The organism is Sphingobacterium sp. WM (assembly GCF_029542465.1).
In the GTDB taxonomy this organism is placed as follows: Bacteria; Bacteroidota; Bacteroidia; order Sphingobacteriales; family Sphingobacteriaceae; genus Sphingobacterium; species Sphingobacterium cellulitidis.
Genome location: NZ_CP120709.1, coordinates 230,685 through 692,057, shown reverse-complemented (window position 1 = coordinate 692,057; position 461,373 = coordinate 230,685). Strand labels below are relative to the sequence as shown.

General features: G+C 37.9%; 385 protein-coding genes, 12 tRNA genes, 1 other RNA gene and 3 pseudogenes (2 of these 401 running past the window's edge). 196 read left to right on the top strand and 205 right to left on the bottom strand.

Translation table 11 applies throughout. The annotated features are described in order from the left end of the window. From PZ892_RS03010 to PZ892_RS02970, 9 genes are all read right to left on the bottom strand, one after another. Nucleotides 1-1,149, bottom strand: partial view of a DUF5009 domain-containing protein gene (locus tag PZ892_RS03010; RefSeq protein ID WP_229678225.1) — the 5' portion only. The gene continues 75 nt to the left of window position 1, outside the view; 1,149 of the gene's 1,224 nt are visible here — the first part of the coding sequence; its start codon is at nt 1,147-1,149; its stop codon lies off the left edge, out of view. Between the two features lie 191 nt (nt 1,150-1,340). Then, nucleotides 1,341-1,886 (bottom strand): transcription termination/antitermination protein NusG, encoded by a 546-nt coding sequence (gene nusG / locus PZ892_RS03005; RefSeq protein WP_277712066.1) that lies wholly within the window; start codon nt 1,884-1,886, stop codon nt 1,341-1,343. Nucleotides 1,887-1,907: 21 nt separating this feature from the next. Beyond that, complete coding sequence (gene secE / locus PZ892_RS03000; RefSeq protein ID WP_094255409.1) at nt 1,908-2,102, bottom strand: preprotein translocase subunit SecE; 195 nt, start codon at nt 2,100-2,102, stop codon at nt 1,908-1,910. Nucleotides 2,103-2,126: 24 nt separating this feature from the next. Continuing rightward, nucleotides 2,127-2,197: transfer RNA gene (locus PZ892_RS02995), tRNA-Trp, on the bottom strand. 311 nt (nt 2,198-2,508) lie between these two features. Further along, the gene (tuf, locus tag PZ892_RS02990; RefSeq protein WP_094255410.1) at nt 2,509-3,696 is read right to left on the bottom strand and encodes an elongation factor Tu; all 1,188 of its coding nucleotides are present in this window, start codon (nt 3,694-3,696) and stop codon (nt 2,509-2,511) included. Nucleotides 3,697-3,768: 72 nt separating this feature from the next. Continuing rightward, nucleotides 3,769-3,840: transfer RNA gene (locus tag PZ892_RS02985), tRNA-Thr, on the bottom strand. 91 nt (nt 3,841-3,931) lie between these two features. Then, a tRNA-Gly gene (locus tag PZ892_RS02980) sits at nt 3,932-4,004 on the bottom strand. Between the two features lie 49 nt (nt 4,005-4,053). Further along, nucleotides 4,054-4,137: transfer RNA gene (locus PZ892_RS02975), tRNA-Tyr, on the bottom strand. Nucleotides 4,138-4,161: 24 nt separating this feature from the next. After that, nucleotides 4,162-4,234: transfer RNA gene (locus PZ892_RS02970), tRNA-Thr, on the bottom strand. A gap of 305 nt (nt 4,235-4,539) precedes the next feature. On the opposite strand from PZ892_RS02970, the gene PZ892_RS02965 reads away from it, so the two are divergent. Then, nucleotides 4,540-5,691: a BamA/TamA family outer membrane protein gene (locus PZ892_RS02965; protein ID WP_182498093.1), complete on the top strand. Its 1,152-nt coding sequence runs from the start codon at nt 4,540-4,542 to the stop codon at nt 5,689-5,691. Between the two features lie 6 nt (nt 5,692-5,697). Here the strand turns inward: PZ892_RS02965 and PZ892_RS02960 are convergent, their stop codons facing one another. The 4 genes from PZ892_RS02960 to PZ892_RS02945 are packed head-to-tail and all read right to left on the bottom strand — an operon-like array spanning nt 5,698 to nt 10,185. Continuing rightward, nucleotides 5,698-6,159: a hypothetical protein gene (locus PZ892_RS02960; protein ID WP_182498092.1), complete on the bottom strand. Its 462-nt coding sequence runs from the start codon at nt 6,157-6,159 to the stop codon at nt 5,698-5,700. Nucleotides 6,160-6,183: 24 nt separating this feature from the next. Then, entirely contained in the window at nt 6,184-7,503 is a 1,320-nt protein-coding gene (locus tag PZ892_RS02955; protein ID WP_182498091.1) for a HAMP domain-containing sensor histidine kinase, read from the bottom strand. 3 nt (nt 7,504-7,506) lie between these two features. Continuing rightward, entirely contained in the window at nt 7,507-8,862 is a 1,356-nt protein-coding gene (locus PZ892_RS02950) for a sigma-54 dependent transcriptional regulator (protein WP_094255414.1), read from the bottom strand. 15 nt (nt 8,863-8,877) lie between these two features. Next, on the bottom strand, nt 8,878-10,185 hold the full coding sequence (locus PZ892_RS02945; protein WP_182498090.1) for a TolC family protein: 1,308 nt from the start codon (nt 10,183-10,185) through the stop codon (nt 8,878-8,880). A 589-nt stretch (nt 10,186-10,774) separates the two neighbouring features. Here PZ892_RS02945 and PZ892_RS02940 point away from each other — a divergent pair. From PZ892_RS02940 to PZ892_RS02855, 18 genes are all read left to right on the top strand, one after another. Further along, a complete protein-coding gene (locus tag PZ892_RS02940) occupies nt 10,775-12,028 on the top strand; it encodes an HlyD family efflux transporter periplasmic adaptor subunit (RefSeq protein ID WP_094255416.1) in 1,254 nt (417 codons plus the stop codon). A gap of 118 nt (nt 12,029-12,146) precedes the next feature. After that, a complete protein-coding gene (locus PZ892_RS02935) occupies nt 12,147-14,531 on the top strand; it encodes an ABC transporter permease (protein ID WP_182498089.1) in 2,385 nt (794 codons plus the stop codon). A gap of 50 nt (nt 14,532-14,581) precedes the next feature. Next, nucleotides 14,582-15,262, top strand: a complete 681-nt coding sequence (locus tag PZ892_RS02930; RefSeq protein ID WP_094255418.1) for an ABC transporter ATP-binding protein — start codon at nt 14,582-14,584, stop codon at nt 15,260-15,262. A gap of 36 nt (nt 15,263-15,298) precedes the next feature. After that, nucleotides 15,299-17,659 (top strand): ABC transporter permease, encoded by a 2,361-nt coding sequence (locus PZ892_RS02925; RefSeq protein WP_277712061.1) that lies wholly within the window; start codon nt 15,299-15,301, stop codon nt 17,657-17,659. Between the two features lie 223 nt (nt 17,660-17,882). Next, nucleotides 17,883-18,266: a hypothetical protein gene (locus tag PZ892_RS02920; RefSeq protein ID WP_277712060.1), complete on the top strand. Its 384-nt coding sequence runs from the start codon at nt 17,883-17,885 to the stop codon at nt 18,264-18,266. Then, a complete protein-coding gene (locus PZ892_RS02915) occupies nt 18,259-20,649 on the top strand; it encodes an ABC transporter permease (RefSeq protein ID WP_182498086.1) in 2,391 nt (796 codons plus the stop codon). The genes PZ892_RS02920 and PZ892_RS02915 overlap by 8 nt, the downstream gene beginning before the upstream one ends. Nucleotides 20,650-21,068: 419 nt before the next feature. Continuing rightward, a complete protein-coding gene (locus tag PZ892_RS02910; RefSeq protein WP_182498085.1) occupies nt 21,069-23,480 on the top strand; it encodes an FtsX-like permease family protein in 2,412 nt (803 codons plus the stop codon). Nucleotides 23,481-24,170: 690 nt separating this feature from the next. Next, entirely contained in the window at nt 24,171-26,633 is a 2,463-nt protein-coding gene (locus PZ892_RS02905) for an ABC transporter permease (protein ID WP_277712059.1), read from the top strand. Nucleotides 26,634-27,643: 1,010 nt separating this feature from the next. Continuing rightward, complete coding sequence (locus PZ892_RS02900) at nt 27,644-30,037, top strand: ABC transporter permease (protein WP_182498082.1); 2,394 nt, start codon at nt 27,644-27,646, stop codon at nt 30,035-30,037. A 180-nt stretch (nt 30,038-30,217) separates the two neighbouring features. Continuing rightward, a complete protein-coding gene (locus PZ892_RS02895) occupies nt 30,218-30,898 on the top strand; it encodes an ABC transporter permease (RefSeq protein ID WP_277712058.1) in 681 nt (226 codons plus the stop codon). 105 nt (nt 30,899-31,003) lie between these two features. Then, a complete protein-coding gene (locus tag PZ892_RS02890) occupies nt 31,004-32,665 on the top strand; it encodes an FtsX-like permease family protein (RefSeq protein WP_277712057.1) in 1,662 nt (553 codons plus the stop codon). A 331-nt stretch (nt 32,666-32,996) separates the two neighbouring features. Next, entirely contained in the window at nt 32,997-34,709 is a 1,713-nt protein-coding gene (locus PZ892_RS02885; RefSeq protein WP_277712056.1) for an ABC transporter permease, read from the top strand. A 306-nt stretch (nt 34,710-35,015) separates the two neighbouring features. Continuing rightward, nucleotides 35,016-35,387: an FtsX-like permease family protein gene (locus PZ892_RS02880; protein ID WP_277712055.1), complete on the top strand. Its 372-nt coding sequence runs from the start codon at nt 35,016-35,018 to the stop codon at nt 35,385-35,387. Nucleotides 35,388-35,503: 116 nt separating this feature from the next. Beyond that, the gene (locus PZ892_RS02875) at nt 35,504-37,909 is read left to right on the top strand and encodes an ABC transporter permease (RefSeq protein WP_182498079.1); all 2,406 of its coding nucleotides are present in this window, start codon (nt 35,504-35,506) and stop codon (nt 37,907-37,909) included. Nucleotides 37,910-38,010: 101 nt separating this feature from the next. Then, nucleotides 38,011-40,404, top strand: coding sequence for an FtsX-like permease family protein (locus PZ892_RS02870; protein ID WP_182498078.1), 2,394 nt, complete (start codon nt 38,011-38,013; stop codon nt 40,402-40,404). 170 nt (nt 40,405-40,574) lie between these two features. Then, nucleotides 40,575-42,971 carry an FtsX-like permease family protein gene (locus tag PZ892_RS02865; RefSeq protein ID WP_182498077.1) on the top strand — a complete coding sequence of 799 codons (2,397 nt, stop codon included), beginning with the start codon at nt 40,575-40,577 and terminating at the stop codon, nt 42,969-42,971. Between the two features lie 166 nt (nt 42,972-43,137). Further along, nucleotides 43,138-43,797 (top strand): ABC transporter ATP-binding protein, encoded by a 660-nt coding sequence (locus PZ892_RS02860; RefSeq protein ID WP_094255432.1) that lies wholly within the window; start codon nt 43,138-43,140, stop codon nt 43,795-43,797. A 50-nt stretch (nt 43,798-43,847) separates the two neighbouring features. Then, nucleotides 43,848-44,705: a transglutaminase-like domain-containing protein gene (locus PZ892_RS02855; protein WP_094280203.1), complete on the top strand. Its 858-nt coding sequence runs from the start codon at nt 43,848-43,850 to the stop codon at nt 44,703-44,705. A 32-nt stretch (nt 44,706-44,737) separates the two neighbouring features. Here PZ892_RS02855 and PZ892_RS02850 read toward each other — a convergent pair whose 3' ends face one another. Continuing rightward, nucleotides 44,738-45,838, bottom strand: a complete 1,101-nt coding sequence (locus PZ892_RS02850) for a hypothetical protein (RefSeq protein ID WP_182498076.1) — start codon at nt 45,836-45,838, stop codon at nt 44,738-44,740. A gap of 125 nt (nt 45,839-45,963) precedes the next feature. Here PZ892_RS02850 and PZ892_RS02845 point away from each other — a divergent pair, with 125 nt between their 5' ends. The 15 genes from PZ892_RS02845 (at nt 45,964) to PZ892_RS02775 (ending at nt 57,535) form a co-directional block, all read left to right on the top strand. Continuing rightward, nucleotides 45,964-46,614: an epoxyqueuosine reductase QueH gene (locus tag PZ892_RS02845; RefSeq protein WP_094255435.1), complete on the top strand. Its 651-nt coding sequence runs from the start codon at nt 45,964-45,966 to the stop codon at nt 46,612-46,614. Nucleotides 46,615-46,688: 74 nt separating this feature from the next. After that, on the top strand, nt 46,689-47,225 hold the full coding sequence (locus PZ892_RS02840; RefSeq protein WP_094255436.1) for a DUF177 domain-containing protein: 537 nt from the start codon (nt 46,689-46,691) through the stop codon (nt 47,223-47,225). Between the two features lie 15 nt (nt 47,226-47,240). After that, the gene (gene rpmF, locus PZ892_RS02835) at nt 47,241-47,432 is read left to right on the top strand and encodes a 50S ribosomal protein L32 (protein WP_093100719.1); all 192 of its coding nucleotides are present in this window, start codon (nt 47,241-47,243) and stop codon (nt 47,430-47,432) included. A gap of 104 nt (nt 47,433-47,536) precedes the next feature. After that, nucleotides 47,537-48,475 carry a phosphate acyltransferase PlsX gene (plsX, locus tag PZ892_RS02830; protein ID WP_182498075.1) on the top strand — a complete coding sequence of 313 codons (939 nt, stop codon included), beginning with the start codon at nt 47,537-47,539 and terminating at the stop codon, nt 48,473-48,475. A gap of 5 nt (nt 48,476-48,480) precedes the next feature. Next, entirely contained in the window at nt 48,481-49,470 is a 990-nt protein-coding gene (locus PZ892_RS02825) for a beta-ketoacyl-ACP synthase III (protein ID WP_094255438.1), read from the top strand. 66 nt (nt 49,471-49,536) lie between these two features. Beyond that, a complete protein-coding gene (gene accB, locus PZ892_RS02820) occupies nt 49,537-50,019 on the top strand; it encodes an acetyl-CoA carboxylase biotin carboxyl carrier protein (protein ID WP_220476609.1) in 483 nt (160 codons plus the stop codon). A gap of 66 nt (nt 50,020-50,085) precedes the next feature. Then, complete coding sequence (gene accC, locus PZ892_RS02815; RefSeq protein ID WP_094255440.1) at nt 50,086-51,447, top strand: acetyl-CoA carboxylase biotin carboxylase subunit; 1,362 nt, start codon at nt 50,086-50,088, stop codon at nt 51,445-51,447. A gap of 90 nt (nt 51,448-51,537) precedes the next feature. Then, entirely contained in the window at nt 51,538-52,410 is an 873-nt protein-coding gene (gene tatC, locus PZ892_RS02810; RefSeq protein WP_094255441.1) for a twin-arginine translocase subunit TatC, read from the top strand. Nucleotides 52,411-52,416: 6 nt separating this feature from the next. Beyond that, nucleotides 52,417-52,854, top strand: a complete 438-nt coding sequence (rpiB, locus tag PZ892_RS02805) for a ribose 5-phosphate isomerase B (RefSeq protein ID WP_094255442.1) — start codon at nt 52,417-52,419, stop codon at nt 52,852-52,854. Nucleotides 52,855-52,870: 16 nt separating this feature from the next. Continuing rightward, nucleotides 52,871-54,463: a M28 family peptidase gene (locus PZ892_RS02800; protein WP_182498074.1), complete on the top strand. Its 1,593-nt coding sequence runs from the start codon at nt 52,871-52,873 to the stop codon at nt 54,461-54,463. Between the two features lie 177 nt (nt 54,464-54,640). After that, entirely contained in the window at nt 54,641-55,459 is an 819-nt protein-coding gene (locus PZ892_RS02795; protein WP_182498073.1) for an ABC transporter ATP-binding protein, read from the top strand. A 47-nt stretch (nt 55,460-55,506) separates the two neighbouring features. Further along, nucleotides 55,507-56,229 carry a hypothetical protein gene (locus PZ892_RS02790; protein ID WP_182498072.1) on the top strand — a complete coding sequence of 241 codons (723 nt, stop codon included), beginning with the start codon at nt 55,507-55,509 and terminating at the stop codon, nt 56,227-56,229. Beyond that, on the top strand, nt 56,230-56,583 hold the full coding sequence (locus tag PZ892_RS02785) for a GntR family transcriptional regulator (protein ID WP_094280207.1): 354 nt from the start codon (nt 56,230-56,232) through the stop codon (nt 56,581-56,583). 73 nt (nt 56,584-56,656) lie between these two features. Then, on the top strand, nt 56,657-57,361 hold the full coding sequence (locus PZ892_RS02780; protein WP_188713392.1) for a hypothetical protein: 705 nt from the start codon (nt 56,657-56,659) through the stop codon (nt 57,359-57,361). A gap of 12 nt (nt 57,362-57,373) precedes the next feature. Next, the gene (locus PZ892_RS02775) at nt 57,374-57,535 is read left to right on the top strand and encodes a hypothetical protein (protein ID WP_182498070.1); all 162 of its coding nucleotides are present in this window, start codon (nt 57,374-57,376) and stop codon (nt 57,533-57,535) included. Between the two features lie 98 nt (nt 57,536-57,633). On the opposite strand, the gene PZ892_RS02770 is transcribed toward PZ892_RS02775, so the two are convergent. Further along, nucleotides 57,634-58,188, bottom strand: a complete 555-nt coding sequence (locus PZ892_RS02770; RefSeq protein WP_094280209.1) for a ferritin — start codon at nt 58,186-58,188, stop codon at nt 57,634-57,636. A gap of 149 nt (nt 58,189-58,337) precedes the next feature. Between PZ892_RS02770 and PZ892_RS02765 the strand changes: the two genes are divergently transcribed. The 3 genes from PZ892_RS02765 (at nt 58,338) to PZ892_RS02755 (ending at nt 60,321) form a co-directional block, all read left to right on the top strand. Continuing rightward, entirely contained in the window at nt 58,338-59,285 is a 948-nt protein-coding gene (locus PZ892_RS02765) for a J domain-containing protein (RefSeq protein ID WP_182498069.1), read from the top strand. A gap of 3 nt (nt 59,286-59,288) precedes the next feature. Continuing rightward, on the top strand, nt 59,289-59,564 hold the full coding sequence (locus PZ892_RS02760) for a chaperone modulator CbpM (protein WP_182498068.1): 276 nt from the start codon (nt 59,289-59,291) through the stop codon (nt 59,562-59,564). A gap of 73 nt (nt 59,565-59,637) precedes the next feature. Next, nucleotides 59,638-60,321, top strand: a complete 684-nt coding sequence (locus tag PZ892_RS02755; RefSeq protein WP_094255446.1) for a phosphoribosylaminoimidazolesuccinocarboxamide synthase — start codon at nt 59,638-59,640, stop codon at nt 60,319-60,321. A 71-nt stretch (nt 60,322-60,392) separates the two neighbouring features. On the opposite strand, the gene PZ892_RS02750 is transcribed toward PZ892_RS02755, so the two are convergent. The 4 genes and pseudogenes from PZ892_RS02750 to arfB all read right to left on the bottom strand — a co-directional run. Next, nucleotides 60,393-61,247, bottom strand: coding sequence for a hypothetical protein (locus PZ892_RS02750; protein ID WP_182498067.1), 855 nt, complete (start codon nt 61,245-61,247; stop codon nt 60,393-60,395). A gap of 21 nt (nt 61,248-61,268) precedes the next feature. Next, nucleotides 61,269-62,546, bottom strand: coding sequence for an energy transducer TonB (locus tag PZ892_RS02745; protein WP_182498066.1), 1,278 nt, complete (start codon nt 62,544-62,546; stop codon nt 61,269-61,271). A gap of 8 nt (nt 62,547-62,554) precedes the next feature. Beyond that, on the bottom strand, nt 62,555-62,926 hold the full coding sequence (locus PZ892_RS02740; RefSeq protein WP_094255449.1) for a BlaI/MecI/CopY family transcriptional regulator: 372 nt from the start codon (nt 62,924-62,926) through the stop codon (nt 62,555-62,557). 316 nt (nt 62,927-63,242) lie between these two features. After that, nucleotides 63,243-63,629: pseudogene (gene arfB, locus PZ892_RS02735) on the bottom strand (alternative ribosome rescue aminoacyl-tRNA hydrolase ArfB); the annotation flags it as partial. A gap of 115 nt (nt 63,630-63,744) precedes the next feature. Here arfB and bshA point away from each other — a divergent pair. The 4 genes from bshA to PZ892_RS02715 all read left to right on the top strand — a co-directional run bounded on the left by bshA (nt 63,745) and on the right by PZ892_RS02715 (nt 67,336). Beyond that, a complete protein-coding gene (bshA, locus tag PZ892_RS02730; RefSeq protein ID WP_094255450.1) occupies nt 63,745-64,893 on the top strand; it encodes an N-acetyl-alpha-D-glucosaminyl L-malate synthase BshA in 1,149 nt (382 codons plus the stop codon). A gap of 54 nt (nt 64,894-64,947) precedes the next feature. Next, the gene (gene pyrH / locus PZ892_RS02725) at nt 64,948-65,655 is read left to right on the top strand and encodes a UMP kinase (RefSeq protein ID WP_094255451.1); all 708 of its coding nucleotides are present in this window, start codon (nt 64,948-64,950) and stop codon (nt 65,653-65,655) included. A gap of 25 nt (nt 65,656-65,680) precedes the next feature. Next, entirely contained in the window at nt 65,681-66,244 is a 564-nt protein-coding gene (frr, locus tag PZ892_RS02720) for a ribosome recycling factor (RefSeq protein WP_094255452.1), read from the top strand. Between the two features lie 96 nt (nt 66,245-66,340). Continuing rightward, nucleotides 66,341-67,336 (top strand): sugar phosphate isomerase/epimerase, encoded by a 996-nt coding sequence (locus tag PZ892_RS02715; RefSeq protein WP_182498065.1) that lies wholly within the window; start codon nt 66,341-66,343, stop codon nt 67,334-67,336. A 54-nt stretch (nt 67,337-67,390) separates the two neighbouring features. Here PZ892_RS02715 and purE read toward each other — a convergent pair whose 3' ends face one another. The 8 genes from purE to glyA form a co-directional block, all read right to left on the bottom strand. Then, complete coding sequence (purE, locus tag PZ892_RS02710; RefSeq protein WP_094255454.1) at nt 67,391-67,891, bottom strand: 5-(carboxyamino)imidazole ribonucleotide mutase; 501 nt, start codon at nt 67,889-67,891, stop codon at nt 67,391-67,393. A 16-nt stretch (nt 67,892-67,907) separates the two neighbouring features. Continuing rightward, nucleotides 67,908-69,050 carry a 5-(carboxyamino)imidazole ribonucleotide synthase gene (locus PZ892_RS02705; RefSeq protein WP_182498064.1) on the bottom strand — a complete coding sequence of 381 codons (1,143 nt, stop codon included), beginning with the start codon at nt 69,048-69,050 and terminating at the stop codon, nt 67,908-67,910. 7 nt (nt 69,051-69,057) lie between these two features. After that, nucleotides 69,058-69,570: an NADH-quinone oxidoreductase subunit B gene (locus tag PZ892_RS02700; RefSeq protein ID WP_094255456.1), complete on the bottom strand. Its 513-nt coding sequence runs from the start codon at nt 69,568-69,570 to the stop codon at nt 69,058-69,060. Further along, nucleotides 69,567-70,154 carry an NADH-quinone oxidoreductase subunit A gene (locus tag PZ892_RS02695; RefSeq protein ID WP_182498063.1) on the bottom strand — a complete coding sequence of 196 codons (588 nt, stop codon included), beginning with the start codon at nt 70,152-70,154 and terminating at the stop codon, nt 69,567-69,569. The genes PZ892_RS02700 and PZ892_RS02695 overlap by 4 nt, the downstream gene beginning before the upstream one ends. 119 nt (nt 70,155-70,273) lie before the next feature. Further along, nucleotides 70,274-71,617 (bottom strand): signal recognition particle protein, encoded by a 1,344-nt coding sequence (ffh, locus tag PZ892_RS02690; protein WP_094255458.1) that lies wholly within the window; start codon nt 71,615-71,617, stop codon nt 70,274-70,276. A gap of 244 nt (nt 71,618-71,861) precedes the next feature. Beyond that, nucleotides 71,862-72,545, bottom strand: a complete 684-nt coding sequence (locus PZ892_RS02685) for a zinc metallopeptidase (RefSeq protein ID WP_094255459.1) — start codon at nt 72,543-72,545, stop codon at nt 71,862-71,864. A gap of 505 nt (nt 72,546-73,050) precedes the next feature. Beyond that, nucleotides 73,051-73,641, bottom strand: coding sequence for a sigma-70 family RNA polymerase sigma factor (locus PZ892_RS02680; RefSeq protein ID WP_094255460.1), 591 nt, complete (start codon nt 73,639-73,641; stop codon nt 73,051-73,053). 237 nt (nt 73,642-73,878) lie between these two features. After that, nucleotides 73,879-75,150: a serine hydroxymethyltransferase gene (gene glyA / locus PZ892_RS02675; RefSeq protein ID WP_094255461.1), complete on the bottom strand. Its 1,272-nt coding sequence runs from the start codon at nt 75,148-75,150 to the stop codon at nt 73,879-73,881. 300 nt (nt 75,151-75,450) lie between these two features. Here glyA and PZ892_RS02670 point away from each other — a divergent pair, with 300 nt between their 5' ends. From PZ892_RS02670 to PZ892_RS02640, 7 genes are all read left to right on the top strand, one after another. Then, nucleotides 75,451-75,804 carry an iron-sulfur cluster assembly accessory protein gene (locus tag PZ892_RS02670; protein WP_094255462.1) on the top strand — a complete coding sequence of 118 codons (354 nt, stop codon included), beginning with the start codon at nt 75,451-75,453 and terminating at the stop codon, nt 75,802-75,804. 514 nt (nt 75,805-76,318) lie between these two features. Beyond that, complete coding sequence (gene ileS, locus PZ892_RS02665; RefSeq protein WP_182498062.1) at nt 76,319-79,732, top strand: isoleucine--tRNA ligase; 3,414 nt, start codon at nt 76,319-76,321, stop codon at nt 79,730-79,732. 3 nt (nt 79,733-79,735) lie between these two features. Beyond that, nucleotides 79,736-80,119 (top strand): TraR/DksA C4-type zinc finger protein, encoded by a 384-nt coding sequence (locus PZ892_RS02660; RefSeq protein WP_094255464.1) that lies wholly within the window; start codon nt 79,736-79,738, stop codon nt 80,117-80,119. A 57-nt stretch (nt 80,120-80,176) separates the two neighbouring features. After that, the gene (locus PZ892_RS02655) at nt 80,177-80,827 is read left to right on the top strand and encodes a lipoprotein signal peptidase (protein ID WP_094255465.1); all 651 of its coding nucleotides are present in this window, start codon (nt 80,177-80,179) and stop codon (nt 80,825-80,827) included. Nucleotides 80,828-80,894: 67 nt separating this feature from the next. Continuing rightward, the gene (locus PZ892_RS02650) at nt 80,895-81,845 is read left to right on the top strand and encodes a M20/M25/M40 family metallo-hydrolase (RefSeq protein ID WP_220476607.1); all 951 of its coding nucleotides are present in this window, start codon (nt 80,895-80,897) and stop codon (nt 81,843-81,845) included. Beyond that, entirely contained in the window at nt 81,833-82,765 is a 933-nt protein-coding gene (locus tag PZ892_RS02645) for an SDR family oxidoreductase (RefSeq protein ID WP_182498061.1), read from the top strand. Before PZ892_RS02650 ends, PZ892_RS02645 begins: the two co-directional genes overlap by 13 nt. Nucleotides 82,766-82,767: 2 nt before the next feature. Continuing rightward, complete coding sequence (locus tag PZ892_RS02640) at nt 82,768-83,295, top strand: acyl-CoA thioesterase (protein WP_182498060.1); 528 nt, start codon at nt 82,768-82,770, stop codon at nt 83,293-83,295. An 18-nt stretch (nt 83,296-83,313) separates the two neighbouring features. Here PZ892_RS02640 and PZ892_RS02635 read toward each other — a convergent pair whose 3' ends face one another. The 6 genes from PZ892_RS02635 to PZ892_RS02610 form a co-directional block, all read right to left on the bottom strand. Then, nucleotides 83,314-86,523 (bottom strand): sensor histidine kinase, encoded by a 3,210-nt coding sequence (locus tag PZ892_RS02635; RefSeq protein WP_182498059.1) that lies wholly within the window; start codon nt 86,521-86,523, stop codon nt 83,314-83,316. A gap of 7 nt (nt 86,524-86,530) precedes the next feature. Then, nucleotides 86,531-87,268, bottom strand: a complete 738-nt coding sequence (locus PZ892_RS02630) for a LytTR family DNA-binding domain-containing protein (RefSeq protein WP_182498058.1) — start codon at nt 87,266-87,268, stop codon at nt 86,531-86,533. A 153-nt stretch (nt 87,269-87,421) separates the two neighbouring features. Continuing rightward, entirely contained in the window at nt 87,422-87,832 is a 411-nt protein-coding gene (locus PZ892_RS02625) for an EVE domain-containing protein (protein ID WP_094255471.1), read from the bottom strand. Between the two features lie 42 nt (nt 87,833-87,874). Next, a complete protein-coding gene (gene gldC / locus PZ892_RS02620; RefSeq protein WP_182498057.1) occupies nt 87,875-88,225 on the bottom strand; it encodes a gliding motility protein GldC in 351 nt (116 codons plus the stop codon). A 2-nt stretch (nt 88,226-88,227) separates the two neighbouring features. Further along, nucleotides 88,228-88,470, bottom strand: coding sequence for a hypothetical protein (locus tag PZ892_RS02615; RefSeq protein WP_182498056.1), 243 nt, complete (start codon nt 88,468-88,470; stop codon nt 88,228-88,230). Further along, the gene (locus PZ892_RS02610; protein WP_094280328.1) at nt 88,467-89,798 is read right to left on the bottom strand and encodes a DEAD/DEAH box helicase; all 1,332 of its coding nucleotides are present in this window, start codon (nt 89,796-89,798) and stop codon (nt 88,467-88,469) included. The genes PZ892_RS02615 and PZ892_RS02610 overlap by 4 nt, the downstream gene beginning before the upstream one ends. 110 nt (nt 89,799-89,908) lie before the next feature. On the opposite strand from PZ892_RS02610, the gene PZ892_RS02605 reads away from it, so the two are divergent. Both PZ892_RS02605 and PZ892_RS02600 read left to right on the top strand, forming a co-directional pair. Then, nucleotides 89,909-92,047: a S46 family peptidase gene (locus PZ892_RS02605; protein ID WP_094255743.1), complete on the top strand. Its 2,139-nt coding sequence runs from the start codon at nt 89,909-89,911 to the stop codon at nt 92,045-92,047. A gap of 127 nt (nt 92,048-92,174) precedes the next feature. After that, on the top strand, nt 92,175-92,357 hold the full coding sequence (locus PZ892_RS02600) for a histone H1 (protein WP_094255474.1): 183 nt from the start codon (nt 92,175-92,177) through the stop codon (nt 92,355-92,357). Nucleotides 92,358-92,683: 326 nt separating this feature from the next. Here the strand turns inward: PZ892_RS02600 and PZ892_RS02595 are convergent, their stop codons facing one another. Together PZ892_RS02595 and PZ892_RS02590 are read right to left on the bottom strand one after the other, a co-directional pair. Then, complete coding sequence (locus PZ892_RS02595; RefSeq protein WP_169715131.1) at nt 92,684-93,469, bottom strand: GLPGLI family protein; 786 nt, start codon at nt 93,467-93,469, stop codon at nt 92,684-92,686. 8 nt (nt 93,470-93,477) lie between these two features. Then, nucleotides 93,478-96,264, bottom strand: coding sequence for an outer membrane beta-barrel protein (locus PZ892_RS02590; protein ID WP_094280223.1), 2,787 nt, complete (start codon nt 96,262-96,264; stop codon nt 93,478-93,480). A 222-nt stretch (nt 96,265-96,486) separates the two neighbouring features. On the opposite strand from PZ892_RS02590, the gene PZ892_RS02585 reads away from it, so the two are divergent. The 10 genes from PZ892_RS02585 to PZ892_RS02540 all read left to right on the top strand — a co-directional run bounded on the left by PZ892_RS02585 (nt 96,487) and on the right by PZ892_RS02540 (nt 106,889). Then, nucleotides 96,487-97,857, top strand: coding sequence for a dipeptidase (locus tag PZ892_RS02585; RefSeq protein WP_182498055.1), 1,371 nt, complete (start codon nt 96,487-96,489; stop codon nt 97,855-97,857). A 70-nt stretch (nt 97,858-97,927) separates the two neighbouring features. Further along, nucleotides 97,928-98,665, top strand: coding sequence for a lysophospholipid acyltransferase family protein (locus PZ892_RS02580; protein ID WP_182498054.1), 738 nt, complete (start codon nt 97,928-97,930; stop codon nt 98,663-98,665). A gap of 135 nt (nt 98,666-98,800) precedes the next feature. Beyond that, nucleotides 98,801-99,022, top strand: a complete 222-nt coding sequence (locus PZ892_RS02575; RefSeq protein ID WP_002996718.1) for a DUF2795 domain-containing protein — start codon at nt 98,801-98,803, stop codon at nt 99,020-99,022. A 121-nt stretch (nt 99,023-99,143) separates the two neighbouring features. Further along, nucleotides 99,144-99,620 carry a hypothetical protein gene (locus PZ892_RS02570; RefSeq protein ID WP_182498053.1) on the top strand — a complete coding sequence of 159 codons (477 nt, stop codon included), beginning with the start codon at nt 99,144-99,146 and terminating at the stop codon, nt 99,618-99,620. A 203-nt stretch (nt 99,621-99,823) separates the two neighbouring features. Continuing rightward, nucleotides 99,824-100,813 carry an anthranilate phosphoribosyltransferase gene (trpD, locus tag PZ892_RS02565; protein ID WP_182498052.1) on the top strand — a complete coding sequence of 330 codons (990 nt, stop codon included), beginning with the start codon at nt 99,824-99,826 and terminating at the stop codon, nt 100,811-100,813. After that, nucleotides 100,806-101,447 (top strand): phosphoribosylanthranilate isomerase, encoded by a 642-nt coding sequence (locus tag PZ892_RS02560; RefSeq protein ID WP_182498051.1) that lies wholly within the window; start codon nt 100,806-100,808, stop codon nt 101,445-101,447. Before trpD ends, PZ892_RS02560 begins: the two co-directional genes overlap by 8 nt. Beyond that, the gene (trpB, locus tag PZ892_RS02555; protein ID WP_182498050.1) at nt 101,425-102,609 is read left to right on the top strand and encodes a tryptophan synthase subunit beta; all 1,185 of its coding nucleotides are present in this window, start codon (nt 101,425-101,427) and stop codon (nt 102,607-102,609) included. The genes PZ892_RS02560 and trpB overlap by 23 nt, the downstream gene beginning before the upstream one ends. Before the next feature lies 1 nt (nt 102,610). Beyond that, a complete protein-coding gene (gene trpA, locus PZ892_RS02550; protein ID WP_094255482.1) occupies nt 102,611-103,369 on the top strand; it encodes a tryptophan synthase subunit alpha in 759 nt (252 codons plus the stop codon). Nucleotides 103,370-103,714: 345 nt separating this feature from the next. Next, nucleotides 103,715-104,164: a hypothetical protein gene (locus tag PZ892_RS02545; RefSeq protein ID WP_182498049.1), complete on the top strand. Its 450-nt coding sequence runs from the start codon at nt 103,715-103,717 to the stop codon at nt 104,162-104,164. A gap of 58 nt (nt 104,165-104,222) precedes the next feature. Then, nucleotides 104,223-106,889 carry a TonB-dependent receptor gene (locus tag PZ892_RS02540; protein WP_182498048.1) on the top strand — a complete coding sequence of 889 codons (2,667 nt, stop codon included), beginning with the start codon at nt 104,223-104,225 and terminating at the stop codon, nt 106,887-106,889. A 46-nt stretch (nt 106,890-106,935) separates the two neighbouring features. Here PZ892_RS02540 and PZ892_RS02535 read toward each other — a convergent pair whose 3' ends face one another. From PZ892_RS02535 to floA, 3 genes are all read right to left on the bottom strand, one after another. Then, nucleotides 106,936-107,532, bottom strand: a complete 597-nt coding sequence (locus PZ892_RS02535; protein ID WP_182498047.1) for a Maf family protein — start codon at nt 107,530-107,532, stop codon at nt 106,936-106,938. Beyond that, nucleotides 107,532-108,050, bottom strand: coding sequence for an HAD hydrolase family protein (locus PZ892_RS02530; RefSeq protein WP_094255486.1), 519 nt, complete (start codon nt 108,048-108,050; stop codon nt 107,532-107,534). The genes PZ892_RS02535 and PZ892_RS02530 overlap by 1 nt, the downstream gene beginning before the upstream one ends. 363 nt (nt 108,051-108,413) lie before the next feature. Further along, the gene (floA, locus tag PZ892_RS02525; RefSeq protein WP_093100815.1) at nt 108,414-109,391 is read right to left on the bottom strand and encodes a flotillin-like protein FloA; all 978 of its coding nucleotides are present in this window, start codon (nt 109,389-109,391) and stop codon (nt 108,414-108,416) included. Between the two features lie 547 nt (nt 109,392-109,938). Between floA and PZ892_RS02520 the strand changes: the two genes are divergently transcribed. The 7 genes from PZ892_RS02520 (at nt 109,939) to PZ892_RS02490 (ending at nt 119,221) form a co-directional block, all read left to right on the top strand. Next, nucleotides 109,939-113,370, top strand: a complete 3,432-nt coding sequence (locus tag PZ892_RS02520) for a response regulator (RefSeq protein WP_182498046.1) — start codon at nt 109,939-109,941, stop codon at nt 113,368-113,370. Further along, complete coding sequence (locus PZ892_RS02515; protein ID WP_182498045.1) at nt 113,358-114,191, top strand: protein-glutamate O-methyltransferase CheR; 834 nt, start codon at nt 113,358-113,360, stop codon at nt 114,189-114,191. Before PZ892_RS02520 ends, PZ892_RS02515 begins: the two co-directional genes overlap by 13 nt. 2 nt (nt 114,192-114,193) lie before the next feature. Further along, on the top strand, nt 114,194-114,763 hold the full coding sequence (locus PZ892_RS02510; RefSeq protein WP_182498044.1) for a chemotaxis protein CheB: 570 nt from the start codon (nt 114,194-114,196) through the stop codon (nt 114,761-114,763). 8 nt (nt 114,764-114,771) lie between these two features. Then, nucleotides 114,772-116,394 (top strand): response regulator, encoded by a 1,623-nt coding sequence (locus PZ892_RS02505; protein WP_277712047.1) that lies wholly within the window; start codon nt 114,772-114,774, stop codon nt 116,392-116,394. 65 nt (nt 116,395-116,459) lie between these two features. Continuing rightward, complete coding sequence (locus PZ892_RS02500; protein WP_094255490.1) at nt 116,460-117,002, top strand: azurin; 543 nt, start codon at nt 116,460-116,462, stop codon at nt 117,000-117,002. A gap of 245 nt (nt 117,003-117,247) precedes the next feature. Further along, nucleotides 117,248-118,654, top strand: coding sequence for a dihydrolipoyl dehydrogenase (gene lpdA / locus PZ892_RS02495; RefSeq protein WP_094280232.1), 1,407 nt, complete (start codon nt 117,248-117,250; stop codon nt 118,652-118,654). A 159-nt stretch (nt 118,655-118,813) separates the two neighbouring features. Next, entirely contained in the window at nt 118,814-119,221 is a 408-nt protein-coding gene (locus PZ892_RS02490; RefSeq protein ID WP_094255492.1) for a hotdog domain-containing protein, read from the top strand. On the opposite strand, the gene PZ892_RS02485 is transcribed toward PZ892_RS02490, so the two are convergent. Continuing rightward, entirely contained in the window at nt 119,218-119,514 is a 297-nt protein-coding gene (locus PZ892_RS02485; RefSeq protein ID WP_094255493.1) for a DUF3817 domain-containing protein, read from the bottom strand. The two genes, PZ892_RS02490 and PZ892_RS02485, sit on opposite strands and share 4 nt — an antisense overlap. Before the next feature lie 191 nt (nt 119,515-119,705). On the opposite strand from PZ892_RS02485, the gene lpdA (PZ892_RS02480) reads away from it, so the two are divergent. Both lpdA (PZ892_RS02480) and PZ892_RS02475 read left to right on the top strand, forming a co-directional pair. Next, nucleotides 119,706-121,094 carry a dihydrolipoyl dehydrogenase gene (lpdA, locus tag PZ892_RS02480; RefSeq protein WP_094255494.1) on the top strand — a complete coding sequence of 463 codons (1,389 nt, stop codon included), beginning with the start codon at nt 119,706-119,708 and terminating at the stop codon, nt 121,092-121,094. A gap of 202 nt (nt 121,095-121,296) precedes the next feature. Next, the gene (locus PZ892_RS02475) at nt 121,297-121,791 is read left to right on the top strand and encodes a YdcF family protein (RefSeq protein WP_094255495.1); all 495 of its coding nucleotides are present in this window, start codon (nt 121,297-121,299) and stop codon (nt 121,789-121,791) included. 8 nt (nt 121,792-121,799) lie between these two features. On the opposite strand, the gene PZ892_RS02470 is transcribed toward PZ892_RS02475, so the two are convergent. Continuing rightward, nucleotides 121,800-122,840: a DUF2157 domain-containing protein gene (locus tag PZ892_RS02470; RefSeq protein ID WP_182498043.1), complete on the bottom strand. Its 1,041-nt coding sequence runs from the start codon at nt 122,838-122,840 to the stop codon at nt 121,800-121,802. A 128-nt stretch (nt 122,841-122,968) separates the two neighbouring features. On the opposite strand from PZ892_RS02470, the gene uvrA reads away from it, so the two are divergent. Next, nucleotides 122,969-125,818: an excinuclease ABC subunit UvrA gene (gene uvrA / locus PZ892_RS02465; protein ID WP_182498042.1), complete on the top strand. Its 2,850-nt coding sequence runs from the start codon at nt 122,969-122,971 to the stop codon at nt 125,816-125,818. Nucleotides 125,819-125,849: 31 nt separating this feature from the next. On the opposite strand, the gene PZ892_RS02460 is transcribed toward uvrA, so the two are convergent. The 8 genes from PZ892_RS02460 to PZ892_RS02425 form a co-directional block, all read right to left on the bottom strand. Further along, nucleotides 125,850-128,552 carry a M14 metallopeptidase family protein gene (locus PZ892_RS02460; RefSeq protein WP_182498041.1) on the bottom strand — a complete coding sequence of 901 codons (2,703 nt, stop codon included), beginning with the start codon at nt 128,550-128,552 and terminating at the stop codon, nt 125,850-125,852. Further along, complete coding sequence (locus PZ892_RS02455) at nt 128,545-130,974, bottom strand: prolyl oligopeptidase family serine peptidase (RefSeq protein WP_229678228.1); 2,430 nt, start codon at nt 130,972-130,974, stop codon at nt 128,545-128,547. Before PZ892_RS02455 ends, PZ892_RS02460 begins: the two co-directional genes overlap by 8 nt. A 471-nt stretch (nt 130,975-131,445) precedes the next feature. After that, nucleotides 131,446-131,874 carry a TonB family protein gene (locus PZ892_RS02450; RefSeq protein ID WP_182498040.1) on the bottom strand — a complete coding sequence of 143 codons (429 nt, stop codon included), beginning with the start codon at nt 131,872-131,874 and terminating at the stop codon, nt 131,446-131,448. Between the two features lie 58 nt (nt 131,875-131,932). After that, nucleotides 131,933-132,940, bottom strand: coding sequence for a hypothetical protein (locus PZ892_RS02445; protein WP_308419445.1), 1,008 nt, complete (start codon nt 132,938-132,940; stop codon nt 131,933-131,935). 58 nt (nt 132,941-132,998) lie between these two features. Continuing rightward, entirely contained in the window at nt 132,999-133,649 is a 651-nt protein-coding gene (locus PZ892_RS02440; protein ID WP_182498039.1) for an alpha/beta hydrolase, read from the bottom strand. 18 nt (nt 133,650-133,667) lie between these two features. Next, nucleotides 133,668-135,779 (bottom strand): type IA DNA topoisomerase, encoded by a 2,112-nt coding sequence (locus tag PZ892_RS02435; RefSeq protein ID WP_182498038.1) that lies wholly within the window; start codon nt 135,777-135,779, stop codon nt 133,668-133,670. A gap of 69 nt (nt 135,780-135,848) precedes the next feature. Continuing rightward, nucleotides 135,849-137,195, bottom strand: a complete 1,347-nt coding sequence (locus tag PZ892_RS02430; RefSeq protein ID WP_182498037.1) for a deoxyguanosinetriphosphate triphosphohydrolase — start codon at nt 137,193-137,195, stop codon at nt 135,849-135,851. A gap of 122 nt (nt 137,196-137,317) precedes the next feature. Next, nucleotides 137,318-137,791, bottom strand: coding sequence for a hypothetical protein (locus tag PZ892_RS02425; protein WP_094280240.1), 474 nt, complete (start codon nt 137,789-137,791; stop codon nt 137,318-137,320). 107 nt (nt 137,792-137,898) lie between these two features. On the opposite strand from PZ892_RS02425, the gene PZ892_RS02420 reads away from it, so the two are divergent. Further along, complete coding sequence (locus PZ892_RS02420) at nt 137,899-138,957, top strand: aldose epimerase family protein (protein WP_182498036.1); 1,059 nt, start codon at nt 137,899-137,901, stop codon at nt 138,955-138,957. A gap of 133 nt (nt 138,958-139,090) precedes the next feature. On the opposite strand, the gene argH is transcribed toward PZ892_RS02420, so the two are convergent. Continuing rightward, a complete protein-coding gene (gene argH / locus PZ892_RS02415; protein ID WP_182498035.1) occupies nt 139,091-140,422 on the bottom strand; it encodes an argininosuccinate lyase in 1,332 nt (443 codons plus the stop codon). Nucleotides 140,423-141,358: 936 nt separating this feature from the next. On the opposite strand from argH, the gene rbfA reads away from it, so the two are divergent. The 4 genes from rbfA to PZ892_RS02395 are packed head-to-tail and all read left to right on the top strand — an operon-like array spanning nt 141,359 to nt 144,110. Further along, entirely contained in the window at nt 141,359-141,730 is a 372-nt protein-coding gene (gene rbfA, locus PZ892_RS02410; RefSeq protein WP_094255507.1) for a 30S ribosome-binding factor RbfA, read from the top strand. Nucleotides 141,731-141,746: 16 nt separating this feature from the next. After that, a complete protein-coding gene (aat, locus tag PZ892_RS02405) occupies nt 141,747-142,415 on the top strand; it encodes a leucyl/phenylalanyl-tRNA--protein transferase (RefSeq protein ID WP_182498034.1) in 669 nt (222 codons plus the stop codon). Then, nucleotides 142,393-143,472: an aminotransferase class V-fold PLP-dependent enzyme gene (locus PZ892_RS02400; RefSeq protein WP_182498033.1), complete on the top strand. Its 1,080-nt coding sequence runs from the start codon at nt 142,393-142,395 to the stop codon at nt 143,470-143,472. Before aat ends, PZ892_RS02400 begins: the two co-directional genes overlap by 23 nt. Beyond that, on the top strand, nt 143,469-144,110 hold the full coding sequence (locus PZ892_RS02395) for a hypothetical protein (RefSeq protein WP_182498032.1): 642 nt from the start codon (nt 143,469-143,471) through the stop codon (nt 144,108-144,110). The genes PZ892_RS02400 and PZ892_RS02395 overlap by 4 nt, the downstream gene beginning before the upstream one ends. A gap of 885 nt (nt 144,111-144,995) precedes the next feature. Here the strand turns inward: PZ892_RS02395 and PZ892_RS02390 are convergent. Then, the gene (locus tag PZ892_RS02390) at nt 144,996-145,400 is read right to left on the bottom strand and encodes a hypothetical protein (RefSeq protein WP_094280247.1); all 405 of its coding nucleotides are present in this window, start codon (nt 145,398-145,400) and stop codon (nt 144,996-144,998) included. A 333-nt stretch (nt 145,401-145,733) separates the two neighbouring features. Here PZ892_RS02390 and hemA point away from each other — a divergent pair, with 333 nt between their 5' ends. From hemA to PZ892_RS02365, 5 genes are all read left to right on the top strand, one after another. Next, entirely contained in the window at nt 145,734-146,975 is a 1,242-nt protein-coding gene (hemA, locus tag PZ892_RS02385; protein ID WP_094255512.1) for a glutamyl-tRNA reductase, read from the top strand. Nucleotides 146,976-147,081: 106 nt separating this feature from the next. Then, nucleotides 147,082-148,668, top strand: a complete 1,587-nt coding sequence (gene hemC, locus PZ892_RS02380; protein ID WP_182498031.1) for a hydroxymethylbilane synthase — start codon at nt 147,082-147,084, stop codon at nt 148,666-148,668. Between the two features lie 57 nt (nt 148,669-148,725). Continuing rightward, on the top strand, nt 148,726-149,697 hold the full coding sequence (hemB, locus tag PZ892_RS02375) for a porphobilinogen synthase (protein WP_182498030.1): 972 nt from the start codon (nt 148,726-148,728) through the stop codon (nt 149,695-149,697). A 69-nt stretch (nt 149,698-149,766) separates the two neighbouring features. Continuing rightward, nucleotides 149,767-151,212, top strand: a complete 1,446-nt coding sequence (gene asnS, locus PZ892_RS02370; protein ID WP_094255515.1) for an asparagine--tRNA ligase — start codon at nt 149,767-149,769, stop codon at nt 151,210-151,212. 95 nt (nt 151,213-151,307) lie between these two features. Next, complete coding sequence (locus tag PZ892_RS02365) at nt 151,308-151,928, top strand: L-threonylcarbamoyladenylate synthase (protein WP_094255516.1); 621 nt, start codon at nt 151,308-151,310, stop codon at nt 151,926-151,928. Here PZ892_RS02365 and PZ892_RS02360 read toward each other — a convergent pair. From PZ892_RS02360 to tilS, 8 genes are all read right to left on the bottom strand, one after another. Beyond that, nucleotides 151,923-152,363, bottom strand: coding sequence for an SRPBCC domain-containing protein (locus tag PZ892_RS02360; RefSeq protein WP_182498028.1), 441 nt, complete (start codon nt 152,361-152,363; stop codon nt 151,923-151,925). The two genes, PZ892_RS02365 and PZ892_RS02360, sit on opposite strands and share 6 nt — an antisense overlap. Before the next feature lie 44 nt (nt 152,364-152,407). Next, entirely contained in the window at nt 152,408-152,974 is a 567-nt protein-coding gene (locus tag PZ892_RS02355; RefSeq protein WP_182498027.1) for a Crp/Fnr family transcriptional regulator, read from the bottom strand. Then, nucleotides 152,974-153,876, bottom strand: coding sequence for an EamA family transporter (locus tag PZ892_RS02350; RefSeq protein ID WP_182498026.1), 903 nt, complete (start codon nt 153,874-153,876; stop codon nt 152,974-152,976). Before PZ892_RS02350 ends, PZ892_RS02355 begins: the two co-directional genes overlap by 1 nt. Before the next feature lie 23 nt (nt 153,877-153,899). Further along, nucleotides 153,900-154,214 carry a DUF721 domain-containing protein gene (locus PZ892_RS02345; protein WP_094255520.1) on the bottom strand — a complete coding sequence of 105 codons (315 nt, stop codon included), beginning with the start codon at nt 154,212-154,214 and terminating at the stop codon, nt 153,900-153,902. Beyond that, nucleotides 154,201-155,310 (bottom strand): DNA replication and repair protein RecF, encoded by a 1,110-nt coding sequence (gene recF / locus PZ892_RS02340; RefSeq protein WP_094280253.1) that lies wholly within the window; start codon nt 155,308-155,310, stop codon nt 154,201-154,203. Before recF ends, PZ892_RS02345 begins: the two co-directional genes overlap by 14 nt. 37 nt (nt 155,311-155,347) lie before the next feature. Further along, nucleotides 155,348-155,656 (bottom strand): DUF4834 family protein, encoded by a 309-nt coding sequence (locus PZ892_RS02335; protein ID WP_094255522.1) that lies wholly within the window; start codon nt 155,654-155,656, stop codon nt 155,348-155,350. A gap of 83 nt (nt 155,657-155,739) precedes the next feature. Continuing rightward, nucleotides 155,740-156,228 (bottom strand): hypothetical protein, encoded by a 489-nt coding sequence (locus PZ892_RS02330; protein WP_182498025.1) that lies wholly within the window; start codon nt 156,226-156,228, stop codon nt 155,740-155,742. Between the two features lie 5 nt (nt 156,229-156,233). Next, entirely contained in the window at nt 156,234-157,559 is a 1,326-nt protein-coding gene (gene tilS, locus PZ892_RS02325; RefSeq protein WP_182498024.1) for a tRNA lysidine(34) synthetase TilS, read from the bottom strand. 135 nt (nt 157,560-157,694) lie between these two features. On the opposite strand from tilS, the gene PZ892_RS02320 reads away from it, so the two are divergent. Further along, complete coding sequence (locus tag PZ892_RS02320; RefSeq protein ID WP_277712044.1) at nt 157,695-160,154, top strand: OstA-like protein; 2,460 nt, start codon at nt 157,695-157,697, stop codon at nt 160,152-160,154. Between the two features lie 82 nt (nt 160,155-160,236). Here the strand turns inward: PZ892_RS02320 and PZ892_RS02315 are convergent, their stop codons facing one another. The 7 genes from PZ892_RS02315 to PZ892_RS02285 all read right to left on the bottom strand — a co-directional run bounded on the left by PZ892_RS02315 (nt 160,237) and on the right by PZ892_RS02285 (nt 169,273). Beyond that, nucleotides 160,237-162,036 (bottom strand): RagB/SusD family nutrient uptake outer membrane protein, encoded by a 1,800-nt coding sequence (locus PZ892_RS02315; RefSeq protein WP_182498023.1) that lies wholly within the window; start codon nt 162,034-162,036, stop codon nt 160,237-160,239. A gap of 5 nt (nt 162,037-162,041) precedes the next feature. Further along, entirely contained in the window at nt 162,042-165,323 is a 3,282-nt protein-coding gene (locus PZ892_RS02310) for a TonB-dependent receptor (protein WP_229678230.1), read from the bottom strand. Between the two features lie 258 nt (nt 165,324-165,581). Continuing rightward, the gene (locus PZ892_RS02305) at nt 165,582-166,157 is read right to left on the bottom strand and encodes a non-canonical purine NTP diphosphatase (protein ID WP_182498022.1); all 576 of its coding nucleotides are present in this window, start codon (nt 166,155-166,157) and stop codon (nt 165,582-165,584) included. Between the two features lie 72 nt (nt 166,158-166,229). Next, nucleotides 166,230-166,784 (bottom strand): hypothetical protein, encoded by a 555-nt coding sequence (locus PZ892_RS02300; RefSeq protein ID WP_182498021.1) that lies wholly within the window; start codon nt 166,782-166,784, stop codon nt 166,230-166,232. Between the two features lie 24 nt (nt 166,785-166,808). Continuing rightward, nucleotides 166,809-167,789 (bottom strand): deoxyhypusine synthase family protein, encoded by a 981-nt coding sequence (locus PZ892_RS02295; RefSeq protein ID WP_094255527.1) that lies wholly within the window; start codon nt 167,787-167,789, stop codon nt 166,809-166,811. Between the two features lie 238 nt (nt 167,790-168,027). After that, nucleotides 168,028-168,159: a hypothetical protein gene (locus PZ892_RS02290; RefSeq protein WP_262890288.1), complete on the bottom strand. Its 132-nt coding sequence runs from the start codon at nt 168,157-168,159 to the stop codon at nt 168,028-168,030. A 13-nt stretch (nt 168,160-168,172) separates the two neighbouring features. Further along, entirely contained in the window at nt 168,173-169,273 is a 1,101-nt protein-coding gene (locus PZ892_RS02285; protein WP_182498020.1) for a dipeptide epimerase, read from the bottom strand. Between the two features lie 209 nt (nt 169,274-169,482). Here PZ892_RS02285 and gltB point away from each other — a divergent pair, with 209 nt between their 5' ends. Then, nucleotides 169,483-173,982 carry a glutamate synthase large subunit gene (gltB, locus tag PZ892_RS02280; protein ID WP_277712043.1) on the top strand — a complete coding sequence of 1,500 codons (4,500 nt, stop codon included), beginning with the start codon at nt 169,483-169,485 and terminating at the stop codon, nt 173,980-173,982. Between the two features lie 17 nt (nt 173,983-173,999). Then, nucleotides 174,000-175,472, top strand: a complete 1,473-nt coding sequence (locus PZ892_RS02275; protein ID WP_182498018.1) for a glutamate synthase subunit beta — start codon at nt 174,000-174,002, stop codon at nt 175,470-175,472. A gap of 146 nt (nt 175,473-175,618) precedes the next feature. Here PZ892_RS02275 and PZ892_RS02270 read toward each other — a convergent pair. Both PZ892_RS02270 and PZ892_RS02265 read right to left on the bottom strand, forming a co-directional pair. Beyond that, nucleotides 175,619-175,691, bottom strand: a tRNA-Met gene (locus PZ892_RS02270). 59 nt (nt 175,692-175,750) lie between these two features. Further along, nucleotides 175,751-175,823: transfer RNA gene (locus PZ892_RS02265), tRNA-Met, on the bottom strand. 113 nt (nt 175,824-175,936) lie between these two features. Between PZ892_RS02265 and era the strand changes: the two genes are divergently transcribed. Next, the gene (gene era / locus PZ892_RS02260; RefSeq protein WP_277712042.1) at nt 175,937-176,815 is read left to right on the top strand and encodes a GTPase Era; all 879 of its coding nucleotides are present in this window, start codon (nt 175,937-175,939) and stop codon (nt 176,813-176,815) included. A gap of 35 nt (nt 176,816-176,850) precedes the next feature. On the opposite strand, the gene PZ892_RS02255 is transcribed toward era, so the two are convergent. The 3 genes from PZ892_RS02255 to PZ892_RS02245 all read right to left on the bottom strand — a co-directional run bounded on the left by PZ892_RS02255 (nt 176,851) and on the right by PZ892_RS02245 (nt 179,494). Then, entirely contained in the window at nt 176,851-178,155 is a 1,305-nt protein-coding gene (locus PZ892_RS02255; RefSeq protein ID WP_182498016.1) for a cation:proton antiporter, read from the bottom strand. A 6-nt stretch (nt 178,156-178,161) separates the two neighbouring features. Then, nucleotides 178,162-178,641, bottom strand: coding sequence for a cation:proton antiporter regulatory subunit (locus PZ892_RS02250; RefSeq protein WP_094255533.1), 480 nt, complete (start codon nt 178,639-178,641; stop codon nt 178,162-178,164). A gap of 73 nt (nt 178,642-178,714) precedes the next feature. Next, nucleotides 178,715-179,494 (bottom strand): MBL fold metallo-hydrolase, encoded by a 780-nt coding sequence (locus PZ892_RS02245; protein ID WP_182498015.1) that lies wholly within the window; start codon nt 179,492-179,494, stop codon nt 178,715-178,717. Nucleotides 179,495-179,609: 115 nt separating this feature from the next. On the opposite strand from PZ892_RS02245, the gene recJ reads away from it, so the two are divergent. The 6 genes from recJ to PZ892_RS02215 all read left to right on the top strand — a co-directional run bounded on the left by recJ (nt 179,610) and on the right by PZ892_RS02215 (nt 190,557). Then, the gene (gene recJ, locus PZ892_RS02240) at nt 179,610-181,310 is read left to right on the top strand and encodes a single-stranded-DNA-specific exonuclease RecJ (protein WP_182498014.1); all 1,701 of its coding nucleotides are present in this window, start codon (nt 179,610-179,612) and stop codon (nt 181,308-181,310) included. A 31-nt stretch (nt 181,311-181,341) separates the two neighbouring features. After that, nucleotides 181,342-182,076, top strand: a complete 735-nt coding sequence (lptB, locus tag PZ892_RS02235) for an LPS export ABC transporter ATP-binding protein (RefSeq protein ID WP_094255536.1) — start codon at nt 181,342-181,344, stop codon at nt 182,074-182,076. Nucleotides 182,077-182,100: 24 nt separating this feature from the next. Further along, a complete protein-coding gene (locus PZ892_RS02230; protein WP_277712040.1) occupies nt 182,101-183,618 on the top strand; it encodes a GH3 auxin-responsive promoter family protein in 1,518 nt (505 codons plus the stop codon). Between the two features lie 597 nt (nt 183,619-184,215). After that, the gene (locus PZ892_RS02225; RefSeq protein ID WP_182498013.1) at nt 184,216-185,286 is read left to right on the top strand and encodes a branched-chain amino acid aminotransferase; all 1,071 of its coding nucleotides are present in this window, start codon (nt 184,216-184,218) and stop codon (nt 185,284-185,286) included. Between the two features lie 299 nt (nt 185,287-185,585). Next, nucleotides 185,586-188,810, top strand: a complete 3,225-nt coding sequence (locus tag PZ892_RS02220; protein ID WP_182498012.1) for a SusC/RagA family TonB-linked outer membrane protein — start codon at nt 185,586-185,588, stop codon at nt 188,808-188,810. Between the two features lie 10 nt (nt 188,811-188,820). Next, complete coding sequence (locus tag PZ892_RS02215) at nt 188,821-190,557, top strand: RagB/SusD family nutrient uptake outer membrane protein (protein WP_182498011.1); 1,737 nt, start codon at nt 188,821-188,823, stop codon at nt 190,555-190,557. Between the two features lie 79 nt (nt 190,558-190,636). Here the strand turns inward: PZ892_RS02215 and PZ892_RS02210 are convergent, their stop codons facing one another. The 6 genes from PZ892_RS02210 to pdxA form a co-directional block, all read right to left on the bottom strand. Then, on the bottom strand, nt 190,637-192,136 hold the full coding sequence (locus PZ892_RS02210) for an alpha-L-fucosidase (RefSeq protein ID WP_182498010.1): 1,500 nt from the start codon (nt 192,134-192,136) through the stop codon (nt 190,637-190,639). An 11-nt stretch (nt 192,137-192,147) separates the two neighbouring features. Continuing rightward, entirely contained in the window at nt 192,148-194,250 is a 2,103-nt protein-coding gene (locus PZ892_RS02205) for a glycoside hydrolase family 2 TIM barrel-domain containing protein (RefSeq protein ID WP_182498009.1), read from the bottom strand. Nucleotides 194,251-194,662: 412 nt separating this feature from the next. Continuing rightward, on the bottom strand, nt 194,663-195,574 hold the full coding sequence (gene miaA / locus PZ892_RS02200; RefSeq protein WP_182498008.1) for a tRNA (adenosine(37)-N6)-dimethylallyltransferase MiaA: 912 nt from the start codon (nt 195,572-195,574) through the stop codon (nt 194,663-194,665). Nucleotides 195,575-195,668: 94 nt separating this feature from the next. Continuing rightward, nucleotides 195,669-196,247, bottom strand: coding sequence for a hypothetical protein (locus PZ892_RS02195; protein ID WP_094280264.1), 579 nt, complete (start codon nt 196,245-196,247; stop codon nt 195,669-195,671). Nucleotides 196,248-196,323: 76 nt separating this feature from the next. Beyond that, nucleotides 196,324-197,727: an HD domain-containing protein gene (locus PZ892_RS02190; RefSeq protein ID WP_094255545.1), complete on the bottom strand. Its 1,404-nt coding sequence runs from the start codon at nt 197,725-197,727 to the stop codon at nt 196,324-196,326. 70 nt (nt 197,728-197,797) lie between these two features. Continuing rightward, a complete protein-coding gene (gene pdxA, locus PZ892_RS02185) occupies nt 197,798-198,853 on the bottom strand; it encodes a 4-hydroxythreonine-4-phosphate dehydrogenase PdxA (protein ID WP_182498007.1) in 1,056 nt (351 codons plus the stop codon). A 138-nt stretch (nt 198,854-198,991) separates the two neighbouring features. On the opposite strand from pdxA, the gene rsmA reads away from it, so the two are divergent. From rsmA to PZ892_RS02170, 3 genes are read left to right on the top strand one after another with little or no spacing between them, the layout of a single operon-like run. Continuing rightward, nucleotides 198,992-199,771 (top strand): 16S rRNA (adenine(1518)-N(6)/adenine(1519)-N(6))-dimethyltransferase RsmA, encoded by a 780-nt coding sequence (gene rsmA, locus PZ892_RS02180; protein WP_094255547.1) that lies wholly within the window; start codon nt 198,992-198,994, stop codon nt 199,769-199,771. 1 nt (nt 199,772) lies between these two features. Further along, the gene (locus PZ892_RS02175; protein WP_220476605.1) at nt 199,773-200,927 is read left to right on the top strand and encodes an FAD-dependent monooxygenase; all 1,155 of its coding nucleotides are present in this window, start codon (nt 199,773-199,775) and stop codon (nt 200,925-200,927) included. Between the two features lie 11 nt (nt 200,928-200,938). Beyond that, nucleotides 200,939-201,865, top strand: coding sequence for an NAD(P)-dependent oxidoreductase (locus PZ892_RS02170; protein WP_182498006.1), 927 nt, complete (start codon nt 200,939-200,941; stop codon nt 201,863-201,865). Here PZ892_RS02170 and PZ892_RS02165 read toward each other — a convergent pair. Next, a complete protein-coding gene (locus PZ892_RS02165) occupies nt 201,854-202,705 on the bottom strand; it encodes a hypothetical protein (protein WP_182498005.1) in 852 nt (283 codons plus the stop codon). The genes PZ892_RS02170 and PZ892_RS02165 overlap by 12 nt on opposite strands. 191 nt (nt 202,706-202,896) lie before the next feature. Here PZ892_RS02165 and acs point away from each other — a divergent pair, with 191 nt between their 5' ends. Beyond that, on the top strand, nt 202,897-204,813 hold the full coding sequence (gene acs / locus PZ892_RS02160; protein WP_182498004.1) for an acetate--CoA ligase: 1,917 nt from the start codon (nt 202,897-202,899) through the stop codon (nt 204,811-204,813). A 105-nt stretch (nt 204,814-204,918) separates the two neighbouring features. Here the strand turns inward: acs and PZ892_RS02155 are convergent, their stop codons facing one another. Next, nucleotides 204,919-206,001, bottom strand: a complete 1,083-nt coding sequence (locus tag PZ892_RS02155; protein ID WP_182498003.1) for a metallophosphoesterase — start codon at nt 205,999-206,001, stop codon at nt 204,919-204,921. A gap of 144 nt (nt 206,002-206,145) precedes the next feature. On the opposite strand from PZ892_RS02155, the gene PZ892_RS02150 reads away from it, so the two are divergent. The 7 genes from PZ892_RS02150 to mnhG are packed head-to-tail and all read left to right on the top strand — an operon-like array spanning nt 206,146 to nt 211,898. Continuing rightward, nucleotides 206,146-208,455 carry a putative monovalent cation/H+ antiporter subunit A gene (locus PZ892_RS02150; RefSeq protein WP_182498002.1) on the top strand — a complete coding sequence of 770 codons (2,310 nt, stop codon included), beginning with the start codon at nt 206,146-206,148 and terminating at the stop codon, nt 208,453-208,455. A gap of 4 nt (nt 208,456-208,459) precedes the next feature. Then, a complete protein-coding gene (locus tag PZ892_RS02145; protein WP_182498001.1) occupies nt 208,460-208,873 on the top strand; it encodes a Na+/H+ antiporter subunit B in 414 nt (137 codons plus the stop codon). A gap of 3 nt (nt 208,874-208,876) precedes the next feature. Further along, nucleotides 208,877-209,233: a Na+/H+ antiporter subunit C gene (locus PZ892_RS02140; protein ID WP_094255554.1), complete on the top strand. Its 357-nt coding sequence runs from the start codon at nt 208,877-208,879 to the stop codon at nt 209,231-209,233. Then, nucleotides 209,230-210,747 carry a proton-conducting transporter membrane subunit gene (locus PZ892_RS02135; protein WP_182498000.1) on the top strand — a complete coding sequence of 506 codons (1,518 nt, stop codon included), beginning with the start codon at nt 209,230-209,232 and terminating at the stop codon, nt 210,745-210,747. The genes PZ892_RS02140 and PZ892_RS02135 overlap by 4 nt, the downstream gene beginning before the upstream one ends. Next, nucleotides 210,744-211,220: a Na+/H+ antiporter subunit E gene (locus tag PZ892_RS02130; RefSeq protein WP_094255556.1), complete on the top strand. Its 477-nt coding sequence runs from the start codon at nt 210,744-210,746 to the stop codon at nt 211,218-211,220. The genes PZ892_RS02135 and PZ892_RS02130 overlap by 4 nt, the downstream gene beginning before the upstream one ends. Then, entirely contained in the window at nt 211,217-211,489 is a 273-nt protein-coding gene (locus PZ892_RS02125) for a monovalent cation/H+ antiporter complex subunit F (RefSeq protein WP_094255557.1), read from the top strand. Before PZ892_RS02130 ends, PZ892_RS02125 begins: the two co-directional genes overlap by 4 nt. Further along, nucleotides 211,482-211,898 (top strand): monovalent cation/H(+) antiporter subunit G, encoded by a 417-nt coding sequence (mnhG, locus tag PZ892_RS02120; RefSeq protein ID WP_094255558.1) that lies wholly within the window; start codon nt 211,482-211,484, stop codon nt 211,896-211,898. Before PZ892_RS02125 ends, mnhG begins: the two co-directional genes overlap by 8 nt. On the opposite strand, the gene PZ892_RS02115 is transcribed toward mnhG, so the two are convergent. Continuing rightward, complete coding sequence (locus PZ892_RS02115) at nt 211,899-212,999, bottom strand: lactonase family protein (RefSeq protein WP_182497999.1); 1,101 nt, start codon at nt 212,997-212,999, stop codon at nt 211,899-211,901. It abuts the gene before it with no gap. A 172-nt stretch (nt 213,000-213,171) separates the two neighbouring features. Between PZ892_RS02115 and PZ892_RS02110 the strand changes: the two genes are divergently transcribed. Further along, nucleotides 213,172-214,557 (top strand): peptidylprolyl isomerase, encoded by a 1,386-nt coding sequence (locus tag PZ892_RS02110; protein WP_094255560.1) that lies wholly within the window; start codon nt 213,172-213,174, stop codon nt 214,555-214,557. A gap of 65 nt (nt 214,558-214,622) precedes the next feature. Here PZ892_RS02110 and PZ892_RS02105 read toward each other — a convergent pair whose 3' ends face one another. From PZ892_RS02105 to tgt, 8 genes are all read right to left on the bottom strand, one after another. Beyond that, nucleotides 214,623-215,483 (bottom strand): nuclear transport factor 2 family protein, encoded by an 861-nt coding sequence (locus tag PZ892_RS02105; protein ID WP_182497998.1) that lies wholly within the window; start codon nt 215,481-215,483, stop codon nt 214,623-214,625. 23 nt (nt 215,484-215,506) lie between these two features. Beyond that, nucleotides 215,507-216,973, bottom strand: coding sequence for a cysteine--tRNA ligase (gene cysS / locus PZ892_RS02100; RefSeq protein ID WP_182497997.1), 1,467 nt, complete (start codon nt 216,971-216,973; stop codon nt 215,507-215,509). Nucleotides 216,974-216,990: 17 nt separating this feature from the next. Next, nucleotides 216,991-218,292 (bottom strand): ribosome biogenesis GTPase Der, encoded by a 1,302-nt coding sequence (der, locus tag PZ892_RS02095; RefSeq protein WP_094255563.1) that lies wholly within the window; start codon nt 218,290-218,292, stop codon nt 216,991-216,993. A 606-nt stretch (nt 218,293-218,898) separates the two neighbouring features. Next, on the bottom strand, nt 218,899-220,530 hold the full coding sequence (locus tag PZ892_RS02090) for a RagB/SusD family nutrient uptake outer membrane protein (protein WP_182497996.1): 1,632 nt from the start codon (nt 220,528-220,530) through the stop codon (nt 218,899-218,901). Nucleotides 220,531-220,541: 11 nt separating this feature from the next. Then, nucleotides 220,542-223,577, bottom strand: a complete 3,036-nt coding sequence (locus PZ892_RS02085) for a SusC/RagA family TonB-linked outer membrane protein (protein ID WP_182497995.1) — start codon at nt 223,575-223,577, stop codon at nt 220,542-220,544. A 185-nt stretch (nt 223,578-223,762) separates the two neighbouring features. Further along, the gene (locus PZ892_RS02080) at nt 223,763-224,641 is read right to left on the bottom strand and encodes an EamA family transporter (RefSeq protein WP_182497994.1); all 879 of its coding nucleotides are present in this window, start codon (nt 224,639-224,641) and stop codon (nt 223,763-223,765) included. A 12-nt stretch (nt 224,642-224,653) separates the two neighbouring features. Then, nucleotides 224,654-225,739 (bottom strand): LptF/LptG family permease, encoded by a 1,086-nt coding sequence (locus tag PZ892_RS02075; RefSeq protein WP_094255567.1) that lies wholly within the window; start codon nt 225,737-225,739, stop codon nt 224,654-224,656. Nucleotides 225,740-225,753: 14 nt separating this feature from the next. Then, on the bottom strand, nt 225,754-226,884 hold the full coding sequence (tgt, locus tag PZ892_RS02070) for a tRNA guanosine(34) transglycosylase Tgt (RefSeq protein WP_094255568.1): 1,131 nt from the start codon (nt 226,882-226,884) through the stop codon (nt 225,754-225,756). Nucleotides 226,885-227,012: 128 nt separating this feature from the next. Between tgt and PZ892_RS02065 the strand changes: the two genes are divergently transcribed. Continuing rightward, nucleotides 227,013-228,155 (top strand): glycosyltransferase, encoded by a 1,143-nt coding sequence (locus PZ892_RS02065; protein WP_182497993.1) that lies wholly within the window; start codon nt 227,013-227,015, stop codon nt 228,153-228,155. A 21-nt stretch (nt 228,156-228,176) separates the two neighbouring features. Then, a complete protein-coding gene (gene rsmG / locus PZ892_RS02060) occupies nt 228,177-228,812 on the top strand; it encodes a 16S rRNA (guanine(527)-N(7))-methyltransferase RsmG (protein ID WP_094280278.1) in 636 nt (211 codons plus the stop codon). A gap of 41 nt (nt 228,813-228,853) precedes the next feature. Here rsmG and PZ892_RS02055 read toward each other — a convergent pair whose 3' ends face one another. Then, nucleotides 228,854-229,081 carry a hypothetical protein gene (locus PZ892_RS02055; protein WP_182497992.1) on the bottom strand — a complete coding sequence of 76 codons (228 nt, stop codon included), beginning with the start codon at nt 229,079-229,081 and terminating at the stop codon, nt 228,854-228,856. 92 nt (nt 229,082-229,173) lie between these two features. Between PZ892_RS02055 and dprA the strand changes: the two are divergent. The 7 genes and pseudogenes from dprA to PZ892_RS02020 form a co-directional block, all read left to right on the top strand. Then, a pseudogene (gene dprA, locus PZ892_RS02050) lies at nt 229,174-229,940 on the top strand (DNA-processing protein DprA); the annotation flags it as partial. Between the two features lie 90 nt (nt 229,941-230,030). After that, nucleotides 230,031-230,270, top strand: coding sequence for a hypothetical protein (locus PZ892_RS18295; RefSeq protein WP_317167580.1), 240 nt, complete (start codon nt 230,031-230,033; stop codon nt 230,268-230,270). 14 nt (nt 230,271-230,284) lie between these two features. After that, on the top strand, nt 230,285-231,817 hold the full coding sequence (locus tag PZ892_RS02040) for an MFS transporter (RefSeq protein ID WP_182497991.1): 1,533 nt from the start codon (nt 230,285-230,287) through the stop codon (nt 231,815-231,817). Nucleotide 231,818: 1 nt separating this feature from the next. Beyond that, nucleotides 231,819-232,046 carry a DUF6814 family protein gene (locus tag PZ892_RS02035; RefSeq protein ID WP_094255577.1) on the top strand — a complete coding sequence of 76 codons (228 nt, stop codon included), beginning with the start codon at nt 231,819-231,821 and terminating at the stop codon, nt 232,044-232,046. 81 nt (nt 232,047-232,127) lie between these two features. Then, nucleotides 232,128-232,225: signal recognition particle sRNA small type (ffs, locus tag PZ892_RS02030), an RNA gene on the top strand. 100 nt (nt 232,226-232,325) lie between these two features. After that, nucleotides 232,326-233,168 (top strand): acetyl-CoA carboxylase, carboxyltransferase subunit beta, encoded by an 843-nt coding sequence (gene accD / locus PZ892_RS02025; protein WP_094255578.1) that lies wholly within the window; start codon nt 232,326-232,328, stop codon nt 233,166-233,168. Between the two features lie 349 nt (nt 233,169-233,517). Next, entirely contained in the window at nt 233,518-234,918 is a 1,401-nt protein-coding gene (locus tag PZ892_RS02020) for a sialate O-acetylesterase (RefSeq protein WP_229678231.1), read from the top strand. Nucleotides 234,919-234,928: 10 nt separating this feature from the next. Here the strand turns inward: PZ892_RS02020 and PZ892_RS02015 are convergent, their stop codons facing one another. Continuing rightward, nucleotides 234,929-235,288 carry a hypothetical protein gene (locus PZ892_RS02015; protein ID WP_182497990.1) on the bottom strand — a complete coding sequence of 120 codons (360 nt, stop codon included), beginning with the start codon at nt 235,286-235,288 and terminating at the stop codon, nt 234,929-234,931. 106 nt (nt 235,289-235,394) lie between these two features. Between PZ892_RS02015 and PZ892_RS02010 the strand changes: the two genes are divergently transcribed. Further along, nucleotides 235,395-235,730, top strand: coding sequence for a MerR family transcriptional regulator (locus tag PZ892_RS02010; protein WP_094255579.1), 336 nt, complete (start codon nt 235,395-235,397; stop codon nt 235,728-235,730). On the opposite strand, the gene PZ892_RS02005 is transcribed toward PZ892_RS02010, so the two are convergent. Continuing rightward, the gene (locus PZ892_RS02005) at nt 235,725-236,222 is read right to left on the bottom strand and encodes a metallophosphoesterase family protein (RefSeq protein WP_182497989.1); all 498 of its coding nucleotides are present in this window, start codon (nt 236,220-236,222) and stop codon (nt 235,725-235,727) included. The two genes, PZ892_RS02010 and PZ892_RS02005, sit on opposite strands and share 6 nt — an antisense overlap. Nucleotide 236,223: 1 nt before the next feature. After that, nucleotides 236,224-236,928 (bottom strand): methyltransferase, encoded by a 705-nt coding sequence (locus PZ892_RS02000; protein ID WP_182497988.1) that lies wholly within the window; start codon nt 236,926-236,928, stop codon nt 236,224-236,226. 122 nt (nt 236,929-237,050) lie between these two features. On the opposite strand from PZ892_RS02000, the gene PZ892_RS01995 reads away from it, so the two are divergent. After that, a complete protein-coding gene (locus tag PZ892_RS01995) occupies nt 237,051-237,440 on the top strand; it encodes a hypothetical protein (RefSeq protein ID WP_094255582.1) in 390 nt (129 codons plus the stop codon). A gap of 21 nt (nt 237,441-237,461) precedes the next feature. Here PZ892_RS01995 and mutS read toward each other — a convergent pair whose 3' ends face one another. Next, a complete protein-coding gene (gene mutS, locus PZ892_RS01990) occupies nt 237,462-240,068 on the bottom strand; it encodes a DNA mismatch repair protein MutS (protein ID WP_220476604.1) in 2,607 nt (868 codons plus the stop codon). A 194-nt stretch (nt 240,069-240,262) separates the two neighbouring features. On the opposite strand from mutS, the gene mtgA reads away from it, so the two are divergent. Further along, a complete protein-coding gene (gene mtgA / locus PZ892_RS01985; RefSeq protein WP_229678232.1) occupies nt 240,263-240,949 on the top strand; it encodes a monofunctional biosynthetic peptidoglycan transglycosylase in 687 nt (228 codons plus the stop codon). A gap of 4 nt (nt 240,950-240,953) precedes the next feature. Here mtgA and PZ892_RS01980 read toward each other — a convergent pair whose 3' ends face one another. The 7 genes from PZ892_RS01980 to PZ892_RS01950 form a co-directional block, all read right to left on the bottom strand. Beyond that, the gene (locus PZ892_RS01980) at nt 240,954-241,946 is read right to left on the bottom strand and encodes an isoaspartyl peptidase/L-asparaginase (RefSeq protein ID WP_229678233.1); all 993 of its coding nucleotides are present in this window, start codon (nt 241,944-241,946) and stop codon (nt 240,954-240,956) included. 146 nt (nt 241,947-242,092) lie between these two features. Beyond that, nucleotides 242,093-243,421 carry a DUF5125 domain-containing protein gene (locus tag PZ892_RS01975; protein WP_182497984.1) on the bottom strand — a complete coding sequence of 443 codons (1,329 nt, stop codon included), beginning with the start codon at nt 243,419-243,421 and terminating at the stop codon, nt 242,093-242,095. Further along, nucleotides 243,418-244,914 (bottom strand): glycoside hydrolase family 30 beta sandwich domain-containing protein, encoded by a 1,497-nt coding sequence (locus tag PZ892_RS01970; protein WP_094255587.1) that lies wholly within the window; start codon nt 244,912-244,914, stop codon nt 243,418-243,420. Before PZ892_RS01970 ends, PZ892_RS01975 begins: the two co-directional genes overlap by 4 nt. 9 nt (nt 244,915-244,923) lie before the next feature. Then, entirely contained in the window at nt 244,924-246,420 is a 1,497-nt protein-coding gene (locus PZ892_RS01965) for a RagB/SusD family nutrient uptake outer membrane protein (RefSeq protein ID WP_229678234.1), read from the bottom strand. A 43-nt stretch (nt 246,421-246,463) separates the two neighbouring features. Continuing rightward, on the bottom strand, nt 246,464-249,433 hold the full coding sequence (locus PZ892_RS01960) for a TonB-dependent receptor (RefSeq protein WP_182497982.1): 2,970 nt from the start codon (nt 249,431-249,433) through the stop codon (nt 246,464-246,466). 197 nt (nt 249,434-249,630) lie between these two features. Continuing rightward, the gene (locus tag PZ892_RS01955) at nt 249,631-251,286 is read right to left on the bottom strand and encodes a DUF6377 domain-containing protein (RefSeq protein WP_182497981.1); all 1,656 of its coding nucleotides are present in this window, start codon (nt 251,284-251,286) and stop codon (nt 249,631-249,633) included. Next, the gene (locus PZ892_RS01950; protein ID WP_094255592.1) at nt 251,276-251,689 is read right to left on the bottom strand and encodes an RNA-binding S4 domain-containing protein; all 414 of its coding nucleotides are present in this window, start codon (nt 251,687-251,689) and stop codon (nt 251,276-251,278) included. The genes PZ892_RS01955 and PZ892_RS01950 overlap by 11 nt, the downstream gene beginning before the upstream one ends. A gap of 105 nt (nt 251,690-251,794) precedes the next feature. Between PZ892_RS01950 and PZ892_RS01945 the strand changes: the two genes are divergently transcribed. The 6 genes from PZ892_RS01945 to PZ892_RS01920 all read left to right on the top strand — a co-directional run bounded on the left by PZ892_RS01945 (nt 251,795) and on the right by PZ892_RS01920 (nt 256,559). Continuing rightward, nucleotides 251,795-252,619, top strand: a complete 825-nt coding sequence (locus tag PZ892_RS01945; protein ID WP_094255593.1) for a 2,3,4,5-tetrahydropyridine-2,6-dicarboxylate N-succinyltransferase — start codon at nt 251,795-251,797, stop codon at nt 252,617-252,619. Nucleotides 252,620-252,628: 9 nt separating this feature from the next. Continuing rightward, complete coding sequence (locus PZ892_RS01940) at nt 252,629-253,207, top strand: L-threonylcarbamoyladenylate synthase (RefSeq protein ID WP_182497980.1); 579 nt, start codon at nt 252,629-252,631, stop codon at nt 253,205-253,207. Nucleotides 253,208-253,209: 2 nt separating this feature from the next. Then, a complete protein-coding gene (locus PZ892_RS01935; protein WP_094255595.1) occupies nt 253,210-253,689 on the top strand; it encodes a DUF4920 domain-containing protein in 480 nt (159 codons plus the stop codon). 70 nt (nt 253,690-253,759) lie between these two features. Beyond that, nucleotides 253,760-254,602 (top strand): dihydropteroate synthase, encoded by an 843-nt coding sequence (folP, locus tag PZ892_RS01930; protein ID WP_277712022.1) that lies wholly within the window; start codon nt 253,760-253,762, stop codon nt 254,600-254,602. 5 nt (nt 254,603-254,607) lie between these two features. Next, nucleotides 254,608-255,900 carry a branched-chain amino acid transport system II carrier protein gene (gene brnQ, locus PZ892_RS01925; protein WP_220476603.1) on the top strand — a complete coding sequence of 431 codons (1,293 nt, stop codon included), beginning with the start codon at nt 254,608-254,610 and terminating at the stop codon, nt 255,898-255,900. A 107-nt stretch (nt 255,901-256,007) separates the two neighbouring features. Then, nucleotides 256,008-256,559, top strand: coding sequence for a hypothetical protein (locus tag PZ892_RS01920; protein ID WP_182497978.1), 552 nt, complete (start codon nt 256,008-256,010; stop codon nt 256,557-256,559). Between the two features lie 38 nt (nt 256,560-256,597). Here the strand turns inward: PZ892_RS01920 and metG are convergent, their stop codons facing one another. Further along, nucleotides 256,598-258,664: a methionine--tRNA ligase gene (gene metG, locus PZ892_RS01915; protein WP_182497977.1), complete on the bottom strand. Its 2,067-nt coding sequence runs from the start codon at nt 258,662-258,664 to the stop codon at nt 256,598-256,600. A 213-nt stretch (nt 258,665-258,877) separates the two neighbouring features. Here metG and PZ892_RS01910 point away from each other — a divergent pair, with 213 nt between their 5' ends. Then, the gene (locus PZ892_RS01910; protein ID WP_094255602.1) at nt 258,878-259,273 is read left to right on the top strand and encodes a DoxX family protein; all 396 of its coding nucleotides are present in this window, start codon (nt 258,878-258,880) and stop codon (nt 259,271-259,273) included. A 67-nt stretch (nt 259,274-259,340) separates the two neighbouring features. Here PZ892_RS01910 and PZ892_RS01905 read toward each other — a convergent pair whose 3' ends face one another. The 16 genes from PZ892_RS01905 to PZ892_RS01830 all read right to left on the bottom strand — a co-directional run bounded on the left by PZ892_RS01905 (nt 259,341) and on the right by PZ892_RS01830 (nt 276,443). Then, nucleotides 259,341-259,799, bottom strand: a complete 459-nt coding sequence (locus tag PZ892_RS01905; RefSeq protein ID WP_094255604.1) for a hypothetical protein — start codon at nt 259,797-259,799, stop codon at nt 259,341-259,343. An 11-nt stretch (nt 259,800-259,810) separates the two neighbouring features. Further along, complete coding sequence (locus PZ892_RS01900; RefSeq protein ID WP_229678235.1) at nt 259,811-260,347, bottom strand: DUF420 domain-containing protein; 537 nt, start codon at nt 260,345-260,347, stop codon at nt 259,811-259,813. Nucleotides 260,348-260,355: 8 nt separating this feature from the next. Continuing rightward, nucleotides 260,356-261,078, bottom strand: coding sequence for an SCO family protein (locus PZ892_RS01895; protein WP_182497976.1), 723 nt, complete (start codon nt 261,076-261,078; stop codon nt 260,356-260,358). An 11-nt stretch (nt 261,079-261,089) separates the two neighbouring features. Continuing rightward, on the bottom strand, nt 261,090-261,467 hold the full coding sequence (locus PZ892_RS01890) for a cytochrome C oxidase subunit IV family protein (RefSeq protein WP_094255610.1): 378 nt from the start codon (nt 261,465-261,467) through the stop codon (nt 261,090-261,092). A gap of 31 nt (nt 261,468-261,498) precedes the next feature. Beyond that, on the bottom strand, nt 261,499-262,236 hold the full coding sequence (locus PZ892_RS01885; RefSeq protein WP_277712019.1) for a cytochrome c oxidase subunit 3: 738 nt from the start codon (nt 262,234-262,236) through the stop codon (nt 261,499-261,501). 9 nt (nt 262,237-262,245) lie between these two features. Further along, a complete protein-coding gene (locus PZ892_RS01880; RefSeq protein ID WP_229678237.1) occupies nt 262,246-262,848 on the bottom strand; it encodes a cytochrome c oxidase subunit 3 in 603 nt (200 codons plus the stop codon). Between the two features lie 3 nt (nt 262,849-262,851). Beyond that, nucleotides 262,852-263,760 (bottom strand): heme o synthase, encoded by a 909-nt coding sequence (cyoE, locus tag PZ892_RS01875; RefSeq protein ID WP_182497974.1) that lies wholly within the window; start codon nt 263,758-263,760, stop codon nt 262,852-262,854. Nucleotides 263,761-263,775: 15 nt separating this feature from the next. Next, complete coding sequence (locus PZ892_RS01870) at nt 263,776-264,834, bottom strand: COX15/CtaA family protein (protein WP_182497973.1); 1,059 nt, start codon at nt 264,832-264,834, stop codon at nt 263,776-263,778. A 48-nt stretch (nt 264,835-264,882) separates the two neighbouring features. Beyond that, nucleotides 264,883-266,655 (bottom strand): cbb3-type cytochrome c oxidase subunit I, encoded by a 1,773-nt coding sequence (locus tag PZ892_RS01865; RefSeq protein WP_094255617.1) that lies wholly within the window; start codon nt 266,653-266,655, stop codon nt 264,883-264,885. Between the two features lie 127 nt (nt 266,656-266,782). After that, on the bottom strand, nt 266,783-268,138 hold the full coding sequence (locus PZ892_RS01860; protein WP_229678238.1) for a cytochrome c oxidase subunit II: 1,356 nt from the start codon (nt 268,136-268,138) through the stop codon (nt 266,783-266,785). 41 nt (nt 268,139-268,179) lie between these two features. Then, entirely contained in the window at nt 268,180-269,415 is a 1,236-nt protein-coding gene (locus PZ892_RS01855) for a quinol:cytochrome C oxidoreductase (RefSeq protein ID WP_182497972.1), read from the bottom strand. Nucleotides 269,416-269,434: 19 nt separating this feature from the next. Next, on the bottom strand, nt 269,435-270,064 hold the full coding sequence (locus PZ892_RS01850; RefSeq protein WP_308419447.1) for a cytochrome c: 630 nt from the start codon (nt 270,062-270,064) through the stop codon (nt 269,435-269,437). Then, the gene (locus PZ892_RS01845; RefSeq protein ID WP_094255622.1) at nt 270,057-270,593 is read right to left on the bottom strand and encodes a DUF3341 domain-containing protein; all 537 of its coding nucleotides are present in this window, start codon (nt 270,591-270,593) and stop codon (nt 270,057-270,059) included. Before PZ892_RS01845 ends, PZ892_RS01850 begins: the two co-directional genes overlap by 8 nt. A 5-nt stretch (nt 270,594-270,598) precedes the next feature. After that, on the bottom strand, nt 270,599-272,080 hold the full coding sequence (gene nrfD / locus PZ892_RS01840; protein ID WP_094255624.1) for an NrfD/PsrC family molybdoenzyme membrane anchor subunit: 1,482 nt from the start codon (nt 272,078-272,080) through the stop codon (nt 270,599-270,601). A gap of 27 nt (nt 272,081-272,107) precedes the next feature. Continuing rightward, a complete protein-coding gene (locus tag PZ892_RS01835) occupies nt 272,108-275,119 on the bottom strand; it encodes a TAT-variant-translocated molybdopterin oxidoreductase (RefSeq protein WP_182497971.1) in 3,012 nt (1,003 codons plus the stop codon). 40 nt (nt 275,120-275,159) lie between these two features. Further along, nucleotides 275,160-276,443 carry a cytochrome c3 family protein gene (locus tag PZ892_RS01830; RefSeq protein ID WP_182497970.1) on the bottom strand — a complete coding sequence of 428 codons (1,284 nt, stop codon included), beginning with the start codon at nt 276,441-276,443 and terminating at the stop codon, nt 275,160-275,162. A gap of 241 nt (nt 276,444-276,684) precedes the next feature. Here PZ892_RS01830 and PZ892_RS01825 point away from each other — a divergent pair, with 241 nt between their 5' ends. After that, nucleotides 276,685-277,149: a methionine-R-sulfoxide reductase gene (locus PZ892_RS01825; protein ID WP_182497969.1), complete on the top strand. Its 465-nt coding sequence runs from the start codon at nt 276,685-276,687 to the stop codon at nt 277,147-277,149. Here PZ892_RS01825 and PZ892_RS01820 read toward each other — a convergent pair. Further along, nucleotides 277,109-278,143, bottom strand: coding sequence for a substrate-binding domain-containing protein (locus tag PZ892_RS01820; protein WP_094255631.1), 1,035 nt, complete (start codon nt 278,141-278,143; stop codon nt 277,109-277,111). The two genes, PZ892_RS01825 and PZ892_RS01820, sit on opposite strands and share 41 nt — an antisense overlap. 159 nt (nt 278,144-278,302) lie before the next feature. On the opposite strand from PZ892_RS01820, the gene PZ892_RS01815 reads away from it, so the two are divergent. Together PZ892_RS01815 and PZ892_RS01810 are read left to right on the top strand one after the other, a co-directional pair. Next, nucleotides 278,303-280,567 (top strand): GH92 family glycosyl hydrolase, encoded by a 2,265-nt coding sequence (locus PZ892_RS01815; protein ID WP_220476602.1) that lies wholly within the window; start codon nt 278,303-278,305, stop codon nt 280,565-280,567. 60 nt (nt 280,568-280,627) lie between these two features. Further along, on the top strand, nt 280,628-280,975 hold the full coding sequence (locus tag PZ892_RS01810) for a DUF493 domain-containing protein (protein WP_229678239.1): 348 nt from the start codon (nt 280,628-280,630) through the stop codon (nt 280,973-280,975). Nucleotides 280,976-281,029: 54 nt separating this feature from the next. On the opposite strand, the gene PZ892_RS01805 is transcribed toward PZ892_RS01810, so the two are convergent. From PZ892_RS01805 to PZ892_RS01785, 5 genes are all read right to left on the bottom strand, one after another. Then, a complete protein-coding gene (locus PZ892_RS01805; protein ID WP_182497968.1) occupies nt 281,030-281,902 on the bottom strand; it encodes a hypothetical protein in 873 nt (290 codons plus the stop codon). A gap of 162 nt (nt 281,903-282,064) precedes the next feature. Next, complete coding sequence (locus PZ892_RS01800; RefSeq protein ID WP_182497967.1) at nt 282,065-284,401, bottom strand: glycoside hydrolase family 95 protein; 2,337 nt, start codon at nt 284,399-284,401, stop codon at nt 282,065-282,067. Between the two features lie 166 nt (nt 284,402-284,567). After that, the gene (pnp, locus tag PZ892_RS01795) at nt 284,568-286,730 is read right to left on the bottom strand and encodes a polyribonucleotide nucleotidyltransferase (protein WP_182498170.1); all 2,163 of its coding nucleotides are present in this window, start codon (nt 286,728-286,730) and stop codon (nt 284,568-284,570) included. Nucleotides 286,731-287,021: 291 nt separating this feature from the next. Beyond that, nucleotides 287,022-287,300, bottom strand: coding sequence for a 30S ribosomal protein S15 (gene rpsO, locus PZ892_RS01790; RefSeq protein WP_093100604.1), 279 nt, complete (start codon nt 287,298-287,300; stop codon nt 287,022-287,024). 121 nt (nt 287,301-287,421) lie between these two features. Then, nucleotides 287,422-288,633: a DUF5009 domain-containing protein gene (locus PZ892_RS01785; RefSeq protein ID WP_182497966.1), complete on the bottom strand. Its 1,212-nt coding sequence runs from the start codon at nt 288,631-288,633 to the stop codon at nt 287,422-287,424. A gap of 214 nt (nt 288,634-288,847) precedes the next feature. On the opposite strand from PZ892_RS01785, the gene PZ892_RS01780 reads away from it, so the two are divergent. The 4 genes from PZ892_RS01780 (at nt 288,848) to PZ892_RS01765 (ending at nt 296,956) form a co-directional block, all read left to right on the top strand. Next, a complete protein-coding gene (locus PZ892_RS01780; RefSeq protein WP_182497965.1) occupies nt 288,848-290,029 on the top strand; it encodes an ROK family transcriptional regulator in 1,182 nt (393 codons plus the stop codon). Between the two features lie 61 nt (nt 290,030-290,090). Then, complete coding sequence (locus tag PZ892_RS01775; RefSeq protein ID WP_277712011.1) at nt 290,091-293,147, top strand: SusC/RagA family TonB-linked outer membrane protein; 3,057 nt, start codon at nt 290,091-290,093, stop codon at nt 293,145-293,147. 19 nt (nt 293,148-293,166) lie between these two features. Then, nucleotides 293,167-295,077, top strand: coding sequence for a SusD/RagB family nutrient-binding outer membrane lipoprotein (locus tag PZ892_RS01770; RefSeq protein WP_182497963.1), 1,911 nt, complete (start codon nt 293,167-293,169; stop codon nt 295,075-295,077). Between the two features lie 124 nt (nt 295,078-295,201). Beyond that, nucleotides 295,202-296,956 carry an alpha-L-fucosidase gene (locus tag PZ892_RS01765; RefSeq protein ID WP_182497962.1) on the top strand — a complete coding sequence of 585 codons (1,755 nt, stop codon included), beginning with the start codon at nt 295,202-295,204 and terminating at the stop codon, nt 296,954-296,956. A 56-nt stretch (nt 296,957-297,012) separates the two neighbouring features. Here PZ892_RS01765 and PZ892_RS01760 read toward each other — a convergent pair whose 3' ends face one another. After that, on the bottom strand, nt 297,013-298,788 hold the full coding sequence (locus PZ892_RS01760; protein ID WP_182497961.1) for an aminopeptidase P family protein: 1,776 nt from the start codon (nt 298,786-298,788) through the stop codon (nt 297,013-297,015). A gap of 128 nt (nt 298,789-298,916) precedes the next feature. On the opposite strand from PZ892_RS01760, the gene dacB reads away from it, so the two are divergent. The 5 genes from dacB (at nt 298,917) to PZ892_RS01735 (ending at nt 304,783) form a co-directional block, all read left to right on the top strand. Next, entirely contained in the window at nt 298,917-300,347 is a 1,431-nt protein-coding gene (gene dacB / locus PZ892_RS01755; protein ID WP_182497960.1) for a D-alanyl-D-alanine carboxypeptidase/D-alanyl-D-alanine-endopeptidase, read from the top strand. 48 nt (nt 300,348-300,395) lie between these two features. Then, nucleotides 300,396-302,681 carry an NADP-dependent malic enzyme gene (locus PZ892_RS01750; protein WP_182497959.1) on the top strand — a complete coding sequence of 762 codons (2,286 nt, stop codon included), beginning with the start codon at nt 300,396-300,398 and terminating at the stop codon, nt 302,679-302,681. 9 nt (nt 302,682-302,690) lie between these two features. Further along, entirely contained in the window at nt 302,691-303,275 is a 585-nt protein-coding gene (gene ruvA, locus PZ892_RS01745; protein ID WP_094255652.1) for a Holliday junction branch migration protein RuvA, read from the top strand. A 153-nt stretch (nt 303,276-303,428) separates the two neighbouring features. Next, nucleotides 303,429-303,905, top strand: a complete 477-nt coding sequence (locus PZ892_RS01740) for a GAF domain-containing protein (protein ID WP_094255654.1) — start codon at nt 303,429-303,431, stop codon at nt 303,903-303,905. 44 nt (nt 303,906-303,949) lie between these two features. Beyond that, nucleotides 303,950-304,783, top strand: coding sequence for a hypothetical protein (locus tag PZ892_RS01735; protein WP_182497958.1), 834 nt, complete (start codon nt 303,950-303,952; stop codon nt 304,781-304,783). Here PZ892_RS01735 and PZ892_RS01730 read toward each other — a convergent pair. The 11 genes and pseudogenes from PZ892_RS01730 to PZ892_RS01680 all read right to left on the bottom strand — a co-directional run bounded on the left by PZ892_RS01730 (nt 304,755) and on the right by PZ892_RS01680 (nt 314,041). Next, a complete protein-coding gene (locus PZ892_RS01730; RefSeq protein WP_182497957.1) occupies nt 304,755-305,672 on the bottom strand; it encodes a WD40 repeat domain-containing protein in 918 nt (305 codons plus the stop codon). The two genes, PZ892_RS01735 and PZ892_RS01730, sit on opposite strands and share 29 nt — an antisense overlap. A gap of 91 nt (nt 305,673-305,763) precedes the next feature. After that, nucleotides 305,764-306,369: pseudogene (gene hisIE, locus PZ892_RS01725) on the bottom strand (bifunctional phosphoribosyl-AMP cyclohydrolase/phosphoribosyl-ATP diphosphatase HisIE); the annotation flags it as partial. Beyond that, the gene (gene hisF / locus PZ892_RS01720) at nt 306,365-307,120 is read right to left on the bottom strand and encodes an imidazole glycerol phosphate synthase subunit HisF (protein WP_182497956.1); all 756 of its coding nucleotides are present in this window, start codon (nt 307,118-307,120) and stop codon (nt 306,365-306,367) included. The gene hisF and the pseudogene hisIE, both read right to left, overlap by 5 nt. Before the next feature lies 1 nt (nt 307,121). Continuing rightward, the gene (locus tag PZ892_RS01715; RefSeq protein ID WP_094280308.1) at nt 307,122-307,874 is read right to left on the bottom strand and encodes a HisA/HisF-related TIM barrel protein; all 753 of its coding nucleotides are present in this window, start codon (nt 307,872-307,874) and stop codon (nt 307,122-307,124) included. A gap of 16 nt (nt 307,875-307,890) precedes the next feature. After that, nucleotides 307,891-308,481: an imidazole glycerol phosphate synthase subunit HisH gene (hisH, locus tag PZ892_RS01710; protein WP_094255665.1), complete on the bottom strand. Its 591-nt coding sequence runs from the start codon at nt 308,479-308,481 to the stop codon at nt 307,891-307,893. Nucleotides 308,482-308,520: 39 nt separating this feature from the next. Continuing rightward, entirely contained in the window at nt 308,521-309,660 is a 1,140-nt protein-coding gene (hisB, locus tag PZ892_RS01705) for a bifunctional histidinol-phosphatase/imidazoleglycerol-phosphate dehydratase HisB (RefSeq protein WP_182497955.1), read from the bottom strand. A 6-nt stretch (nt 309,661-309,666) separates the two neighbouring features. Beyond that, on the bottom strand, nt 309,667-310,719 hold the full coding sequence (gene hisC, locus PZ892_RS01700; protein ID WP_182497954.1) for a histidinol-phosphate transaminase: 1,053 nt from the start codon (nt 310,717-310,719) through the stop codon (nt 309,667-309,669). Nucleotides 310,720-310,774: 55 nt separating this feature from the next. Then, complete coding sequence (locus PZ892_RS01695; protein ID WP_182497953.1) at nt 310,775-311,689, bottom strand: ribonuclease Z; 915 nt, start codon at nt 311,687-311,689, stop codon at nt 310,775-310,777. Between the two features lies 1 nt (nt 311,690). Then, nucleotides 311,691-312,068, bottom strand: coding sequence for an STAS domain-containing protein (locus PZ892_RS01690; RefSeq protein WP_094255669.1), 378 nt, complete (start codon nt 312,066-312,068; stop codon nt 311,691-311,693). Nucleotides 312,069-312,088: 20 nt separating this feature from the next. Further along, a complete protein-coding gene (locus PZ892_RS01685; protein ID WP_182497952.1) occupies nt 312,089-313,036 on the bottom strand; it encodes a phosphoribosylaminoimidazolesuccinocarboxamide synthase in 948 nt (315 codons plus the stop codon). A 33-nt stretch (nt 313,037-313,069) separates the two neighbouring features. Further along, complete coding sequence (locus tag PZ892_RS01680) at nt 313,070-314,041, bottom strand: PhoH family protein (RefSeq protein WP_094255671.1); 972 nt, start codon at nt 314,039-314,041, stop codon at nt 313,070-313,072. A gap of 254 nt (nt 314,042-314,295) precedes the next feature. Between PZ892_RS01680 and PZ892_RS01675 the strand changes: the two genes are divergently transcribed. Beyond that, nucleotides 314,296-315,084: an SAM-dependent chlorinase/fluorinase gene (locus PZ892_RS01675; protein WP_094255672.1), complete on the top strand. Its 789-nt coding sequence runs from the start codon at nt 314,296-314,298 to the stop codon at nt 315,082-315,084. 387 nt (nt 315,085-315,471) lie between these two features. Here PZ892_RS01675 and PZ892_RS01670 read toward each other — a convergent pair whose 3' ends face one another. Next, nucleotides 315,472-316,086 (bottom strand): hypothetical protein, encoded by a 615-nt coding sequence (locus tag PZ892_RS01670; protein WP_182497951.1) that lies wholly within the window; start codon nt 316,084-316,086, stop codon nt 315,472-315,474. 9 nt (nt 316,087-316,095) lie between these two features. Next, the gene (locus PZ892_RS01665) at nt 316,096-317,388 is read right to left on the bottom strand and encodes a hypothetical protein (protein WP_182497950.1); all 1,293 of its coding nucleotides are present in this window, start codon (nt 317,386-317,388) and stop codon (nt 316,096-316,098) included. A 178-nt stretch (nt 317,389-317,566) separates the two neighbouring features. On the opposite strand from PZ892_RS01665, the gene PZ892_RS01660 reads away from it, so the two are divergent. From PZ892_RS01660 to PZ892_RS01580, 17 genes are all read left to right on the top strand, one after another. Continuing rightward, complete coding sequence (locus tag PZ892_RS01660) at nt 317,567-318,148, top strand: hypothetical protein (protein WP_188713394.1); 582 nt, start codon at nt 317,567-317,569, stop codon at nt 318,146-318,148. A 58-nt stretch (nt 318,149-318,206) separates the two neighbouring features. Next, nucleotides 318,207-320,042 (top strand): ABC transporter transmembrane domain-containing protein, encoded by a 1,836-nt coding sequence (locus PZ892_RS01655; protein ID WP_182497948.1) that lies wholly within the window; start codon nt 318,207-318,209, stop codon nt 320,040-320,042. Nucleotides 320,043-320,139: 97 nt separating this feature from the next. Further along, on the top strand, nt 320,140-320,517 hold the full coding sequence (locus tag PZ892_RS01650) for a YtxH domain-containing protein (RefSeq protein WP_094255680.1): 378 nt from the start codon (nt 320,140-320,142) through the stop codon (nt 320,515-320,517). 53 nt (nt 320,518-320,570) lie between these two features. Continuing rightward, nucleotides 320,571-321,230, top strand: a complete 660-nt coding sequence (locus tag PZ892_RS01645; protein WP_094255682.1) for a heme exporter protein CcmB — start codon at nt 320,571-320,573, stop codon at nt 321,228-321,230. Between the two features lie 12 nt (nt 321,231-321,242). Next, the gene (locus tag PZ892_RS01640) at nt 321,243-321,905 is read left to right on the top strand and encodes a cytochrome c biogenesis protein (RefSeq protein ID WP_094255683.1); all 663 of its coding nucleotides are present in this window, start codon (nt 321,243-321,245) and stop codon (nt 321,903-321,905) included. Between the two features lies 1 nt (nt 321,906). Next, nucleotides 321,907-322,110 (top strand): CcmD family protein, encoded by a 204-nt coding sequence (locus PZ892_RS01635; RefSeq protein ID WP_094255685.1) that lies wholly within the window; start codon nt 321,907-321,909, stop codon nt 322,108-322,110. 13 nt (nt 322,111-322,123) lie between these two features. Continuing rightward, nucleotides 322,124-323,107, top strand: coding sequence for a DUF6427 family protein (locus PZ892_RS01630; RefSeq protein WP_094255686.1), 984 nt, complete (start codon nt 322,124-322,126; stop codon nt 323,105-323,107). Between the two features lie 185 nt (nt 323,108-323,292). Further along, nucleotides 323,293-324,624 carry a hypothetical protein gene (locus tag PZ892_RS01625; RefSeq protein WP_182497946.1) on the top strand — a complete coding sequence of 444 codons (1,332 nt, stop codon included), beginning with the start codon at nt 323,293-323,295 and terminating at the stop codon, nt 324,622-324,624. A gap of 3 nt (nt 324,625-324,627) precedes the next feature. Continuing rightward, complete coding sequence (gene lptC, locus PZ892_RS01620; protein ID WP_094255690.1) at nt 324,628-325,227, top strand: LPS export ABC transporter periplasmic protein LptC; 600 nt, start codon at nt 324,628-324,630, stop codon at nt 325,225-325,227. Nucleotides 325,228-325,376: 149 nt separating this feature from the next. After that, nucleotides 325,377-327,476 (top strand): SurA N-terminal domain-containing protein, encoded by a 2,100-nt coding sequence (locus PZ892_RS01615; RefSeq protein ID WP_094255691.1) that lies wholly within the window; start codon nt 325,377-325,379, stop codon nt 327,474-327,476. 65 nt (nt 327,477-327,541) lie between these two features. Further along, complete coding sequence (locus PZ892_RS01610) at nt 327,542-328,057, top strand: DUF2480 family protein (protein WP_182497945.1); 516 nt, start codon at nt 327,542-327,544, stop codon at nt 328,055-328,057. A gap of 30 nt (nt 328,058-328,087) precedes the next feature. Beyond that, nucleotides 328,088-328,879 carry a DUF3108 domain-containing protein gene (locus tag PZ892_RS01605; RefSeq protein ID WP_094255693.1) on the top strand — a complete coding sequence of 264 codons (792 nt, stop codon included), beginning with the start codon at nt 328,088-328,090 and terminating at the stop codon, nt 328,877-328,879. 3 nt (nt 328,880-328,882) lie between these two features. Then, a complete protein-coding gene (locus tag PZ892_RS01600) occupies nt 328,883-329,449 on the top strand; it encodes a DUF3109 family protein (protein ID WP_182497944.1) in 567 nt (188 codons plus the stop codon). Between the two features lie 53 nt (nt 329,450-329,502). After that, nucleotides 329,503-330,477: a polyprenyl synthetase family protein gene (locus tag PZ892_RS01595; protein WP_094255697.1), complete on the top strand. Its 975-nt coding sequence runs from the start codon at nt 329,503-329,505 to the stop codon at nt 330,475-330,477. A gap of 3 nt (nt 330,478-330,480) precedes the next feature. After that, nucleotides 330,481-331,536: a TerC family protein gene (locus PZ892_RS01590; RefSeq protein WP_094255699.1), complete on the top strand. Its 1,056-nt coding sequence runs from the start codon at nt 330,481-330,483 to the stop codon at nt 331,534-331,536. Nucleotides 331,537-331,682: 146 nt separating this feature from the next. Then, a complete protein-coding gene (locus PZ892_RS01585; protein WP_094255701.1) occupies nt 331,683-332,864 on the top strand; it encodes a C1 family peptidase in 1,182 nt (393 codons plus the stop codon). Between the two features lie 104 nt (nt 332,865-332,968). After that, nucleotides 332,969-334,204 (top strand): thioredoxin family protein, encoded by a 1,236-nt coding sequence (locus tag PZ892_RS01580; protein WP_229678240.1) that lies wholly within the window; start codon nt 332,969-332,971, stop codon nt 334,202-334,204. A 127-nt stretch (nt 334,205-334,331) separates the two neighbouring features. Here PZ892_RS01580 and PZ892_RS01575 read toward each other — a convergent pair whose 3' ends face one another. Further along, the gene (locus PZ892_RS01575) at nt 334,332-336,479 is read right to left on the bottom strand and encodes a prolyl oligopeptidase family serine peptidase (RefSeq protein WP_229678241.1); all 2,148 of its coding nucleotides are present in this window, start codon (nt 336,477-336,479) and stop codon (nt 334,332-334,334) included. A 97-nt stretch (nt 336,480-336,576) separates the two neighbouring features. Between PZ892_RS01575 and PZ892_RS01570 the strand changes: the two genes are divergently transcribed. The 7 genes from PZ892_RS01570 (at nt 336,577) to PZ892_RS01540 (ending at nt 339,843) form a co-directional block, all read left to right on the top strand. Next, nucleotides 336,577-337,332 (top strand): UDP-2,3-diacylglucosamine diphosphatase, encoded by a 756-nt coding sequence (locus PZ892_RS01570; RefSeq protein WP_182497943.1) that lies wholly within the window; start codon nt 336,577-336,579, stop codon nt 337,330-337,332. Then, nucleotides 337,314-337,877 carry a Crp/Fnr family transcriptional regulator gene (locus PZ892_RS01565; protein WP_182497942.1) on the top strand — a complete coding sequence of 188 codons (564 nt, stop codon included), beginning with the start codon at nt 337,314-337,316 and terminating at the stop codon, nt 337,875-337,877. The genes PZ892_RS01570 and PZ892_RS01565 overlap by 19 nt, the downstream gene beginning before the upstream one ends. A gap of 70 nt (nt 337,878-337,947) precedes the next feature. Further along, complete coding sequence (locus tag PZ892_RS01560; protein WP_094257723.1) at nt 337,948-338,277, top strand: multidrug efflux SMR transporter; 330 nt, start codon at nt 337,948-337,950, stop codon at nt 338,275-338,277. Nucleotides 338,278-338,367: 90 nt separating this feature from the next. Then, nucleotides 338,368-339,441 (top strand): peptide chain release factor 1, encoded by a 1,074-nt coding sequence (gene prfA / locus PZ892_RS01555; protein ID WP_094257722.1) that lies wholly within the window; start codon nt 338,368-338,370, stop codon nt 339,439-339,441. Nucleotides 339,442-339,514: 73 nt separating this feature from the next. Next, nucleotides 339,515-339,588 (top strand) — tRNA-Asp (locus tag PZ892_RS01550). Between the two features lie 53 nt (nt 339,589-339,641). Then, a tRNA-Asp gene (locus tag PZ892_RS01545) sits at nt 339,642-339,715 on the top strand. Between the two features lie 51 nt (nt 339,716-339,766). Then, nucleotides 339,767-339,843: transfer RNA gene (locus PZ892_RS01540), tRNA-Asp, on the top strand. A 51-nt stretch (nt 339,844-339,894) separates the two neighbouring features. Here PZ892_RS01540 and PZ892_RS01535 read toward each other — a convergent pair. Then, a complete protein-coding gene (locus tag PZ892_RS01535; protein ID WP_094257721.1) occupies nt 339,895-340,122 on the bottom strand; it encodes a (4Fe-4S)-binding protein in 228 nt (75 codons plus the stop codon). A gap of 181 nt (nt 340,123-340,303) precedes the next feature. Between PZ892_RS01535 and PZ892_RS01530 the strand changes: the two genes are divergently transcribed. The 4 genes from PZ892_RS01530 to PZ892_RS01515 all read left to right on the top strand — a co-directional run bounded on the left by PZ892_RS01530 (nt 340,304) and on the right by PZ892_RS01515 (nt 342,897). Further along, a complete protein-coding gene (locus PZ892_RS01530) occupies nt 340,304-340,663 on the top strand; it encodes a hypothetical protein (RefSeq protein ID WP_182497941.1) in 360 nt (119 codons plus the stop codon). Between the two features lie 215 nt (nt 340,664-340,878). Further along, the gene (locus tag PZ892_RS01525) at nt 340,879-341,463 is read left to right on the top strand and encodes a sigma-70 family RNA polymerase sigma factor (RefSeq protein WP_094257719.1); all 585 of its coding nucleotides are present in this window, start codon (nt 340,879-340,881) and stop codon (nt 341,461-341,463) included. Nucleotides 341,464-341,474: 11 nt separating this feature from the next. Further along, nucleotides 341,475-342,548: a serine protease gene (locus PZ892_RS01520; protein WP_182497940.1), complete on the top strand. Its 1,074-nt coding sequence runs from the start codon at nt 341,475-341,477 to the stop codon at nt 342,546-342,548. 142 nt (nt 342,549-342,690) lie between these two features. After that, nucleotides 342,691-342,897, top strand: coding sequence for a hypothetical protein (locus PZ892_RS01515; protein WP_094257717.1), 207 nt, complete (start codon nt 342,691-342,693; stop codon nt 342,895-342,897). A 39-nt stretch (nt 342,898-342,936) separates the two neighbouring features. Here the strand turns inward: PZ892_RS01515 and PZ892_RS01510 are convergent, their stop codons facing one another. Beyond that, nucleotides 342,937-343,572: a peroxiredoxin gene (locus PZ892_RS01510; RefSeq protein WP_182497939.1), complete on the bottom strand. Its 636-nt coding sequence runs from the start codon at nt 343,570-343,572 to the stop codon at nt 342,937-342,939. A 262-nt stretch (nt 343,573-343,834) separates the two neighbouring features. Between PZ892_RS01510 and PZ892_RS01505 the strand changes: the two genes are divergently transcribed. Continuing rightward, nucleotides 343,835-344,971 carry an acyl-CoA dehydrogenase gene (locus tag PZ892_RS01505; RefSeq protein WP_182497938.1) on the top strand — a complete coding sequence of 379 codons (1,137 nt, stop codon included), beginning with the start codon at nt 343,835-343,837 and terminating at the stop codon, nt 344,969-344,971. 90 nt (nt 344,972-345,061) lie between these two features. Here PZ892_RS01505 and PZ892_RS01500 read toward each other — a convergent pair whose 3' ends face one another. From PZ892_RS01500 to PZ892_RS01445, 12 genes are all read right to left on the bottom strand, one after another. After that, entirely contained in the window at nt 345,062-346,546 is a 1,485-nt protein-coding gene (locus PZ892_RS01500) for a RagB/SusD family nutrient uptake outer membrane protein (RefSeq protein ID WP_182497937.1), read from the bottom strand. A gap of 3 nt (nt 346,547-346,549) precedes the next feature. Then, on the bottom strand, nt 346,550-349,726 hold the full coding sequence (locus PZ892_RS01495) for a TonB-dependent receptor (RefSeq protein ID WP_182497936.1): 3,177 nt from the start codon (nt 349,724-349,726) through the stop codon (nt 346,550-346,552). A 497-nt stretch (nt 349,727-350,223) separates the two neighbouring features. Beyond that, nucleotides 350,224-351,684 carry a RagB/SusD family nutrient uptake outer membrane protein gene (locus PZ892_RS01490; RefSeq protein WP_182497935.1) on the bottom strand — a complete coding sequence of 487 codons (1,461 nt, stop codon included), beginning with the start codon at nt 351,682-351,684 and terminating at the stop codon, nt 350,224-350,226. Between the two features lie 12 nt (nt 351,685-351,696). After that, nucleotides 351,697-354,834 (bottom strand): SusC/RagA family TonB-linked outer membrane protein, encoded by a 3,138-nt coding sequence (locus PZ892_RS01485; protein ID WP_182497934.1) that lies wholly within the window; start codon nt 354,832-354,834, stop codon nt 351,697-351,699. Nucleotides 354,835-355,186: 352 nt separating this feature from the next. Further along, entirely contained in the window at nt 355,187-355,570 is a 384-nt protein-coding gene (locus PZ892_RS01480; protein ID WP_182497933.1) for a hypothetical protein, read from the bottom strand. A 1-nt stretch (nt 355,571) separates the two neighbouring features. Further along, nucleotides 355,572-356,822, bottom strand: coding sequence for a glutamate-5-semialdehyde dehydrogenase (locus PZ892_RS01475; protein ID WP_182497932.1), 1,251 nt, complete (start codon nt 356,820-356,822; stop codon nt 355,572-355,574). A gap of 10 nt (nt 356,823-356,832) precedes the next feature. Beyond that, a complete protein-coding gene (gene proB / locus PZ892_RS01470; protein WP_182497931.1) occupies nt 356,833-357,864 on the bottom strand; it encodes a glutamate 5-kinase in 1,032 nt (343 codons plus the stop codon). A gap of 384 nt (nt 357,865-358,248) precedes the next feature. Beyond that, on the bottom strand, nt 358,249-359,013 hold the full coding sequence (locus tag PZ892_RS01465; protein WP_182497930.1) for an exodeoxyribonuclease III: 765 nt from the start codon (nt 359,011-359,013) through the stop codon (nt 358,249-358,251). A gap of 1 nt (nt 359,014) precedes the next feature. Continuing rightward, nucleotides 359,015-359,776: a peptidylprolyl isomerase gene (locus PZ892_RS01460; protein WP_277711998.1), complete on the bottom strand. Its 762-nt coding sequence runs from the start codon at nt 359,774-359,776 to the stop codon at nt 359,015-359,017. Nucleotides 359,777-359,779: 3 nt separating this feature from the next. Next, a complete protein-coding gene (locus PZ892_RS01455) occupies nt 359,780-360,127 on the bottom strand; it encodes a hypothetical protein (RefSeq protein WP_094257704.1) in 348 nt (115 codons plus the stop codon). A 10-nt stretch (nt 360,128-360,137) separates the two neighbouring features. Next, nucleotides 360,138-360,572, bottom strand: a complete 435-nt coding sequence (locus tag PZ892_RS01450; protein WP_094257703.1) for a low molecular weight protein-tyrosine-phosphatase — start codon at nt 360,570-360,572, stop codon at nt 360,138-360,140. Nucleotides 360,573-360,744: 172 nt separating this feature from the next. After that, nucleotides 360,745-362,283 (bottom strand): Do family serine endopeptidase, encoded by a 1,539-nt coding sequence (locus PZ892_RS01445; RefSeq protein WP_094257702.1) that lies wholly within the window; start codon nt 362,281-362,283, stop codon nt 360,745-360,747. A 189-nt stretch (nt 362,284-362,472) separates the two neighbouring features. Between PZ892_RS01445 and dapF the strand changes: the two genes are divergently transcribed. The 3 genes from dapF (at nt 362,473) to PZ892_RS01430 (ending at nt 366,894) form a co-directional block, all read left to right on the top strand. Further along, on the top strand, nt 362,473-363,261 hold the full coding sequence (gene dapF, locus PZ892_RS01440) for a diaminopimelate epimerase (protein ID WP_182497929.1): 789 nt from the start codon (nt 362,473-362,475) through the stop codon (nt 363,259-363,261). 77 nt (nt 363,262-363,338) lie between these two features. Beyond that, on the top strand, nt 363,339-366,221 hold the full coding sequence (locus tag PZ892_RS01435) for a DEAD/DEAH box helicase (RefSeq protein WP_182497928.1): 2,883 nt from the start codon (nt 363,339-363,341) through the stop codon (nt 366,219-366,221). A 196-nt stretch (nt 366,222-366,417) separates the two neighbouring features. After that, nucleotides 366,418-366,894, top strand: coding sequence for a hypothetical protein (locus tag PZ892_RS01430; RefSeq protein WP_182497927.1), 477 nt, complete (start codon nt 366,418-366,420; stop codon nt 366,892-366,894). 32 nt (nt 366,895-366,926) lie between these two features. Here the strand turns inward: PZ892_RS01430 and PZ892_RS01425 are convergent, their stop codons facing one another. The 3 genes from PZ892_RS01425 to gltX all read right to left on the bottom strand — a co-directional run bounded on the left by PZ892_RS01425 (nt 366,927) and on the right by gltX (nt 370,358). Continuing rightward, the gene (locus tag PZ892_RS01425) at nt 366,927-367,730 is read right to left on the bottom strand and encodes a hypothetical protein (protein WP_182497926.1); all 804 of its coding nucleotides are present in this window, start codon (nt 367,728-367,730) and stop codon (nt 366,927-366,929) included. A 199-nt stretch (nt 367,731-367,929) separates the two neighbouring features. Continuing rightward, nucleotides 367,930-368,805, bottom strand: a complete 876-nt coding sequence (locus tag PZ892_RS01420) for a sugar phosphate isomerase/epimerase (protein ID WP_182497925.1) — start codon at nt 368,803-368,805, stop codon at nt 367,930-367,932. Between the two features lie 23 nt (nt 368,806-368,828). After that, the gene (gene gltX, locus PZ892_RS01415) at nt 368,829-370,358 is read right to left on the bottom strand and encodes a glutamate--tRNA ligase (RefSeq protein ID WP_182497924.1); all 1,530 of its coding nucleotides are present in this window, start codon (nt 370,356-370,358) and stop codon (nt 368,829-368,831) included. Nucleotides 370,359-370,436: 78 nt separating this feature from the next. Between gltX and PZ892_RS01410 the strand changes: the two genes are divergently transcribed. The 5 genes from PZ892_RS01410 to PZ892_RS01390 all read left to right on the top strand — a co-directional run bounded on the left by PZ892_RS01410 (nt 370,437) and on the right by PZ892_RS01390 (nt 375,076). Further along, complete coding sequence (locus PZ892_RS01410) at nt 370,437-371,669, top strand: HAMP domain-containing sensor histidine kinase (protein WP_094257695.1); 1,233 nt, start codon at nt 370,437-370,439, stop codon at nt 371,667-371,669. Continuing rightward, a complete protein-coding gene (locus PZ892_RS01405; protein WP_094257694.1) occupies nt 371,650-372,186 on the top strand; it encodes a DinB family protein in 537 nt (178 codons plus the stop codon). Before PZ892_RS01410 ends, PZ892_RS01405 begins: the two co-directional genes overlap by 20 nt. Next, nucleotides 372,176-372,601, top strand: a complete 426-nt coding sequence (locus tag PZ892_RS01400; RefSeq protein ID WP_220476601.1) for a hotdog fold thioesterase — start codon at nt 372,176-372,178, stop codon at nt 372,599-372,601. The genes PZ892_RS01405 and PZ892_RS01400 overlap by 11 nt, the downstream gene beginning before the upstream one ends. 268 nt (nt 372,602-372,869) lie before the next feature. Next, nucleotides 372,870-374,144, top strand: coding sequence for a sugar MFS transporter (locus tag PZ892_RS01395; RefSeq protein ID WP_182497922.1), 1,275 nt, complete (start codon nt 372,870-372,872; stop codon nt 374,142-374,144). Nucleotides 374,145-374,230: 86 nt separating this feature from the next. Next, nucleotides 374,231-375,076, top strand: a complete 846-nt coding sequence (locus PZ892_RS01390) for a DUF2911 domain-containing protein (protein ID WP_182497921.1) — start codon at nt 374,231-374,233, stop codon at nt 375,074-375,076. Nucleotides 375,077-375,132: 56 nt separating this feature from the next. Here PZ892_RS01390 and PZ892_RS01385 read toward each other — a convergent pair whose 3' ends face one another. The 3 genes from PZ892_RS01385 to cdaA form a co-directional block, all read right to left on the bottom strand. Next, nucleotides 375,133-378,054: an FAD-binding and (Fe-S)-binding domain-containing protein gene (locus PZ892_RS01385; protein ID WP_182497920.1), complete on the bottom strand. Its 2,922-nt coding sequence runs from the start codon at nt 378,052-378,054 to the stop codon at nt 375,133-375,135. Between the two features lie 3 nt (nt 378,055-378,057). Further along, on the bottom strand, nt 378,058-378,966 hold the full coding sequence (locus PZ892_RS01380; RefSeq protein WP_182497919.1) for a DUF1338 domain-containing protein: 909 nt from the start codon (nt 378,964-378,966) through the stop codon (nt 378,058-378,060). Nucleotides 378,967-379,071: 105 nt separating this feature from the next. Then, complete coding sequence (gene cdaA / locus PZ892_RS01375; protein ID WP_169715207.1) at nt 379,072-379,866, bottom strand: diadenylate cyclase CdaA; 795 nt, start codon at nt 379,864-379,866, stop codon at nt 379,072-379,074. Between the two features lie 108 nt (nt 379,867-379,974). Here cdaA and PZ892_RS01370 point away from each other — a divergent pair, with 108 nt between their 5' ends. Continuing rightward, nucleotides 379,975-380,691, top strand: a complete 717-nt coding sequence (locus tag PZ892_RS01370; RefSeq protein WP_277711997.1) for a pyridoxine 5'-phosphate synthase — start codon at nt 379,975-379,977, stop codon at nt 380,689-380,691. A 66-nt stretch (nt 380,692-380,757) separates the two neighbouring features. Here PZ892_RS01370 and lepB read toward each other — a convergent pair whose 3' ends face one another. From lepB to PZ892_RS01345, 5 genes are read right to left on the bottom strand one after another with little or no spacing between them, the layout of a single operon-like run. Beyond that, nucleotides 380,758-382,200, bottom strand: a complete 1,443-nt coding sequence (gene lepB / locus PZ892_RS01365) for a signal peptidase I (RefSeq protein WP_182497917.1) — start codon at nt 382,198-382,200, stop codon at nt 380,758-380,760. Nucleotides 382,201-382,203: 3 nt separating this feature from the next. Next, nucleotides 382,204-382,947 carry a 4-hydroxy-tetrahydrodipicolinate reductase gene (gene dapB / locus PZ892_RS01360; RefSeq protein WP_182497916.1) on the bottom strand — a complete coding sequence of 248 codons (744 nt, stop codon included), beginning with the start codon at nt 382,945-382,947 and terminating at the stop codon, nt 382,204-382,206. Nucleotides 382,948-382,964: 17 nt separating this feature from the next. Next, entirely contained in the window at nt 382,965-383,714 is a 750-nt protein-coding gene (locus PZ892_RS01355) for a DUF5683 domain-containing protein (RefSeq protein WP_188713395.1), read from the bottom strand. After that, the gene (locus PZ892_RS01350; protein ID WP_094257685.1) at nt 383,714-384,634 is read right to left on the bottom strand and encodes a ParB/RepB/Spo0J family partition protein; all 921 of its coding nucleotides are present in this window, start codon (nt 384,632-384,634) and stop codon (nt 383,714-383,716) included. Before PZ892_RS01350 ends, PZ892_RS01355 begins: the two co-directional genes overlap by 1 nt. A 1-nt stretch (nt 384,635) precedes the next feature. Then, nucleotides 384,636-385,433, bottom strand: coding sequence for an AAA family ATPase (locus tag PZ892_RS01345; RefSeq protein WP_094257684.1), 798 nt, complete (start codon nt 385,431-385,433; stop codon nt 384,636-384,638). A gap of 214 nt (nt 385,434-385,647) precedes the next feature. On the opposite strand from PZ892_RS01345, the gene PZ892_RS01340 reads away from it, so the two are divergent. From PZ892_RS01340 to PZ892_RS01320, 5 genes are all read left to right on the top strand, one after another. Next, complete coding sequence (locus PZ892_RS01340; RefSeq protein WP_094257683.1) at nt 385,648-386,169, top strand: NAD(P)H-dependent oxidoreductase; 522 nt, start codon at nt 385,648-385,650, stop codon at nt 386,167-386,169. 128 nt (nt 386,170-386,297) lie between these two features. Next, nucleotides 386,298-387,014: a DUF1080 domain-containing protein gene (locus PZ892_RS01335; RefSeq protein ID WP_182497914.1), complete on the top strand. Its 717-nt coding sequence runs from the start codon at nt 386,298-386,300 to the stop codon at nt 387,012-387,014. A 178-nt stretch (nt 387,015-387,192) separates the two neighbouring features. Then, a complete protein-coding gene (locus PZ892_RS01330) occupies nt 387,193-387,516 on the top strand; it encodes a DUF6686 family protein (protein ID WP_182497913.1) in 324 nt (107 codons plus the stop codon). Nucleotides 387,517-387,695: 179 nt separating this feature from the next. Next, nucleotides 387,696-387,773 (top strand) — tRNA-Val (locus PZ892_RS01325). Nucleotides 387,774-387,779: 6 nt separating this feature from the next. After that, nucleotides 387,780-387,857 (top strand) — tRNA-Val (locus tag PZ892_RS01320). 137 nt (nt 387,858-387,994) lie between these two features. On the opposite strand, the gene PZ892_RS01315 is transcribed toward PZ892_RS01320, so the two are convergent. From PZ892_RS01315 to PZ892_RS01265, 11 genes are all read right to left on the bottom strand, one after another. Continuing rightward, nucleotides 387,995-388,288, bottom strand: a complete 294-nt coding sequence (locus PZ892_RS01315; RefSeq protein ID WP_094257680.1) for a GIY-YIG nuclease family protein — start codon at nt 388,286-388,288, stop codon at nt 387,995-387,997. A gap of 214 nt (nt 388,289-388,502) precedes the next feature. Beyond that, nucleotides 388,503-388,919: a thioesterase family protein gene (locus tag PZ892_RS01310; protein WP_182497912.1), complete on the bottom strand. Its 417-nt coding sequence runs from the start codon at nt 388,917-388,919 to the stop codon at nt 388,503-388,505. Between the two features lie 15 nt (nt 388,920-388,934). Continuing rightward, nucleotides 388,935-390,506, bottom strand: coding sequence for an NAD(P)/FAD-dependent oxidoreductase (locus tag PZ892_RS01305; RefSeq protein ID WP_182497911.1), 1,572 nt, complete (start codon nt 390,504-390,506; stop codon nt 388,935-388,937). 15 nt (nt 390,507-390,521) lie between these two features. Further along, a complete protein-coding gene (locus PZ892_RS01300) occupies nt 390,522-392,114 on the bottom strand; it encodes an indolepyruvate oxidoreductase subunit beta family protein (protein WP_182497910.1) in 1,593 nt (530 codons plus the stop codon). Beyond that, complete coding sequence (locus PZ892_RS01295) at nt 392,111-394,270, bottom strand: indolepyruvate ferredoxin oxidoreductase subunit alpha (protein ID WP_182497909.1); 2,160 nt, start codon at nt 394,268-394,270, stop codon at nt 392,111-392,113. The genes PZ892_RS01300 and PZ892_RS01295 overlap by 4 nt, the downstream gene beginning before the upstream one ends. Nucleotides 394,271-394,305: 35 nt before the next feature. Continuing rightward, entirely contained in the window at nt 394,306-395,073 is a 768-nt protein-coding gene (locus PZ892_RS01290) for a cyclase family protein (RefSeq protein ID WP_182497908.1), read from the bottom strand. Nucleotides 395,074-395,088: 15 nt separating this feature from the next. Continuing rightward, nucleotides 395,089-396,177, bottom strand: coding sequence for an LLM class flavin-dependent oxidoreductase (locus tag PZ892_RS01285; protein ID WP_182497907.1), 1,089 nt, complete (start codon nt 396,175-396,177; stop codon nt 395,089-395,091). 39 nt (nt 396,178-396,216) lie between these two features. Then, the gene (locus tag PZ892_RS01280) at nt 396,217-398,520 is read right to left on the bottom strand and encodes an FAD-dependent monooxygenase (protein WP_182497906.1); all 2,304 of its coding nucleotides are present in this window, start codon (nt 398,518-398,520) and stop codon (nt 396,217-396,219) included. A gap of 11 nt (nt 398,521-398,531) precedes the next feature. Next, nucleotides 398,532-398,984 (bottom strand): flavin reductase family protein, encoded by a 453-nt coding sequence (locus PZ892_RS01275; RefSeq protein WP_094257673.1) that lies wholly within the window; start codon nt 398,982-398,984, stop codon nt 398,532-398,534. Nucleotides 398,985-399,002: 18 nt separating this feature from the next. Continuing rightward, nucleotides 399,003-400,247: a styrene monooxygenase/indole monooxygenase family protein gene (locus PZ892_RS01270; RefSeq protein ID WP_182497905.1), complete on the bottom strand. Its 1,245-nt coding sequence runs from the start codon at nt 400,245-400,247 to the stop codon at nt 399,003-399,005. A 30-nt stretch (nt 400,248-400,277) separates the two neighbouring features. After that, nucleotides 400,278-401,060, bottom strand: coding sequence for an SDR family oxidoreductase (locus PZ892_RS01265; protein ID WP_277711996.1), 783 nt, complete (start codon nt 401,058-401,060; stop codon nt 400,278-400,280). Between the two features lie 229 nt (nt 401,061-401,289). Between PZ892_RS01265 and PZ892_RS01260 the strand changes: the two genes are divergently transcribed. The 5 genes from PZ892_RS01260 (at nt 401,290) to PZ892_RS01240 (ending at nt 406,056) form a co-directional block, all read left to right on the top strand. Further along, the gene (locus PZ892_RS01260; protein ID WP_277711994.1) at nt 401,290-402,333 is read left to right on the top strand and encodes a carbon-nitrogen hydrolase family protein; all 1,044 of its coding nucleotides are present in this window, start codon (nt 401,290-401,292) and stop codon (nt 402,331-402,333) included. A 26-nt stretch (nt 402,334-402,359) separates the two neighbouring features. Further along, nucleotides 402,360-403,487, top strand: a complete 1,128-nt coding sequence (locus PZ892_RS01255) for a cupin domain-containing protein (RefSeq protein ID WP_094257669.1) — start codon at nt 402,360-402,362, stop codon at nt 403,485-403,487. 18 nt (nt 403,488-403,505) lie between these two features. Next, a complete protein-coding gene (locus PZ892_RS01250) occupies nt 403,506-404,423 on the top strand; it encodes a fumarylacetoacetate hydrolase family protein (protein ID WP_277711993.1) in 918 nt (305 codons plus the stop codon). A gap of 11 nt (nt 404,424-404,434) precedes the next feature. After that, nucleotides 404,435-405,190 (top strand): hypothetical protein, encoded by a 756-nt coding sequence (locus PZ892_RS01245; protein WP_277711992.1) that lies wholly within the window; start codon nt 404,435-404,437, stop codon nt 405,188-405,190. A gap of 80 nt (nt 405,191-405,270) precedes the next feature. Then, entirely contained in the window at nt 405,271-406,056 is a 786-nt protein-coding gene (locus tag PZ892_RS01240) for an IclR family transcriptional regulator (protein WP_094257666.1), read from the top strand. Nucleotides 406,057-406,064: 8 nt separating this feature from the next. Here PZ892_RS01240 and PZ892_RS01235 read toward each other — a convergent pair whose 3' ends face one another. The 12 genes from PZ892_RS01235 to nagA all read right to left on the bottom strand — a co-directional run bounded on the left by PZ892_RS01235 (nt 406,065) and on the right by nagA (nt 425,429). Further along, nucleotides 406,065-408,047 carry a putative porin gene (locus PZ892_RS01235; protein WP_229678242.1) on the bottom strand — a complete coding sequence of 661 codons (1,983 nt, stop codon included), beginning with the start codon at nt 408,045-408,047 and terminating at the stop codon, nt 406,065-406,067. A gap of 57 nt (nt 408,048-408,104) precedes the next feature. Continuing rightward, on the bottom strand, nt 408,105-408,920 hold the full coding sequence (locus tag PZ892_RS01230; protein WP_182497903.1) for a purine-nucleoside phosphorylase: 816 nt from the start codon (nt 408,918-408,920) through the stop codon (nt 408,105-408,107). 67 nt (nt 408,921-408,987) lie between these two features. Then, nucleotides 408,988-410,499 (bottom strand): sodium:solute symporter, encoded by a 1,512-nt coding sequence (locus PZ892_RS01225; RefSeq protein WP_094257663.1) that lies wholly within the window; start codon nt 410,497-410,499, stop codon nt 408,988-408,990. Between the two features lie 18 nt (nt 410,500-410,517). Beyond that, on the bottom strand, nt 410,518-411,330 hold the full coding sequence (murQ, locus tag PZ892_RS01220) for an N-acetylmuramic acid 6-phosphate etherase (RefSeq protein ID WP_094257736.1): 813 nt from the start codon (nt 411,328-411,330) through the stop codon (nt 410,518-410,520). Between the two features lie 86 nt (nt 411,331-411,416). Further along, nucleotides 411,417-412,043, bottom strand: coding sequence for a polysaccharide deacetylase family protein (locus PZ892_RS01215; RefSeq protein WP_229678243.1), 627 nt, complete (start codon nt 412,041-412,043; stop codon nt 411,417-411,419). Between the two features lie 53 nt (nt 412,044-412,096). Beyond that, a complete protein-coding gene (locus PZ892_RS01210) occupies nt 412,097-413,884 on the bottom strand; it encodes a glycoside hydrolase family 9 protein (RefSeq protein ID WP_277711990.1) in 1,788 nt (595 codons plus the stop codon). 9 nt (nt 413,885-413,893) lie between these two features. Next, nucleotides 413,894-415,729: a PQQ-binding-like beta-propeller repeat protein gene (locus PZ892_RS01205; protein ID WP_182497902.1), complete on the bottom strand. Its 1,836-nt coding sequence runs from the start codon at nt 415,727-415,729 to the stop codon at nt 413,894-413,896. 61 nt (nt 415,730-415,790) lie between these two features. After that, on the bottom strand, nt 415,791-417,530 hold the full coding sequence (locus PZ892_RS01200) for a RagB/SusD family nutrient uptake outer membrane protein (RefSeq protein ID WP_182497901.1): 1,740 nt from the start codon (nt 417,528-417,530) through the stop codon (nt 415,791-415,793). 19 nt (nt 417,531-417,549) lie between these two features. Continuing rightward, a complete protein-coding gene (locus tag PZ892_RS01195) occupies nt 417,550-420,855 on the bottom strand; it encodes a TonB-dependent receptor (RefSeq protein ID WP_220476599.1) in 3,306 nt (1,101 codons plus the stop codon). Nucleotides 420,856-421,014: 159 nt separating this feature from the next. Continuing rightward, nucleotides 421,015-422,247 (bottom strand): DUF1343 domain-containing protein, encoded by a 1,233-nt coding sequence (locus PZ892_RS01190; protein ID WP_182497900.1) that lies wholly within the window; start codon nt 422,245-422,247, stop codon nt 421,015-421,017. Between the two features lie 350 nt (nt 422,248-422,597). Continuing rightward, on the bottom strand, nt 422,598-424,244 hold the full coding sequence (locus PZ892_RS01185; RefSeq protein ID WP_229678245.1) for a family 10 glycosylhydrolase: 1,647 nt from the start codon (nt 424,242-424,244) through the stop codon (nt 422,598-422,600). A 72-nt stretch (nt 424,245-424,316) separates the two neighbouring features. After that, complete coding sequence (gene nagA, locus PZ892_RS01180; protein ID WP_182497899.1) at nt 424,317-425,429, bottom strand: N-acetylglucosamine-6-phosphate deacetylase; 1,113 nt, start codon at nt 425,427-425,429, stop codon at nt 424,317-424,319. 128 nt (nt 425,430-425,557) lie between these two features. Here nagA and PZ892_RS01175 point away from each other — a divergent pair, with 128 nt between their 5' ends. The 5 genes from PZ892_RS01175 to lipB all read left to right on the top strand — a co-directional run bounded on the left by PZ892_RS01175 (nt 425,558) and on the right by lipB (nt 431,166). Beyond that, the gene (locus PZ892_RS01175; RefSeq protein WP_182497898.1) at nt 425,558-425,944 is read left to right on the top strand and encodes a RidA family protein; all 387 of its coding nucleotides are present in this window, start codon (nt 425,558-425,560) and stop codon (nt 425,942-425,944) included. A gap of 209 nt (nt 425,945-426,153) precedes the next feature. Then, complete coding sequence (locus PZ892_RS01170; protein WP_094281025.1) at nt 426,154-426,903, top strand: SDR family oxidoreductase; 750 nt, start codon at nt 426,154-426,156, stop codon at nt 426,901-426,903. Between the two features lie 166 nt (nt 426,904-427,069). Next, complete coding sequence (recG, locus tag PZ892_RS01165) at nt 427,070-429,175, top strand: ATP-dependent DNA helicase RecG (RefSeq protein WP_182497897.1); 2,106 nt, start codon at nt 427,070-427,072, stop codon at nt 429,173-429,175. A 96-nt stretch (nt 429,176-429,271) separates the two neighbouring features. After that, complete coding sequence (gene hflX / locus PZ892_RS01160) at nt 429,272-430,462, top strand: GTPase HflX (RefSeq protein WP_182497896.1); 1,191 nt, start codon at nt 429,272-429,274, stop codon at nt 430,460-430,462. A 5-nt stretch (nt 430,463-430,467) separates the two neighbouring features. Further along, a complete protein-coding gene (gene lipB, locus PZ892_RS01155; RefSeq protein WP_182497895.1) occupies nt 430,468-431,166 on the top strand; it encodes a lipoyl(octanoyl) transferase LipB in 699 nt (232 codons plus the stop codon). A gap of 69 nt (nt 431,167-431,235) precedes the next feature. Here the strand turns inward: lipB and PZ892_RS01150 are convergent, their stop codons facing one another. From PZ892_RS01150 to PZ892_RS01135, 4 genes are all read right to left on the bottom strand, one after another. Then, nucleotides 431,236-432,063, bottom strand: a complete 828-nt coding sequence (locus PZ892_RS01150) for an MBL fold metallo-hydrolase (protein WP_220476598.1) — start codon at nt 432,061-432,063, stop codon at nt 431,236-431,238. Between the two features lie 86 nt (nt 432,064-432,149). Continuing rightward, entirely contained in the window at nt 432,150-433,577 is a 1,428-nt protein-coding gene (locus PZ892_RS01145; RefSeq protein ID WP_182497894.1) for an L-serine ammonia-lyase, read from the bottom strand. A 96-nt stretch (nt 433,578-433,673) separates the two neighbouring features. Beyond that, on the bottom strand, nt 433,674-435,380 hold the full coding sequence (locus PZ892_RS01140) for a glycoside hydrolase family 3 N-terminal domain-containing protein (RefSeq protein ID WP_182497893.1): 1,707 nt from the start codon (nt 435,378-435,380) through the stop codon (nt 433,674-433,676). A 90-nt stretch (nt 435,381-435,470) separates the two neighbouring features. Then, nucleotides 435,471-436,010 carry a TetR/AcrR family transcriptional regulator gene (locus tag PZ892_RS01135; protein ID WP_182497892.1) on the bottom strand — a complete coding sequence of 180 codons (540 nt, stop codon included), beginning with the start codon at nt 436,008-436,010 and terminating at the stop codon, nt 435,471-435,473. A gap of 249 nt (nt 436,011-436,259) precedes the next feature. On the opposite strand from PZ892_RS01135, the gene PZ892_RS01130 reads away from it, so the two are divergent. After that, the gene (locus tag PZ892_RS01130) at nt 436,260-438,995 is read left to right on the top strand and encodes a TonB-dependent receptor (RefSeq protein ID WP_182497891.1); all 2,736 of its coding nucleotides are present in this window, start codon (nt 436,260-436,262) and stop codon (nt 438,993-438,995) included. On the opposite strand, the gene PZ892_RS01125 is transcribed toward PZ892_RS01130, so the two are convergent. The 7 genes from PZ892_RS01125 to PZ892_RS01095 form a co-directional block, all read right to left on the bottom strand. Then, nucleotides 438,992-439,786: a M48 family metallopeptidase gene (locus tag PZ892_RS01125; RefSeq protein ID WP_277711987.1), complete on the bottom strand. Its 795-nt coding sequence runs from the start codon at nt 439,784-439,786 to the stop codon at nt 438,992-438,994. The genes PZ892_RS01130 and PZ892_RS01125 overlap by 4 nt on opposite strands. Further along, the gene (locus PZ892_RS01120) at nt 439,783-440,226 is read right to left on the bottom strand and encodes a DUF4870 domain-containing protein (RefSeq protein ID WP_182497889.1); all 444 of its coding nucleotides are present in this window, start codon (nt 440,224-440,226) and stop codon (nt 439,783-439,785) included. Before PZ892_RS01120 ends, PZ892_RS01125 begins: the two co-directional genes overlap by 4 nt. Continuing rightward, nucleotides 440,202-440,609 (bottom strand): DUF2752 domain-containing protein, encoded by a 408-nt coding sequence (locus PZ892_RS01115; RefSeq protein ID WP_182497888.1) that lies wholly within the window; start codon nt 440,607-440,609, stop codon nt 440,202-440,204. The genes PZ892_RS01120 and PZ892_RS01115 overlap by 25 nt, the downstream gene beginning before the upstream one ends. A gap of 4 nt (nt 440,610-440,613) precedes the next feature. After that, complete coding sequence (locus PZ892_RS01110) at nt 440,614-440,955, bottom strand: TM2 domain-containing protein (protein WP_094257644.1); 342 nt, start codon at nt 440,953-440,955, stop codon at nt 440,614-440,616. An 84-nt stretch (nt 440,956-441,039) separates the two neighbouring features. Beyond that, nucleotides 441,040-442,011, bottom strand: a complete 972-nt coding sequence (locus tag PZ892_RS01105; protein WP_182497887.1) for a rhodanese-related sulfurtransferase — start codon at nt 442,009-442,011, stop codon at nt 441,040-441,042. Between the two features lie 89 nt (nt 442,012-442,100). After that, nucleotides 442,101-442,337 carry a DUF3820 family protein gene (locus PZ892_RS01100; RefSeq protein ID WP_094257642.1) on the bottom strand — a complete coding sequence of 79 codons (237 nt, stop codon included), beginning with the start codon at nt 442,335-442,337 and terminating at the stop codon, nt 442,101-442,103. After that, the gene (locus PZ892_RS01095; RefSeq protein WP_182497886.1) at nt 442,318-443,070 is read right to left on the bottom strand and encodes a glycosyltransferase family 2 protein; all 753 of its coding nucleotides are present in this window, start codon (nt 443,068-443,070) and stop codon (nt 442,318-442,320) included. Before PZ892_RS01095 ends, PZ892_RS01100 begins: the two co-directional genes overlap by 20 nt. A 213-nt stretch (nt 443,071-443,283) precedes the next feature. On the opposite strand from PZ892_RS01095, the gene PZ892_RS01090 reads away from it, so the two are divergent. Then, nucleotides 443,284-443,976 carry an FkbM family methyltransferase gene (locus PZ892_RS01090; RefSeq protein WP_182497885.1) on the top strand — a complete coding sequence of 231 codons (693 nt, stop codon included), beginning with the start codon at nt 443,284-443,286 and terminating at the stop codon, nt 443,974-443,976. Here PZ892_RS01090 and PZ892_RS01085 read toward each other — a convergent pair. Then, nucleotides 443,973-444,890, bottom strand: a complete 918-nt coding sequence (locus PZ892_RS01085; RefSeq protein WP_277711985.1) for a glycosyltransferase — start codon at nt 444,888-444,890, stop codon at nt 443,973-443,975. The two genes, PZ892_RS01090 and PZ892_RS01085, sit on opposite strands and share 4 nt — an antisense overlap. Nucleotides 444,891-445,014: 124 nt before the next feature. Between PZ892_RS01085 and PZ892_RS01080 the strand changes: the two genes are divergently transcribed. The 3 genes from PZ892_RS01080 to PZ892_RS01070 are packed head-to-tail and all read left to right on the top strand — an operon-like array spanning nt 445,015 to nt 448,938. Further along, entirely contained in the window at nt 445,015-446,463 is a 1,449-nt protein-coding gene (locus PZ892_RS01080; protein ID WP_182497883.1) for a lipopolysaccharide biosynthesis protein, read from the top strand. A gap of 5 nt (nt 446,464-446,468) precedes the next feature. After that, nucleotides 446,469-447,842: a hypothetical protein gene (locus PZ892_RS01075; protein WP_182497882.1), complete on the top strand. Its 1,374-nt coding sequence runs from the start codon at nt 446,469-446,471 to the stop codon at nt 447,840-447,842. Then, nucleotides 447,820-448,938 (top strand): CapA family protein, encoded by a 1,119-nt coding sequence (locus PZ892_RS01070; protein ID WP_182497881.1) that lies wholly within the window; start codon nt 447,820-447,822, stop codon nt 448,936-448,938. Before PZ892_RS01075 ends, PZ892_RS01070 begins: the two co-directional genes overlap by 23 nt. On the opposite strand, the gene PZ892_RS01065 is transcribed toward PZ892_RS01070, so the two are convergent. From PZ892_RS01065 to PZ892_RS01050, 4 genes are all read right to left on the bottom strand, one after another. Next, nucleotides 448,939-449,682 carry a DeoR/GlpR family DNA-binding transcription regulator gene (locus PZ892_RS01065; protein ID WP_094257635.1) on the bottom strand — a complete coding sequence of 248 codons (744 nt, stop codon included), beginning with the start codon at nt 449,680-449,682 and terminating at the stop codon, nt 448,939-448,941. It abuts the gene before it with no gap. A 61-nt stretch (nt 449,683-449,743) separates the two neighbouring features. Further along, nucleotides 449,744-450,727 carry a hypothetical protein gene (locus PZ892_RS01060; RefSeq protein WP_277711984.1) on the bottom strand — a complete coding sequence of 328 codons (984 nt, stop codon included), beginning with the start codon at nt 450,725-450,727 and terminating at the stop codon, nt 449,744-449,746. 121 nt (nt 450,728-450,848) lie between these two features. Continuing rightward, on the bottom strand, nt 450,849-451,574 hold the full coding sequence (locus PZ892_RS01055) for a YebC/PmpR family DNA-binding transcriptional regulator (RefSeq protein ID WP_094257633.1): 726 nt from the start codon (nt 451,572-451,574) through the stop codon (nt 450,849-450,851). Nucleotide 451,575: 1 nt separating this feature from the next. Further along, a complete protein-coding gene (locus PZ892_RS01050) occupies nt 451,576-452,526 on the bottom strand; it encodes an NAD-dependent epimerase/dehydratase family protein (RefSeq protein WP_094257632.1) in 951 nt (316 codons plus the stop codon). A 370-nt stretch (nt 452,527-452,896) separates the two neighbouring features. Here PZ892_RS01050 and PZ892_RS01045 point away from each other — a divergent pair, with 370 nt between their 5' ends. Further along, the gene (locus PZ892_RS01045; protein ID WP_182497879.1) at nt 452,897-453,886 is read left to right on the top strand and encodes an aspartate-semialdehyde dehydrogenase; all 990 of its coding nucleotides are present in this window, start codon (nt 452,897-452,899) and stop codon (nt 453,884-453,886) included. Between the two features lie 160 nt (nt 453,887-454,046). Here the strand turns inward: PZ892_RS01045 and PZ892_RS01040 are convergent, their stop codons facing one another. Together PZ892_RS01040 and PZ892_RS01035 are read right to left on the bottom strand one after the other, a co-directional pair. Next, on the bottom strand, nt 454,047-455,030 hold the full coding sequence (locus tag PZ892_RS01040; RefSeq protein ID WP_182497878.1) for a kelch repeat-containing protein: 984 nt from the start codon (nt 455,028-455,030) through the stop codon (nt 454,047-454,049). Between the two features lie 3 nt (nt 455,031-455,033). Next, nucleotides 455,034-456,392: a DUF4270 family protein gene (locus PZ892_RS01035; RefSeq protein WP_182497877.1), complete on the bottom strand. Its 1,359-nt coding sequence runs from the start codon at nt 456,390-456,392 to the stop codon at nt 455,034-455,036. A 270-nt stretch (nt 456,393-456,662) separates the two neighbouring features. On the opposite strand from PZ892_RS01035, the gene PZ892_RS01030 reads away from it, so the two are divergent. The 3 genes from PZ892_RS01030 to pncA are packed head-to-tail and all read left to right on the top strand — an operon-like array spanning nt 456,663 to nt 459,372. Beyond that, nucleotides 456,663-458,090, top strand: coding sequence for a HAMP domain-containing sensor histidine kinase (locus tag PZ892_RS01030; protein ID WP_182497876.1), 1,428 nt, complete (start codon nt 456,663-456,665; stop codon nt 458,088-458,090). Next, complete coding sequence (locus PZ892_RS01025; protein ID WP_277711981.1) at nt 458,087-458,761, top strand: response regulator transcription factor; 675 nt, start codon at nt 458,087-458,089, stop codon at nt 458,759-458,761. The genes PZ892_RS01030 and PZ892_RS01025 overlap by 4 nt, the downstream gene beginning before the upstream one ends. A gap of 20 nt (nt 458,762-458,781) precedes the next feature. Beyond that, a complete protein-coding gene (pncA, locus tag PZ892_RS01020) occupies nt 458,782-459,372 on the top strand; it encodes a bifunctional nicotinamidase/pyrazinamidase (protein WP_182497875.1) in 591 nt (196 codons plus the stop codon). Here the strand turns inward: pncA and PZ892_RS01015 are convergent, their stop codons facing one another. Then, nucleotides 459,373-460,809, bottom strand: a complete 1,437-nt coding sequence (locus tag PZ892_RS01015; protein WP_182497874.1) for a M28 family peptidase — start codon at nt 460,807-460,809, stop codon at nt 459,373-459,375. A gap of 36 nt (nt 460,810-460,845) precedes the next feature. Beyond that, on the bottom strand, nt 460,846-461,373 hold the 3' portion of the coding sequence (gene trmB / locus PZ892_RS01010; protein ID WP_094257624.1) for a tRNA (guanosine(46)-N7)-methyltransferase TrmB. It continues 126 nt past the right edge of the window; 528 of the gene's 654 nt are visible here — the last part of the coding sequence; its start codon lies beyond the right edge, outside the window — the gene reads right to left on this strand; the stop codon is at nt 460,846-460,848.

Here is a 461,373-nt window from a genome sequence, read left to right as displayed (position 1 = left end):
ACCTAGTACCGCCAACCACATATGGTCCATCTGTTTATAGAAAAACAATGGAATTCCCAAGCCCCAAACCACAAAATAGATGAGATCAGGTGCCAAGTAGGTGGTCAATGAATTCTGTCCTGCAGATTCAAAAAGCTTGCTGAATTTTGTATTCCCTCGTACATCAATCAGATAATATATCAGGACAAATAGTATAATACTGATTCCATTGCACAAGAGCCCCCAAGAAGGGGTAGCTAGAATTTTGGAAACTATAAACCACTGATGGAAGATCAATCCCAATATCAAACTGACCAATCCATATAAGGTTAAGTAAATAGCCAATTTCCTCCAATCCGCTGAATACTTTTTAACAATGAGGGTTGCTGCCAATCCTGAAAGCACAATCATCGGTACATTACCATGCAGCACCACATCAAAGAATTCTTGGAAAGAAATAATATTTGGGATCCATCCATTCAGGGAGGAAACATTCAGCAATAAAAAGAATATAATGGCCAAAAAGGCTGCCCATAATTTGTCCTTTAGGAGGAGGTAAACTGATCCGGCAACCAAATACCCCCAACCAATTTGTCCTAAGATTCCCCACCAGCTTTTTTCAAACCAACCCACTGATTCTGCTGTGCCGGATCGAAACAAATAGGCCAAAATGACCAAACCAATGATTCCAATCCACTTGAAGCTGATAAATAAATTGCGATGTTTATCCTTAGGATAATTATTCCAGATGAGAAATATACAGACATAGACCAAGCCCAACCAAAGTAATTTATTCATACCTGTCAACTCAGGATTTAAACTGGAAGAATTCACTACCAGAAGCCCGATAATGATCAAACTTATGGACCTACTGATGATATGAAACCAGATTTGCCAGGTTGGCTCGCCTATTTTGCGTCTCGCAGCTACCGCATATGGAATTGCCATTCCAACCATAAACAGGAATCCCGGAAACACCCAATCCGCCAACCCCATTCCATCCACTTGTGCTTCGGTATGCAACATCCACTTTGGAACACCAGGCATATAGAGGTCATTGACGAACAACATCAGAAACAAGGTCAAGCCTCGCATGATATCAATTGCGCGAACACGAATTTTCTTTGGAGCCGTTAAATTAGGCAAGTTGGTTTCAGGATGTAACATCATTAATTCAGGTGATTCAATTGCTAAATATACAAATTATCAGCATAGAATGAGAGCCTTTGGGAGGCCCTGAATGTTCCCCAGGACAATAGGGTTAAAAATTTATGAAAAGCAAAAAGCCTTATCCAGATGGATAAGGCTTTTGTTTACTTTATTTATATTGTCAGTCTTAAATACTAACTCCTAAATATCTATTACTCTTTTTCAACTTGCATGTAGTTCAATTCAAGAGGAGTTTTACGACCGAATACTTTCACCATTACGGTTAATTTTTTCTTGTCTACATGAACCTCTTCAATTTCACCTGTAAATCCGTTGAAAGGACCGTCATTTACTTTAACGGTTTCACCTACGTAATAAGGTACGCTGATGGATTCACCTTGTTCTGCCATTTCATCAACCTTACCTAAGATACGGTTAACTTCAGCTGGACGTAAAGGGATTGCATTACCTGCTTTATCACCTAAAAATCCGATAACGCTATTTACGTTTTTGATTGCGTGTTCGATCTCACCGTCTAATGCCGCTTCGATCAAAACATATCCAGGGTAGTAGTTACGTTCTTTGGCAACTTTCTTGCCATCGCGCATTTGGTAGTATTTCTCCATCGGGATTAACACTTGTGTTACCAAATGTTGAATGCCTAAGCGGTTAATTTCAGCTTCCAGGTATTGTTTTACCTTTTTCTCTTTTCCGCTCACAGCACGCACAACGTACCACTTTAAACTTTGATCTGCCATAATACTGTTTGGATTAGAAAATTAAGACGCTGTATTGTACAGCAGTTCCATTACATTGCTTGATGCTTTATCCATTATGAAAATTACCAATGCAATAATAACAGATGCAACAAGTACAATAACCGCATGACTTTGCAGTTGAGCCCAAGTAGGCCAAGTCACTTTCTCGGTAACCTCTGTATAAGAGTCCTTAATAAAATCAAGTACTTTTGCCATTTTTTAAGTTTCTATTTTTATTAGCACGGGCACCAGGATTCGAACCCAGATCAAAGGTTTTGGAGACCTCTATTCTACCATTGAACTATGCCCGTGTAGATTTTTTTGATGTTGCAAATATAGGCTTTAGACCCCATTGCAGCAAATATTATTTCAATTTATTTCCGATTTTCGAAAGATTTTTTTATGGTAAAATCCTTGCTGTGATTCTACCAATTCGATTCCCTGAGCATCAGGAAACAGAAAGATTTAAACCTCAGAAAATCAGAAAATTATTCATGCTACCAATTCCGCATGAATAGATTTGCAGGCTATATAACCGAACAAAAAACTGATAATCTTTGAAAAAATAAGCTAATTAGCATGAGCTAATTAGCTTATTTCTTATGTAGATAATCTCTAAAGATTATTTTACGATTTCAGTTACCTGACCAGCACCTACTGTACGACCACCCTCACGGATAGCGAAACGTAGACCTTTTTCCATTGCGATAGCGTTGATCAATTTAACACTGATAGTTACGTTATCACCTGGCATAACCATTTCAGTACCTTCTTCTAGAGTGATTTCTCCAGTTACGTCAGTTGTACGGAAATAGAACTGAGGACGGTATTTGTTAAAGAACGGAGTGTGACGACCACCTTCTGCTTTTGACAATACGTAAACCTCTGCTTTGAAGTCTGTGTGAGGAGTTACTGAACCTGGTTTACAGATAACCATACCACGACGGATATCAGTTTTCTCAATACCACGTAACAATAAACCTACGTTATCACCTGCTTCACCGTAATCTAAGATCTTACGGAACATCTCAACACCTGTTACTGTAGATTTCAAGTTCTCAGCACCCATACCTAAGATCTCAACTGGATCACCAGAGTTGATTACACCTCTTTCGATACGACCTGTAGCAACTGTACCACGACCAGTGATTGAGAATACGTCCTCGATAGGCATCAAGAAAGGAAGATCTGTCAAACGTGGAGGAATTGGAATGTAGTTATCTACCGCGTCCATTAATTCCATGATTGAATCAACCCACTGAGTCTCACCGTTCAAAGCTCCTAATGCAGAACCTTTGATTACAGGAACGTCATCACCTGGGAATTCGTAGAATGATAATAATTCACGAACTTCCATTTCAACTAAGTCTAATAACTCAGAGTCATCAACTAAGTCTACTTTGTTCAAGAAAACTACTAACGCAGGAACACCTACCTGACGAGCTAATAGGATGTGCTCGCGAGTTTGAGGCATAGGACCATCTGTAGCAGCAACTACGATGATAGCTCCATCCATCTGTGCAGCACCAGTTACCATGTTCTTAACGTAATCGGCGTGACCTGGACAGTCAACGTGTGCATAGTGACGGTTAGCTGTTTGGTATTCTACGTGTGAAGTGTTAATTGTGATACCACGCTCTTTCTCTTCAGGAGCAGAGTCAATTGAATCAAATGAACGAGCCTCTGAAAAACCTTTATCAGCTAAAACTTTAGTGATAGCAGCTGTTGTAGTTGTTTTACCGTGGTCAACGTGACCGATAGTACCAATGTTTAAGTGCGGTTTACTACGGTCAAATTTCTCTTTTGCCATGTTTATGCGAATTAGTAATTATAAAATATTTCTTTTAATTAATCTTACAAAGTTACAAAACTTATGTATTCGAGCCAAAGATGGGATTTGAACCCACGACCTCTTCCTTACCAAGGAAGTGCTCTACCCCTGAGCTACTTCGGCTTACAAAAAGCTTATTTACAGATATAAGCCTCTACCCTTTTTAAAAATAAATGTTTAAGAAGACAGAGACTTAGATTTGTTTTATAAATTGAGCGGAAGACGAGGTTCGAACTCGCGACCTATAGCTTGGAAGGCTATCGCTCTACCAACTGAGCTACTTCCGCTTAAGAGTTTGTCACTCAGGAACCCCGTAAGGATAAGGACAAACTTTTTTGGTGGAGGGAGAAGGATTCGAACCTTCGAAGCCGAAGCAACGGATTTACAGTCCGTCCCATTTGACCGCTCTGGAACCCCTCCAGACCTACAACTTGCGTTGTTTTGAGCCTCCTATCGGAATCGAACCAATGACCTACTGATTACAAGTCAGTTGCTCTACCAGCTGAGCTAAGGAGGCATATTTAATTTAATAAAACTTTCTGTTTTAAAGAACGTCTATCCTTGGATAGCGAGTGCAAAAATCTAATATTAATCTGATATTCGCAAGTTTTATTTTTATTTTTTTTTCTACTTAAAGAACAACATCATTTCAGTACCTATTCTCCCGATTTGATGTTGCAAAGATAGCTAACCGCTGAACATATCAAAAATATTTGGTCATTTTTTTTGCTCCTGAAAACCATATCATTGATATGCAAGTAAATAATTTTCATATCCCATTCAATTCAATACCCTATATTTGTCCCTTTAACTGCATTTGATTTGAAAAAATATACTATACTCTGCGCCATTTTAACTTCCATTACCTGCTTTCCTTCCCAAAGTAATGCCCAAGAAAAGAATGGCATCGTCCAAAAATTCATCCAAAAGTTCGTCTCCTCCAAGAAAGATTCTTCCCGTTCCGGAAGTTTCGTCGTACTCCCAGCAATCGGATATGCCCAGGAAACAGGTTTCGAATATGGTATCGCAGGGACCTATAACTTCTATATTGATAAAGAAAATCTTGATAGCAGAACCTCCAATGTAACACTCATTGGAACACTTACCACCAAAAAACAAAAAAATATCAAGTTAACTTCCGACATCTGGACCAAAAACAATGATTACCATATCCTCAGTGAAATGCGATTCAGAGATTGGCCATTTAACTTCTACGGAATTGGAAATGACACCTGGAAATCCGATGAAGATTACCTCGATCAAAAACTTTACCGCATCAAATTAGATGGTGAAAAAAGATTCGCCCCTAACTTTTATGCCGGATTGAACTTGAATTACGAGAATTTTCAATTTAATGACATGGAAGCCGGTGGCGTCTTTGAATCCCCGGAAGTCTATGGTAAAGAAGGTGGACAATATTTAGCTATCGGGGTTTCTGCCTTATATGACACCCGAAATAATACCACTTACACTACCAAAGGGTTTTACTCCCGCGCAAAATATAGCGTAGCTCCTAATTTATTTGGAAAAGACAACTTTATAGGGAATCAGGTAGAATTAGATCTTCGCGGCTTTTACCCGATTACAAAACAATTGACAGTTGCAGCTCAGGGTTTATACCGGGGTACCTATGGAAAGAATGTTCCGTTTTATGTTATGCGCGATTTGGGCGGTGATATGACCATGCGTGGCTACTACCTTGGTCGATATAAGGATAAAAATTACCTGACTGCTCAAGCAGAATTAAGATATAGATTCCACCCAAGAATTGGGATCAATGGATTTCTGGGAACAGGGAGTACCTTCTCCAAACAACATGATATGCGTTTGGTTCCATCATTTGGTGCTGGGCTCAGATATTTCTTCAGCTTGGAACATAATAGTAGTATCCGCTTTGATTACGCCTATGGCGAGCAAAGACCCGGCGAAAAAAGACAATCTGGTTTCTACCTCAGTATAAGTGAAGCTTTTTAATTTTTCCTAATTCAGGTACCTCAATAAAAAGTCTTCTTTACGTTGGGCTTCTCTTTTCAATAAGATTCCAAAATGAAATAAATTGATGGAAACTGTAACCTCCTCATTGGAGATTAGGGTTTTCCATTTCTTGATTTGCTTATATGGCTCATGGATAATCAGAATCTTTCCAGAATCAATAAGGGATATTAACTCCTCCTGATCTTGGATATTTTTCACCCAATAGGCTTCGGAATCGTTTTCCTTTAAATCATCAGTCAACTTTTCAATTTCCCAGAAACTCAGGATATTCTTTAGTTTGGAATAATACTTAACCTTAAATCCCTCTGGGAATTCTACGAAATTTTTGCTTTTAAAGGTAGGATTATAGATCACTTTTTCAGCCAACGCATACACAAATGGAGAATGTGTGCCATGACGACTATTGGAAATCAAAAAATGATAGATATAATTGAAAAGATACCGCATTGCGGCACAAAAATACAAATTGCTTTAGAATTGTAGGGTAAAAGTACTTCCTTCACCCTCCTTACTGTCCACGGAAATGTTTCCACCATGCATCAACATGATTTGTTTACTCAAGGTCAGACCCACTCCTGTACCGGTTTTCTTGGTGGTAAAGAATGGCGTAAAGATCTGCTCCTGAATCTCTGGAGACATACCCCCACCATTGTCCTGAATCTTCAATTGGATGATATCCCGCGTCTCAATAGCAGACAAACTAATATAGGGCTCTTCAACTTCCTTGACCGCTTCAATTGCATTCAACAACAGGTTTATGATAACCTGCTCCAATAAGTTCAAATCCGCTCTCAGAATCATCCGCGTATTCTTAATGATAATATCAACATCAATATTCTTCTGGATCAAGGTTGGCTCCAATAATTGATAGATATTCTCGAAAAGCTGAATCACTAAAATCTCTGAAAATTGTGGTTGATCGACTTTATTGATCAAACGATAACTCTTGGCAAACTGCAATAAGCCTTCACTCCTACGTTTGATGGTGAAAATACCTAGTTTGAGATCATCAATTTCTTGTTCACCTTCCCAATGTTCCAAACGATCATGTAAGGTTTCAGCCAATGAGCTAATGGGCCCAATAGAGTTCATGATTTCATGGGTCAGAACCCGAAGTAGTTTATGCCATGCCCTGGTTTCAGTTTCGTCAATGGCCTCATTGATATTTTGATAAACAATAATTCTGAAGGATCCATCCTGGGTTTCAAAGCCAGAACTTTGCATGAGCAACTTAATCTTTCCCTTGCTGGAATGGGCAGTTTCCATTTGATGTTTCCCAACTTTCAACTGCATGGTTTTTTGATAGAGCTCAGGATGACGCTTTTCCATGCCGGAGATATTTCCCAAGTGCGGTACCTGAAAAAGATCCTTAAAGGCATCATTTAACCAAATTACCTTGCCTGAATCCGCATCATAAAAGATGATGGCAGTATCCAACATATTGATCACTTTATTCAGATACTGGTGCTGTAGCGCTTGATCTATACTGATATTCTTATAAACATCGTTGATCTGATTAAAAGCCGAATACAGCTTTCCTTCAGCAGTTTTTTCACTTTTGACAACAAATCTTCTAGTAAAATCACGGTATTTGACGGCTTCTGAAAACTCGACCATCTGCTTCAAGAGGAAGCGATGTCTTGAAAACATGCGGAAAGAAATGATGAGGAGAAAGAAAAAGCCAAGACCTGCATAAAGATAGAATCCTTTAAAAATTAAAAATGCGATCCCTATAGCCAAGACTATAAGCAACAGCATCTTAAAAAAATCTGTTATGGCAAGCCTGTTCATTGATTACAGGTTATATTTTTCCAACCTACGGTAAAGTGCTGCACGAGTAAGCCCCAATTCCTTGGCTGCTTTACTGATATTCCCATTAAACCGATCTATTGCAGACTTGATGGCCTTACGTTCCATCTCTTCCAGGTTATGCGAGGAGAAGTCATTTAGGATGGGCTTTTCTTCAATCTGTTGCTCAATCGGAGAAAATAAGATATCCTCTGCACGAATACTCGCCTGATCAGACATAATTACAGCTCTCTCAATGCTATATTGTAGTTCCCTGACATTGCCCGGAAAATGGTAAGCTTTTAATTTGGTTAAGGCATCGGATTCAAATCCACTTACATTTTTATGGTATTTCCCATTATAGAATTTTAGGAAATGCTCTGCCAATAGCGGGATATCGCCTACCCTTTCTCGCAATGGCGGTACCTGAATCTCTAAGGTATTGATTCTGTAGATTAAATCTTTTCTAAATCGATTTTCATCAGCAAGCACCTTCAAAGGCACATTCGTTGCGGAAATCAATCGGATATCAACTGGTATAGGCTGACTTGATCCCAATGGAACTACTGCTCTATTTTGTAGAACACTCAACAATTTCGCTTGCTGTTGCAAACTGATATTTCCAATTTCATCCAAAAACAAAGTTCCGGCATCAGCATGCTCAAAACGCCCTTTTCGATCCTCACGTGCATCGGTAAATGCACCTTTCTTATATCCAAAAAGCTCACTTTCAAACAAGGTTTCAGTCAATGATCCCACATCCACCTTAACAAAAGCCTCTTTCGCCCGTAATGAACGTTGATGAATAGCATTGGCAATCAAATCTTTCCCGGTACCATTTTCACCTAAGATCAGAATATTCGCCTCTGTCGGTGAAACCTTATCCAGCTTGTATTGTAAATCCTCCATGATAGCAGAATTTCCAATAATACCATGCTGGTCTCGAGGATTAATGACAACCTTATCCTTTTGGCTAGGTCTACTCTCTTCGTAAATGGTATTTAGGGTATTTAATAATTGTTCGTTTTGCCATGGCTTAACGATAAAATCAGAAGCGCCTTGTTTTAGGGATTTAACAGCCAAATCCACTGCCCCATAAGCTGTAATCATGACAACATTAACCTTCGGAAAATGGGTCTTGATTTTCGACAACCAAAACAAACCCTCGTTCCCAGTATTAATCGCACTCTTATAGTTCATGTCGAGCATAACGATATCCACTGGATTCTTTTCCAGGATATTCATTAACCGCTCTGGATTATGTTCTACTAATACTTCTTTAACGTTTGGTCTTAATAGGATTCGTGTGGCAGTTAATAAATCTTGGTCGTCATCGACAACTAAAATGGTCGCTTTCTTCATCGCAAGCTAAGTTAACTATAAATTTAATGAACCTGCATAATAATCATTCACATATTTTTGCATCAACCATTCGTACTGTTTGATAATTAATTGACTGCGGGTGGCATCTAATTTATTCTTAGCAGTTAAATAAATTACGGAGTTGCTATTGCCGGCTTCAAAATGAACCGTTGCGATTCTAAAGGATTCAGCGTAACTAAGTTCCTGATCGCGCAAATTCAACACATTCTTTTGGGTTGTGTTCAAATTAAATACCGCTTGTGCCGTCTGCATCCTTAGCTCATTTCTCAAAATATCTCGGTTCAGGTTAGCATCACTTAAAGATACTTGTGCTAATCTAACCTGGGTTCTATTCTTGAATTGATTGAATATTGGAATGGATAAAGACAATCCAACGCCTTTGCTTAAGTTATTCTTAATCTGATTGAAAACGGCCCCACCTTCACGACTATAATTGGAACTCATTCCACCACTTAAGGATAAGCTAGGCCAGTAATTAGACTTGGCAACCTTAATTCCTTCTTCCATTTCCTTGATTCGCCAATCCATAGCTTTGTATTGAGGCAAGGCATTTAAGGATTGTTGAAATAACTCTTCCGAACTTTTCACCTGTATTTCGGCAGGGATATCTATGGATTCTAATTCCGTAAGGCTATTGACATCAATATTCATTAAGCCAGCAAGCGTTACCCGAGCATCATTTAAGGTTTGCTTTGTTAATTCTACTGTATTCAAGTCGCTACTGTATTGTCCTTTGATATCGTAAAGATCCCCAGGATTGGTAGCACCTTCCTTATTCAGGATTTCATTTCGGTGGAGTTGCTCTTTGGTAACTGCTAATTGACCTTCGGTTTGCACCAGCATATCCTGAGCCGTCAATACTTTTACATAAGCTTCAATTACATCCAGCTTCAAATCATTTACAAATCCTTCATACTCCAATTTTCCAGCATCCAAGGCATTGGAACGCATCCGAATATTATGAATAATCGCAAATCCGTTAAAAATCGGGACGTTTAAGCTCAGGGACTGTCTCCCTGAGCTATTGTTTTTATCTATGTATTGATTGGTAGTCGGGTCAATAGTCCTTCCTTGGGATATATCATGGCCAACATTGGCATTCAAGGAAGGCAAGCGATCATATTTCGCTTGTTTATGTTGTAAATCAGCACGATCCACAACAAGTTCATTTCTTTTCAGGCTTGGGTTATTTTGAATTGCTTGCTGAATGCAATCGGCCAAGGACAGGGAGCCACCCTGTCCTTTTGCCGTGCTAACTAAACAACAAACAAATATGATTACGTAATAGTAATTTCTTTTCATCTAAATTTCATTTCCCACTCCATTCCATAGGCTGTGCCAAATAATTAACACGCTGATTTTCAAAATATTAATATTTATAGTTCAGTTAACCTGTTCGGCTTCGAACAGGAAAGTGTTCGCTTATGAACACTCAAAATACGATTGGATTGAATTTTTACGCTGTAGTCGTATTCAGGCTAAATACAATTCTTATTCAAAGCAAAATTTACCTATCTCCACAGGTTTATCGGACCTTCCTCGGACCTTCTTCGCAAAAATTCGAACAAGATCCGAAGAAGGTCCGGAGAAAGTCCCTAGAAAATCCGGGAAAACATTTAATAACTCCCAAATTTTTCCCCTATTTTTTTCGAATTCAGCCATAAAGCTTAATTCCTAAAAATTTATTTGGAAATTCTTGTTTTCGGGCTTGTCCATTTATTATTATATGTCCTTTTAATAATCTCTAAATAGATTGTTCAGCATCGCACAATTACTGTTCGCTTTCGAACAGTAATTAAAGGGTAAAATTATTTAATCGATTGATTTTCATTGTTTTAAAACTTTGGCACAACCTTGTCTATGCATTTATCAAATTTGAATATAGAATTACATGGACAGACCGATTAAACAGAATAAGTGGAATACCAAAAGAATATTGACTATTGCCGGAATTGCGGGTATTGTCGCTCTGATTGGAGCTAGTTACTATTACACCAGTGGAAATAGTAAACTGAATGTAGACGCTGAGCGTATTTCCATTTTCGAGGTAAAAGAAGATACATTTCAAGAATTTATTCCGATCAACGGTTCGGTATTACCGATCAGCAGCATTTATCTGGATGCTTCTGTAGGAGGCCGTGTTGAAGAAAAATATGTGGAAGATGGTGCTCATCTTCATAAAGGGGATCCGATTATGCGTCTTTCCAATACAGATATGGAGTTAAGTCTGGTACAGAATGAAACCCAGGTATTGAACCTATTGACACAGGCACAAATTGCACAGACCAATGCCCAACAAGCTTCCATCTCCAATAAAAACCAGATGGCGGATGTTGAACAAGCATATAAAGAATCGAAACGTGTTTACGAATTGAATAAAAAACTATTGGCAGAGAAAGCTATTGGATCGCAGGAATATCAGAAATCGCTGAACGAGTATAATTACCAAAAAGAGCGTGTGGAATTGACCAAGCAGATCTTGAAACAGGATGAAATTTCAAATAACCAGAAGTTGAACCAAGACCGTAAAACCTATCAAAGTACGCAGCAAGCATTGGATCTGATGCGTAAAAAGGTGGGCGATCTAATCCTTCGTGCTCCGGTTGATGGGCAATTGACCTCCTTTGATGCGGAAGTCGGACAAAATAAAAACCCTGGGGAACGTTTGGGACAGATTGATGTACTGACCGGATTCAAGGTAAGAGCAGAAATTGATGAACACTATATCAACCGCATCTTTCCCGATCTAAAAGGACAATTTTCAATTGGAAATAAAACCTATGAATTGAGAATCAAAAAGGTTTACACCCAAGTGAAAGACGGAAGGTTCCAAGTAGACATGGAGTTTGTGGGAGAAAGACCAGAAGGCATCCGTCGTGGACAAACCCTGACCATTCGTTTAGCATTGAGTGATGAAACCAAAGCCATCTTATTGGCAAAAGGAGGATTCTACCAACAAACTGCTGGAAACTGGATCTTCAAATTGGATAAAGATGGTAAAACAGCTTACCGCACCGATCTCCAATTAGGAAGACAAAATCCAGAATACTATGAGGTATTGAATGGATTAAAACCTGGCGATAAAGTGGTGGTATCGAGTTATGAAACCTATGATAAGATACAGGAATTGAATATAAAGCAATAAGATTTTACCTTAATACTGTCGTCACTGATCTGCTAATTCGATGACGGCAGTTATACAAGGTAAAAGTCCAAATGAATAAATGAAAAATTAAAGGCAATCAACAACCAACAATTAAATTATGATTAAAAACTTCATTAAATCCGCCTTTAGAAACCTCTGGAAAACCAAGGGATATAGTTTCTTGAATATATTTGGTTTAGCCTTAGGAATTACAGTAACTGCCCTAATTTTCCTTTGGGTTCAAGATGAGCTTTCCTACAACGATTATTTCAGCAATAAAAGGGACATCTATGTAGCCAAGTCAAAGCAGACTTATGATGGAAACATCAATGTATTTGGCGCTACGCCAGGTCCATTTGCTAAAGCGATAAAAAAGGATATTCCAGGAATTCTTAATGCAGGTAGGATTGACTGGGGCAATACAAAACTATTTACGGTTGGGGATAAACAGATCTACCAATCTGGAAATTATGTGGATCCAGAAATTCTCAGTATCCTCAATCCGGAATTCTTGGCAGGAAATGCAAAAACAGCATTGGATAACCCAAGCAGTATAGTTTTGAGCGAATCCACGGCCAAACGCTTCTTCAATGATGATAACCCTATTGGAAAGACGATCAAGTTTGACAACAATCAAGTTTATACCGTATCAGCTGTTACCAAGGATTTTCCAAAAAACACGAATTATCGATATGATTGGCTCCTGAATTTCACAATACTGGAAGCTAATAAAAATTTTGGATATGACTCTTGGGGAAATAACAGCATCCAAACCATTGTTCAATTAGAGCCAAATGCAGATTTAAATGCAGTGAATGCAAAGGTTAAGAATTATATAGCCGAGATTAACAATGATAAAGAAGCTAATTCGGAGAATTTCCTTTACCCGATGGAAAGATGGCGCATGTACGATCGATTTGAACAAGGCATTGAAAAAGATGGAAAAATAAAAAACGTTAGATTATTTACTTCTATCGCTTGGTTGGTCTTATTAATTGCCTGTATCAATTTCATGAACCTGTCGACTGCAAGATCTGAAAAAAGAGCAAAAGAAGTCAGCATGCGTAAGATTGTTGGTGCCAAGAAGGGCTCCTTGATTATGCAATTCTTGGGTGAATCCATTGTTTTCGCATTTCTTGCCGGCATTTTGGCTATCGGAATGGTTAAACTAGGATTACCAACATTTAATACCATGGTCAACAAAGAGCTTGCTATTGATTTTGGCAATTGGCAGCAAATTGGATTTATTACGGCCATTATTTTGGTAGTTGGGATCATATCTGGAAGTTATCCAGCATTTTTCCTTTCTTCTTTTGATCCATTGACTACTTTGAAAGGAGGCAAGAGAAAAGCTGGAAGAAGCAATCTTATCCGCAAAGGTTTAGTCATTGCACAATTTACAGCAGCCATTATCTTAATGATATGTACCTCTGTCATTTACCTTCAGATTCAGTATGCCAAGGACCGTGATTTAGGTTTTGACAGGAGTCAGGTTATTATGACGAATATTTTAGGGGATATGTCGAAACATATTCCTGTAATCAAACAAGAATTGAAGGCAACCGGGAATGTAGAAGTTGTAGGATTGAGTCGTGGCAGCGTCTTGCAAGTTGGTTCTAATACCTCTGCATTCGAATGGGATGGGAAAGATCCGAAGTCTTCGATCTTGATAGGATTTTCCTTTGTAGATGAAGATTTTGTAGATGCCTTGAGCATGAAAATCATGGATGGTAGATCGTTCAGACCTAATCTTTTAGGCGATAGCAGTTCGGTTTTGATCAATGAAAGCATGGCGAAACTGATTCAACCAGATGGCTTAGTAGCCGGGAAGTTGATCAGGTTTCAAGGAGAAGCATTAACCGTTGCAGGCGTTGTGAAAAATTATGTCTACAACAGTATTTATGATGAAGCAGAACCTTTGGTTTTGGCTCCTCTGTCTATAGGACAAGCCTTTGGCGTAGAAGATGGCATATTAAACATCAAAACGAAAACGGGAGCCGACTTTCCAAAGGTATTGAAAGAGATTGAGGGAATCGTGAAGAAGTATAACCCTGATTTTCCATTCAATTACTCCTTTTTGGATGATGATTTTAACAACTATTTTTCTTCAGAAATGATGCTGCAAAAGTTAGCTAGTTTGTTCTCTATTTTGGCCATCATTATTTCCTGTTTGGGATTATTAGGATTGGCTTCATTTTCAGCTGAACAAAGAGCGCGGGAAGTCAGCATCCGTAAAGTTCTGGGTGCATCAGTCGGTAGACTTGTGAAGATGTTGAACACTGAATTTATTATTTTAGTTGGGATATCATGTTTGATTGCCTTTCCTGTAGCCTGGTGGTTTATGCAGGACTGGTTAAAGGGGTATAATTATCACATGGATATGCCTTGGATGATTTTCCTTATCGTTGCAGGATTGGCATTACTTATCGCCCTCTTTACCATTAGTTCCCAAGCCTTGAGGGCAGCAACAAGCAACCCAACAAAAACATTGCGAAGCGAATAACAAATACCTATTATAAAACTCTATTTTAATTTATTTAAACAAAGAAACACATGATAAAAATAACCAATCTTCAAAAATTCTACCGTACCGAGGAGGTAGAGACCGTTGCCTTAAACGATGTGAACATCCACGTTAAGGAAGGTGAATTTGTTGCTGTAATGGGCCCTTCGGGTTGTGGAAAATCTACCCTATTAAACATTATCGGTTTATTGGATGATTTGGATGAAGGTAGTTATCTTTTCAACAATATTGAGGTTGCACACTTCAAGGAAAATAAGCGTTCGGATTTGCGTAAGCATAACATTGGTTTTGTCTTCCAAAGCTTTAACCTAATTGATGAATTAACAGTATTTGAAAACGTGGAACTTCCATTGGTTTACACCAATGTACCTGCGGCAGAGCGTAAAAAGCGTGTTGAGGAAGTTTTGGAAAAGGTTCAGATCATGCATCGCCGAAACCACTTCCCACAGCAGCTATCTGGAGGTCAGCAACAGCGTGTTGCTGTTGCGCGGGCAGTAGTAAACAATCCGAAGTTGATCCTTGCCGATGAGCCTACAGGTAACTTGGACTCCAGCAATGGTAATGAGGTGATGCAACTATTAACCGAATTAAATGAAGCTGGAACCACCATCGTTATGGTTACACACTCTGAACATGACGCAAAATTCTCAGACCGTGTCATCCGTATGCTGGATGGACAAGTAATCTTGGAAACGACGACAGCAGTTTAGTATAATACTTTACCAAATCGCTAAATAAATAAAATTATGTTAAGAAATTATTTTAAGATCGCCTTTCGGAACTTAAAGAAGAACAAGGGCTTTACATCCATAAATATTGTTGGTTTAGCGATTGGTATGGCATCAGCCATGTTAATTTTGCTGTGGGTTAATTTTCAATTTGGATTCAACAAGAATTTCCCGAAAACAGATCATCTCTATATCGTTGGTAGTCAGGAAGCAACAGATAAGGATACGGCAACTTGGTTTTCAACACCGAAGCCATTGGCGGCCACTGTAAAAGAAGAAATTTCAGGGATAAAAAACGTATCCCGACTAAGTAGGACCAGAGGGTTCTTATTTACAGTTGGGGATAAAAAAGTACCAGCGAGGATAGGTGTTTTTGTAGATTCTTCCTTTTTGAACATGTTTGAATTACCATTATACAATGGGAATAGAAATACCATGTTAATAAACCCCAACAGCATAGTATTAACAGAAAAACTTGCAGATAATCTCTTTGGAACTACCGAGGCATTGGGGAAAACCATTAAACTCGATAGTGCCAACATCCTTACGGTCACAGGAGTGATCAAGGAAACAGAACCTAATTTTATTTTTCAAGGCTATGAATACTATGTTCCTTGGACCTTGATGGAAAAACTAGGTTTTTCAGATGAACATTGGGGAAATAGTTCTGTTGACTTATACGTGGAGATTAATGATAAAAAGCAGCTCCCTCAAATCCAAGAACAAATAAAGGATATTACTCCAAGGCATTCGGATGTAAAAACAAAGAATTTTCTAACTTCTTTTGGAGATTCTTATTTATACAACAAATATGAAAACGGAAAAGTAACCGGTGGAAGGATAGAAATGGTAAAAACATTTATCCTGATTGCCAGCTTGATTTTATTGATTGCTTGTATAAACTTTATGAATCTCAGTACAGCTCAAAGTGAAAAGAGAGCAAAGGAGGTTGGCATTAGAAAGGTGGTAGGTGCACAAAAAAGAAGTTTGGTTTTTCAATTCCTTTCAGAATCATTATTACTGGCTTGTATTTCAGGTTTAATAGCTTTTATTCTTGTTATCCTGGTCCTTCCATCCTTTAATGATTTAGTGGGAATGAAATTCAGGATTCCGTTTCATGATTTTAGGTTTTGGATGCTACTCGGCGGATTTGTTTTATTCACTGGCATTTTAGCTGGTATATATCCTGCCTTCTTTTTATCATCCTTTAATCCGGTCAAGGTATTAAAAGGTCGATTATATAGTATTCAGCAAAAAATAAACCCGAGGAAGATCCTGGTAGTTACGCAATTTAGCATTGCCTTGATATTGATCGTGAGTACTGTTGTTATCCAAAAACAAATTAAACATGCCCAAGATCGAGATTTTGGCTTTGAAAAAGAGAACCTCATCTATGTTCCAGAGGTTGGAGAAATCACCAAAAATGTTGAATTGATCAAGCATGAACTATTGGATCAAAATGTAGCGCAATCCATAACCCGATTAATGTCACCATTAACTGAGCGTTGGAGTGGTTGGAATGGCTTCACTTGGGAGGGAAAGGATCCAAATAGCATTATTGATTTTAACCGCCAAACCGGCGACGATAAGGTAGTTGAAACCTTAGGTTTCACCTTGATTGCAGGTCGCGATTTTGATTTGACCAAATTCCCTACGGATTCTATGTCCGCCTTGATTAATGAATCAGGAGCAAAGGTCATGGGATTCCAAGATCCTATTGGCAAAATCTTCGATGATGGTGGAAGAAAATTCCAAATCATTGGGGTTATTAAAGATTTTATTCAAGAATCTCCTTTTGAACCTGTTAAACCTTTGGTTATTGAAGGAGCTAGCGGCTGGATGAATAATATTCATATCCGCTTCAATCCGAACTTGACGACAACAGAGGCCCTGCAAAAAGCAGAGGCCATCTTCAAAAAATATAATCCTGATTTTCCTTTTGATTACAAATTTGTAGACGAAGCTTATGCTTTGAAATTTAAGGAAACCCAAAAAACCGGAAAACTTGCAGCACTATTTGCAGGGCTGACAATTATTATCTCATGTCTTGGTTTATTTGGATTGGCAGCCTATATGGCAGAAAGCAGAACCAAAGAAATCGGAGTGCGTAAAGTACTAGGTGCATCCGTATTCTCCGTTACCAGGTTATTGTCGAAAGAGTTTATTTTACTAATTGGAATTGCCTGTATGATTGCTTTTCCTATCGCCTATTGGGTCATGAATAAATATCTCAGCACCTATAGTTATAGAATCAATGTCAGCTGGGAAATCTTTGTTTTTACCGCCGTATTGGCTTTATTGATTACAATCCTAACTGTGAGTTATCAAGCTATCAAAGCCGCAATGGCAAATCCGGTGAATAGTTTACGAGATGAATAATATATAACCTAATTAATAAGTAAGGGATGACCAGCGTGTTGTCCCTTTATTCAAAATCGAACAACTAATCGTCCGAAAACGAACATATACCATCTTGCCAAAACACACAAAGCATTGATTTTCAATTATTTATGATTTTGGCAAATGAATTGGAAGTACCAAACAGATATTAATAGAAATAATAATCACAGGTATTTAGGTATCTGAAAACTAATCAAAGACCATGGGAAATCAATCAATAAATGGAGCCCTAAATTTTCTAAAGAATAGTAAGAAAATTATAAATAAAAATCTGGTTTGGGGTCTAGGAATCACAATGCTCTTGACGGGATTGGCATGGTTAAATTTTCAACATGCATTTAATAAATACATTCCATTTGATGGAGCTTGGTATGCAGAGAATAGCAAGGAATTTTCAATTAAAAGAGAAGTAGCATCAACTATTATAAAGTCGGAAGTATTGTTCGACCGTGTTTGCCAGAAGAAAACAATCATCAGTTTTCCTGAGGTTAATTGTAAAAGTAAAATCCTAATAGTTGTGGAGCGATCAGCGAAAATCTCCTCTATTTCAAAACAACTATCAATAATATTAAAACATTATGCTTAAGAACTACATAAAAATAGCTTGGCGAAATCTCCTGAAAAACAAGGGATTTACGACCATTAATATTGTTGGATTGGCTATAGGTATGGCTGGAGCATTGATGATTTTGCTATGGCTACAGAATATGCTGACCATGGATCGTTATCATGAGAAAAGTGATCGCTTGTATATTATGAGCAATAGGGACGAGCACCAAGGTTCAAAATTTGCTTGGGTTTACACTCCAAAGATACTTGGTCCTTCTATGAAAGAAGAATTTCCAGATATTGAAACGTATTCAAGATATAGCGGCGAGAATTATTTTTTGACAACCTACCAAGATAAAAAATTAAAAACCAAGTTATCATTTGTAGACCCTGGGTTCTTTAATATGTTCAGTTTTCCCATTGAGAAGGGAGAAAAGACCAACTTACTTAATGATCCAAAATCAATAGTTATAACTGCAAAGAAGGCTAAAGACCTTTTTGGTGATGACGATCCTATAGGTAAAATCATAAAAATCGACTCAGTTGATCAGGTCAAAGTGCAAGCCGTTATCGAGGATATCCCATCAAATTCAAGTTTTGATTTTGAAGGGTTAATTTCTTGGGAATATGCTAAAAGCATCAATTATTATGATGAAAATTGGAACAACAATTCCATTTTTACTTATATCCTTTTAAAAAATGAAGTATCACTTTCTGATTTCAACAATAAGATAAAGAGTTTTACAAGAGACCATATCAATGGTGACAACAATTCATCATCTTCAGCAATTAGAAGTACGGTTGATATTTTTGCTTATCCATATAAGGATCAATTCTTATATAATAATGGTAAAGGTGGAGAATTCAAATCAGGCAGAATTGACTTGGTCAATTTATTTGCATGGATAGGAGGATTTATCCTATTGGTTGCCTGTATCAATTTCATGAATTTAAGTACGGCCAAATCTGAGCGTCGAGCAAAGGAAGTTGGCGTAAGAAAAGTTATTGGGGCTGATAAAAAGAGTCTTATATTCCAGTTTCTGACAGAAAGTATTCTCATTAGCCTTCTCGCAGCTGTACTTTCGATTATCATCATTATTATTGCTCTCCCACACTTTAATGAATTAGTTTCTAAGAATATCTCTATTTCATTTTTAACAGCCTCAACCTGGTTGTTTTTATTGGGTTTTGCTTTATTCACAGGGTTAATAGCGGGAGCATATCCTGCATTTTTTCTTTCAGCATTTAAACCCATAAGTACGTTGAAAGGCAAATTCAAGGCAACTACCAAAGGACTTAGCATGCGCTCGGTATTGGTTATCGTTCAATTTACGTTAGCTATCATCTTGATTATTGCAACGGTTGTGGTATATAAACAGATTGATCATAGCAAAGAAAGAGATCGTGGATATCAAGAAAATGGATTAATCTATACAGAAATAGAAGGGAATGTTGAGAAAAACTTTAAAAGCATCAAAAATGAACTTCTTTCAAGCAATGCTGTGATTTCTGTCTCCAAAAATATGTCTCCAGTTACTGATCGCTATAGTTCAGGCTGGGGGTTTACATCTGATGCCTCCTTGGAAGATGATAAAAAAATTAGTTTTAATCGCTTCAGTTCTGATGCTGATGGGGTAAAAACCTTAGGTTTTACCCTAATCAATGGGCGAGATATTGATGTATACAAATTTCCTACAGATAGTAATGCTGTATTAATCAATGAAACAGCGGTTCAGACATTGAAGTTAAAAAACCCTGTGGGAAGCATTATTAATGGAGATGGCAGGAGGCTGACTGTTGTAGGAGTCATCAAAGATTTTGTGATGGCATCACCATTTGGTAAAACCGAACCAACGGTTATTTTAGGTCCATCTTCCTATTTTAGTGTTGTTCATTACCGTCTAAACCCAGCACGTTCTACCAGTGACAACTTAAAAACAATTGAAGGCATATTCAAGAAATACAATCCTGATTATCCCTTCTCCTATCACTTTATCGATAAGGTATTTGAAAATAAATTCAAAGAAGCTCAAGCAATAGGTACTATTGCGATGCTCTTTGCTGGCCTGACCATCTTTATTTCCTGTTTGGGACTTCTTGCCTTGATCGCTTATATGGCGGAAACCAGAATGAAGGAAATCGCTGTAAGAAAAGTATTAGGAGCTTCGGTTCCTCAGATCACTACTCTCCTTTCCATGGACTTTATCAAACTGGTAATAATATCCATTTTAATTGCTTCGCCTATTGCTTGGTGGGCAATGAATAATTGGCTGCAAGATTTTGAATACCGCATCAATATTGAATGGTACTATTTTGTAATCGCAGGGGCAGCAGCTATTCTTATATCGCTAGCGACCATTAGTTTCCAGTCCATTAAAGCAGCCTTGGCAAATCCGGTGGATAGCTTGAGGGATGAGTAATTCAAGGGCTTTGCCCTTGAATAGATGTGAGTATTGAGATGGTGGAAGGTAGATGTGAGTATTGAGATATGAGTATTGAGATAGTGGAAAGCCGATGTGAGCGGAATAATATTTACTAGGGAAAGAACCCCAGAGGGGTGACATATTTGTAGCATTGGGCCATAAAATCATATTGCCTTGGCGAAGAGCAATCGCTTAAGCGATTGCTCTTCGCCAAGGCCTATTGCATAAACATATTTATATACTAACATTAAACTCCTCTGGAGTTTTTTCGGGGCAACCCATTTAGGTGTGAAAATATTAGAAGGCAATGCCTTATAAATATTTAGGTTGAATATGTACCCTTACCGGTTAACGAATTAAAAGCCAGTGTGAGGTTTGAGAAATAAAGTTTATTAACTGTAATAATAAAAAATGATATGCTAAAGAACCAATTTAATACAGCTTGGAGATTCTTAAAGAAAAACCTTCTGATTTCATCAATTAGTATTATAAGTTTGGCTATTGGAATTTGTGCGACCTTGATCATTTTTCTGATGGTTCGCTATGATTTTAGTTTTGACAAGCATCTTCCGCATGGAGACCGGGTATACCGGGTTGTTAGTGATGGGGGGTATAAGGGCGATGCTGTATTGGTTCCATTGATCCGAGCGATGCAAACGGAATTAACAGGTGTAGAGGCAGTTGTTCCGAATTTGGAATTAGGCACTACGAAGTTAAAAATCCAAAAGCAAGCTGATCAGGAAGAAAAGGTGTTTCCAAATGAAGAAGGCTTGACCTTTAGCAATGAAAAATACTTTAGCATATTTCCACATGCTCTTTTAGCGGGAAATATCAATTCCCTAAAAGAGCCTAATACGATTGTTCTTACCCAAAGTAAAGCTGAGGTTCTGTTTCCAAAGGCTAATGCAAGTGAGGTGATCGGGAAAAATATCTTATTTTCTGATAGTATACAATTGACTGTTGGAGCTGTCGTAGCTGATATGAAAGAGAATTCTGACTTCAAATATGACGGAATTATTTCTGTTTCAACGGTAGAAAACAATGCTTCCTTGAAAGTGATAAAATCTTGGGATCAATGGAGTAATTATAATGGCGGCAATCAGTGTATTCTCTTATTAAAACAGGGAACTTCCCCTAAAAATATTGAAAAAGTAATTGCTGGGATCTTAAGTAAAAACAAAGAACAAAATAATTATGAATGGAAGGATAATTTTATCCTTCAACCCTTAAAGGATGTCCATTTTGACATTAAATTCAATTACAATGCTGTAAAAGAATCCACCTTAAGAAATTTAATCTTATTAGCGGTATTCCTACTTACTTTAGGAGCTATTAATTTTATCAATCTCTCTACGGCTCAATCTACAGAGCGTGCTAAAGAGATTGGAATCAGGAAAACATTGGGTGGAAAGAAGTCAAATTTGGTAAGACAATTTCTATTGGAGACATTTTTAGTTGCAGGATTTGCTACGATATTATCGGTTTTAATGTTGCCAATATTAACTCATGCCTTTGAAGGTTTTCTTCCTAAAGGATTTACCGTTTCGTCCATTCCAGTTTTGGAAATCATAGGATTTTTAGTTCTTCAACTGCTGGTCATTACCTGTATCGCAGGTTTTTATCCGGCTTGGGTCCTAACGGGATATTCTCCTATTATGGCCTTGAAAAATCAAGCCACAAAAAACCGTAATCTGAGTAGAAGCGCCTGGGTAAGAAAAGGATTGACCATTTTCCAATTTGTTTTGGCACAAGTCTTTTTGATTGCCGTATTGGTGGTATCCAAGCAGATCCATTATGCAATTAATATGGATATGGGTTTCAATAAGGATGCTGTGGTTACTTTTTATATTCCAAATTTTGACCGTGAGCAAAAGGGAAAAGTCTTAAGGACCGAATTGGAAAATTTAGCTGAAGTAAATGCGGTTAGTTTTGGCAATCAATCGCCGGCATTCAATGGTTATATGAGCTCAGGAATGGAGTATGACCAAAATACTTCGGACAAGAAAATGGTTACCTTCGATGCCAGGAACGGAGATGAGAACTTTATTAAGGTTTATAATATTCCGCTAATAGCGGGTAGAAACGTTCGAGTTCTTGACTCCGTTTCGGAAAGTATTATCAATTTCAAGATGTTAGAACTTCTTGGTTTAAAAAAACCTGAGGATGCCATTGGCAAAACCTTCAACAATGGCCAAACGACCATTGTCGGGGTGATGAAGGACTTTAATATCTCTTCTGCCCGTGAAGCCGTAAGACCTACCATGTATTGGAGCAGTAATTCGGGCTATATGATGCATGTTGCATTAGATAAAAATCACCCTGAATCCTGGAAAAATGCTATAAGTAAAATCGAAACTAAGTTTAAGACGATCTATCCAGAAGACACATTCGACTATAAATTCGTTGATGATATGATTGCCAGTTTTTATAAAACGGAGCAGAACCTATCGAAGCTGTTGAGTTGGGCAGTTTGGTTGTCCATTACAATCGCATCCTTAGGGTTATTTGGTCTAGCGGTTTTTATCACCAACCAAAGGGTCAAAGAAATAGGAATCCGGAAAGTCCTGGGCGCTTCAATCAGCCAGATAATATTTTTATTATTAAAAAACCTGTTGTTGCTGGTGATCATTGCCTCCTTGATAGCCTTCCCTATCGCTTGGTATTTTATGCATGAATGGCTGAATGACTTTGTCTATAAAACAGAACTTTCATGGTGGATATTCGTAGTTGCAGGCTTTGGACTAACCGCTGTTGCAACCCTTGTACTATCTTCAAAAACTTACTTTGCCGCTAAAGCCAATCCTGTGGATAGCTTAAGGGATGAGTAATTCAAGGGCTTTGCCCTTGAATAGATATGAGTATTGAGATGGGAGATGTGAGATAGTGGAAAGGTAGATATGAGTGGGATAATATTTACTAGGGAAAGAACCCCAGAGGGGTGAAATATTTGTAGCAAGAATCATTCACCAAGGTACAGTCCCAGCGGGGCGACATGTTGGTCAAACATAACGCCTAAAATAGATTCCGCATCTTCGATGCGGAATGACAATCACAATATTAAATAGGTTGAGGTAAAAAAAGATTCTTCGGCTTTGCCGAAGAATCTTTTTTTACCTCAACCCAAATACAATTTTTCTGTCATTCTGAGCGCAGCGAAGAATCCATTTCTGTTCAGCCAATAAGTTAGGGTGTATCGCATACGGCCTCCTTTCAATATATCCGCCCCTAAAATCCGTTTCAAAAATCCGATAGGTATTTCGCTTTGCATTATCGAACCCCATATCCCCGCTTAGGTTAGTTTATAGGAAGTTGTGCATTCCGCATGATCTTGGTCCTTCTTCTAATCCTTGACATCCTGTCCATTGCTGGACATTACACTGTCCGATAATGAACATATCATCAGCCGCCCAAACACTCAACATTCTTTATTACAACAACTTACAACTATGGCAAATGAATTGATTTTGAATTAATTCATAAATAAAACTGGAATTTATCTTTTACTCAATTCTACCATTATGTTTCAATTATTATTCAAAAACAGCATTAGGCATTTAAAGAGAAATAAGTTATTTACATTTCTAAATATCTTAGGATTGACGATAGGAATCAGTTCTTGTTGGGTGATATTTAAGTATGTCAGTTTTGAGTTGAGCTATGAAAAGGCCAATCCTAACCATGAAAATATCTATAGGGTTATTAGTCATTTTAAATTTGATGATAAAGAAGACGCATGGAATGGCGGGATGTCAAGACCTGTATTTTTTGCATTGAAAGAAGATGTTTCGTCGTTGGAGAGGGTCGTTCCATATTTTCAATTTTATACGGAGAGTGTGATTATTCCGGAAGGTAATGGTCAACCCAAGCGAGTTGAAGAACTCGACTTTGAGAGCAAGGTGATGGAAACTGAGGAATCCTATTTTGAAATGGTTCCTTATACATGGTTGGCAGGGAATAAGGTTGGTGCATTATCCAATCCGAATCAGGTTGTTTTAACCGAGGAAAGAGCTAAACTATATTTCCCGAATTTAAAAAGTAGCGAGATCATCGGAAAGACTTTGATATATTCAGATACATTACAAAAAACAGTAAGTGGAATTGTAGCAAACTTAGATTACCCCTCAGAGTTTTCCGGTAAGGAATTTTTCCAACTTCAGAAGACTGAAAATGACAATCAGTTGGGTAGTTGGACCAATACGAATGGATCTGATAGGATATATATTCAAGCAGAAAGTCAAGGTAAATTAAAAAGCGCTTTAACCCAAATTATTAATATTACCAACAGAAAATATGATGAGTTTAAAAAAGAGCGTAACCCTCAATTTTCATATAATAGAATCATAGATTTTTTACCACTAAGAGATTCCCATTTTTCAACATTTATGAAAGAGTATGGAATGGATAAAACTAGTAAATCTGTTATTTATGGAATTATAGGTGTATCCATATTCTTACTTCTTTTGGCATGTATAAATTATATAAACTTAACAACAGCACAAATCCCACAAAGATCTAAGGAAATTGGAATTCGTAAGACTTTGGGTAGCTCTCAAAAAAGCTTAGTTGCTCAAATGATGATAGAGACTTTGATTATTATTTCGGCCTCAATTTTTGTGAGTTACTTTGTTTCAAAACTTGGTTACTTTTTAATTGGAGATTTAATCAGTCAAAATGCCATTGCGTATAACAATCCTATTGTTTTTGGTTCCTTTATCTTCGTGGTTTTACTGTTTACAGTTTTCATCGCTGGATTATATCCTTCTTGGCTAATTACTAAGGTGAATGCTATTGATATCTTTCGAAGCAAGGGAAATGTTGGAACTAGCAATGGTAACTTTAACCTTAGAAAGGCATTAATAGTATTCCAATTTATTATTGCACAGGTGTTTATTGTTGCGGCAATTATTATTGGTCAGCAGTTACAATTTACTGTCAAAAAGGATTTAGGATTTAAAAAAGATGCTGTGCTATTAGCAGATATTCCATATAAGTATTTTGGCTCGGAGAACTTTGCTTCCAAGAAAAAAACCTTAGCTGTCGAATTAGAAAAATTAAAAGGAGTTGAAGAGGTAAGTATTGGCAATCGTCCATTGGCTGATGGATACAGTTCAAGTCCTTTTAGATATATAAGTAATGAAGCCGATGAACCTATTTCACAGATTCTTTTTAAGAAAGAAGTAGACTCGAAATATCTAAACTTTTATGGAATAAAGTTATTGGCAGGACAAAATTTATCCAATTCAGATACGACTAATGGATACATCATCAATGAATCAGCCCTGCAAGGTTTTGGGTTTAAAACACCACAAGAAGCCGTTGGTAAGTTAATTGAACAAAATAATTCGAAATTTCCAATTGTTGGAGTTGTTCAAGACTTCCATACAAGAGATTTCTACAATGTGATGGAACCGTTGGCCATGATGACAGGTCCTTATTCTGGTACCTTCAATATTCGTTTAAATGAGGCAAACTATAAAGAATGGCCTAGCATAATCGCTAATCTTAAAGTTAAATGGCTAGAATTCTTTCCTGCCGATAATATAGAATTTAAATTCTATGATGAATCCATTTTAGCGCTATATAAAAAGGAAGAGCAACTTCAAAAGATTACCAATATCAGTACAGGAATTGCCATTCTATTAAGCTGTTTAGGTCTTTTTGGATTAGCAACAATAACAGCATTTCAAAGAACGAAGGAAATTGGAATACGTAAAGTTTTAGGTGCAAGCATTACAGGAATTGTAGGGCTTCTTTCAAAGGATTTTGTAAAGATGGTACTGATTGCTATCCTTATTGCCTCCCCTATTGTGTGGTGGGCATGTAATAAATGGTTAGAAGATTTTATCTACCGCATTGAGATCTCTTGGTTTCCATTCGTTTTTGGTGGGTTGATAGCAATTGTTGCCGCTATGCTTACAGTAAGCTATCAAGCCATAAAAGCTGCAAAAGTAAACCCAGTAGAAAGTTTGAGGGATGAGTGAGGTAGATATGAGTATTGAGACCTGAGATTTGAGATAGTGGAAGGTAGATATGAGTATTGAGATGTGAGATCTGAGATAGTAGAAAGGCGATCCATGTGCGGGATTATATTTACGAGGAATAGGACCCTAGAGGGGTTCAATATTAATAACACAATACCATAAAGTTAAATTGCCCCGAGCAAAAGCAATCGCTAAAGCGATTCCTTTTGCTCGGGGCTTATTACTTAGATATTTCCAATTACTAATATTAAACTCCTCTGGAGTTTTTTTCTCCGCAACCCATAAAGGGTTGAATAGGAATCCGAGCTCTGCCGAAGAATCAATCCCTCCGTTAATAGACCATCTAGGATAATAAAATAACATTTGCCATATTATTACAAAAAGGACGTATGCAATAGGCCGTACAAATCCGTTTCATTTTTCCGATAGGTATTTCACACTCCATTATCAAACCCCAAAGGGGTGATATATTTGTAGCAAGAATCATTCAGCAAGACACAGCCCCAGAGGGGCGACATGTTGGTCAAACATAGCGCCTAAAATAGATTCCGCATCCTTGATGCGGAATGACACCGAAATTGGGTTTTAAGAAACAGATTCTTCGGCGCAGCTCAGAACCCCTCCGATTTCAGACCATCAAGGATAATAAAATAACGTATGCCATATTATTACAAAAAGGGGGTATCCAATACGCCCGTACAAAACGTTTCATTTTTCCGAAAGGTATTTCGCCCTGTATTATCAAACCCCATATCCCCGCTTTGGTTAAGTTAGGGAAGTTTCTCATTCCGCTTGATCTTGGTCCTTCTTCAAATCCTTGACATCCTGTCCATTGCTGGACATTACACTGTCCGATAATGAACATATCCTCAACCGCCAAAACATTTAAAACACTACCTAACAGACATTTACAACTATGGCAAATGAATTGAATCACAATTTAAAGCAAAAAAGAATTGATATGGAATTTGCATCTCATATCACAATATTCACATCTTAATACATCTAAAATGTTTAAAACAGCTTGGAGATCTATAATAAAGTCCAAATCCTTAAGTGCGATTCACATCATTGGATTGGCGGTTGCAATTGCTGCGTCTACTGTTTTGTTTTTGACAGGCATGTTTGAATTGTCTTATGATAATTTTCATAAGGATGGGGAAAGGATTGCGATGTTGTATAAAACGACAGAGCCGACAACGGGAAAAAGAAGTGATAGCTCGATGCCGACACCATTGGCACCACAGTTAAAAAAGGATATTCCGAGTATAGAAAATATTACGCGCTATGCCAATAGCACTATTATATTGAAGAATGGGGATAAAGAGTTTTCTTCCATGAATCGATTTGTGGATGCTGATTTCTTTAAGATCTTCGATTTTGAGTTTTTGAGTGGAAGTACGAATGTTCTGAATGATCTTAGCAATTTAGTACTGACTGAAACGATGGCCAAGAATCTATTTGGAACGGCAGATGTTTTAGGAAAGCAAGTAGAGGTCAATTTGGATGGCACCTGGAAGGCAGCAACTGTTGGTGCTGTTTTAGAAGATAATCCTAAAAATTCCAGTTTAAAATTCTCATCCTTATATAGATTCGAAAATAGGCCTAGGTATCAAGAATCGGCTCAAGCGTGGGACAATATGGACCATGAGGTCTATGTGAAGATGAAAGCTAAAGTAAATGATGACGTATTTGCAAGGGAAACAAAAGCATTTACGGAGCAGTTTTTCAAAGAAGACATTGATCGTTTAAAACGTGATGGTGCAAAGACAGATATTAATGGCAGTTATTACAGTTTTCATTTATTACCCCTTTCAAAAGTCCATTTAAATGATTTTGGGCCTGAAAATTCATTATCATCAAATTATCCTTGGATTTTATTATTAATCTCCGGGTTGATATTATTTATTGCCGCTTCCAATTTCATTAACTTATCATTAGCAAATTCCATCAGCAGGAATCGTGAAATTGGAACTCGAAAAACATTAGGTGGTACCACATGGGATATTGTGAAACAACTTACCTTAGAATCTTTAATCTTATGTATCCTATCCCTTTTAGTTGGGTTGCTTATAGCCTACCTCATACTTCCGCAATTCAATGCCAACATGAATTACCAATTGAAGATTACTAACCTATTTACAGGTAAGAATTTGATCATCTATCTATTGGTATTTTTTGTGTTATCCTTGATTGCTGGAGGTCTACCAGCGATGAAAGCTGCCCGTAGCAATATCATTCAATCCTTAAAAGGGTCCAACAAAATCAAGGCTTCGAGTTTAAGGAGCTCATTGACGGTTTTGCAATTTGTAATAGCTATTCTATTAATTATAGCGACGATCGTAATAAGTACTCAATTGAATTATATTTCAAACAAACCGCTGGGATTTGATAAGACTGAAGTTATCAGTATTCCAATTGGATCAGGCATTAATCAGGAAGATGCACTTCAGAGAATGCGGGTTGAGTTGAGTTCACAACCATGGGTGAAGTCGGTTAGTGCTGCGGATATTAATATTGGTAAAGGAAAAGATGGAACGGTTCAAAGGAGCATATTTGGTTTTGAGCATGAAAACAAAGAAATCAAGACCAATTATATGCGTATTGATTATGATTATTTAAAAACTTTAGGAATCAAGTTAATTGCGGGGAGAGATTTTGATCGATCTTTTGGTACTGATAGTAATGCTGTCATTATCAATAAGCAAATGGCTGCTATTATGGGTGGAGAAGATAAGATTTTAGGTCAGAAGATTGACCTCAATGAAGGAAGCACGGTGATAGGCATTATGGATGATTTCAACTTCCAGAATCTAAGGGAGCAAGTAGATCCATTAACAGTTTCTGTAAATCCTAATGTATTTAATGTTCAATATATTTTTGTTCGCGTTGAGACTAAACAATTGGCGGAAACCCTGGATAAACTGAATGGAATCTGGAAGAAAGTAAATCCAAAGGCAAAGGTAGAGCCTACCTATTTGGATGAAAACACGCAGAACTTATACCAGAATGAAAGAGTGTTTTCAAGGATTGTTATCAGCGGAACAAGCATTGCCATTATGATTTCCTGCTTGGGATTATTTGCATTAGCATTATTGACCATCAACAATAGGGTGAAGGAAATAGGCATTCGTAAGGTTTTAGGTTCATCTGTTTCCAGTATCATTATGCTACTTTCCAAAGACTTTATCCGATTGGTGTTGCTTGCATTTTTTATTGCAGCACCTATAGCATGGTGGGTTATGAGTAAATGGTTACAAACATATGCTTACCGCATCGATATACAATGGTGGATGTTTGCCTTAGCAGCAGGAGTTTCGGTACTTATAGCTTGGTCTACGATCGCTTGGCAAGCCTTTCGCGCAGCCAATGCAAATATTGTGGACAGCTTGAGGGATGAATAATTCAAGGGCAAAGCCCTTGAATAGATTTGAGATGTAAGATGTGAGATATGAGATAGTGGAAAGGCGAAGGATAAAACCTTACAGTTATTATTGAAAATTTAGATTGAAGAAATTACTAGTTGAATTAGGTTTGAAACTTTGCTTCTCAAATCTCAATTCTCATATCACAATACTACTATTATGTTTGAGAACAATATAAAAATCGCGTGGAGGAACCTTAAGAATCAAAGGTTTTATTCCATTATCAAAATAGGTGGGTTTGCTTTTAGCATGGCTATTTGCTTATTGATTGTGCTATATATACAGCATGAATTGAGTTATGATAAGTTCTACAAGGATTCGAATCAAATATTTAGGGTTGTTGGAGTTATTACCAGGGATAATGTGGTACAGAAGGGCGTTTCAATGCCTGCGCCGGCCGGACCTGAATTGAAGGAGGAATTTCCAGAAATTACTTCCTATGGTCGGGTATTATCAAATCCGCTGTTTGGTGCGGGCAGTAATCAGGTTTCGACCAATGAAAATCCCGAGTTGTTCAGTGAGGAAGGATTTTGTTTTGTCGACCAAGGCATTATGGATATGTTTCCGATGGAAACGGTTTATGGCACCTTAAATCATTCCCTAGATAATCCCAATACTATTGTAATTACTAAAAGTAAGGCCGAGAAGTTATTCAAAGGAGATCCGACAGGAAAGAACATTTATCTCAATAATGATAAATCTAAGAGTTACTCCATAACGGCTGTTATAGATGATATCCCAACGAATTCAAACTTTTATGGTTTTGATTTCTTTATGACCTTAAATGGTCATGAGCCTTATCCTGGGGAGAAACAGAACTGGTTGGCGTCTAATTATTGAACTTATTTCAAGGTAAAAGCTGGAACTGATATTGCTCAGCTGGAGAAAAAAATATCTAGATCTTATATTGATGAACATTATCGACCGGCAGTAGTACAGGCAGGAATGGCTGTCAATGAAGAAATTTGGAAGTCAGCGAAGATGACCTTACAACCCTTGAAGGATATCCACTTACATTCGAAAGGAATCCAAAATAATAAGATTGAAAATCAGAATCGAGGTGATGCTCAAATGGTTTATGTCTTTGCAGGAATAGCAGCTTTGATATTGATTATTGCCATTATCAATTTTATCAATCTTTCCACTGCAAATGCAAACACTCGGGCTAAGGAAGTTGGGGTAAGAAAAACGATTGGTTCAGACCGTAGTGCTTTGATCTGGCAATTTATTACAGAATCATTAATTTATTCTTTGATATCGATATTGCTTGCCATCGCAATTGCTTATCTGCTATTGCCAACTTTCAATGGAATAGCTGGCAAATCCTTAAATTTCCCGTGGAACAATTTATTCTTTATTCCTTCTCTCCTATTATTTGGAGGTTTTATTGGTGTAATTTCCGGCGTATATCCCGCATTATATCTTTCTTCCTTTAAACCAATTGCCGTATTGAAGGGAAAATTAAATTTAAAATCTGGCAATAACTGGTTCAGAAATGGATTGGTCGTGTTTCAATTTTCGACCTCTATTATCTTGATAATTGGGACATTAATTATCAGTCAACAGGTAAAATACATACTACATAAAGACCTAGGATTCAACAAAGAACAGGTTTTAGTATTACGAGGAACAGGGACTTTGGATGGTAAACAAAAGGCACTGAAGGAGGAATTGAAAGGTATATCTACAGTTGCTTCGGTGTCTGTTGGGGATTATTTACCCGTTATGTTGGATGGTGTAAGACGTAATGGCAACGCCTATTGGATTGATGGTAGGCAGAATGAGGATGTCGGCATTGGCGGGCAAAACTGGCTGGTCGATGAGGATTACCTTAAAACTTTCGGTATTAAACTTATTGAAGGCAGGAACTTTAATATGGAGATGCCAACCGACTCTAGCGCTGTAGTTGTCAACCAAAAAATGGTAAAGGAGCTCGGCATAACCAATCCCATCGGAGCCAAGATCCGGAATTTTGCAACCTTCACTATTATTGGTGTAGTTGAAGACTTTATTTTTGGCGATATGAAGGGGGATGCTGTAAAACCATTGGCTTTGATGGTTGGTGGAAGTCCCAACATGATTTCCATCAAGCTAAATACTAATAACCTTGAACAAACCCTTGCTGAAATCAATAAAATATGGAGCAGTTTTTCGCCAAATCAGAAAATTCAATATACATTCTTAGACGAGGGGTTTGAGAACCTATATGCCGACGTTCAGCGCACGCAAGCCATAGTTTCAACCTTTGCAGTTTTCGCCATATTTATTGCTTGCTTGGGATTGTTTGGATTAGCAGCTTTTGTAACCCAACAACGAACAAAAGAAATCGGTATCCGAAAAGTATTAGGCGCTAGCCTTCCAGGTATCATAAAATTGCTGTCTGCAGATTTTATTAAACTTGTTTTTGTTGCCATAATCATCGCTTCCCCAATTGCGTGGTGGGCAATGAACAACTGGCTACTTGACTTTAGTTATAGAATTGATATTAAGCCATGGGTGTTTTTTGTAGCTGGTGGTATGAGCTTGTTGATTGCCTTTAGCACGATCTGTTATCATGCATTAAGAATTGGAAGAATCAACCCTGTGAACAGCTTGAAGGATGAGTAATATTCAAGGGCAAACCCTTGAATAGATGTGAGATTTGAGTATTGAGATGTGAGATAGTGGAAAGGGAAATAGATGTGAGATGTGAGATTTGAGATTCGAGATAGTGGAAAGGTGAGAGAGGGTTGAGAGGATTGAGAGGTGAAATTTTAATTCATCGTTCAGTAGCGAACAAAAAGCGTTCGATATCGAACATTGTGTTTTTATGTATTAACCGTATACAACTGATTATCAATACAATACATTTATGGCAAATGTATTGTATTTTGATTTACTGAGTAAATGCTTCAATCATGAATGCATTTAATCAAAAGTCACAATAACCAATATTAGCATGAATAATTTAAAACTAGCCATCCGGAATATTCGAAAAAACAGGGGATTTTCGATTATCAATATTGCAAGTTTAGCCTTAGGAATAACCTGTTTTTTACTGTTGTTAGCCTATGTATATCATGAATTAAGTTATGACCGGTTTTTAGCTAATTCGGATCGGGTTTCCCTTGTTACCTCCTCTGTAAAGTCGCCCGAAGACGCTGATTACACCTATTGGCAAGTAACTCCTACCGCTGTTGCTCCAATTTTTGCGAAGGAATTTCCTGAAATTGAAAAAGCTGTGCGCATGTATACCTATAATAATGCGGCTTTAATTGAGAACGGTTCAGAATCCATTAAGGAATCAGGATTAAAGTATGTTGATGAAGATTTCTTCAAAGTATTAGACTACCAGGTAGTTTCAGGGAATACAAATTCGGCTTTATCAAATCCGAATGATATTGTATTGACGGAGAAATTGGCTAAGAAATATTTTGCCAATGGAAATCCTATCGGCAAAACCATAATGATTGACAAAAAGCCCTGGACTGTCACTGCTGTAATTGCTGATTTACCAACTTATACCGAGAATTATTTTTCAGCTTTATTGTCGAATAAAGGTTTATCACGGTATCAGGTGGAACCACAGTGGGGCTCTGCGAACGACATCACATTTGTCTTATTAAAGGAGCATGTTAACCAAATCGTATTGCAAGAAAAGATTGATGCTTTTATGAAGCAGCAATTAAAGGAGCAGTATGATGCGGGATATCAAATAAAAATAAACCTTGAGAACATTCAAACTGTGCATTTACATTCCAAAGCTGCAGGATCAGGGAACCTACTCTATCTTTATATTTTTGGTTTCTTGGCAGCTGCCTTGCTATTGATTTCAGCAGTAAACTTCACCAATCTTTCCCTATCGCATGCTACAGAAAGAGCGAAAGAAATTGCAGTGAGAAAGGTTATTGGAGCTCATAAAAATGGTATTTTCAATCAATTTATCATTGAGGGTGGATTAATGGTGGGCACTGCTCTAATCCTTGGGATTTTACTCGCTTGGTTATTATTACCAGTTTTTAGTGTTTATCTGGGGGTTCCCATGAAGCTTGAGATTTGGTCCAATCCTTATTTCTACCTTGCTGTATTTGTATTCTATATTGTATTAAATTTTATGGCATCAGGTTGGCCAGCATGGGTAATTGCACAATTCAAACCCATCAATGTAATCAAAGGCCAACTAAAGTCTAATAAAGCAAAGTTTCCTATTGCCAAAATATTAATCACTATCCAATATTGTATTTCCATTTTTCTAGTGATTTGTACCTTGTTTGCATATCGTCAAATGCAATTTATCCAAACTATGGATACAGGTTTGAATCGATCTCAAATTGTGGTATTGGATGGTGATGTGTTAAAAACAAAGGGCTTGGAGACGTTAAAGAATGAACTGAGAAATCAGCGATCGATCAAAGGAGTTTCCGCTTCTTACGATTCACCTGTCAATGTTCAAGGCGGTTATTCCTTGGAAACTTCTCAAGGGAAAAAGCCTAACTTCAGCATGGATATCACAGCATTACCAATTGAGAAAGATTTTCTAAGTGTTTTTGAGATTCCTATCCTTGCGGGTGAGGGATTGAATGAAACGGACATCATCAAAGCAAGAGATACTTCAGCTAACCGATCAGTAGGCATCATAATCAATAAAATGGCAGCAGAAAAGATTGGTTAGACTCCGGAGGAAGCAATCGGGAAAACAGTCAATATTAATGGACGTATTGGTCCGATCAAAGCCGTTGTAGACAACTTTAATTTTGCATCCTTAAAGGAGGAAGTTAGACCAGTCGCGCTCTTTCCGGAATACAGCTATTTTGGAAATGTATTTATAAAAATAAATGCTGGTGCGAATACGACTCAAGCTCTTCAAGATATTGAGTCAACATTCAGCAGAATACTACCTAATACTACTTTTAATTACCATTTTTTAGATGAGGACTATGCAGCGCTTTATAAACAAGAACAACAGACTACTAAAATCATGCAACTCTTTGCATTGGTAACTGTGGTAATTGCTTGTATTGGTCTTTTTGCAATTTCAGCATACGCCGCGCAACAAAGAATAAAGGAGATTGGCATACGCAAGGTTCTTGGTGCATCAGTGGGTAAATTGGTTACCCTGTTGACTTCTGACTTTTTAAAACTGGTGTTGCTAGCTTTTATCATTGCTATTCCTTTGGGGTATTGGGCAATGGATAAATGGCTTACAAACTTTGTCTATCATATTCAGATTGAATGGTGGATTTTCTTAGCTGCCGGATTGATTACCATGGTTATTTCTTTTATGACTATTGGCGGGCAAGCATTTAAAGCTGCAAGAGCTAATCCAGTGGATAGCTTGAGGGATGAGTGATTCAAGCGCTTTGCCCTTGAATAGATGTGAGATTTGAGATAGTGGAAAGGGAAATAGATGTGAGTATTAAGATGTGGGATTTGAGATATTAATTATTTTTTGATTTAGCATAGATTATGAAAAATTTAAATCTGATTATTAGAAAATTATGGAAGAATAAGTTATTTACCTTCCTAAATATTATTGGTCTGGCCATTGGGATCAGTGCCTGTTGGATTGTTTTCAGGCTTGTAAATTATGAATTGAGTTTTGACAAGAACCATGCTGAAAGAGAGAAAATATTTAAGGTTTATGGCGTATTCTATGAAGTAGAGTCAACTGACCGCTTTGATGGAGTGCCTGTTCCTTTAGCTAAATATATCAAAGAGAACCTTTCGAATGTTGAATTAACTGTTCCAGTGAATATGCGATATATTCCGAAAATCACGAACAGTGCTGAGTCGAAGGAGACCTTTAAGATAGAAGATCCTAAAAATATCATTGAGACCACGAGTGATTATTTTAAAATGGTTCCATATGAATGGTTGGCAGGAAACCCTGCTCACGCATTACAGGAACCTAATGAGGTGATCTTAACTTCTAGCAGAGCAAAACAGTATTTCCCAAATATAGATCCCAAAGAGGTTGTTGGAAAAACATTAATGTATGACACAACACTCTTTTCTGTTGCAGGGGTAGTGAAGGATCTGGAAAGTCCAAGTAGTTTTTTGGCGAAGGAATTCATCAAAGTAAATGAGAATAACTTTTACAATGATATGTGGCAGTCCTTTATGTCAAATTACACCCTGTTTGTTAAATTAAAATCAGTAGAAAGCAAGGATGCTTTTGTCAAGCAGGTTAGCGACAAAATCTATGAAATGACTAAAAAGGATTTTGACGAAATGAATTTTAAAGCAGGAGCAGGCGTGACTCCTTTAGCTGATGTTCATTTTGACAAAAGCCTCCAGAATAGCACCAATATTAAATTAGTTTACGGATTTATTGGAATAGGTATTTTTCTACTCTTATTAGCCACTATCAACTATATCAATCTAACTACTTCACAAGTACCATATCGCGCGAAAGAAATTGGCATTCGAAAGACATTGGGAGAACAGCCTTTTGATGTCACCAAATCCTTTTTTGTAGAAACATTCTTTATTACCACACTGGCCTTGCTCCTTTCATGGCCAATTACAAAAGTTTTTGAAAAAACTTTCCAATCATTTTTGCCTGAGAATTTGAATTCATTTTCAGATGTTATGGCAGTGTCTATTTTCCTTGTCGGTTTATTGGTTTTCATTACTGCCGTTTCGAGTATCTATCCTGCTTATCTGATTAACAAGGTTCAGATTTCTGAGGTAATCAAGATGAAAGGGATTGGCAAACTATCGCTAGGTAGTATTTCCATCAGAAAGGTTCTTATCGTATTTCAATTTGTTATTGCGCAATGTTTTGTTGTTACCACCTTTATTATTGGTATGCAAATGAAACATACCATGTCCTCGGACTTAGGTTTCAATCATCAGGCGTTAATAAACATTTCTTTACCATGGAAGGCTGACCAAAACGCTGATGTGGATCCGTTTGTCTTTAAGGAAGCATTACTTAAACATTCTCAGATTTCTGGAGCTGCACTAGGTCATTTACCATTATCACAAGACCATTGGGGGAATTTTGTTTCTTCTACTGCTGATACAGGAATTGTAAAAGTTAATGTTCCATTTAAATTTGTTGATAAGGATTATTATGATGTCTATGGCATAAAATTAATTGCAGGAAGAAATATGACCATCGCGGATACATCGACAGGCATAATACTTAATGAAATAGCCATTGAGAAACTTGGCTTCAAAAGTCCGGAAGAAGCGATTGGAAAGCCAGTTCAAGCCTATGATAGGGACCGCACCATTACCGGAGTTACTTCCAATTTCAACAGTAAGACTTTTCATACAGAGAAAAGTGGTGTTGCCATGCTGGCTTCAAATATAAGGGGACAACTTTTGCAAATCGGCATCAGACTTCATGATGATCCAAAGACTTGGAAATCTGCATTGGATATCGTGGAAAAAGAATGGAAGAATATTTACCCTAATGCTCCATTTGCTTTTAAATTCTATGATGAAAACATCCGTCAGATGTATGAAACAGATTATAAATTCTCTAAAATCATCAACCTCTCAACTGGGATAACCATTTTATTAAGCTGTCTGGGGTTAATTGGTTTGGTCACTATTTCAACGGCTCAACGCACTAAAGAAATAGGAATTAGAAAGGTTTTAGGAAGCTCTATTTCTGGAATAATTGGATTATTATCCAAAGACTACATTAAGTTGATTTTGATTTCCATCTTGATTGCTTCACCAATTGCTTGGTGGGCTTCCAATAAATGGTTGGACGATTTTGCTTATAAAATTGAAATTTCTTGGTGGATGTTTGTGATTCCTGCTATTGCAACCATATTAATAGCATTTATTACCATGAGCTACCAATCCTTGAAAGCCGCTAAAGCCAATCCGGTGGATAGCTTGAGGGATGAGTAATTCAAGGGCTTTGCCCTTGAATAGATATGAGATTTGAGTATTGAGATTTGAGAGAGCGGAAAGGCGAGGAAGTATTAAGGACTTATTTTATATTTAAAAAAATGAATACACTAAAAATAGCGGTTCGAAATATTCAAAAGAACGGCACGTATAGTTGGATAAATATTATAGGTTTAACGCTTGCATTTACCTTGTGTCTGCTGGTTTTTTCGGTAGTTATCGAGGAAAATTCTTTTGATAAAAGTTGGAAAAATTCTTCTCAAATTTATAGAATAACCACCTTGGATAGCACTGAAGGCTTAGAAAGCAGGATTCCCAGTGCTTATGCCAATCTTGCGAGCGAGTGGAAGAAAAACTTTCCTGAAGTTGAATCTGAAAGCGCCATCATTTCTGGCAAGGTTTATTTGAATACTGAAGGTTCGAACAGTGAGCCTTTCGAGGCTCCAGCATTAAGGGCTGATGCAAATATTTTTGACCTTTTAGATCTCAAGGTTCTTGAGGGAAAACCTGTACCCATCATTGAAGGAAAGAAAAACCTAGTGATTAGCAAGTCTTTCAAGGAGCAATACTTTAAAGATCAGGAGGTAATCGGAAAAGTTGTATTCAATGCAAACCCTTTTAGTTCTAAAAAGGAAGAGTTTGTAATAACTGCAGTAATCGATGATTTACCCTCGAACTCCATCTTTAGAACCTCCGCTATTGAATTGGGACCAAAAAATCCAATGGAATTGAGTAAAGATGGCTATGGTTTCTATATGGAACAATATATTTTGTTGAAAAAAGGCACGGATGTTTCTCAATTTTCAATAAAAGCCAACCAGTGGTACACTAATTTTCTAAACGACTCCAAAAAAAACAAACTTAGCTACCAACTTCAACCGCTGCAGGAAATTTATATGGAACCACTCGGCATGACAGAAATCAGTGGTAATAAAAAGAATAGTTTGATATTTCAAGGGATAGCAATCCTGGTACTTGTGATATCATGTATTAATTTCATAAACCTTTATGCAATTCGGACGATCAGAAAGGTGAAAGCCATCAATCTTTTTAAGATTATGGGAGCAAGCAAAAGTCAATTGATAAAAGGTTTATTAACAGAAACCAGCATACTTTTCATGATATCCTTTGTACTGAGTTCCATACTCTATTTATTGGGATTATCGCCGTTGGAGAAGTTTTTGAATACTGATCTTTCCTATATCAAAAGCTTAACCCCCATTATTCTGGCTCTATCATTTGCAGGTTGTTTGGTATTGAGCCTTGTCATTGGGCTTTACCCTGCTTGGATAGTTTCGAATGTTAAGTCTGCTGATGCCTTAAAGAATAAAATATCAAAATCCAGTTTTTCAGAGGTATTTACAAAAAGGACGTTGATCGTATTACAGTTTTGCATTTCCCTGATTGTAATAATTGGTTTAATAACTATTAAATCTCAATTGAATTTAATTCAATCAACTCCAAGGGGATTGAACACCGAAAATTTACTTAGTATTAAAACCTTTCGTTTTGGAGCTGGTCCTGAGGTAATCAAAAATGAATTGTCTAGAATTCCGGGTGTGGAAAAGACTAGTATAACCAGTTGGACTCCAAATATTGGTTCTGGATACATGGCCAGATCTATTAAGGATATCCATAACCCTGGCAAGGAAATTCAGGTAAGTTTTATTACCGGAGATACCGATTTAATTTCATTACTAGATATACGCTTAACCAAAGGTCGATATTTAAGACCCTCTGATTATGAAGGCTACAGTGATCTAGCGAAAGAAGGTCAGGATCCGATTCGAAATGCCTTAATTACTGAAAGCACTGCAAATAGGCTGGGAATTACTGAATTAGGAAAGCTGAATGAAGATTTAGGAATCATTCCAGTTGGGATAATTGCTGATTTTCATAGTGAATCTTTCCATAAGAAACAAGTGCCTACCGTCATTACGGCGATTCAATTGAATTCATGGGGGAATGTTTTGATCAAGATCAAGGAAGGTCAAGAAAAGGCTAGTTTAACGGCTATAGACAATGTTTTAAAAAGCCACTTCCCAGATCGTTTAATCAACTATGAATGGGTAGATGAAGTGGTTGCCAAATCATATGCAAAGGAAACACAACAAGCTCAACTTTTCACTTTCTTTTCATTTCTTGCGCTGTTTATTTCTGCGTTAGGAGTAACGGGATTAATTTATCAAAGTGTTGAACAGCGGAATAAAGAAATCGGAATCCGCAAAGTCTTGGGAGCAACCATTTATAGAATATCGAGTTTATTTTCGAAAGAATATGTTTTGATGTCTATTTTGGCGATTATGATTTCTGGTCCGATTGCCTGGTACCTCTGTAATTTATGGCTGGAGGACTTTGCCTATAAAATTGATGTTCAATGGTGGTTTTTTATTCTAGCAGGATTAATCGTACTCGTAGTTACCCTCATAACGGTCAATATCCAAACAATAAGAGCAGCATTGACAAATCCTGTGGATAGCTTGCGGGATGAGTAATTTAATGGCTCTCCTAAATGACCGTTCAATTCCGTACGAAAACTGTTCGATATCGAACAGGAGATTTTGTAATTCGGCTAACATCATAGTGAAAATCAATCCATTATATTTATGGCAAGGCGATTGTAAAATATTATTTAGAGAACTTTAGTAATAATTTAGGAATCGATATGATGAAGCATGATATTAAAATCGCATGGCGAAATCTTTGGAAGAATAAGGTGTTTTCATTTTTGAATATCCTTGGTCTAACACTCGGGTTCGCTGGGTTTATATTATCCTATCAATATATCAATCGGGAAACCAGCTATGATAAATGGAATCCAAATTATGATCGCATTTATCAAGTTGGTCTGGAAGCCAACGGAGATTACAGTGTTGATATGCTTCCTTCATTTGCACAAACGCTGAAAGATAATTTCCCGGAAATAGAATATGCTGGGAGAAAGGTTGATTTTACATGGGGAAAATATCCTTTATTTGGGGAATCAACCGTCTATATAAAAAAAGTATTAGCAATAGACTCTTCCCTGGCAAGGATATTTCAATTCGAAAATAAGAACGGTCCATTGTACAAAAATGCGGAGCAGAATGAAGCGAATCTAATAAAAGAGCCAATTGCAAAATTGCTTTTTAAGGAATATAAAGATTTTAGTGAGCCCAAGAAAGTTCCAGCACTTAGTCTTGCCATGGGAGTTCATGACACGTTCTATGGGTTAGTTCAAGAAAGAGAGCTTTCCATTATCGATGGAGACGTTCTTTTTATCCGAAAAATAGAAACGGAGGAAGAAGGAAATCCTTATCTAGCTCAAACCTTTATCCAAGTGAAAAAGGGTACTGATATCGAGCAATTAACCAGTAAAATAAATGACCTATTTACCAGCAAATTTTCCAAGAAGGAAAGGATTCAAAGTTCTGCTTTTGCTAAGGGTAAGGTCTATTTAGATCCGCTTCAAAACCTATACTTACAACCAAAAGCGGGTAGCAATACGAATTACTTGATTGTTTGGATTCTAGGTGTCCTATCGGTTATTATTTTAGTTCTTGCTTGTGCAAATTTCGCCAATATGATGATGGCGAAGGCGAATCAAAGACTTAAAGAATTAGCCATAAAGAAAATCCTTGGAAGTTCGAGATTTGCCCTAATTAGACAATTACTTTTGGAAGTATTCATCTTAACTAGCTTTTCGGCAATCTTATCTTTTTTTATGATATTCATTGCTGGTAATGCCCTACAAAAATGGTTTAATGATGATTTACTGAAGTATATGCTGAACTATGAAACAGTTGGTCAGTTATTGGTTGGTATTTTAGTTTGCACCTTGATTTCAGGGATTTATCCGGCGATTTCATTATCAGGATTTAATTCGGTAAAACTTTTAAAAGGAAATAACTTGTCATTTGGCATGAATAACCGCCTTCGAAATTCCTTGATGATAGCGCAATTTATTATTGCCATTATCTTTGTAACTGGGATGTTTGTTGTGCGACAGCAAGTCAATTTTATGAGAGAAACCGATAAAGGTTTTGAACCATCTCAGGTTATCAATTTTATTGGGGTTGCGATGTATTACGACAATAAATTGGATGGATCTTTTTATGACTTCAAGCAGCGATTGCTGCAAGACCCAAGTATAGAATCTGTGGCTAGGGCTACAAATATCCCTGGTTCAAGAGAATTGCCAGCCCAATTTCAATTCAATAATAACAATGAAAAACATGATCTAGATCATGTAGGTATTGATCCTGAATTTTTTCAAACCTTAAACATGAATTTCTTGGTCGGTGGTGACAATATATCCATGAGCAAATTAGTTTCAGATTCCAGTAAACATTATGCTGTGATTAATGAAGCTGCCGCAAAAGCCTGGAGTATGGAGAATCCTATAGGAGCTACTATTCAGGGCTGTGATGCTAATTTTGAAATTATCGGTGTAGTAAAAAATAGTATTGCCTATGGATTTGAAAATAAGGTGAATCCAACCATTTATTCCTATAAAGATGAATGTGCAAAAGGAAGATTTAAATCAGCATTGATCGTAAAAACTGCAATAGGAAAAACCGAAGCGGCAATTCAAACCGTAAAACAGGAGTGGCTGAAGAATCCCGCTGCGGAAGCATTGCCTTTGGATTATGAATTTATGGATCAAAGCTATGCCAGCTTGCAAAAGAAACAAATAGAATTGCAAAAGGCATTCAATGGTTTCACATTAATAGCAGTTATTGTTGCTTGTTTAGGTTTATTTAGCATGTCTGCTTACCAAGTATCTATAAAGAGGAAAGAAATGAGCATTCGGAAGGTCTTGGGAGCTTCTGTTCACTCTATATTTTACCAACTCAATAAACCATTCTTAATAATATTCATAATTGGGACTGTAATAGCAGTACCAATTGCTTACCTTTTAATCGGATCTTGGTTGAACAATTTTGCCTATCATATAGAAATAAAATTCTGGTATTTTGGTCTTGCAGTTCTTAGCTTATTATTGATAATATTTATTACTGTTAGCTGCCAATCATTTAAGGCATCAAATGAAAATCCAGTGAAAAGCTTGAGAGATGAATGAATCAAGGGCTGTTCCCTTGAATGGATTTGAGAATTGAGATATGAGATTTGAGATATTAACCTGATTGGAAAGGATAAGATGATTTAAGACGTTCATGTGGAGCAGGAAAGGTCTAAATACTAAATACTTAATACTAAATACTTAATACTAAATACTATAAAAAAACATGATTAAACTAGAGCACATATTCAAATGGTACAGTGTCGGAGGTGCCAAGAACTTTATATTAAAGGACATCAATTTAGAGATCAATGAAGGGGATTTTGTATCCATTATGGGGCCTTCAGGTTCTGGGAAGTCTACCCTATTGAATGTAATTGGGATGTTGGATGAACCGGATGAGGGGAGTTACACTTTTATGGGTGAAGATGTGCTGAATATGAAAGCAAAAAAGCGTTCTCAGTTGTTTCAATCACATATAGGCTATGTTTTCCAGTCTTATCATTTGATTGATGAATTGACCGTTTACGAAAATATTGAAACCCCATTGATCTATAAAAATTTATCTTCATCAGAACGTAAGAGCATTGTATCGGATATGTTGGACCGTTTTAATATTGTAGGGAAGAAAGATTTATTTCCTGCGCAATTATCAGGTGGCCAGCAACAGGTAGTCGGAATTGCCAGAGCATTGGCGGGTTCACCGCGATTACTATTGGCCGACGAACCTACTGGAAACCTGAATTCCAAGCAAGGCGAAGAAATTATGGAACTTTTCAAACAACTGAATGATGAAGGGATGACCATTATACAAGTAACTCACTCTGAGAAGAATGCAGAATACGGTAAGTCGATCCTGAATATGTTGGATGGTCAGTTAAAATAACAATATTGTGAAGGATTTTTGGGATTGCCTTTTATTTCGTAAATTTCATTGTGAATGAAAAAGAAATTAAGGCACTCATCTATCTTTTGGATGATCCCGACCGGGAGATTTTTCAAGAAATAGAGCACAAATTAATCACCTGTGGGCCTGAGGTAATCCCTTTGTTGGAACACTCGTGGGAATCTTCTTTTGACCCGCTTTCCCAAAGTCGGATTGAGAATATCATTCATAGAATTCAGTACGATCAAGTCAAAAATGACCTACAACTCTGGAAACTCAATAATTCGGAGGATCTGCTGGAAGGTCTACTCATCATCAATCGGTATCAATACCCGAATCTTCATGAAGAACAAGTTTATTATCAATTAGCGGAGATTCGTCGGAATGCCTGGTATCATTTGATGTATGATATGAGCCCGGTGGAAAAGGTAAAGCTGTTGAACAATATTCTGTTCAGGGAATTTGGTCTCTCGGGGAATACTTCCAATTATCATGATCCTCAAAATTCATTTATCCATAAGGTTCTTGAAACCAAGAAAGGGAATCCTATTAGCTTAGCTTGCATCTATGCATTGGTAGCACAAAAACTAGATATTCCGATCTATGGTGTGAACTTGCCCAAACATTTTGTACTGGCTTATGTAGATGGTGAAAATCATGATAAGGTTGAGTTTTATATCAATGTGTTCAATAGAGGGCAAATTATGCGTGAGGAGGATATTTATGCCTTCCTGAGACAACTTAATCTACCATTATCGGACAACTATACCCTGCCTTGTGATAATATCTCCATTATTAAGCGGGTTTTAAGGAATTTGATTGCTGCCTACGAGCATGTAGACAATGCGGAAAAGAGGCTTGAGGTTGAAACTCTACTGGCTTTAATTGAAGAAGACGAGATTCAATAACCTCGTCTTCCTATTCGATACTATTATATCTTTTAATTCCTTGCGTCTAAGGATATGCCCTCTGGGGTAGAAAAATCCGCTCGTCCAGCTTGCTTATACTGATAAGTCGCATTTGGAGCCACATTTCCATTATCTGTTTTTAAGAAACGATAAACGGCTTTGGAATTTCGGTCAGCAACATAAATATATTTACTGTCTTTTCTGAAATCCAGTTCTACATCCACTGGCTGTTTTAATCCAGTCAGCGCACCTGTGATGATTCGGGTAGGTGTGATAGTACCAGTGGCTTGACTGATTTTAGCATAGTCATCAAAAATCAAAACCCGTCCTTGATAAGTAACATTACTTCCAGAACCAGTTTGAAGAAAATCTGTCAAAGCCATCATATTATTAACAGTGTCTACAGACATCCCCCGAATATTACCTTGGGTACCAGAAACAGACAACACTTTTGAAGGCGGTACAGAATTTATGGTAGAATCTCGGCTAATAATCAACCCATCATAGATCTCCACTCCCCCATTTGCACCAGATTTACTTACCACTAAGCCACTTTTTACAATAGTCACATCCCATGGATCAATATCATTTTGGAATTGAAATTTCTGTCCAGGTTTTCTGAATTCTTCCAATCCTCTTGGTCTGTCAAAGGCATAAAACATAGGATTAGTTCCTCCATTATCAATTGCATATAATTTATCCAAACTAGGATGAAATACTAAGCCACGAACAGATTGTAATACAGATTGACGAATTTGTCCTCTATCATTACTCAAGGCACCTGTCTCCCCAATTGAGAGTTTATAAATAAATGTATCTACGACTGTAGTGTTAAATGATGCTTGAAAAATCTTTTGTGCACTAGGGTTGAAATAGATGGTTCTACCACCTCTAGCACCTGATAAAAATGGGCTTGCACCAACACTCATTTCTGCTGCTGTCGTATCCGAATAAGGTAACAAGACTATATTATTAAATCTAGTAGAACCTAGATTCTCATTAAAATCAGAATAGGATATATAAAGTCGGGAAATATTATTGCTGGTATGAGGTTCATCATCGTCTTTTTCACAGGAATAAAACCCTATCACTGTGGCGATTGCGAGGAGAACAAATAGGTACCTTAGTTTCATAAAACAAATAATTTATTACAAATGTATAAAATTATCGTTTGTCGTAGGCTACCTAAGCGTTTAAGATTGTTAAAGTTGGTTAAATTGAAGGATTTGTGTAAAATTGCAGAATAGATTATAAAGCAATGGAGAACAAAGAATTTGTAAGAGAGAAGTTGGAATTGCCCAACGAAGGGAAAAAGCTTTTGCTTCACTCCTGCTGTGCTCCCTGTTCTGGTGAGGTAATGGAGGCATTAATTGCGTCCAATATAGATTTTACGATCTATTTCTATAATCCTAATATTCACCCAAGGAAAGAGTACGATCTGAGGAAAGAGGAAAACATTCGTTTTGCTGAGAAACACAACATTCCATTTATTGATGCGGACTATGATGTAGATCATTGGTTTGAACTGGCAAAGGGCATGGAGAACGAGCCAGAGCGCGGAAGTCGTTGTACGATGTGTTTTGATATGCGATTTGAGAAAACTGCCGAATATGCTGCTGAGCATGGCTTTGATGTTATTTCAAGCTCTCTGGGGATTTCCAGATGGAAAAACATGGAGCAGATCAATGATTGTGGCTTAAGGGCAGCTTCCAGGTTTCCGGATATGGAGTATTGGACATTCAACTGGCGCAAGAAAGGCGGCTCTGCACGGATGTTGGAAATCAGCAAAAAAGAGAGGTTTTACATGCAAGAATACTGCGGTTGTGCCTACTCCTTGCGAGACACCAATAAATGGCGGATGGCGAATGATCGTCCGAAAATTGAATTAGGAAAAAATTATTACGAATAGCCTAAACGATTTTTTAAAATAAATTTCATTTATACTTAATTAATCGTTACTTTTGCAGGCTCAAATGCAAGATTGTGAAGTATCTAAAAAAATACAGAATACCATTTTCAGGTCTTTCAACAGGTAAGCACAGTTTTGACTTTGAAATCGACGAGAAGTTCTTTGCATGTTACGAACATTCCTTAGTACAGGAAGGCAATCTGAAAGCGGTTGTCGACTTGCAGAAACAGGAAAACATGTTGATAGCTAATTTCGACATTCAAGGCACAATAAAACTGACTTGCGATGTTTGTCTATCGACCTTTGATTCACCTGTTCACATTAAGGAACGTGCTTTGGTAAAATTCATCGATGAGGATTGGAACGAGGACACAGAAGAAGTGATTACCTTATCCAAGAATGATTATGAATTAGATATTGCCCCATTACTTTATGAGTATATCAATGTGGCAGTTCCACCTTACCCCAAGTGTAGTGAAAACGGGGATGGGATAGCATGTGATCCAGAGATGTTGGACATGATTCAAAATGAAGAAGAGAGCTCGTCTGAGGAAGACAATGGAAACATTGATCCTCGTTGGGAAGCATTGAAGAATATTAAAAATAACTAAAACAAAAAATACGAGATGGCACATCCAAAACGTAAAACTTCTAAATCTAGAAGAGACAAGAGAAGAACACACTATAAAGCTGAATTACCTAGCTTAACTGTTTGTAAAGAAACTGGCGCGGTGCACAGACCTCACCACGCATATACAGTAGACGGTAACTTATACTACAACGGTAAATTAATTATTGAGAACACCGCTGCTGTCTAACGACATCTTTCTTAAAAACATCCCAAAAAAGTATAATATTTTATATTATTAACTTTCACTTGGGATGTTTTTTGCGTATTATTGAATAATATAAATAATAACGAATGAAGATTGGATTAGACGTGTTGGGGGGGGATTTTGCTCCAGATTCAAATATCAAAGGAGCGATTGAAGCTCAAAAACAGTTGGATGATTCGCAAAGAATTGTCCTATTTGGCGATGAAGAAGCGATTAAGAAAGCTATTGCCGAAGCTGGATCTGACCCCTCAAAATTTGATTATGTTCATGCACCTGAGAATATCAGCATGCACGAACATCCCACAAAAGCAATCAGCCAAAAGCCGAACTCTTCAATAGCCAAGGGATTTGACTTATTGAAAAATGGAGAGATTGATTCATTCTCTTCAGCAGGTAATACCGGCGCCATGCTGGTCGGTGCTATGTTTAGTGTAAAGACTATTTCAGGCGTTATACGACCTGCAATTGCGACCAATGTTCCGAAGCTGAAAGACGGATTTGGAATTTTATTGGATGTCGGAGCGAATGCAGATTGTAAACCAGAAATGCTGAACCAATTTGCTATCCTAGGAAGCCTTTATGCAGAACATGTATATGGCATTCCCTCACCAAAGGTCGGACTACTGAACATTGGTGAAGAAGAAGAAAAAGGAAACAACCTAACCATCGCTACCTACCCTCTATTAAAAGAAAACAACAAAATCAATTTTATCGGAAATGCAGAAGGACGTGATTTATTTAGTGATCATGCCGATGTAATTGTATGCGATGGCTATACTGGCAATGTAGTGCTCAAGCTAGCTGAATCATTTTATGTAGTTACGTTGAAGAAAGGATTTAAAGATCAATTCTTTGATAGGTTTAATTACGAGCAATATGGTGGCAGCCCAATTCTTGGGGTCAATGCCCCTGTAATCATTGGCCATGGAATTTCAAGTCCAGAGGCAATTAAAAATATGGTATTATTGTCGAGAGATATGATCGCCTCACAATTTATTGAGAAGATCAAATCTGCATTTAACTAAAAAATATGTCTAAAATTCACGCAGCTATTACTGCAGTACATGGTTACGTTCCTGACTATATCCTGACCAACAAAGAGTTGGAGACTATGGTAGACACTAACGACGAATGGATCGTAACCCGCACAGGAATTCGTGAGCGAAGAATATTAAAGGATCCAGGAAAGGCTACTTCTGATTTAGCGGTTCCAGCAGTGAAGGGTTTATTGGAGAAAAGAGGGATTTCTGCCGAGGATCTTGATTTAATTATCTTCTGTACCAGTACTCCTGATATGCTATTCCCGGCGACTGCCAACATCTTAGCAGACAAAATCGGTGCTAAAAAAGCTTGGGGTTTCGACTTACAAGCAGCATGTTCGGGATTTCTCTTCGGATTAACCACTGGAGCTCAATTTATTGAGTCTGGAAAACACAAAAAAGTATTGGTTGTTGGTGGCGATAAGATGTCCTCTGTTGTCAACTATACAGACAGAAATACATGCATTCTATTCGGTGACGGATGTGGTGCAGTATTATTAGAACCAAATGAAGAAGGAAACGGATTGATTGACGCTGTTTTAAAAACAGACGGATCAGGCGGTCAATTCTTAAATATCAAAGGCGGTGGTTCATTGAACCCTGCAACACACGAAACTGTTGATGCTGGTTTACACTATGCTTATCAAGAAGGTCGTACAGTATTTAAATTTGCAGTAACCAATATGGCTGATGTAGCTGTTGAAGTGATGGAAAGAAACAAATTGACATCTGAAGATGTTAATTGGTTAGTACCACATCAGGCGAACAAGCGTATTATTGATGCTACTGCGGAACGCGCTGGATTACCTGAGGAAAAAGTAATGGTAAACATTCAAAAATACGGTAATACGACGAGCGGCACTATTCCACTATGTTTATGGGAATGGGAAAGCCAGCTTAAAAAAGGAGACAATTTAATTCTTGCTGCCTTTGGTGGTGGTTTTACTTGGGGCTCCATTTATTTAAGGTGGGCGTATTAATCAGCATTTTATTATTACCTTTATAGCTATTTATTTTTTAAAATTATTAAACAAACCTACTAGCATATGAGTATGGATATTAAACAAATTCAAGATCTGATCAAATTCGTTTCCAAATCGGGTGTGAATGAAGTATCGATCGAAGAGAAAGATTTTAAAATTACGATAAAGACTAATCAAGAGCCTACATACGTAACTGCAACAGTTCCTGCAGCTCAAGTTGCTCCTGTAGCAGCACCAGTTGCGGCACCTGCAGCAGCTCCGGCTACTCCTGCAGCACCAGCAGCTCCTGCGGATGAAAGCTCGAAATACATTACTATTAAGTCTCCAATTATCGGAACATTCTACCGTTCTCCAGGTCCAGACAAAGCTTCATTTGTCAACGTAGGTGATGAAGTAACTCCTGGAAAGGTAATCTGTATCGTTGAAGCCATGAAATTATTCAACGAAATCGAATCGGAAGTATCAGGTAAAATCGTGAAGATTTTAGTAAATGATGCACAACCTGTAGAATACGACCAACCTTTATTCTTAGTAGATCCTAGTTAGTTTCCGGAGTAATTCCAGAAACTTTTTTATTGTGCTAAGAGATAAAGTGTTACATCATACAGTATTATGTTCAAAAAAATATTAATTGCAAATAGAGGAGAGATTGCGCTTCGAATTATCCGTACTTGTAAAGAGATGGGGATTCAAAGTGTTGCAGTATATTCTACTGCTGACCGCGATAGTTTACACGTTCGTTTTGCGGACGAAGCTGTTTGTATTGGTCCTCCTGCTAGTAAAGATTCCTATTTAAATATTCCAAATATTATTGCGGCTGCAGAGTTAACAAATGCAGATGCAATCCACCCTGGATACGGTTTCTTATCAGAAAACGCTAAATTCTCCGCTATCTGTGCTGAGTACGGCATCAAATTTATTGGTGCTACTGCCGACCAGATTGAGAAAATGGGAGATAAAGCATCCGCTAAAGAAACCATGAAAAAGGCTGGTGTACCTACTATCCCTGGTTCAGACGGATTATTACCAGATGTAAAAACTGGTTTAAAAATCGCAAATGAAATGGGATACCCTGTCATCTTAAAGGCAACTGCTGGTGGTGGTGGTAGAGGTATGCGTATCATTTGGAAAGACGAAGAGTTTGAAAACGCATGGGATTCTGCTCGTCAAGAGTCAGGTGCAGCATTCGGAAACGATGGATTGTACTTAGAGAAATTCGTTGAAGATCCTCGTCACATTGAAATCCAAGTGATTGGTGACCAATACGGAACAGTATGTCACCTTTCTGAGCGTGATTGTTCTATCCAAAGAAGACACCAAAAGTTAGTTGAAGAAGCTCCATCTCCATTTATTACGCCAGAATTGCGTGCTAAGATGGGGGAAGCTGCTATCCTAGGTGCTAGAGCGGTTAAATATGAAGGAGCTGGAACAATTGAGTTCCTAGTTGACAAACACCGCAACTTCTACTTTATGGAAATGAATACTCGTATTCAAGTTGAGCATCCAGTTACAGAAGAAGTTATTAACTTCGACTTGATCAAAGAACAAATTAAAGTTGCTGCAGGAATTCCTATTTCAGGAAAAAGCTATGAGCCAACCATGCATGCAATTGAATGTCGTATCAATGCGGAAGACCCTTTCAACAACTTCCGTCCGTCTCCCGGTAAGATTACCAATTTCCACTCACCAGGTGGACACGGAGTTCGTGTAGATACGCACGTTTATTCAGGATATTCAATCCCTCCTAACTACGATTCAATGATTGCAAAATTGATTTGTGTAGCCCAAACTCGTGAAGAAGCTATCAATACAATGGAGCGTGCATTAAGTGAATTTGTAATTGAGGGTGTAAAAACAACTATTCCACTTCACCTTCGTTTGATGCGTGACCCTAACTTTAGGGCAGGTAATTTCACAACGAAATTCATGGAAACTTTCGACCTTACGGAGTATCCTGATGAGGAGGTTGTATAAAATTTACTTTACATATACAAAACATGCCATTCTTCGAGAGAAGAATGGTATTTTTGTTTTCTAACGAATAGATTACCGCATAGAAAATACATGTCCAAGAATATTAAACTTATTGAAGCCATTAAGAATAAAGGAAAGAACATCGAAGCAGAAATGTCCTTCTTCGATCATTTGGAAATCCTGAGATGGCATATCATCCGCTCCGTTATTGCAATAACCGTTTTCGCAATTCTTTCATTTACATTTTACGACTTCGTCTTCAACCAAATAATCATGGGCCCCAAGAGTCTGGATTTTTGGACCTACCGAATGATGTGTAAGGTTGGAGCAGCATTAAATCTTGAAGGTTTTTGTGTCGAGAAGATTCCTTTCAACATCATCAATACGGAATTGGCCGGGCAGTTCATGCTACAGATTAACTCCTGTCTATTGATGGCGGTAGCATTAGGTTTCCCTTATCTATTATTCGAAATCTGGTTATTCATCAAACCGGCATTAACGGATATTGAAAGAAAATCAGCACGAGGATTTGTATTCTACGCGACAGTACTATTCATCATCGGAGCCTTATTCGGTTATTATATCGTAGTTCCATTGTCGGTTAACTTCCTTGCTAACGTATCGTTAAGTGATGAAATTACCAACCAAATTACCATAGACTCTTACTTGTCCACTATTGCCACACTTACTTTAGGTTGTGGGATTATATTCTTACTACCTATCTTGATTTTTATTTTATCGAAGATTGGCATTATGACGCCAGAGTTTATGCGTGCCAGCCGTAGATATGCTATTGTTATCATTTTAGTTATTGCGGCAATTATTACTCCTACAGCGGATGTAATTACACTCCTTACAGTGAGTGCTCCAATGTTTATCCTATACGAATTAAGTATTATGGTATCCGCGAATGTGAAAAAATCAAAGGAGTTAGCAGAAAAAGAATTTTATAATACAAAATAATACATCATGTCTAAAAAAATCGCAATTGGCAGTGATCACGCTGGGGTTGAATATAAAGCAGCTCTAATCACATTCTTAAATGAACTAGGTTATACTGTTCAGGATTTCGGTCCTGCTACTGCAGATTCTGTGGACTACCCAGATTATGCGCATCCCCTAGCAAGCAGTGTAGAAAACAAGGAAAATGAATTAGGAATTCTAATTTGTGGAAGTGCAAATGGGGTAGCCATTACTGCGAATAAACACCAAGGTATCCGTGCAGCTATTTGTTGGTTAGAAGAAATATCAGCATTAGCACGTCAGCATAATGATGCCAATGTGGTATGTATTCCTGCGCGTTTCATTGACCTAGATTTAGCAAAACGTATTGTTCGCACTTTCTTGACTACCGACTTTGAAGGCGGTCGCCATGCAAACCGTGTCAACAAAATCTCATGTGCATAACCAATTAAAAACAATAATGAAAAAAATACTTATCCTTTCATTCTTAATTCCAACCCTTTTTAGCTGTTCGGTAAACAAGCAGGTAAATCAGAAAAAATATGCAGATTTATTGACTGAAGAGTCAGCTAAAAAACACTTGACCATTCTTGCTTCTCGCGAATTTGAAGGTCGCGGTACAGGTCAAGAAGGTGGTAAAAAAACAGTGGAATACATTGCCAATGTATTCAAGGACCTAGGCTTAAAACCAGCTGTAAATGGTTCTTATTTCCAACCTGTGGACTTAATCCGAAACTCCTATGTTGTTGATAAATTCATTATCAATAACAAGCCATTGGTAAACGGTAAAGACCTATTTATCCAAGGCAACAACAATAGCAGAGACTTTAAAGCTTCTGATATTGTATTTGTAGGATATGGTATTCAAACTGACAAATACAATGACCTTAAAGGACTTGATATTGCAGGTAAAGTGGTTTTAGTGATCAATGAAGGTGAGCCAATTAAAAATGGTAATTCCTTGATCACTGGTTCTGGTAATCCTTCTGAATGGTCTACCAGCCGTTTCAAGAGAATTCAAGAACTGACCAAATTGAAACCCAAAATGATCATTGCTGTAAATTCTCAAAATGCTGAAATGATCAGCAAATTTGGAAACCGCATGACAGCAGGTCGTTTCACTTTGAAATCAAGTGACGCGCAATCCAACGCAAATCAAGCAACAATGGATATTCCAGTTGCGAACATTACCATGGATATCGCAAACCAAATTCTAGCTGCAAACAATACTTCGATTGACAAAGTTATTGCAACTATTAATTCAACAGGTAAGCCAAATTCATTCGATGTTAAATCATCTGTAGACGCTACAATGGGTGTTAAGAAAGAAGAATTCCATGATCCTAACGTATTAGGGGTGATTGAAGGAACAGACCTTAAAGATGAGGTTGTAATTATCTCAGGTCACTATGACCATGATGGTATCCTTCCTGATGGAACATTCTTCCCAGGTGCTGATGACAATGGTTCAGGTACTGTAGGAGTTATGGAATTGGCTAAAGCATTTGCTGCTGCTAAGAAAGATGGAAAAGGTCCTAGAAGAACAATCTTATTCATGGCCTTTGCTGCTGAAGAAAAAGGATTATTAGGTTCTAATTTCTACTCTCAAAATCCAATTTTCCCATTGAGTAATACGGTTACTTGTTTGAATATGGATATGATTGGTCGTATCGATGACAAGCACTTAAACGGAAATCATAATTATATCCATGCCATTGGTTCTGAAATGTTGAGCTCTGAATTAAAAGCAATCAACGAAAAAGCAAACAATGACTATACGCAAATGGAATTAGATTATATGTATGATGATCCTAAGGATCCAATGCGTATCTATTACCGTTCTGACCAATACAACTTGGCGAAACACGGTATTCCAGTGATTTTCTTCTTCTCGGGATTGCATCCAGACTATCATACACCAAATGATACGGTGGATAAAATCGACTTCCCAATGATGGCAAAACGCGAAAAACTTGTTTTCCATACAGCTTGGGAGATTGCTAACCGCGATAAGAAACTAGTGGTAGATAAAACTCCAGCACCTGCTCAATAATAGATTTGAGCAATAAAATATAAAGAAGGGCAGAATATTAATTCTGCCCTTCTCTTTTGTAATCCCCTCTCCTACAATACTCCCCTAAAATATTTTTTTTATTTTTTTCTTGCAGATATAAAATACCTGTGTATATTTGGAGTGTACTACTACATTAATACACTAAAACAATACGCTATGCTAACCATTAAATCATTATCGTATTATTATAAACCGAACAAGAATATTCTTTGGAATATCAACACAACCCTAAAACCAGGAAACATCTATGGCTTATTAGGTTTAAATGGTGAGGGCAAAACCACCTTACTCAAATTAATTGTAGGGATGTTGCTTCCAAAAGATGGAACTATTGAATTCAACGGAAATCTCAGTTCCGAACGAAATGCAGCATACCTGAATGAGGTTTATTTTCTTCCAGATTACAGCAAATTACCGGATCTTGGAATCGAACAGTTTGGAACGTTGTATGGGGCATTCTACAGCAAGTACAACCACCAACAGTACTTGGACTGTATCAAAGAGTTCAATATTCCTACCAACTCCAGGATAAGATCTCTTTCATTAGGTCAACATAGGAAGGTTCATATTTCCTTTGCATTTGCATGTAACAGCTCCGTCTTATTGATGGATGAGCCGACCAATGGATTAGATATCCCCTCTAAAGCAATATTCAGGAAGCTACTCAGCAGATATATCAATGAGGAAAGTATCTTCTTGATTGCCACCCATCAAATTCGTGATGTAGATATGCTCTTTGATCACTTGCTAATCATGAAAAACGGAAGCATCGTATTAGATGAAAATATCCATACGCTATCACAACAATTCCGAATTAGTAAAAATTCTGCGGATGCAGGTCAGGCAGTTTATGTCCAAGATGATATCGTAGGCCAATTTTACTTAGTGAGAAATAACCAAGAGTCTGAATCGAAACTAGATATTGAATTTTTGTTCAATGCATTTACAAACAATCCTAATCCTATTGAATTATGAAAACCATATCCCAATATATTAAATGTCAGTTTGCCACAAATAGGTATATGATTTTTTCAATTCCTATCGTTGCAATAATCTTCTTCCTTTTAGGAATAATAACCACTGATTTGGGTAATTATATTTTCGTGGACAAGTCACAATTGAGTTCCTCGATGATTCTTGGTTTAAGAGACATAAAACATTTATCTTGGTCATTAATCCTAATTATTGTTGCCCCATTTCTTCACCTAATGTTTATTGCTGGAGTTTTCCGCAAAACATATGATTTTATTATCCCTATTAATTCAGGGCAAAAGATGATCTCTTATATCATTATTGCAGCACTTATTTCCATCTACAATTATTTGATCATTCTAGGCTTAAACTATATCGTAGAATTTTATTTTAGACAAAACTACCTAGAACAGGTCATTCAAACTATTGATGAGAACGGAATGCTTTATACGGAAATTTCAAAATATAGCGTCTTTTATACTGGAAGTTTGGCACTCGGATATTTCAAACATCTCATGGTAATTTTTCTAATTTTCCCATTTTTCCTTTATGCTATTCTATACTTCAAAAAATATAGTATCCTAATTTCTGCAGGTATATTAACTTTCGCAATAGTGATCGGACTATATATCAGTACATTCTTTTGGGAGGGTTATTTCACCTATATCGCAAACCAAACATATGTTTCAATCTATAGATGGGTTCCACTATTATTTGCAACAGCTTTAGGTTACATAGGGTTGTATTATTTTTTAAAAGAAAAGGAGGTCTAGATGCAATTCCAATCAGATAAACCCATATATCTACAAATAATTGATATTGTCATGGAAAAAATCTTAACAGGTGAATGGCAGATAGGTGAAAAAATTCTATCAGTCCGAGAGTTTGCCGGAAGTGTTGAAGTAAATCCCAATACTGTCATGCGAGCATATGATAAATTACAACAAGACGAAATTATTTTTAATAAGCGTGGTCTTGGATTATTTGTATCTGACAACGCCTTACAAACCATCCTGAAAGAAAAGAAAGAAAACTTCATTCAAATAGAAGCTCCAAAATTCTTTCAAACCGCAAAACTTTTAAAAATAACCGAGGAGGAATTAATCGAACTCTATAAATCGAACTGACATGAAAAAATCCAACATCATATACATAACCGCATTAACCATTCTATGGTTAATCTATTTGGTAATTAAACCTTTGCAAGGCTATATTTACGCAGATCCTATATCTAATAAACCAAAAGATTTTGTTTCTGCAATCGTAAAAACATTTGACCATACAGATAAAATAGAAACCCCTTCTTTAAAAGACATTAAGAATATTAAACTTAAGGGCGAATCAAAAGGTGGCTCTATTATGGTTGATTACAATGATACCGCAAAAATCACCTTCCTTGAAAACAATCAAACGACCAGCTTTAAGTATAAAAAAATTGGAGATACGATAGAAGTCGAAATGGATAAAAATGGCTACATGGCGATAAAGCTAGATTTGAATCCAACAGAATCTTATAATTTGATTATTGAAAATATGAATCCAAGAATTGCATTGAGCCCTGGTGACAGCAGTACTTTTGGAATCAATAATATTGCTATTCGAAACAACTCCGATGTTTTTATATATAACTTTTCCCGAGATTTCCAGAACTTCAACCATCCTTTTACATTATCCATCTCTGATAAATCAAAATTGAGAATAGATAACTTAAAATTCAAAAAGTTAAGTGCAAATATTGATAATGGCCTTTTAACAATTGAAAACAGCAGTCATATCGACAGTTTAAACGCCGATCTACAAGGGCTCAGCCATATAATAATTGGCAAATATCCCGATGACAAGCGCGTTGATTATTTGAATCTTTCAGGAAATTTAGATTATTACAACGCTCATAAACCAAAATAAGAAAGGAGAATCATGATTTTCAAAATCATATTTAAATTTATCAGTGCTTTTCTGATTTCACTGATGCCTCTCCTTTATACTTGGATTGACAATAAAGTGGAGGATAGTTCTAAATTAAACCAGCAGCAGGAAATTATTGCAAAGAAAGACTTTGAGTCCGAGAAAGAACAATAAGAGTTTATAAATAACAAAGGGCAGAATATTAATTCTGCCCTTCTCAGTTTTTCAAGTTCTGGCTTTGGGAGCCATTTATATTTTAGATAAAAGTATGTCTATTCCGGATTATCTGCTGTAGATTCTCTTGCCAAAGGCACATCATCAGGTGCATTTCCCAAATATTTATCCAATTCAAATAAAGACTCATCTGTTGCACGGTCACCACCGGCAATTTTCAACTTATCGATCAATGAAAGTGCTAATTTCTCTTCCTCGGTTTGTTCTTTAACAAACCATTGCGCGAAATTCCATGTCGCCCAATCTTTCTCCTCCATCGACTGATTCACCAATCCGTAAATTGCATTCGTATTATCTACTTCATGTTGGAAGACCATATCAAAGCATTCTGACATCGATTTAGGAAGTTTCTTATGTTCCGTCACGGCCTCCACTTTCGGCGTCCCTCCTCTTTCTAAGATATACATCATGATTTTGATCATGTGGTTTCTTTCTTCTTGCGCATGACGAAACAAGAAATTTGCCACTCCACCATAACCTTTGGTATCTGCCCAACATCCCAATGATAGATAAATCTGGGATGCCTGATTTTCTTTTGTCATTTGTTTAATCAACGATGTTTCCATCGCTTTTGATAGTCTATTGGTATTCATAATTATTCCTTTTTAGAACTAACACTTCATAAACCAATTTGTTTACCTTTTCATCCTTTACTTTTACAGTTATACATTGTAAATTTGAGAGAAGCTATTAATAAACAAAACCTAAGGTAACTTGTTCTTTTTTTAAATCAATATTATATATGGCGTTTTTAGACTATTACAATGTGTTAGGATTGGATAAATCCGCAAGCCAAGATGACATCAAAAAGGCTTACCGGAAGCTTGCCCGGAAGTATCATCCTGATTTAAATCCCAACGATGAAAGTGCAAAGAAGAAATTTCAAGAAATAAATGAGGCCAATGAGGTATTGACCGATCCAGAGAAAAGAAAGAAATACGACCAATATGGTGAAAACTGGAAGCATGGTGAGGAATACGAAAAGGCACAACAGGAATATGCTCGTTCTCAAGGTGCTCGTGGAAGATCCGCTGGCGGCGGTCAAAATCCTTTTGAAGGTTTTGACTTCAACAATTATAATGGTAATTACGATACTGGAGAATACTCTGATTTCTTCGAAGACCTGTTTGGATCTAGGTTCGGTGGAGGAAGAAGCTCCGGAAAACGCGGCAGCTACCGTGGTCAGGACTATGAAACGACCCTAGACTTAACCTTGCTGCAAGCCTCTCAAACCCATAAACAAACCTTTACCGTCAATGGTAAAAACATCCGGATAACAATCCCTGCAGGGGTTGAAGATGGTCAAAAAATCAAATTAAAAGGTCAAGGTGCTGATGGAGTCAATGGCGGGCCTAAAGGAGATCTATATATTACCTTCTCTATTCGTCCGGATTCCAAGTTTGTACGCAAGGGCAATGACCTTTACACCAATATTGAAGTTGACCTTCCAACGGCCCTATTGGGTGGTGAAACCATTGTCGATACTTTAACAGGAAAAATCAACGTGAAGATAAAACCGGAAACCCAAAATGGAGCTAAGATAAGGTTGAAAGGAAAGGGATTCCCAGTGTATAAGAAAGAGGGTGATTTCGGTGATTTATATGCAGAAATCCATGTCAGTCTTCCAACCAATCTGACCGAAGATCAAAAGAAAATAGTAGAACAATTAGCGGATTCATTAAAGAAATAAGAGATGGAAAAGACATTATTTAGAGTAATCGACATCTGCAAGACCAATAATATAGAACGCACATTTGTACAGGAACTACATAAAAGCGGACTGATTGAGATCATTGTGCAAGAGGAACAGGAATATTTGGAAGAAGAGCAGGTAGTTTATGTAGAGCGCTTTTCAACATGGCATTACGAACTTGAATTAAATATTCAGGGAATTGAAGTGGTAAATCACTTAATTGATAAAATTGAGGAATTACAACGAGAGCTGCGAACGCTAAAATTAGACAAATAGCGTAGTTTTTTCGGATAATTTAGGCAATAAACTCATTTTTTTGATAAATTCGCCTCAATTAACAGAAACCATCATGGAAAAAATCTATCAAGGAAAAACCAAAGACGTATATAGTCTAGGAGATAATCAAATATTACTTCAGTTCAAAGATGATGTTACTGGTGAAAACGGTGTGTTTGACCCTGGAGCAAACACAGTCGGCCTGACAATTGAAGGTGCTGGAAGATCTGGCTTAAAAATGACCACTTACTTCTTTGAAGTATTAAATAAATTAGGAATTCCTACTCACTTTATTTCTTCTGATATTGATAAAGTACAGATGATCGTTAAAGACGCCAAAGTATTTGGAAAAGGTCTTGAGGTTATTTGTCGTTACAGAGCGGTAGGATCATTTTTAAGAAGATATGCTGCTTATTGCCAAGAAGGCCAAGCCTTGGATAGCTTTGTGGAAGTAACCATTAAGGATGATGAACGCGGAGACCCTGTTATTTCTGAAGATGCTTTAGCGATGTTGGGCTTATTGAGCCATGAACAATACCAAGAACTTAAAGATTTGACTAAAAAGATCTGTGGAATTGTCAAAGATGAACTTGCAAAAAAAGGACTTGAATTATACGATATCAAATTAGAATTCGGACACGACAAAACAAATAATCAGATTATTTTAATTGATGAAATATCTGGTGGTAATATGCGCGTGTACAAAGACGGCCAATATGTTGCACCTTTGGAATTAGAAAAACTTTTTCTTTCCTAAAGGTAATCTCATAATAGATTTAAAAAGCCATTCGTATTCCGAATGGCTTTTTTATGTTCAATTGAGAAATCTTAAAGACTATTTTTCTCAATCTTAAAACTGTCCTTTTCTAATAAACTTCCAGCTTCATCATAATATTCCAGCTCATAATCATTTGGACATAACTTTAAGGAAATTGGACCAACATCATCCTTCTTAATAATTTTAAAATAAGAAATGGTTTTATTGGGACCATAGATATCATATAATTTCAGGTACATGCTCTTCCGATCCTTCAGCAAATCAGGGTTCGGTTTTAGTACCCAATCCTTTCTTTCATGCTCATCACAATCAAAAATTTGCCAAGAAGGATTATAGGACTTTGATTCTAGAACCTCCAATGCATTGATTCCTGCCAAATAATTGAACCTATCTAAAGGTTTATTTCTTAAATTTCCTTCTATTTCTAAGGCATAAAACAAGAGACTCAAGCCTTTGTGATGATCATAAGGAATATAAACATGCTTTACAATCAATCCTGATGAAGAATAGTCTTTTTCGTAGTAAGGAGCTTTTTTATATTCCTTTTTTTCAAAATCTTCTACATCAAACCTCTTTCGTTTATGTTTTACGGCTAACAAATTATAGGTTGGCTTATTCTCAGGAACAACAGAAAACAGAACCTTATCTCCCTTTTTTCCTAAACCTGCCAATTTCATCATACTTTGATCCAAAGGATACAGTTTATGGATTCTTAACCCAGTATTGCCAGTATCTCTAGGTTGAAATGATCGGTAAAGCCAAACATTCAGCCCTTCTTTTTCATTGAAATACTTATCAACTTCACCTGTGAAATAGCCGTTCTTCGCAAATTCCTGTGTTTTACAGGAAAAAAACATGAGCAATAATATCCCCAGTAAAAACTTGATGAGAGCTTTTATTAGCATGTACATAATAAATTAGTGGATTTATTGATTTCTTAGGTCCATTTGGATTGGAAGTGTGTACCTAGCATTTACCGTTTTGCCATTAATTATTCCAGCCGACCATTTTTTTGTACTCTTTAATGATTTGATTGCCGCTTCGCCAGTTCCATAGCCTAAATCTTTGACCACTTGAATATCAGTCAAATTACCTTGTTTATCTATTACAAAGGAAAGTTCAATTTTTCCAACAACTTCTGCATCAAGTGCTTCCTTCGGGTAAACTAAATTTTCTGCAACCTCCCTGCGAAATTTCTCTATTCCTCCAGGATAAGCTGGATAAACTTCTATTTTATCAAAGTCATAGACTATATTATCTGGATATGTGACTACAGGATCTGGAATATCCTCCTTTGATATTTGCTTATCATTTTCTGCTGAAGCAGCCTGATTAGCATCTGCAGAGTCCTGAGGACTTGTACTCTCACTAACCATATTATCCGAAGCAGCTTTTTCTTTTTCCGGAGATTTACAATTCACGATTAACCCAACAAGCAGCATGGCCAAGGGTAAAATACTTAAATAAAATACCTTGTTTTTTGAATTTGATCTATGTTTGAATATCATTTTAATTCTTTCTTTAAGTAATGATTTATTGGAAAACTCATGACTTAGTCTTGATGGATGTACATTCATGGCATAAGCCAATAATAGTTCCGCATAGGCAACCTTATTATCATCAAAATGAGCATCAACTATACATTCATGTTGGAATTTAAGTTCATCTCGAATCCATATAAAAACTGGATTGAACCAATTGAATGCTCGGAATAATTCGATAAAAATAAGGTCAAAACTGTGCCTTTGTTTCACATGAATTTCTTCATGCGCTTGGATAAGCGACGAATCTTCTCTCTTGACATCCAGATGAATTTTTCCTAAAAAGGAATAATTCCCCTGTTCTTGCTTCGCATACTTTCTGCTGGTTATCTTGAATAATCTAAAACCAAACCAAGCAAGCGTAACCCCTACTCCAAGCCAATAAATGACTTCCATCCAATTCGTGCTGCTCCCATACATTTCGGGAGATTCAGCTGTGCTGGATATTTCCTTTGTTGTTAAATCAAGCAGAGGCAGTGTAACCTGAACAAGCTCAGGAACCTGAAATTCTACAAACAACAGCAGTGGAAATAGGTAGGCTATCAAAACGCTACTCAATAAATACCAGCGATTCAAACTAAAGAAAGTAAACTTCCTTAATCCATACCGATAGATTAAAAAGAATAGCAGCAAGGCAAGGTTAGATATCAATAGGTAAGTCATACTCGATTTTATTTCTTATGCTTCTCAATAAGTTTCATGATTTCATCCAAATCCTGCACGTCCAACTTCTTTTCTTCTAGAAAAAATGAAAGCATGGAGCTCGCAGAATTTTCAAAATACCCTTGTAAGAGTTTTCCTGTTATTAACTTCTTATACTCTTCTTTTTCAATCTTTGGAAAATAGCGATGGCTCTTCCCAAAAGACTCATGATCCACAAAACCCTTGGTCTCGAGAATCCTTACGATGGTAGATACTGTATTATAAGCCGGCTTCGGTTCTGGTAGCACCTCAATGATATCCTTGACAAATCCACCCCCCAATTCCCATAAACTGTGCATGATCTGCTCCTCAGCCTTTGTTAATTCTTTTAACTCGTTCATTATTCTGTAATAGTTTAAAAAAAAGACAATATTGCCTATAATCGATTATAAAACGAATTTATAACTAATATTTTAGTTATACAACTAAAATATTAGTTATAAACAAAAATAAAATCGTTACTTATTGATTATCAGAAGGATTAATTTGTTTTTTTTATAAAAGACCATGTGTAGAGGCGCATTGCATGCACCCTTTCCCATGAAACCGGGATCGGTTCGATTATATTCAGTAAAAAGCATTGCATGTGCCCTGCTCCCTAAAAGCCAGATCGGTGCCATTTAAAATATTCGGTAAAACGCATTGCTTGCGTCATATTTATTCTTCAAACCGCCATTGACGATCAGACTTTTTGGAGGATTGCTTTTTCTTACGATCCAATCTATTGAGAATTACTGATTTGGGGATTTTCGTAGGTTTTCGTTCAGCATCTAATTTAAGCGCATTTTCCAGGATACTAAAGAAACGCTCGATCACCAATTCTTTATTCTTCAACTGACTGCGATCAATACTAGAGTCCAATTGCAACAGCCCTTCCTTGGAGATTCTATTGGCCAAGCGTTCCTTAATAAGCATTTTTTGATCCTCATTGAATACCGAAGATTCATCCACATTCCAATTCAACATAACTTTTGAGGAAACCTTGTTGACATTCTGTCCACCCTTACCTCCGGAACGAGAAGTTTTGAAACTCAATTCCTGTATCAACTGTTCTTTATTTACATGCATTTGTAATAAAATTACAATTTTTCCCATTCCGCTAAAAATTTTGCATGAGTATCTACATTCATTATTATCTTTAATAAACGAAACTAGAAATATGAAGATAGGCATAGTATGTTATCCAACTTTTGGAGGAAGTGGTGTTGTCGCGACAGAGCTAGGAAAAGCATTGGCAAACAATGGACATCAGGTTCACTTTATTACTTACAGCCAACCGGCAAGACTTGACTTCTTCTCAGAGAATTTATTTTACCATGAAGTAGCCATTAATCAATATCCCTTATTTGATTTTCCACCATATGAAACTGCATTGGCAAGTAAACTGGTGGATGTCGTACGTTTTGAGGGTTTGGATTTATTGCATGTGCATTATGCTATTCCACATGCATCGGTAGCATTCTTGGCAAAACAAATTCTGGAAACATATGGAATCAATATTCCAGTGGTAACTACGCTGCATGGTACTGACATCACTCTTGTTGGAAAGGACAAAAGTTTCAGTCCAGTGGTAACATTTTCCATCAACAAATCCGATGGCGTTACGACGGTATCAGAAAACTTGAAAGAACAAACCCTTGCATACTTTGATATCAGCAATGGTATTAAGGTCATTCCCAACTTTATCGACTTACAACGATTCCACAATAAGAATCATGAGCATTTCAAAAAAGCAATTGCTCCTAATCAAGAACGAATCATCGTTCATACCTCCAACTTCAGGAAGGTAAAACGCGTTGAAGATGTGGTTCGCATATTCCATAAAGTTACACAGCAGGTCCCAAGCAAGTTGTTGATGGTGGGTGATGGTCCTGAACGTAGAAATGCCGAAGAACTAGCACGGGAATTAGGCATTATGGATTGTATCCGTTTCTTAGGAAAACAGGATGCCATTGAGGAAATCTTATCAATTGCTGATTTATTCTTGATGCCATCGGGATCAGAGAGTTTTGGACTTGCAGCCTTGGAGGCCATGGCATGTAAGGTGCCTGTTGTTTCATCCAATACGGGCGGGCTTCCAGAGTTGAATAAAGAAGGATTTAGCGGTTTCTTAAGCGATGTTGGGGATATAGATGATATGGCGAAGAACTCCATTTATATTTTGGAGGATTGTCAACGATTGAATGAATTTAAGGAGAATGCATTACAAAGAGCGAAGGACTTTGAATTAAGTAAAATAGTGCCAATTTATGAGGATTTTTATTCCGAGGTTATCGAAAAGGTAAAAAAAGGAAATAAATCTAATTAATCGCAAGCAAAAAGTCATATCTTTGGCTTTTGGAACTACTCCAAAAAGTCAAATATGAAATACAAACGCATCCTACTTAAACTTAGTGGCGAAGCTTTAATGGGCGAGCAAAGCTACGGTATCGACATTAATCGTGTTCAACAATACGCAAAAGACATTCAGGAACTTCATAGCTTAGGTATGGAAATCGCCATCGTCATCGGTGGAGGTAACATTTACCGTGGGTTAAGTGCTGAAAAAGCAGGAATGGACCGTGTTCAAGCGGATTACATGGGAATGTTGGCCACCGTAATCAACTCCATGGCATTACAAGATGCCTTAGAGAAGGTTGGCATGAAAACTCGTCTATTGACAGCGATCAAAATGGAACAGATTTGTGAACCATTTATCCGCAGACGTGCTGTACGTCACTTAGAAAAAGGCCGTATCGTGATCTTCGGTGCTGGTACAGGTAACCCTTACTTCACGACCGATACTGCGGCGTCCTTACGGGCCATTGAAATCAATGCAGATGCGGTATTAAAAGGTACTCGTGTAGATGGTATCTATACTGCAGATCCGGAGAAGGATCCTTCGGCAAAGAAATTCGACCATATCTCCTTTACTGATGTATATGAAAAAGGACTGAATGTAATGGATATGACCGCATTTACGCTTTGTCAAGAAAACAACCTACCTATTATTGTTTTCGACATGAACAAACCCGGCAACTTATTGAAGTTAGCCAATGGTGAACATGTAGGAACTGTGGTTAGTAATTAATTAAAAGCAAATAATAAATCAAGATATGAACGAATTAATTTCACTTCAACTGGACGACTGCAAAGACGGTATGACGAAAGCTGTAGCTCATACAGAATCTGAATTAACCAAGATTCGCGCAGGTAAAGCTAGTCCTGGTATGCTTGATGGAATTTATGTTGATTATTATGGCACTGCAACGCCTCTATCGCAAGTCAGCAACATAAACACACCAGACGCAAGAACCATCGTTGTACAACCATGGGAAAAAAACCTTCTTTCAACAATTGAAAAGGCTATCATGGACTCTAATATCGGTTTGAACCCTCAAAATGACGGTTCAATCATCCGCTTAGCTGTTCCACCGCTTACTGAAGAACGTCGTCGTGATTTAGTGAAAAAAGTAAAAGAAGAAACTGAAAAAGGTCGTGTGGCAATCCGTAACATCCGTAAAGATGGAAATGAACAAATCAAGAAATTGAAAAACGACGGTGCCTCAGAAGATGAAATCAAAGTGGGTGAAGCAGAGGTTCAAAAACTAACCGATACTTTTATCGCTAAAGTTGATCAACTAGCTGAAATCAAAGAAAAAGATATCATGACCATCTAAGGCAATCTTTTAAAAATTATTATGAAAGGATTCTTAAATTAAGAATCCTTTTTTTATTAAAAATTTACCTATATTCAATTAATAAAAACATTCTGCATGACACAATCAAGAAGAAATTTCCTCAAGCTTGCGAGCATGGGATTAGTTGGCGGTCTTGTTGCTCCTCACTTGATTTCTTGTGACAGCTTGAACAAAAAATCAGGCTCTCCTCTTAAAAACATTGGTTTACAGTTATTCACTCTTCGAGATCTTCTCGCACAAAACCCTCAAGAAGTATTAAAATCAGTTGGCAAAATCGGCTATACACACGTAGAAACCTATGGTGCTGACCCTAATAATGGTACTTTCTGGGGCATCTCCGTCGATGAACTTAAGAAAATCTTGAATGATAATAACCTGAAAACCCATAGTGGACACTATGATTTGGGCAAGTATTTGGATAAAGATAGTTCGGATAAAGAAAACATTGAGAAATACATCGAAATTGCGCATAACCTAGGTCAGGAATATATTATTGCACCTGTTCCTCCAATGCACAAATTGAACAAACTTGACCAAACTGATTACCAATACATGGCTGAACAGCTTAATAAAGCTGGCGAAATGTCCAAAAAGGCAGGTATCAAGATGGGCTATCATAACCATTTCTGGGAATTTAAAGAATTCGGTAATGGTACAAATGGACTTGATGTCCTGTTAGCCTTTACTGAAAAAGATCTGGTGGTCTTTGAATTAGATATGTTCTGGATTACAAAAGCTGGTGCCAGTCCGCAATCCTATTTCTCGAAACACCCAGGTCGTTTCCCACTATGGCATGTCAAAGATATGGACCGAGCATTCTCAACGCCATTGGACATCAATAAAATTGATCCTAAAACTGGTAAAAGAGATACATTGGATCTAATGGAAACTATGAAGAGCATTAAATATGCTGAGGTCGGTTCTGGAAGTATTGATTTTACCGCTATCTCGCATTTTGCAAATGAAAGTGGCTTAAAATATGCCTTCGTAGAACAAGATGATATCTATGCGCCTGATAAATACGCGAGTATCAAGAAAAGTTATGACTACGTTCAAAAAACTTTTAAATAATGAAAAAAGGCGGAAAAGATTAACTTTTCCGCCTTTTCTATACCTTTTGAAAGTCTAGAAAACTAATCTCTCTACTTCCTCTGCACTCTCTTCAACTTTATCCTTCAACTCTTTCTTAAACTCTAAGATTCTACCTGCTAAGGCATCATCACTAGTTGCTAAGATCTGTGCGGCTAGAATACCTGCGTTTTTTGCTGCATTTAAAGCCACTGTTGCAACTGGAATACCGTTTGGCATCTGTAGAATAGATAATACCGAATCCCAGCCATCAATGGAATTTGAAGACTTTACAGGAACTCCGATTACAGGAAGATGAGTAATGGAAGCTACCATACCTGGTAAATGTGCAGCGCCACCAGCTCCGGCAATAATAACCTTTAAGCCGCGACCTGCTGCTTGCTCCGCAAAATCAAACATACGTTTGGGCGTACGATGTGCCGAAACAACACTCACCTCATAAGAAACTCCTAAATATTTTAAAACTTCAATGGCATCCTGCATAATTGGCAAGTCAGACTTGCTCCCCATGATGATTGCTACTTTTGCGTTTTCCATGATTATCAATATAAAATTAAGCTATTACTCGAATCAATTCCTGTATTTTCCGTGCATTCTCAATGGCAATCGCACGATCTTGATTGACAATGGTGACATGCCCCATCTTACGGAATGGCTTAGTATATTTTTTACCATACAAATGTACATATACTCCCTCAATCCCCAATGCTTCCTCAATGCCTTCATATTTTGCCAATCCTTCATAACCTGCTTCACCCAATAAATTCACCATAATGGCATTTGCACGAGATGCTGTATTGCCTAAAGGTAAATTAAAGATCGCTCTTAAATGTTGACCAAATTGTGAAGTGTAATTACCTTCAATAGTTTGATGACCTGAATTATGAGGTCTTGGAGCCAGTTCATTCACTAAAATATCTCCTTCTGCCGTCAAGAACATTTCTACTGCTAAAACTCCAACAATCTGTAGGTCATTGGCAATCTTCATAGCAATGCTCTCTGCTTTCATTTGAATATCGAAAGAATAAGTCGATGGAGAAATCAAGAATTCTACAAGGTTCGCTTGTGGATTGAATTCCATTTCCACCATTGGGAAAGTCATCATCTCGCCTTTATCATTACGAGCCACCATAACGGCAATCTCCTTTTCAAAGGGCACCAATTCTTCCACTATACATGGCCCTTCAAAGGCATTTTCAAAATCAGCCGGAGAATTAATTCGCTTCACCCCTTTACCATCATAACCATCCTTACGAAGCTTTTGGATAAAAGGCAATGGGATTTGGCAATTTGCCAATCCTTCTTTATTGGAAACAAACTGGAATGCCGAAGTAGGAATATCGTTTTGTTTAAAAAATTGCTTTTGCAATCCTTTATCTTGAATCAAACGAATAACGCGTGATTGCGGATAAACCAAAACCCCTTCGTTTTCTAAGGCTTCTAATGCATCCACATTTACTTTTTCAATCTCAATGGTCAGCATATCCAAATCCTTACCGAAATTATATACGGTATCAAAATCAGCTAGCGAACCAACTTCAAATTGATTACACAATTTCTTGCAGGGTGCATTCGGATCTGGGTCCAACACATGCACATTCACATTAAAGTTAATTGCTTCTTGGATAAGCATTCGACCTAACTGGCCTCCGCCTAAAATTCCCAGGCGTAAATCACCATAAAAATCTTTTGCCATAATTATTTTATTGCTCTACTTCCATCGGGAAAATATCCCCTTTCAATAAAGACTGTTGTTCTATTATTTTTTGTAATTCTAAAAATGCTCCGATAAGAGCTTCCGGTCTTGGTGGACAACCTTGAACATAGACGTCCACAGGAATAATCTTGTCTACACCTTTTACCACATGATAGCCATGTTGCCAATACGGTCCACCACAATTTGAACATGAACCCATGGAGATCACATATTTCGGATCCGGCATTTGTTCATATAATTTCTTAATGCGGTCGGCCATCTTAAAAGTCACCGTCCCGGCAATAATCATCACATCTGATTGTCGCGGTGAAGGCCTAGGGAAAACGCCTAAACGGTCTAAATCATAGGTAGCTGCCATTGCACCCATCATCTCGATGGCACAACATGCAATACCAAAACTTATAGGCCACATCGAGGATAGCCTAGCCCAATTTAATAGATCATCCATCTTGGCGATGATAACCCCATTATTTTGTTGCAATTGCTGGTCTAAACTCATGACTCTGAACTTGGTTTCTTAAATTTCGGTTTAAATCCTAATTTCACAGGTGAAGCAGCTTTTTCGGCCAAAACCTCTTCTATTTCTTGCTCCTTAAAATCCTTGATTTGATATTCCTTCGCATTCAACTGATCATATGCCGATGCCGGAATTCCAACCATCACCACTGGCTTTTGATGTTTTGGCTTGATCCAACTGATATCACCACTCCGCCAAACATAGATTAATCCGACAATCAATACAGCTAGAAAAATTGCCATTTCAATTAAGGTAAACCATCCCCAGCGTGGATCTATCGCATTGATCTCAGCATTTCCAAAAACCGTAGCCCATGGAAATATAAAAATCAACTCTACATCAAACAGTAAAAACACTAATGCAATCACATAAAATCGTGGATTAAATTGTATCCAAGAAGTCCCTGTGGTTTCTTCCCCACATTCATAAGTACTTAATTTAATAGGATTAGGATTTTTTGGAGACAAGATTCGAGCAAGGAACATGGTGGCACTAACCAATACGATACCAATGATAGCCATTAAGAGTATCTTACCATATTCCGATATCTGCCCGGGGTCGTCCATGCTACAAAATTAACAATTAATTCATTCAAATGTATAGGATTTTAGTTTTCTTGCGCATCAATAAACAAAAAGAGGTTGTAGAATGCTCTACAACCCCTTCATTATCCTTGTTCTATTTACTAAAATGGCTTTCCTGGCATTTTTGGCATATTACGCATCATCTTCGCTGCCATACCTGGATTTGACATTTGTTTCATTACCTTACGCATATCTGAGAACTGCTTCATCAGTTTATTTACCTCATCAAGGCTAGTTCCTGATCCATTAGCAATACGATTTCTCCTTTTTGTATCGATAGCATCTGGATTCTCACGTTCAAATGGAGTCATCGAATCAATAATCGCTTCAATAGGTTTAAACGCATTATCATCAATCTCTACATCCTTAATTGCTTTTCCAACTCCCGGAATCATCCCCATCAAATCTTTCATGTTACCCATTTTCTTGATTTGCTGGATTTGTGATTTAAAGTCGTTGAAATCAAATTTATTCTTACGGATTTTCTTCTGAAGTTCCGCCGCTTGTTTTTCGTCGAATTGTTGTTGAGCACGCTCTACTAAGGATACAACGTCACCCATACCCAAAATACGGGATGCCATACGGTCAGGGTGGAAAACATCCAATGCTTCCATCTTCTCGCCTGTACCAATAAATTTAATCGGTTTGTTGACAACAGATTTAATGGAAAGTGCAGCACCACCACGAGTATCACCATCTAATTTGGTTAATACAACCCCTGTAAAGTCTAAACGATCATTAAAAGCTTTTGCTGTATTCACCGCATCTTGACCAGTCATGGAATCCACCACAAATAAGATCTCATGTGGTTGCGTAGCATCTTTTACAGCAGTGATCTCTTTCATCAAAGCCTCATCGATTGCCAAACGACCCGCGGTATCAATAATTACCACATTTTGACCATTGCGTTTTGCTTCTTCCACACCGGCAACAGCGATTCCAATAGGATCTGTAGATTCGCGATCCACATAAACCGGAACTCCAACTTGTTGTCCTAAAACTTCCAATTGGTCAATGGCAGCAGGACGGTAAACGTCACCCGCAACCAATAAAGGTTTTTTACCCTTTGAAGCTTTTAGAAAGTTTGCCAATTTCCCAGAGAAGGTCGTTTTACCCGCACCGTTCAAACCAGCAATCAAAATAACAGTAGGATTTTTAGTGATTTCAAGCTCAGTAACTGTTCCACCCATCAACTCTGTAAGCTCATCGTTCATGATCTTAGTCAGCAACTGACCTGGCGAAATACTGGTCAATACATTCTCACCTAATGCTTTTTGTTTTACGTCATCGGTAAACGTTTTGGCAGTCTTGTAATTCACATCGGCATCCAATAATGCCTTGCGAATTTCCTTCATGGTTTCCGCAACGTTGATTTCTGTAATATTCCCTTGCCCCTTTAATACCTTAAAGGCCCTGTCTAATTTATCCTGTAGATTTGAAAACATCTTTTAACTTTCTAAAAATCAATACTTTGTTCCATCCCCAGCTTAGCACTGAGAACTTTAGGTTTAAACCTGATTTGACTTAATCCTACAAATATAGCTTTTTGCTTTTTTAATTTAAGATTTTACGTCTAATATCCCTGAATTTTCAGCGGATAAATAGACGAAAAAAAAGCGATTGCATAATTTCAAATAAATAAAAGCCCCGATTTTTCAATCGGGGCTTAGCGTTTTTTAAAGCTATTCCTTAATCACGTCTTCCAAAAAGAATGGAAGCATAATATAATAAGGTTACTAAGGAAGCAAGAGCCGCAACTACATAAGTCATAGCTGCCCATTTCAAAGCATCTTTAGCACCATCATGTTCTTCCGTACTATGCGTTACATTGGAGGCATTCATCCAAGCAAGTGCGCGGTTAGATGCATCAAACTCCACTGGTAAGGTGATAAAACTAAATATAGTCGTTAATGCCAATGCAGCAACCCCAATGGCTAAAACCCAAGGGATCTGTTGCCAAACCATCACAACAATACCAATCATCAATACCCAAGTTGTCAACTTAGATGCAACACTCACGATCGGCACCATAGCAGAACGGAACTGCAACCAAGAGTAAGCGGTCGCATGTTGCACGGCGTGTCCACATTCGTGAGCCGCTACTGCCGCAGCCGCAACAGAACGTCCGTGATATACATCCGGGCTCAAATTCACCGTTTTATTCGCCGGATTATAGTGGTCAGTCAATTGTCCTTCTACGGAAATAATCTGAACATCATTGATCCCGTTCTCATTGAGCATCTTCTGCGCAATTTCTGCTCCTGATAGCCCTGATGACAGTGGCATCTCCGAGTATTTCTTAAACTTATTTCTGAAAGTAAACTGAACTATCCAGCTCACTAGCATGATTCCGATAAAAATTATCCAATACATATCTTCAATATCTTAATTTTCTATTTTCAATAGTTATAACAAAACTAATTCCAAATGCGATTTCCCTACAAAGAAAGAAAAAAATCCCGCTAAAACAAGTCGAAATGTACATAAATTGGACAAATTGACAGAGGATTTACCTAAATAATCACAATTATCATTTCGAGGAAATAAACTACCTATCCATTTTATTCATCAAAATGAACCTGAAATATCCCTAAGTTTTCAAACCTATATTTATTCTAATAAGAAATGGCAATTGGACAAGCTCATTCTTTCTCTTGACTTGTGCCGGATATTCGCCGGACCTCCTTCGAAAAAATTCGAACAAAATCCGGCAAAGGTCCGGAGAAAGTCCGGCGGAGGCCCGGTAAAAACCAAAATTTATACCCTATAAAACTAGAAGTAGTATCGAATTCCAACCTATACTTAAGCTCAAAAAAAAGAGGCCTGCAATGCTGTTGCAGACCTCTTTAAATTATTAATCTTAATCCTATGTTTATTTCTATCCTAATTGAAACATCATATTATTTTCTTCGATCATTTTGCGGAGATTACTCAATGCATATCGCATTCTTCCCAAGGCGGTATTGATACTGACTTCGGTGATATCGGCGATATCTTTAAAGCTCATGTCACAGAATAATCGCATGATCAGTACTTCTTTCTGATCATCTGGTAATAACTGGATGATTTTCTTTAAATCTACATCTCTTTGGTCTTTGACCATTTTCATTTCAACGCTATCATCCGAGAATTGAAGGACTTCAAAAATATCGAATCCATCATTGTTGATTACATTTGGTGCTCTTTTCTCTTTTCTAAAGTGGTCAATTACCATATTATGGGCAATACGCATTACCCAAGGTAAAAACTTACCTTCATCATTATAACGACCAGCTTTTAGGGTATTGATAACTTTGATAAAAGTCTCTTGAAAAATATCCTCAGCAAGGTATTGATCCTTTACCTGATGATATATAGAAGTATAGATTTTCGTTTTATAACGCTCTAATAGTACTTGCAAGGCTCTTTCTTCGCCTTTAACATACGCTTGTACCAGTTCCTGGTCACTTTTCTTATTCAATAGTTTCATAATTATGCCTCCACAAATGATGTAAGAGTTTTCTATGTCTTTGTAATATTTTAGTTTAAGCGTAGTTGTGTTTCGATAAGCGATTTGTTTAATGTTGTAGAATCAAAGAGAATTAAAATTTCCGATTATTCAAAAAAAGGTTTAGAATTTTAACATTTCTTCACATAAAAAACTAATAACAAAAATGGCTCCAAATTTAACGTTTGGAGCCATTTGAAAGTTATTTTTACTCAATTATTATTTATATAAAGGAAATTGAGCCATCATTTCTTTTACTTTTCCGTGAATACGGTCAAGGGCAGCATTATCTGAACGGTTGTTCAATGCTTCATCGATCAATTCACCGATTTGAATGATTTCATTTTCTTTGATACCACGAGTTGTGATTGCAGCTGTTCCGAAACGAACACCTGAAGTAACAAACGGAGAACGTGAATCGAAAGGTACCATGTTCTTATTCGTAGTAATACCTGCTAAGCCTAATACAGCTTCTGCATCTTTACCTGAAATATCTTTATTTCTTAGGTCTACCAACATTAAGTGGTTGTCAGTACCGCCAGAAATGATTTTATAGTCTTTTTCAACGAAGAACTGCGCAAGTGCTGCAGCATTCGCTTTCACTTGTTTGATATACGTTAAATAGTCATCAGAAAGAGCCTCACCGTAAGCGATCGCTTTAGCCGCAATAGTATGTTCCAAAGGACCACCTTGCGTACCTGGGAATACAGCTAAGTCTAATAATTGAGTGATTGTACGAGTTTCACCTTTTGGAGTTTTGATACCCCAAGGGTTTTCGAAATCCTTACCGACCATGATCATACCACCACGAGGACCACGAAGGGTTTTATGCGTAGTAGTTGTTACGATATGACAGTGAGGAATTGGATCATTTAATAAACCGCGAGCGATTAATCCAGCAGGGTGAGAAACGTCAGCGACAACAAGTGCTCCGATTTCATCAGCTACTTTACGGATACGAGCATAATCCCAATCACGAGAATAAGCAGAAGCACCACAAATAATTACTTTAGGTTTTTCTTGACGAGCAGTTTCTTCTAACTTTTCGTAGTCGATTAATCCAGTATCTTCTTTAACACCATAGAACAAAGGTTGGTAAAGTTTTCCGGAGAAGTTTGCTGGAGAACCATGCGTTAAGTGACCACCATGGCTAAGATCGAATCCTAAGATTTTATCACCAGGTTTCAAGATTGCTAAGAACACAGCGGCATTTGCTTGTGCACCTGAGTGAGGTTGAACGTTCACCCATTCAGCACCGAATAATTCTTTAGCACGGTCAATTGCGATTGTTTCAATTTTATCTACAACCTCACAACCTCCGTAGTAACGTTTTCCTGGAAGTCCTTCGGCATATTTGTTTGTCAAAACAGAACCAGCAGCTTCCATAACCTGCTTGCTCACAAAGTTTTCTGAAGCGATAAGCTCAATACCTTCTTCTTGGCGTTTTAGCTCTTCAGCAATTAGATTAAAAATGGATTGATCTCTTTCCATATTGCTATTTTTTATTGGGGGATATTAAAATTTCAAATTTGTTGCAAATATAGATAATTACAAAGAAATGGGCTTATAATTACCTAAATTTCTCGATTGAATTTTAGGAATTGCCATTTTGATAAGAATTATCAGAAATTAGGCTGACCCGAATGCCTTCTTAATTCTTAACGGGAATCTTGGTTCATTCGTATAGGCAGGCTGTTCCGAGTGTTTATTGATTGTCAAAATCAGGTTTGACATAGACAAATAACCTGAAAAAGATGTATTTTTGCAGAAGTAAATTCAGAGGAAAAAAATATGGCTTCAGAAAATATGACAGCTGTAGCTCCGGTAACTTTTACCGAAGGTGCACTAAGCGAACTAAATAAACTAATCGAGCAACAAGAAATCAGTGCTGATTTCGGGCTTCGTATTGGTGTTGAAGGTGGGGGTTGTTCTGGAATGAGCTACATTTTAGGATTCGACCAACAAAAAGATGGTGATACCGAGTACAATATCCAAGGTATCCGTGTTTTTATGAATAAAGCCCACGGATTATATTTGGCAGGAATGGAAATCGATTTCCGAAACGGTTTGGATGCTCGCGGATTTACATTTAATAATCCTAACGCATCAAGCACTTGTGGCTGCGGTAGCAGCTTCTCTGCATAAAATTATTGCCGTTAAAAGGTTTCGTCTTTATAATTGACAATTATTGAAACAATATCGCTAGAGAGAATACCCAAATCTGTTGTTTAATTTTAGACTCCTACGCAAAACAAACTATTGAAATTGTCGAAATTTGGCGAAGCCTTTTTTAATCTAGTATCTAGTAGTTAGTAGTTAGTATTTAGTATTTAGATTTAGTAGTTAGACCTCATTCAATCCTTAAATAGAAATAGAGATTATTGCTAGATTACAATTCTTACTAGGTTTTTAGACTCAGTTTTAGGAATAAACATATTCACACCTTCCTATTTTTCCTGATTTATTTTTATAAATCTTGAGAATTTATCCATAACCCATTTTATTAGCGTTTAGATTTTTTGGAGATTTTTTGGGACTGCATATTGGCCTATTGAAATGCTGATGTGGAATGTCTGATAGGAATTACGCTATACAAGGCAGGAACTAACAAAATTTTCATTAAATTAGCGACCTTTAAAAAACAGAATTAGAGTACGTGATGTATAAGGAATATAAGCAGTTAAATCTATCAGAAATAGGCAAAGAAGTATTAAAACGTTGGGAGTCCGACGACATCTTTGCGAAGAGTATATCCAATCGACCAGCCAGCAAACCCTATACTTTTTATGAGGGTCCGCCTTCCGCGAATGGGATGCCAGGTATTCACCATGTTATGGCGAGAACCATCAAGGATATTTTCTGTCGCTATAAAACCCTAAAAGGCTACCAAGTTAAACGTAAAGGTGGATGGGATACCCATGGCTTACCTATTGAACTTGCTGTTGAAAAGACTTTAGGAATCACGAAAGAAGATATTGGCAAGAAAATTTCTGTTAAAGATTATAATGATGCCTGCCGTAAGGAAGTCATGAAATATACAGATGTATGGAATGACCTAACCCAAAAAATGGGCTATTGGGTTGATCTTGAACATCCTTATATCACTTATCAAAACGAATACATTGAAACTTTATGGTTCTTATTAAAAGACCTTTACAAAAAAGGACTCCTTTATAAGGGCTATACCATCCAACCGTATTCTCCAGCTGCTGGAACTGGCTTAAGTTCACATGAATTAAACCAACCAGGAACTTATAAAGACGTAAAGGATACAACAATCGTTGCGGAATTCCGTCTTGATAAACAACAAATCCATCCTATGATGGAAAGGTTAGTAGAAAATCCGGATGAGGATGTTGCCTTTCTAGCGTGGACCACTACCCCTTGGACTCTTCCAGGAAATAGTGCATTAACAGTTGGAAAGAATATCGACTATGTTAAGGTAAAAACCTTTAATCAATATACTGGAACTCCGGTTTCTGTCATCTTAGCTAAGAATTTAATTTCAAAGCATTTTAAGGCTGATGGACAACAGGTATCCTTCCAAGACTATAAATTTGGCGACAAGGTTATTCCTTGGGAAATCGTTGAAGAATTCAAGGGAGCAGAAATCGAAGGTCTTCGTTATCATCAATTGATGCCATATGTGACCTCGGAGGAATTGAGAGAGAAAGCATTCCGAGTAATCCTTGGAGACTTTGTAACCACAGAAGATGGTACAGGTATCGTGCATACCTCCCCAACTTATGGTGCAGATGACTTTAGAGTAGCTCGTGAGAATGGTATTCCATCGATCATGGTTCTTGATGAGAATGGCAAGGAAGTTCCTACCGTAGACAAAACAGGTAAATTTGTTAAGGAAATCACTGATTTCGCAGGTCGTTTTGTAAAGGAGGAATATTACTCCAATGAAGAACGTGCTGACAAAGATTTCCGCCCTACTGATGTTTTGATTGCAATCAAGCTGAAAGAAGAGAACAAAGCATTTGACGTTAAGAAATACGAGCACACCTATCCACACTGTTGGCGTACTGACAAACCAGTCTTATATTATCCATTGGATAGCTGGTTTATCAAGACCACTTCAGTAAAAGATGAGATGGTGGCATTAAATAAAACCATCAACTGGAAACCAGAGGCTACAGGCACAGGCCGTTTTGGCAACTGGCTAGAAAACTTGGTGGATTGGAATTTATCCCGTTCAAGATATTGGGGTACTCCCCTACCAATCTGGAGAAGTGAGGACGAAAACGAAGAGATTTGTATTGGTTCCATGCCAGAATTGAAATCCTATTTGGAAGCTTCCTTAAATTCAGATGTTTTAACAGCAGATGAGAAAGCTACCAACAAATCCTATTTAGATAAATTTGGCACTGAGGAATTAGACCTACACAGACCTTATGTAGATGATATCATCTTGGTTTCTGATGGGGGGCAGAAATTATTCCGTGAGCCGGATTTAATTGACGTATGGTTTGATTCCGGAGCCATGCCTTATGCACAATGGGGTTTGGATTACGATAAATTAGAAAGTGGTGATCCACTACCATTCAAGGATGAGTATTTTTCAGCATTCCCTGCAGATTTTATTGCTGAGGGGGTTGACCAAACAAGAGGTTGGTTCTTCACCTTGCATGCGATATCTACCATGGTTCGCGGATCGATAGCCTTCAAGAATGTAGTATCGAATGGATTGGTATTGGACAAAAATGGTAACAAAATGTCCAAGCGTTTAGGAAATGGAGTTGATCCATTTACTACAATCGACCAATATTCAGCAGATGCTACGCGTTGGTACATGATCAGCAATGCAGCACCTTGGGATAACTTGAAATTCAATATTGAAGGATTGGATGAAGTTCGTCGGAAGTTTTTCGGAACCTTATACAATACCTATGCATTCTTTGCTTTATATGCGAATATCGATAAGTTCAATTACGCTGAACCAGAAATTCCATTAAAACATCGTCCAGAGATTGACCGTTGGATTATTTCCTTATTAAATAGCTTAAGCAAAGAGGTAGATGGATATTATGGAGATTATGAACCTACCAAGGCGGCGCGTGCGATTCAGAACTTTGTAGATGAGCATTTGAGCAACTGGTATGTTCGTTTATGTCGTCGTCGTTTCTGGAAAGGTGAATACTCACAAGATAAGATATCAGCATACCAAACTTTATATACCTGTTTGGATACGATTTCAAAATTAATTGCTCCAATTTCTCCATTCTTTGCGGATCAATTATATCTGGATTTAAATGCTGCTACGGGCAAGGAGAAGTTTGAGTCCGTTCATTTAGCCGATTATCCAGTTTACCATGAAGAATTGGTAGATAAAGAATTAGAAGAGCGTATGGGCTTGGCTCAGGATATTTCATCATTGACCTTATCCCTACGTAAAAAGACAGGAATCAATGTAAGACAGCCATTGAGCAAAATATTGGTGCCTGTACTGGACAGTTCTTTCCAAGAAAAGGTGGAGAAAGTAAAAGATTTGATACTTTCGGAGACAAATATCAAGGATATTGAATTTATTACTGACACCACTGGGATCATTAAAAAGAAGATCAAGCCGAACTTCAAAGTACTTGGTGCTAAGGTAGGTAAGGATATGAAGATGGTAGCTGCGGCTATTCAATCGATGAGTGCTGATGAAATCCAAACTTTAGAAAACAATGGTTCAATTGCGTTAACTGGCACGAAATATGTAATTAGCAGCGAAGATGTAGACATCATAGCAGAAGATGTAGAGGGATGGCAGGTTGCAAATTTAGGACGATTGACGGTAGCCTTAGATGTTCATATTTCTGCTGAGTTAAAGGATGAAGGGATGGCGAGAGAGTTGATTAATCGGATCCAGAACCTTAGGAAAGAGAAGGGATTTGAAGTTACCGACCGTATAAATGTAACCTTAAGTCAAAATACTGAAATTCAACAAGCTGTAGATAATAATTTCTCGTATATTTGTACGGAAATTTTGGCCGACAGTTTACGTTTCGATAGTGCGCTGGCAAATGGAGATGCTATCGAGATTGACGGAGAGAATTTATTGCTATCAATAGAAAAAATTTAAAGTATGGGAAACACAGAGAAAACACGGTACAGTGATGCTGAATTACAGGAATTTAAAGCAATAATTCTTGAGAAGGTACGTATTGCTAGAGAAGAATTAACGTCATTAACGACTTCATTAAGCAATAGCAATGCAAATGGAACTGACGATACAGCAGGTACTTACAAGACATTAGAAGACGGTTCAGCGACTTTGGAGAAAGAGCAAATCAACCAATTAGCGGCGCGTCAAAAGAAATTTATTGACAATCTTGAAGCGGCATTAGTTCGTATCGAGAACAAAACTTACGGGATCTGTAGAGAGACTGGAAAGTTAATTCAGAAAGAAAGATTGAAAGCAGTCCCTCATACCACGTTGAGTATTGAGGCGAAGAACAAACAATATTAAGCAAAAGATTAAATAAATGGTCTTTGTTATCAAAAGCAAAGACCATTTTTGTATGCTATGAAAGGATATACCAAGCCCGTACTACTAATACTTATTATTTTACTTGTAGACCAGATTTCTAAATTTTGGGTTAAAATGAACATGACTATTGGCCAAGACTTCAAAGTTCTTGGGGATAAGGTTTTGATTCACTTCATTGAAAATCCAGGCATGGCCTATGGTATGGAATTCGGCGGTGAATATGGCAAGCTATTTCTGAGTGTCTTCCGTATTATTGCGGTCATGGGTATTGGATACGGTCTTCACTATATGGTCAAGAATAAATATAACCGTGGTTTTATCCTGAATGTGGCATTAATCTTTGCTGGAGCACTGGGCAATATCATTGATAGTGCATTTTATGGTTTAATATTTAGTGAAAGTACACCGTTCTCCAAGGCTGTACTATTCCCAGAGGCTGGCGGCTATGCAACTTTCCTACATGGAAAAGTGGTTGACATGCTTTATTTCCCGCTCTTAAGCGGTACTTTCCCAACTTGGTTTCCTATCTGGGGTGGCGAGGACTTCTTGTTCTTCCGTCCAGTTTTTAACATTGCAGACTCTGCAATCTCAGTGGGTGTATTCTTAATCCTGATCTTCCAAAAAAGATATTTCAAGGAAGAACATGAGGAGAAATCACATGCCAATAGTGAAATCATCGAAGACTAACATTTCGATTAAACAAAGTTAACCAAGCTAATTATTTCCCTTTTTAGCTTTATCCGTATATTTGGACATGAAAAATTTCCGAGTACTCTTTTCTGTTGCCATCATGTTGGCCTTTTTTGCAGCACCAATATGGGCAACTGCACAAATAAATCCCAAGAATTTAGAAAAACATATTAAGTATTTATCTGCTGATAGAATGAAAGGGAGAGAAACCGGAATGAAAGGTTCTTCCAAGGCGGCAGATTATGTGGAGAAATATTTCAAAAAATATAAGTTAAGCCCCAAGGGTGAAAAAGGTTATCGTCAAAACTTTATTGCCACGGTCAAAAGAGTCAAGGTTGATAATCCGGAGCGTAAATCGGATAATATTATTGGTTTCCTAGATAATTCAGCGGATTACACCATTGTGATTGGTGCACATTATGATCATTTAGGAACGGGTCATATCGGCGGTTCCCGTGATTCATTAGGAGTTGGAAAAATTCATAATGGAGCTGACGACAATGCATCTGGCGTAGCTGGTCTTTTGGAATTGGCAAGACATTATGCTACAAATGATATCAAAGAACCTTTTAACATGTTGTTCATAGGATTTGGAGCAGAGGAATTAGGATTATTAGGTTCTAAGCATTTCACGGAGAACCCTACTATTCCATTAAATTCTATCCAATGGATGTTAAACATGGATATGATTGGAAGATACAATCCAGATAATGGTTTGGCGGTTATCGGATATGGAACTAGCTCTGCTTTTCCAAAAATATTCGAGGGAATTACCAGTACAATCAAGTTCAATAAGAGCAAAGACGGGAATGGTGGTTCCGACCAAACCTCTTTCTATAAAAAGAATATCCCCGTATTATTCTTCCATACCGGAGGACATGATGATTATCATAAGCCCACTGACGATGCAGACAAGATAGATTACAAAGCCATGGAAGCTATTTTGAAATTAGAAATTGATGTCTTGGACAACTCAATGAAACAACCTAAAATGGACTTCCAATGGACAAACTAGGTTCAAAATCAACACGGGTATTACTCACAGGTTCTAATGGCTTCTTAGGTCAGAAATTGACAGATTTCATTATTCAAAAGACCGATTATAGTTTATGTTGTACTTCGAATTCAGCGAATAGAAATCCTTTACAGGAGGGTTATGAATTTGTTCAGTTGGACTTATTGGACACAGATAGATTGTTGGAGCTGATAGCAAAGTTTAAACCGACACATATCGTCCATACAGCTGCTATGACCAGCGTAGAGGCCTGTGAACAAGATGCGGAGACTTGTCAAAAATTAAATGTAGAAGTCGTTGCAACACTTGCACAACAATGTTTGAAAGACGACATCCACTTTACTTTCTTATCAACCGATTTTGTATTTGATGGACAGGCGGGGCCATATGATGAAACGGCGGCCAGCAATCCATGCAATGCCTATGGACAGAGCAAATTGGATGCTGAGGCAGCAATTCTAGAATCTGGTTGTCGTGCAGCGATATTAAGAACCATTTTGGTTTACGGAATTATTGCAGACCGCAACAGATCCAATTTAGTACTTTGGGCAAAATCCAAGCTAGAGAATCAGGAAGCTATCAAAGTAGTTTCGGATCAATGGCGAATGCCAACTTGGGTTGATGATTTGGCAGAGGCATGTATTTTATGTATTGAAAGAAATGCCGAGGGCATCTACCATATTTCCAGCGATAAAATGTATAGCATATTGGAAGCTGTAGAAGCGGTTGCTGACTTTTGGGGCTATGACAAGAGCTTAATTAGCCCAATAAAAGCTGAAGAAATAGGACAATCTAAAAACCGTCCTCAGAAAACTGGGTTTATCTTGAGTAAAGCCATTCAGGAATTGGGTTATAAGCCAACATCCTTTTTGGACTCATTAAAATTTATTGAACAACAATATTCATACTATAGATCATAATCATGCAAGAGAAATACGCAAGGGAATCCTATACGGAGATGAACGAATTAGTTCTTCCCAATGATACCAACACCTTTGGAAACTTAATGGGTGGTAGATTATTATACTGGATGGATATTTGCGCTGCGATGGCAGCACAGAAGCATTGTAATAATCAGGTTGTGACGGTTTCAGTAGACAATGTTTCCTTCAAACGCTCCATCAAATTAGGGGAAGTTGTAACGATCGAAGCGCAGGTTACCCGTGCATTCAACACTTCAGTTGAGGTGAGAATGGAAATCTTCGCTCAAAACCTTCCTTTAGGCACCAAGGTGAAGTCCAATGAGGCTTACTATACCTTTGTATCCATTGATGAGAATGATCGCCCTAAGGCTATCCCAAAATTGATTCCGGAATCAGAAAAGGAAAAGACCTTATTTGCTGAAGCGATGCGAAGAAGAGAATTACGCTTGTTATTAGCTGGGAAATTAAAACCAGAAAATGCAACGGAAATAAAGAATTTGGTCAATTTATTCGAACATAAAGTCTAACAGAAATATCCCGGTCCATCAATCGGGATATTTTATTTTAGGGCTCAACGGTAAAGTGATGATCACTGCTGTTGTAAAGGCATCCTCATGGACTAATTTTTCAATGGCCAGGGAAGCTATTGGACTTGAATAATTACTATTGATGATATTGATTCTCTCAAGAACCCCCTTTAAGCCAAATGAACTCTGTTTAAACGCAGAAGATTTAAGGTTTGAATTTTCCTTGAAGCCTAAGCCATTATCCATTATTTTGATGATAATCTTGTTTTCATCTTCCAGGATGACAATCTTGATCAATCCCTTTTTCTTTTTTAAATGGCGAACCCCATGGTGAACCGCGTTTTCAACGACAGGCTGAATAAGCATGGAAGGAATTTTAATATCATCATTATTTAGATTATCATCCAAGGCGATATCAAAATCAAATGCATGGTTAAAGCGTTCCTGTTCGAGTTCCAGATAAAGTTTTAACAACATAATTTCAGATTTTAGACTCACGGTTGAAAATTGAGAATTCTCTAGAACCAACCGACTGATACTGGCAAATTTTTGAATCAGGTCGCTGGCGCTTTTACTATCTTTTTCGACCACATATGCCTCAATGGAATTCAATACATTAAAGATAAAATGAGGATTCATCTGGGAGCGGATGGCTTTCAACTCACTTTCATAAAGTTTCTGCTTATAATCATTTTCAAGTCGTTCCTGTTTCTCTTTTTCAATATCTGCAGCTTGCTCTTTGATTTTTATTTCATTCCGAATCAACTCTTCCTTCAAATTCTTATTATAATCAGCTTGGAGCTTATTGATCTTCTTATGTTCTTTGATCCTATAAAGGAAAAATAAACTAATAATGGAGACAAATAAGAGCACAAAGAAAATTTTAAACCAAATAGTGGCATACCAATGGGAGTCCAGCTTGATTGGGATCTTCCTAATTGTTGAAGACCAGTTTCCAAATTGATCTGCTACGCGAACCTGAAAGACATAATCCCCACCTTCCAAATTATTGTATAAGGCCATCAGGTCAGAAGAAGAGCTAATCCAATCTTCATCAAATCCGACTAAACGATACTGGAATTTCAGGTCGGGATTAATAATCTGCTCAGCTGCAGAAAAACTGATGGAGAAGTTGTTTTCATCAGGTTTAAGATGAATACTATTCTTTAACAATTCATAACTACGATCCAGATGCTGCACAGTAAACTTATTGAGCAAAGCCTTGATCATAGGGTCGGTTTCAGCTTGGAACTTAGGCAATGCTCCAGAAATAAGTCCTGAATCCGTACACCAAACAATTCGATCTGCATCAATAAAGTAATTATGCGTTTTTATTTCTTCAGGAGGATAGATTCCAGCAGATTCATTGAGATGGAAAAATTGTTTCTTTTGGGGTTGAAACAGCATGGTACCATCCAATGATTTCATCCAAAATAAACCATTCTTATCCTGTTGAATTTTGACAGTATACAACCATGGCTGCAAGGATTGTTCAGGATACTGAACAAAATCATAACCTTCAGGAGTTTTAATAATCTCCGCTATCCCAGAGCTGGAATTACAGAACCAAAACCTATTGTCATGATCGAGGAAAAAGGAAAAGACGGTATTGGATTGAATAGATTTTTCCTTTTTTTGGCCTTGGGAGAATTGCAGAAATCTTGGTTTTATTTTATTTTCCAATAGAACCAGCCCATAGCCATCCATGCCCAACCAAATAGAACCTTTAGCATCCATTCCAACACAAATTACTTTAGGATCAGGGAGACCATCTGCCACGTCAAACAGTTCAATAGTTTTGGATTGGAGATGATATTTATACAAGCCCGAATTCCATGACCCAATCCATAAGACCTTTTCTCCTGCAACAGTATCCAATAGAATAGAATTACAATCTGCTTTTCTGAATCCAAAAACATCGCCGGAGATTTCCAATGGGACCAATCCAGTCTTGGGATCAACAAATTGATAAACCCCATTATCAAGCGTTGAGAAATAGATTCCAGTTTCATTGGCAGTAACCTTTCCAATTTTTAAGGAATTCAACGAATAAGATGACTTGCGAACTTTTAGATCTTCATCTAACTCACCAAAGGAGTTTTCGGTTTTATACCATAGCTGTCCTTTCCAGCGAAAAAGTTCTGTAATGGGATTATTATCCAAATTTGGAATTAAGGTATTGACTTGATTTAATTGGCTAGAATAAAAAAATAAGCCAGCATCACTCGCCATCCAGTAACCATTCTTGACGACACAAAAGTCATGGACGCGCATAGGTTTGGACATCAAAGGCATAAGGTCTTTTAAAGTGATATGTTCGACCTTCTGATTATCGATTTGATAGGTATATAACCCATTGGAAACATGACCTATCAAAACTTTATTTTCAACCGGCCAATAAGAGATATTACTGACACTGTTGTCATAATAATTGATGCTTTTGTTCCAACCTAAGATTGAGGTTTGAACCTGTTGAAAGTTGTAATCTGCTGAAATCAGGTCATAATCATAATATCCGGTATAAAATCGATCAGGTCTCAATACTACGCCATCAACTGCATTCTCACCAGGATTTTTTAAGTCGATTTGTTTGGAGGCATGAGTGTTTGGGTTGTAATAAATCAATCCATTATAACGGGTTCCCATCCAAATATTTCCTAAGGAATCTTCATCCAAGCTAAAAATAGTGAGGTAATTTTTATTGTCAATTCCAGGGATTGAAATCTGTTTAATTTCTCCTGTTTCGGGGTTCAAGGATTGGAGATCGGTTTCTTGCCCAGAAAAATAAATCAGTCCAGATTTGGATGCCAATACATCATAGAGATTTGTTTTGATCAAGCCCTTATTACTCACCTTTGCCTGATAAGCCTTTAGGTTTTCCCCTTCAGGCTTGGTACGATCATAACAGATCAATCCGCGGCTATTGGTGGTTATCCAGATTCTATTTTTCGCATCAATGGTCAAATTTCCTAGATAATTCATTAGGATATCACTATTCCTATCAAATTTGATATGGTTAAAGGAATGTCCATCGAAATAGGAAAGTCCATTTCTGCCACTCATCCAGATTAGACCATTATTATCTTCGGCAATACCATGAATTTCATTACTGCTGAGCCCTTCTTTTTCCGTAAAATGCAAGAAATTATAGATTCGGTTTTGAGACTTCACTCCCGAATACATAAAAACCAAGGCACATAAAACGGACAAAAAAAGTCTAAAATTCATTTTGGCATCAGAATGATGTAAATAACCTATCCATCAATTGCTTTTTTTTATTCGGAGATACTTCGATCTCGGAACCATCTTCTAACTCTACTGTTCCTCCCTCCCCTTTTCTATATTTAACGACATAATCCAGGTTCACGATGACACTCCGGTTTACTCTAAACAATTGGGTATTCTCTAATAACATTTCAAATTCCTTTAAGGTTCTGGAAACGATTATTTTAGATAAATTATTGAGGTAAAAAATACTATAATTACTCATCGCCTCAATTCTTAGGATATCATCTTTTCTCACCAAGTGGATACCTTCAGCTGTAGGTAAAGCAATTCTACTGGTATGGAGGTGATTTTCGTTGGAATCGGCCTTTTTCAGTTTAACCTTTTGGGAAATCCGAAGTTCAAGCTTAACCATTGCTTTTCGGAGTTCCTCATTATTAACAGGTTTCAAAAGATAATCCAATGCATTGGCTTTGAGTGCATCCAGAGTATAGATATTATATGCAGTCACGAATATGACTTCAAATTCAAATTGACCAAGTTTTTCGAGAAACTCAAATCCATTCATGAAAGGCATTTCAACATCCAGGAAAAGGATGTCACATTCTATTTTCGGAAGTTCTATCAGAGCTTCCTGAGGGTCATTAAATACAGCTTCTACTTGTAGCAATTCCTGGAATTCCTGCAATTTATGCTGCAATAATCCGCTTCCGCGAATTTCATCATCCAAAATTACTGCCTTTATCATACGCTGAACCACTGGTTATTAATAGTTTAGTATGTATAAAGTTATTTTTAATTTTTGAATTATCAGATTAGAATGAGCGAAGTCTGCTTTTTAGATTATCAATAAGGTTAGGTATTGAGCAAAAAAAACTCCCGATTGGGAGTTTCTTATATTTTATTCAGCATTGCCGAGTTGGACGATACGGTCAAACTCTTCAGCTTTTAAAGGCATTACGGAAAGTCTTCCTTGACGAACCAAAGCAATATCCTGAAGTAAAGGGTCGGCTTTGATGGTTTCCAAGGTAACTGGATGTTTAAAGGTTTCGACTGGAGCCAGGTCCACGACTACCCAGCGTTCATCTTCAGTAGTAGGGTCCTGGTAGAATTCTTTGATTACCTTCGCCAAGCCAACGACTTCTTTACCCTCATTACTATGATAATAGAGAACCAGATCTCCTTTTTTCATAGCTTTCAGATTATTTCTGGCTTGATAATTACGAACTCCATCCCAGAAAGTTTCCCCATCCTTGTTAAATTGTTCCCAACTATACTTAAATGGTTCAGATTTCACTAAAAAGTAATCCATATTATATTTACATTTTGCCAATTACGGAATTGGCGGATTCAATTAATTTTGTTGTTCTAAGATTTCCATCTTATCGGCATAATGAGCACAATAATCGCGTAAATCACCGATAATCTTTTCAGCCATTGGGTCACCGCCAGATGATCTTAGGAAAGAATCTCCTAAAGTTTGTAGGGTTTCATAAAAGAAACGTTTCATTTCATCATATGGCATATCCTTCGTCCAAAGGTCAATTCTTAAAGAGTTTTTATATTGGGCGTCCCAAAGAGCTAAGAACATAGCTTTTGCGGGAAGCACTTCTGTATTTTGTCCATCCGTTGAACTCCACTGAATAGTATCAGGCACATTGTTATCATCTAACTCGATTTGGAGTTTGATCTCTGCTTTCTTCATATCTAAAACTGTAATTTTATTAACATTGAAACAATTCCCACGACCAGAATAAACCCTATTTGCATCATCCATAATCGCTGTACATTCTTGGTCCATAAACGGAAAAGGATGTCTACGACAATTAATACAATGGATAAAATAAGAAGCATTCCCCAAGAGAACAAAGGTTTTTCACCGGTTCCCATTTCAGAGACTGCCCATACCAAAATACAAGCTAGTGTTATATTCAGAGGGGTTAATTTCATCTCTTTTTCCCTGGTTTATTGTTCCCTTTATTTCCAGGTTTTGCTTTTCCACGGCTTGATTTTCTGGCGTTGTTCGCTTTTATCACATATTTCTTTTCGTGGAAGGCACCTTTGAAATCAGGGTCATCTTTTTTCTTCTGATTATCTATTTCCCTAGCGATGGACTGTTTTTCATCGAAAGGTGTTTTTTCAACAATGACATCCGCCGGCAATTCCTTGACAGGAATAGATTGACGGATAAGTTTTTCAATTTTTGAGATGTAATATTCCTCAGCAGGATTACAAAATGTAATGGCATCTCCGGTTTGGAATGCTCTACCTGTACGTCCAATTCGATGTACATAATCCTCGATTACGATTGGCACATCAAAATTAATCACGTGACTGACTTGAGAAACATCTAATCCTCGAGCAGCAACATCCGTTGCCACCAAAATCCGTACTTCACCATCTTTAAAGGCGTTGATGGAGTTAATTCTGGTATTCTGCCCTTTGTTAGCATGAATTACCCGAACATCATCAGGACCATACTTACGTTCCAAGAAAGAATATACTCTGTCAGCAACAACCTTTGTTTTACAAAAAACGATGATTCTATTGAAGGTTTCATCATCTTTAAAGAAATGTTGCAATAAATTGATCTTTGTTTTCAGATTTGGAACATGATACAGTTCCTGAGTCACTGTTTTTGCTGGAGTTGCTTGTTCCGTTACCTCAATAACGGTTGGAAAAGCCAAGAAGTCACCGGCGATTTTTCTAACCAGTTCACTCATTGTCGCTGAGAACAATAAGTTTTGTCTTTTTCTAGGGACAATTTCAAGGATTCTATGGATTTTTCCAATAAATCCCATGTCCATCATTTTATCGGCTTCATCCAGAACGAGGAATTTCAAGCTTTTCACATTAATATCCCCTTCCAGATATAGATCTAGGAAACGACCTGGAGTAGCGACGATAATATCGCAACCATTTTTAAGGAGTTCTTTTTGGGTTTTAGGTCCCAAACCGCCATATAGAAGCACGGTTCTAAGATCTAAATAGGTTGAGAACTGTTTAATATGTTCTTCAATCTGCATTGCCAATTCTCTGGTTGGGCTTAAAATTAAGGCTCTAGGATCATTTCCTTGGGCATATTTCAGCTTCATCAACATAGGTAGGACAAATGCAGCGGTCTTACCGGTTCCGGTTTGGGCAATTCCCATTACATCCTGTCCAGCGAGGATTGGAGTAATTGCTTTTTCCTGAATTTCAGTGGTGGTTGTATACCCTGCTTCAGCTATAGCATTTAGGATTTGCTTATTAAATTTAAAGTCTTCAAATGACGCCATCTCGGCAAAGATAGTTAAATCCAAGGACATGCATGGCGCTGATTTCCTTACAAATCATTTTGATTTGCGCATAAATTCCAGCAAATTTGTTTACCAATAAAAAGGTTGATATGAAAAAACTAGTATTACTATGTGTGCTAACGCTCGTTAGTACCTTCTCATTTGCAGATGAGGGCATGTGGTTCCTGATGCACCTAAAGCGTCTGAACGAAGCTGACATGCAAAAGAAAGGCTTGAAATTAACAGCCGAAGAAATTTATAGCATCAATAATTCCAGCTTAAAAGATGCTATCGTACAATTTAATGGTGGATGTACCGCTGAGATTGTATCTGGAAGTGGTTTAGTATTTACCAACCACCACTGTGGCTATGGTGCGATTGCTGAATTATCAACTCCTGAACACGATTACTTAACCAATGGATTTTGGGCTAAAAATCACAGTGAAGAATTAAAGCCTAAATCTTTATTCGTACGTTTTTTCGTACGTATGGATGATGTTTCAAAACGTATCTTGGGCTTAGTAAACGACAAGATGTCGGAAAAAGAGCGTGAGAAAGTAATCAATCAAGAGATTGCAAAAATTCAACAAGAAAACAGTGAGGGTGGAAAATATGTAGTTTCAGTTCGTCCATTCTACAATGGCAATGAATATTACTACTTCGTTTATCAAGATTTTACTGACGTTCGTTTAGTAGGTACTCCTCCGAGCAGCATTGGTAAATTTGGTGGTGATACAGATAACTGGGAATGGCCACGTCATACCGGCGACTTCTCGATTTTCCGTGTTTATGCTGATAAAGATGGTAATCCAGCTGCTTATTCAAAGGATAATGTTCCCTTGAAACCAAAAAGATTCTTACCAGTAAGTATCAAAGGATTCCAAGATGGAGATTTCTCGATGATCTTAGGTTACCCAGGTCGTACAAACCGTTGGATGAACGCAGCAGGTATTGACCAAAATGTAAACTACGCATACCCTGCATGGGTTGAAGCTTCAAAAGTAGGTATGGATGCCATGAAAAAATACATGGATAAAGACCAAGCTGTAAAATTAAACTATGCTTCTAAATATTCTGGAGTTGCCAACTATTGGAAGAATAGACAAGGAATGATCGATGCCTTGAAAAAACACAAGACAGCCGCAGCGAAGCGTAAGCAAGAGAAGAAATTCAACAAATGGGCAAACCGTGCTGAGAACAAGGAGAAGTATGGCAATGTTATAGCAGTCATCAATGATTACTATGCAAAAACAAATGATAAGGCGAGACAAGACAACTATTTAGTTGGTATGTTACGTTCTTCGACATTTGCAGCTATGCCAGCTTCATTAGGCGCTGGTCTAAAACAATATGCTCAGGAAAATGAAGCTAAGCGCAAAGAGATGGCTCCACGTTTGGAAGCATTTATTGCAGACAACTATGAAAAGGCTCACATGCCATTAGAGGTTGATGTTTTAGCAGATGAGTTAAACTTATATGCTGCAAAAGGTGGCGAAATTTCAACTTATGTTCGCGATATGGCGAGCAAAAACGGTGGAAACTTCCAATCGGATATTCAGTCAGCATTTGATAATTCTGTATTTGGTTCACAAGCAAAATTAGCTGAGTACCTAAAGAACCCTAAGGCAGAATTAATTGATTCAGATCCTCTTTACAAGTTATCCTCAGCATTGATGGATAAATACCGTGAGACTTCTCCAGAGGCAGAAAAAATGAACGATGAGTTCTTGACTGCATCCCGCAAATATATCGCAGGAGTATTGGAAATGGATCCAAATGGTAAATATTATCCGGATGCGAACTCGACTTTAAGATTGACTTATGGTACCATTCGCGCCCTTCCGAAAGATAAAAGAAACGATGCTAAGCAAAATTTTTATACCACATTGAAAGGTACTATTGCAAAATATAAACCTGGAGATGAGGAATTCGATTTACCTAAAAAGTTAATGGAATTATATGAAAATAAGGACTTTGGACGTTATGCTGATAAAGCAGGTTATCTCCCAGTTAACTTTTTAAGTGATCAGGATATTACCGGTGGTAACTCAGGATCCCCAGTTTTAAATGGTAATGGAGAATTAATTGGCTTGGCTTTTGATGGAAATATTGAAGCAATGGCAGGAGACGTGATTTTTGATCCTAAGTTGCAACGCACTATTTCGGTTGATATCCGATATGTTCTTTTCATAATTGACAAGTTTGCGGGAGCACAAAACATTATTGACGAATTGAAAATAGTAGAGTAGATGCCACAAAAAAGGCGTTTATAACACAAAAAAACATTTTAAAATTCGCATTGTTTGCTTTCCTTTTGTATATTTATGATATATTAGAGAATTAATTAAGAAAAACTAAAATTATATTAATTAAAAAATGGAAAACTACACTAAATTAAAAGAGCTAGTAGCTTCAATCGAAGCTGACGCAGAAAAATTCTTCAATAATGGAAACTCTGCAGCAGGAACACGTGTTCGTAAAGGGTTACAAGAAATCAAAACTTTAGCTCAAGACATTCGTAACGAAGTTACTTCGAAGAAAAACGATTCAAAGAAATAATTCGTTGAATTAGAGCATAAAAATCCCGGTTTTAAAAAGCCGGGATTTTTTTTTGTCTTCAACCATGATTTGGAGGATTTGAGGATGGGCCAGGAAAATGGGGGAAGGATATGGTCTGAAAGTCGAAAAACTGAAACGGGAAACGCTATTTGGGGATAGGCAGGAAGTCTAAATACTAAATACTAACTACTAATTACTAAAATAAGGGACAGGCAGGAAGTCTAAATACCAAATACTAACTACTAAATACTAAGAAAAGAGCCAAATAAATTTGGCTCTTTGCATCATCATTAATTGAGTTACTTAATATATAAAATTTGTTGGAATTAGAGCAGCATGGCAGCCATAATTAGGCTGAACTGTTTGTCGGTCATCCAGCGGCCGAAGATTTCTTTAAAGCGAACTCTGGCTTCTTCGCGGGTCATGGTTTCAGCTTTCTTTTTGAAAATATTGGAGTTGACCGTTGTAGCAGTCATCTCAACCTTGGTGGCGTAGATGTTGAAGTGTTGCTCTGGAACTACTAGACCTAGAATCATACCTGGCAATCCATGTACGGTACTTGGAGCAGCAGAGGTAGGGATTTGGTCAGTATAGAAAGCAACGACGTACACAGAGTCTAAAGTGACTCCATTGGCTCTTCTACAATCATAGCCTGCAATGTTTCGATACTCGTTGGTGATTTTCCATTTCACATTGGTCAAAGAGTCCTTTATGTTGACTTGAGATCCACCCATTTCCATGGTCAATAAGGATTCATTCTTATCCAAATTCTGATAGATCTTAGCACCGTAATCCAATAATCCCATTCTCAATAAATTGGAAACTAATTGTGACTGCTCCTTTTCTACGGGCTCTACACTGATTTCAGGACCACTAAATGAAAGCTTCTTGGTTAATACCGCTGTTTCAGGAGCTTTCGTCATCATTTCTTCAAAATACTTTTTGGAGAAATTATCATCCTTTAAAGTTTGAAGATGTCTACGCATCAGATTCTTGACGTGAACCGTTTTATCGTAAGTGATTACCCCTTGCTCAGGGAAAAATGCGTATTGTGCCTTAGCAAATCCAACACTTAAGATTGCTAATAATATGGTTGTGATAATATTTTTCATTTTCATAATTACTCAGCTCCTTTCATTGATGTAAACTCCCAAGTCAATTTCAACATGTAATATCTAGAGATATTATTGAATGTTTGTTGGGTAAATCCTTGACCAGTCTGTCTTCTGCTAAAGCCAACATTCTGGTTAAATAAGTCATTCACATAGAAGTTAACAGTCAGGTTTTCATTCTTCATGAACTTCTTCTGTATTCCTGGATTAAACTTAAGACGGCTGAAATCTGTTGGTAATGTTTTTGTCGCAGCTTCATATTCGAAATTGATCTCTCCAGTAAATTGAATCTTGGCTGGTAGGTAATAAGTGTATCTACCGTAAGAATCAAAAGTAAAACCTGAGGAGTTCAATTCTGGATTTAAAGTTGTTTCCATCACTCTGTACCCTGGAGAAAAACTGATATTAAAGTCAAATCCCTTGGTCGTACTTTTTTGAAAACCAATATCTCCACTGAATCCATAGCTGATATTTTTATTTTCTTCAAATTCATTAGGATTCGCAGCATTGGTTAAGTCCTTGATTTTATTATAGTAATTATTCAAGTTACCATTTGCACCAAGGCTCATTTTGATCTGATGCTTTTTGATAAGATCGAAGAAATATCCACCGTATAAATAACCGTTTAACATGGCTTTGTCCGAGTTCACATAGTACATTTCACGACGTGAAGAAGGGTAAATTACCACATCTGTTTGAATTGCATCTAAGGTTTGAGTCAAACCAATTCCAGAATAGATATTCTTACCTTTCAACATATCATAGTAAAAATAGTTCAGATTGAAATTGTTGGATACTGATGGTTTTAATTCTTCATTTCCAAAATACTGGTTCATTTGATCCTCATTTTGTCTAAGCGGTTGAATCTGGAACAAAGAAGGTAATGAATTTGATCTGTTATACGACAAGTTCAATGACTTTGCTTTTGAGAAATTATATCTGAAACGTGCTCTTGGGTTGTAAGTCAAGTAATTTCTGCTCATTTCATTATTCTGCAAGTTATTTTTCTGATACATATCATCATGTCTGATATTGTTGGTCAGATTGAACTCGATTTTTTCAGCCTTATAGTTAAAGGTTAGATTAGCTGCATTACGAACGGTATTGAAGTTAAAATCATTACTGAAGATATCATCAAACTCTGTGTAATTACCATCAGCATCTTTATTATAGGCACTATTTACCGAATGTGCTTTTGAGTTGGTGTATTCATATCCTAAAGCCATATTGATTTTCTTGGAAATAGGTTCTGAATATGTTGCACCAGCCATAATAGAGCTAGTATTCGACGTGTTATCCTTAAACTGGTCAACCAATTGTTCCTGGTTAGTAACTTTATCTACCAAAGAAGAGTTTAGGAACATATCCGTTTCAGACTTCCCATTATTTCCAGTGAACTTCATACTGAATGAACGACCTTCTTTAGCGAATTTCCTAGTGAAGTTTGCATCGTAATTGAAATCATTACTATTGGAAGTGATATCTTGTGTTCTATCATTTTCCGATCTTAATACCCCATCCAAATAACTTTCCCCTTTCAAAGAAGTGTTATTTTCATTTTTCATTTTCGACGCTGCAACACGTAAGGTCAAGGTCGTTAACGAGTCGATTTTATAATCATATTTGGTATTAAAACGGTGTCCTAAACTTTTGGAAGCATCTTGATTACTGTTTTCAGAATAGGAAAGACCATCTTTTAATGCTGTCTGATTAATGGAATTGGTGGTCACTTCATTTTCTGCTAAACCATATTTATAGTTTAAGTTCAGTTTATGATTTTTTTCTTTCCAAGCATCCATGAAGGAAACACCAGCTGTTAATACGCGAGGTTGTCCTCTATTGGTATTGTTGAGAAAGCCCCCACCACCAGTTATCATAATTCCACCATCATCAAGAACAGTAACATTACTATTATCAATACCAAATTTTTCAGCTTCACGCCAATCTAAATCCGTTGTACCATTATTTGAGGTAATTCCGAAAGCAGAGATTTTCTGAGAACCTTTGAACTTATTGACAGCAGCTTTACCCATGTAATATCCGGATTTATTATCCAGACCGCCGCCACCTTCTAATAAGCCAAACATTCCGTTTTTAGCGTCTTCTTTTAATTTAACATTAATGGTTTGTATGCGTTGGCCATCATCCACCCCAGTACGTTCAGCTTCTTCGGATTTCTTTTCAAAAACCTGAACTTTATCTACCATATCCGAACGAATATTCCGGGTTACCAATTTCGGGTCATCCCCAAAGAATTCTTCCCCATCGACCAGTACTTTTTCAACGGTCTTACCTTGAGCCGTGATTTTACCACTCGCATCGACTGAAATCCCGGGTAGAACCTTTAATAGATCCTCCACCTTGGCATTCTTCTCGGTAGTAAAGCTGGAGGCATCGTATTCTACGGTATCCCCTTTGATTACGATTGGAATTTTACCAGTTACCAAAACCTCTTCGATTAAGTTGGCGGCACTTTGTAAACCGATTTCACCGAGGTTTTTGTTGCCGGAGCCTTTATTAATAGTTTCAAAAAAGTCTCCGAATTTGGGATAACTCACAATGAGCAAATAATCCGAAGTATCAGGATTATTTAAGGTGAATTTACCATCTTGATTAGCACGTGTAAAGTCGACCAAAATGGAGTCTCTGGCATGCAAAAGCATGACTGATGCGTTAGTAAGTTTTGTTTTGTCAGTTTCATCAACGACTGTTCCCGTGATTTTGGTCTGGGCAAAACTTGCAAGTGAAAATAAACCGAAGGAAAGGCTTAGAATTACTTTGGTTAGTAGTTTCATAAAAAAGTTAAAGTTTCAAATCAAATAAAGGCAAAGCTAAATTATCACTATTGTGAGAAATAAAAGGAAAATGTAAAGTATTTAACAATCATTTAACACAAGACCATTAAGAATGAGTTTTCATTCATTAAAAATTTCTAAAATAATATGTCGGAGGAAGAAAGGAAAAGTTACATCATTTGTAAAAATATATTTCATTACCTTTGTAAAAACACTTTTGAAATGCAAAAAATCAAAGACTATGTAGAAGCAAACAAAGATCGCTTCTTAGAAGAATTATTTGAATTACTGCGCTTTCCATCAGTTAGTGCTGACCCACAGTATAAGGAAGGTGTACTAAATACGGCAGAATTTGTAGCTCAAAAACTTAAGGATGCTGGCGCAGACAAGGTAGAAATTTGTCCTACTGCAGGTTATCCTATCGTATATGGGGAGAAAATCATTGACCCAAGCTTACCGACAGTTTTAGTTTATGGACACTATGATGTTCAACCGGCAGATCCTATTGAATTATGGGAGACTCCACCTTTTGAGCCTACTGTTCGCGATGGTAAAATTTATGCTCGCGGATCAGCGGATGACAAAGGACAATTTTACATGCACGTAAAAGCGTTCGAATACATGATGAAAGAGAATGAATTAGCATGTAATGTGAAATTCATGATCGAAGGCGAGGAAGAAGTTGGTTCAGCGAACTTAGGCATTTTCGTGAATGCAAATAAAGAGCGCTTAAAAGCTGATGTAATTGTAATTTCAGATACATCTATGATCAGCTTGGAGAACCCATCCCTAGAAACTGGCTTACGTGGTCTTTCATATGTAGAAGTTGAAGTAACTGGTCCAAACCGTGATTTACACTCTGGTGTTTATGGTGGTGCAGTTGCCAATCCAGCGACTATTCTTTCAAAAATGATTGCTTCCTTACATGATGAGAACAATCATATTGCTATTCCAGGTTTCTACGATGATGTATTGGAATTGACCGATGCAGAGCGTAAAGCATTGAATGAAGCACCTTTTGATGTTCAAGAATATGAGCAAGACTTAGGAGTTCAGGAATTATGGGGTGAAAAAGGTTTCACTACGATTGAGCGCACAGGTATCCGTCCTACTTTGGAGGTTAATGGAATCTGGGGTGGATATATCGGAGAAGGTGCAAAAACTGTATTGCCATCGAAAGCATTTGCTAAGATTTCAATGCGTTTAGTTCCTAATCAAAATTCAGAGCGTATCACTAAATTGTTCAAAGAACATTTTGAGAAGATTGCTCCTAAATCAGTAAAAGTAGAGGTTAAACCGCATCACGGAGGTGAGCCAGTGGTTACACCTACAGATAGCATTGCTTACAAAGCAGCTGAAAAAGCATTGGAAGATACTTTCAATAAAAAACCAATCCCTACAAGAGGTGGAGGATCAATTCCAATTGTTGCTCTATTCGAAAAAGAATTAGGAATTAAAACTGTTCTTTTAGGATTCGGTTTAGATTCAGATAACCTGCACTCTCCTAATGAGAAGTACGGAATCGAAAACTACTTGAAAGGAATTGAAACTATTCCTTTATTCCATAAATATTACGCGGAATTAAGTAAATAAAATAAAAAGCTTCACAATCGTGAAGCTTTTTATATTTTTATACCATCGCAAAACGATGTTATAGGAAGATATGTTAATAATTTTAAAGAAAATCCATAGGTTATTATATTTTATATCTGTCCTATTTTTCTTTTCATTAAGTTTTCCCATTCTCTATTTCCTTTCAAAAAATCCGATAAAGCATTATTCGGCGATTGTTTGGTTTCGCAAATGGATATCCATCCTGAGTGTACATTTAGTTGGAATACGGTTCAAAATCCATTATGAAGAACCGGTAGACTGGTCAATTCCCTATATCATTTGCCCCAACCATACATCCATTCTCGATATCACGGCATTAACTTATTTATGTCCGCAGGAATTTTCGTTTGTTGGAAAAGTTGAATTGCTAAAGAATCCTGTAACCCGGATATTTTTTAAATCCATAGATATTCCTGTAAACCGAACAAGTAAGATATCGGCATTTAAGGCTTTTAAACGGGCGACAGAGTTATTGAAAGAAGGAAAATCTGTAGTTATCTTTCCGGAGGGGAAGATTGATGAGGAATATCCACCTAAACTTCATAGTTTCAAAGCTGGGGCATTTAAGATGGCCCTAGAAAACCATACTCCTATCCTACCTGTAGTCATTCATAATGCCTGGGAAATATTGTTTGATGATGGTGCCAGGTTTGGCTCCAAACCCGGAGTGATTCATATCTCAGTCCTTAAACCAATCAACTATCATCCTAGTCAAAGTCAAAAATATGATTCCATTGAAATGGAAGTTTATGAGAAAATGAAAAAAGTTTGGAATCAGGGACATTAATTTTACGAATTCTTTTATTTTAATAAACTGAATTACTGCAAGATAAGGTTATTAACAAAGAATTAAAGATAATTTACTTGCATTAGTTAAATTAAATATTATTTTTGCGAAAACGTGAAACTTAATTAAAGAGATATGTATTGGACACTTGAATTAGCTTCTCATTTAGAAGACGCTCCATGGCCAGCGACAAAAGACGAATTAATAGATTACGCTATTCGCTCAGGAGCACCAGTTGAAGTAATTGAGAATCTTCAGGCGTTGGAAGATGATGGTGAACCTTATGAAAACATTGAGGAAATCTGGCCAGATTATCCAACAAAAGATGATTTCTTTTTCAACGAAGACGAATATTAAAAATCGGTATAGAAAGCGCCTTGATGAAGGGCGCTTTTTTGTTAATGCTTCGTAAATTAATGCAATGGATTAATCCTTTTGTTATTTATTTGGTCAATAGAACGACAATAGAAAATAAAGAATGAAACATTATTTAATTTATTTTTTCCTTTTATTAACTCCTATCCTATCATTTGCACAGCATGAACATGAGGAAGAAGAAGAACAAATGGAAAGAAATTTTAACAGTCTCGATATTGCAACGGATTTTATTTATGACCTAAATAATAAGGAAATTCCTTTGGATGTAATTTTGAGTAAATGGGTCATAGTTGAGGAACCTTCGGATGAATTATATGACTATCTAGAAGTCAGCTTGGAGGAAATCCGGTTGAACCTGACCAGTAAGAATATAGATCAGATTGAGATCAAAAACTACAGCCAATTACCGCGAAAGGAAGTTCGCGATATCGACCCAGAGGGTTTGAATGTCAATGACATGTACTTTATATATTATAAAAATAGATTGGTTACCAGTATCTATGTTGAAGGCGACAAGATCGGATCATTCACTTTGGTTTCCAAGGGAGATGAACGCGCACATTTTGTCCTATATTAACAAATAATCATTTTTTCTTAGGATTTCTTGCAATTATCAAAAACATCTAGGATATTTGTTAAACTAACGATGAATACAATTCAATTCAATACAACTTGGTGGTGGCACAACAAATAATGTTGTGGCAAACACCTATTGGTTGAATTAAAGAACTAAATAATAGTGGGCTTGCCTTGTTGGCAAGCCCTTTTTTATTACAAAATATGAAAGAAATTCTAGCGCATTTATTTGAATATAAGTCCTTCAGCAGAAAGGAAGCTTATGACATCCTGACCAATATTGCTACCGGGAAATATGATAATCATCAGATAGCGGCCTTTATGACCATCTATGGAATGCGCAGCATCCGGGTTGAGGAATTGGGTGGCTTCCGAGATGCGATGTATGACCTTTGTAATAAGGTTGATTTTAACGGTTATGAACTGATTGACATGTGTGGAACGGGTGGTGATGGCAAAAACACTTTCAATATTTCAACCTTAGCCTCATTTGTGGTGGCTGGAGCAGGATATCATGTTGCAAAACATGGGAATGTGGGCGTATCATCCAGCTGTGGGTCTTCAAATGTGATGGAATATTTAGGTTATACTTTCACAACAGATAAGGATGTTTTGGAAAAACAGTTGGAGACCTCCAACATCTGTTTTCTACATGCGCCATTGTTTCATCCAGCGATGAAAACCGTAGCTCCTATTAGAAAGGCATTGGCTGTAAAAACCTTCTTTAATATGCTTGGCCCATTAACCAATCCTGCAAATCCAAAGTTTCAATCCGTAGGTGTTTTTAGTTTAGAACTTGCACGTTTATATGCTTATCTATATCAAAATACCGATAAACAATATAGTATCATGCATGCTCTGGATGGTTATGACGAGATTTCCTTGACTGGAGATTTCAAGGTGATCAACAATCAGGGTGAAAACTACTTTACAGTTGATGAATTAGGATTTACGGCAGTTGATGCGAATGACCTAGCAGGCGGAGATAGTATCGAAGATGCTGCAAAAATATTCAGGCAGATCATTGAAGGAAAAGGAACAGATATTCAAAACAATGTCGTATTGACAAATGCAGCTTTCGGGATTAAGACATTCCACCCAGAGAAAAGCTTTGGCGATTGTTATTATGAGGCTGAAGCCTCTTTGTTGGGGCTAAAAGCATTGAACAGTTTTAAAACATTAGTTAATGCCTAAAGAATTTTTGATCAAGGTTTGTGGAATGAAGGAGCCAGATAATATCTTACAGCTCCTAGAACTTCCTATCCACTATATGGGGCATATTTTTTATAAGAAATCAGCTCGATATGTTGGAGACCTAGAAAACCTTGATATTTCAAAAAACATTAAAAAAACAGGAGTTTTTGTAAACTCGAGTATTGCGGAGATTCTGGAAAGTGTAAATAGGTTATCCCTGAAAGCCGTACAATTGCATGGGGATGAAACAGCGGAAATGGCATCTGCCCTAAAGTCCGAAGGATTGGAAGTGATAAAAGCTTTTGGAATTGATGAGGAATTCGATTGGAAGCAATTGGAATCCTTTGTGGACCATGTGGATTTTTTCCTGTTTGACAGTAAGAGTCCGGCTTATGGCGGAACAGGAAAAGCTTTTAACTGGCAAAAGCTGAAGGAATACCCTTTCGAAAAACCATATTTTTTAAGTGGAGGGCTATCCTTGGAGAATCTTGAGGAAGCCATAAACTTTGAAGATAAAAGATTAGTAGGTCTGGATTTGAATTCGAAGTTTGAAATCGAGCCAGGTCTTAAAGATATTGAAAAATTAAAATTAGCATTGAAAACCATACGAAATGAGCAAATATCAAGTAAATAATAAAGGATACTACGGACCATTTGGAGGGGCCTATATTCCTGAGATGCTGTACCCGAATGTTGAGGAATTGCAACAGCAGTATTTGGAGATTATGGAAGATCCTTCCTTCAAGCAGGAATTTGAGTACTTATTACGTGATTATGTAGGCAGACCTTCCCCCTTATATCATGCTCAAAGGCTTTCGGAAAAATACAATGCGAAGATTTTCTTAAAACGTGAGGATCTAAACCATACGGGAGCACATAAAATCAATAATACCATTGGTCAGATTTTGTTGGCAGAGCGTTTGGGCAAGAAGCGGATTATTGCGGAAACCGGAGCAGGCCAACATGGAGTTGCGACAGCGACAGTTTGTGCTTTGAAAGGTCTTGAATGTGTGGTTTATATGGGTGAAATTGATATTCAGAGACAAGCACCAAATGTTGCCCGCATGAAGATGATGGGGGCAAAAGTTGTGGCAGCGACTTCTGGAAGTAAGACTTTAAAAGATGCAACCAATGAAGCTTTGCGAGATTGGATCAATAATCCAGTGGATACGCATTATATAATTGGTTCTGTGGTAGGGCCACATCCTTACCCGGATATGGTTGCTCGCTTTCAATCTATTATTTCTGAGGAAACCAAGAAACAACTTTTAGAGAAAACGGGGAAGACGACTCCTGATATTGTGATGGCATGTGTTGGTGGTGGTTCAAATGCAGCGGGAATGTTTTATCATTTCTTGGACGATGAGGATGTGCAACTGATAGCGGTTGAGGCTGCGGGTCATGGGGTTGATAGCGGAGAGTCGGCAGCAACAACTGTATTAGGGAATGAAGGGGTATTACATGGTAGCCGTTCGATATTGATGCAGACAGAGGATGGACAGGTGATTGAACCTTATTCCATTTCTGCAGGATTGGATTATCCTGGTATTGGACCGCAACATGCATGGCTATTTAAATCGGGGCGCGGAACCTACGTGAGTGCAACAGATGATGAGGCTATGCAGGCAGGATTGCAATTGACAAAACTAGAGGGGATAATTCCTGCCATCGAAAGTTCACATGCCTTGGCTCACTTGGAAAAGATGAACTTCAAGGGAGATGAGACTGTTGTTATCTGTCTTTCAGGACGTGGCGACAAGGATTTGGATAATTACATGAAATACTTTGGCTTTTAATATGATACAATTAAATAAACAAGCAAACGGATTGCTTTCCATATATTTTACAGCAGGCTACCCATCATTGGATAGTACACTAGATATCGCTGAGGCTTTAGAAAAAGCAGGTGCTGATTTTTTAGAAATTGGATTCCCGTATTCTGATCCTGTTGCTGATGGTCCAACCATTCAACATAGTTCAGAAGTAGCATTAAAAAATGGCATGACCTTAAAGGTCTTGTTTGAACAGTTGAAAGATCTTCGGAAAAGGGTTTCTATCCCTGTTTACCTCATGGGTTATGTAAATCCTGTTATTCAATTTGGTGTTGAAAATTTCTGTAAGGCCTGTAAAGAAGTTGGTGTTAATGGTACTATAATCCCTGATTTGCCGATGTATGAGTATGAGGAATTGTATCAAGGCGTTTTTGAGGAGAACAATGTTAGCAATGTATTTCTGGTAACTCCACAAACTTCAGAGGACCGCATTCGCAAAATTGATTCACTTTCCACCAGTATTATCTATTTATTATCCTCGAATGCAACCACAGGAACGAAATTAAATGTTCAGGAGCAATCAGAGACGTATTTTAAAAGGATCAAGGATATGGATTTGAAGAATCCTATTGTGATAGGGTTTGGGATCCATAACAAAGATACCTTTGAGAAGGCGACTAAATATGCAAATGCTGCCATCATTGGAACTGCCTTTGTTAAGTTATTATCAGAGGAAGATTATTTAAAAAAGATTCCGGAATTTATAAGTTCGATAAAAGGATAAGAAAAAGGGGATGAAATTTCATCCCCTTTAATGTGTTCATTTTTGTCTGAATTTTTAAGCTCATCAAAAAATTCATGGCTTAGAGATATCAAAAAGCCATGAATTAATATTAATTAACTCTTCTCAGAATTTTGTTGAATAGGAAAATTACCAAGATTCCTGCTGATACAAGACTTACCAAGCCAAAATATAGCAGATTTGGATGTGCAGCTATTGTTTCCATAAAAAAAGGTTTATAAAGTACTAAGTCAATTCTAATATAAATAGTGTGAATTCTTTTGACAAGAAAAATTTACAATTAATTATCCACATATTAATATTGAGTTCCTTATATTTGGGGTCGTCATGAGAAAAATTGTAGCCATATGCTTACTATTGATTTATTCTGTATGTAGTACAGGAGCTAGTATACATATGCACCATTGTGGAAAAAGTACTCAATTTTCTGTTTTGGAGGAAGCTAAAGTATCACATGACAGTTGTCCGATGTGTATAGATTTGCATAAAGATCATGACCATTCTCATGATGAGAGCAAGTCACAATGTGAGGACGACCATTCTTGTAAAGATTCCAAGGTAGATTTAGAACTGACTTCTGAGAATGACCAAACCCGGTCTAAGATGTTGTTCGGAAGTATTTTTGACTTTTCACCAGCCATAGTTTTAATTCCATGGATTTTAAACCAATGGGAATTAGTCTTAAATGAAAAGCCTGAGGAACCTCAACCTTTCAAGCCCGCCTTATTCGCGGAAAACCACTCTGTATATCTTATTAACTGTAGTTTCATCATTTGATTATTAATAATCTCAAAATCGAGTTTGAATTTTTTGAATTATTAATAACAATGATATAATGCACATTTTTAGATATTTATTCGTATTTATTTTTATTGCTGTGGGCACAGCTGTGAATGCCCAAAACACGACAATCACTGAAAGCTTCAAAGTTTCTGGTAATTGTGCCATGTGTAAGAAGAGAATTGAAACTGCTGGAAAAGATGCCGGTGCTAAATCTATTGATTGGGATGTACAATCAGGAATGGCGAAGGTAAGCTTTGATTCTAGCAAAACTTCATTAGACAAGATAAAGCAGGGAATTTCCGCTGCGGGCCATGACACTAAAGAGTTTAGAGCTCCTGACGCGGTATATGAAGAGCTACATGAATGTTGTCTCTATACGAGAATGGACGCTGAAGAAAATCATCAGCATGATGAACATGCTGATCATGATCATTCTGAAGAAGGTCATTCCCATGAGGGTGAAGAACATAAGCATGATGAGGATGGCGGTCATAACCATGATCACGACCATGAAGTCACTGGAGTTGTGGTTAATGAAAATGACAAAGGTGATTTAACTCCAATTGCTGAAGTCACTATTTTTTGGGCGGACAACCCTTCAAAAAAAGTAAAAACAAATGAGAACGGTGTGTTTAAAATCATGCACCAAAAGCCTTATAGAAACCTGGTAATTTCCCATGCGAGTATGCAAGGAGATACTATTGAGGTTAAGAATCTGCATGAGGTATTGGTCGTTCAAGCTAAGAACAATCGACTTCAGGAGATTGTCATCAGTAAAAAACAGAAATCTAATTACATTTCGAAGCTGACTCCTAATCGAGTTGAGACCATTACAGCAAAAGAACTTTTCAAAGCAGCATGTTGTGATTTAAGTGAGAGCTTCGAGACCAATGCTTCGGTTGACGTGGTGAGCAGTGATGCTGTAACGGGAAGTAAGCAAATTCAGATGCTAGGTCTTGCTGGGATTTATACGCAAATGACTGTAGAAGGTTTACCAGGGCCAAGAGGTTTTGCCGCGCCATTGGGATTGAACAGTATTGCAGGGACTTGGATCGAAGCCATTAATATCAGTAAGGGAATCGGTTCTGTAGCCAATGGATTTGAAAACATGGCTGGACAGATTAATGTGGAACTTAAGAAACCTCATAATAGCGAGAAGTTGTTTTTTAATGCCTACGCCAATAATATGGGACGTACGGATATTAACCTGAACTTAGCCCATCATATCAATGAAAAGTGGTCAGTTGGATTATTATTACATGATAACTTCATGTATAATAAAAAGATGAACTTCAGTGATAATGGGTTCCGAGATATGCCTGTGGGTAATTTGTTCTCCGGTGTTAATCGTTGGCATTTTGAAAATGGCAAAGGAATCATTGCGCAATTTGGAATCAAATTTCTACATGATGATCGTGTTGGTGGACAGATTGATTTTAATGAAAGCACTGATAAATTCACGACCAATAAATACGGATTAGGATTCAAAAACCAACGTATTGAGGGATTTGGTAAGCTAGGCTATGTATTCCCTACGAATAAACACCGTAGTATCGGCTTGCAATTATCTGCTAGCCAATACAAACAAGAAAGTTTCTTTGGATTGAACTCTTATGATAATGAACAGAATTCATACTATGCCAATCTATTGTTTCAAGACATCATAGGTGATGTTGCCCATAAATATAAGGTTGGAGCTTCAGTTCAATATGATAAATATGATGAGGACCTGAAACGCATTAATTCTAGCGATGATTTCGACTACAACTTTGGTAGAAAGGAAGCGGTATCAGGAGTTTTTGCAGAATATACCTTTAGTCCTAGTGAAAAATTTGATGCTGTTTTAGGGATTCGTCAAGATTACAACAATCTTTATGGTTGGTTTACCACACCTAGGGCAGTATTGCGTTATGAGCCTATACTTGGAACAACCCTTCGTTTGAGTTCAGGAAGAGGACAACGCACGGCGAATATCTTTGCTGAAAACTTAGGAATATTTGCATCTAGCCGTAGTATCGCAGGCTTAGCAAATCTAGCCAATGGCGAAGGAGCGTACGGGTTAAAACCAGAGGTATCTTGGAATACTGGGTTTACTATTGATCAAAGCTTCCAATTGTTCGGAAGAGAGTCTGGAGTATCGGTAGAATTATTCCACAATAATTTCCAGAATCAAGTGGTCGTTGATTTTGAAAATCCCCGTGAGGTATCTTTCTACAATCTTGATGGTAAATCCTATTCAAATAGTCTTCAAGCAGAATTCAGGTTTATGCCTGCAGCACATTTTGAAGCAAGAATGGCTTACCGTATGTTGGATGTAGAGACTGAGTTCAAATCAGGCAGCTTGCAAAAACCATTGACTGCGAAACACCGTGGATTTATGAATCTAGCTTATAATACCCACTCAGGTTGGCATTTTGATTATACCTTGAATGTGGTTGGTAAGAAGAGATTACCAAACACGAGTAGCAATCCGGTAGAATATCAATTAGCAAATTATTCTGATGCTTATGTTACGATGAACACTCAGGTGAGCAAAACCTTGGGTAAGAATAAAAACATAGATATCTACATTGGTGGGGAGAATTTGAGTAATTTTTACCAAAAAGATCCTATTCTAGCTTTTGACCAACCATTTGGACAACATTTTGATACCAATATGCTTTGGGGACCAATTGCAGGTAGAATGTTCTACACTGGAATTCGTTATCACATTAAATAAATTTAATTCAATGAAAAAGGCGGGAAATATTCCCGCCTTTTTTTGGTTATATACCAAACATTTTCTTTAGTTCTTTCTGCAATCTGGCAGTTGGTAGTCCAATTACATTTTCATAAGAACCTTCAATTCTTTCAATGGCAATCCTACCTATCCATTCCTGAATTCCATAGGACCCTGCTTTATCCAGTGGATGATAATGATCCACGTAATAATTTATTTCCTCGGTACTTAGCTTATTGAACCAAACTTTAGTTTCTTCCACAAAGGAACAGACTTGGTCTTGATACTTTATGGCTACCGCAGTATAGACCTTATGATCATTCTCACTGAGTCCAGCAATCACCTCTTTAGCTTCAGCCTCATCTTTAGGCTTACCAATAACAGCAAAATTATGATCAACTACAATGGTATCTGCACATATAATAAGCTTATCATAATAAGAAGGCTCATTAAATGCTGCAAGCTTTGCTTCAGCAATATGTTTTACAATTTCAATCGCTTTTAATTCGGGATCAAAGGATTCATCAGTCTCCCTAACCTCAATTGAAAAATTAAGATCCATTGACTTAAGAAGCTCTTTACGTCGAGGAGATTTGGAACCTAAAATGATTGGAATTGATTTTAATCTATCTTGGATAATCATTAAACACTTTTTATTTCAGTTTGAACACCCCAACGCCCCTTAAGTTTTAAGATTTTTTCCAGGACATCGCGCACAACTCCTTCACCTCCATTTTTTGGTGACATATAGTGGGAAATGGTTTTGATATCATCAACAGCATCATTTGGACAAACGGCAACTCCTACCACCTGCATAACCTCATAATCAGGCATATCATCTCCCACATACATTAAGTCATGTAAATTCAATTGATACTTTTCTGTCAGTTGATTGAGGACATCCATTTTATTTTTCACCCCTAAATGGATCTCAGTAATTCCCAAGCCTTGCAGTCTTTTTCTAACCCCTTCAGAACTACCACCAGAGATAACCCAAATATCCAAGCCCATTTTGATTGCTAATTGCATAGCATATCCGTCTTTAACAAAAAAGCTACGCAACTGCTCCCCGGCTTCGGTTACTAGTAACCGGCCATCTGTCAATACACCATCAACATCTAATACGACTGCTTTAATCGCAGCAAACTTCTTTAATATCATATTTAATCAATATGTTCAAAATTAAATAAATTATAGAGACGAATTTCTTTAAAACTTAATTCGATTACGCCATTTATTTATTTGTTTAAACACTTAAATCAGAGAATTGTCAGAAAATGGTTGCAAGGGAAACTTTTTTTGTACAATCCTTGACAAATGTGATTTCTCGACGTACCTTTGTTGCATAATTCGAAGGATAAGTAGAATTATTTTAAAATTGTCTTTTCATAATTTAGGTTTATAATTGGTTAGTATCAAACCCTGGCGCCCATCGTCAGGGTTTTTTCATTTAGAAAAAAAGCCATGATTAAGAGTTTTGAATTCTTCTTAATCACGGCTTTTCCAGCAATCATTATTTGATTGTTATTTTTTATCTGGACCCTGTGGTTTTGAGATTGATGTTCTCATATCTGTATCAGCTTGGATATTTTGCATTTTGTAATAATCCATAATTCCAAGGTTTCCATTTCTAAAAGCTTCCGCCATTGCCATAGGAACTTGAGATTCAGCTTCAATCACTTTTGCTTTCGCTTCTTGGGCTTTCGCACGCATCTCTTGTTCTGTTGCAACTGCCATTGCGCGACGCTCTTCAGCACGTGCATTAGCGACTTTCAAGTCAGCTTCCGCTTGATCTGTCTGTAGTTTGGCCCCCACGTTTTCACCAATATCAATATCCGCGATGTCAATGGAAAGGATTTCAAAGGCAGTACCTGAATCTAATCCTTTAGAAAGAACCGTCTTGGAAATTCTATCTGGGTTTTCCAATACCTCTTTATGATTAGCAGATGAACCGATTGTGGTTACAATTCCCTCACCCACACGAGCAAGAATTGTTTCTTCACCAGCACCCCCTACTAATTGGTTAATATTAGCTCTTACCGTTACACGTGCTTTTGCAATCAGCTGAATACCGTCTTTTGCTACAGCAGCAACGGGTGGGGTATTGATAACTTGAGGATTTACAGATAGCTGCACCGCATCAAATACATCCCGACCTGCTAAATCTATCGCAGTCGCTAACTTAAAATCTAAAGGAATATTGGCCTTATCGGCGGAAATCAAAGCTTTAATTACTTTGTTCACATTTCCTCCAGCTAAATAATGCGTTTCAATTTCATTGGAGGTGATTTTTAAACCCGCTTTAGTTGAAGTGATCATCGCATTGGTAACCAAAGAAGGTGGTACTTTACGTAATCTCATTAAAACTAAGTTTAACAAACTGATTTTTACATTGGACAATTGCGCAGTAAACCATAGATTGACTGGCAATAAATACAATAAAAAGAAAATAGCTATTACTGACCCCGTAATAATTAGAACTAGTTGAATAGGTGAATCCATTAACTTCTAGATTAATATTGTTTCAAACTTCTTAAAGATATAAAAATATTTCAAAGATTATGGGCATTATTTATGCCTGACATTCAATTTCCAACAAATTCAAGTTGAAAAAACATTTAAGAATTCATTAAAAGATTAGGAAACTATTTTTAATTTTAGGTGTTACGACAAGCATTTAGGAATTTAAGGGATAATTTCATCAAAAATTAAGATAAAATTCATTCTTAAACTACTAACTATTAATTTTTTAACCAAAATAAATGAAATTTATAGCAAAAATTTAGATTTTTGTATTATTCAGATTCCTTCGAAAACGACCTAAAAATGATGATAAAACAAAAGATGTTAATTATAAATGACTTTCAAGGTAGTATTGATTCTTATTTAGTTCATTACCTTTGTATAAATTTTCCGAAACAGGTTACAATTTAATTCAGGACATTTGATTCTGGTTTTAATATTTAATTACTAAAACATTATTAAAACTCTTATATGAATTTCGGATATTTATCACTTATGAAAAATAAAGTTAATCTTCTATTCTAATATGAATAAGTTTAGTCAGTTAAAGTGGCAATTTATAGTTAGTGTTGTTGTCGCCAATTTAATCATCATATTCTCTTATTGGTATTTCCTGAACAAGCAACGTGCGTATTCAGCAAGTATCACAGACTATATTGATCTAGCGCAAATAAAATTCAAAAATATTCAAGACTGGGAGCTCGATATTCAAAAGCTTTCCAAATATAAAAACCTGGAGAATTCTTCAGATCCATTGTTGGAAGAACAATTGATTGATAAAATTCATGAAAATATTGTTCAGATGGAAAAACCAAATGCGTTATTTCAATCTGCTCCAAAATCTATAGAAAATATTAAAGCAATAACTGCTTCCATCATAGCTAATCAGCATGATTTCAAATCCGAAACTCCTGATCAGATTTTCAAATCTTTAGCGAATGAACAAACCATTATCAACGAGGCTAGAAATAATTTCACCAATGAAATTATCGAAGTCCGTAAGAATCAGACCATTCATAAAACTAAAGAACTGGATAAGACCCGCATTTATACAGCGATTTTCGGAATCCTTTCCTTATTAGGTATCTTCTTTGCTTTTGTCCAAACCCTTCGGATTTTAGAGTATTTAAGAAAGAACACCAAAAAAGAAAAAGAACTAAATAGCAACCTCACCAAAACTTCCGAAGAACTTGAAAGTGTAAACTGGGTACTTACTAACTCATCGAAATTACACAATACCATTTCCGGGGTTTTATCAGAAGGTGAAATAGCTAAAATTTCATTAAATGTCATTTCTGATGTTACAAATGCTTTTGCAGGTGCATTTTATATTAGAAAAATTGACTCCTATGAGTTCAGTCTAAGGGAGTCCCACGGCTTAGATCCAAAAGAGAAAATTGATTTAGTCCGGGTGGGCGAAGGAATGTTAGGTGCAGTGGCTGAATCTAAAAACCCTCGGATATTAAATTCCATTGATATCAGCAACAGCAGACTGCAAACTGGAATAATAAAAGCCATTTCAGCAGATGTAGTGTTATTCCCTGTAGTTTATGAGGATTTCTGTATTGCCATCATTGAAATTATTGGTTCATTTCCTGATAACAAAAAAGAAAGCATCCTTAATTATCTTACCAGAACTAGCAGATCAATAGGCTCTGCTTTACATAGCCGACAAAGCCATGCTCTTGTCGAAGGATTACTTGAGGAAACACAAAGACAAACTGAAGAACTCGAGGCACAACAAGAGGAACTGAGAATTACCAATGAGGAATTGGTTTACAAAACCAATTTATTGGAAGCTTCAGAAGAAGAATTGCGGGTTCAACAGGAAGAACTTTCACAAGCCAATAAGGAGTTGAACGAAAAAGCTGCTGAGCTGGAAAGAAGAAACAATGACTTGAATCATGCTCATTCCATTGTAGAACAAAAAATCACCGAAGTAGAGCAAGCAAGTAAATATAAATCGGAATTTATGGCTAACATGAGCCATGAATTAAGAACCCCACTTAATAGTATCCTGATTCTTGCCAAATTATTGCAAGACAATAAACATAGCAACCTAAGTGAAGAACAGGTAAAATATGCATCTGTCATCCATAATGCAGGATCTGACTTATTACAATTGATCAATGAATTACTGGATCTAGCGAAGATTGAATCAGGAAAAGTTGAAATCCATAAAGATAGCATTACGAGCAAACATTTTGTTTCAAACTTAGAATCCCTATTTAAGGAGGTTGCAAAAGAAAAATCAATCCGCTTTAATATCGATATCAGTAAGGCTCCGGAACAATTTGTTTCCGATGAATACCGTTTAGAGCAAGTTTTGAAAAACTTCCTGTCCAATGCATTTAAGTTCACTGATCAGAATGGGGAAATCAAACTCCATATTTTCAATCAATCAGGCAATCTACATTTTGCTGTATCGGATAATGGAAAAGGAATTTCAGAGGATAAACAAGCACTTATTTTCGAAGCTTTCCGTCAAGAAGATGGTTCTACCAGTCGTAAATATGGCGGAACAGGCTTAGGATTATCCATTTCTAAGGAAATATCATCCTTATTGGGAGGTCGTATTATTTTGGAAAGTGAATCCGGTAAGGGTAGTAAATTCACGCTTATCATCCCATTTGTAGAAAATAAGGAACAAGGAACAGCAATAGTGAAGGAAACCATCGCTAACCCTAAGAATCCTATTCAGAAAGCCCCAGTATTGGAATCTGCAAAGCCTCAAAAAGCAGAAGAACCAGTGGTTGAACCTGTCAGGGAGATCAAATCGATTCTGATTATTGAGGATGATGTGAATTTTGCAGATATCTTAAAGGAATTTGCTTTAGAATTCGGCTTCAATGTGATGAATGCTTATGACGGAGTCGCTGGAATCCAGATGGCTAAAGATCATATTCCTGATGCAATAATATTGGATGTCATGCTGCCATTGGCTGATGGTTGGGAGGTCCTTAAAACCTTAAAATCCAATGAAAGCACCAAGCACATCCCGATACACATGATGTCTGCTGCTAACTTTAACAAAAAAGACTTCCTGGAAAGTGGCGCTATTGGCTTCATGGCAAAACCAGTTACAGGCGAAAGTATCGGTAAGGCATTTGAAACCATTAAACTTAATGTCAATAAAGATTTAAAGAAAATTCTTTTGATCGAGGACCAAGAATTCCAAAGTGACTTGATCAAAAATGCTTTTGCAGAACAGAATATCAATGTTATTCAGGCATTCACTGTCGAATCAGGATTGAAAAAATTAGAACAAGAAAAGAATCTGGACTGTATCATCTTGGATGTGAAGCTTCCTGATGGAAGTGGATTAGAGATGTTAGACATCATCAAATCCAATCCAAAATATGAAAAGCTGCCGGTTATTATTAATACAGCTTACGATCTAAGTACGGAGCAAACCGAAAGAATTATGCGCCATACCCAATCAATGGTATTAAAATCAAGCAAATCGAACAACAGGCTTATTGATGAGGTCAACTTATTCTTGAATAAATTATCGGCACCGGCTTATAATCCGATCAAACATCCTGAGAAAATAGGTCCGAAAGAAAACTACGGTACTAGCACGCTAGACAATAAAACTGTATTGATCGCGGATGATGATATGCGAAATGTATTCGCATTGACTTCTTCCTTGCAACAATACAATATGCAGATCGAGATTGCCAATAACGGATTGGAGGCTTTGAATATCATCAATGACGAGAATAAAAACATCGACATTGTATTAATGGATATCATGATGCCTGAGATGGATGGGTATGAGGCAATCCAAGAAATCAGAAAAAACAAAAAGTTCAATCAGCTTCCTATTATTGCTGTCACCGCGAAGGCAATGAAAGGCGACCGAGAGAAATCAATCGAATTAGGCGCAAATGACTATGTCAGCAAGCCTATCGACTTAGATAAATTAGTATCATTAATGCAAGTATGGCTGAGTTAAAGGGTTCAAATGAATTAAGTTTCGCCGAGGTAGAGGAAATTGTCTTCCTCTTGAAAAACGTATCAGATTTTGATTTATCTGGCTACACGCGTTCTTCGTTGAAACGTAGAATTCAACGAATTATGAACCTTGAGGAGATGGATATGGTGGATTTGAAAAACGCCCTGATCAATGTTGAAGGGTTCCAGCAGTACTTTATTCAAGAAGTCACGGTCAATGTGACGGAAATGTTTAGAGATCCTGGCTTTTTCAATAAGCTGAACAAGGATATCATCCCTTACTTACAAACCTTCCCACGCATTAAAATATGGAGCGCGGGATGTTCTACTGGAGAAGAAGTCTATTCCTTAGCAATCCTGTTGAAGGAAAATAATTTGAGTGACAGAGCCTTTATTTATGGCACCGACATCAATAGCAAAGTTCTAGATGTTGCCAAAAAAGGGATTTACCCCATTAAGAAGTTCAAGGAGTATTCTGATAATTTCAATGCCTATAATTCTACGGAGAGTCTTTCAAACTACTACACCGCAAGATATGATGCAGCGATTATCAATCATGATTTAAGACAGAACATTTTATTCTCTACACATAACTTGGCAACAGATCAAGTTTTCAATGAATTTCATCTTATTACTTGCAGGAACGTATTGATTTATTTCGACCTTAAATTGCAGGAACATGTAATCAATCTGTTCTATCAATCCTTGGCATTATTTGGATTTTTATGCCTGGGGACCAAAGAAACATTGATGCGACATGAAATCATGGAAAACTTCAAGGTGATAGATAAGGAGTATAATATCTATCAAAAAATTAAATAAGGATGGAGAATTTGGCAAAACATATCATCGTTATTGGCGGTTCCGCAGGGGCTTATGAACTGATCGTTGAGATCTTGGATCATTTACCTGCCCGGTTTAAAGATGCTATTGTTATTGTATTACATAGAAATTCTAAATACGAAACAAAAATTGAGAACAGTTTATCCAAAAGACTGAATCGAAATGTGATTTCAGTTCGTGATAAGCTCCCTATATTGGAAAACCATATCTATTTTGCTCCTCCCGGGTATCACACTTTGGTCGAACCAGATTATCTTTTTTCACTGGATATTTCTGACCCTGTACAGTTTTCAAGACCATCGATCGATGTGTTTTTTGAATCTGTGGCTGCAGTCTTCGGAAAAAATGCAACAGCATTCCTACTTTCGGGAGCAAACAACGACGGGTCAACAGGATTAAAGTCCTTGGTCAATCACGGCGCCGACTGTTATGTTCAGAATCCTAAGGAAGCAATTATTGATACTATGCCATTAGCAGGTGTTGAGGTTTCCAAAAAAGTAAAAGTTATTTCAAATCAACATATTGTAGAATACTTCAGCCAATTAATGTAATGTCACCTATGAAAACGATCAATATCCTGATATTGGATGATAAAGAAGAAAATATCATCAGTCTTCATGCTTTACTTCAAGAAGTTGACCATGTAAATATCGTCAGTTCCACTGATCCTAATGAAGCACTCAAGATCTGCTGGAAAGATGATATTTCTATTGCACTTGTCGATGTTCAGATGCCAGAAATTAATGGATTTGAATTTGTATCCCTATTGAAATCAAATCCTAAAACTAGCCATATCATGGCTATTATGGTGACCGCAATTTCTAAAGAGGACAAATATCTATTAAAAGGGCTAGAAAGCGGTGCGGTCGATTACCTTTATAAGCCACTTAACCCTGAAATAACCATTGCCAAAGTAAAATCTTTTGTTCAACAGATTTTAATCCAGCAAGAACTTATTCAAAAGAACAAAGAGCTTGAAGAATCTAAAATCGAACTTTTGAAAACTCGTGAGGAAGCAATACAGGCTAGAAAATCTAAAGAAATCTTCTTAGCTAATATGAGTCATGAGATCCGAACCCCAATTAACGGTATTATGGGTATCATGCACATGTTCAAAAGCTCTGAATTAACGGTGGAACAAAAAGATTGGTTAAAGAGACTAGACAATGCTTCACATTCACTCCTATTAATCATCAATGACATCCTTGATCTTTCAAAAATTGATTCAGGAATGCTAAAGATTGAATTTGAGGACTTCAGCCTAACAAAGATGATTGAAGATATCAATAGAATCTTCAAAATTAAGGCTACCCACAAAAACCTGAAATTCAATATTGAATTGGATGAGGATGTTCCCCAATATATTCACTATGACTCCTTAAGGCTGCAGCAGATTATCAGCAATTTCGTATCAAACAGTTTGAAATTTACTGAAAAGGGTTCAATCCAATTGAACATCAAAGTTGTGGATAAGGACTATGAACGCTTTAGACTACGATTTGCAGTTAAAGATACAGGTATTGGAATCCGTGAGGACTCTGTAGATAAAATCTTTATGGCTTTTGAGCAAGCTGATGATGGAATTACTAAGAAATTCGGTGGAACAGGTTTGGGATTAGCAATTGTAAAAAGATTGGCTAAACTGTTAAACGGAGATGTTGGAGCCAAGAGTGTTTATGGAGAGGGTTCCGAATTTTATTTCGAAGGATGGTTTGAGGAATCCGCACAAAGCGAGGTGGAAAAAGAAAAAGATGTCCCTACCTACAACAGCTTCCCGAAATTTGATGAGATGAAGGTCTTGGTGGCTGAGGATAATGAATTAAATTCATTCATGCTTGCCCATATGTTGAGAAGTTGGAACTGTAAGGTTGATATCGTGAAAAATGGCCGTTTGGCTCTTGAAAAGGTGGAAAGCGAACAGTATGATTTAATTTTGATGGATACGCATATGCCGATCATGAGTGGCTTTGAAGCCATTAAAGAGATCAAAAATAATATCATTCCGGAGAAACATGGCATTCCAATTATTACAATTTCGGCTTCTGTTTTAGAGCATGAACAAGCGGCTGCATTTCAAGCTGGAGCGGATGGAGTAATCGGAAAACCATTTGATCCAATTGAATTATATCAGAAAATAATCCAGGTTACGAATAAAAATAAAAACCCAAAATTGACTTCTTAATGATTTAAAGCTCGTTAAAATCAATAATTTATGTTAAATTCGTACAAAATATATTAAAAATAGCTATGAAGAAATTATTTATTGTTCCAGCGCTAATTTTAGCAATTGGAATTACTTCTTGTGGCAATAACGCTGAGAAGAAAGAAGAAGGCGCTTCAACCGAAACCACAACAACAACAGAACCTGAAGCAACAACATCTACTGAAACTGTGGCTGGTATTGAAAATGTAACATTATCAAACCAATGGACAGTGGAAGCAAACGATCAAATGCAATTCAATACAACTTTAATTCGTGTTAAAGCTGGTGAGCCAGTTGAATTGACTTTAAAAAATGTAGGCTCTATGCCGGTTGAATCAATGGGACACAACTTGGTAGTATTGAAACCAGGTGTTGATGTTGCAACTTTTGGTGGTGAAGCTACTGCTGCTGCGGATAACGAGTATATCCCTAAATCAGCATTATCTTCTATCGTTGCTCACACAAAATTATTAGGTCCAGGTCAAGAAGATAAAATCACTTTCACACTAGAGAAAGGGGTTTATCCTTACCTATGTAGCTTCCCTGGTCACTTCGGAATTATGCACGGTCAAATCGTTGCTGAATAATCCAAGTACCTAAAAAATACAATTGTAAAGGCTCCTAATGGAGCCTTTCTTGTTTATTCCGCCTCTCAATCTTAATCCAATATCCCCTCGTTTATTTACCTCTGAAGAATCCAAATTCCCCCAGCTCCTATTCCATTTTGTAATCCCTCCGTCTAATTAAAAAATACTAGCCACTAAATAGCATTTCTCTTCGCTTAATATGCATTTAAATAGTAAATTTGCCTCGTAAACAAAGAAAAAACTCTATGCAATACGACGTAATCGTAATCGGAAGTGGTCCAGGTGGTTATGTTGCCGCTATCCGTTGTGCTCAATTAGGCTTAAAAACAGCTGTTATTGAAAAATATAGCACATTTGGAGGAACCTGTCTAAATGTGGGATGTATCCCATCCAAAGCATTGTTAGATTCTTCAGAACACTATCATAATGCTGCTCACAATTTTGAACAACACGGTATTAGCTTAAGCAACCTTAAAGTCGATATGAAAAAAATGATCGACAGAAAAAACAGTGTAATCGATCAAAACACTGCAGGTATTACTTACTTGTTCAAGAAAAATAAAATTGACAGCTTCCAAGGCGTAGGTTCATTCGTTGACAAAAACACAATTAAAGTAACTGCAGCGGATGGAAAAGTGGAAGAACTAAGTACCAAAAATGTAATTATTGCGTCTGGTTCTAAACCTTCGGCTTTACCTTTCCTACCTGTTGATAAACAACGTATCATCACTTCTACTGAAGCCTTAAACTTAACTGAAGTTCCTAAACACCTAATCGTTATTGGTGGTGGTGTTATCGGATTAGAGTTGGGGTCTGTATATGCTCGATTAGGGTCTAAGGTTTCTGTTGTTGAATATGCAAAATCAATCATCCCTACAATGGATGGCGGATTAGGTAAAGAGCTTCAACGCGTATTGAAGAAAAACTTAGGAATGGAATTCTTTATGAGTCATAAAGTAACTGGTGCTACTGTAAAAGGTAAAAAAGTAACTGTTACGGCTGAAGATTCCAAAGGCCAAAATGTAGTGTTAGAAGGTGATTACTGTATCGTTGCTGTTGGTAGAACGGCTTATACTGAAGGATTAGGTCTTGAAAACATCGGTATCAAAACTGAAGAAAGAGGAAATAAAATCCCTGTTAACGAGCATTTAGAAACTTCCGTTCCGGGCGTATATGCAATCGGAGATGTAATCAAAGGTGCCATGTTAGCTCATAAGGCTGAAGACGAAGGTATTTATGTTGCAGAATCTATTGCTGGTCAAAAACCACATATTGATTATAACTTAATTCCAGGTGTAGTTTACACATGGCCTGAGGTTGCTTCTGTAGGTAAAACTGAAGAGCAATTAAAAGAAGAAGGTAAAAAATATAAAGCGGGTAATTTCTCATTCAAGGCATCTGGACGTGCGAAAGCATCTGGTGACACTGATGGATTTATCAAAGTATTGGCAGATGCTGAAACTGACGAAATCCTAGGAGTACACATGATTGGCCCTCGTGCTGCAGACATGATTGCTGAAGCTGTTGTAGCTATGGAATACCGTGCATCGGCTGAAGATATTGGTAGAATCTGCCATGCTCACCCGACATTTACGGAAGCATTAAAAGAAGCTGCCCTTGCAGCAACCGCAAATAGAGCGATCCACGCTTAATCACATAATTTAAAAGGCAAACTTTACAGTTTGCCTTTTTTTATTACATCTCAACCTTAACTCAACACTTTACTGCAATATTCCACTGCATAAGGTTGTAAAAATTGTTTTATTATCCCTATACTTTAAAGGAATAGACTATTTTTCAGATATTTGTATATGAACTTTTATACTCGTAAATGGGTCAAACCTGAGGACCTAAACCCTAACGGTTCCTTATTTGGAGGAACATTATTACGCTGGATAGATGAAGAAGCTGTAATCTACGCCATCGTCCAACTCGGGAATCCGCATGTAGTAACCAAATATATTTCAGAAATCAATTTTGTGAGTTCGGCGAAGCAAGGCGATATTATTGAATTGGGTATCGAAGCGATAAATTTCGGTAGAACATCCCTAACCATGCGTTGCGTGGTTCGTAATAAGATCACAAGGATGGTGATTCTTTCAATTGACAAATTGGTTTTTGTCAATTTGGATGCGGAAGGAACTCCAACCCCACATGGCAAAACAGAAATTACCTACGCCTATATGGGGATCGAGCCTGATATCAAGAAAAGGGATTAAGCTGCTTTTTGAGCTACAATCTCTTTTTTAAGGTCTTTCTCAACCCAAAATGAAACAATTGGGATTAAACTAAGAACGAAGTATTTGACAACACGGCCAAACTTCCAGTTGTAAGTTTGCCAGCAGGCAATCAATAGAACAACAAAAAGTACAACCAAGAACCCATGGATAGATCCGGCAACACGCACAGCTTCAGGAACTCCCGCCAAATACTTTAAAGGCATAGCAACAAAAAACAACAAAACGGTAGAGATTGCCTCCCATAGGGCAACTTGCTGAAATATTCTTAACATATAAATTACTATTAGTCAGCGCAAAGAAAAGGAAAACCATTAGGGAAATGAAATGCTTAATTCGGAAGTGACCTCGAAATGACATATAGCCCATAAAAATGACATCCTTGCCGAAAAGATATGTCCTGACTAAATAAAAAATGTGTATTTTTGAAGAATTGTATTTGCAAACATAACGACAATTAATATTTATGAATTACGACATTATTGTTATCGGTAGTGGTCCAGGTGGATACGTAGCAGCAATCAGAGCAGCTCAATTAGGATTCAAAACTGCCATTATCGAACGTGACGCATTAGGTGGTATTTGCCTTAACTGGGGCTGTATTCCAACCAAAGCACTTTTGAAAAGTGCGCAAGTATTCGAATATTTAAATCATGCTGCTGATTATGGAATCAAAGTAAATGGTGGTGAAGCCGACTTTGATGCTATTGTAAAAAGAAGTCGTGGTGTAGCAGATGGCATGAGCAAAGGGATCCAGTTCTTGATGAAAAAGAACAAGATCGATGTGATCATGGGTACTGCAAAAATTAAAAAAGGTGGTAAAATCGAAGTGAAAGCGGCTGATGGATCTACCAAAGAATATACTGCTAAACACACTATCCTTGCTACTGGTGCGCGCTCTAGAGAATTACCTAACCTTCCTCAAGATGGTAAGAAAATTATCGGTTACCGCCAAGCAATGAACCTTCCTAAACAACCTAAATCAATGGTCGTTGTTGGTTCTGGTGCTATCGGTGTCGAATTCGCTTACTTCTATAATGCCATCGGTACCAAAGTGACCATCGTTGAATTCATGGACAGAATCGTCCCTGTTGAAGATGAAGAAATCTCAAAACAATTAGAGAAATCACTGAAAAAAGCAGGTATCAACATCCTGACTAAATCTGAAGTGCAATCCGTTGATACTAAAGGTGATCTTTGTAAAGTTTCTATCAAAACTGAAAAAGGTACTGAAACCATCGAAGCTGAAGTTGTTCTTTCTGCTGTTGGTATCACGCCAAACATCGAAAACTTAGGTCTAGAAGAAGTTGGTGTAAAAACTGACAAAGGTCGGGTGTTAGTAGATGATTTCTATAAAACAAATATCGATGGTGTTTATGCGATCGGTGATATCGTAAAAGGTCAAGCTTTAGCTCACGTGGCTTCTGCTGAAGGTATTACTTGTATCGAAAAAATCAAAGGTCTTCACGTAGATCCTATTGATTACAATAACATCCCAGGATGTACTTACTGTTCACCTGAAATCGCTTCGGTAGGTTTCACTGAAAAAGCAGCTAAAGAAGCTGGTTATGAAATCAAAGTGGGTAAATTCCCATTCTCAGCTTCCGGAAAAGCTTCTGCTGCCGGTGCTAAAGATGGTTTCGTAAAAGTAATTTTCGATGCTAAATACGGTGAATTCCTAGGTGCTCACTTAATTGGTGCTAACGTAACTGAAATGATCGCTGAAGTAGTAGTTGCTCGCAAATTAGAGTCTACTGGCCACGAAATCATTAAATCGGTTCACCCACACCCTACTATGAGTGAAGCTATTATGGAAGCTGTTGCTGACGCTTATGGCGAAGTAATCCACTTGTAAGAATAAATTCTTTTCATCATATAAAGCCATCCTGCCGGATGGCTTTTTTATTAACTCAGAATTCTGATACAGATTATTTTTATTGATTTCTACTTGAAATCAAAATAAAACAGGTTAATATTTTATAATTATAGAATTATATATTAAACTGTATTTTATTACAAACCTTTTTTATAGTTTTGGGTAAAATTTTAATTCATTTATGAAAACGATAATAATGGTCTTAGGAGCTCCAAATGATGAGTATGGTCATCTTTCAGCAATCGCGTTGGATAGATTATACCGCGCCTACGACTTATCTATGAGTAATTCGGAAGCTCGAATTCTTTGTACTGGAGGTCAAGGAGACCATTTCAATATCACAGATAAGCCCCATCATTATTACGCAAAAAACTTTTTGAACTTAAAAGGAGTAGCCCCTGAACGATTCCTACCAGGAACGGAATCCAGAAATACCATCGAGGATTTCTCACTATCCAAACAAACTATCGAAGAATACAATCCAGATCTATTAATTATCATTACCTCCGAATTCCATATCAAACGTGTTCAGATGATCTCAGAAGCGATAATTCCTGATATTAATAAATTCTTCGTTTCCGTAGCTTCTTCTTTGACAGATGCCGAGTTAAAACCACTTGTCGAACACGAAAGAAATGCCCTTTACTTCTTAAAAGAACACGGAATTAATTACTAAAGCTTTATTTATTCTTTCTTCTTCCAGATACTCTCAGCCCATTTCCCTACAAACCAAAAGGAAACCGCTAATATTAAGAAGAATATAGTCCTATTGATATTGTCCCATAGGTATTCGACAAATCGGGTATACAGGTTTAAAATAAAAAATACGAAACCGATATCCCTGGACACATGATCTTTGGTCTTCATTCCGTATATCGCCAATCCCAATGAAATAGCAATGCCTAATAAACCCCAATAGAAAATCTCATATTGCCGCACACTCGACCATTTATCAAAATCACTATAGTTGCCAAAGATGGAAAGTAACCACAAGGCAATCATGCTATACAATAGCCCAACCACAAAAGATGTCGATTGAAAAATCGCGATTTTTTTAATCCTAGGTTGAATAAAAATTGCAAAGCTGGTCAATAGTATGCCGAAAATAGTGAAACGCAAAGGATAGTTCATCCCCCAGAACTTAAATCCCCAATTACTATGATAGGCGGTCTCAGTCGCAAACCAAATCCCCAAGGCAACCAAGGTAAATACCCACAATAATTTTGAGGTCAATTTGATTGACAGAACGGCATAGATGATGATTGACAATAAAAACAGGAGGGTAAAATGATTTTCATTCCGGTCCAACACCTGGCCTAAAAATCCAATACTTGCAGCCGTGGAAAATGCTCCGGCAAGCATCAGGGTTTCATTTGAAAAATTCTTACCAGGGTTTTTCGCCTTATTTCTGAAACCTAAAATATAAAAAAACACCGCTACTCCTGCAAAACCCAAACAAAAGATCACATTGGGGGTCTCATAAAAACCCTCTACCAGTTTGGATAAATAATCATCCGAAAACAAGGAAACAACAGAAAATATCAATGATGCCAAGGCAATCCAGAAGGCATATCTCGCTAGCATCCCCCATTCAAAACCCTTATCATCCATATTGGATTTTAATTCCTCAGATTTCTCCCGCGTCAACAACTGCTCCTTCTCCCAGTGTTCTATAGCTTGTTCAATAATTTCGCGCTCAGATTTATTTACGTCTAGTTTTTTCAAAATGCCTTGTTTGTATTTTAAAGGTAATACTTTTCAACAATCCTGCCTAATATTAGATTAGAGACGAGCATCTTAGAAATCTCTACTTAAAAATCTGTAACTTTGCACTTTGCTAAAAGGAGAGATTAATGGCCGTAAAAAAAGCAGTAGACCTTGGGGATCAAAGTGAATTAGAAGTATTTGGAGCCCGCGTACATAACCTTAAAAATATAGATGTATCATTTCCGAGAAACCAACTGGTTGTTATCACTGGATTAAGTGGTAGTGGTAAGTCTTCCTTGGCCTTTGACACTATATATGCTGAGGGTCAACGCCGATATATGGAAACTTTCTCTGCCTATAGCCGTCAGTTTTTAGGTGGAATGGAAAGACCTGATGTCGATAAAATCTCAGGATTAAGCCCTGTAATTTCTATCGAACAAAAAACAACTTCAAAGAATCCTAGATCTACCGTTGGGACGATTACTGAAATCTATGACTTCCTCCGTTTACTTTATGCCCGAATCGGAGAAGCTTATTCCTATGTGACTGGCAGAAAGATGGAACGCATGTCGGATGATGAAATCACTGACCGTATCCTAAATGAATTCAATGGAGAAGGTATTTATGTCCTAGCCCCAGTGGTAAAAGGTCGTAAAGGTCATTACCGTGAACTCTTTGAGCAAATCAGAAAACAAGGATATACAAAAGTTCGCGTGGATGGAGAAATATTGGATATCGCTCCTAAAATGCAGGTTGACCGTTATAAAATCCACGATATTGAAATCGTAGTCGACCGAATCATTGTTGAAAAGGACTCTCGCAAAAGATTGTTCACTTCCATTGGTCAAGCCTTAAAAACAGCAAAAGGAATCATTAAAATTGCCAACAAGGAAAATAAAGAACAATTTTTCAGTAGATATTTAATGGATGCTGAATCCGGCATCTCCTATGATGAACCGCAGCCAAACACATTCTCGTTCAACTCCCCTTATGGCGCTTGTCCAAAATGTGATGGACTAGGTTATATCTATGAAATTGATAAAAAAATCGTTATCCCAGACCGTAGCCTCAACATTCAAAAAGGAGCAATCGTTCCCTTGGGACCCGCTAAGGATTCCTGGAATTTTGCGGTTTTAAAGGCTGTCGCTAAGAAGTATGATTTCTCACTGACCACACCTATTGAAAAACTATCCGAAGAACTTATCGATAACCTGTTATTTGGAGAAGAAGAACCTATCCACTTAACGGTATCCTATGGTTCTTATGGAGCTCGTGAATATAAAGTTCAATTTGAAGGTATCTTCAAGATGCTTGAAGAAATGAGTGCAAAATACAGCGATGATACTCAAGGCTTGGATGAGTTTAGAACTCAAGTGGTATGTCCTGAATGTCATGGAGCGCGTTTAAAGAAAGAATCATTACATATTAAAGTTGCCGATAAGAACATCGCTGAATTAGCGGAAATGGATATTGTGGCCTTGGATGAATGGTTCGACGATGTAGAAACCAAACTTTCAGATAGACAAAACATTATTGCTACTGAAATAATCAAAGAAATAAAAACCAGAATTGGATTCCTTTTGGATGTAGGGTTGAATTATCTGACCTTAAATAGAAGTTCCAAAAGTTTATCTGGTGGTGAAGCCCAACGGATTCGTTTGGCAACCCAAATCGGATCACAATTGGTCAATGTGCTTTATATCCTGGATGAGCCTAGTATTGGTCTCCATCAAAGGGATAACGAACGCTTGATCAGTGCACTTAAAAATCTTCGGGATATCGGAAATTCTATTCTTGTGGTGGAACACGACAAGGATATGATCCTACATTCGGATTATGTTATCGATATGGGACCTGCTGCAGGTGTCCATGGCGGTAAAGTGGTTGCCCAAGGTACGCCAAAGGAATTGATGAAAATGAATACCTTGACGACGGATTACCTGAATGGCAACAAAGAAATCAAAATCCCAACAGAAAGAAGGAAAGGAAATGGTCATACGCTTAGTTTAAAAGGCGCTAAAGGTCATAACTTAAAGAATGTGAGTATTGATATCCCTTTGGGAGAATTGGTCCTTGTAACGGGAGTTTCGGGCTCTGGGAAATCAAGCTTGATTACAAACACCCTTTACCCTATTCTGAACCATCATTTCTTCCGTGCTAAAGCGAAACCTTTGCCGTATGACAAAATCGAAGGTCTAGAAAATATCGATAAGGTTATTGAAATTGATCAGTCACCTATTGGTCGGACTCCACGTTCAAACCCTTCGACTTACACTGGTGTATTCTCTGATATCAGAGCGCTCTATGTACAGTTGCCTGAAGCGAAAATCAGAGGTTATAAACCTGGACGATTTTCATTCAATGTCAAAGGTGGAAGATGTGAAACCTGCCAGGGTGCTGGTATGAAGATTATTGAAATGAACTTCCTACCTGATGTTCAGGTTCCCTGTGAAACCTGCAACGGAAAACGCTATAACAGAGAGACCTTAGAAGTCCGTTATCGCGGAAAATCAATTTCCGATGTTTTGGATATGAGCATCGATGAAGCCGTTGTTTTCTTTGAAAACATCCCTTCCATTTACAGGAAAATTAAAACCTTGCAAGACGTAGGCTTAGGTTATATCACCCTTGGTCAATCTTCAACAACCCTCTCTGGAGGTGAAGCCCAACGCGTAAAATTAGCAACCGAACTTTCTAAGAAAGATACCGGCAAAACGTTCTATATCTTGGATGAACCAACTACAGGATTACATTTTGAAGATGTCAATGTCTTATTGGGCGTTATCAATAGATTGGTGGACCGTGGAAATACCGTGTTGATTATTGAACATAACCTCGACGTGATTAAAGCCGCTGACTGGGTAATTGATATGGGACCTGAAGGTGGAAAGAATGGCGGAAAATTACTCTTCCAGGGAGTTCCTGAGGATTTGATAAAACAAAAAAATTCTGAAACAGGTCGTTTCCTGAAAATAGAAATGAACTACAATAAATAGAAAAAGGGAGCTTGAAGCTCCCTTTTTCTATTTAACGATATAACTGATTGAATAAGATCTTGAATGTACCATGGCTTTGTGCCCTATTGGTTATTTCAGGACCTATTGCGACCAATTTGCCCTTTCCTACCTTGGATACTAACCCGATATTAACATCTTTAAGATATTCTTGACCATGGGCCCAACCACTCAATAAGGAATGATCGGATTTTATAGATCCCAATGAATAAAGCCTATCCGAATTCTCAAATTTAAAAACCGGACTATTATTGAATACGATATTCAGGTCCTGATTCAAGCCATAATTCTCAGGCTTTGTTAAATCAACTTCTGCTCGAAGAATACTGGTCGGAACGTAATATTTCACATTGGATAATCTTACTTTCTTCCCATCTTCGTTGGTTTCCACCAATGGATTCTCTACTTCCAAACCAAAATGATAAACCAACTCAGAAGATGCTCCGATCGTCACGATCTGCCCACCATTTTCCACAAATGATTTCAATACTGGAATGGATTTTTCTGCCGTTACTGAACCTAGCATATGTTTGTATTGACTTGGAACGAGGTCTGCATCCACTGATCTTCCTGTTGCCTTTGATCCATAGGTAGGTATTCCTTGCCCAACAAACAACAAAACATCATAATCCTTCACTGAATTATTATCAATATCCTGAGGATAGAACAAGTCATAATCATAACCATATTGCTCCAAAATCCATCTCACCCATCCAGATGGCATGCTGCCCCCATAATAATCAAACAACCCGATTTTCAGAGACTCTACTGCCTTCAACTGCTTCGGTTTTTTTGCAATGGCTTGACTCTTTAATCCTAAGGTCTGGCCAAATTCCTTGACTTTGGAAGCTGCCTTCGCATCTACATAAAAATCTTTAGAATCTAAATCCCGATATACTTTCACTCCAGACTTCAACAATTGATTAATGGCTAAAAAAGCATCATTTGCTTTCGCATTGATCAAATATCCGCCCTTTGAATTTTGAACCTCAACCGGCAATGCCGACATCAATACCCCACTTTCAATTTTATTCAATGGACCATTAATATCTTCATAAACGCGGTCATAATCAACTCCCATTTGCATCGCCAAGGTCCAACCTGCTGCATCATAAGGACGAATTGGAGGACCGCCCTCATATTCTACATCATGTGGATGATCCTGCGGTTCAAACATATCCAATACCTGTGGTCTAAAGGCCTGATTAGTCTTTACCACAATGGAACCCTTAGGATACTGCTTATTATTTACGGAGAAAGCCGAATTCGCCTGATAGACATAAACCCCAGATTTAATCAATGCATTCACAAATTTTATAGCAGTTGGAAAATCTGCCTGATCTGCAGATAGGATATAACCTCTTGGATCACGCTTTGATTTATCTGTGAATATCGCATCATAATAACTTTTTGGAATAGTCCTCGTCCGATAAAAAGAATTGCTCTCCTCTTTCTTAACCGTTCCTGCAGCTAAATCTGCATTATATTTTTCCTCAATCTGTTCCGCATATTTCGGGTATTTCGTCCAATGATCTTTATTTCCACGGTCAATCGAGTTTTTACCCATCTTATAGATGTTATACAACAATTTATCACCGTTTCTGGCAGCATAATCCAGAATCGCAAAATTCATGGATACTGAATAATCAATGGATTTCTTGAAATTCCAGGCCTGAGGAGCTACTGGATATGGCAATCCATTTCTCGGAACCTGACGCTCTGGTACCAATGGAATATTTGAAGGTGTAGGGCTACCTGTTACTTCCGTAAGGATTCCAATCATATTATGGAAATAGGGCGCTGTTCTTAAGCCGCCATTCCACCATGTTGAAAATCCAGATTGATCCATCCGGACATAGCCCGGTTTATCCTCTTCATTCAACCGATTGATCATGGCAAATCCAACCCCATCAATCCCAGTCACCAATAGCGGATCAAAAACATGATTGAATGGATCACGATATGGAGGTCCGGCCACAATAGTTCCATCTGGCGAAGTTTGATGATGATTGTAAATAATCTGAGGCAACCAATCTATATAAACCACCTTGGCTAAATTACTTGCTTCCTTCATGTTGAACATAAAGAAATCCCGATTATTGTCATGCCCAACATATTTTTGGTATAAGGTCGGAATTGACATATTACGCTTCGCCTTATCCTCATATTGCATATACCAATCAGCCAATAAATCCTGACCATCAGGATTGACATGCCACATCAATACCACCACCTTATCCAGATAGTTCTTGATTTCTGCATCATTCCTGTTAGTCAATTGATATAGGGTTTCTATCAATTGATGCGAACCCACCATTTCGTTGGAGTGCATTCCGCCATCAATCCATACTACTGGCTTTCCTACTGCTGCTAATTCCCTTGCTTCCTCCTCTGTGATTCCTTCTGCTCGGCCCAATGTCTGAGAAATCTTCCTATACTTTTCAATTTCCTTTAGATTCTCTGGAGAAGAGATGATTATCAAATGTTGCTTTCTACCCTCTTCAGTTAAGCCCCCATCACGAATCAGAACCCGATCAGATTCCTGAGCTACTTTCAGAAAATATCCCTCCATTTGTTTGTAATTCGCAAGCATATAATCGTCTCCGATATTAAAGCCAAAATGGCTCTTTGGACTGCTAACTTGCTGGGCTGTTGAATATTGAAATTGCCCAATCAATAAGGCAACCAATATGGATTTTATCGTAGTCTTAATCATCTTTCTTTCTGTTTTTTACATATTTCTCCAACCATTGATGTTGTTCCCAAAAGGTATGCAATACCCCTTCTCGACTTCTATACCCATGAAATTCCTTCGGCAACATCACTAAACGTACAATTCCTCCATGCCCTTTGATCGCTGCATATAATCTTTCACTTTGAATAGGAAATGTTCCTGAATTCTCATCATCCATCCCATGAGTCAATAAAATAGGTCTTTTGATTTGTGGAGCATAAGTAAATGGAGACATCGCATCGTAGGTCTCTTTGGCTTGCCAATAGGTTCTCGCCTCCCCTTGAAAACCAAAAGGTGTCAAGGTTCTGTTGTATGCACCACTTCTGGCAATACCAGCAGCAAATAAATCAGTATGTGCCAATAAATTTGCCGTCATAAACGCACCATATGAATGGCCACCAACTCCAATCCGATGACGATCAGCTACTCCTAATCCTACAATATGATCAATCAAGGCACTTGCATTATCCTTTATTTGCTCAATAAAAGTGTCATTTGGCTCCGCAGTTCCTTCTCCTACGATTGGCATATCCGCTTGATCTACTACCGCATATCCCTGAGTCACCCAAAATACAGGCGAACGAAAGGCTAACCTCGGGAATTTATTGGCAGATCCTTTTACCTGACCAGCCGCTTCCTTTGTTTTGAACTCACGTGGATAGGCCCATACCAAAACTGGCAATGGCGCATCTCCTTTTTTAAAGTCTGCCGGCACATATAAAGTTCCTGAAAGGTTCAATCCATCCTTCCTTGGATAAGACAATAATGTTTTCTGAACCTTCGCAATACTTGGATATGGATCCTTGAAATCAGTTATTTTTGACTCCTTTTTATTCTTGATATTGATGGAATAAACATTGGGAGCCTCTTTTGCGGACTCTCTGGAAACATATAAAACCCCTGTATTATTAAAGAAAATAGGCTCTTCATAATACCCTCGTTTTGATTTATAAAGGGTGTCCTGCTTTCCATTCTCCACATTCCATTTCATAACAAATGGACGATCCCCTTCGGCAGATGCCCCTTGCCCTTGTGTAAATACAGAACCCTTTCCATCACTCAATAATTGCCCTTTCGCATTCTTGATAAAGCTCCCTGGATCACTATAGGTATCTTCAGACTTCCGCGTTGATAATACCCGAACCACCTGATTGCTTTTCGGGTTAATCAGGGTAAGCTTTGAAGAACGATCCTTACGCCAATTCTCAGAGACAATGGCCATACTTTCTCCCCATTGTATATCCCGAACACGATAGGTACCTGAGTAAATCTTTTTGGAATTCTTCAAATCATATGGTGCGGATAATTCAAATAATTCATCCCGAATTTCTGATGATGCATTAGGATTTCCTTTATCCAATGCTTCAACAAAAACCAAACTAGCATCCTTATCTTTTCTCCACTCAAAATTTCTAGGACCTTCCAATACGGCATCAAAGCTTATCGGCAGATTATCAGCCAATGGAAGGGTATATATATCCTTTACTTTGGATCCTGTCGCTGAATAAACGGATACTTCGGCTGGAAATAAATAAATTGGGACCAGATAGGAATAAGGTCTGACAACCTTTTCTGTCAAAATATATTTTCCATCTGGTGAATAGGAAACAGATTTAAAAATTCCATTAATGGACAATGGCTTTGCCTGTCCCTGCAAATCCACCTGAACCAAATCGGAACCCAAATAATATTCCATCAAGGATTCATCATACGCATTGGCCAATAAATTCTGATAGGTTCTTGAAGGAGTAATTCCACCCAAATTCTCTTGAACCACTGGACCTGTTGGAACTGGATTTTGTACAGGTACTCCCCCTCTGTAAGCACTAACCTGTTGCACTAGAAGTGCAGTACCGTCACTATTCCATTGATAGCTTGTTCCGTAAGTATCATTTACTTTAGTTAAAATCTTTTTCACAGATTTACTATTTAAATCTGCTAACCACAATTCGGTATCCTGCAATGATTTATTCAGGAAAGCAAAAACCCCTGCTTTCGAAGACCATTTAACATCTGATATTTGAGCATCTTGAGGCAAGCCTGATAAACTGAAATCCATTCCGGTACTTAAATCCCGAACTTTTATTCCTTTAAAAGTTCCTAAGCTTTCTGCAACCGTGGTATTATTGATGGGGTTGATTCTCAATCCGGCAATTCCCAATACAGGTTGTGAAGCCTGAATAATGGATTGTAATCCCGGTGCTTCCAGAATTAACATGTATTTACCATCTGGACTGAATTGTTCTACCGGAATTTGAGGAGCATCGATTAAATCAACTATGGATTGAGGTGGTAATTGATATTTGATTGCTTCCTGGGCATAGGTCATATTTGACCCCGCCAAAAAAGCAAGAAATAAACCTGCTTTCAAATAGTTGTGGTTAGTTTTTTTTGTAAAATTCATCTACATTGTTTGTTTACTAGGTCATTCATTGTTTGGTGATTTATTCCAATTGCTGGTTGATCATGACCCTTTGATTTTGTTAATAATAATTTAGAACTCCAATTTCTTGCTGAAATAAAAATATTCCAATGCAATCTTTAATGAAATCCTGAAAAAAAAGACAATAAGTTAAGTTCTTTTAGTTTTCTTCTAACTAAGCCGCAGCAATGTTCAGGTGCCTGAACAGGTAAAATGTTTAGTATTGAATAAATTAGGCGAAAACTCTATTGAAAGATTAATTATTGAGAAAATAATAGGGTCAGTCAGGATGTTTTTTCATTTTAATTTCGATTAATTTGGTTTGTCAAATTTAATATTAAAACGAAAGAATACCTGAAAATTAAAGTATCATTTTGAATAGAAAAAGGATTAGATAGGCATTAGACCCCGATAATCAAGGTCATAATTGTAGCTATATAGTTTTAGCTAAAATTAACTGCCATCTAAAACAGCGGTAATTGGTTGTCGGAATCGGGTTCTAACGGTTTTATCTCCTTTGATTGCGGGAATCCACTTTGGGGATCGCTTCATCACGCGCAAGGCTTCTTTGGCAAATGCAGGACTGATCTTGGATTTATTTAATATCTCCACATCACAGACTTCCCCGTCCTCACATACTGTAAATTCCATTACTGCAGTCTGCCGTAATCCAAACTCAGCATATTGAGCACTATCCATCTCTAGAATTGCCCGGTCAATATTGATTGTATTTGCTAAAAATCGCTGCCAGCCTCCTAACCCCCCAACAAATTGAGGAACTTTATCCACTTCCCGAACTATACTACTATCCTGTACAGGCTTCTCCTGCGCAAAAGTAGTCGAGCTAAAAAAAATCAATATGATTATGGCAAACCACCTCATAACATTCTACTAATCAACAGTATTAAGTTACGAAAATTTAAACGAATATGATTATATTTTACTTTGGAAGTTGAACCTCTGAAATAAATTCCCCATGCTCATCGCTTATGAAGGTCATCGGGTTTTCAGGGTCTTTAATAATCTCGAACAAGGTATAACCCCATGGTTTCCAAAAGTTCTCTAATACCTGTCCATAGGTCTTGACAACCCATTGATCAAAGATTGGCTTAAGTGTCCAATCATTCAATGGCATCGGCTCCACAAAAACCTTCTCCGGAACCTCCATATAAGTGTACTCTGGTAAACGGTTAAATAAATAGGCGGAATAAAAATAACGTGCACAGATTTCCTCAAACTGAATCGGATGCAATACCTTGCCCGCAACTTTATTCAATACCTCCTCATGATAGATCTGATGAACACCATTATCCTGCAAGGTTGCTATGATGGCAAAATCCTTCATACGAATGGAAAAAATCAAGGTGTTGATTTCATCTCGGTACATAAAGGTTTCAGGAGCACTATCAACAGGTAGGACTAGGATGGTAAATGGATTTTTATGCTCAAACTCCATCGTGCAAATCAAAGATTGCAACATAAAATGTAGGTTCTTAAATTTATGAACCAATGCCTGAGAAAAATTCAATGACTCTCCCGAAAGAAAAGCTTGTCTTATTCCTACTTGAATCTCATTGAAAACAACTCCATATAATATCTTTCCGACCCATTGAAACAAAGTCAATTGATCCAGATCTTTTACAGCAGTGTATCCAACTTGTACCGCATCCTCGACCTTTTGCTCTACCTCCGAAAATACAGCTGCTACTTCTGCTGAACAGGGTAATTGCAATTGTTTATAGGTTACTAAACTCTCATCCAACAATTTAAAAGGCTTATCCTCCAAATCAAAGGATCGCATCATCCAATCCGGAAAAACCTGGATTTTCTCATCCTCAGAGTTTAAGGATTTACCAGATAAAAAACAGGTCTTATTGTCAAATTGAAAATCCAAAAATGGATTATAGAGTTTATTTACCATAAGCTGCAAAGGTAATACAAAACTCATAGAAGGAAAACCATGCTTCTACAATTGACGACAACATGACTTTGATGGACAGATTTACTTATAACAAGAAATTTCGAATAGGATAATTCAACTCTTCGGCTTTATTCCAAACCATAAAATGACCGCCGCCTTTAATCCGAATGCTGTAATCCACATTTTGAATGGGAATCAAACGGTCTTTATCGCCATGAATCTGAAGACAATTGACTGGAACATGAGTATTTTCCCAGTTTACGATTTTATCGATGGCCCATTTCTGAAAATCCGGGTCTGAATCATTCAGCATGGTATCAAACAGAAACTGTTCCTCTTCTGATTTCAATCCAAAAAGCCAATATAAGATCTTGGAGTTCGCAAAATTGGCCGCAGCACCCGAGAATAATTTATGTAAGGATAGGAATTTGGATACCCCCAGAACTTTAGGTAATTCATCTTTTGTCTTCGCTGAAGAGATTAGGACAGTTTTTTTGAAATCATAATACTTGGAAAGCTCAGCAATACACATCCCTCCAAAGGATAACCCAAGGACATTGGATCCTTGTTTTGGCAATTGATAATGCTCTGCTAATCGGAATACATAACTTTCAAAGGCTTCCGAAGGTCTTGGTTTTAACCAATCCACGAAAACAACCTCCATTCCAGAAAAATCAAGTTTTTCGAAAACCCGACGGTCTGCCCCCAATCCAGTAAAAACATAGATAGTATCCATCTACCTAAGTTAACTAAATCAAGCAATATTTACCTTATTGTTTTCATATAGTAAAGCCGCCGAAATTACCTGCCCATCCTGCCCTTTTACTCCTTGTAAAACAGAGGTACGCCCTTTTTCCAGAAGGTTTTTCATTTCCTTCTCATCGAGGAAAACCCCATTTAAGGTCCGCCAGATTTTGAAATCGCAGCCTCGTGCATAATGATCGCACTGGGCAACCTTATCGTATAATTGAATGGATCCAGGTTTGCATTTTGGACATTTTATCTTCCCTTTTTGCAATGGCTTTAACTCTTCATGTGCAATCGCAACTCGCAACTGTAAAAGCTCCTTGGTGATTTTCGCCGTGTAATCCTTGATATGTTTCATAAACACATCATAACTCACTTTATTTTCGCGCATTTCCTCCAGCTTCTGCTCCCATTTTCCTGTCAAGGTCACTTTTGCAATGGAACGATCCTTCACGAGAAAATATACAGAAAGTCCCTTTTCGGTCGGGATTAATTTCTTTTTATCTCGTTTGATATAGTCCCTTTGAAATAAGGTTTCAATAGTCGCTGCACGAGTCGCCGGAGTTCCCAACCCACAATCCTTCATGGCTTGACGCATCTCATCATCCTCTATCTCCTTACCTGAAGTCTCCATCGCTTTTAACAAGGATGCCTCTGTATGGATGGGTCTCGCTTTTGTAAACCGCTCAGCCAATTCCAAGGTCAATACCTCCAAAAGCTCCTCAACAATCAACTTTGGTAACTGCGCATTTTCATTATCCTGATCATCCGTATTCTTATCTTCATCAGGCAACTCAACCTGGTCTGCCGATAATCGCCAACCATATTGTCTAATCACAGTACCCTTCGCAATCAATTCCACGCCCGCAGCATCAATCGTGACGGTCGTAATATCTTTCAGACAAACCTCAGAGAAGCTCTCTACCATCCTCTTGGCAATCATATTGTAGATATTCTGTTGGTCCATAGGCATAGGCCCTGGTTTCTCATCAGTGACCAGCAACGCATGGTGATCCGTTACTTTCTTATCATCTACCGAACGTTTGTTGAGCTTGGCACCAATCAAATTCTTACTAATTACAGCGATTTGTTCCTGCGCCGTATCCGCCAAATGTTGAAACAACTCCTCGATCTTCTCAAAAACATCTTCCCCAATATATCTGGAACCCGTACGCGGATAGGTTATTACTTTCTTTTCATATAAAGTCTGTGCAATACTCAGAGTTTGATCTGCGGAATAGCCATATTTCTTATTGGCATCTTGTTGCAAGGATGTCAAGTCAAACAGCAATGGTGGCTGCTCCTTGGTTTCCTTTGCTTCTACGTTTTTCACGGAAGCATTCATGCCCACCTGTAATTTGGCAACCGTTTCTTCCGCTACCTCCTTCTTATCAATCTTATTGGAAGTTGCTTTAAATTGAATTCCTTCTTTCTCAAATCCAGCTTGAATCTTATAAAATGCCTGCGGTTTGAAATCTTTATTCTCCAAATACCGGGAACAAATCATTGCTAAGGTAGGCGTCTGCACGCGTCCCAAAGACAATAAACCTCGGTTTCCTGCCGCTAATGTCAATGCTTGGGTAGCATTGATTCCAATCAGCCAATCAGATTCTGACCTGGAGCGTGCTGACATGTATAAACTATCATACTCAACCCCTTCTTTTAAATTGGCAAAACCTTCTTTTATCGCTTTATCCGTTTGTGAGGATATCCACAATCGTTTAAAAGGAACTTTAGAATTTAAATAATAATAGATATTCCTGAAGATCAATTCACCTTCCCGTCCAGCATCCGTCGCCACGATGATTTCTTCCGCATCATTCAATAAAGCTTTGATGGTATTCAATTGCTTCAATGCACCGGCATCATCCATCTGCTTCCCATCACGCTTCACCTTCTTCACCTCCAAAGAAAACTGTGTCGGTATGATCGGTAAATTGGAAACCGACCAATTATGAAAACCATAGGCTTGTGGTGTACATAATTGAACCAAATGCCCAAAGGCATAGGTAAAGGCAAATCCATTCCCCGAAATATACCCATCCTTCACTTCCTTAGCTCCCATGACCCTTGCCAAATCCCGCGCTACTGAAGGTTTCTCTGCTATTACTACTTTCATTCAATAATTTAATCCATCCCTATGATTAGGGATCATTTTATAATTTGTTCATCCGATAGCTTTGCCCTATTATTCCAAGGAAGCAATTGAAATTCCTTGAATTTTTCGGTAAAGCTCGACCGCATATACATCAGTCATGCCCGACACAAAATCAAGCACCGCCCGAATTTTGGAATAGGTATCTACTTTATCCGTATGAAACTGCTCTGGAATCATGGCTACCAACTTCTTGTCAAACATGGATTTATTCGACTTTAAATAGGCTGGAACAAATTCTTCCAACAAGGCATTCATGACCTTAAAACCAGCAATCTCAATCTGTACTACAGTTGGCGCATTATAAATCCGCGCAACCGAGATTTTGGAAATGATTTTCATCTGTTCCACAATTTCCGGATCTAAAGCATCCATCAATGGTTTCTCAAAGGTCCCCGATAGAAATTTATCCTCATTTTCCACAAATACCTTCGCACATGCCCAAATCAGTGTATTTATTGCTTTTGCTCGCAATAATGAAACCCGACTTGCAGTATCGGCCAAGGAATCCAATCGATCCCGTAAATCTTCACCGGCACATAATGGCAATAATAAATCCTCTACTTCCTGGTAGGAAAGAATTTTTAAATGGTGAGCATCTTCTAAATCAATAATATTATAACAGATATCATCTGCAGCCTCCACCAAATAAACCAATGGATGACGCAAATACCCCTTCGGATTGGAAGGGTCTGCCTGTAAGCCCAATTCTAATGCAATTTTTTCAAAACTTTCTTTCTCTGAATCAAAGTAACCGTATTTCTTTCTATGGTGCGAACCTTTGACATGGCCATCAATGGCGGCACATGGATACTTGACAATTGAAGCTAAACTCGTATAGGTCAACGCAAACCCTTTTGGGTCTTTACCATTAAAAGCGTGCGTCAAAATCCGCAATGCATTCGCATTACCTTCAAAATGAATCAGATCCTCCCACTGCTCCTTGCTGACCAATTCCTGGTATTTCTTCCCCTGCCCTTCTGTAAAAAAACTTGAAATGGCAGCTTCCCCAGAATGACCAAAAGCTGGATTTCCCAGATCATGGGACAAACATGCTGCAGAAACAATATTCCCAACCTCCTGTAGATAAGGCGCTTCCTCATCTATATTGGGGTGATTTTCCTTCAATAAATTGTAAAATAATCTACCCAAGGAACGACCTACCGAAGCAACCTCCAAACTATGTGTCAATCGGTTATGAACAAAGACTGCTCCCGGCAATGGAAATACCTGGGTTTTATTCTGAAGTCTTCGAAATGGGGATGAAAATATCAAACGGTCATAATCGCGTTGAAACTCAGAACGCGCATCAAATTGCTCATTATTCTCACGACTTTCATAGCCCCAACGCCTAGCCGATATCAGTTGTTTCCAATTCATGTAAAATCTCAGATTTTGATTGACAAATATACCATTTTAAAATTTCAAGCCTCCCCTGAAAAATGGAATCGCCATCAAATTCTAACTCAACATTTTGCAAATCAAAGGTTGATTGAAAAAAATTATTCTTCTTCAGTATTCGACTTCTTGTAGATCATTCCGACCACTAAATTCAACACATAAAGTAACTGAAGGAAAACCATCAATAAAAAGGTTCCAACATAGAACTGTTGAATCTTTATTATTCGTTCTGCCTGTTCCGCATTGGGTAAACGGCTTGACACATCGGCTTCAAAATTCCCAAAATATACCCGCTCCACAAATCCCCAGGTCCAAACATTCACAATCAAACAGATAAAACTAATTAAATGCATGATGCTCCAAGTTTTTGAATATAACTTCTGTTCTGTAAAATAATATAAACCGGAAAAAATTAATCCGAGTAGACCTAAAAATTTAAATAGGGAAATGGAAGATAGTACGTAATATGTATCATAAAGGTTAATCGTAATGGAAGAATCTTTGGAAGGAACAAATACTGCAAAGGCAAGAACCAGAACACCTGCAACAAAAAAAAGCAAAGAAATCTTGAACATGACGATTGATTTTAAACAAAATAATAAAATCCTTGCGATTATTAAAATGATAGTTCTTTGGAACGAATCCCTTTATTATTATCTTTAGCAGAAGCAACAAAAACAGAATGACGACTTATAAACTACCTCACCCTAAGGACTTTGAAAGCAAACTGCATGGTAAAAACACCCATCTGATAACGCTCACAAATCGTGCTGGAATGCAAATCGCATTAACAGATTACGGTGCTAGGCTCGTAAGTGCGCTTGTTCCTGATAAAAATGGAAACTTAATTGATGTAGTTCTCGGCTTTAATAGTATCCAAGGTTATCTGGAAGCGAAAGAAGTTTATCATGGTGCATCAATCGGTCGATTCTGTAACCGCATCGCCAATGGAAAATTCGCCCTGGATGGTAAAGAATATAGCTTGGATCAAAACAATGGGACTAACTGCTTGCATGGTGGTGCAACTGGTTTTCATACCCGAGTATGGGATAGACAAGTCAGCTTTAATAAGCAGGTCGACTTCTATTATGTTTCTCCTGATGGCGAAGAAGGATTTCCTGGAGAATTGAAAACAACGGTATCGTATGAATTGAATAATGAAAATGAAATCATCATCAAATTCAGGGCTACCACAAACGCTCCAACAGTGGTCAACTTTACCAATCATGCCTATTTTAACTTGAATGGAGAAGGAAATGGCGATGTATTAAATCATGTGGTATGGATCAATACGGATGAATTTCTCCCATTGAATGAAAATCAAATCCCTACTGGCGATTTATATCCTGTGGAAGGCACAGCATTTGACTTCAGAACCCCTAAAGTGCTAGCAACTGAAATCAATAGCCCTGAAGAACAGATTCAAATTGCTAATGGTTATGACCATAGTTTCGCCAATAAACAACCCATCAGCGAACCTATCGCTTCAGCATATTCTAAAGAATCTGGAATTGAACTTCAAGTATTCAGTACTGAACCAAGCATCCACTTATATACTGGAAATTTCCTGCATGAAGATGAAGGTAAATCCGGCAGAAAATACTTACGCTATGGCGGACTTTGCTTTGAAGCACAACATTATCCTGATAGTCCCAATCAAGAAAAATTCCCAAGCGTTAGACTAAATCCGAATGAAGTTTTTGAAAGTGAAATTAGATATAAATTTAATATCAAGAAATAGAAAAAAATAACAATTCAGCTTAGACCGAATCTTTTAGGCAGGTCTTGAGTTTATGCTGGATATGCATAAAAAAGAAAGCAGGCCATTGAGATAATCCCAATGGCCTGCTTTCTTTTACTTATATCTATAAAGGCTAGTTCAAAAGACTCTCCAAAGCTTGATCTACTTTTTCAAACCCGAATTCAGCTTTTACGGTCTTAAACATTCTTTCAATTTGATCATTGCACAAGTTGCCGATACTTCCCTCATGGGTATGGTTGACTTCTTTTGCTGGTTGGAATTTTCCCTCTTCAATATCAATTCCGATTTTACGATAGGCTTCACGGAATGGAACACCATTCAACACCTCATTGTTCACCACTTCTACAGAGAACAAGTAATCGTATTTAGGGTCATCCAAGATATTATCCTTGATACTAATATTCTCCAACATATACTTCGCAATGGCCAGGCAATCATTTAGGGATTGGAAAGCTGGAAACAAGTTCTCTTTTAGTAATTGTAAATCCCGATGATATCCTACCGGAAGATTGGTCGTCATCAAGGCAATTTCATTTGGCAATGCTTGAATTTTATTGCAACGGGAACGAATCAATTCGAATACATCCGGGTTTTTCTTATGCGGCATAATGGAAGACCCTGTGGTCAAATGCGCCGGAAAGGAAATAAACCCAAAATTCTGATTGATAAACAAGGTGACATCCATGGCAAATTTCGCTAAGGTAGCAGCAATGGAACTCATCGCTTGTGCCAGGATACGTTCGGTTTTCCCTCTTCCCATTTGGGCATAAACTACATTATAGTTTAGATCTTCAAAACCTAATAATTCTGTCGTCATTGTTCTGTTCAAGGGAAAAGATGAACCATAGCCTGCTGCGGAACCCAATGGATTTTTATTGCATACATTCCATGCCGCTTTCAATAACTGAAGATCATCCACCAAGCTTTCTGCATATGCACCAAACCACAAGCCAAACGATGAAGGCATGGCGATCTGCAAATGGGTATAACCCGGCATTAATACAGATTTATATTGATTGCTTAAGGAAATAAGCTCCTGAAATAATTCCTCGGTATTCTTAAAGATGCTTTCGATCTCAGATCTGAAATATAATTTCAAATCCACCAATACTTGGTCATTTCTAGATCGACCGGAATGAATTTTCTTTCCTGCTTCGCCGATACGCTCGGTAAGCATCATTTCTACTTGCGAGTGTACATCTTCAACAGAATCTTCAATCTTGAAATTCCCTGCCAAGATTTCTCTATAAATATTCTTGAGTTCTTTTTGTACATCCAACAAATCCTGATCGGTCATTAATCCAATGCTATTCAACATTTTGGTATGCGCCAATGAACCCAACACATCGGCTGCTGCCAGGTTCATATCCATTTCTCGGTCTTGTCCGACGGTAAAAGTCTCAACAAAGGAATCTACATCAATATTTTTTTGCCAAATTTTCATCTTCAAAATCTTGTCGAACAAAAGTACCAATATCTACGCAATATGCAAGAACAGCATTCCTCTTCATTTTTTTTCTTATCAAGAAGAATTAGCCAATCTTTCCAAAAAATAAAAAGCGTCATGCAAACACTTAATATTTTTTTCAAAGCAAATTCCACCCTTAAAATGATGGAAAATGATTAATTTTTCATCAAGTTTTTAAAAATAAATTTTAAACTAGCTTAACTTTTTAAATGTTAAAAAATGTTAATGCTTTTCCGTTTTAGCACACCTTTAATGTACATTTTCCTACTTAACATTCAAGAGGATAAGGGATAGCAAATATTAAATTGTAATAAACTTTTAATAAAGGAATAGGCAATTTCAAAGAGTTTTACAATTAAGTAATCACTTACTTTTTTTTAAAAAACATCTTGTGACAACGTAATTAAAGCTCTATGTTTGTGATGTAAAGGGGAATGAAAGATATTAAAAGTGAGTTTACACTTACGCTTAATAGCCAACTACAAATTACTAAAACATGATAGACCGGAAAGTCTTAAAACTTTGAAAGAATTATTCTATCCAATTATAAACTAATTTTGATTAAAGACTTGTCACCATGCCCACGACAAGTCTTTTTTTTATGTCTAAATTTTCAATTCGCATTCATTTTTTCATAGATCCAATCTCATACCAAGTTTTGTATTGGCTCGGACTTTCTTCGGACCTTGTTCGAATTTTCCCGACCAAGGTCCGAAGAAGGTCCGAAGAAAGTCCGATAAAAATGCGGTAAAAGGACCAACTTGTTTGAAATTTAAAGTGAGTGAATATGCAATTAAGCCCTTCTACTCTTTTCAATTAACAGCAGATGCTTGATAATCCCATTAGTTCAATGAAAACCTGTATATTTGTATCAAGGAAAAGCAATACAGCTTTCCCAATACAGATTAGAAGATGGGAACAGAAAGTAAAAGACAACAACGATTTGCTGGAGTAATACAACAAGATCTTGCAGAAATGTTTCAACGTGAGGGCAATTCTTGGGCTCCCGGTGCTTTTATTACCGTTACCAGGGTACGTGTCACTCCGGATTTAGCAATCGCTAGAGTTTATTTGAGTTTTTTAAATACCAAAACTGCAAAAGCAGATATCGATAACATTAAATCAAAATCTAATGAAATTCGGTATAAACTAGGAACACGTATTAAAAATCAAGCCCGCATTGTCCCTCAATTGGAATTCTTCTTAGATGACACCAATGAATACGTGGAACATATGGATAAGATTTTTGACGAAATCAGCAAAGAACCTAGACAACCGGAATAGGTAAGTTCAGAATATCATGCCCTATTTATTGGATGAAAACAAATTGGTTTTCCCCCATCCATCCCTAGCGGATGAAGATGGTTTATTAGCAATCGGAGCCGATTTACAGCTTGAACGCCTCCTATTGGCTTATGAAAATGGTATTTTCCCTTGGTACAATGAGGAAAATCCTATTCTATGGTTCGCCCCTTTGGAAAGATTCGTTTTAGTACCCAATAAAATCAAACTTTCTAAAAGCATGAAGCAGATCATGAAATCCAATAAATTCAAGATTACAATTGATCAGGATTTCAAATCTGTCATTGAAAATTGTGCGAGTATGCCAAGGAAAGATCAGGACGGGACATGGATTATTGCAGATATGCAGGAAGCCTATATCCGATTACATGAGGCTGGATATGCGCATAGTATCGAGGTTTGGCAGGATCAAAAATTAGTTGGTGGACTTTATGGAGTGCAAGTTGGCAAAGTATTTTGTGGAGAAAGCATGTTTTCCATGGTCTCCAATGCTTCCAAAATTGCCTTGATCTACTTAGCTCAGAATTTTGGATTATCCTTAATTGATTGCCAGATTCCTTCGGATCACCTCAGCAGCATGGGAGCAGAAACCATCAGCCAGTCCGAATATTTAACGATTCTTCATAATCAAGAAATATTGCCCTATGAATTTCAAAGAACACTTTAATCTACCCGATGACCTGATTTATCTCAATACCCCTGGCAATGGGTTATTGCCAAAGGAAACTTTGGCCTGGAGACAAAAATGGGAACAAGACTTTTTTGAAATCAAATCGAACCTAAGGGATGAGCAACCTGAATTCATTTATTCTGTCAAGGAAACAGTAGCCGATTTCTTTCATTCGAAACCGGAAAACACCTACCTGACTCCTAATTTTTCTTTTGCCTTCGCAACCTTACTGGATTTACTTCCTGAGCAGCTTACCTATTTGGTATTGGAAGATGAATATCCATCTCTGCAATACCCTTTAGTCAACAGAAAATTAAAATTCTTCTCGATTCCAGTATCTGCCAAGCTGGAGGAAACCATATTAAATGGAATTGAGCAGCATAAACCAGATGTATTGGTTCTTAGTTTGGTTCAATATATTTCAGGCTTAATGATAGATCTTGATTTTATCAAGAACCTTAAAAAGAGTCACCCGAACCTATTGATCATAGCTGATGGTACCCAATACTTGGGTGTGGCGCCATTTGATTTTCAGGAATCAGGCATCGATGCACTTGCTGGATCGGGTTATAAATGGTTGCTATCAGGCTTTGGAAATGGATTTATCCTCTTAAGTGATCAATTGAAATTGATGCTTGAGGATCTGAAATCTGATGTTCCATTACCTCAGGTGGCCATGTGGAAAAATAAGAAAATATTGGATACCTTCTTCGAGCCTGGCCATCAGGATACTTTAAGTCATGGTACTTTACAAAGCAGCTTGCGTTTTCTAAAAAAGCAAGGTCTACAAAACATTCAGGACCATATCAAAGTTTTATCGGATGAGGCCTATAAGCTCTTGTTGGAAAGGGATTTGATTTTACCATATATTGCTGAAAGAAACATTAGATCATCATTGATCAATGTTCAGATTCCGCAGGAACTTTATCCTAACCTCATGAATATGGGAATCAAATGTTTTCCTCGGGGAACAGGAATACGAATTGGAATACACCTTTATAATGATTTAAAGGATATCCATAATTTTGTGAATATTATTGAAAGCTTACGATGAATTATAAAATAGGAGATTTAGTTAGATTCGTGGATGAACCTATCGAGGGTCATATCACGGCATTCTTAAAAAATGGATTAGTTGGTGTCACAGACGATACAGGTTTTGAAATCCCTGTGATGCAGGATAAAATCACCTTGGTCCATGGAAATATGCGGATGGAAGAGGATGAGGAACCAACAACCGTTGTTCAAACCGGAAAATTCATTGAGAAAGGCATTTTTCTAGCCTTAACCGGCGAACAGAAGGATGGATTGGTAAAGTTTTTCATCGTCAATGAAACGTCCTTCGAATTAATGGTTACCGTTTCTGAGTCTGTCGGAAATAAAAGAACTGGAATTTTCGCCAATATTGTTCCTGCTAGAGAGTACAACCAAATTTATACCGGTAATTTTTCTGCAATCAACAAATGGCCGAATTTGGAATTTCAGATCCTTAGAACTTCACGCAGACAGCATAATGCTTTTCCGCCAATCGAAAAGACCCTGAAAGTAAAACCGCTAGACCTGATAAATTCCAAGGAAAATTCAGAGGTGCTGCCAGAGAAAGCATGGTTATTTGAATTGGATAAGGTGGAAGAGAATATTGGTTTAGATAAATTAAAACAGCATTTTATTTCGCATAGACCGGGGAGGTAGTGGTAATAGAATTTAGATATGAGATGTGCGAGGTAGATTTGAGATATGAGATGTGAGATTTGAGATAGTCATCGGCTACTAGGCGGAGACGAAGCGAGAGAAACATAAACGGAGAAAAGAACCCCATCGGGGTGACATATTTGTAGCAAGAATCATTTACCAAGGACAGCCCCAGCGGGGCGGCATGTTTGTAGCAAGAATCATTTACCAAGGTACAGCCCCATCGGGGCGGCATATTTGTAGCAAGAATCATTTACCAAGGACAGCCCCAGCGGGGTGACATATTTGTAGCAAGAATCATTTACCAAGATACAGCCCCATCGGGGCGGCATATTTGTAGCAAGAATCATTTACCATGGTACAGCCCCATCGGGGCGGCATGTTTGTAGCAAGAATCATTTACCAAGATACAGCCCCAGAGGGGCGGCATGTTTGTAGCAAGAATCATTTACCAAGATACAGCCCCAGAGGGGCGGCATGTTTGTTAAAATATCGCATAAAATAGATTCCGCATCTTCGATGCGGAATGACAATCACAATATTAAATAGGTTGAGGTAAAAAAAGATTCTTCGGCAAAGCCGAAGAATCTTTTTTTACCTCAACCCAAACACAATTTTTCTGTCATTCTGAGCGCAGCGAAGAATCCATTTTTGTTCAGCCAATACGTAGGAGCGTATCGCATACGCCCTCCTTCTAAAATCCTTTTCAAAAATACGATAGCGAATCAGAACCCCAGAGGGGTTCAATATTAGTAACACAGATAATTAAAAGATAAATAGCCCTCGCCCCATGCAATCGCTTAAGCGATTGCATGGGGCGAGGGCTTATTCCGTAAAAACATTCTTCTACTAATATTAAACTCCTCTGGAGTTTTTACTTACGCTTTATCCCTCTATCTTCTTATCTCTTTTTCCTACTGAAAATAATATCAATAATGCACCAAATAACAGCACTGCCCAACCCCATTTTATATTTAGGGTTTTCGATAGCAGTCCATCGATAAGTTTAAATCCTAGATAATTATTGATTTGAAAGAAAACCAGAATAAATGCAATAACGATCCAAGCAATCAATACCAAAGCCGAAATGCGAAAAGCACTTAATTTTCGCATAAAGAATAAGAGAACAGACAGTCCCAACAAACCATTAGTGATCATAAATAAGGCGGTATCAACCTGATAAAGATTCCAATTAGCCTGCAACGGAACTTTGAGGAAAGGGCAGAAAATTGCAGAAAAAAAGACTACAAAAAAACCTATTAAGGCAAGTGGTTTATTTAAACTTCTCATGACGTGAATTATATATCAAAGATGAGCATTTGAGCGGAAATAGAAAAGCTAATAATAGGATTTAAAGCATTTAAAGAGGGAAATCAGGTTCGGTTTTGGGGAATTGGGTATTCAGAAACTGTAATTAATGTCATTTATTGTGTGATGAAGAAATGATTGTCATCACAAATTTTCGACAATCCCCTTTGTATAAGCCTTTATAACAGCGTTTTAACATTATTTTAACACTATTTATAATCGTTCTAAATTCACTGTATTGACACATTTTTGACAATATCAACGTGCTTTTAATCTACATTTGCAGTACAAAATTATTGGAGAAATAATTAGGCTTTGAAGAATTTAAAAGTTATAGCGTTTACCCATAAACATGTTGATCTAAAGGATTTGGGGAATTTGGTGATATGCAATGAAGAATTGGATAGCCGCCTTATTAACTTAAAAAACAATTTAGACATTCCTGAAATATTCTACATCGGTACATGTAACCGGGTGGAATTTGTATTTTATGGTTCGCATGAGTTGAACGATGATTTTGTAGTCCAATTTTTGGACAGCATGAATTTTTGTGTTCCAGCGGAGCGTATGCAATGCTATTTGGGACAAGTAAACAGATATTCAGGTCTTGATGCATTAAATCATTTATTCCGCACTTCCTGCTCGATGGAGAGTTTGGTGGTTGGGGAGAAAGAAATCCTGGCACAGATTCGTCGTGCCTACGATCGTTGTAAGGCGGCTGGATTTACCGGAGATTTCTTAAGATTAATGATGGACCGATTAGTAAAAACTGCCAAAGAAGTCTATACCTTCACGAATATTTCTAGAAATCCAATTTCGGTTGTTTCCCTGGCATACCGTAAATTACGTGAAGTAAAATTAAAGGATAACCCAAGAATTCTAGTGATAGGATCGGGTGAGACCAACCAAAATTTAGCAAAGTATCTTAAGAAGCATAAATACAGTAATTTTACGATTTTCAACCGTACGGTTGCCAATGCGCAGGCCTTAGCTGAGGAATTACAAGCGCAGGTTTATCCGTTGAGTGAATTGAAAAATTACAAGAAGGGTTTTGATATGATGATCACTTGTACTGGTGCTCCGGAAGCGATTATTCATGAGGATTTATATGAATCTTTATTGAATGGCGAGGATGACAAGAAGGTGATTGTAGACTTAGCTATTCCAAACGATATTGATGCCGCTGTGATTGCCAAACACCCAATTCACTATATTGAGGTGAGCAGCTTGCAACAAATTGCTGAGAAAAATATTCAAGAGCGTTATGCTGAGTTAGAAAATGCAGAAAAAATCATTGAGCAGAACATTAAGGAATTTTTACCATTATTGAAACAACGTCGTGTCGAGGTTGCCATGAAGGAGGTTCCGGAGAAGATCAAAGAAATCAAAGCGATGGCTTTATCGGAAGTGTTTGCAAATGAGGTTGAACAATTAGATCCCCAAGCTCGCGAAGTATTGAACAAGGTGATTAACTATATGGAGAAGAAATACATCAAAGTTCCTATGGTTATGGCGAAAGAGATCTTGGTAAAATCTGCCGAATCAGAAAGTAATTAATATTAAATTTTCTTAAAAATATTCTGATTCTGACATTAAATCATCAGAATTAAGAGGCTATTTCCTTAAATTTGCCTCCGGAATATTCATTTGTAAATCTTTGAACGTGAACAGAAAACTAATTATCGGTACCCGAGGAAGTGAATTAGCATTATGGCAAGCCAACTTTGTTAAGGATCGATTAGCCGAAATATCAATAGAAGCTGAATTAAAAATCATCAAGACCCAAGGGGATATTGTTCAACACCTACGTTTGGACAAGTTGGAAGGTAAAGGCTTTTTCACCAAGGAATTGGAAGAAGAATTATTATCAGGTCAAATTGATTTAGCGGTTCATTCACACAAGGATTTACCTACTGTAAATCCGCCGGGATTAATCATTGCTGCAGTATCTGAGCGTGAAGATCCCTCCGAACTATTAATTATTCATAAGGACTGCGTCGATATTACAAAACGTCTTTCCTTAAAACATAATGCCACAGTTGGTACCTCTTCTAACAGAAGAAAAGCCCAATTGCTATCCCTTCGTCCAGATCTGGAATTTGATGACCTTCGTGGGAATCTACAGACTCGCGTACAGAAATTACGCGATGATAAATACGATGCTATTGTATTGGCAAAAGCTGGTATTTCAAGGATCAACATGGACCTTTCGGACTTTCATCTTGAGGAAATTGCTCCTGTAGAGGTAGTTCCAGCACCTGCACAAGGTGTATTGGCGATTCAAATCCGTGAATCGGATAAAGAGTTATTTGATGTATTACAGCAAATCCACGATAAAGAAGTAGCAGAAGCTATTTCAGTGGAACGTAAAGTATTGAACTTATTTGATGCCGGTTGTCATGCTCCACTAGGAAGCTATTGCCGCAAGAAAGATGGCGTATTTCAATCTTGGACTTCGATTGCTGACACGAATGAGGACTTTCCTGATCGTCTATTCCTAGAGTCAAATACCGTGGAAGGTATGGCAGACAAAATCTTTTCAAAATATAAGAAAGACAGAAAGCTTCCATCTTCGGTTTTTATCACGCGTGATCTTGCTGAAAACTCTTATTTAGCACGTTTCTTAAAGAAACATGATATCCAGGTGGATGCACGTTCATTAATTCGCATTTTCCCAACCATCAATAAATTGGATTCTTTTATTCTTAAAAGAGCGGACTGGATTTTCTTCAATTCAAAGAATGCCATTGAGCATTTCTTTAAATTAGAGCCTTGGATTTTAAAGAAAACCAAAATTGGAGTTCTTGGAAGAGGTTCGGAAGACACCTTACGTAAGTTCAATCGTGTTGCAGACTTTTCTGGAGACGATTTAGGTATTGATACTGAAGGAATTGCGCAAGAATTTGCGAAAATGGTTGATGGTCAAACGGTCTTGATTCCACGTGCTGAGGGTTCATTACAAACCATTCAAAAAGCATTGACGGAGAATACGAAGGTAATTGATATGCCAATCTATGAGACGGTCATCGAGGAAGAAGTTGACAAGAGCAATGCCGAGGTATTAATTTTCACGAGCCCAAGTAATGTAGAGGCTTATTTTCGTGAGAATTTAGCAGAACCAGATCAAAAGATTATTTGTATTGGTCATTCTACGGCCAAAGCCATTGATGCCCTTGGATTAAAATATACACTTCCCTATACCCCAGATGAAATAGGTTTGGCAGAAGCTGTATTTGGATTAGATTATTAATAAACATATTGTAAAGGGGGATAATTCCCCCTTTACTCTTACATAAAAATTAAAAACATGTTACACCGTCCTAGAAGAAACAGAAAATCAGCAGTAATCCGCGATATGGTTCAAGAGAACCATGTATTTGCATCGAATTTGATTTTCCCTTTGTTTATTGTAGATGGAGACAACCAAAAAGTTGAAGTATCCTCCATGCCAGGTATCTACCGTTATTCGATTGATAATTTATTACGCGAGGTAGAGAGCTGTATGAATTTAGGATTAAAGGCATTCGACTTATTCCCTGCTGTTGAAGAGTCCTTGAAGGACAAATATGCAACTGAAAGTTACCGTGAAGGAACTTTATACTTGAGAGCTATTGAAGCGGTGAAGAAGAACTTCCCAGAGGCTTGTGTTGTTACAGATGTGGCAATGGATCCGTACAGTTCAGATGGTCACGATGGAATTGTTGAGAATGGTGAAATTCTAAACGATGAGACCTTGGAGGTATTAGGAAAAATGGCTTTGGCACATGCACAGAATGGCGCCGATATTATTGCACCTTCCGATATGATGGATGGTAGAATTGGCTATTTGCGTACTATATTGGACGAGAATGGTTTCAGCAATGTATCCTTAATGTCCTATACTGCGAAATATGCATCTGCGTATTATGGTCCATTCCGTGATGCCTTAGGGTCAGCACCGAAAAAAGGAGATAAGAAATCTTATCAGATGAATCCCGCAAATAGTAAAGAAGCACTAATTGAGGCTCAGTTAGATACCCAAGAAGGTGCGGATTTTCTAATGGTAAAACCAGGATTACCGTATTTAGATGTTATTAAATTATTAAGTGATAATTTCGATTTACCAATTGCAGCATATAATGTATCGGGAGAATACGCGATGTTAAAAGCAGCGATTGCCAATGGTTGGTTAAGTGAGCAGGTAATTTTAGAAACCTTAATGAGTTTCAAAAGAGCTGGTGCGACATCAATTTTGACCTACCATGCGAAAGAAGTTATTGAAAAAGGCTGGGTAAAATAGCCCATAAATCAATTATTTGGCTATTTTTGTAAGCCTAAATGGCGACCATATTTATATTTTTTCTACAAAATGGAACATACACGAATTAAAGAATTATTAAAATCAGAGGATTTCGGCAAAGAAGTTATTGTAAAAGGATGGGTTCGTACCTTCCGTAATAATCAATTTATAGCTATCAATGACGGGTCTACTATCAATAATATTCAGGCGGTCATTGATTTTGAGAATACTTCGGATGCGATTTTGAAAAGAATCACGACGGGTGCTGCTGTACGTGTAAAAGGAAATTTGGTAGAATCCATGGGTAAAGGGCAAAAAGTTGAGATCAAGGCGACTGATGTTTCAATCATTGGCGATTCAGACCCTGAGAAATACCCATTGCAACCTAAGAAACATAGTTTGGAATTTCTTCGTGAGATTGCACATCTACGTTTCCGTACGGGTACTTTCAATGCAATTTTCAAAGTTCGTAATGCATTGGCTTTTGCGGTGAATAAATTTTTCCAGGAACGTGACTTCGTCTACATGCATACCCCTATCATTACAGGTTCGGATGCAGAAGGAGCTGGAGAGATGTTCCGTGTAACGACTTTAGACTTAAACAATATCCCGAGAACTGAAAATGGAGAGATTGATTTCAAAGAAGACTTCTTTGGAAAATCAACCAATCTTACCGTTTCTGGTCAGTTGGAAGGTGAATTAGCGGCATTAGCATTTGGAAACATCTATACTTTCGGACCTACTTTTAGAGCTGAAAACTCCAATACAACACGTCACTTAGCAGAATTCTGGATGATTGAGCCAGAGATGGCTTTCTATGAATTAGAAGATAACATGGACTTGGCTGAGGATTTATTGAAATATGTAATCCGTTACGCATTGGAGCAATGTCCTGAAGAAATTGAATTCCTAAACAATCGTTTATTGGAAGAAGAGAAATCTAAACCACAAAACGAACGTTCTGAATTAAACCTGATCGAAAAGTTAAACTTCGTCATCAACAATGATTTCGAGCGTGTAACTTATACAGAGGCTATCGAAATTTTATTGAGAAGCAAGCCTAATCAAAAGAAACAATTCAAATATCTGATTGAGAATTGGGGAGCTGATTTACAATCCGAGCATGAGCGTTTCTTGGTTGAAAAGCATTTCAAAAAACCAGTAATCTTAACAGACTATCCAAGAGAGATCAAATCATTCTACATGAAACAGAATCCAGTGGATGCGAATGGAAGACAAACTGTTCGTGCGATGGATATCTTATTCCCAGGAATTGGAGAAATGGTTGGAGGATCACAACGTGAGGAAAACCTAGAAAAACTAATCACCAGAATGGGTGAAGTAGGCATTCCTACTGAAGAGATGGAATGGTTCTTAGATACACGTCGTTTTGGCTCAGTGCCGCATTCAGGATTTGGAGTAGGATTTGAGCGATTGGTATTATTTACGACAGGTATGACCAATATCCGCGATGTAATTCCTTTCCCAAGGACCCCAAACAACGCAGAATTTTAGAAATAATTCAAAATATAAAAAACCGTCAAAACAAACATTATTTTGACGGTTTTTGTTTATTATGTAATATTGACAACAATTATATAAACTAATCCATGTTACTAAAGATCTACAATGACAATCCGAATCCAAAGGCTATAGAAGAAGCAGTGGAGGTATTAAGAAAAGGAGGCGTGATTATCTATCCAACAGATACGGTATATGGTATTGGTTGTGATATTACGAACCAGAAGGCCATTGAACGCGTTTGTTCCATTCGCGGATTAAAGCCTGACAAATCGAATCTATCTTTTATCTGTTATGATCTGACAGATATTTCTCAATACACAAAACCTTTTGACACGACCGTCTTTCGGGTATTGAAAAAAGCTTTACCAGGTCCATTCACCTTTATTTTCAATGCGAGCTCGCAAGTACCAAAACTATTGAGTTCTAAAAAGAAAACTGTGGGTATCCGTATTCCGGACAACAATATCGTTCGTGACATTGTGAAGGAATTGGGTAATCCTATTGTGACGACATCCATTCACGATGATGATGAAATCATTGAATATTCTACAGATCCAGAATTAATCTATGAGAAATTCGAGGATAAGGTAGATCTAGTGATTGATGGCGGGTACGGTGATAACGTTGCTTCCACGGTCGTTGATGTCACTTCTGGCGATTTCGAAATAATACGGGAAGGAAAAGGTGATTTAGAGCAATACTTATAGTCTAGCTTCTACCCTTTCCTTTATGGCTGCATTGAAAAGTTCAAACCCCTTCTTTGTATTCCCATGAATCATTTTCTTTAGAAAAGGAACCAGAATGCCTGAAAACTTCTCTCCTTGAATAAGGAGGGTTTGATTATTTCCTGCATTCTGTAAGATGAAATAATGTTCACCATCAAAGATTCCATTGATCATAAGACTGCCGCGCCAGCGTAATTCTTTGTTGGGTTCTATTTTCAAAAAGACATGATTCATTTTCATACTAGTGCCACCGGGTTGTCCAAGCAATACTTTAGTTCTTTTTCCAACTTCAGGATTACCAAAAAACTCAGCGATGGTTGGGCTCCATTCAGGATAGGCTTTAAAGTCAGATAATACCGCCCATACAGCTTCTATTTGGGCATTGATTAGTATTTGTGATTCTATTTGTTCTTTCATACCTCAAAGTTAAGGCAGCACCAGCTAGAAGCACTTGACATTTATCAAGAAGAAATTTTATTCCGGATTCTACTTAGGGTTTCTGGGCTCATTCCCAATACAGAGGCGATATATTGTAAGGGAACTTGATTAAAGAAGGATTTATTCTGCTCAAAATATTTGTTATATCGCTCTTCAGCCGATAGAGCAATAAAATCAAACACACGATGTTCGATTTGCATAAAGCATTTGGCAATAAATCGCTTTTCAATAACATTCCAATTTGGGATGGAATCTTGGATATCGAGGTAATCTTTTTTATTCAAAGTCCACAATTTTGTGGGGGTCAAGGCTTCAATGGAACCAATGGAAGGGTTATCGAAAAAGAAAGAAGCCAAGTCAGTAATAAAATAGCCGTCGTTTCCAATCCATTGCGTTACTTCCTTTGTATCAGTCCATTTAAATACCCTACAGATACCTTCTTCAATAAAACTAAGCTTATTACAGGGTTTTCCAGCCTCTAAAAACAGTTGGTTCTTCGATAATTCTTCCGGTACAAACCTGGAGACAATCAATTCCACCTGCTCATCAGAGAGTTCGAACATCTGTAATAATTGCTGCTTAAAATTCATTAGCCTTCCATTTTTAACTGCGTTTGACGCCTTCTCTCATAAATATAAGCAATATTAAAAATGATTACAGCAATCAATATCAATCCAAAGGCAATGATTTGGGTGCTATTGATAGCCTCTTTGTAATAAAAAATGGCAAGGCAGAAACTAATGATCGGGTTGAGGTATAGTAGGATTCCAACAACCGATGAATCCAGCCCTTTCAGGGCATAGATATTCAAGAACAGTGGAATAATGGTGTACCCTATGGCAATTATCAAGATATAGCTATAGAATTCAGTAGTTTTCGGCACAGAAGGGTCAATAATGCTAAGAATGGGTAACAATAAGATGGTACTCACCAGGATATGGATGGTAAGCGTAAAGAATTTATCGATTTGAAATTTATTCTTCTGCAGAACTAAGTAAGCCGCATAGGATAGGGCGATAAAAAAGCTATAGATCAAATCCAGAAAATGACCGTAGGCCAATAGCAGGCAACTCACAACACTTAATCCAACAGCAAACCATTGCCAATTGCCGAGACGTTCCTTGAGGAAGATACTAGCTAGAACGGTGGTCAGGATTGGACAGATCAGATAGGCCAATGCCGTAGCATTCACACTGATTGCATTCATGACATAGATGAAAATAAACCAGTTCATTCCCAATAGCACGGCACTTGCCAATACATTGATGAGGAGTTTTTTTCTTTCCGAGGAATTTGTGGACTTGAGATATTTTATACTGGCGAGGGTTTGCTTTCTTCGAAAAATAAAACAAGCCAATAAGATACAGACTGAGGCAAAAAGTACGCGGTGAATTAATATGTCGAGGGCTCCATAATCACTGAGAGGCCTTAGTACCAGGGCAAATGTTCCCCAAATAATAAAGCCTGTCAATGCTGACAGGTAATATTTCATAGATTAGTTTAAGAAAAAAAGAACTAAAGAATAATAAACTCTTCGATTACAACCTTCCCTACATACTCATTGACACGGCCAATAATCTGTCTACGCATCATGGCAAGTTCATTTTTGATGACTGCAGATTCAACGCGGACGAAAAGCTTTTTATCTTTGATATAGATTTGTTGGGTTCGGTTTGCGATTGCACTTCCAATGAGTTCAGGCCAAGCAGAGAGAATGGATGTTTCATCATATTTCCTTCTCAGTCTATAAACATCTAATAATTTTTCTACTGCTTGTTTGATGGTGACATCATCACTTCTCCTAAATGCATCATCATTATACTTCGCCATTGATCTGACCTCCTTGAATGTCAAAGATACGAATTGGCTTTCCTATTTCTTGAAATATTTTCCTTATTCTATTGGAGTCGGTGTCGGTCAGGAAGATCTGTCCGAATTCATCTTCCGAAACCAGTTGCATCAGTTTCCGGGTTCTTTGTTCGTCCAATTTATCGAAGATATCATCGAGCAAGAGTAGCGGTTTGAATTGTTTTCTATTTTTCAGAAAAGCATATTGAGCTAACTTCAATGCGATTAAGAAGGATTTTTGTTGACCTTGAGAACCAAACTTCTTCAGAGGCATACCATCGTGAATACTGAATTGCAAGTCATCCTTATGGATCCCTACGGTTGTTCTTTCCAGAGCCCGATCTTTGTCCAACTGTTTGGTCAATAGGTCCAGAAAATCTTGATTTTGAAGTTGGGATTCATATACAAGATCCACCTGTTCTACATCCTCAGATAAGAACTGATAGTATCTACGAAATTCGGGGAGGAATTCCTCCATAAATTTTTGACGGCGTTCGAAGATTCGCTCTCCAGCTTCGACGAGCTGAAAATTTAATACTTCCAGTAATCCCAGGTCGAAAACTCCGGTTTCACGAATATTCTTTAGTACAGTATTACGGTTTAAAAGAATCCGGTTGTATGAAATCAGGATATCGAGATACTGATTATCGGTTTGGGAGATTACATTATCCACGAATTTCCGGCGTTCTTCACTACCATCCATGATGATAAAGGAATCATTTGGAGAAATCATGACCAAAGGAAACTGGCCAATGTGGTCTGCAAGGCGGTTGTATTCTTTTTTATTTTTCTTGAATTGTTTTTTTTGATTCCTCTTGATGCTACATGAGACCGCATCCATAACGGTTTCTTTATCAAATTGTCCTTGAACCATAAACCAGTCCTCCCCTTTTTTGATGTGCTGGGAATCGATGGGATTGAAATAGGATTTACAAAGGGATAAATAGTGGATTGCATCCAATAAATTAGTCTTACCTGAACCATTCTGCCCTGTAAAGGCATTTGTTTCAGGTAAAAAATCTAAAGAAGAATCTGTGTAGTTCTTAAAATTTAAGACGGATAGATGTTTCAGCCACATAGCAATGCAAAGATATGCTTTTTCCTTGGGCTAATCTTTATTTTACTTCTTCAAAGTCAATAAACTCACCTGCAGTCTCGGTTCCTTTTTTAGCTTTGTGCTCTTTGGGCGGCATGTATTCCACACGTACTTTTCCGTCAGGGCGTTGTTGTTGCTGTTGTTTGAACTGAGAAAAAGGATCATTATAGTTTTGTTGATTAGGCCCACCATTGGCATATTGCCCTTGGGCACCATTCATAATCTTTTCGGCTACCTTCTTCATAAAAAAGGGCATCAAAAGACGAATCCCAATTTTAAATAGGTAGTAAAATACAACTGCTGATATTAAGAAATATATAAATGTCATTTTTAAATGCTTTAAATCAAATTTAATAAATAAAAGACATCAAAGATGATAGGATTGTCAAGAAAATCTCAGTTAACATTTTTTTACTTTTCTGCTTTTGCCTTTATTACGGCTTGAAGCAGTTGCGTCGGATGCTGAGAACCAATCACATACACTAACCCATCATTATCGGTAAGCCATAAAGCTTCCTTACCGCCAGAATAGAATCTAATTTTTCCATTCTTATGTAAATTATAAACAGGATTATTAAAGAAAAAGTTTGAATACTTTCCTTTTTCTATTTTCCGAATAGAGTTAAGATCAATTTTTACCAAACTCGTGGTCCACAAACCACTTAAAATTACATGGGTCTTGGTGACTGTTGTCCTATAGCTGACCATATACAACATGATAATGGATACGATCAGAATCCCTACTCCCACAATAAAAAATAATTGCTGGGATACCACATGCTCCCAATTGATATAATATGCAACAAAACAAAACAATGCCAGGATTAATCTGACACTAATCCAAGTCCAGTCTCTTCCTAGATATTGTTTTTCCTGAAATAAGATTTGTTCTTCTTCCATAATTGCTATTTGTATACTAAAGTAAGTACTTTCTTTGTATTTTCTGTCACTTTAAAGCGATTATCTAAACGCATTCCGAGCAACCAAATAACCTGTCCGTCGGAATTAACCAAAATAGGCAGCTCATCTTTTTCAAATCGATTTAATTTTTGCTGGATAAAGTAATCACTTAGCTTTTTAGACCCACTCATGCCCAAAGGTTTAAAGGCATCACCTTGTTTCCATGTTCGCAATAGTAAAGGGAATTGAAGCAAATCCTGGTCTAACTGAACGACATTTTCATCCTTGTTCGTGCTAAACTTTTGATCTTCGATAAAATACAGGGATTTCCCTTGAATATTTGGGATTTCAGTTAAATCAGGAATCACAATTTCATTAAAATTAGAATTCCTTTTTTCCCGAATAATAAGGTCCTCCCGATCCAATAACATTTCATGAGTATCAGATTCAAATAGCTGCCCCATCCCTTTATCGAAAACCGAACCTAAATCTTCAAGCACATTCCTTTGAAAATGAAAAGGTCTAAAAAGTTCAAACATTAAATAAGAATCAGCGACATGTTCTTTCAGGTCTTTCAGGTTCACTTTCACAAACTTACCTTCCGTCCGAAACAGTACCTTTCGAAGTTTGTCCATCATTTTATGAATCAGCTGTTGGCTTTCTTCAAAATGCTTCATGTTCTGAGTAAGAATAGATTCAAATTCAGGCTGGATTTCCTTGAACTTTGGGACTATCTCCAATCTGATTTTATTACGAGCATATTTTGTCGAGAAATTAGATTGATCATCACGGTAGGGAATCTGTCGACTATTAACCTCTGCGGTAACTTCATCGGCGGTCAAAAATAATATAGGTCTGATAATAGACCCTCTTTTGGGTTGAATCCCCAGTAATCCCTGAATACCAGTCGATCGCGTTAAATTTAACAGCATGGTTTCCAGATGATCATTAGCATGTTGGGCTACCGCAATGCATTGGCAATTATTTTCCTGTCTTAATTCTTCAAACCAGGCATACCTCAGTTCCCGGGCTGCCATTTGAATGGAAACCTTATTTTCCAAGGCATAAGCTTCCGTATCAAAATGATTTACAAAAACCGGGAATCCTAATGTCTGTCCATATTCACGAACCAATGCTTCATCCTTATCAGATTCTTCAGCGCGCAAATGAAAATTACAATGCGCGATAATACAATCAATTTCTAGATCACGAAATAAGGTAGCCATAAGCATGGAGTCTTTCCCACCACTGACGGCTAATATCACTCTTGCATCTTTGGCCAAGAGCTTCTTATCTTCGATAAACTGAATTAATCTTTCTGAAACGGACATAGTCCAAAATTACAGATAATAAATAATCTTGAGTTAGGGGCATTAAAATTTATTGTTTAACAATTTTTTGCTAATTAATTCTATATTTTTGCGCTTGTGAGATACCTATTAGTACTATTAATAAGCATGATATGCTTGTCTACATATGGACAAGATGAGTTTACCCCCGTTAATACCGCAACGGACAATGCCCCAATGCGCCTGGTATCTTCGTCAAGCAGTAGATTTATCAATCAGAAAATTCTTCGAAGTTATAATGCTGTGTATGAACATAAGGGTTCTACCCTAGCAGCAGATAGCGGTGATTTATATAAGGATGATATTGGGAATGAGTTTTTTGAGGCTCATGGCAATATTGTTATTACCCAACCCTCAGGAACAGTAATTCAAGGAACACATTTACATTACGATGCATCATCGCAACATGCTGTATTGACGAAAAATGTGAAAATGGTCGATGCACAAAGTACCTTGACCACCAACTACCTGACCTATAACTTAAGAAGTCAACAGGGAACATATACTGGTGGTGGCCGAATTATAGGGCAAGGAGATACAATTACCTCCCAACGGGCATATTATTTTGAGAACACTAAGGATGCCTATTTCAATAATAAGGTGGTCGTTCGAAATGCCAGTACCATTATCTACACGGACTCCATGCAGTATAATACCATGTATAGGGATGCATTTTTCTTTGGTCCGACTACGATTAATGGGCGTCAAGGGGAAAAATTATACACAGAAAAGGGAACATACAACACCGAATTCGGAGTTGCAAAATTCAATAAAAACAACTTATATACTGAGGGCAGCCGCTTTTTAAAAGGGGATAGTTTATTTTATGACCGTAATAAAGGGCTAGGTGAAGCCTTTCGGAATGTATTGTTTGTGGACACCTTGGATAAGTTTTATGCAAGTGGTGAATACGGAAAATATATAGAGGCGGATCAATCTATTTTGATGACCAATAAGCCACTCATAAAATATGTTGTCAAAACAGATTCCATTGATAATAGTCAAGACTCGGTACAGGTTGATACGGTGAACAAGGAAAATCTTTCCAAGCGAGAGTTAAGAAAGTTAGAAAAGGCACAGGAAAAAGAGCGCGAAAAAGAGCTTGAGCAGTTAGAAGCGAAGGAGAAGGAAAAATCAGCGGACAGCAAAAACGGGATTATTAAACCGGCAGAACCGGATAGCTTATCCAAACCTATCGTCCGGCAAAACACCAAAATTGATACCGCCTATATGACGGCTGACACCCTGTTTTCAAAGGTCATCTTTGTTCGGGATTATAGACCTCTGGATTTGAAATTGGATCGGAATGGTGGTCAGTTGGAAGATACCGTGGAAGTGGATTATGGAGATATGGATGAGGTTGACCTGGTGTCTACGGGCGATTCCAGTGTTACACAATCTGCTGTGAAAGAAGCTGCAAAACCTGCTGTCAGCAAAGATGCAGTAAGCAACTCGAAGCCCGCTGTTAAAAAGCCAGCGCCCAAAACACCTGTAAAACCAAAACCTGTCGATCCAGCAAGTATTCAAGCCTCCACAAAAGCCGACAGTATCTTGCGAAAGAATGCCGTCATGCCTACGAAGGCGGAGCACGACAGTTTGTTTAACAATGCCCTCAAGGCAGCCCAGGCTGTGGATACGGTCATGAAGGATTCAACGAAAATCTATTCCGATACCGCCAGGACCCGGATTGTAAAAGCATATTATAATGTTAGGGTCTATAAATCGGATTTACAGGCTGTTGCAGACTCTGTTTATTACGGCATGGTCGACTCCATGTTCCGTTTTATGGGTTCACCTATGATCTGGTCAGATGGATCTCAAATCAATGCGGACACCATTTATATGCAGATTAAGAACAATAAAATGGATAATGCCCTGTTAAAGGACAATGCCTTTATGGTCAACGCCGTTTTGGATACCTTGAAATTCAATCAGCTCAAGGGTCGAAAGATAACCGCCTTTTTTGCCAATAATAATATTGACCGGATATTTGTTGATGGGAATGCGGAGAACCTTGTATTTACTACCAATGACAAGACGCATACGATTACAGAAATGTTTCACGATCGAAGTAGTCGGATCAAGGTTTTTATGGAGGGTAAGAAAATAATCGATTATTTTTCCATCCGTAAAGTTGATCAGAAGATATATCCATTCAAGTTGGTTACGCAAGATATTGAGGTCTTGCCAGGCTTCTTATGGAAGCCCGAGGACCGGCCTAAATCTGTGGAGGATATGTTGAACAGAAAACGAGTAAAAACCGCTGCAGTTCCAGATCAGAAAGATAAACAGCCCGGTTCAACTACAGATTCAGGGGATAATCCAGAAACTGGGAATGAACAGAAAAGCCCAGCTGAGAAACCAAAAGTCGAGGAAGGATTAGAAAATAAAGGAAACTTTAAAACTGTCCCAGATTCTTCGAGGACTCAACCAGTGGTTAAACCGGTCAATCAACCGGATAGTACTTTGAAAGGAAAACCAGATAGTACATTGAAAGTTAAAACAGATAGTACGATAAAGGTTCAAGCAGATAGTAGCTTCAAGGTTAAACCAGATAGTTTAAATAAAATTCAATAACATAAAAAAATCGCTGTCCAAAATAGACAGCGATTTTTCATTAAAACAATTTGTAATTATTTAAGAACTAGCATTTCAACTATTACCAGCCAAAAATCTGTTTAAGATTAGGATTGATATCCGTATCATTTTTAGGGATTGGTCTATAATAATACTTAGGTTCATCAAATGAACCGACCTTATCCACTACATCAATATAACCGGAGTTTCCATCGCTCAAGAATACCGATACATCCTGACCGATTTTTCCAACTTTATAGTATCTTAGAGTTACCCCCAGACTATTCTTTTCACGAACTTCTGGCAGTGACTGATTGCTAGCAATTAATTTTATATCAGGAACTCCATCGCCTGTCACATCATGATCTCCCAATCCACTGAAATAAATTCCCTGCGGTTTCTTTTCCAATAATTTTCCAGCTTTCCAACGCATTAAATCCATAAACCGGAAACCTTCAAAAGCAAGTTCTACTCTGCGTTCTCTTCTGATTTCCAAAATAAGACTTTGATGAGGTCCAGTTGTTTCTTTGAAGTCATTGGCCAATTTAGGGTCCAAAACAGGATTAAGAGTCATATTAGGCATTCCAGCACGTCTTCTCAACAAATTAATGGACTTATCAAGATCAGCTTGATTGTTGAGGATTCCTAGTTCAGCTTTAGCCTCAGCAAAGGTTAAAAGTACTTCAGCATATCTGTAAAGAGGAATATCGATATTAAATCTATCTTCCTGTACGCTGGTATTTAGAAAACCTTTGATCTGGTGGTATCCTGAAAAGTTCTTACTCAACTGTTGTACATATAAGCCTGGCCCTTGAGAATAGGTGCTTACATAAACCAAATGCCATCCTGGAGCTGCATAAGTTTGTGCTAACCTGGGGTCACGATCTTTAAATTCCTGCACGAAAGAGAATTTTTCATAACCAGGTTTATTGGTGTAAATTGATCCATCTTTCATTAAGTAACTTTGGACCATATCTCTTAAAGGGTAATATTCATAATTACCAAACATTCCCGGCCATTGATCCCGATTGATTACGTTATTGGCATAAAAGCGACCTAGAATAATTTCATTGTTACTCTCCAAGTTAGGACTATTGTATAATGAAGCATAGTCGGCATCAGTCTTTCCAGTATTATGGATGGAATAACCCCCATTGTTCATGATGTTTTCCGCAGTCTGGTAAGCAATAGTCAGAAAATCATTTACAGATTTATCAAGGTTCAAGTATTTATGATACTTCCTATAGGTTCCTTCGAAAAGGGCAAAACGACAATATTCCTGACCGATTACCCATTTATTCACTTTTCCGGCGACTTTGGTTGCTTCCACATTTTCAAAGGCAAATTTGAAGTCTTCCATGATCTTTTGCACGACCAACTCCCGGGAATCTCTTTTTCCAAATAAAGCTTTTTCATCATCCGCATTAACAACTTTATCTACCCAAGGGACATCGGAAAACCTTTGAATTTTATCTACATAAAATCTTGCTCTAAAGTAGCGTGCAAGGCCTTCATAATGTTTTAGTTTTGCTTCCGAGATCTTTGCCTGTGAAAGGTTTTCAAGCATGAAATTAATATCCCTTAATTTTTCCCAGCTCCAACCTGTAGTAACTGTATTTGCAGAAGCCGTTCCGAGCATGATATTCTTGATTTCCTTATTCCCGGTTGTACTGGCATTATCCGTTGTAGCATCCTGCTCATAAAAGCTATTATTCTGAAAATCGTAAAGGTTCAAAACATACATCTCAAGATCAGACTCTGTTTTAAAGAAGTTTTCTTTCTGCACCTTAGTTTCAGGCAATCTATCGAGGTAGCTATCATTACATCCTCCTAGAGCAAGTAAGGAGATAGCTATAAAACTTAGTTTAATATATTGTTTCATGGTTTTTAAAAAGTTAATTGAAGCCCAGCGGAGAAACTACGTTGGAATGGATACATTACTCCATTACCTTCCCTTCTTCTGGCTTTGGTAGGATCGGTATAAGTGTTGATATTCAATACTTCAGGATCAAAGAAATCCTTTACTGCTGACCATTCCATAAGATTTTCAGCACTCACATAAATTCTAAGATTTTTAACATTAGCTTTTTGCAACATTCTATTTGGCAAGCTATATCCAATAGTTAAGTTTTTGAATCTTAGGTAGGCTGCATTTAATAAATACCTGGTTTGAGGAATTGCTGCCCCTTGTGCTTCATCTACCCTAGTTCCAAGGTTCAAATCGGCTAACCAAGATTGTAAGACAGGGTATTTGGCATCTAGATTTTGGTCAGCTAGCCCAAGAGCTAAATATGCAGCCGAATGTTTCGCACGGTCAGCATCCGAATCATTATTAGGGCGGTAAAAATCCAAAAGATGGGAATAAATATTTCCATAGGGTTGTTGATATACACCCCAATAGAGGTAATCCAAAGGATAATAATCACGTTTACCGATTCCTTGGAAGAAAGCTCTAACATCAAATCCTTTCCAGCTGGCATTTAAGTTAAGGCCAAAATTATATCGTGGTGTAGAGTTTCCAATGATCTTTAAGTCTTTGGTATCACCCAGGATATAACCTTTTTCAATTTTGCCATTACCATCTTGGTCAACAAACTTCGGCCATCCAGGTACAATGCTCAAAGCACCCCAAGGAATAATGGATTGTTGGTCTAGTTTACTAATTTCCTCAGCGTTCTGGAAGAAACCATCGCTTTCCAATCCCCAGATTTCGCCCATTTTCATTCCATTATAGAATTGGGTAATTCTTTTATTCGGGTTGTCGAATTTGGTAATCTTAGAGTAGGAATCCGAGAGTACGAAAGTAGCTCCAAAATTCAGGATTGAACCGGATACATCTTTGGAATCGTTGTAGGAAAGGGTGAATTCCCAACCATTGGTTGCTAGATCAGCAGCATTTTCATTAGGTTCTTTGACCCCTAGGATTTTAGGCAACTCTTTACCGAAGGTCAACATCCCCATGGTATTTCTACGATAGATATCGAAAGAGCCATTCAGTTTGTTTTGCATAAATCCAAAGTCAAGTCCTAAGTTGTAGGTTGTAACTTTTTCCCAGGTATATCGCTTGGATACCAAACCAGGAGCCTTAATTGAAGGGTTTATTTTTCCATTAATCAGGTAACCGGACTCATAAGGTTCCATGGTCGGTATATAACCAAAGTCAGTTACGGATTGGTTACCTAATTCGCCGTAAGAACCACGAAGTTTCAATTGACTTAACCAATTAACCTCTGACATAAAGTTCTCTTTATTGATCAGCCAGGCCAGAGATCCAGAAGGAAAGAAACCAAATCTACTGTCTTTAGCGAACCTAGAAGATCCGTCATACCGACCATTAAATTCTACGATATACTTATCATTATAAATATAATTCAAACGATAAAAGGCACCTCTCAGGGCATATTTATCAATTTCTTCATTAGCATTGGTGGTTCCCGTTGCCAAAGCAATGGTTGGGAAAAGCTCAGAAATCAATCCTTTCTTTTCAACCGTAAAGTTTTCCAATCGGTAATCCTCTTGACTAAATCCCAATACTCCAGTTACATGATGTTTACCAAAGTTCTGATTATAGGTTCCGAAGATGTTATATACATTATAGTAGGAAAAACCAGCCTGACGAAATGCACCGGATTCACCCTCTTCACGAATATCCTCGGGACCATAGCCTATTTTGTATTTCGTGGTATATCTATTAAAATTGGCGGTATTTCTTTGAAAGGTATAATCGGCATTGATTTTAAACTTACTATCGAAAAGGCGAAGTTCAGCATTAAAGGTAGATTGAAGGTCATTACGATTAATTTTACTTTGTCCCCCATCGACCATTTTTGCAGCAATACGTCCGGCACCCACATTTCGTTGGACATCAGAGTATGCCCAGCTTCCATCAGGATTTTTCAATACACTGGTTGGGAATACATGGTAAATCTCAAACATATCGATTTGGGAAGGACTTATTCTTTTATTCAATCCAACAACGGTATTATTTCCAACCGAGAGGAAGTCCGTCAATTTGTAATTAATTTTAGAGCGGATACTATACCTGTCGAAGTAATCATCTGCGATTTTGATCGGAGAATTCTGGCGGTTATACCCAGCGCTCAAATAATAATTCACTTTTTCACTGGAGCCCGAGATCGATAGGTCATGATTATGGGTATTATTCCAATCCGACAAGAAATAACGTGTCCAATCTTGGTTACCCATATATTCCCATTGTTTCGGGTTACTAGGATCTTTCCTCACATCGGCAATACCAGGATTATCGGACCTTTCTTTGGCATATTGGTAATATTGCTCAGAGAAATTCACGTTGTCCCAAGGAGTATTATCGGTTGATGTTTCCAATAAACGGGAGAATACATAAGGGTCAGTAATTTTTTTCGGAATTACTGTAGGGGTATTCCAGGTGAAGTTATTGCTATAATTAATTTTGAGTGCACCTTTTCCTGATTTAGTGGTAATAAGGATTACACCGAAAGATGCTCTAGCGCCATAAATAGCTGCGGCGGAGGCATCTTTGATTACTGATAGGGATTCAATATCCTGAGGGGAGACTCTATTTAGTTCAGCTGAACTAATAGGCACATTGTCCAATAGGATCAAGGGGTCACCACCATTAATAGAGGTAATCCCTCGGATATTAATTTTTGCGGCTTCACCAGGGGCACCGGAATTGAACTGAACATTCAAATTTGGTACTAGACCTTGCAAACCTTGGGACACATTCGAAATAGGACGGCTTTCTAATTCTTTACCACTTACAAAATCGACTGCACCGGAAAGATTAACTTTCTTTTGGGTACCATAACCAACGACCACGAGTTCTTCTAAGTTGGAGGAATTGGAAGTCAGCATGAAGGTAGTCTGCTGGTCGACGGCAAAAATCTTACTATCAAAACCGACAAAGCTGATTTGGATAGACTCACCTTTGGAGGCTTTCAGGCTGAATTGGCCATTGACGTCCGTTTGGGTTGAAATACCGGAGTTCAGATTTTTTACAGTTGCACCTTGAATGGGGTGTGAGGATTCATCCGTAACCTTGCCGGAGAAGACTTGTTGGTCTTGGACAAATAATCGAACCTCACCCATACTGTGGGAGCTTGGGATTTGTAATCCTGCAAGCAAAAAAGCTGCTAAATACAGCCTTGGAGCTTTAATTAATCTCATTGAATTGCGGGTTAATATTTGGCGTAAAAGTACCCGCGGTGATTTAAGCCAACATTAACACAATAAAAAGATTAGTTAATAAAATGATTTGATAATTGTTAATTATTAGAATAGCTGTCGCAAGATGTGGTAATTTTTAACTTACATTAACCCTTTGTAACAAATAGTTGTTTAAACATATTAATAATATGTTATCAGTTGAAAAATTAGACATTGTTAACATAGCTTGAAAACTATGTTTTTATGGCAGGATATAAATTATTTCGTATCGTTTAGAAATTTTACAAATTTTTCGACGGCTTTTGCGCGGTGGCTGATTTTGTTTTTTTGCTCGAGGCTCATTTCTGCAAAAGTTTCATCAAATCCATCTGGAACAAAGATAGGATCATAACCAAATCCTTCTGTCCCTGTTCTACCATCGATGATACGGCCTTCCACAGTTCCTTCAAAGAAATATTGTTGATTATTCAAGTATAGGGAAATCACCGTTTTGAATCTTGCATTCCGGTTGGTTTCATTTTTTAGTTTCTCCAGCACCAAATCAATATTCTTTTCCATATCCCTAGAACCAGAATATCGGGCAGAATATACGCCTGGTTCACCATTTAAGGCATCAATTTCAAGTCCGGAATCATCAGCAAAACAATTGATATGATATTTATTGAATAGGTAGTCGGTCTTTTGCTGGGCATTTTCCTGGAAAGTAACGCCAGTTTCAGGAATATCGTCTTCACAACCAATATCAGCGAGTGACTTCAGAGTAAACTTATTCCCTACCATCTGTTGTACTTCCTCTAATTTATGTGCGTTATTTGTTGCAAAAACTAATTCCATAGCTAAATAATTAAGCTTCAAAAATAGCATTCTAATTAGGCAATCAAGAAAAGAAGAAGGGAAAAATTAAAATTAAGATTGGATAAAAGTTTTGAATTCCATCCAGAACAATTTCTTTTTCTGGACATCAGCGAACATCTCTTCAAAGCTGAAGGTATTGAAAACTGTGGCGATCTTACCACGCATATAGGAATTATGACCTATTTCAGGAAGATTCAAGGAAGTTGGTTCCACCCCGAGCAGGGTAATTTTCTTGGGTTGAAAAAACTGCATAATTCGTTTCCATTCATTGGGATTATGCGGATTTGCCAAATTCAGGACTGCTACATTTCCAGCATTCAACTGCAATGCACCGATAGTTTTCAGGAAAGCTTCTTCCGCTTGAGGGGAGAAGTAAGGAAAATCGGGATATCGCAGGATAAAGAGGATTCCTGTAGATTTATCCCCTTGATAAACAAACTCCTCAGCAGAAGCCTGGAAATGGCCCTGTTGAGGAGTTGTATTATTTGAGACAACGGATTGAGTTTCAACAATAGGCATTGTTGAATCGGGGATATCAAATACTGTTTCAGACATTAAAGCCTGAATAGCAATCGGATTATCTGTTACTAGATTTTTATCCAACATATCTCCTTTCTCCGTTAATTTATTTTATTGACCTAATACCCAAGCAAAAATCAATGGTGCCACGATAGTTGCATCCGATTCTACGATAAACTTAGGAGATTGGGTATCCAATTTACCCCAGGTAATTTTCTCATTTGGCACTGCGCCAGAATAAGAACCGTAAGAAGTAGTTGAGTCTGAGATTTGGCAGAAATACGACCAGAAAGGAACGTCATGCCACTCAAGATCTTGGTACATCATTGGAACTACACAAATAGGAAAGTCACCAGCGATACCACCACCGATTTGGAAGAAACCAACACCTTTACCACCAGAGTTCGCACGGTACCATTCAGTTAAGTAAATCATATACTCAATACCAGATTTCACGGTAGAAGCTTTTAATTCACCTTTGATAACGTAAGAAGCGAAGATATTACCAGTGGTTGAATCTTCCCATCCTGGAACGATAATAGGGATATTTCTTTCAGCGGCAGCTAAAATCCAAGAGTTTTTAGGGTCAATTTCATAGTGTTCTTCCAATACACCTGACAATACCACTTTGTATAAGAATTCATGTGGGAAATAGCGTTCGCCAGCAGCTTCAGCATCTTTCCATACTTTTTCAAGGTGAGTTTGTAATCTTCTGAACGCCTCTTCTTCAGGGATACACGTGTCAGTCACACGGTTGTAGTGGTTTTCCAACAATTCCCATTCATCTTGAGGAGTAAGATCACGGTAGTTAGGAACGCGTTTATAGTGAGAGTGTGCTACCAGGTTCATCACATCTTCTTCCAAGTTTGCACCTGTACAGGAGATAATAGCTACTTTATCCTGACGGATCATTTCAGCTAATGAAATACCAAGTTCAGCAGTACTCATAGCACCTGCTAATGAAACTAACATTTTACCACCTTCAGCAAGGTGTGTCTCATATCCTTTTGCGGCATCAACTAAGGAAGCGGCATTGAAGTGAAGATAGTTTTTCTCGATAAATTGAGAAATAGGACCTCTTTGTGTACTCATAATCTTATATTCAAATAAATGTTCACAAAGGTACAGATTTATTCAAGAATACCTTCAGTGTAGGGGCTTCAAATAGGCTCAATCAGCCTAAATAGGATGAAAATTGGCTATGGCAATAATAATGACTAGGATTATTGATGTTATAAAAGCTGATTTTCAAGCTATAAAGGCTGTTTTTTAACAAATGTTAAAAAATGAAATTGTGAGAATGAATCGGCGCTTTGAACACACCCATTCATTATTTGGTCTTCATGATTTTTGAGATAATCCAAAACAAGAATATCAAGATGACCAGCATAATCACAAGGATCAGGATTTCACTGGTTCCTAAATCCCAAGAATCATTATTTAATGCACATAAAGTTTTCATCGGGATACATATTTTAAGAAATCACCCATTTTTCACATTTATCTAGAAATGCAGGATCGATATCGGCTGCAATTCCTGGACCTTCGGTAATTTTTATGGCATAGCCATCATATTGAATTCCGCCGATTACAGGATCCTCGAGGTGACCAACCATGCAGGTATCTAAGTCGAAGAATTTGACGTTTGGCGCTGCATAAGCAAAGTGCGTTTTTGCTGCCAAAGCCAATCTGCTTTCCAACATTCCACCGATCATACAAGGGATTCCAAATTCTTGGGCCACTGCTTGAATCTTTAAGGACTCGGCAATTCCAGAGGATTTAGAAAATTTGATATTGATATAATCACAGCTATCCGTGCGGCAAAGACGTTCCGCGTCGTGATGATCATAAACAGACTCATCCGCCATAATCGGAACGATAGTTTCAGATCGCAATTGCGGCAATAGATGATCATTGTAGGTACGCATAGGTTGTTCACAGAACTGGATTTTCAAAGGCTCCAATCCTTTCAAGGCTTCCAGAGCCTCTTCATAACTCCAACCTTGGTTGGCATCAATTCGAATTGGAATATCAAAACCTACAGCTTGGCGAATGGCTTTAATTCTGGCAATATCGTCTTGTGGTTTTTTTCCAAGTTTTACTTTTAAAGCGACAGCAGCATGATCGTGCAAGTTTTTAGCTTTAGCGGCCATTTCTTCCGGACTAGCGATTCCGATAGTAATATCAGTTACAATATCGCGAGGTTTTCCACCTAAGAATTGGTAAAGTGGTAAGCCAGCATTTTTGGCAGCCAAATCATATAGCGCCATATCAAATGCCGATTTTATGGTGGCATTACGAGCAATATAGAGATGGAGTTCAGCCAAACGTTCTTCAATATTTAAAGGATCTTTACCAATCCAGATTTTCGCAAAATCCTGAGCAAGAGCAATACAGGTATTTTGTGTTTCACCTACAATCATTGGAAAAGCAGAACATTCCCCTACCCCATACATGCCTTCATCAGAAATAATCTTCACGAATGTATTCTGCGCAAATTCCATCACCCCAGTAGCAATCACGAAAGGTTCCATCGGAATGCTCAACCTATAAATTTCAATTTCTTTGATTAACATAATTTATTAGTTCAAATAGCAAATGTAGCGAATGATATTTCATTTTTCTAAGGATATGGCGAAACAAATACAATTTCAATTATCAAACGACGTTAATTTTACATTAACTTTAATGTTCTTTATCTTTTTTTATAATTATTGCAAATATTTTATGATTTTATTCATATATTAGCAAACTCGTTTGTTATTTATAAAATTATCATATTACAATGCAGCAAGAAGGACTTTATAACCCAGCGTTTGAGCACGATGCCTGTGGTGTAGGATTTGTCGCCCACATCAAGGGTCAGAAGTCACATCAACAGGTACAAGATGCCTTGACCATGTTAGAGAACATGGAACACCGTGGAGCATGTGGATGTGATCCAGAGTCAGGCGATGGCGCGGGAATCATGATTCAATTACCTCATGAATTTTTATGGGAAGAATGTATTAAGCTGGGCATCCAACTTCAGGAGCCAGGTTATTACGGTGTAGGTATGTTATTTCTTCCGAAGGAAGAGGCTCTGAATCGGATTTGCCGGGAAGTTATTGCTGATGCTGCGAATGAAAGAGGCATGGAATTATTAGGATTCCGGCCAGTTCCAGTGAATCGAGAAGGAATAGGCCCTACGGCCTTGGGAGCAGAGCCAGAAATCGTACAGTTCTTCATCTCACGCCCAACAGGGGTTGCCAACACGGAGGATTTTGAGCGGAAATTATTTGTATTACGACGCTTAATCATCCAAAAAATCAAACTTCACCAAGAGTATCCCCTACCACTTTACCTCGCTTCACTATCATGCAAAACCATAATTTATAAAGGACAATTAACCACTTATCAAGTAGGATCCTACTTTAAAGACCTTAGAAACCCTCGGGTGGTATCAGCATTTGGCTTGGTTCACTCTAGGTTTTCAACCAATACATTTCCTTCATGGTCATTGGCACAACCTTTCCGGATGATTGCGCACAATGGGGAAATCAATACCTTAACCGGAAACTTAAACTGGTTTTACGCTGGTGTAAGAGCCTATTCTTCGCCATATTTCACGAAGGAAGAAATGGAAATTCTATTGCCAGTGGTAGACCGCGGGCAATCGGATTCAGCTTGCCTGGACAATGTGGTGGAATTACTGCTCCACAGTGGTCGTAGTTTACCTCATGTGATGTTGATGCTAGTTCCTGAGGCCTGGGATGGAAACGAACAGATGGATCCATTAAAAAAGGCTTTCTATGAATACCATGCTACCTTAATGGAGCCTTGGGATGGTCCGGCAGCATTATGTTTTACCGATGGTAAAATCATTGGTGCTACCTTAGACCGTAACGGCCTTCGTCCATTACGCTATGCCATCACTTCAGATGACCGCGTAGTAGTAGCTTCCGAAGCAGGAGCATTGCCCATTGATGAATCATTGATCATTAAAAAAGGAAGACAGCAACCAGGGAAAATCTTTGTAGTAGATATGGAAGCTGGAAAGATCCGTTCTGACGAAGAAGTAAAAGGAGAATTAATCTGTCAACAGCCTTACGGTGAATGGATCAACAATTATAAAATTAAACTAGAAGAATTAGCAGACCCTCGGGTTACATTTACTTACCTATCCAAGGAGTCTGTATTTAAATATCAATTATCCTTTGGATACTCAAGAGAGGATATTGAAACGATATTAACCCCAATGGCCTTGACGGGCTATGAGCCGATTGGCTCGATGGGAACTGATGTTCCATTGGCGGTATTGTCTGATCAACCGCAACATATCTCGAGTTATTTCAAACAGTTCTTTGCTCAGGTAACCAATCCACCAATCGACCCGATTAGGGAGCGACTGGTTATGAGTTTAGCGACTTTCATTGGAAACTCCGGAAACATCTTAGTGGAGGACAAGAAGTTCTGTCATTGTGTGACTTTGGAGCATCCGATATTAACCTCCAGCGAGTTGGAAAAACTACGTTCCATTGATACAGGGGTATTCCAGGCGAAAACTATTCAAAGTTATTTCCGTGCTGATGGCAAGGAAGGATCTTTAGAAGCCGGTCTGGAAAGACTTTGTCGCTATGCAGACGATGCGGTACGCGATGGGTTTGAGGTAATTATTTTATCTGACCGTGCGATCGATTCGCAGCATTGTGCGATTCCATCCTTATTGGCTGTATCAGCTGTTCATCACCATTTGATCAAAACAGGAAACCGCGGTGCGGTAGGATTGGTTGTGGAGGCTGGGGATGCATGGGAAGTTCATCATTTTGCTTGTCTTTTAGCATTCGGAGCTACAGCTATTAATCCATATATGGCTTTGGCAAGTATCCGTACGATGAAAGAAATCGGTCATTTAGAAACCGATTTAACTTGGGATGACCTGAAGAAGAACTATGTAAAGGCAGTCTGCAATGGTTTATTGAAAATCTTTTCGAAGATGGGGATATCCACTTTGCAATCATACCATGGCGCTCAGATTTTTGAGGTTCTAGGGATTGACAGTGAGGTTGTAGACCGTTATTTCTGCGGAGCCGTTTCCAGAATTGGAGGCTTGAACCTAGATGATATTGCAAGAGAAGCTTTGGCAAAACACTGGCGTGGCTTTGAAAACAGCCGCTCTGCACCAACCTTATTGCCTGAAGGCGGACTTTATCAATGGAAAAGAAGAGGTGAAGGCCATTTATGGAACCCACAGACGGTACATTTATTACAACAAGCATGTAGAACTGATGATTTCTCTACATACAAGAAATATGCAACCTTAATCAATAACCAAAAGGAACGAATGTTTACACTTCGGGGTTTATTGGATTTTGCAAAACACCGGAGTCCAATCTCCATCGACCAGGTAGAACCTGCCAGTGAAATCATGAAACGATTTGCTACAGGCGCTATGTCCTTTGGTTCGATTTCGCACGAGGCACATAGCACATTAGCCATTGCAATGAATCGGATTGGCGGAAAATCAAACACTGGGGAAGGTGGAGAAGATGAAATCCGCTATCAGAAATTACCGAATGGGGATTCCATGCGATCAGCGATCAAGCAAGTAGCTTCGGCAAGATTTGGCGTAACTTCAAATTACTTGACCCAAGCTGATGAGTTACAGATTAAGATGGCGCAGGGAGCAAAACCAGGAGAAGGTGGTCAATTACCAGGACATAAAGTAGATGATTGGATTGCAAAAGTAAGACACTCTACACCGGGAGTAGGATTGATTTCTCCGCCACCACACCATGATATCTATTCGATCGAGGATTTAGCACAATTGATCTTTGATTTAAAAAATGCCAACAGGCAGGCCAGAATCAACGTGAAATTGGTTTCAAAAGCTGGGGTCGGCACTATTGCTGCTGGGGTAGCAAAAGCCCATGCAGACGTTATCCTGATTGCAGGATACGATGGTGGAACAGGTGCTTCACCAATTAGCTCCATCAAGCATGCGGGTCTTCCTTGGGAACTTGGATTGGCGGAAGCACATCAAACCTTGGTATTAAACAAACTTCGTAGCCGCGTCGTATTACAGGCGGATGGTCAGATGAAAACTGGTCGGGATTTAGTAATTGCGACATTATTAGGCGCTGAAGAATGGGGCGTAGCAACTGCTGCATTAGTTGCTGGCGGATGTATCATGATGCGTAAATGTCATTTGAACACCTGTCCGGTTGGTGTAGCCACCCAAGATCCAGAATTGAGAAAGCTATTCACTGGTAAACCAGAAGATGTGGTAAATTTATTCCGCTTCTTGGCAGAGGAGATGCGTGAGATCATGGCAGAGTTAGGATTCAAATCCATCAATGAAATGGTTGGAAAGGCTCAATTCTTAAAGAAAAGAGAGAACCTAGGACACTGGAAAGTAAATAAGATCAATTTCTCAGGCATTTTACATGTTGCTGCCAATGCAACTGGCGAAACACTTTACAATACTGAGGAGCAAGATCATGGTATGAGCATGATTTTGGATTGGGGCCTATTGAACCAATCGAAATTGGCCTTGGAAACCAAGACACCAGTATTTGGAACCTTTAAGGTAAGAAATACGGACCGTACCATTGGTACCTTGCTATCGAACGAAATATCTAAGTTATATGGATCAGAAGGTCTACCGGACAATACGATCAACTTTAAATTTGAGGGATCAGCAGGTCAGTCATTCGGAGCATTCAATACCAAGGGGATTTCCTTTGAGTTAGAGGGAGAAGCCAATGACTATGTAGGAAAAGGATTATCTGGTGCTCAATTGGCAATCTATCCAGCGAAGGAAAGCCATTTGGTTCCGCAGGATAATATTATCATCGGTAATGTTGCGCTTTACGGAGCAACCTCGGGTCACTTATTTATCAATGGAAAGGCAGGCGAACGCTTTGCTGTCCGAAACTCAGGCGCTACAGCTGTGGTGGAAGGAGTTGGCGACCATGGATGTGAATACATGACCGGAGGGAGAGCATTAATCCTTGGTGAAACCGGAAGAAACTTTGCAGCAGGAATGAGCGGTGGGATTGCATGGATCTATGATATTGCAGGTACTTTCAAGGAAAACTGCAATAAGGAGATGGTCGACCTTGACCCATTGGAAACTGAAGATGAGACTGCAATCATTGCCTTATTAAAACGTCATATTCATCTTACGAAGAGTGAAAGGGCAAGTTCAATCTTGAACAATTGGGCGACAGAGAAGAATCGCTTCATCAAAGTATACCCAAGGGAATACAAGAATGTGGTCAATAAGAAATTAGTAACAGTATAATCTAGGAGGACATCAACATGGGAAAACCAACAGGATTTTTAGAATTTGAAAGAGCGCTTCCTCAGAAAGATGCTGTGGAAAGCAGAAAAAAGAATTATCAAGAGTTTGTTCATTCGTTTAGCGAAGAACAACTAAACCATCAGGCTGCGCGATGCATGAATTGCGGTATCCCATTTTGTCATTCAGGCTGTCCGCTTGGGAATGTTATTCCGGAGTTTAATGATGCAGTATACGATGGCAATTGGGAGGAAGCATACCAGATCTTAACCTCCACCAATAATTTTCCTGAATTCACAGGGCGGATATGTCCGGCACCATGCGAATCAGCATGCGTATTGGGCATCAACAAAAATCCAGTCGCGATTGAGGAGATCGAAAAACACATCATCGAGATCGCCTATAAGAAGGGCTATGTGAAGCCGAACAAGAGTTACCTGAAGACTGGCAAGCGCGTTGCCGTTGTAGGCTCAGGCCCCTCAGGATTAGCTGCAGCAGCTCAATTGAACAAAGCGGGACATGATGTAGTTGTTTATGAAAGGGATGATAAGATCGGTGGATTATTACGTTATGGTATTCCTGACTTTAAACTGGATAAATCAGTTATTGATCGTCGGATAGAGATAATGGAGCAATCGGGCGTACAATTCAGAACCAATGCGGAGGTTGGCAATAATGTGCCAGCTGCAGAATTGGATCAATATGATGCAATTGTCCTTGCAGGTGGATCGACCATACCAAGAAATCTGAATATACCTGGTAGGGAATTAAAAGGTGTTCATTACGCCATGGAGTTTCTGAAACAACAAAATAAAAGAGTTGGCAATTCAGCAATTGAAGTAGAGGAGATCCATGCAAAAGATAAGAATGTGCTGGTTATTGGTGGTGGAGACACAGGTTCAGACTGTGTTGGCACCTCAAACAGACATGGTGCGAAGTCTGTTCTACAATTTGAGTTAATGCCTACACCTCCAACAGCACGTACGGAAGCTATGCCTTGGCCAAGCTATCCGATGCTTTTAAAAACGACTAGCTCGCACGAGGAAGGTTGTCAAAGACATTGGAGTATCAGCACCAAAGAATTTCTAGGGGACGATGAAGGCAATTTGAGAGCTGCTTTGATAGTTGACCTAGAATGGGAATTAGACCCATCAGGCAGACCTTTATCCTTCAAGGAGGTTGAAGGTTCAACCAGAGAGATCCCATGTGAGCTTGTGACCCTAGCGATGGGTTTCCTACATCCACAGCAGGAAGGGTTACTTAGCCAATTGGGCATAAGAACGACGGATCGAGGGAATGTAGATGCCAGCGAAACGGAATACAAGACTAATGTAGACAAGGTATTCGTTGCTGGGGATATGCGCAGAGGTCAATCCTTGGTTGTATGGGCAATTTCAGAAGGTCGGGAGTGTGCTAGAAAGGTTGATGAGTTTTTAATGGGGACTTCAGTTTTAGAAAGTAAAGAAGCTATATATACCTCAGCAGCGGTATAAGTAAGAGAATTATTATTTCTAAGGGTAAGAAATAAAGTATTTCCATTTTTATAAAGGGCAGCTCCAAGGGGCTGCCTTTGACATTTTTTTGGATTCGAATTTATAGAAAAAAAAAGGTTCCAACCTTTCGATTGAAACCTTCGTAGTAGCGGGGACCAGACTCGAACTGATGACCTTCGGGTTATGAGCCCGACGAGCTACCAACTGCTCCACCCCGCAATGTATTTTAAGAATTTCTTTTGGATTGAGCCTCGCGCTCAATCCTTTTTTGTTTTTAGTAGCGGGGACCAGACTCGAACTGATGACCTTCGGGTTATGAGCCCGACGAGCTACCAACTGCTCCACCCCGCAATATATTTTCTAGAAATCTACGTTGGTATTACTTAAAAGTAGATTATACTATCTCCGAATTGGAGCACAAAGATATTATTTGTTTCTTTGTAAAACAAATAAAAAATCAAATAATGTCACATAAAGCAGGATTCGTAAGTATAATCGGTAAGCCTAATGCGGGTAAATCGACCTTGATGAATGCCCTAGTGGGTGAGAAGATGTCCATCATAACCCCTAAGGCTCAGACAACTAGACACCGAATCATTGGAATTGTCAACGATGAAGACTATCAGATTGTTTTTTCTGATACACCAGGTGTAATAAAACCGAATTATGATCTTCAAGAGTCCATGATGAACTTCGTTATGAGTTCCATCATTGATGCTGACGTTCTATTATTTGTTACAGACATCCACGAAAAGTATGATGAGAATGATGTTTTAGAGAAATTAAGAAACACGAGTTCTCCGGTTGCCGTGGTCATCAATAAAGTTGATAAATCTTCAGAGGAGGAAGTCAAAGCGAAGATTGCATTTTGGCAAGAGAAGATCAATCCTGATGCGGTATTTCCGATTTCGGCATTATTGGGTTACAATGTTGAAGCTGTTATGGCATATATCAAAAGTAAGCTTCCTGAGCATCCACCCTACTATGAGAAGGATGAGTTGACAGATAAAACCATGCGATTTTTTGTTTCAGAGATTATCCGTGAGAAAGTATTCAAGCTTTATGAAAAGGAAATCCCATATAGTACCGAGGTGGTGGTGACTTCATTCAAGGAGGAAGCCCATATTACCCGAATTGCTGCAGAAATTATTGTGGAGCGTGATTCACAGAAAAACATCATCATCGGAAAAGCAGGATCGATGATTAAAAAGGTCGGCACCTATGCCCGCCAAGATATTGAAGAATTTATCGGAGGAAAGGTCTTTTTAGAACTATTTGTGAAAGTTCTGCCAGATTGGAGAAGTAAGAAAAACTACCTGAAGAGATTCGGATACGACGATTAACAAAAAAGCGCTGGTTTATCACCAGCGCTTTTTTGTTAATTATTATCTTGGACAGAAGCTTCTAAATCACTAAGCTTCTTTTTAGGTTTCTTAGGGACATCATTTTGTCCAGCCAATTTATTCCAGATATTTCTAGACTCTTTGGTTAAAAGCGGTGAAATGATGGATAAGATCAATACATAAACCACAACAAAGGATTGAATAACCGGTAATAATTTACCTGCTTTTCCAATATTTGCCATAATAATTGAAAACTCCCCTCTTGCTGACAAGGTAAATCCAATATCGACTGAGTTTTTAGGTTTTAAGCCAGAGAAACGGCTTGCGAAATATCCTGAAGCCACATTTCCGATAACGGTGATGACGGCAGCAAAGGTTGCCCATCCGACAGCTCCACCAAGAGAATACATATCGATGGAAAGACCGAAACTAAAGAAGAACATCGCTCCAAAGAAATCCTTATAAGGCAACACGATGCCTTCAATCTTTTTCAGGTATTTAGAATCAGCGAATACTAATCCTGCCATCAAAGCTCCAATGGCTTCAGCCACATGAATCGTTTCAGAGAATCCTGCAATAGTGAACAATAAACTAAAGATGATTAGAACGAACAGTTCGGAGGATTTCTCATGCAGTAGTTTATCAATGAAAGGGACTAGTTTTCTTCCCAAAATTAGGAAAGAAAGGATGAATCCCAATGCGAGCAGGGAAGTTCCTGCAACGGTCCAGAATGAGCCTCCACCTGTTAAAATCAATCCTGAGAGGAAGGAAATATGCATGGCAATAAAGAGGTCATCAAACATGATCATTCCCATGATCACTTCGGTTTCCGGATTTGCCGTACGTTTCAGGTCGGTCAGCACTTTTGCTACGATTGCAGTGGATGAACTGGTCATAATACCACACAGCACCATCATTTCCTTGAAAGGAAGATTCATCATCCATCCCACCAATATTCCGGACAGGAAGTTGAGCAAAACATAGATACTTCCACCTGCGACGATGGATTTACCCGATTTTATCAATCGTCCTACAGAAAATTCAAGTCCGAGATAGAATAAGAGGAAAAGAACACCCAATCTGCCCATAAAGTCGATAAAGGGTTTACTTTCAGAAAAAGTCAGAAAGGACCAAACGGAATCAACAGCGGCAGTTAAGTTTTCATTATTGACTTTAGCAAGAAAATCGGCTACAAAACCTGGGTAGTTCTGATTGCCCAGCACCATACCAATAACAATAAAAAAGGGAATTACTGAAAATTTGAGTCTGTTGGCTAATAAACCAACTAAAGCGACTAATAATACGGCAATTCCAATTTCTATGATAAGGTTACTGTGCATAAATTCTTATAGTAAAATTTCTTTTAATAATTTGATATTCTTCTGCTTTCCAGCGATCACCAAGGTGGTACCAGGCGTAATTACATAATCAGGTCCTGGATTGATGATAGTTTCTTCTTCCCTAATTGCAGCGATGATTGAGGCACCTGTACGCTGTCTTACTTCCAGCTGTCCAATACTTTTATTTACGCCATCATTGGATTCCCCTACCTTGTACCATTCGATACGTAAGTCATCTAATGCCACTTCAATGGTTTCCAACGCTTTTGGTTTGTATGATAAACCTCCAAGAATCCCTGCAACTTGGCGTGATTCTTCATCCGACAAAGTCATTACACAGTGGGTTTCATTGTCATCGTCGTCATGGCGGTACAATTCTCGACGACCATCATCATGGATGACAACCACCATATTGTCTCCAGCATCAGTTTCAATTTGGTATTTCTTACCAATACCAATTAGGTCACTTTCTCTAACTATCGACATGATTTCTATTATTTAATTAAAAATTAGAAAAATTATTACTTCGTTATCTTCAAATATATCGATTCTCGTTGGATTATTCGGCATTTACAATCTTATAAGAACCATCTGCTCTTTGTTCTGGCCTTCCAACAGCGATGTTTTTGGAGTGATAAAACAAAAACACCCATCCTTCAGGAGCACCAGCTGCCCAATATTCCGCTCTTAGATCCCGCGCTCTACGCCCATCGAAATCGTATTTTGCGATAAAGCTTCTGAAAATTTCCTCTGGCTCAGGGAGTTCATCTCCGCCGAAGAAAAAATGTTCCCCTTCAGTTTCCACATGAAATACCTGGTGGAATTCACTATGACCACCTGAAAGCTCGTATCTGATTTCTGGCGTTAGCTGTCCATCACCATTTACAAATAAGATATTGCCACTTCTTTGCAAGACATCAAAAACATCAGTACGATAAGAAGGAGATTCGGAGCTGTAAGCTGCCTCCCATTCTTGTTCCTGAATGACATATTCCGCATTTGGGAATGCCAGACGCTTTACGCCATCTTTGATATCAACCATACCACTTGCATGATCTTTATGCAGGTGCGTCATCAGGACATAACGGACATCATCGACCGAAAAACCTAGTTTTTTGATCTTTTCGTGGATGACGAGTTCATTATTTTCATTGCGAAGTCCTAGTCCAGTATCTAAAACAATCAATCCGTCCTTGGTCTCAATCAGAAACGGATGGACATGGATAAATAAAGATCCAGGTCTATCTTTTGGATCATCTTTCTTAGGATCGAAGGGAATAAATTGTTTGCTTTTATCTACAGAGTAAGAACCTTCAAATAGTGAGTGCGCTCGAGCCATTTGTATTTGTTTGTTATCTTGACAGTTATGTGTGCATATCATTTTACATCGTGGTTCTCATTAGGTAAGTACCTTGATATAATGTATCTTTACACGTTTATTAGAAGGCAAAGATATGCAAAAAAGGTGGGTGCTGAAACCTAAAAAGAACGCAGACAAGTCAAAAAAGCTACAAAAGGAACTGGGTGTAAACCACATTATTGCAGAATTATTAATTAACCGAGGGATCGAGACCTTCGATCAAGCGAAAGAGTTCTTTCGACCATCCATAGACCACCTACATGACCCCTTTCTGATGAAAGACATGGACCTTGCCATCAACAGGATTGAACGTGCTATTGGAAACAAGGAAAAGATATTGATCTATGGGGATTATGACGTCGATGGAACAACAGCAGTTTCTGTTGTTTACAGTTTTTTCAGAGATTTTCATTCAGGGATAGAATTTTATATTCCCGACCGATATAGCGAAGGCTATGGTATTTCCAATACTGGAATTGACTATGCTAAAGCAAATGGATTTACCTTGATAATCGCCCTAGATTGTGGTATCAAAGCAGTTGATAAGGTTGAATATGCGAATTCACTAGGCATTGATTTTATCATTGGAGATCACCATTTGCCTGGAGATGAACTTCCGGATGCGATTGCTGTTTTAGACCCTAAGCGAAACGATTGCCCCTACCCTTACAAAGAATTATCAGGCTGTGGAATCGGCTTCAAGATTGTTCAAGCCTTTATTCAGCAGAATGGTATGAACATGGATGGAGCTTATCAATATTTGGATTTGGTAGCTGTCAGCATCGCTTCTGATATCGTGCCTATTACGGGTGAGAACCGTATATTGACCCATTTTGGTCTAAAAAAATTAAATAGCAATCCTTCCTGTGGCCTTCAGGCTCTAATCAACTTATCAACCCATAAATCCGGACAATTCACTGTAAATGATATTGTATTTCAAATTGGTCCACGGATCAATGCGGCTGGACGGATTGATCATGCCAAGGATGCTGTAAAACTATTGATCGCTAAAACATTGCCGGAAGCTAAAATATTCTCGGCGAATGTTGATGATCAAAATAATACACGTAAGGGTTATGATTTACAGATTACCAAGGAAGCATTAGATCTTTTGGATAATAACCTGCATTTACAAACCCGTAAAACTACGGTACTATATAAAGAAGACTGGCATAAAGGTGTAATTGGTATTGTCGCTTCCAGATTGACGGAGAAGTACTATCGTCCAACGATTATCTTAACCAATACCAATGGACATATTGCCGGCTCAGCAAGGTCTGTTCTTGGATTTGATCTATATGAAGCATTAAGTGAATGTAGTGATTTATTAGACCAATACGGTGGACATAAATATGCTGCAGGTTTAACGATGTCAACAGATAATATTGGTTTATTCCAACAGCGTTTTGAAGAGGTTGTAAGCAAAAGCATCAAACCTGAAATGCTTCAGCAAGAGGTATCCATCGAGAAGGAAATCAGACTTTCGGAAATTGACGCTAAATTTAATCGTGTGTTACAACAGTTTCAACCGTTCGGTCCAGAGAATGAGGCTCCGACCTTTATTTGCAAGGGCGTAACGATGGGCAACAATGCGTATATTGTAGGAACCACACATCTTAAATTTTCTGTAAAACAGGAGGATTCTCCTATATTTGAGTGTATTGGATTTGGATTAGGCGAGTTTGTTGGGCAAATTAATTCTGGAAATACCTTTGACATCTGTTTCAGCATTGAAGAAAACACTTGGCGTGGGAAGAAGAATTTGCAACTAAATGTAAAGGCAATTCAATTTTAAAAAATATATTTGCAAATAAGGGTTTATTCACATGATTCTAAGAGCAGAACATTTAATCAAGAAATATAAGCAACGTACTGTCGTTAATGATGTTTCCTTTCATGTAGAACAAGGAGAAATTGTTGGGTTACTAGGGCCAAATGGAGCTGGTAAAACGACTTCATTTTACATGATTGTAGGATTGATTAAGCCAAATGATGGCCATGTTTACTTAGATGATTTAGAGATTACCCAAGACCCGATGTATAAGCGGGCGCAACGAGGAATTGGTTATTTGGCGCAGGAAGCCTCTGTATTCCGGAAGCTTTCGGTAGAGAACAATATCCTTGCAGTACTTGAGATCCACTATCCGAATAAGGAAGAACGGAAGGCAAAACTGGAGGAACTCCTAACGGAATTCAGTTTGCATAGGGTGCGAAAAAACCGCGGTGACTTATTATCCGGTGGTGAGCGTAGGCGGACCGAGATTGCCCGTGCCTTAGCTGCAAATCCACACTTTATTCTTTTGGATGAGCCATTTGCAGGGGTTGACCCTATTGCCGTGGAAGAAATCCAAACTATCGTTGCAAAACTTAAAACTAGAAATATCGGGATCCTTATTACCGACCACAACGTTCAAGAAACCCTTTCTATTACAGATAGAGCCTACCTATTGACAGAAGGTAAAATCATGTTAACAGGTACGCCAGAAGAAATTGCGGATAATGAACTTGCCCGTAAATTTTATTTGGGTAGACACTTCGAATTAAGACGTAAAAAATTCTAAAAACCTAAATATCCTGAATACCCTATGGCTTTATTGAATTCTCTTTTTACTTGGATAATGAAAAAGCGGATGCATCAGATTGATTTGTTCATGAAGTATCCCCATGATGTTCAAGATGAGTGGTTTCAAAGCCTTATTTCAGCTGCAGAAGCAACAGAATGGGGGAAAAAATATGGTTATAATAGCATCTATACTCCCGAAGAATACAAGAATCGAGTTCCGATTCAGGACTATGATGATATTAAAGGCTATGTGGATCGGATGATCAAGGGCGAACAGAATATATTATGGCCTTCAGATATTAAATGGTTTGCGAAATCTTCAGGAACTACCTCTGACCGAAGTAAGTTTATTCCTGTTAGCATTGAATCTTTGGAAGAATGTCATTACCAAGGTGGTAAGGATATGCTTTCGATTTTTTGTCATAACAAACCCGAGAATAAGGTTTTTATGGGTAAATCGGTGGTTATCGGGGGATCTTCCCAGATCAATAACTTTAGCCCTGATTCCTACTATGGAGATTTATCTTCCATCCTTATCCGAAACCTTCCATTTTGGGCAGAATTTAAAAGGACTCCAAATATTGAGGTCACTTTAAACCCCAACTTTGAAGAGAAAATAGAGCAAATCGCTCAAATTACCATCAAAGAAAACGTAACGAGTTTAGCAGGTGTGCCGACATGGAACATGGTCATGGCGAATCGAATCCTTGAAATAACAGGCAAAGACAACCTTTTGGAGGTTTGGCCAAATTTAGAATTCTACAGTCATGGAGGTGTGAGCTTCAGACCATACCGAGAGCAATTCAAAAAGCTAATCCCTTCGGACAACATGTACTATCTGGAGAACTACAATGCTTCAGAAGGTTATTTTGGCCTTCAGGATCGTTCTGATTCCGAGGATCTGCTGTTAATGTTGGATTATGGAATTTACTACGAATTCTTACCGATGGATCAAATCCATGAAGAAAACCCAAAAACATTGTGTTTACATGAAGTGGAATTAGGCAAGAACTATGCTTTGATTATTTCTACCAATGCAGGGCTTTGGCGATATAAAATCGGAGATACCATTAAATTCACCTCACTTTCCCCATATCGTTTTCAAATTTCAGGAAGAACCAAGCAATACATCAACACCTTTGGTGAAGAAGTCATTGTAGATAATGCTGATCAGGCTTTAGAAGTCGCTTGTAAAGCAACAGGAGCTACGATTCAAGATTATACAGCAGGACCAGTTTATTTCAATGATAAAACTGCCGGTGCACATGAGTGGATTATTGAATTTGAGCAAGAACCGGATAACTTCCAACGATTTGGAGAAATCTTAGATGCAACCCTTCGAGAGATAAATTCGGATTATGATGCGAAACGATATAAAAACATGGCACTTTCATTCCCGATAATAAATCAAGCTAGGAAAGGTAGTTTCTATATGTGGATGAAAAGTAGGGGTAAATTAGGCGGTCAGAATAAGGTACCTCGCCTTGCTAATAACAGAGAATACTTAGACCCACTCTTAAAGTTAATCCAAGCTTCTTAATAGCTATTGTTTAGCCAATTTGGCTTTGCTTTGTTTCATGTCGTCCCAATGTGAAATTAAGGACGAATTGCTGTTTTATATAGGTAGATAAAAAAACCTAGGATAAATTTCCATACTCCTACTGTCGGAGCGGCTTGAGCATTTAAATCAGTCGATTCTCTTTCCATTTTTTGGATTTGTTAGTTAAACCTTTAATTACATGCCTTTTAATTTTTGAAAAAAAGAGTAGAATGAATATCGATGTCCTTAAAAATTTAGCACATCCATTATCCCCTCTTTATAACGCCAATAATTGGTTCGTTCTCCTTTTCATTTGCTTGCTAAAAAGCATAAGCCCTAATCCAAATATTGTACCGAGAAATAAAACTGGTAAGAAATCCTTTAACAATCGATTTCAGCAGTTTCTCAGTATAGCAAACTGTATACAGTTATGGATAGGAAAACATACATATTTCATTTTAAATAAAATAGCCTGATTTATAAGAAATACAGGAACAAATGGAAGGAATATGAAATAGGAATCATTAATAATCCAGAATTCAATAAAGCTTTTAATATTTTTCCCTAAATTGCACAGCAATAAATATTCTTTTTGATATGAGTGCCATAGAAAATTTCACTATTCAAGTAGAGCCTACACAACAATCAAGAATTTCACAAGTAGACTTTGATAATTTAGTATTTGGTAAAATAATGTCTGACCATATGTTGGTTGCCAATTATGACAACGGACAATGGGAAGATGTAAAAATTGTACCTTACGGAAACCTGAGTGTTAGCCCATCGATGTCAGCTTTACATTATGGTCAAGCCATTTTTGAAGGTATTAAAGGTTATAAATTTCAAGATGGAACAGTAAGTATCTTCCGTCCAGACAAAAACTGGGAGCGTTTTAATAAATCCGCGAGAAGATTAGAGATGCCAGAAGTCCCTGAAGAGATTTTCATGGATGGATTGAAAAAATTATTAGATGTAGATCGCAATTGGATTCCATCGAAAGAAGGAACAGCCTTATACATCCGTCCATTTATGTTCGGGACAGAAGCTGCTTTAGGAGTACATCCATCGAAATCTTATAAATTTATTATTATTACCTGTCCTGTTGGAGCTTATTACAGCAAACCAATCAGTTTAAAAGTAGAAACTCATTACACACGTGCTGCTGAAGGTGGTGTTGGATTTTCTAAAAATGCTGGTAATTATGCCCTTTCCCTATATCCTACTCAGTTGGCGAACAACGAAGGGTATGATCAAATCATGTGGACAGATGCATTGGAACATAAATATATCGAGGAAGCTGGTACAGCAAACTTAATCTTCCGCATTGGTGATACTATTATTACTCCTCATGGTGACACAATCTTACATGGTGTAACCAGAAGAACCATTATGGAACTTGCGGAAAAATGGGGTTATAAAGCTGAACAAAGAAAAGTATCTGTTCAAGAGCTATTGGAAGGTATTGAAGCAGGAACAGTAACCGAAGCATTTGCTGCTGGTACAGCTGCTACTATTACCCATATTGATAGAATTGGATTTAATGGTCAAGATTACAAATTACCTCCGGTTGAAGGCCGTGAGTTCTCCAATAAAGTACTTGCCTACTTGAACGATTTAAGATATGGTAAAATTGAGGATCCATTTGGATGGAACTTCATTGTTAAATAATTTACAGATCTACATCTTCATATAAAGACCATCAAATTTGATGGTCTTTTTTTATTTGTAAAAACGCCTGTTTTTAAGCGACTTAAATCACCAATAAGAAAATTCAAATTTTTAATTATTAAGGAAATCAAATCTTCAATTTCCTTGAAAATAATGTTAAAATACCGTCTAGGCTCAATCGTTTTCGTAAGTAACACAAACGTTTGTGTTGAGTAGCCATTCTTTCATTCTTAAATAACTTTCCTACCATTATTGCGAAATAGCCAAATAACTCTTAACAACTATTGATCAGAAATGAAATGAACAAAAATCACTACTTTACTAAAGTGAGGTGGTCTAAAGCATTTATTCATTTAGCTTTATTATCACCCTCGCTACTCTTCGCAACCGCAACATTCGGGAATGAAGGGAAAATTGAAATTTCGCGTAATTACGCAAATATTACGTTTAATAAATCATTACAAACCGAAGTATCTGGAACTGTAAAAGACAAAGATGGTAACCCGCTTTCAGGCGTAACTGTTACTGTCCAAAATGAGAACAAAAGCACCTCTACAGATGCAAATGGTAAATTCAGCATTGCCGTTTCAAGCAGCTCGTCCGTTTTAAGTTTTTCGTTTATTGGATATACAACGAAGAGCGTATCGGCATCTAATGCTAAAAATGTGATCTTGGACTCCTCTGAAGATGTATTGGATGAGGTTGTCGTTGTAGGATATGGTACCCAAAAGAAATCGCATTTAACGAGTGCTGTATCACAGGTTGACCCTAAAGTTCTACAAAACAGGCCCTCTCCAACCATTACGAACATGCTTCAAGGCGCTGCACCAGGATTGGTGGTTACCAGAAATTCAGGTAGACCAGGAGGCCAAGGTTTGAACATCTCCGTCCGTGGGGAAACTTCTGCTAACGGTTCGGTGTCACCACTTGTTGTAATCGACGGAGTAATTAGTTCTGAAGAAACATTTGTTGCCTTAAATCCGAGTGATGTAGAGAATATCAGCATCTTGAAAGATGGTGGTGCGACAGCAATCTATGGAGCGGCGTCTTCAGGAGGTGTGATTTTAGTAACCACCAAAAAAGGTAAATCAGGAAAAGGTAGAATCTCTCTTTCCAGCAATTTAGGGATTCAAAGACCTGGATCAATGCCAGACAGACTTTCCTTGATCGATGAAATGAATTATGTTAACCTAGCGCGTAAAAATGCGGGAATCGCTGAGGAATATAACGAGGAAGATCTAAATTATGCTGTTAATGGTCCTACATTCGTTTTAGGTTCAAACGACCTATGGAGAACTTATAACCAAGAGAATATCTTGGATCAAGTTATTCAAAAGAAATATAATATCTACAACAACAACATCCAGTTCACAGGGGGTAGTGAAAAGATTACCTATATGGCATCATTGGGAAATATGACCCAAAATGGTATGTTCAAAGTAGGTGATGATAAATTTTCAAGAATCAATGCAAGGGCAAATATTTCAGCACAAGTGACTGATTATTTGAAATTGGATATTGGAAATGCATTCATTAATCAAAAAACAGATAACCCACAGGATGGAGGCTATTCTATAGACGGTGGAGGTAACTCTATTTTACGTCAGTTTTATTCCTCTAGAATGAGATTCCCAATCTATAACGAAGATGGAACTTATTATAGAAGTGGAACATCCTCTGCGTTTGGTTATGCATTGATGAAAGATGGTGGTTTTAATGATGATTTAAAAAGAACTTACTTCAATAACGTTACTGCGACGGTCAATAATTTAGTAAAAGGATTAGAGGTTAGGTTGATGTATAGCCGCGAAAGTATCGATTTACAAAACCGTAACTTCAGAAGGACTGTAGATTATTATTCTGGGCCAACTGCAAAAAGTAAAACGCAGTTAAACAACCCTAATTCCTACTCAATTACGAATTATAAAACGCTGAAGCAAAATGTACAGGCCTTAGTTGATTATGACCTTACAATTGCTGAAAACCATAATTTCCATGTATTGGGAGGTTATCAGTTCTATGATCACGATTATCAATATATTACGGCTTCTACGAAAAACCTATATGTAAATGACAGCCCTAGCTTGAATTTTACTTCAGACCCATTGAATAAATCGCATAATCAAGGGGCGCAAAGAGAGAAAGTACAATCCTTTTTTGGTCGTTTCAACTATAATTACAAAGAAAAATACCTTTTTGAAGCTACTTTCCGTAGTGATGAAAGTTCAAGATTGTCGCCAGATATTAGAAGGAAAGTATTCCCTTCATACTCTCTAGGATGGAATGTTGCTAAAGAGGAATGGTTCCAAGGAGCAACACCTTTTATCAATGAGTTAAAACCAAGAATCTCATGGGGTAAAGTGGGTTCTAAAATCGGAGTTGGATTCTATGATTACATTGCACAATTGAGTACAAATTCAAACTTATTGTTGAATGACATCAAACAAACCTACTTATACCAGTCTGCAATTCCTGCTCAGGCGATCACTTGGGAAACCATTGAAACGCGAAATTTAGGTCTTGATTTCAGCTTATTAAATCGCAAATTATTTGGATCTTTTGATTACTATCAAAAGTATAACAACAACATGTTGGTTAGCTTAAGTTTACCAGCAACCCTTGGTATTGCAATTCCAAAGTCAAACGATGGTAGGTTAAAAACTTGGGGATGGGAAGCCAGCCTTGGTTATAGAGACCAGGTAGGTGATTTCAACTATAATGTCGGTGTGAGTTTAGCGGATAACAAAAACAGACTTATCCATTATGGCGGAGCAAACAACGTTGTCTATACAGGTTCAAACAAACTAGTTGAAGGCTATGCAATGAATTCAGTTTGGGTTTATAAAACCGATGGTTATTTCCAATCTGAAAGTGAATTACAAAATGCTCCTAGCTACGCACAATTTATCAACAAAAATGGAGTACCGGGCCTTGGTGATGTGAAATACATAGACCTTAATGGCGATGGTAAAATCACTCCGGGAGGAAATACTCTAGGTGATACAGGGGATTTAATTTATTTAGGAGACACAAATCCAAGATATCAGTTTGGTATCAACGCCTATTTAGGATATAAGAATTTCGACTTTTCATTTTTCATCCAAGGGATTGGTAAACGTCTTTTAAAACCAAGCAATGAGTTGATTCAACCACAATTATATTCTTGGTATCTACCAATGGATTTCCAAATGGATTACTGGACAGAAGACAATAGAAATGCGGCTTTCCCAAGACCATTTTTAGAAGGTAGCCACAACTTCCAAAATTCAGATAAATGGTATTTAAGTGGAGCATATGCTAGATTAAAGAATGTTCAATTGGGCTATTCTTTATCAAAAGCACAATTTGCAAAACTTCCATTTGAGCGAGTACGCCTTTATGTGTCAGCTGAAGACCTTCTAACTGTTTCAAAATTAGGAGTATTCAAAGGAGCAATCGACCCGGAAATTAGACCTGAGGATGGTAAAGTATCACCTTATCCTTTTGCATCAACGGTTTCATTTGGATTGAATATCGATTTATAAGATTGAAATTATGAAAAAGAGATTTATTTATTTAATTATAGGATCCTTGATCTTTACAGGGATCAGTTCATGTGATGTCAACGAAATTCCAGAGACTAGCATGAATGACGGAAATTACTGGAATACAGTCAGTGATTTAAGAATGGCAGCAAACTACTTCTACACGACTCTTCCAGGCTTAACTTCAGGAGATGTATCGGAGGATGTTTGGTCAAGTTATGGATATTCCAATAGCGGATCGGGAACAGGAATTAGTGATGGTTCAAGAGCTACTCCTCCGACAAGTGGAGATTACAATTATTATGGAATCTTCCAAGCCAACAAATTAATCGAAAATGCTCCTAAAGTCCTTGAAAAAGGAGCTGCTGAGACGGAAGTAAATTGGTATATCGGCGAAGCTCATTTCTTCCGTGCAACTTTTTATTACGAAATGTTCAAGCGATTCGGAGGAGTTCCAATGATTACAAAAACCCTTAAAATCGGTGATCCGGAAGTATTCTCTGCTAGAGCTTCAAGGGCTGAAATTCTTGATTTAATCTTAAAGGATCTAGATGTTGCCATCCAATACTTGAGATCAAGCAGCGAGTTAGTATCAGCCAAAGAATATGGTCGCATTTCAAAAACTGCTGCCCTTGCTTTTAAAGCTAGAGTTGCATTATTTGAAGGAACTAGAGAGAAATTCCATAAATACGGGGATGCTAAAAAACATTTAACCATTGCTAGGGATGCAGCAAAGGAAGTAATGGATTCCAAACAACACTCCTTATTCACTCAGGCGAAGACTGGATCTAAAGGTGAAAGAACAGATGATGCTTATTTTAACCTATTCCAATTGGCAGGTGAAGGGTCAGCAAACAAGGAAAATATCATTGTTAGACAATATGGTGTAAACCGTGAGAATAGTGTAACCAGCACTGCGGTACAACGCTATTATGAAGGTAGCAATATCCTTCCTACGCAGAACTTTGTAGACAATTACTTGATGGCTGATGGTCTTCCAATTACGAAGTCTAAGTTATATGTGGAACCTAACAAGGATATGAAATATATAGAATATTTCAACAAAAAAGATCCACGGATGAGCTTCACCCTTTTCAAACCAGGTGATGAATTTATTTCTAGCAGTAACTATACCCTTCCTAACCCAAGACAACATCGCAGTGGTTATGGAATCCGTAAATATGCAAACAAGGAATTCTGGAATCTGCAGTCATCATTTATTGACAAACCGGTTTTGAGATATGCTGAGGTATTATTAATCTATGCGGAAGCAACCTACGAACTAAATGAAAGCATTACTGATGCAGATCTAGATCTTACAATCAATTTATTAAGAGGTCGTTTACCTCAAATAAATATCGGTACGGCAGAACAACCAAATTTTGTTGATATGCCAAAATTGAGCAACCAATTTGTCAATACAAACGCCTTGAACATGAGAGAGGAAATCCGTCGTGAAAGACTGGTAGAATTGGCTTATGAAGGGTTTGCCTATTGGGATCTGATTCGTTGGAAAACAGCAGAGATTGAAATGAAAAAACCTTTAATGGGAAGTTATTTATTTAGTGAATTCTTAAATAACTCAGGAGAAAAATGGTCAGCAACAACACCAGTAGATAGCAAAGGGAATATTATTCTTCAGGATGCTAATCTAAGGAAGTTCGACCCCGAGAAAGATTATTTATGGCCTATTCCAACTCAGGAAATCGCAATAAATAATAAAATCGAGCAAAATCCTAAATGGTAAAATTGTAATAGAAAAGAAATCGGCTGTTCAAATGAACAGCCGGTTTTTTTTTACTTAATAAAATATTTATAATTACTTTTTACATTTTTGCATCCATCAGCTTTTCCGCTTCTGAAGAAGCTACTCCCATCTCCATCTTAATGACAAATGCTCTCTTGGAAGTAAATTCGCTAGGAATTATTACATCATAGTAAGTGTTCTTATCGAGATCTAAACCGATATCAGCATGTTTGACTTCAAGTTTTTGGCCATTAGCTAATAATACTGCACTTACCGGCACTTCTTTTGATTTTTTAGGAATAGCAATTCTGGCAATATTGTTTACTGACCTATTGAATACCGTGAGGTATAAATTTTTATCCTTTTGTGTTAGATAACCAAGCTTTGTTTTCGGAAGATCAACATGTCTCACTCCATAAACAGCTTCTGAATTTATCTTCATCCACTCAGCTAGCTCAGCAGCCACTTTATCCTCCCCTGGATGCATTAATCCATTACCATCAGGACCAAAGTTCAACACGAAGTTTCCATTCAAAGAAACCGTATGCATAAGCATATCGAGAATATCATCAGTACTCTTGGTATAGATTCCTGACCAATCTTTCATATAACCCCAACCATTTGGCGGAATCGTCATCACGGCATCCCAATCATTTCCTTCTATCCATTCGTATTCCTGAGGAAGCTTCCTTTCCCATCCTTGCTCATAATCCCCTAGAATTTCCCCGTTGCTATCAAAGTGTCTTTTCCCATGCTCATCATTTCTGAATCTAGATCCGATAATTAGACCAGGATGCTTCTCACGAAGTTCCTTTTCTAAATTATAGGTGAAGTCATAGGCCTTCACCCACGATTGGTCCCAAGTACCATCAAACCAAAACCCTTTGATTTGGGGATAGTTTTTCAACAACTCCAGCAATTGGTTTTTGGTATATTGTAAGAATTTATTGAATCTTTTCTTTTCCTCTTCTGTTTTAGGCTCCTTACTCAGATAATCTGGGTTATTCCACTCCAGGATAGAAAAGTATAAATAAACGTCGATTCCCTCCGCTGTATAAGCATCCACCACCTCTTTTACAATGTCCTTCTTATATGGCGATTTACTAATATTGTAGCTTGAATATTTTGTTGGCCATAAGGCAAATCCATCATGATGCTTGGTGGTAAATATCATGTACTTGGCTCCCATGTCCTTCGCCTGTTTAGCCCATTTATGGGCATCAAAATCCTTTGGATTAAACTGCTTATAAAGGTTATCATAGGTTTCTTTCCAATTCTTTGGTGCAGTAGGTCCTGACCAGGTTCTAATCCACTCCGATGCTGCAGCACCTTTTCTCGCACTTACCCCTTCCCATTCATTTCCCGGAATAGCATACAATCCCCAATGGATGAACTGTCCGAGCCCATAATTTCTAAAAGCTTCCATTGCCGGATCTGTACGGTGTTTCGGTGTCAAAGTACCATACTTCACCTCCGTATGATTCGTCGGTTTTACCTTCGGACCTGTCCATTGACCGTAGGATTGCTGGCTTAATAATATGGCTAAACCTAATAAAGTCGGTTTTACTATTCTTTTCATAAAATAATGGTTTATTTCAAGTTCCAGATCATTTCATCTGTCAATTCCTTTTCTCCGCTCTTTCCTTTCGCCTGAATGATATTTTCTCCGGTCTTTAACTCCACAGCATCTACTACCCAATGTTTGCTATTTACCCCAGGTTTAGCTGTATATTCTTTCCCATTTACCAGTACCTGCACTTTTGAAAGATTGGAGAACAATTGAATTTTCGTCTGTTTGTGAGTTCTCATATTATCCCTTCTGTTTGCCAAATAGATCATTGGCTCAGGGTTCCAGTTTGCTTTATACCAATAGAATGAATCCTTTTTTCTCTTTCTATCGAAGGTGATCAATCCTTTTAAATTCCGCGCATTCACACCCCCACGGTTCCATGCCGGTACGGCAAACTCAAAACTATTCCATAAATACGATGCTAGGATAATAGGGTTCTTTTCAATGGCCGCCCATTGTTGAATATGGGTTTCCGTTTGATAGTTCTCTGGAAAAGATTTTCCAGTTACAACATCCTTAGGTGCCTCCAGCTCTTCCTGACCAATATCAATATTCCCATCTGCACCATACTCCGATAAAATGATTTTATACTCCGGAAAATCCTTCTGTACTTTTTGAGCCCAAGGACCAAGATCTTCGATCTTACCACCATACCACCCAAAATAATGATTGATCCCTTGTACATCTGTACTTAGGTTATCAGGACGGTCAATCACATTGTAACCTGAAACAGCAACGGTATAACGATCGGGATCCAAAGTCTTCGCAATATCACTTAATTCACGTGATAAAACCGGCACTTGTTCATCAGCCGTTTTGGAATAAACTTCATTGTGTACACCCCAGATATAAATGGATGGATGGTTGAAATTCTGTTTCACCAATTCCGCCATTTGTTGTTTCGCATTGTCATTCTCATAGTATGAAACGCGGTTTACAAATGGAATCTCTGCCCATGTAAGGAATCCGATTGAATCCGCCAAAGCATATACATCCGAAGATTGTTGATAGTGGGCCAAACGAATCGTCGTAGCACCCATTTCTTTAATCATCATCATATCTTCCTTATGTTGCTCAAAGCTCAAGGCAGACCCAAAACCCTCACGATCCTGATGTCTTGTTACTCCATACATTGGATACTTTTTACCATTTAAAAAGACCCCTTTACCTGCAATCAGTTCTATGCTGCGTACTCCCAGAGGCTGTTTAACAACATCTAACTCTTGCCCCTTTGATACTATTTTACTTTCAATAGAATAGAGGTATGGATCTCTAACCCCATCCCATAAATGCGGTGATTTTAATTTGATAACCTCATTGATGTAAGTATATCCTTGTGGAGAAATTTTGATTGCCTGTTTTTTAGTTTCAACGACCTTTCCGGTATTATCCTTTATTTCTACAACAAACTCCACATCTTGATAAACCTTTTCACGTGTTTCTAATTTCGCTTCTACATGAATATCTGCAGATTGTTTGGAGACATTTTTTTGTCTAATAAAAACTCCGGGTGAAGCTTGATCCGTTACTACAAAGTTGGTTTTGTTGGTACTGATCAAATGTACTGGTCTATAAATACCTCCATATACCGGGAATAAGAAATGATTGATAGGAATGATATCCCTTCTGGATTTATTATCTGTAATCACAGTTATGGTATTCTCCTTTCCGTAATTGATAGAATGACCTATTTCAAAAGTGAACATGGAGTATCCTCCTTTGTGTTCTCCAATGTAATTGCCATTGACAAAAAGTTGAGCAACCGCACCTACGCCTTCAAATTTCAAAAAGGTCCTACGGTTTTGGTCTGACTCTGCTGGAGTAAAGGTCTTCTGATAAACCGCTTTCCCTTCATAGAAATTACGGTCTTTCTGCATATCATCCTTATTATAGGTATGTGGAAGATTCACATCCTCCCAAACTTCTAATTTGGTCCACTGTCCTTGGCTCTCAAAGTATTTCTGACCATTATCAAAATCAGTAAAAAATGTAGAATTATTGGCTTTATAGAATTTCCAGCCATCATTGAATGATTCTTCAACTCTGGATTGCGCCAATGTCAATTGATACGTAAATAAAACTAACGGGATTAAGAAGCAACGCTTTCTAAAAATAGAGTTCATATTTTAGATTTAAAAATATTCTAAGATAAACAAATCAGGTTGACCAAACCCTAACAATCGATTGCGTTAATAGCGAAATGGTTTTCGTAACATTATTCTGAACAGAAATACCTGTAAACAGGTATTTTCTTATACCTGATTTACCAATATCTTTGAAATACGTCATCCAACACTATCTATACATCAAATATGAAAATCGAAATTCAACCCCCTATCCAATATTATATTTAATCGATTTTGAATAAAATAATCAATAATTATGGCTTGTTTATCAAGCATAAATTAGGGACAAAGAAAGGTTTTTAGAAGTATGTAAAGTTGATGAAATATTAACAAGACTAATCCATCTAACTATTAGTAAGTATACACTATTAAGCAGAAATAGCCCATCCCTGGGCTATTTCTATTTTATTCAATCTTGTAATTGCTCTTCCAAATAAGCAATAATTTTATCCTTTTCATTTGGCTCAAACCATACGGTATTTCCATATTTCTTAAACCAGGTAATTTGTCTCTTTGCATAGCGACGAGAATTCTGCTTGATCTGAGAAACTGCATCCTCCAAGCTAATATGACCATCTAGATAGTCAAATATCTCCGCATAGCCTACCGTGAGTAAGGCAGGTTTATCTCTATAGTCTATCAACGATTTGACTTCATCAAGTAAGCCTGCGGCCATCATTAAGTCTACTCGTTGGTTGATTCTATTATATAATAGCTCTCTATCCGTATTTAACCCAATCGTAATAACTTGAAACGAACGATTTGGCTTTTGATTTTTCAAAAAATGTGAAATCGGCAATCCGGATGCTTCATATACTTCAATAGCACGAATAACACGCTGTGGATTATCAATATCTGCTCTACTGTAATAGTCCGGATCGATTTCCTGCAAGCGCTGCTTTAATGGTTCCAGGCCTTCATTACGAAACCATTCATTTAGTTTTTCTCGGGTTTCCTCTGGAGCTTTCGGTAGATCATCCAATCCTTCGGTCAATGCTCGAACAAACAATCCAGACCCCCCAACAGCAACCACGGTATCACAACTTTTAAAAAGCACTGCCAACCGGATCAAGGCTTCCCTTTCATAGTCACCGGCGGTATAATCTTCGGTAATCGAATGAGAATTGATAAAATAATGTTGTGCTTGTGCCAATTCTTCCTGGTCAGGCTTGGCTGTTCCAATGTTCATCTCCCGATAAAATTGTCTCGAATCCGCAGAAATAATCGAGGTCTTAAAATGATTAGCCAATTCAATTGCCAATGCCGTTTTCCCAACAGCCGTAGGTCCAACAACAACGATTAATGTCTTTTGTCTACTCATTTCCATTTTTCCTTGCCAAATATCCAGCTTTATATCAAAAAAAATAGATGATAGATAGCTCTATCATCTATTCAAAAATTTTATCTATTATTTCTTAATAATCATCTTGATTAGACTTGTTCGATTCTCCTTCTGACTCTTCACCCTCCTCATCATCAAACATATCATAATCATCCTCCTCATCTACTCCATACTCTTCAGTTTCCTCTGGCACGAAGTCATCATCATCGTCTTCTTCCGCTGTAATTGGAAAATTCGCCGCTGTTAAATTTCTTGGAGCTTCCCCAACTTTCTTGAAGATAGCTGGATATTCTTTGCCTTCCTCCTCTTTCAAAATCTTTATTAATTCAACATGAAAATCATAAGGACGGTCAAAGTTATACGTGTAATAGAATTTCTGATGTGGATCATCAATAAATTTACTTAAACGGATCTCCTCAACATTCAATACGCCAGATGCTTTTTTTCTGTCATTTGGCAAATAAGCAATTTCAGTCCCTTTCTTCCATTGATCATTACTTACGTAAAAGGATGAAGAACGCTCCAGTTCATAGCCTGTAGTTTTCTGAATCTGTGTGTGTAAATCCAAAAATGTACTTTTTGAAGGCATGTCAATTTCCCTGTAAACATCCTCGTAGTCTTCAAAAGTTATTCTAAATCTATAAATCGCCATGTTAATAAAATGTATTTAATAGGACTAGCTTTAATTCAAGCTTAAAATTACATATTTTTTTAAAAAATCAATTCCTTCAAACCTTGGTTAAGCCCAATGTTTTTCCTTTTTCTACCATAAAGGCTAGAGCTTCCTCACGCGAATTAGGAATATCACCCTCTAGGATCGCTTCTCGAATTGCCTTCTTGATCATACCGACATGCTTCCCTGGCCCAATACCAAAGGTCTCCATAATGTCCTCACCATCAATAGGTGGCTGCCAATTCCGAAGGTGATCCCGCTCTTCAACGTCCTTCAACTTTTGCTTAACTAGCTCAAAGTTATCCCGGTATTTTCGTTTTTTGTATTCATTTTTAGTTGTTACATCAGCATGACATAACAGCATCAAATCATCAATGTCATCCGCTGCTTCAAAAAGAAGCCTACGAACCGCTGAATCCGTAACGATATCCTTCGCCAAAACAATCGGCCGCAAATGAAGCATCACCAGTTTCTGGACAAACTTCATCTTCTCATTCAAGGGCAGCTTAAGTTCAGCAAATAATTTAGGAACCATTTTCGCTCCTCGGTCTTCATGCCCGTGAAATGTCCAGCCCACTTTCTTATCAAACCTTTTCGTAGCTGGTTTCGCAATATCATGCATAATCGCAGCCCAACGAAGCCATAGGTCATTTGACATCTCTGCCACATTATCCAAAACTTCCAAGGTATGATAAAAATTATCCTTATGCCCTTTTCCATCAACGTATTCCACACCGTATAACTGATACATGGCCGGAAATATTTTCTCCAATAAACCTGTATCAAATAAATACTTGAAACCAATGGATGGCTTTTCCGCTAAAATAATTTTATTTAATTCGTCGGTGATTCTTTCTTTAGAGATAATTTGAATCCGATCTGCTTGTTCACAAATCGCATTCAATGCTACCCCGTCTATCTTAAAATTTAGCTGAGTAGCAAAGCGGATTGCACGCATCATCCGAAGAGGATCATCGGAAAATGTAATATCTGGTGCTAAAGGGGTTTTGATTACGCGATTCTGGATATCATCAACGCCATTGAATGGATCTATCAATGCTCCATAATCACTTTCATTCAGTGAAAATGCCATCGCATTGATTGTGAAATCACGGCGATTTTGATCGTCTTCTAAGGTTCCATCTTCCACTATTGGCTTTCTGGAATCTTTACGATAGGACTCTTTACGAGCTCCCACAAACTCCACTTGTAAGCCCTCGTATACCAACATCGCGGTACCAAAAGACTTATAAACAGCAACTTTAGTATGTAGTTTTTCTCCTAATTTATTCGCAAAATCAATCCCACTCCCTAGAACAAGGATATCGATATCATCCTTAAATGGTCGGCCCATAATCCGATCACGAACATAACCGCCAATCACAAAACAGGAAACCCCTTCCTGATGGGCTAATTCTCTTATTATGGAAAATATGGGATGACTTAAATTCTCACTCATAGCAACAAAGTGCAAAAGTAATGAATTTTATAGTAAACAGATGGACGCCTATGTAAAATCAAATAGGAACTTAGTCCCTATCTTTCGATAATCTACGGAAAGCCAATGGGTTTTCGGTTAAAACTTCTTGCTCTCTACGTCTATTTACAATATGAACGGCCTCAAATATCGCCTCTAAGAAGGAAGCATGGGATGCCAGATTCTTTCCAGCAATATCATATCCAGTACCATGGTCTGGTGAAGTACGAACAACTGGTAGTCCTGCCGTAAAGTTAATTCCATTGCGTGAAGCAATATGTTTAAATGGTATTAGGCCTTGATCATGATACATGGCCAATACTGCATCGAATTTAGTGTAAGCATCGCCTGCAAAAAATCCATCTGCAGGAAAAGGTCCAAAGCAGAAAATATCCTCCTCATTAGCCTTCTCAATCGCTGGTCTGATGATATCCTTATCCTCCGTTCCTATCAACCCATCATCGCCAGCATGTGGATTTAATCCCAACACAGCAATCTTTGGCTTCTGAATCCAAAAGTCCTTCTTCAGACTTTCATTCATCATTCTCAATTTATGTAGAATGCTATCTTCGGTGATGGAAGAAGCAACCTCCTTCACAGGAATATGTCCAGTAACAACACCTACTCGAAGCTCATCACTGACCATAAACATCAACACATCCTTCGCCCCAAAAGCAGCTTGCAAATACTCCGTATGGCCAGGAAAATTAAAACCTTCCTGTTGAATATTATGCTTATTGATTGGCGCAGTAACCAACGCATCAATTAATCCGGCTTTTAAATCCTCAGTAGCTTTCTCTAGGGAGATGAAAGCATATTTTCCACCAATTTCATTCTGTTCGCCCAAGGTTATCTTTACATCTTCCTGCCAACAGTTGATCATGTTTGGACGCTTTGAATTTGCCTGATCTGCAGAATTAATCACATTAAAACTGAAATCATTCACGCCAATTGCCTTCCGGTGAAATGAAGCAACCTTCGTATTGCCATAAACTATGGGTGTGAAGAAATCCATAACGCGATTATCCATCAATGATTTAATAATCACTTCTAAACCGATTCCGTTAATATCACCTACTGAAATGCCAATTTTTAGTTTTTCACTCATCGTCAATGCTTTTAGATACAGTCAAAAATAGCAAAAAATCATAAACATTAGGGCTCATTTGCTATTAACATGCAAATGGAAGCCCATATTGAAATCCTCCTGTCTTAAAAAACACTATCTTTGTGTCAAATATTCTCTATGAGTTCTGTACGCGCAAAAAAACATTTAGGTCAGCATTTCCTTAACGATAAAAATGCAGCACAACGAATTGTTGAAGCATTAACTCCTTCCTTGGGATTCAATCAGGTATTGGAAGTTGGACCAGGTATGGGCGTACTATCAGATTTCCTCCTTCAAAATCAAGCATACGAAACTTTCCTGATCGATGTGGATGATGAATCTATTGAATATTTAGCTGATAAATACCCTGAACTTGGAAACCGATTAATTCATGGTGATTTTCTAACCCTGGATTTCAATAAATATTTCGGCGAAAAAATGGCTGTTATCGGCAACTTCCCTTATAATATTTCCTCGCAAATCTTATTTAAGGTCCTTGAAGAAAGAAATCGGGTGATCGAAATGGTTGGCATGTTTCAAAAAGAAGTCGCTGAACGTTGTGTCGCAAAACCTGGAAGTAAGGAATATGGCATTCTAAGCGTCTTTTTACAGGCTTATTATGATGTTTCCTATCTCTTTACAGTGAAAGCTGGAGCATTCAATCCACCGCCAAAAGTACTTTCCGGTGTTATGAGAATGGTTAGAAATAACCGTGAAACCCTTGATTGCGATGAAAAACTTTTCTGGAGAGTAGTGAAAGCTGGCTTTAATCAAAGAAGAAAAACATTGAGAAATGCCCTTTCAGCCGTTGTACCGAAAGATAGAATGAGCGATAATCCACTTTACGAATTAAGAGCTGAACGCTTAACCGTACAAGATTTTGAAATCCTAACAAACGAAATTTCTAAAAGCCTCTGATATGGACAACATTAGTGAATTTAGCATCATTGGAGCCGGTGTCGCAGGTCTAACGACAGCAATTGCCCTCCAAAATCTTGGTCGTGAATTCACTCTCTTTGAAAGATCCAAAGTTATCAAAGGTATTGGCGCAGGATTTGGCCTTGCAGCAAATGCAATGCATGCCCTCGATTATATCGGAATTCGACAAGAAGTCGAAGAAATCGGATATTACATGGACTCCTTTGCCATTCTAGATCAAAAAGGAGATATTTTGGTTAATCCCAACACCAAAAAAATATCCGAAACCTATGAGCAGAAAAACTTTGCCATACATCGTATTGATCTACACCAGTATTTACTTTCCAAGGTAAATCAAGAATCGGTTTTTGCTGGTAAAAAAGCAATTAAATTCGAACAACAGCAAGATTATATAGATGTATTTTTTGAAGATGGATCTATCCATAGAACAAAATATCTTATCATAGCCGATGGTATAAAATCCCCACTTCGGCAACAATTAATTCCAGGGTCAAAACCTCGATATGCTGGATATAGTTGCTGGCGTGCTACAATTGACAACTCTCAATTAAAAATCCAGAAAGGATCTGAAACCTGGGGACATATGGGTCGATTCGGATTATCGCCGATGGTAAATGATAGGGTCTACTGGTATGCCTGCATTAATGGGCCCCAACAAAACCCTGATTTTAAAAGTTATCAAGTCCAGGATCTGAAGAATCAATTCGCAGACTATCATAATCCTATACAGGAAGTTCTTGACAACACCCAAGATAAGGACTTAATATGGAGCGATATTATTGATATCAAACCCCTCAAAAACTTCGCTTTTGGAAACATTCTGATTATTGGTGATGCCGCACATGCTTGTACCCCCAACATGGGACAGGGAGCCTGCCAAGCCATGGAAGATGTAGCCGTTCTTTCCAAAGAATTAATGAAAAACCAATCTGTTCTCCAAGCCTTCGAAACCTTCGAAAAGAAAAGATTGGCCAGAACAAAATATATCACAGACACCTCCAAATTCATAGGTGATGTGGCTCAATGGGAAAATAAATTCCTAATTTCAATCCGAAATAAACTCATGAAAATAATGCCCGACAGCATGAACCAAAAATCATTGCTCAAGGTGTTTAAAGAAGACTTCATGAAATAATAGTATCCATTATGAACATTTTAATAGTCGACGATATACACGAAATCCTCTTGCAGAAATTAGATAAGGCTGGGATATCCTATTCTTATCAACCAGATTTCACTAGAGAGCAAGCTGAAGAACAAATTCCAAATTTTGACGGATTAATCATTCGTTCGAAGTTTCAGGTCGATAAGGAATTTATTGATATAAATCCTAACCTGAAAATGATAGGCCGTGCTGGTGCAGGAATGGATAATATTGATGAAGCCTATGCGGCGAGCAAAGGGATTTTCTTGATTCCTGCTAATGAAGGCAATCGTGATGCTGTAGGTGAACATATGATTGGAATGCTGCTCAGCCTGATGAACAACCTGAATCGTGGAAATAGAGAAATTCGTGAGGGTCAATGGAATCGTGAAGAAAATCGCGGCTATGAATTAAAAGGTCGAACCGTAGCTTTAATCGGATATGGTCATAACGGTCAAGCAATGGCGAAAAAACTCTCTGGCTTCGATGTCAATGTGATTGCTTATGACAAATATAAAACTGGTTTTTCTGACCAGTATGCAACAGAGGTTTCTATGGAAGAGGTTGTCCGCCGGGCGGATGTATTGAGTTTCCATATTCCACTTACCCGTGAAACAAAAGGCATGGTGGATGATGAATATCTATTCCATTTTAGAAAACCTATCTTCTTCCTAATGGGAGCTCGTGGAGGAATAGTCAATGTTCCTGCGGTTATCAAAAAATTAGATGAAGGAAAAATAATCGCGGCAGCTTTTGATGTCTTGCCTGTGGAGAAATTTCCAGCATTGGGAGAACAATCTTGGTATCAAAACCTAATCGAGAGAGATAATGTCCTTTTAAGTCCCCATGTGGCCGGATGGACTTTTGAAAGTTATTTCAAGCTTTCTGATGTTCTAGCCGATAAGATTATTGCTTTTCTAAATCAATAACCACACAAAGAACCACTGTAACACCAGTGCGAGATCCAGTAAATAAACATGGTGATAGTGCTTTTCTTTCGAAAAGATAATAAATCGGAACATAATCAGGATCAACAGGGTTGTTATCAGCAAAGCTATCCGCACTGCCCAGGTATTCGGCGACAAAAGAATCAGAATCAAGTGAAATACGCCTATTCCATAAGATAGATTAATTGCCCTTTGCTTTCCCAAGAGAATCGGAACCGTCTTCAGGTTATATAAACTATCTTGTTCATAATCCCGGATATCGAAAGGCAATGTACAGAGGACTAGGAATACGATTTTTACAAGTCCAAGATAGTTTGCCTGATACCAATCAATATTGGCGCCATTGGCATACAACTCCACGACCGGCAAGCCAACACTACTTAAGGACCAAACCAAGGCTATATAAAAAACCTTTAAGCCCGGAATCTGACGCATACCCACCCATTTACCCTTTACTTTCAGCAATGGCACTGCATAAGCCAAACTTATCACGCCTATAAACCCCAAGAAAAACAAAGTCAATAGATGTACCTGAAAAAGTGCCCAAATGGTTATCACAGTAGCTATAGCACTTAACAACCAAAACAACCACATATTCTTACCGATCCATCTGGTTCTTTGAAATGGAGATTTACTCGGATCCTTTGGCAAGGATAGATACAAACTCAGGTTATATAATAACAGGGTTGTTGCACCTTCTATCACAAGAATCGGGTCATTGACCGGTAGATTCAGAATATAATAGGTCAAGGCACATTGAGCAACTGCTGCAAGCGCAATCAATACATTCGTATGAACCAAAAAGTAATACAGTCTTTTCAAAAACCTTGTCATTGTAACCTAACAATTGCTGTCAATATTTGTTCCTAGCCTATAAAAATTAGTATTTCAATCGAAAAAAAATTAAATTAGCTATACAGGTCCTTATTTTTTCCGCATTCAATAACTAATTGACCGAATTAAATAATTTCCTGATGTAAAGATAATGTAGACCTATAATTTTTAAAAAAAAGATGAATTTTCAGCTTAAATCTTTTGACGAGTATCAAGAAGCTTACAAAAGAAGTGTAGAAGAACCAGAAGCTTTCTGGGGGGATGTGGCGGACCATTTCTTTTGGAAAAGAAAATGGAACAATGTACTTAAATGGAATTTTAAAGATCCCGATATAAAGTGGTTTGAAGGTGCTAAGTTAAATATTACTGAAAACTGCCTCGATCGTCATATCTATAAATTAGGAGATCAACCTGCAATCATCTGGGAACCTAATGACCCCAATGAAGCGCACCGCGTCTTAACCTATAAACAACTGCTTCAAAAAGTAGAGCAATTCGCTAATGTTCTTAAGAATAACAATATCCGCAAAGGTGACCGTGTTTGTATTTACTTACCTATGGTACCTGAATTGGTTATTGCGGTTCTAGCTTGTGCACGTATCGGTGCAATTCATAATGTGGTATTTGGTGGTTTCTCGGCACGTTCAATCGCAGATAGAATCAATGACGCAGAATGTAAATTAGTGATCACTTCTGATGGCGGTTTCCGTGGTCAAAAGGTTTTGGAACTAAAATCCATCGTGGATGATGCATTAATGCAATGTGATTCTGTTGAAAAAGTAATCGTATTGACCCGTACTCGTACGCCGGTTTCTATGATCAAAGGTCGCGATGTATGGTGGGAAGATGAAATCAAGAAAGTCGAAACCCAAGGTAATCCAGCTTGTCCTGCAGAAGAAATGGATGCTGAAGACACCTTATTTATTTTATATACTTCCGGGTCAACGGGTAAACCTAAAGGTGTAGTACATACTACAGCTGGCTATATGGTCTACACAGGCTATACCTTTGCCAATACTTTCCAATATAAGCCGGGAGAAGTGTACTTCTGTACAGCGGATATTGGTTGGATTACTGGTCATAGTTATATTGTTTATGGACCACTTTCGCAAGGTGCTACTTCATTGATGTTTGAAGGTATTCCTACCTATCCAGACGCAAGTAGATTCTGGGATATCGTTGAAAAATATAAAGTAAACATCCTATATACAGCGCCTACGGCAATCCGTTCTTTAATGGCTTTTGGAGATCAGTACTTGGAAGGCAAAGATCTTTCATCGCTCCGTATTTTAGGAACGGTGGGAGAACCAATCAATGAGGAAGCATGGAATTGGTATCATGAAAAGGTAGGCCATGGAAAATGTCCTATCGTGGATACCTGGTGGCAAACAGAAAATGGTGGTCACCTGATTACGCCAATCGCTGGCATTACTCCTGAAATTCCAGGTTATGCAATGCTACCGCTTCCAGGGGTACAACCATGTTTAATGGATGAAAATGGTGAAGAAATCGAAGGAAATGATGTATCAGGAAACTTATGTATCAAATTCCCTTGGCCAGGTATGCTCCGTACGACTTGGGGCGATCATGAACGTTGTAGACAAACTTATTTCTCTACCTATTCGGATATGTATTTTACAGGTGATGGTTGTTACCGTAGCCCAGAAGGATACTACCGCATCACAGGCCGTGTCGATGATGTGTTAAATGTGTCTGGACACCGTATCGGAACCGCTGAGGTAGAAAATGCCATCAATATGCACTCCGATGTGGTAGAATCCGCAATCGTAGGCTACCCGCACCCTGTAAAAGGTCAAGGGATCTATGCTTATGTGATTGCAAACCACCATATCGATGCTGAGAAAACACGTCAGGATATCTTACAAACTGTAACACGTATCATCGGGGCAATCGCTAAACCGGATATTATTCAATTCGTAACGGATCTTCCTAAAACAAGATCTGGAAAAATCATGCGTAGAATCTTGCGTAAGATCGCTGAAGGTGAATTAAATAATCTTGGCGATACTTCTACCCTGCAAGACCCAACTGTTGTTGAGGCTATTATTGAAGGGTCTAAAGAGATGAAAAAATAAGACCTGATTTTAGGATCTTATCAGAATAAAGGAGAATAATCTCCAAAAAAGAACCCCGTCATTGAATGTGACGGGGTTTTTATATACTATTTAATTCTTACAACTTTAATCCAAAGAAAACTCAAACTCTTGATTTTTTTCTTTTTTATACGCTAGGTTTTGTGTTGCAGGAGAAATCGCAAATAACGGTGAGAAAGTTTTCACTTTTACGGTCTTTCCATCTGGCAAGAATTCCAAGTATCTCAACCAACCATCACCGCCATTGCCAAACCATCCACCGCCCATTGCCTGCGCATTAAAGGTCATCTGTGTAACGGTCTTTCCTGCCGCATTCTTATCCTGTCTGAAACCTATATGCCCTTCAAAATCATCAGGAGCACCTATATGTCCAGAAAATACCATGCGTATATTCTTGGATGGTTTTACAAGTTTTTCAAAAACAGCCGCTCCATAGTTGGCATCCTCAATCTTGTACCCTTCCTTCTTGATATGATTACTATTTCTATCCAGATAGGTATGAGTCAATAAGATAACATCATGATTTTCATATTTCGCCTGATTCAAGGTTTTCAAAGCCCAATCTAGAACTTCATTGCGTGGAGCAAATTCCAACACTATAACCAAAAGTTTTTTGGGATGTGGCGTTTCAAACTCAAAAACTGCATTTACAGCAGTTGAATTTCCATTTAATGCAGGACCAATCTCTCGCAAGGCCTTTGCATTAAATCCATTCTGCTCCGCAGAGAAGTACTTATCAAATTGCGTAGACCTATATTCAGCGCTGACATGACCATAATCATGATTTCCTGTCGCCAAAACATAAGGTACTCGATTATCTAATTTCCGAAATGCTTCACTTGTATTGGTCCATTGCTGCTTACTATTTTGGTTAGCCGCTTTTGTATCCGGATTTAATAAATCATTTTGCTCCACCAAATCTCCGGTACATAGTACAAATTGGGTGTTTAAAGAGTCAACATTCTCCCGAATCCAAGAAGTCATCAAATTTAAAATCCCCACATTCCGATCATATTTAACATAGGTTTGCGGGTCCGGAACTAAAACTAAAGACCAGGATTTACTGTTTGTTAATTTAGGTTTTACATAGCCTTGCTGGGCCATACCTGAATGCGATAAAAATAAAAACCCAAAGAGCAGGGTTAAAATTGAAATAGGTTTAGAATTCATAATGATTAATTATTGACTAGTTAAATTTAAAAAGAAAAGAGGATTTTTTTCGAATTGCATTAAGTTTTATCAATTTGGAGGCGAGAAAAATGCCTGTTTTTTATTATTTTTAGCCGAATCCCATAATACTATAAGAAAGCGCCCATGTTATTTACGATACTTCTAGGTTTGATTTCTTCAATTTTGCTAATCCCATTTGGCAAAAGACTAAAATCATCTTGGAGCATCCTTATTCCTCTGATTCCAACTGGTCTATTCCTGTATTATTTAGGATATGTCCCTAAAATAGCAGATGGATCAACTTTTTTTCAAGCAATAAGCTGGGTTCCTTCCTTAGGTGTGGATTTCAACCTTAGATTAGATGGACTTTCGCTCCTATTCTGCTTACTAATTACCGGAATCGGAACAGGAATATTCTTCTATGCCAGAACCTACTTAAAAGGACACCCCTTTTTCGACCGCTTCTTCGGCTATTTATACTTGTTTATGTCAGCCATGCTCGGCTTGGTGCTCTCTGACAATATCTTTTTATTATTTATCTTTTGGGAATTGACGAGTATTAGTTCTTTTTTCCTGATTGGGTTTAATAATGATCAGGAAGCCTCCCGAAAGAGTGCCATGACGGCATTGACCATAACGGGCATGGGTGGATTTTTTCTGCTGGCCGGATTAGTATTGATTGGCAATGTTGCAGGAACTTATCAAATATCCGAACTGATTCAATACCGCGATGTCATCCTTAACCATCCGCAATATCCTTTAATTTTATTCTTAATATTTATAGGCGCATTTACGAAATCTGCGCAATTCCCTTTCCATTTTTGGCTACCTGGAGCCATGAAAGCTCCAACTCCAGTCTCTGCATATTTACACTCCGCGACCATGGTAAAAGCCGGGATTTATCTCCTGGCAAGATTCTTCCCCATCCTGAGTGGAACAGAATTATGGACTTACAGCCTGACTGGAATCGGTGGATTTACAATGCTATATGCTGCAATACATTCCCTTTTCAGGGTTGATCTTAAAGCTATCTTAGCCTATACGACCATTTCAGCACTGGGAATGCTGGTTTTCTTATTGGGGGTAGGGACGAAGGAAGCTGTCATTGCAGCCAGTGTTTTTATACTGGTTCATGCGCTATACAAAGCAACTTTATTCCTGGTAACAGGAATTATCGACCATGAAACTGGAACACGCGATATTACTAAACTCGCCGGATTAAAAAAGGTCTTGGGTCCTGTTGCCATCGCGGCAGTTTTAGCAGCTCTTAGTAGTGCCGGATTACCATCCACCTTCGGGTTTATCGGAAAAGACCTTATTTATGAAGCAACTTTACATGCCGAAAAAAATTGGGTCCTGATCCTAACCATTATTGCTGTAGCGACCAATGTTTGTTTGGTTGCAGCAGGCTTTATGGCAGGAATTAAACCTTTCTTTGGTCAATTACCATCGGAATACGAAAAACTCCATCTTCCCTATAAATCCATGTGGATTCCTCCACTGATCTTAGGTTGCCTAGGATTACTATTCGGACTATTACCAGGATTGGTGGGTGATTTATTAAGCAAGCAAACTGCCAATAGCATCTTTGGAGCCGATACAGAAATGCACCTCGCTATATGGCATGGGTTCAATACGGTGCTTATCCTGAGTTTGGCAACATTAGCTGCCGGTACAATCCTGTACTTCGCTAACAAACCAAGCCTTTTAAGACTTAATAAGATAGAAAAACTTCAGGGGATTTCCCCTCAGCGAATCCTGACCGGATACAGCAATGATATTGTTAGGTTTGCCGATTGGTTCAGCAACTTCTTTCATAATGGCTACCTGCGGTCCTACCATATGAAGATTATCCTTTTTGCAGAAGCCTTGCTGATCTATAAATTATGGCAAAGTGGGCCTATTCAAATCGATTTCGATAACCTCACGCCACTTACAATTTATGAAGTAGCCGTAGTTATCATCCTTTTGGGAGCCTTGATTATCGTTGTAGCAACCCCATCCCGACTTACTTCGGTTGTAGCCATGAGTGTTATCGGCTACTGTATCTGTTTGATGTATGTCTTCTATAGTGCACCTGATTTAGCCATGACCCAATTTACAATCGATACCCTGAGTACGGTATTATTTGTATTGGTTCTCTATAAACTTCCTAGCTTCTTGAATCTAGCCTCCAAACGCGAAAGATATCGTGACAGCATCGTCGCATTAGGCTTTGGAGCAATTCTTTCTATTATCGCATTAAAAGTTCTTTACGAACCTATTTCAACAGAAACAAGTGATTTCTATGGTGAGAATGCCTATATCCTCGCGAAAGGAAAAAATGTGGTAAACCTGATTCTTGCCGATTTTAGAGGAATTGATACCATGTTTGAAACCGTGGTATTGGGAATTGCCGCACTAGGGGTGTATAGTTTATTAAAATTGAGATTAAAATCGTCAGAAAAGGAATAAGGATATGCGCAGTATAATATTACAAACAGCAACACGATATTTGCTACCCATCTTACTTTTATTTTCCTTCTTTCTATTATTAAGAGGGCATTATTATCCTGGAGGAGGCTTTGTAGGCGGACTAGTGGCTTCTATTGCCTTCGTATTACACAGCTTTGCCAATGGTACGGAATCGACCATGAAGATATTGGGCAGGAAACCCTTGTCCCTGATTCCAATTGGATTAGGAATTTCTGCTGTAAGTGTGGTTATGCCTACTTTCTTTGGATTACCACCCATGACAGGACTATGGTGGGAAGAAAAAATTCCAGTAATAGGAATGATCGGCTCCGCCCTATTCTTTGACCTAGGAGTTTACCTCGTTGTGATTGGCGTGGTATTAACTATTTTATTCACCATTTCTTTAACGAAGGATTAATCCATGGAACTACTACTTGTACTTGTTTTAGGTTTCTTGTATGCTGCCGGAGTATACCTCATCCTTCGAAGGAGTATGGTAAAATTATTATTAGGAATTATGTTGCTTGGAAATGGAACCAATATCCTGATTTTCCTATTGGGATCCATTACGAAAGGCAAACCTCCAGTTATAGATACGGACCACAATGTCTTTCAAGATATTTATGCCGACCCTATCCCTCAAGCTTTGATATTGACAGCGATTGTAATCAGCTTCGCATTGACAGCCTTCGCGATCGTACTGTTAAAACGTGTTTATGCTTTAGTGGATACTGATGATTTAGATGACTTAAATACGCCGGAAGAAGAAGATATATGATCGATAACCATATTTTAGCCCCAGTTTTCATACATCTTTTCACGGCCATTATACAATTAATTGCCTGGAGAAAAACCGTATCTCAACGTTTCCTCAGTGTGGGTGGTGCCTTTATTGGACTATTGATCGCCATCCGATTATTCGCTAAGGTTTATTCTGAAGGATCCTTGCATATGAATGCCTCCAATTGGGAACCTCCATTTGGTATTGTATTCGTCGCGGATATGTTAAGTACAACCATGGTATTGCTGACCTCTATTGCCGGATTCGCAGTATCCATATTTTCATCCGTAGGACTTAGCAGACAAAGAATGCTTTATGGGTACTTCCCAATCTTCCATTTTCTCTTAATGGGCTTAAATGGAGCTTTCCTAACCGGTGATATCTTTAATCTGTATGTTTGGTTTGAAGTGGTAATCATCTCTTCCTTTGTACTCATGACCCTTGGAGGAAGAAAGGCTCAATTGGAAGGTGCTGTAAAATATATGGCCATGAATATTCTGGCCTCTACCTTCTTCCTGACCGGAATTGGTATTCTATACGGGATTACCGGCTCATTAAACATGGCGGATCTTTCCTTAAAGATTAGGGATTTTGACAATCAGGCTCTGGTAGGAATCACCTCCATCTTTTTTATTCTAGGTTTTGGTATTAAATCCGCAGTTTTCCCACTCTATTATTGGCTACCTTCTTCCTATCATACCCCGCCTTCAGCAGTTGCCGCTACTTTCGGCGGTCTCTTGACGAAACTTGGAATCTATGCCATTCTGAGGGTATTTAGCCTCATCTTTATTCCAGACGAGTTTACCAGAAACCTATTTATGGTCCTTGCTGTTTTAACGGTGATAACAGGTGCTTTCGGAGCATTGATAAAAACCAATATTAGAAGGATGTTTTCTTATTTGATTGTCTGTCACATTGGTTTTATGCTGGGAGGTATCGCCATGTTCAGTAAGATAGCATTGATGGGAACCGTGTTTTATCTAATCCATGACATCATGGTGAAAACCAATATGTTCTTGATTGCAGGTTATATCCGACTCGTCCGAGGAACCATGGATATGAAAAAATTAGGTGGACTTTATAAGGATTATCCTTTGATTTCCCTGGTGATTGCATTGGTGCTCTTTTCTCTAGTTGGAATTCCACCATTATCAGGATTCTGGCCTAAAATCTACCTGTTCCAGGAAGCATTTGTGGATAAACAATACTTCTTTATTGCGGCATTGATTATCGGAAGTTTGGTAACTCTTTATGTAATAGCAAAAATGTGGGCAGATGTCTTCTGGAAGAATGTACCTGAAGATGTGGTAGTCGAAGATAAGTTCAAAGAGCTGCCTTTATTTAAGAAAATATTATTGGTATTGCCTATATTAATACTATGCTCAGTGACGCTATACATTGGTTTTAATGCCGAGAATATCATCACCGTGGTCGATCGAATTACAAATGAATTGTTGGACACTAGCCCTTACATCCGTACCGTTTTGGGCGATAAAGCTTTTGAACAATGATCAAGTTTTTTTTAATGAACCTCTTGCTATCCTTTATCTGGGTAGCCCTGACGGGTTCTCTCTACTATTCTAACTTTATCTTTGGCTACTTGCTTGGCTTTGGAGTCCTATGGATCATGAATAGAAATGAAACCGATCAACGTTATTTCTATAGGGTACCAAAAATCATAAGCTTTTTCTTTTTCTTCTTATTCGAATTGATCAAGGCTAATATTCAGGTGGCTTACGATGTAATCACCCCAAAATATTTCTTTAAACCGGGTATTGTCAGATATCCAGTGAATACTACAACGGATTTTGAAATCAATATTTTGGCAACTTTTATCTCCTTGACACCAGGAACCTTGATTATTGATATCAGCGATGATAAAAAGGCGATTTATATCCATGTCATGTATTTAAAAGATGAAGAGCAATTTATCAGGACTTTAAAAACAGGGGTTGAACGAAAATTATTGGAGATATTACGATGAGTTTAGAAACCTATTTTGATTTTGTCATTCTGCCCATATTAACCATTTCGGTATTATTGGTCTTTATCCGTTTGTTTAAGGGACCATCCGTAGTGGACCGTGTTATGGCACTAGACCTTATCATTACCATTGGGATTGGAATTATTACCGTATATAGCATCCGTCAGGAACAGGAAGTCCTTTTGGATGTCTCTATTATTCTAGCTCTGATTGCCTTTTTGGGGACTATCGCCTTTTCCTATTACATAGAAAAACAACAAGATGATTGATATTATTCTCGCCATATTAAGCACCGTAGGTGCCTTATCCATTCTCTTTGCATCCATTGGTGTATTGAGAATGCCTGACTTTTATTTAAGATTATCCGTAACAGTAAAGGCATCCACCTTGGGTGTGGGCTTATTACTGATTTGCGCAGCTATTATGTTCCCTGATGATGTGTCAGTAACCACTAAATCTATTGCCATCATCTTCTTCCTCCTACTTACTGCGCCTATCGCAGCCCATATGATCGGAAAAGCAGCCTATTTTATCGGAATCCCACTATGGAAAGGAACAGTAGTCGATGAACTAAAAGGGATGTACAATAAGGAGACTCACTGTTTAGAAAGTGATCCTAAAAAGGCAGATAAATCTGCACACGACAATATTGCCCATACTGATGATGCAACAGATTAATTAGAAGATGATACAAACGGGCTTGGAAGCCTTGATCCGCTTTCCGGAATCAGTAAGCTTTCCAGTCTTTTGATTCCTGTTGAAAACAACAATCTCATCCGTCAATTGATTCCCTACTAATACAAAACGCTCATCCGGACTGAAATTAAAATTACGAGGTCCTTTCCCTAAAACTGAATTCACTTCAATTCTTCTCAATTTACCGGATTTACTAATCGCAAAGGTTGTAATTGTATTTGCGTCAATTCGATCTGTAGAATATAAGAATCGACCATCTGAAGATACCTTCAAATCAGCAGCTCCACTTTTTCCTTCAAATTCTGGCGAACGCATCGAAATAATCTGATAAGATTCCCAAACGCCATTTTTCTTTTTGAAACTTTCGATATCCCCAGTCATTTCCATCAATGAATACATCAGCTTACCATTCGGATGAAACGCAATATGTCTCGGACCTCCACCTAGGTTCACATTGATTTTACCTTTTTCAGCAAATTGAAACTTCCCGCCATCAGTTTTTTGGATGTCTAGAATATATATTTTGTCTCCTCCCAAATCAGATACATACAATAAATTATCTGGACCAAAAAAGGCAGAATGAATATGTGAGGACTCTTGACGAGCTTTATTTACACTACTCCCATTATAAATCTTTGTATCGTCTTTGGATAAGATCTCCCCATTCGGAGATAGTTGAAATAAATCCAAAGCACCCCCAAGATAATTAGATACTACTGCGAAAGTTCCATCCTTTCCTATAACCACATGGCAAGGAGCAGAACCACCAGAACCTAATTTATTTATAAATGTCAGTCCATCCTTGCCCAAGGAGAACGAAGAAAGTGACTGACTACCATCAGTCATTTCATTGGTCGCCAACAAAAATTTATCAGTCCTAGCAATAAAGGAAGGATTTGCGGTACTTGTCTCTCGAACCAAGCTGGCATCTCCAGTTTGGGTATCAAAACTAAACTCGTAAATCCCTTTACTACCATCCGCTGAAGTGTATGTGCCTACGTAAAGTGGCACCTGATTGGATTGTGCGTTCAATAATGTGACGTTCATCAAAAGAAAAAAGAAGAATAATACAGGTCTGTTCATCTGTTAAATATGGTTAAATCGCCCGAAGTTTAATGCTGTTTAAGTAATTTAGTCCGAATATATTAGCCAGACTTAGGTATTAATACAATTATTACGATATAAAAGTAGAAAAAAGGCATAATATTTAATAATTTTGCGATTGAACTTTAGATTTAGCGTGACAACACATAACATGAAGAACTTTTCAAGTTTACTTATATTAATTTTATTAGCTTGTTCATTTCAAGCTAATGCTCAAGAAAAACTGATTGATCGCGTGGTGGCGACTGTGGGTTCTGGAATTATTTTGCAATCAGATGTTGACATGCAATATTCTCAGTATTTGGCAAATGGAGGTACCCCTTCCGATGACTTCAAGTGTACCGCATTACAACAGTTGATTATGACCAAATTGTTATCTCAACAAGCGGTCTTAGACTCTGTAGAAGTATCCGAATCTGAAGTTGATGACCAATTGAACGCCAGAATGCGTGAAATGACTCGTCGTGCCGGTGGTAAAGAAAGATTAGAAGGGTTCTTGAAACGCTCTCTATTACAATATAAAGAGGAAATGAGACCTGTTCTTTCGGAACAAATCAAAGCTGAAAAATTCCAAAATACAATCATCAGTAAAATCACGGTTACTCCTCAAGAGGTAAAAAAATACTTTGAAGGACTAAATCAAGATAGCTTACCAAAATTCAACACCGAAGTTGAAATTGGAGAAGTTGTCATCTATCCGGAATTAACCAAAGAAGAAAAAAATGTATTTAGAGCTAAAGCTGAAGGTTATCGTCAGCAAATCCTTGATGGAACTGATTTCGGTACGGTAGCTCGTTTCTATTCAGAAGACCCAGGATCTGCCGTTCAAGGTGGTGAATTAGGCTTTGCTCCTCGTGAGAACTATGTTAAAGAGTTCTCAGCAATGGCATTTAGATTAAAAGAAGGTGAGATATCTCCAGTATTTGAAACAGAATATGGATTCCACTTCTTACAAGTACTGGAACGCCGCGGTGAAGAGGTAAATGCTAGACATATCCTGGTAACAACAAAACCAACAACTGCTAGTCTAGACCGTATCAAAGGAAAAATTGATTCCATCTATGACAAGATTGAAGGTGGAAAAATCCCTTTCAGTTCGGCTGCAACATTATACTCAGACAACAAAGAAACAAAGTTCAATGGTGGTATGGTTATCAACCCCCAATCCCCTTCAAGATCAACTTTAATTCCTGTTGACTTATTGGAAAAGGAAGTATTCATGGCTATCGATAGCTTAAAAGAAGGTCAGTTATCAAGACCTTACCAATTCCAAGATCCAAGAACTGGCAAATCTGGCTATAAAATCTCTTACCTTAAAAAGCGTATTCCGCCGCATGAAGCAAACTTAGAACAAGACTTCGCTAAGATCCAAGAGGCAGCGCAAGAAGATAAAACGCGTAGAAGCTTAAGCGAATGGTTCGAAAAGAAAACTAAAAATACATTCGTACATATTAATCCTGAATTTGCAACCTGTGATGAATTACAAATGTGGATTACTCCAACATCAAATAATTTAGCAGCTTCAAAAGAAGATTAATACAATAACAGGTATAAAAATAAAGCCCGATCAAATGATCGGGCTTTATTTTTTATATCTTGTTCTTATCTTTCAAACATCATTTCTAGGATAACCTTCCATTGAAATTCATCGGTCAATTGCCAGATTCGGATATAGCTAAACTTTACAACTTTATCCTTATGTCCTACCGTTGCTGTACCCGAGGTATAAGCAAACTCACCACTGTAAGCTCTTCCTACTTCTGTAGGGTCAGTATCAATTTCAATCCGTTCCTTCTTTAAAAAGGCGATAACATTGTCTCTACCCTCAATTTCATTCTGCCAAGGAAAATAAAACCTCGCATCATCCGCCAAAAACTCATTATATCCAGTTTTCGTATCTGCTTTCAAAATGGTCGAAAACAATTCGTCCGTTTGTAAAACAACTTCTTCTCGTTGTTCAAGACGTTTTACCGAACGGTGTTTTAGATAGTTTTTATCGTCTGGCTCGTAGTATTCCAAAGAACTTGCCTTTTTCTTACCGTAGTTTTCAACTTCGGCACGTAAATGTGCCCTCCAATTACCTTTTCTATCCCGATGCCAAACCGTTAGGTATTGACCATAGCGTTTGATAGCACCCATCTTCTGGAATTCTATCGGGCCCGAAGTAACTCCCCAGTCCAAACTTCTGGAAACTAAGGCAAAATTTGGGTTCCAGGATAAACGATCTGGTAAGTTTGGTCTATTGTCAAGGTAATTTGCCGCATTTACAGGCGAAGGAACCAAGAATGTGGTTTGCTTATCAACAATATATTTAAGTCCAGCATATGGACTTTCATTTTTAGAAAGGTTAGCAGCTGTTCTATCAACCGAAAGAAGTCCCCCTACCTTCTCAGGTAGTTGGGCAAAACTCGAAAAAGAAATTAGCGTTGCGGCTAAAAGAGTTAAGCCTTTTTTATTAATCATTCTTTTAATTTTTACCTTACTAATCAAATCTTATTCCAAAGTGTCCCATCCTTGCTATCTTTCAATTGAATACCTGCGGCAGTCAATTGCTCACGGATGCGATCTGAGGTCACAAAATCCTTGTTTTTCTTTGCGTCATTGCGCAAATTGATAATAATTTGCATCAAATCCTCCATATTATCACCCTCTCCAATTTGATCATCTTTTAAACCCAATACATCGAACACAAAGTCCTGCATGTACTGTTTTAGCGCTTGTAAATCACTCTCGCTAATGTTTAACTTCCCATCATAGATCGAATTAATAATACGAACTACCTCAAACAACTCTGCAATAAGCACCGGACTATTAAAGTCATCGTCCATGGCGGCATAACTGCGTTTTTTGATCTCCTCCAAGTTCCCGAAATTCGAAGTCTTCGATGTAACAATCTTATCCAAAAGACCGATGGCAGACATTAATCGTTTGTAGCCTTTATCCGCAGCATCTAGAGCATCATTGGAAAAATCAAGCGTACTTCTATAATGCGCCTGAAGCATAAAGAAACGAACGGCCATTGGAGAATAACCTCTATTCAACAAAGGATGATTCCCTGTAAACAACTCCCCCGGAAGGAATCCGTTGCCCGCAGATTTTGACATCCTTGTTCCATTCACTGTTAACATATTGGTATGCATCCAATATTTCGCAGGACTAGTATGGTTACAAGCTTCTGATTGTGCTATTTCATTGGTGTGGTGAGTCGCTGCCAGATCCATTCCGCCACCATGAATATCAAATTGGTCACCCAAATATTTTCTACTCATGGCCGAACATTCAATATGCCAGCCTGGAAAGCCTACTCCCCATGGTGATGGCCAACGCATGATATGCTCGGGTTTGGCTTTTATCCATAAGGCAAAATCCAAACGACCTCTTTTCTCATCTTGACCACCTAACTCACGCGTATTGTTCAATAGATCCTCAAGATTACGGTTGGTTAAAATCGTATAATTATACTCCTTGACATATTTCTCCACATCAAAGTAAACTGTTCCGTTGACCTCATAAGCAAAGCCATTCTTGATAATCTCCTGAACCATTTCAATCTGCTCCGAGATATGACCAGTAGCTGTTGGCTCTATACTTGGAGGTATGGTATTGAATAAACGCAAAACATCATGGAATCCAATCGTGTACTTTTGGACAATCTCCATCGGCTCTAATTGCTCCAGCTTTGCCTTTTTCGCAAATTTATCATCCCCTTCATCATTATCTCCTTCCAAATGCCCCGCATCCGTAATATTACGCACATAACGTACTTTATATCCAAGATGAACCAGGTATCTGAAAATCAAATCAAAGGAAACAAAAGTCCTACAGTTTCCTAAATGTACATCGCTGTACACAGTAGGTCCACAAACATACATCCCAACCATATTCGGATGTATAGGTACAAACTTTTCTTTCTTTCGGGTAAGCGTATTGTATAATACTAAATTATGCTCCATACGATGATTGAAACTGATTATTTTTGTCTAAAGAATATTTGGATAGGTACTCCTGTAAAATCAAAGTGCTCTCTTAACTTGTTTTCAACAAAACGCTTATAAGGATCTTTGATATATTGAGGTAGATTACAGAAGAAAGCAAACATTGGCGATCTTCCTGGTAATTGTGTGATATATTTAATTTTAATATACTTCCCTTTGGTTGCTGGCGGTGGATAATTCTCAATAATTTCCAACATCACATCATTTAATTTAGAAGTCGGGATTTTCTTCGTTTTATTATTATAGACCTCCATCGCTGTTTCCACAGCTTTGAAAATACGTTGTTTCTCGGTTACTGATGTAAATAAAATAGGCACATCTGTAAATGGAGCAATCTTGCTCTTAATGGATTGTTCGAATTCCTTGGCAGTCTTATGATCCTTCTCAACCGTATCCCATTTATTCACCAAGATCACAATCCCTTTTTTGTTCTTCTCCGCCAAATGGAAAATATTGATATCCTGAGCCTCGATGCCATCTTTGGCATCGATCATTAAGATTACTACATCCGAATCCTCCAAAGCCTTGATCGTACGCATCACCGAGTAGAACTCGATATCCTCGTTAACTTTGGACTTCCTTCTTAAACCGGCAGTATCCACCAATAAAAACTCATGTCCGAATTGGTTATAATGGATACGAATTGAATCACGTGTTGTTCCCGCAATTGGAGTTACGATATTTCTCTCCTTGCCTAATAAGGCATTTGTCAAAGATGATTTACCAACGTTTGGACGACCTACAATCGTAAATTTCGGAAGTTCAGAATCTTCTTCTTCTACATTTTCAAAATTGCTAACCACCGCATCCAATAATTCTCCTGTTCCAGATCCAGTCATGGAAGAGATATTGTAGATATCACCTAGACCAAAGGAGTAGAATTCTGCTGAATCATTTGTTTGCTTTGCACTATCTACTTTATTTGAGACTACATAAACAGGTTTTTTACTACGTCTCAACATGTCTGCAATCTCATCATCTAAATCTGTAATTCCTGTGGTTACATCCACAACAAATAAGATAACGGATGCCTCATCAATAGCAATCAGAACTTGTTCGCGGATCGCTGCTTCAAATACATCATCCGAACCATGAACAAACCCGCCAGTGTCTATAACGGTAAATTTCTTACCGATCCATTCCGCTTGACCATAATGTCTATCGCGAGTAACTCCGCTAAAGTCATCAACAATAGCTTTCCTACTCTCTGTCAAACGATTATATAATGTGGATTTTCCAACGTTAGGTCTTCCAACAATTGCTACGATATTTGCCATATTTCTTTTAATTCGTTACCTCACGGCAACAATTTCAGGTATCTTGTAAAGGTACAAAGTTAAGGATAAATCGCACATCTTGCGTGAGAAATCACAAAATGACAGGCATTACACAAAAAAAATAGGTCAACCTGTGAGGTTGACCTAAAATTAGTTTTGAAAATTAACAGTTAGAAATTCTATTTTGAATTTGATTGGCGGTTAATCCAATCAAAATACTTTCATAAATTTATCTATAAAGAGACTTGACTTCGTCAAATAATGCTGAAAGATAGAAAATTTATTCCTAAAACTTAAATATTTCCAGTAGGAAATTTTAACCCAACTTCTTTGAGAAACTATCATAATAATTTGATTTATAGAGTTTTTTAACACATTGGAAATCTTCCTAACTCAACTATGCAATCACATTGTTACATTGTACCTTTTAAGCAACAAAACATTTATCAAAAGTAAAATTTAAGAATTTTCCAAAATGGTTAAAATGTCCTTTTTTATTGCTTCTTTTTTTTAATATGATAAATAAAGTCTCAATACTTTAAATAATTAGGATAATATTTAATAAGAAAAGCTAATGAGTTCATTAGCTTTTCTTATTCTTATTGTCTATTGGTTTTGTTTTAAAACCCCGTTCGACAAGACTATTTGTTGTTCTGGGATAAATTCAATGGCGATATTACTTTTCGCATCAATACTTAATATTGGGCTACTTCCAGCAGTATGGGTTCCTGGATATTTTCTATCCATGGTCTTGGCATTTCTGAAAACATCAAATTTACGATGACCTTCCCATGCCAATTCCAGTTGTCTTTCCAACAATACAACATCCAATGCTGTTTGTCCCTTTAAATTGGAACTTGTCCATAGTCCTGCTGATGGAATGCCTGCTCGTTGTCTAATGACATTTACATCTTTCAATGCCGATGCTACATCACCCAATTTAGCACTCGCCTCAGCACGGATTAAATAAATCTCCGATAATCTGGAAATAATTGGTGACCATAAATGTGCCTGCCCTTCCTGGCCTGAACATTTAAGAACAAAATACTTCAGGTATCCATTTCTGTTCGCCAACTTCTTATCGATCAAGACCGTTCTTTTCTTACCTCCAATTTGGATGTAATATTGGAATGCCCCTGCTCCATTCGATTCCTTAATCAGGTTTTTCTTCGCTCCACCTTCGGTATAAGAATAGTCTGAACCTGATTGAACAACCTGAACACTTTCATACTTATACGTGTCATTTACATAGTACGCATGCAATTCATCAGCTTTCTCTACAACTGGCTGAATCATTTTATATCGTACATCTTCTGGATACTTACGCACTTCCTCCAAGTATGGTCTGGATGCATACATTTCTCCCCATCCAGAACCTAGAATATTTGCATACATGGACCCAATCGTATTCCAACCATCATCCGCATAATCGAGATCCTTGACAAACTTAATCGCAAAAATATTTTCCTTATTCTCCTCAGGAACAGAAACCGTTAGCTTATTATATTCTGACCCTGCCAATAAACTAAACTTACCTGACTCAATAACTTTATTCGCATATTGAAGGGCTTTTTGATTATCTCCCTTAAACAGATAAATTCTTGCTAGTAAAGCTTGGGTAGAATAAACACTCGCGTAAACATTGCTCTTATAGCTTTTAAACAATCCTTCCGCCTTCAATAAATCTTTCTCAATCTGATCATAAACCTCTTTTACAGTATTTCGTGGTAATACCTCAAATGGATCATCTGTTAATTTAATCGGTACTGCCAAAGATTGTGGATCTTGCGTATAAGGCTTGCCAAAGACATTCGCCAAATAAAAATACATTAAGCTACGCAAGTAAAGGTTTTCAGCAATCATTTGATCCTGATCATCATCTTCACCCTCCTTTAGCTTCTGCATTAACAAGTTTGTCCCTGCAATTACACGATATGAGTTTTCCCAGTAATTATTTACCCGACCATTATTGACAACTCTCTTATAGTTATAATTATAAAAAAGGTTATCTGTCGTCGTACCACTTAAAGAAACATTGTCTCCAGGATATTCCGTAACACGGTGCCAGTTTTCAACCCAGCCCTTCAAACTATGGTAATTCCCCAAATGTAAAGCCCTTAAGGCACCCTCGGTATTTTCTATATTTTCATTGGTCAACGCATTATATGGCTCCTTATCCAAAGAACAAGATGTCATCAACAAACCAACAACCCCACTTAATATGAATAATTTCTTCATCGTTCTTTCTTTTAAAATGTTAGATTAAGCCCAAAAACCAAGCGTTTTGGTGCTGGATATTGAGAAGTGGCATCACCGCCCCCTGCTTTATCTACAGCGTTATCATTTCCTAAGATTGCAGCCTCGGGATCCAATCCAGAGAACTTAGTCGATGTCCATAGGTTATCTCCTGAAACATAAACATTCAATCCTTTTAATTTTAATTTATTAACTAGACTCTCTGAAAAGGTATAACCCAAGGTCACATTTCTTAATCTCAAGAAATTGGTGCTTTCTAAGTATCTTGAAGAGGTCTTGTTTGAAAGACTCGTATTATTATATTCTGCTTTAGGATGTGTAGCATTAGGATTTTCTGGAGACCATCTTGACCAACCATCTTTTAAGATCATCTGATTATAGGATGCATAAGCTCCATCTGAATCAAACAACTCTCTGGCAGCATTATAAGTAATTCCTCCATTTTGATAAGCAAAATTAGCATTCAAATTAAACCCTTTGTAGGTCATTGCCGAGTTAAATCCTCCTTGAAACTTAGGTGTGGCAGCTCCCACAAATTGTAATGTAGCATCATTGTAAACTGAAGTAGTTGACACCTCTCCGGTTTCCTCATTCACGGATTCCCATAATGGAGCCCCATTCTCAGGATTTACCCCAACCCATTTACGCATGTACCATGAATCAACATCATGTCCTACTGAAAATCTCATATTTCCTTTTGGAATATCTTGATCGTCTTTCAAGGAAGTAATGCGGTTATTGTTATGTGCAATATTTACCCCTAAATCCCATTGAAATGGATTTCCCGGACTAAATACAGAACCACTCAAGGCAACTTCAACCCCACGGTTTCTCAATCCACCAATATTCAACCAATATCCGTCCCAACCAGCTGTGGATGGAAAGTCAACGAAGTAAAGTAAACCACTTGTGTTTTTATTATATAAATCAACAGATAGGTTTAATCTATTGAACATTCCTAATTCTAAACCTAAGTTCGCATCGTAGGATTTCTCCCAGCTTACATGTGCATTTTGGAAATTTTTCTGAATTGCAGCTGGTTCTCCATTATATTGCGCATTAAGTCCATAGGTAGCAAATGAAGAATAATAATCAACCGGCACGTTTCCTACACCCCCATAAGAAGCTTTCAAACGTAATAAGTTGATTGATGGAACATTGAAGAAGGCTTCATTATTAATATTCCAAGCACCACTCACTGAATAAAACGCTCCATACTGTTGTTCCCTACCAAATCTGGAAGAACCATCCACACGGAAGGAGGCCATCACATTATAACGGTTATCATATCCATAGGTACCCTGCAAGATTCCTGATTGAAAGGAATAATCGTTCTTTGTACCTCCAAAATCCAATACACTAGCCGCATTTCCTAAAATCTCAGATCCTGGTGCAATCCCTTTTCCTGTCGCATTTTGACTGGAATAAACATAATCTGAATACTCATAAGCCGCAAAACCAGAAACCGTATGCTTTCCGAAAGTTTCATTATACTTCAACATTTGGTTGAAGAACCTTGTAATACGTTTATCTGAAAATTGATATATAGTTCCCTTATTACCGCGTCCTTCATTGGAGTTAGGGTCTGCATATCTCATTGCAGTTTGATTATAATAAGTTAGGTTATTCATGGATTCGAATGTGAATCGATCTGATATCCTGTAGGAGAAATCAAAATTCCCTTGCATATCCAAAGTCTGCCCTTTCCCATAGTTATACTGCAGGTCATACAAATAGTTGGTATGGTCACGACCAAACCAAGCTACCGTAGCATCTGGAGCCTGCGGATTTTTGATAGTTCCATCGGTATTATATGGATTATCCCATGGCAAATAGAACATCATATTGTATAGGGAATGCTGTTTATCCGTATAGGTCGTATAAGCAGCATTTAATTTAGGCTTGAACGTCAAACGATCAGTCAGCTTATGCTCTACATTGAAGCGACCTGTTAATCTTTCAAAATCATATCCCTTGATTGAACCCTTTTCACCATAATAATTGGCACTGGCAAAAACAGAAGTTTTGTCTGTTTTACCCATATAACTAGCTGAAAAATCATTGACAGGAGCATTTTGAGTTCCGTTTTTCAACCAATTGTAATCATTATTCAAGACATCCTTGCTGACATTATCATCAATATCGTCTTGATTAGGGAAAGTTTGATAATAGTCCCAAAGCTCTTGAGAATTCATCAAATCAAAATTCCCAAAATTAAATTTACTGATACCCGAAGAAAGGTTAACTGAAAAAGTTCCTTCTCCTTCTCGTAAAGCTCGTTTTGTAGTCACAACGATTACCCCGTTTGTCCCGCGGGAACCATATTGTGTCGTTGCAGCAGCATCTTTTAACACCGAAATACTCTCAATATCATTTGGATTAATATTGGCTACCCCATGTGTAATAACACCATCAACAACCCATAATGGGTTGGTCCCTGATGAAAGAGAGCTACGACCTCTAATCTTCACGTTCGCTTGTTGACCAGGTCGACCTGTACCAACAACATCAACCCCAGCTACCTTTCCTTGTAATAGATTGGAAACATTCGGAGACTTGGTATCTTTCAGTTTCTTTTGATCCAAGGATACAATTGAAGCACTGATATCACCCTTCTTTTGAGTAGAATATCCTGTCACAACGACTTCGTCAATATTCTCCTCACTAGAATTTAGCTCCACATTCACAGTAGTTCCTGTAATGGCAACCTCTTTTTTCTCATGACCAATAGCCGTAAAAACTAAGGTCTGACCATTTTCGGCCGCAATGCTAAACTCTCCTGAAGCATTCGTTGAAGTAGATTTGCTAGGATCTTCCTTAACAGTCACTGTTACCCCTGGCAAAACCACTCCCCCTGAAGTCACCTTTCCTTTGACTTCTTGCTGTGAAGAATAGCTCTCCACTTCATCCCTGTTTAACTCATTCGCAACAGAAGAACTACCCGGTAAACTTAACCCAATAATAACGGCTCCTGCAACTAAATGAGATCTTTTCAATGGAAAAAATGGTCTTGAAAATCTCTTTTTCATAAACTTTACTTAATTAAATATTTAGCAATACCTCTTCTGTGATATCACAATTTAGTTTCTGAAAGTAAAAGTTTAAGTAAAAAATTAACCCTTATCCATAGAACGAAATCGTTTGCATAAATTGAACAAACGTTTGCATAAGCAACTAATTGTAACTTTAGGATAAAGCCAATATCAACAAAAAATTAAATTTTGATTTTTGTCTTTAGGTAAGGATAAATAAATACAGCCGTTAAAACGATCACTGCACCAAAATAAAAACCTGTACTCATGGCTTCTTTTTGTCCAAAAATGAGCAATGCCAGGATAATTCCATAAACAGGTTCCATATTCGTAGTCAGGGCCACTGTAAAAGCAGAAAGCTCCCGCATAACCGCAACTCCCAATACGTAAGCTATTGCTGTACAGACCACCCCCAACAATAATAGGTATAAAAGATCCGACTGACTAAGAATCATCTGCTCATCAAAATCTCCAGTAAATAACATCACAACGGAAACCCCAATCCATGCTCCAATCATCTCATACAAGGTAATTGTCGTTGGGCTTCCTTTTTTCACCATCCGCGAATTTAAAATGGAAAATATGCTGGCGCAAAACGCACAGGATAAGCCAAATACGATCCCCCAGAAGTATTTAAATTCAAATTTAAAGATGAGATAAATCCCAAATATAATTACCAATCCGACCACAACATCCGCAATGGAAATACGCTTTCGGTTGATGATTGGTTCCAATATCGCAGTAAACAGCGTTACGGAGGATAAAGTCACCAGAGTCACCGAAACTGTGGACACTTTGATGGCGTGAAAGAACAAAACCCAGTGCAATCCAACAATCAATCCAACACCTAAATATTGCATCAATTGACCCTTGGAAACCAATAAAGATTTGCGTTTAAAGAAATAATAGATAACAAGTGAAACTGCGGCGATTAAAACCCGATACCACACCAAATGAAGGGCGGAAACAGTAATTAATTCCCCTAATACTCCCGTAAATCCCCAAATTAATACGGTGAAATGCAATATCAATGTATTGCGGTTGATAGTCAATTGTGACATGGTTTGATATGCTTACTTCGGCGCCTTTTTCAATAAGTAAAAACTCAATATCAAGAAGATGACATTGGGAATTAATACCGAAATCAAAGGATCCAAACCTCCCTTAATAGAGAACATACTTGAAAATCGCTCAAGTACAATATAAATACAGCTTAAGCCGATCCCTAAACCTAAACTCAAGCCAATCCCCCCACGGACTTTCTTCGACGACAAGGAAACCCCAATCAAAGTCAAAATAAAAGCCGAAAACGGGTTAATAATTCGTTTGTATTTTTCGAGCAACAGTTCATTCATCATCCCTGTTCCGCGAACTTCTTCCTTACTGATCCGCTCATTAAGCTCATGCTGATCCATCGTGGTGAAAACATCCTCATAGGATTCGAAATCCTGCGGACGCATATCCAAGGTGGTATCTTTCTTCTCCCCACTCAACATTTCCTCTTTCAATCCCTTGATCTCACGAGTGGTATAGGTATGTAAACTCCATTTTCGAGCAACAGAATCCCAGGTTACTCGCTCAGCCATCAGCTTCTCCATCATCTTGTCTCCGTCAAACTTCTCAAGACTGAAGTTGTAACCTACTTTAGATTTGGTGTCGAAAGAACCCATATACACATAAGTATTGGAATCCACTTGCATGTGAATCGACGAGGAAGTGGTACTTACTTTATTCGGTTTCACATAAACGTTTTCAAAATTCACCTTCACCTTATTGGTAAAGGGGATAATGTAAACGTTGGATAATAAGGTCATTCCAAAAATCAATGCCGCACAAATCATATAAGGCCTTAACAACCTATTAAAACTCATCCCTCCACTTAAGATTGGTACAATCTCCGTTTGATCGGCCATCTTCGAGGTAAAGAAAATTACAGCAATGAAATTAAATAATGGGGTCAGCATGTTGATAAAGAATGGCAAACTCCCCAACGCATAGTATTCAAAAAACACCTGCGTCATGGTAGCACCATACTTATTGAAATCATCAATTTTCTCGGATATATCGAAAATCACAATCACGACACAGAAAATCGCAACTGTGAATACAAAAGTACTTAAGTACTTTTTCATGATATATCGATCGATGATCTTAAACATGCTTCTCTTATTTATTATAATCGTTGACCTAATACTGGAACCATCTTGTTTTTCCAATCATAGAAAGTGCCATCTATAATTTTTTCCCTAGCCTGATTCACTAACCAAAGATAAAAATGTAAATTATGTAATGAAGCGATTTGTGCACCTAAAATTTCTTGAGATCTAATCAAATGTCTCAAGTATGCTTTGCTATGGATTTGATCCACCAACAAATCAGATTCAGCCTCAATAGGACTGAAATCATCCTTCCACTTTTCATTCTTGATGTTGATAATACCATTTTGGGTGAATAACATCCCGTTTCTCGCATTGCGCGTAGGCATTACACAATCGAACATATCGATTCCTAAGGCAATATTCTCCAAAAGATTCACTGGAGTTCCTACTCCCATCAGATACCTAGGCTTGTCATGTGGCAAAATATTCGTCACCACTTCGGTCATTGCATACATCTCCTCAGCAGGTTCTCCGACAGAAAGACCGCCAATGGCATTTCCTTCACGATTGAAAGAGGCAATAGTTTCAGCCGATTTCTCTCTTAAATCCTTGTATACAGAACCTTGAACAATAGGAAACAAGGTTTGATCATAACCATATAATGGATCTGTACTATCAAAACGATCACAACAACGCTTTAACCAACGGTGTGTCATTTCCATGGATCTTCTCGCATAGCGATAATCACACGGATAGGGAGTACATTCATCAAAGGCCATAATGATATCTGCACCGATAATGCGTTGGGTATCCATTACATTCTCGGGGGTAAACAAATGCTTCGAACCATCAATATGGGACCTGAAGGTTACTCCTTCTTCTTTGATTTTACGAACTTCTGTTAGGGAATAAACTTGGTAACCTCCCGAATCTGTTAGAATAGGACGATCCCAATTAATAAATTTATGTAATCCTCCCGCCTTATTTAAGACATCCAATCCTGGTCTAAGATATAAATGGTAGGTATTCCCTAAAATAATCTGTGCCTGGATATCATTCACCAATTCATGCTGATGGACAGCTTTCACTGTTCCTGCTGTTCCAACTGGCATAAAAATGGGCGTTTGGATTTTCCCGTGGGCGGTTTCAATCTCCCCAGCTCGTGCTCTTGAAAATTTATCTTGTGCTTGAAGCGTAAAATTCATAGTATTCCTTAATCGACCGCAAAAATACTATAAAATTCCTTGCGATTAACATATCAGCCCTTTAATTCGAATTTCTTAACAATTCACAAACTATTTAACCGATAACCTGTATCTTTGAACCTAATTTTATGAACGCTCAGATCTTTACACAATTGGATATTTCGCTGATTCCCTATGGAGTTCTAGCTCTCTTTTTGATCTTTCAGTTGTATTTTATTCTATTTGTCTATGGAAAATTAGCGCTCCATAAGGTCAAATCTCATCAAGATACCGCTAATGATAGACCTGTATCCATAATTATCTGCGCTCATAATGAGCAGGAAAACCTTAAAACCTACCTCCCAGCAATATTGGAACAGGATTATTCCAATTTCGAAGTAATTGTTGTCAATGATTGCTCTGGAGATGATACCAAATGGGTATTAAAGGATTTTACCGAAAAATATGCGCATCTGAAGGTAGTTGAAATTAAAGAGCATATTCAATTAAAGCATAGCAAGAAATTCGCTTTAACAATGGGAATCAAAGGGGCACAACATCCTTACCTCTTGATGACCGATGCGGATTGTCAACCTAATAGCAGGCTTTGGCTAAAGGAAATGGCAGGCTCATTTCTTGAAAACAAGGAAATAGTATTAGGGTATTCTCCTTATTTCAAATTCCCGGGTTTCTTAAACCGTCTTATCCGTTTTGAAACAAGCCATACAGCCATGAGCTATTTATCCTATGCTTTAAAAAAGGATGCTTATATGGGCGTTGGTCGAAATTTAGCTTATCAGAAAGACTTGTTCTTTAAGGCGCGGGGCTTTACTGAACATATGCATATCAAATCTGGTGATGATGACCTTTTTGTCAATGCCAATGCGAATAGACGGAATGTGGAAATCAATATCCACCCAGATGCTTTTGTATATTCTGATCCAAAAAGAACGTGGAAGTCATATTACAAACAGAAAGCTAGACATTCAGGCGCATCAACCTTATACAAAGGTAGGCATCAAAGTATGTTGGGAATTCAATTGGTCACTGCCCTCTTGTTTTACCTAGCGATCATTGTTGCAGTGGCAGTCAGCCCAAGCTATTGGTACATCGCATTGGCGGCTTATCTAATCCGATTGATCTGCCAATTCTTGATCTTTAACCCTATCTACAAAAAACTAGCAGTCAGCGACCTATTAATTTGGTTGCCGATATTAGATCTATATTATTATTTTTATATCTGTTTTAATGGACTCTTTAACCGTTCCAAAAAACAGGTTTCCTGGAAATAAAAACCCTTAATTTATTACATCGTGAATCCTACAGTCGACATTATTTATAATTACTTTCCAAAACTTACTGAAACGCAAAAAGAACAATTTGCCAAACTGGAAGAACTATATCCCTTATGGAATGACCAAATCAATGTTATTTCCAGAAAAGATATTGAAAGCCTATACCTGAAGCATGTTTTGCATTCCTTGGCAATTGGTAAATTCGTCGGAGAATTTGCTCCAAAAACGCGCATCCTGGATGTAGGTACAGGTGGTGGGTTCCCCGGAATTCCTTTAGCGATTCTTTTTCCGGAGGTTCAGTTCCATTTGGTAGATTCTATTGGAAAGAAAATTAAGGTTGTGCGTGAAGTGGCAGCAGGTCTTGGACTAAAGAATGTCGAAGCCGACCATATTCGTGCCGAACAATTGGATTACAAGTATGATTTTGTGGTATCAAGAGCTGTTACACGCCTGGGCGATTTTATTCCTTGGGTAAGAAACAAAATCGAAAAACAAGATAAAAACAGTATTCCTAATGGAATCCTTTATCTAAAGGGCGGTGATTTAAAAGAAGAGATCAAAGAAGCTAGAGTAAAAGCCGAATTGCACCCGATCCCTCATTATTTCAAAGAAGATTTCTTTGAAACAAAATATGTCATGTACATACCAATGTAGTAAACGGGCGTAGTGCATACGCCCTTATATCTTTCCCTACGTTACAAATTTTTATTAATCTCTGCCCCAATCAGATTAATTTCCTCGTCCATTCCAAACAAGGGTAATCCAGTTTCAGGATTCAATTTTAACCATGATGTTTCGGTGTCTTTAATGATCTGAACATATTCTTTCCCATCTTTAAAAACAGTGTAGGTATCCTTTTCATCAGGGAAAACCGAATAAGTTATGTCGCCAACTTCTATATCAAAAGGTTCTTGCAATTCCATGGTATTTCTTTTTTTACAAAGGTAATCAATTAAACTTTATTGATTTTGCAGAAGGAATTCGATTGATTATCTTTAGTCCTAAGCTAACCAAAATGAATGCAATAGAAAAAATTGCCTTAACCAAGATTAAAGGTATAGGTCCTAAAACAAGTCGATTGTTATTGGCTTATTGTGGGAGCTTGGAAGAAATATTCAGATGTCCAAAGAAGGAATTAGCCTTGATTCCTGGTATTCATAAAAATTCTATTAATCAATTAATCTCAAAGTCCTATTTAAAAGAAGCAGAAGCAGAATATCAATTTATTACCGAGAATCAGATTGAAGTATTATGGTTCGAAGATGTAGATTATCCCTCTCGATTAAAGCACTGTGAGGATGCTCCCCTAATTATTTATAAAAAGGGTTCATGTCAATTAAATAAGCAAAAAACCGTAAGCATTGTCGGAACTCGAAATGCGACCTCCTATGGCCGTAGACTAACCGAAGAATTGATTCATGAGTTAAAGGAGTTGGACATCCTGGTGGTTAGTGGTCTTGCTTATGGCATTGATATTATTGCCCATAAAACTGCCCTTGATGAAGGATTGGAAACCGCAGCTGTGTTAGCCCATGGTTTGGATCGAGTATATCCTTTTGACCATCGGGAGATTGCTGAAAAAATCAGCTCTCAGGGATGTTTGATTAGTGAATATCCCTCTGGAACTATTGCTGACAAACCACATTCCCAATGCGTAATCGCATCGTTGCTGGCCTTGCGGATGTAACGATCGTGGTGGAAGCGGCAACAAAGGGTGGTGCTTTGATTACGGCTGATATCGCCAATAGCTATAACCGAGATGTATGCGCATTTCCAGGCTCAGTGGACCTGTTCTATTCCGCTGGATGCAATGAGTTGATCCGAAATCATAAAGCCCACTTGATACGCAATGCCAAGGACCTCAAGCAGCTGATGCAATGGGATGACCAACCGAATGGGAATAATCACAACCCACAACTTCCATTAATTTTTGAATTGTCCATGGAAGAACAAAGAGTTTTTGATTATCTTAAAGACTGCAAAGAGTCTGCAATTGATGAAATTGCGGCTTATTGTGATTTGCCACAAAGTAAACTAGCTATGATTTTACTGGAAATGGAAATGAATGGAATCATTCAGGCATTACCGGGAAAAATATATAAACTACCTTAAACCTAAACACTTATATGCAAGAACAAACTAGTAAAAAAGGAATTTGGAAGGTCATTGGGGCCTCTTCCCTAGGCACTCTGATCGAATGGTATGACTTCTTTATTTTCGGAAGTCTATCCATCGTCATTTCCACCAAATTTTTCCCTTCAGACAATCCAACGGCAGCTTTTCTGTCCACACTAGCTACCTTTGCTGCTGGATTTGTAGTACGACCATTTGGAGCTCTTTTCTTCGGAAGATTAGGTGATTTAATCGGTCGTAAATACACCTTTATGGTAACCCTGATGCTGATGGGTGGTGCAACCTTTCTAATCGGTTGTATTCCGAGTTATGAAAGCATTGGTTTCCTGGCGCCATTGATAGTCCTCATATTAAGATTACTACAAGGATTAGCCCTTGGTGGTGAGTATGGTGGTGCGGCAACTTATGTTGCCGAGCATGCCCCAAATGGCGAAAGGGGTTATTGGACTTCCTGGATCCAAACCACAGCTACCTTTGGTTTATTTATTTCTCTGGTGGTTATCTTGTTGACCAAGTTCATTCTTACTGAAGCACAATTTGACCATTGGGGCTGGCGGGTTCCATTTTTACTTTCCATATTAATGGTCTACGTATCCTACTTGATTCGTAAAAATATGGATGAATCTCCAGAATTCAAGAAAGCTAAAGCAGAAGGAAAAACATCTACAAACCCTTTAAAAGAAAGTTTTGGCAATAAATACAACCTGAAATTTGTTTTGTTGGCCTTGTTTGGTGCCGCGATGGGTCAAGGTGTCGTTTGGTATACCGGTCAGTTTTACTCCATGAGTTTTATGAAGACAGTGATGTTTCTGGACTCTGATCAGGCTGATATGATTCTAGGGATAGCCCTTCTTTTTGGAACTCCATTTTTCGTGGTGTTTGGGCGGCTCTCCGATAAGGTGGGCCGAAAATGGGTAATGTTAACAGGAATGCTCCTTGCTGTCCTCACCTATCGGCCAATCTATCAAGCCATGTATCAGATTACGGATACGAGCTTGAAACAAGAATTGGCTGAAAAACGAACAGAAACCATTACTGAGCTGAGTCCTGAAAATGAAAATGAAATAAAAACAATTACCAGATATTATTCAGATGGATCCTATAGTAAGGAAGAACACATCAAACACAGTGAATCTGCAGGTGCTAATCAAATTGAAAATGTAAAGACCACTGTGAAAAACAGCATGTATTTATCTGGAGGGAACTATGTAAAATTGATTTCCTTAATTTTCATTCAGATAATATATATCACTTTAGTTTATGGCCCGATTGCAGCCTTTTTAGTGGAAATATTCCCTGTGAAGATCAGATACACTTCCATGTCACTACCTTACCATATTGGAAATGGAATTTTCGGGGGTCTATTGCCTGCGGTGTCAACCTACCTGGCGACCAATGCAAAGGGAGCCGCCGATCCGACCTTTTATTTGGAGGGTTTATGGTATCCGATCATTATTTCAGCGGTCTGTTTTGTGATTGGAGCATTTTATATTAACAAGAACATGGTAGCAAAAGATTTGAATTAAAATGGAAAGCATAAAGAAAATATTAGGAATAGTTTGGATTGCCTTAGCGCTACTTGCGGCATATTTCTGCATAGCCAAATTTGGTTTGCCAAAAATTATTTCCGGAAAACAAGAAGATGTCGTTTTTGGAATTATCATCCTATTTATCCTGACGCCGATCATCTCGATTGGGCTTGGGGTATTTGGATATTTCGCACTTCGGGGGGAATATCAAAGGGACAAAATGTAATTTTCGGGTTGAACCTCAGCCGAATACAGCGAGAATGCAATTTTCTTTTCGGAAAGATTAATTTTTTGTTAATTTTGCCGTGGGTAAGTCCTCTACGACCAGCTCCCATTGACTCCCCCAGGTTGGGAACAAAGCAAGGGTATTTGGTTGAGCGGTGCGATAGAGGTAGCTTACCCATTTTTTATTGACCTATTCTCACCTTAATTTCCATCATTTCGTTTTCTAAATACACATATTAGATATTTTTCGTTTATTTGTAAACCGAATTAACATGAGTCTATGAGTTGGTTTAAAAGAAATAAAGCAGGTATACATACTGCAACAGAAAACAAAAAAGAGGCACCAGATGGGATGTGGAATAAATGTCCAAATTGTAAAAAACCTCTTTTGAATGTGGAACAAGTTGAAAACAAGTATGTTTGTCATTATTGTGACTACCATATCCGTATTGGTTCAACTGCTTATTTCTCCATATTATTTGATAACAACGAATTCACTGAATTATTCCCGAACCTAAAAGCTGGTGATCCATTAAACTTTGTGGACACGAAACCTTACAAGGACAGATTATTAGATAGCCAAGCAAAAACAGGCCTTAATGATGCATTAAGATCTGCCGTTGGTAAAGTAAATGGCCAAGATTTGGTTGTTGCTTGTATGGATTTCTCCTTTATCGGAGGTTCTATGGGTTCTGTGGTCGGTGAGAAGATTTCAAGATCGATTGATTATTGTATCGAACATAAATTACCGTTTATGTTAATCTCCAAATCCGGGGGTGCCCGTATGATGGAAGCTGCATTCTCATTGATGCAAATGGCGAAAACATCCGCTAAATTAGCCTTATTGGCACAAGCAAAATTACCTTATATCTGTTTATTGACTGACCCAACTACAGGTGGTGTAACCGCATCCTATGCTATGCTTGGTGATATCAATATTGCAGAACCAGGTGCTTTAATCGGTTTTGCTGGTCCACGTGTAATCAAAGAAACAATCAAGAAAGACCTTCCTAAAGGATTCCAAACTTCTGAATTCGTATTGGAACATGGTTTCTTAGACTTTATCGTTGACAGAAGACAATTGAAAGAAAAAGTCTCTACTTTCCTAAAAATGGTGAAGTAGTAGATTCCAAAAAATAAAATTTAAAGAGCGAGGTAGATTTCCCTCGCTCTTTTTTTATACTCCATTTTTGATTAAACCGACAATTTCAGTGGGATTTAAATAGGATAATAATACGGTTCATATTGGGTTCTAATTTTGAGTTTTCCCGGACCTTCTTCGGACCTCCTTCGGACAAAAGCCGGATCTTGCTCGAATTTTTTCGGCCAAGGTCCGGATTAACCCCGAAGGATATCCGAGGGATTGCAGAATTTGAACCAATCACCTATTGAATTTTTCTGCTAATTGGATATTAGAGAAGAATGAGATTTTTTTATTAAATTTAGATAACAATAAACCTAACTAAACTCACATGAATCTCAAGAAAACCTTAATTGTTTCCCTATTGGCGGTTTTTGCCTTACATCAAGAAGTTCTTGCTCAATTACGAATTCCCAATTTCTTTTCAGACCATATGGTATTACAACGTGAAACTGAAATAAATTTTTGGGGATTGGCACCGGCCAGCAGTAATGTAAAAATCATTGGTTCCTGGTTTCAGGATACCGTTATTGCAAAGACCAACGGTGATGGTCAATGGCGAACCAAACTCCCAGAAGGAAAAGCTGGTGGTCCTTACGAATTAAAAGTTATTGCCAATCAAGAGACCATAACCTTATCTGATATTTTATTAGGCGATGTTTTTCTATGTTCAGGGCAATCCAATATGGAATGGGGAGCCGCTCAGAATTTAAAGGAAATCATTGATGAGATGCCGAATGCGAAAAACCCTAATATACGCTTATTACATATTAGCAGAAATGGTTCTTACACTCCACAGGATCAAATTTCCAATAAATGGGCAACCTTGAGTGCGGAGTCCTTACAGCCCTTTTCAGCCATTGGTTATTTTATCGGTAAAGATATCAATAGAGAAGAAAATATCCCCGTAGGGATTATCAATTCAAGCTGGGGCGGCACAGCAGCAGAAGTATGGACCCCAAGCTATTTAATAGAGAATGATCCGTTTTTATTACAACGAGCAAAAATTCAAGGCGCCAATGATTGGCGTCCGCACAATAGTGGCGTATTATGGAATGCAATGGTACATCCATTTGCAGGATATAATCTGACAGCCGCATTTTGGTATCAGGGCGAAAGTAATGTGGGTACCTGGGATGGATACGATAAACTGATGAAGACGATGATTACCTCTTGGCGATCAGCTTGGAATCAGGATTTTCCTTTTTACTTTGTTCAGATTGCCCCTTTTCAGTATAACAACAAAGAACCTTTGGCTGCATACCTGAGAGAGCAACAAGCGAAAACAGCGATGGAACTACCAAAAACTGGAATGGTTGTGATTACAGACCTTGTAGATAATATACAGGATATCCATCCTATCCAAAAGAAGGCAGTGGCAAAACGTCTAGCTGATCTGGCATTTGCTGAAATTTACAACAAGCCACTCAAGGATTATAAATCGCCGATTTATAAATCTCAAGAAATTAAAGGCAATGCGATTGAGATCAGTTTTAATAATCTGGAGGGTAAGTTAACCTCGAAGGGAGAAATTACAGATTTATTTATTGCCGGAGCTAATAAGGAATTCAAACCAGCGAAGGGAAAAATTAAAGGAGATAAATTAATTGTAGAATCGGCGGAGGTTAAAAACCCAGTTGCGGTAAGATTTGGGTTTACGGAAATCGCGATGCCGAACTTATTCAATTCAACGGGATTACCGGTTTCCCCATTCAGAACGGACAATTGGTAGGCTTTATAAACTAAGCTTTATCCCTTGTTACATATTTCAGGAAGCTATATAGCTTCCTTTTTTGTAGGTATTGAAGGTTATGTTCATTTTCATAAGCTTCACGCTCAAAGGAGATATTAAGATAAGCACGGGTAAAACTTCGAAATTGAATAAATCTTATGAAGAACTCCAGCAGATAGAGCAAATAAAAAGGCAGGATAAGCAGTTCAATTGCTTGTAATACATGGATTCGTTCATGATTCAGGAGAACTTGATTTTTTAGGTCTGAGCGATATTTAAGGAAAATAAAAGGGAATATAGTAATGGCTTGTGCCTTTCCAATGGAAAAGAACTTTGTCCAGAATTTACTTACGATCACTTTACCTTTCATCTAAAGTATAAAATTACGAAATAGCCTTTAACTTTATATCAATCATGGTTTTTTTGATTATCAAACTTAGATTGTATATTTGTTATTACACAAAAACGAAAAGTTCATGCCGTACAAAGAACGAGAAATTAACAAGCTGTATTATACCATGGGGGAAGTCACTGAAATGTTCGGTGTAAATGCATCTCAAATTCGTTTCTATGAGCGTGAATTTGACATTCTTCAGCCTAAGAAAAATAAAAAGGGGAATCGCCTATTCACGCAAAATGATATTGCCAATCTAAAGATTATCTTCAATTTGGTGAAGGACAAGGGCTATACCTTACAGGGAGCACGTGAATTCTTAAGAAGCAACAAGAACGAAGCAAGAGAAAACCAAAGGATTATTGAATCCTTGGAAGGACTTAAGAGCTTTTTATTGGAGGTTAGGGATAGCTTATAGTGCCCTGCTTCCTAATTCTATCACTTCTAAATTTTCGATTTTATCGCCATTAACTTCAAATCGCATGAGGGTTCTAACCTGATGCCAACCTTGTTTTCCTGCAGCTCCAGGATTCAGGTGAAGTAATTGAAGTTTAGGATCAAACTGGACTTTCAAGATATGGGAATGTCCGCTAATAAATAATTTAGGTGGATTCTTAGTAATTTCTGCTTTGACCAAGGGGCTATATTTTCCAGGGTAACCCCCAATATGAGTCAGCCAAACATCCACTTTCTCGCAATTAAACCTAAGGTTTTCGGGGAATTTAAGTCGGATATCCTTATCGTCAATATTTCCATATACCCCCCGTAAAGGTTTGAATGCTTCTAATTTTTCAATGACTTCCATGGAGCCAAAGTCTCCAATATGCCAGACTTCATCACAATTTTCAAAATGTTTAAAAACGGCCTCATCCAGATAACCGTGTGTATCTGATATCAATCCAATCCTCATATTAAAAAGCTAAGAAATAAGGTTTTAAAATCTGTTTATATGCCTCAGAATATTGTGAGCGTTCTTGATAAATGACAAAGGAATTCTTCGTTAAAGTTTTCAGTTGTCTTTCAAAACTCAAGATACATCGAAAAGGTTCAGAATCAACGAATGATTGGATATCGATTTGTTTGCAAAGGTTCAAACCATTAAGTTTTCCCTGTTCGACCATAAATCCCAACAACTCTACAGGAACTATGATCTGTAACTTTCCATCCTCTGACAATCTATTTCCTGCAAATTCGAACATTCCTTTAAAGAATTCTACATCGGCATGTTTGGCAACCTTTTTCCGGGGATCGGGGTTATGTAGTGAATTGATGTAAAAAGGAGGGTTAGAAACGATCAGGTTAAATTTCAGGTCTGTTTTCCAATGGAAAATATCCGAGTTAACGATGTTTAATTGATTTTTAAATGGGGAATTTTCAAAATTTTCCTTCGCTCGAGCTGCTGCTTGTTGGTCAATTTCAACGGCCCATATCTCAGCGGCAGTAAACTTTTGGGCCAACATTAAAGCAATTACACCGGTTCCGGTGCCAATATCAAGGATTTGTGCCGCGCAATCCGACTCTGTCAAGGCGGCCAGCAATACTCCATCGGTATTGATACGCATGGCACAATGCTCTTGATTTACTGAAAACTCTTTGAATTGGAAGATATTTCCCATGCCACAAAGGTAAGTCTAAATGTGCTTTTTTGTTGTAAAAAATGGCTTTTGATCAAATTTTATCTTGAGCAATTAATCTAAATGAATTTTACCAAGTCTATTTCTCTAAAGACGGACAGAATATGAAAACAAAAATACTTAGAATCGTTGCATTGATTATGGTCGTTGGACTATTTTCAGCTTGTTCAAAAGAATATATTGACGGGCCATTATTTTATCCAGAAGATTTTGCGGTTGATTTGATAGATGTGTATGATGTTGGTCCTGATGCCGTACGTGTAGAGTTTGCAGTTAGCAATCTCTCTGATTTGGACTATTACCAAGGGCAAGATGGAAACTATTATCTGGAATTCTCCTTAGTTAGTCATAATGGGGCGACATTCTTCAATGAGGTACCCATTCGAACACTATATTCCGGAGAAACATTCCGGGGTAGTATGATCATTCGGATAGACCCTCGATTGAGTTATAATTTTAATAACATCAGCTATGATATTTATGATTCTTATTGATACTAATCAATAAGAATCATCTTAGTTTTTCAACAAGCGTTGAATTTCATCCAACTTCATTAATGCTTCAACTGGCGTTAAGGTATTCACATCCAGGTTATTCAGCATATCCCTGATTTTTTCGAGCACCGGATCATCAATGGCAAACATTTGCAATTGATAAGCTTGTTTCTGAATCTTACGCATGCTATCCTTGATTTTTTCACCACCGGTACGTTCTTGTTCCAGGCGTTTTAGGATTTCACCGGCTCTTCCAATAAGTTTTGGCGGCATACCAGCTAACTTGGCAACATGGATACCGAAACTATGTTCGGAGCCTCCAGGAACCAATTTCCTCAAGAAAATCACTTTGTTATTCACTTCCTTCACACTCACATTAAAGTTCTTGATGCGAGGCATGGAATTACACAACTCATTTAGTTCATGGTAATGGGTAGCAAATAATGTTTTTGCTCGGCAAGAAGGATGATTATGTAAATATTCGGCAATAGCCCATGCGATAGAAATACCATCGTATGTACTGGTACCACGACCAATTTCATCCAATAGGATTAAGCTACGGTCCGACAGGTTGTTCATAATGCTTGCCGTTTCGTTCATTTCCACCATAAAAGTAGATTCACCCGAACTTAAATTATCAGAGGCCCCTACTCGAGTAAAGATTTTATCAACAATTCCAATCGAAGCTTCCTTCGCTGGAACAAAAGATCCGATTTGCGCCATTAACACAATTAACCCGGTTTGTCTTAACAAGGCGGATTTACCAGCCATATTTGGACCCGTGATGATAATAATCTGTTGCCCTTCCGGATCAAGGAAGGTATCATTGGTAATATAATCCTGACCAATAGGCAGGTTTTTCTCTATAACCGGATGTCGCCCACCTTTAATATCCAGGTTTCTACTGGAATTGACATCGGGCTTAACATAGAAATTCTTTTCTGCGATAATTGCAAAATTCAATAGAACATCCAGTTTTGCCAATAATTGAGCGTTTAATTGAATAGGTTTGATGTATTCCGAAATGGCTAGCAGCAATTCTGCATAGATCCGATTTTCGATAGCCTGGATTTTTTCCTCAGCACCTAAAATCTGCTCTTCATATTCCTTTAGTTCCTCCGTGATATATCGTTCTGCGTTCACCAAGGTTTGCTTTCTAATCCAGCCAGAAGGGACTTTATCCTTATGCGTATTGGTTACTTCCAAATAATAGCCAAATACATTATTGAAGGCTATTTTCAAGGAAGGGATTCCAGTTGCCTCAGCCTCTCTTTTTTGGATTTCGAGTAGATAATCTTTACCACCAAAGGCTACCTTTCTGAGTTTATCCAGATCAGGATCGATTTGATCAGCAATGACATTCCCTTTATTCAATGCTACCGGCGGTTCAGCCTGAAGCGTATTTTCTATTTTATCGCGAATAATTAAACAAGGATTTAACTGCTCAGCAATCACTTTCAGGGATTCAGATTCCTGTTCCTGGCAGAGTTCCTTCAGTTTTTCAACAGCATACAATGCTCTTTTAAGTTGAATAATTTCCCTTGGGTTGGCTTTTTGGAGACCTATTTTGGAAATTAACCTTTCCAAGTCGCCCACTTGTTTGATTTCTTGAACCAATTGATCTCTTAACGAACGATTTTTATAGAAATCTTCTACAACCTTTAACCTTTCGTTGATGGCTTTTTCATCCTTTAGAGGCATGACAATCCATCTTTTCAACAATCTTGCTCCCATTGGGGAAGAAGTTTCGTCGAGCACATCGGATAAGGTGATGGCATTTTCATTCGTTGAACTAATTAGTTCGAGGTTTCGAATGGTAAATCGGTCCAACCACATATAACGGTCTTCTTCAATCCTGGAGATATTGGAAATATGTTGAAGGTTTCGATGTTCAGTTTCATTTAGGTAGTGAAGAGCAACTCCGGCCGCAATAATTCCCGTTGGCATCCTGTCGATTCCAAAGCCTTTCATGGAATTGACTTCAAAATGTTTCAACAAGTTTTCGGAGGCATAATCACCGGTATAAGGCCATTCATCCAGGGTATAGGTATAATAACCTGATCCAAAATGTTCTAAAAACTCCTTATACTGTTTTTTAGGAAGGATTATTTCGGTTGGTTTAAAACCTTGTAATAGTTTATCGATATAACCAATTGAGCCTTGGGCAACCAAAAACTCACCGGTTGAAATATCTAGAAAAGAAATCCCGATGGCCTGTTTATCCATAAAAATGGAAGCGAGGTAGTTATTGGATTTTTGCTGTACAATATTTTCATTGTAAGAAACACCAGGAGTAACCAATTCAGTCACGCCTCTTTTTACGATTGTTTTGGTTTGTTTAGGATCTTCCAATTGGTCGCAGATGGCCACACGTTGGCCTGCGCGCACTAATTTTGGCAAATAAGTTTCCAGGGAATGATGTGGAAAACCAGCTAATGCGGTTTCAGATTCAGACCCATTTCCTCTTTTTGTAAGTACAATTCCTAAAATCTTGGCTGCTTTCACAGCATCCTCACCGAACGTCTCATAAAAATCCCCAACTCGAAACAACAATAAGGCGCCAGGATATTTGGCCTTAATGGTATTATATTGCTGCATTAGAGGGGTTTGTTTCTTTGCTTTTGCCAAGGTTACGCTATTTTTGTATAAGTTGTAAAAATAGCAGAAATGTAGGGATTTGCAAAAAAAGGAGATGTCAAAAAGCATTGCGGAAATGACATAAAAATTAAAAAATACATCTTATGTTTGCATAAAATTTCAAAGTAATGGCAATCAAGCGTTCTACAACAAAGAACAGGAAAAAGCAAACCAAAACATCCTTCATGACAAAGCTTAAAACCAAGGTCCTTCCCTGGGTTTTACGTGGGATCATCGCTTTTTTTGTATTATCTATACTTTGGGTCATTGCCCTTCGATTTACTAACCCTCCGATTACTTATTTAATGTTACAACGTGGGTTTGAAAGGAAAGCAGACGGAAAAGGTTGGAAATTAGAAAGGGAATGGTTGGATTATGATGATATTTCAGACAACCTAAAACGTGCGGCCTTAGCCGGAGAAGACGCCCATTTCATGACGCATAATGGCTTTGATACAGAAGCCATCAAAGAGGCATTTGAAAAGAACAAAGAGGGCAAGCGATTGCGGGGAGGAAGTACAATAAGTCAGCAAACAGCGAAGAATGTATTCTTATGGCCGGGACGTTCATGGTTCCGCAAAGGGCTAGAAACCTACTTTACCGTACTTATTGAAGTATTTTGGAGTAAAAAGCGGATTCTGGAGGTGTATTTAAATGTGATCGAAACAGGTCAAGGAGTATATGGAGCAGAAGCTGCTGCTAAGTATTATTTCCATAAGTCGGCGAAAAGCCTCACTAAAAAGGAAGCTGCCTTGATCATTGCTATTTTACCAAGCCCACAAAAGTGGGATGCTAGAAGACCTTCGAATTATATCAATCGAAGAGCTAATAGCATCGTCAGGTATCTGAATTATTATTCTATTCCAGAATAAAGGGTTATTTATAGATTTCTACGGTAATTTTCCCATCGGCAGTCACAGTACCTCTGTACATTCCTTCCGTATTGAAAGGCATGGCAACCTCACCATTTTTATCGATGGCGATCATACCACCGTCACCACCTAATTTACCGATTTCATCGATAACCTCTTGGGAAGCTTTTGCGAGGTTCATTTTTGCATATTGCATTTTTGCAGACACATTAAAGGCAGCCACAGAGCGAATAAAGAACTCACCCCATCCCGTACAAGAGATGGCTACAGTAGCATTATTTGCATAAGTTCCGGCACCTATAATTGGAGCATCACCTACCCTTCCAAATTTCTTATTGGTCATTCCACCAGTTGAGGTACCTGCAGCAAGGTTTCCTTGTTTATCCAATGCTACGCAACCTACTGTACCGAATTTCTCATCTTTATATGGGGGTAAGAATGCCTTTTGATCATCATGATCGAGTTCAGCTCTTTCTTGATCTCTTTCTAAGGCACGTTGAAGTCCATCCCAGCGTTGTTTGGTCCAGAAATAAGAAGGATCAACGATTTCAATTCCGTTATTTTTGGCAAATTCTTCGGCACCTTTCCCAACCATCATCACATGTTCAGATTTATCCATCACGGCTCTTGCAGCAGATATTGGGTTTTTAATGTTTGTAACTCCAGCGACTGCACCAGCCTTTAAATTGGAGCCATCCATAATGGCTGCATCTAGTTCATTCTTACCTTGATTGGTAAAAACGGCACCTTTTCCAGCATTAAATAAAGGTGAATCCTCCATGACATGAATTGCTGCTTCAATAGCATCCAGGCTTGAATTTCCTTGTTTGATCTGATCGTAACCAGCCTGTAAAGACTCTGTAAGTTTATCAATGTAGGCTTTCTCCAAAGAGTCAGTCATATTCTTTTTAAGAATAGTCCCGGCACCGCCGTGTATCGCCAAAACATACTTGGGTTTGGACTTGGATTGGGCAAAAGAAGCTGTAGAATTCGTCATAATACTCATTAAAATTAATAAGCAGGTCACACTATATTTCATAATCAGATTTAGTTTAAAACAAAGATTGGAATTAAATCCTACAAAAACAAAAGGGGTGGAAACGCCTTGATCCACCCCTAATTAATCCGAACTGTTAGTAAGTTTTATTGTTTTGTCACTGTAAGTTTTGCTTTATTATTACCTGCGGACAGGTCAACTACGAAGACGTAAGTTGCTCCAGCTTCTAAGGTTTTATCTTTTTGTAGACCTAAGTTTCCTGGGTCACGACCATTCTTACCATCTCCAATTAAAATCAAATCACTTTCCGTTGTCAGGTCTGTGTTTTTGAATTCCCCATTCCAACCTTTTTCATGGAAGAATTTAAAGTTGATATCATTGGTATTGATAGATTGACCACCCACTACGGTAACTTGATATTTCTTACCACCAATTGGGGTCATACAGATTGCATTTCCTGGATTCCAATCAACTTGATTCCCTGCAACTGTAGGTTTACCGATACCTTGTCCGATAATCCAGATTGCACCCGTACCATCAGCATTTAATCGAGCTAGATCATTACCATTCATGGCTTCCACTTTCACATATTTATTTTTCAAATCTGCGATAAAGCGGTATTTGCCAGACATTGCATTGAAATAGTATTTATTACCATCCTGACGGATATAATCTTTATCTACCCACCATCCTGCTGGTAAACCTTCAAAGATCAATTCTTCATCTTTATTTACAGTAAGATCTACCGAGAAGTTATTATCATCGATCATCTGCATGTCAGTATCATTCAACGCATAGCGTAAGAAAGGTGCTGCAACATAGGTCAGGGTATTGAATGAAATCTTATATACTCCATCAAATCCATTTGAAAATGGAATAGGGGTATTAATTCCTTGAAGAACAGCTTTATTTTCCCATCCGAATTGCACTGGATTTCCAAATTCACCGATTTTAGGAGCCTCAATATAAGCTGGCGCTTTCATTTTGAAGTCATCAGTAACTTCATATTGATTAGGGCCAACTTTTGCCATTCGGTAAGTTTTCCCTTCGGCTACCAAGTTTAGGTAAGGGAAATCAGGTCTTGAAAGACTGATTACTTTCTCCTGGGTTGTACTTACCATTTGAACATTTTGAAGCGTAAATCTCAATAAACCAGTTCCATTAGGGATATTTTTCAAAAATGGAACAAATAGTTTACCTGAATAAGCTCCAGCATCCTTAGTACGGATTGTTTTTTCTGAAACAACTTCATCATTAAACAATAACTGTACTTTTAAAGTTGATAAAGCAACACTTTTATCTGATACATTTACCGAGAATTGTAAGCTATCAGCAAATAAAGATGCTGTAGGACTTTTTACAATTTCAATGGCAGGTTCCCCACCGCCATAAGGTACGATTAACTCATCTTCTTTACAGGAGAACATTAAGCTCAGAAGAAGTGAGAAGGCTAAATAATTGATTAATTTTTTCATTTTTTCCAAGAATAAGAAACAACAGAACCAGCTGGAATATCATAAGTGAAATGATTCTTTCCATCCTCAATTACTATTCTAGAATTACTTCCGTTTGCATTGGCAATAACAAAAGCATAAGTACCATCTGTATTTTTGAAGGCTGAATAGGACAATCCAGCATCCGTATATCCTTCAGATCCGATACGCACTGCACCTGGTTTTACCACTGCAGACATATGGCCGATAATATAATAGTGTGAATTCTTACGAATGGTTTTATAATCTGCCTTGCTGATATCTACAGCACCATAACAAGTTTGACAACCGCCTTCGCGATTTGGTCCACGTTCAGAGTCCAACATCAAGTTCCAAACGATCACCCCTTTACTCCAGTTATTGACAGTACCCAAGGCAACCTCACGCATATCTTCCAACAATCTTTTTCCTAAGGCATGACCGTCATTCCAGGTACCGATGGAGGTTTCCGTAAAGATGATATCCTTATTTGGCGCTTTGGCATGGATATCCAACAATTCTGCTTTATCACCACCGTAGTTATGGTATGCCGAACCTGCAAAATAAGCTGCAGCAGCAGGATCTTCAAAAATCTTGATCGGATAATCTTGTTGTTCCGGCATATTATCATAATTATAGTTATGATCAAATGCATAGATCTTTGTGGTCAATCCTGCAGCTTTCATTTTCGGGCCAAGGGCATTTTTCACGAAAGCCTGTTGTTCATTCCAGAACATAACCAATGAAGCTGAGTTTTTATCGTTTAATGGTTCATTTTGGGTAGTGATGGAATAAATATTAATTCCATGACCTTTCATTGCTTGAATCCACTTTACGAAATAGGTCGCGTAATCCTGATAGTATTTAGGATTCAAATGGCCACCAGTCCAAGAGTCATAAGGTTTTAGTTCCGTTAGGTTATTCACCTTCATCCATTTTGGAGGAGTCCAGGGAGAACCCATGATCTTGATATCGGGATTAATAGCTAGGATTTCTTTTAGAACAGGGATAACATATTCCAGCTCTTCAGATTGTAAAGCGAAATTTTCGATACCTGGTTCATCTGCTAAAGTATATTCATCTAGTGAGAAATCCGAACATCCGATAGCGATACGGATATAACTTTGGCCCATTCCTTCCGTCATAGAGAAAGTTTCTTTCAGAAATTTCGTACGATCAGCAGGTGCCATTTTCAACAAGTTATATGCTGTAGAACCCGTGATTGCTGCGCCAAAACCATCCATTGTTTGGAATTTTTTGCTCTCATCAATCTTGATGGTCTTAGTTCCCATATTACTACTCTTACTGAAATCCAGGTAGGACTTTTTGAAGTCATGGCTTAAGGATCCTGTTGTTGTGTAAACCAACACATCGCCTTTCGTAGGTTCAACCGGAGTCACGGGTTCACCGCCACCATTGCCAGTATCACTACCGCATGCCGTCAGAATACTGGAAAACATGCTGGCAACTAATATATATTTCTTTAAATTATTCATCGTAAAATATTAATAACCTAGATTTTGTTTGATTTTAGGGTTTTCGTCAATGATAGATTGCGGAATTGGCAAGCGATATGAGTTTTCTGTAAAAGGATAAACTTGTGCTTTTCTTCCAGAATCTTTAGCATAAACAGCATTCATCACTGACTCCACTTTGTTCAAGCGAACTAAATCATACCAACGTTGTCCTTCGAAAGCTAGTTCTAATCTTCTTTCAGACAACAATGCAGTCAACATAGCATCTTTGCTTCCTTTGGAGGCATTAGTTAATTTAGGAAGTTTCACCCTTTGGCGGATCTGATCAATGATGGTTGCCGCAGCAGCTAGATTTTGTGAGTCACCATTGATTAAAGCTTCAGCCTTCAACAACAACAAGTCAGCATAGCGTAATTTGATAATATTACTAAATGCAGAACGTGTTTTATACATGAAAGGATAATGGTTTGCCGGATAATAATTGCTCCAAGTCGTTTCGTAATACACGATAGACTCAGCAGAGCGGATCTCATCTCCTTCGCGGTTGAATGCATTGATTAAGTCCCTTGAAGGAGTGATCCATTTTGCCCATGTAAAATTGCTATTGTAGTTAGAAAGATCGCGACCAAACATCCAGGTTACCCAGTTACCATTTCCAGCAAAGAATTGCGTTTCTAAAATCGATTCTTTACTATTTCTGATCAACGGCTCGGCATTTCCATCTTTCACACCAAATAAATTCTTATAATCTGCTTCCAGTTCAAAACCATCTGAAGTTAGTTCATCCACATACTGAATTACTTTCGCATAATTACGAATAGGTTTTTCTGCATAAATCTTTGCCAATAAAGCTCGGGCAACAGATTTGGAGAACTTGGTTTTATTTGCTGAATTATTGGATGGCGCATCTGGGATAACTTCCTCAAGTTCTTTTGCCAAGAACTCATACACTTCCTTTTCAGGAGTTTGACTCGGGAAATAATCATTATATACCTCTTCAATATTTTCAGCTGTAATATCTCTACCTACGGTAGTAACCAAAGGGATATCTCCCCATAGGCGAACCATATCGAAGTATACCAATGCTCTTAAAATTCGAGCTTCAGCTTTATATTGTTTTCTTAATGCTGTAGATAGGGAATTATCTTTCACTGAATCCACATTGACAATCAAGATATTTACTTTCGCAATATCTTCCAGATACCGATTCCAATCACGTTGTACTACTGAATTGGAACCTTCAATACCATTATTTTCATAAGGCACTACTTCCGCACCAGTAGTTCCGGCATATGCATTATCCGAATGTGATTCAGCGATCAGCATTTGGTCTAGATACCAGTGTTCCTGTCTATCACGAAGGATATTATATAAACCTTGCATATAGACATCTACAGCGGCTTTATCTTTAAAGACTACTTTTTCTCCTTCTTCATTTACTCCTTCAGTCAATTCAGAATATTGACCAAGAGGATCCTTTTCAAGAGAGCAGCTTGAGATGAAAACTGTACTTAGTACAGCTATCATTAAATTTTTTAAACTAAATTTCATTGTTCTCATCATCATAATCTTAGAACTCCATATTTAATCCAAACACGAATGACCTAGTTTGAGGATAAGTACCCCAATCTAGACCTTGCACCCTACCTGAATTTCCCCACTGGTTAACCTCTGGATCCAAGCCTGAATATTTAGTTAAGGTGATTAAGTTAGTGGCAGAGATAAATGGAGCCAATTTATTAATTCCAATTCTGGATAAAGCTGGTGCTTTGATGTTATAAGAAAGGGAAATATTTTTCAAGCGGATATAACTTCCATCTTCTACAAAATAAGATGAGTTTTTCATATCATAACCTGCTCTTGGCACGTCTGTTATTTGGCCTGGTACTCTCCAACGTTGTAATACCCGAGTAGATTGGTTTTTACCATCATACATCCCTTCCATATCCATTCTAGACACATTGTAAATATCATTACCTTGCGATCCTTGGATAAAGACGTTCAGGTTAAATCCTTTGTAAGAAACGGAATTTGTAAAGCCGAAAGTAAAGTTAGGGTTTGGATCACCGATATATGTTTTATCGTTCACTGTTACTTTACCATCACCATTGATATCCTTGTAAATCATGTTACCAGTTTCAGGATCAACGCCTTCACTTACATATCCAAAGAAACCTCCTAAAGGTTTTCCAGCCTCATTTCTTACCACAGATTCATTCACATAATCCGTCGTATTGGCATCAAAATAAACAGGTTTCAATTTTAATTCGGCGAATTTATTTCTATTGAATGAAATATTAAATCCGGAGTTCCAAGACCATTCACCTTTAAGGATATCTGCATTGATATTGGTTTCAAAACCACGGTTGTTCATTACCCCTTCGTTTCTTTGAATTTGGGTGAAATTACCACTACCCGGTATATCAACATACATCAACATATCTGTTGTTTTCTTGTAATAGTAGTCTAGGTTTACGGTCAATCTATTATTAAAACCCGTAAAATCTAATCCGACACCCGTTTGGGTTGTTCTTTCCCAGCCTAAATCTTTAGTTCTTAGATTAGCTTGTACAAAGGAAGGTACATCATTTGTTTTTCCTTCTTCAAACCAAGGGGAGCGGATAATATTGTAGCGAAGCAGGTAAGCGTAGTCACCAATACCTGATTGGTTACCCGTTTGTCCCCAACCACCACGTAGTTTCAAGTCGTTCATCCAAGTAACATCACTCAGGAATTCTTCAGATGAAAGTCTCCAAGCGGCAGAAATTGAAGGGAAAGATGACCAACGGCGGGTAGGATGTAATTTAGATGATCCATCAAACCTTAAATTGGCAGTAACTAAATATTTTCCATCATAATTATAGGATAGACGACCGAAATAAGACATCATCGCCCAATCCGATGCATCAGAACCCGTTCCTGTCCAAGAAATTTTATTGGCTACATTCAGGGTTTCAATAAGGTCATTCCTAAAATGAGAACCCATTATAAAACTACTGGAATATAATGAACTTAACCAGGCTGAACCAGCCATCGCTTCAAAGTTGTTTTTATTGATGCTTTTGTTATAGGTTAAGGTATTATCAAAGGTTAATACGGTGTTCATATTTCTAGAATCCGTTGCTTCTCCATATTGATTTCTTCCCCATGAGGTAGACAATGGATCCAAGAAAGTTGAAGAAAACGCATTCCTTCTATCGATAGCAAATAAGGTTTTGAAATTTAAGCCTGGAGCAAAGTGTACCGTTGCTGATCCTGAACCGATTAATCGGTTTTCACGATTTTTATTATTTCCTGTAGTTGCTAAATTCTCCAATGGCGAAGTAACATTCAATCCATAAAAGTTATTATAGAATTGTTTTGGATTGAATGGATCCATAATAGGCGCAAAGGTTGGGGTATTGACAGTTGCTAAAACTACTCCGCCTCTGTTGGAACCTGTACCTTCAACCATTCCATTTCCATTATAATCTGCGTAGGAGAAATTGGCATTAATGGTCAACCAATCCCTAACTTTATTTTCAATGTTTCCTCTGAAGTTATAGCGTTTGAAAAAAGTAGAGTTCACAATACCCTTATCATCTACATAACCCCCTGAAAGGAAGTATTTGATTCTTTCAGAACCATCAGAGATTGAAAGTTGATAATCTTGGGTTAATCCGTTGCTGAAAGTTTCGTCAAACCAATTTGTTTGGTCGGTCAATCCGTCCGGCAATTTCACGATTCCGATTTCATCCATCAATTCTTTGTATTGCGCAGTATTTAAAGGCGTAATTTTGCTGGTTACTCGGTTCTGAGTTGCCAAGGCATTTAATGAGATTTTAGGACTTCCTACTCTACCTTGTTTTGTAGTAATTAAGATTACCCCATTTGCTGCCCTTGATCCATAGATAGCAGCTGAAGATGCATCTTTTAAGATTTGCATATCGGCGATATCTGTAGGCGAAAGGAAGTTAATATTGTCAACAGTTACCCCATCTACTACATAAAGCGGGTCATTACTTCCGTTGAAAGAAGTCGTTCCACGGATACGGATCGAGGTTCCACCACCTGGAGCACCAGAAGGTTGAGAAACCGTTACACCCGCTGCTTTACCTTGAATCGCTTGGTTGGCATTGACGATTGGTCTTTCGTCAACGTCTTCCATGGATACCGAAGAAATAGCGGCTGTTACATCTTTTCTTTTGACAGAACCATATCCAATAACCACCACATCTTCCAAAGTGTTTGTTACTGCACTTAGGGCAATGGTCATTAAGGAGGTTTGTACGACCTGTTCCTGGCTATCGTAGCCTAGGAAGGATACTCGAATTTTAGAGTTTGCTGGAACATTTTCGAGTGTAAATAGTCCAGTGTTATCCGAAGAGGTAGATGCTGACCCTCCGATAACGGTGATTGTAGCGCCAATAATAGGTTCATTGTTGGCTTCGTCTATAACCTTTCCAGAAACTTTGATTCCATTTTGCGCGAATGCAAAATTTGAAAAAACAGATATCATAAAAAGGAAAAGACCGATACTAACTTTAGTAAAAAGTTTCATACGTCTTATAATCAGTTATTAGATTAATAAAATAATTTAGGCAATACCTAAACTTCCCAATCCAAAGTTAAGCAGGGTGCTAAGTTATATTAAGCATTTGGCGGCTGTGAAATCAAAAAAGTAACTGAAGTAAAGCAATAACCATTGTTTTACAGACTATTAGACGCTTTTAAAAAGAAAAAAAGTAAAGGATTTTGCTAAAATTTTAGGTTACCGATCTCCTTAATCTGTTCATCGAAGTCCTCTTTGCTCCCTAAAACTTTATTTCGAACCTTGACACGGTAGTTGTAAACTGTCCGCAAAGAGTAGCGAAGGAAGCGTGCGATTTTGGTAGAATCGGAAATTCCTAGTCGAATCAAAGCAAAGATTCGGAGTTCAGAATTTAACAATTCATCATGCTTCAATGTCAATTGTTCCTCGGGTTTTAGGAGTTTATTAAACTCCTGAATAAAGGTTGGATATAGATTTAAAAAGATAACATCGAAATTGTGATATAAATCGTCCAATTCGGTCTTGATAAAATCTTGAGATTTGAGCTCTTTGCTGAGTTCATCCAATTGGTTATTGGAAATTTTCTTTAATATTCCTTTCCGGGTATTGTCCAGTTTATCAATATAAGAAGAGCATAATTCAAAGAATTGAGCCATATATTCTTCCTTGATATGATTGGATTCTTGAAGGTCCTGATTCACTTTAAGCAATTGCCCATTTAGGCCTTGCAACTCATTATTAAGGCTTTTCAGGTCCTTTCGGGTTCTTTTCAGACGCTTCATCTGCATATAGAGAATAATGAAAGCGACCAATAGGAGGATGGACATGAAGGAAATGGTATATAGGAAATTCTTGAGTTGATTTTTATTCGCGAGTTCTTTTTCCTGAAAGGCGGAATTGATGATCGGATAAAATGATGAGTTTTCAATAGTCCTAAATCTCACATTACAAAACAAAGCATCTTCCATCGCTTCTTGAATAAACAAATAAGCGTTGTCAATTTCGTTCCTCTCGAAATAAACCAGTGCTAAACTTTGTAAGGAGGCATTATCTTTTACGGTATTTTTAATATCGGTAATTGCAGAAAGACCCAAATAATAGATTTCCTTTTCTTGGTCATCTTTATTTTTATAGAGTAGGCCTAGAAAATAGGCAATAACAGCTCTTTCATGCTGGGGTTCTTTATATTCACTTAATAGCTGCAATAATTCTTTTTCGGCTTTATCATAATTATTACCGAACAATGCTCGCGTTGCAGAGCTGATGCGATGTTCTCTGGAATCAACAGGGAGTACACTCAACAAAGAATCGCGGTAGATTCCACTTAAAGTAAAGTACGGGTAATGGTTTGTACTTTGTCCGTAATGGGAATAAAAATCGGAGAATGCACGATAGTAATCAGCTTCTTGTTCGCTTGAGAGGCTTTGTCGAGGGATTCCTTTCAGGATCTCACTGGACTCAATAAATCTACCGGCAGAAGAGTATAACCCGGCTAATTGTATATCTACCTCATTTTTTTTAACGATATCATTGAGCTGCTGCGCAATTTTTTTATTCTCATTGACATAAAATATTGCGGAATCAATTTGGTAGGTCTTGAATTCATTATACAATTTTTCCTGGAATTCATATCGATCATTGGGCGTACGCATTAATTTAAGGCGTTCCTTGATATCGAATATTTTCAATAATTTTTCCTTTTCGAATTCGATTTTTCTACCCAGAACTTTTTTAAGTTCGCGTTCAACCGAGTCCTTAGGACTAATAACTGCATTAGCGCTTACTGTTGAACCTTGGAAAATCAAGATTAACAAGCATAATACAGAGCAGAAAGTATATTTTAATTCAAGTTTAATTTTCATTTTGTTCTTCGTCCCACCAGTCACTTTTCAAATCATCGATTTCACGTCGATCTTTTTTTGTTGGCCTTCCAGTTCCGCGGTCTCTTTTTAAGATTGGGGCATGGAAAGACGATTTAAAAGCATAGGTATCTTCTACTGGTGTATGGTCTTCATAAAATTGGATAGCCGTTTTAGCATCTACACGACGTTCAAGTAAACCAGTTACTTTGAGGACTTTCCGTTCGATTCCTTTTTGCACGCTATAGGTTTCACCGACTTTCACGACGGCTGAAGGCTTTACATTTTGCCCATTGAGCTTAACTTTACCAGCTTTGCAAGCTTCTGTTGCCAAACTTCTGGTTTTGAATATACGAATTGCCCATAAGTATTTATCAATCCGCAATTTGTCTGATACTTCCGCCATCCTACAAAAATAGTCATATCTTCTTAATTTTGCCCCTCTTGTAACTCACATATCATTAAAATTCTCCATATTTGTTATTAATTTAAAATTAGTTTCAACAATATTATGCTAGACAACACAACCCTTCAAAAATTAATAGAAGAAGCTTGGGAAAACAGACAATTATTAGAGTACAAAGAATATTACGAAGCCATTGAGTTCGTTATCCAACATTTGGATAAAGGTGAACTACGTGTTGCAGAGCCAGTTGGTGAGTCTTGGTATGTTAATGATTGGATTAAAAAGGCTGTCATTCTTTACTTCCCTATCCGTAGCATGGAGGTGATCAAGAATGATCCGTTTGTTTACCATGACAAGATGAAACTGAAAACGAATTACAAGGAAATAGGAGTTCGTGTAGTACCAGGAGCATCTGCGCGTTATGGTTCATTCTTGTCGAAAGGTGTTATCATGATGCCTTCTTATGTGAATATTGGTGCTTATGTGGGTGAAGGAACGATGGTTGACACGTGGGCAACGGTAGGATCTTGTGCACAGATTGGTAAAAATGTTCACTTGAGCGGTGGTGTTGGTATTGGTGGGGTATTAGAGCCTGTTCAAGCTGCTCCAGTAATTATTGAAGACAACGTATTTGTAGGTTCAAGAGCCATTGTTGTTGAAGGTGTTCGTGTAGAAGAAGAGGCTGTACTAGGTGCAAACGTTGTATTGACAGCATCGACTAAGATTATTGATGTTTCAGGTCCAGAGCCTATTGAATATAAAGGATATGTTCCTGCACGTTCAGTGGTTATTCCAGGATCATATACCAAGAAATTCCCAGCAGGAGAATATCAGGTTCCTTGTGCTTTGATCATTGGTCAACGTAAGGAGTCTACAGATAAGAAGACATCTTTGAATGATGCGCTTCGTGATCATAATGTTGCGGTTTAATCCATGGCAATGAGACCTTATATAGATAAGGAAGATTTAAACCAGGCCTTAGAAACTTTAAAATCTGGTGGTTTGATTCTTTATCCTACTGATACGATTTGGGGAATTGGTTGTGATGCAACAAACCCTGAGGCTGTAGAGAAAATATTTGCTTTAAAAGGTAGAGATAAGGGCAAAAGCATGATCATCCTATTGGGGAATGACAATCAATTGGTTAGTTATGTTCGTGAGGTTCCTGAAGTAGCTTACGAGTTATTGGAAGCAAGCGAAAAGCCATTGACGATTATTTACTCCAATGCTAAAAATCTAGCGCCGAATGCGATTGCAGAGGATGGTAGTATTGGCATTCGGGTGGTAAAGCATCCTTTTTGTGAACAACTGTTACAAAGGTTTCGTAAGCCAATCGTTTCGACGTCAGCAAATATCAGTGGAGAGCCTTCAGCCAGGAATTTTTCAGAAATATCTGAAGATATTATCCAAGGCGTAGATTATGTGGTTAAATTTGGTCAACAAGAGTTGTCGAATGGGACTGCCTCTACGATTATGAAGTTAGACCCTAGTGGTAAATTTGAATTTATAAGAAAGTAAATATGAAAAAGATTATTTCATTCTTTATTTGTGCATTAGCATTTATTGCTATCAGTAATGCGCAGACTGCAATTCAACCGGCAAAGGCTGGAGTGAATTACGGGAAAAAAGTAGATAAAAAAGGCGCTATCACTGTTAAGCAACTTGAAAAGAACTTAGCTAGCCAGGAGACTTACACCGGAAAAGTTGAAGGTGAAGTGGTTCAGGTTTGCACCAAGAAGGGCTGTTTTCTGACTTTAAAGACAGAAGCTGGCAAAGAACCTATCATGGTAAGATTTACGGACTATGGTTATTTTGTTCCTCAGGACCTAATTGGTAAAACAGTGGTTCTGGAAGGAAAAGCTAAAGTTAAAGAAACTACGGTTGAATGGCAGAAGCATTATGCTGAAGATATGGGCAAGAGCAAGGAAGAAATTGCCAAGATCGACAAGCCTAGAAAAGACATTTCACTAGTTGCCGATGGTGTTCTAGTTGTAAAGTAGACTTAAAAGACTTATTTTGGGGGCTGCAAATGAGAATTTGCAGCCTTATTTTTTTATTAATCTTACGTAAATGTCAGTTTTTCAGACCGTTCCTTGCCAGAGCATCCGACTCGGCAATCAACTTATGACCTTTGAAACTCCAAAAATCATGGGGATTCTAAATCTGACACCAGATTCTTTTTTTGATGGCGGCCAGCATCAATCGGAAGATTTAGCTCTTGCCCATGCGGAGAAATTATTAATTGAAGGTGCTGATATTCTAGACATTGGAGCTTATTCAAGTCGCCCTGGTGCAAAGGAAATTAGTCCTCAAGAAGAATTGGACCGTTCCATCCCTATTATTGAATCCATTCATAAACATTTTCCGAAGGCGATTCTATCTATCGATACTTTTCGTGCTGATGTCGCAAAAGCCTGTGTGGATGCTGGCGTCCATATTATCAATGATATTTCAGGTGGGACCTTGGATCCGGAAATGTTTACTACCGTAGCAACACTACAAGTACCATATATATTAATGCATATGCGCGGAACACCTGCGACAATGCAGAAATTGACCGATTATGATGATGTTGTCAATGATGTAGCCGTTAGTTTGGGGAAAAGCATCGCCAAATTAAGACAGTTGGGTGTAAAGGATATTATTCTTGACCCTGGATATGGATTTGCAAAAACCATAGACCAAAATTATGATTTGCTGTTACGCATCAATGAGCTGCACTATTTTGTATTGCCCCTCCTAGGAGGTATTTCTAGAAAGTCTATGCTTTATAAAAAAATCAATTCTACCGCCGACCAAGTATTACCTGGAACAATCGCACTTAACACCTTATTGCTTGAACGAGGAGCCCAGCTATTGCGGGTTCACGATGTCAAGGAAGCCAAACAATTAATTGAAATTTTTTACACTTGATTATTTTGAAGAAAACGAGAGATATTATCACCATCGGATTTGCTTTATTCGCCATGTTCTTCGGAGCTGGAAACCTATTACTCCCACCCTATATCGGAATACAAATTGGAGATCATGTCGGGATCACCATTTTAGCCTTTGGACTGACTGGGATATTATTACCTTTTTTCGGGATTTTGTCGGTTGTCAATTCAGGAGAATCTTTCCAAGATTTAGGAACTCGGATCAATCATTTCCTTTCCCCAGTTCTAGGGACCATCATCATGCTATGTATCGGTCCATTGATTGCCATCCCAAGAACAGCAGCCACGACTTTTGAGGTCGGAATTTTACCTTCCTTTCCCAATTCAGATCCCTTATGGACCTCTATTGGCTTTTTTGCAATTACTTGGTTGCTTACCATAGCACCTTCTAAAGTCGTCGATATCATCGGTAATATTTTGACTCCACTCCTGTTAATTTTATTGATTAGTTTGATTGGCATGGGGATATTTGCGCCAATGTCAGATTTTAAGGAGTCGTCCTTGGATACTGAGCAATCTTTTACCTTGGGTTTTGTAGATGGTTACCAAACATTGGATGTATTAGCGTCTGTAATCTTTGCGGGAATCATTATTACAGCCTCCAGAACGAAGGGCTACAAAACAATTAAATCCAAAAACCAAGTGGTTATTGCCGCTGGGATCTTGGCTTCATCCTGTCTATTTATTATTTACGGTGGTTTGATCTACCTTGGCGCAACTTCTGGAATTGAAGATCTTGCGATTAAAAGATCTGAACTATTAATCCATATTTCCCGTGCTATCATGGGACCCTTTGGAACAATCGCCATTGCAATCAGTATCGCATTAGCATGTCTGACAACGGCAATCGCATTGACATCAGCTGTCGGAACATTCTTTTCGACCTTGACCAATGGAAAATTGAGCTATAAGCTATTAGTGACTGTATGTTGTATTGCATCTTGTATCTTATCAATTACTGGTGTGGATAATATTATCACTTTTGCCTATCCTATTTTAACTTTTGTTTACCCAATTGTGATTACTCTGGTTCTTTACACGGTATTCTTTGGAACGTTTGTGAAGAATAAAAAACCATACGTGGCAGCATTGATCGCCTCTACGGTGATTGCAACTCTATCTTTAGCAAAGCATTTTAACTTATTGAGTGAGGCCACTCTTTCAACTTTAAATCATATTCCATTTTTTAAGTATGAATTGGGTTGGGTAGTACCTTCCTTTGTTTTATTTGTGCTCATGGTACTTATCAGTGGTACTGGAAAATCAAAAGAATAAGTCATATAAGAATACGGACAATATAAAAAAGGAGAGCAGATCAAAATTGATCTGCTCTCCTTTTTATAACAGCATTATTTCACTAACTTGCATAAAACCACCAAATTATGAAAGCTAGAAACGTATATGACTTACTCTTTAAAGCGATTGGGATATTTATTTTTATCTATAGCTTGGAGAGCTTAAAGAGTCTTTTCATTTATCTCTTTATTCCATACTCCTTTGAGCAGCCATTTCAGCTAGAAAATTATTCTGATTTATTATTAAACCTACTATACTTTTTGATCGTCTTCACAATTTCATATTTTTTTGTTTTTAAGACGGATAAAATATTGAATAAATTACCTCAGAATACCTTCAAGAATGAAGAGGATATTGATTTTTCAGGGAATACTCAAAATAGCTTTCGAGTGATTTTGATATCCTTTGGGGTTTACCTGATGATTACAGAATTCCCAATATTTATTTCTGGAATAATCCGCCAGGTTATGGTAGTCCAAAACAATGCTGATGATTTCGGTTTTGATAGATATTACCTCTGGATTGCCTTGATTCGCTTGGTATTTGCGTTCTTTTTAATCTTTGGATCAAAGACTATAAGTAGTTATTTTTTCAAAGAAACGAATGGAACTGACCCAAATAAAAAAGAGGTAGCCTAATTATTGGCTACCTCTCAATATATTCTTAGCGTATCTAATTATCTCACGATGCTACCAGCGGAGATATCAGTACTCGGTCTTACAAAGTCTAAACGACCATCAGCATCTTCTGCCATCAAGATCATTCCCTGTGATTGTATTCCTTTGATTTCCCGAGGTTCCAAATTCACTAAAATAGAAACTTGTTTACCAACAATCTCCTCAGGAGTAAAGTATTCCGCAATTCCCGAAACTACAGTGCGCTTATCAATACCTGTATCAATAGTCAGTTTTAATAGTTTCTTAGTTTTAGCTACCTTTTCCGCAGTTAAGATTCTTCCAACACGGATATCCATTTTCATGAACTCGTCGAAGTTGATATTAGCTTTTTGTTCTGCTTTCGGTGCTGCCAAAGCATTGCTCACCTTAGCATTTGCTAATTTATTCAGTTGGAATTCTACTTGTTCGTCTGTAATCTTATCAAACAATAATTGCGTTTCACCTAATTGATGCCCTGATTCTAATAAATCCGATTTACCTGCATCATCCCAGCTTTTCGCCGCTAGATTTAACATCTCAAATACCTTGGTACTTGTGAATGGTAAGAAAGGCTGACCTAACAATGCAAGGTTTGCAACGATTTGGCTAGCAACAAAAAGAACTGTTTTCACACGTTCTTCATCTTGTTTGATGACCTTCCATGGTTCCTCATCAGCAAGGTATTTATTCCCCAAACGGGCAACATTCATAAATTGAGCCAATGCCTCGCGGAATCTGTATTGCGAAAGGGATTGCTTAATCAAATCTGGCAAAGCAGAAAGTTCTTTAAGAACCGCTAAATCCGATTCTGTCAATGGAGAACCCAACAATACTTTTCCATCAAAATATTTATGTGAAAGCACCATTACGCGGTTCACGAAGTTACCGTAAATAGCTACTAACTCATTGTTAACACGTGCTTGAAAATCTTTCCAGGTAAATTCAGAGTCTGAAGTTTCCGGTAGAATCGAGGTTAACATATATCTCAATTCATCCTGTTTTCCTGGGAATTCTTCTAAATATTCATGTAACCAAACCGCATGATTTCTAGAAGTAGATAGTTTATCGCCTTCTAGATTTAAGAATTCGTTTGCAGGAACATTCTCAGGAAGAATATACTCTCCATGAGCATGAAGGATTGCAGGGAAGATAATACAGTGGAAAACGATATTATCCTTACCAATAAAATGGATTAATGTAGAGTTATCCTCAGCATTTGGTTGTTGCTTCCAATATTTTTCCCAATCCTTACCTTCGTCAATTGCCCACTGTTTAGTGGCAGAAATATAGCCTATCGGAGCATCCAACCATACATATAGTTTCTTTCCTTCCGCTTCATCCAATGGAACATCTACTCCCCAGTCTAAATCCCTAGTCATTGAACGTGGTTGTAATCCTGATTTTAACCATGACTGACATTGTCCAAAAACATTGGATTTTAACTCATTCTTTTTGCCTTCAATTAACCATTTTTCCAACCATGGTTGATATTTATCTAATGGCAAATACCAGTGTTTGGTTTCTTTAAGTACTGGTGCTTTTCCGCTAAGTGTAGACTTAGGGTTAATTAAATCCGTAGGATTTAAGGAAGTACCACATTTTTCACATTGGTCACCATAAGCTCCTTCATTTCCACAATGCGGACAGGTTCCAACGATATAGCGATCTGCTAGAAATTGATGATATTCTTCATCGTAATATTGTTCAGAGAATCGCTCAATAAACTCACCTTTTTCATATAAATTCAAAAAGAATTCTTGTGATAATTGATGATGGATTGGCTCTGAGGTACGATGGTAGATATTAAATGAAATTCCAAACTCTTCAAAGCTTTCTTTGATCTGTTGGTTGTATTTATCTATAATCTCTTGAGGCGTTACACCTTCTTTTTTTGCTTTGATGGTAATAGCCGCCCCATGCTCATCGGATCCACATACATAAACAACATCCTTGTTGTTCAAGCGCAAGAAACGTACGAAAATATCGCCGGGAATATAAGCTCCAGCAAGGTGACCTATATGTAATGGGCCATTAGCATATGGCAAGGCCGAAGTAATGGTATAACGTTGTTTACTAAATATATCCAATTTGATTGCAAATTAATGTTTAATAAAGAGCCCTTTTGGCTTAGGAAACAAAGATAAGGCAAATTGAAGTATTCTACTATCACTTAGGACATTTTCATGAAGAATAGCCAAAATAATTTTTTTAATCATAAAAATTATCTTCTTGATCTATGGTAAGAATGCTATTTTTAGGAATACGTATCTTCGATTCAGTTACAATAACTATTAATAATTATGAAAAATTCAAGAATTGACTTAGGACTATTGATCATTCGCTTAGGATTCGGATTGACGATGATTGCATTTCATGGCTTACAAAAATTAATGGGTGGCCCCGAAAGATGGGCTGGTATTGGAAAATCAATGGCAAATTTAGGGATAGATTTCATGCCTACGGTTTTTGGATTCAGTGCCGGATTAGCAGAAACATTAGGTTCTTTACTATTGATGCTCGGATTATGGACACGCCCAGCAGCAATAATTCTTGCAATAACCATGTTAGTCGCTACTTTGAACCACTTGGCAAAAGGAGATGGACTATCAGGTGCATCCCATGCAATTGAATTTATGATCGTTTATATTGCCTTCGCTATTATGGGGCCAGGTAAACTTAGTATTGATAAGAAATAATAGATTTTACATTAAAATAAAAAGGCTCTACTGAACAGTAGAGCCTTATATTTTTTTGATAAGAATTCTATTTAAATACCGTGGCGTGCCAACTGTCTTTCATTGGTACCTCCCATTTTTCTGCTAAATCGCCTTCTGTCTGAACTAAGTTATTGAAAACTATAGTATCAGCATTTACTTCACCTTCTTTGCACAAGGCTTCAAACACATCTCTTGACACCAATTGAATGTTGTTTTCATTATCTCTATAGCTGATCAGTGTTCTATTGAACAATCCTATATTAAGTTCTTCCTCCAACTCTTTCAAAATCCTTACAGATTTATCAATTGAACACCCAGTAACCTGAGCAATCTCTTCATCTACTGTAAGAACAATAAACAAATTATTAATAATTTCTGCCTTACCAGCTAATTGACTACCATGTGCAGTCCACTCTTTGATAAAAGAATCTAACTTAGCCTGAGCTATTTCATGCTCCGGTTGAGTAAAAAAACGATCTGCCTGATAAATCCAAACTTTTTTCATATCTCAAATTATTAATGAGTGTAATAAGGAGAAATCATCAGATACACAATTACTCCTGTTACTGCAACATAAAGCCACATTGGATAAGTGATGCGAGCCAATTTCTTATGGCGTTCATATGCACCAGCAATCCCTCTAACAAAAGTAAATAATACGAATGGGATAATGACCACCGATAAAATGATATGTGTCACAAGAATGAAAAAATACACATATCTAATGACTCCTTCTCCTCCATAACTGGTCGAAGTGGACGTCATATGGTAGGCTACATACATTAATAGGAATAAGGATGAGAAAACCATACATAACTTAATCAGGTTCTCATGCATTTTTGCATTTCCTCGCTTAATCGCAGCTACCGCAATTACTAAACAAACCGCAGTAAGTCCATTGATGGTCGCATAGATAGGAGGCAAAAAGCTAAGTGGTTCTACATCGTAGCCCATTTTCTTAAGGTTAATGCCAAATAACGCTGCCACTGCTAAAGGAATGATAATAGACAGGGTCCAAATTATTCCTTTATATTTCTTTTCTTCTTCTGTCATTCCCATAATTACTTTCTCTCTACTTTTAATGGATTATTTCTAACCTCTTCTACTAATTGAACTTTAATTTCATCCTCTAAACGATCTAATTCAGATCTCAATGAGATATCATAAAAACCACGAATTCGTTTTTGCGAATCAATAAGAACAAATTGATTACTGATAATAAATTTGCTACTATCTCCCGGAACTGCCATTGCTTCTATTAACATGGACGACCTTGCGTAATCAAAGATATCTACACTTGGTTTATTAACAACGAACCAATGTGGATTGATTCCTTTTTGATAAGGAGCAATATATTTTTGAAGATCCGATGCAGAGTCATGTGGATCTACAGAAATAGAATATAGTTCAACTTTCGGATTAGATTTGAATCTAGCAGCAATGGTACTCATATCGTGAACCAGCTGTTTTGATAATCCTTGATCTCTTGTATAAAATAAATGAACCACAGATACGGCTGTATCTGTTCCTAGAAATTTCACCGGTTTATCATCATAATTCATGAATTCTACCGGGGATAACTGATGAAAAATAGTATCCGGGATTTCTCTCCCCATTACTCGCCTCATTTCACCAGAAAGTTTTTTGTCTCCGAACACTGGTAACTTTAGATACTCATTAGAGCCCATTTTGTTAACCAGTATATATAAAAAACCTGGCACAAATAGAACAAGTGCCAGGATTATTAATTTTGATATATTTTTCGAACGAGTAGTTTTACTCATTACTTATATGCTTATTTATGTGGGAAAGTAGGCTGATGAGTCATTACAGTGTGTAAATAACCACCTTCAACCAACATTAATATAATGAAATAGATAATAAAGAAAAATACGACAGCACAGGTGACAATAAAGCTAGATTTCTCAAACTTCAAGTGCATGAAGAATGCTACGATGTAATATGCTTTTACTAATGTCAATGCAATATAAATTACATTAACTAGCATACCTTTTTGTAGGATTCCCCAGTGGTGTACAAATCCTAAAGCGATTAAGAATTCTAATGCTGTTAAAGCTAATAGAACAAAGAATACACTCCAGATACGTTTTTTATCCATTCCTTCGCCATGCGCATGCGCATCGTGCTCTGATATATGTTCGTGATTAGTCATGTTCAATGATGTTTTTTAAATCCTACAAAAATTATACTAGGTAGAAGAAGGTAAATACGAATACCCAAACTAAGTCTACAAAGTGCCAGTACAAACCTACTTTTTCAATCATCAAGTAAGTTCCTCTTCTCTCAAACGTATTGTTTAAGGTCATGCTCAACACGATAATGTTCAACAATACACCGATCGATACGTGGAATCCGTGGAAACCTGTAATGGTAAAGAATAAGTTAGAGAACTGCAATGCAGCTGTGTAGGAAATGTCTTTAGTAAAGTAAGGCTGTAATGCTGTGACGATTGCATCTGGATCTTCTAATCCTGTAGCAGGGTTTTGACCGAACCAGAATCCCATGTGGTGCAAGTGAGACCATTCTAAAGCTTGACAGCCTAAGAACATAAGACCACCTAAAATAGTCCACAACATCCATTTAACAACCTCTTGTTTCGAATTTCGATGTCCTGCTTCAACGGCTAAAACCATCGTTACGGATGACATAATCAAAATAAAGGTCATGATACCCACAAAAACCAACGGTTGGCCTGAATCAGCGATCCCCGGAATCGATTGGAATACTTTATCCGCATCAATCCAGCTAGGTTGCGCAAATTTTTGAGCACCATAATAAATCAAGAATGCAGAGAATGTAAATGCATCTGATACTAGGAAAAACCACATCATGATCTTTCCATACTCTAAGTTCCAAGGTGATTTACCTCCGCTCCAAGGTCCTTGTTTTACCTTATCCAATTGCGATACTGTTGTACTCATTGTTTACTGTTATTGATTCAAAAGTAAGAAAACATAAATATAAATCCATAATAGATCTAGAAAATGCCAAAAAATCGAGGCAAGTTCCATCCGGAAAATGTTGTTATCCAAAGCAATCTTCCTAACTGCTCCAATATAACATCTAACCAACACCAATATTCCGGCTATGATGTGGGCTAAGTGTAAGCCTGTAAATACGTAAATGAACGATTGTGATGCATTGCTGTTTACAAAAGTAATCCCTCTGTGGAACAACACTGACCAAGCTTCAACTTGCAACCAAAAGAACACGACTCCTAATACAATAGTAATTAGTAAAAAGATCTTTTGTTTTGCTATCTGATTAGCTTTTACCGCTTTGTAAGCAAAGTGCATGCTAATACTGCTCAATACAATTACCGTGGTACTATAAATAAATGCATGTGGTAGAATAGTTTTAATCCCTTTATCCACTCCACTTGCGGTATATACTATAAATCCACTGGTTAAAGCAGCAAACATCATGAACATCCCGATTATTCCAAGCCAAAGATTAAATTTCTTAGCTTTTCTTGATTTTAGTAGTTCTTCATTCATCAACTCTTGCTTATCCATAGATAATTGTAATTCCATTTTTTATTTAAAAGGTATAAAGTCAAACAACAATACTAACTGGGTTAGTGGTAAGTAGGCAAAAGATGTAAACATAATCTTCTTTGCTGTACTTACTTCCATTTTTTGTAAGTGTTGCAGACCATACCAGGTGAAAAGTAATCCACCGATTAAGGATAAGATGGTAAAAACCCAACCTCCTATTCCATAATACATTGGTAGAAAACCAATTGGAATCATTAACAAACATGAGATAAATATAAACCATGCTGATAATTTATCCTTTCTGGTTGTAGGCAATAACCTAAAACCTGCTCTTTTATAATCATCATCCGACACCCAAGCAATGGCCCAAAAATGGGGAAATTGCCAAAAGAACTGAATTGCAAACAAAACCAATGGAGTAATAACAACTGCTTGTTCACTAACTTCTGCATATGCCAATCCGAAACCTGCGGATTTGAATGCAGCATAGTATCCAATTAGTGGAGGTAATGCTCCTGGTATTGCGCCGACCCAAACGGCGATCGGTGATTTTTGCTTTAACGGGGTATACACAAATGCATACAAGAAAATTGAAAATACTGAAAGTAAACCTGCAATAAAATTCAATCTCACTAAGATTAACGTTCCGGCAATTCCCATGAACACGCTTAAAATCAATGCCTGTCCGGTGGTCATTCTTCCTGCTGGAAGTGGTCTATCCTCGGTACGCTTCATTAATTTATCAAGATCCTTTTCTATGATCTCATTAAATCCATTCGCCGCACCAGTTACTAAAAACCCACCAATCGTTAATAATGCCCAATTAAACCAGATTATATCTCCTTGCTGTGTAGCTCCAATTAAAAACGAAATCGAAGCAGAGAACACAACTGTTAGCGTAAGCCTCAGCTTGACAAGTTTATTAAAATCTGAAATAAATTCCTTCATAGTCAAAATATATCCTTAAACAGTTGCTGAAGTAAGTTTTGATGGCTTATTCAGAATCAACAATAAATAATATTGTGCTCCAACCAATAAACTTGCAATCACTAAATGTACTGTTTGTGCAACTGCAGGAACATGAAACCTTGCCAAAATAATTCCTGACAACATCTGTATACAAACCAACACTAACGATATCTTGGCATAATTAAATTGAACTGTTCCATTCAACTCAGATGCTCTAAGCTTGAAGTATAAAAATACAGTCAAAGCTAAAGTAACATATGCTAAGATGCGATGTGTATGATAAGGCAACCCAATGGATTCAATCCATTCACTCCGCGGAAGTCCTTGTTGATTCAAATGATCAATCACTTCTCGGACTTCTGTCCCAAACACAACTTGAACAACTAATAGTGCAATTGAAATCAATGTAATCCAAGTGAAACTCTGATTTCTATTTTTCAAGTACTTGTCATTCCTAAATTTGATAGCCCAATAGTACGTTTGAATTGCTATACAAACGATTATCAATGCTAACAACATGTGAATGGTAATGACCCAAGGTGTTAGGTTTGTTGAAACAACAATTGACCCTAACCAGGCTTGTATCACAACGACAATAAGATTAAGAACGCTCCATATTGCTATGGCTTTTTTCTTTTTCCAATAAGTAAAAGAATATATTGCTGTAAACAGCATACTGAAACCGGCTAAAACTCCAGTCAGACGATTAACATACTCTGTCCAAGTTTTTACAGCATTGAACTCTTCATGTTCATGGATGGTTTCATCGTGTCGAATCTGATCTGCTAGATTTGAATAGCCAAAGGCTTCTATCATTTTTGCAAATCGTTCATTCTTTTTGACTCTACCTTCGACATAATGTTGCTCATAGCCTTCAGGCAATTGAGAAACATCGGTCGGCGGAATAATCCTGTTGAAACACTTTGGCCAATCCGGACAGCCCATTCCTGAACCTGTACTCCGAACGACACCACCTGCTGTTATTACTAAGAAAAGAACGAAAATCGTGATCTTATTTATCCGTATAAAACGCTTTTCAGCTGCTGGATACATAGATCTCTCCTTTTACATTAAAAAGTATAAAGAGAGGTAGGTAATAACCTACCCTTCTTCTTCTCTGTTATGCTCACGATTGTAAGCTTTTTGAGCCGCAATTCCTTCTTCATTGCCATCCCAGTCATGCAATAAGTTTGAACTCATTGTTTGAGAAAGAGGAGTGCTTTGAGGAATGAAATCCAGATCATTTCCAGGCTTACTGTAATCGTATGGCCAACGGTATACTGTAGGGATTTCTCCGGGCCAGTTTCCGTGAATATGTTCTACTGGAGTAGTCCACTCCAATGTATTTGAATTCCAAGGGTTTTGCGGAGCACGCTTTCCACACCAAATTGATCCGAAAAAGTTCCACAAGAATGCTACCTGACCAACAGCTGAAACAATTGCTGCCCAAGTAATCAATAAGTTAACTGATACCCATTTCTCCATGAAAGGGAATTCAGTAAATGCATAGTAACGACGAGGAACTCCGTCAATACCCATAAAGTGCATTGGGAAGAATACCAAGTACGCGCCAATGAATGTTAACCAGAAGTGGAAATATCCTAAACGCTCGTCCATCATACGACCGAACATTTTTGGATACCAGTGATAAACACCCGCCAACATACCGAAGATAGATGCAGAACCCATTACCAAGTGGAAGTGAGCTACTACAAAATAAGTATCATGTAAGTTGATATCTAATGCAGCATTACCTAAATACAATCCTGTTAAACCTCCTGATACGAAGAACGAAACCATACCGATTGCAAACATCATCGCTGGAGTAAAACGGATATTTCCTCTCCATAATGTTGCGATATAGTTGAACGCTTTTACAGCGGAAGGTACCGCGATAATCAAGGTAGTGATCATAAATACACCTCCCAAGAATGGACTCATACCTGTTACGAACATGTGGTGACCCCAAACGATGAAAGATAATACTGTAATACCTACTAATGAATAAACCATCGCATGGTAACCAAAGATTGGTTTACGTGAGTTTGTAGAAATAATCTCTGAAGTCAAACCTAATGCAGGCATAACTACGATATATACCTCAGGGTGACCTAAGAACCAGAACAAGTGTTGGAACAAGATAGGTGAACCACCTTCGTTAGGTAGAATAGTACCTTGAACAACTAAGTCTGATAAATAGAATGAAGTACCTACTGAACGGTCAAAGAATAATAATACTACCGCGGATACTAATACCGGGAAAGATAATAAACCTACGATAGCAGTTAAGAAGAACGCCCAAATAGTAAGAGGCATTTTCCATAATTCCATACCTTTAGTACGCATGTTTAACACTGTAGAAATGTAGTTTACACCACCTAATACCTGTGAAGCGATAAATAAAGCCATAGAAATTAACCATAAGGTCATCCCTAATCCAGAACCAGCAATTGCTTTAGGCACCGCCGATAATGGAGGATAGATCGTCCATCCAGCAGATGCAGGTCCACTTTCAATAAAGAAAGAAGCAACCATGATCACACATGCTGTAAAGAAAAACCAGTATGATAACATGTTCATCAATGGAGATGCCATATCTCTAGCTCCCAATTGATAAGGAATTAACAAGTTACTGAATGTACCTGATAAACCTGCTGTTAATACAAAGAATACCATCATGGTACCGTGAATGGTCACCAATGAAAGGAAAAAATCCGGTCTAATACGACCCCCTTCAGCCCATTTTCCTAAGAAAACCTCAAGAATTGGAAACTCATGATCAGGCCATGCTAATTGAATACGGAATAAAATCGACAGGATCATAGCGAAAACCGCCATTATGATACCAGTGATCAAGAACTGCTTAGCAATCATCTTATGATCTTGACTGAAGATATACTTCGTCAAAAACGTCTCATGATGGTGATCATGTGATCCGTGATGAGCTGCGTCGTGCGATATAACTGTAGTTGACATATTCTATTTAAATTCTCTGTTATATTTAATTTAATGAAGCCGCGATACGGTCATTCTTCTCTGTGTTTTCTCCTTCTGCTTGAGCAAACTCTTTTTGAAGGTCTTCAGTGAAGAATTTAGCTTGTTTGCTTAACCACTCTTTGTACTCAGCTTCTGTAACAACTCTTACATTCTTCTGCATGTTGTAGTGAGACTCTCCACAGATTTTCGCACATAACATTACGAAGTTATACTGAGGATCATTCATCTTATCACGCATCTCATCAGTTGTGATGGTTGGTGTAAACTGGAAGTAGTTTGTCATCCCTGGTACTGCGTTGATTTGAACACGGAAATCAGGAATATAGAAAGAGTGAATAATATCTTTAGACATAATGTGGAAACGAACTGGCTTGTTAACCGGAATTACGATCTCATCACCTTTCACATCATCCCACGCTGTCTTGTCATTATAGTCAATACCGTATGAGTTTAATGGTGTAGTTAATTTGTAATTACGCTTACCAAATTCACCATCCGCTCCTGGATAACGTACTGTCCACATAAATTGTTCCCCTAATACCTCAATCTGTAATGCTGATTTCTTCAAATCTTCAGGGATATTAGTAATTGAACGCCATGTAAAGAATCCGAACAATACCAAAATTGTTAATACAACTGCAGGTACAATCGTCCATAATCTCTCAATAGCATCATTATGAGGATAGAAATACGCTTTGCGCTTAGCACGCATTCTGTAGATATAGGTAAAGGTTAATAATAAAATATGAACCAATACTAATACGATGGTAATAATAACCGTAGTGATGATAAACATCGTATCGATATCCTTACCATGCTCTGTTGCAGCAGGTCTCCATGACCAGCTACCCCATACTGCGTATCCGTAGTATACAAATCCTAAAAATCCAACCAAGAAAACAAATAACAATCCCGCTTGAAGCGTGTTATTTGCCAATGGATTGTATTTTCCATTTACTTTTTTAGTCAATACATAGATTGACTGTACTTTACCAATTACTGCAACTACTGTACAGATAAATAAGAAAAGTAAAATATAATAAGTCAAGTTCTTATATACTTGAGGATCAATTTTCTTTTCTTCTTTTTGTGTAGTTGTAGCAGCAGGTACTACCGTGCTGCCTGAAGTATCTGATGCTGAAACGCTAGCTGAATCTGTTGCAGCTACAGCCGCAGCAGAACTGTCAGCAGGGGCAGCAGCCGAATCTGCAGTAACTGCAGGTGTTGCCGCTTGCTCAACCTTAGCTGTATCAGCTGCTTGATCCTGAATGGAAGCCATCGCAGGAGCAGCAAACAATAGGTTAATAGCTAATAAGCCTCCAAATAAGGACTTAAATCTGTTATGTAATTTAAACTTCATCTCTTATGACACGTTTGAACGTTATTTCAACTTAATCTCTATTAAATTTGATGGTGTAAACTCTCATCCAAGAATGGGTGATTCTTCGGAACTAAAGCATGTTTGCTCAATTTCGACAGAACTAAGAAAGTAAAGATTCCAACAAATCCTATTGCAGTACCAATCTCAACAATACCAAAGCCTCTGTGATTCTCAACAGTACCCGGCATAATCATGATATAATAGTCTAACCAGTGACCCAACAATAATACGATCGATACGAATAACATCATATTTTGCTTACGTTTTGCATCACGGTCAACCAATATTAATAATGGCGCCACAAAGTTAATAATAATGTTAATCCAAAACCAAGGCTTATATTCTGGCTCCCAACGTTTATAGAAATAAACCGTTTCCTCTGGAATGTTTGAATAGTAAATCAACATAAATTGTGCAAACCATACATAGGTCCAGAAAATTGAGAAACCAAACATTAATTTACCTAGGTCATGTAAGTGGTTTTCATTAACCCAATTCATGTAACCTGCTTTTTTAAGCAAAATTAAGATTACAGTAATCGCTGCTAATCCACTAACCCACATTGCTGCGAAGTTATACCAACCGAACATAGTTGAAAACCAGTGTGCCTCTAATGACATGATGGTATCAAATGACCAAATTGGGGTAGTAAATCCGAAGATTACTAAAAAGATAGCCGATAATTTAAAGCTCTTTTTATAAGAATTTAATCCACCTGCTAAATCCTCATTGTAAGATAATTTCGCAAGGATAAAAGCAAAAATGCTATAACTACCCATGAAAATAATCTGACGGATTAAAAATCCTGGTACATTTAAGAAAGCAGATTTTCCAGCAACTAAACTATCATAGTTCGGGCTGTTTGGATCTGTTAATCCATCTGCATGCCAGTGGTGGTATAAATTATGTGTTGATAAACCTAATGCTACAATGATTAATAAAATGATTGAAGCAATCGGTAAAATACTAGCCATTGCTTGTGGAATACGGATTAATCCCGCAGACCAAGCTGATTGAGTTACTAGTTGTAAGGCAACGAAAAACGCTCCAGCTGCACAAACACAAGTAAAATAATATCCCATCAATAATAAATTGGCATATGTACGCTCAACCATTATATGGTCACTTGATAGTAAGCCAAATGCAATTGCGGCTATCCCTACAACGATCGCAACTAAACTCAGGACCTTAGCGGTACCTGCGAATTTAAATTGCTCGCTGAAATTATAATCGTGATGATGATTGTGAGTTCCCATTTATAATATCGATGTTAAATTATTTTTTTTGTAATTCGTGAACATACATTACCACTTTCCAACGCTCCTCTGGAGATAATTGAGAGGCATGTGAGCCCATCGCATTATAACCATAAGTAATAGTGTGGTAAATTTTACCATCTGTTAACTCAGACATTTGTCCTCCTCTTGAAGATGGAGTTCCTGCTGATTTTTGATAGGATGGCGGCGGAGGAAAGTTCTCTAAAGCACGCTTACCTCTTGAATCTTCAACCTCTCTATCTTTTGTAATGGTTCCATCACCTGCACCTTCTTTACCATGACAAACCGCACAGTAGGTTAGGTATAAGGCTTCACCTTCTTTCAAGTGAGTCGGATTTACAACAATTGGATTCTTCAACTCCAATCCTGCACGCTCATATTCTTCAACAGAATTCCCGTAATCAAAACGGTCAAATCCAATCGGATTAGAACCCTGTGGCGGAGTTTGAGCAGTAATATTGTTCTTAAAATTCTTATTTGGCTGATCCGGATTAAAAGCAATCGGATCATACATATTACGTGAGAATTCCCATCCTGCACTGCGAGTGGTGCCATCTCCGCATGAAGAAACAACTGCTGTTAAAGCCACAGCAACACATACAGTTCCAAGAAAATTCTTTTTATTCATAACTAACATATTTTCTTTCATTGTACTTAACTTCTACTGCTCCTGCTTCTTTCAATAAGCCATCGATCAACGCATGGTCAGTATTTTCATTCGCATCTACTGCAATAATAAAACGATCATCCGTTGCTCTCAAGTCCATTACACGTGGTGCGCGGCCTGGAAACAAATGATTACGGAAAAAGAACGTTGCAACCATACCTAAGGCACATAATAAAATAGTCACCTCAAATGTTACCGGAACAAAGTTTGGTAATGGCATGGATGGCTTTCCCCCTACGTTCATCGGCCAATCATACGACATGGTGTAAAACAAAAGACTAAATCCTAAACATGTTCCCAATGCACCAAAAATAAATGCCGCAATGGGTAATCTTGATGGTTTAACACCTAACTTAGCCTCAATCCCGTGGATTGGCATCGGTGTGAAACAATCGTAAATGCTAATATTGTTTGCTTGCAACTTGTCAATCCCATGCATCATTTCATCAGGATCAGCAAAACTACCTAGTATATATTTTGTATTGCTCATTGCTATTATTTTTGATGTAATGCTTTAATATCCGATTCTGTTACTGAATCATATTTCTCCAATGAATCTCTGAAGTACTCAACTTGCTCCTCAGGGAATGCACCTTCTTGTACAAGTTTAGTTTTATGCTGTAAGCTTGAGCTTTTCAACAATAACTTAACCTCTGCAATCGCAATACCTGGTAAGAAACGAAGGAATAATAAGAATAAGGTAAAGAATAGTCCAATTGATCCTACGAAGATACCTACGTCAACCCATGTAGGGTAGAACATTGCCCATGACGATGGTAAGTAATCGCGGTGTAATGATGTTACGATAATTACAAAACGCTCAAACCACATACCGATGTTTACTACAATCGATAAGATCCATGAAATAGGAATACTTGTACGAATCTTTTTAAACCAGAATAACTGTGGTGAAATTACGTTACAGGTCATCATCGCCCAGTAAGCCCAAGCATATGGTCCAGCAATACGGTTTGCAAATGCATACATCTCGTATTCTGATCCTGAGTACCATGCAATGAATAACTCAGTTAAGTAAGCAATACCTACGATTGATCCTGTAGTCATGATAATCTTGTTCATGGCTTCAATGTGGAACATCGTAATGTAGTCCTCAAAGTTCATTACTTTACGTAAAATCAACAATAAGGTCTGTACCATCGCAAATCCTGAGAAGATCGCCCCTGCAACGAAATATGGAGGGAAGATCGTCGTATGCCATCCTGGAATAACCGAGGTAGCAAAGTCCATGGATACGATCGTGTGTACTGATAATACTAATGGAGTTGAAATACCTGCTAAAATCAAGGAAACAATCTCAAATCGTTGCCATGTTTTAACCGAACCATTCCATCCAAATGATAAGATTGAATATACTCTTTGTTTGATACCTGTAGCACGGTCGCGAACCGATGCAATATCAGGTAATAGACCACAGTACCAGAATACTAAGGATACTGTGAAGTATGTAGAGATCGCAAATGCATCCCATACTAGTGGTGAGTTAAAGTTAACCCATAATGATCCGAATTGATTTGGCAATGGGAAAATCCAATATGCCAACCATGGACGTCCCATGTGAGCTACAACGTAGGTAGCAGCACAGATAACGGCAAAGATTGTCATCGCCTCAGCCGATCTGTTAATGGAGTTACGCCAGTTCTGACGGAAAATTAATAATACTGCGGAGATCAAAGTACCAGCGTGACCAATACCAACCCACCATACGAAGTCGGTGATATCCCATGCCCAACCTACTGTCTTGTTTAATCCCCAAGCGCCGATACCCGTCCAAAACGTGTATCCAACACTCACAACCCATAACATCGCGCCTAAGGCAGCTACGGTAAAACCGATCCACCACGCTTTGTTTGGTTTATTTTCAACCGGAAGTAAGATATCATCTGTAATCTTTGCATAGGTGATATCCTTGCCGGTGATTAATGGTTCTCTTAATATTGATTCGTTATGCGATGACATAGTTATTTTATTTCAGTCTAGAATAAATTATGCTTCAAATGTGTTTCTTACCTTCGTCATATAACCAATATTTGGTTGTACGTTGATTTCTTCAAGCACATAATAAACACGCTCATTACGTAATGCTTTAGAAACTTCTGACTCTGGATCGTTTGCATCACCAAAGATGATTGCGTTTGCCGAACATGCTGATTGACACGCCATTTTGATATCCCCGTCTTTTACTTTACGGTTCTCTACTTTAGCCTGCAATTTACCAGCTTGGATACGTTGGATACACATCGAACATTTCTCCATAACCCCACGTGAACGAGTGGTTACATCCGGATTCAATACTAATTGGGTGAACTCGTTGTTCAAATAATTGTCAAAACGAGAATCATTCCAGTAGTTGAACCAGTTGAAACGACGTACTTTATATGGACAGTTGTTCGCACAATATCTTGTACCAAAACAACGGTTATAAGCCATGTGGTTTAATCCTTCTGAAGAGTGTACTGTCGCTAATACCGGACATACAGTCTCACAAGGCGCATGCTCACAGTGCTGACATAACATCGGTTGATAAACAACTGTTACATCCTCATAGTCATAACCTTCTGCCTTAGCAATCTCTTTTTCTTTCGTTAATTTACCTTCACCTGTATTAAGTGTGTAATAACGGTCAATACGCAACCAGTGCATCTCACGACGACGACGAACCTCATCACGACCTACAACAGGTACGTTGTTCTCAACACTACATGCAACAATACATGATCCACATCCTGTACAAGCGTTCAAATCAATCGCCATCACCCAACGGTGGCCTGGCTGCTCAAACTTATTCCATAAGTCATAAGTTTGGTGCTTATCAGAAAAACGTCCTGATTCTGAATTAGGATCTTTTAAGTAGTTTGCAAAGGTAGTCTCACGAATAATGTTACGACCTTCAATAGTGTGGTGAGTTTGTGTTTGAGCCAATTCATAAATTCCAGAAGCTTTCGAAATCGTAGCTTTTGAAGTAAATTGAATCGTGCCGTTTACTAAACTAGCAAATGGATAAGCATTTACACCTACATTGTTACCAGCCTTACCTACTTTCGTACGTCCATATCCTATCGCAACTGAAACAGTTCCTCTAGCTTGACCTGGTTGTAACAATACTGGAAGGTCTACTTTATAACCATTCGCCTCAACTGTAACTTTTCCTGTTTCTTTAACACCTAATTCCTCAGCATCTGCCGGGTTAATAGCTGCAAAGTTATCCCAAGTTACTTTTGAAACTGGATCTGGCAACTCTTGTAAATAAGCGTTGTTCGCCCAGCGTCCGTCTCTAATATTTGGTGATTCGTAAACTTTTAATTCTACTCCGCCAGCAACACGTTTTGCATCATTTGCAATCGCTGTTGCAGCAGCATTTACATCTACATTAGCTGCATATGATGAACCTGTAGTCGATCCTTTGAAAACAAAACCTTGTTGCAAAACATCTTTCCAAGTTTTTCCTGTACCAGCCAAAATGTTAGCTTCCCAGTTTTCTTTTACGAAATCGTGGATAGCTTTATTCAATCCAGCCCAGTTGATTAAACTTTGCTCCGCTTGACGCGTATTGAATACTGGATTAATTGTAGGTTGAACAATCGTGAATAATCCTTCTTTAGCAGAAGCATCACCCCATGATTCCAAGAATGTACTGTTGGTCGCGATAGCTTTCAATTCTGAAGCTGTCTCGTCAGCACGGTCTGCAAAAGAAACTGTATAATCAATCTTTTTGATTGCAGCACTTACATCTTCAGCCTTAAAGTAATCATAAACTGGGTTTGTATTCCAGAAGATCGCTACTCCTACTTGTCCCGCTTTAGCAGCAGTTAAGAATGTTTGGAATGCTGAATCAGATCCTTGATGTTGTTTTGAGAAATTATCTAAGTCGATAATTGCTCCATAAGCTCCTAATGCTGTATTGATCGCATTTACTAAGGCTTGAACATTGATATCGTTAGATCCTGCAACAACAACTGAAGACCCTTTGGAGTTCAATAATTCTTTTGCAGCAAGCGTAATCGCTGTTTTTGCTTTTGCATTGTTTGTACCGCCAGCAATAGATTGTCCAGTAATTGCATTATATAAGCTGATTAATACAGCTCCTTCTTCCGAAGGTTTAATCGCAATACGAACGTCTGCATTTGAACCAGTCATTGATAAGCCTGATTCAAATTGAATATGACGTGACATCTTACCACCTTTTAGTGATTTGTAGTCACGATTTTTAATATAATCTTGTGTATGCTCTTCACCTGCTACCCATGTGCCCAAGAAATCTGCTGCTACTGAAACAACAACCTGAGCCTTATCAAAATGATAAGTAGGAACAACTGCTTTACCAAATGAAGCTCTGTTTGCTTCAATGATACCGCTATAAGATACTGCATCAACTTGTACGTGTTGTGTTGCAGGATACTTAGCTGCTAATGCAGCAATTGCTGCCAATGAGGAAGGACTGTTAATTGTATTTGAAACAATTGTGATTTGCTTTCCTGCTGCTTGAGCTTTATTTAATGCATCAACTACCGCTTGATCTAATTTCGCCCATTCTACATCTCTACCTCCAATTTGAGGATTCTGTAATTTGGACATATCATATAAGTCAAGTACTGCAGCTGATGTTGAAGCGTCTGTACCTTGATTCAAACCAATTCCATTTGGATTTGCTTCCAATGAAATAGGTCTTCCTTCTCTTGTTCTAACAATTACACTTTGACCATTGAAGGAAGAAGCGTAGAAGTTAGGCACACCTGGTGTTACTTCCTCTGGCTTGATCACATAAGGCACTGCCTTGTGAATTGGCGTACGGTTACAAGCTGCTAATGTAACAGCCCCTAAACCAAAACCTAAAGCTTTCAAAAAGTCACGACGAGGTGTCTTGGTACTTAAACCAGCTTCATTTAACACATCTTCTACGGGAATAGGCTCAGCAAACTCACTCTTGCTTCCTTCAACAAAAGCAGGAGTTTGATTCAATTCCTCTAAACCTTTCCAATATTTTTTATTGCTTTCCATTTAAGCTATATATAAGATTCCGTTATTCTAAATTAATTTATTAATAGTGACACTTACCACACTCTAATCCACCGATCATTGCAGCTGTCATCTTCTCACCTTTCTTCAACTTATCGTGAGCCTCGATCAATTGATCGTAATATGCATTGTCTGTATTTACAGATGTCTCTCTGTGACAGTCAATACACCATTTCATCGTAAGTGGAGAATATTGATAAACTTCTTCCATATCTTGGATAGGTCCGTGACAAGTTTGACACTCTACTCCCGCAACAACTACGTGTTGTGAGTGGTTGAAGTATGCAAAGTCTGGTAAATTATGAATCCTAACCCATTCAATAGGTCTTGTATTTGTTCCATAAGTTCTAGCTTCTGGATCCCAATCTACCGCACGGTATAATTTTGCAATCTCTGGTGAAATCTCGCCATCGTAATGATCTGATCCTGTAATCGTGTTATGACAGTTCATACAAACATTCGCAGATGGAATAGAAGCATTTTTAGATTTAAAGGCACCACCGTGACAATACTGACACTCAATTTGGTTAACCCCAGCGTGAATCTGATGCGAGAATTTAATAGGTTGAACCGGTTTGTAACCCTCATGAACACCTACGTTCCACATAGTTTTCCAACCAGCAACTCCTAATAAGCCCACAAACATTAATACCACAAAGAATACTAGCTTTTTGTTCTTTAAAAATGCCTTAGCAAATTTTACAGAACCGCTCTCTCCTTCTTCGTCGTTTTTAGCTTGAGCTTCATCAATCGCTGCCTTGTTATTTTCAATAACACGCTCTAATGTTTTTGTTACTCTGTTCAACGCAAAGATCACAGCAACAGCTACGACAACTAAAGCAATCAATCCAATGATCATCAAGTTGTTCGCATCTGAACTACCAGAACCTGCGCCTCCAGCTGGTGCGGCAGCTTTCTTCTCAGCTTGCTTAACCTCTTCTGCTTGCAAATACGCAATGATATCCTTAATATCACCTTCTGAAAGGTTTGCATAAGGAGCCATCGTTGTAGCAAATTGAGATTTCAACTCAACTGCTTGTGGATCGCCTGAATCAATCATCCCTTGCGGGTTGTGGATCCATTTAACAATCCATCCTTCTTCACGGCGCTCTGACAAGCCAGCTAAATCTGGACCAGTCAATTTCTTACCAACTGCGTGACATGAATTACACGCATTCGACTTGAATAGCGCTGCACCATTCGCAGCATCCTGCGCCTGCGTGGTAGTAGTAACGGCAAATAACAATACCAAACTGATTGATATTGACTTCGCAAGTCTTCCCAAAACGGATGAGATATTTCTCATATTTAGCACTTTATACTATTTTATGTGTAATAATTAATTGTTGACTCTCCAGTACATGTACTCAATACCGTACAAAACAATGCACAAAAGTATAACTTATTAAGCAATCCCTGACAATTTGATGACGTAATTTGTCAATTTATAATCATTCTAAATAGAACCGCTTTTAGCGCTCTAGGACAACACAAATTAACATTCAATTGATATTTCTTATTATCTATTTTCGTAAATTAGTCCCTCTATGAAAGCAATATATTGCATATTAATTTTAATTATTTTATCTGGTTGTGCCCATTCACAATCAAATCAAGCGCATGAAAACATGGACCAAAACAAAAAATACAACGAATTAACCCCTGAAGAACAGTATGTAATCCTCCAAAAAGGAACCGAAAGACCTTTTACCGGGGAACTGTTAAACAACAAAGAAAAGGGAACTTATGTTTGTAAAAGATGTGACGCACCCCTCTATAATTCGGAAGATAAATTTGAATCGCATTGTGGATGGCCTAGCTTCGATGATGAAATCCCTGGTGCGGTGAAAAGAGTAATCGACGCCGATGGTCGCCGAACTGAAATTATTTGTAACGCCTGTGGTGCCCACTTAGGCCATGTTTTTGAAGGCGAAAATTTCACCTCCAAAAACACTAGGCACTGCGTGAATTCTATTTCAATGAAGTTTGTTCCAGCGTCTCCTCAGAAATAACTGAGGACCCGCGAACCAATAACTCACTAGGAATTACAATCTTTTGTAATTCCTTATTTTTTCCCTTGATCTCGTTCAATAGCGTATGAATCAACTCATTCGCTATCGCAGAGGTATCTTGTGTAACAACACTAATCCCCGGCTCATATAACTTAAATAACGTATGGTCATCAAATGCTACCATATTCGGCAATTTCATGTTATACTTCTTCACCGCTTTCAGACCGTCAATCCCCAAATAATTCGTCGCAAATAAAACCGCATCCAAATTATTCGCACTAATAAAATCGTGAATTTGATCAACCGCCGAATCCTCATTCTCATCAATCTTCACTTTTTTAATATAAGCTTGTTGCTGATACTCATCAATCGCCTTCATATATCCATCCAAACGATCTCGCATCTGTGTCTGATTCGAATATAAGGATACAAAACCAACGCGCTTATTCATCGGATTCTCCAATAAATGCTTCGTCGCATCAAAGGAACCATTAAAGTTGTCCAACACAACATAATGCGTCTCCAATTGTGGAATATATCGGTCAAATAACACTAAAGGAACGTTGTTCTTGATCAAATTCGCCAAGGTATCGTCTAACCCTTCTGGCGGAGTAATAATATACCCATCTACCTGGCGGTCATAAAATAATTGAATCAATTCTCTCGCCTTCGTTTCATCATTATCCATACTGCAATAAATGATATGATAACCATTATCATAAGCAATACGCTCAATATACTTGGCTACATTTGAGAAAAAAGGATTGGAAATATCTTCAACAATCAAACCCAATATCTTGGATTGACCGGTGCGTAAACTCTGGGCTAATTGGTTGGGCTTGTAACCCACTTTTTTTACATAATCTAGTACACGCTTTGTCAATCCCTCACTGATCCGCTTCTCCTTCGCTTTCCCATTTAATATAAAGGAAACTGTCGTTACGGATACACCAAGGTTTTTGGCAATGTCACTAATTAATATTCTTTTTCTCATGTTAGGTTAATAAAAATGCAATTCAAAATCTATCAAATATATAAACTCGGCTAAATTTTAGCAAATTTATGCTAAAGATAATGCTAAAAATTTGGCTAAAAGGGTTTATTAGGTTTAAAAACGTACATTTGTTTTCGTACACTATTTATAACGGCTTTTATGAACTTACATTATAAATCTTACACAAAAATTTTTATGTCCGCTGCATTGATCGCCCTAACTATCGGAAAATCAAACGCTCAGCAGTTGACAAAATATGTAGACCCTTTCATCGGTACAGGTGGACATGGTCATACTTATCCCGGTGCAACAGTCCCGTTTGCATTGGTCCAATTATCTCCAGATAATGGAAAAAACGGCTGGGATTGGGTGAGTGGATATCACATTTCCGCAGATTCAATCGCTGGATTTAGTCATATGCACCTCAGTGGAACGGGAATTGGAGATTGGCTTGATATTGCGATTATGCCTCTAATAAATCCTATCCCTCAAAAAGACCTGGATACCAGAGTAAAATTCTCTCATGACAATGAAAATGCTAGCCCAGGTTTTTATGCAGTAAAATTAGATAATGGGATTCAAGCTAATCTTACCTCAACTGAACGTGTTGGATATCATCAGTACTTATTTCCAAACGCTGCAAACCCTACCATACGTTTGGATCTCGGACATGCATTCAACTGGGACAGACCTATGGATACCGAAATCCAAATCTTAAATGATAGTACAGCAATCGGGAAAAGATACTCCTATGGCTGGGCTAATCAGCAACATATATATTTTGCGCTCCGTTTTAATAAGGACTTCAAATCGTATTTGTTAAATGGACAAAAATCCAACTCCAAAAAAATTGGACAAACCAATGACTCCAGACAGGGCCCAATAAATGCAGTAAATGCCCAATTTACATTCCCTGGAAGCACTGAGATAGAATTAAAAGTCGCCCTATCTACAACATCTACTGAAAAAGCATTATTGGCTTTGCAGGAAATCCCTAATTGGAATTTTAATCAGGTCAAACAAAACGCAGAAAACCAATGGGAAAAGGAACTTGCTAAAATAAAAGTCGAATCTAAGGATGAAACCTTAAAAAAGATTTTCTATTCTGCTCTTTACCACACTGCTGTCTCCCCTACCTTGTATTCCGACCAAGATTCGGAATATAAAAACTATAAAGGTGAGACCCATAAAATGCCTAATAACGGCCAAAGGTACACGCTGTTCTCATTATGGGATACTTTCCGTGCCTTAAAACCGCTGTTCACCATTACTCAACCTGAGAGATATACCGACATGATGAATAGTATGTTGGCATTCTATGATGAAAATGGTTTATTGCCAGTTTGGGATTTAAGTACTTTCGAAACCAATACCATGACGGGCTACCATGCCGTACCTGTCCTTGCAGATGCTGTCCTGAAAGATATCCCTGGAATTGATCAGGAAAAAGCTTTTCAAGCCATGCTGGCAAGTGCTAACCAAAAAATCAGAGAAGTACCTGATTATATTCAATATGGCTATGTTCCTCAAGATGTCAATGGAGGATCAGTAACTTCTACCTTGGAATATGCTTTCGATGATTATTGTATTTCTTTAGTCGCTAAAAAATTAGGCAAGAATAAAGAATATCGAGAATATACCAAACGTGCTAAAAATTATATCCAGCTCTTTGATCCGAATTCTGGATTCATGCGTGCTAAGTTAAAAGATGGAAAGTTTGTGGAACCTTTCGACCCTTTTTACTCTGAACATGAATTCTCTAAAAGCCAATACATAGAAGGTAATGCTTGGCAACATTCATTCTTTGTCCCGCACGATGTCCGTGGACTTGCTAAACTATTCCCGAAAAAAGATGGCTTAGACAGAATGTTGGATACATTATTTAAAACACCATCCTATATGACTGGTGAAAACCAATCTCCTGATGCAAGCGGTTTTATAGGTCAATATGCCCATGGGAATGAACCTAGCCACCATATCGCTTACATGTATTCCTATTTAGGTAAGCCTTGGAAAACGCAAGAAAAGGTAAGAGCAATAATCGACTCCATGTATCATGACAAACCTGATGGATACGCAGGAAATGAAGATGCCGGACAAATGAGTGCTTGGGCAGTATGGTCGATGATGGGATTATACCCTGCTTCCCCCGTTAATGGTGAATACGTCTTTGGAAGCCCTGTGCTGGATAAAGCTGAAATAACCATGCCCAATGGAAAAGTTTTTACCATAATCGCCAATAACAACAACAAACAGAATATTTATATTCAATCCATCACCTTAAATGGGAAACCTTATAAAAAATCTTATATCAACCATCAGGATATGCTGAAAGGAGGAACATTGGAATTCAAAATGGGAGATAAACCCAACTTTAAACTAGGAAATAAAAAGAAATCCTTGCCGACTTCAATGGAAAACTAAACAAAACCGATAATCTAACGTTTTGTCATATATTGGCCTTAGGTACACTTATTGATAATCATGGGAAAGGAGAAGAAAAACATGGATGAATTAAACAACAACATCAACATTAAAGACATACAAGACGATAGCAATAATCAAGATTTCTACAAAAACTTTAAAGATAAGCTGATTGAAGTGGAGCAATTCCCTTCCATCTATACTTTTAAATTTATTGTGAAATCAGATTCAGATCAAGCTGATCAAGTAAAAGCTTTATTTACGCATGCTTCAGCAAAATTTTCTGAGAAAAAATCCTCCGGTGGGAAATATACCTCAATATCAATTGAAAACTATGTCAATAGCGCAGATGAAGTAATTGAATATTACAAAAAAGTGGGAGAAATTCCAGGCGTAATGATGTTATAATAAGAATCTTAATCATAAAAAAGGGTGTCAAAATGACACCCTTTTTTATTGAACTTATTCGTCGATCTCTCGTAGGGCCTTTTCGACCGCAACTGGATCTTTCAGATTAACTTTTTTATTCTTCAAACCCATATAAAAATTCCCTGGAATAATCACATATCGATACTGGATATAACTGCTCATTGACATCGTAGGACCTCCATCATAAACCATTCTCATAATGACAAACTCCCTCAATTTTGTGTGAAATGTAATGGTTGACATTCTATTATTTGCATAAGATGTATAAGGTAATGGATATAGACCTTGCCCATAATCCAAATAAACAAGTATGGCTGAGTTTTTTATTACATCTGCCGTTAAGTGAGGTTCATAAATATGAGCTGCTCGAACCCTCGTATTGTCAAAAGCAGTATCTATCATACGAACCACAGTTCTCCATCCTGAATACATCACCTTAGCTTGAGCTTTTAAATTAGCTCCTACCCCCCAACCTGTCGCAGTCTTTGGTCCATATAGAATCATTTGGCTAGTATTAAAATAAAAGTCTCCAACCACCCCCAACGTGGTAGCAGGAATGGTCGTCCCTGATAGAAACTGAGAACCGTTTTTCCCATTCGTACCATTTTTACCATCTGCACCTTTCAACTTGGTCGGGCTACCCCAACCTGCTGCTACTTTGGGACCATATAAATCACCTGTGCTTTTCCTAAAATAAAAGTCTCCATTCTTACCCAAAGTATTTGCAGGGACAACAGTACCACTATAAATCATAGAACCATCGTCTCCCTTCGTACCAGTGATTCCCCGATCTCCTTTATCTCCCTTCTCTCCTACGGGTCCCATCTCTCCTTGATCCCCCTTCTTACATGAACCTGATCCAAATATGATCAGCGCCATTAAAATCATTAAAAATTTAGTTTTCATAATAATATCATTTAATTCTTCCTTTTGATTCGGCCAAACTAAACTACTATGATTTGCAAACTAAATTCTTTAACAATGAGTAAACCCCTCTGGTTATCGAGTAAACTATTCTTTCCAATGAGTAACCAAAATACTAGCTGTTCAAACAGAAATCTATTTCACCTAAAAGGTTAATTCATTATCCCCTTTTTTTAATTGATAATCCTTTACTATCTGCCCAAAACGAACTTTGATAGTCTCATTCTTTCCTGAAATAATCCGAAGGCTCGTTATTTCACCTTCTTCCCATACAAAACTTAGCTTCTTATTCCCTCTGCTAATAAACCCCTCAACCTTCCCACTTTTCCATTCTGAAGGTATAGCTGGTAATAATTGGATTTCATCTTCCTTCGATTGAACCAACATCTCGGCTAATCCTGCAGCTCCTCCAAAATTACCATCTATTTGAAATGGCGGATGCGTACTGAACAAGTTTGGTAAACAGGTTTTACCAATTAATTCTTTCAAATGCTTATTCGCATTCTCCCCATCCAATAATCGCGCATAGAAATTCACAATCCAAGCTTTACTCCATCCAGTATGACCACCACCCGAAGAAAGCCTGTTTTCAATGGTTTTCTTCGCTGCTGCAAATAATTCTGGTTGTTTGGAACTAATAGAATGCCCTGGATATAACCCCAATAAATGGGACATATGGCGATGACCTGGTTCAACCTCTTCATAATCATGGATCCATTCTTGAATAGCACCACTCTTTCCTACCCGGATCGGAGGCAACTGCTTACGAACTCTCGCAATCTCTGCCAGCAATTCTTTATCCTGTTTAAGAATTTTAGCTGCCTTCTCAAAATTATCAAACAGCTCTAAAATTATTTCTATATCTATGGTACTGGAATACGATAATTGTGACCGAACTTCTTTCCCGTCCACAATGGTCTTAAACTCGTTCTCTGGTGAATGCGAAGGATTTGTTACCAAATAGCCATCTGGCGATTTAACCAAGAAGTCTAAAACCCATAACAATGAGCCTTTCAATATCGGATAAGCCACAGTTTTTAAATAGGATTCATTCTCCTTGAATTCATAATGCCTAAAAATTGGAAAGGTCATCCAAGGACCTGCCATTGGCGAAACACCCCAAACACCATCTGCCACTCCCGTTCTCCCAAATGGATCCGTTAAATGATGGATCGTCCATCCCCGAGCAGCATACATTTCTTTAGCAGTTACTCCCCCAGGCTTCATGATTTCCTTCATAAAATTGGCTAATACAAGACTGGTCTCCCCTAAATCACCCGTTTCGGCAGGCCAATAGTTCATCTGAAGATTGATATTGGTATGAAAGTCTGAATTCCATGGCGCTTCGTATTCCTGATTCCAAATTCCTTGTAGATTGGCTGGTAATTTTGCCGGTGGTCTGCTCGATGACATCAACAAATACCGCCCGTATTGGTAAAATAAGGTTTGCATCCCAAAATCTTGGTTGCCTGCAGAAAATGCCTTTAATCGCTTATCCGTAGGTAAATTTGAAAAATCCTCCCCATTCAGCGATACCTTTACGCGCTCAAACATTTGTTTATGTTCAGAAACATGACGATTAAAGTAATTCCAAACATGTTTCCCTTTTAAAAGTTCAAAATGAAGATCTAATTCCTTCTTTAAATCTTTGCTAGGATCAACATCCAACTTCGCTAGATTATAATCCGTCAGCCCATTAAAGGCTAACTCTAACTTTTTTACATTCTTAAATCGGATACCAGCACGACCATTTTCTTTGAAAACCTCATAGGCTCCATCTATGCTCATCACATCTATTCCAGCAATAAATCGCATATGAGAACCCGCTGGACCAGAATCCTTTTTTACAGAATCTTGAATCTGTCCCGAATAATAGGCCCCAGACTTAAAGGTATTATATTCAATAACATCTCGACTCCTATCCAGACTAACGGTAAACGAAATCGGCTCTGCCGACTCCCAATTCAGAAAAAATGTATTGTTAACCGCTGATATATAGGATGTTTGAACAATCTTATTCGAATTCACCTTAAAAGTTGTCCGATGCACCCCCTCATTTAAATTCAATTCCCGAGTATAGCCATCGACTTTTGCACCAACCCAATCATAATCAACGCGAAGATTACCCAAGGGTTGATACGAGCGTATTCGAGCTGGTGTCCCAACCATATATTGACTGGCCAATTCCTTGGCCTCATCAAATCGGCTATTGAAAATAGCATCCTGAATCTCTTTTAGATGCGCAGCAGATTGTGGATTGTTGTTATTGATCTTACTTCCTGCCCAAAGACTCTCTTCATTGAGCTGTATTAATTCATGATCATAGCGACCATAAATCATTGCTCCAAGACGACCATTCCCCAATGGCAACGCCTCAGTCCACTTACTCGCTGGCTGCTCATACCATAGTTTCAGGTCATTATCCTGCCCAAGAAGTATAATTGGAAATAAAATTAGGATTAGGTTTAGTAGGTTTTTCATTCCATTAATTTACAAAGAAATCAAGGAAACTCTAAATACATATTAATTGACACAATAAATTTACACCCTAGCAAAACCCTATTCATCCATGCAAAAGTCTAAATACTAACTACTAAATACTAACTACTAAATAAAAAAAGAGCAACTTTCGTTGCTCTTTTTTTATTTATTCACCTTGCGGCTTGTTTTCTTGTTTTGGTTTATCTTCTCTTGGAGGACGAGGCAATAAAACCTTGCGAGAAAGCTTCATTTTACCTTGTTTGTCAACATCCAAAAGTTTAACAGTCACCATATCTCCTTCTTTAAACACACCGTCCATTGTTTCTAGACGTTTCCAATCAATTTCTGAAATATGTAATAAACCGTCTTTACCAGGCATGATCTCAACAAATGCACCAAATGGCATAATAGATTTCACCTTACCTTCATAAATCTCACCGATTTCTGGTTTAGCAACAATCGCTTTAATTCTCGCTAGGGCAGCGTCAATCGCCTCTTTATTATCAGCAAAGATTTGAACAACACCTTTGTTTTCTACTTCTTCAATTGAAATTGTAGCACCAGTTTCGCGTTGCATCTCTTGAATGATCTTACCACCTGGGCCAATCACTGCGCCAATAAATTCCTTATCAATTAAGATTTGGATAATACGTGGTGCATGTGGTTTGTAGTCTTCACGTGGAGCTGAAATAGTTTTAGCCATTTCACCTAAGATATGTAAACGAGCTTCTTTCGCTTGGTCTAATGCTTGAGTCAATACTTCCCATTTAAGACCATTGATCTTAAGGTCCATTTGACAACCAACGATACCATTCGCAGTTCCCGTTACTTTAAAGTCCATGTCACCTAGGTGATCCTCATCACCTAAAATATCAGAAAGAATAGCATATTTTCCTGTTTTCTCATCGGTAATCAAGCCCATCGCAATTCCTGAAACAGGAGCTGCAATCTTAACTCCGGCATCCATCAACGCTAATGTACCAGCACAAACTGTTGCCATTGATGAAGAACCATTGGATTCTAAAATATCAGATACTACACGAATCGTGTATGGATTATCTTCTGTAGGAAGAACTTGTTTCAATGAACGCATTGCTAAGTTACCATGTCCTACTTCACGACGACCTGGACCTCTGTTTGGTCTAACTTCACCTGTTGAAAATCCTGGGAAATTATAGTGTAAGATGAATTTATTGTATCCATGGAAAAACGCTCCATCGATCATTTGCTCATCATCCTTAGCTCCTAAAGTAACTGAAGTTAATGATTGTGTCTCTCCACGAGTGAATACCGCTGACCCATGTGCAGCTGGTAAATAATCTACCTCTGACCAAATAGGACGCACGGTACGTACATCACGACCATCTAAACGAATTCCTTCGTCTAACACTAGATTACGAACTGCATCATATTGAACATCATGGTAGTACTTCTTCATTAAGAATTCTGTATCCTCATCTAGCTCTTCTCCTAAGGTCTCGAAAAATGATTGACCAATCTCCGCAAATTTCTCTGTACGCTCATGCTTGCTAGATCTTGATTTAGCAACTTCATAAACCTTCTCATAAGTAGCTGCATAGATAGCATCCTTTAATTCAGGATTAGATGGCTCATGATTGAAATCACGTTTCTCTCCTGAACCTACTAGGTTTGCTAATTCTACTTGTCCAGCAACTTGTTTCTTGATCGCTTCATGGGCAAAAGCAATCGCTTCTACCATTTCAGTTTCTGAAATCTCTTTCGCTTCTCCTTCTACCATCACGATATCTTGTGCAGATCCCGCAACGATAAATTCTAAGCTCGCCTTTTCCAAAGCTGAAACCGTTGGATTGATTACCAATTCGCCATCAATTTTCGCAACACGCACTTCAGAAATTGGTCCATTAAATGGAATATCTGAAACCGCAATCGCAGCAGATGCCGCTAATCCTGCTAACGCATCTGGCATAATTTCTTTATCCGCAGAAATTAAACTTACCATCACTTGCGTGTCAGCATGGTAGGTCTCTGGGAATAATGGACGTAATGCCCTATCAATTAAACGTGAAATCAAAACCTCATAATCTGATAACCTTGCCTCACGACGTAAAAATCCACCTGGGATACGACCTGTAGCCGCATATTTCTCTTGGTAATCTACTGATAATGGAAGAAAATCCGCGCCTGCTTTTGGCTCCTTCGAGGAAACAACAGTCGCTAGCAACATCGTTGCTCCTTGTTTCAATACTACTGACCCATCAGCTTGCTTCGCTAATTTACCAGTCGACAATTCAATGGGAGCTAGTCCGCCACCCATCTCAATTGTTACTTTCTTTTCGTTATAACTCATTGTTTTTTCTTTGTGATGCATTTGCGTCATTTTTAATGCACCAAATTAATATTGACCTTTTTAATCGCACAAATGTAATTAAAAATTTATTGCCCACTCCTATCTCACCGAAATTTTAAAACCTTATCCCAGCATTCATAAGCCCAACTAAAATTTATTAATCTATAATAAAGAACTACTCAACAAATATCCTAAGTCCAACAATCAGCTCCTCAAACAAAAAATAATAGGCAATAAAAAAGGGATTCTGACCAAGTCAAAATCCCCTTTATAAAGCTCTTTACAGATGTCTTATTTGATGATATCACGTAAGCCTAATGCTTTGATGATAGCACGGTATCTTTCGATATCCTTTTTGTACAAATAAGCTAATAATGAACGACGCTTACCTACTAATTTTTGTAGGGAACGTTGAGTGTTAAAATCTTTTCTGTTTGATTTCAAGTGCCCAGTTAAGTGAGCAATTCTCTTTGTAAATAAAGCTACTTGTCCTTCCGCAGAACCTGTGTTTTCAGCTGCTCCAGCAAATTCTTGGAAGATGTCAGCTTTGTACTCTTTACTTAAATACATTTCGTGAATAATATTAAAGCGTTAAAAATTCTATTAATTGGCTGCAAAGTTAACATCTTATTACCAAAACAAAAAATTTATTGTTCAAATAATTAGACTTCTAATACTCAACAGCTTGGAATTATACCTTAATGTAGATTTTCTTCTGATCCAACCAGTAACAGATCGACCACATCAACACTAAAAAACATAAAGAGTAGAAAAACGAACCCAATTCCGGAGGTCCTGGAATCTGCGCACAAATATTCTTATAAAACCATGATAAAGGACTTGTGAAAGTGGTCTCTCCCAAATCATTTACTCCGCTTGGAATCCGAATCAAACCCAATGTCTTCGGTAATAACCCACTTAAAACAAAGATAAACAGTGGATTCTTCCCAAATACATCAAAAAACTTCGTCAACCAATTCTTCACTCCTTGAACTTCAATATACCAAATCATGCCGCCAATGGTCATAATCCCTAACCCTGTCGTATATAAAACGTATGAACTTGTCCAGATCTTCTTATTGATTGGGAAACCTAAGGACCAGGTCCAAGCTAAAACAACCAAGATAAAACCCGTCACAAACATCCCTGACAATAGTTTAAAGTGTGGCTCATTGCTCTGTGGAACTTTCGTCCACAACCAATCAACCTGCCCTTGTTTCTTGATAAATACACCTGCCAAATATCCAAAAACAACTTGTATAACAGCTGGCATCGCACTCATTAATCCTTCCGGATCAAATGGAACTCCCTCACCTTTATACATATGGGCAACACTTAATATTTGCTTATCGATAGCTGTTCCAAACCATCCTTCTAAGGAATATGGATCGCCAGTTCCCAATAAGGCACAAATGCCCCAATAGGCTAACAATATGGCTGCAGAAATATAAATCAACGTCCTCGGCTTAAAATAATAAGCTAATACTGAAGCAAAGAAGTAGGCTATAGCAATCCGTTGTAATACCCCAAGGATCCGAACTCCCTGCTCTGGATTACTACTATTTACCCATTCTCTAAATTGTAATGTACCATCTGACCAATGTACAAATGGAAACCAATTTAACCCAAGGCCAATTAGAAAAATCAATATCGTCCGCTTGATTACTTTCTTCCAAAAAACGGAATCTCCAGCTTCCTGCAACCTCGGTATCACAAAGGACATCGCATTGCCGACTGCAAATAGAAAAAATGGAAAAACTAAATCCGTAGGAGTGCAACCATGCCATGGCGCATGCTTCAATGGTGCAAACATATACGACCATGTCCCTGGATTATTAACCAAAATCATTAAGGCAACTGTCGCTCCCCTAAAGACATCTAAAGAATAATAACGCTGTTTCATAATTTATATTCAACCGAAGTTACAATTAAACCGTCACAAATGCGCACTCTAAACCAGAAAATTAATCAATTGCGCATAAAAACGCAACAAATCAACCCTGTTTACTACTAAATTAAAGATGACTTGCGTCACTTTTTAATATATTTAAAAAGTATTTGGTAGTTAATTTAATTTTACTTTAACTTTACCCCAATATTAAATAATCAATTTCAGCTTGGATAGCCTTAAATTAACGATACTTAAGCGGTTGTATTTTTCAAATCCGCAATCGATTGCAGAGCTCAGCAACTCGATCGGAAAGAGTGTGCCGAATATTACCAATGCCGTCAATAAACTTTTACAACTAAAACTTATTGAACAAGATGGGTTAGCACCTTCTACTGGAGGTAGACGTGCAGCGCAATTTATACCTAGTGAAAAACACCTACCTTACATCATTTCCGTAGCTATTGATCAATTCTATACCTCTATAGCTGTTGTTAATTTTAAAAACGAGCTCAAAACTGAAATCAAAACCGAGATCATTGATCTTAAAAATGAAAATGCTTTTCTAAAACTGATCACACTGATCCATGAAACCATTAAAGATTTTGATAAATCTCTTATCTATGCAATAAGCATTACTATCCCAGGTTTTGTCGACAGCCATACCGGAATAAATAATTCTTATAGCAGTGGTTCACCTTTTTATGATCTGAAATCCAACATCCAAAAGGAATTCAATCTACCAACCTTCGTTGAAAACGACTCTTCTGCAATCGCAATTGCAGAACATAAATTTGGAAAAGCAAAATCTAATAAAGATGTCATGGTAGTAAACCTCAATTGGGGTGTAGGTCTTGGAATGATCCTCGACAATGAACTCTACCGTGGACACTCTGGATATGCAGGTGAGTTTAGTCATATCCCCCTTTCGGACTCCAACAAACTATGCTCCTGCGGAAAAAAAGGATGCCTCGAAGTTGAAGCTTCTCTTTTAGCCGCGGTACAATTCGCCACTAACTCATTAATCGCTGGAGACCCTTCTTCGCTCCAGGAAATTTATAACCAACAAAAATTTATTAACGCCGATAATCTCCTTGATGCCGCCATATTAGGTGACCAATTAGCCATGGAAGCTATCAACAGAATCGGTTATATGCTTGGTAAAGGAATAGCAACGCTTATCCATATCATCAATCCGCAAATGGTACTCATTAGCGGACGTGGTGCAAGAGCGAAAGATGTCCTCTTACCAAAAATTCAAAGTGCAATCATGGAATTTAGTATCAAAAGACTTTCTCAAAATACTCAAATCGAATTTTCTAACACTGAAAACATGCAGTTACTAGGGTCAACCTGTATTTGCATTTTAAATGCGGACAAACACATTTATAAAACACAATTAACAGACTAATTACTTAAATCATCAACAAATGAGCAATTTTTACTCTAAATGTTGCAGCTTAACAATAGTGATGCTAATCAGTATTTCTACGTTATTTGCACAGCAAACTGTTACAGGGAAAGTAACAGGTCCAAACGGAGCAAATCTTCCAGGCGTGAGCGTGTCGGTTGTCGGTACTGACAAAGTCACTCAAACAAATAGTGAAGGTAATTTCTCCATTGAAGCCAACAATGGCCAAAAAATCCGCTTCTCTAGCATGGGATACCTAACTAAAGAAGCAACGGTTTCCTCTACCTCATTGAATATCAACTTGCAGGAAGATGCTAGTAACATCGACGAAGTCGTTGTAACGGCAATGGGTATCAAAAGAGAACGTAAATCCCTTGGATATTCATTCCAAGAAGTTAAATCCGAACAACTAACTGATGCAAAAGAAACTAACGTTGCGAATGCCCTAGTTGGTAAAGTTTCTGGTTTACAAGTTATCAAAGGTTCTAGCGGACCTGCATCTTCCACAAAAATCACCCTTCGTGGTAATAACTCCTTAACTGGCGATAACCAACCTTTGATTATTGTCGATGGAGTGCCTATGAATAACTTCTTAGGTGCTAAAGGTGGAAATGGTAAAGTAAATAACGACTTCTGGAACCCAGGTACTGATATGGGTAATGGATTAGGGGATATTAACCCTGAAGACATTGAAAGTATGTCAGTTCTAAAAAGTGGTGCTGCCTCCGCATTATACGGATCTAGAGCAGGTAATGGTGCTATTATCATTACAACAAAATCTGGAAAAGCACAAAAAGGAACTGGAATTACTTATTCCTCTACTGTAGGTTTCGAAACAATATTCATGACTCCTGAAATCCAAAGTGCTTTTGGACAAGGATCAAATGGTGTATTTGACGCTATCAGTACCAATAACTGGGGTGAAGCTATCGATGGAAATAAATACCAGGCCTATGATAACATCAATAACTTCTTCAAAACTGGATTTAACCACACTCAAAACGTTGCTTTCCAACAACAAATCGGTGAAACCAACATTTACTCGTCAGCAACTTATTTGAATGACCAAAGTAAAATCCCTGGTTCTTCTTTAGAAAGATTGAACTTGATGTCTAAAGTATCTACTACTTTCGGACCTAACAAACGTTGGTCAACAGAAGTGAAAGTTCAATACATGAACAACGACGCTACTAACCGTCCTATCTCTGGTCAAAACAACTCTAACGCGTTCGCAACTTTGTTCAGAATGCCTAGATCCATCAACATCCTTGACTATAAAAACCCAGTAGACAATACTGGTAAAATGCGTTGGTACGGAACTACAAACTCTATTAACCCTTATTGGTTAGCAGAATATAACTTAAATAACGACGTAAGAAATCGTTTCTTAAGCAATGCAAACATCAAATACAAGATTACAGATTGGTTAGATATTGAAGGTCGTGCAGGATTAGATACCTATGCTTCAAGATTTGAAAACAAAACTTATTCTGGCAGCCCTTTAAGCAGCACAGGTCTTTATTCAACTGGTAAAACTGAGTTCGCTGAGAAAAACTTTACTTTGGCTTTACATGCTAGAAAAGACGAAATCAATGGAAGTAAATGGGGAGTGAATGGTTCAGTATTCGGTCAAATCATGCGTAGTGACGAAACGTTCCTAGGCGTAGGCGTAGGTGAACTTGAAGTTCCTAACTTTTTCTATGTTACTAACGGAAAAGGAAATCCAACTCCTAACCAATATAACAACAGAAAACAAATCAATTCCCTTTACGGTACTGCTGAACTTAATTACGATGGATATTGGTTCCTAAATGTTACCGGGCGTAATGACTGGTCTTCAGCTTTATCTAAAGAATATCGCTCATATTTCTACCCTTCTGTGAGTACATCATTAGTGGTATCTGATTTAATCAGAAAATCTGGCGGAAATTTACCTTCGGCAATTAACTTCTTGAAATTAAGAGCTTCTTATGCAACAGTAGGTAATGACATGGGACCTTACCAAATCTTTAATGCATATGATATTGGTCGTGACCCGAATGGCAACACAACTTCTGGATTAGGAGAGGTATTTTACAACCCTAATGTAAGAAGTGAATTGATTAAAACTTTAGAGTTTGGTTTTGATACTCGTTTATTGGATAGCAGATTGGGAATCGACTTTGCATGGTATAAAAACAATGCAACAAACCAATTATTGGATATCCCGATGAACCCTATGAGTGGTTTTAGAGCGAAAAAAATCAATGCTGGTAATATCCAAAACTCTGGTTTTGAAATCGCTTTAGATGGTCAAATCCTAAGATCTGATGATGGTCTAAACTGGAATTCATCGGTTAACTTCTCTAAAAACGTTAATAGAATCATTGAATTGACTCCGGAAATTGAATACTATAACCTAGGTGGTTTTGATAACATCGCAGTTCGTGCTATTTCTAATGAAATCTTCGGTCAAATTATTGGCTCTAAATTCTTAAGAGTGGATGATCAAAATAGTCCGCATTATGGAAAATTAATCCTGAATGGTAATGGACTTCCTCAAAGTGTGGATGGTCAAGTATTGGGTAACCAATCGCCAAAAGCATTAGCAGGATGGACAAACTCATTTAGCTACAAAAACATCGGATTAAGCTTCCAAATTGATGGTCGCTTTGGTGGTGAATTCTTCTCCGGAACGAATGTAAACTTACAAGCAAATGGTACCGCAGCAGCAACTGTTACTGATGGAAAACGTGCTGACTTCGTAGTAGATGGTGTTATTCAAGATGGTAATAACTTCACGCAAAACACAAAATCAGTAACCGTGCAACAATATTGGACGCAAGTGGCTACAACTGGTAACATGGGTATCGGCGAAGCGAATATCTACGATGCTACAAACATCAGATTGAGAAATATTACCCTTAGCTACAACTTGCCTTCTTCAGTATTGAAGAGCAATATCCTTCAACGCGCTCGTATTGCTTTCACAGTAAACAACGCTTGGATGATTAAAAGCTATGCGAATGGGGTAGATCCTGAATCAGTATTCTCTATCAATAGCAACGCAACTGGTTTTGAAAACTTCGCAACACCGACATCGCGTTCATACTTTGTTAACCTAACATTAGGTTTTTAAAATTTAACAGGTCAATAAAATGAAAAATATTATATCAAAAATAGGTCTTGCCATCATGCTTACTGCTAGCTTGGCTTCTTGTTCTAAATTTGAAGAACTGAATGTAGACCCAACAAAAGTTAATGAAGATCAAGTTCGCGTCGAGTACTTGCTGAATAATGCCATTATTGGTGCTCAACAAGATCCACATATCGCAGAACGGATGTTCGTTCTTTACTGGAAAACAGCTGCGAGACAGCACCTATCTACTGGTTTAGCTGGTGGAACTCACTCAGATGGTTGGTCATCTGACTATTGGGGTAGAGGTTATCTTTCTCAATGGTTGAACAATGTAAACCTTGCAATTACAGTAGGTAATAAAAGAATCGCAGATAACACTGCAGAAGCACATATTAATAATGTTGTTCAAATTTCTAGAATTTGGAGAGCATATTTGATGAGTGAAGCAACGGACAACTTTGGCCCTATTCCAATCAATGGATTCCAAGGCGAAAATCCTGAGTATTCCAACGTAAAGGATGTGTATTATTATATGTTAGAGGAATTAAAAGATGCTGTGAGTAAAATCAATTCAGCAACAATTCCTTCAGACTACAAAAAATATGATAATGCCTATGCATTCGACTTGGATAACTGGGTTAAATATGCAAACTCAATGAGAATGCGTCTTGCAATGAGAATTGCTGAGGTTGATCCTACAAAAGCAAAAACTGAATTTGAAAGCGCTGTAGCTACTGGAAAATATATCAAAAATGCTGAAGATATGTTTGATGTGGCTGAAAGACCAGGATGGGATCCCCTTTCAGGTGTTATGAGTCGTGAATGGAATGGACAAGTCCTTTCTGCTACCTTAAATAACCTTTATGTAGGTCTTGGTGGTATCAAATCCGCGAATCAATTAGCAGCTACTTTTGCTCCTAAAATTAAACCAGCAAACTATGCCGGATTAAGATTATTGGAACACTTCTCCCAGAAAACTAACGACCCAATGGCTGGCTATTTCTTCGATGGATTGCCAAATACCATTGACCCTAGAGCGTATAAAACTTTCTATATACCTGGAGATGTAAATAGCCCACAATTTTCATTGTACCCTTCTTGGACTGATGATGCCAAAATCACTAAAGTAAAATTAAAAAGAACTGCTGGTGATATTGAATTAGATGTTAAGAATACTTGGAGTGCTCAAGCAATTGGTGACTTCGGTGCTAAAGGTTCAGCCAATGAAATTAGAACAATCCAAGTTGGTAAAATCCCAGGATTGTCCCAAGCTTACAGAGCGAGTGGTAGCAAAAGAGTATTCTTTGCTTCATGGGAAAGTTATTTCCTTATTGCTGAGGCTGCATTAAAAGGTTGGACTACCGGTACTACCGCTCAACAAGCTTACGAAAATGGTGTGAAAGCAAGTTTTGAATACAATGGGGTTTCTCAATTTGCTACAGAGTACTTGAATTCTACAAACTATAATAATGTAGGTACTTCCGTGAAATTCACCCATACCACTGAGCCAGGAAACTCTCGTAGCATGTCTTACATCGATGGGTATACCAAAGCTGCGGGAACTACAACAATTGCATATCCAGTAAATACTATTTACAAAAATGGAACTGTACGTAATGATGCTTTAACTAAAATCATTACCCAAAAATACATTGCTAATATGCCTTGGTTACCTCTAGAAGCATGGAATGACCACAGAAGATTAGGTCTTCCTTTCTTTGAAAACCCTGCTATTGAAAACCCGCTTCCAAATCTTCCGGATTTGAACAGTGGTAACTTCATGACTAATAACGTGAAATTCTTCCCTCAACGTTTGCCTTATCCTTCGACTTTCAGAGAGTCTGATGAAGCAAATTATGAGAAAGCTGTTGGTTTACTAGGTGGCGAGGATAAAGTATCTACTCCGCTTTGGTGGGCTAAAAAACAATAAAATCTTCGTAATTTTAGGAAGCGATCGAATACATATTCGATCGCTTTTTTATTTTTACAAAATATTGTGCTGTTAATCCTGTCGGACTGAACCCCCGACATGTGGACCTTCAAATTTATTAATTATGAAACATTATCTTCTTGTACTACTCTTTATTCTCAGTTCCCTACCCTCCTTCTCTCAAACAAAAAAAGCCCAATGGCTGGAAGATGACCGCTTCGGTATGTTTATCCATTGGGGACTATACAGTGCCACCGAAGGAATTTGGAAAGGCGAAAGACTGCGACACCCCAACAATTATGCGGAATGGATCCGATATAGAAACCGAATTGGGGAAGCTGAATATGGTGAATTAGCAAAGAGATTTGATTGGAACAAAATAAACCCTGAAGAATGGGTGCTTCTGGCCAAAAAAGCCGGTATGAAATATATTGTCATTACGTCCAAACATCATGATGGTGTGGCCCTATGGAATAGTAAAGTCAGTGATTATTCCTTGCCTAAACTTAGTGGAACAAATAGAGATGTGATCAAAGAAATTGCAGAAGCTTGTAAAAAACATAATATCAAATTATGTTTCTATTATTCACATTGGATCGATTGGCAACACCCTTATGCCTGGAATCATAACCAGGAAGTCACAGGTCGTGTTACTGATGCGCAATACAACCAATATTGGCAAGAAAAAGTAATCCCTCAAATTCGTGAATTGCTTACTGATTATGGTGATATCGCCATGATGTGGTTTGACATGTGGATTCCTTATCAACAAAGCATTATCAAAAAGGAACAATTGGACCAATTAGCCAATTTGATCCACGAATTGCAACCCAAATGTTTAATCAATTCCAGACTTGGATTCCCTATTGAAAATGAACATGTAGATTTTGAAACTTTAGGTGACAACCAGTTCGGATCTGCTTATACCGACCATATATGGGAGACCCCAGGTACTATTGCCCACTCATGGGGATTCAATGCTCTTGAAAACGAATGGAAATCTACCAATCAGCTATTCCAATCCTTGATAAACAATGTTAGTCTAAATGGATCTTACACCTTGAATATCGGCCCAAGAGCGGATGGAACTGTGCCGTATGAAGGTGTACAAAGATTACTGGATATGGGCGGATGGCTAAATAAATACGGCCAAGCTATATATTTCAACAATGGCTTACCAATTCGTTTTTCTCAACACGATTGGGGAAAAATGACCATCAACAACAAAACTAAAGAACTATTCCTGCACGTTTATAATTGGCCATTGGATAAAATCCTAAGAGTAACAGGAATCCAAAGTAGCCCAAAAAAAATTGAAGTCCTCAATGGCAATACTGCTCAGCCCCTTAAGTTTGAACAATATGGCCCGATCCTCCATATTCACTTACCTGATCAACAGCCCGACCCTTATGTCTCTGTGTTGAAAGTAACCATTGATCAACTACAATTCAACACCGATGTCGCTGCTGAATCTACTTTCGGAGGATTTTCGCTCAATGCGAAAAACCACCTTTCAAAAGGTCTAGAATTCAAAGCCTTCGATGGCACCAAACCCGACCACCTAATCTTAAAAGCAAATCAAAAGGTCATATGGAAAGTCTATCTGCCCGAAGCCGGAGAATATTCCCTAGAAACCTCCTTACACAATGGAAATGATAAACCAACCAAAATCCATATCTTGGAAAACAACACCCAAATTTCTTCAACCATACAACCCAACGGAAAAATCACCGTTGAACCCAATCAAAATTGGTATGTAGAAGAATTCCTGGATGTTCCCGTCGGAAAAATAAAAATTTCTAAACCACAGGAATTAACCATCGAATTTTCCGCCGACGACCCCATATTATTTAATAGGATTTGGATGGATAAAAAATAGTGATAATCCCTAACCATAGAAAGAAAACGGGCTGTTAATTAACAGCCCGTTTCGTTTTAAATTCCTTTGGTCTTTTCTTTCAACCAATTTTTTTCTGCTTCTTCCAATTTCGGCGACAATTGTTCATAAACCCATGCATTGTACTTATTCAACCAATCTACATGTTTTTGATCCAACAAACTTTTATCTACCAATTGGGTATCGATATAACAAATGGTCAACGTCTCGAAGTCCATAAATTCACCAAACTGATTGCTCTCCACTTTTTTCGATAATACCAGATTCTCAATACGAATTCCGTAATGTCCTTCTCTATATAAACCTGGTTCAATGGATGTAATCATCCCTTCTTCTACCGGAATATCGATTGCTGCCATATTGAACACTTGCGGTCCTTCATGAACATTCAGGAAATATCCTACACCATGTCCGGTGCCATGACCATAATTTCTAAATGTTTCCCAGATAGGTCTTCTGGTAATTGCATCGATGGAATAACCTTTCGTTCCAACCGGGAAAATTGCTTGAGAACCCTCAATAGTACCTTTTAGAACAATGGTATAATCCTTTTTCTCCTCAGCAGTAATATTACCTAATGAAATTACCCTGGTAATATCGGTAGTACCATCTTTATATTGACCGCCTGAATCCACTAATAATAATCCTTCAGCACTTAATGTTGAATTACTTGTGTCTGTAGCTTTATAGTGAGGTAATGCTCCATGCGCTTTATATCCAGCAATGGTATCAAATGAAATATCTACAAAGCCTTCAGATGCTGCACGTAGATCTTGTAATTTCTCAGCAATGGAAATTTCTGACAATTCACCTGTACCTACATTTTCCTCTACCCATTTAAAGAATTTAGTCAATGCAACCCCATCCTTAACCATGGCATGGCGAGTATGATTGATCTCAACTTCGTTTTTGATAGATTTCAACAAAGTCGATGGATTCATATCTTCAATGATTTCAATACCTTCAGGGACTGAGTCATAATTTGCAAAACAAGTACGCTTAGGATCCAATAAGATACGTTCGCCTTTCACTTGCTTAATCGCATCAAATGCCAAATGATATGCTGAAACCTCAACCCCAGACTCCTTTAAGGACGCCAGATCGGAAGAACTTAATTTCTCCTGATCAATAAACAAGGTATTTTTATCTGTCTCAATTAATAAGAATCCTAATACGACAGGATTACAATGCACATCATTCCCACGGATATTCAGAATCCAAGCTAAATCATCTAGCGAGGATACAAAATGCAAATCCGCACGTTTATCTTTTAACTTCTCTTTTACTACTGCTAATTTATCTTTGGTAGATTGTCCAGTACTTGCTACATCCAATAAATAGGCTTTTTCTTTAGGAAGTTCTGGTCTATTGTTCCAAATAGGTTCTAATAAATCTAGATGACCATTTACATTAATTCCTAATGGCTCCAATTCAGATTGAACCGATTGCGCAACTGCAACCGAAGCTAAATTCCCATCAAAAGCTACAGTATCTCCTTTTTTCAATTTCTTCGCAAGCCAGGTCGCATATTCAGCTTTACCTTGAACCTGGAGTTTAACCAATTCAAAACCTGTTCCTGCCAATTGCTCATTAGCTTGTACAAAATAGCGTGAATCTGTCCATAATCCTGCAAAATCCTGCGTAATGGCCAATGTCCCAGCTGAACCGGTAAAACCTGAGGTCCATGCTATACATTTGTATCGTTCTGGAAGGTATTCGCTAATATGAGGATCAGAGGAAGGAATAATATAGGCATCTACAGCCTTCTCTTTCATCTCTTGTCGGAGGGAAGCTAACTTATCGATGTACTTCATTATGTAATTTTTAATAATCATCGCAAGTTATAAAAACTCTCACAATTAATACGTTTACTTCATCATACATTTGAAATTTTACAATTTAAATGCACTACTTGTGCAGTAGATTACGATATTTGCTAGCTATGAGAAGATTTTTTTCATTTTTCTATTTCTTTGCGGTTTTAAGCCTGACTAGTTTTCAATCTGTACAGGCTCAAGAAGTAAAATCAAAAGTTAAAACAGCTTTTGAATCCTTCATTAAAAACCCATCTCTTCAAAATGGAATGGCATCCCTGACCGTCATCAATTCTAAAACTGGTGAGATTGTTTTCGATAGCAATAATCAGATTGGAATGCCAACAGCATCAACCTTGAAGGTGATTACCTCCATTACGGCACTAGACTTATTGGGAGCAGATTTTACATTCCAAACGGATCTTTCCTATACCGGAGAAATTGACTCCTTAGGTACTTTAAATGGAAATATCATCATTGACGGGAAAGGCGACCCTACCCTTGGCAGTGACCGATATCCACAAACCAAACCGGAAGTAATCCTGGCCAATTGGGCCGCAGCCATCAAAAAACTTGGCATTAAAAACATCAATGGCAAAATCATCGCTGATGATAAACTTTTTAATGGATACGATGTTCCAGGAACTTGGATGTGGACCGATATCGGAAATTATTATGGCGCAGGTGTTTCTGCCTTAAACTGGAAAGAAAATAAACTCGGCATCAATTTTACAAGTTCAAAACCGGGTCAACCAGCAACTTTAAACCCTGTCCAAAAGGCCCCATTCTACAACTTGATTAATGAAGTTAAAACCGGATCCAATGGCTCCGGGGATAAGGTATATGCCTATTCAGCACCTTACTCCACCGATGTTTTCCTGAGAGGGACCTATGGCGCTGACCTTAAAAAAACAATTGAAATCTCTGTTCCTGACCCAGCATTGGACCTCGCATATTCATTGTATGATGTGCTCCAAAGAGATTCTATCTTAATCGCTGACTCCGTAACAACTGCAAAAAGATTAATGAACATCGATTCATTATCACTGATGCAAGGAAATAGAAACCTTATTCTTGCCACGAAATCTCCAAGAATGGGAGAAATTATTCATTGGTTTAATCAAAAAAGCATTAACCTTTACGGGGAGGCTTTATTGAAACTAATCGGTGGAGTTTCAGCAATGGATTTCAATACGGAAAATGCCGCGAATTTGGTCTCAAAATACTGGCAAAACAAGCTTTCTATCCCACCTAGCGCCATCAATACCTTTGATGGTTCTGGATTATCTCCGCAAAATAGAGTGACCACACAAGCTATGGCTAAGATCATGCAGTATGCTAAAGGAAGACCTTGGTATGATGAATTCTTGAAATCATTACCAAAAATTAATAATACTTCAATGAAAAGTGGTACTATTGGCGGTGTTTTAGGTTATACTGGTTATCAGATAGCAAGTGATGGTCAGGAATATACCTTCGCCTTGTTGGTTAATAACTACCAAGGACCTGCTGGACAGATGCGCCAGAGAATGTTTAAATTATTAGATGCATTAAAATAGATTATTACGAGGTGATAATCACGAAATATAGAATAAACCAAAATTGTAATGAGTAACATCAACAGAAAAAAAGACGCTTTAAATTACCATGCAATGGGGCGTCCGGGTAAAATTGCAGTCGTTCCTACAAAACCTCATAGTTCGCAAAGAGACTTATCTTTGGCCTATTCCCCAGGGGTAGCTGAACCTTGTTTAGCAATCGCAGAAAATAGCGAAGATGCTTATAAATATACCGCCAAAGGAAATTTGGTGGCTGTAATTAGTAACGGTACTGCCGTATTGGGACTAGGTGATATCGGTGCGCAAGCTGGTAAACCAGTAATGGAAGGTAAAGGACTATTATTTAAAATCTTTGCCGACATTGATGTATTTGACATCGAATTAGACACTAAAAATGTAGATGAATTCGTAAATATCGTTAAAGCATTAGAACCTACTTTTGGTGGTGTTAATCTTGAAGACATTAAAGCCCCTGAATGTTTCGAAATCGAACGTAGACTGAAGGCGGAAATGAATATCCCTGTAATGCATGATGACCAACATGGTACAGCTATCATCTCTGGTGCTGCACTGATCAATGCTTCTGAATTACAAGGTAAAAATATTGCTGACCTTAAAATCGTCGTAAATGGCGCTGGTGCAGCAGCAATTTCTTGTACCGCAATGTATGTTGCCGTAGGTGCTAAGAAAGAAAATATTGTGATGTTGGATAGTAAAGGCGTGATCCGTAAGGATAGAGAAGTCTTGGATGCTACAAAAGCAGAATGGGCTACTGACCGCGATATCCATACTTTAGCAGACGCTGTTAATAATGCAGATGTATTCATCGGTCTATCAGCAGCAGATGTTATGACTCCAGAAATGCTGAAAAGCATGGCTCCGAAGCCTATCGTTCTGGCAATGGCAAACCCTAATCCTGAAATTGCCTATGAATTAGCAATTGAAACTCGTGACGATATTATCATGGGTACTGGACGTTCTGATTTCCCTAATCAGGTAAACAACGTTTTAGGTTTCCCTTATATCTTCCGTGGTGCTTTAGACGTTAGAGCTACTGCAATTAACGAAGAAATGAAAATTGCAGCAGTGAAAGCAATCGCTGAATTAGCTAAACAACCTGTACCTGAAGAAGTAAACATTGCTTATAATACAAATAACATCCGTTTCGGAATTGATTACGTAATTCCTAAGCCTACGGACCCTCGATTGATTACCGAAGTCTCCGTAGCAGTTGCTAAAGCAGCAATTGAATCCGGTGTTGCTCGTAAGGTAATTGAAGATTGGGATGCATACCGCGATGAATTACGCAAAAGATTAGGAAAAGATGATCGTTTGATCCGTACAATCACTGCTAAAGCAAAATCTAATCCTAAACGTGTGGTATTCGCAGAAGCTGATAATTACAAAACCTTACGTGCTGCCCAAATCGTTAAGGAAGAAGGAATTGCTTTCCCAATCTTATTGGGTAACCAAGAAAAAATCAATAGCTTAATTCAGGAATATGGCTTTGAGTTGGATGGAGTGGAGATTATTGATCCTCAATCTGAAATCAAAACAGAAAGATTCGAAAAATATGCGGACCACTTGTACCAAAAAAGACAACGTAGAGGCGTAAATAAATTAGATTCTAAAAAGTTAATGACCAACCGTAACTACTTTGCTGCAAGTATGGTAGAATTTGGTGATGCTGATACTTTGATTTCTGGTTTGACTCGTAACTATGCTTCAACCATTCGCCCAGCATTACAAGTTATCGGTGCTAAACCAGGTAGCAGAGTAGCTGGAATGTACATCATGTTGACTAGCCAAGGTCCTTTATTCTTTGGGGATACAACAGTGAACTCAAACCCTAGCGCTCAGGAATTAGCCGATATCTCCGTATTATTGGACTCTGCAGTGAAGCGTTTTAATATCAAACCGCGTTTGGCGATGTTATCTTACTCTAACTTCGGTTCGAATATTGGTGATATCTCCGACAAAGTAAGAGCAGCGGTAAGTATCCTGCACAAACAGCATCCTGAAATTGTAGCTGATGGTGAAATCCAAGCAAACTTCGCTTTAAACAAAAACTTACTAGCGGACAACTTCCCATTCTCAACTTTAAATGGTGAGCCTGCTAATACTTTAGTATTCCCGAACCTGGAATCAGGAAACATCGCTTACAAACTTCTTCAAGAGGTGGGTAATGCGGAAGCTGTGGGTCCAGTTCTTCTTGGTATGAACAAACCTATCCACGTTTTACAATTGGATAGTTCGGTTCGTGAAATTGTAAACATGGTTACCATTGCTGTGGTAGATGCCATTGAACATGAAAAAGAATCTAAAAATCAATAAGCATTGCTTATGTACGAATATTTTAAAGGTAAACTAGTATTTAAAGCCCCTACCCATGTCGTTCTTGAAGTGGGTGGGATTGGCTATTATTTACATATTTCTTTAACTACTTACAGTCAGATTAAGGACCAGGAAGAATGTAAATTATTTGCTTCATTTCAAGTCCGCGAAGATTCCCAAACGCTATTTGGCTTTGCTACTGAAGCAGAAAGGCATTTGTTCCATCATCTGATTTCGGTATCGGGAATTGGTCCCAATACCGGAAGAATGATGCTTTCTTCAATTACTCCTGAAGAAATTCAACAAGCTATCGTGAATGGTCAGGTGAATATCATTCAGAAAATTAAAGGAATCGGTCCTAAAACGGCGCAAAGAGTAATTCTTGAACTTCAGGATAAACTTAAAAAACAAGGGCCAGATGCTCTTATCCCTCTTCCAATCAGTAAACCTTCTTCTGCTGAAGAAGCTTTAACAGCTTTGGTCATGCTGGGATTCCCGAAGGCTCAGGCCGAAAAAGCGCTTCAATCGATCTATGCCGCAGAACCGGATTTATCCGTAGAACAATTAATTAAAGCAGCATTGAAAAAACTGTAAATAGCATTTATTCTTTAAATTAAACGAACTTTAAAAGCCGTCAATTAAATTGACGGTTTTTTTTTATCCTATAATTTTAAGGTCATCATCCTTAGCAATAATCTATTTAACCACACCTTTTTGTATATTTGCAACAAAATTAATAATTACAGCATGGCTGAAGATTTACAAATCGCAAAAGGTAACAAAGAAGAACAATATCAATCCTTATTACCCCAAATTAAAGGACTTCTTCATGGTGAAACCAACCTGATTGCCAATCTTGGAAATATTTGTGCCGCCTTAAAAGAACAATTTGATTTCTTTTGGGTAGGATTTTATTTAGTGGAAGGAAATGAATTGGTTTTAGGTCCTTTCCAAGGTCCTGTTGCATGTACTCGAATTGCGCATAACCGCGGTGTTTGTGGCACGGCTTGGGCGAAGGAAGAAACTTTAATCGTCCCTAATGTAGACGAGTTTCCTGGACATATTGCGTGTAGCTCCCTTTCCAAATCTGAAATTGTACTACCAGTCTTCATGGACGGAAAGTGTATGGCAATCCTTGACATCGATAGTAAAGATTTAAATTCCTTCGACTTAATCGATAAGCAATACTTAATTCAAATTTTAGAGCTTCTTAATTCTAAGTAAATAATGTATATTTGTGCTGCCAAACACATAACTATTAACCAGATATGGCTGCACCAAAGACGTTATCTTTATTGAATTTAGTGATAGTAGCCATAAACTTTTTATGGATTGCATGCTTGGAAAATGGTTTTCTGTTTAATTATTCTTTTACGGACACCATAGCATTCTACCCATCCTACTTAACCCCTGCGAAATTTACCTATAAAATTTGGACCTTTATTGCGTTCAACATGGTCCTCGCAGCGTATCTCATGTATGTGGGAAGTCAGCCAACAAATTCCAATGAGAATACCATCAGAAAAGTTCAAAAAATCGATTATCTGCTCATCCTTAACCAACTAGCATTGGGATTAAGCATGACTTTGAAGCATAATGACTATTTCTATTGGTCTATCTTATATTCTTGTATTTGTTTATTCACGCTTATCCTAATCAATAAACGCATCCAAATTAAAAAATTAACCTCAAACTCTTTTACAAGGTATTTTATTAGACTAGGATTTGGCGTTTATACCGGCTGGTTGATCTTTGTCCTTGGTTTTAACTCAGCTATCATTCTTTCCAAATTAAGCCTGTCTTTAGGAGATCATTTATTCTTTTATCTAAATCTGGGGATATTGACCATATTAAGTATCGTAATGCTGACTTATTCCTATTACAATTACCTACCATCGGTATCAGCGGTATTGGCTTGGGGATGTTACGGAGTTTATGACCAATCGAAAACCAATCCTATCTCGCAAAATTTTGATTTAGGCCCATATTTACTTATCGCCATGGGATTAGCCGTGATATCTACCGCGATTGTGTATTACCGATGCAGTATTCGTAGAAAGCAAATTCCGGTAATTATTCAAGATCCACCGACCATATCTTAACCGTTTTATCATCACTTACCGTGAAAATCTGGTTTTGAAACCACAACATGGCATTGATGGAAAGATAATGGCTATCAAAGGCTCGATCTCTCGAAATATTTTTAACTAATGTTAAGTCCTCTGCACGCCAAATCTTTAACGTTTTATCTCGACTTACAGTAGCAACCAATTGATTCGGATTGCCCTGCTCAATTCCATATACCGTAAACATGTGGGGTACAATCTCTTGGATTTGCTTTAATTCTAGATCTGACTTCACCAGCTTGGCATCCCTCCCTCCCGAGAGTAATTGGTCCTGAAAGTCAAATTGTAAACTGGTCACGGATTGGGAATGTACCTTTTTGGAACATATTTCATGAAAATCATTCGCGTCAAACAAATGTATTTCACCATTTTTATCCCCAAATGCTATGATGGTTCCAGCACTATTTGGTTCAATGACCCGAACCGTCGTTGTAGAAACCTTAAATCGATATAACAATTCAAAGCTCTCCAAACTCCAAACATAGGCATAACCCTCCTCACCAATAGCAATCATTTCATTCTTGCCCGGAATAGTTTTTATGGAGAAGACCGCACCGGAATCAACCTTTAAATTGGCTTTTAAGATTTGGTCAACTGTATCCACAACTAGTACCTGCCCAGAACGCATCCCAATCGCTAACAAGCTAGTTCCTGGAATGGTCAATAAACTATATACTGAACTAGAAACTTTACATAAAATCCGTTGAAAGCTCATCGTTTTCAAATCCCATTGAACCACTCCCTTATCATTCCCTCCCGTAAATAATATCTCCGGATGAAGCTCTGAAATGGCTAATGTAAAAATTGGATTCTGATGACCTGTTAATGTCCCTTTTAAGTTGATGTTAATCTTGTCTGGATTCATGGTATACAAATATACCTCGGATAGCCTAGAAATAAAAACAGGTCCCTAACTTTCAGTTGAGGACCTGCTTCTAATTTCAAATATTTTTAAACTATTGATGTCTGCTTTCCAAATTCTTGGCAATGGTCTCCAAACTCATACCCTTCTCTTTTAACAAGACAATAAGGTGGAACATCAGATCCGAAGTCTCATTAATAAAATCTTTCTCTGTTTCGGTCAAAGCCGCAATTACTGTTTCTACAGCCTCTTCACCTACTTTTTGAGCAATTTTATTGATTCCCCTTGACCTTAGGCGATTCACATAAGACTCATCACTTGGAAAGTCTATTCTATGTTGCACGATACGCTCCAATTGAAGCAGGAAGTTTTGATTAAACTCTGTATTAAAACAACTGCGAGTACCAGTATGACAAGTTGGACCTACCGGATCAACTTTAATTAAGATCGTATCTTGATCACAATCGATATGGCTACTGATTACATGTAGGAAGTTTCCACTCTCTTCACCTTTGGTCCAAAGTCTATTTTTACTTCTGGAAAAGAAAGTTACCTTCTTCTCCTCTTGTGTCTTTTTCCAAGCCTCCTCATTCATATAACCCAACATCAAAACCTCAAGGGTTTGATTATCTTGAATTACAACCGGAACGAGTCCATCAGCTTTATTAAAATCAATTGTCATCTTATTATTATGATCAACGTCTAACGGCTATTCCGTTAGCGTGTAATGTTTCTTTTAATTCGGGAATTAATATTTCCCCGTAATGAAATACAGAAGCCGCTAATGCGGCATCCACATTCGATTGCTGAAATACATCCACAAAATGCTGTTGATTTCCAGCTCCGCCAGAGGCTATCAATGGAATATGAATGGAATCATTAATCTGCTTTAATAAGCCATTGTCAAATCCATTCTTGGTGCCATCATGATCCATTGAAGTCAGCAAAATCTCACCTGCACCACGGTTCTCGGCTTCCTTGATCCAATCTTCCGTCTGTATATCTGTCATATCCCGACCGCCGCGAAGGTGAACATAGTTCTTGCCATCCACAAAGCGAGTATCAACAGCCAAGACTACAAATTGAACCCCAAAAGCCTTTGCAAATTCATCCAACAACTTTGGGTTTCTAACCGCAGCTGAGTTAATTGAAATCTTATCCGCACCTGCATTTAATAAAACATCTGCATCGGATAATTCATTAATTCCGCCTCCAATGGTAAATGGAATATTAATTTGACGTGCAACCGCTTTCACTAGATCAACCGTCGTCTTCCGACGTTCATGGGTAGCCGTAATATCTAAAAAAACTAATTCATCAGCACCTTGTTGGGAATATTGCCAGGCCAATTCAACCGGATCTCCTGCATCCCGAAGGTCAACAAAATTAACCCCCTTGACCGTCCGACCATCCTTAACATCCAAACAAGGAATAATACGCTTTGCTAGCATCCTAAAAACTAATTAAGGCTTTTAGATTCCAATCTTTGATCTCTTCAATCGTAATCCTGTTTTCGTATATCGCCTTACCCACAACCACAGATTCCATTTTACCTAAATTATTCAACTCCTCAATATCCTGCATGGAGCTAATGCCTCCGGAACCTATTAATTTAATAATTGGTGAATGGTCCAGTAATTTCTTATAAAGGTCAACTCCTGCACCGCCTAATTTCCCATCTTTGCTAATATCTGTACATAAAAAGCGATAAAACCCTAAGCCTAAACACTTATCAATGTACTCAATCAATTTAATAGGCGAACTTTCTAACCAGCCGGAGTATTTGATTACCTCATCCAATACATCAATGGCGATGACAATATGATCCGCATATTTAATTCGGCCTTCATTTAACTTACTCAGTTCCTCCAAGAAGGTCGGATTTGTAATAGCCTGTGTTCCTACAATCACACGGTAAACACCAGCATCCACTAATTCCTTCACCTTCTCAATACTACGTACTCCACCACCATATTGAACCTTCATCTCGGTTCTACGGATGATATCAAACAAATATTCCTGATTGCTAAAATCTCCCTTTGCACCATTAAGGTCAATAATATGGACGATTTCGGTACCATTCGCATGATACTTCTCTATTTGTTCCTCTAAAGTGATCGAATAAGTCGTAACATCCTGATAGTTACCTTCTCTTAAGCGGACAACCTTTTTGTCCAAAACATCTATTGCAGGTATTATATACATAGTCTAAAAAAAATCATTAAAAATTATTAAAATTCCGCAACAACTGCTCCCCAACTTGTCCCGATTTCTCCGGATGAAATTGTACTGCCCAGAAGTTTTCTCTTGCTATTGCTGCCGAAAATGGCAACCCATAATCACATGTCGCTACGCTATAGGTCAATTCGTGTTCAATGTAATAAGAATGAACGAAATAAAAATAGGAATTATTGGGAATATCCATAAAAAGTGGACAGTTATTTTCAAATTTGATACTGTTCCATCCCATATGTGGAACCTTTTCATGTACCTTTCCTTCAAAATGTAACGTCTTTAATGGTATAATCCCTAATAAATCCGCATTCCCCTCTTCCGAAAAATCAGTCATCAATTGCATCCCCACACATATTCCTAAAACAGGCTTCTTCAAAGTCTTTATCGTTTCCGATAACCCTGATTCTACCAATTTCTCCATCGCAGCACCCGCATGGCCAACCCCCGGAATGATTACCTTATCATATAAATCAAAATCCGAAGCCGTATTAATCATCCCATAAGATATTCCTAGACGATTCAAGGCCGCTGTAATGGAAAATATATTCCCCGCCCCATAATTTACTATTCCAATCATGATTCTCCTATATATAACCCCAATATTCGAATTTCGTTTTTATAAAAGTCCTTTTGTACTAGGAAGTTGCATATTATCAACATCCCGACGTACTGCTTTCTTTATCGTTTTGGCAAATGCCTTAAAAATAGCCTCGATTTTATGATGCTCATTCTCCCCTGTCGCCTGAATATTTAAATTCGACTTGGAAGCATCTGAAAAGGATTTAAAGAAATGAAAAAACATCTCTGTTGGCATATCACCGATTTTTTCACGCTTAAATTCCGCATCCCATACTATCCAATTACGACCTCCAAAATCAATTGCTACCTGCGCCAAACAATCATCCATCGGCAAAGTAAATGCATACCGCTCTATCCCTCTCTTATTGCCTAAAACGGATAAAAAGATTTCTCCTAAGGCAATCCCTGTATCCTCAATGGTATGATGCTCATCAATATGCAAATCTCCTTTGGCTTTGATCGTTAGATCCAAAGCTCCATGACGTGCCAATTGATCCAGCATATGATCAAAAAATGGAAGACCTGTATCAATATCAGACTGACCACTTCCATCAAGATTCAACTTGATATAAATATCAGTCTCATTCGTCTTGCGATGGTGTTCACCCGTACGACTGCCTAACTTCAAATATTCATAAATGGATTTCCAATCACTTGTTTCCAAGCCTATGCATTGGGTTGAAATCTCCACATTCTCATGCTTGCCGAGTTCATCATTATTCCGAAGCCAAATTGCTTTGGCACCTAAATTTTGAGCCAATTTCACATCATTTACACGATCCCCAATAACGAAGGAATTTGCTAGGTCATATTTTGATGTATCAAAATATTCTTTTAACATTCCAATTCCCGGCTTGCGTGTATCTGCATTCTCATGGGGAAAGGTCTTGTCAATATGTTCTTTGATAAAGGTCACCCCTTCACCAGAAAAAGCCTCTAAAACAAACTGATGAACCGGCCAAAAGTTTTCCTCCGGATGCGAGGAAGTACCTAATCCATCTTGATTGCTTACCAATACCAATTCAAAATCCAGTTCTTTCGCTATTTTAGGTAAATATTGCAAAGCTCCAGGATAGAACTTCAACTTGGAAAATGAGTCAATCTGCTCATCCTCTGGTTCAAGTATCAACGTCCCATCGCGGTCTATAAACAATATTCTTTTTAATTGATCAGCCATTATTACTTATTTATAAAATTGTTGGATTTCCTCTATTAATCGTTCATTCTCGACCTTGGTCCCTATCGTAATCCGTAAACAACCTTCACATAAGGTAACCTTAGACCGGTCTCTTACGATGATTCCTTTGTTTACCAAGAACCCATATAATTCCTGAGCTTGAGCTAACTTCACCAAGATGAAGTTCGCATCGGAAGGTGTAATATGTTCTACCTGAGAAATCGCCTTTAAGCGATTTGAAAGTTCTTCCCTTTCAGCAACGGTCGTTTTTATCCATTCATTCACAACATCTACGTTTTCTAAAGCTTCAAGAACTAAATCTTGTGTTGCCTGATTAATGTTGTAAGGGGGTTTTATCTTATTGAAAACTTGGATGATCTCCTTGCTAGCAAAGGCCAACCCTAAACGCAACGCTGCCAATCCCCAGGCCTTTGATAAAGTCTGAAGGATCACCAAATTCGGAAATTCAGGTAAGGAATGTGTAAATGATTTTTGCTTTGAATAATTGATATAGGCTTCATCGACAACAACCAAACCCTTAAAGTTCAACAATAAGGTTTCAATATCAATTGGATTAATACTATTTCCTGTTGGATTATTTGGAGAACATACAAAGATGATCTTAGTATGCACGTCCAATGCCTCAGCAATCCCATCCAAATCCAATTGAAAATCTTTGGTTAGATTAACCTTTCTCGTTTCAACATCATTGATGTTGGCAGAAACCTCATACATCCCATAAGTTGGAGGAACCAAGATAACGTTGTCCAATTTAGGGGTACAAAAAGCTCTATATAAAATATCTATCGCTTCATCAGAACCATTTCCCAGAAAAATATTCTCTGCTGGAACACCTTTGATCTTCGAAAGCTTTTCCTTTACACGATGTTGCAAAGGATCAGGATAACGGTTGTAATCATGTGGAAGTGGAGACCCAAAAGAATTCTCATTGGCATCCAAAAACACAGATGCATCTCCCTTAAATTCATCTCGCGCCGAAGAATAAGGCACAAGGTTCTTGATGTTATCGCGAAGAAGTGAGGTTAAGTTGAAGGACATTTTATTAGTCTAAAATTTTTTAAGCTGTAAATATGGCTAAAAATAAACAAAATCACTAAACTAAAAACCATTTCCCTTCTACTGATAACTCCGTATTAGGGAAAATCGCTTGTGCCTCTTCCAATAAGGGTTGCAGCGTTCGATATCTTGCTGAATAATGGCCCAATAAAAGCTTTTTAACATGTGTTTCTTTAGCTATTTCTGCAGCTTCTAAGGATGTGGTATGAAAAGTCTCCTTCGCTCGATCCAGCATTTCATGTAGAAAAGTACTTTCATGATAGAGCAGGTCCGCTCCTTCAATAGAGGATAAATAAATAGGATGCCGCACCGTATCGGAACAAAAGGCATAACTCCGGGAAGCAGGTGCTGGCAAGGTCAATTCACTTGCCGCAAAAACATTTCCCTGTGGATCTACATAATCAATCCCTTTTTTCAAAGCCGCAAAATAAACTTTGGGAATCTTTAGCGCTTCCACCTTATCCGCCCTCAAACTGGCGGCCCGCTTTCCCTCATCAAAGCGAAAGCCCGTACAAGCAATTCGATGGATCAATGGAAATGAACGAACGGTCAACATCCTCGACTCGAATAATATCTCTTCTTGATTAGGATTGGTCGGGTGAAAAATAATATTATATCGAATTACAGTTTCAGAATATTTGAAATGTAATTCGAGTATTTCTTGTAATGCTGCAGGTCCATAAATGTGAAGGTCTGCTTTGCGACCAACCAAATGCATGGATGATACCAAACCTACTAATCCCAGATAATGGTCTCCATGCAGATGACTAATAAAAATATGGTCAATGCGGTTGCTCTTGATGCCATATTTGGAAAGCTGCATTTGCGTGCCTTCACCACAATCGATCAAAAACAATTGTTCATTATAGTTTACTACTTGAGATGTAGGATGTCGCTCGAACATGGGTGTGGCCGAACTGTTCCCTAAGATTAATACCTCAAATCGTAACATATTACTCTTGCTCTTCCTTTAAATCCAAGCGGATTTCATTTCCAAAGATCAAATCTTTTGCCTTCTCAATATTTGAGGTAATAATCAAATACTTATCAAGCCCTAAGGATTTTATGTATTTCAATACATCCTCATTTAGATTCGTTAAAATAAATAGACCTCCTAATGACTTACACAAACGACGCGCTAATAATCCTGTACGAATGCCAGTTTCATCAGTCGTTTTCACATTATTCATGTCTAAAACAATATTACGCTGCCCACCAGTGTTACGCAACATAAACTCGCCTTTCAAACTTGCGGCAGTTTCTCCGTCCAACCTCTCTTGAAGAGGCTCTATGACAACATATCGATCATACTTATCTACCGTAAATTTCATCTTGATTTAAATTAATTTGCTTAGTATAATTCTTCTAGTGCTACTTCCACATTTTTCTCCACCCTAGCTAGGACATCCCCCTCTTCAGCATATAGAAACTTCTCGCCGGTAATGTGTTCGTAAAGCTCAATATACCTTTCCGAAATGGATTTTACAATTTCATCGGTCATTTCAGGGACATTTTGCCCTTCTTTCCCTTGAAATCCATTTTCGATCAGCCATTGTCGCACAAATTCCTTAGATAATTGCTTCTGGGCTTCACCTTTCTCTTGACGCTCTTGATAGCCGTCTGCGTAAAAATAACGCGATGAATCGGGCGTATGAATTTCATCAATCAGATAAATCTTTCCGTCCTTTTTCCCAAACTCATATTTCGTATCCACTAGGATTAAACCTCTTTCAGCGGCTATCTCCGTTCCACGTTGGTACAAAGCATGTGCATATTTCTCCAACTGAGAATAATCCTCTTCGGAAACAATTCCTCTGGCGATAATATCTTCTCTGGAAATATCCTCGTCATGACCTACATCAGCCTTAGTCGAAGGGGTTATGATAGGATTTGGCAATTTATCGTTTTCCTTCAACCCTTCTGGCAATTCAACACCACATAACAATCTTCCACCGTCTCGGTAGGTTCTCCAAAGGTGTCCTGAAACATAGCCACGGATTACCATCTCTACTTTAAAAGGTTCACATTTTTTTCCGATTGTAACATTAGGATCTGGGACTGAAGCAACCCAGTTGGGAAGGATATCTGCAGTTGCAGATAAAAATTTTGAAGCAATTTGGTTTAAAACCTGGCCTTTATAAGGGATGGCTTTCGGTAATACAACATCAAATGCGGAAATCCGATCTGAAGCAACCATGACTAAATAATCGTCACCGATACTATATACGTCTCTAACTTTTCCCCTATAAAATGCTGTCTGTCCCTTGAAATTAAAATTTGTTTCTTTTATTGTATTCATTGTGTGTGCGTCTGAAACGCTTTAATTTAAATTCTAAATATCTCCGTAAGCTTCAAGTATGCGTTTCACCAATTTATGACGAACCACATCTGAACCACTCAAGTAGATCATATCGATACCTTCAATTCCATCCAGAATTTTTACGGCATTCACTAAACCCGATTGGGTCTTTTTAGGTAAATCGACCTGCGTCATATCCCCTGTTACAATGAACTTAGCCGTGGGTCCCATACGAGTCAGAAACATTTTCAACTGCATATCCGTCGCGTTCTGAGCCTCATCCAGAATAACAAAACAATTATCCAAGGTCCTACCACGCATAAATGCTAAAGGCGCCACTTCAATGGTCCGGTTTTCCAAATACCCTTTTAATTTTTCTGCAGGAATCATATCATCCAATGCATCATATAGGGGTCTTAAATAAGGATCTACCTTCTCTTTCAAGTCGCCAGGTAAAAATCCAAGGTTTTCACCAGCTTCAACTGCTGGTCGGGTCAGAATAATACGTTTGATTTCCTTATTTCTCAAGGCTCTAACAGCTAAGGCAACTGCGGTATAGGTTTTTCCTGTTCCTGCAGGCCCGATCGCAAATAGAATATCATTTTTATTGATGCTATCCACCATGCGACGCTGATTCGGTGTACGAGCACGAACAACAATACCATTAGGTCCGTAAACAATAGGTTCGCCCTTGAAAGATCCAACCTTCTGTTCTGCATCATCTTTTTCAGCCAAAGGTGCCTTGATATGAGTTACAGAACCCAACAAACTCTCTAACTCCAATAAGGATAATGTTTGAAATTGGTTGATATGAGCTAATATATCATCAAAAACCTGTTGAAACCTCGTCCGCTCTCCTTCTTCACCTAAAACCTTCAAGAGACTCCCTCTGGCTACCAGACGTAACTTCGGAAATGCTTTCTTAATAAACTCAAAATTTTCATTCTGAGCCCCCCATAATGTCACCAAATTGACAACATCTAAATTGATTTCTAATTCGCTCAAATTTTTTTCGTGTTAATTTCCAAAATGTTTCACGTCCTGTCCGATTGGCGTGCAAATAAAGATATAAAAAATCAAAAATATTATGCCCTTTTTACTCTTTCTTGAATCAAAAATACAAACTAATTGAGCAGAATTAAAAGCATTTGCAAGTATTAATTCATAATAGATTCAGCAATCGGTTTACTTTTTCTATTTTTGTAATTCGCTTAACAAAATAACAATATAATTTTTTAGCTTCAGGCTTGCTGAACAATATGGGAGTAATTACGTTAACCACAGATTTAGGTCATCGCGATTTTTATCAAGCTGCACTCAAAGGCAGTATCATTTCGCAATTGCCGAATGTTAGACTGGTAGACATTTCTCACGACATTCCTTCTTTCAGTATTCAACATGCTGCATTCGTCATTAATAACGCATATCCGTACTTCCCGAAGAATACCGTCCACCTTATCGGTATCGACACCGTATTCCAGGAAGACTCCCGATATCTGGCCATGGCCTATAATGGACATTTCTTCGTAGGCGCTGATAATGGGATATTTAGCATCATCACCGGCGAAGACAAACCTACGGAAATGGTAGAAATCAATATTATGCAGGACCTTCGTTATCTACACTTCCCGCTGGCAGATATCCTGACCAAAGCAGCTTGTCATATTGCCGATGGTGGAAAACTGAAAGATATTGGTATTCCTATCGAAAATGCAGTCCAAAAAGTAACGTTCCAACCGATTTATAACCAAAATAGCATCAAAGGACATGTTACATTTATTGATTCCTTCGGAAATGTAATCAGTAATATTAGCAAGGATTTATTCAATCAGGTTCAACAAGGACGAGACTTTATTCTACGTTTCAAAAGAAATGAAACCATCAGTAATTTGAGTTGGCATTATAATGAGGTGGCTGAAGGAGAGAAACTATGCCTCTTCGGAATCAGTAACTTTTTGGAAATTGCCATTAACAAAGGTCATGCAAGTCAACTTCTGGGGCTATATCAAGATGAAACCATCTTGGTTGAATTCCTCGACAGGAAGTAAATTCCACGCTCAACCATAAAATGTTCCACGTTTTTCTTACCGATCAAATAAACTTGTTCAGAGCAAGTTAACCGCGTTATTTTCGAATTATTTCAGTCGTAATTCTGGCCTATATCGGAATTAGTTAGAGACTTTATCGCACTTTCTTCTGATTTTCTCCGGACCTTGTCCGAATTTTTTCGAAGAAGGTCAGGAAAAAGTCCGAAGAAGGTCCGAAGAAGGTGCGGAGAAGGCCTGAATTAGAGCAAAATTCCTATCGAACAAAGCTAAAATACAAGCCAATTGCCTTTTACTGAAATAGGTTGACAAGAACCACTATCATCCTTCCAGCGGTTGTCAACTTGTCTATCTATCCTATCTGGTAATTAATAGGTTCTTAGTTGTGAATTAAAAGCCAAATCCAACTTTCACACTAAATCTATGAACATTCATTTTAACCTCATTTTGGTAATCCACAGTAGGATTTGGGAAATAATCAAAATAATAAGTTGGTCCAATTGGGGCCATATTTTGAGACCAATCCTCCTTAATTATTTGATATTGGTAGCCTACAGCAAAGCTGAAGAAAGTATTGCCGGTCCCAGTATTGAACTTTAGCCCCAACTCAGGCGCTACACGCAACCCCCCAGAGGTTTCAATTTCAGTTCCAGAATAATTATTTCTCCATGCAAAACCATATCCTGCATCTAAAGCAGCAATCATTCGAGTTTTTGAGGGTTCTAGAAAGGTATATCGGACAGCCGCTGATATGGGAAGCACTGAGAAATTATTTCTGTTTTCCACGGAAAATTCCTCATACCCCACAGTTGCCCCAAGGGCAAGATCCGGGTTTAATAAAATCCCATTAAAAGTTTGCAGATTAAAACCTGCTTCTTTAAAAGTTAAGTTATAGCCAGTGACTCCCACTTCGGTATGATTGGTATATCTCATTTTTTGGGCAGTAGCAGGATTTGCTATCAGAATCCCAAGGATAGCAACACAGATGGTTAAAAATTTCTTCATAAAGATTTATTATTTCTTTTGGATGGAAATACAGCCTAATTTCTTCAATTTAGCTTTGTTAGAATAATCAAATTGGCAAATGGACTCCGGCCCAAAGACAATTAAAGATTTTGGACCTGCAATAACATCAAAGCTTTTCAAGTCCTCCAGATTTTCCAAAAGATTTTTATCGATTTGGCTGACATCAGAAACCTTAAAGGATTTCATCCCAAATGTTCCTTCACAGACATACAAATGTTCACCAGTAAGAGCTAATCCATGTGGATTTTTCATCACATAGGACTCCTTCAAGACGGGAAATTTAGGGTCTTTGATATCAACAACCTCCAATAGATTGGAATTTCCCCCACAGGCATTCCCAGAACGAAGGGTGACAAAGGCATAGTTATCATTGACAACAACAGGGTCACAGGCAAAAGCATGATTAAAAGTAGACAAATGGACTGGACGGATAGGATTGCTGATATCCATGATATGCATCCCATTGTTTGCTCCAACAAACAAATTCTTCTTGTACGGAAATAAAGTTTCTATACCAAAGCCTAGACTGACTGCGTTGATTTGATTAGGCTTTTTTGGATTCTTCAAATCAAAATTCTTTACTTTATCCTGGAAAATGGCATAAAGGTGATTGCTAGTGATAGCAAATCGAGCCATAGAGCCCGCCTGGCCTACGACATTGTTATTTCCGCCATTGGAGGAATTATAATCAGTACCCCCATGTTCATAGATCAATTCGCCTTCAACTCCAGGTTTATATACCCGATCACCTTGAAAGCTGACCAAAGAATCCCTATAATCTACAGTAACTAAATATTCATCCTTTATAGTGGATGATTCCACCCCATTCATAATATACTTAACTGCAAAAACATCCTTTTGGCGATCAATCAATACTGGCTTTGAAATATTGCTGATATCAATGGTTATCAAATCAACAATATTATCCGCATACAAAAGGTCATTTTGAACACCTAGATCAAAATTTCCAACGATCGGAATAAAACCTAAGGCCTTGGGTGAAGAAGGATTTGCGTTATCATAGATATGAATTCCTTTGTTCGGTTCGTTAATAAACAAATAGTCTTTATATAAATAAATCTTTCCAGTCGTATTCATGGGCAATGGATTGCTCATTTTTATACTAGACGCTCGGATTTCACCTAATTTCTTTTGGATTGGAATTTTAATAACATACTGTCCTTTTTCCTCGATCTTGTCACAGCCCATAAAAAAGGTGAATAACAACAATGGAAAAACCAGTAAAATAACAGATTTAATAAGCTTGATAATTGGATTCATAATTGCGATTAGTTAATGGTTATTATTGGTAACGGTTATCAAAATTAATTCGCTACAACTATTTTTTATTTCTTTTACTCTCACGAAACAAGCTATTCACTCAGTTTAAAAATGATGCAAATACCATTATTTCGACAAAACAGGCAGAAAAATTGCAGTAAATCAAAACTCATAAAGTATGATTAACAAAAAAATCAAGATTGATTCTATGAAAAAACAGCTTTTAATATTTTTTCTATTTTCATTTTTTATCCAATTTATCTACGCACAAGACAGTACTGTCGTAAAATCAGACTCCTTAACCTTTGAATCCCAACGCGAGCGGGTGAATCAATTATTGAATGAGCGGAGTCGCCGATTTGGGGAATATGACCAATCCTTACAGAAGAAAACCGGCATATTCGGTCTATTCAAGACTAAGAAAGATATGCAGAAATCGATAGATATCTTGAGGGAGTTGGTATTGAATGATAACAATATTTTTATTGAAACGCGGAAGCTACTGGATTTAAAAGACGCTCAGAGTGAGCGCTATCAACGTTTGGCAAATGAGTATGATGCGCAGATCTCCGCTTATATGAAGACGATTACCAAGCTTCAAAACGAGAATGACAAATTAAGAGACTCCTTAAAATCGATGGAAAGCACCGATACGGGTAGCGGAGTACTACTTTATCTAGCAGGAATTGTCATTATTACATTAATAATCCTCCTAATTTTACAATACAAGCGAAACAAACCCAAAAAATTGACGGAATAGTGATAAGAAGACTTTTTTATATTGGTACTTTTGCTCAAAAAGAGAAATAAAATAGTACATGGCCAGACCGAGATTGAATAGTGGAGACAGCCATTCGGAGGACTTACCTAAACCGAAGCTGAATAAAGAAATTTTAAAGAAAGCTTTACAGATTTTTTCGTACATCAAGCCTTTCAAATGGAAATTTATATTGGGAATGATCTTCTTGATACTTTCCAGTTTGACGATGCTGACCTTTCCGGCCTTATTAGGTGCGATGATTGATGCAGCTCAAGGAAGGCAAAAATACCCTTGGTTAGCAGGTAGCGTGATGTATATTGGTGGTGTTTCTTTGATCATCCTATCTTTTCAATCTATTATTTCCTTTTTTCGAATTCGTTTATTTGTTGAAATCGCTGAGAAATCATTAGCAAATATCAGGAAAGACACCTACCACCGACTTATTACCTTACCCATTGATTTTTTTGCCAATCGCCGAGTAGGAGAATTAAATAGCCGACTTTCATCAGACCTTTCACAAATCCAGGACACCATGACCACGACCTTAGCAGAAATTCTAAGGCAGGCCATCAGTTTATGTTTTGGCGTGGTATTGTTGGTTTGGGTATCGCCCAAATTAGCTTTGATGAATCTTTCCATATTGCCATTGATTATTATTGTGGCAATTATTTTTGGTCGGTTTATTCGGAATTTATCGCGGGAGTCGCAAGATAAATTAGCGGAGTCGAACTCCGTCGTACAGGAAACTTTATTGGGCATTAGCAATGTAAAAGCTTTTGTCAACGAGTTTTTTGAATCGAAACGGTATGCCGAAAAATTAAACCAATCCGTAGCTCTTGCGGTAAAAGGGGCTACCTATCGTGGGATTTTTGCCTCCTTTATCATATTCGCCATCTTTGGAGCAGTTATCGTAGTTATATGGTATGGAGCGTCTTTAGTTTCCATCCATGAAATATCGGTAGGTGACCTGACGACCTATATCTTATATTCCATGTTTGTAGCAGGGTCTATGGGTAGCTTCCCAGAATTATATGCAAGTCTACAACGTTCTTTAGGAGCTAGTGAACGCGTATTGGAAATCTTGGAAGAGCCGCAGGAGGATATTCAGGTCAATGAACATGATAAGGATATAAAAATTCAATTGCATGGGGATATTATATTCGACCATGTCAGTTTTGCGTATCCAACGCGTCCGGATTTGACCATCTTAAAAGACATTTCATTTCATGTTGCTGCTGGAAAGAAGCTAGCGATTGTAGGTCCAAGTGGAACAGGAAAATCTACGATAGCATCTTTAATCCTGCAATTCTATCAACCTAGTTCTGGACAAATAAAATACGATGGTATTCCAGCTAATGAGCTGGCCCTAACTGATATTAGAAATCAAGTTGCCATTGTACCGCAAGATGTTCTATTGTTCGGTGGAACCATCCGCGAGAATATCAGCTATGGAAATCTAAATGCAGACGCAGAAGACATCATAACAGCAGCCAAGCGTGCAAATGCACATCAATTTATTATGGATTTCCCAGATGGTTATGACACCATCGTTGGGGAACGCGGGGTAAAATTATCTGGAGGTCAACGCCAGCGAATTGCAATTGCCCGTGGTTTATTAAAAGATCCGGCGATTCTAATCTTGGATGAAGCCACCTCTTCGTTGGACTCAGAATCCGAACGCATGGTTCAACAAGCATTAGTTGAATTAATGAAAGACCGTACCTCGATCATTATTGCACACCGACTGTCCACTATTCGAGACGCTGACATGATCATTGTTGTGGAAGATGGAATAATTTCGGATATGGGAACGCATCAGGAATTAATGGAAAAAGGCAGCGGATTATACCATCATCTCTATACTTTACAGTCCCTTCATGTAGTTGAAAGTTAATTTTTGTTAATTTAGTACAGCCAAAAACATTTTGGCTTATACCTTGTTTATCATTAACAGAACATATTAGACTAAATAGGATAAAAAAAATAGAATCATGGAAAAAAATAGAAACGGATTAGTGGCATTTGCCTTATTAGGTTTAGCAGTTGGTACTGCAGCATACTACTTATTGGGAACAGAGGACGGAAAGAAACAATTAGATCGTGCGAACGATGGAATAAAGAGTTTAACGAAATCAATTAAAGATTTATCTAAGAAAGAGGCAAAACGCGCTCAGAAATTAGCGAAATCAGCGAAAGAAGATTTAGAAAATTTAAAAGACCGTGCAAAAAATGCGGGTCGTGATGCCTTGGACAGAGCTTCATCAAAAGCGAACGAATGGGCAGGAAAAGCTTCAGATGCGGCACATAACCTAGCGAACAAAGCTGAGGATGCTGCAGATAAAGCAAAATCTGAAATTAAAAACGCTTAATTCTAGCGTTATCCTATACCTGCTCAGCAGATTGATTTGTATCTTTGCAGGACATGAATCTGATTGAGCAAGTAAAAACATTAATATATAAAGATGTTGTTTTAGAGTGGCGTTCAAAATATGCCATCAATAGCATCTTACTTTATGTGGTATCCACAGTATTTGTATGTTATCAATCATTCAAATCTGTGGATACTGTTGTTTGGAATACCTTATTCTGGATCATATTATTATTTGCATCGATCAATGCGATGAGTCGGAGCTTTATTCAAGAAACCGGCAACCGCCATTTATATTATTATTCCATCGTCAGTCCGAAAGCCATCATTCTTGCCAAGATCATTTACAATTCGTTAGTGATGATTTTGATGACAGGGATAGCTTTTATCGTTTACAACCTTATTTTCAAGACCGAGATAGGTAATTTACCGGTTTATTTGCTGAGTATATTTTTGGGGAGTATCTCTTTTGCGAGTGTATTTACGATGATTGCAGGTATTAGTGCCAAGGCTGGGAACAATAGCACGATAATGGCGATATTGAGTTTTCCGGTTATCATTCCCCTGCTGATCATCTTGATCAAACTTTCCAGAACCGCCTTAATGGGTGGCTTTTTAGCTGGCAGTTGGCCTGATATTGCTGTTTTATTGGCAATTAATGTCGTTACAATTGCTATTTCTTTGCTCTTATTTCCTTACCTTTGGCGAGATTGATTTTTTGTTCTTATGAGAAAGAGTTGGTGGAAAATATTAGCGGTAGTCATGGTTGCCAGTACCGTTGTAGCGGGACTCCTTGGCCCGGTTCCCAGATTATCTATTTTAAATGAAACTATTCGTAATGTTTATTTCCATGTTCCGATGTGGTTTACGATGATGGTTTTATATTTAATATCCCTTATTTACAGTATAAAATATTTAAATACAGGCAAGCGCGAGTATGATTTTTTCGCGGTAGAGGCTGTTAATACCGGTATTTTATTTTGTGCATGTGGATTGTTAACGGGTATGCTTTGGGCGAACATCACCTGGGGTGCACCATGGACAAATGACCCACAATTGAATGGGGCAGCGATTGCCACATTGATGTATCTAGCCTACTTAGTATTACGCAATGCGATGGAGGAAGAGCAGAAGCGCGCGAAGATCTCTGCGATCTACAATATTTTTGCTTTCCCTATCATGATTGTCTTGATATACATCTTACCAAAGATGAATGACTCATTGCATCCTGGAAGTGGAGGAAATTCAACTTTTGGGGATTTAGATATGGACCATTATATGCGCCCGGTATTTTATACGGCCGTTATAGGATGGATTTTAATCGGTTGTTGGATTGCTAGCCTTCGTTACCGTATTCGTTTAATTGAAGATAAAAGAAATAGTTTTTAAGATGAGAAGTTTCCTATTGTCCCTATTGGCCTTATTCGTAAGTCTAACGGTAAGTGCCCAAGAAAATGTACAAATGGCAGATGGCCTACGTGCAGAAGGAAAAATCTATGTTGTGGTAGCAGTTATGTTGGTTATTTTCATCAGCGTAGCATTGTATTTATTCAGCATAGATAAGAAAGTAAAAAAACTAGAAAAAGATAAATAAGGAATAGGCCTCTATGTTAATTAACCAACATCGAACACTTTCGGGATTGAATGTATTCCTGGTTATCTTTGTTGGTACTCTATTATGCTTAGGGGTATTCTTTCATTTACCGGAAAAACTGACTCCAGTTTTATTTGAACCCGGATTGGATCGATTAGTTGGTATTCGATTAGGATCTAATTTTTCACCATCTTCCAATGTGTTGATCACTTTGATCCTGACCATTATTCAGGCATTTGCCTTAAATCGGGTCGTCAATCATTATAACTTATTAGGTAAACCCAGCTTTTTAACGGCCTTAATGTTTATGACATTGGTCAGTTTATTTATTCCTTTTCTGGTTTTATCACCCACCCTTATTTGTAATTTCATCACCATTTGGATGCTTCAAAAGCTCTTCAATATCTATAAACATGTAGATATTAAGGGAATCATGTTTGATCTAGGCTTATTGGTCGCCTTGGGAAGTTTGATTTATTTTCCATTCATCGTGATGTTATTGCTGATTTGGTCAAGCTTGGTCATCTTCAGGGCCTTTTATTGGCGCGAATGGATCACTCCATTATTGGGAGTCATTACGGTGTACTTTTTATTGGCAGTAGCCTATTTTTGGTTGGAGCGGATGGACGAGTTTTATCAGATTTTTCTTCCATTTACTTATGCTTTTCCAACCAAATTAAACATGGATGTCCATGATTATTTTGTTTTGATACCGATAGTGATTGCCATTGTAGGTTTCTTATTTATCCTTAAAGACAATTTCTTTAAAAGCGTGGTTCAGATAAGAAAGAGCTTTCAGTTATTATTCATTATGCTTTTATTGATTTTTGGTTCATTTTATCTGAATCAAGATAGATCCATTAATCATTTTCTACTTTGCGTTCCACCATTATCGATTTACCTGGCTTACTTTTTTACGCATGCCAAAATAAAATGGTTTTACGAAACGCTCTATTTAATAATATTATCTACAATAATCTATTTTCAGTTTTTCTAAACATCTGTCCAATAGTTGTTTAACCTTTTTTAACAACTAAAAAGCTTGTGATATTTAAAAAATAGATAGTTTTGTAGCAAAAATTCAGATAAAACAGCCATCATATAGGATTTAAGTTCATCGAATAAACAAGGATATAAATTGGGAATCGATGGAGAATATTTCCACTTAAAAAGTCAGAACAGTTGAAACTATTTTACTCTCATACGTCAATACTTATTTTATTAGGAATAAGTTCACTATTACTTTCAAGTACGCGGTCTTATGGTCAATCCTCGACTTCGCATTCGCCCTATTCCCAATTTGGTCTAGGCCAGATGCGTGAAGATTTGTTACCACAGACTCGTAGTATGGGAGGGATTTCTTCTGGAGTTAGGTTTCAGGGGGGATTACCGATATTGAATATTGCCAACCCGGCAACCTATTCTGCCTTCAACAGAACGATTTTAGATGCTGGATTATATGGCAATATGACGCAGTTGCAGAAAAACAACTTAACGGACCATACTGCAGATTTTGCATTCAGCCATTTTGCGTTTGGATTTACCTTAAACAAAAATAATGGGCCCAAATTAGGGGGTATTTCCTTTGGTTTGATGCCTTATTCAGATGTTGGCTACAACATTTCTGCGGATAGAAACATCAACAACACCCCCTACCAGACGAAATTGATCGGAGAAGGCGGTTTGAATAAAGCCTATTTTGGTTATGGTGTTTCTCCATTCAAAAACTTCAGTATTGGTGGTAATATAGGTTTCTTGTTTGGGAACTTATATGATAAATCCATCATTGATTTTCCAGCAGGCTACAGTTTCTATAACACGACAAAAACCGATACCAGAAGAGTAACGGGAATTGTGTATGATTATGGAGCACAATATTTTATTCCACTAGGAAACAGAAAAAATATCACTATAGGTTATTCAGGATCATTGGATAATTCGGTTAGAAGCAAGGTATCGACCATTGTAACTCGTTCACAAAGTTCTGGATTGGATATCACGGAGCAAGTTCCAATCGACACGTCGTATTCAGCTATCCTTTCCAATCGCAAGATCAATTTACCATTACGTCATAATGTAGGATTTACATTCAGCAAAGGCGTAAATTGGATGGTTGGAGCAGATTTCAAATATGCAGATTGGTCCAAATATCAAGTTCGCCAAGGCGAAGAACCCCTAGGAAAGAACATGGGGATTGCAGTAGGTGGTCAGATAAAACCAGATCCTACCTCTTTAAATTATTTAAAAGTGATTGATTACCGTTTAGGTTTCAGATACAACAAAACCCATATGACCGTTAACCAGCAACGTATCAACGATATGGCAGTGACGGTTGGTTTGGGATTACCATTGCCTGAGACAGGATTTGGAAGAACCTTTTCGAATGTGAATATTTCGGCTGAATTTGGACAACAAGGCACTATCCAAAGTAATCTGGTTCGTGAGCGTTATATCAATATTAACCTGGGCTTCACCATCAATGATGCTTGGTTTATCAGAAGAAGTTACGATTAAGCGATGCGTATTGCAGAATTTAAAATATCGAGAGTATTGCCCCTAACAATTGTTTTGCTAGGGGCAATCTTGTCAATTGCCTGTGAAAACGACATCAAGGATATTGACCGATTAGCCAACATCCAAAAGGAAGAGGCGGTTGATATTTCCAAAGATGTGACGGTGATATACAGTGATTCAGCCAAGGTAAAGGCGGAATTAAAAGCACCCGAGATGCGTGTATATCATGATAGTACCGGAAATTATGAATTCAAAAAGGGAGTACAGATTATTTTCTTTGACGACCAAGCAAAAGAAATGCAAAGAGTGACCTCGGAGTATGCCCTACAAAAACATCTTGAGGGATTAACCGAGTTCCGAAAGAATGTAGTGATTACAAAAGTAGATGGGACGGTGATTAAGACGGAGGAATTAATCTACGATGAAAAGAACAAGAAGTATTATGGTAGCCAGCCTATTACAGCGGAATATAATGATGGTCGGACATCAGCCCAAGGAACCTCTTTCACGGCGGATGCGGATTTCAATGATATTCGATTCATGAATGGTACAGCGATTCATTATTCAACTTCAGACTCCCAGATCCCTTCATTTGGAAACTAGCAGAAATTGAATGCTTTGGCCTAAAAAAAATTGAAATCTGGTAAATATAAATTTTTACCATATTTTTTTATAAAAGTTGTATCTTGCGCCTTGTTTTAAAGAAAAAACAAATTAATTAAAATATTAGCATAAAATTATAGAATATCGTTATGGGATTAATGACCTCTTTGCGAAACCGTGCGGGCTTAGTCATTTTCGTGATTGGTTTAGCAATTGTTGCATTTTTATTAGGTGATGCCATCAATGTTGGTACCCCATTTTGGCAAAGAAACCAAAATGAGGTTGGAAGTATCAATGGAGAAGGTATAGATTATCAAAGCTTCAATCAACAAGTTGACCAAGCTAGCCAAATGTATCAACAACAAATGGGTGGTGCTTCATCACCGCAAATGCGTGGATTTGCAGTTCAACAAGTTTGGAACCAATTTTTAACACAAAACCTATTAAATCAAGAAATTGAAAAGTTAGGTCTACAAGTTGGTAAGGAAGAATTGAATAGTTTACTATTCGGCAATAACCCTTCGCCTCAAATTGTACAAGCATTTACCAACCCTCAGACAGGACAGTTTGATAAAAACTATTTATCAGCAGTTATTGAGCAAGCCAAAACAAACCCTGAAATGAATGCTCAGTGGGAAGGTTTATTACAGAATGTTAAAAACGAACGTTTAAATCAAAAATATACCAACCTAATCAATAACAGCATTTATACGACTTCTTTGGAGGCTGAATATGATTATAATTCACGTAATAAACTAGCTAACTTCAAATATGTGATGTTGGATTATGCTTCAGTAAAGGATTCTGAGATCAAATTGACTGATGCAGATTACAAGGAATATTACGACAAGAACAAGAATGCATTCAAAAACCCTGAAGAGGTTCGTACCTTGGAATATGTGTTATTTGATGCCAAACCAAATGCTGCAGATACTGCCTTAGTATTAGGTGAAGTTCAAAAATTAAAAACAGAGTTACAGAACTCGACGAATGATTCAAGTTTTGTAACGATCAATTCTGAGAACAAATATCCAGTTCGTTATTATTCAAAAGGACAGTTGAGCCCAGCATTAGATTCAGTTGCGTTCAATAGTGCAGCAGGAACAGTTGTAGGTCCATATTTGACTCAAAATGTATATGAAATTGCAAAAGTAATTTCAGTTAAGAACAGTCCGGACTCAGTAAATGCTAGTCATATTCTAATCAACCCAGCGACAGAAGGTGGCGTTGATAAAGCGATGGCAAAAGCAGATTCAATCAAGAATTTAATTCAAGGAGGAGCTAATTTTGCAGCATTGGCAGTAGAATTCAGCGCAGATCCTAACAGCAAGAACAACGCTGGAGAATTAGGAACATTAACTCGCGGAAATATTCCTGAGTTAGATGAGGTTTTATTTGATGGTAAAGCTGGCGATGTAAAAGTTGTTTCTACAAACTTCGGAGTTCACGTTGTAAAAGTAAATAGACAAGTAGGTAACTCGACGATTGCGAAATTAGCGATTGTAGATAAGAGCATAAACTCAGGAAAAGCGACAACTGATGCAGCATATGCAAAAGCAAATCAATTTTTCACTGCGGCAAACAAGAGCAATTTCAATGATATTGCTAAACAACAAAACGTTGAAATCTTAAAGAATGATCGTACAGTTGCGATGGACAATATGTTAGCTGGCGTTGAAGTACCTAGAGAATTAGTTCGTTGGGCATTTGAGGCAGAGAATGGTGAAGTAAGTGATAAGATTTATGAAAGTACAGATAACTTTATCGTTGCTCGAGTAACCAATATCCAACCAAAAGGAATCCAACCAATGGAGTCAGTTAAGACATTAATTGAGCCGGTTGTTAAGAATTTGGTAAAAGCACGTATGTTGAAAGAGAAAATGAACAATGCTTTATCGGGAGCAAATTCCCTTGATCAAGTAGGTCAAAAATTAGGCAAGAATGTTCAGACTGTAGACAATGTAGTTTTGGCGAATCCAGTTATTCCAGGAGTTGCAGTAGAAAATGCAGTAGTAGGTACGGTATTTGGTTTACAACCAAACAAGCCATCTAAGTCAATTGAAGGTAAGCAAGGTGTATATGCTGTTCAAGTAACAGGTTTTGTAAACCCTAAAGCTCTTGCTGGAGAGGAATTAACCGCACAACAAAAACAGATCACAGAATCAAAATCTCAGCGTTCATGGGGGACTATTTTAAAAGCCCTACAGGACAATGCTAAGATTGTTGACAATCGTATTAAATTCTATTAACATAGAATTCGTTAAATTTGCAGCTGGATGACAATAGTTATCCAGCTTTTTTTATTTTTATAGAAATGGATATTCAAGAGAACATAGTTAACAAGGTTGCGCAGAGTGGATTGATTACGATAGATCTAGCGGATCATGCGCCAAAAGCAGCCATTGAGATATACGATATCAAGGAAAATTTATTCCATGGATTGATCTTAAAAGAAAAAGATTTCAGGGAATTCATCAAAACCCATGATTGGTCGCAGTATAAGGACAAACATATAGGCATTATCTGCTCGGCTGATGCGATTGTTCCTACCTGGGCCTATATGCTGTTATCGACAAAGCTAGTGGATTACGCTTTATCCATCCATTTTGGGGATGAAGATTATGTCCGCAAGACATTATTTGATCATGCACTATCCAGCTTAGATTACAGTCAATATCAGGATCAGAGGATCGTCGTGAAGGGATGTGGAGATATTCCGGTTCCTGAGTCTGCCTTTGTTACTTTTACGACCCAATTAAGCAAGGTTGCCAAAAGTGTTATGTATGGTGAGCCCTGTTCAACTGTTCCAGTATTCAAGCGAAAATCTTAAACTTTCCGATATAATTGCTGTCAAACCCATATGAAAAGAACAATTTCATTAATCATTTTTAGTGTTTTCCTAATGACTAGCGTCCTGGGACAAGCACTTCCCTATTTAAAAGATCCGACATTTAAACCCGGCGAGGTATTAAAGTATAAGCTTAGATATGGTTTTATTTCAGCAGCTACCGGTACCTTATCCGTTCAGGAGTCAAAATATAGTTTTGGAGTGAATGATGCGATACATTTATCAGCATTTGGCCAGACTTCAGGGGCATTTTCGAAATTCTACACCGTAAAGAATCAATATGATTCCTATATAGACCAATCGAATTTCTTGCCGATTTTGTATACTGAAAACATACGTGAGAACAATTATCGTCGTGTAGAATATGCCACCTTTGACCATAAAACAAAGAAGGTAAAGGGTAAAAAAGGAACTTTTACCAGTCCAACCCAGCAGACCTTTGACTTGGTTTCGGCCTATTATTTTTCAAGAAATCTGGATTTCTCCAATTTAAAATCGGGGGATAAATTCAAGATTACCTATTTTTTGAATGACGAGGTAGCGCAGTTGGGTGTTGAGTATATTGGCGTTGAGAAAGTGAAATCGGTACTAGGGGAATTAGAATGTATCAAGCTAAGTCCTGAAATTTCTCCGGGAAGAATTTTTAAAAAGAGCAGTCGTTTGTATCTTTGGGTCACCAATGATGGAAATCGGATCCCCGTAAAGGCTCAGGTTGAGATTTTGATTGGTTCGGTGACGATGGATTTGGTGAGTGCTGATGGGTTAAAATACCCATTGGGCAAGCGAGTAAGTTATTCAAAATAAGAAATGATAGAAGTAGGAAATGTCCTTGTTCATGAGGACATCATCAACAATGATTTTGTATGCAACCTTAGCAAATGTAAAGGTGTTTGTTGTATCGAGGGTGATGCTGGCGCACCACTTACAGAAGCTGAGACAAAAATATTAGCGGATATTTATTCCAAAGTGAAGCCTTATCTAACAGAGGCTGGCATCAAGGCGATTGAGGAGCAAGGAACCTCGGTTGTTGATGCTGATGGTGATTTGACGACCACCTGTGTTGGTGGGAATAAAGAGTGTGCTTATGTCACTTGGGAGAATGGCATTACAAAATGCGGCATTGAAAAAGCCTATGAAATGGGCGATGTTCAATGGAAGAAACCTATTTCTTGTCATCTCTACCCTATCCGCGCGACACACTATCCTGAGTTTGATGTCTTGCATTATGACCGTTGGTATATCTGCAAGGATGCCTGTAGTTTTGGTCAAGAGCTTAAAATTCCAGTTTATAAGTTCTTGAAAGACCCATTAATTCGTGAATATGGCGAAGAATGGTATGCACAGCTTGAAAATACCTTAGCTTCTAAAGCATAATTTTAGTATTTTTATTGCGATTCAGTTTCATCTGAAGGTCTTATACCCACTACATGTTAACATTAGACGAAATACAACTTCCTATAAAAGAACATCTCAAGCGCTTTGAAAAGACCTTCAAAGCATCCATGCAGAGTTCTGCTCCCTTATTAGATCGTATTACCCGGTATATAATAAAGCAAAAGGGCAAACAGATGCGTCCGATGTTTGTTTTCTTTTCAGCTGGACTCAGCGGAGGGATTACAGAGTCGACCTATCGGGGTGCTTCATTGGTTGAATTGCTCCATACAGCATCATTAGTACATGATGATGTGGTCGATAATTCCAATGAGCGTCGAGGATTTTTCTCGATCAATGCACTTTGGAAGAATAAGGTTGCTGTATTGGTAGGAGACTTTTTATTATCCAAGGGGTTATTACTTTCTGTAAAGCATAAGGAGCATGATTTATTAAGATTAGCTTCCGAAGCAGTTGAGCAAATGAGTGAGGGTGAATTATTACAGATTGAGAAAGCTAGGCACCTAGACATCGAGGAATCCATTTATTACGATATTATACGCAAGAAAACGGCATCGTTAATAGCATCATGTTGTGCAATTGGCGCTTCATCAGCAGGAGCCGATGAAGAAACGATTGAAAAGCTTAGATTATTTGGGGAGAAGGTTGGTATTGCTTTTCAAATCAAGGATGATTTATTTGATTTTGGGTTAGATGATGTTGGAAAGCCAGTAGGTAACGATATCAAAGAGAAGAAAATGACCTTACCTTTAATTTATGCATTAACGGTAGTTGATAAGAGCCAAAAGCGTAAAATCATTAATTTGGTAAAGAATCATAATGAAGATTCCCAGAAAGTGGCCGAAGTGATAAATTTTGTCAAAATCAACGGTGGATTAGATTATGCAACTAAACAAATGCTGAAATATCAACAAGAAGCTTTTGATATTTTAGATACCATATCAAATGGTGGAGAATATAAAGCAGGATTAGAACAATTAGTACGTTACACTACAGAAAGAAAGAAATAGAATATGAGCCACGAAGCACTTTTTATGATCGGATTTATAATTTTTATAATTCTGATGTTAGCAATAGATTTAGGTCTATTTTCCAAAAGTGACAAACCAGTATCCTTAAAAGTTGCAGCCATCATGAGTGCCATTTGGGTAACCTTTGCCTTATTGTTTGGTTTGCTATTATATTATTGGGGTAACGAACTCCACAATGTTCATGATCTAGCTCGACTCAAGGAAGTTGTCGCCAAGCATATGCATAATATTGTGATCAATGAAAATGATCTGGCGGCAAGTTTACAGATTTACAATAAGAACTTGACCTTGGAGTATCTAACGGGTTATGTGGTAGAATATGCGCTATCAGTAGATAATATCTTTGTGATGGTGCTTCTATTCAGTTCCTTTGGTATCCCTGAGAAATACTATCATAAGGTCTTAGTTTGGGGTATTTTAGGAGCCATTATTATGCGTTGTATCTTTATTTTCGTAGGTGCAGCCTTGATTACGAAGTTTGGTTGGATTCTATATTTATTTGGAGCCTTCTTAGTCTTTACAGGATTCAACATGTATATCAACCGGAATAAAGAAGAGGAAGTTGACCCGGAGAACCATCCCGTTGTAAAGTTTGCTTCGAAACACTTCAAGGTAACTCATAAATTGGATCAAGGTAGATTTTTCCATATTGAGAATGGTGAAAAGTATATGACTCCATTATTTTTGGTGTTATTAGTGATTGAGTTTACGGATTTAATTTTTGCGGTAGACTCTATCCCTGCTATCTTTTCAGTAACGAAGGATCCATATATTGTATTCTTTTCCAATATTTTTGCTATCCTGGGACTTAGATCTATGTTCTTCTTATTGATTAACATTATCCATAAATTCCATTACCTAAAAGTAGGTTTAGCATTTTTATTAATCTTTATAGGATTGAAGATGCTACTTCACAGCTATTTGAAAGAATGGGGCTTTACAACCACGCACTCCCTAATCGTGATTGTCGGTATATTGGCCTTAAGTATCATTGCATCTTTGGCCTTTCCGAAGAAACAAGATTTTGATAAAGCCTAAAAAATATAAGAACGGGTTGCTAAAAATTAGCAACCCGTTTTGTTTATCCCAATGAAAGGAATTTGTGCTAATAATTTTACAAATTCCTCCCCTGTTGATAGCTAATTATTGATAAATTCGTGCACATTAAAAATAAAACAAATCTTATGAATTGGAGTAAATCTATTCTAATTGCAGCAGCGTTTTTTGCTGCTACACAAGTACAAGCCCAAGACAATTTAATAAATGCCCTAAAAGGAAATGCGAGTGACAACAGCAAGGAAGGGTTTAAGTTCACCGAGGTTATCAATTTAGGCAGAACTTCTATCAAGGATCAAGGATCTTCGGGTACCTGCTGGTCCTATTCAGGAAACTCCTTTTTGGAGTCAGAGATGATCCGTATGGGAAAAGATCCCGTTGAGATTTCTCAATTATACACTGCTCGCAACACGTATGTTGAAAAAGCGAAGAACTTCGTAAGATTACATGGAGATCAAGCCCAAGGTGATGGTGGACAATTACATGATGTATTGACCATTTTTAGAAAATATGGTGCCGTTCCTTATGATGTTTATACTGGCTTACCAGATGGTCAAACCAGAAATAATTTCAGTGAAATGAGTCCCATCCTACAATCGATTACAGAGAGTGTAGCGAAGAGCAAAAAGCCAACGAAAAACTGGCTAAAAGCATTCACAGGAGCAATGGATTCCTATTTAGGTGAAGTTCCTGAGAATTTCCAATACAAAGGAAAAAGCTATACACCAAGAACATTTGCTGATCAAGTTATCGGGATCAACCCGGATGACTATGTTGGAATTTCCTCATTCAATGAACATGCTTATTACAAGCCCTTTGTTTTATTAATTCCAGACAACTGGTCATTTGAGAGTTTCTACAATGTTAAAATGAATGACTTGACCGACATTATTGACAAAGCCTTAGACAAAGGATTTACGGTAGCATGGGCGACAGATGTTTCTGAGAAGACATTTAGTTGGAAAAACGGGGTTGCTTTCGTTCCAGAGAAACCAATTGAAAAAATGAACAAGGAAGAAGTTGATCAATTATTCAATGGTCCAAAACCAGAGGCTAACATTACAGAAGACCAAAGACAAGAGGCTTTTGATAATTATGAGACTACAGATGATCACGGAATGCACATTGTAGGTAAAGTGAAAGATCAGAACGGAAAAGAATATTATATCGTAAAGAACTCATGGGGCGTATCGAATGATTACCAAGGTTATTTATATGCGACGAAAGAATTTGTTAAATACAAAACAATTTCTTTATTGGTTCATAAGAAAGCATTGGAAAAAAACATGCAAAAGCTATTAGGTATTTAGTCCTAGATAAAATTTTATAAAGTCCCGACAAATAAATCGGGATTTTTTCATTTTATTAATTATCTTAGTCTACTAATTATACAGTAGGTAAATAAACACTGATTATGAAAAAGCTAATTTTATTATTATTCACGATTCCTTTCTTAGCGATTGGCCAAGAAAAGGGAATTTCATTTGAGCACAACACGACCTGGGCCAAAGTAAAGGCGAAAGCAAAAGCGGAGAAGAAGCATATCTTCGTGGATGCCTTTACGACTTGGTGTGGACCATGTAAGTGGATGGCTGCCAATGTATTTCCACAAGAACATGTAGGGACATTCTTTAATGAGAATTTTGTAAACTTAAAAATTCAGATGGATGAGACTGCGGAAGATAATGCGGATGTTAAATCATGGCGAGAAGAAGCGAAGCGTTTTGCGAAGGATTATAAAATTGCGGCTTATCCAACCTTTTTGATTTTTGATCCAAATGGCGAGTTGGTACATCGTATTGTGGGTGGTGGAGAAGCGGATCAATTTATTGCATTAGCAAAAGAAGGTCTTGATCCAAATACACAATATGAGACATTAGTAAAGAAATTCAATGCTAATCCTACTGATAAGGCAATTGCAAGATCGACTGCAAAGGCTGCCGTTAAGGCATACGATCGCGATCTAACAGCTAAAGCCGTAGAAAGTGTGATTAACAATTCCACAGCAGATGAATTATTGGAGAATGAGACATTAAAATTGGTAAGTCAAAATATTGGTAAACCGGGTTCGAAAGCATTCAGCACCATACTTGCTCACAAAGAAAAAGTAGACGCAAAATTAGGTGCAGGAAAAACAGATGAACTTCTTTCAGTTTCCATTATCAATTCAGAGATCGCTCCAGTAGTGATGAAATCTGAGGAAGATATTTTGGATCAGACTGTTGCTGAAGTAAGCAAGAAATATCCTAATGTTTCCTTAACAAATTCAATTGCGAGCTTCAAACCAAACTTCTACGCGAGGAGAAAAAATTGGCCAGCATTCCGTGATGCCGTTCAAGCATTTATCAATATTGATCCTTCAAAGGTAAATTCTAGTCAATTAAACTCATTTGCATGGGCAATTTTTGAAAACTGTGATGATCCATCCTGTGTAGAATCTGCATTAGCATGGAGTAAAAAATCATTGGAATCAGAAAATAACCCTGCATTAATAGATACTTATGCAAACCTATTGCATAAAGTTGGAAAGACTAAAGAGGCTATCGAATGGCAAGAAAAAGCAATTGCCATGGTAGATGATGCTAGTAAAGCTGAATATCAGGAAACCTTAGAGAAAATGAAAAAAGGTGAACCTACTTGGGTGAAGTAGTATTTAGTATTTAGTATTTAGTATTTAGTATTTAGTATTTAGTATTTAGTATTTAGTATTTGTACTAATAATAATATAAAAATGAAAGGCTCGATAATTATCGAGCCTTTCATTTTTATATTATTGATTATTTGACTTCTTTAAATCCAAGTTTCATGTTTTGGAACATAAAAGCCCATTTATCAGTTTGTTCAGCAATGACCATTGCAGTTGATTTTCCGGCACCGTGTCCAGCTTTGGTATCAATTCTAATCAGAACTGGATTTGTTCCTTTATTATATTCTTGCAACCTAGCTGCGAATTTGAATGAATGGGCAGGTACTACCCTATCGTCGTGATCAGCAGTTGAAACCATGGTTGCTGGATAATCCACTCCTGGTTTTAAGGCATGATAAGGCGAATATTTCAAAAGGTAATTAAACATCTCAGCATTATCGTCTGCTGTACCATAATCAAAAGCCCAACCAGCACCAGCAGTAAATTTATGATAACGTAACATATCCAAAACACCAACAGCAGGGAAAGCTACTTTATAAAGTTCTGGTCTTTGGGTCATACAAGCCCCCACCAATAAACCACCATTAGACCCACCAGAAATTGCAAGTTTATCAGAAGAGGTATATTTTTCGCTGATCAAGTACTCAGCAGCAGCGATGAAGTCATCGAATACATTCTGTTTTTTCAATTTGGTTCCGGCCAAGTGCCAGTTTTCGCCATATTCACCCCCTCCACGTAAATTAGCTACAGCATATACACCGCCTTGTTCAAGGAGAATGACATTGCTAACACTGAAAGATGGGGTCAATGAAATATTAAAACCTCCATAACCATACAACATGGTAGGATTTGTTCCATCTAGTTTGATTCCCTTTTTATAAGTGATGATCATAGGGACCTTCGTTCCATCTTTGGAAGTATAGAATACCTGTTTGGATTCATATTTGGTCGGATCAAATTGAACCTCGGGTTTTCTGTAGATTTCCGATTTACCTGAAGCGATATCATATTTGTATATGGTTCCCGGGTTGACATAATTGGTGAAGGAATAGTACAATTCCTTTTCATCTTTTTTAGCTCCAAACCCACCGGCAGAACCCACTCCAGGCAATTCGATTTCATGTTCAAATTTTCCGTTGCGATCATATTGTTTCACCTGTGAAGTTGCATCCTTCAAATAAGTCGCAAAGATTTTTCCACCGCCTAATGAAGGACTCAATACCTGTTCCGTTTCAGGGATCACATCCTTCCAGGTATCTACAGTGGGTTTTGCAATGTTGGTTTCAACGATTCTTCCGTTTGGTGCATCCAATTCGGTATATACAATTAGCCTGTCAGCATCATTATCCAATACATAATGGTTTTTATCCATATTATCTACCATGGTAATAAATGCCGACTGCGGGTTTGAAAGGTCTTTAATATAAAGCTCATTCCCGGAGGTCGAATTAGCTGCTGTTACGATTAAGAAACGTTCATCTTCAGTCAAGCCAGCGCTAATATATCTTCTTGGCTTTTGAGGCCCTCCAAAGATCAATTCATCTGTATTTTGAGCTGTATTCAATTTATGGAAGAATAGTTTATGCTGATCCGTCATAGCAGACAAGGCAGATCCTTCCTTCGGTTTATCATAAGAGCTATAATAAATACCCTCATTTCCACGCCAAGACATCCCGCTGAATTTAACATTCATAAGGGTATCTCCAACGATTGATTTGTCCTCTGCCTTTAGGATAATGACTTTAGTCCAATCGGAGCCACCTTCTGAGATTTGATAGGCCAGTAAAGATCCATCTTTACTAAAGGATAGTCCTGCCAAAGAGGTTGTACCATCGGAAGATAATTTATTGGGGTCTAAAAACACTTCTTCTTTTCCGTCCTCCCCTTTTTTACGATAGAGAACACTTTGATTTTGGAGTCCGTCATTTTTATAGAAATAGATATAATCACCTTCTTTAAAAGGAGCAGAAACCTTTTCATAGTTCCAAAGATGTTCGAGGCGTTTTCTGATATTTTCTCGGAAAGGGATCTGGCTGAGGTAATCTTCGGTCACATCATTTTCGGCGGTTACCCAATTTTTGGTTTCAGATGAGAGGTCATCTTCGAGCCAACGATAAGGGTCTTCGACATCAGTTCCGAAGAAATTGTCTTTTTGTTCAATTTTAGTGCTTTTTGGATAAGGTTTCACGTTAATATCTGCTTTAGAATCAATAACATTTTCATGTTGACATGCGGTCAGTCCGACTGCGAGCAAGCCAATACTTACATATTTCATCATTTGTTTATACGATTAGTCCTATTACAAAACTAATGAAATAATTTGCTTGGAGGGAACATCTTGATAATCCGTAATTATTATGCTAGTTTTGACCTGAATGAGCCCAGGCAACAAAATATATTTTGCATCCGATTTCCACTTAGGTTCCTATCCGATGGATCAATCCAAGTTTAGGGAACAACATATTATTTCATGGTTGGACTATATCAAAAAGGATGCTGCGGAGTTATATTTAGTTGGGGATATTTTTGATTTTTGGTTTGAATACAGTACGGTAGTTCCGAAAGGTTATATCCGATTTTTAGGGAAACTAGCTGAATTAGCTGATTTAGGCATAAAGATAACCTTATTTAAGGGCAACCATGACATGTGGATGTTTGGGTATTTGCAGGAGGAATTAAAAGCGGAAATCATTTCAAATGAGAAGGTCCTGGAATTAAATGGGAAGAATTTCTATATCCATCATGGCGATGGTCTTGGCCCAGGGGATGCTAAATATAAGTTCTTAAAAAAGATCTTCCGAAGTTCATTCTGCCAATGGTTATTTGCGCGGTTACATCCAAATTTAGGGATTGGCATTGCCCAAAGATGGTCAAAACATAGTCGGATTTCCAATAATGCGGAGGAGCAATTTTTAGGAGAGGAAAACGAATGGCTCATCGTGTATGCGAAGGAAGTCCTGGAAAAGAAGCATTACGATTATTTTATTTTTGGACACCGGCATTTGCCCTATGATGTTCAATTAAAAGATAATTGTCGTATCATCAATTTGGGAGAATGGATCAATTACCATACTTATGCCGTATGGGATGGTCAAGAAGTTAAACTTGAAAAATGGAATTCAGAGAAATAGCCAATTCTATCCAACCTTTAAACGATGACCAATTTTCCTTATTGGAGGGCATCACAGAGCTTATTGAAGTTCCGAAGAACCATACTTTAATTTATTCCGATAAAACGAGTCCCTATATATATTTCCAGAAAGAAGGAATCTGTAGGATCTATTACCATAAAGAGGAGAAGGAGATTATTTTAGGATTTGCCTTTCCCGGAGAGGTATTAATATCCTTGAACAGCTATATTCATCAAAAACCGGGCTATGAAACCATCCAAACCTTAGAAAAATCCAGTGTTTACCGGATTCATACCTTAAAGTTATTGGCTTTATATGAAAGTCATACGATGATCAGCAATTGGGGTCGACGATTGGCGGAGTTGGAGGCCTTGAAGATTGAGGAGCGATTAATGCTACGTTTGTTCAAGTCTTCCCATGAGAGTTATGAGGAGCTATTAAAAAAGGCTCCAAATATTACGAACCGAATCAAGTTGGGGTATATAGCCTCCTATTTAGGGATTTCTCAAGTCACATTGAGCCGGATTCGGGGAATAAAAAAGTAAATTTTTAACAATTGTAAAAAATAGTTGTTAAAATAAGCTAGACCTTTGTGCCTTTAAAAAATTAATCATAATGAATTGGATAATATTAGTAATTGGTGGTTTATTTGAGGTTGCCTTTACCTACTGTATTGGACGTGCGAAAGACGCTACGGGTATGGAAATGTACCTTTGGTATCTGGGATTCTTAATCAGCGTAACGATTAGTATGGGATTATTGATCAAAGCGACCAGTACACTACCATTAGGTACAGCCTATGCCGTTTGGTCAGGAATTGGGGCTGTTGGAACGGTTTTAATGGGTATTTTCTTTTTCAAAGAACCAACAGATTTTTGGCGTATCTTCTTTATTATCACTTTAATTGGGTCAATTGTCGGATTAAAAGCAGTTTCTTCGCATTAGTATCTTTAAAAGCGCATAAAAATCTTTATTTTTGTCGATTAATTACTGTGACTGGGCAACTTATGCCCTACAGTAAACAAGATGTAATTTATGTTAGAGAAACTACAAGCCATAAAAGAGCGCTGGGAAGAGGTTGAAAGAGAATTAAGTAATCCAGATACCATCAGCGACATGAAACGTTTTGCAAAATTGAACAAGGAATATAAAGACTTGGGCAAAATTGTTGAGCAATACCATATTTACAAAAATATGGTTAGTAATATAGATACCAATAAGGATATCCTTGCTAATGAAAAGGATCAGGAATTGCGAGAGATGGCGAAGGAGGAGTTGGATATTTTATATACCGAGAAGGAAGAGAAGGAGGAGGAGATTCGATTGATGCTTATTCCGAAGGATCCTGAAGATGCTAAGAATGCTATTATTGAGATCCGTGGAGGAACTGGTGGAGATGAGGCAGCACTATTTGCTGGGGATTTATACCGTATGTATACCCGCTTCTTTGAGACCAAGGGTTGGAGAAATGAGGTTATGGACGTTACTGAAGGTACTTCAGGAGGCTATAAAGAGGTGATTTTGAAGGTTATTGGTGAGGATGTTTATGGTCAATTAAAGTATGAGTCAGGGGTTCACCGTGTGCAACGGGTTCCAGATACAGAGACACAAGGTCGGGTTCACACCTCAGCGGCCTCGGTAGCGGTATTACCAGAGGCGGAGGAAGTAGACGTTGAATTAAACCCAGGCGATATCGAGATGCAGACTTCGAGATCTGGTGGTGCAGGTGGTCAGAACGTGAACAAGGTAGAGACCAAGGTTCAATTGACGCATAAGCCATCGGGCATTGTAGTAGTTTGTCAGGTTGAGCGTTCTCAATTAGCGAACCGTGAGTTAGCGATGGAGATGCTTCGAAACAAGCTATATGAGTTAGAGGTTCAGAAAAAGCATGGGGATGTTGCTGCGAAACGTAAGACGATGGTATCAACGGGTGACCGTTCGGCGAAAATTCGTACGTATAATTATCCACAAGGTCGTGTTACGGAGCACCGCATCGGATTGACGATGTATAATCTTCCTGCGATTATGGATGGTGATATTCAGGACATTATAGACGCATTGCAATTTGCGGAGAATGCGGAAAAGATGAAAGAAGGCACTGTAGAGTAAGATTTTTCAAAAATATATTAGCGAATATAGAAATAAACACTATATTTGCACACCTTCTAAAAAGAAGGGAAAAGGTCTGGTAGTTCAGCTGGTTAGAATACATGCCTGTCACGCATGGGGTCGCGGGTTCGAGTCCCGTCCAGACCGCTAGCAAAAAGAGAAGCGAAGCTTCGAGCGTTCTTTTTTTTTAAGAAATTTTAGGTCTGGTAGTTCAGCTGGTTAGAATACATGCCTGTCACGCATGGGGTCGCGGGTTCGAGTCCCGTCCAGACCGCTAAAATTAAATTGAAGCTTGTCTTCTATTTGTTCTTAATTTTATTTTTTTGGTCTGGTAGTTCAGCTGGTTAGAATACATGCCTGTCACGCATGGGGTCGCGGGTTCGAGTCCCGTCCAGACCGCCAAAAAAGATTAAACCCTTGAAAAATATTTTTCAAGGGTTTTTTTATGCTTTATTATTTTTGATGCAATTCATATTGTAGCGCACCGGAAGGGCATCTATCAATTTGATTGATGAGTTCTTGGGTTGTAGCAAACTCAGGTTTAACCCAAGGTCGGTCGGCAGGGTCATATACCTTTGGCAAGGTATTGATACAAACTGCGGAATGGATGCATTTCTTTGGTCTCCATAAAACGGTGATTTCACCATTCGGATGGTTATAACGGACAATTTTTTCTTCCATAAATATCTTTCCTCCTTTAAGGATGAAACAGTCTTTATTAGGATTTTGTTTCCCAAATTAAAAAGCAAATTAAGGGAATGAAGGTTTATTCAATGAAAACCGAAAAAATATTGTAAGAGGAAGAATTAGCGAAAATTAGAATAATTATATTATTTTTAGTATAAATTATAACCTCTATTTTATGGAAAACTCACACACTCCTATTGAAAATGGCGATAACGGCAGTATCAATGATGGAAAAAACATTGCTATTATAGCGTATTTAACAATCATTGGTCTCATAATTGCCTTTGTATTGAATAATGAAAAGCGGAATGATTTTGCGACATTTCATATCCGTCAATCCTTGGGGATATTCTTGACTTTATTTGTTGCTGGCTTATTTCGATATATCCCATTTATAGGATGGATTTTATCACTTGTGGTTGTAATCGCCATGGCTATATTATGGATCATTGGGATTATCAATGCTGCCAACGGGAATAAAAAGCCGGTACCATTTTTGGGGGAATACTACAACAATCTATTTTCTGGGATTTAATAATTTCGGAATACGGCTACCAAGGACACCCTCCAGCAGGAAGGTGTTTTTTATTTATAGGGGTTGACTGGTAGAAGTAGATTTTAAAATATTTCAATAGATTAGAAAATGGATTGATATTCCATAAAAATTCTCTTACGTTTGGAATCGAAATCACAAATAAGAAAAATTTTAACAATTCTTGGGTTACTATTTGAAAATTAGGGTATTAATAAGTGAGTAAAATAAGGCAAATATTACCAAAAGGCCGGGAGGACAAGGAATTACTGGAAGGTTTACGCAACGGAGACAATACAGCGATATCCTACATCTATAAGACCTGTTATCCTTCGGTATCCCATCTGATCACTGGCAATCAGGGGCGAGAGGAGGAGGCCAAGGATATTTTTCAGGAGGCTGTTATGGTTTTATATGACAAAGTTACTCATGAGAATTTCGAGCTCAGCAGTAAGATAAGTACGTTCTTATATGCCGTTTGTAGGCGGTTATGGTTAAAGCAGCTAAACAAAAGGGAGAACAGCTTAGGAACATCGGACTCTGACGGATTGGAAATAGCGGATGTGGAGAGTGATATCCAAGTTCATTTAGATAAGGAGGATGAGTTTTCCAAGATGGATTCAGCAATGCATCAACTTGGGGAGCCCTGTCAAACCATCCTTAAAGATTTTTACATACGTAATAAGTCGATGAATGAAATCTGTGAGAAGTTTGGTTATACGAATACTGATAACGCGAAGACTCAGAAATATAAATGTTTACAACGATTGAAAAAGCTATTTTTTGATCAAAAATCTGATTAGTAGAAGTTGACATGAGACAGCAAGAATTTTTTGAATTGGCAGATCGCTATATAAACGGGGAGATGAGTTTGGAAGAACGCACATCCTTTGAGTTATTATGTGAGCAAGACCAAGAATTAAATGCACAATTTTTGTCGCATGCTGAGTTTGTAGATACCATGAAGCGTCATGAATCTCGGGCTGAATTTAAGCATCAATTGGAACAAGCCATGGATGAGCAACCATCTGAGGCGATGATTATTCGTTTATGGAAGAAATTAAAGATCAATGCTGTTGCTGCGGCAGCGGTAGCTGTTCTTTCTTCTTTAGCGACGCTGTATTCAACGGGATATTTCTCGACCTTGCGTAGGACGAGTTCGGACTATAGTGCTCTTAAAAGAGAGATAAACAACGTAAAACGCAATGTTAATGCACATCATACTGCCATTCGCAATATCAATAAGGAAAGCACACCAGCACAAGACCCATTACAGTTTGGTGCAACTGGCTTTATGTTGACCAAAGACGGCTATGTTGTAACGAATTTTCACGTAGTTAGTGGAGCAGATTCGATCCATTTACAAAACAATAAAGGTAATTCTTATAAAGCTACTGTTATCCATGTGGATCCGGAGAAGGATTTAGCGATTCTACATATTTCGGATTCCAGTTTTGCTTCGCAATCGGGTAATATTCCATACACCTTCAGAAGACAGAACATGGATTTAGGAGAAGGTATTTATACGATTGGTTACCCACGTGATGAAGCAGTGTATGGCGAAGGCTACTTGAGTTCATCTACTGGATATAGCGGTGATACGACAGCCTATCAAATTTCAGTACCCGTTAACCCTGGTAACAGTGGTGGCCCAGTATTAGATAAGAATGGTAATATTATTGGTATTATCTCAGGTAAACAAAAAGGAATTGATGGGGCTGCATTTGCGATCAAGACAAAAGCCTTAATCGAAACATTGAATCGTATTCCAGAAGAATCCTTAAAAGGAAATATCATATTAAACAACAAAAATAGCCTATCAAATTTACCTCGCACCGAGCAGATCAAGAAGTTGCAAGACTATATCTACATGGTGAAGGTATATTAATAATAAATTGGACTTTTGTATTCAATAAGGTGTTACAAAGATGTAACACCTTATTTGTTTTATATACCTATGTGAATCTAACCAGACATATCTCTTTGATATTTAATATCTTATTCCTTATATTTAATAAAAACAAAAAAATATGCGGACCTTTTGGACCTATTTTTTCATCTTCCTTGCCATCGTGGTTATTACCCAGGCATTTCAATACCTTACATCCAGCCAAGCATTTGAGTTTGATTATGGCATTATCCTTAAGCAATTGTCATTGGTCATTTTGATCGCATTGATCACCTCCTATATTGTCCCACGGAAGAAGAAAAATCCATTTAAAGAAAAAGCCAACTAATTTCAGTTGGCCTCAATTTGTATTAAAATAAATGATTTACTATTTATTTGGTTGTGGAGTCGTTCTCAAGTAAGGTTTGATCTCTTTAAAGCCTTTTGGGAATTTTCCAGGGATTTCCTCTGTTTTTATGGCAGGGACCACGATAACATCTTCACCATCTTTCCAATCTGCAGGAGTTGCTACCTGATAATCTGCAGTAAGTTGTAAGGAATCGATTACTCTTAAAATTTCATCAAAATTTCTTCCAGTAGAAGCGGGATAAGTCAAGGTTAATTTAACTTTTTTATCAGGTCCAATCACAAATACCGAACGAACCGTTGCCGTCGCAGAAGCATTCGGGTGAATCATATCATATAATTCTGCCACATGTCTATTTTCATCAGCGATGATTGGGAAATTAACTTCGGTATTTTGGGTTTCGTTGATATCTTTTACCCATTCGTTATGATCATCTACAGAATCTACACTTAATGCCAACACCTTAACATTACGTTTATCAAATTCTGATTTTAATTTTGCGGTACGACCTAACTCAGTTGTACATACAGGAGTAAAATCAGAAGGATGGGAATATAAAACAGCCCACTTACCATCAATATAATTATAGAAATCAATATCCCCTATTGTAGTTTTTGCTTGAAAGTTTGGTGCATCATCACCTAATCTTAAACTCATATCTTAAAAATTTATAATGAACTAAATTGTTTACTCTACCAATATAGTAGATTTTATTGATAATCGCAAAATGAGAAATTAGTTTAATCTATTTCTTACAATTAAATTATAAAATCCGTTAGTAACTACATAACAATCAAGGGAGAGCAAAAGTTTACTGATAAAAACAAATTGGGTATAGATCAAATAAAAAAAATAATTTTTATTATGCTTGCATAATATTTTTATATTATATTTGGTTTAAACCTTATAAACGATTAAGATGAATTTCGAACTATCAGAAGAACATAAAATGATACGAGCGGCGGCTCGCGAGTTTGCCCAAGAATTAAAGGCAGGTGTTATAGAGCGGGATGAGCACGCGAAGTTTCCAACGGACTTTGTGAAGCAAATGGGAGAATTAGGATTTATGGGGATTATGGTACCTGAACAATATGGCGGTGCAGGGATGGATACCTTAGCCTATGTTCTAGCCTTAGAGGAGATTGCAAAGATTGACGCATCAGCTGCTGTTATTATGTCTGCTCATAATTCACTTGTTTTATTTGGGCTGAATGAATTTGGAACAGAAGAACAGAAACAAAAATACTTAAAGCCCTTAGCAAGTGGAGAAAAGCTAGGCGCTTTTGCATTATCGGAGCCAGAAGCAGGCTCAGATGCTTCCTCGCAACATACCTTAGCGGAAGATAAAGGGGATCATTACGTATTGAATGGCACAAAAAACTGGATTACCAATGGTGGCAATGCAGACATATATATTGTAATAGCCCAAACAGACCCCGATAAGGGACATCGCGGCATCAATGCGCTGATTGTAGAAAAGGGAATGCCAGGTTTTACCATTGGTCCAAAAGAAAATAAATTAGGAATACGTAGTTCAGACACGCATTCCCTTATGTTTTCAGATGTCAAAGTACCTAAGGAGAATAGAATTGGGGAAGATGGGTTTGGGTTTAAATTTGCGATGAAGACCTTAGACGGCGGAAGGATTGGGATTGCCGCGCAAGCCTTGGGAATAGCTGCTGGGGCATATGATATTGCTTTGGCCTATTCGAAGGAAAGAAAAACCTTTGGGAAGCCTATTTCCGACCATCAGGCTATACAATTTAAATTGGCAGACATGGAGGTGGATATTGAGGCAGCAAGATTATTGACTTACAAGGCGGCATGGACCAAGGATCAAGGTTTGCCTTACGGGAAGATTGCGGCAATGGCCAAGTTGAATACTTCTGAGGTTGCGATGAGACATACGGTGGAGGCGGTCCAGATTCATGGTGGCTACGGCTATGTTAAAGAATATCATGTAGAGCGCTTAATGCGAGATGCAAAGATTACGCAGATTTACGAGGGCACTTCGGAAATTCAGCGATTGGTTATTGCGAGAGAAGTTTTAAAATAAGAAAAGGTGTAATTTTAATAAATCGTTAGTGAACAAACAAGAAAGCCGGGCAAATGCCCGGCTTCTTTATTATCCGTATTTCCTAATTCCTTATGGATTTTGTGTAACCACACCCCCTGAGTTTTGAATCTCAGATTGAGGAATGAAGAATTGCCACAATTTAGAGTTTGCTGGTGCAGAAAGTAATTTTGCCACCGTAGCATTATGGTTTCCACCCGTTCTATCAAGTGGAGTATTTGTTCTCTTCAAATCATAGAATCTGAAACCTTCACCCCATAACTCAGATCTTCTTTGTAGCATAATCTCATCCACTAGAGCTTGTCCAGTTTTTGTAGATTTCACATACTGAGGATCTCTTTTAGAGACGAAGTTAAACAATGCCGTTGCAGCATCTGCTGATTTACCATCCCTAGCTAAAGCTTCAGCTTCAATTAGGTACATTTCAGCACCACGCATGTATGGAACATCACCGATACTCATAGCTTCATTAGCAACTTTGAACTTTTTGCTATGGTATTTGAAGCGGTTAAATGTGCTTAAAGGCAGCGGGAAATCTTCTTTATTGGCACCTGTTGGATCCCAAAGTTTTTTCCTAACATCTGTATCAGAGATTTGATCATATAATTTAGAGAAGATCAATTTAGGAGTACCTCTAATTACACTTGAACTATAGTTGATAGACATATAAGCGAAGAAAGAATAGAAGTAGTTTGTTTGATCCGCTACGATTCTAGAAGACCACATCCACTCACCTACCGAGTAATTATTGAATCCAGAAAGATATTCTTCTTCATTCATCAAAGGAGCATTTGCTCTTGCTTCTTTTGCAAATTTAGCAGCATCAGCATAATTGTGTTGCGCTAAAGCAACACGTGCCTGGAAACCTTTAACCACATCCTGATTGATCTGAGATTTATCAGTTCCTCTGCTATAACCATTCAACAAGGTTGAGGCTTGTTGTAAATCGGCATTGATTTGGTTGTACACTTCTTGTACTGTGTTTCTAGGTACTGCGGCAGTACTTGGTTTGGTTACTAAAGAAACTGCCAAGCCATTGTTCGCAGCACCCTTAACATATCTTTCACCAAATAACTGTACCATTTGGAAATAGCTCCATGCACGGTAAGCTAATGCCTGACCTTTGATATAAGCTTTATCCACTTCGGAACCTTCCGCAGCATCTACGTTTTCAATGATCATATTGGCATTACCAATAATCACATAGTAGAACAAATAGTTATACTTAACATTACCAGATGTAGGATCTATATGGTCAATCCATTGATAGGATTCCCTCATATGTGAGCTTGTATTGGTTGAGAACACGACATCTTCTCCCATCAAGTCCATCACCATCATGTTACCACTTTGTCCACCTTGTGGTTGAGATCCGAAAATTTGTTGGTATAAAATTCTATGGATACCGTTTAAGGCTGCCCAAGAGTTATCCACAGTTTTAAATGCAGATCCTGTTGACACTTGGTCAGTAGGTTGAGTTTCAAGATAATCTGACTTACAACCAGTAAATTGAAACAATGAAATCAACCCTAGAAATATAATAAATGTCTTTTTCATGTCTTAAAATTTAATTCTTGCACCAACAGTAAACAATTTGTTGAAGTTGTAAGTATTATCAACTACCCCGTTAAATGCGCCCAAGTTGTTCATACCTTTTCTTTTGTTGAAGAACGCAAGGTTTTCACCAGAAAGGAAGATATAAGTTTCTTTTACTGCTACAGTATTCAATAAATCTTTAGGCAAGTTGTATCCTAAAGTAATACTGTTCAAGTTTAAATAAGATGCTTTTGTTAAGTATCTGCTGCTACCACCAGACAGGTTTGTAGCATTTCCGCCGTCCATTCTAGGGATACTAGTTTGGTCACCAGGTTTTTGCCAAGCGTTTAATACATCAACGTGTTTTGCATTTCCATAGCTACCCGCAGACATTAAAGAAGCATATTGAGAATCATAAACATATCCTCCTAATTGGAAAGTGAATAATACATTCAAGTCAAAACCTTTGTAAGAAAGGTTATGGGACATCGATCCGTATAGGTCAGGAATAGCTGATTTTCCAACATATCTGTAATTAGCTTCAGCAATAACATTGGTTACAGTATCAGCACCCAAGATTCTAGCATTGGCAGACATTACATCTGTTTTGTACAAAGCATCTCCATTTTCAGCATCTACACCATAGAACTCACGTAAATAATAGTCATAGATGGAATGTCCTACAGAATAAGCTTTGGTTCCACTTTGGATCAATGGGTTTCCTGGAGGCATAGAAGTAATTTGGTTTTTCAAATGTGTTAAATTCAACGTAGTTGAGTATCTCACATTATCATTTCTTACGATATTACCAGTCAGGGACATTTCTACACCGCGGTTATATAAATTTCCGATGTTCATGTCAATCGTATGGTAATGAGGAGAAACATTTACTACCCCACCATTCATCAAAGCCATTGGCACAGGGAAAATTAATCCTGAAGTTTTTCTATCGAAATATTCTACGGAACCAGATACTCTTCTATTGAACAATTCAAAATCAACACCAATGTCGAAGTTTTTGGCTGTTTCCCAAGTTAAGCTATCATTAGGCAATGATCTTTGCGTAAATCCAGGATTTGAAGCATTATTAACGCCTAAGGTATATAAAGCCTGGTAAGCATAGTTGCTAATTCCAGCGTCATTACCTACCGAGCCATAAGAAGATCTAATTTTCAACATATTGATTTTATCTTTATTGATAAAATCTTCCTCACCGATGTTATAAGCACCACCAACAGACCAGAATGTTGCCCATCTGAAATCTTTATGGAATCTAGAGTTACCATCTCTTCTCAAAGTACCAGTAAAGATGTATTTTCCTTTGTAGTCGTAGGATAATCTAGAGAAGTAACTTTCAATGGCTCTATTATCTTCATAAGAAGAAGTACCAAGAACAGTCGCGAAGTTTGGAAGTTCGGTGATACCATCAACGATCATTTCAGAGCGGCTACCAGACAGGTAATTATATTTATAGGAATAATTTTCATGACCGACCATTACGCCTACTGTATGATTTTCATTGAATGTTTGGTTATATTCAAGGAGTTGGTTCCAAGTATAACTTGTTGTTCTGTATAAATAATGATAAGCACGTCCAGCCGGAGAACCATCCCCTAGGATTGGGTTATCATAAAATCTTTCGTGCGTATCTTGAACATCTAAACCGATATTCGTAGTTGCTTTTAATTGCGGTAAGATCTGAACTTCCAAGAAGGTTCTACCGCCTAAGGTTGAGCGGATATTTTTTTGTTCATCCAAGGTATTTTCATACAGAGCATGACGACCTGGAGAGAAAGGTCTTTTATCACCGAAATCGAATTTCTTTTGGCCAAATTCATCAAGGATGTATTCACCAGTATTCAAATCATGCAAATGTACAGGATAGATTGGTCCAACATTTCTAGAATAGAAGAAAGGGTTGATAAAAGAAGTTCCACCGTCACCAGCATTGTCAAAAAGGTTAACATTGTAGTTTCCATTCAGGTTTAAACCAGTTCTCAACCATTTCGTTGCTTGAGTTGTAATATTTGCACGCGCATTAATTCTTTTCAAGCTAGATTTCAACAAATAACCATTATCATTTGTATATCCTAGATTTGCGAAATAGGTTGTTTTATCAGAACCACCATCATAGGTAATTCCGTAAGCTTGGCGTCTTTTACCACCAGAAAGGATTTGATTTTCCCAGTCAAGATCTTCTCCCCATTTAAGTTGGGCATTAGGATTAATTTTTCCATCCAAACCTACGATTTCATCATTTGCAACATGAAAAGGGTTATAACCAAGTACCGTAGAAATATCGCTATAATTATTTCCATTATAGCTTGTTAATTTTCCAGATGCGAGTTCTCTAGCCTTATCATCTGGGATACCACTGGAAACCAAGCTATTTTTCAATGCTTGCCACATTACAGGGTAATATTGATGCGCATCTAAACGGTCGTATTCAGGGAGACCACGACGGATAATACCTGCTGAAGCATTTACAGTAAAGTTTCCAGAATTGACTTTACCTTTTTTAGTAGTAATCATGATTACACCGTTTGCACCTCTAGAACCGTATAATGCAGTAGTTGCCGCGTCCTTTAAGATGGAGATTGATTCTACATCATCCGGATTAATGTTAGATACCGTTCCATCGTATGGGATTCCATCCACTACATACAGCGGGCTATTAGAAGCGTTAATAGAGCCAAATCCACGGATACGAATATTAGCGGAAGCACCTGGGGCACCACCAGAAAGAGTACCTTGTACGCCAGGAGCAGAGCCCACCAATGCACTAGAAACGTTAGTTAAAGGTCTATTTTCAATTTCTTTGGCTGATACCTGAGCAGAAGAACCCACGTGACTTTTTTTACTTACCGTTCCATAAGCCACGACTACTACCTCATCAAGGGCGTCCGAAATGGATACTAAAGAAACATTAAGGGATGATTTTCCTGCTACAGGCAGAGTTTGAGTTTCGTAACCGATATTTGAAAAAGTCAGTCGATCATTTTCATTTACGGCTAAGGAATAATTTCCTTGTTCGTCAGTTTGTGTCGCATTGGAAGAACCCGATGCCTTTACAGTAACGCTCGCTAGGGGAGATCCTGTTGCGGCATCTGTAACTTTACCACTTAGCTGACGATTTTGTGCATTTACCAATCCAATGGAAAGAATAAACAGCACAAGAAAGCTGAGTAATCTGTGTTTCATAATAATTTGTTTGTTGTTTGTTAAATAATTGCGTTTGTACTTAGAATGATGGTTTGGTCATTCTTTGTTCGTTAACATAATTTTGGCAATTATATAATATTAACTTAACATAATACAAAATGATTTAACACTTAATAACACAGTACAGCTACAAAACCGTCTAAAACCGTAAGAATCAAAGAAATATTACTTGTATAATTTTAATCAATCGTTTGATTTTTGTAACAAAATGAGGCTAAAACTGATTTAATTGACAATATTTTATCAGAAGGATGATTTTATGCATCGTTTTTTAATATTTCCTGCAAACTTATTGTCATAAAAGCAAAATTAAACTTAAGTTATTGCACTTTTCATATTATTTTAGACGCCTTATTGAAGTTATACTATTTATTTTGGTTAAAAATCAGACAAAAGCGAAATGCAAAAAAAAACGGTATACAACAAGAAAACCGGGCTTCGCCCGGTTTTAATTAAAGTATTAAAGAATTGAAGTCTTAATTATAACCTTCATTTTGTTGAATCAAAGGATTCGCCAATCTTTCCTCATTTGGAATTGGGAGAACAAACCTAAAATCGTTTGCTGGGAGAGTCTTACCAGCAGCACTAGGCGCATCATCCCCTACTCTTTCTACAGGAAGACCTCTTCTTTTCAAATCCCAGAATCTATGCCCTTCAAAAGGCAATTCTTTGAACCTTTCAGCCATTATTGCATCAATAACAGCATTTTTAGTAGCAAAAGAAGCATTGGAATAACCGACAATTCGAGCTGACCTCAATTCATTTAAGTCTGCTTCCGCGCTATTTGCTCCATTTACTGCTCCCGTTTCAGCTCTAGCTTCAGCACGGATTAAATACATTTCACCCGTTCTAAAGATTTTTTGATCATTCACATTCTCATTCGGAGTTGCATATCCTGAGCCTGCATATTTATTTACAATTTTGGATGGCTTTCCAGTTACTTTTTGCAAGATGGGTTCATCTATTAAATAAGCATCAAAACGGACATCATTCGTCTGATCATACATATTCCAAAGCTTATCAGACGGTACCCAAAGAATACTAGCAGGAGCAACTAACGCATTGGCAGCATTCTTTGTAAATACACCTCTATAAATCCCACCAATTCGAGTGGAGCTGGCCGCGGTTCTAGATATTTTAAATGCCAATTCCGCATTGCTTTTATCCTTCCAAATTTCTGGGAAATCAGTTTTTGATGCTAAAGGTTTTTTGGAAATATATTCGGTAGCATTTGTAATAGCCTCATTCCAATTACGCATATATAGCGCAACACGTGCATTCAGGGCGACTACTGCTAAGCGATTGGCCCTATAGATGTCATTATTATCATCTTTCAGAAGGGTTTTCGCTTCATTGATATCTGCTAAAATTTTCTGAAAATAAGTATCCATATTTTCCCTAGCAAAAGGTTCCAGGGAAACCTTTGTCATATAGATCATCCCCAGCTCTGCAGGGTCATAGTTTTTACAGTAATATCTGAACAATTCAAAATGGGCGTAGGCCCTTAGGAAGAGTGCTTCCCCCCGAATTTTCTTTTTTAACTCTTCATCTTCAGTTCCGTTAGCAGGTGCATCCGGCAAAGCCTCGAAAATACGGTTTGTGCGGTCGATTACCCGATAATAAGGATCAATAGCGGTGTAATTGTCCCTGATACCAATATCATCTGGGGCATAACGCCATTCATGCGTCGTTTGAGACACATAGAAATCACCAGGTTTCAATTCATCCGAAAACACACCATTCAACTGAATTCCCATTTCAATATTGAAAACTGAATAAGTTCCAATTAATAGAGATTCATTATTTGCGATTGTTCTTAGGGCATCATTTCCTCCCAAGAAATCTGTTTCTTTAACATCCAACAAGTTAGAACAAGAACTTGAGGAAAAGGAGATCACTGCAGCAGCGACTAATATTTTGATATAATTGAGTTTCATAATTATTGAGGATTAAAATTTGAAGTTGATTCCAAAAACAAAAGATTTCGGATTTGGATATTCATTAAGACTGATATTGTTATCATCTTCAGGATCTACACCAGTCCAAGGGCTCCACACGGCTAAATTATAAGCTGTGAAATAAAGGTTGGCGCCTTTTACATAAGAAACACCGCCGACATTAATTTCAGGCAGATTATAGTTTAATGTCAAGTTTCTTAATCTTAAGAATTTGGCATTTTGTAAATCAGAGTTTGTAAATCCTTTGGAATATACTGGAGAGGCGAAGAATTTTTGGTCTCCTGGTTTTTCCCATTGATTATCCAAAAGTTCTCTAGATTGGTTTACAGAACCGATATACCCTCTGGTTCCATCAGTGATCCAGTTTCTTATATTGTTACTTCTAACCACATCAAATTGATACGAGAACAAAGTACTTAAAGTAAATGCTTTATATCTGAAGTCGAAAGTAAAACCACCGACATGTTTAGGTTTATAAGTTCCAAAAGTTGCAAAACGACCTGCATTTGCCAATTCGTAAACCACTGTAGTACCATCTTGGGCATAATACATTGGTCTACCAGTTTCAGGGTCAGCTCCTAAATAATTATAAGTATAGTGAGATCCAAAAGGCAAGCCAACTTTAATTAAGTAAGTTCCCAACTCATACTGAGTAACAGCGCCAAGGTCTTCAATTTTATTGACGTTTATAGCATGGTTTAATCCCACATTAATATCAATATCATTGGTTTTGAACACATCGACACTAATCATACCCTCAAGACCTTTATTAGACATTTTACCAGCATTAATAGCCATATTATTAAATCCAGTAGTATTACTAAGCGGTTGATCTACGAAAAGGTCATTGGTAATTTCACTATATACGTCGAAAGAGAATCTAGCTCTGTTAGCCCACATATTAAAGTCAAGGCCGATATTCGCTTTGTTCACTGTTTCGATTTTTAAGTTCGGGTTTCCTGGCGTTGTTGGAGCAATACCAGGCAAAATAGAACCTGGATAAGCTGCCGTTCCATAGCCTGGTACTTGAGACGAAGTATAATTAGGAATCGTCCAAGCTTCAAGGCCACCGAACCCTAAACCATACGAATTCAAGGCAATACTACCAATATTAGGCGCTTGACCATAACTAGCTCTTAATCTCAAATCCGTAAAAAGGGTTTGATCATTCATGAAATTTTCATTGATAATATTCCAGGTTGCACCAGCAGACCATGTTGTAATTTCACGGTTGTCGATATTGACGATTCTGGAAGTACCATCGCGTCTTAAGTTTGCAGTAATGGAATATTTACTAGCATAATCATAGGCTGCAGTAGCAAAATAAGAGCGAATTCCATAACCAGACCTAGCACTAGTTGCATACTGAGGCATTGTTTCCGCACCATTGGTTGGCAAAGGATTTGCACCTTGACCTGTCCATGGTAGAGAAGGGTTCAAGTTATACAACATCATTCCCAAACCTTTATTATAGACTCTGATTCCTTCGAAATAAGCACCTACATCAATTTTATGAAGTTCATTAAAGGTTTTATTATAGTTAATACTAGATGTATTAATAATTTGAGCATTAATTCTATTAGCTTCCCTCGCTAAACCATGTTGGAATGTTTGCAAGGAACCTCTATAAGAATTAGGGTTAATATAGAATTCGTACAAACCATTATCAGCATCAATACCTGTTGTATTTCGGATAGTAATATCATCAGTAATTTTAAAGCTCAAGATTAACCCAGAGTTAATCTTCCAAGATTTTTCAGTCCAACGGGTATTTTCATTTGCTTCTACCAAGTTTGCCAACGTTTTCATATTTAAGTTGGTACCACCCCCACCAAAATTCAGGGTACCATCGGCTAAATAAGGATTATCATAGGGTTTCGCACGATAGATCATTTGAAAAGGATTCAGGGGGCTATTTCCGAATCCATCTCCACTTGCTCTTCGCATAAGGGAATAACCCAAGCTATTGTTAAATTGAGCGCTGAATTTTCCTTTGTTGTAGCCTAAATTGAATCGAGTTGTGAATCTTTCGAAATCGGAAGTTTTATCCACACCGTCCTGATTCATATAACCTAAACTAGTGAAGTAAGTTAGGTTTTCAGATCCTCCTCTTAGGTTAAGTTCATAAGTTTGGGAGATACCATTTCTAAACAGGAGGTCTTTAATATCCGTATTGATATTTCTGGTACTGTCTAATTTTCTATCATACTCTGCTAATTGAGCAGCCGAAAGGTTAGCATTTGCTGGGTTTTTACGGCTGTAATACCATCCAGGCACATTGGAGAAGGCAGCATTCTGGGATCCTGTAATTGCGCCTACGCGTTCTTCATAAGCCAATAATTCGGAGGTATTCATCAAATTAAGTCTTGAGAAATCAGGAGGGGCAGTTACCCCGAATTGAGTTCTCAGACTGATTTCCGAAGTTCCTTTTTTACCTTGTTTTGTGGTGATTACAATCACACCTACACCACCACGGGCACCATATAATGCTGCAGCACTCGCGTCTTTTAGAACGGTCATGCTTTCAAAGTCATTGGGGTTGATATTCTGAACAGTACTCGCAGACGCAGGCACACCATCAATAATATAGAGGGGCTGTGCACCAGACCCTTGGATAGATTTGGTACCACGAATTTGCACATTAGCACTAGCTCCAGGTTGGCCAGATCCAGAATTCGCCAATAATCCGGGAACACGACCTTGAAGGTTTTGCGTCAGATTGGCTACAGGTTTGTCTTCAATCTCTTTCATGGAGATAACTGATGCAGCACCTGAGAATTCTGTCTTTTTAATATTGGCGTATCCAGTTACCACGACTTCATCCAACGCCGCTTGATCAGCAACCAAATTTACATTGATCAGGGCATTATTGTTAATACTAACCGTTTGACTGACAAAACCTATGTTAGAAAATCTTAAAGAACCATTTGCGGGAGCCGAGATTGTATAACTTCCACTTTCATCGGTTTGAGTAGAGATATTCGTTCCGATAACTGTAATGGTAGTTCCGTTGATTGGGGAACCATCTTCTTGCGAGGTGACTTTTCCACTCACTTGAAGGTTTTGCGCATTTACGATACCTATGGATACCATAAACAGCAAAAGAAAGCTGAGTAATTGTTGTTTCATAATTATTTATTTGTGTTTGCTAAAAAAATATTGCTTTACACAACTATTGGTTAGTGTGTTATGTAATTATTACTTTATTATTATCAATTATATAACAAAAAGTTAGAATTAACCAATATCAATAGTAAAAAATTAAACGAATAAAGGTCAAATAGGTTAAATTTGGTGTAATAACAAATAAATATTGTTATTAAACTAGTTAGAATCTTCCAAATTGTAACAAAATATACGAAGTGAGCATAATATTTAATTAATACTCAATCAATCAAGAAAGGCCAATTACAAGAAAGGCAATATTATTGGGATAATATTGCCATTTAAACAAATTTTATTGTTTCTTGAGAATATTTTTCTACAGATTACGATCTATCTTTGAGAGATAATCAAAATCTTCGAAGGAGTAGGCGCCAGTTTTCTTCATATTCCATTCGAAGATAAACTTAGCATTTTGGAGTAGATCTTTGTTTTGGTTTATTAGCCCATCATACATGATCAATTGCGCTAAAGGCCTAACCTGCTCAGGCTCTAATGAGCTAATAAAATTTTCGATATCGGATTGATTTCCCTCAAGGAGGAACTTGCGCTCTATTTTAAAGAAATCGGTATAACCTTGATTCAAATCCATTGTTTCATTTGCCTTATCAAAGGCCTCATACTTATCGACTACCAGTCTTAAATACTTACCCATTTCATTTATCCAATTCAGGATGGTATCTTTTTCGAATCTAATTCCCATATTATCTAATTTGACCTTCGCCAGTTACGAACCATTTTTCTGTCACTAACTTTTCCAGTGCAAATGGTCCCCGGGCATGAAGTTTTTGTGTTGAAATTCCAATTTCTGCGCCTAAGCCAAATTCAGCACCATCCGTAAATCGTGTTGAGGCATTAGAATAGACAGCTGCCGCATCTACAGCGTTCATAAAAGTGAGAATATTTTTTGGATCTGAGGAAATAATACATTCAGAATGTTTAGAAGAATAGTTCGCGATATGGTCTAGAGCATCATCTAAATTATTGACAACCTTCATTGAACAAATGAGGTCTAAGAATTCTCTTCCAAAATCTTCTGCTTTGGCTGGTTCTAAATTTGGATACTCAAGATTTTTTAAATCAGAATAGCTTTTTTCATCAGCTAGAATTTTCACTTTTGCTGCAGCAAGCAGAGGTGCCAATTTATTCAGGAAAGCTTCTGTAACCTGCGAATCCACGAGGATACAATCCAAGGCATTGCAAACAGAGGGTCTAGAAATCTTGGCATTAGCTACTATTTTTGCGGCTTGTGATAAATCAGCCGTTTTATCGATATAGGTATGACAGACGCCTGCTCCAGTTTCAATCACAGGAACTTTTGCATTTTCTCGCACAAAATCAATTAAGCCTTGAGATCCCCGCGGGATCAAGATATCCACATATTTCACGGCAGTCAGAAGCTCTGTCACTAGCTCGCGATCGGTTGGTAAAAGTTGAACGATACAAGGGTCGGTATTAAACTTTAGCAGAACATCCTGAATCAAATTAACCAAGAATGTATTACTAAACCAAGCATCAGAACCACCCCTCAGAAGGCAGACATTTCCAGATTGAATACATAAAACCGCAACATCAATGGTCACGTTCGGTCTAGATTCATAGATTACCCCCACCACTCCCAAGGCAACTGATCTTTTTTCTACTAACAATCCATTATCCAGGGTTTTGCTACTTAGCAGCTTCCCTGTCGGATCATCCAATTTAGCGACTGCCCGGACACTATCCGCTAAATCTTCAATTCTTGCTTTAGTTAATTTAAGGCGATCATATTTGGAATCCTGCGGATCCATTCGATCAAGGTCTTTTTGATTTTCGAGGATAATTTGATCCGTATTTAGGAGCAATTCATCAGCGATTGCATTGAGGATTTTCATTTTCTGTTCAATAGTCAATACTGAAATTGCTCTTTTGGCTTTTCTGGTATTTTCTAATTGAAGTTGTATTGATTTTTCCATAGGATTATTCTTATAAGAGCACAATATCGTCAGCATGTGCAATTTCAATATTCTTTTTTTCAGATTTAGATTTCAATGAAATGGAGTCGATTTTTGATTTAGCTACGGCATGAATTACGTGGTCTTCATCGGCAATTTGAAATACTTCACCAGCTTCAAAATCTTGAATAATTTTATTAACCCCTACTGCCAACAAGCTTTTTCGTTTATTTAAGGCGTCAATGGCGCCCTTGTCGACTTGGACTAGACCAGTTATTAAACTTCCACTTGCGAGCCATTTATTTCTAGAGGATACTTTTTTAGTTTGGGGATGGCAGAGGGTTCCAGTTTTTCCATCTACAGCCTTTAAAATTCCATCTTCAGTTTTCATGGAGAAAATAACGGCTTTAATTCCCATTTGATTTGCAAGTCGGGCAAAATTGAGTTTAGAAATCATGCCCCCTAGGCCGACAGTAGATTTTTCATCTTTTGCCAAAGCCAGCGCAGCTTTATCAATAACCTTAATTTCAGGGATTACATTCCCTTGATCATCAAGCACTCCAGGAACGGAAGTGCTAAAAAGAACTTGTTCGGCACCAAACCCAACAGCGATCAAGGTAGCGAGTTCATCATTATCAGAGAACTTTAATTCTTTATTACTCACCACGTCATTTTCATTTGCAATCGGGATAACATTATTTTTCCATAAAGTTTCATAGGTACTTTTTAATTGTAGAAATTGATTTCTATTGGCAAAATGATGTCTTTCACAGAGGCTTTGAGCCAAAGCAATTTTAAAGGGTTTAAAATAGGTTCCATAAGTTCGGACCAACATTGGATTTCCAATGGCGGCGGCGGCTTTTTTTTGTGCTAATGTTCCGGTATATTTCGGGATATACTTTTTCCCGGCGGCAACTGCACCGGAAGATACTATCACAATATTATATAGAGGTTGCAACTGGGCACATTGTCTAGCAATTTCTAAAACAATTCTTTCATCAATTTCACCGTCTGTAGTAATAGCTGCAGAACCAAATTTGATGACGAGTATAGGTTTTTTCATTTTACGAATTATTCAGATTAAATAATATATTATTAATATTTAATCAATAATACATCATGTTTGATGCTAAATTAGAAATAAATAAAAGAAATTCATTACTGGAATTCAAACAGAGATATTATTGAGAGGGGGGATTAATTATTTAATCTTCATGGGTCGAAGAGCGTTTTTCAAGAATAATAACGCAGAAATAATCAATGATAAGGAGGTTAAGAAAATTGGATAAGATAATGCAGAACTTTGGAATTGCATAAAAATTTCAAACGCACAGATCCCCAGTAGAAAGAGGGTAATCATAAAAAATATCCATGCGATTTTCTTGCTCATGAAATAAATATAAGCAATAAATAAAAAAAGTAGACCTAATGAGTCTACTTTTTTTATCTAATCAAGAATTAATTCCACGGGGCAATGGTCAGAGTGAATTGCTTGAGGTATAATTCGGGAAGATTTAATACTATCTTTCAAACCATTAGAGACCATATTATAGTCGATACGCCAGCCTAAGTTCTTTCCTCTGGCGCCAGCACGATAAGACCACCATGTATAGTGATGTGGATCAGAATTTAAATGCCTAAATGAATCGATGTATCCTGAATTAATAAAGTTTTCCATCCATTCTCTTTCAGCGGGTAAAAAGCCAGAGCTATTCGCATTGGATTTTGGATTATGGATATCAATTGCTCGGTGACAGATATTGAAATCACCACATACGACCAGATTAGGTTTCTCTTTTAGCAAATCATTGCTGTAGGACTGGAAGTCATCCAGAAACTGATATTTAAAATCCTGGCGAACATCTCCGGTAGTACCAGAAGGGAAATACACACTCATTACTGAGGCTTTATCAAAGTCCGCACGGATAATACGTCCTTCAAAATCATAGTCTTCATGACCACAACCATATTCAATATGGTTTGGTGTGATGCGTGTAAATATTGCGGTTCCACTATAGCCTTTTTTCTGAGCTGGATACCAATAATGTTCGTATCCCATTTCTTCCAATAGGGCGATCTCAGGCACTTGATCAGGAGTTGCTTTAATTTCTTGAATACAGATTACATCAGGATTTTCGCCTTTCAACCACTCCAACCAACCTTTTTTCAAGGCTGCCCGGATTCCATTGACATTATAAGTTAGGATCTTCATGTTATGGGAGTTTGTAATTTTTAGACTTCATTGAATCAAAGAGTTTGGTAAAAATACCTTTTTTAGGAGGCAACCCTTGTAATTTACGTTCTAAATCAAGTGCTTGTCTTCTATCTAATAGTTTCATAGCAAATCGCTCATCATTATATGGGCGATCATTATCATCGGTTTTAACCTCTGCAATGCTATCTACTACGCTTAATCCTTCGATCAATTCACCGAATACCGTGTATTCACCATCCAAGTGGGGAGTACCCCCAATAGAGGAATAGGTTTCACGCTGAAGAGGCGTTAGTTTTTTACCTTTTAGGCGAAATTTCTCCAAAGAATCCAAAGCAGCTTCAGTGAACACTCTACCTTGTACGAGGTAAAATTGGGAGGCAGAAGATTCTTTTGCTGGATTGTTATCTCTCGCTGCACCTAGGGCGCCTTTTTTATGAATGATTCCCGCTTGAATTTCAGCAGGCACCTTATAATCTGGTCCTCCTTCGCCTAATTTTTGTCTACTTGCGGCATATCTAGAATCAGGGTCACCACCTTGAATCATAAAATTATGAATAACCCGGTGGAACATTAAGGAGTCGAAATAACCTTCTTTTACCAATTTCACGAAGTTATCGCGGTGTTTTCTGGTTTCGTTATAGAGTTTGATAATACCGTTGCCTTTACCGGTTTTTACTTCAACATAGTAGTTTTTTGGGGTTTGCGCATTGGCAAAGCTCATGCCTAATACAAGAGCAAACAATAATAAAATTCTTCTCATATATTAAATGAAATTTACTTCTTCAAAATAGTCAATTATCAGTGATTTGATAATCATTTCTTGTTCCAAAAGTGTGTAATTAGGGATTGGCTTGATTAAGTTCCAATGGGGCCAACCTTGTTCATCCTGTCCTTCCAGCTCATAAAAGCCGAGGCTACTGAAGAGTCTGCATGTTGCGATATGCATCAATTCTTCTTTTTCTCTTTTTGAGAATTCCTGAGGTCCTTTTCCTAACTCCTGTACACCGATTAGGAAGAGCATCACTTTGATATCAGGGATATCCATATCAAAGTTTTTAGCGATAGCTTCCTGTAGAGCTTTCCACTTTTTATTTATTTCTGCGGCTTGCATTGTTTTTTGTTTAAGACCAGTTTTTGATTAGTTCTTTGCATCTAGATTCAATCAGTTCAAAAACTGGAACGAACATATTTGAATCATAATAAGGATCCGGAACTATATCATCAGTCAGGAAAAGGGATACTTTATTTAAATCTTCCTGAGAGGTTGCCATTGAAGTGACATCAGCATAATTCTGTTTATCCATTACCAGAATACGGTCGTATTTAGAGAAGAAATTAGGTTCAAACAATTGAGCTCTTTGATTCGAGATATCGATTCCCCTATCTTTAGCGACTTGGATGGATCTTTTATCAGGAGCATGCCCGACATGCCAATCCCCAGTACCGGCAGAATCAATTTCCCAACTTAATCCATTTTCAGCAACCATGTGTTCCATGATTCCATGAGCCAATGGAGATCTGCAAATATTCCCTAAACACACCATTAATATTTTCATGGTTTCAAATATAACATTATCTAGTTAGTATTGAGATATGAGTTATGAGATATGAGATTTCTGTGCTGTCCATCCCTAAATAGAGTAGAAGATTTTATATTAGTCCTCTTTTCATGACTGAAAAAGCAAAAGGGGCCTCAATCTCTTGGGCCCCTTTATATTTATTTTACAATTAATACTTCAATGGAACATTGAACTGAACGGTACTACCTTTTTCAGGTACGCCGGTAATACGGACAATATCACGACGAGTGCTACCTAGAGCAGACTCCACATCATCCACATTATTTACAGGCTTACCATTAACTTCAGTAATAACCAATCCTCTTTCAACGCCGAAGTATTCAAAAACACCACCTCTGTGTACTTGTGATACCACAACACCTGATTTGATTCCTAGTTCTTGTTTGCGAGCATTGCTTGCAGGAACAAAGCTAGCACCTAATTTATTGAAGATCTCAGTTGCAGATGCACTAGATTCAGAATCTTCAGATTTTGGCTTAGTCTCTTCACCTTTAAGAGTTAAATTGACATCTTTTTCTTTGCCATCACGTTTGTAAGTAATTTTCACTTTATCACCTGGGCGTAATCTAGCAACGTACTCTTGTAAGTCAGGGGTACCATAGATTACACGACCTTCTACTTTCGTTAAGATATCACCAGGTTTAATACCTGCAGCTTCAGCTGCTCCACCTTTCAATACATCACGAACATATAATCCATTTACATCTTCAATACCTTTTTCAGCACGTAATTGATCATTAATTTCAGTAAAAGTAACCCCTACGTATCCACGTTTCACGCTTCCAAACTCTTTAAAGTCATCTACGATTTTTTTGGCAAGGTTGATTGGAATTGCGAATCCATAACCAGCATAAGTTCCAGTTGGGGAAGCGATTGCTGAGTTGATACCGATTAGTTCACCACGCGCATTCACTAATGCACCGCCACTATTACCACGGTTGATTACGGCATCAGTTTGCAAGAAGGATTCCACAGCATTGCTGATCATTTGTTCTTGTTGTCCCATTCCACCATATCCACGACCTTGGGTTGGTTCATCAAGGATACCGATACGACGTCCTTTAGCACTGATGATTCCAGCTGTTACGGTCGATTGTAAACCTAGCGGATACCCCACTGCTAATACCCACTCACCAATTTGCACATTATCGGAGTTACCTAATTTTACGATTGGGAGGCCATTTGCATTTACCTTAATCAATGCCAAGTCGAAGTTTGGATCTCTACCGATTACTTTAGCTTCATACTTACGTTTATCAGTAAGAACGACTTCGATTTTATCAGCTTCTTCCACGACGTGGTTATTCGTTACGATATACCCGTCTGGGGAGATGATTACTCCGGATCCGGAGGCTGTTGCTGGTCGAGCTTGACCACGTTGTTGTGGTACTCCAAAAAATTCTTCGAACATATCGAATGGGGATCCCCCACCGCCACGGTTGCCGCGACTAGCCATTGTTACTTGAATGTGTACCACACCCGGAGAGACTGCTGCTGCAGCTTGGGTAAAATCCGGATTTCCTGTAGAGGATAAAATTTCTTCCGCAGGGTTGTTGGCATAATAAACTTTTTGACGTTCTTCGAACGTCATGTTGTCCATCTTTTTATTTTCGAAGAGTTTAAACCCACCCACGGCTATGGCTCCTCCTATGATGGCTGCTAATAAAGTTGCACCTATCTTTTTCATATATAATTAATCTAACTTTTTTATTTCATGATTTCTAATTCAAATGTAATACCATTCGAAAGGTCGGAACGAGTTTTGTCAGTTAAAAAATGTTAACAGGCAGAACCTTTGTCAAGCATTTAACAAGATTTAACAAAAGTTCGGTTTATTGTAACAAGAATATTAAATTTACAGCAGAAACTCAACAAAATGTCAAAAGAAATCCAGTTCTACAAATATCAAGGTGCAGGGAATGACTTTATCTTAATTGATAACAGAAACGGCTCGTTTGATGCGGGGAATCAACAATTGATTCAAAAGCTTTGTGATCGGAGGTTTGGAATTGGAGGAGACGGATTGATGCTACTTCAAGATACAAATAATTATGATTTCCAAATGCTATACTTCAATTCAGATGGCAAAGAGGGGACAATGTGCGGGAATGGGGGTCGTTGTTTGGTTGCATTTGCGAGAGACTTGGGGATCATCCAGACTGATACTGTCTTTTTGGCAGTCGACGGTAAACATGATGCTCAAATTGAGCAAAATACAGTAAATCTTGGCATGATTGACGTTGAGGAGTTTCATAAGGATGGGGAGGCGTTTGTATTAAATACAGGGTCGCCACACTATGTTCAATTTGTAGAGGACCTTAGCGAGAAAGATGTTTTCCAAGCAGGTTATGCCATTCGAAATAATAGCACTTATGGTGAAAAAGGTATAAATGTAAACTTTATCGAGGAAGAGGGTAATGGTTATTTCGTTCGGACCTTTGAGCGCGGAGTTGAGGATGAAACCTATGCATGTGGCACTGGGGCGGTTGCTTCAGCGATGAGTGTAGCGATTAAATCAGGCAATGACGGTTACTTTGAAATTCCGATTCGAGTACTTGGTGGTCAACTACTTATTTCATTTCATAAAAAAGGGCATCAATTCAAGAATGTCTATCTATCTGGACCTGCAAATTTAGTATTTGAGGGAAAAATCGATATTTCATAATAATTTAACCTCCTTAATTTTGGAGAAAAAGCCTTAATACACGTATATTAGTAGCTTTTTCTAGCAGAATCAATAGGATGCAACAGGTCGACACAATAACTTCTTATCGTTTGGTTTACTCATTAGGGAAACATCCTTACTTAGGGTATCTCATTGAGCCTCATATTGTGCAACTTAACCAAAATGGATCCTATTCACTTTCCTATAAAAGAGTTTTCAGCAATACGGTTGATGAATTTTCAGACGCCTTGGACGAGGTCGATTATGAATTAATTCGACTTTGTGATGAGATTGAACAGACACAGCTCATCAAAAGGTTTCACAAAAAGGCCATTCGTCCGGCGGATTATTTTTCCAAAATATTCGACCATAAGATTTACGAGCATATTCGCCCAAAAATAGAGAGTCGGCTATTACATATTTTAAACAATATTGGTGACAAGCCTTTGTTTTTGATGAGTAAGGATGGGTATCCAGCTGAACAGGAATTAAAAATTGCCCCTAAGCCCACGAGCATTTTATTTCATTTCCGCAGGAATGAAATCGAGACGCGATACTTTCCAACATTAAAATACGATGGGCTTCGAATGGAGTTTATGTATAAAAATGCGGATGTCATTGTCAATCAACAAGCTTGGTTACTTTTAGAGAATGTTTTATATCATTTTGATGAGGAGTTGGAGGGGAAGAAATTAACGCCATTCCTAAATAAGCGTTTTATTTCAATTCCGCGGAATACAGAGAAGAAGTATTTTGAAACCTTTGTGACCTCGTTAATTGAAAAGCATCATGTGTATGCTGAGGGTTTGGAAATCATCAATTATAAGGAACAGGCAGTACCCCAATTAAGGATTGTTTATAGTCCGGAGCAGGAAGCCCAATTGCAGTTATATTTCCAATATGGGGATTTTAGTTTCCCTTCAGGAGCCCAGCATCCGGTTACTGTGCGTTACGTATATAATGAAGAGGAAGATGCCCATCAGTTTTTAAGAATAAAACGGTCTCTTCAATGGGAGGAGAAAAAGGCTAAAACACTTGAGGATTACGGGTTAGAACGAGCAGATGCTTTATTTGGTTCCTATCTTCCAAAAATAGGTCTCAATGGATATCGCATTTCGAGCATTGAGTGGGTCAATGAACACCTTACAGAACTACATGATGCAGGCTTTGATATAATTCAAAACCATAATGACAAGAAATTTCTGATTGGCAAGACCAGCATCAGCATCGAGATTAGCGAAAAGAACGATTGGTTTGACATTGCGGCTACTGTAAGGTTTGGATCATATGAGATTCCTTTTATAAACCTTAGACAACATATATTAAATCGGATTCAAGAGTTTGAATTACCCAATGGCGAGATTGCTATAATCCCACAGGAATGGTTTTCACAGTATGAGCATTTATTTCAGTTTTCTTCGCAGAAAGAGGGCATTCGATTAAACCGCGCACATATTGGATTGCTCAATGATATTACCGAACACAACCAGGTGAGTATGCAACGGAAGTTGAATAAACTTGGAGAGTTTGATGAGATATCCGATATAGAGACGCCTAAAAATTTCAAAGGGTCCTTACGACCTTATCAGAAAGCAGGATATAATTGGTTTCATTTTCTTCAGGAGTACCGATTTGGCGGTCTGCTGGCGGATGATATGGGATTGGGAAAAACCGTACAAACCTTAGCCTTGTTGCAACATCAGAAGGAGAATTTGGAATCCTCAGATCAACCGAAGACCTCCTTACTCATAGTGCCGACATCCTTAATATTCAATTGGCAGAAGGAAGCTGAAAAATTCACCCCCAAGCTTAGGGTCCTGTTACATACAGGTACTTACCGCAGCAAGGATAATTTTGCATTCAGTCATTTTGATTTGGTTATTACCACATATGGGGTAGCAAGGATAGACGAGGAATTGCTTTCGGGATTTTATTTCAATTATATTATTTTGGATGAAAGCCAGAATATCAAGAATCCGAGGTCAAAATCATTCTCTGCTATTAAGCATATCAAAGGAAAGAACAAATTAGCTTTAAGTGGTACACCGATTGAGAATTCGGTTGCAGATATATGGTCTCAGATGTCCTTTGTAAATCCGGGGTTATTAGGCAACTACACTTATTTTCAAAAGGAATTTGTACAGGCCATTGAGAAGAAGAAGGATGAAGAGAAAGCTAAAAGATTACAGGCGATTATCAAACCTTTTGTTTTGAGGCGCACGAAGTCTCAGGTAGCCACCGAACTTCCTCCGAAGTCCGAGCAGATTTTTTATTGCAGTATGACTGAGGAGCAATCGGAATACTATGAAACTGTTAAATCAGAATATAGAAATGCTTTGTTGGATGGAGCCTTTACGGGAAAGGCCTCCCAAATTGCACTTTTACAGGGTTTAACTAAATTACGGCAGTTAGCAAATCATCCCTTAATGATCGACAGTCAGTATAAGGATGGCTCGGGGAAATTCGATGCTGCGATAGAAACCATGGAATCCATACTGAAGGAAGGCAATAAGGTATTAATCTTTTCACAATTTGTGAGGCATCTTCAAATCTTCAGGGATTATTTTGAAAAGAATAAGATTCGTTACGCTTATTTAGATGGGGCTACAACTGATCGAAACCAAGCTGTTAAGGACTTTAAGGAGAATGAGGATACCCAAGTTTTCTTGATTTCCATCAAAGCTGGTGGTGTAGGGTTAAATTTAACTGAGGCGGAATATGTTTTTATCCTGGATCCTTGGTGGAATCCTGCTGTTGAGCAACAAGCGATTGATCGTAGTCATAGGATAGGGCAAACGAAAAATGTTTTTATCTATAAATTCATTGCAAAAGACAGCATTGAAGAGAAAATATTAGCCTTACAAGGGATGAAGAAATCATTGGCTAGTTCACTAATTACTACGGAAGAAAGCTTTGTTAAATCATTAAGCAAAGAAGATATTAACGAATTATTCAGCTAAAAACCTACATTAAGGTCTGAAATCAACCTTTCCTGATTTTATCTAATTTATCATTATAGTAATTTTTTAAAATTATTTATTATTTATTTTAATGATAAATTGTTATAACTGTTCAAACAATTATCTTTTATTCCAATAAATAAATGATATAAACTGAAATATTTTTATTTTAGTATATATAACCTTTACAACCGTCATGAAATATAACCTAGACTTTTTCACTCAGTATAGTCAATTCTATATCGTCAATGATTCGATGAGTAGTGAAACAGGTGATTTCGATTTTTGGAGTGAACAAGCGTTGAAAGATCGATTAGCAATTGACGAAAACACCTTAGGGATTACTGTTGAAAATGATTTTTCAATGGTCAAGGGAGAACTTGAAGTTTTAGAAAGTGAAAATGTACAATTGGATTTCAAAGCAGATCATATTGTTGAAGGCAGTCTAAAAATCACGAATGGTACGATAGAAATTCAAGATTGTCCCATGAGTGGCACTATTTTATTAATCCCATTGGACAATACATTCTATAGAATTCGCATTTATTCTTACAATTTAAACAACCCCATTGGAGTCGATTTGATGAATCCAAATGATCGTTATCGGATAGAAATTTGGCCCGCCGCTATTGCGGGGCGAAAAGTATTAAAACGCTGGAATCCGAAATACTAGAATTTAACAACCTTACCCATTCCATTTCTTTTTTATTTTAAGTTTCCTGCGGTAAAATTGTTTTTTTTCTCATCACTATACAGTAAGAACCGGTCAGAAAACAATTGTTTTTGATCCAAGTTAAAATAGCTATAGTCCCTAACTTTATCATCTAATTTTATTCCTTCTGTAAATTCATAGATATGTGCATTTTTTAATGCTTCTTTTTGATTATTATCGATCATTAAAAAATCTACTTGATAATATTTTTTATTTGGACTAAAGGAGGAAGCACTTAGTTCTTGAGCATTAAAGGATACGATTTGAATAGTTCTATCATTTAGAGTCCATTCATGGGCTTTAATACCGATTGTTGCATTCACTATGGACTCGTCTGTTGGTGTTCCAAGATCTTTAAATAATTCTTTTAAGACACTATCTCTTTTATTTTCATCGGAATAAAAGGCAAGCGCTTGGTATGCTACTGGTTTCTTATTAAGGTCAGTTACTGTTGAAACGGTATTGAAATAAAGCGGTCCATAACTTGCCAAACTATCAATAAATGGACTTTCGAAGAGGTATCCAAATTCCTTTTTAGGGACAGTAATATGGATTACATTGATTACAGGGTCTTTGATTCTATATTTTAATTTTTCATCACTTAACTCATATAACTTAAGAGTATCCAGACTCGTTCCAGTATCTTCTTCCAACCAATGTCCAAATATTTCAAAAACATTATCATTAAACTTGGAGTTCAGTAAGTCCAATTGCTCTATTTCAGTCTCGGTTCCAGGTTCATTGTTGCATGCTACCAAAGTGGTAATACAAACAAGAATCCATAAATACTTTCTCATAGACTATATATTGAATAATTCACTTACTAAATATAATTAAATCAAGCGGTATTTACTAATAATCAATTATTTACATTCAAAACAAAAAACATTAGGATTACTAAATATATATATTGAAAAAGAGGCTTTGGAATATTTTCAATAAAAGAAAAAGGGCAATAAGAAGATCTTATTGCCCTTTTATTAACCTTACTAAATGTTATAAAGCAGCTCTGAAGTTTACTACACTTTCAGTAACTTCTGGCAAGCTATTTTCCCAGTTATATTCATATTCAGCAGATAGCATGCCTTTAAAATTTTGGCGTTTTAATTCTGCTTGAACTTCTTTCATTCCTAATTTTCCAGTTCCCCAGATCACATCATGAGCTTTTTTATCTCCGAATGCATTTAAATCTTTGAAGTGAACATGGTACACTCTACCTTCAAGTTTTTTAAGGCATTCGATTGGGTTCAAACCAGAGCGCATCCAGTGGCCCACATCTGCTGCAGCTCCCATTCTTTTACTTCTACCTTCCAAAGCTTTCAAAACCACATCCGGATTCCAATAGTGTGAAGGTTCAGGATGGTTGTGAATTGCTAATTTGATATCGTATTTATCACAAAGTTTAGAAAGGTAATCCAATTGGTCTTGACTTGGTTCGGCATTAATTACTTTAATTCCGAAATCTTTAGCAAACTGGAAGATTTTTTCCCATTCAGCTTCATCTTTAGCACCGACTACCCCATAAGCATGTACGGTAATTCCTCTTTCCTTCAATAATTTTTTAACCAGATTACGACCTTCTGGAGACAGTTCGTAAGTCATTTTTTCAGAACTTCCAGCACCTACGGGTTGACCTGGGAATGCTTCGACATAGCGTAGATTTGCTGCGGCGATTTTATCCAATGCTTCAGCGAATGTAAAAAGTCTAAAGGTATAAGCTTGGGATCCTAATTCCCATCCTAATTTTTCTTCAGGAAAAGGACCTTTTGCTTTAGTAGAACTTTTTGCTGCGGGAGCATTGCTTGAGCAAGATGCAAAGATAACCAGAGTTAATGCTAGACATCCTGCAAACCATTTAGAAATAGATTTCATATAATTTGATTTAAGTTGATTTCTTAATTCTGAAATTGAGGAACAGCGGTTTTAATTCTTTCAATGACTTCCTCTTTACCAAGAACCTCAGTAATTTTGAACACATCAGGTCCAAACTTACCACCAACCAACATAATACGGAAAGGCATCATTAATTCGCCCATTTTCATTCCGGATTCAGCGATTTTATTTTTAAAAAGAGGTTCAAGAGAGGCAGATTCCCAAGTTGATTGATCAGCAAATAAATCTGCTACTTCATTGAAGAAGGTAGATTTTTCATCGGTCCACTTAGGTTTTACGGCATCAACGTCATATTTTTCTGGTTTTTGAAAGAAAAACGATGCTTGTTCCCAAAAATCTTCAATGTAAGTTAATCTTTCTTTAACTAAATCAAGAATAGATTCAATAAAAACATCAGTATATTCCGCTGTATTCAGGCCATGTTTTTCTAAAACGGCTTTAACTTCAGGCAGCAATTCTGCATTTGGCGCACGTTTTATCCATTCCTGGTTATACCATTTTGCTTTTTCAAAATCAAACTTGGCACCGGCTTTACTGATACGATCAACAGAGAATTTCTGAACAAGTTCGTTCATATCAAAGATTTCCTGTTCAGTACCATCATTCCAGCCTAGCAAAGCAAGCATATTGACGAATGCTTCAGGTAAGAATCCTCTTTCACGGAATCCTGTAGTAAGATCACCTGTTTTAGGGTCATTCCAGTTCATTGCGTATACTGGGAATCCCAATCGGTCACCATCTCTTTTGCTCAATTTCCCATTTCCATCTGGTTTAAGAATCAATGGCAGGTGGGCCCAATTAGGCATTTCCTCTTTCCAGCCCAAGTAATCCCATAAAAGGATGTGAACTGGAGCAGAAGGCAACCATTCTTCCCCTCTGAAGATATGAGAAATCTCCATTGCCCTATCATCAACAACTACTGCAAGATGATAGGTCGGCATACCATCGGCTTTCAACAACACCTTATCATCTACCAAACTAGTTTCAAAACTAACACGGCCACGAATCATATCATCAAATGCTACAATTTCGTTTTCTGGCATTTTAATACGAATGGTATGAGGAGCACCTTCAGCTAGGAGGCGATTGGTTTCTTCTTGTCCTAGGGACAGGGAGTTTCTCAAGTTCATTCGGTTATCATGGGCATATCTGAAATTAGGATGAATTTTACGTTGTTCATCTAATTCTTCAGCGGTATCAAATGCATAATATGCATGTCCGTCATTAACTAATTGTTCTGCGAATTTTCTATAGGAAGGTTTTCTTTCGCTCTGACGGTAAGGTCCAAAACTTCCAGGGTTAATAGGGCTTTCATCTGGATTTAAGCCACACCATGCCAAACATTCCATAATATATTCTTCGGCACCTGGCACAAAACGAGTTTGGTCAGTATCCTCAATACGCAAGATAAACTCGCCATTATGGTGTTTTGCGAAAAGATAATTGAATAATGCGGTACGGACTCCGCCTAAATGTAATCCGCCTGTAGGACTAGGTGCAAAACGGACCCTTACTTTTTTGTCTGAACTCATAACCACAAAATTAAGCAATTATTACTTTTCTTTCTCGTAGCAATCTTAAAATGATTAATTTGGTTGACTAAATTCAATATGAAGCAACATCCCTATCGATATAATAAACAACAATGGAAGTTTTTCCTGTTTTTATTTGCGGCCTTAATTGCGGCTGCGTCGTTGCTTTACACGAACTATTTGGTTAAAAACCTTTCAAAATCAGAGCGGACAAAAGCGGAGGTATGGGCAATGAGTACTCAAAGCATTGTATCCATGCCAGATGTAGATGATCAGTTTATTAGTTTCATATATGCTGTTCGCGACAGTTTATCACTTCCTGCAATCATCACCAAGGAAAATGGGGATATTATTTTCTGGCGTGATTTAGATAGTACGAAGACCAACATCCATCCTTCCAGCCAAGCGGTAGACACGAATCTGGTATATGACCCACCCTATTTTGAAAAGCAATTGGAAAAGATGAAAAAATCTCATCCAGCAATTCATATTTCGTTAGATACGGGAGAAAAGTGGTTGGTTTATTATCATGATTCAAAGGCTTTGAGCCAACTGAGGATTTTCCCTTACATCCAATTATCGTTAATTGCTGTATTTCTAATCGTAGCCTATACAGTTTTTAATTCGATTCGGGATTCGGAGCAAAATTTAGTTTGGGTTGGTATGGCCAAGGAGGCCGCTCATCAACTGGGTACACCGATATCCTCGATGATGGGCTGGTTAGAGCTGGCTCGGATTACGTATCAAGGGCGGGATAATGCGTTGTTGGATGAAATGGAGCGGGATGTCCAGCGGCTTGAAATTGTTGCTGATCGGTTTTCAAAAATAGGATCTACTCCCTCCTTATCCAATCATGTCATATTTAAAGTAGTTGAAGATTATGTGAATTACTTTAAGGTCAGAACGAGTAAAAGAATATCCTTTGAGCTTACTGGAGACCAGCAAGTCGAGGCTAAGTTAAATGTTCAGGTATTTGATTGGATTGTTGAGAATTTACTAAAAAATGCGGTAAATGCTATTGAAGGCGAAGGAAAGATAACGGTTAACATTTCCGAAAACATTGCAAAAGAAGAAATTTTTATAGACATTAGTGATACTGGAAAAGGGATTCCGAGGTCAAATTGGGAGACTATTTTCCAACCAGGATATACTACAAGGCAGCGTGGCTGGGGCTTAGGGCTTAGTTTGACAAAGCGTATGGTATATTATCACCGAGGACAAATTTTTGTTAAAGAATCTGAATTAGGAAAAGGTACAACATTTAGAATTGTATTAAAAAGTAATTTACGCTATGAACCCACTCAAATCTGACGAATATCCGGCGATTTTCAACGATTACATCGAAACCATCACAGGTGACGTTATGGAAGAATTAAATGAACAAATTGACTCATTTCCAGAATTTATTTCAAGCATTCCAGAAGAATTGGGGACTTTCAGTTATGCCGAGGGAAAATGGACGATTAAGGAAGTACTTTGTCATATCCTGGATGCGGAGCGCATCATGACCTATCGAGCATTGCGATTTGGAAGAAACGACATGACCGCCTTATCCTCATTTGAACAGGATGAGTTTGTTGCAAACGGCAGACATAATGAGCGCAAAATGGAGGATATCAAGGAGGAGTTTATACACTTGAGAAAGGCCAATATGTATTTATTCAATTCATTTGATGATACTGAACTGAGTAGAAAAGGGATGGCCTCAGACCGTTTAATTAGCGTTCGGGCATTTTTATATATCATAGCAGGGCATTTAAATCATCATGTTATGCTACTAAAATCCAGATATCTAAAAGATCAAAATTTGAATGGTGATGTGGTATAGAGCGTATAGTTTAGAAGAGATCAATAGTCTATTTTCCATCAATATGACTGGTTTTTTAGACATTAAAGCTGTTTCCATTAGTCCTGATGCATTAGTTGCGGAAATGCCGGTGAATGAAAAAGTGAAACAACCCTATGGGTTGTTACATGGCGGTGCTTCCTGTGTATTAGCCGAATCCGTTGGCAGCATTGCCTCCAATATGGTCATAGATTCAGAGGAATGGGCAGGTGTTGGATTAGAAATCAATGCTAACCATATTCGTCCAGTGACCAAGGGTATTGTTCGCGCAACATGTAAGGCGCTTCATATAGGCAAGACCACTCACGTATGGGATATTCAAATTCATAATGAACGAAACCAATTGGTTTGTATTTCAAGGCTGACGATTGCCGTTATAAAAAAACCGAAAATCTAAAAAACAATTTGTTTTAACATCTGTTTAGCCTGTATCATATCTATATGGTTTTATGATACGGTTTAGGTTTTGAGGAGACATTACGTTGTAATGTCTCTTTTTTTTAAATAATCTTTCCGTATGACCCTTCCCGTTAATGCTTGATTTTTAGTAAGGCTCAAACTTTTTACAGAAAATGCAACCGTTTGCTTTAGAAATTCTGTTTTAAAATATCATTTTATTTTATTAGCCTTGTGGCTACCTTATTATTAATTTGTAAATCAATTTTATGAGTACACAAAATAATCAATCTACCGTTGGGCCAATGATCATCATAGGTTCCCTGTTTTTCATCTTTGGTTTTGCGACTTGGTTAAACTCGCTTTTGATACCATATTTAAGGATAGCCTGTGAACTTACAGAAGTACAATCGTACTTTGTAACCTTCGCTTTTTACATTGCATACTTGGTTATGGCTCCTGTTTCTACATGGGTTTTAAACCGTTTTGGTTTTAAAAATGGTATGGCTGTATCTTTAGGTATTATGGCAGTTGGAGCATTGTTATTTATTCCTGCAGCCTATTCCAGAACCTATATATTATTTTTATTAGGCTTGTTCATCATGGGTGGAGGTCTTGCGATTTTGCAAACAGCATCCAATCCATATATCACAATTCTCGGTCCTGTTGAAACGGCGGCACGAAGGATTAGTATTATGGGTATCTGTAATAAATTTGCTGGAGCATTAGCGCCAATTATTTTAGGATACTTCTTAAAACTTGATGAAGCGGATAAGGTAAAAAATCAGTTGGCTTCTATGAGTCCTGAGGAATCGAGCATAGCTTTGGATAAGATTGCACTTCAAGTAGTTAATCCTTATATCGGGATTGTAGTGGTGTTAGTAATTTTAGCATTCTGGATTTCAAAATCAAATCTTCCGGAGGTGAAAGGAGACGAGGAGGAAGATTCAGAACATCACAAAGCGACTGAGAACAAACACTCTATCTTTGATTTCCCACATGTATTATTAGGTTTTATTGCCTTGTTTTCTTATGTAGGGGTTGAGGTTTTAGCTGGTGATACGATTATTGCTTACGGTACATTCTTAGGAATTCCATTGAATACAGCTAAATTCTTTACGGCCTTTACGATGGGATCCATGGTCGTAGGTTATATTATCGGTATTATTTGTATTCCAAAATATTTATCACAAGAGACAGCATTAAAGGCATGTGCTATATTAGGTATTATCCTAACTGTAGGAATTATATTTACAGACGGCATGGTTTCATTGACCATGGTTGGATTGTTAGGTTTAGCAAACTCACTGGTATGGCCAGCGATTTGGCCACTAGCGTTAAAAGGAGTTGGCAAATTTACCAGTGCTGCTTCAGGAATTTTGGTTATGGGTATTGCGGGTGGTGCTGTAATTCCATTATTATATGGTGCTTTAGCGCATAATGTTGGAGCGCACCAAGCATATTGGATTGCTTTACCATGTTATCTATATATCCTGTATTATGCTATTGCAGGACATAAGGTTAGAAAAAAGACTAGTGCTTAAAATAAGCAAAACAATGGAGTTAGATTACTAACTCCATTGTTTTTTTGGCACAGTTTCTTATCTTCGAATATTCTATTAAAATGATTATGAAAAAATTAGCGTTAAGTATCCTTGTTGCGGCAGGGCTTATTTTCACTTCTACTCAGGCAGAAGCACAATTAAAGTTGCCACAAGCAAGTAGTACCCAATTTATCCTTCAGGATTTGGGAATAGAACAAATCAGTGTGGTTTATCAGCGTCCTAGTGCTAGAGGTCGTGTTATTTTTGGAGATTTAGTTCCGTACAATGAAATTTGGCGTACTGGTGCAAATAATGCGACGAACATTACCTTCCAATCAGAGGTAATGATTGAAGGACAAAAACTTGAAGCAGGAACCTATGCGCTATTCACTATTCCTGGAGAGGATGAGTGGACGATTATTTTCAACAATAATGCAAAGCAATGGGGTGCATATACTTACGATAAAGCTGATGATGTATTGCGCGTAAAAGTAAAACCAAAAGCTTTAGACACTCCAGTAGAAACATTCACAATTGAATTCGACGATATTCATGAGCAATCTTTAGATCTATCTTTAAGCTGGGAAAAGACCAAGGTATCGTTCAATATTGCTGTAGATCAAAAAGAGGAAATCTTAGCAAGTATTGATGAGGCGATGAAAGGTGAGAAAAAGCCATATTTCCAAGCGGCTATGTATTACTTCAGCAATGGATTAGATATGGTAAAAACTGTGGAATGGGTGAAAGAAGCGGATAAAGGAAATAAAAATGCTCCACATATCAAATATTGGAAATCATTGATATTAGCAAAAGCTGGAGATAAAGCTGGAGCTATCAAAGCTGCTGAGGAAGGATTAAAGATGGCAAAAGATTCCAATAACCAAGAGTACGTAAAATTGAATATGCATGCTTTAGAAGCGGCTAAAAAATAATTCAATAGACATAAATAAGAAAGCGGAGGTTGAATCATCAATCTCCGCTTTCTTATTTATTTTAATGCTTTATATAAGATTTCAACAGGATGTTTGGATTGTACTCCTGTCCCATCCATGATTTGATGTCTACAACTTGAACCAGGAGCGGCAATCAACGTTGCTTCAGACTTGCCTCTAACCGCTGGAAACAACACCAACTCTCCTACCTTCATCGATAATTCATAATGCTCTTTTTCATAGCCAAAAGAACCCGCCATTCCACAACAACCGGAAGGAATATCCTTCACTTTGTAATTCACTGGAATTGTCAAAATCTTGGAAACGGTTGGTAGTAAACCCCAAGCTTTTTGTTGGCAATGTCCATGCAGCAAAATATTTTCTTCTTTGGTAGTAAACTGAGTCGATGAGATATTTCCTGCCAAGTATTCTTCCCAAATAAACTCCTCAATTGTAACTGCCAAGGGAGCTATTCGTTCAGCATCACTGATTAAATGTTCATCCACCAAATCAACATATTCATCTCTAAAGGTTAGGATTGTCGATGGCTCCACGGAAACCAATTTGGTATTCGCATTTAATCTTCCTTTGAAGGTTTCCACATTTTTATTCGCTAGTTTCTTTGCTTCCCTTAATAATCCTTTGGACAATAAAGCCCTACCAGAAAAGGCATGAGGTACCATCAGCACTTCATAACCAAGCTTTTCCAAAAGCAATATCGCTTGTTTACCGATTTCAACATCATTAAAATTAGTAAACTCATCACAAAAGAAATAAACTGATTTAACTGGATCTTTATGTCCCGAGAAGGGTTTATCCTTTTCTTGAAACCATTTTCTTAAGGTCTTGGAGGCAATCTTAGGGATATGTCTTTCTGGGGCAAAGCCTAAAACATTTTTGACCAAGCTACTTGTTAGTTTAGAACTGACAACCCAATTATACAATCCCGCAATAGGTTGCATCATTTGGGTAAGAGTGTCCACATGGCCAATCATCCTGGATCGGAAAGGTACTCCATGGCTATCATAATAACCTTGCAGGAATTCGGCTTTCAATTTGGCCATATCTACGCTTGAAGGACATTCAGATTTACAGGCTTTACAGCTCAAACATAAATCCATAACCTCCTTTATCTCCTCATGATCAAATGGATTTGCCTTTTCCGAGTGTGTTAGCATTTCCCTTAAGATATTCGCACGAGCCCGCGTTGTATCCTTTTCATCTTTTGTTGCCATATAGGAAGGACACATCGTTCCTCCTGACAAATGGGTTTTCCTACAATCCCCAGAGCCATTACATTGCTCAGCATGTTGTAAAATCGTTTGTCCTTTAAATCGGAAAACAGTTTTTATAGGTTTTTCAACTTGACCCGGCGTATACCTGAGCGAGGTATTCATTTCTGGAGTATCTACAATTTTTCCTGGGTTAAAAATTCCTTCAGGGTCCCAGGAATGTTTGATATCTTTTAATAATTGGTAGTTATGATCCCCAATCATCAACGGGATGAACTCACCCCGCAAACGGCCATCGCCATGTTCACCACTTAATGATCCTTTATATTTCTTTACTAAATGTGCGATTTCTAATGCAATATCTCGAAAGAGTTGATTTCCAGCTTCAGTTTTTAAGTTGATAATAGGCCTTAAATGCAATTCGCCAGTGGCAGCATGGGCATAGTGAACCGCGTAAAGGTTATATTTTTTTAGAATCTCATTAAAATCATGAATATATGCAGGTAGATCTTCAACATCAACCGCTGTATCTTCGATTACAGCGACTGGTTTTTCATCACCTGGAACATTGCTTAGCAAACCTAAACCAGCCTTACGAAGGTTCCAGACTTTCTTTTTGTCATCACCCAAAACCAATGGGAAATGATATCCTAATCCATGAGCCAATAAATCTTCTTCGACTGCTTTTACCTTATTTAGGATTGCCTCTTGGTCTTCAGCATCATATTCCGCAATCAATATCGCTTCTGGATCACCTTCCACGAAAAAACGATTTTTGGATTGTTCAAGATTGCTTTTAGTACACTCCAAGATATATTTATCCATCAGTTCACTTACTAATGGATGATGTTTTAAAACAATGAGATTCCCCTTTAATGCATCTTCCAAGGTATGGAAATGAACACATAACAATCCACTAGGATTAACTGGTAAAGGGTTTGCATGAACTTTTATCTCGGTGATAAAAGCCAAAGTTCCTTCCGAACCGCAGATTAACTTACAGAAATTAAAAGGTTCTTTGCCAGCTGTAAAAGGGTCTGTTTCCAACAACATATCCAGGGCATAACCTGTATTTCGTCTATGGATAGACGGTTTGGGGAAATTTTCTCGAATATGTACTTGATTTTGGTAATTGCTTAAAATGCTCCTAACTTGTTTATAGATTGTTCCTTCTAAATCATCTTGGGCACATTTTTGGTCAAATTCATCAAAACTTAATGCTTGGAAACTAACCTCAGAACCATCACTCAATAGCGCTTGAATTTCCAAGGTATGTTCTCGGGCACTTCCATAAATCAAGGAGTTTGATCCACAGGAGTTATTTCCCACCATTCCACCAATCATTGCGCGATTTGCAGTTGAAGTTTCAGGACCAAAATATAACTTATAAGGTTTTAAAAACTGGTTCAACTCATCACGAATAACCCCCGGTTGAACGCGAACCCAGGATTCTTCCGGATTTACTTCTAGTATTTTCGTGAAATATTTTGATACATCGACCACAATCCCAGCCCCTACCACCTGACCAGCAAGAGAAGTTCCTGCTGTCCGAGGAATTAGTGAAGTTTTGTTGTTTCTAGCGAAATCAATAAGCAATAAGAGATCTTGCTTATCTTTTGGATAAGCGACAGCCAATGGCATTTCGCGATAAGCGGATGCGTCAGTTGCATATAACAAACGCATCTTCTCGTCCCAAAATAACTCACCACTAAGTTGTTGTGAAAGCAGGTTTAACTGCTCTTCCATAATCTATGATCCTTTAATTTGTGATGTGTAGGTACTTTCAAATATCTTATCAGCATTGTTGGTTTCAAAACCATCACGACGATGTTCTCTTTTGATTTCTGATTTTGATAAGTCCTTGAATTGAGGTAAAACACTGCGTTCAGCGAATTCTACATAACTACCAGCAATTTCCAATGTTTTACCATCAGCAAATGTCGCATCATATAAAGCTGAAACAGTACTGCTCTGTCTTAGAAGATTATCCTCACTGGTTTTTATCTTGCCACCAGAAGTATTCAGTTTTATTCCGATGCTTTCCAAAAAGGCATTGAACTCTTCAAGGGTATTATAACCATCTTTTAATTCATGTATAGAAATGGTATAATGATTCAAATAATATCGGTTAAAGATAACCCAAGCCGCATATTCACTTTCAGCCAGCAATGTTTCATACTCCTGGGAAGTTGGTAGATCCCAAAGAGGTTTTTGCAGGAAATCTGCAACCTCTTGACCATTGTTTAGATCTAAAGAATCTACAGGGTCTGAAGAAATTGGGGAGGTATATTTTAGAATAATTTCCTGAGCTGCCGGACTGAGTTCTGAAACCCGCAATTGAGACACAAATATCCTTGGATAATGATCTGCAGGAGGGGCATACCAATGGGCATCTAATTTTTTCCCTTCGAAGTAATAATAATCCATCTTTTTATAACCGAAAGAGAGAAAGATTTTTTCGAAAGAGGCGATCCCTAAATTTGGAACTCCTAAGGTACGGAATGCTATATGGTCATTTACAATATCAGACTGTGACTGCACAACGTCACGTTCCAATAGGGCTTTAGTAATTTTATCTACATCAGAAACGTTTGCACGGTAATGTTCAAACAAATCGTTTAACACTATATCGATAGGTTTTTTGTCGTCGAAATGCATAACAATGAATTTAGTCTTATAATTTGAATAAAGTTATCTAAAATTTGTCAAACAAAAACAATTGTTCAGTAAAAAAGAGATAACTAAAAATATTATTCAGAAAAACTACAATTCTTCCGCAAGAATCTTCTCTAACTCATCGGCAGTTAGGTTCATATTAATATTTCCATCCTTAGCGAAAGAGATTTCACCGGTCTCCTCAGACACAATTACAGCGACTGCTTCAGAGACTTCGGTCACTCCAATTGCAGCCCGATGTCTCAATCCAAATTGAGGTGGTAAGTCTTCGCTATCAGAGAGTGGGAGAACAGAGCTTGCAGTCATAATTCTATTATCTACAATAATCACTGCGCCATCATGTAGGGGTGAATTTTTAAAGAAAATACTTTCCAATAATCGTTTAGAAATAGGGGCATCAATCATGGTCCCACTGGTTTGATAATACTCTTCATCAAAATATCGTGAGAAAACCAAAAGTGCTCCCGTTCGAGATTTGGACATATTCTGGCAAGCTTCAACGATGGGTTTGATAAATTCAGCATTATCTCGGTGGGTAGATTTCTTACCTCCGAATATGGACCAAAAGAATTTTTTACGTCTTAAGGATATATTTTTTCCGATATGCAGAAGGAATCTTCGTATTTCCTGTTGGAAAACGACAATCAATGCAATTGACCCCACGGAAATAAAACCACCGAAAATTTCGGTTAAAAGGCGCATTTCCATCTGCTTTACGACAAGGTAAATTCCGTAAAACAGACCGACACCAATTAGGATATTTACTGCTATTGTCCCTTTAATTAGGCTATAGACATAGTAAATAATAATTGCTACCAGCAATATATCTATAAAATCCAGCAGCCTGAAGCCACTTAAAAGATTGAAGTCCAAACCATCCATACTTCCTGCAATTTAAAAAATATTATCCATTGATGGACTGATTTAAAATCATAAAATGATAGGAATGTGGCTTGTTAAATGAGTAAATTTGTAAAAAGGAGCTAAACTATGACTAAACTTTCAGTAAATATCAATAAAATCGCCACATTGAGGAACTCACGTGGAGGAAATGTACCGAATGTGCTTTCTGCAGCATTGGCTTGTGAAAAATTTGGTACAGAGGGAATTACTGTCCATCCAAGACCCGATGAGCGCCATATTCGTTATCAAGATGTTTTCGATTTAAAAGCTAAAATTTCTACAGAATTCAATATTGAAGGGAATTGCCGAGAACAGAAGTTTATTGATTTAGTTTTGGCCAATACCCCTGCTCAGGTAACATTAGTACCAGATGAAGAAGGACAGCTGACGTCAAATCATGGTTGGGATACCATTAAGCATCGGGAGTATCTTTCAGAGATGGTTAGTTTGTTCCAAAGTGAGGGGATCAGGGTTTCGATATTTGTTGATCCAGATGAGAAAATGGTTGAAGCAGCAGCCAAGACCGGTACTGACAGAATTGAACTATATACAGAGGCTTATGCAACTGATTTTCATTCAAACAGGGAAAAAGCTATAGAACCTTATGTAAAAGCCGCTTTGGCAGCACAGAAAGTGGGATTGGGATTAAATGCTGGTCATGACCTAGATTTACATAACCTACAATACTTTAAACAAAACATTCCTGGTTTATTAGAAGTTAGTATTGGACATGCACTTATCGCGGATGCACTATATCTTGGACTCGAGGAAACTATAAAAAGATATTTAGCCTGCTTAAAATAAAGTCGACAGGCAACAAAAAAAGGGTGTCAAATTGATTTGACACCCTTTTTTTATGTATTTGAGACCTTAATGAATTGGTCTAAATATTCTATTCCATCTGATCTTTGATAAGAATGATCCATCCTCATCCCAACTTAACCATGTAAATAGAGCTTTACCAACGATATGGTCTTCTGGAACAAATCCCCAGCCTCTTGAATCCAAAGAATTGTGTCGATTATCCCCCATCATCCAGTAGTAATCCATTTTGAATGTATAACTATCAGTTTTTTGTCCATTCACATAATAACCATCTGATTTACTTTCAAAAGTATTGCCCTCATATACGGTAATCGCTCTTTCATATAATGGAACAGTCAATGAATCAAGCTTAACAGTCCAGTCTTTTTTAGGTACTTGGATCGGTCCGAAATTATCATAGTTCCATACGATACCATTTTTATAAAATGGGAAAGCTTGGAAATTGGGATTGGCATCACCAGGTTCGTAGATAATCTCTTTAAATTCTTTGATATTTGCCCATTTTTTAATTATTTCAGCTTCAGACTTGGTCATATGCATTGCATATTGCCCCATGTTTGGATCGGTATATAATAGATCCATTTCGATACGCATATCCAACAACTTTTGTAAGTTTAAACCATTTGGCTCAGTAAACACCAAATAATTCGTTTGGAAATCATCATCCATAAAGGCAGGTTCTCCATTTACAAAAAGCTTTGTGCGCTCCATGGAAACAACATCACCAGGCATACCGACACAGCGTTTAATATAATTCTCACGTTTATCAATAGGTCTATTGAAAGGAGCATCAGCCTCCATTGGGTAGTTAAATACTACGACATCATTACGTTTGATATCTTGAAATCCAGGAAGTCTTTTATAAGGAATTTTAATTGCTTCGGAATAAGCTTTGCCACCAGTAATTGGCATGGTGTGATGCGCAAAAGGAAATGCCAATGGCGTCATTGGAACCCTGGGGCCATAGTTCAATTTACTTACAAATAGAAAATCACCAACCAACAAACTTCTTTCCATTGATCCCGTAGGAATCATATAAGCTTCAATCAGGAATCCTCGGATCAAAGTAGCTGCAACTGTAGCAAAAATAATTGCATCAGCCCATTCTCTTGCTACCGATTTCTTATATGCATATTGTTTTTTGAATTCCTCAGTGGTTGATTGCCCCAAATATTTCACATTAGGATCTCTTCCCCACATTGGAAGCACAATAAACGGAACCAAAACTGTTGCAGCATTCTCCCAAAACCTATGTTTTCCAAAAGATTTGATCAAGTTTAATAAAAGATCATATCCAATAAAGATATTTACAATAGGAACAAATAGCCACACTATCCACCAGGTTGGTCTTCCAACCAATTGTGCCATGACATACTGTGCATAAACTGGAACAAAAGCTTCCCAGCCTTGTTTACCAGCTTTTCTATACAATAGGTAAAGTCCATAAGCGGACCCAATGATGTATATGGCTAAAATGATATACCACATATATTATTTATTAAAATCAAACATTTCAGTTACTTGGTAAAATCCTTTTTTACCTAAGAGCCATTCTGCTGCAATAACCGCACCTAATGCAAATCCTTCTCTGCTATGTGCTGTATGCTTTAACTCAATTTGGTCGACCTCGGAGCTATACAATACCGTATGAGTTCCAGGAACCTCTTCAATTCTAAGACTTTCAATCAACAGTTCATTGCCTTTAGGGATAACTTCCTCCCCAGAACCTTCAACAGAGTTGACCCAAGTTTTCTTTTCGTCGTTATTTTCTAAAATTCCTTCAGCAATAGTGATAGCTGTTCCACTAGGGGCATCCAATTTATGAATATGGTGGATTTCTTCTACTTGAACATCATATTGCTTATAAGGATTGATGGCTTTAGCCAACATTTTATTGATATGGAAGAAGATATTTACACCAATGCTAAAATTCGATCCATACAAAAATGATTGATCAGCTTCTAAACAGGTTTCTTTCACTTCGTCCAAGTGCTCATACCATCCTGTTGTACCAACAACCAATGGTAAGTTGGATTCAAAACATAGACTTATATTTTCTAAGGCTGCATGTGGAGTACTGAAATCAATAGCCATATCAGCATCTTCCAAATCTTCAGGAGTAATGCTGTTTCTATTTCTTTCGTCAATTATCAAAACGACTTCATGCCCTCTTTTCATGGCGAAGCGTTCGATTAATTGCCCCATTTTTCCGTAACCTAATAAAACGATCTTCATATAGTTAATTGGTTTTTTTATTTAAGGGTAAAGGTCATTTTTAATCCTGGAGAAACAAAACCAGATCCAGAAAAAGATCCCATTCCAGCAGTGTAAGCGTAATTTGGCAGTAAAGTAGGTGAAACTTTAAAGCTTAGGTCATTGCTGATATTCCATCGATTTTTTAAAATAGAATCAACGTAGGCTTCAACAACATTCAATCCATACCATCCTAAAGTTACTAATACCGTCAAATCTCTATTTCTTCGACCATAATCTTTTTGCTGTACTAAACCTTGTACTGTCCAGCTTGATCCTAATCCAAGAGATTCATGATTTGAAGGCTGTCCATATTTTTCTCGATATTGTAATTCAGTCAAGAACTCCTTATAGTACCACTGCCAATAATTGAAGGTTAATCCTCCGGCAACAAAACCACCATAAATAATTGGCACTTTAACCCACCATAGACCTCCATTTGTATATTGTCCCCAACCGGGTAAAATCAAGGAGCGCTTCCACGCAATTCTAGATAAACGTTCAATTGCTAACCTAGCTGAATCCTTTCGAATATCCTTATAGTAAAACTTCTCACGTTCTTTTTCAGCTTTAATTCTAGCCTTCCTTTCTGCGCGAGTTTCTTTTTTAACGGTATCTTGTTCAGCTTTCTTTTTTAATGAATCCTGAACTTGAATTACCTTTGTTGAGTCCGGAATAGTATCCTTTACTTGACTTTTTAGGCAAGTAAAAGATAAGATCATTCCAAAGAGCAGTAAAAATTTATACATTACCAGTCTAACAACTCTAAAATTCGGCTTAAATCATCCTCAGAATTGAAAGGAATTTCAATTGCTCCTTTACCTTTGGTTGATTTTACGTTTAGTTTAACCCGAGTGGCAAATTTTGATGCCAAATCATCTTCAATCTTTTGGTATTGAAAATTCAAAGGAGCTTCTTTTTTACCTTTTTGTTTTTTCTCTTTAGCTTGTTGAACCTCACGAACCAGTTGTTCTGCTTTACGAACAGATAATCCTTTTTCAACAATTTCTTTGAAAATAAACAATTGTTTATCGATTTCACCAACATTGATTAACGCACGAGCATGTCCCATGGAAAGATCTCCATCACGGATTGCCGCTTGAATCACAGGTGGAAGTTTCAATAATCTAAGGTAGTTAGTGACTGTAGAACGGTTTTTACTTACGCGATCACCTAATTCTTCTTGTTTAAGGCTGCATTCTTCAATCATACGTTGGAAACTTAATGCAATTTCAATAGCATTTAAATTTTCACGCTGAATATTCTCAATCAAAGCCATTTCTAGCATTTGTTGATCATTTGCAGTCCTTACATAAGCTGGAATTTCAGTGATACCGGCTAATTTGGAAGCCCTTAACCTTCTTTCACCAGAAATTAATTGGTATTCATTTTTGCCAATCTGACGAACCGTAATCGGTTGGATCAACCCTTGTACCTCAATAGACTCTGACAATTCCCTCAGGGCATTTTCATCAAAATCCGTCCTTGGTTGGAAAGGGTTAATGGCAATTTGTTCGACTTTAATAAAGTTTATACTACCGGCAGGAGAGCTCGGTGTCTTACTCGCAGGAGTTTCAGCAGGCTGTTCCTTAGGAGTACTGATTACCTCTTGTTGAAGTAATGCTCCCAAACCTTTCCCTAATCCTGTTTTCCGCTGTTGTGCTGCCATACTATACTGTTACAGTTTGCTTATTCTCTTTTAATAATCCATTCTTCTCCAAAATCTCACGTGCAAGGTTCAAGTAGTTAATTGCTCCTTTGCATGATGCATCGTGCATAATTACTGAAATTCCGAAACTTGGAGCTTCACTTAAACGTGTATTCCGCTGAATAATTGTGTCAAATACTAAATCATGGAAGTGAGTCCTAACCTCTTCTACCACTTGATTAGACAATCTCAAACGAACATCATACATCGTTAATAATATCCCTTCGATCTCCAATTCTGTATTTAATCTTGTTTGAACGATTTTAATCGTGTTCAACAATTTACCTAGTCCTTCTAGTGCAAAATACTCACATTGAACGGGGATAATTACGGAATTTGAAGCTGTTAAAGCATTGATGGTAATCAAGCCCAAAGATGGTGAGCAGTCAATAATAATAAAATCATAATTATCCTTTACTTCATCCAACAGGCGTTTCATTTTATATTCACGCTCTTCCAAATTGATCATTTCAATTTCCGCACCTACCAGGTCAATATGCGCAGGTAATAGATCTAAATTTGGCGTATCGGTTGCTTGAATGGCTTCTTTTGCTGTCACATCATTAACCAAACATTCGTAAATGCTTGTTTTGATGGCGCGAGGATCAAAACCAATTCCAGAAGTGGAGTTTGCTTGTGGATCTGCATCCACCAACAAAGTCTTATATTCTAACACAGCTAAACTCGCAGCAAGATTTATGGAGGTGGTTGTTTTACCAACTCCTCCTTTTTGATTGGCTATGGCAATAATCTTTCCCATTGTGATTCCTCAATTTTTGAAAATAATGTTGATCGGCATAAATTTACTTCGTTATGCAAATTAACATACCTTAATGATATTCGACACTTAAATGATGTTAAATTTGCTAATTTTGAAGCGAATCTTATTCTACCAAGTCAGGATGCTAAGATACGAAAAATAGAATTAGGTATTGATACCGAACGCTATTGCTTTTTACAAGTAACATCAAACAATGAATTTAATTATCTCAGGTACAAATAGAAAACATTCTAACTCTTTAAAAGTTGCAAAATTTTACTTAAAGGAATTAGAAAAAAGAGGGGAAGACTTTGACATTCTTTCTCTTGAGGATCTTCCTGCAAACATCATTGAAACTGATATGTACGGAAAGAGAAGCGAAGCATTTGCAAAAATTCAAGAAAAAGTATCCCAAGCGAAGAAATTTGTCTTTATCATCCCTGAATATAATGGTAGCTACCCAGGAATTCTAAAATTATTTATGGATTGTTGTGCATTCCCAGCTTCATTTTATCACAAAAAGGCCGCACTAGTAGGAGTTTCAACTGGAAAATATGGAAATATTCGCGGTGTTGATCACTTTACAGGTGTCTGCAATTATATGCGAATGCATGTATTACCTTTAAAAATCCATATCCCTCTCATTCAAAACGAATTAAATTCTGAAGAAGAATTTCATGACCCAATTTCCTTGAAATTTATCATCGAACAGATTGATGAAATCGAAAGATTTTAAGCAAAAAAATCACTTAAAATTCTCTTTGTCAAAATCTTTATACACTTGCCTCGGTCGAGTTGATCATAATTTTTTTTGCTATTAATTGTTTACATTTAATTCTGTTTTCAATAAATAAATCAACAACTATGTCAACCAACTACTTCAAGACTTTGGTAATTATTCTTTCTCTAGGATTAGCTTCATGCAATCAAGCTAGCAATTCTTCATCCAATACCAGTAATCACGACTCTACATCCTTTTTTAATGGTAAAGACTTAACCGGTTGGCATGTTTATAATCGTGGTAATGTGGAGTCAAAATGGAAAGTTGACCATGGCGAATTAATATGCGACCCTAAGGGGAATGGCGAATTTGGCGATTTAGTGAGCGATGGAGAATATGAAAATTTTGAGCTTGATTTTGAATGGAAAGTAAAAAAAGGTGGGAATAGTGGGGTATTTATCAATGTAAAAGAAGATAGCAGCTATGCGGCAACTTTTGCTACTGGATTAGAAATGCAACTATTAGACAATGCTAATGCAGAACCGAGACATCAGGTAGACTCAACACATTGGGCTGGATGTTTATACTCTGTAGAATGCGTCGGCAGCAACTCCAAGCCGAATGCCTTTGGAGAATGGAATAAAGGGAAGATAAAACAACAAAACGGCCAGGTTACTTTCTGGTTAAACGACAAAATCACATTTCAAGACAGTATAAATACGCCAGAGTTCAAACAAAAGGTTTCGAATAGCAACATGAAGAACTACCCAGCTTTCGCAACATTTCCAAAAGGAAAGATAGCTTTTCAAAACCACACTGATTCAGTTAGCTTTAGGAACATCAATATTATAGAACTTTAACTCTAACGACAAAGTATAATAGAAATGTCATATTGGGAAGTTTATTTATAATCATTCTAAATAATATCTACTTTTACTCCTGCAAAGAAAACAGTTTCAATTATACAAAAGTCCTGTTTACCCGCATGAATGATAGGCATGCGGGTAAGGCAGGCACAAAAAAACGGCTCCGACACATATGGATAACTGTCGACTAAAAATACTCTCCAAACACGACCAAGGGTTCATTAGCATGCCTGAGGATCAAAACATCATTCATCTTTGTTTCAACAATCTCCTAATTAATTTTAGCAAAGAAGATTTTATCACCTTTAGAAGAATTGTAAAAGACATTTATTTAGAAAATAGTCCAGTTTCATTTCCCGATGGTCGACAAAGGATATTATTGAATAGTCCATATTTAGGGATAAACTTCTCTTTTGATCATTTTGAAATGACAGAACTTGTGAGATCATTAGATGAAGCCTATTACATGGAAAGAATCTACTCGTTCCTGCAGTAGAGGGCAATTTCACGTGTAAAATAAACCTAAATCTTCAGAGTCCACAAGGAACATACATTTAGAAATTCAAATTAATTATTTGGATTTGAATTATTTGTCGAAAATCACATAAAAAATATCTACAAAATATTTTGTAAATCAGATTTTACCCCTATATTTGCACACCGCAACAGGGAAAAGGAGAATTAGCTCAGCTGGTTCAGAGCATCTGCCTTACAAGCAGAGGGTCACTGGTTCGAATCCAGTATTCTCCACCAACAAAAGGAGGCTTAGCTCAGCTGGTTCAGAGCATCTGCCTTACAAGCAGAGGGTCACTGGTTCGAATCCAGTAGCCTCCACCAACAAAAAAGCAACTCAATTGAGTTGCTTTTTCATTTTACTAACTTTCTACCTTTCGAGAGCAGACCTTACTAAATTCAATTATTAATAATTAATGTTAAATCATAACCTTAATTGCTGAAAAGAGAAATTTCATAGATTAAATCTTATCATTTAGAAATTCCCAATTCTTGTTCTTAGAATTTATTAATTCTTCTTTCATTTTTCTCGACATGCTATCAATTTCCTTTTCTCGCTTTATAGCATCCACCACTTCTGCAAAAGCTTCAAAATATATAAGGTAAAATACCTTATATTTCTTAGTGTAAGCATTTTGAGATAAAGTCATCGACTGATGAAAGAGAAGCCTGCTCTTCAGGTTGTTAGTAACGTCAGAATAGAGAATCGTTCTATTCGCGTTTGTTAGGATGTAGACAAAATAAACTAAGGACATATTTTACTTTTTCCACAAATAAGCATTTTACTATTAAAAAAACATTCCTTAAAAGTAAAGTTTTTGTTTATTAAGCAATAGTAGCTGAGTATCAGTATACATATATTGACAAAATTTAATAGGGAAATTTTAAATATTGGAAAAAATCGAATAAACTTAACCCCAATTCCCATAAAGAAACTAGAAAATGAGCATTCTCAACATTAAGTTTTTTTTATTCTTGAATAAATCTTTGAATATTTTCTCTTACACTGTTCGACCAAGGTTGAGATTTTAATTGATCTTGAGATAAACCAACATGTACAAGTGTACATTCGCCTTGCAACACTATCCGATCTTCAAATGCGAACTTAAAATTATAGGTTAATGAAGAATTTCCTAGTTTGGAAACCGTTAAACTTTTAACAAAAACATCCCCTAGTCTAGCCGGAGAGACAAAGGCTACTTTTAAATCCGCTGTCGGTATCCCTTCGCCATGATGTAATTCCTTGAATGGAAATCCTAATTCTTCCTCAAACCAATCCTCCACTAATTCATTCAACATCTCCATAAATCTTGGATAAAATACAATACCAGCAGCATCACAATGCTGAAATTTTACTTTTTGCTTCTTAGTAAATACTTGTCCCATACTCGCGTTTGATAATTATTTTATTTTTTGAGAAACTAAAAATCCTGAACCGCCACTTAGCCCGGGGCCAGGATGAGTCGAAGCTCCGATATGAAATAAATTTTTTATAGGTGTTTCATGATTCTTTACAGATGACATAGGTCGCCATAGCAGGTATTGATCTAGATTACATTGACCTGAATATGGATCTCCATGTACTAAATTGATATTAGTTTCCGAAAGCTCCTTAGGAGACATGATTCTTTTATAAATTATTGCATCTTTTAAATTCGGGATATAGGTAGATATTCGATCAATGATTCGATCAGCATAGGCTTCAGATAATTCCGTACTCCATACCCCCTGACAAAGTCCATCCAACTCTCCACAAGCATCAGATTCAGGATAATTTGGACATTCAGGCAATTGGATCCATAATACATATTTTCCATCGCTTGCCCGCGAAGGGTCTACAGCTGTAGGCTGTGCAATACAGATTGTTCCTTTTGATGGAAGTTGCTGTCTAACTGCTTCATTAACTGCTTTTGAAACATCATTAATTCCATCCGTCAGGTGTACATAGGTCACATCTTGCAAGGCCTCTTCAACCCAATTTGGCTTTTCTTTCAATATCAGATGAATTTGCATATTCCCTTTTCCATACTTGTATTGTTTGGCTTGTTTTACCATTTTTTGAGCAATCTGAGACTGATCTTTCAACAAGCTGCCATATAGCTGTGTCGGGGTTACATTTGCCACAACATACTGGGCCATATGTTGTTCCTTATTTGCTAACTCCACCCCTTCTACATTCCCTTTATGATCGCAAAGAATTCGTTCTACATGACAATCGGTGTAACAACTACCACCGTGATTTTCAATGATCTTTTTAAAAGCATCTACAATTTTATAACTACCACCTTTCACCAGTGGCAATCCAACCATCTCAATACTCATTGCAGTAACCTTAGCCATGGTCGAAGAAAGAGGACTCTCAGGCGATAAACCCGAGTGTAGAACCCATGGAGCGAGATTCGCTAACAGTACTTTAGAGGTGAAATGATCTGGTAAATCATCCCGCACACTTTTTAAGAACTCCTGCGCATTTTCAGAGGATTTCGAAATCCCTTGCTTCCAAAGGTACTTTGCCAAGAACTTTCCCATTTTTAGGGTCATAATCTCACCACCTAAAAATGTGAATAAAATCTCAGCATGCTGATTCACCCAATCCATCTGTTCATTAAATCGATCTCCATCGCCAGGACTTAATTCGTTAAATGATTCAATATTCTTTTTTCTATCCGTTCCTAATATTGACCATTCTAAATCAGAAGTCAATGCCCCTGTCGGGACATCATTTGAAACAAAAAACACACCTTCATTTTCCAAATCCTCTTTTAAAATAGGATAGGCCGCAGATGTAACGAATAAGGGATATGCAGTTGAGAATGTATCAATCACACAGCCTTCCACTCTTTCACTTTGAATACATCCTCCTAACTTGGATGACCGCTCAAATACAGTGACTCTCTTTCCTCTTTTCGCCAATAAAGCAGCACATACCAAGCTGTTTATTCCACTACCTATTACTATTACGTCCTGACTCATATAATTTTTTCTATTTTAATGATTCATTGAACTTTCTGACCTACTTTCTAATTCTGCTTCTACCAATGCGATTTGACCTTGCAATTGTTCTGCCTCAGGGTTTTTCAAACCATACTCGATCAATTGCGACAATTGACTTTCTATTCCAGACACCCCTTTATGTTTGACCGCCAACTCATTCAACATCTTGAATTTTGAATGCCCACGAGCATATGTATCTCCATAACCTTTTTTCAAACGATAGGTTCTTGCTAATTGAACTGCCAGATCATAGTTCACCTCTACAACTTCAAATAACCTGTTAAACCAACCCTCTATATTTTGCATTTCTTCAAAATGTCTTAAAGTTTTTTTACGGTATTTTTTCATACCTCCCAATGTATATAACATGGTAAACCAAAAAACATTATGTGTATTCATTCGGCGATCTTTATCCAGATATTTTGTAAAAAATCGTTGTGCGGACTCACTATTTTCCATTTTCTTACCAAGTTTTACGGGCATAAACCCAAAAACTTCTTCGAAACGAGGGTGGAAATAATCTGTAGTTTTCACGATTTCACCCTTTTTAGCCCCAACTTGACCAAATACCGTCTCCCAACGTTCTGCTCTAGTCTTGACATCTGCAACATTTACCAAATCATCATAGGCCATTGCAAGTGATAAATACCTTGCTACAGACTGTAGCAACTGATTATTCTTTTCTGGATGCTTCTTTTCAACATCTGCAAACTTCTTTAACCTTCCAACATATTCTTTAGCCCATGCCACATCACCCCATTCTATTAGGTGTTTTACCCCAGCAAAAACAATGGAATGTGTATTTTCAGGCAATGAGGCTCTGATTTCTGATAAAACTTCATTTAATTTCTTTGAACTTGTCGTTTCTGGCATCTGATCAAAAACCGCTGGTTTTAATTCAGGCACAAAAGGAGTGGCCTCCTTAGCAGATAAGCCTAAACCTACTAGGCCGAATGCGGCCTTAAATGCTGCCAAACTGGTTGAAACTGCAACCCCACCGTCTTTGATGGTATTTTCAAACTGCTCCACACTAAAGGGCAGAGAATTTGATGCGGCTAAAGCTCCAAACAATGTTGCTGAGATAACACTTTTATTATTATCTGCTAACTCCTTTAAGTTCGCATAAACACTGGATTTAGCATATTTTCTAGAGAGTTCAAATATGGAGGTACCATCAAGGATACCATCCCCAGGTTTTTCTTTTTCCTGTATGGCAAGATTACGATGCGTAGAAAAGATTAATGTTGTTTTCTTACTGACGAATCCTCGTTGGATGGCACGTCCAGCTTCAATTAATTCAGTTGCCATGACTACATCCACATCTTCCGGTGCCGGCATCTGAGCAAGGACTGGCGATACTTTTTTACCATCCTGCATTGGAATTGCAGCTTCAGGAAATAATTCCAAATAATACACAGTAGATCCAGTACGTTGGGCCACTCCTGCAATAGTTGTGGATTGCGCCCAATATCCATTTTTTGAAGCTAACTGTACAATCCACTGCGTCAATACTCCTCCGCCATCTCCTCCAACAGCAATTATTGCAACTTTAATAGGTTCTATTATGTTTTTACCTTCTTCCATCATACTGTAATTTGTTTTGACGCCCTACGCTTCTGTAAAAAATTAATAATGCCATACTGAAACTTATAAATTAATTTCTCCATAAAACCAGCATTGCGAATCACTTTTGCGCTATAAAACGCCGGACATAAAGCCGCAGCTTCCGCCACTTCACCACAATTCCCACAAGCAACACAAGACTGCTCGATATGTGCAACTGGATCTTCACGCAATGGATTATCGGTATATTTTAGAGTCAAAGACGGACAACCAGACAAACGCATGCAGGCATGATCGCCTGTACAAACTTTTGCATCCACTCCAAATTTCTCACTCTCAACTCGCTTACCTTCTTCTACTCGTTTTTTAAATATTCGTTTCTTACGACGCTCCTTATTTAAACTACATTCCGATTGAGCAATAATAACCTTGGGACCCTTTTCTTTTGTCGTAAGTGCCTTGGTCAGTTCTTTGACCATCCTCTCCACATCATAAGTCCGATCCACAATCTTCACATACTTCACTCCGACCCCTTTTACAGCATTTTCAATGGGATTATTTGTGGTTCTCAAAAAATTAAATGCTCGTGATGATGGAATATCCTGTCCACCGGTTGCTGCTGCATAATAATTATCAATGATGATAATCAATCCATCAAACTTATTATAAACAGCATTCCCAATTCCTGAGGTCAATCCATTATGCCAAAAACCGCCATCACCCATAATGGCGATTGGCCGCTTTTGGCCCTCTTGAGTGGGGGTATTGAATAAATTGAAAGCAGCCGCTGAGGAAGCACCTAACCCATATCCCATTGTAGTAGCACCAATATTAAATGGTGGCAAAATGGAAAATAGATGACAACCAATGTCGCCAGCTACATGATGCTGACCAAGTTTTTCCTGTACTATTTTTAAAGCCGCAAATATCGGCCGCTCAGGACAGCCTGTACAAAATCCTGCTGGCCTTACAGGAACCTGCTCCAACAACTGTTTATTGTCTTCTTCCGTAATTTTCTTGGTGAATATCTCTTTCTGTTCCGAACTTAAATTCTCCCCAATGGCTTCAAAGAATTTTACTAATCCTTCTTTAACAACCCCAATGGTATAATCTCCAACCTCTGGCAAAACATTCTTACCATAAAGCTTACAGTCAATTCCATTTTTATGGAGTAGATAGCCAATATTTTGTTCGACATAGTTTGGTTGAGCCTCCTCAATCATCAATACCGATTTTTTACCTTTACAAAATTCTAGAACCTCATCAGGAATAACCGGATATGCCACATTCATTACATAAATAGGAACTTTCACATTCCCTAAATTATCTGACAAACCCAATGCTACCAAAGAGCGATTTAGGTTATTGAACAAGCCTCCCTGAACAATAAAACCTATATCCTCCCTTTCCCCAGAGAGAAATTCATTTATTTTATGATCTTTAATAAATTGGATTGCCTTCGGTAGACGAGACTCCACTTTTTCTTTTTCATGAAGGAAAGTAGCTGGTGGCAAAACAATTCTACTTACGTCTCTTTTAGGTTCATTTAAACAATCACTAATCTTTACCTTGGGCTTTTGATTATCCTTGGCAATAAATTGTCCATGTAAATGACAACTTCGAACTCTTAACTGTAATATCACAGGAGTATTACTTGCCTCAGAAAGTTCAAACCCTAATTCTACCGATCTGACGATACTTTCTAAATTCGGTCTGGGATCTAGCATCCAGATTTGAGATTTCATAGCAAATGCATGTGTTCTCTCTTGCATAATGGATGAACCTTCACCATAGTCTTCACCAACAATCACCAATGTCCCACCTGTAACACCTCCTGAAGCTAAATTGGAAAGTGCATCTGAAGCGACATTCGTTCCTACAGTTGATTTCCATGTGACAGCACCCCTAACAGGGTAATAAACCGATGCAGAAAGCATCGCTGCTGCTGCAGCTTCGGAAGCTGAATTTTCGAAATAAACCCCAAGTTCTTCTAAAAGAGGTTCAGCATCTGCAAACACATCCATCAAATGTGAAATTGGCGAACCCTGATATCCACCCACATATCCTACTCCACACTGCAACAGAGCTTTAGTTACTGCTAATATTCCTTCTCCATGGAATACTTCACCTGCTCCCTTGCGAAGAGTTTCGACTTCTTTCTTAAATGATTTTTCAGCCATAATCTTCTTTATTAATTTGATTGAAGGGGTATATTTTACCCCTCAACTATAGCAAATACTCGCAGTGGACTGCCCGAGCCGTCTTCTATTTTCAATGGTGCTGCTACTACAACTGCACCTCGAGCTGGCAATTGATCTAAATTGCGTAGGCATTGTAACCCATATTTCCCAGCTCCATGCATCAAAGTATGACAAGGCAATGGAAAATCCCACACAAAAGACATCCCTGCATCCGTATTTAAAGTTTCTACTCCAAAACCTAATACATCTTTACTGATAAGATATTCCACAGCCTCTTTACTTGGACCTGGAGTATGGTTCAACCCATCTTCTCCCTGATTTAAAAACTCTGGACCAATAGCTCTTTTGTGCCAATCGGTACGAAACAAAACCCATTCCTTTGCCCGCAATTCTCCATGTTTTGCTTCCCACTCTTGAATAAACTCCGGAGTCAGCACAAAATCTGGATTAGCGGCTACTTCCTTTGATGCATCAATAACCTGAGCGGCTGCCATAAAATGTTCAGTTGGTATAGTATCTACGGTATTATTCTTATAATCCTTGCCCGTGACCCAATGCACAGGTGCATCAAAGTGGGTCCCAAAATGCTCTCCTAAAGAAATATTATTCCAATACCATCCTGGACCAAGTTCATTATATCGAGATATTTCTGTTTTCTTGAAGGTGGCAACCTGTCCAAACTCCGCAGGCAATGGCAATCCTGGAAATGATTCATTCAATGTATGGGTCATATCCACAAACCGGATGGAACCCGAGCTAATAATATCTTGTAATGATTGCATAAGTTTATATTTTGGTTAACGAATTCCTCTCTCTACTAGGATTGGTAAAACATTATCCCTAAAATACGGGAACTCCTCCGCATAATCGAAGAATGATAATGTAGTCCCTTTAAATCCCGCTTCATGTAATGCGATGAGACCATCTGCAACTTGTTGAGGTGTACCAATTAATGGAAAACCTCCATGTCCCAAGGCCATACCTTCACGGATACTGTTTAATAAATCATGCGGAAAACTATGCGCATGTGCAAATTGTAAATTTATCAGATTATCGGTTGCAGCCCAATCTGCATTATCCAAAATCCGCTGACGCTCCGCTAAAGCTTCCTCCTCCGTTGGGCGACAGATCACATGTGAAAAGGTCAGAACATTCACATCTCTTTGCGCATCAACACCTTTCTGTTTTAATTCTGCAATTTCTGCTTTTGAACGCTCTAAATCAATAGCTGGTGTAAATAGAAAATCTGCATTTGCTATGGCAAATTCACGACCTTGACCCGAACCTGCCGCATTAAAAATTGGAGGCATACTTGAAGGTCTCGGATTGCCATAACTTCTGGTAGTATGGAAATATTTTCCGTCAAAATTGAACGGATCTTCCTCTGTCCATAATCTTTTAATAAAATTAAACCACTCTTGAGCATAGCCATAACGGGTTTCATGATCCTTTGGCAATGGAATCCCTAAGGCATCGTACTCTGGTTTATTCCAGCCAGCAACGATGTTCAAACCAACACGGTCTGAACTAATCTGTGCTATAGTAGCTATTTGTTTAGCAACAACTACTGGATGGTTGGCTACTGTATGAATAGTTGCGAAAACAGTGATCTGCTTCGTTCTTGCCAATAATGCAGTTGCCCAAGTAACGGTCTCCATTACCTCGCCGTGAAAATCCGTATCACCAGCATAGCCAACCCATCTTGCAATAGGAAGCATAAAATCAATACCTGCCTCATCAAGCATTAATCCCAATTTTAAATTGTTCTCCCAGTTCGCCCTCCAGCGATCAGGAAGCTTCGAAACAGTCATTCCTCCACCACAATTCGTGGAGAATGTCCCCAATAAAAACTTGTCTTTTTTAAGAAAGTTATGTTTCTGTATCATAGTTATATAATTTGGTTAGTCTTTTAATTGAATCAAATGCTACTTATGACTTTGCGGTTTTAAGGCGACTTTCATCTTCTCAAACTCACGACGCATCCACAGTTGGCTCTTATATAATTGCGAAACTCCAACTTGATATGGTCCTGGAATCATTCCGTTTAAGGACTCCTGCTCATAAGCCGCACTTTGCAACACAAAACCCGGATTGACCAACATTGCTTTCCCCAAGGCAACTAGGTCTGCGCGATCCGCAAGTAAAGTTGTATTAACTTGATCTATTGTAGTAAACTGTCCTATGGCCATTACTGGAATATCAACATCATGCTTTATAGCATCTGCTAATGGAACCTGCCACATCGGACCTTCTTTGGTAACTTGATCCGGAACCGTTCCTCCAGAAGTCACCGATATTAAATCTACCCCTGCATCCTTAAACGCCTGGGCAATCTTTACTCCTTCTTCAATCGTATTACCACCCTCTTTCCAATCCTCAACAGATATTTTTACAGAAATCGGTTTTCTAGAATCTACAACGGAACGAATGCTTCTGAAGACTTCAAGCGGAAATTTTAATCGATTATCCAAACTACCGCCATACTCGTCTGTACGTAGATTAGTTAATGGTGATAAAAATGACCCTAATAACATCCCATGACATGCACTCAACTCTATCATATCAAAACCAACTTGATCGGCTCTTTTTGCCGCTTCAGTAAACTGCTGAAGCACAAAATCTAAATCCGCTTTTTCCATAGCTTTCGGTATTTGATAACCTATACCAAAAGCTTTTTCAGATGCTGAAATCACTTGCCACCTATCTTTCGACTCAAGAGGTTGAAATCCTCCTTCCCAAGTTCTTGCAACTGAACCTTTACGACCTGAATGTCCTAATTGAATCCCAATTTTGGTTTCTGAATTTTGATGAATAAAATCTACAATTCGCTTCCACGCACCTGCCTGTTCTTCAGTATATATCCCTGCGCATTTTGGACTAATCCTCCCATCCACTTCAACAGCCGTCATTTCTGACATAATCAATCCTAAGCCCGCTGTTGCTCTTGAGCCATAATGCATCAAATGCCAATCATTTACTACCCCTGCATCTGCTGCATACTGGCCCATGGCACTCATTACAACCCGGTTATTCAAATGCAATTCGCGTAAGTTAAAAGGACAAAACGCAGGTGATTTTCCCGATTCTGTTTGCTGCCTACGATTAAAGGCCTCCAATACTTTCCTCGTAAAACTGCCATCCCGAATCGCTTGGTTTTCATAAGTCACTTTCCTTGACCGAGACATCACATCAAATGCAAAAGCCATAAAATCAGCCTGCTTAATATGTCTGTCCATCGATTCAAACCAGGCCATTGAAATATTCGCCGCATTCTGGATCGACTCAACCCGAGGTCTAAAGGTATCTTCATAATGAGCGAATATCTTTTGAACATCGCCTTCATTTTCTATAACTGAATTGGATAAGGCAATAGCTTCTTCCATCGCCAACTTAGTCCCGGACCCAATTGAAAAATGGGCAGATGCAACCGCATCCCCTAATAAAATGACATTATCTTTATGCCACTTTTTATTCGTAATTAATGGAAAACTCCGCCAATGAGATTTATTTGTTAATAATGGATGACCATCTAATTCCTTTGAAAATATATCCTCCAACTTTTTCTTAGTGCCAATTTCATCATCGACTACGAATCCTGCTTTTTGAAACGCCTCCTCGGTAGTTTCAATAACCCAAGTACTCATTCCTTCCTCATATTGATAACTATGGGCTACAAATGGTCCAAACTCGGTGTTTTTGAAAAAATAGGTAAATGCATCCAAGGGTTTCGTAGAACCCATCCAAACAAATCTGTTTTTCTTTGGAATAACAGTGGTTTCAAAATCTGATTGTAATTTTGAGCGAATTAAGCTATTGATACCATCTGCTGCAATGATCATATCGCTATCTGATAGTTCCGATAAGTCCTCAATCCGATGACGAGAATGTATATTCACCCCTTCTTCAAGACAACGTTGGGCAAGCAATTCCAATAATGTTTTTCTAGAACAACCACAAAAGCCATTACCTGTTATCCGAACCACATCCCCATCACGATAAACATCCAGGTTATCCCAGTAAGCAAACTTACTGCGAATTAAATCATAAGACCGAGCATCCTTGGTCAAAAACTCACTCAAGGTTTCATCTGAAAAAACAACCCCAAAACCAAAAGAATCAGTTATGTTGTTCTGCTCATAAATATTGATTTCAACATGAGGTAATGCTTTCTTAACAAGAATTGAAAAATACATCCCTGCCGGCCCACCACCAACTACAGATATCTTCATGTCTTTTTTAATTAATTGATTTTCGTATATGACCCTTTCCAATATAAAATAGGATCCTGTTCATTACATTCAAAGTGATTCACACGACCTACAAATAAAGTATGATCACCTTCAAGATGTTGCGAAACAACAGAGGTCTCAAAATAGGCAACCGCATCTGGAATAACCTTTGCCCCATGAAAATCCTTGAACTCAACAATGAAATCATCTTGTGGAGAGCCAGAAAAATGTCTGCTCCATTTCTCCTGATGATGCGCTAGGATGCTAATTGCATATTTATTACTCTCCTTTAATAAGGAATGCATCCTTTTATTATTATCAATGGATATCAATATTAGATTCGGATCCAATGATACAGACATGAAACCATTAGCAGTCATTCCATGCACCACACCTTCATGTTCTGTCGTAATCACAACAATCCCAGTTGCAAATTTCCCGCAGGCATTTCTAAACTCTCTCATAACCCTTTATATTTTGTGCTAACTCATTACTTTTGAAACATGCGTCGCAATTACCTCCTCTGTTAATCCTGCATCAAACCACCATGGTGTAAACTTCGAAGGATCACTGAAATTATTCGCAATTAAATCCGCCAAAGACTGCGCCTGAGAAGCAGCTCCCATTAGATCTAAAATATGTGGAGGGGGAGGAGTCAACATGGAATTTGTCCAATTCGTAACCGTTTGAGCGTAATCGTAATATTTCTCAAAAGTCGCATTCATCCATTCCTCTGTATAAGCTTCATCACCCCGAGCAATGATCTCATCTAAATAAACCTTGCTACACTTCGACGCATTATTTGACCCTTGACCCGTTATAGGATCATTAACAACCACGACATCTGCAACACCAAAAACTTTACCTCCATTTGGCAATGTAGCAACAGGCTTACGAACCGTTGGAGCAAAACGCCCAGCTAAGATTCCATTATCATCAGTTAAGGTTACATTCAAACAACGCTCATATTCCCAAGGCAAGAAAGTCTTCAAAATCCATAAACTCTTCTCCAAATGTTCCTCTGGCGTTTTCACATCAGCCCAACAATCCATCGGACCACCCGGTATACCTTCAAATACCATAATTTCGCAATAGCCATTGATGGTTTCGGAAGGAAAGACAAAATATTCTCCTACTCCCGGAATTAAATTAAAAGAAACCTTAGAAAATGGAGTGCTTGGAACCATTCCTTTTACATAGGTCAATGCCAAAGCACGTTGTGGAGCATCAAAAGGACTTCTTGAGGCATCGCGCTCAAAGGTCTTAACAATATCCCCCTTACCCGCAGCAACCAATACTAAGTCATATTCCAAAGTCATCTGTTCCATCTCTGGAACTCCAACATCTTCGATCACAAATTTTCCACCCAACTTTTCAACCTCTTCAATTAACCTAGGCATCTTTATACGTTGGTCAACAGCCTGAGCCTCATGCGTTAATCGGCCAGCCCAAGTAAATAGCTTCTCTCCAGGAACCTCAGGATTAGGAACAGTTACCCCTAAACCTTGAACCGGAGGACAGGAATCATCCCAATAATTTATTCCTATTTCACGTTCATTTTGTAACGCCATATCAAACATACATTGACTCGACATTACTTTTCCTGTTCTTATTTGTTCGGGAGTCCGGTTACTAAAAACAGTAACCTCATAACCACCGTTTTTTAATAGACCAATTGCTGTTTGTAAACCCGCTTGGCCAGCTCCTACGATTGCAATTCTTCTCATAATCTTATCTTTTGTTTATTTTGGATTCTTTTATTTCGCCAATTTTGGAAACAAGGGATCATGTTGTTCTGGCCCTTGCGCACTATATCCACCGTCTACCACCGTCTCACTCCCTGTCATATAGGAAGCTTCACCTGAAGCCACAAAAGCAACCACATTCGCAACCTCCTCAGCATTCGCAACACGATCCATTAAATTAAATGGACTAGTCACCCGGTTAGCATGCTCACGATCGTTCTTTGTCAACCCTTCAAAAGGCAATGACCAGATATGACCCAATCGGATCATATTAACACGAATCTTGTCAGCCGCATATTCTAATGCCTGAGTTTTTGTTAAATGAAGTAGCGCAGCTTTTGAAACCGGATAGGACCACCGTTGGATATGAGGAAAAACACCAGAAACTGAACCAATATTGATGATATTGCCACCAGACTGTTTTAAATAAGGACGCACCATTTCTCCAAATATGGCAGCTGAAACAACATTGGTATTTAAGGTGTTCAACCAAGTTTCCCGGCTGGTAGAGGCTCCATCATCGCCGTAGGCGGCAGCACAATTTACCAACACATCAACCCGACCATATTTATCAACACAAAAGTTTAATAGATTAGATAATGCTGAATCGCTTGTGATATTTGTGCTCACAAAATCAAATTGATCCCCATATTGACTCTTAAAATCCCTCTCAGAACCTAAATCCAAAGCACCAACCACAACATGGGCACCTAGTTGAATAAATTTTTCAGCAATCGCAAGACCAATCGTTGCGGCACCTGTAATAAGACATACCTTTTGCTCGAAGCCTCTCATAATAATCGTGTTTATAAACCAAGGCGTAAATTGGATAACCTCAGTTGGCTGTTAGAACAAATATAAATATAATTTTAGAATTGCAAAATTAATTTCATAATAGCTGAATTTAATGTGTTATATATACACTATAATTCAATATTGTCATTTTTTATTTGTTATTGTTGAATTTAATTTCGTAGTTTTGAATTACAGATTATTATAAACTTAATTAACTTTAAACGACATCATGAAATTTCCTAAGTTCAAAGCGGCTGCCGTTCAGACCTCTCCAGTTTACTTTAATGTAGACGCTACTGTGGCTAAGGTTTGTGCAATCATTAAAGAAGCAGCAGACAATGGCGCCAAGCTAATTGCCTTCCCTGAAGTTTTTATTTCGGCATACCCTTATTGGAATTGGATCATGAGTCCAGTCGAAGGCAGTAAATGGTTTAAAAAACTGTACTTGAATTCTATTACAGCTGACGGACCTGAAATTGATAAAATAGCGCAAACAGCAAAAGACTACGATATCAATGTGGTAATTGGTTTAAATGAACGCGTAAAAGAAAAAGTAGGAACACTATATAATACTATTATAACCATCAACAATGAAGGAAAGGTCTTAGGTAAACACAGAAAACTAGTTCCTACATGGGCTGAAAAACTTACCTGGAGTGGTGGTGATGGTTCTTCATTAAAAGTTCATGAAACTAGTGTGGGTCCTTTAGGCGCTTTAGCTTGTGGCGAGAATACAAATACCTTAGCCAGATTTGCTCTATTGGCTCAAGGTGAATTGATCCACATCGCCAATTATATCGCCCTACCTGTTGCCCCAACGGATTACAATATGGCTGAAGCAATTAAAATTAGAGCCGCAGCCCATTCTTTCGAAGGAAAAGTATATACAATTACTTCTTGCTCAACTATTTCAGAAGAAATTATTCAAATGTTTGAAAAAGAAGTTCCGAATGCAAGAGAACTCTTGACGAGAAAAAATAGCTCTTATTCTGGCTTCATCGATCCTAACGGACAACAAATTGGAGAATCTATAATAGATGATGAAGGAATTGTATACGCAGAAATTGACCTTGAAAAATGTATTCAACCAAAACAAATGCATGATTTACTCGGTCATTACAATAGATTTGATATCTTCAACCTGAAGGTAAATATAACTGCAAATAATGCAATCAATTTTGCTGACCCAAATAACTCATTGAATGTACAATCTGAGGAAACCGATTTAAATCAAGGGGTGGATATGACCAATTTGAATTCATATAAATCATAAATTATAAACTATAAAACCAGCTCATCATGGAAACAAACATTTATAAAGGTAAAGATGATGTTTACGGCAGAGCACGTGTACAAGATAATGAAGAATTAAAAGCTTATTATGGTAAGCTCGCAGAATTGGATACCGGTGCTTTATGGACCGTAGCCAATGAAATTGAACCTTGGGAACCTATTTCCAACTCAGTGCCAATGCTCTGGAAATACGACGAACTCCGAGATCTTGTATTAGAATCTGCAAGATTAGTAACCCCCGGACAAGCCGGAAGAAGAGTCGTCTACCTCATCAATAAAAAAAGAGCGAATGTAAAAGCTGCCTGCGGATGGTTATATGCAGGAATTCAGGTGACTCAACCAGGAGAATCAACTCCCGCACATCGACATAAAGCCGCAGCATTGCGATTCATTATGGAAGGTGATAAAGGCTATACAATTGTCAATGGAAATAAAATATCCCTCGGTGTCAATGATTTTGTCATTACTCCAAATAGCACCTGGCATGAACATGGTGTAGACCCGGATGGAAAAACTTGTGTCTGGATGGATGGCTTGGATATTCCTTTGGTGAATGCATTGGAAGCGAATGATTATGCAGTATATGATGATGAAGATGGTCAAGAAGAAGTGGTGCCAATGAATTATTCCCCAATGAGCTATTCCGGAAGTGGGTTGATACCTGTCGATAGAGAATGGAATAACCCATATTCTCCATTATTTAAATATTCCTGGGAAAGTACTTATAATGCACTGGTAAATGCCGGAAAAGTATCAGATGGAACTCCTTTCGACGGTGTAATCATGCAATACTCAAACCCACTAACAGGTGGCCACGTAATGCAAACCATGGGTGCAGCAATGCAAATGTTAAAACCAGGCCAAAGAACCAAAGCTCACAAGCATACAGGTAGTTTTATATACCAATGTGCAAAAGGTAAAGGTTATACCATTATCGACGGCAAGAGATATGACTGGAAGGAAAGAGATACTTTCTGTGTCCCTGCTTGGGCTTGGCATGAACATGTCAACTTATCCGACAGTGAAGAAGCATTTTTATTTAATTTCAACGACCTTCCAACCATTAGCAAATTAGGCCTATATCAGGAGAAAGCCTATACTGAAAATAATGGCCATCAAAATATAGTGGAATAAAATTTATAAACCGAATTCATGAAACTAGTAACATATAGAGCTAACACTGAAGCCGAAGGCCGATTAGGCGTCATTATATCTGATTTTGATATCATCGTTGATGTCGAAAGTCTAGGAATTAATTTTGGAATTGATCTTCCTAAAACGATGCTTGAATTTATTGACCTCGGAAACATAGGCGTAAAAGCATTGGATAAAATAATAAAAGAATCTGCGGTTACTGACTTGGTAACCTGCAGTATTCCTTTTGAAAATGCTATTCTTTTGGCTCCAATTCCTCGGCCTAGAAAAAATATCTTCGGTATCGGATTAAACTATACCGAACATGTTGCCGAATCAGCTCGTACTTTAGATACTTCAAAGGAACTCCCTCAAAAATGTGTCATCTTTAGTAAACCACCTACGACGGTAATCGCTAATGGTGACCCTATTAAGCATAATGAGGAAATTACTCAGCAAATGGATTGGGAAGGAGAATTAGCTGTAATTATAGGAAAAAAGGCTACGAAAGTATCCAAAGAGAAGGCCTTAGATCATGTTTTTGGATATACAATCATTAACGATATCAGCGCAAGGGACTGTAGAAGATCCGGTCAATGGATCGTGTCTAAAGGTCAGGATACCTACGCTCCTATGGGACCAATGATTATTACAGTAGATGAACTAACTGACCCGCACAACTTAGATATTATCACAAAAGTGAATGGTATTGAAAAGCAAAATGGAAACACCAAATTCATGCTGTTCAATGTTAATGCTATTATTGAAGATATATCTGAATGTATCAGTTTGGAACCAGGCGACATCATAGCAACTGGAACACCGGCTGGGGTAGGTGCTGGTAGAGACCCGCAAGAATTTATGTTCCCTGGAGACGTTGTAGAAATTACAATTGAACCTATTGGAACCCTTAAGAATCCTATTGTAAAGGCGTAATCCTATTTCATATGTCCAAACTAAAATATAAAATCGGCCAGATCGTCCCTAGCTCTAATGTAACCATGGAAACTGAAATCCCTGCGTTATTCAGAGCAAGAGAAAGCATTTATCCAGAACGTTTTACATTCCATTCCTCCAGAATGCGAATGAAACATGTTACAAAGGAAGAGCTTGAAAAAATGGACGCCCAATCTGACCAATGTGCTATTGAACTATCAGATGCTCATGTAGATGTTATGGGCTATGCTTGCCTGGTTGCAATTATGTCAATGGGCAAAGGGTATCACTGCGTTTCGCAAAGTAGACTACATCAAAAAACAGTCGAAAATGAATTCCCAACTCCTATTGTAACAAGTGCCGGAGCATTGGTGGAAGGACTAAAAGCATTGGGTGTAAAAAATATCGCTGTAGTAGCTCCTTATATGAAACCCTTAACTCAAATGGTCGTTGACTATATTGAAGATCAAGGCTTTATAGTAAAGGATTGGGTAGCTTTGGAAGTCGCAGACAACCTAGAGGTCGCCGCTTTGGACCCTGAAAATTTAAAATCTATTTATAAGCAATTGGACTTGACTGATGTTGAAGCTCTTGTCTTATCAGCTTGTGTTCAAATGCCATCATTACCTGCTGTTGATTATATTGAAAATGAAATAAAAATCCCTGTGACAACTGCTGCAATCTGTACTACTTATCGTATGTTAAAAGAGTTAGGATTGAAAGCTCATGTCCCTATGGGTGGAGCACTTCTTTCAGGCAATTACTAATTTTTAGCATTCGGCGAATCAATTTGTTTTTTCTATAGGGAAAAACATTTAGATTCGCCTTTTGTTACCCTTTAAAATTCATGGAGAAAAAAAAGAACGGTATTCAATCTATTGACGTAGGATTTTCAATCCTTTCGGTCTTGGTACATTCAGCAGCACCTCTGCCTCTGAAAACAATTTCTGCACAAAGCGGATTGTCACCTAGTAAAATACACTCATACCTGACTAGCTTTATTAATCTTGGCGTGGTGGAACAAAATCTTACAACTGGATTTTACAGCCTCGGCCCTACCTGCTTGAAGCTAGGTCTTGGCTACCTTGACCAAGTAAATATCCTCACTTCCTCACAGCCCGTTATGCTAGAATTAGCCCAAGAAATTGGCCAAACTGTATTTCTTGGCGTTTGGGGAAACCGTGGACCAACCATTGTAAACCGAGTTGATGGCCCTTATTCTCAAACGATATTTGATCTTCGAATCGGAAGCGTCCTACCTTTATTGACCTCCGCATTGGGGAAAAATTTTGCGGCGCATTTACCTCTATCCTTTATCGAACCTTTTATCGTCGAAGAAATCGAAAAACAAGGAAGCCTCAATGGCAAGCCTGTCGCACTTTCAGAAGTATATAATATGCTCGATAACATCCGAGCAAATGGAATAAGCACCTCTAGAGGTCAGCTTTTGTCTGATTTCACCTCTCTATCCGTTCCTATCTTCGACTTCTCAAGCACTATTTATGCTGGAATTACAATCATGGGGAAAATCGATGTTTTTGACGATAGATTAGACTCTAAGCCTGCTAAATTATTAAAAGAAGCTGGTAGAAAATTATCTGAATTGGGTGGTTGGACCGCGAAAAGTAAATAACCTATAATCTAGTCATAGAACTTCCAAGAAACTCCAAAACGTAAGAATGCTGGGTTCATTGGATATCGCCTTACAGTATAATATCCTTTTGGATATACATGTTGGTTGACAAAATTATAACTCAAAAACAAGTTCACACGATCAATATTTCCTGTAAACCAAACGTCGGCAATAGGATATGTGGAGAATTCTATACCAACATTATCGTTGTAAAACTGTCCGGAGTTAATCGAATAGGAAGGTGTACGGAATGGGGTATTAAAACGAACATCCATACCAATCCTAAAATCCATGACATTATACAGGATATTTGCATAATACAGACTATGCCAAGTATATAGCTCAGGTGTAGCCAAAACCGCCATCGCATCCGACTTCTGATAAACAACACGATTGTCTAAATGAAAACGACGAAATTTAAAATTCTGCCCAACCGTAAGCTTTAACAAATTAAGATTCCCCTCCTGCTCTGGAGCTATATGTCTTGCTCCCAAAACATTATTACCTGGATTCGGAAGCTCCTTGAAATAGGTATAATTGTTAATCAGAAAGTATTCTAATTTACCATTGAAACCTATTTTATTATTCACATACTGAAAGGATAGGTTTTGTGTTTTGATTTTATTTAAATTCAAATCCTCCTCTTTCCAAGAGTGGTAAGATAGATTCGCATTCTGAAAAATCATCTCTGGTGATTTATTCTGTGAATAAGCACCGATTCTTAACTTTCCAAAAATATCACTCAAGTGAACATCAGCATAGGCCTCATATAAAAAGTCTCCAAAATTCCGACCAACGACAATTTGATTGGCCGTAAAATTAACATCGACCTTATCTGAAAACTTATATCCTATGGCTCCCTTGACCATACTATTCTGGTAAAATTTATTCAAAACACTATCCGCATACCAGATCAAATCATTTTGAAAACCTAATTCTACTTTGGCTTCATTCTTTAGGTTCTTCCCTCGCAAATAAAAACTATACGTAAAATCATTGGATATCGTAGTAATCTTTGTCGTATCATCCACCCTAACTAAATTGTTATAAGGAAAGGCATTATATAAATCGGATTGATTCTTGAAAAAGATATATTTCTGTTGTCGAATACTTGAATTATGAGCAATAACATTCGTAGGATGGATTTCAGCATCTGGACCATTTCCACTTACCGTGTCAATCCTTCCCATAAAATAAGACTGTCTCAAGAAAAATCCTAGATCCTTCCACTTATTAAATGGACGGTTACCTTGGATTCCATCCAATCGAACAGGGTATCGAGAAGGTGAGGTATTGCTTGAAGTGTCTCTGAATAATGTATCGTTCCGAACAGAACCGTTTTCAGTCGCATCAAGCGTATTAAATGTGAAGTTCGACAATAGATTGTACCGCTTACTCGGAGATTCATACCATGCGAAAACTGCCCCTTTACGATCACTATACTGCTGGTTATTATAGTATCCATCCGTATTCGTAGCATGATACTCCGCTCCGACATTTAAATGTGGATTGATATTCTGTGCTAACTTGGCTTTAAAAACCTGATCATCAAAAAAGAAGCCTACCGCATACAGCTCCGAATATCTTGCTCTTGCACGATAGTACTGTACAGAATCCGAAGTCAATAAATATCTTTCTAATGCATGATAACCTGATTGGAATCCAATGGTTTTATTCGGATTGAACAAAAGATCTCGTGTAGCAAGTCCATATGAACCTAAATTGATGGAAGGATCCCAGGGAAGATTTTGCTTATTGTAATATTGAAAGTTAACATGGGAGGTATCGATCTGGAAAGTCTTCGTCCCCTGTTTCATCGTCCTTAAATTCGTAAACCGAACATACTTCGCCGTAAAAATGACTGAATCTTTCTTATTGTCCTCCGCATTACGCGCAGAATCCAAAGCAGAACTGAACTCATCTTCAGTCTGAGCGTAAAGTTTAGGAACTAGACTAAACAATATCAATACAAACAGCAACCTTCTAAGCATACTCAATCAGGATCGGTACAAAATTTATGCCCCCAAAAATAACGCAAAAAACCAAAATTATTGCAAAGCAATCAATTCTTTTAAAATACTTGTCATTTTAGGTTCTGCCTGGGCTGCAACTTCCACAATGTCCTTTAAAGAAACCGGTCTTAAGTTGGGATGAAAACCCTCATCCGTAATGACAGAAATAGCAAAGACTGGCAAAGCCATATGATTGGCAACAATGACCTCAGGGACAGTACTCATCCCGACAATATCTCCTCCAATAATCCGCATATAACGATATTCCGCCCTCGTTTCTAAATTCGGACCAGGCGCAGATACATATACCACCTTATGCGTCCTAATACCCAATCGAGAAGCGATCTCCATCCCTTCTTCAATCATCTTAAAGTTATATGGCTGGCTCATATCCGGGAATCTAGGCCCTAAATCCTCATCATTACTCCCACGTAATGGATTATCCGGAAGTAAATTGATATGATCTTCAATAATTCCGATATCACCCTTTTTAATATCTGGATTTAATGACCCAGATGCATTGGAAACAAAAAGCTTCTGAATTCCTAAACCCTTCATAACCCGAATCGGAAAGGTAATTTCTTGCATGCTATAGCCCTCATAATAATGAAGTCGACCTTGCATCGCAACAACTTTACGCCCATTCAAGGTGCCAAAAATTAATTTGCCAGAATGAAATTCAACCGTGGAAATGGGAAAATTCGGAATATTGGAATACATCATCTGAAACTCAACCTGAATTTCTTCAACAAGCTTCCCAAGGCCAGTGCCTAAAATAATACCGAATTCTGGAGTGAAATCGCCGATTTTACGACGGATAGATTGGATAGATTCTTCAATCATTTGATACATGTGTGCAAAAAAACTAGTTAATCAAACTTACTGTTATTTTTTTGCACACACAAATCAAGGATTAGCCTTACTTAACCGCTGTCATGGTCTTATTAACATTCCCCGGAGAAGTTAACCACAACAATAGAAAAGTAATTAAGCCATTATAAACAATAAGCTCAAAACCAATTTTATAGGCTGTAAGTGGTAAAACATACATTGTCAACAAATAAATGATAACAGGTGATACCACACAGATAAATGGAACTAAATTGTCATTGACACGTTTCTTGGTTAATATCCCAAAGGAGAATAAACCTAACAATGGACCATACGTATAACCAGCAATCTTGAAAATAGCCGATACAACGGATTCATCATTGATGATATGGAAAAGCAAAATAACCAATAACATCACAACTGAAAACGCCAAATGAACATAATTACGTTGCTTAACCAACTTAGGGTCATTCGGATTCTCCTTCTTGTTGAAGTTTAAGAAATCCACACAATAAGAAGTTGTCAATGCTGTCAATGCGGAGTCCGTGGTTGCAAAGGTAGCAGCCGTTAATCCCATCATGAAAATAATCCCTGGAACAATAGATAAATGACGCAAGGCAATCTCTGGATATAAGTAATCAGATTTACCTAAGTCAGCAATACTAATTCCATTTGCATCTGCATAGAAATATAATAATGCGCCTACCGCAAGGAAAAATATATTAATCACGACAAAGATCCCCGTAAAGGTCATCATATTCGTCTGAGCCTCTTTAATAGTCTTCATACTAAGGTTTTTCTGCATTAAATCCTGATCTAAACCAGTCATTGCAATCGTTACGAAAATACCTCCAATAATATGTTTCCAAATATTTCTAGGATCCCCTAATAGGTTCTCCCAAATAAATATTTTTGAATAACTGCTCTCTTTTACTTTTTCAAAAGCTTCAAATACGGTTAGCCCTAATCCATCTGCCATAAAATAAATAGAAAGTACGACGGCCAACAACAAGAAGGTCGTTTGAAGGGTATCTGTAATGATAATGGTTTTTAGTCCACCCTTATTGGTGTACAACCAGATAAGAATCAAACAAACCGCAACGGTCAGAATGAATGGAACATTCCAGGCATCAAATATATATCGCTGTAAAACAATGGCAACTAAATACAATCGAAACGCAGAACCAATTGTTCTGGAAATCAAGAATATCATTGCCCCTGATTTATAACTCTTATGGCCTAATCGCTCTTCTAAATAGGTATAAATAGAAGTTAGATTCATCCGATAATATAGCGGCAATAAAACATAGGCAATAATGATAAAGCCTATTGCATTTCCGAGTACAAATTGGAAGTAACTGAAATTATTGGCATCAGTAAGTCCTGCAGGTGTATTCCCAACATCGCCGGGAACTGAAATAAACGTAACACCAGACAATGCAGTACCAATCATACCAAAGGCAACCATGTACCATTTAGCATTCCGGTTCGCAACAAAAAACGTAGAGTTATCCGAAGAATTTTTGGATGTAAAATGTGCTACAGCCAATAAAATCCCAAAATAAACAACTATAAAGGTTAGAAGAATAATTGGAGACATAGGTAGACGAAATTTGTTTTATTTGTTAAGGTTATAGTTATCAATGGCTTTTCGAACGTTACCAAATTCTTCAATCAATGCTGTTGCTGTCTCTTCATCGGTACCTGTTTCTGCCATCACCATCCGCACTCCGCGACCTACCAACTTATGATTCGAAAGCTGCATATCAACCATCTTATTCCCTTTCACTCTTCCTAATTGAATCATCACTGCAGTGCTGATCATATTTAAAACCAATTTCTGTGCTGTCCCTGCTTTCATACGGGTCGAACCTGTAACAAACTCAGGACCTACAATCACTTCAATTGGATATTTTGCCCTAGCCGCAATCGGAGAATTCCCATTACAAACTAAACAACCTGTCGCAATCCCTTTCTCATTTGCCTTATCCAAACCACCAATTACATATGGGGTGGTTCCTGAAGCAGCAATCCCTAATACAAAATCGTTCTCATTGATGGCAAATTCCTCTAAATCTTTCCATGCTTGCTCGACATCATCCTCCGCAAATTCAACAGCCTTGCGGATAGCTGTATCTCCACCTGCTATTAATCCAATTACCCAATCAAATGGAACTCCATATGTCGGTGGACACTCAGATGCATCTAAAATTCCTAAGCGACCTGATGTTCCTGCTCCAATGTAAAATAATCGCCCACCAGCCTTCATTCGGTCGGATACAACCTGAACTAGCGATTCAATCTGTGGAATCACCTTCTCAACTGCCAACGGCACTGTTTTATCCTCATTATTAATATTTGTCAGAATCTCTTGAACCGACATCTTGTCCAGGTCTTGATAGTTGGAGTCCTTCTCCGTGGTGTTGATCATAGCATTCAGCATTTGCAATTCTTTCTATAACTTTTCCGTAAATATGCGACTTTTTGTTAAAAAACGCAAAAACACGCATTATAATTTTATATCTCGTCGAGTGGCACGAATTTATAACTTTTATTCTTCAATAATTCAATCAACCTTTCTAATTGATTAAATAATTTATCTTTTCTTTTAGGATCAGCCCCCAAATGAATTATTATTACAAATCCATTTAACCCTTCCTTCAACTCATAATCAAATAACTGCCCTAAAATAGCTTCTGAAGACATATACCGCTTCCCCATTTCCGGATAGGTATAATCAGCCGCAGTCCTTAAGCCAGGAGTAAAATTGTATAACCTTAATCCAATTTCAGAACTCCAAGCCGTAATTTCTTTGTTGTACCATTCATAGGGCGCAACAAATTTATTCACCCCACCAATCCCTAAAGCCTTAATTTTATTGATGTTAGCACTTAAATCATCAATAAACTCTGTCTTACTCAACAACAAACTATCTCTATTTTCCCATGGAGCATAAAGTAAGTGCTGATCGGAATGTGGTCCTATATAATGTCCCTTATCAAATAACTTCTTTATTAATTTTGCAGACTTTTGATCCTCCAAAAATCTACCCGTAATAAAAAAACTCCCCGGAACCTTTTCCTTTTTTAATGTTCTCGCAACAATCGGCAACCCTTCCCTGAACTCATCGCCTGTAAAAATCAAGCTTACTTGCTTCTTACTGCTATCTCCACGGATAATTGCGCCGTGCGCATCAATTAATCTTTTTTTTTTGACTCATCTTCCTTCGCCGAAAGCAAGTAAATCAATGATGCTGTCCCATCCATTGTGGGCTCATTCGTGCTATAATCCCCAAAATCATCGTGATAAACTACTAAATCACTTTGAAACGATGCATAGTCATCCGGTTTATACAATTGAATCCCAATCAGATTCTTATAAATAGACGAATAAACCGGCCCATCTACTAATCCTCCATCAATTGGGTAATTATGTAAATATGTAAACGATGAATGTGGGCTTGTTGGTGTGTCACCATGTGAAGGTAATCCATAAACCATACTTGTACCCCATGGATTCACCCCAAATAACCAGTCTATATTTGCCTGTTCTAATTCCTGAAACTTGTTGTCTCCTGAAGCTTCTCTATACCATAAACATTGTATTGCAAATGAAGTGGTAAGATTATTACTGCACCATATAAATGGAACCCCACGGTAGAACATATTTTCTTTAGCCCTTGCATTAACAGCTTCAATACCTTCTTTATAATAACTCAAGGCTTCCTTTTTAGCTTTTCCCTCTGCTGACTTCGCAAGTTCAAAATGACCTAGGTTGATAAATGGATAATACTGATAATGGTTCGCTGTATCTTTTATCATCCATGGAGTCACTTTCTCTTGTCTGGCAAAATCAAGTGCTTTTTGAAGATGTTCTTGATTATTGTTCAAATTAAACATGGTGGCTTCTGCCAACTCCATATCATCCACCCAATTATCCTCAGCATAAATATAAGGAGACTTAACAGAAACTGTCTGAGTTACTCCAGGCTTGATGTAAGCATATTGCAAGGCTGTTTCTGCTTTTTCCTTCAATAAATTAGCATATTCAGAATCTTGACCCTTTAAAAGCTGATGACCTAAGCCAAAGGCACTCACAAACTTCGCTGCAGTCGAACTTGTTCCAGTTGTATTGTTCATGAACTTACCCCGTTGTTGTGGATTTCCATCAATAAAATAAACTGGTCGCTCATGCCCGCGTCCATAAACAGAATCCTGACCTGGCAACCGCATCGCCGTATGATCTCTGTCGTCGGCAATTTGATTAAACATGATATTCGGCTTGGGATGCATCTTTACCAACCAGTCTAATCCCCAAATAGCCTCGTCCAGAACATCCGCAATCCCATTCTTTCCATCTAATCCGTTCTCTTGTTTCTCATCCGTGAAAACAGATGGAAAATCACGATATGCAGCCAATAAATGATAAGTAGCATTGGCTGAAGTAGTAGCGTATTGTAAATAATCAGAAGCATCGTGCCATCCGCCCGCAACTTCTACCCTGGTACTATCTGGCATCCCAACGGAACTAGCATACATCGTAAACCCATCATGCGTATGGCAACTGTCTTGTAAAAAAGGATTAAATAATGTCCTTTGCTGACGCATATATCTCAATGTAAAATCTGCCGTCCCTTTATAAACATCTGGATTAATCTTAAAAGATGGCGACTTCGTTCCATCATCCGACTGGAGATAGAATTCCCCATGACCATTGTATCTACTAAAATCTAACCTATAACCTCTATGGAATGGACCATATTGCCCAAATTCCTTCCCTGCTTTCCCTGTATATACCGTTTTATTACTGCTCTTATCAATCAAACTAAATTTCTTAATCCCTTGATCCCCCTTACTGACCCATACGGCGACCTTCTTGTTTTCCGGAAGGTAACCCAATTGATTTATACGTATCCAACTGTTCTCTTGCGAAAAAACATGCAAACAACTGAACATCAAAAGAAATAAGAAAACTAATCTATTCATTATCATTTATTATGGTTTACTTTTAAGCATTACAATTTTTCCATCCATGCTGCTCACTACAACACGATCCTTAAATACCAATGGAGGATTGATCATCGCATTGGAAATTTTATATTGCCATACGGTTTTGCCGGTTTTAGGTTCTACAGCAGACAATAAACCTTTGTCGCTAGGAACAAATATATATTTTGAATTACTATAAATCGCTGTTGGAGCTAATTCATAAGGTAATTTTAATTCTGCCTTCCATGAAACATCCATTTTCTCAGCATCAACAGGAACGCCAATTAATTCCCCATCCATGGTCTTCGCTAAAACCAGCTTCCTATCCTTCGAGATCCCCATAGATTCCCTAACACGGTATTCATCCTTCTTTTCTCTCCAAAGGGTTTTTCCAGTTTGTAAATCTATAGCTGTCATAAAACGGTCTGGAGCAACAATAAAAACCTTATTCTTCTCAATCACAGGATAACATGCTGCAGCCGAAAACATCCTATTCGTATGACCATTATCCCACTTCCAAACCAATTTACCTGTTTTTTGATCTAATGCATAGAATCCATTTTTCCAACTGCCAAAGATTACCTTATTATCCGCTAACGTAGGCAAGGTTGAAACATAGCCTTCAACAGCATCAAATGTCCAAAGCAATTTCCCCGATTTTACATCAATGCTTCTGAACACACCATCCGAGGCTCCAATAAATGCTTTTCCGTCCTTAACAGCCGGCGAGCCCAAAACTGCCTTTTGAGCCTCTAGCTTCCATAATTCTTTGCCCGATTTTGAATCTAATCCATAAATATAATGGTCTGATGACCCCACAACTACCACACCTTTATGAACTGCCGGGGTCGAATAAACCTTACCCCCGGTTTTGAAACTCCATAGCTTTTTACCTGTTTTAAGATCTAATGCATAAACTTCACCAACGGTATTGGCTGTAAACATTCTTTTATTATCTGAACTAATCCCAGCTCCAATATCACCATGGTCCTCAAATTCCCAGATAACTTTTGCCGAACTACTCGAATTCATCGCATAATTAGGACGCTTTACACCTTGAATAGAACTTTCTGAAACCCTTTGCAAGGGTAACTTCAACCAATAGTCCTCCGTAATAAATAGTGGCTTGCGAACCTGAAAAAATACAGAATCAGGAGTAATACTAACAATATTATAGCCCCCAACTTCATCTTTCGCACGTAAATTGGAACGAGCCATTACTCCTGGAATCCCCTCCCAATCATACAATTTATTGATATGACCATGCCCACATAGAGCTAGCTGAACATTCTTGGTCTTAAGACGATTAATATTCTCATACCAATTATTTAATGAAGAATCTAAAGGATAATGGTTTATGGCAATTAATGGTTTCTGTTGATCTGGATGAGCCTTAAAAATCGAATCCATCCAAACTAAGTTTTCTCGAGGTATTTGCCCCGGACTCATCCGCATATTAGGACCAGAAGTCGTTCCAATAAATTCAACCCCCTTATGTTCAAAAAAGAAAGTCTCCGATCCGAAAACCTTACGGAATGAATTCGCCCCACTTTCAGACCAATTACTATCATGGTTCCCCGGAATAACATATAAGGGAAGATTTAAACTGTCCAAAATCTGCTTGGCTAATGCCAATTCCTCATCCGAACCAAATTCCGTAACATCACCCGATAAAATCACAAAGTCAATGCCTTGCTGCTGATTTAAGTCCAGAACAGTTCTGCGTAAATCATCAGCCCCAGTAGCACCGCCAACATGTGTATCTGTAACCTGAGCAAATTTGAAAGTTTGGGAAAATAGGTTTAATGGTATTAGGAACAGTAAAAATAAAAGTCTTTTCATTAGATTCTTTAATTAATATATAAAAGGCTAGAAAATAATCTAGCCTTTTATTTGTTTAAAATTATTCAGTCTCCCAACCTGGGTTTTGCTTCAATTCAACTCCCTGATCTTTGTAAAGTCTAATTTGATCTTTTGGAAGTGGATTTAAGTAAACCTTCTCACCAGTAAAAATACGTTGTGTTTCTGGCTTAAACGCTGGTTTAATATATCCAATACGATTAGTAGGTCCATTCACTACAGTTAGGTTCTCAACTAGTAATTTTCCAGTACCATCTTTGTAATCGTCTTTATTAATCCAAGCACCTAAGTTAATTTTAGGATTATTATTCGTATCCATCATTGGAAGCTTTTTCCATCTTCTCAAATCATTATACCTGAAACCTTCCATCATTAACTCAACTCTTCTTTCTCTTCTAATTTCCCAAAGAATTGGAGATACAGTTGGGTCACGTTCAGGATCATTAATAGTTACACCTCCTACTAAGGCAGATTGTCCAGCAACTTCTAATTTAGGCATATTTACTCCAGTTCTGCTTCTTAAGACATTAATTGAAATATCTAAGTCAGCTTGGCTAATATTCCCTAGTTCTGCAACAGCTTCAGCATAATTAACTAAAACCTCACCAAATCTAATTACAGGCGCATCGGTCTGATTTAAACTACCTGAACCTTCTGGCTCATTTTTTACTGTTTCATTTAAAAATTTCCAAACAGCATATCCAGATGTACTAGAGTTTGAGTTAACACCAGATAAACGGATATCTGAAGTTACCGTCTGGTTTAACCGAGGATCTCTATCTGTCATAACATCCCCAATTGAATGATCACCTTTATATAATGGAGATTGATCAACTGGTAAACCATCTTTTGAAAGATAACTTCTGACTGCATCACGAGAAATTCCTGTTTGTGGCTCCCTATTGTTATAAGACATTAATGAATGTGTTAACAACCCTGTAACGTAACGACGGTACATTATCATTTCTGGATTTCCTGTCAAACTTAACGAAGTAAATAAATCTCTATAGTTAGTTCCTAAGGAATATCTCTTAGAATTGATTAATTCACCAGCCGCCCATTTAGCTGCCTCAAGATAAGTCTTTGCTCTTGCTTGATCATTGGTATGATATTTCATCCAAGTACCTTGAAATAACATAATTCTGGACATGAATGCTAAAACAACATCTTTATTAACATACAATCCCTTTTCACCTACATCACTAACACGTACGTTTTCTGCCGCAAACTTTAAATCTTCCAACATCTTGTCGACAACAAAAGATCTAGGATCTCTCGGACGATATAAAGTTTCTATATCTGTCTCTGAAATAACATTTTCAAACCATGGAACATCGCCAAAACGACTAACCATATCATGATATTCCATTGCGCGGAAGAATCTCCCAACACCAGTCCAATGCGCAATAGCATCATCACTCATTGGTACAGTTTTTACTCTATCTATAAAGACATTCGCTTTTCTTACCCAAGTGAATCCCCAGCCACCACCAGATTCGGGAACAATTTTCGTAAACTCCCCAGGACTCGTACTTGCAAAATCATCATTGAAAGCTTGCCCAGAAAAATAATTCCCCCAGGAATATCCTGATCCATAACCTGTAAAATATCCTGTATAAAAACCATAAGAGAATGTTCTTACATTTTCCTCTTTGGTCCAAAAATCTTCATCAGTCATAGTATCTTTTGGAAATTTCTCCAAAAAGTCCTTGTTACATGATGAAAAAACTGCAGTTGCACCTAAAATGCCTATAGCTACAACAATCTTATTGATTAATTTCATAATATTGAATCAATTTGAATTATAAACCTACTTGAACTCCAAATGAATATGACCTCTTGAATGGATAAACTCTACCAAAAGAGTTTCCATCATTTAGACCCCAAGAAGTATAATCTGTTTCTGGGTCAATAGGAATATTCGTATTCTTTTTCTCAAATAAGTTTTCACCACTAAAGAAAACTCGCACTCTACTCAATTTAGCCTTTTCAACAAAATTCTTAGGCAATGTATATCCAAAAGTCAAATTCTTTAAACGTAAATATGACATATCCATCAAGTACTTTGTTTGTGGCATAAAGTTTCTAATGCTATTACTTTGGCCTTGATCTGTTGGACGTGGGTAAAATGCATTTGGATTTTCCTCAGTCCAATAATCTAACTGATGCTGATACCATGCTTCACCAGGTCTGAATCCAGGAATAAATACCGTTCCACTCGCCCATTGCTCACGTTTTCCTACGCCTTGGAAAAATACTCCTAAATCAAATCCTTTATATTCCATATCCAATCTAAAACCGTATTGCCATCTTGGATTTGAATTACCAATAATTTTTCTATCTCCAGGATTTTCTACTGAACCATCGCCTGTAGAAATTTTCCCATCATTATTCAAATCTTTATATTTAATATCACCTGGCCCATAGAAAAACCATCCACTCTCAAAGTCTTTTTGATCTGCAATACCTTCATTCAATATCCATTTTCCAGCATCATCTTTTAGCAAGTTGCCACTAGGATCCTGTTGGAAATCATCTTTCGTAAAGAATCGATCTGTTTCATATCCCCAAATCTCGCCAATCACACGACCTTCATAATTTGAAGAAATTAATCTGGTTGCATTATTGAATTTTGTAATACGCTCTTTGAAATCACTTAATTGACCACCAACACTGAAGAATAAGCCATTATCAAAAGTATGTCTGAATTTAACCTCAGTTTCCCATCCTTTTGTTTCCATTGCACCATAGTTAACTCTTGGAGGAGTAGCACCAAAAGAAGAAGGCAAAGTAGAACCGCTACTTAACATATCACTAGTAGTTCTTTTAAACCAATCAAATGTTACATTTAAGCGATCATTAAAGAATCCAGCATCTGCACCAATGTCTAAATCCGTAACTTTTTCCCAAGTTAAAATTGGAGAAACTACGTTAGGAGTTCCAACAGTGTATTGAAACGCATCTCCAACTAACCAACCAGACGATGTGCTAGGCATTGTTGAAATAAATGCATTCGCCCCAACATTCTGATTTCCAATCATACCATATGATCCTCTGAATTTCAAAAACGATAGGTACGGCTTAAGTTCTTGCATGAAGTTCTCTTCTGTAACTACCCAACCCGCTGATACCGCTGGGAAAAACGCCCATCTGTTTGAAGACGGGAATCTTGAAGAACCATCTTGACGACCACTAACTTGGAATAAATATTTATTCTTATAGGCATAGTTAATACGTCCAATATAACCTAATGTAGCCCAATCACCTAATGTACTACCTGCTGTTTGAACACCTGTAGCTAATGCAAGTTCGCCCTTATCAGGGTCCATTAACATGGTTTTTTCAGAATAGTGATTCCCACCTTCATACATTTCCATGTTCATACCTAAAGTGAACTTTAGATCATGGTCTCCGAATGCCTTATTATAATTAAAGAACCCATTGAATACTTGACGGTCTTGATAATAAGATGTATAATTTACTCTGTCATGTGATGCAGAAGTAAAGGTACGATAAGGCATCTCTCCTCCACCTGCCCAGAAGTCAATCCCTTTTACAGAACCTCCAACAATATGATCTCTTGCTCCCCAATTGGTATATGTATAATCCGCATCAAAAGTTAATCCATCAATAATATTAACAGTTGCACCTAAATTGATACGAGTCATCCCCATTTTGTATTCATTCATTTTGGCTTGCTCAACCTCAGTGATTGAATTTCGCATTGGGTTACCGTCAATAGTTCCATATGGAAATACCTTTTGCCATCTGTATAGATAGAACCAAGGGTCGTAAGTTCCCCCTCCAAATGAATATGGCGAAGTTTTTAAGGTATTGGAATATAAAAATTTACTCCTTGCTGAAATCCACTTATTGATTTTTGCGTCTACTGATCCATTAACATTATAACGAGTAAACTTATCAGGATTAACCTTTAATACTCCTCCTTGGTTAATATAACCTAAACCTAAATTATAAGAAATGGTACTGCTACCACCGTTCATATTTAAATTATGAGTCTGTTGTGGAGCATAATCTTTCATATACATACCAGGTGCATCCCAAGGTCTATAAAAGAATAATCTCCCTCCACGAACTTCCCAGTCACGACCTTCAACCATTTCTGACCCTAAATCCTGACCTCCATACATACTTTCCCATTCGCGCATTTTCTCAATGGCAAGTTGGTCATAATAAACACCTACCGCTCCGAAAACATCAGTATTTGGATTAGTACGTTGCAATGCTTTAAGAGCAACCTCAGCACCATCTGCTGCATCTGCGATATCAAGTACCTCAGTTGGTCTTTGCCAAGCAAAATTGTTTGAATATGAAAGTTGATTTGGAGTATCTTTTCTACCGGTTTTGGTCGTAATTAAAATAACTCCCCATGCTGCACGTGTTCCATATACTGATGTTGATGCTGCGTCCTTTAAAACGGATACACTAGCAATGTCTTCCGGATTCACCATCTGCAAATTCGGAACTTCAACGTTGTCTACCAAAATTAATGGTGATGCAGAACCCGCATTTAATGACCCAGTAACACCTCTTAAGCGAATTGTTGGATTGGACCCCAAATCCCCACTTGGTGAGGTAATCGTTAATCCCGGAACTGATCCTTGTAATGCTTTTCCAACATCAGTGATCGGCCTTGTTTTGAATGTTTTTTCAACATCAACTGAACTAACTGCCCCTGTTACGTTAGAACGTTTTTGTGTACCATATCCTACTACAACCACCTCATCGATGATATCCTCGCTAGATTCCAATGACACATTTACAGTATTACCTGTAACAGGTACTTCTTTAGTCTGAAAACCTACAAAAGAAATCCTAAGTGTTGAACCTACTGAGGCAGTAATAGTAAATTTACCTTTACTATCAGTTACAGTCGTCACAGACGATCCTACAACCGAAACAGTAACACCTGCCAACGGACCATCAGGACCGCTTACCGTACCTGATACGGTATTCTGCAGTACCGATGTGGCTTTTGTCCAGCCAGCATGGTTTCTAAGTGCAACAACACCCTTGTTTGCGTTAAATGACGCATAAGTCGGCATTGTCAGACCCAGAGCGAGTGAAAAGAGTAGAAGTCTTCGCATTGCTTTAAGATTAATAATTTATAATTTTTGTTATCATAATTCGGCCTATCTCTTTTGTATCGAAACAACCGAGTTTGTTTGTTTACTTCCCTCTACAGAATCAAAATGTACTTTTATGCGAATAGGCCCAATAATATTGAGCCCTCACATGCTTGTTTTTCATTTGAATTCTGGGTAGATCAAATATTTTGACCTCATCTTCTTATACGAATCTAATTCTGGTTTCCAACTTGCCCGGATTTCTTCTTCCGTCTTCCCAGCAATAATTTGTTTCCTTAATTCATCCGTCCCGGCTAGCTTATCAAAGAATTCTGCCCGTGCAAAAAACTTCGACTTGTCCGGCATTTTATTATAGAAGTCGAGTATATATTTTAATGTGAATTTTTGCTTATCCGCATCTAGACCTCTTAAGTCTAGACCATAATTTATTGCGCCTTTCCCCTCAACATGCTTAGACATGCCTGCTTTCTCACCCGGAGTAAAGGTAAAATCCCCATAAACAGGATCCGTAAAACCTACAACCTGAAATGGCCAGTCTGTACCACGTCCAACTGAAATATCCGTTCCTTCGAACAAACACAAGGAAGAATATAAACGAACTGATAAATGATTTGGTAAACTTGGAGAAGGAATAACAGGTAGGTCATACATGCTATCGTGCGTATAATTTTGAACTGGAACTACCGTTAACTTACATTGACGACCATTTTCTAACCATTTCTCACCATTGATCATCTTGGCTAATTCTCCAACAGTAAGCCCATGTACCATCGCAATCTTATGATAGGAAACATTGGATTTGAATTTATCGTCCTTACGAACTGGTCCATCAACTTGATCGCCACATGGATTTGGTCTATCCAAAACAATCAACTCCTTATTGTGCTTTGCACAAAGCTCCATCACACGATGTAAGGAAGTGATATAAGTATAAAATCTTGCACCTACATCTTGTAAATCAAAGATCATCACATCAACCGACTGAACAATCGAATCCTGCTTTTCATTTCCCCCGTATAAGGTAAATAAGGGAAGACCAGTCTTCGAGTCTACATCATTGCTAACCTTTTCTCCACGTTCTATATCTCCACGAAATCCGTGTTCCGGCGCAAATCCAAACTTTAAATCTACCTTCTCTCTTAATAGTACATCAACTAAATGCTCATTCTGCGGACCGACTACTGAAGTTTGATTACCCATTAACCCAACTTTCTTCCCTTTCAATAAAGGTAGATAAGCCGTTAATTGATCAGCAGCAGGAATAATAGTTTCTTGTTTTACGGATTCAACATCAGGCGCCGATGATGGAGCAGACGCATTTTTCTTCGTCGATCCACAAGCACTAGTCAATAATAACCCAACTATAGCAGAATATAAGAGTATGTTTCCCATTAATTAAGATTTGGTAAAGCAAGTTTAGCAATAAAACCACGCTAAAATTAATACAAATACCGCATAATAAAGCAAGACTAACAGCAAATTCTGTCACATTTCGCAAAAAAACAGGTAAAACACGCATAAATCGGAAAGTAAAAACACAGAGTCTTGCACGATTAGCCTTAGAGAATCCTTGTATTTTAGCATTTTAAAGCATTTGAGTCCGCAACCGATTGCATTGTTAAGTGTAAATAATACACATTTAAGTAACATTTGCGTTACGACAACCCCACACAATCATTTGTAAAATAAAACAGCAGAAAAGATCCCTCTTTTCTGCTGCACATATTTCCGTGAATACTTATTTACTCAATTGCTTCCCCTGCATAATCCCCTTCATTGCCTAATCTATCAATCGGCTTGACAGCAACAGCATTTAACTTTTTACCATCCTTGCTCTTTGGTAGACTAAGTTCAGATTGTGGTCCATCTAAGATTTGAAAATCCCAGTGATCACCATATCGCGCATAAGCAACCCATTTAAAAACTTGCTCCGGCTGCTTATGTAACCATTTTACAAATACACTGCTCGGTTGATTGGTCAATAATAAGGTAGGTTTCAGAATCGGATTTGAGGATAACCATGGTGATGCTGGAACTAAGGCCTTCTGCGAATATGGCCCATCATGTAGAGCCTTCAACAACATCGGATTCTTTGTTAAACCTGCAATGCTCCAGTGAACAGCTCCAACACTATTCGGAATTACCTCGCGTGTAACCGCAATCTGACGCTTGATCTCATCAGCACGGTTCGCCGCCCGTACTTCTACCGTATTTAATCCCGGCCATAAGTGACGGTTATGCTTGTTTTCAGATTGCCACCATTTCAATAAACTCGTAAAACTTTGTTTCGGAGGATCAATCGGCCAGTATAATTGTGGCGTAAAATAATCAATCCAGCCTTCGTTCAACCAAAGTTTAGCATCTGCATAGAGCTCATCATATTGCGAAGAACCAGTTACGCCTGAGGGATATCCTGGTTTCCAAATACCAAATGGACTTAAACCAAATTTTACCGATGGCTTCTCAGCCTTGATTTCTGTATATACTCGCTTGATAAACTTGTTTACATTATCTCTCCTCCAATCTGGACGACTCAATGTTCCGCCAGATTTCTTATAGGCAGTCCAAGTCTTGTCATCCGGAAAGTCAGCACCTCCATTATAGGTCGCATATGGATAAAAGTAATCATCAAAATGAACCCCATCTATATCATAACGCTTAACAATATCCATTACTACCGCAGCAGAATGATTCTGTGTTTCCTGACTTGCTGGATCAAACCAATACATCCCATTCCGCAATCGAACAACATTCTCTGAGGATTTTCGAACAAGGGATTCACTAGTGACTTGGCCACCATTACTATGGTGCGCACGATAAGGATTTAACCAAACGTGCAATTCCAAACCTCTTTTATGAGCTTCTGCAACCCAAAATTCCAATGGATCATAATAGGGACTCGGTGCCTTTCCTGTAGTTCCCGTTAAAAAATACGACCAAGGCTCTAAACTCGATTTATATAATGCATCTGCTGATGGACGAACTTGAAAAATAACCGCATTGAAGTTGTTATCCTTCAACATGTCCAATAAGCGAATCGCTTCTTGTTTTTGTTGATCTGTGCTTAAATTATTCTTGCTTGGCCAGTTGATATTCGCAACGGTAGCTACCCATGCAGCTCTAAATTCTCTTGGTACTTGTGGTAGATTTGCTTTGAAAACTGGTTTTTCAACTGGTTTCTTCGTTACTACTTTCTCTGAAACTGGCTTAGTCTCTACCTTACCCTTTACAGGTTTCTCCTCCACCACTGGCTTATCCACTTTTACTTGCTGCTCAATTGCTGCTTGCTCCTTAGCCAGCTTTTTTGCCTGTCTTTTTTTAGATCCACATGATAACACAACCAAAGTCATCATGGCAAAAAGACATAGCGTCATTATTCTTCTCATCATAAATTCGTTCTTAACCCACAAAATTAAGCTTTTTATTACCTATCCTGCTAATTGTAACCTATTCTTTATAATTTATTCTACCGGTTCCCCTTGAAAAAGAACCTGTTGCACTTTAAAATCCTCCGTAAAAACTAACACATTGGCAATTGATCCACTGTTTAAATTCCCTAAATCATGCCGACCAAATAAACGCGCTGGATATAAGGTCGCCATCCTTAAACTCTCATCTAAACTAATCCCAACCTTCTTTACACAATTTTCAACTGCCTTTAACATACTTAGTGCAGAACCTGATAAGGTTCCATCAGGCATCGTATAGTGATCCTTGTTAAATACATGTTGATAAATGCCCTTATCACACTTCGCAACAGCATCTGTAATTAGAAACAAGCGTTCTCCCATCAATTCCTTGGACAACTTAACTGCTTCAAAATCAACATGAATACCATCAACAATAATGGAAGCACTAACTTCATCATGGTTAAATGCCGCACCTGGCAAACCTACATCCCGATGGTGAAGTGGCGACATCGCATTCCATAAATGTGTAACTGCAGGAACCCCATGATTAAAGGCATGAGTAGCCTCTTGATAAGTCGCTGCACTATGTCCCGCTGTTATCAAAACCCCTTTCTCATTTAAATAATCAATGCAATCCTGCTCCGTTAGTTCAGGTGCAATAGTCATCATTTTAACAATCTCCTCCTTACCTTCTATAACCGAAGCCAGTAAATCCACCGTTGCTCTTTGAATTAATTCCGCAGGATGCGCTCCTCGCTTTGCTGCATTTAAAAAAGGCCCCTCCAAATGAAGACCCAAGGCAACACGTGGATTCGCACGCTCAAAAACCCCAATAGCTTCCTGAAACAACTCCAAAGTATTGGTCGCTAAGGTTAATACAAATGATGTACAACCCTGCTTCAATAAGTTATGCTCTATTCGATGAATGGATTCCGCCGTTAATTCCGCAGAAAACAAATCCTCACCCGTTCCATAAATCTGCAAATCAATAAGCCCCGGACAAATATTCGCTCCTTTGACATCCAACAACTCAAACATTTCTGGAATATCATCCTGTGCTACAATACCCGCAATTCTATCGGAATCTATTAATAATGCATGTTGATCGAATATTTGATATTCAGTAAAAATCTTACCATTTATAAGGGCTAGTTTATGTTTCATGCTGCAAGTTACTTATTTTCCCTTTTATTGAAAATCCATCGGCTTATCGTATATTAGACCTGAGAATTAATGCTCTCACACCAGTAAAGAACTCTATTTTTATAATATTATTATTCAACAATAAAATCATGGCGCAAAAAGAAATTTTAAATACTGACAAAGCTCCAGCAGCAATTGGCCCTTATAATCAAGCAATCAAAGCCGATAAAACATTATATGTTTCTGGCCAAATCCCTTTGATCCCGGAATCAATGGAATTGATTACAACTGGAGTAGCTGACGAAACTCACCAAGTCCTAAAAAATGTAGGTGCCATCCTTAAAAATGCCGGCTATGATTTCTCCGATGTCGTAAAAACTTCAATCTTCTTAAGTAGTATGGACTACTTTGCAACAGTAAACGAAGTGTATTCTGAATATTTTAAAGAAAACCAGCCCGCAAGAGAATGCGTAGCAGTCAAAACTTTGCCTAAAGAAGTCAATGTGGAAATTTCCGTAATCGCTTGGAAAGCTTAACCAACATCGACTCAAAATAGAATGCCAGCAAAAAAGATTGCTGGCATTTTTATTTAAAAAAAAACCTAATCCTAAAACAGTATCCCCCCATTAGCTGTTACCCATCATAATATATCTTAACGGAAATAAATCACATTAATTAATAGAAGGTAATATCGATCACTTTTTATCTGAACGAAGCTTAGGATATTTACTCAAACAAAATTTACATGAGGTTAAAAGGAAAAGTAGCCATTATTACCGGTGCAGCATCGGGAATGGGAGAAGCAATGACTTATTTGTTCGCCAATGAAGGTGCAAAAGTTATTGCTACAGATATTCAAATTGACAAACTCAATGCTATTGTAGAAAAAGTACAAAGTCAAGGATTTGATGCTGTGGCAGTAAAACATGACGTTTCAAATAGAGAAACATGGTTTAATGACGTAATCCCTGCTGCAATTAACAATTTTGGAAAAATTGATATCCTAATAAATAATGCCGGAATTTCTGTTCCTACTCCTTTCGAAGAACAAGACGAAGCGCTTTGGAAAAAAACCTATGACATTAATGTCAATAGCGTAATGCTAGGCATGCAAGCCGTTTTGCCTCATATGAAAGAAAATGGTGGTAGCATTGTCAACATATCATCAATTGCCGCATTAACCGGAATGTCTGGACCTGGTTCTTATACCGCATCCAAAGGTGGGGTCTCTGCTATCACGCGCGCAGCTGCCGTGGATTTTGGAAAAATGAAAATTCGGGTTAATGCTATTAACCCCGGATATATCATGACCCCAATGGCGGAAGCACACCTCAATAACCCTCAATACAGACCCCATTTCATGTCCATTATCCCAATGAAGGATTATGGAACCGCCGAAGATATCGCCTTGGCAGCATTATTCTTAGCATCTGATGACTCAAGATATATCAGCGGTATTAACCTTGCAGTTGATGGTGGTACAACGATAATTTAAAACCCTAAATCTATCTATAATAAACATGAATGCCCCGCCAAAATAGGGGCATTTTTTATTAAACCCACCCTTTTTCAGCTCCATATTTTCCTCTAATTCCCCAACAGCCTACCTATATAAAAGGAAACATGAAAGTTTTTATTATTTTAGTGGGATTATCTATCCCATGGCTGGTTTATCATTTATTACTCCCATAGAATATCTCAAAGGTGTAGGTCCGCAAAAAGCAGATGTACTCAAAAAAGAACTCCAAATCTTTACTATCGGAGATCTTTTGCAAGATTACCCTTTTCGATATATCGATAGAACCAAATTCCATAAAATCCGTGAACTTCATTCGGAAATGATCGGTGCTCAAGTACTGGGAAGACTAATGAGCCTCCAGGAAATTGGTGAAAAACGTAGTAAAAGACTCGTCGCACAATTCAAGGATGATACCGGAATGATGGAACTGGTTTGGTTCCAAAGTATTCCTTGGCTCAAAAAAGGCCTTAAAGTAGGAGCCGCTTATATTATCTATGGTAAACCTTCTGAGTTTAATGGAGCCATCTCCATGACTCACCCCGAAATGGAATTGTATCAGCAACAAGGTAAAAAGGTTGGTAATATGACCATGCAACCTGTTTACTCTTCAACTGAAAAACTTAAAAAATTCAATTTAGACAGCAAAGGAATTCAAAAACTACAAGAAACTGCCTTAGAAACTACTTTGCGAACCATTGAGGAAACCCTGCCTGCATACATCCTTGAAAAATACAACCTTATGCCACTTCAACAGGCCTTTCTTAGTATTCATTTCCCACAAAATGAAAAACTTATGAAAGCCGCAATTACCAGGCTGAAATTTGAAGAGTTGTTTTTTATTCAACTCCGCTTACTCAAAAATAAACAGTTAAATACCCAAAGGTATAAAGGACACCAGTTCAATCAGGTAGGTGAAAAATTCAACACTTTCTTCAATGAGAGATTACCATTCCCATTGACAAATGCCCAAAAAAGAGTGGTTCGTGAGATACGTTTGGATTGCAATACTGGAGCCCAAATGAATAGACTGGTACAAGGGGATGTAGGCTCCGGAAAAACAGTCGTAGCATTAATGAGTATGCTCCTCGCAATCGACAATGGTTATCAGGCTTGTATGATGGCACCAACTGAAATCCTCGCCACCCAGCATTACAATGGCCTAAAAGAACTCTTAGGTGAAGATATTTGCAATGTCAAACTTCTAACAGGTTCAACCCCTGCTAAAGCAAGAAGAATTATCCATCAAGAACTCGAAGACGGAACCCTGGATATCCTTATTGGAACTCATGCCTTGATTGAGGATAAAGTCAAATTCAAGAATATCGGATTTGTTGTTATTGATGAGCAACATCGTTTTGGAGTGGAACAAAGAGCGAAGTTATGGCGCAAAAACCTGATCCCTCCGCACATGTTGGTAATGACTGCGACGCCTATTCCAAGAACCTTGGCCATGACAATGTATGGTGACTTGGATATTTCAATTATCGATGAGTTACCTGCTGGTAGGAAGCCAATCAAAACAGTACACTTCTTCGAAAACCAACGCCTACGTGTATTTGGTTTCATGCGGGAAGAAATTGCAAAAGGTAGACAAGTCTATATTGTTTACCCTTTGATTAAGGAAAGTGAAAAAATGGATTTACTCTATTTGGAAGCTGGCCTGGAAAGTTTAATGCGTGAATTCCCCCTGCCGGATTTTAGGATTAGTATCGTGCATGGCAAGATGCCTGTCAAAGACAAAGATTTCGAAATGAAACGCTTTATTAAGGGTGAAACTCAAATCATGGTCGCAACAACTGTTATTGAGGTTGGTGTCAATGTGCCGAATGCATCCGTAATGATCATTGAAAACTCAGAAAGATTCGGATTATCTCAGCTCCATCAGCTCCGTGGAAGAGTAGGAAGGGGTGCAGAACAATCATTCTGTATTCTAATGTCCAGTAATAAACTCAGTAAGGAAGGTAGAACCCGACTGGAAACAATGGTTAGAACAAATGACGGTTTTGAAATCGCTGAAGTCGACCTGCAACTTCGTGGTCCTGGTGACCTTTCCGGTACGCAACAATCGGGTGTGCTCGAAATGAAAATCGCAGACCTCGCTAAAGATCAAGCCATCCTCGCAGAAGCTAGGCAATTAGTCATTCAGATTTTTAAGGAAGACCCAAACCTCCATGAAAACCGCCATCAGCTATTGGCTCAATACATTAACAAAAGCTCCCCAGCTATTTCATGGGACAAAATCTCCTAAATTCCGTAACTTTGTAAACTTGTTTCCAAAGAAACATCCTTAAAACAAGCTGAAACCAATATGCACTTCAACTTGTTCACTACTTAAAAACAATTAATGGCAAGATTTAAGATACATGATACCGCAGTAAAACCAGAAACAGCAGTCTTAGTGAGTGTCATCACTCCTGACGTTTCGGAAGAAACTGCCAAAGAATATTTAGAAGAATTAGAATTTTTGGTAACCACTGCAGGCGGAGTTACTAAGGGAATTTTTACCCAAAAACTAGCCTTCCCTGACCGTGCTACCTTTGTAGGTTCCGGAAAACTCGACGAAATCAAAGAGTATATCCAGGCCGAAGAAATCGATATAGTAGTCTTTGATGATGAATTATCACCTTCTCAGTTAAGAAACATTGAAAAGTATTTCAATATCAAAGTCCTGGACCGATCAAACTTGATTCTGGACATCTTTGCAAAACACGCTAAAACAGCACAGGCTAAAACTCAAGTGGAATTAGCCCAGCTGCAATACCTATTACCACGATTAACTCGAATGTGGACCCACCTTGAAAGACAACGTGGGGGTATTGGTATGCGTGGACCCGGAGAGAGCCAGATCGAAAGTGATAGACGGATGATCTTAAATAAGATCTCCCTTTTAAAAGATCGCCTGAAAACAATCGATAAACAAAACGAAACGCAACGTAAAAATAGAGGCGAAATGATCCGCGTCGCATTGGTAGGTTATACAAACGTTGGAAAATCAACAATCATGAATATGATTTCCAAATCCGATGTATTAATCGAAAACAAACTCTTTGCAACATTGGATACTACAGTTAGAAAAGTCGTTATTGATAACCTCCCTTTTCTTTTATCAGATACCGTCGGATTTATTAGAAAACTCCCTCACCACTTGGTGGAATGTTTTAAATCAACCTTGGATGAAGTCCGAGAAGCAGATGTGCTTATCCATGTGGTCGATATCTCTCACCCCTATTTCGAAGACCATATCCGTGCGGTCAATGAAACGCTAAAAGATATTGGTGCGGTGGATAAACCTATAATAACGGTATTCAACAAAATCGATGCGTACAAACCTCCGGTGGAGTTTGATGAAGATGGCGAAGAAATTAAAGTAACGCTTGATGATTTTAGAAATTCATGGATGGCCAAAAATGCCGACCCTGCAATTTTTATCTCCGCAACAAACAAAACTAACGTGGAAGAATTCAAGGAAAAAATATATGATATCGTCGTGAAAATGCACAACGCCAGATATCCATATAACAACCTACTGTATTAATTGAAATGCAAAATAAAAAAGTAACCTTTATTGATTGGGGATTGCTGGATTATCAGGAAGCATGGGATAAACAAGAAGAGATTTTTGCCAAGGTCCTTGCTGAAAAACACGATAACCGAATCAATAACACAAATAACCCAACAGACAACTTCCTGATTTTCACGGAACACCCCCATGTTTATACACTAGGCAAAAGTGGACACTTGGAATATCTGTTATTGGATGAAGAGGGACTAAAAGAAAAAGAAGCGACCTTCTATAAAATTAATAGAGGTGGAGACATCACCTATCATGGACCAGGGCAAATCGTCGGTTATCCTATCCTCGATTTGGACAACTTCTTTACCGATATTCATTTATACCTCAGAACTCTTGAAGAGGCCATTATTTTGACCTTAGCAGATTATGGAATTCAAGCCGGCAGATATCCTGGATATACCGGAGTATGGTTGGATCCTGATAATGACAAAGCAAGGAAAATCTGTGCAATGGGCGTAAGGGCATCTCGTTGGGTGACCATGCATGGATTCGCATTTAATGTAAATGCCGATTTAGCCTATTTCGGAAATATTGTCCCTTGCGGAATTGATGATAAAGATGTTACTTCCATGGAACGTGAACTTGGGCACAAAGTAGATGTGGAAGAAGTAAAAATTAAACTCAAAAATCATCTTGCCGAATTATTCAAAATGGAACTGAATTAATAAAAATTCTATAAAAAAGACGAGGCTGCAAATTAATTTACAGCCTCGTCTTTTTTATAGAATTTATTTTTATCCTGTTATAATTTGAATGGATTGATAGGAATATTCTTCCACATAAATCTCTGTTTGAACCTGCTTACTAATTTCAAAGAGTGGGCTAGGTTCCGTCCGCTTCGCAACCGACATCTTAAAATCTTGACAGTAGGGCTCAAAAATACTTTCAACCAATTGAACCGTATTATTCTCACCCGACAAATGTCCTAAAATAACATGTTTCAAACGATCCGTTTTATTCTCAATAAAGGCCTCCAAGGATAGTTTATTGGATAAATGGCCCCATCCGCCTTTAATTCTATTCTTTAAATGATAAGGGTAGCGACCTGTCATCAACATCTCCTCATCATAGTTCGCTTCCAAAAACAAAATATCCGCCATTCGAATGGCCTTTTTCACATTATCACAAATCCGACCTAAGTCTGTCAGCACCGAAATATTCAATTCTCCATCAGAGATCAAAAAACTACAGGGCTCTTGCGCATCATGATATTTCGGAATCCCATAAACTGAAAAATCACTTAGGTTAATCACCGAATTAGGCTTAATGAAATTGACTAAATAGCTAGGCAATTGCAAACGTGAAGATTCATAGGTTCCAACTGTCAAATAAACCGGAATTTGATACCGCTTTAAGAAAACAGATAGCCCCGAAATATGATCCGTATGCTCGTGGGTAATGAATATCGCACTAATACTTGCCGGATTTATTCCTAAGGAAGCCATCCGCAAATGAAGATGCTTGTTATTGATTCCAGCATCTATTAAAATCGCCGTATCACCCTTAGCAATATAATAGCTATTCCCATTACTCCCAGAAGCTAATGCCGCATATCGAATCATTTTACAAAGATAGAAATTTGATCAAAACAAAGGTCATTACCTCTTGATAATGACCGCTTCTTATTAAATATTCTAAAATATTTTTATTAACATTCTGGTAAACTCAATGGTACCTTGATGGCTAATCCACCATCAGCAGTTTCCTTATATTTTACGTTCATATCCTGAGCCGTATCCCACATCGTACTAACTACTGCATCTAAACTTACTTTTGCCTTGTCTGGGTTGGATTGTAAGGCAAGCTGAGCAGCTGTAATCGCTTTGATAGCTCCCATAGTGTTTCTTTCAATACATGGAATCTGTACCAAACCGCCAATAGGATCACAGGTTAATCCTAAGTGATGCTCCATTGCAATCTCTGCCGCCATTAAGACTTGTCTTTGTGATCCTCCTAAACATTCGGTTAGTGCTCCAGCAGCCATCGCTGAGGAAACTCCAATTTCTGCCTGACAGCCACCCATCGCTGCAGAGATCGTCGCCCCTTTCTTGAAAATGGAACCAATCTCCGATGCCGTAGCGATAAATTGAATAATCTTATCCTCCTTATAACAATCATGAAAGACGATATAATATTGCAATACCGCTGGGATTACTCCCGCAGCGCCATTGGTAGGTGCAGTAACAACCCGCCCAAAAGATGCGTTTTCCTCATTTACCGCCAAAGCAAAACAACTTACACAGTCCAGAATATAACCAAAATCCCGACCTCCAGCTCGAATCGTCTCTACCCAACTGTCAAAATCGGAATAGCTACGACCCTTTAACATCTTCTTGTTCAATTTTGAAGCTCTGCGCTCAACATGTAATCCACCTGGTAATACACCATCAGTATGACAGCCCTTATAAATACATTCCTTAATCGTTTGGAAAATCTTTAAAACTCCACTTCTTGTCTCTTGCTCAGACCTCCATGAGCATTCATTCTCCAACACCAACTCCGAAATCTTTAACCCCGTCCGCATACAAGCAACCATCAACTCCTGAGCCGTATCTATTGGAAAGGGTAAATCAATTTCCGATAATACACTCTCCGTATCATTCTCCTGAACAACAAATCCGCCACCAATGGAATAATATGTCTCCGAAACAGCAGTGCCATTGGATAGAAAAGCCTGAAAGGTAACCGCATTGGGATGAAATGGTAAGCTTTGATCATAAAGGAAAAGTAAGTCATCCTGATAAGTGAAATCGATTTCTCGCTTCCCGCCAAGCGACATCTTCCGGCTAGCCTTGATACGATCCACCTTAGGAACGACATCGTTCACATCAAAAGTAACTGGATCATCTCCACTCAAGCCTAATAATACCGCAATATCCGTCCCGTGACCAACTCCCGTCTTTGCCAAGGAACCATATAATAAAATCTTTACTTCTTCTACCAAGTCTAAAACACCCCGGTTCACTAACACCTCAACAAACCGCTGGGCTGCCCGCCATGGACCTAAGGTATGCGAACTGGAAGGTCCAATCCCTATTTTAAACATGTCAAATATAGAAATCTGCTCTTTTGCCATAATTCTCAATCTACCTAGCAAAATTAGTCTTTCTTTTGAATAAAAAAAGCCAGTATTTTCTACTGGCTATTTTAATTTTATGTTAACAGTTTTGAATTAAATTCCCGAACCGTTCTTCAAATCTTTTGAAATTGTAACCGGCAATTTTCCTTCTGGTTTAATCTGCTTTAATAAAGCCTTCAAAACTGCCTTCTGCATGAAAAAGTCATTCTGATAACCCAATAAAACTGATGAACTGCGCATCACATCAACCGAATTTAATGCATATGGATTAGTAAACATCACAGAAATAGTTCTTCTTCCTGCAATCTTATCTATAAAAGCTTTCGTAGCATCATTCAAAACTAACTCACTGCGAGGTCTACTACGATTATCATGGATTACCAAGATAATCTGACGATTATCCTTTGCATCTTTCATTAAGTCTTTTAATTGCTCCTCAGTCTCATCGCCCTTAATAAAGTATTGATCATGATCCATCAGTTGTATAGCCAAACCTTTCTCAAAATCTTGAGCCTGATCAATTCCTACACTGACAATCGATGTTGCTCTTTTCGGATCAAATCTTTTTAAGCCACGATCTGATTTTAATAATGTTACAGCTGCATCTGAAATACGTTGTACTAAACTTTGTGCAGCAGGAGTATTTAAATCCGAATATAAATTATTCGTATTCACGGGCTTGATCTTATTTAAACCCAACCATAGTTTACTAGCTAACACTTTCTTTACTCGCGCATCAACATCCGCTTGAGATAAGCGCCCCGATTTGATAGCTTTCTCAATCAAATCAATAGCACGACCACTATTCTCTGAAACTTCTAATAAATCATGTCCTGCCTCTATCGCCATGACATCTGCTTCTCCATTCGGGAAATATTTCTTAACCCCGCTCATATCCATGGCATCCGTAACGGTCAATCCTCTAAACCCTAATTCCTTACGAAGAAGGTCTGTGACGATTTTCTTAGAGATTGAGGATGGAATATTAGGAGTATTATCCAAAGCTGGAATATTCATATGCGCAACCATAACCGCAGGAGCGCCAGCATTGATAAGCTGTTTGAATGGATACAACTCTAAACTATCCAATCTCGCTTTATCAAATTTCAATTGTGGAAGGTCATGATGCGAATCCACATCGGTATCTCCATGTCCCGGAAAATGCTTTAACGAAGCCAAAATACCTCCTTGAACCATTCCGTCCATATAGGCTTTGCCTTTCTCTGTAACCTTGTACTTATTATCTCCGAATGAACGGAAATTAATAACCGGATTTTTGGGGTTATTATTGATATCTACATCCGGTGCAAAATTAAAGTGCATCCCAATCCGATGAAAATCACGAGCAACTTGTCTACCCATTTCGTACAACAAATTGTTATTCTGAATCGCTCCTAAGGTCATCTGATAAGGATAGGAAATCGTTGAATCCGGCATCCGCATACCTAGACCCCATTCCCCATCAAACGTAATCAACAAAGGAACCTTGCTCACTTTTTGATATTCATTGAACATATTTGCATGGCGAACTGGACCGCCTTGAAATACTACCAATCCACCCAATTGCTCCTTCTCAATGACTTGTTTTACCGAATCAATATATCTTTGACCCAAATTCGTATGTGCTCTAACCAAAAATAATTGGGCAATACGTTGTTTCGGAGTCAATTTATTGAATACCGAATCAACCCATGCATGTTTCTGATTGATAAAATCAACAAAATTGGGCTTGTTCTGAGCAAATGCCGCAGAAATAAGCATCATGGATAGCAATCCAAAACTGAATAGTTTCTTAATCATCACAATATAGTTTATACGAAATAAGGAATTTTTAGTTGCTTTTTAAAATGTTTTGCACATTTAAAAAACATCACGCACAAACACGCAGACTTACAGCTTGTATTTTTCCTCCATCAAACCGGCTAATTCAGCCGCATTCTCTATCTCACCACATGCCTCTTTTTTCCAAAGCATGTCTATCACCAATAATAAATATTGAGTCTCTAAATCCGGGTCCTTATATCCTAATTCTTGAAAAGCTTTATGAACAATCGGCTGTACTGGCTTAATAAATAACTCATGCTGGGATTTGGAAAAGCTATGATGTGAGAGACGTTCCTGCAATTTCCAAAATAATGGATCATCAGCTACCAGTTTACTCGGAAATTGAACCATATTCTTCAAAAAATCCTTCGCACCCTTATACGTCATCATCCCCTTGTGATGAAGAAGAACCTTACGGTAACCAGATTTCACAATATGGGCCAATAAAGCATCCTTGTTTCCGAAATGCTTAAAGATAAGTGCTTCTGAAACTCCAGCTTTTGCAGCAATTTCCTTGGTAGATGTATCAAGGTAGCCCTTACTCGCAAATAATTGTAAGGCTGTTTGTAATATTTTCTCTTTCCTACTAAGTGTTGTTTCTTTCATCGATTGTTAATAAGCAAATATATCCAATTTTATTGAATTGTGATTTTCATTGCCTCCCTCGAAACCCGTCCTTATAATAAACGCAAGTTTTTATCCTATAAAAACCAACCGCTTTAGATGTTTAACCAAGTTTAAATAACCCAAAAAACCAACCCCCAACAGCACCTTTTGCCGTGTATCTTTTTTGTGATTATCAACCTGTTATCAGTAAAATAAATTATAATTGAAAAAAATCCTTAAACCAATACCATGAATTACCTTTTGTCAATGTGTTTCGTCTTGATCTTGAGTCTAGGTACCACCTTCGCTCAGGTTAATATTTCTGGAAATATCCAGGACAAAACCAAAGGCAATACTTTGCAAGATGCCAGTATTCAAATACTTAACCTCAAAGACTCGACCATCCGAACCGCAAAATCAAATGACAAAGGTGTATTCGCAATTCAAAAAGTAACAATTGGTCGATATAAAATAACAGGAACTTTACTTGGCTTTAAAAAAGTTGAAAAAACCATCGAAGTAAAATCTTCCATGGCTCCCATACTTTTGGAAATGGAACCCGGAGAAATCGTTTTGGAAGAAATTACAATCGCCCCTTCTCCCAATGTCGCCGTGAAAGGAGATACATTAGAATTTAATGCCAGAAATTTTGCCACTCGAGAATATGCTGATGCCGACGAAATGGTCGCTCAGGTTCCTGGAGTTACCATCGATGAGGATGGAAAGGTATCGGCTCATGGAGAAGAGGTGACTAAAATAATGGTCGATGGGAAAGAGTTTTTTAGCACTGACCCGAAGGTCGCCCTGAAAACACTCCCAGCAGATATTATTGATAAACTCCAAATCATCGATGAGAAAAGTGAACAAACCAAATTCTCAGGATTTGACGACGGTAAAAGATCCAAAATTATCAATATCGTCACCAAACCTGATAAAAGAAAAGGTGTGTTCGGCAAATTCAATGCTGGAAAAGGCGATTCCGATAAATTCACCATCAATTCTGGAGTTAATGCTTTCCGTGGCGATGAGAAATTCTCCATCAACCTCATGGCCAACAATATTAATGAAACCGAATTCTCTGAACAAGGGCGAGGTGGATTCCGCCGTGGAAATAATAATACAGATCGCGGTCTTTCTGATACTTACGCCGCCGCCGCCAATTATACCAACACTTTCTTGGACAAAAAACTGGAGGTCAATGGAAATTATAGATTTCGAAATAACAGTACATTCACTAACTCCCTCTCTGATGTAGAATATACCACCGGAAGCAGAGCTAATCAATTTCAGAATCAACAGCAAACTGGTGATGTCGGTAATATTGAACATAATTTAAGAGGTAGATTAAAATGGGATATTGATAGCATGAACCGCATTGATATCAATCCCAACCTTTCTTATACGAAATCCGATGCGAATCGTAGCTCAGTAAGTAGTATGTCTAAAGATCGAACAGAACCCCTAAACAATTCGGATAGAAATTTCCAAAACAACAACACAAATTTCAATTTTGGCGGGGGAATGACCTATATGCATCGATTTAAAAAAGCTGGACAAACCATATCCCTCAGCTTTGATGGAAATAAAAGTACAAATGATGCCTTGGGAAAAACTCTGGCTTTCAATCAGTATTATAAGGATGCTGTCCTTGATCGGATTGACACCAACAATAGAGAAAGTGTAACCTATGGCTATGGAAATGGTTATAACGGAAGATTGTCTTATACCTACAATGTCACAAAGATATCTAGGTTACAAGCTAACGTGGGTATAAGAAATACAAGTAACTATTCTGACCGTAAAACCATGGATTTCTTGGCTGAAACCGGACAATTTGAAGAACTCAACGAAAGACTTTCCAATGAATTCAGAAATGATTTCACTCATCAAAGTGCTGGTTTATCATACGCTTATAACAAGCAAGACACCTTCAGATTTCAAGTTGGTATAAATTACGAACATGGTTATCGCGTAAATAATAGAACCGTCCCAATCAACCTCAGGACCACGGCCAATTTCGGAGCTTTTATCCCAGAAATGACCGTCGCTTATTACTTTACCAAGGAAAGAAATATTGAATTTAATTATAACGCTGGCACAAACACGCCATCCATCGATCAACTGCAAGATTATATTGATAATTCGAATGAACTCTTTGTCCGAAACGGCAATCCTAATCTAAGCCAAGAGTACACCCATCGTTTTCGATTGCAATACCGGGATATTAATCGTGATAATGGCCGTAGCTTCAATAGCAGCTTTAATTTTGATTACACCAATAACAAAATTATTAATTCAACCATGACCACCGATAGTACCATTACCCTCTTTGATGATATCATCCTTGGCGCTGGTGGTCAATATGTTGTTCCGGAAAATATTAATGGCGTTTTCCAACTTAGGGCGAATAACAATTACGGACTACCTTTAAAAAAATGGGGCTTCAACCTGAATTTAAATAACAACCTATATTATAACCGTAATTATGCCATCCTCAACGACGTCTTGATGCCGAATCATAGTTATGGATTCAGCCAACATGTTGGAATATTCACAAATTTCAGCAAGAAAATTATAGTTGGATTCAACTATAACCTGAATATGAATTTCACCAATAACCCGATGAGTGAAGTCACTCATTATCAGATTACAAATCACAGAATTAGTAATTCGTTAAACCTGGAATTCTTTAAAAACATGACCTTGGGCTATAATTATTCCTTTTTCCATAATGGCGGAATTTTGGGAGCTGAAGCAATTTCCACGAACTTGCTAAATGCGTCTATCGGCTACAAAATCTTGAAGAAAAGAAATGCTGAAATCTCACTAAAGGCCTTCGATTTATTCAATAATGCAAGAAACATTAATCGAAGGGTATCTGAAATATCCATTTCTAATATTACCTCGAATACCTTGACTCGATATTTTCTGCTGAGCTTAAATTACAACCTGAGAAGCTTCGGAGGCAGACCTCAAAGGGATTAATCTTGTGTATCATACTTGGAGACCATTTCTTGCAATTCAACCCAGGTTTTGCTGTCAATAGGATTTTTAAAATCACTCGAATCAACATCCAAACGATCGATTTTTTGGTTCAGGTATTTCTTACGATCAGCAGGAATGGGATGCGATGAAACCCAACTGACATCATCTGCTGAACTCAAATAAACATCAAATAATTCCATTACCTTAACTATACTATGCGGATCAATTTTAGCCTCAACTAAATAATCAATAGCCAATTCATCTGCCTTTTTTTCCAATTTCCTGGAAAAGGCCTGTCCAGTAATAAAATTTGTGATTTCTCCAGTTCCTGATCCCGATAGTAATAAATCTAATCCAAAATTTGTAATCAATGACCGCATCACATGATTCTTCTCACAATGCGCTATCTCATGGGCCAATACTGCAGATAAATAATTTGAACTATCTAAAAAGTTGATTAATCCAGTCGTCACAATGATTTTATCATCTGGAAGAGCAAAGGCATTGACCTCTGTACTCTTCACCAAGAATAAATCATAATTCTTACTGGAGATATAGTTTTCCTTTAACAAGGGAATAAACAGAGAATCTAAACTACTATCAATCCTATCATCCTCAATAACCTCATACAGGTCCTTAACCTGATTTAAGACGAGCTTTCCTATTTTTACCTCCAAGCGATCTTGATTCTTCTTTAACTCAAAAACATTGGTCCATTCTACCAAATTCAATAGAAAAAATAAACCCACGATGGATGCAGCTAATAAGATAAATTTGCCTACGATTTTCATTTCTTTAATAAATTATCGGTGATATCAGAAAATAAAAACCAACGAACATGGATGCCTTTCCTTGTTTGTATTGAGGTATAGATTGTAGAAATTATCTCTATCCCGTTCAGGATAAAGATTAATATTATATACGATATATAGGAGTCACTAACCTCCTTTTTGTGCAAGATAATCGCAATGGTCCACCAAAAAGCAGCAGTATTAAAAAAGAAAATTGAAAACTGCGAGATTAATGCTTGCGTACAATGCCATCTGACAAAACTTGTGGATTTTCGCTTCCCTAAATAAAAGATTACGGTCGCCAATAAGTTAAAAATCGGCAAAGGAAGTCCTATAAATAATGCGAATAAGGACATCAAATAACTATTTGATGCGTATTCGCGCTCATCTTCGGTAATTTCTCTCGGATTAAAATCTATAGCCCCTTCGATATGTTCCATAACCAATTTGCAATAACTAAAATGATAAGAAAGACACTAAGTACTTTATGCTGCTGCAAGTATCGCTCTGTACGATGATAGATCTCATAATAATAACTCTTCTTCCCAACCAAGTCTATAAGGACCAAAACCACAACAACCAAAATGATAGCCAAAGAAATCAACCCTAAGGGATTGATCAGAATTGCCTCCCAGAGATGACCATGCAATAGTGCTGAAATGGATCTTGTCGTCCCACATGAAGGACAAGGATAACCCGTTATTAATTTAACGGGACACAGAGTTAATTGAGTTCCAGCGTAATAATCAAGGAATAACCAGATAATACCAACGAAACAGACTATTACCGTAGTGATATAAAGTCTGTTCCTTGAATTGATCATTCCATTAATAACTTAATGAAGTTACCAACTTCTCAAAGTTCTTTGTTTTGGTCGCCCCCATGATCATAAACCAATCGATGATGGTCCAAATACCCAAGCCTCCACAGGTCAATAATTTAGCAATTCCCAAACCGGTATCTCCAATCATAAATCGATCGATACCAAACGATCCTGCTAATATGGAAACAATTAATACGGTAGTAGGATCTTTATACTGTTGAATCTGAACATTAGTGAACTTACTGTCATCCGCTCTGCTCAGTAAATCCTTAATCTCCATTAATTGATATGATTCAAAAAACTTATTGTTCGACATTAAAAACATGTCTACTTTCTGACTATCCATTTTCTTTAATAATTAGGGTTTAAATAAAAAATCCATTTACCTATTGAAAGATAAATGGATTTTTCCAATATTTTTAATAAACTTTTAATTTTTAACCAATTTCTTGTGTTTTCGCTTAGAGATTTTTTCCTCATTAACTGGCTGCGGAACCTTAACATAATAGCCTGTACCATCATATTCACGTTTCCGTGGATGCGTCTGACAGGCTGATGAACAGCATCCTTCTAATTCCCATCCACATTCATCACATTGCGTGAAATGCTCATTACAAACAGGGTTTGCACAGTTTATCATCTTCGAAGTAATCTTACCACAGTTTTTACAGGTCGAAACAACAGATGGATTAACCGAATTGACAGGAACAGTTACTCGATTATCAAAGACATAACATTCGCCTTCAAAATCCTCCCCTCCAGCTTCCTTGCCATATTTAATAATTCCACCATGTAATTGGTAAACATCCTCAAAACCCTCTTTCAACAATAAAGCTGAGGCTTTCTCACATTTAATACCACCAGTACAATAGGTCAATATCTTCTTGCCCTTTAAGTGCTCAAGCTCCTTAACTTTTTCAGGAAACTCCCTGAAGTTTTCAATATCTAAGGTAATTGCATTCTTAAAACGACCAACATTATGCTCATAATTCGACCGAACATCCAAAACAACCACATCTTCCTGATCCTTCATCGCCAAGAAATCTTTTGGTTCCAAATGAATTCCAGTCTGTTTATTTGGATTGATCTCCGCAGGATTACGTAACCCTGAATGTACAATCTCCTCCTTGTAACGACAATGCATCTTGATAAATGAAACTTCTTCTACATCGTCAATCTTAAATTCGGTCTTCGAAAATCTCGGATCGGAATGAATATGCTCCATATAGGTAGCACAGGACTCTGGAGTCCCCGAAACAGTACCATTAAGACCCTCGTCAGCAACGATAATCCGACCTAATAACCCAAGTGATTTACAAAATTCTAAATGATCTTCTGCGAATTTTTCCGCATTCTCGATAGGGCTGTAACAATAGTACAGCAATGTTTGATATTGTGCCATATATTCATTGATACCGCTGCAAACGGCGTTTAATGTTTTAAATAATGATGCAAAGATAAAAAAATTGAATGATCAAAAATTGATATTCATCACTTTTTGATTAAGGGAGTCAACAAATACTCCAAGCCATTCAGCTTTATTTCATATAATGTCTCCAGTAAAACCCCTATTTTCCCAGGAGGAAACCCCTTTTGCTTGAACCAAGCCAAATAGGGCTCCGGCAAGTACATCAATAAATAGCCTTGATATTTCCCAAATGGCATCCGACTATTTGCCAATTCAACCAATAAATTGGGATTCAAAAAATTAGTCTCTTGTTTTGCCATGCTTCAATCGATGAACTAATAATCGCATCGCGATAACACCATGGTTGATAAGGTTGGGAACAAAACCATAATATTTCTTAAAAATAGCATATCGCTCCTTCAAACTCTGCTTATGTCGCTGTTGTGACATCCCCCCAACCAAATATTTTGCTACATAATCCTTGACATTGACTACCTTATTCGCCTTTTGAGCAGCCCGAATAACCCAATCTATGTCTGAACTCAATTTATATCGCAAATCATAGGGAGTAGTTAAGCTACGCTTGATATAAATCGCTTGATGACAAACATTCATCCCATACTTAAACGATTGCCAATCAAAATTCTCAGGGGTCTTATGCCGTCTATCCCCAATCACCTCCCGATCCTCATTGATGAGTTTCGTCTCACCATAATAAATATCCGCATAATCCTCATTCCCAAAAACCTTCTCTAAGGTATTGGCAGCATAAAGCTCGTCTCCAGAATTTAAAAATAAGACGTAATCCCCCGTAGCCAAGGATAATCCCTTGTTCATCGCATCGTAAATCCCATTATCCTTCTCCGAAACCAACACGTTAATTGTATCCCGGTATTCTGAAAGAACATCCAACGTACCATCAGTAGATTTTCCATCAATCACGATATATTCAATGTTCGGATAGGTCTGCTTGTCAACCGAAGCCAACGTAAAACCAATATCGCGGACATTATTGAAAACTATGGTAATAATTGAAACCTTTGGATAAGCCATGCTAATGGAAAATGATTATTATGAATGAACACTGCAAAAATAGGTAATTGAAAAACAAATACGCAGTTCAAATTTTTCTTAGACCATCCCAGAACTTCAATCATCCTAAATCAAAATGTTAAAAGCTCCTAAATTTTTTCCCGATCCTAATTACCTAAAAAAATAATTGTACTTTAATTGAATAAATTAACGATTGAAAAATCTATAGACCAAATGTCAAAACTTAAAAAAACTATCTTAACATATTTTCCGATCCATAAATTCTTTCATGCCCGTTCTTTCTCCCAAGAAGGGGAAGACATGGTCCTCCGTGGCTTCTATGAAGGTAGAAAAAACTATAAAGGTTTCTATATTGACGTTGGTGCGCATCATCCCTATCGTTTCTCAAACACCATGTATTTCTATAAAAAAGGTTGGCGTGGAATTAATATCGAACCTTCCCCTGAAGCCATGAAATGGTTCAAATGGTTTCGTAAAAAAGATGTCAATCTTAATATTGGAATCAGCGAAAGCCCCCAAGAATTGACCTATTACTGCTTCAATGAACCCGCTCTTAATGGTTTCTCCAAAGAAATCTCCGAAAAAAGAGATGGCTTAAATGCAAAATATCATCTTTTAAAAACAATTCCCGTTCCTACATTACCTCTAAAAGAGGTCCTACAGAAATATGTTCCGAAAGGAAAAAGAATAGACTTCTTATCCGTAGATGCCGAAGGATTCGACCTAATTGTATTGAATAGTAATGATTGGCAACAATATAGACCAACATTCGTCCTCGTCGAAGAAGAATTGGCGATTGCTGACCTTAACCAATCTGAGGTATTTCAGCTTATGCTACAAAAAGGTTATGCCTTGGTCGCAAAAACCAAAAGAACGTTATTTTTTAAAAATCAGGAGGAAAATTAGATTTTACGCATTTTCCGCTCCAACATCTTTTTCTCAAGATACTTGGCTAGCCTTTCGAAAAAAGTCCCCTTACGGTTCTTATAGAAATGCTTTATCGCCTCAAAGGCTAGCGGATCCTCTTCAATGATAACTGGAAACTTGCGTACTGGTTTTTTTGATAGTTCCACTCTATATACCTGATCCACATCAGAATGTGTTCCGGAACCATCTGTCCCTGTATTTTGAATAAAGGAATATCGTGGATACAAGGCCAACCCGCCTTGATTGAATACCGATAGATACCATCGAATGGCCCAAGAATTAATCTTGCCAGCTTTGAACTGCTGCACTTGTTTCCAAAAATTCTCCGATCCATCCACAGAAAATGCCTTCCGCTGCTTACGTGTGAAATCTTTCGTTAACTCCTCAATGTCTGGATTAAAATGCTTCCACGCCCGCGCCCACGTTGCCCATCCCCAACTGTTCGCGACCCTAAATAAAAATGATTGTGGCAATTTCTTCGGCTTTTCAACCGGATACATATATCCTGAAATCTCCATGACCTTTTCTTGATCCTCGTACTGAATCAAGGCATCATTGAAATATTGAAGCGCATAGGTGGAAGTCTCTAAATCATCCTCCAATACTATGATCTTCCCATGTTTCTGCACAACCTGACTCACACCTTCTATGATGCTATTGGCTAAACCCTTGTTTTGAGAACGCTCAATAATATATATATGCTTAAACTTCCAGGGTTCCCGGATAATCGAGCGTACCTGATTCACCGACTCAATGTCCTGCGCGGTCTTGGCACCATCGGAAAAAATATAAATATCAGATTCTTCCGCCAAGGTATTGGCCTCAAGAGCTGCTAATGTCTTACGGGTATGTTGGGGTCTATTGTAAACAAATAATGCGATGGGTGCTAGCATGTGAAACAGAAAATCAAAATATTCTAAATCAAATATATGAGTAAATCTCGTAATGCATTAAGTATAATGCTTTTTTCTTATGCTGTACAATAATCTTTCCTAAATTTGTTGATTATTCGGATAAATGAGCGAAAACACTAAGAATATCACAATTCAAGGCCTTTTCTGGAATGCCTTAGATCGATTTGGCAACCAAGCAATTGTTACCATTGTCGGTATCATTACTGCCAGGATCTTAACTACTGAGGATTTCGGTGTAGTCGCAGTCCTGATGATTTTCTCAGTAATCGCAACTTCATTTGTCGATAGCGGTCTTGCCACATCCTTAATCCGAACAAAAGTGGTCGAGGAAAAAGATTATTCAACCATGTTTACCTTTAACTTAATGGTAAGTGTGATTATTTATCTCATCTTATTCTTTTCCGCCCCTTATATCGAACAATACAACAATGTCCCCGGTTTAGCATTATATGCCAGAGTACTATTCCTGCAAATTATCGTCCATTCATTTGGAATCGTCCAGTATGTTAAAATATTAAAACAATTTAAGTTCAAACTGACAACTAGAATCAATGTATTGGCAATTTTATTTGCTGGAATTCTCGTCATTTTAATAGCTTTATTGGGATTTGGCGTATGGGCATTGATTTTACAACCTCTGTTGTACACCTTTTTCAGAACCCTCATGTTATGGATATGGGGAAATTGGAAAGTGAATTTCTTCTTTAGCCCAGCATCTTTAAAGAACCATTTTGCTTTTTCTATTTCCTTTATGTTTTCCAATATGTTGGGAAAAATCTTGTCTCCTTTTTATTCATTTTTTTTAGGACGACATTACAGTTCAGATGATGTCGGTATCTATTTTCAAGGTAATAAATGGGGCGAAACTCCCGGAACGACCATTACTGCAATTATTCAAGGAACTACCCTTTCTACACTTACTCCTATACAGGATGATGCACCGAGATTTTTGAATGCAACTCGGAAAACCATGTCTACATTAGCATTCACCTTAATTCCCATAAGTTTTTTGGCGATATGTGTAGCAAAACCAGGCTTCATTTATTTCCTAACAGATAAATGGATCCCTTCAATCCCCATATTTCAAATTTTGTGTTTAGCAAGTATTTTCACCTCCTTGACCGACCTCAATGTCAACTTCTTAAATATAAAAGGCAGTTCAAAATTCTTTTTAAGACTTGAGATTATCAAGGTATCCCTGGCAATTCTATTTTTGTTTTTGACCTATCAAAATGGATTGCTAATGATTGCGGTAGGATTGCTGACTGTACGGGTCATCTGCTTTATCATTGCAGCAATCATGAGTGGAAAGGTCTATGGATACCAAATTTGGACGCAGGCTAAAGACCTTTTGCCAACAGTTCTCGTATCAATTGTAGCAGCATTTTTCGCTTACCTACCCTTATACCTAAACCTAATCACGCACGATTTGGCGCTCATCATCGTACAAACCCTTATATTCGTAATTATTTATTTAGGAGCTAGCCATGTCTTAAAAAATGATATCTGGCTCGAAATATTAGGAATGTTAAAGAAAAAATTAGCTAAATAATCTTAATGGAAGTTGCAAAAGGAAATTGGGTCGGTTATCAAACTGTATTCTATAATTTAATTACTGGAAAATACAGCCAAGATATTAATGAGGTCATTGATTACAACAACCTGGAAATTGATCCAGAAGGCTTAGCAGCATACTTAGATTTTGGATATAGCGTCTTTGGACATACTCCAGTAAAAAATGTCCAATATTTGCTCCCCAACCAGTCTTTATCCCTTGAAAACAATCAGTTAGTTGTAAAGAACCACGAAGACAAAACCCTGCAATTACTTGGCAAAAAGTCAAATGAGGATGATGTTATTGAAAAACTGCGTAAATCAGTAAATGACTGGGCTGATGGATTCCAAGATGATATTTTAATCCCTACAAGTGGCGGTTTTGACTCCCGATTAATGAATGTATTAATCAATGATAAAAGCCGAATCCATGCCTATACCTATGGAACTTCCTTAAATCAGGATGAATCAAGGGAGGCAGTCTATGCAGGTTTATTATCTCAAAGACTAAATACCTATTGGAAAAGAATCTCCTTAGGAAAATTCAATGTCTATATGGATCAATGGTATGAACAGTTTGGCCCCGCAGTCGCAGCCTCTGGAACTTACCATATGGAGTTTTACCATAAAATAAAACACCTGGAACAAGGAAATCCCATGCATCTTTTAAGTGGAATTATAGGCGATGCTTGGGCCGGTGCAGTCAAGGTCCCTATGATCGACAGTGCCGCTTCTTACCGCACCTTGGGATATACGCATGGCATGAGCGCTGACTCTAAATTAGCAATGAACGTGGATTATAGCGGAATTGTCGAACCAATTTACGACCGACAAAAAGAATATTTATCCTCTCCCGAATACCGGATTATCACCGCTATGAGAACTAAAATGATGATGCTTCAATATCTCATCTCAGTTCCCGCAAAAATAGCCTACCCTGGATATTCCCCATTCGTGGATGAAGACCTCGCTATTTCCATGTTGAATCTACCTGCAGATAGACGTGAAAACCGTGCTTGGCAAAGAGATTTCTTCAGAAAAAATAACCTCCTATTTGAAGAGGAAAAACATAAATACACCTATCAAAACTCCTTAAACTATTACGCTTTATTAAATGAAAGCTTGATTCCATTGAATGTGGAAACCTTAAAGGAATGTTTCAATATTGATTATCTCAATTGGATCAATCAAAAGATAATGCATATTGGCAGGAAAGAAAAAATCTTTCAAACCCTAATGCATACTCCAAAAGTGAAAGGTGTTTTGAAATTATTTGGCGCAAAAAACGATTTATTGGAAGCATATTTTGCTTATATTACAATCAAACCGATTGAAACTTTATTATTAAAGAGAAATGCAAGCAGCCTCCAAGCATAAGTTTATCTTCGTTGGGGATGTGGTCTGTGAAAAACAACCTCAATTTTCCCCAGCTTTGCAGGAATTATTCGACTCCGCAATTCTTAAATCATGTAATTTCGAAGCCCCAATTAAAGGGGTCGGAAGTCCAATCCATAAAACTGGCCCCCATCTCGCGCAAAATCAATCTGCAGCTCAATGGGTGCAGGACCTTGGATTCAATTGCTTTGCAATGGCCAATAATCATATTAATGATTTTGGTGAAGAAGCGCTCCTTAAAACAATGCAACTATTCCCAGTTCAAGAAACCCTGGGTGTCGGAAACGAACAACAAGCATATCAACTTAAAACCAGAATCTTTGATGATGTCAAATATGGATTTTTGGCCTATGGTGAGAATGGTTATGGCGCATTGAATGGGGATCGTAAAGTGGGGCATGCTTGGGTAAACGCCAAACGGGTCAATCAGGATATTCAGAACTACAAAAGCCAAGTGGATGTCCTTATTGTTCAGGTCCATGCTGGTGTGGAACTCCTCGATGTGCCAATCCCCGAATGGAAAGACCGCTATAAAGAATTGATTGATCTCGGGGCTGATGTAATCATTGCCCACCATCCGCATATTGTCCAAGGGATTGAAGAATATAACCAGAAATTAATCGTTTACAGCCTGGGAAATTTCTATTTCGACTATCATGCTAATCATCCGCAGTGGAATATTGGCGCTGTCCTTGAACTTGAATTCGAAAACAAAAATCTAAATCAGCACTTTCTCCATATCGTTGAAAAGAAAAAACAAACAGTAGAATTAAAGGACAAAAAATTATCCCTAGATTTCATAAGACCATTATCAGAAAAACTGAATAATCATGATTATGAAGAATATGTCAATAAAAAAGCTGTGGAAGAATGGAAAAAACACCATGCGAATTACTATGCAAAACCTTTTAATGGACTAGCAGGGTATAGCATCAGCAAATTGTTGAAGCATGCTAAAAGAACATTTTTCAATCGAAGGATAAATTATAACCTGATTTGGCATAATCTATTTATTGAAAGCAACAAATGGCTCGTTGAAAGAGCCATCCGTATAAAAACTTTTAATAAGAAAATCTGATTAAATAATATTTATTTGCTTACTAAACTCCTCCAAACTAGGATGCTTAGGGTTTAAATCTGTAATAAGGTAGGTAATATCCTTTAATGGGCACACCCTTAGCTTCTGGTTGGAATTCAATTTCTCCACTATACTCAAAACCCCTAATTTCTGAGAACATTTGATCATGGCTTTTTTGATCTGAACAACTTCCCAATCTGAATCCGTAACTCCTTCTTCTACCGATAAACTGTTCGTCCCCAATAAACATAAATCCACCTTGATATCTGATAACTCATTGATAACTTGTGAACCCGATACCACATTGGTATTTCTGGATAATTTCCCTCCTAAAAGAAAGACCTCCAAATTTTCTTTCTCAGCCAATTCCAAGGCAACCAATGGGCTGATTGTAAAGAAAGTACATTGAACATCCTTCGGAACCAACCGTGCCAATTCAATCATACTCGTCCCACCGCCCACTAAAATTGTCATCCCACTCTGGATTAATGAAATAGCCTTCGAAGCAATCTCTTTCTTTGCCTCTTTGGCATAAACATTTCCTTCCTGAAAGGGATATTGAAAAGACTTCGATAAGGCCCCACCATATACCTTCAATACTTTTCCACTCTCTGCCAACTCATTTAAATCCCGACGAATGGTATCCTCAGAAACATTTAACTGAACACTTAAATCCGAAGATAAAACTTTGTTGTGTATATTAATTTGATGTATGATATAGGCTTGTCTTTCTTCTTTTAACATAATTTATTATCAATTTTGAATCTAAAAATATAAAATAAATCAGATTTTATACGAAATCTTTCTAATCCTCTTTATTCTTTTGATCAGTAGACTTCTTCGCCGCAAAGCGGGGCTTGAATCCAATAGGTTTTGATGTTTGTTGAGGTTCAGCTTCTTCAGATGGAACTTTAGGGTTTTCAGGTTCCTTTTCCTCTTGATTAGTATTTATCTTGGTAACACCTGCTTTAAATCTAGGTTTAAAGCCTGTCGGTTTAGATTTTGGTTCCTCATTACTTTCGGGAACCTTCGATTCCCCTGCTAGTTCTTGATTGGCCTTTGAAGCATCTTCCTCCCTTGAAGATTCCGCTTCTACTTTCTTTGGAAGGTTTGTTGCCTTAAATCTCGGCGTAAATCCCTTTGGCTTTGAAGCTGTCTCCTCCGATTTAACTTCTTCAGTTTTCGCTTCTGTATTTGAATCTTTTATATCCTCTTCTTTTTTCTCAGGTTCTACTTTCTTAGGTAGATTAGCAGCCTTAAACCTCGGCGTAAATCCCTTTGGTTTAACTGGAGCTTCCTTTCCCTCTATTGCCTCTCCCTTTACTTCTACGGCCTTGGTTGATTCTTCTGTGGTATTCGTTGCATCTTTAGAAACAGGAGGCGTACTGACCTTAAAACGTGGCTTAAATCCAGTCACCGGCTTAGACTCTGTTTTCTCTGTTTGCTCTTTCGCTTCTTCAACTGGTTTCTCATCAGCAGGTTTTACCGTTGCGGATTTGAACTTAGGACGGAATCCCATTGGCTTCTTCGCAGTTGATTCCTCAATAACACTGCCTGTACTGGTCGCCGCAACCTTGTCCTCCACTTTCTTAGGTTCCGAAATCTCAATCTCTTGAAGTAAGTATTCTTTCCTTAATCTATTAAACCAAAATTTCTTGCTATGATCAAAACTCTTTTCACCCATTAAAGCATAATCCCTATCAAATTCATGATATAGATCAGGCTTTGCTTGTTGTAAAGCTTTGATATCAATTTTCTTTTTCGTAAAAAATTCCGTGAATGATAGCATATACAAATGTATACATTTAGACCTAAAAAAGCCGTAGCAACAATTTTTTAAGGAATCAGTATGAATCCAAAACAAAAAAGAGGGCATGCCCTCTTTTAAATTCTTAATATAATCTTATGGATTAATCCATATTATGATAAACTGCCTGAACATCATCATCTTCTTCAATCCTATCAATTAATTTCAGGACATCCGCAGCTTGTTCTTCTGTAAGATTAGTATGTGAAAGGGCAATACGTTCCGTCTTGGCAGATGATACTTCTATCCCCTTTTCCTCCAATAAACGTTGCATATTTCCGAAATCTTCAAAAGAAGTTTGTACAACGACAATGTCGTTTCCTTCTTCATCAGCCTCTACATATAGTTCTTCTAATCCGCCATCAATTAACTCCAATTCCAGTTCTTCAACATCCAATTCCTCGGCTGCTGGAAAACGAAATACGGATTTCCTTTGGAAAATAAAATCCAAGGAACCTGTTTTTCCTAATGAACCACCTGCTTTTGTAAAATAACTTCTTACGTTAGCAACGGTTCTATTGGTATTATCTGTAGCTGTTTCTATTAATACAGGTACTCCATGAGGACCATATCCTTCATAGACAAACTCTTCGTAACCTTTTGAATCCTTCTCAGAGGCTCTTTTAATCGCCGCTTCAACCCGATCTTTTGGCATATTTACGGCCTTCGCATTTTGAATTGCAGTCCGTAAGCGGGAATTATTCTCCGGGTGAGGACCGCCTTCTTTTACTGCGATTGCAATTTCTTTTCCAAGACGCGTAAATTGAACGGCCATCTTGGCCCAGCGTTTAAATTTTCTTTCTTTTCTGAATTCGAAAGCTCTACCCATTTTATTTTAGTTTTGTTTTAAGATTCTCCAGCATGTCTTGTGCCATCCCTGCCAGATCAAATGTTGGTTTCCAACCCCAATCTGCCCTTGCTTGATCATCATTGATGCTCTTTGGCCATGAATCAGCAATTGCTTGACGCGGATCATTGTCTGAATAGGAGATCTCAAAATTAGGGAGAATTTTTTTAATTTCTTCAGCTATTTCTGTTGGAGTGAAACTAACTCCCGAAAGATTATAGCTCGAACGAATACTTAAACCCTCTGATTCTGCATCCATTAACTCAATCGTCCCACGAACCGCATCATCCATATATAACATTGGTAACTCGGTCGTCGAACTTAAAAACGACTCATACTTCCCTTGACGAATAGCCTCAAAAAAGATATGAACCGCATAGTCTGTCGTACCACCTCCTGGTTCTGTACGCCATGATATAATGCCCGGATAACGAATACTACGGATATCCAACCCATATTTGTTATGGTAATACTCACATAAACGCTCACCAGCTAATTTACTGATCCCATAAATACTATTCGGATCCATCACACAGTATTGTGGTGTATCTACTTTTGGTGAATGTGGACCAAAGACAGCAATCGAGCTCGGCCAAAAGATTTTCTTAACACCCAATTCAACTGCTAAATCCAAAACATTCAATAACCCATTCATATTCAAATCCCAGGCTTTCTGTGGATATTGCTCCCCAGTAGCCGATAACATCGCTGCTAATAAATAAATTTGAGTAGGTTTATATTTTATTATCAAAGCTTTAATAGCTTCTTTATCCAGAACATTTAGTGTCTCAAAAATCTCACCTTCGGCAATTTCCTTCGGCGCTCTGATATCTGAGGTAATAACATTCTCGTTTCCGAACTTAATTCGCAATGCTGCGGCTAACTCTGAACCAATTTGACCATTGGCTCCGATCATCAAAATGACTTCTTTCATTATGGAAATGATAGTTTTATAAATTTAGTTATTTCAATAACTCTAAAATAATATGGCGAAATTACCAATTAAATGCCTGAATATGATGTTTCCCAACATTTTGCGCAAACGTATGATTTAAATTTTTACATTCAAAAGGTATTCCCATTTTTTAAGTCGCCAAAACCAATTTTTCAATGAAACATTGTCAACAAAACCCCTAGTTAACTGAACGATTTACATAAAAAACAGATTCTCGTTGAACTTTATTCCATCATTGTGATAATCAATTATTAAAAGCGAAAATATATCAAATTTGTTCAGGTTTATTTAGTATGTTTGTTACCTTAATAAAATCAATAATAATTAAAATTTTAAGCAAATATTATTTATGAAAGTTGCAGTAGTAGGCGCGACAGGTCTAGTCGGGTCAGAAATGTTGACAGTTTTAGCGGAACGTAATTTCCCAGTAACAGAATTGATTCCAGTAGCTTCTGAAAGAAGTAAGGGTAAGGAAATTGAATTCAAGGGAAAGAAGTATAAGGTTGTAACTGCATCGGAAGCTATTGCTCTTAAACCGGATGTAGCCCTTTTCTCTGCTGGTGGAAGTACCTCTACCGAATTTGCTCCTCAATTCGCCGAAGCTGGAATTACGGTAATCGATAACTCCTCGGCTTGGCGTATGGACCCAACTAAAAAATTGATAGTCCCTGAAGTAAATGGAGATGTATTGACTGCAGACGATAAAATTATCGCTAACCCGAATTGTTCAACCATTCAGATGGTAGTCGTAATGAAACCTCTGCATGAAAAATATAAAATCAAACGTGTCGTAGTTTCTACCTATCAGTCTGTAACAGGTACTGGCGTGAAAGCGGTTGATCAACTTATGAACGAACGTAAAGGTATCGAAGGCGAAAAAGCTTATCCTTATCAAATCGACTTAAATGTAATCCCGCATATCGATGTATTCCAAGATAACGGATACACGAAAGAAGAAATGAAAATGATTCAAGAAACCAATAAGATTATGGGTGATGACTCGATCAAGGTCACTGCGACTACCGTGCGTATCCCAGTAATCGGAGGTCACTCGGAATCAGTAAATATCGAATTCGAAAACGAATTTGACTTGGCAGATGTTCGTGCTGCTTTAGCAGCTCAAGAAGGGGTAATTGTTGTGGATAACCCTGCAAACTTGGAATATCCTATGCCTAAAGATGCACACGGAAGAGATGAAGTTTTTGTTGGTCGTATCCGTAGAGATGAAACTCAAGAAAAAACCTTAAACTTATGGGTAGTAGCAGATAACCTTCGCAAAGGTGCTGCAACGAATGCTGTTCAGGTAGCAGAATTATTAACTTCTAAAGGTCTTATCTAAGATAGATTAATAAAATACAGAAAAAAGGGGTAATCAATTGATTACCCCTTTTTTATGCGTTTTCTTTTCTATGAAGAACCTACTGATCAATCCGATAGAAACTCGTTAAATAAAAAAGGGATGTTTATTCAACACCCCTTTTTGATTAGTAAATAATATTTTATCTTACTGGAGTAAATACGTAAGTATCATCCAAGAAAGTTGATCCTGTACTACCTGTAGTGATATAGCCTTTACCTTTGATTGCAAATGCAGCAGCTTTTTCACGTGGTGATCCAATCGCTTGGCTATTGTTTGACCAAGCGTTTTCTGAAGGATTGTATTTCCAAACTGTAGTTACAATACCTGCTGAAGAACGACCTGAAACTACATATCCATTACTTCCAACTGCAAATGCACCAGCTGCATATCTTTTAACATCTTTGTTATCTGCATCTAAAGCTTTCTTCTGAACCCAATCCTTACCATCAAATGAATAGAAATCAGTAACTAAAGTAGCTCCTTTAATTCCACCACCTACATATGCTACATTGTTGATCACAAATGCAAATGCATAGTTTGTTTTCGATGGGAATGATTTTTCAACTTTTGACCATTTATCCGTTGCAGGATCGTATTTGTACAAATCATTAAATGATTCATCCAAATCATCTCTTCCTAATCCAACGTAAGCTGCATTACCGATGGTAAAAGCAACTGCTCCAATACGACCACTAGCCGTTTCTGGAAAATCAGCAACTTTCTTCCAAGTATTTGCTGCTGGATCATATTGATAAAAATCCTTAAACAACTCTTCTCCATCATATCCCAATCCTACATATCCTTTGCCTGCTACAGAAAATCCAACCGCTCCATGGCGTTTATCTCCTGTAAACTCTGCTTTTTGTGACCATGATGTTCCATCAAATGAATAAGAATCACTTAATAAATCAAAATTCTTTAATTGTCCACCAACAACGTATGCAACATCATTAATGGTAAACGTTGCAGCTCCATTTCTAGGTTTACCTGAAAAATCACTTGATTTTTCCCATTCCGTAGGGCCTGAATCCGTTTCTGTGGTCTCCTCTTTCTTACATGAGTTAAAAGTTGTAATTGCGAAGGCTCCAATTAAAAGCAGGATAAGCCAATTTCTCTTATTCATAGACTATTTAAATTTTGTATATACGATATATAATTTAACTTTCGGTTTATTCTTCTCAGTCGCTAAGACTGTTGTGAATCCCGAACTCTGTAATAGAGCCGGTGGCAAAGATAAGAATAATGATTGCTCATTAGTCTCGGAATTCAATACGGTTTTTACATGCTCAATCAAATTAAACCTGTATCTACCCTTTTTACCCGTATTGTCCCCTAAAATGTAAATACCTGTTTGAGGCTGATTAGAAAACGGGGTCATCACATATGACCTTGGAATACCAGAATTACTAATCATCAATATAGGATTTGGAGCCGCAGGAAATGCACCCACATGTTTGCTCTCTAATTCAATTTCTAATTCTGCCTGATTGACGGCAAGACCTTCTTGCTGTAGGAATTCACGCAATCCAGGGAATTTTATCTCCGTCGCAACACCTGATCCACCTTGAATATAGGCGATACCATTCGTGTTTTTGCTAGATAATGGTTTTGTAGCACTTAACCCATCAAAAATAGTTCCCGATACATTGTTCACTATATTATTGAATTGAAGCGATTTCTCACTCAAACTAAGAACTTTGATGCCTTTTTTCTTAAATCCATCTGTTCCTTTATAACTATAGTTAACTCGAACCTGTAAAGTATCAGAAAAAGCTAGCATAGCTGTGTTCGTTGCACCCGGAACCAAGCTTATCCCTTTAAAGTATTCTTCGAAATTACTCGCTGAAGTAAATGAAAAATGATTCGTTTTTATTCTTGTAAAGAACTCATTTCCTAATGCATTATCTAATTTAATAGATAGCGAGTCCATTCTATTCTTTTTAGGAACAAAACTAACCGACCCTAATGCAGCAGTTGAATAATTGAATTTTTGATTTCCAAAGATTGCTGCTCCAGTAATATAAAATGGTAATGGTCTTCCTGTAATTGAGTTATCAATAGTTTTACGCTCTAATGATTGAGTCAATCGGTGAGCAGTAATCGTTTGAACTTTTGAGGTATCACCATAATTCAACATTTTGCTACTTTGACGAATCACAAGATTCAAGGAGTCAAACGTTGCATCACTTGGGATATCATTGCTGATGCCGGCAGGATTTAAACGGAAATAAGAACTCGATTCTAAGCTACCAACTGGTGCCTGAGTAAACTTCCCAACTAACACTACACCTGAACCGGAAGTAGGAATGTTTGGCATCTGAACGGTGCTAACCTCTGCAGCTATAGAATCCTCGGAAGTTACTATAAGGTTATCAAGGTTATCGTTATCCAAGGAAATCGACATATCCTTATCACAACTTACTGTAAAAAATGCAGCACTTACACCAAGAGTAGCAAAAAGAATAATTCGTAAATATTTAATCATAAATTCATTAGTCAAGCAAAAGTATAAATTGATGGAGGTTATTCAATGTTATTAAATGTTAAAAACGTCAATAACATCCCTTCCTCAAACCTCAATTTCGCTCTTGCCATGGAAAATCTTCGTATGCAGCATAAACCTATTGAGCAAATAACGTATTATTTACCAAAAATGCGACAATTTATTAGCACTTTGTTAATCAGTGTTATAATTTGTTAAAAGCACACTAATATTTATGCGGAGCAAATCTACTAATTTAAATTTGTTTTAATTATGTTAAAAAAGTATAAAATATTGCTCGCTTCCATTGTCCTCACCATCGCCGGGATCATCGTCGTATTGGGTTTTTGGCTATTGGGAAGTTATTATGGGCATAAACAGTTCTATCTTGGAATGACCGAACATGAACTATTTGATGTCGTTCAGGATTTTTATAATGAAAATGAGGAACAAATCCAGAAAGAAAACCAAAACCAAAGAAAAGACCGTATTGAACGATTGTCGTCCGCAATAAAGGATAAATATCCTGAAATCAATGTTGATACCGTCAAAAACATCTTTGATAACCAAAATTTCGGCCGTAGAAACGAAAAACAAAATAATAACGACTCCACAAATACTAAAAATAAAATGACCCGCCATTTTATTTCATCCTATGTGGTGCGTACCATCAATTGGAATCAGGCAACCTTAGATTCACTCCAGGTTAGATTGGAAAAATCCCTGCGAGATAAAGAGATGTATTCTCCCTTTGAATTGAAATTAGTAAACCTGCCTAATGAAGATAATAGAGACAAAGAGTTCTATCATCAACGATTTAATGATAATAAATCAAGACCTATCGTTATTGACCAGGGTGATAACCTCTATCTGGAAGCCGATTATTTTAACCCAACCATTCACTTACTGAAACAAATTGGATGGCAATTACTATTCTCCTTAATTCTAATCATCGCACTAATCGGAACCTTCTGGACCTTGTTGGTGACCATTCGGAAACAAAATCAGCTCGCCAAAATGCGGAAAGCCTTTGTTAACAATATGACTCACGAACTAAAAACTCCTGTTTCCACCGTCATGGCTGCCGTAGAATCTATTCAGCGATTTGGCGCTAAGGATGATAAGGAACGTATGAATAGGTATCTCGCAATCTCCAGACAGGAATTGGAACACCTCTCGAATATGATTGAAAGAGTACTGCAGGTTGATGTCGCTGAAACCAATGGCGTCTTGCTTGAGAAGGCCTGGTTTGATTTAAATCTATTGGTAGATGAGTGCACCGAAAACGCAAAACTGTTCGCCAAGAAGTCTGTTGAAATCCATAAAACCTCCTCTGGAAACTCTTTCCAAATCTTTGCGGATCAAGCCCATATCAAAAATGTTATCAGCAACCTCTTGGATAATGCCATAAAATATGCTGGTGAAGAGGTGAAAATCCAAATAAATCTTTCAGAATTGGGAAATTCTTATAAATTGTCCGTTCAAGATAATGGTATTGGAATCCCTAAAGCATATCAAAAAGGGATATTTGACCTTTTCTTCCGAGTTCCTTCTGGGAATATTCATAATGTCAAAGGTTTCGGTTTGGGACTCGCTTATGTCAAGCAAATTGTCCTGCAACACCAAGGAACCATTGAACTAAACAGCGAAGAAGCAGTTGGCAGTACTTTTGTTATAGAATTACCAAAAGAGGGGAAATGACAAACATACTATATGTAGAAGATGAGGAAAGCCTGGCAATGATTGTTTCCGACAGCCTGGAAGCACACGGCTTTGAAGTAAGACATGTGCTTAACGGTCAACAAGCATTGGTTTTCCATAACAAATACAAACCCGATATTATAATATTGGATGTCATGATGCCCATTATGGATGGATTTACTACTGCGAAAGAAATCCGTAAAACGGATTTATTGACTCCTATTATCTTTCTTACGGCAATGACTCAAACCGAAGATGTGGTCAAAGGATTTAAATTAGGTGCGAATGATTATATCCGTAAACCTTTTAAAATCGAAGAACTTATTGTTCGGATAGAAGCTGCAACCAAGAAAATGGGACAAAGCATGTCTGCCAGTAAATTCATCCTCGGCAATTACAGCCTCGATACCGCTAAAAACACCTTGAGCATTGATGATAATATTGAAAAATTATCCTACCGCGAGTCCGAACTCCTAAAAAGGTTGATCGAAAACAAAGACAAGGTCGTTCCCCGAGATGAAATTATCCTTACCTATTGGAGCAATGACACTTATTTTACTGGCCGAAGCCTGGATGTTTTTATCAGCAGGATCAGAAAATACCTGTCGCAAGACGAACGAATTAAGATTACCAATATCCGTGGGGTAGGCTATATGCTCACTGTCGATTAAAAATTACTTACATTAGAACTATGAAGGCATTAATAATTGTAGATGTTCAATATGACTTTTTACCGGGTGGATCTCTAGAGGTTCCTAAAGGCGATGAGATTATCCCAATCATTAACAATATCCAAAAGGATTATGACCTCGTAGTGGCTAGTCAAGATTGGCACCCGCAAGGACACTTGAGCTTTGCAAGTCAACATGAACATAAATTACCCTTTGAAATTATCGATCTGGATGGATTGGAGCAGGTCCTTTGGCCTGACCATTGTATTCAGGAGTCTTATGGTTCTCAAATTTCAGAAGATCTCCAAACCAATCGGGTAGAAGCCATATTCCGAAAAGGGATGGATCCTAAAATCGATAGTTATAGCGCATTTTATGATAATGGCAAAAGAAAAGACACCGGTTTGGCAGGGTACTTAAAAGCCAGAAACATCGATGAGGTTCATGTTTGTGGTCTGGCTGCAGATTTCTGTGTGTTCTTTACGGCTATGGATGCAATTTCTGAAGGCTTTAAAACCAGTATTATCTCCAAGGCTACGAAAGCAATAGATAAAGGTGCCTTTATGGAAAAGAAAAACACCTTTATCCAGGCTGGAGGTTCATTGTTATAATTACTTCCCCCAACGCCATTCTCCTGAAATCATCAGTGGCTCCTTAAGCCCTTTTGCTTCCAAGAATTTTACAATTTCATCGTCCGAAAAACGCTGAGCAGGAATTTCTTTGGCATTTGCCAAGGCATATAAATAAGCTGCCCCAACCCGAACAGTTTGTTCTAATCCCTTTTTATCAACCAAATTGAAAACATCATTATCCGAATGATAATATAAGCCTGCATTATTTGGAAGCTTACCCCCCGAACCCGATCCAGTAGGGATTCCTTGCATCATAAAAGGCTGATGATCACTATGCAATCCAGCGCCAGAACTGTTGTTGTTTTTAAAATCTTGATCAACCTCCGCATAAATAGCTCCTAAGGAGTCTAACAATGGAACCATCTCTTCTCTACTCGTGGAAAACCCTGTCGGCGCATTGGTCATATCAAAGTTCAACATATATTTTACCTGACCCAAGGTTCCATTTTGAATCGCATCTGCGACATAGGCCTTTGACCCTAGCAACCCTTGCTCTTCACCCATAAATAACACGAAATCAATGGAACGCCTTGCCTTCAAATCTAGCTGCTTGAATGCTCTAGCCATGTCAATGATTGCATAGGAACCTAAACCATTATCTATTGCACCGGTTGCTAAATCCCAACTATCCAAATGCCCACCAATTACGATCTTTTCTTCTGGAATCTCTGAACCTTTAATGGAAACAATTATATTCCTTGCAGTGGCTTCTTCTGCTTTATTTCGCATTTTAATATCTGCCAGCACTTTCTCCTTCACCAAGGTTTCTTTCCATTTCATCCCATCTTCGAAACCTATACAAATGGCAGGAATATCAATTAGTTTACCAGTGATGGAAGCCGTACCGGTTAAAAGAACATTTCCCTTTACGCTATTGATAAATACAATACCTTTCGCACCGTATTTCTCAGCTAAGGCCGTTTTTTCAGAACGATGTAGATTTTTTAGATTCTCCCCTGAATTGGGAAGAATATGTAGATATACAAGAGCAATCTTACCCTTTATTTTTTTGCCGATTTTTTGGTAATCGGTCTCCAAGCCATTTCCCAAATCCAGCAGTTCAGCCTTCAGGTCTACTTTTACTGGGGAATGTGCCAAAGAAACCGTTGGAACATTGGAATCATTCAAAGTCAGGCTCAATGATTCCCTCGCCCAACTTTGTGCAGAAAATGGCTGATATTTTACCTCGTAGCCATAGGACTTCAAAAGATTATAAACATGTTCTTCCGCTTTCTTTCCATGCTCGGAACCAGTAAGCCGATGCCCCAAATTCTCCGTACTAAACTTCAAACGCACATAAGCTTCCGAATTTGTGTTTACGTCCGTATAGATCTTTTGGAAGTCGGATTTTAAATTATCCTGTGCTGAGGCAAATTGATAACTTAATAATAGGCAGATTAGGTAAATTCTTTTCATAATAAATGAATTTACGAAATCCTTCTTAATTCGCTATTATTTTGCGAATTTCCACTGAACATAATTAATATTCTTATCCTCTGCTAAGTACTTCTTCTCATAATAAGTCTTGATAGACAGTACTTCGTCAACTAAATCTGAATGATATAAATCTTTGGTCTCTTTTAAGACAGGTAGTGATTGCAATTCTATTTGCTCCAGGGTATAGGCAAAAAATCCATCATTATCTGTTTTCAGATGCATAATCCCCTGAGGCACTAAAATCTCCTTATATCTTTCCAAAAACACCGGATTGGTCAGGCGTTTTTTCTCACGGCTATCTTGGGGTTGTGGATCCGGAAAAGTAATCCAGATTTCTGAAACTTCGCCCTTCTCAAAATGCTCCAAAATAGTCTCAATCTGAATCCTCAAAAATCCAACATTATCAATCCCTTCTTCCAAGGCTGTCTTCGCTCCACGCCAAATTCTATTGCCCTTATAGTCTATTCCAATAAAATTCTTCTCCGGAAATAACTTCGCTAAATTGACAGTGTATTCCCCCTTTCCACAGGCTAATTCCAAGAT

Excerpts from the sequence above, each read along its gene's own strand:
- nusG (WP_277712066.1), bottom strand. The coding sequence starts at position 1,886 with ATGGCAGATCAAAGTTTAAAGTGGTACGTTGTGCGTGCTGTGAGCGGA.
- secE (WP_094255409.1), bottom strand. The coding sequence starts at position 2,102 with ATGGCAAAAGTACTTGATTTTATTAAGGACTCTTATACAGAGGTTACC.
- tuf (WP_094255410.1), bottom strand. The coding sequence starts at position 3,696 with ATGGCAAAAGAGAAATTTGACCGTAGTAAACCGCACTTAAACATTGGT.
- PZ892_RS02960 (WP_182498092.1), bottom strand. The coding sequence starts at position 6,159 with ATGCGGTATCTTTTCAATTATATCTATCATTTTTTGATTTCCAATAGT.
- PZ892_RS02955 (WP_182498091.1), bottom strand. The coding sequence starts at position 7,503 with ATGAACAGGCTTGCCATAACAGATTTTTTTAAGATGCTGTTGCTTATA.
- PZ892_RS02950 (WP_094255414.1), bottom strand. The coding sequence starts at position 8,862 with ATGAAGAAAGCGACCATTTTAGTTGTCGATGACGACCAAGATTTATTA.
- PZ892_RS02945 (WP_182498090.1), bottom strand. The coding sequence starts at position 10,185 with ATGAAAAGAAATTACTATTACGTAATCATATTTGTTTGTTGTTTAGTT.
- PZ892_RS02940 (WP_094255416.1), top strand. The coding sequence starts at position 10,775 with ATGGACAGACCGATTAAACAGAATAAGTGGAATACCAAAAGAATATTG.
- PZ892_RS02935 (WP_182498089.1), top strand. The coding sequence starts at position 12,147 with ATGATTAAAAACTTCATTAAATCCGCCTTTAGAAACCTCTGGAAAACC.
- PZ892_RS02930 (WP_094255418.1), top strand. The coding sequence starts at position 14,582 with ATGATAAAAATAACCAATCTTCAAAAATTCTACCGTACCGAGGAGGTA.
- PZ892_RS02925 (WP_277712061.1), top strand. The coding sequence starts at position 15,299 with ATGTTAAGAAATTATTTTAAGATCGCCTTTCGGAACTTAAAGAAGAAC.
- PZ892_RS02920 (WP_277712060.1), top strand. The coding sequence starts at position 17,883 with ATGGGAAATCAATCAATAAATGGAGCCCTAAATTTTCTAAAGAATAGT.
- PZ892_RS02915 (WP_182498086.1), top strand. The coding sequence starts at position 18,259 with ATGCTTAAGAACTACATAAAAATAGCTTGGCGAAATCTCCTGAAAAAC.
- PZ892_RS02910 (WP_182498085.1), top strand. The coding sequence starts at position 21,069 with ATGCTAAAGAACCAATTTAATACAGCTTGGAGATTCTTAAAGAAAAAC.
- PZ892_RS02905 (WP_277712059.1), top strand. The coding sequence starts at position 24,171 with ATGTTTCAATTATTATTCAAAAACAGCATTAGGCATTTAAAGAGAAAT.
- PZ892_RS02900 (WP_182498082.1), top strand. The coding sequence starts at position 27,644 with ATGTTTAAAACAGCTTGGAGATCTATAATAAAGTCCAAATCCTTAAGT.
- PZ892_RS02895 (WP_277712058.1), top strand. The coding sequence starts at position 30,218 with ATGTTTGAGAACAATATAAAAATCGCGTGGAGGAACCTTAAGAATCAA.
- PZ892_RS02890 (WP_277712057.1), top strand. The coding sequence starts at position 31,004 with ATGGCTGTCAATGAAGAAATTTGGAAGTCAGCGAAGATGACCTTACAA.
- PZ892_RS02885 (WP_277712056.1), top strand. The coding sequence starts at position 32,997 with ATGAATAATTTAAAACTAGCCATCCGGAATATTCGAAAAAACAGGGGA.
- PZ892_RS02880 (WP_277712055.1), top strand. The coding sequence starts at position 35,016 with ATGCAACTCTTTGCATTGGTAACTGTGGTAATTGCTTGTATTGGTCTT.
- PZ892_RS02875 (WP_182498079.1), top strand. The coding sequence starts at position 35,504 with ATGAAAAATTTAAATCTGATTATTAGAAAATTATGGAAGAATAAGTTA.
- PZ892_RS02870 (WP_182498078.1), top strand. The coding sequence starts at position 38,011 with ATGAATACACTAAAAATAGCGGTTCGAAATATTCAAAAGAACGGCACG.
- PZ892_RS02865 (WP_182498077.1), top strand. The coding sequence starts at position 40,575 with ATGATGAAGCATGATATTAAAATCGCATGGCGAAATCTTTGGAAGAAT.
- PZ892_RS02860 (WP_094255432.1), top strand. The coding sequence starts at position 43,138 with ATGATTAAACTAGAGCACATATTCAAATGGTACAGTGTCGGAGGTGCC.
- PZ892_RS02850 (WP_182498076.1), bottom strand. The coding sequence starts at position 45,838 with ATGAAACTAAGGTACCTATTTGTTCTCCTCGCAATCGCCACAGTGATA.
- PZ892_RS02845 (WP_094255435.1), top strand. The coding sequence starts at position 45,964 with ATGGAGAACAAAGAATTTGTAAGAGAGAAGTTGGAATTGCCCAACGAA.
- rpmF (WP_093100719.1), top strand. The coding sequence starts at position 47,241 with ATGGCACATCCAAAACGTAAAACTTCTAAATCTAGAAGAGACAAGAGA.
- plsX (WP_182498075.1), top strand. The coding sequence starts at position 47,537 with ATGAAGATTGGATTAGACGTGTTGGGGGGGGATTTTGCTCCAGATTCA.
- PZ892_RS02825 (WP_094255438.1), top strand. The coding sequence starts at position 48,481 with ATGTCTAAAATTCACGCAGCTATTACTGCAGTACATGGTTACGTTCCT.
- accB (WP_220476609.1), top strand. The coding sequence starts at position 49,537 with ATGAGTATGGATATTAAACAAATTCAAGATCTGATCAAATTCGTTTCC.
- accC (WP_094255440.1), top strand. The coding sequence starts at position 50,086 with ATGTTCAAAAAAATATTAATTGCAAATAGAGGAGAGATTGCGCTTCGA.
- tatC (WP_094255441.1), top strand. The coding sequence starts at position 51,538 with ATGTCCAAGAATATTAAACTTATTGAAGCCATTAAGAATAAAGGAAAG.
- rpiB (WP_094255442.1), top strand. The coding sequence starts at position 52,417 with ATGTCTAAAAAAATCGCAATTGGCAGTGATCACGCTGGGGTTGAATAT.
- PZ892_RS02800 (WP_182498074.1), top strand. The coding sequence starts at position 52,871 with ATGAAAAAAATACTTATCCTTTCATTCTTAATTCCAACCCTTTTTAGC.
- PZ892_RS02795 (WP_182498073.1), top strand. The coding sequence starts at position 54,641 with ATGCTAACCATTAAATCATTATCGTATTATTATAAACCGAACAAGAAT.
- PZ892_RS02790 (WP_182498072.1), top strand. The coding sequence starts at position 55,507 with ATGATTTTTTCAATTCCTATCGTTGCAATAATCTTCTTCCTTTTAGGA.
- PZ892_RS02785 (WP_094280207.1), top strand. The coding sequence starts at position 56,230 with ATGCAATTCCAATCAGATAAACCCATATATCTACAAATAATTGATATT.
- PZ892_RS02775 (WP_182498070.1), top strand. The coding sequence starts at position 57,374 with ATGATTTTCAAAATCATATTTAAATTTATCAGTGCTTTTCTGATTTCA.
- PZ892_RS02770 (WP_094280209.1), bottom strand. The coding sequence starts at position 58,188 with ATGAATACCAATAGACTATCAAAAGCGATGGAAACATCGTTGATTAAA.
- PZ892_RS02765 (WP_182498069.1), top strand. The coding sequence starts at position 58,338 with ATGGCGTTTTTAGACTATTACAATGTGTTAGGATTGGATAAATCCGCA.
- PZ892_RS02760 (WP_182498068.1), top strand. The coding sequence starts at position 59,289 with ATGGAAAAGACATTATTTAGAGTAATCGACATCTGCAAGACCAATAAT.
- PZ892_RS02755 (WP_094255446.1), top strand. The coding sequence starts at position 59,638 with ATGGAAAAAATCTATCAAGGAAAAACCAAAGACGTATATAGTCTAGGA.
- PZ892_RS02750 (WP_182498067.1), bottom strand. The coding sequence starts at position 61,247 with ATGCTAATAAAAGCTCTCATCAAGTTTTTACTGGGGATATTATTGCTC.
- PZ892_RS02745 (WP_182498066.1), bottom strand. The coding sequence starts at position 62,546 with ATGACTTACCTATTGATATCTAACCTTGCCTTGCTGCTATTCTTTTTA.
- PZ892_RS02740 (WP_094255449.1), bottom strand. The coding sequence starts at position 62,926 with ATGAACGAGTTAAAAGAATTAACAAAGGCTGAGGAGCAGATCATGCAC.
- bshA (WP_094255450.1), top strand. The coding sequence starts at position 63,745 with ATGAAGATAGGCATAGTATGTTATCCAACTTTTGGAGGAAGTGGTGTT.
- pyrH (WP_094255451.1), top strand. The coding sequence starts at position 64,948 with ATGAAATACAAACGCATCCTACTTAAACTTAGTGGCGAAGCTTTAATG.
- frr (WP_094255452.1), top strand. The coding sequence starts at position 65,681 with ATGAACGAATTAATTTCACTTCAACTGGACGACTGCAAAGACGGTATG.
- PZ892_RS02715 (WP_182498065.1), top strand. The coding sequence starts at position 66,341 with ATGACACAATCAAGAAGAAATTTCCTCAAGCTTGCGAGCATGGGATTA.
- purE (WP_094255454.1), bottom strand. The coding sequence starts at position 67,891 with ATGGAAAACGCAAAAGTAGCAATCATCATGGGGAGCAAGTCTGACTTG.
- PZ892_RS02705 (WP_182498064.1), bottom strand. The coding sequence starts at position 69,050 with ATGGCAAAAGATTTTTATGGTGATTTACGCCTGGGAATTTTAGGCGGA.
- PZ892_RS02700 (WP_094255456.1), bottom strand. The coding sequence starts at position 69,570 with ATGAGTTTAGACCAGCAATTGCAACAAAATAATGGGGTTATCATCGCC.
- PZ892_RS02695 (WP_182498063.1), bottom strand. The coding sequence starts at position 70,154 with ATGGACGACCCCGGGCAGATATCGGAATATGGTAAGATACTCTTAATG.
- ffh (WP_094255458.1), bottom strand. The coding sequence starts at position 71,617 with ATGTTTTCAAATCTACAGGATAAATTAGACAGGGCCTTTAAGGTATTA.
- PZ892_RS02685 (WP_094255459.1), bottom strand. The coding sequence starts at position 72,545 with ATGTATTGGATAATTTTTATCGGAATCATGCTAGTGAGCTGGATAGTT.
- PZ892_RS02680 (WP_094255460.1), bottom strand. The coding sequence starts at position 73,641 with ATGAAACTATTGAATAAGAAAAGTGACCAGGAACTGGTACAAGCGTAT.
- glyA (WP_094255461.1), bottom strand. The coding sequence starts at position 75,150 with ATGGAAAGAGATCAATCCATTTTTAATCTAATTGCTGAAGAGCTAAAA.
- PZ892_RS02670 (WP_094255462.1), top strand. The coding sequence starts at position 75,451 with ATGGCTTCAGAAAATATGACAGCTGTAGCTCCGGTAACTTTTACCGAA.
- ileS (WP_182498062.1), top strand. The coding sequence starts at position 76,319 with ATGTATAAGGAATATAAGCAGTTAAATCTATCAGAAATAGGCAAAGAA.
- PZ892_RS02660 (WP_094255464.1), top strand. The coding sequence starts at position 79,736 with ATGGGAAACACAGAGAAAACACGGTACAGTGATGCTGAATTACAGGAA.
- PZ892_RS02655 (WP_094255465.1), top strand. The coding sequence starts at position 80,177 with ATGAAAGGATATACCAAGCCCGTACTACTAATACTTATTATTTTACTT.
- PZ892_RS02650 (WP_220476607.1), top strand. The coding sequence starts at position 80,895 with ATGAAAAATTTCCGAGTACTCTTTTCTGTTGCCATCATGTTGGCCTTT.
- PZ892_RS02645 (WP_182498061.1), top strand. The coding sequence starts at position 81,833 with ATGGACAAACTAGGTTCAAAATCAACACGGGTATTACTCACAGGTTCT.
- PZ892_RS02640 (WP_182498060.1), top strand. The coding sequence starts at position 82,768 with ATGCAAGAGAAATACGCAAGGGAATCCTATACGGAGATGAACGAATTA.
- PZ892_RS02635 (WP_182498059.1), bottom strand. The coding sequence starts at position 86,523 with ATGAATTTTAGACTTTTTTTGTCCGTTTTATGTGCCTTGGTTTTTATG.
- PZ892_RS02630 (WP_182498058.1), bottom strand. The coding sequence starts at position 87,268 with ATGATAAAGGCAGTAATTTTGGATGATGAAATTCGCGGAAGCGGATTA.
- PZ892_RS02625 (WP_094255471.1), bottom strand. The coding sequence starts at position 87,832 with ATGGATTACTTTTTAGTGAAATCTGAACCATTTAAGTATAGTTGGGAA.
- gldC (WP_182498057.1), bottom strand. The coding sequence starts at position 88,225 with ATGAAGAAAGCAGAGATCAAACTCCAAATCGAGTTAGATGATAACAAT.
- PZ892_RS02615 (WP_182498056.1), bottom strand. The coding sequence starts at position 88,470 with ATGAAATTAACCCCTCTGAATATAACACTAGCTTGTATTTTGGTATGG.
- PZ892_RS02610 (WP_094280328.1), bottom strand. The coding sequence starts at position 89,798 with ATGGCGTCATTTGAAGACTTTAAATTTAATAAGCAAATCCTAAATGCT.
- PZ892_RS02605 (WP_094255743.1), top strand. The coding sequence starts at position 89,909 with ATGAAAAAACTAGTATTACTATGTGTGCTAACGCTCGTTAGTACCTTC.
- PZ892_RS02600 (WP_094255474.1), top strand. The coding sequence starts at position 92,175 with ATGGAAAACTACACTAAATTAAAAGAGCTAGTAGCTTCAATCGAAGCT.
- PZ892_RS02595 (WP_169715131.1), bottom strand. The coding sequence starts at position 93,469 with ATGAAAAATATTATCACAACCATATTATTAGCAATCTTAAGTGTTGGA.
- PZ892_RS02590 (WP_094280223.1), bottom strand. The coding sequence starts at position 96,264 with ATGAAACTACTAACCAAAGTAATTCTAAGCCTTTCCTTCGGTTTATTT.
- PZ892_RS02585 (WP_182498055.1), top strand. The coding sequence starts at position 96,487 with ATGCAAAAAATCAAAGACTATGTAGAAGCAAACAAAGATCGCTTCTTA.
- PZ892_RS02580 (WP_182498054.1), top strand. The coding sequence starts at position 97,928 with ATGTTAATAATTTTAAAGAAAATCCATAGGTTATTATATTTTATATCT.
- PZ892_RS02575 (WP_002996718.1), top strand. The coding sequence starts at position 98,801 with ATGTATTGGACACTTGAATTAGCTTCTCATTTAGAAGACGCTCCATGG.
- PZ892_RS02570 (WP_182498053.1), top strand. The coding sequence starts at position 99,144 with ATGAAACATTATTTAATTTATTTTTTCCTTTTATTAACTCCTATCCTA.
- trpD (WP_182498052.1), top strand. The coding sequence starts at position 99,824 with ATGAAAGAAATTCTAGCGCATTTATTTGAATATAAGTCCTTCAGCAGA.
- PZ892_RS02560 (WP_182498051.1), top strand. The coding sequence starts at position 100,806 with ATGCCTAAAGAATTTTTGATCAAGGTTTGTGGAATGAAGGAGCCAGAT.
- trpB (WP_182498050.1), top strand. The coding sequence starts at position 101,425 with ATGAGCAAATATCAAGTAAATAATAAAGGATACTACGGACCATTTGGA.
- trpA (WP_094255482.1), top strand. The coding sequence starts at position 102,611 with ATGATACAATTAAATAAACAAGCAAACGGATTGCTTTCCATATATTTT.
- PZ892_RS02545 (WP_182498049.1), top strand. The coding sequence starts at position 103,715 with ATGAGAAAAATTGTAGCCATATGCTTACTATTGATTTATTCTGTATGT.
- PZ892_RS02540 (WP_182498048.1), top strand. The coding sequence starts at position 104,223 with ATGCACATTTTTAGATATTTATTCGTATTTATTTTTATTGCTGTGGGC.
- PZ892_RS02535 (WP_182498047.1), bottom strand. The coding sequence starts at position 107,532 with ATGATTATCCAAGATAGATTAAAATCAATTCCAATCATTTTAGGTTCC.
- PZ892_RS02530 (WP_094255486.1), bottom strand. The coding sequence starts at position 108,050 with ATGATATTAAAGAAGTTTGCTGCGATTAAAGCAGTCGTATTAGATGTT.
- floA (WP_093100815.1), bottom strand. The coding sequence starts at position 109,391 with ATGGATTCACCTATTCAACTAGTTCTAATTATTACGGGGTCAGTAATA.
- PZ892_RS02520 (WP_182498046.1), top strand. The coding sequence starts at position 109,939 with ATGAATAAGTTTAGTCAGTTAAAGTGGCAATTTATAGTTAGTGTTGTT.
- PZ892_RS02515 (WP_182498045.1), top strand. The coding sequence starts at position 113,358 with ATGGCTGAGTTAAAGGGTTCAAATGAATTAAGTTTCGCCGAGGTAGAG.
- PZ892_RS02510 (WP_182498044.1), top strand. The coding sequence starts at position 114,194 with ATGGAGAATTTGGCAAAACATATCATCGTTATTGGCGGTTCCGCAGGG.
- PZ892_RS02505 (WP_277712047.1), top strand. The coding sequence starts at position 114,772 with ATGAAAACGATCAATATCCTGATATTGGATGATAAAGAAGAAAATATC.
- PZ892_RS02500 (WP_094255490.1), top strand. The coding sequence starts at position 116,460 with ATGAAGAAATTATTTATTGTTCCAGCGCTAATTTTAGCAATTGGAATT.
- lpdA (WP_094280232.1), top strand. The coding sequence starts at position 117,248 with ATGCAATACGACGTAATCGTAATCGGAAGTGGTCCAGGTGGTTATGTT.
- PZ892_RS02490 (WP_094255492.1), top strand. The coding sequence starts at position 118,814 with ATGAACTTTTATACTCGTAAATGGGTCAAACCTGAGGACCTAAACCCT.
- PZ892_RS02485 (WP_094255493.1), bottom strand. The coding sequence starts at position 119,514 with ATGTTAAGAATATTTCAGCAAGTTGCCCTATGGGAGGCAATCTCTACC.
- lpdA (WP_094255494.1), top strand. The coding sequence starts at position 119,706 with ATGAATTACGACATTATTGTTATCGGTAGTGGTCCAGGTGGATACGTA.
- PZ892_RS02475 (WP_094255495.1), top strand. The coding sequence starts at position 121,297 with ATGAAAACGATAATAATGGTCTTAGGAGCTCCAAATGATGAGTATGGT.
- uvrA (WP_182498042.1), top strand. The coding sequence starts at position 122,969 with ATGGCCGTAAAAAAAGCAGTAGACCTTGGGGATCAAAGTGAATTAGAA.
- PZ892_RS02460 (WP_182498041.1), bottom strand. The coding sequence starts at position 128,552 with ATGATTAAGACTACGATAAAATCCATATTGGTTGCCTTATTGATTGGG.
- PZ892_RS02455 (WP_229678228.1), bottom strand. The coding sequence starts at position 130,974 with ATGAATTTTACAAAAAAAACTAACCACAACTATTTGAAAGCAGGTTTA.
- PZ892_RS02450 (WP_182498040.1), bottom strand. The coding sequence starts at position 131,874 with ATGAGGTGGTTTGCCATAATCATATTGATTTTTTTTAGCTCGACTACT.
- PZ892_RS02445 (WP_308419445.1), bottom strand. The coding sequence starts at position 132,940 with ATGAGTTTTGTATTACCTTTGCAGCTTATGGTAAATAAACTCTATAAT.
- PZ892_RS02440 (WP_182498039.1), bottom strand. The coding sequence starts at position 133,649 with ATGGATACTATCTATGTTTTTACTGGATTGGGGGCAGACCGTCGGGTT.
- PZ892_RS02435 (WP_182498038.1), bottom strand. The coding sequence starts at position 135,779 with ATGAAAGTAGTAATAGCAGAGAAACCTTCAGTAGCGCGGGATTTGGCA.
- PZ892_RS02430 (WP_182498037.1), bottom strand. The coding sequence starts at position 137,195 with ATGAATTGGAAACAACTGATATCGGCTAGGCGTTGGGGCTATGAAAGT.
- PZ892_RS02425 (WP_094280240.1), bottom strand. The coding sequence starts at position 137,791 with ATGTTCAAGATTTCTTTGCTTTTTTTTGTTGCAGGTGTTCTGGTTCTT.
- PZ892_RS02420 (WP_182498036.1), top strand. The coding sequence starts at position 137,899 with ATGACGACTTATAAACTACCTCACCCTAAGGACTTTGAAAGCAAACTG.
- argH (WP_182498035.1), bottom strand. The coding sequence starts at position 140,422 with ATGAAAATTTGGCAAAAAAATATTGATGTAGATTCCTTTGTTGAGACT.
- rbfA (WP_094255507.1), top strand. The coding sequence starts at position 141,359 with ATGGGAACAGAAAGTAAAAGACAACAACGATTTGCTGGAGTAATACAA.
- aat (WP_182498034.1), top strand. The coding sequence starts at position 141,747 with ATGCCCTATTTATTGGATGAAAACAAATTGGTTTTCCCCCATCCATCC.
- PZ892_RS02400 (WP_182498033.1), top strand. The coding sequence starts at position 142,393 with ATGAATTTCAAAGAACACTTTAATCTACCCGATGACCTGATTTATCTC.
- PZ892_RS02395 (WP_182498032.1), top strand. The coding sequence starts at position 143,469 with ATGAATTATAAAATAGGAGATTTAGTTAGATTCGTGGATGAACCTATC.
- PZ892_RS02390 (WP_094280247.1), bottom strand. The coding sequence starts at position 145,400 with ATGAGAAGTTTAAATAAACCACTTGCCTTAATAGGTTTTTTTGTAGTC.
- hemB (WP_182498030.1), top strand. The coding sequence starts at position 148,726 with ATGTTACACCGTCCTAGAAGAAACAGAAAATCAGCAGTAATCCGCGAT.
- asnS (WP_094255515.1), top strand. The coding sequence starts at position 149,767 with ATGGAACATACACGAATTAAAGAATTATTAAAATCAGAGGATTTCGGC.
- PZ892_RS02365 (WP_094255516.1), top strand. The coding sequence starts at position 151,308 with ATGTTACTAAAGATCTACAATGACAATCCGAATCCAAAGGCTATAGAA.
- PZ892_RS02360 (WP_182498028.1), bottom strand. The coding sequence starts at position 152,363 with ATGAAAGAACAAATAGAATCACAAATACTAATCAATGCCCAAATAGAA.
- PZ892_RS02355 (WP_182498027.1), bottom strand. The coding sequence starts at position 152,974 with ATGAATTTTAAGCAGCAATTATTACAGATGTTCGAACTCTCTGATGAG.
- PZ892_RS02350 (WP_182498026.1), bottom strand. The coding sequence starts at position 153,876 with ATGAAATATTACCTGTCAGCATTGACAGGCTTTATTATTTGGGGAACA.
- PZ892_RS02345 (WP_094255520.1), bottom strand. The coding sequence starts at position 154,214 with ATGGCGAAGTATAATGATGATGCATTTAGGAGAAGTGATGATGTCACC.
- recF (WP_094280253.1), bottom strand. The coding sequence starts at position 155,310 with ATGTGGCTGAAACATCTATCCGTCTTAAATTTTAAGAACTACACAGAT.
- PZ892_RS02335 (WP_094255522.1), bottom strand. The coding sequence starts at position 155,656 with ATGACATTTATATATTTCTTAATATCAGCAGTTGTATTTTACTACCTA.
- PZ892_RS02330 (WP_182498025.1), bottom strand. The coding sequence starts at position 156,228 with ATGGAAGAAGAACAAATCTTATTTCAGGAAAAACAATATCTAGGAAGA.
- tilS (WP_182498024.1), bottom strand. The coding sequence starts at position 157,559 with ATGTCCGTTTCAGAAAGATTAATTCAGTTTATCGAAGATAAGAAGCTC.
- PZ892_RS02315 (WP_182498023.1), bottom strand. The coding sequence starts at position 162,036 with ATGAAACAATATATTAAACTAAGTTTTATAGCTATCTCCTTACTTGCT.
- PZ892_RS02310 (WP_229678230.1), bottom strand. The coding sequence starts at position 165,323 with ATGAGATTAATTAAAGCTCCAAGGCTGTATTTAGCAGCTTTTTTGCTT.
- PZ892_RS02305 (WP_182498022.1), bottom strand. The coding sequence starts at position 166,157 with ATGGAATTAGTTTTTGCAACAAATAACGCACATAAATTAGAGGAAGTA.
- PZ892_RS02300 (WP_182498021.1), bottom strand. The coding sequence starts at position 166,784 with ATGTTGGATAAAAATCTAGTAACAGATAATCCGATTGCTATTCAGGCT.
- PZ892_RS02295 (WP_094255527.1), bottom strand. The coding sequence starts at position 167,789 with ATGAGTACACAAAGAGGTCCTATTTCTCAATTTATCGAGAAAAACTAT.
- PZ892_RS02290 (WP_262890288.1), bottom strand. The coding sequence starts at position 168,159 with ATGAAAACTTTATGTGCATTAAATAATGATTCTTGGGATTTAGGAACC.
- PZ892_RS02285 (WP_182498020.1), bottom strand. The coding sequence starts at position 169,273 with ATGTTAATCAAAGAAATTGAAATTTATAGGTTGAGCATTCCGATGGAA.
- gltB (WP_277712043.1), top strand. The coding sequence starts at position 169,483 with ATGCAGCAAGAAGGACTTTATAACCCAGCGTTTGAGCACGATGCCTGT.
- PZ892_RS02275 (WP_182498018.1), top strand. The coding sequence starts at position 174,000 with ATGGGAAAACCAACAGGATTTTTAGAATTTGAAAGAGCGCTTCCTCAG.
- era (WP_277712042.1), top strand. The coding sequence starts at position 175,937 with ATGTCACATAAAGCAGGATTCGTAAGTATAATCGGTAAGCCTAATGCG.
- PZ892_RS02255 (WP_182498016.1), bottom strand. The coding sequence starts at position 178,155 with ATGCACAGTAACCTTATCATAGAAATTGGAATTGCCGTATTATTAGTC.
- PZ892_RS02250 (WP_094255533.1), bottom strand. The coding sequence starts at position 178,641 with ATGTCGATAGTTAGAGAAAGTGACCTAATTGGTATTGGTAAGAAATAC.
- PZ892_RS02245 (WP_182498015.1), bottom strand. The coding sequence starts at position 179,494 with ATGGCTCGAGCGCACTCACTATTTGAAGGTTCTTACTCTGTAGATAAA.
- recJ (WP_182498014.1), top strand. The coding sequence starts at position 179,610 with ATGCAAAAAAGGTGGGTGCTGAAACCTAAAAAGAACGCAGACAAGTCA.
- lptB (WP_094255536.1), top strand. The coding sequence starts at position 181,342 with ATGATTCTAAGAGCAGAACATTTAATCAAGAAATATAAGCAACGTACT.
- PZ892_RS02230 (WP_277712040.1), top strand. The coding sequence starts at position 182,101 with ATGGCTTTATTGAATTCTCTTTTTACTTGGATAATGAAAAAGCGGATG.
- PZ892_RS02225 (WP_182498013.1), top strand. The coding sequence starts at position 184,216 with ATGAGTGCCATAGAAAATTTCACTATTCAAGTAGAGCCTACACAACAA.
- PZ892_RS02220 (WP_182498012.1), top strand. The coding sequence starts at position 185,586 with ATGAACAAAAATCACTACTTTACTAAAGTGAGGTGGTCTAAAGCATTT.
- PZ892_RS02215 (WP_182498011.1), top strand. The coding sequence starts at position 188,821 with ATGAAAAAGAGATTTATTTATTTAATTATAGGATCCTTGATCTTTACA.
- PZ892_RS02210 (WP_182498010.1), bottom strand. The coding sequence starts at position 192,136 with ATGAAAAGAATAGTAAAACCGACTTTATTAGGTTTAGCCATATTATTA.
- PZ892_RS02205 (WP_182498009.1), bottom strand. The coding sequence starts at position 194,250 with ATGAACTCTATTTTTAGAAAGCGTTGCTTCTTAATCCCGTTAGTTTTA.
- miaA (WP_182498008.1), bottom strand. The coding sequence starts at position 195,574 with ATGAGTAGACAAAAGACATTAATCGTTGTTGTTGGACCTACGGCTGTT.
- PZ892_RS02195 (WP_094280264.1), bottom strand. The coding sequence starts at position 196,247 with ATGGCGATTTATAGATTTAGAATAACTTTTGAAGACTACGAGGATGTT.
- PZ892_RS02190 (WP_094255545.1), bottom strand. The coding sequence starts at position 197,727 with ATGAGTGAGAATTTAAGTCATCCCATATTTTCCATAATAAGAGAATTA.
- pdxA (WP_182498007.1), bottom strand. The coding sequence starts at position 198,853 with ATGAGTGAAAAACTAAAAATTGGCATTTCAGTAGGTGATATTAACGGA.
- rsmA (WP_094255547.1), top strand. The coding sequence starts at position 198,992 with ATGAGTTCTGTACGCGCAAAAAAACATTTAGGTCAGCATTTCCTTAAC.
- PZ892_RS02175 (WP_220476605.1), top strand. The coding sequence starts at position 199,773 with ATGGACAACATTAGTGAATTTAGCATCATTGGAGCCGGTGTCGCAGGT.
- PZ892_RS02170 (WP_182498006.1), top strand. The coding sequence starts at position 200,939 with ATGAACATTTTAATAGTCGACGATATACACGAAATCCTCTTGCAGAAA.
- acs (WP_182498004.1), top strand. The coding sequence starts at position 202,897 with ATGAATTTTCAGCTTAAATCTTTTGACGAGTATCAAGAAGCTTACAAA.
- PZ892_RS02155 (WP_182498003.1), bottom strand. The coding sequence starts at position 206,001 with ATGAATTCTAAACCTATTTCAATTTTAACCCTGCTCTTTGGGTTTTTA.
- PZ892_RS02150 (WP_182498002.1), top strand. The coding sequence starts at position 206,146 with ATGTTATTTACGATACTTCTAGGTTTGATTTCTTCAATTTTGCTAATC.
- PZ892_RS02145 (WP_182498001.1), top strand. The coding sequence starts at position 208,460 with ATGCGCAGTATAATATTACAAACAGCAACACGATATTTGCTACCCATC.
- PZ892_RS02140 (WP_094255554.1), top strand. The coding sequence starts at position 208,877 with ATGGAACTACTACTTGTACTTGTTTTAGGTTTCTTGTATGCTGCCGGA.
- PZ892_RS02135 (WP_182498000.1), top strand. The coding sequence starts at position 209,230 with ATGATCGATAACCATATTTTAGCCCCAGTTTTCATACATCTTTTCACG.
- PZ892_RS02130 (WP_094255556.1), top strand. The coding sequence starts at position 210,744 with ATGATCAAGTTTTTTTTAATGAACCTCTTGCTATCCTTTATCTGGGTA.
- PZ892_RS02125 (WP_094255557.1), top strand. The coding sequence starts at position 211,217 with ATGAGTTTAGAAACCTATTTTGATTTTGTCATTCTGCCCATATTAACC.
- mnhG (WP_094255558.1), top strand. The coding sequence starts at position 211,482 with ATGATTGATATTATTCTCGCCATATTAAGCACCGTAGGTGCCTTATCC.
- PZ892_RS02115 (WP_182497999.1), bottom strand. The coding sequence starts at position 212,999 with ATGAACAGACCTGTATTATTCTTCTTTTTTCTTTTGATGAACGTCACA.
- PZ892_RS02110 (WP_094255560.1), top strand. The coding sequence starts at position 213,172 with ATGAAGAACTTTTCAAGTTTACTTATATTAATTTTATTAGCTTGTTCA.
- PZ892_RS02105 (WP_182497998.1), bottom strand. The coding sequence starts at position 215,483 with ATGATTAATAAAAAAGGCTTAACTCTTTTAGCCGCAACGCTAATTTCT.
- cysS (WP_182497997.1), bottom strand. The coding sequence starts at position 216,973 with ATGGAGCATAATTTAGTATTATACAATACGCTTACCCGAAAGAAAGAA.
- der (WP_094255563.1), bottom strand. The coding sequence starts at position 218,292 with ATGGCAAATATCGTAGCAATTGTTGGAAGACCTAACGTTGGAAAATCC.
- PZ892_RS02090 (WP_182497996.1), bottom strand. The coding sequence starts at position 220,530 with ATGAAGAAATTATTCATATTAAGTGGGGTTGTTGGTTTGTTGATGACA.
- PZ892_RS02085 (WP_182497995.1), bottom strand. The coding sequence starts at position 223,577 with ATGAAAAAGAGATTTTCAAGACCATTTTTTCCATTGAAAAGATCTCAT.
- PZ892_RS02080 (WP_182497994.1), bottom strand. The coding sequence starts at position 224,641 with ATGTCACAATTGACTATCAACCGCAATACATTGATATTGCATTTCACC.
- PZ892_RS02075 (WP_094255567.1), bottom strand. The coding sequence starts at position 225,739 with ATGTTTAAGATCATCGATCGATATATCATGAAAAAGTACTTAAGTACT.
- tgt (WP_094255568.1), bottom strand. The coding sequence starts at position 226,884 with ATGAATTTTACGCTTCAAGCACAAGATAAATTTTCAAGAGCACGAGCT.
- PZ892_RS02065 (WP_182497993.1), top strand. The coding sequence starts at position 227,013 with ATGAACGCTCAGATCTTTACACAATTGGATATTTCGCTGATTCCCTAT.
- PZ892_RS02055 (WP_182497992.1), bottom strand. The coding sequence starts at position 229,081 with ATGGAATTGCAAGAACCTTTTGATATAGAAGTTGGCGACATAACTTAT.
- PZ892_RS18295 (WP_317167580.1), top strand. The coding sequence starts at position 230,031 with ATGCAATGGGATGACCAACCGAATGGGAATAATCACAACCCACAACTT.
- PZ892_RS02040 (WP_182497991.1), top strand. The coding sequence starts at position 230,285 with ATGCAAGAACAAACTAGTAAAAAAGGAATTTGGAAGGTCATTGGGGCC.
- PZ892_RS02035 (WP_094255577.1), top strand. The coding sequence starts at position 231,819 with ATGGAAAGCATAAAGAAAATATTAGGAATAGTTTGGATTGCCTTAGCG.
- accD (WP_094255578.1), top strand. The coding sequence starts at position 232,326 with ATGAGTTGGTTTAAAAGAAATAAAGCAGGTATACATACTGCAACAGAA.
- PZ892_RS02020 (WP_229678231.1), top strand. The coding sequence starts at position 233,518 with ATGAATCTCAAGAAAACCTTAATTGTTTCCCTATTGGCGGTTTTTGCC.
- PZ892_RS02015 (WP_182497990.1), bottom strand. The coding sequence starts at position 235,288 with ATGAAAGGTAAAGTGATCGTAAGTAAATTCTGGACAAAGTTCTTTTCC.
- PZ892_RS02010 (WP_094255579.1), top strand. The coding sequence starts at position 235,395 with ATGCCGTACAAAGAACGAGAAATTAACAAGCTGTATTATACCATGGGG.
- PZ892_RS02005 (WP_182497989.1), bottom strand. The coding sequence starts at position 236,222 with ATGAGGATTGGATTGATATCAGATACACACGGTTATCTGGATGAGGCC.
- PZ892_RS02000 (WP_182497988.1), bottom strand. The coding sequence starts at position 236,928 with ATGGGAAATATCTTCCAATTCAAAGAGTTTTCAGTAAATCAAGAGCAT.
- PZ892_RS01995 (WP_094255582.1), top strand. The coding sequence starts at position 237,051 with ATGAAAACAAAAATACTTAGAATCGTTGCATTGATTATGGTCGTTGGA.
- mtgA (WP_229678232.1), top strand. The coding sequence starts at position 240,263 with ATGACAAAGCTTAAAACCAAGGTCCTTCCCTGGGTTTTACGTGGGATC.
- PZ892_RS01980 (WP_229678233.1), bottom strand. The coding sequence starts at position 241,946 with ATGACGAATTCTACAGCTTCTTTTGCCCAATCCAAGTCCAAACCCAAG.
- PZ892_RS01975 (WP_182497984.1), bottom strand. The coding sequence starts at position 243,421 with ATGAAAAAATTAATCAATTATTTAGCCTTCTCACTTCTTCTGAGCTTA.
- PZ892_RS01970 (WP_094255587.1), bottom strand. The coding sequence starts at position 244,914 with ATGAATAATTTAAAGAAATATATATTAGTTGCCAGCATGTTTTCCAGT.
- PZ892_RS01965 (WP_229678234.1), bottom strand. The coding sequence starts at position 246,420 with ATGATAGCTGTACTAAGTACAGTTTTCATCTCAAGCTGCTCTCTTGAA.
- PZ892_RS01960 (WP_182497982.1), bottom strand. The coding sequence starts at position 249,433 with ATGAAACTTTTTACTAAAGTTAGTATCGGTCTTTTCCTTTTTATGATA.
- PZ892_RS01955 (WP_182497981.1), bottom strand. The coding sequence starts at position 251,286 with ATGAAAATTAAACTTGAATTAAAATATACTTTCTGCTCTGTATTATGC.
- PZ892_RS01950 (WP_094255592.1), bottom strand. The coding sequence starts at position 251,689 with ATGGCGGAAGTATCAGACAAATTGCGGATTGATAAATACTTATGGGCA.
- PZ892_RS01945 (WP_094255593.1), top strand. The coding sequence starts at position 251,795 with ATGCTAGACAACACAACCCTTCAAAAATTAATAGAAGAAGCTTGGGAA.
- PZ892_RS01940 (WP_182497980.1), top strand. The coding sequence starts at position 252,629 with ATGAGACCTTATATAGATAAGGAAGATTTAAACCAGGCCTTAGAAACT.
- PZ892_RS01935 (WP_094255595.1), top strand. The coding sequence starts at position 253,210 with ATGAAAAAGATTATTTCATTCTTTATTTGTGCATTAGCATTTATTGCT.
- folP (WP_277712022.1), top strand. The coding sequence starts at position 253,760 with ATGTCAGTTTTTCAGACCGTTCCTTGCCAGAGCATCCGACTCGGCAAT.
- PZ892_RS01920 (WP_182497978.1), top strand. The coding sequence starts at position 256,008 with ATGAAAGCTAGAAACGTATATGACTTACTCTTTAAAGCGATTGGGATA.
- PZ892_RS01910 (WP_094255602.1), top strand. The coding sequence starts at position 258,878 with ATGAAAAATTCAAGAATTGACTTAGGACTATTGATCATTCGCTTAGGA.
- PZ892_RS01905 (WP_094255604.1), bottom strand. The coding sequence starts at position 259,799 with ATGAAAAAAGTTTGGATTTATCAGGCAGATCGTTTTTTTACTCAACCG.
- PZ892_RS01900 (WP_229678235.1), bottom strand. The coding sequence starts at position 260,347 with ATGACAGAAGAAGAAAAGAAATATAAAGGAATAATTTGGACCCTGTCT.
- PZ892_RS01895 (WP_182497976.1), bottom strand. The coding sequence starts at position 261,078 with ATGAGTAAAACTACTCGTTCGAAAAATATATCAAAATTAATAATCCTG.
- PZ892_RS01890 (WP_094255610.1), bottom strand. The coding sequence starts at position 261,467 with ATGACTAATCACGAACATATATCAGAGCACGATGCGCATGCGCATGGC.
- PZ892_RS01885 (WP_277712019.1), bottom strand. The coding sequence starts at position 262,236 with ATGAGTACAACAGTATCGCAATTGGATAAGGTAAAACAAGGACCTTGG.
- PZ892_RS01880 (WP_229678237.1), bottom strand. The coding sequence starts at position 262,848 with ATGGAATTACAATTATCTATGGATAAGCAAGAGTTGATGAATGAAGAA.
- cyoE (WP_182497974.1), bottom strand. The coding sequence starts at position 263,760 with ATGAAGGAATTTATTTCAGATTTTAATAAACTTGTCAAGCTGAGGCTT.
- PZ892_RS01870 (WP_182497973.1), bottom strand. The coding sequence starts at position 264,834 with ATGTATCCAGCAGCTGAAAAGCGTTTTATACGGATAAATAAGATCACG.
- PZ892_RS01865 (WP_094255617.1), bottom strand. The coding sequence starts at position 266,655 with ATGATTGCTAAGCAGTTCTTGATCACTGGTATCATAATGGCGGTTTTC.
- PZ892_RS01860 (WP_229678238.1), bottom strand. The coding sequence starts at position 268,138 with ATGAAGTTTAAATTACATAACAGATTTAAGTCCTTATTTGGAGGCTTA.
- PZ892_RS01855 (WP_182497972.1), bottom strand. The coding sequence starts at position 269,415 with ATGGGAACTCACAATCATCATCACGATTATAATTTCAGCGAGCAATTT.
- PZ892_RS01850 (WP_308419447.1), bottom strand. The coding sequence starts at position 270,064 with ATGAATAAAAAGAATTTTCTTGGAACTGTATGTGTTGCTGTGGCTTTA.
- PZ892_RS01845 (WP_094255622.1), bottom strand. The coding sequence starts at position 270,593 with ATGAGCAATACAAAATATATACTAGGTAGTTTTGCTGATCCTGATGAA.
- nrfD (WP_094255624.1), bottom strand. The coding sequence starts at position 272,080 with ATGTCATCGCATAACGAATCAATATTAAGAGAACCATTAATCACCGGC.
- PZ892_RS01835 (WP_182497971.1), bottom strand. The coding sequence starts at position 275,119 with ATGGAAAGCAATAAAAAATATTGGAAAGGTTTAGAGGAATTGAATCAA.
- PZ892_RS01830 (WP_182497970.1), bottom strand. The coding sequence starts at position 276,443 with ATGAGAAATATCTCATCCGTTTTGGGAAGACTTGCGAAGTCAATATCA.
- PZ892_RS01825 (WP_182497969.1), top strand. The coding sequence starts at position 276,685 with ATGAAAGCAATATATTGCATATTAATTTTAATTATTTTATCTGGTTGT.
- PZ892_RS01820 (WP_094255631.1), bottom strand. The coding sequence starts at position 278,143 with ATGAGAAAAAGAATATTAATTAGTGACATTGCCAAAAACCTTGGTGTA.
- PZ892_RS01815 (WP_220476602.1), top strand. The coding sequence starts at position 278,303 with ATGAACTTACATTATAAATCTTACACAAAAATTTTTATGTCCGCTGCA.
- PZ892_RS01810 (WP_229678239.1), top strand. The coding sequence starts at position 280,628 with ATGGGAAAGGAGAAGAAAAACATGGATGAATTAAACAACAACATCAAC.
- PZ892_RS01805 (WP_182497968.1), bottom strand. The coding sequence starts at position 281,902 with ATGAAAACTAAATTTTTAATGATTTTAATGGCGCTGATCATATTTGGA.
- PZ892_RS01800 (WP_182497967.1), bottom strand. The coding sequence starts at position 284,401 with ATGAAAAACCTACTAAACCTAATCCTAATTTTATTTCCAATTATACTT.
- pnp (WP_182498170.1), bottom strand. The coding sequence starts at position 286,730 with ATGAGTTATAACGAAAAGAAAGTAACAATTGAGATGGGTGGCGGACTA.
- rpsO (WP_093100604.1), bottom strand. The coding sequence starts at position 287,300 with ATGTATTTAAGTAAAGAGTACAAAGCTGACATCTTCCAAGAATTTGCT.
- PZ892_RS01785 (WP_182497966.1), bottom strand. The coding sequence starts at position 288,633 with ATGAAACAGCGTTATTATTCTTTAGATGTCTTTAGGGGAGCGACAGTT.
- PZ892_RS01775 (WP_277712011.1), top strand. The coding sequence starts at position 290,091 with ATGCTAATCAGTATTTCTACGTTATTTGCACAGCAAACTGTTACAGGG.
- PZ892_RS01770 (WP_182497963.1), top strand. The coding sequence starts at position 293,167 with ATGAAAAATATTATATCAAAAATAGGTCTTGCCATCATGCTTACTGCT.
- PZ892_RS01765 (WP_182497962.1), top strand. The coding sequence starts at position 295,202 with ATGAAACATTATCTTCTTGTACTACTCTTTATTCTCAGTTCCCTACCC.
- PZ892_RS01760 (WP_182497961.1), bottom strand. The coding sequence starts at position 298,788 with ATGAAGTACATCGATAAGTTAGCTTCCCTCCGACAAGAGATGAAAGAG.
- dacB (WP_182497960.1), top strand. The coding sequence starts at position 298,917 with ATGAGAAGATTTTTTTCATTTTTCTATTTCTTTGCGGTTTTAAGCCTG.
- PZ892_RS01750 (WP_182497959.1), top strand. The coding sequence starts at position 300,396 with ATGAGTAACATCAACAGAAAAAAAGACGCTTTAAATTACCATGCAATG.
- ruvA (WP_094255652.1), top strand. The coding sequence starts at position 302,691 with ATGTACGAATATTTTAAAGGTAAACTAGTATTTAAAGCCCCTACCCAT.
- PZ892_RS01740 (WP_094255654.1), top strand. The coding sequence starts at position 303,429 with ATGGCTGAAGATTTACAAATCGCAAAAGGTAACAAAGAAGAACAATAT.
- PZ892_RS01735 (WP_182497958.1), top strand. The coding sequence starts at position 303,950 with ATGGCTGCACCAAAGACGTTATCTTTATTGAATTTAGTGATAGTAGCC.
- PZ892_RS01730 (WP_182497957.1), bottom strand. The coding sequence starts at position 305,672 with ATGAATCCAGACAAGATTAACATCAACTTAAAAGGGACATTAACAGGT.
- hisF (WP_182497956.1), bottom strand. The coding sequence starts at position 307,120 with ATGCTAGCAAAGCGTATTATTCCTTGTTTGGATGTTAAGGATGGTCGG.
- PZ892_RS01715 (WP_094280308.1), bottom strand. The coding sequence starts at position 307,874 with ATGTATATAATACCTGCAATAGATGTTTTGGACAAAAAGGTTGTCCGC.
- hisH (WP_094255665.1), bottom strand. The coding sequence starts at position 308,481 with ATGATTGGAATAGTAAATTATGGGGCGGGGAATATATTTTCCATTACA.
- hisB (WP_182497955.1), bottom strand. The coding sequence starts at position 309,660 with ATGGCTGATCAATTAAAAAGAATATTGTTTATAGACCGCGATGGGACG.
- hisC (WP_182497954.1), bottom strand. The coding sequence starts at position 310,719 with ATGTCCTTCAACTTAACCTCACTTCTTCGCGATAACATCAAGAACCTT.
- PZ892_RS01695 (WP_182497953.1), bottom strand. The coding sequence starts at position 311,689 with ATGTTACGATTTGAGGTATTAATCTTAGGGAACAGTTCGGCCACACCC.
- PZ892_RS01690 (WP_094255669.1), bottom strand. The coding sequence starts at position 312,068 with ATGAAATTTACGGTAGATAAGTATGATCGATATGTTGTCATAGAGCCT.
- PZ892_RS01685 (WP_182497952.1), bottom strand. The coding sequence starts at position 313,036 with ATGAATACAATAAAAGAAACAAATTTTAATTTCAAGGGACAGACAGCA.
- PZ892_RS01675 (WP_094255672.1), top strand. The coding sequence starts at position 314,296 with ATGGGAGTAATTACGTTAACCACAGATTTAGGTCATCGCGATTTTTAT.
- PZ892_RS01670 (WP_182497951.1), bottom strand. The coding sequence starts at position 316,086 with ATGAAGAAATTTTTAACCATCTGTGTTGCTATCCTTGGGATTCTGATA.
- PZ892_RS01665 (WP_182497950.1), bottom strand. The coding sequence starts at position 317,388 with ATGAATCCAATTATCAAGCTTATTAAATCTGTTATTTTACTGGTTTTT.
- PZ892_RS01660 (WP_188713394.1), top strand. The coding sequence starts at position 317,567 with ATGATTAACAAAAAAATCAAGATTGATTCTATGAAAAAACAGCTTTTA.
- PZ892_RS01655 (WP_182497948.1), top strand. The coding sequence starts at position 318,207 with ATGGCCAGACCGAGATTGAATAGTGGAGACAGCCATTCGGAGGACTTA.
- PZ892_RS01650 (WP_094255680.1), top strand. The coding sequence starts at position 320,140 with ATGGAAAAAAATAGAAACGGATTAGTGGCATTTGCCTTATTAGGTTTA.
- PZ892_RS01645 (WP_094255682.1), top strand. The coding sequence starts at position 320,571 with ATGAATCTGATTGAGCAAGTAAAAACATTAATATATAAAGATGTTGTT.
- PZ892_RS01640 (WP_094255683.1), top strand. The coding sequence starts at position 321,243 with ATGAGAAAGAGTTGGTGGAAAATATTAGCGGTAGTCATGGTTGCCAGT.
- PZ892_RS01635 (WP_094255685.1), top strand. The coding sequence starts at position 321,907 with ATGAGAAGTTTCCTATTGTCCCTATTGGCCTTATTCGTAAGTCTAACG.
- PZ892_RS01630 (WP_094255686.1), top strand. The coding sequence starts at position 322,124 with ATGTTAATTAACCAACATCGAACACTTTCGGGATTGAATGTATTCCTG.
- lptC (WP_094255690.1), top strand. The coding sequence starts at position 324,628 with ATGCGTATTGCAGAATTTAAAATATCGAGAGTATTGCCCCTAACAATT.
- PZ892_RS01615 (WP_094255691.1), top strand. The coding sequence starts at position 325,377 with ATGGGATTAATGACCTCTTTGCGAAACCGTGCGGGCTTAGTCATTTTC.
- PZ892_RS01610 (WP_182497945.1), top strand. The coding sequence starts at position 327,542 with ATGGATATTCAAGAGAACATAGTTAACAAGGTTGCGCAGAGTGGATTG.
- PZ892_RS01605 (WP_094255693.1), top strand. The coding sequence starts at position 328,088 with ATGAAAAGAACAATTTCATTAATCATTTTTAGTGTTTTCCTAATGACT.
- PZ892_RS01600 (WP_182497944.1), top strand. The coding sequence starts at position 328,883 with ATGATAGAAGTAGGAAATGTCCTTGTTCATGAGGACATCATCAACAAT.
- PZ892_RS01595 (WP_094255697.1), top strand. The coding sequence starts at position 329,503 with ATGTTAACATTAGACGAAATACAACTTCCTATAAAAGAACATCTCAAG.
- PZ892_RS01590 (WP_094255699.1), top strand. The coding sequence starts at position 330,481 with ATGAGCCACGAAGCACTTTTTATGATCGGATTTATAATTTTTATAATT.
- PZ892_RS01585 (WP_094255701.1), top strand. The coding sequence starts at position 331,683 with ATGAATTGGAGTAAATCTATTCTAATTGCAGCAGCGTTTTTTGCTGCT.
- PZ892_RS01580 (WP_229678240.1), top strand. The coding sequence starts at position 332,969 with ATGAAAAAGCTAATTTTATTATTATTCACGATTCCTTTCTTAGCGATT.
- PZ892_RS01575 (WP_229678241.1), bottom strand. The coding sequence starts at position 336,479 with ATGATGAAATATGTAAGTATTGGCTTGCTCGCAGTCGGACTGACCGCA.
- PZ892_RS01570 (WP_182497943.1), top strand. The coding sequence starts at position 336,577 with ATGAGCCCAGGCAACAAAATATATTTTGCATCCGATTTCCACTTAGGT.
- PZ892_RS01565 (WP_182497942.1), top strand. The coding sequence starts at position 337,314 with ATGGAATTCAGAGAAATAGCCAATTCTATCCAACCTTTAAACGATGAC.
- PZ892_RS01560 (WP_094257723.1), top strand. The coding sequence starts at position 337,948 with ATGAATTGGATAATATTAGTAATTGGTGGTTTATTTGAGGTTGCCTTT.
- prfA (WP_094257722.1), top strand. The coding sequence starts at position 338,368 with ATGTTAGAGAAACTACAAGCCATAAAAGAGCGCTGGGAAGAGGTTGAA.
- PZ892_RS01535 (WP_094257721.1), bottom strand. The coding sequence starts at position 340,122 with ATGGAAGAAAAAATTGTCCGTTATAACCATCCGAATGGTGAAATCACC.
- PZ892_RS01530 (WP_182497941.1), top strand. The coding sequence starts at position 340,304 with ATGGAAAACTCACACACTCCTATTGAAAATGGCGATAACGGCAGTATC.
- PZ892_RS01520 (WP_182497940.1), top strand. The coding sequence starts at position 341,475 with ATGAGACAGCAAGAATTTTTTGAATTGGCAGATCGCTATATAAACGGG.
- PZ892_RS01515 (WP_094257717.1), top strand. The coding sequence starts at position 342,691 with ATGCGGACCTTTTGGACCTATTTTTTCATCTTCCTTGCCATCGTGGTT.
- PZ892_RS01510 (WP_182497939.1), bottom strand. The coding sequence starts at position 343,572 with ATGAGTTTAAGATTAGGTGATGATGCACCAAACTTTCAAGCAAAAACT.
- PZ892_RS01505 (WP_182497938.1), top strand. The coding sequence starts at position 343,835 with ATGAATTTCGAACTATCAGAAGAACATAAAATGATACGAGCGGCGGCT.
- PZ892_RS01500 (WP_182497937.1), bottom strand. The coding sequence starts at position 346,546 with ATGAAAAAGACATTTATTATATTTCTAGGGTTGATTTCATTGTTTCAA.
- PZ892_RS01495 (WP_182497936.1), bottom strand. The coding sequence starts at position 349,726 with ATGAAACACAGATTACTCAGCTTTCTTGTGCTGTTTATTCTTTCCATT.
- PZ892_RS01490 (WP_182497935.1), bottom strand. The coding sequence starts at position 351,684 with ATGAAACTCAATTATATCAAAATATTAGTCGCTGCTGCAGTGATCTCC.
- PZ892_RS01485 (WP_182497934.1), bottom strand. The coding sequence starts at position 354,834 with ATGAAACAACAATTACTCAGCTTTCTTTTGCTGTTTATGGTATCCATA.
- PZ892_RS01480 (WP_182497933.1), bottom strand. The coding sequence starts at position 355,570 with ATGGGAATTAGATTCGAAAAAGATACCATCCTGAATTGGATAAATGAA.
- PZ892_RS01475 (WP_182497932.1), bottom strand. The coding sequence starts at position 356,822 with ATGGAAAAATCAATACAACTTCAATTAGAAAATACCAGAAAAGCCAAA.
- proB (WP_182497931.1), bottom strand. The coding sequence starts at position 357,864 with ATGAAAAAACCTATACTCGTCATCAAATTTGGTTCTGCAGCTATTACT.
- PZ892_RS01465 (WP_182497930.1), bottom strand. The coding sequence starts at position 359,013 with ATGAAGATCCTAACTTATAATGTCAATGGAATCCGGGCAGCCTTGAAA.
- PZ892_RS01460 (WP_277711998.1), bottom strand. The coding sequence starts at position 359,776 with ATGAGAAGAATTTTATTATTGTTTGCTCTTGTATTAGGCATGAGCTTT.
- PZ892_RS01455 (WP_094257704.1), bottom strand. The coding sequence starts at position 360,127 with ATGCAAGCCGCAGAAATAAATAAAAAGTGGAAAGCTCTACAGGAAGCT.
- PZ892_RS01450 (WP_094257703.1), bottom strand. The coding sequence starts at position 360,572 with ATGAAAATATTAATGGTGTGTTTAGGGAATATTTGCAGATCTCCATTG.
- PZ892_RS01445 (WP_094257702.1), bottom strand. The coding sequence starts at position 362,283 with ATGAAAAAGATAGGTGCAACTTTATTAGCAGCCATCATAGGAGGAGCC.
- dapF (WP_182497929.1), top strand. The coding sequence starts at position 362,473 with ATGTCAAAAGAAATCCAGTTCTACAAATATCAAGGTGCAGGGAATGAC.
- PZ892_RS01435 (WP_182497928.1), top strand. The coding sequence starts at position 363,339 with ATGCAACAGGTCGACACAATAACTTCTTATCGTTTGGTTTACTCATTA.
- PZ892_RS01430 (WP_182497927.1), top strand. The coding sequence starts at position 366,418 with ATGAAATATAACCTAGACTTTTTCACTCAGTATAGTCAATTCTATATC.
- PZ892_RS01425 (WP_182497926.1), bottom strand. The coding sequence starts at position 367,730 with ATGAGAAAGTATTTATGGATTCTTGTTTGTATTACCACTTTGGTAGCA.
- PZ892_RS01420 (WP_182497925.1), bottom strand. The coding sequence starts at position 368,805 with ATGAAATCTATTTCTAAATGGTTTGCAGGATGTCTAGCATTAACTCTG.
- gltX (WP_182497924.1), bottom strand. The coding sequence starts at position 370,358 with ATGAGTTCAGACAAAAAAGTAAGGGTCCGTTTTGCACCTAGTCCTACA.
- PZ892_RS01410 (WP_094257695.1), top strand. The coding sequence starts at position 370,437 with ATGAAGCAACATCCCTATCGATATAATAAACAACAATGGAAGTTTTTC.
- PZ892_RS01405 (WP_094257694.1), top strand. The coding sequence starts at position 371,650 with ATGAACCCACTCAAATCTGACGAATATCCGGCGATTTTCAACGATTAC.
- PZ892_RS01400 (WP_220476601.1), top strand. The coding sequence starts at position 372,176 with ATGTGGTATAGAGCGTATAGTTTAGAAGAGATCAATAGTCTATTTTCC.
- PZ892_RS01395 (WP_182497922.1), top strand. The coding sequence starts at position 372,870 with ATGAGTACACAAAATAATCAATCTACCGTTGGGCCAATGATCATCATA.
- PZ892_RS01390 (WP_182497921.1), top strand. The coding sequence starts at position 374,231 with ATGAAAAAATTAGCGTTAAGTATCCTTGTTGCGGCAGGGCTTATTTTC.
- PZ892_RS01385 (WP_182497920.1), bottom strand. The coding sequence starts at position 378,054 with ATGGAAGAGCAGTTAAACCTGCTTTCACAACAACTTAGTGGTGAGTTA.
- PZ892_RS01380 (WP_182497919.1), bottom strand. The coding sequence starts at position 378,966 with ATGCATTTCGACGACAAAAAACCTATCGATATAGTGTTAAACGATTTG.
- cdaA (WP_169715207.1), bottom strand. The coding sequence starts at position 379,866 with ATGGATGGTTTGGACTTCAATCTTTTAAGTGGCTTCAGGCTGCTGGAT.
- PZ892_RS01370 (WP_277711997.1), top strand. The coding sequence starts at position 379,975 with ATGACTAAACTTTCAGTAAATATCAATAAAATCGCCACATTGAGGAAC.
- lepB (WP_182497917.1), bottom strand. The coding sequence starts at position 382,200 with ATGTGGTATATCATTTTAGCCATATACATCATTGGGTCCGCTTATGGA.
- dapB (WP_182497916.1), bottom strand. The coding sequence starts at position 382,947 with ATGAAGATCGTTTTATTAGGTTACGGAAAAATGGGGCAATTAATCGAA.
- PZ892_RS01355 (WP_188713395.1), bottom strand. The coding sequence starts at position 383,714 with ATGTATAAATTTTTACTGCTCTTTGGAATGATCTTATCTTTTACTTGC.
- PZ892_RS01350 (WP_094257685.1), bottom strand. The coding sequence starts at position 384,634 with ATGGCAGCACAACAGCGGAAAACAGGATTAGGGAAAGGTTTGGGAGCA.
- PZ892_RS01345 (WP_094257684.1), bottom strand. The coding sequence starts at position 385,433 with ATGGGAAAGATTATTGCCATAGCCAATCAAAAAGGAGGAGTTGGTAAA.
- PZ892_RS01340 (WP_094257683.1), top strand. The coding sequence starts at position 385,648 with ATGAATTTAATTATCTCAGGTACAAATAGAAAACATTCTAACTCTTTA.
- PZ892_RS01335 (WP_182497914.1), top strand. The coding sequence starts at position 386,298 with ATGTCAACCAACTACTTCAAGACTTTGGTAATTATTCTTTCTCTAGGA.
- PZ892_RS01330 (WP_182497913.1), top strand. The coding sequence starts at position 387,193 with ATGGATAACTGTCGACTAAAAATACTCTCCAAACACGACCAAGGGTTC.
- PZ892_RS01315 (WP_094257680.1), bottom strand. The coding sequence starts at position 388,288 with ATGTCCTTAGTTTATTTTGTCTACATCCTAACAAACGCGAATAGAACG.
- PZ892_RS01310 (WP_182497912.1), bottom strand. The coding sequence starts at position 388,919 with ATGGGACAAGTATTTACTAAGAAGCAAAAAGTAAAATTTCAGCATTGT.
- PZ892_RS01305 (WP_182497911.1), bottom strand. The coding sequence starts at position 390,506 with ATGAGTCAGGACGTAATAGTAATAGGTAGTGGAATAAACAGCTTGGTA.
- PZ892_RS01300 (WP_182497910.1), bottom strand. The coding sequence starts at position 392,114 with ATGATGGAAGAAGGTAAAAACATAATAGAACCTATTAAAGTTGCAATA.
- PZ892_RS01295 (WP_182497909.1), bottom strand. The coding sequence starts at position 394,270 with ATGGCTGAAAAATCATTTAAGAAAGAAGTCGAAACTCTTCGCAAGGGA.
- PZ892_RS01290 (WP_182497908.1), bottom strand. The coding sequence starts at position 395,073 with ATGCAATCATTACAAGATATTATTAGCTCGGGTTCCATCCGGTTTGTG.
- PZ892_RS01285 (WP_182497907.1), bottom strand. The coding sequence starts at position 396,177 with ATGATACAGAAACATAACTTTCTTAAAAAAGACAAGTTTTTATTGGGG.
- PZ892_RS01280 (WP_182497906.1), bottom strand. The coding sequence starts at position 398,520 with ATGAAGATATCTGTAGTTGGTGGTGGGCCGGCAGGGATGTATTTTTCA.
- PZ892_RS01275 (WP_094257673.1), bottom strand. The coding sequence starts at position 398,984 with ATGAGAGAGTTTAGAAATGCCTGCGGGAAATTTGCAACTGGGATTGTT.
- PZ892_RS01270 (WP_182497905.1), bottom strand. The coding sequence starts at position 400,247 with ATGAGAAGAATTGCAATCGTAGGAGCTGGCCAAGCGGGTTTACAAACA.
- PZ892_RS01265 (WP_277711996.1), bottom strand. The coding sequence starts at position 401,060 with ATGAGAGGCTTCGAGCAAAAGGTATGTCTTATTACAGGTGCCGCAACG.
- PZ892_RS01260 (WP_277711994.1), top strand. The coding sequence starts at position 401,290 with ATGAAATTTCCTAAGTTCAAAGCGGCTGCCGTTCAGACCTCTCCAGTT.
- PZ892_RS01255 (WP_094257669.1), top strand. The coding sequence starts at position 402,360 with ATGGAAACAAACATTTATAAAGGTAAAGATGATGTTTACGGCAGAGCA.
- PZ892_RS01250 (WP_277711993.1), top strand. The coding sequence starts at position 403,506 with ATGAAACTAGTAACATATAGAGCTAACACTGAAGCCGAAGGCCGATTA.
- PZ892_RS01245 (WP_277711992.1), top strand. The coding sequence starts at position 404,435 with ATGTCCAAACTAAAATATAAAATCGGCCAGATCGTCCCTAGCTCTAAT.
- PZ892_RS01240 (WP_094257666.1), top strand. The coding sequence starts at position 405,271 with ATGGAGAAAAAAAAGAACGGTATTCAATCTATTGACGTAGGATTTTCA.
- PZ892_RS01235 (WP_229678242.1), bottom strand. The coding sequence starts at position 408,047 with ATGCTTAGAAGGTTGCTGTTTGTATTGATATTGTTTAGTCTAGTTCCT.
- PZ892_RS01230 (WP_182497903.1), bottom strand. The coding sequence starts at position 408,920 with ATGTATCAAATGATTGAAGAATCTATCCAATCTATCCGTCGTAAAATC.
- PZ892_RS01225 (WP_094257663.1), bottom strand. The coding sequence starts at position 410,499 with ATGTCTCCAATTATTCTTCTAACCTTTATAGTTGTTTATTTTGGGATT.
- murQ (WP_094257736.1), bottom strand. The coding sequence starts at position 411,330 with ATGATCAACACCACGGAGAAGGACTCCAACTATCAAGACCTGGACAAG.
- PZ892_RS01210 (WP_277711990.1), bottom strand. The coding sequence starts at position 413,884 with ATGAATAGATTAGTTTTCTTATTTCTTTTGATGTTCAGTTGTTTGCAT.
- PZ892_RS01205 (WP_182497902.1), bottom strand. The coding sequence starts at position 415,729 with ATGAAAAGACTTTTATTTTTACTGTTCCTAATACCATTAAACCTATTT.
- PZ892_RS01200 (WP_182497901.1), bottom strand. The coding sequence starts at position 417,530 with ATGAAATTAATCAATAAGATTGTTGTAGCTATAGGCATTTTAGGTGCA.
- PZ892_RS01195 (WP_220476599.1), bottom strand. The coding sequence starts at position 420,855 with ATGCGAAGACTTCTACTCTTTTCACTCGCTCTGGGTCTGACAATGCCG.
- PZ892_RS01190 (WP_182497900.1), bottom strand. The coding sequence starts at position 422,247 with ATGGGAAACATACTCTTATATTCTGCTATAGTTGGGTTATTATTGACT.
- PZ892_RS01185 (WP_229678245.1), bottom strand. The coding sequence starts at position 424,244 with ATGATGAGAAGAATAATGACGCTATGTCTTTTTGCCATGATGACTTTG.
- nagA (WP_182497899.1), bottom strand. The coding sequence starts at position 425,429 with ATGAAACATAAACTAGCCCTTATAAATGGTAAGATTTTTACTGAATAT.
- PZ892_RS01175 (WP_182497898.1), top strand. The coding sequence starts at position 425,558 with ATGGCGCAAAAAGAAATTTTAAATACTGACAAAGCTCCAGCAGCAATT.
- PZ892_RS01170 (WP_094281025.1), top strand. The coding sequence starts at position 426,154 with ATGAGGTTAAAAGGAAAAGTAGCCATTATTACCGGTGCAGCATCGGGA.
- recG (WP_182497897.1), top strand. The coding sequence starts at position 427,070 with ATGGCTGGTTTATCATTTATTACTCCCATAGAATATCTCAAAGGTGTA.
- hflX (WP_182497896.1), top strand. The coding sequence starts at position 429,272 with ATGGCAAGATTTAAGATACATGATACCGCAGTAAAACCAGAAACAGCA.
- lipB (WP_182497895.1), top strand. The coding sequence starts at position 430,468 with ATGCAAAATAAAAAAGTAACCTTTATTGATTGGGGATTGCTGGATTAT.
- PZ892_RS01150 (WP_220476598.1), bottom strand. The coding sequence starts at position 432,063 with ATGATTCGATATGCGGCATTAGCTTCTGGGAGTAATGGGAATAGCTAT.
- PZ892_RS01145 (WP_182497894.1), bottom strand. The coding sequence starts at position 433,577 with ATGGCAAAAGAGCAGATTTCTATATTTGACATGTTTAAAATAGGGATT.
- PZ892_RS01140 (WP_182497893.1), bottom strand. The coding sequence starts at position 435,380 with ATGATTAAGAAACTATTCAGTTTTGGATTGCTATCCATGATGCTTATT.
- PZ892_RS01135 (WP_182497892.1), bottom strand. The coding sequence starts at position 436,010 with ATGAAAGAAACAACACTTAGTAGGAAAGAGAAAATATTACAAACAGCC.
- PZ892_RS01130 (WP_182497891.1), top strand. The coding sequence starts at position 436,260 with ATGAATTACCTTTTGTCAATGTGTTTCGTCTTGATCTTGAGTCTAGGT.
- PZ892_RS01125 (WP_277711987.1), bottom strand. The coding sequence starts at position 439,786 with ATGAAAATCGTAGGCAAATTTATCTTATTAGCTGCATCCATCGTGGGT.
- PZ892_RS01120 (WP_182497889.1), bottom strand. The coding sequence starts at position 440,226 with ATGGAACATATCGAAGGGGCTATAGATTTTAATCCGAGAGAAATTACC.
- PZ892_RS01115 (WP_182497888.1), bottom strand. The coding sequence starts at position 440,609 with ATGATCAATTCAAGGAACAGACTTTATATCACTACGGTAATAGTCTGT.
- PZ892_RS01110 (WP_094257644.1), bottom strand. The coding sequence starts at position 440,955 with ATGGATAGTCAGAAAGTAGACATGTTTTTAATGTCGAACAATAAGTTT.
- PZ892_RS01105 (WP_182497887.1), bottom strand. The coding sequence starts at position 442,011 with ATGGCACAATATCAAACATTGCTGTACTATTGTTACAGCCCTATCGAG.
- PZ892_RS01100 (WP_094257642.1), bottom strand. The coding sequence starts at position 442,337 with ATGGCAAAACAAGAGACTAATTTTTTGAATCCCAATTTATTGGTTGAA.
- PZ892_RS01095 (WP_182497886.1), bottom strand. The coding sequence starts at position 443,070 with ATGGCTTATCCAAAGGTTTCAATTATTACCATAGTTTTCAATAATGTC.
- PZ892_RS01090 (WP_182497885.1), top strand. The coding sequence starts at position 443,284 with ATGTCAAAACTTAAAAAAACTATCTTAACATATTTTCCGATCCATAAA.
- PZ892_RS01085 (WP_277711985.1), bottom strand. The coding sequence starts at position 444,890 with ATGCTAGCACCCATCGCATTATTTGTTTACAATAGACCCCAACATACC.
- PZ892_RS01080 (WP_182497883.1), top strand. The coding sequence starts at position 445,015 with ATGAGCGAAAACACTAAGAATATCACAATTCAAGGCCTTTTCTGGAAT.
- PZ892_RS01075 (WP_182497882.1), top strand. The coding sequence starts at position 446,469 with ATGGAAGTTGCAAAAGGAAATTGGGTCGGTTATCAAACTGTATTCTAT.
- PZ892_RS01070 (WP_182497881.1), top strand. The coding sequence starts at position 447,820 with ATGCAAGCAGCCTCCAAGCATAAGTTTATCTTCGTTGGGGATGTGGTC.
- PZ892_RS01065 (WP_094257635.1), bottom strand. The coding sequence starts at position 449,682 with ATGTTAAAAGAAGAAAGACAAGCCTATATCATACATCAAATTAATATA.
- PZ892_RS01060 (WP_277711984.1), bottom strand. The coding sequence starts at position 450,727 with ATGCTATCATTCACGGAATTTTTTACGAAAAAGAAAATTGATATCAAA.
- PZ892_RS01055 (WP_094257633.1), bottom strand. The coding sequence starts at position 451,574 with ATGGGTAGAGCTTTCGAATTCAGAAAAGAAAGAAAATTTAAACGCTGG.
- PZ892_RS01050 (WP_094257632.1), bottom strand. The coding sequence starts at position 452,526 with ATGAAAGAAGTCATTTTGATGATCGGAGCCAATGGTCAAATTGGTTCA.
- PZ892_RS01045 (WP_182497879.1), top strand. The coding sequence starts at position 452,897 with ATGAAAGTTGCAGTAGTAGGCGCGACAGGTCTAGTCGGGTCAGAAATG.
- PZ892_RS01040 (WP_182497878.1), bottom strand. The coding sequence starts at position 455,030 with ATGAATAAGAGAAATTGGCTTATCCTGCTTTTAATTGGAGCCTTCGCA.
- PZ892_RS01035 (WP_182497877.1), bottom strand. The coding sequence starts at position 456,392 with ATGATTAAATATTTACGAATTATTCTTTTTGCTACTCTTGGTGTAAGT.
- PZ892_RS01030 (WP_182497876.1), top strand. The coding sequence starts at position 456,663 with ATGTTAAAAAAGTATAAAATATTGCTCGCTTCCATTGTCCTCACCATC.
- PZ892_RS01025 (WP_277711981.1), top strand. The coding sequence starts at position 458,087 with ATGACAAACATACTATATGTAGAAGATGAGGAAAGCCTGGCAATGATT.
- pncA (WP_182497875.1), top strand. The coding sequence starts at position 458,782 with ATGAAGGCATTAATAATTGTAGATGTTCAATATGACTTTTTACCGGGT.
- PZ892_RS01015 (WP_182497874.1), bottom strand. The coding sequence starts at position 460,809 with ATGAAAAGAATTTACCTAATCTGCCTATTATTAAGTTATCAATTTGCC.